Here is a 461,373-nt window from a genome sequence, read left to right on the forward strand (position 1 = left end):
GAAGGTATAACAACCTCTTTTACTGATTTGAATTCTTTGATATAAGGAACCTCTTTTTTATACGGTTTGCTTCGATCGTAGTACAAGCGATTTCCGGTTGTAGCCTCGCTTTTTTTGTAAGCTGCTTCATAACCCAAAAACGAAAAGGTGGTAGCTTTTGTACTGTCCAGTTCCCATTTTAGGGTATAGTTTTTCTTAGCTTGATATTGTTCCAGATTTTTTACCCGGAGTTCCTTGATTTTTTGGTAATTGGCATCGGTATAATCCAAAGTCGATTTGGTGTATTCGTAGGTCATTTTTACACGTTCGGCATATTTTTTTAGCATGTGCGTTTCAACCACAAAACCGATGGTGTTGAATAGTGAAGTATAACCCGTTGTATATCGTGGACTATCGACAAACTGACCAAAACCTTTGTCAGGAGTATCTTTAAAGGAGTCTACATATGGTGTTGTTTCAATTTTCTTTTGTTGTAGATCTTTGACCAGAGCCGGCATCATTTCGCTATTCATAAAATCACCCAACACGGTTCCCAGTTTGTTGTGCTGTGTCATGATATAGGTTAATTTGTATTGATAATCAGAACCGTTACTCACATGATTGTCAATAAAAACGTCAGGATTTATTTTCTGAAAAATCTCTACAAAGCTTTTGGTATTTCGCGTATCAGATTTCATTAAATCACGATTGAGGTCGTAGTTGCGGGCATTTCCTCTGAAACCATAAATTTCAGGACCATCCTGATTGGCTCTTGTGGTCGAATTTCGGTTCAAAGCGCCGCCAATATTGTAAACCGGAATGGTTACCAAAACGGTGTTTTTCGGGGCTTTTATCTTACCTGTTGCCAGATCTCTGTAGAATTGCATAGTGGCATCGATTCCATCAGGTTCTCCGGCATGAATGCCATTATTGATAAAAAGCACTGCTTTGTTCTTTTGAATTTTATCGAAATCAAATTCTTTTTCAGGATTGTAAGTGATCATGTGTAATGGCTCACCGGAATCGGTTAGCCCCATTTCTTTAATTTGGATGGTCGCAAAATCACGCGCTAAAAGTTTATAATACTGAATCGTTTCCTGATACGAAGCGGACTGATTTCCGTTTCCTTTTTCGAAGAAAGTTTCGTATTTTTTATTGTTTTGAGCGAAAAGAGTTAGGGTGAAGAGTGAAAAGAGAAATGTAAAAAGTTTCATGGTTTTGGTTTTGTTAGCAAGAATCAAATATAGGTTTTTTGTTTCGAGTTTCAGGTTTCAAGTTTCATATAGAAATGTGATTAAACTTTGCGTAGACTTTACCGCAAAGATGCAAAGGTTTACGTAAAGTTCGCTAAGTCTATCACAAAGCTTTGGTAACTTAGCGTTTTTTGCGGTTAATCTTTTACCTTCATTCAAAACCTGAAACCTGAAACCTGAAACCTGAAACAAACAAAACTCACAACAACTTAGCAAGTTCGACGATTCCGTCTTCAATTTGTTTTTCGGTTAATGAGGCATAGCCAAGTCTGAATCCTTGTACAGGTTTGTTAAAACTAAATTTCTCAGGTGTTATTATTTTGATCCCTTTTAACAGCAGTTTGTCCGCAATTTCAGAAATATTAACTGGCGAGTTGGGAATTATCCAAAATGCCAGGCCTCCTTCGGGTTTGGTAAAAGTGGTTTTGTCTTTGAGATATTTGTTGCAAATCGTTTCAAAATAGTCGCGTTTTGCTTTGTAAATAAGGGTTGTTCGTTTGAGGTGCCTTTTAATCTCGCCTTCGTTTATGAGCTGTAAAACGGCTTCTTCCATAATGTTATCACCTTGTACATCAATTATTTTTCGGTGTTTACCCACTTTTAAAATGGTTTCACGATCACTCACCAGATATCCGATTCGTAAGGCTGGTGCAACAATTTTACTCAGTGTTCCAATGTAAACCGTGTTTTTGGCACTGCTGTAACTTGAAATAGGAAGAACAGGTCTTTGTCCGAAATGAAATTCATGATCATAATCGTCTTCGATAATGGTAAAACCGTATTGATTGGACAATTCGATGAGTTTTAATCTTCGTTTGAGACTTAGGGTAACTGTAGTTGGAAATTGATGATGCGGTGTTACGTATATTGCTTTTATGTTGCTGAACTTTTTCAGATAAGCTTCGACCTCATCAATCAGCAAGCCATCTTTGTCGACATTTACTGGGAGTAATTTAGTTCCGCTGCTTTGAAATGTTTCCCAAGCGGCCTGATACCCTGGGTTTTCGACCATTACATAATCATCTTTTGATAATAAACAGTTGGAAGTTAGGTACATTGCCATCTGGCTTCCACGTGTGATGCAAATTTGATCCGGAGTGACATTCATTCCTCTTTTAAAATTGAGCATCTGCACAATTGCTTTTCGAAATTCCAGATTTCCGTACTCGGTACTGTATCCCATGATCTGCCAACGCGATTTTCGGTTAAAAATCTGTCGGTAAGCTCTGGCGAGTTCGTTCATTGGTGCAATTCGACTATCGGGGATTCCATCATCAAAAACGATAAGAGGTTGTTTTTCTTCCTCAGTATAATTTGTTTTTTGCTTTTGATCGATGCTTTTGGAAGCCAATGGCAGAATATCGGCTACGAAAGTTCCTTTTCTTTCCAATGTAATGAGCCAGCCTTCAGCGATTAAGACGTCTAAAGCTTCAATAATAGTATTTCGGTTCACTTTTAGCAAGCCTGCAAGCTGCCGGCTGCCGGGCAGTGCATTACCGCTGTTGAGCATTCCTGTTTGAATGGCTTCGATGATTGCATCAGCGATTTGCAGATAAATGGCTTTTGCATCATTTGCGTTGAGTTGAATTTCTAATTGCCAAGGTCGTAACATCTGGACTATTTGTTTATGTTAAAACTGTATCAGTTAAGTAGTCCAAAGTTAAGATAATTTTGTGGAGCAATAATGCAAAACACAATAATTATTAAAGTTATGGAAACTAAAAAACAATTTTCTTCAAAAGATTTTCACGAAACTTTTGCCAGACCCACTTTTGTGATGCCTGAAAAATTAATTCACAAAAATGTAGAACAAGCCGGAGTTCACAATCAATTTTCTACCGAGCGAAAACACCCGGTTTTCTTCGTGAATCTTCCAAGTAAGAACGTAAGTATGACAATTGGCGGTTTATTGCCGGATCAATTAACAAACAGACATCGTCATACGTATGAAACCGTTATTTATGTGATTGAAGGGCATGGGTATACCGAGATTGAGGATGTAAAAGTAGAGTGGAAAGCAGGCGATGCTGTTTACATTCCGAGTTGGGCGTGGCACAGGCATCAAAATTTAAGCAGCGAAGCATCGGCGAAATATATTGCTTGCGAGAATGCACCGCAGCTTCAGAATTTAGGTGTGGCATTAAGAGAAGAAGAAGGCAGGGATCTTTAATTTAAAACAGTTGAAAAATATGAAAAACAATCTATTTAAGGGCATTATTGCTTATCCGATTACTCCATTTGATCAAAATGAAAAAGTAGATATTGCTTTATATAAAAAATTACTGGAGCGTCTAATTGTTTCCGGTTGTCATGCGGTCGCCCCTCTTGGAAGTACCGGAGTTATGCCTTATTTGTCAGATGAGGAAAAAGAAGCTATTACTGTGGCAACAATCGAACAGGTCAAGGGCAGAGTTCCGGTTTTGGTTGGAGTATCAAACCTGACTACTGAGAAAACTATTTATCACGCTAAATTTGCTGAAAAAGCGGGTGCCGCTGCCGTAATGATTATCCCGATGAGTTACTGGAAGCTTACAGATGACGAGATTGTTCAGCATTTTGATGCAGTAGCGAAGCAAATTTCGATTCCGATAATGGCTTACAATAATCCTGCAACAGGGGGAGTAGATATGTCACCGGTTTTATTAAAAAGACTTCTTGAGATTGCTAATGTAACCATGATAAAAGAAAGTACGGGAGATGTTCAGAGAATGCATTATTTAAAGCGGGAATTGGGCGATGATGTTGCTTTTTTTAACGGTTCAAATCCGTTAGCACTGGCTGCATTTTCTGCGGGAGCTACAGGCTGGTGTACGGCTGCGCCCAATTTAATTCCGAAATTGAATCTGGATTTGTATCATGCGATTGAGAACAATGATTTAGAGGCTGCGCAAAAAGTATTTTACAAACAATTGAATCTTTTGAAGTTTATCGTTAACAAAGGTTTGCCACGAGCAATCAAGGCAGGTTTGGAAATTCAGGGAATAGAAGGTGGTTTTTTAAGAAGCCCGTTAAAACCATTAACCGGAGCTGAAATTGAAGAGTTTAAGTTGATTTTGAAAGAATTGGAATAGTTCTCCGGATGGAATTCAGAATTTAGGTTTCAAGTTTCAAGTTTCAGGTTTTGAAATTTGGAATTTGGAATTTGAAACCTCTAAATTTATTTTGATTACTTTTGCAAAATGAATAAAAAACACCATTCCAACAATATACTTTCGAATTTAGGAATTGAGAGTCTAAATGAAATGCAAGAGGTAGCGCAGGATGCTATTTTGAACGATAATAATGTTTTACTCCTTTCTCCAACAGGATCAGGAAAAACACTAGCTTTTTTACTGCCTATTTTAGAGTTGTTACAGCCTGAAATTCTTTCGGTTCAATGTTTAATTTTAGTGCCTTCCCGTGAATTAGGTTTGCAGATTGAGCAGGTTTGGAAGAAAATGGGGACTCCTTATAAAGTTAATATTTGTTACGGAGGTCACTCTATTGATACTGAGATTAAAAATTTAAGCAATCCTCCGGCAGTTTTGATTGGAACTCCGGGTAGAATTGCTGATCATATTGACCGGGATACTTTTCGTACCGATAAAATTCAGACTTTGGTTCTGGACGAATTTGATAAGTCTTTGCAGCTTGGTTTTCATGAGCAAATGTCATATATCATAGGGAAATTAACGAAACTGAATAAACGTGTTTTGGTTTCAGCGACTTCAGATATTGAGATTCCAAGATATACGAGAGTAGTCAATCCGACTGTTTTGGATTTTATTCCGGAAGAGGAAGAAAAGACGAATCTTTCGATGAAAATGGTGGTTTCACCCGCTAAGGATAAATTGGATAGTTTGTTCAATTTGATCTGTTCACTGAAATCACAGTCCGCTATTATTTTCTGTAATCATCGTGATGCAGCAGAAAGAATTAGTGACACTTTAAACGAAAAAGGGATTTATGCGACGTATTATCATGGCGGAATGGATCAGGAGGAACGTGAGCGTGCACTGATTCAGTTTAGAAACGGAAGTATGAGTTATCTGATTACTACCGATTTGGCCGCGCGTGGATTGGATATTCCGGAAATGAAACATGTCATTCATTATCATTTGCCTTTAAAAGAAGATGAATTCACGCACCGAAATGGTCGTACGGCACGTATGCAGGCTTCAGGAACAGCTTATATTATTGTTCACGAAAGTGAAAAACAATTGGATTATATTGATTACGGGATGGAGGTTTTAGAGGTTGCCAGCACTACAGTTTTGCCAAAACCACCTCAATTTCAAACCATTTATATTAGCGGCGGAAAGAAAACCAAATTGAATAAAATAGATATTGTTGGTTTCTTTTCTCAAAAAGGGAAACTTGAAAAAGGAGATTTAGGTCTTATTGAAGTAAAGGATTTTGTATCATTTGCTGCTGTTAAATACAATAAGGTAAAAGATCTGCTTAAAAATATTAAAGACGAAAAAATGAAGGGCAAGAAATTCAAAATTGAAGTTGCCCGCAAAGTGGTCAAGAAAGAGGAGGAGAGGTAATCTTTCCGGCGCTATCTTTTTTGGCAGATGTTTTTTATGGGGATCTTTGTAAGAGTTCAGAATTTAAATGAAGTTTTACGTCTGAAATTACCATAAATCAATAGGAATTTTGCATGTTCTTAATCCTGTTTTTTGAGGTGTTTTTGTTTTTAATTAGTTGTTTTTCAGTGGTTTGTTTGGTGTTTTTACTGTTTCTTAAGGGGGTCTTGTTTAGTGGGATAACTGGGTGATAAAAAATAAGGGCGAAGGCTTTAATTTATCATATTTTCTGCGTTTCTTGTGCCCGTAAATAATAAACCCCAAATTAATTATGAAAAGAATTATTACGATTGCTATTTTGTTGTTTAGTGTTGTGTCTTTTGCACAAATTAAAGTTATTGAAACTGTACCGGTTGAAAAATTAGGAAAAGTAAATAACAACTACATTCAGAAAATTGGAGATGAGTACACGGTATACTATACCAGTATTCAAAACGATGATGAGTCGTCAAGCTTAAGAAAATTTACCTTTAAGAATGTCAACAATGATTACGCAAGTCTTTACAACATTATCATGAATGGTTTCACGGCAAGCCCTTTGTATGATATTAAATTAGAATTGCCTAATAACTATATCTGGTTACATTACACAGGAAGTGTTGTTCCGGAAAAAGCTACGGTACAATTTATGGTTTCTTCAAAAGAGGCTGCTGCTGCAACAAGCAGTGTTTCTGAGCCATTTGTAAAAGATCAGATCAATAAATTATTCCAAAAATAGGTTTAATTGTAAATCATTAAAAAAGGCTATTCAGGGTTTTGAATAGCCTTTTTTTTGTTTCAGGTTGTTTTGTTTCAGGTTGTTTTGTTTCAAGTTGTTTTGTTTCAAGTTTCAGGTTTCAGGTTTTAGCTTTGAGAATGGAAGAAAAACCTTAGTAACTTAGCATCTCAGCCACCCAGTACCTCAAAAGAGCTTTGTCCCTTTGCAACTCTGAACCTTTGTTCCTAAAATAAAATCATATTTGTTTCAGGTTTCAGTTGTGGCTTTGAGAGTAAAAACTAAAAAAAACTTAGCACCTCAGCACCTTAGCAGCTTAGCACCTCTAAAAAAAAACTATATTTTCTTCACGTATTGGGTAATAATCACGATTTGCTGACCGTCAACTTTTCCTTCAATGTATTCGGCGTTTTCATGGTCTAAACGGATGTTACGTACAGCAGTCCCTTGTTTGGCTACCATGCTCGATCCTTTTACTTTAAGATCTTTAATTAAAACTACAGAATCTCCGTGTTCTAAAATAACACCGTTGCTGTCGCGATGAACAATTTTATTTTCGTCGTCTTCGCCTTCTCCGGTCGCTTGTGCCCATGCTAAAGTATCTTCGTCTAAATACATCATATCCAGTAATTCTTGTGGCCAACCTGCGGCGCGCATACGGCTTAACATTCTCCAGGCTACAACTTGTACAGCAACGTTTTCATTCCACATACTGTCATTAAGACATCTCCAGTGGTTTAAATCAACATTATCCGGATTTTCGATTTGGTCGATACAGGTATTGCAGGCAAATATAGCTTCATTAATTCCGCCTTTTTGAGTGGGTAATACCTGATATACTTTTAGGTTTTCTTCAGCTCCACAAAGTTCGCATTTAGATCCGCTGCGTTTGTTTAATTCTCTTTCGATGCTCATTATTTGATATTTTATTTAAAAAGGCGAAACTACTTATAATTAAGATAAGTAACAAGTTTATGCGTTTGGTGTTATTCTATTTATAAAAAAGAATACAATTTTATTTTTGTAGTTCTTGTAAAAGAGAATAATGTGCGGTTTTTAAAGATCTAATTAAATTTCTTTTCTCAGATCCACCGGACATATTCTTATAGAGGCCTACCTTTTTATAAATTTTGTCTCCAATTTTATAATTAATTGTAGATACCATTGTTGCTGATGACAAATTAAAAATCCAGGAAATATCGGTTATTTCAGCATCAACAATAATTTCAGAATCATTGATTGTTTGATTTTTAAAATATTTTACTTTTAAATTGATTTTAGTTTCTTGAGCTAATTGTGATACTGATTCATAGAATGTTTCATCTATGTTTGGTCGTCTTTCAACACCCATTCTGGGACCTGATTTTTTAATGCTTTTTACACTATTTTCATTAATTGAGAATACAATTGTTTTGCCTTTGAAATATTCCTGATTAAGATTGTTTTTTGAAAAATTGCTTTTAGTCGCACAACTAAATAAACTAAATATTAATAAACAGACTACTATTTTTTGGTATTTCATATAATATAATATTTTACTTCTTCACTCTAACCGCATCCGGAACCAGCATTTCATATTCTCCGCCATGACGCAGTACATCACGCACAATGCTTGAAGAAATAAACGAAGTACTTGCTGCTGTTAGTAGAAATACAGTTTCGATTTTAGACAATTTCCTGTTGGTGTGTGCGATGGCCTTTTCGAATTCAAAATCGGCAGGATTGCGTAAGCCTCTCAGGATGAAATTGGCTTTTAGTTTTTTGGCCAGATCAATGGTTAATCCTTCATAAGTGATTACTGAAACTTTTGGTTCATCTTTAAAAGTTTCTTCTATAAAACGTTTTCTTTCTTCGAGTGAAAACATGTATTTTTTTTCGGCGTTGACACCAATGGCAATAACGATTTCATCAAATAAAGGAATTCCTCTTTTGATGATGTCTTCGTGTCCCAGTGTAATGGGGTCAAATGATCCGGGGAATAGGGCTTTTCGCATTTTTTTTGTTTTTGAGGGGCATAGGTTCAAAGGTGCAAAGGATCAGAGGCTTTGTCTTTTAATTAAAGAAACTTCATTAATTGAAGTAGCAAGTAAACCTTTGTACCTTTGTACCTTTGCCCCTTTGTGACTATTTTAAAGCTAACTCAATCGCATTGGTAAATAAATCTTCCAGTGAAATTCCTGCTGCATGGGCTTGCTGTGGAATCAAACTTTCGGTGGTTAGACCCGGAATGGTATTCATTTCGAGCATATAAGGTTCGTTGTCTACAATAATGAATTCGCTTCTGGAGAAACCTTTCATTTTTAAGACTTCGTAAGCACGTTTTGCTGTTTCGCTTACTTTTTGAGTTAATTCGTCAGAAATTCTGGCAGGAGTAATTTCCTGTGATTTTCCTTCGTATTTGGCCTCATAATCGAAGAAGTCATTATCAGATACAATTTCGGTAATAGGTAAAACTTTAATTTCTCCCTGATAATTGATTACTCCCACTGAAACTTCAGTTCCGTCAAGAAAACTTTCGATAATGATTTCGTTGTCTTCTTTATATGCTACTTCGATTGCAATTGGAAGTTCGGCTTCTGTTTTTACTTTTGAAATTCCGAAGCTGGAACCTGCTTTGTTTGGTTTAACGAAACATGGTAAGCCAACCTTTTTAACGATTTCGGCAGTATTGATTACATCGCCTTTATTTAGGTAATATGATATAGCCGTTTTGATTCCGTATGGTTTTAAAACCGATAATAAATCACGTTTGTTGAAGGTTAATGCTGCCTGATAGTAATCGCAGGAAGACTGCGGAATCCCTAATAACTCAAAATAAGCCTGCATTAATCCGTCTTCGCCCGGAGTTCCGTGAATGGCATTGAAAACACAGTCGAAAGTAATTTTTTGATCGTTTACGGTTACTGAAAAATCGTTTTTATCAATGGTAAATTCGGCATTGTTTTCGTCTACATAGACCCATTTTTCTTTGAAAATATGGATGCGGAATCCGTTGTATTTTGTTTTGTCAAGATATTGATGTACCACGTTTCCGCTGATTAACGAAATTTTATATTCGCTTGAATACCCGCCCATAATAATGGCTATGTTTTTCATTTTGTGATGTTTATGTGTTTAACCGTTTATTTGTGTATTAGTTTAATCGTTGTTTTTTGTCGGGCTGAACTTCGACTTCGCTCAGTCTGACAGTTTGTTTTATTCGTTTGTTTGTCGGGCTGAGCGGAGTCGAAGCTTCGACTTTGCTCAGTTTGACAACAGTGGCAGAACCTAAATCCCTAGCCCTGATGGAAGCGGCATCCTTTTGTGTACGCGATAGCGGACGCAAAAGATACAGCGGACAGCAGGAGAGAGCTTCTGAAAATTAAAATTGCAAAGCGCTTTATTTTCTATAAGGATAGCAATCAAACGACTTTCTTGTCTAAAACAAAATTATCATTTTTTTTGAAACGAAATAGCTTTATCTTTGCGACTAATAAAAATAAATTTATGAGTTTACGTAAGTATTTAACGAGCCGGGTATTTTTTGTGCAAGTATTAAGTGCGGCAGCTATAATTGCCGTTTTGGGTTATCTGTTTATGCATTGGTTGACTTTTACCACAGATCATGGTAATGAGGTTACTGTTCCGAATTTAGCTAAACTGACTGAGGAACAAGTAGAGTCAAAACTGGATGAACTGGACCTGGATTATGTACTTTTGGACAGCGTTGATTACCGAAGTGAATTCCCAAAATACAGTGTTGTTGAGCAGGATCCTCTGCCGGGAACAAAAGTAAAAGTGGGAAGAAAAATATATATTAAAATTAATGCATCAGGATTCTCATCCGTTAAAATACCTGATTTAATTGAGAAAACCTATCGTGAGGCGGTTCCAACTCTAAAAGCTTTAGGGCTTGAAGCAGGAACTATTACTTATATTCCAAACTTAGGAAAAGATATGGTTTTGGAGATGCGTTATAAAGGAAGAAACTTAAAAGTAGGAGATCGTGTGTTGAAAGCTTCTAAAATTGACTTGGTTTTAGGAGATGGAAAAGCAACTTATGAAGATGAAGGGCAGGCTGTAGACAGTGTAGCTGCGCCAACTACTGAAAAAACTAATGATGAGCAATAATATTGAAAATTTAGATCTGGAAGACGAATTATTCGAACACTTCAGATTTGAAGTCCCTAAAGGTCAGGCGCTTTTGCGTATTGACAAATATTTAATGAATTTGATTCAGAATGCGACACGAAATAAAATTCAGAATGCCGCGACTGAAGGAAATATTTTTGTGAATGATATTCCGGTTAAATCAAATTATAAAGTAAAACCGTTTGATGTGGTGACGGTGATGTTGTCGCATCCTCCTTTTGAAAACCATGTTTTGCCGGAAGATATTCCGTTGAATATTGTATATGAAGACGATGCTTTGTTGTTAATCAACAAAGAGCCGGGAATGGTGGTACATCCGGGACACGGGAATTATACCGGAACGCTGGTGAATGCGTTGGCGCATCATTTTGATAATTTGCCAATGAACAGCAGTGAGCGTCCGGGCTTGGTGCACCGAATTGATAAGGATACGTCCGGACTTTTGGTAGTAGCAAAAACCGAAGCGGCAATGACACATTTGGCCAAACAATTTGAAGCTAAAACCTCAGAACGCGAGTATATTGCTCTTGTTTGGGGAAATGTAGCCGAAGAATCGGGAACGATAGAAGGAAACCTTGCCAGACATTTAAAAGACCGCATGCAAATGGCTGTTTTTGCAGATCCTGAAATTGGAAAACCTGCCATTACACATTATAAAGTATTGGAACGTTTTGGTTATGTGACTTTGATTTCCTGTAAACTGGAAACCGGAAGAACGCACCAGATTCGTGCTCACATGAAGCATATTGGGCATCCGTTGTTTAATGATGAACGTTATGGTGGTCATTTAATTTTAAAAGGAACCACGTTTACCAAATACAAACAGTTTATTGAAAACTGTTTTAAAGCATTACCACGTCAGGCACTGCATGCTAAAACACTTGGTTTTGTACATCCAAATACAGGCGAAATGATGCGTTTTGATACGGAATTGCCTCAGGATTTTCAGGATTGTATCGAGAAATGGCGTAATTATGTGAAATCGCATAATGTAGATGAAGAAGAAAATTAATTGGATAATTTGTCCATTAGAAAATTAGATAATTTATTATAGAAAAAAAGCTCCTGGTGGAGCTTTTTTTGTTTTCTGTTGTTTTAAAATGATCCCTATTTTTATATGTTTTTAAAGAAATTTCTTGTGTTTTGTCTATAAAATAGTAAAAGTTGAATTAAATTAGTGCGTAGATCTAAAGAAAAAAGAGAAATATTTCAGGTTTTATTTTAAAAATAGAGACCGAAAGAATAAAAATTTTATGACTTAATAAACCCAAATTATTATGGAAACAAAATCTACCAGAGCAAAAACCGATGAGAGTAAAACCTATCTCTCAGTATTAGAAAATCTGATTAAAGAAAATTATAATTCTGCTACATTCCCAAACGTTTCATTTCCTCGTGATGATTGGGCTAAATTATCAGAAAAAGGATTAATGCTTTCTATGATTCAGAAAGAGTTTGGCGGACGATACAATCACGAAGAGCTTTGCGATATTATTGAAACAATAGCAAAGTATAATTTGCCGTTGGCCATGTACACCATGATTGTTACAGCCTTATTTATGAGGAATGTTGCAAAGTATGGTTCTGAAGAGCTTAAACAAGAGGTTCTTACAAAGTTTAGTTCAGAACCTTTGGTGGGAGGTTTTGGTCTAACGGAGCCGTCTTGTGGATCAAATATGGCTAGAATGAAAACCACTTTTGAAGAAAAAGAAGACGGTTATGTATTACGGGGTGAAAAGCATTGGCAAGCCTTTAGTGGTACTGCAGATTGGTGGGTGATTGCGGCAAAGAATAGTAAAAACGCTAAGGATTTTGGTTATTTTGTTGTCAAAAGATGCGAAGGATGGAGTTTAGTGGAAAAGTACGATGCTTTGGGACTAAAAGCTATTGATTACGGAAGGAGTAAAATTGATGCTTTTGTACCTAAATACAGACGGCTAAATGTAACTTATGAAGGCTTGACAGCAGCCGTCGATATGCTTTGTGGTTCTCGTTTGAGTATGTGTGCAATGGCAAGTGGTTTTATATCAAGAGTATATGCTGAAACGAAAGAAAGGACTAAAACAAGGAACATGGGTAACGGTGTTTTGTTTGATGTTGGATACGTAAAATACAAGCTTAAACTTTTAACGGCGAACAAAACGATTACAAAAGCCTTATTCGTTTATTTAAAATACAAAACTGACTTCAGAGCCGTTTTGTTAGATCATTTTTTTGAAGCACAGGCCATCAAAGTTTTGGCAACTGATAAAATGCTGGAAAGTGCCCTGAACTATCAGCAGCTTTGCGGGGGAGAGGGTTACAGACGGGATTCGCCAAGTAACAATGCGGCTTATGCCTTGCTTGATTCTCGTGTTTATACTATTTTCGACGGCACAAATGATTTGTTAAGCCAGCAGCTTGCCGAGTTTTGTGTAAAGGAAAGTAAAGACGGTGATGTGGTGAAGTTTTTATCTGAATTTGAAAAAACTAAAAACGGAATGATACAGATTAATTTTGATTTATCCGTTTTGAATAATAATGATACGCAAGAAGAAAGAGTAATGAACGGACAAATAATTTCAAGAATATTTGGACTTCAATGTCTGGAAGAGGCTCTGGAAGCAACGGAAAAACACTTTGAATACGGAGATTTTCGAAATGCGGTTCTCTTTTTAAATGCTGATATAAAAAAGACAATAGCTGAAACTGAAATTTTAAAGAATAATTGTCTGGCCTGTATGTGATTAGGTAATTAGATAATTAGATAATTAGATAGTTAGATAGTTAGATAGTTAGATAGTTAGATAATGGATTATTAGTCAATTAAAAAAGTTGTAAAAAAAACTCCAATTTTGGAGTTTTTTTTAGATGAAGCCTCAGCACCTCAGCACCTCAGCACCTCAGCACCTCAGCACCTTTGAAACTTTGCGCCTCAGATTTACAAACTTTTAATAGCTAAATCAGTTATATGAGCTTGTCCGTTGGTTAGAAACCCCAGTCTTCCTTGTTGGCTTAGATTACTTTTTTCAAGAGAACATTCTAAGAAAGTTTCGTTATTAACAGCAAAGTACAACTGATTGTTTGAAACTCTGATTTTTACCGCATACCATTTGTTGTTTTCCAGTTGCATTGGTTTTTTAAATAAGGTTGGTCCGCCACGTTTTGAGTATTCATCACTGTTTTTATTGTAAGCGCCTCTTCCAATCACGATATTCTGATCGATTGTGTATAAGTAAGTTCGAATGTAATTTTCCTGATCGATATTAAGCATGACTTCAAACAAAGATTCTTTGACGATGTTTACTTTAAAGTCGATTTCATAATTTTTTGGAAGCTTCTTTTCGGATTCGATCACGCCCCAATGCATTGGTCCTCCGTTTCCGGTTAAGGTATCGTTTTGGAGTCTCCATTCATTGGAATTAAAACTCCAATCGGATTTTAGCGCGGCAGTTTTTGTGATTTGATATTCTTTTTTTGCAGTCGAAATAGTACTGGAACAGGAAATCAGTAGCATTGTGGATGCTAGAAAAGTAAGATATTTAATTTTCATTTTTGTTTTTAATTTAACTCTGAATGGTATTTGATTTTACCGATAGATCCGGTTGGAGTTGGCAAAAGTTCAAATACCGAAGTAGGAGCGAGGCCATTTTCTATACGGTGTGAAACGTACAGAATGCTAACATTTGTTTCTTGTTTGATGGTGTTGATCAATTGAATGACCAAGTCGACATTTTCATCGTCAAGACCTTCTACGGGTTCATCGAGAATCAATAATGGAGGATGTTTTAAAACGGCTCTGACAATTAAAGCGACTCTTTGCTGTCCTATCGAAAGGTCAATGAAGCGTTTTTTTCGCAAGTGGCTCATTTCAATTACTTCGAGCCATTGTGTTACCGTTTGTTTTTGTAAAGTAGTGGGTTCAATATACAATCCGATGGAATCGAAAAAACCGGAAAGAATCATTTCTTCCAGAGTATGTCCTTTTTGAAACAGGTCAGTCATAGAAGTTGCGAAAATTCCAATTTGCTTTTTAATGTCCCAAACACTTTCGCCGCTTCCTTTTTTTCTTCCAAATAAATACAAATCCTGACCGAATCCCTTTGGATTATCGCCCGTGATTAGAGATAAGAGGGTGCTCTTTCCTGAACCGTTCGGACCAACCAGCTGCCAGAATTCCCCTTGTTTAATCGTCCATGAGATGTTATCGACAATTTTTCTTTCCTCGTAACTTACCGAGACTTTATCCATTTTGATTAAAACACTTTCGTGAAAAGAGTGCGGTTCAATCGCTTTGGGAATTGCTGCTGTGTTTAAAGTTTTAAAATGTTTTTCGTTTTTTGAAATCGGATGCAGTGCAAAGGAATTGTCTTTAATCGATGCTTTATTCGGAACAAAATCAAGTACATCTGCTACGCGATTGACCAATTGAATGATTGCAATGTTATCGGTTAATCTTTCCAGAGATTTTGCTAAAGCAGCACGTGAGGCCAGATCTAAATGATCGAAAGGATTGTCAAAAATTATGAAATCAGGTTTTTGATTGATGCAGTATTTCAGAAACTCTTTCTTACGTTCGCCCGAAGAAAAAGTTCTTAGTTGTCTGTGCGATTCAGGAGCTGCTTCAACAGTATCGTATTGGTATTCTTTTTCGATGAATTTCTCGATAGCGATGTCTGAGAACAAAATACCTTTTTGAGTGTTAAAAAGGGCTAATTCTCCTTTGGCTTCCCCTAAAAGTAAAGTGTCTATAAAAGCTTTTTTATTGACCTGATTTGATAAAAGTATATCCCAATGCTGCATTTTTGTATCTTAAAGTAATTATTCAGTTGGTTTAGTAGCCATTTCGCGATCGTTACGCGACCATTCGCTCCAGGAGCCTACATATAGTTTAGGGATGGGTATTCCGGCATAATCCATAGCCAGTAAAGTATGACAGGCAGTAACTCCTGAACCGCAATGGACGATAATATCTGCTGTTTTTTTATCACCGATGATTTGGGAATATTTCTCCTTTAAAATTTCAGGAGAATGGTAAAAACCGTTTGCGTCTAAATTTTCACTAAACGGAACATTAATCGCACCCGGAATGTGTCCTGCAATCAAATCCAGAGGCTCTGTTAAACCGTCAAATCGATTTTTATCTCTTACATCAATTACAATGTTTTTGCTGTTATTTCGGGCTCTTTCGACCTCTTCAATGTCAGCAGTTTTTAACGTCCATTTTGAAATAGGATATTTTTCAGTCGTTTTAAAAGTTTCGATTTCGGCATTTACTGGAAAACCTGCTTTTACAGCTTCGTGTAAACCGCCATTTAAAACCTGAACTTTTTCATGTCCTATCGCCCGAAGCATCCACCAAAAGCGAGCTGCTGCGTTTGATCCGTTTTTATCATCATAAATTACAACGTGACTTTCAGGTGAAATTCCGGTTTTCGAAAGTACCTGAGAAAATTTCTCTATGGACGGTAAGGGATGTCTTCCGCCGTTTGAAGGATCGGTTGCCACGGTTGCCAAGTCCTTGTTCAAATCGATATAACGTGCTCCTTTAAGATGTTCACTTCGATAATTTTCTTCTGCGTTTATTCCTGCTCTGGCATCAATGAGAATGATTTCAGATGAATTAGAGAGTTGTACTAATTCTTTAGGGGTTAGGATCGGTGAAAGTTTAGTTGTCATCTTAAAAAAGTTTATTTTTTTAGAATTCTTGTACAAAAGCGGGATATTTAGTCTGCGAAGGCCTGTGTATAAAAAATTAAAAAAGTATGGTTTGTTTTATCATATCGCAAGCAATCCCAATTACTATAAACAGAACTTGTAGCAAGACAAAGGGTATTTGACAGATTGGTTCTCGAAACGTTTTTTGCAAAGGATCCATGGTCTAATGCAAAATCGTCGTCTTTTGACAGGTCTGTAATTTTAGCCGCAACATAGGTTTCTAAATAATTATCGGGATGTTCTTTAAGAGCGTCTTCATTGTAAAATAAAAATTCATCCGCAAATTGATAGTCGAGTGATCTGGTAAAAACAATATCAGAATTTCCATCTGCAAAACCGTTTTCGACCTTTATGTCTTTGTATAATTCAGCATATTTATAAGTTAGGCCATTATAGAGCAAAATCGAGATTTTTGTCTTCTTCTTGTCATAAACTATAAAAACAAAATCATTACTGTCGTTCTGGAATAGATTTCCTTTGGCCATAGAAAGTAATTCGTAATTAGGATTTTCGCTAAAAAAAGCCTGTTGTTCTTTGCTTAGTTTTTGAATCCATTTATCATGAATAACTGAAAAAAGTTTTTTTTCTGAAAACTGCTTTAACTGCTCTTTATGTAGTTTGATATTGGAGGCAAATTCAGGATTGTCATAGGTTGAGATCTCATAATTTGGGGAACCGGCAGGTTTACTTTGTGAAGGTGTTTTTTGTGCACTTTCTTTTTTAGTATGTTCGGGAGTGTTTGTTTTGTCTTCCGTTTGTTTTGAATTGCAGGCAAATAATAATGTAAGGCAAACGAGGGCGGCTATATTTTTCATTAAATTCGGTTCTTTTGGGTCGTTTTGGTTTTAAGATTAAAAATTAACTTGGAATTTTCTCGATTAAAATTTCATTCTCCCCTTTGTCAAAATAAGTACAGGTCATTTCTATAATATCGACTCTCCACTTGGCTATTCCACATTGCGCGGCGTGACGGCAAAAAGTAAGGTAATCGGTCTGACCATCCTGATGCATCACTAAAAATTCGATAAAACGTTCTTTGCTCGGAACCAATTCTACTTTTATCTCGTCGTATTTTTCGTCAGCCGTTACATGATAATTGTTTACTCCGTAGTATTCCACATGTCCGTCATGCACGAAAGTATCATAGCCTTTTACGCCTAAAATGATTAAGTCCTGAATATAATTAGGGAAGTCAGCACCGGTTTGTACTTTGGCATGTGCTTCTTTGATTTGCTCTATTGTAAACATATATCTTAATTTTAAATGATGTGAATTAGAAAGAATAATTATATTAATTTTTTAGGTGTTTCCTTGAGTCTTGTATTAAGCAATCTCTGTTTTCTTTTTCAGAAACATATAAAAAATGTAGTTAAAAAGGGCTTGGTTATTAATTCAAAAATACAATTTATGATTTTAAAATGGAATTGAAAATGCAATAAATAATAAAATTAACAAGAGGGAGAGTTCTTGTGTATTTTCCGAATATGGTATTTTAACGAGTATTTTTGTCGTTTTAAAGATTTTTTTTCAATGTGTTATTTTTTGTAAGTAATTTAGCTCAAAATTATTTGTATCAAAATTAAACATCATGAAAAGAATATTATTTTTGTTTTTAATTTCTTGCCCCGTATTTGCGCAGGAGATGAATACATTTGATTTTGCTGTGATAAATTCGACTGTGATTTCGCCAAATATTGATCTGGACAAGGGGAGAAGTGTCGTTGCAGGTAATGAAAATCAGTATTCTGCTTATTTTCAGTATGCACTTACGATGCGCCAGGATGATATTATTTTTGGGGCAGGTATTAATAAATCTGAATTGGACCGAACCTACGTTGGTTATATTGGTAAGATGTGTGATAAGTTTCGGGCAACAATCTCTGTGGGTTATGTAGAATCCCAAAGCGGATATGACGGAACCTATACAGGCTTTAGTGTATCCTGGCATTTTAGTGAGAATACTTTCATTGGAGGAAGTCTGGCAAATTTACATTCCTCCAGTATCCATAATGGCACCGATGAGGGGTTTAATTATTACAACAAACTGGCTCCGAAAATTTTTGGGAGCTATGAGATTATTCCCAAGCTTATTGTTTTTGGACAGTTAAACAGCAGGGTTAATGACATTGCACTGAAGTATCAGAATGCTCGTTTCTCGGCAGGAGGATTTTATTCCGGTCATGGAGAAGGGGGGATTTTCGGAACGGTTAACGTGGGGCGTTTTGCGGTTTCCTGCAGTACTACTTTTGATAAAGTTAATTTTGGGCTCAAGTTTCAATAAAGAAGTTCTGAATTGCAGTCTAAAATTATTAAGCGAATAAATTACCTTTTCAGCGTTACTACCTGCTGTGGATAAGGAATATCAATGCCGCCTTCGTCAAAACGTTTTTTAATGCTTTGAAGCAAATCACAATAGAGGATAAAACCATCGGTAGAGTTTTTTGCCCATGCCCATGCTTTTAAGGTTACACTTGAGTCTGCCAGCGCTACTACACGAGCGACAACCAAAGGGGTATTTTGTTTTTTGCTTTCGGCAGTTCGGGTATCGATAAAAAACGGATGTTTGGCAATTTCGTCTTGCATGATTTCTAAGGCCTTCTCAATATCAGACTGGTAACCAATGCCGATTTCTATGATTTTGCAGCATTTGGTATCGTGCATGTTGGTGTTGACAATAATCTGGGCGCTGATTACAGAATTTGGAATGATGATGCGGTTGTTTTCGGCATCTTTCAGAACCACTTGTCTTAGATTGATATCTTCTACGGTACCCACAAAATTGTTGATGGTAATTTTATCGTTGATGCGAAAGGGTTTAAAAATAACAAGAAATATTCCGCTTACAATATTGCTTAAGGCTTGTTGGGAAGCCAGACCGGCAACAATTGAGATTACTCCGGCTCCTGCCAGAACGGAGTGACCTATTATTTTAAATTCGGGAATTTGAATTAACGCAAAGGCAAATCCTAAAATATAAATTACAGTAATGATCAGGTGTTTCAGGAACTTAAAGCCGGTAGCATCATATTCTTTATTGGCCTGTTTGCGATACAAAAAATAACGAAGTACCTTATCAGTAACCGCACCAAGAATTATTGTGACAATGGCTATAATAGCAATGAAAATTCCTATTCTAAAATCTTTTAAGTAGTCGATCATAGGCTTTAAGTTTGAAAAAAATCCAAAAAACGACTTTTGTTAGAATGTGCTTTTTGGATTTTTGTAATTTATATCAGATTGGATTTTGCTTTAAAGTCCAACAAAATCATCACTTTTTGGGAAGATACTTAATGCTTCGATAGCAATTTCCGGCGTTGGAGAAGCTAATTTACGAAGTTTAGTGTCCATCCAGGCTCCGTCAACTGTAATAACAGCACAAAGCGTATCGTCTTCTCTTCTAAATTCATGAATGATTGACCAGCGTGAAGCATCGGCTTTCATTTTTGAGGTTTTGGTATGAATAAATATCTTGTCGGAAAGTTTTAGTTCTTTTCTGAAAATACATTCTTCTCTAAACAAAACAGGTCCAAAACCCTGTGTTTGCATTACTCTTAAAGTTAAACCCAGTTCTTCAAGGATTTCAATACGATGCTGTGCACCAAAATCGTAATAAGCACTGTGACGAACGTGAAAATTGGGGTCAAGATCTGACCAGCGAAAAGAGATTTCTTTAATAAATGAAGCCATTTTGTAATTGTATTTTAATTGAATAGGATTGATTGAGGGAAGTTAATTTCTGCCGAAAATCAATCCTTTTTAGAAAATCGAAATTACAAATAAAAAACCAAATGATTCGTGGTAAAGAAGAACTATTGCTGTTAAAACCTAATGCTTCAGACTTAAATTTGATTCTTCGATTGTTGAGATTGTAATATCCTCCTCTTTTAATGACTGAAGAAAATCTGCTGCGTCAAAAACTTCTCCAATAGTGGTGACTCCTGTTTTTATGGCTTTACCGGATAGTATTCTGTTAACTGTTTCAACCACAAGCGGCGCAGTAACGGCATAAATATCCTGACCCTGAGCGATAATTGTTCTTTTGATGTTTTCTTTTGTTGCTGTAACTTCCAGACAAAAATGCTGTGACGACCTGTTTTTGTGATCGGTGGGTTTAGGTTCGGGTGTGGCAGCATTTCGAAGATCATCGAGTGAATTTTGACTGAGATATGTATTGATGGTATTGACTTTTAAATGACGTGAAATGGTAATAATTTCTGAAAGGGGCAACGCAACCACTTCTTTAATTCCAATAGGATTTTTAAAGTCCCATTTAAAAGGTATGCCGGGTTGAAGGTCTTGCAGGTGATGGTCTTTCAAAGTTAGTCTGGTATAATGATTTCGGTCTCCTGTTAGTCTTGTCCCTTTTGTGGGATGCCAGGAATCCAGACCAATGTAGAGGTTGATTTCGTCGATCTGATCCCAATCCTGAGTGATTGCGGTACTTAATAAATCACCTAGTCCGCCATAAAAAGCAGCGGCAGGAATGACAAGAATTTTGGCCAGTTTTGCCGGTTCAGAAAATTGTTCGAAGATGTCCAATACTGATTTTTGTTCGGCAGTCAGATCAATATAGTGAATGCCTAACCGCAAAGCCGATTGAATGATGGGATCGGCTGTATCTAAGAACGGACCGGCGCAGTTGATGACCATTTTTGCTTGGGCAAATGCAGTGTCTAATGATTCCGGATTATGGATGTCCGCCGCTTTTAGGATCGCTTCCGGGTAATCCTGATTTAAAAGAGTCAGTTTTTCGTGATCTCTTCCGGAAAGAATAAGGGATTGACCCTGTCTGTAAAGTTCTGCAACGATAAATTTTCCGGTATGTCCGTAAGCGCCATAAATGGCAATGGTATTTTTCATAAGTTGGAATTTTAATTATATTCGTTTAAGGAGCTGATAATTAGTTTAAACGAATATAATTAAAATTTTTGATGCAGCTTATTTTTCTTCCCGAACCCCTAATTTTTTGACGATCCACGGAAGTGTAAGTCCTTGTCCGACTATGGTTAAAAGTACCACAGCAACAGAAATGAAAAGTATTGCATTTCGCTGTGGGAAAGGAGTTCCGTCTTCCAGAAATTTCGGTAATCCCAGGGCGATGGCCAGGGAAACGATACCTCGCATTCCGGACCAGCTAATGATAAAACTGTTTTTGGAATCTAATAACGAATGTTCGCTGACTTTTCGTCTTTTTCGGTCATTTTTCTGAAAGGCTTTCTGCAGATTTATTTTTTGAAAAAACACCCTTACCATTCGGGTTAGTAATGCCACGATAGTTATAATTACAGCATAACCGATGTAAGGCAGAATCATATTGTCGTCGATATCTTTTAGGATGTATCGAAAGTTAAGTCCGATCAGGATAAAAATTAATCCGTTTAAGATAAAAATAATGACATCCCAAAGATTTTTAGAATTGTTTCTGAGACTCTCCGGAAAAATTTTCTTGCTGAAACGGGCGATTGCCAATCCCAAAAAGACAACAGCAATTACTCCTGAAACGTGCAGATGCTCCGCAACTAAATAAGTGACAAAGGGCATCAGAAGCATAAAACTTACAGTAACATTTGTGTTTTTACGGACTTTGGTCAGAATGAAAGCTAAAATTTTGCCCATAACAAAGCCTACTAAAAAACCTCCTCCCAGCAAAATCACAAATTGGAGTGTTGCTTTCCATATAATAAATGCCGAACCCATAGCTGTTGCAACAGCAAACCGATAAGCCACCAGTGCAGAGGCGTCATTGATTAAGCTTTCTCCTTCGAGTATGGTAATCGTTTTTTCGGGTATTCCCAGGCCTTTCGTTATGTTTACTGCAGCAACTGCGTCAGTAGCCGAAAGTATTGCCCCCAATACAAAAGACAGTGGCCAGGTCATGCCGGGAATCATATAATGTGAGACTACAGCGATCCAAAAGGTAGTAAGAAAAACTAATGGTATGGCCAATGTGCTGATAGTGCTAAGATTTGTTCTGAAATGCTTTGGAGAGATGTTAAAGGAAGCATCATACAATAAGGGAGGTAAAAAAATCAGAAAGATAATCTCAGGATTAATTTCGATCTCACTCATTGATGGAATAAAACCAATAGCAATCCCGACAATAACCAACAATATAGGATAGGGGAGTTTTGCCTTATCAGCAAATGCCGAAAGCCCTATGACAATGGCAAGAATAAAGATGATGATGCTATAGTTTTCCATTCTGTTTTTTTTATTATTAAACGAGCAATTCGCTTTCTTTTAAGTGTTTGAATATGATCTTGTCAACCTCTGATACGACGTCGAGATCTTTGTAATTTAGCCATTTAATTTCAGCTATTTCATTACTTTCTTTTGGCGTTCCAGTATAGTCAGCCTTATAGCAGGTCATTTTTACAATAATTCCATCTGCATGTCCGTCAGACTGCGCTTTGAAAGTTCCAACATATTCGATAGATTCCGGTAGGATTTCAACACTTAATTCTTCCTGAATTTCTCTAATTAAAGTTTGTTCGTCGGTTTCGTTATCTTCTCTTTTTCCGCCCGGAATATAATATTTGTCTTTCCCTCTTGATTTTGTGCTTAGAATTTGGCCATTTTCGACTTTTATTAATGCGATTTTATCAATTTCAATCATCAGTTTATTTTTTATAATTTGTTAATGTTGCTTATTGTTATTTCTTCTTTTAAGATTTTATCTTTAAAGTTTAAAAATCAATCAAAAAGAGAAAGTTGAATTTTGTTTGATTAAACGGGGACTCTATTATTTTTCAAATGTAGCATGTTTTGCTGTAAATAAGAGACTCGACGGGGCTTTTTGTACGGTTGTTTTATGACTTAATGAATTGTCAACTCCGTTAATAATGACATATAAAATGATGTTATGCCATGTATGTCAGGTTTTAAAAATGTCATGTTGTCAGATGATTATTGTCGTGCCAATAGTAAAACTGACAATTTACTTTGGTTTTTTATATTGGCACAAAGATTGACTTATGCCACCTGAGTTATAAAATGTATATCAAAAATTAAATATATAAAAAATGGGTAAAATAATCGGAATTGACTTAGGTACGACGAACTCTTGTGTTTCTGTAATGGAAGGTAACGAAGCAGTTGTTATCCCTAACGCAGAAGGAAAAAGAACTACACCATCTATCATCGCTTTTGTTGAAGGTGGAGAAATTAAAGTAGGTGATCCTGCAAAAAGACAAGCAGTAACGAATCCTACAAAAACGATTGCTTCTATTAAACGTTTTATGGGACACACTTTTGCTGAAACTCAAGAAGAGGCAAAAAGAGTTCCTTACAGTGTTGTAAAAGGTGACAACAATACTCCACGTGTGGATATTGACGGTCGTTTATACACTGCTCAGGAGTTGTCTGCAATGACACTTCAAAAAATGAAAAAAACTGCTGAAGACTATTTAGGTCAAACTGTAACTGAGGCAGTTATTACTGTTCCTGCTTACTTTAACGATGCGCAGCGTCAGGCTACTAAAGAAGCTGGTGAAATCGCTGGTCTTAAGGTTATGCGTATCATCAACGAGCCAACTGCTGCGGCACTTGCTTACGGATTAGATAAAAAAGGAACAGATCAAAAAATTGCTGTTTACGATTTAGGTGGAGGTACTTTTGATATCTCTGTTCTTGAATTAGGAGACGGTGTATTTGAAGTATTGTCTACAAATGGTGATACTCACTTAGGTGGTGATGATTTTGACCAAGTTATTATTGACTGGTTAGCTGACGAATTCAAATCAGAAGAAGGTATTGATTTACGTTTAGACCCAATGTCATTACAGCGTTTGAAAGAAGCTGCAGAGAAAGCTAAGATTGAATTATCATCTTCTGCTGAAACTGAAATCAACTTGCCATACGTAACGGCTACTGCTTCAGGACCAAAACACTTAGTGAAAAAATTATCAAGAGCTAAATTTGAGCAATTATCTGATACTTTAGTAAAACGTTCTATGGAGCCAGTTGCTAAAGCATTAAAAGATGCAGGTTTATCTACATCTGATATCGACGAAGTAATCCTTGTTGGAGGTTCTACTCGTATGCCAAGAATTGCTGACGAAGTAGAGAAATTCTTCGGTAAAAAAGCTTCTAAAGGTGTTAACCCTGATGAGGTTGTTGCTATTGGAGCAGCTATTCAAGGTGGAGTTTTATCTGGAGATGTAAAAGATGTATTGTTACTTGACGTAACTCCTCTTTCTTTAGGTATCGAAACTATGGGTGGTGTATTGACTAAATTAATCGAGTCTAACACAACTATTCCAACTAAAAAATCTCAAGTATTCTCTACTGCTGCTGATTCTCAACCATCTGTTGAAATCCACGTATTACAAGGAGAAAGAGCTATGGCAGCTGATAACAAAACGATCGGTCGTTTCCACTTAGATGGTATTCCACCAGCACCAAGAGGAGTTCCTCAAATCGAAGTAACTTTCGATATCGATGCTAATGGTATCATCAAAGTTTCTGCAACTGATAAAGGAACTGGAAAATCTCACGATATCCGTATCGAAGCTTCTTCTGGTTTAACAGCTGAAGAAATCGAAAAAATGAAAAAAGATGCTGAAGCTAACGCTGATGCTGACAAAATTGCAAAAGAAAGAGCTGAGAAATTGAACGAAGCTGACAGTACTATTTTCCAAACTGAAAGTCAATTGAAAGAATTGGGAGATAAATTGACAGACGATCAAAAAACAGCTATCGAATATGCTTTAACTGAATTGAGAATGGCACACCAATCTCAAGATCTTGATGCAATCCAAAAAGGATTAGACAATGTAAATGCAGCTTGGAAAACAGCTACAGAAGCAATGTACGCTCAAGGTGGTGAAGGTCAACAAGCAGCTCCACAACAAGAGCAATCTCAAGGAGATAACGTTGAAGACGTTGAATTCGAAGAAGTCAAATAAGTACTGATTAACATCAGTTAATAATAAGTGTTAAACCGCTGTAAACGTAAAGTTTACAGCGGTTTTTCTTTTTTGTTCTTTTTCGTTTATACTGTTTTTTAGTCGTTTTTTATCATAGATTTGTATCATATTTGTACCGGCACTTAAAAGGCGATAATGTGGCACTTATGTATACTTATGGCACTTAAATTGGAGATAAAGGCGATGAAAAGAATAAACAAACAATGTCTTGTATGCGGGGAAGTGTTTCTGCCCAAGACCGTAACTTCTGTCTACTGCTCGTCAAAATGCAGTAAAAAAGCATACAAGCAGAAGATGAAGCAGCTTAAAAATGAAGCAGACATCAAAGCGATGATAGAGAAAATACCGCAGGATAGGGCATTTCTTTCCGTCTCTGAGGCTGGCATGCTTTTTGGAATTGCCAAAAGAACCCTCTACAGGCTTGTGGAGCAGGGAAAAATTCCGTCAGTTAATCTTGGAACCCGCCTTGTAAGGATCGACCGCAGAGTCATGGAAGGGATGTTCAGCCCTGCCCGAAGCCTGCCGCAGGCTGAGAGCGCACCTAAGAAAAAATTATACAGCCTTGAAAGAGAAGACTGCTATTCGATTGGTGAAATTGCTCAGAGATTTCAGATATCTGAGGGTTCTGTCTACAGCCATATCAGGAAATATTCAATACCTACCAGGCAGATCGGAAAGCATGTATATGCTCCAAAAAGCGAAATTGATAACTTGTATAACGGAAATGATTTTATATGAAACAATTAGCAAAAACCAAGGTAACTGTGCGTCTTCGAAAAGCAGAAGACCGAGAGGAATGGTATGTCTACATAGAAAGCTATCCTGTTGAGGTTTCCGGAAAGAAAACGCCACAGAGAATCCGTGAATACTTAAACAGAACCGTAAAAACCGTGGAGTGGGACAAACAGAGAACCGCCCGTACAGATGCGCAGGGCATAAAATCCTATAAGCCCAGACGCAGCGATAACGGAATAATAATAACCAGAAGCGAAACCGACCGTGAAATAATGCTCTATGCTGACGGGGTGCGTAAAATCCGTCAGAAAGAATACGATAATATAGATCTGTACAGTGATGCTGAGAACCTATTGGCTGAACAGAAAGAAAGAGGAAAAGAGGATTTTATCAGATACATTGCTTCTGTAGCAGCTAAAAGACACGCCCGAAGTTCAAAATCCATTCAGATCAATTGGGAGCGGACCAAAGAATTTTTAAAAAGCTACTCTGCAGGCAGTCTGATGTTTTCTCAGATTAACATCAGAATGGCGGAAGATTTTAAACTCTTTCTGCTGGCTGCGCCGCTCGGAGGAGGCAAAAAAGGAATACTTTCCCTCAACACTGCGGCAAGATATTTTTCGATTTTTAAAGCAGCTTTGAAACAGGCCTTTATCGACGGATATCTAACTGTTGATCTGTCTTCAAAAATAAAGGGCATCCCGGAGCAGGAATCAAGACGCGAATATCTTACCATTAAAGAATTGAACGTATTGGCTGAAACGCCCTGTGAGAAAGATGTCCTTAAAAGAGCCGCGCTTTTCTCAGCGCTTACCGGCTTGCGGCATTCCGACATTCAGAAACTCCGATGGAAAGAGATAAGCCTGGAAGACGGCATGGCCAAACTGCATTTCACCCAGAAAAAAACAAGGGGTGTCGAATATATGCCTATTTCTGAGCAGGCTTTGCAGCTCTGCGGAGAACCAAGGCTTCCCGGACAGCTTGTTTTTGAGGATCTGCCGGATCCGTCGTGGATTTCACGCCCTCTGAAAAAATGGGTTGAATCTGCAGGAATTAAAAAAAACATTACCTTCCACTGCTTCCGCCATACATTTGCAACACTGCAGCTGTCCAGCGGGACAGATATCTATACGGTCAGCAAAATGCTTGGGCATACTAACGTAAAAACTACTCAAATCTATGCCAAGGTAATAGATGAAAAGAAAAACAGAGCTTCGCAGGCAATACAATTGGAATCTTTAAAGAAAAGAGCGCAATGAAAATAAAGTACTTCGAATATATTACAGTTTACCTGTCTGTTTTTTTAGTCTGTGTCTTTGTCGGTGTAATCGGAAGACTGGTGCTGCTGGAAAAAGGTGCTGATGAATATACGGCCGGTGTTTTTTTTTGGATCAGCACTGGATTTGGAGTTTTAATGTTTGCAATTCTAAGCCTGTTTCTAAACGAATTGGCTGCAGGAATACTGAATCGTTTTTTGAAGGCTGAAAAAAAGCAATCGCCTGAAAGCCTAATTACAAGTGAGGACCTTGTAAAAATAGAAGAAGGGCTTCAGAATGGTTTAATTAAGCCCGAAATGCCTGAAAAGAAAAATTCAGCCCTTGATATTGAGAAGATAAGGGAGGAGCGTCAAAATGCAGTCAGAAATCAAAAACAGGAAAGGATTGATACAGCCATCCGTTATGCACAGCAAGAGTTCGCGATGTATGCATCGGATGATGATTTGAAACAGTTGAGTAAGAATATAATTATATATGCTGAAGAAATAAATTTCGAAAAGATTAAACCAGTAAAAGTAAAAGATCTGTCCAATCTCGATCTGTATCATTTTGGCTGGAATATTTGGAATTGTTTTAAAGTCAGTAAACAGGACAGAGCTGCACATTTTTTAAAATTAACTTTTGCTGACGCTTTAAAAGATGTTGAAGAGAACAGTATTAAAACGCATCTGAAAGATGATGAACAGAAAGGGCTTATAAAGATAATAGAAGATTTTACAGATTTTTAAATACCAATAGGTATAAAGCACTGTATTTTTCAAGTGTTTTTGCTGTGAAGAAGGACACAGCAAAAACACTTTTTTCATTTGCACCATAACTGTTAAAAACGATGGCTATGGACATAAACGAAATCTCTTTTGAGAACCTGCCCAAAGCAGTAGCACACATAGTGAAAGAAATTGCCGAGATTAAACTTATGATTCAGAATATACAGGTATATGAATCTAAAGAAAAAAATATTCCTATCGGCATTGAAGAAGCAAGCCGGCTGATAGGAAAAGCAAAGCCTACAATTTACGCTCTTGTGAGACAGAGAAAAATTCCGTGCTATAAATATGGTAAAAAGCTGTACTTTTTTGAAGAAGAGCTTTTAGAATGGATCTCTAAAGGGAAAAAGAAAACAATACAGGAAATCGAATCAGAAGTATTGAAATATAATCATAATTGAAATAAATAGATGGATTATAGCCCGCAAGAATATTTATTTCAATCCATTACAGTATCAAAAAGATTTAGTACAAAGCGATAAGTTATCTAAAGAAAAATACAACATCTGTTTCAAGGAGAGCAGGATTCGAACTTTCAGATTGGAAACCGCTGTATATCTCACTTTTATCTATGTCTTGAACCTCTGTGCACCGATTCTGCACCAAATTCAATTTTTTACTTTTTCAATATTTTATTATCACAAAGCTTTGTATACTAGCGAATTAAATTAATAGACAAGTAGTATTATTCTTTTTTGTATCACAAATATATTAAAAATACTGAATATTTCCGATTAAGAAATTAAAGCTCTGTGACAGTCGCAGAAAAGGTATCAACTCCAGATGTGCGTAGGCAAATGTCAGAGACTGCTTTATGGCATCTTTAAGGCAGTTCATTTTTGTTTTTACTGTCCAGTACCAATTGGGCAGTTTTTCTTTATTATGGAAAAAATTCAATGTGGCAAATTCTGGCATTTTAAGCCAGTAAATACCTCTCATATATTCGCGCCAGCCGATAATCTGCCTCACAAAACCTTCTAACTGATTGTAGGCAATAATTTCAGGTTCTTTCTGCCATGCTGCAATTGCTGCCTGGATGACTTCAGCGGGAGAAATCATTTTTGTATTTAATGAAAAAGACAATCTGGAATGGTACAGTGACCACTCGTTTGGAGCCATAGCATCCTGATAAGTGCCGAATAAAGGCAGACATTCGGGAACAAAAAAATCAAGCACTTCAAGAGATTGTTTCCGGTTTATAGGCCAGATAAAGTTATTGCTCTCAATGGTTCCCATAGTTTTAATATCGGTTTTTAAAATCTCCTGCACTATTTCAGAAACATTATTATTAAAAACGAAAGGCGTGGTGGGCTTATGATTTTTAGGCATTTTTTTTCTGTTTTCATCGTCATAATTCCACTGGCCTGCGATCGGATTATCTCCAGAGATCAGCAATTGATGTTTTTTTCACATGGCACGATAAAAGCTTTCCATCAAAAAAGTTTTTTTTCCTTCAAAGAATTTTCCGAGTTCATCACGGTTACTGAAAAAATGCTCGGTATCATAAACTTTAAAAGCAACAGAAAGTTGTGAAGTAATATTTTTCAATATCAAATCTACCCGATATTCATCTGGAAGCTGATATTCGAATCTTGTGTAATGATCTCTTTGTATAATAAAAAACAGATTTTCTTCAAGAGACTGTAAATTGTCCTGATCGTTTATTTTCAAATAAATACATTGATGTTTTTTGGATTCCAGGAAACTGGAAAACTGGCGCATTGCGGCAAAAAAGCCCGCTATTTTTTGAATGTGGTGTGTGACATAATCCGTTTCTGTCCGGATTTCCATCATTATATAGGTAACAGAATCGTCTGTTTTTTCAAACCATGAATGATTGCAGTTCAATTGGTCGCCCAGAATCAGCCTTAAAGTTTTACTGCCCATATTATTTGTGTATTCTGCATTTATCACTGCAATATTTAACTTCATCCCAGACCTTTTCCCATTTCCTTCTCCATGAAAAAGGACGATTGCAGACCGGACAGATTTTACTTGGCAGGTTTTCTTTTTTTACTTTTCGCATAAAAATGGCTAGAGAATATTTTCTTGTTTTTTTCGGATACTACAGATAGCATCACTGGCATATTTTCTGGTTTCTTCAATATCCACAATCGGAAACGGATAATCCTTTCCAATTTCACATTCGTAGAGCTGCTGATCAATCGAACCTAACTTCCAGGGCTCATGAATTAAGAGGGGAGGGATATTAGCGAGTTCGGGAATCCATTTTTTAATAAAAATCCCTTCACTGTCATGCTGATCAGAGTTTTTAATGGGATTATAGATTCTAATAGTTCCCGTTTCGGTCACGCCCGCCTGCATCTGCAGCTGCGGATAATGGATTCCCGGTTCATAATCCAGAAATTGCAGCGCTAAAAAATGAAGCTGGCGCCAGTCCTGCCAGAGATTAAAAACAAAAAAGGACACTACCAAGGCTCGCATTCTAAAATTGATAAATCCCGTTGCAGTTAAGCACCTCATACAGGCATCGACAATGGGAATGCCTGTTTGCCCTTTCTGCCAGGCTTTAATGTAATTTTCAATTTTAGGTTTTATCAGTACATCAAAGCTCGGGTCTATGTTTTCAAATTCAATACGGCAGTCGCTTTCAAATTTCTGCATAAAATGACAGTGCCAATGCAGTCTGGAAACAAAGTTAAGCATGGCTTTCTGGTTGGGTGAACCTTGATAAAACTGATTGGTATAGTGATAGTCCATCCGCATGCTGATATTTCCGTAGGCCAGATAAGGCGAGAGCCTGCGGCAGCTTTTTCGGCTCAGACCGGGTTTGGAAATATGCCTGCTGTAATTAACGTGTCTTTCCTCGGCAAAACTTTTTAAATAACGCCACGCCCAGTATTCACCGCCCTGCTGGAAGTTTTTATTATGAGTTGTAATAGCTTCGGAAAGTGTTTTTCCCTTTAGGTTTTGATAAAAACCTGCATCTAAATCTTCAAATTTAAAAGTATTCAGGTCGATCATTTTTGGGTCAGCCCGCATTACCTTTTCCCAGCGCTCATCCCAGCCCTGTCTTGATTTGAGTTTTCTAATTACGCCATGCAGCTGGGATTGTTTCCACAAAATGCTTTGGATGTCAAAAAAGGACTGCATGGCTATATCGCGGTCAAATGTGATTTTAGTGCCAATTTCCTGATGCGAAAAGACTGTTTGAACTTCGTAAATACGGCAAAACTGCTCAAAAACGGGCTGCACTTCATTATGAAAATAATAGATATGCGCCCCAATTGATTTTAGTTTAGACTGCATTTCTTTTAAGCATTCATACGCAAACCTCCAGTGGCGCACATTTGAATCGTTACGTGTCATTATTGAAGGCTCAAAGAAATAAAGCAAAAGCAGCGGGATATTCTCCTGCTGCGCCATAAAAAGGGGCTCATGATCTGTAGAACGAAGATCACGCTTGAACCACATAATATTAACTTTTTTTTATTCAATTTTAAAGCAATGATGTAATTTCCTTATCGGGTTTTGCATAAGATAGCCGGGCGAGCTGTATGGTTTTATGATAACTGTCCAGACCCGAACAGGTAATGGTATTGGCTTTTTCAAGATCAACAAATCCATCTGGAGATACGCAGTCTTCAGGAATATAGATTTGAACAATTTCGCCGATAATCATAGTGGTATTGTTAATCGAAATATCAATTTTCTCTTTAAGTTCAATTCGCATCTGAATCAGGCTTTCCTGTACAAAAGGAGCCTGAAAGCCGTTTTTAAATTCAGGGGTGAGGCTCACTGCATCAAATTCAGATACAGCGGCATCATAGCGCGCGGAAGTCTGGTGCGCTTTTTTATAAATCGATTCATTGATATGGTTTAGGGTATAAAAACCGGATTCTAGAATATTGCTTAAAGTATCGCGCTGCGGCGGACTAGGCCTGAAAATTACATCGATCAATGCAGGATTGGCTCCGATATGAAATACAGAACTAAAAATAGATACGTTCGTATTTCTTGAATGGCTTTTGGTTCCAATAAGCGAAACACTTTTAAAGCCGCCAATACTATTGATCAGATGAGCTATTTTGCGGCTTTCCAGCATGTCGATATCTTGTGAATGCAGAAACTTTTTTTCATCTTCGTTTTGAAATTTTATTGTTGGAAATCACGCGCTGTCTGCTGCATTTAAAACGGTCGATTTCAGAAGGACGCTTCGCTGCATGCTTGGTTCTGCAGTTCTCCACGCGTTTGCGCCATAATTTATAACTGCTGAATTTCAGTTCTTTTTTCATCAAAGCCTTTACATCGGCCTCAGATAAATGAAACTGAAACTTTATGGCATCAAAGGTGGTTCTGTCTTCCCATGCCATTTCTATAATGCGGTCCAGTTCAAGGGCAGAAAAGCTGCTTTGTTTTGTATTCATATCGATACGCTGTTACGAACTTTTTTTCATTTGTAATAGTGCTAAGGTACTTAATTAGATTTATTTTGTTTAATGTTATTTGGTAAAAGTTAAACAATTACTATCTTTATAATGAAAATCAATTATTTAGTAAGATGATATCTGAAGGAAGTACAATACTTTAAATTTTAGAATAATGGAAAAAATAGTAGTTATTGGGGGCAGCAGGGGAATTGGCAGCGCCGTAGTGCTGCAGCAATTAGAAAACAGGCAGGTTTATAATATCAGCAGGACTGCTCCTGAGATTTTCCATCCCAATTTAATCCATTATGGGGCTGATGTTCTGCATGATGATCTTCCGGAAATTGAAAGTATTGATGCCCTTATCTATTGTCCGGGATCGATAAACCTCAAACCTATTTTAAGTCTGGGTGCTGATGATTTCAGAAATGATTTTGAAATTAATGTTATTGGCGCTGTAAAAGCCATTCAGCATTATCTGCCGGCTTTAAAAAAAGGAACTAATCCGTCGATTGTGCTTTTCAGCACCGTAGCGGTAAAACTCGGAATGCCTTTTCATGCCAGTATTGCAGCTGCAAAAGGCGGGGTAGAGGGGCTTGTAAAATCGTTAGGGGCAGAACTGGCTCCCAAAGTCCGCATCAATGCCATTGCGCCTACGATCACCGAAACTTCGTTGTCAGCTTCGATCCTCAGAAATGAGCGCATGAAAGAAAATATGATAGAGCGCCATCCGCTTAAAAATTATTTAAAACCCCGCGAAGTGGCGCAGATGGCAGATTATCTTATCTCTAAAGCGGCAGGATCAATTTCGGGCCAGATTTTTCAAATGGATTATGGTCTGGTCAGTTTTAAAATGTAATTTATACAAAGATGAAAATTCTACTCACAGGCGCAACAGGATATATTGGTAAGAGGCTGTTGCCTTTACTGCTGGATCAGGGACATGAAGTAATCTGCTGTGTGAGGGATAAGAGCAGGTTTTATTATCCCAAAAGAGATACAAAAAACATCCATCTTCTTGAAGTTGATTTTTTAGATGCAAAAAGCGTGGAAAAAATCCCTGATGATATCGATGCGGCCTATTATCTGATTCATTCCATGTCAGGGGCGGTTAACTATGATGAGCTGGAAAGTATTTCGGCTCGTTATTTCAAGGAGAAAATAGACAGAACAGCCGCAAAACAGATTATTTATTTAAGCGGAATTGTAAACGATAAATCATTATCCAAACATTTATCATCCAGAAAAGCAGTAGAGGAAATTTTAAAGAATGGAAAAACCCCGACCACTACACTAAGGGCTGGGATTATTGTGGGATCCGGGAGTGCTTCTTTTGAAATTATACGTGATCTGGTTAATAAACTCCCCGTGATGATTACTCCAAAATGGCTCAATACCAAATGCCAGCCTATTGCTATTGGGGATGTTTTAGAGTTTTTAATCCGCTCACTGCTAAACCCTAAAACCTATAATGAAAGTTTTGATATCGGCGGTCCCGATATTCTGACCTATAAAGAAATGCTCCTGGGGTTTGCCCGGGCAAAAAAACTAAAAAGATATATTTATACACTGCCGGTCATGACGCCAAAATTGTCATCGTACTGGCTTTATTTTATTACTTCAACTTCTTTTAAACTGGCTTCGGCATTAGTAAGCAGTATGAAAGTAGAAGTCGTTTGCAGTGACAGCAGGATTAATGATTTATTAAGTGTTAAGCCAATGAATTACGAGATGGCGCTGCAGAGGGCACTCACAAAGATTAACGAAGATGCAGTGGCTTCGAGCTGGAAAGATTCACAGATCAGCGGACAGTTTAAAGGAAGTGTGGCTTATTATCTAAAGGTTCCTAAAAAAGACTGCTTTATTGACAGAAGAAAAAGAAAAATCATTGACAGGGATGCTGTGATATCTAAAATATGGTCTATCGGCGGGGAAACCGGATGGTATTACGCAGACTGGCTCTGGAGCCTGCGCGGCTTTATGGATAAGATTGCCGGAGGTGTGGGAGCAAGAAGGGGAAGAACCAGTAGACATGAAATTCATGCAGGAGATGCACTCGATTTCTGGCGTGTGGTATATGCTGACAAGAAAGAAGGAAAATTAATTTTATATGCCGAGATGAAACTGCCCGGAGAAGCGTGGCTTGAATTTAAAATTATTAATAATAAATTGTACCAGGCCGCGACTTTTAGACCTAAGGGAATATTGGGCAGGCTGTACTGGTATTCAGTGCTGCCTTTTCATGGTTTTATTTTCAATGGAATGATTAATGAATTAACACGTTAGATATATTTAATCATGGCATTATATGAAGAGTTTTTTTTATTCATATAGCCTGTGTTTAAATAAAAAAAGCATCTGCTTTAGGCAGATGCTTGATAAACTAATTTTATAGTAAATTATGCTATTACTACGTTCACTGCGTTTGGACCTTTGCGTCCTTCCTGCACGTCATAACGCACCTGATCATTTTCACGGATATTTTCCGACAGCCCTGAAACGTGAACAAAAACTTCGTTTCCGCCATCTGTGGGTGTTATAAAACCAAAACCTTTTTCTTCATTGAAGAATTTTACTGTACCTTCCTACATGTTAAATATTTAATTTACACAAATGTAGCGTATTAAATAACAGGAAACTGAAAAAAGATTTTTAATTGTGTTTTTCTTAACGTAAGTCAATCCGCGGTAATGGGCATAGGCTTAATAAATGCGATTTTCAAGGGGAAAACTTCACTGCTGGAGGCTGTTTTCTAATACCTGTGAAGGGGCAGGGAGCCCTAATTCTTTGGTCGCTGATCGTATGTTCCTGAAAAAGCCAACGCTGTAAGAACATTTTGCATAGCAGATCACATCAAAATTCTGTTCTGTGAGCTCTTCTATTTTTAAATCGGTTATCGCAAGGGATTCTGATGTTTTTTTGTTAATGGCTTTTCCCAGAATCCTGTCCTGATAATATTGTGAAGGCTGCTCTGCTTCTTTTAGGGTATACATATGCCGTTGGTTTTTATCAAAAATACAAAAATAACTGCAGATTTTACGCTGTCTGTCTTTAATGCGGCAAAACGGTGCACTTTAAGCTGCAGGGCTTTGTTTTTTAACATCCCCGATCTTGATACGTACCATTTTAATAATTATATTTGATCTGGAAAGACCATCATTTATAAACATCAGATTTTTTTACAATGCAAAAAGAAGTACGATTCAAGGTGAGAAAAGATCTGGACCCGCAGGAGCAACAGAGGGTCATTAAATTAAAAGGAAGCCTTATTTCCAAAGGCTACACCGAAATTATACATATCAGGGACCAGGGCGAGGAGTTTCATCTCAATACTTTTAGACCCCGGCGGGTAAACGAAATGAAGCGCAGCAGTATATTGCGGCCTTTATCAGCGAGGAGAACCTCTGTCAGACCATATCAAAAGCTTAACTAACTTAATTCAGTTTTTTTTATTCATGCCCGCCTGCTGTACACAGGCGGGCTTTTTTTGCTTTGACACTGCGCGCCGGATGCTCTATTTTTAATTCAGTTGATCAGCAAAAGGGCCGGCCGGGGGCGCTGATATGGATTTTAAGTTCATTGCTGTATTTTGGACCTTCAGTCTACCGGTAAGGTCAATGGGCAGAAAGTCCAGTGTTTTAAGAAAATTCCGGATACCATTTCCCGAAGCTTTATGACTAGATATGAAAAACAGCTCCTGCCTGTTTGTATGGGCTGTGGTTTTAACTGCTGGTTTTAGGCTCACCGGGGTAAAGAGTTTTACGATATGCGCCTCAGGAATTAAACAGACGGTAATCCTGTAGGTCATACCATGGGTGATGCCCGATAAAAGCGAGCCGGGATCAAAGATCAGGCTGCTGGTATGTACGATTATTTTCCCTGACATATCAGGCAGGTTTGGCAGTACAGACTCCAGATCATCCTTTGGAAGGAACAAAAGTATAATGTCTGCCGCCGCGGCCTGCTCAAGGGTGCCAAGGGCCGCAGTTGCGCCCATTGTTTTAACCGATTCCCTTATAAGGCTGTTACCCTGGGGATTGTGCAGGGTTATTTTATATCCTGCCCTGGCAGAGCGGATGGCCAGCTTAAGGGTAAGGCTGCCGATTCCTATGATTCCAATTTTCATAATTGTTTGGGTTTAATTACAGATCTCAGAGTACTGAATCCGGCATCTTGTCTTTATTAAGAATGCCGGCTTGTAATAGAAAATTTTTAAAATCAGACTAAAATTAGTACAAATTCCTGATTTTGCATGTACGTATTTTTACCTGTTTTTGATTTTTGCAGCAGGGTTCTGTCGCATCTGGTAATAACTTTTATCTTTAGAACTTTAAACCGATTAAAAGATGAATACTAAAGGTCATTGTTATCCAAAATACATAATTCTTCAGGCAGTATATTTCAAGCTAAGATTTACACTTAGTTACCGGGATGTTGAAGAACTAATGAAGATTAGAGGAGTCATTGTGGATCATGCCACGATCCAGCGCTGGGTTTATAAGTTTACACCTTTGATTGAGTCAGAGATGAAGAAGATAAAAGGCAGAGTGGGAGCGAGTTGGAGATTGGATGAGACATATATCAAAGTAAAAGGTATATGGTGTTATTTATATCGAGCAGTAGATAAATTAGGTAATACGGTTGACTTTCTTTTGACTAGAAAAAGACAAAGAATGAGTGCTCAGTCATTTCTAATTAAAGCAATTGATAATAATTACCGGCTAAGAGTCATAAAAATTGATAAAAGTAGTTCTAATATCGCAGCGATCAAAGTATATAACAAACGTTCATTCTCAAAGATTAAAATCCGGCAGTGTAAATATCTCAACAATATTGTAGAACAGGATCATCGTTTTATAAAGTGGCGTATACAAAATGGATTAGGTTTCAAAAGTTTTGAATCGGCCAAAAGAACATTGAGCGGAATTGAAGTTGTGAATATGCTTAGAAAAAATCAGATGGTCAAACCAGGGAAATCTATGTTTAAATCATTCTGCAAACTGGCGGGCTAAATTTTAAATTGCTTAAAATTTTATATTTGATTCTTCGAGATGCGACAGAATCGGCAGTTTTCTCTTTAAAATTGCGGCCATAACTTTTCGATTCTCTTTCATGCTCTAAAGTTAAGATTTGGTTCTTAACAGCAACTCCATGCTAAGCAAGCACATCCAATGCTTTATCAATTGCATTAGGTGCAGACAGCGAAATGACATTTTCTTTTCGCTGTATCACCGAAATAATATGGTTTAATGGAGATGCCATTTCAGTTGCAATATTACTAATTGACCGTTCTCAATGCCTTTTTGACAATGTACCTTGTTTGTTTTGTACCGCTTTCTTTTTCCCAACGTTTACAAAGCTCCTTTACAAAATCGGGCTGTGTTTTACTTGCATCATTTAACCAATTTCCAACACTGTCTTGTACATATTTTGCTGAATCGGATTTTAGAGGTTCTAAAATTGGCAAAGCCAATTTGGGATTTTGTTTTAGTTCTTCGATATGTTCGCACCAAACGCCGCGAGGCCGTGTTGTCTCTGTGGTAAAGCGTCTGATATTTTCATCTTGGTTTGTCGTCCATTTGGAAAGTATTTCAATGCTTTTGGTAAGATTTTGAGCGACTTTCGCTCTTACAGCCAGCCAGCAGATTTCCCTTACTCCAAAATGTTTATCGGTTGAAAAAGGCTTAATTTGATTAAGCGTTTCGTTTATGTTTAGATTTTCATTTTTGCCAATGGTATAAGCTGCCCAGCAACGAACTAAATCGGCTTTGTGAAGAGATAATGTCGTTAAGAAATCGCTATCATTATTCTTTATTGCCTGCTCAAGAATCCCTGTTCCGATAGCTTCGTTTATGGTGTTTATAGTCTGCTTTTTCAGTTGGTCGATTTTAGACAGAACGGGTTTTAAATAATTCATTCTTTGATTTTCTGCAAGTAAATTTTCCAATAAAAGCCGCTGGTCAACTGCTAACCATTCCATAAGGTTGGAAGTTTCAATTTCACCACTATTTAGCTGTGCTAAAATATCTGTCGGAATATCCTTTGCACTTCTTGCTCCTTTTCTTTTTATCTCGTTCATAATTGTTTAATCAATTCCTGAATATCTATCCTGTTCATATAATTGGCATCAGCAAATTTGTACCTAACGCTGCCATTTGTATCTACTACAAAAACGGCAGGTATAGGCAATTCGCTGTTGCCGTTTTCGTTGTATTCCGACAGGTCAATGCCTAAACCTCTGTAAGTGGGAACGATATAGTCCTGAAGCCCGAATGAAATGCCAAGCTGTTTAGCCAAAGCATTGTTTTTATCGGTCAATAATTCAAAATCCAAATTGTAATTGCTCTTTAATTCTTGGCTATAATCGAGCTTTTGCGGTGAGATTGCCACAAGGGTTGCTTTTCTGTCGGTAATCTGTTTTAGGCTGTCTTGCAGTGCTTTTAATTCAAGGCTGCAATAAGGGCACCAGCTGCCACGAAAAAAAGCTGCAATCACTTTTCCCTTTTTTAGAATTTCTTTTAACTGCACCGTTTCATCATTTGTATTTGGCAGTTTGAAATCGGGAAACATATCGCCTGTTTGGATGCTGTTTCCTTCCATGTTCCTGGCTCTCAAATCCTGAATGGATTTGCCGAATGCATCTAAGGCTTCTCTGGGAAGCTGATGCCCTAAATTTTCATTCAGTTCTTCAATCTGCTGTGCTAAATTTTTCATATATTGTTTTATATTTTTGCAAAGTTTTGAAAGTAAAACCAGAAATGCAATACCGCATATAATTATCCCTAGGAGACAAAAAAGTCAATTTTATGAAAACAAAGCAACGAGCGATAGTAGAAAAAATTTGCCCATTGGAATTTGCTGTTAATGCTATTAGCGGAAAATGGAAAATCCCGATTGTGTGGCGTATAAACGAAGGCGAAAAACGTCCGAGCGAAATGCTTCGCGGCATTGCAAAAGTGGATAGGCGTGTGTTGAACCAGCATCTGAAAGAATTGGAACAGGACGGAATTTTAAGCAAAAAAATCTTCAATGAATTACCGCCCCGCGTTGAGTATTCGCTTACACCGCTGGGCGAGAAATTGGCAGATGTACTTTGGAAATTGAACGATTGGGGCGAAATCCTTTTGTCTGAAAAGCCTGTATTAGCTAATTCATATAGTGGTGTGTAACAAATATTTTTTGTTTCTGTTTTTTCAAACAAAGCATTGTCGGACTTTTTTTTAGAATAGCCGTTTGCTCGGGAAATTACTCTCTCCTTTCCAACCTGAAAAAGAGGCCTTTGAATCGGGAAGGATAATGCTTAATGGAATCAATGAATTATTAGCCAATAATGAGGTTTTTGCCTTCGAAACCGCTTTAGCCACAAAAGCACTTCTTTTTTACAAAACCGCCTTAGCTTTTTGTGGCAAAAATGAAGGTAACTCTAATTCTGCTATAAAACTTAGACTTGCGAAATATATTTAAAAACTGCCTTAGCATTTTATGGCTAAATGGGAGGCATCTCTATGTTACGTCTAGCTTTTTTGTACAAATTAAGATGAAAATATTTGACCTGGTATTTGTAGAAGATAATTTTAAGATAGGTAAAAAAAATTAAATTGCTGCTTAGAAAGCCAATATCTTTGGAGATAACTAGATTTTCTTAAATCGAAGTTCTGAAGGATTTATTTCTTTATACTTTTGAAATGTTTTGTTCATATGGCTTGCGTCTGTAAAGCCGGTTTTCTCTGCAATTTCAGAAATACTCAGTGTACTTTGTTTTAAAAGCACTGTGGCGCGCTCCAGTCTTGTTTCCATTATAATCTTTTTGAAGCCATTCCCTGTATGGTTTTTAAGATATTCGCCTACATAGTTTGCAGATATATTAAACTCTGCTGCTATTGTTGCAAGTGTTAATTTTTTTTCTGTGTTTATATTCAATCTTATGTAAGCCAAAACGTCATTTACTTTATCTCTTTCCTTTTCGGCAAAAGTTTTTTTTGTAGAGTGCTCGGTGAGATGCCGCAAGACAATAACTATGATAGCACCAAAAAACTCTAATGTTAATTCTCTAGAATGCAGCTTAGGAGATTTATATTCTTCTAAAAGCATTTTTGAGAGAAAAAATATTTTTTTAGTATCCTGTCTGTTTTTTATTAGGCTTCCTGCGGTCATATTTGAACGAAAGAGGAAACGGCTGTTGGTTTCAAACCAGCCTGATTTAATCCAGCTTTGCTTGTCATTGAATATCTGCTCAGTAAATTTAATGTATAGTAAAATTGTAGGATCTTTTATCTCTAGTTGATGAGAATCTTCGGGAGTTAACAGGAAGATGTCCCCTCTATTGTAAGTAAATATTGTATCGTTAATTTTATGCAGTCCATGCCCTTTTCTAACTAATATCAATTCACAAAAGTTGTGGGTGTGCTGACCATACGGCCAATCTGTTAATTCTAATTCAAATACATTTATGGAGTGTTTGCTGAATATTCTTTTCATGAACCATTTTTGTTACAAATGTATCCTTTTTTTTTACAATAATTTTAGAGCTAAAAGATTGAATTTTGTGTAGTTATAATTTTTATAGAAATGAAATATCCTAATTTATTCAGTGGTTACAATTTAAAAGGACTTAACTTAAAAAATAGGTTCTTAATGGCTCCTATGACAAGGAGCCGAAGTGATGAGCAAGGAGATGTGCCAAATGATTTAATGGCTGAGTATTACAGCCAGAGGACTTCAGCTGGGCTTATAATCTCTGAGGCCACACAAATTAGTCTTCAAGGGAAAGGCTATGCTCGTACGCCAGGTATTTATGCTAAAGAGCAAATAGAAGGATGGAAAAAAATTACATCTGCGGTACATGCAAAAGAGAGTAAGATATTTCTTCAGCTGTGGCATGTCGGCCGAGTTTCTTCCGCTAAAGTAAATGGACTACAGCCCGCAGGTCCATCAGATCTTACAGCAAAGGATACATCAGTGTATATCTTTGATGGTGCTCCAAATGGGGATGCAACTTTCGTTCCTGTCGAAGAACCTAGAAAAATGACACATTCTGATATTAAGCAAACAATTGAAGATTTTGCTCAAGGTGCTAAAAATGCAATTGAAGCAGGATTTGATGGTGTAGAAATTCACGGAGCAAATGGATATCTTATAGACCAGTTTTTAAGAAACAATTCAAACGTCCGTACCGATCAATATGGGGGTACTATTGAAAACCGGATACGATTCCTATTAGAAATAACTGAAGCAGTTGTCTCTGAAGTAGGCAAAGACAAAGTTGGTGTAAGAGTATCGCCATTTATCAAATTTAAAGATATGGATGATCCACAGATATTAGATACTATTATGACTGCAGCAGATAGACTCAACGATCTTGGAATAGCCTATCTACATCTTTCAGAAGCTGATTGGGGCGATGCGCCTGAAATTCCAAGGGATTTTAGAATAAAGTTAAGAAAGACTTTTAGTAATACTATTATCGCAACAGGAAACAAAACACCAGAAACAGCGGAACAGCTGCTGGAATCAAATCTTGTAGATATTGTCGGATTCGGACGAAGCTTCCTTGCCAATCCAGATTATCCAAACCGCGTACTAATTGGAGCGTCATTGAATCAAATAACTGATAATCATACACTTTTTGGAGGTGGAGATAAACGTGGTTATACGGATTACCCATTTATGTAAGAGCGGGAGTTTTACACAAAGAAACTAATTAAATAGTAAAGCAATGGACAAAATAGTTTATATATTATTACGACTTGGTGTCGGGATAAGCATGTTTGGGCATGGTTTAGTCAGGCTCCTTAAATTAAATTCTTTCAGTAACTGGCTGGTAATAGAATTTAAGAAATCTGTCCTGCCTGAATTTATAGTAATTCCTTTTAGTTATGCTCTTCCTTTTGCAGAGTTTTTAGTTGGGCTATTGCTTTTGATGGGTCTTTTCACAAGGACAGCTTTGCTCACAGGTGCAATAATTATTTTATTATTACTGTTTGGAACATCGATGATAGAAAATTGGGAAGCTATTCCGTCACAATTAATTCATTTGGCTTTTTTCTGTATACTGTTACAATATTTTGAAGTAAATACACTTACACTGAATAAACTTTTTCAAAAAAGTAAAAAATATGATCAATAGAAGAGATTTTATTAAGAAAAGCAGCATAGTGGGACTTGCAGGACTTGTGGTTCCTTCAGCCGCTTTTGCTTCTCCATTTGTGGAGGATGCTAGAATACCTGCTAAAGAGACAAACAGCAAATGGGCAGATGGGTCGCGTCTGGTTGTTTCGGTTTCCATGCAGTTTGAAGCTGGTGGACAGCCGGGTAATGCTGAAAGTCCTTTTCCGCAGAATATGGAGAAAGGATATCAAGATTTACCGGCGTCAACTTGGTATCAATATGGATACAAAGAAGGTATACCGCGTATGTTGGACAACTGGGACAAATTGGGGATTAAAGTTACCTCACATATGGTTGGAACTGCAGTACTTAAAAATTCGGCATTGGCAAAAGAAATTGTGGATCGAGGCCACGAAGCTGCTGCGCATGGTATGAGCTGGAGCTCTCAGTACAACCTGTCATATGATGATGAAATGAAGTTTATTAAAGATGGGGTTGATGCCATTAAAAAGGCAACTGGATTTAATCCTGTCGGATATAATGCAAACTGGCTGCGCAGAGGAGAAAACACATTAAAAATTTTGCAAGAACTGGGATTTACTTATCATATTGATGACCTTAGCCGAGACGAGCCTTTTATTATAAAGGTGAACAGTAAGGATTTTGTAATAGTACCTTATACTATACGCTGTAATGATATTTTGCTTATTGAAGGCAAAAATTTTTCAACGGATCAGTTTTTCTCCCAAGTGAAAGCAGAGTTTGACCAGCTGTATGCAGAAAGTGAGTTTAAAAAAAGACAGCTGTCTATAAGCTTTCATGATCGTATCGGAGGAACTCCTCAGATGGTGCAGACTACACGAGATCTAATTAAATATGTTCAGGGACACAAAGGAGTTTCATTTAAAAGAAAAGATGAAATTGCACAGATGGCTCTTAACGACAAAACTACCATCAGAGAATAATCAGTTGGATGATTTAATATTTCAATAATAAAGGCACGTGCGCATGGAGCATGTGTCTTTTTTGGCTTTTAAGCTGAGTTTTTAAGTTACCACGACATGTTGTGGTTAATTTCAATACCGATAAATTAATGTGTCACGATTCTTACACATAGAACATTGCTAACTAGATTATTCATAATCATAGAGTAATCTATATTATGGTGACCCGTTTATTTGTTTTGGCCGTTTCTTTACCCCATTGAGCGATACTTTGGAGCAGCGGAATTAAAGTTTTGCCAAATTCTGTCAGCTCATAATCTACTATTAGGGGAGGTTTGGCGGTGTGTACGGTGCGAGAAATTAAGCCGTCTTCTTCCAATGCTTTCAGCTGCAGACTTATAGTTCGTTCTGTTACCATAGACAATTCTTTCCTTAATTCATTATAGCGCTTCTTTTCTATTAAATGAATCAAAATAACTGACTTCCATTTTCCGCCTATATATTTCATTGTAAGGCTGGTGCTGCAGGGATACTCTTTGTCGTTTATACAATACATTTTTTATATTTTTTTGATACTATCTATTTTGACCGTTATTGCAAAGGTAATATACTGTACCTTTAATATTTAGAAGTGAATCGTGTTGTCCCGCAAAACTTGCATTGGCTAGATCTTCTGCGGTAGCACTGCTTCTAACGGCAACAGCGAGTTCTTTGTTTTCACATAAGAAGGAGTACGCATTTGAAATTTCAGTTTGAAGATCCAGGGGGAATTTTGCATCAAGTAACAGCTTTCTTGCTTTTGAGCCAATTTCAGTTAAGTTGGTAAAGTCTTTCTTATCCAAAAGTTGCATTAATTCATTTAGCGCAAAACTTAAATGATTGTATTCTATAAAATCTTTGTAGGCCGTTGTTGTTATGGCAAAACCATTGGGAACTCTAATACCATGAGGACCAAAATTATTGTACATTTCTCCAAGAGAAGCATTTTTGCCTCCTGCTTTATTAATATCGTTAATTCCGATCTCACTAAACTTTAAAATATATTTTTCCATTTTCATTTCTTTTAAATCTCTCTTTTGATGGCTTTTAATTTTATTTTAAAGATAGTTTGACATGTAAAAATTAAAAATGATTGTGATCATCTTTTAATATTTATAGCTTTCTTATAAGGTGATACAAATCATTTTTCTGCTTAAATTATTAAATGATATTTGCTGTATTCGATTATAGCTAAAATGTATTGAAGATAATTTTAATTTAAAATAAGTTTAGAAAATAATCTCAGATTTTAAATAAAAAGCACAATGAAAGCAAATAAATCACAAAGCAAAAGCATATCGATATTTGAGAAACTCAAAAAAACAGATAAGGCTGGTAATGAGTATTGGAGTGCCAAGGATCTTGCAAAATTGCTAGGGTATTCCAGATATAGTTCATTTATTGAAGTGCTAGATAAGGCAAAGGCTTCCTGTATTAATGCAGGTCAGGAGACAGCATCACATTTTAAAGATTTTAGTGCAATAAAATCAGTTGGTAATGATTTGCAAAGGAATTGGGTAAACGTAAAATTATCACGCTATGGCTGTTATCTTATAATTCAAAATGCAGATCCTACTTTAAAACCGGTAGCGCTTGGACAAGCCTATTTTGCAATACAAGCTCGTCTGCAGGAATTAAGTCAGCAGCGGAAAAGTAATAATTTTAAAATGGTAAAAAACCGAAGATATTTTCTTCGCAGAGAATTGGCTAAGAGAAATCTTCAGTTGGCTGGAGCCGCACGAAAAGCTGGTATTGTTACCCCTGCAGATTATGCCTTTTTTCAAAACCATGGATATAGAGGACTTTATGGAGGTTTGGATGTAAAAGCGATACGCAAGATTAGAGGTCTTGATTCTGATGAAAACATTCTCGATCATATGGATAGTACAGAATTAGCAATCAATTTATTTCGTGTCACTCAAACCGCTGAAAAGCTAAATGATGAAAATGTTCAGGATAGTGCCGAGGCTGATACTATTCATTTTGCGGTTGGATTAAAAGCTCGTAAGGCAATTGAAGACATCGGAAATACATTGCCAGAGAATATGCCCGTAATGGAAAGTATTACATTGCAACGAAAGCTTGATAAAAAATTGCCCTCAGAAAATAATCGTAAAAAGAAAACATCAGCTAGTTGAAGATATTGAGTTAAAATAAAATCTTTATAAATAATGCTTTAAAGTAAAGATTCTTAAGAAATTAAATAAGTAATATTATGAAAAGAAAGTTCTATATACCAATTGCCATCATTATGCTTTTATATTGCTGCCAGAAAAAGGATTGGATAGATCCAAATGAAAATGAAATAGAAATAGACTCAGCTGAAATGCCCGGCATCAATGATAATCTACTTAGAAAGTGGTTCGCATTGAATAAAGAATCAGACAGTATAATTAAATCGGCACAGCTAATTATTGATAAGCAGAGAGAGGAAGTCGAATCTCATCCGCAGGACGAGCGCGAATATATGACTGTTTGTATTGACGATGCTCAGCGGGAGCTTGACTTATTGAAGAAAAAAGTAAAATTTACTAAAGTGTTTGCAGGAGATATTAAGCATTATGACCTATCGCTACAGCATACAATTGACTCATTAGAAGAAGACTATGTTCGGGAAAAATATAAACTGGAAGATGTATTAAAAGAGTTGAAATAGTGTAAATAATCAACAATATTTTAAAGTAGAACTTAATAGAGGGTAAATTACTAGTTTTAACAAATCTATTTTCAATAACAAAATGCTACTAATTTAATTTTTGAAAGTATAATTAGTAACATATTAAAATCAAGGCTTGTAGGTTTGCTTTTTAGAAATTAGATATTTACTTTGAAATTCTTCCATTGTTAAATTTCCAAGAGCAAAATGTCTTCGCACGGTATTAAAGAAATTTTCAATATAGTCATGAATTGATTTTCCGGCTTGTTTTCTGTTTTTGTATTTATAGCGGCATGTCAGAGTAAGTACTGATGAGCAGGCAGAGAAGGGGTTTTCAAAGCGTAATTAGGAGAAATGCTAAGAAAATATTGCAGCATAAACCAAATACAGATACGTAACGTAATTTATGAAGATCATTCAGTAAAAAAATTTAAGAAGCTTCAATGGAAAAAAAATCTTGTCAATCAAAAAAAATACAAAAATAAAATTAATCTGGTTCTTTTGTGAAGTGGGACAAGTTCAGTCATACTGTGGATGATGCTTACCAATGATAAAAACATATTTTCACTAACCAGTTTGAACGCCAAAAATATAGCCCACTAGTGCCGACATTACCATTGCAAAAGTACCCCAGATACAGATACGTAATACCGCTTTTAAAGTATGTGATCCGCCAGCTTTTGCTGCCAGTATTCCTGATAGTGCCAAAAAGAGTATCGAAAAACCATACTGATAAAATACCATTTCTTTGATAGGTGCAAAAATAGCCACCAAAAGCGGCAATAAACCACCAATAATAAAGGATATGGCCGATGCAAAAGCTGCTGTAAGCGGGTTGGGTTGTGTGATTTCATTAATTCCGAGTTCATCTCGCGCATGGGCTTCAAGCGCATCATGAGCCGTTAATTCCACAGCAACCTGCCTGGCCAGTTCTTTATTTAATCCTCTTTGAATATACATATCCGTTAATTCTTCCAGTTCTTCTTCCGGCAGGGTTTCAAGAGCAATTTTTTCTCTTTTCAAATCTGCAGTTTCTACATCAGCTTGGGAACTTACCGAAACATATTCACCTGCAGCCATGGAAAGTGCACCTGCTGTTAGACCCGCTATGGCAGCCAGTAAGATAGGCTCTCTTGTGACACTTGCTGCTGCCACACCAATGGCTAAACTGGTAGTAGATAAAATTCCGTCGTTTGCCCCCAGGACAGCTGCCCTGAGTCACCCGCTTCTATTGATATAATGGTTTTCAACGTGCATAATTTTAATTTATAGTAGTTTAATCCAATCCGGATCTTAAGAGGTTGTTGGAACGCCTCCAAAATTAGTTTTTAGAAACTGTCTTATTTGTAATGTTGTTTTGTTTTGTGTAGCGTTTTTCCAGTCATTGATATCATAAATATGAATCTGCTTTGCATTTGCGTTTGTAACAAATGAAATTCGGGATATTGAATCCTTATATTTTTTAATCTCATTTAACATTTCGCGATTTGGCACTACAACAAGAATGTTTTCCCAATCAAGAAAATTCTTAGGGATATCCTCACGGTATTTCAATCCTAAAAATTCAATAAAGGCTTTTATTTTTTGATCATTAAGCTTATGGATATCTAAGTCAACCTTTTTTAGAATAATGTGGAGATTTCTATCATCTCTAATTATACCCATATTTAAAATATTTTTTTCATATTATAAAATTATATCAACCTGTTGTAAAAGAATGATTTAAAATCTGTAGAATGATTCTAAATTTTAGAATACAATTTTAGTTAGTGTTTCAATGAAACTTTTTAAAGCTTTTTTAGATAATAATATACCCAGTGTACCAACTCTAAATTTTCAATACAGCTAGGAAGTTGTTTAATAAAAGATAATGACATACCAAGTGCATCATTATCGCCGGAAATTACTCTTTCACACCGTTTGATCAGATGACCGGTTTGAGAAGGCAATTCACAGATAATCTAGGTGCTTCAAAAGGAGTTTTGGGGATGTAGTTTTGGTCTAAAAAGTCTGCAAGCCCATTAAATAAAGGGCTTGTAAAATTTAACAAAGAAATAAAAAAATATTAACAAGAAAAATACCCGAGCGACTAAAAGTGCTTGATATATAGATTTCATTTTAAAATTTTTATATATCATGAATCAAAAATTTTTGCGCAAATTCAAATCATTTCTACTTTTAATAGTGGAAAAATTTCTGGAAAAATTAGCAGAAAATTTACTGCTAGAATTGTTTAAATTTCTTTTAATGCTCTATTTTCTTGCAAATTAAAAAGAGCTTATAAGCCGTCTGTCCCACCAGACGGTTTTTCTTTTTCTACAGATTCATCTTCATTAACAACTTCTTCTGTGTTGTCCATTTTATTTTCTACAATTGTTTCCTGATTTTCTTTTACAGTAGTAAAACTTTCTGGGATGTGATTCGAAAGTGTTTTCATGATTATATTGTTTTAAAATTATATTTATATATGTATATAATTAAACAATCATCCTAGATGCTTCTAAATGATTTCAGAGATGATATAAGTATATAATTATAAAGAATACAATCTATCAAATTCTTCAATTGTCATATAACCTATAGCTGAATGTCTTCTTTTCTTATTGTACCAATTTTCAATGTATTCGTATAGGATAAAGTTGGATTTTGGAAATACAATAATAAACGGTAATATTTGAGATTAACCACTAGAATGCTCTTGTAGATCTATAAGGTAGATCTGAAGCATCTATTAATGTAATACAGTTTCGAATCTAAAATTTGTTAGATCTGGATTTTACTGTTTTTCTATGAAGATTTTGGAGCGCAGTTGTAAAACTTCAATAGTGTTTTTTTTGATGCAGATATTCTTTTGAGTTTTGCGTTGAGAGGAGATGGTAATTGTTTTTGAAAATCTATTTACGAAATGATGAGGGAAAGTATCAATTTCATTATCCTAAATTTTGTATTTACTTCTGTCGCAGTTTTCTTTTTATAGAATTGGTTTTCTCATTGATGTTTTGCCGTGAGAAGGTTTACCTGTTTTGTGACAAAAATTTTCCGGATAGTTTTCATTTCCAAAAGATGCCCAGCTTCTATATGCTTGATACGAAAATGGCTTTTTCATATTAAACGTTATTTGTTCTCCTGTTCTAATACAAAATCCATTTGTTGGATTTTCAATTTCTTCTCTTTTTGGTCTTGATTTTGATTCTGCCCCTAATTCCAATTCAAAAGGAAAATCATTTAATGTTGTAATATCACGTAATTTATTTCTATTGGGTGAAGAGTAAAATTTATCAGTTGTATCGTGCAGTACATCTGATTTTATATAGTTTTTACCAAGTAGTGAACTTAATAATTTCTTTTCATATACTGGTCGTTTTATGTAGATAGCTTCGCTTTTTTCTGCAAGGTCATAACAGGCTTGATAAGCTTCATCGTCTGCATTTTTTGTGAATTTACTTAAAATGCTAGTTTCAGAATAGACTCCAAATTCGACATTATTTTTGAAAGAGTAGTCATATAAGTTCATAGAAGTTAAGACTCCTTTTTTTTCATTTCCATAATATTTTGCGTGTAGATTTGGAACATAAACTATGCTGATGTTCAAGAATTTTCTAAAATAATCAAAATCATTTTTGCTTAAACTTCTGTTGATTTCTCGTTCGTTTTTTCCAAAAACAATTAATATGTGGAGGTTTGGATTATTAAGATGATTATCAAAGAGTCTTATAAAATAGTCATCTAGTTTTATAAATGGGGAAACAATTAAAAGGTTTTGTTCTGCTTCCCAAATTATTTCATAAATTGCATTTTCAAGATTTTTTCCCGTAATAAATTTTCCCATTTAATTAAATTGTTTTTTGCAGGTTGACATTGAAATTACCCTCTGTTCAGATAGCCTAAAGTGAGCTAGTATGAATGATAAAAATCAGTTTTTACTGATTGTAAAAATAGGATTTTTATTTCATAAATAATTAACGATATTTTTTATTTGATCGATACCTTTTGTGCAGGCAATGGTATGGATTTGTGCAGTCATGTTTTGCTATAAGCCATCTCTTTGGGGTTGTTTTACTAGGTATTTTCGGGCAGTAATTTCGATGCTGGGGGGCAGGGAGTTTATTTAAATGAAATAGACTATTAAATAGTTATTTATTTAGTTAGTTGCTTTTCTTTTTCTAATTTGTGTTTTTTCTTTTCCTGAAATAAACCAATTTCTGGCATCAATTGAAAAACAAATAATATTTGAGACGTAGAATGTTATAATAGTAATACAGTTTCGAACCTAATCTTCTTAGGGCTTTAATTAACTGATTTTTTTAATTGTTCAAAATAGATTGTGCCATGATTTTGCCATAAAACCCAGAGTACGATTATTTACTATCTTTCATTTTAATAATGTTTAGAATATATTTTTTGTAACATTATCAGTAGGGAGTTTTTAATTTTAAAAATAGATTTTGCTAATTTAGATTTTTTTAGTTTGATTTTGACCGGTGAATGAGGAGTTGGTAGGAGTGGTTGTTTTATTTGAATGGGCGTTTTTTTTGTCGTCATTTGATTTCAAATGATTGAATGAAATTTACATGATGACAGGGTCTGAGTTCTGTATTTTCTATCAAAGCAAAAGCTTCAAAGAGATCTCTGAAACTTTTTTCGTTTTCTAGCTTTTCGCGTACGACCTACATCTTTTTGGTATGAATTGATACTTTTTATATTACAATAAGGCTATGGTTATAAGTTTTTTGTCTATGATGCCGTAATGTTTTGTTAATACAAATGAAGGGCTATTTAATAGTTTTGAGCAGATGATTTTCTAAGCCCAGCATTAATTGATGTACCAGTATATTATGGCTGGCTAAATAATTGTCATGATATATGATATTGTTTTTAACAGCATCAAAAATTACGACATAATCCTGTACATCAACTCTTACATCATTGACCCTGTAACGCATTTTGTAATATAATACATATCCTTTTATACTTTTATCCAAAGCTATTCTTTTGAGCTCAGGTTTTATACGGAGATCTACGTAATAGGTAGTGCCTTTATATGTCCCTTCAGACTGCCTTAGACTGCGTTGAGCAATTTCAGACCTTGTTATAGAATCAACCTCTTTCATTGAAATAATTTCCATATCATTGGGATAAGGTGACTCTGTTTTCATAAGTTTCAATACTGAATCAAGAACCTTTAATCGCATAGAAGCTCTGTTTTCTTTGTTGTCTTGAATTTTATTGGATTGAGTCGGCCTAAAATAGGTTGACAAGTTTTACAATATTAATTAAAACTAGTAAAGTTCTCTTTGCTGATTTTCTGTTGTCCCAATAATAGTAACTGATCTTGCTTACTTCAAGTATTTGGCAGGTGTTTGCAATTGGGTAGTGGTCTCTATGCTGTTTTATGAATTTAAATTTAGTAATTGTATCACCGGATAGAATGTGGGCGGCTTTCCTTAGGATATCTCTTTCCATTTGGACTTTTGTAAGCTCTTTTCTCAGAATTTTTAATTGAAGAAGCCTGTTTGGTGCTGCTTGTTTTTTCTTCTTGCCAAGTATTCCATCTTGAAGTTGGACTTTCCATCGTCTGATATTCTCTGGACTTGTATTTACTTCTTTAGCTGCCCGTATGATGCTGTAATACCTGTTGCTGAGTTCTACTACCTTTAGCTTAAATTCTAATGTATACTTTTGCTTTGGTTTTTCCATTTCTTTTGTTTTATAACCAATGGTCTTGAGTTTCTGTGCCCATTTTATGGTATGAACTCCAATATATAGCTATTTTGAATTTACAAACAAATAGCAGAGAAAAAGTTAAGCTAGATTTTTGTAATTAGTTTATTTATTAAACTCTTCAATAGTTTTAAAAATTAAAAATTCCTTTTGATAAATTCGAAAAATTGAGAACGTTGTTTTTTTACGACAAAATAGAGGTAATTCCACATTTATTATTTGTTTGTCCAACTGCTATAAAATCAATTTCATGCTTAGTTTTTTATACTCTATGGCAGAAAAAAAGTTGCCTGTAACATTTTATTACAGATCTACGGGAGTGTGATTTAAATTTGATACATAAACTATTAAAAAATAATATAAAAAAATGTTATTGATGTTAAAAAGCTGATTATTCTAAAATTTAAAAAACAAAACTAAAACTATGTCCTATTTAAACGTCCCGCGTCTTACATTTTCTGGTCAGTTTCAGGCCGATCCTTCGACTGTAAATAATGATCCCACACATTTTAACAATGAAACATTTGAGCCAAAATATCAAAATTACGGTCCGGGCCAGGAAAATGGTTGGTGGAATCCGGATGGTACCGGAAACTGGCGATTTCTAGGCTGTAAAATTACGAGTGTTACCTATCAGGACGGAACGAGTACGGATAATCCACTTTTAGATCCTATTATTGGTATGTCTGTCATGGATACCGATGCACGTACCGCAGGAAAAATTGTAGATTTAGATAGTCAGCAACAAATGGTTTCTCAACTTTGGGGGTTTGTGGTACGAATTGTAAATAATGAGGGTAATACACTGGTGAAAGGTGATTATGAGATGGCACCATTTAGCAATATTTGGTTTTCAAGATCGGTTGATTTACGAGGTAGTTCAGGAGCAGGGGCAACCTATCAGTCTGTTATAAAGAATATTGATTGGAATTTTAAAATATCTAACTCAAGATATCTTAACGAATTAAAAGCGGTAAGTGCTAAGCAATTATCTATACATTTTTCGGTGGATAGATTTAATGGAGATCACACCTCAGACCAATTTACTTTAGGCAGAATAGCTGGCTCAATAGGACCTTCAAATAATAGAGAACCTAAACATTTTGTATTGGGAAGACAATTATTTCCAAATCCACTTCCTCAATATTTACCGCAGGGACAAAGACAAAAATATAATTATGCTACCGCATTAGTCGATGAGAAATTAAAACAAGTTGTACTTGATTTTGGTAATGCGCTACAATTTAATGCAGAAGGGGTCAATACAAGTGAAAATTTACACCTTGTTATCAATACCAATACAGGGATATCAGTCATTGGACAAATAAATTATTCAGGTTTGGATTGGTATATGAATACATCAGGAATTTTTACTTTTCCACTTTCAGACGAACAGCTGGATCTTTGTAACCAATACCCATTGGCAATTGTTACAAATATGACAGACAGTATCAATGATGTTTTTAGTTTAAAAAAATCTAAGACGGGGATATTAATTTATACAGAGTCTATTGATTATGTAGGTGCTGATCAATTTGTATTTCGATTAGATCCTGAAGATAAGTGTAAAATTAATTTTTACGCAACTCATCTTGGAAAAGCACTTCCAAATGCAATCATTCAGGCACAAGATAATACACAAAATTTACTGGGTTCGCCACCACCGCCAGTGGTACCTGCAGTTGGTACTCCTCCAATACCTTATTTCTCAGGAAATAAACCCGCTGAAGTTACAACAGATGCAAATGGTAAAGCTGTACTTAGGTTTACAGCTCCCGATCCCGGAAATCCGAGAGTATACATTGATGGACAAATTTATGCTATCAGCTATAATCTGAGCACACAAAGTTTTGACGATTGTAATCAGTCTAATTTTATTAGTCTTTTGATTTTTTCAGGTGCTCCAACCCCAAAAATAATTCCTGACTGGGACAACTTTATTCAGCCCATCATGCAGCAATATGCCAATTTGTATCCGTTGATGTCAAAAGGAATTTTTAATCTGGCAGATAAAACGGTGGTTGATAAAAATGCGCAAATATTGCATTTAGTTTTTAGTAAAGATCTTGATGATCCTAATTATATGCCTGCAACAAGAGATCTTTCTAAATATAAAAAGACGGTTATTTTGAACTATTTACAAGATGTCATCGATAAAACTGCAACAGCAAATAAAGCATAGTATTCATAAAATAAAAATCTGATTATGATATTCTTAAAAACGATAAAAATTGAGACTCTCTCCGATCTAAAAAATGCGCTGCAAACTGCCATTGAGTTAGAACATTCCACAATTCCGCCCTACTTAACAGCAAATTTTACGCTATTTGAGACCGGTAATGATCAAATATCAAACCTGATAGGTTCTGTAGTTCGTGAAGAAATGCTACATTTATCTATAGCCTGCAATATATTGAATGCTGTAGGAGGAAGTCCGGTTATTAATAAACCTGGTTTTATACCACTATACCCGGGGCCTTTACCAGGCTCTGTAGTTGATGGATTACAGGTGCCGCTCAAAAAGTTTTCTTTAGATCTTGTGAAAGATGTTTTTATGTCAATTGAAGAGCCAGAAGATCCAATTGATATCCATAATCGTTTGATGGTCTCTAATGTAATTACCATAGGAGTGTTTTATACCAGAATAAAAGAAATAATAGTAGAACTTGAAGCTGCTGCAAAAGCGGAAGGAAAAACAATATTTGTTGGAAATCCAAACTATCAAATGACCTTTGAAAAATTTTATGATGCATCTTTATTATTCCCTATTGTCGATGAGGCAACTGCTTTAAGAGGTATAGATATCATTATTGATCAGGGTGAAGGAACAACAACAGATCCATTTGTAAGTTCTGCAGACGATGGAAATGTTCCTGAACTGGCGCACTACTACCGTTTTGAAGAAATTTATAAGGGTAAAACAATACAGGCAGACCCTGAGGGAGGGTATATGTTTGGGGATCCATTAATTCCGTTTAATCCTGAATTAGTACCAAATATGTGGCCAAATCCTAAAATGAATGATTATCCAAAGGATTCTCAGGCTTATATTAATAGTAAGTTCTTTAATTACAACTACACTTCTTTGCTTAATAGTTTGCATGAAACTTTTAATGGAGAACCAGAGAAGATTAGTACCGCAATGGGGGTAATGTATTCTTTGCGATTATATGCTCTTAAGTTGCTGGCGATTCCCGATCCTAATCACCCTGGTTTTGTAGCGGGGCCTAGTTTTGAATATGTTGTTGGGGAATAATGTGTTGATTTAAAAGTAAAAAAGAAATGAAATTTAAGTCAAAAACAGTAGTGATAAAAGTATCAGTCAGTGATATTCTTAAATCTAAAAAATTCTATGAGGAAATCCTTGATTTTAAAACAGATGGTAGATATACGCTCAACTCTGATGGGAATTTTGGCACAGAATCCTTTATACAACTGTATTTAGAGCATAAGAACAAAGATGGTTTTATGCTGGGATTATACAAAGATATTGACACTCCTTTTTACCCACTACCGGAAACAGGAACAGTTCCGAGCTTTATTGTAAAGGATATTCAGGCAACGCTTGATTATTTTAGAGTCAATGGAGTGGTGATCGATGAAATAGACGGTGTTGTAATCAATTCTAATACTTCAGATGACGGGTATGAAGATCGTTTTTTCTTTTTTAGAGATCCGGATAATAATTCACTGGTTGTCAGGGAAAACATTTTAAAGTAACTGAGCCTAAAAAGATTTATAAAATGAAAACGGATAGGACAGCAACAGCAATAAGAATTAATTCAGCAGAAATAATACGAACTCTAATTCGACAGAAACTTTCAGAAGCTGAATCAGATTGGATGGAAAGCCATATCTGGTTTGAGAACAACACACAGTTTTTTCAGACTTTTGGTTTAGTTACCAGGAAAATTTCGCCAATAATTCCAAAATGGACCTTGCAGGAAACTATTTTGCTGGAAGAATTGTATCCCGGCTTTACAACAGCTAATTGGGATCTGCAGCAGCTTTGCCGTAGTTTGTTAATGATGCACCTTCCAGAGCATCAAAATATTGAAACAATAAAGAACCTGGCAGAAATGGCAGACATAAAAGAGTTAGTCAGTTTGTATAAGGGACTTTTTTTCTTAAAAAATGCAAAGGAATTTATTTTGACAATTCAGGAAGGAATCAGAACCAATATGGTTGCAGTGTTTGATGCTATAGCCTTAGGGAATCCTTTTGCAGCAAAATACCTGCCGGTTGATGCATGGAATCAGTTGGTGCTGAAAGCCCTTTTTATGGGGCGTCCATTGTATCAAATTATTGACTTAGAACTACGTAAAAATGAAAAGCTGGCCTTAATTATACACGATTATATTCACGAACGCTGGTCGGCAGGACGATTAGTATCACCGGAAATTTGGAGATTGACAGCCGGTTTTGTAAACCGGGAAATAGCAGACGATCTGACAAAAGCAATAGGAACCGGAGAGTTATTGACCCAAGTGGCTGCGGTAAAAGTGCTGAAAGAGAGTACTTTTTTTAAAGAAAATGAAATTTCTGAAGAGGTATTATCTCAAAGCACGGCAACATGGGATGAAATAGGAACCCAATATTATTCACTATTAAAAATTTAGTACATGTATTACATTGACCCACATATTCACATGGTATCCAGAACAACAGATGATTACCAGGCAATGCGTGCTGCAGGTATTGTAGCTGTTATTGAACCGGCATTTTGGCTTGGCCAGGCACGAACAGAAGCTTCTTCTTTTAAGGATTATTTCAGCACCTTGGTGGGGTGGGAAAGATTCAGAGCTTCACAATTCGGAATTAAGCATTATTGTACTATAGGGCTAAACTCTAAAGAAGCCAACAATGAAGCTCTGGCAGAAAAAGTGATGGATTTATTACCGTTGTTTGCAGCAAAAGAAGGAGTAGTGGCAATTGGAGAAATTGGTTATGACGATCAGACTCCGGCCGAAGATAAATATTTCAGACTACAGATCGATTTGGCTTTGAAATTTAATTTGCCGATAATGGTTCATACCCCGCATCGGGATAAAAAAAATGGAACCATCAGAAGTATGGATGTGCTGGAAGAACATGGAGTGGCTCCTCATATGGTGGTAATCGACCACAATAACGAAGAAACAGCCAAACAGGTTTTAGATCGCGGATATTGGGCTGCTTTTACCATTTATCCCAATACCAAAATGGGGAATGAACGGATGGTAGAGGTTGTAAAGCAGTACGGATCTGAACGTATTATTGTAGACAGTTCTGCCGATTGGGGAGTAAGTGATCCTTTATCTGTTCCTAAAACGGCAGCTTTAATGCTTGAAAGAGGAATTGCTAAAGAGGATGTTCATCTAACCTGCTATAAAAATGCCTTAACGGCTTATTCTCAAAGCGGGCAAATGAATGAAGAAGACTGGAAAAATGAAATCACCATCACTCAGGATTCTTTATTTGAAGGAAGCAGTGTGCTCAGAGGACAGGAATCTAAAGAAATTGTATATCCAAAAATCATTATAGAAAACTAGATGTCAGGTAAGTTATTCTATTTAGTAACCTTAGTGCGTCCCGCAAATATTGTTACGGCAGTGACTGATATTCTTGCGGGGATTGCTGTTTCCGGGCTTTTAGTTTTGAATGGCAACAATGAGAATGGGATACAGAATGTGTTGCTGCTCGTGCTTTCTACAATTGGCTTGTATGGAGGGGGTATTGTATTTAATGATATTTTCGATTTGGAAGCAGATACCATAAATCGGCCGGAAAGAGTACTCCCACGTGGGCTGGTGAGCAAAGATGAAGCTATTTTACTGGGCAGTTTTATGTTACTGGCAGGAATCGGATTTGCTTTTACGGTATCAGTTCTCAGTGGTATGCTGGCAGCGGTAATTGGTGTATTGGCTCTTACTTATGATAAAATAAGTAAACATTATTCCATTGCAGGTCCATTAAACATGGGACTTTGTCGGGGAGGAAATTTGCTTTTAGGGATGAGCATCAATAATGACGCCGTTTTTACTTATTGGTACATTGGCATTATTCCTATTTTATTTATTGCAGCCATCACACTTACGGCTAAAAAAGAAGCTTCGGGAAATAATAAGTCCGCTATACTGACTGCTCTGCTACTCGATGCAATAGTAGTTGTTCTGTTTATTTTTATAGGATACAAGCTTGAATTTAGATTTTGGCAGCTCCTGCCTTTTCTTCTTTTTTGGTACGGAATTAATTTTTTTGCAAAATACAAAGCTTTCCTTTACAATCAGCCGGTTGCGATACAAAAGGCGGTAAAAACAGGGGTATTATCCCTAATTCCTCTTAATGCAAGTTATGTAGCAGGTTCGGCAGGACTGGTATACGCATTGTTTGTACTGGCCTTGTTGCCAATATCGATTTTATTATCTAAAAAGTTTGCCGTAACCTGATTTATACTTTATCAAAATGAAACAACAACAGATACTTCAGCAGAATTTTCAGGTCACATTTAATTATGACATTATTTTTAGCCGTTCTTTATTTGATACCGGCAATACCTCACTTATTGATGTGATCAAAAAAGAACCCGCTTTCCAACAGCCCAAAATTGCTATAGTAATAGATAGAGGAGTTGTTGAAACAACAAGTCAGTTCATCGCAAATGTGATTCACTATTTTAATCATTATCAGTTTGGAATTTCAGAACATAGTATCAATGTCGTTCAGGGAGGAGAAGCCGTTAAGAATAGTTTGGATGTTATTGAATCGGTTCTGCAATTAATCAATGACAATAAAATAGACAGGCATTCTTTTCTTATTGCAATAGGAGGGGGCGCTGTACTCGATGCCGTAGGTTATGCTGCGGCAATTGCACATCGCGGTGTACGCCTGATCCGGATACCAACGACCGTTTTATCTCAAAACGATTCGGGAGTTGGGGTAAAGAACAGTATGAATTATTTTGGTAAAAAGAACTTTCTGGGCACATTTGCCCCACCGTATGCAGTACTAAATGATTCTGATTTTTTAACAACGCTAAAGGAACGGGACTGGCGATCCGGTATTTCCGAAGCTATAAAAGTGGCGCTCATAAAAGATGCTTCTTTTTTTGACTGGATAGAGAATAATGCGCAGGCTCTCAATAACAGAGAAGTTTCGGTTATGGAAACGCTTATTATTCGTTGTGCTGCTTTGCATACCGATCATATTTCTAAAAATGGGGATCCCTTTGAGAAAGGTTCATCTCGTCCATTAGACTTTGGACATTGGGCAGCCCACAAAATGGAACAGCTTACTAATTATGAAATTACCCACGGAGAAGCCGTAGCAATTGGTATAGCCCTCGATGTTACTTACTCTTTTTTGATACATAGAATTGATACACTGAGTCTGGAACGAATTTTAAAATGTTTCCTAACATTGGGTTTTGCAATAACACACCCGGTTCTTGATGCTCATTTAGAGGAGGTAATTAGAGGATTAGAAGAGTTCAGAGAGCATCTTGGCGGCCGGCTTACGATCATGTTGATAAATGAAATAGGTATTGGTGAAGAGGTACATGCACTGGATAAAGAGATAATTATACAATCGGTTCAGTATCTCAATTCATTTTGTCAGCTAAATACAGAAGTATGTTAATTGGTTCCAATAGTCATTTAAGTTACTGTACCAATATTCATGCGGGCGAATCCTGGGAAGTTGTTTTTGAAAGTGTAAAAACGTATTGTATTCCACTTAAAAAGAAAGTCTCTCCACATAAGCCTTTTGGTATAGGTTTACGGCTTTCTTATCAGGCTGCTTCTGAATTGATAGCAGAAAATCATCTTTTGATTTTTAAAGACTGGTTACAGAAAAACGAAATGTATGTATTTACGATGAATGGATTTCCGTATGGAAATTTTCATAACGAGGTCATTAAGGATAAAGTTCATTTACCAGATTGGACAAACCCTGACAGATTAAATTACACAGAGTTGCTTTTTAACATTTTATCGCAACTTTTGCCACCTGATATCGAAGGAGGAATTTCGACTTCACCGCTTTCTTATAAACATTGGTATGCTACTGAAAACAGTTTAACAGAAGCAAAACGAACTGCCACAAGCCAGTTGATCACAGTAGTGGCTCAGTTGGTTAAAATACAGGAATCCAAAGGTAAAATGATGCATTTGGATATAGAACCGGAACCCGATGGCATAATTGAAAGCAGCGACGAATATATCGCTTTTTTCGAGGATTATTTACTTAAGGAAGGAGCTTCATTATTAGTCAAAAATCTTTTATGCAGTTTAACTCAGGCACAAGAATATATTCGTAATCACATACAGCTTTGTTATGATATCTGCCATTTTTCCATTGGATTTGAAGAAAGTGATGAGGTCATCAGAAAAATGCAAAAGCACGGTTTGAATATTGGCAAATTACAAATTAGTGCCGCGCTCAAATGTACAGTTTCAGAAAATACAACAGTTGAACAACTCCAAAAATGCCTGAAAACTTTTGATGAACCAACCTATCTGCACCAGGCAGTTATTAAAACAAAAGAAGGAGCATTACTCAAATTTAAGGATTTGAAAAATGGAATAGAAGCGATAAGCCGTGATGATTTTCGGGAGCTTCGTACTCATTTTCATGTACCCATATTTGTTGAAGATTATCAGCTCTTGCAATCTACTCAAAATGATATTACAACAATTTTGCGAAGTTGGCACAAAAATGAGTTTACCAGACATCTGGAAATCGAAACCTATACCTGGCAGGTATTGCCGATTCATTTACAAACCGATTTAGATCAATCCATCGAGAGAGAGCTGAAATGGGTACTTGATAAATTTTGAAATGATGATTGTAAAATGTGCAATGTGAAAATCATTTTAATCTATATAATTTCTGGTAAAAAAATGCCGGCTATATAAAACTATACTACCAAAATCATGCAGCAAACAGTCGTTATAAATGTAGTAGGACTTACGAGTTCCCTACTTCAAAATCCAGATCTTTTTTTGCATCAATGGCAAAAGAAAAAGGGGAATTTAAGTATTATTGAACCAGTACTTCCGGCGCTCACCTGTTCAGCTCAGGCAACTTACTTAACCGGAAAATGGCCTTCGGAACATGGGATTGTGGGAAATGGATGGTACGACAGGAATGATATGGAGGTAAAAATGTGGAAACAGTCAAATAAACTGGTACAATCACCAAAAATATGGGATTTAGCAAGGGAAATAGATCCGTCATTTACTTGTGCTAATTTGTTTTGGTGGTACAATATGTATTCTGATGCTGATTTTACAGTGACACCGCGTCCGCAATATTGGGCAGATGGACAGAAGAAGCCTGATTGTTATTCAAAACCCTCTGACTTACGGGATCGTCTCCAGGCTCAACTGGGAACATTTCCTCTTTTTGATTTTTGGGGACCAAAAACAACAATCCGTTCCAGCCAATGGATCGCCAATGCTGCAAAACTTGTTTACCAATGGCATAATCCGACACTAACTTTAATCTACTTACCACATTTAGATTACTGCTGTCAAAAGTTTCAACCCGGGTCACCCGAAATCAATGAAGATGTAAAAGCGATTGACAAAGTATGCAAAGACTTAATCGAATATTTTGAAAGTAAGGGGACGGAAGTTGTTGTTTTGTCTGAGTATGGTATTACTGAAGTTAACAATCCCATACATATTAATCGATTTTTACGCACACACGGATATTTGCAAATACGAGAAGAACGAGGATTAGAATTACTGGATACCGGGGAATGTAAGGCTTTTGCATTGGCAGACCATCAAATTGCGCATTTATATGTGAAAGAGAATGAAGATATTGTTGAGCTCAAAGAATTAATTCAGAAGATACCCGGAATTGCAAAAGTATTGGACAGCAAAGGAAAAAAAGAGCACCATCTGGATCACGAACGTTCAGGAGATCTTGTTCTGGTTGCAGATCATAACAGTTGGTTCACCTATTATTACTGGATGGAGGATAACAAGGCCCCCGATTTTGCCCGTACTGTGGAAATTCATAAAAAAATAGGTTATGATCCGGTGGAGTTGTTTTTAGATCCTAAGCAGAGATTTATTTTGCCCCACATCCTTTTTAAATTGATTAAAAAGAAACTGGGGTTTCGCACCCTTATGAATGTTATTCCATTGGACGCCAGTTTGGTTAAAGGATCTCATGGCTGTATTCCGGACAAAAAAGAAGACAAACCGATATTAATCGCAAAAAATAAATTGCCAAATAAAGTTGAGAGTAACTTTATTTGCCAGTATATATTAAATATTGTATTTAAATCTAAGCAGGATATGCTGACAAAAACTACAGACTTAGAAATGGAAGAATTATCTTAGTTTTTAGTTAGACACTACCAAAAAAACTTAAAACTGCTGCTAAAACAGTAATTAGGACAAAGTATTTAATTTCTTATTAGTAATATTATTTGTGGGTTCTGTTTCACCTATTAATAACTATTATTCTCAATGCTTGAAAATATATTAAATGAATGCCAAAGGTCACTGTTATCCCAAAGTTATTATTCTTCAGGCTGTTTATTTCAAATTGAGATTTAAATCGAGATTTAAATTGAGTTGCAGGGATGTTGAAGAAATAATGAAAATGCGCGGAATACAGGTTGATCATGCTACGATTCAGCGTTGGGTATTTAAATTTGCTCCAATCATGGAATTTCAAATGAAAAAGAGAGAGATTAGAGCGGGAATGAGCTAGAGAATGGATGAGACCGATATAAAAGTTAAAGGTATTTGGTATTATTTGTATAGGGCTGTAGATAAATCGGGTAACACAGTAGATTTTCTTCTGATTAAAAGAAGACAGAGAATGAGTGCCCAATCATTTCTAATTATGGCAATAAATAATAAGTACAACCCAATTTTGAGATACTATTGTATTGAATCAATAGTATTTTGTTAAATTTTTCTAAGTGATACATCAGGCGTTTCACACTGAGGAACTATAAAAATTATATTGTTATTTATGTTGTCTCCCGCATCTAAACTTACTTTTTTTTCATTTTTAAAATTATAGCGTCAAAAAAATGAATCGGTTTAAAACTGCTTTGTCCATTTTAGCAGTAAAATCAAAGAAACGTTATTTTTAATTAATTGAAAAACTACACAATTTTGATAAGTTGCTTATGTATGAAAACTACTTTAGTTAAAAATTCCGTTTTTTTCTGTTAGTATTATCGGTTTTCCGTCCGTTACAACAATTGTGTGCTCGTGTTGTGCCATAAAACCACCATTGTTCCCAACCATTGTCCAGCCGTCATTTAATTCTATAGCATATGTTGAATTAGTTGAAATAAAAGTCTCAATTGCTACTACGGCATTCTTCTTAAATCGTCTTTGATCAAAACGATTTCTATAATTCAAAATTTCATCAGGTTGTTCGTGTAAACTTCTTCCAATTCCGTGCCCGCTTAGATTTTTAATGATTTTAAAGCCTCTTCTTTTTGCTTCCGTTTCCATTATGTATCCAATATCCGAAATTTTAACACCGTCCTTTATATTATTAATTGCTTTTTCTAAGATTTCTCTTGAAGCATTAACAATTTTTTGATGTTGGTGAATGTCTTTTCCTAAAACGAATGAAGCTCCATTATCTGCCCAAAATCCGTCAAGTTCTGCTGAAACGTCAATGTTTATTAGATCGCCTTCTTTTAGAATTCTTTTCACAGAAGGAATTCCGTGACAAAATTCATTACCAACACTTATACAGTTCCAACCTGGAAAGCCATAAGTCAAATGTGGTGCAGACTTTGCTCCAAAATCAGATAAAATTTTTGCTCCGTATTGGTCGAGCTCTTTTGTACTCATTCCAGGCTGAGCATAATCTATCATTTCTTTGAGAGTATAGGCAACAGCATCACTTGCTTTTTGCATTCCTAATAACTCCGATTCTTTTGTTATTGACATAGTTCTCTATTTTTGATGCATTATCATTTAGTAATTTCTGTTAATTCACAAATATACAAATTGCATATTTTCGGTTAATTCTTATTACAATGCTTGTTTCCATAAAAAAATATAAGAATAAAAATAAATATCTGATTAGCTGATTTTAAAGGAGTGAAGCTTGAAGATACGGAAGTACTCTCTCTCTTTTAGGATAAGAAACGCGTATTTTTACCTATAAACAATTAAAAGTAAATATTTATTTTTGATTGAGAAATATTGTGTAGTGTTTTAGAAATGAATTAAAATGAGAGCTCTAGGTATCATAATTGTTTTCTATATTAGATAATCATATTAAAGAAAATGCTGATTTATTGGAAATTATAACTTGCTTTTTCATTCTTTTTTCTTACATTTACACAAGCCGGAATCTATCATTAAAAAAATCTGTACCTATGAAAAGAATTATTTACTCTGAATTTTGTTTCACACAACCAAAGTGTGATTTTTTTAGAATTAAAATAGTTGATTCTAATGTTACCTGCTTACTGTATGTAAAAAAATTAAGCGGAGTATAATCGTTTAATTCATTTCTGCAAATTGATTTTTTAAACACGACAATTTATTTGTTGTTTTTATGGCATGATAAATTATTATTTGTCAGCTAAGTTATTGTGTCAAAATTACTTATTGCCACAACCTATTTTTTCCCTTTCTTATTTCCTGAACTGATTCATAAAAAGGTCAGTTTTTTTTCTACATGCTATTTGTTGAGTGAATTTATTTAATGCTAAGTTAATTGATCTATTGCGAACAGTACGGTTTGAATTGCAGTAATATTTCTACAAAATTGTTTTGATATTTTTTTATAAGGCCTATGTTAAAAAAGTTATTCTGTACAATAAAAGCTTTTTATTATGAGAAAAATTTTACTTATTGCATTGTTTGTTTTATTGAGTTTTAGTAAAGTTACTGCCCAAACTCCGGGAATGATTTATAATCCTGCTACAGGAGCGGGAACTACAGTACTTGATCCCAATGGAGATGGTTTTACGTCGGCTACTGCAAACGGTTTTACAACAGATGATCAGCTTCAAAGTGAGATTCCATATAAATCATTGGTTTTTCCTATGATAGAGCCAAACAGTGATCTTAGTGCAGGACCAAATTGTAGTTTTACTGATTTTGTAGATCAGGGAGATCAGGATCCTGTTCAATCTTATTTAGATGGTAATGGTAATTGGCTTTTTAGGATGAGGATGGGAAGTAGTTCTCCTAATTCAAAAAGTTATAGTATTCTGATTGACACCGATGGTAAATTTGGCGGAGTTGGACCTAATGCCGATCCGCAATATTCAAATTCAAATCCGGGTTTTGAGATAGAAATAGTGTTAGCCACAAATTTTGGCGTTTTTGTATATGATGTAAATAATAATAATTGTACACCTGTTATTTCGTATGCTGGAACTACAAATTATCAAAAGTCGATTGCCCTGACCACAAGTTGCAGTAATCCGGATTATTTTTATGATTTTTTCGTAAAGATGAGTGACCTGACAACTACGTTTGCGCCATTATCCACGATCATCAATTCAAGTACAGCCATCCGTATGGCAATGGTTGATAATATGGGAGCTCAAAAATCGACTCTGTGTAATCCTGCATCTGCTTCTGATATTGCTGGTATTGATTCCAGTTGTGGCAGTCTTGAAAATTGCTTTGTACATATTATTGATAATTATACTCCCTGCGCTCCTGGTGTGGTATGTCCGGATCGTTCACTTTGTCCGGGTATTTCAGGTGTTAGTACGGGAGATTCATCGGTATCGGGCACCTCTACTGAAGCTGATGGTACAGTGATAACGGTATATAAGAATGGAGCTTCTATTGGTACAACTTCTGTTAGTTTAGGAGTATGGACTCTTACGGGAATTTCTCCGGTTTTAACCACAGGACAGATTATTACTGCCACATCAACCGCCCCCGGCAAAGGACAGTCTATAGCAAACTGTAATCCTGTAACTGTTGTAAGTTGCGCCTTGTCAACAACAGTACCTGCAGCAGGAGATATTACTAAGATATCAGGAAGTAAGGGGTATTCGCTTACTGTAAATCGACCAGTTGGTACCATTGTTAGATGCTATAATGCCAATGGTACTCTTATAAATCCAGTTGCGTTAATTTTAGAAGCCCCCTATAATTTAAATACGGTAACCACAACTTCGAATCCTCAAACCGTACTTTTCAAGTGTCAGACAGGTAACTGTTTTGGTACAGCTGTTTATCTTTTTACTTATCAAGAACCAGGAAAATGCGAGTCGGGTTATACTTATGATTGTCAATATTCCAGCGCTACTGCCACTGCAAATCCTACTATAGCAACAAGTCCGGTTCTATCCTCGACAACTTCTATTTCCGGATCAGTAAATTCGCCTGATAATGTATCGGGAATTACTGTAAATCTTCTGGCAAACGGAACACAGATAGGAACAGCAACAACTACGGCTGGAGGAGCATGGACTATTAGTGGTTTATCATTGTCAAACCGAGAATGTCAAACGTTGTCTGTGACTGCTATTGCTTCCGGAAAATGTATTTCTACCGGGTCTGTAATGGCAATAGTACAAAGAAAAGCAAACACACCAATTGTTAATGGTCCTATTTGTTCAACAGCTGCTGTTACTAGTGTTTCCGGTTCATTAGCAGAGGCGGCAGGTACAATCGTACAAGTATATGAAAATGGAGTTTTAGAAGGAACTACAACAGTTGCTGCTAACGGAACATGGACTGCTTCAACTGGAATCAGTATTGCTCTTGGCAGTACTATTACGGCCAGGGCACTAGGAACCTGTCTTTCGTTAAGTAATGTATCAAATTCGATTGTTGTCGGTACAAAATCATCAAATGCTTTAGTAATCACTACTTCATCTGTTTACGAATGTGGAAATTCAGTAAGTGGTACGGGAACAAATGGAGATATTATTAGCCTTTTTGTAGATGGATTTCAAGTTGGTGGAACTACCACTGTTTCGGGTGGTACGTGGACTATTGGCAGTTTGTCTTCAGATTGTTCTTTATATATGGGAGGTGTAATTACAGCAAAAGCGACTACAGGTTCAAATTGTGAAGGAAGTGCATCAGCAGGAGTTACAATTGTATGTATGAATCCTTCAAATAGTCTGAACGTCACTTTGGCTTCGACATCTATTTGTTCCGGTTCAACTGCTGCTGTAACCGTTCAGGGTTCAGAAAGTGGAATTATTTATCAGTTATTTAATGGAGCTTCAATGAGTGGTTCTTCAAAATCAGGTACGGGTACTAATCTAACTCTAACCTCTGCAGCATTGAATAGTTCGACTTCTCTTACTGTAAAAGCTATTAAATTAGGGACTTCCTGTTCAATAAATTTAGTGAATACCGCTTCTGTTACAATTGCATCTACACCTGCTCCAACAGGAAGCAGCTCTCAAAGTTTCTGTTCTGCTTCAACGGTTGGCAATTTAAGTGCCACTGGAAGTACGATCAACTGGTATGCGGCATCAAGTGGAGGAAGTCCTTTGGCTACGAGTACCCCTTTGACAGACGGTACGCATTATTTTGCTTCGCAGACAGTATCAGGTTGTGAGTCGGTCACCAGACTCGATGTAACCGCTCATGTTAATATCACTGCGGCTCCAACAGGAAGCAGTTCTCAGAGTTTCTGCTCGGCTTCAACGGTTAGCAATTTAAGCGCCACAGGAAGTACGATCAACTGGTATTCGGCATCAAGCGGAGGTAGTCCTTTGGCTACGAGTACCCCTTTGACAGATGGTACGCATTATTTTGCTTCTCAGACAGTATCAGGCTGTGAGTCGGCCACCAGACTCGATGTAACTGCTCATGTTAATATCACTCCGGCTCCAACAGGCAATGCAACCCAGAGTTTCTGCTCAGCTTCAACGGTTAGCAATTTAAGCGCCACTGGAAGTACGATCAACTGGTATTCGGCATCAAGTGGGGGAAGTCCTTTGGCTACGAGTACCCCTTTGACGGACGGTACGCATTATTTTGCTTCTCAGACAGTATCAGGCTGTGAGTCGGTTAGCAGACTTGATGTAACTGCTCATATCAATATCACCCCAGCTCCAACAGGAAGCGGTTCCCAGAGTTTCTGCTCAGCTTCAACGGTTGGCAATTTAAGCGCCACAGGAAGTACGATCAACTGGTATGCGGCATCAAGTGGGGGAAGTCCTTTGGCTACGAGTACCCCTTTGACAGACGGCGCACATTATTTTGCTTCTCAGACAGTATCAGGCTGTGAGTCAGCTGACAGATTTGAGGTAACCGCTACAATCAATATCACCCCGGCTCCAACAGGAAGCAGTTCCCAGAGTTTCTGCTCGGCTTCAACGGTTGGCAATTTAAGCGCCACAGGAAGTACGATCAATTGGTATTCGGCATCAAGTGGGGGAAGTCCCTTGGCCGCGAATACGCCTTTGATAGACGGTACGCATTATTTTGCTTCGCAGACAGTATCAGGCTGTGAGTCGGCCACCAGACTCGATGTAACTGCTCATATCAATATCACCCCGGCTCCAACAGGAAGCAGTTCCCAGAGTTTCTGCTCGGCTTCAACGGTTGGCAATTTAAGCGCCACAGGAAGTACGATCAACTGGTATGCGGCATCAAGTGGGGGAAGTCCTTTGGCTGCGAATACCCCTTTGACAGACGGCGCGCATTATTTTGCTTCGCAGACAGTGTCAGGCTGTGAGTCGGCCACCAGACTCGATGTAACTGCTCATATCAATATCACCCCGGCTCCAACAGGCAATGCAATCCAAAATTTCTGTGCAGCTTCAACGGTTGGCAATTTAAGCGCCACCGGAACCACGATCAACTGGTATTCGGCATCAAGCGGAGGAAGTCCTTTGGCCACGAGTACCCCTTTGACAGACGGTACGCATTATTTTGCTTCTCAGACAGTATCAGGCTGTGAGTCGGCCACCAGACTCGATGTAACTGCTCATATCAATATCACCCCGGCTCCAACAGGAAGCAGCTCTCAAAGTTTCTGTTCTGCTTCAACGGTTGGCAATTTAAGTGCCACTGGAAGTACGATCAACTGGTATGCGGCATCAAGTGGAGGAAGTCCTTTGGCTACGAGTACCCCTTTGACAGACGGTACGCATTATTTTGCTTCGCAGACAGTATCAGGTTGTGAGTCGGTCACCAGACTCGATGTAACTGCTCATATCAATATCACTGCGGCTCCAACAGGAAGCAGTTCTCAGAGTTTCTGCTCGGCTTCAACGGTTAGCAATTTAAGCGCCACAGGAAGTACGATCAACTGGTATTCGGCATCAAGCGGAGGTAGTCCTTTGGCTACGAGTACCCCTTTGACAGATGGTACGCATTATTTTGCTTCTCAGACAGTATCAGGCTGTGAGTCGGCCACCAGACTCGATGTAACTGCTCATGTTAATATCACTCCGGCTCCAACAGGCAATGCAACCCAGAGTTTCTGCTCAGCTTCAACGGTTAGCAATTTAAGCGCCACTGGAAGTACGATCAACTGGTATTCGGCATCAAGTGGGGGAAGTCCTTTGGCTACGAGTACCCCTTTGACGGACGGTACGCATTATTTTGCTTCTCAGACAGTATCAGGCTGTGAGTCGGTTAGCAGACTTGATGTAACTGCTCATATCAATATCACTCCGGCTCCAACAGGCAATGCAATCCAAAATTTCTGTGCAGCTTCAACGGTTGGCGATCTAAGTGCCACTGGAAGTACGATCAACTGGTATTTGACATCAAGCGGAGGAAGTCCTTTGGCCACGAGTACCCCTTTGACAGACAGTACGCATTATTTTGCTTCTCAGACAGTATCAGGCTGTGAGTCGGCCACCAGACTCGATGTAACTGCTCATATCAATATCACTGCGGCTCCAACAGGAAGCAGTTCTCAGAGTTTCTGCTCGGCTTCAACGGTTAGCAATTTAAGCGCCACAGGAAGTACGATCAATTGGTATGCGGCATCAAGTGGTGGAAGTCCTTTGGCTACGAGTACCCCTTTGACAGACGGCGCACATTATTTTGCTTCTCAGACAGTATCAGGCTGTGAGTCAGCTGACAGATTTGAGGTAACCGCTACAATCAATATCACCCCAGCTCCAACAGGAAGCAGTTCTCAGAGTTTCTGCTCGGCTTCAACGGTTAGCAATTTAAGCGCCACAGGAAGTACGATCAACTGGTATTCGGCATCAAGTGGAGGAAGTCCTTTGTCTACGAGCACCCCTTTGACAGACGGTACGCATTATTTTGCTTCTCAGACAGTATCAGGTTGTGAGTCGGCTGACAGATTTGAGGTAACTGCTACAGTAAATATCACCCCAGCGCCTATAGGCAATGCAACCCAAAATTTCTGTGCAGCTTCAACGGTTGGCGATCTAAGTGCCACTGGAAGTACGATCAACTGGTATTTGACATCAAGCGGAGGTAGTCCTTTGGCTACGAGTACCCCTTTGACAGACGGTACACATTATTTTGCTTCTCAGACAGTATCAGGTTGTGAGTCGGCTGACAGATTTGAGGTAACTGCTACAGTAAATATCACCCCAGCGCCTATAGGCAATGCAACCCAAAATTTCTGTGCAGCTTCAACGGTTGGCGATCTAAGTGCCACTGGAAGTACGATCAACTGGTATTTGACATCAAGTGGAGGAAGTCCTTTGTCTACGAGCACCCCTTTGACAGATGGTACGCATTATTTTGCTTCTCAGACAGTATCAGGTTGTGAGTCGGCTGACAGATTTGAGGTAACTGCTACAGTAAATATCACCCCAGCGCCTATAGGCAATGCAACCCAAAATTTCTGTGCAGCTTCAACGGTTGGCGATCTAAGTGCCACTGGAAGTACGATCAACTGGTATTTGACATCAAGCGGAGGTAGTCCTTTGGCTACGAGTACCCCTTTGACAGACGGTACACATTATTTTGCTTCTCAGACAGTATCAGGTTGTGAGTCGGCTGACAGATTTGAGGTAACTGCTACAGTAAATATCACCCCAGCGCCTATAGGCAATGCAACCCAAAATTTCTGTGCAGCTTCAACGGTTGGCAATTTAAGCGCTACCGGAACCACGATCAACTGGTATTCGGCATCAAGTGGAGGAAGTCCTTTGGCTACGAGCACCCCTTTGACAGACGGTACGCATTATTTTGCTTCGCAGACAGTATCAGGCTGTGAGTCGGCCACCAGACTCGATGTAACTGCTCATATCAATATCACTCCGGCTCCAACAGGCAATGCAATCCAAAATTTCTGTGCAGCTTCAACGGTTGGCAATTTAAGCGCCACCGGAACCACGATCAACTGGTATTCGGCATCAAGCGGAGGAAGTCCTTTGGCCACGAGTACCCCTTTGACAGACGGTACGCATTATTTTGCTTCTCAGACAGTATCAGGCTGTGAGTCGGCCACCAGACTCGATGTAACTGCTCATATCAATATCACTGCGGCTCCAACAGGAAGCAGTTCTCAGAGTTTCTGCTCGGCTTCAACGGTTAGCAATTTAAGCGCCACAGGAAGTACGATCAATTGGTATGCGGCATCAAGTGGTGGAAGTCCTTTGGCTACGAGTACCCCTTTGACAGACGGCGCACATTATTTTGCTTCTGAGACAGTATCAGGCTGTGAGTCAGCTGACAGATTTGAGGTAACCGCTACAATCAATATCACCCCAGCTCCAACAGGAAGCAGTTCTCAGAGTTTCTGCTCGGCTTCAACGGTTAGCAATTTAAGCGCCACAGGAAGTACGATCAACTGGTATTCGGCATCAAGTGGAGGAAGTCCTTTGTCTACGAGCACCCCTTTGACAGACGGTACGCATTATTTTGCTTCTCAGACAGTATCAGGTTGTGAGTCGGCTGACAGATTTGAGGTAACTGCTACAGTAAATATCACCCCAGCGCCTATAGGCAATGCAACCCAAAATTTCTGTGCAGCTTCAACGGTTGGCGATCTAAGTGCCACAGGAAGTACGATCAACTGGTATTCGGCATCAAGTGGAGGAAGTCCTTTGGCTACGAGTACCCCTTTGACAGACGGTACGCATTATTTTGCTTCTCAGACAGTATCAGGCTGTGAGTCGGCTACCAGACTTGAGGTAACTGCTACAGTAAATATTACCCCAGCGCCTATAGGCAATGCAACCCAAAATTTCTGTGCAGCTTCAACGGTTGGCGATCTAAGTGCCACTGGAAGTACGATCAACTGGTATTTGACATCAAGTGGAGGAAGTCCTTTGTCTACGAGCACCCCTTTGACAGACGGTACGCATTATTTTGCTTCTCAGACAGTATCAGGCTGTGAGTCGGCTGACAGATTTGAGGTAACTGCTACAGTAAATATTACCCCAGCGCCTATAGGCAATGCAACCCAAAATTTCTGTGCAACTTCAACGGTTGGCGATCTAAGTGCCACTGGAAGTACGATCAACTGGTATTCGGCATCAAGTGGAGGCGGTCCCTTGGCTACGAGTACCCCTTTGACAGACGGTACACATTATTTTGCTTCTCAGACAGTATCAGGCTGTGAGTCGGCTACCAGACTTGAGGTAACTGCTACAGTAAATATTACCCCAGCGCCTATAGGCAATGCAACCCAAAATTTCTGTGCAGCTTCAACGGTTGGCGATCTAAGTGCCACTGGAAGTACGATCAACTGGTATTTGACATCAAGTGGAGGAAGTCCTTTGTCTACGAGCACCCCTTTGACAGACGGTACGCATTATTTTGCTTCTCAGACAGTATCAGGTTGTGAGTCGGCTGACAGATTTGAGGTAACTGCTACAGTAAATATCACCCCAGCGCCTATAGGCAATGCAACCCAAAATTTCTGTGCAGCTTCAACGGTTGGCGATCTAAGTGCCACTGGAAGTACGATCAACTGGTATTTGACATCAAGCGGAGGTAGTCCTTTGGCTACGAGTACCCCTTTGACAGACGGTACACATTATTTTGCTTCTCAGACAGTATCAGGCTGTGAGTCGGCTACCAGATTTGAGGTAACTGCTACAGTAAATATCACCCCAGCGCCTATAGGCAATGCAACCCAAAATTTCTGTGCAGCTTCAACGGTTGGCGATCTAAGTGCCACTGGAAGTACGATCAACTGGTATTCGGCATCAAGTGGAGGAAGTCCTTTGGTTACGAGTACCCCTTTGACAGATGGAACGCATTATTTTGCTTCTCAGACGGTTTCTGGCTGTGAGTCAGCTGACAGATTTGAGGTAATCGTTATGGTAGATGCGCTTACCATTGCAGGTTCCGTAAACGGAGGAAGTACGATTTGTTTGGGAAGTCCAAGTGCAGAACTGACTTTAAGCGGACATACAGGTACCGTAGTCAAATGGCAATCTGCTGTTAATCCATTTTTAAGCTGGAGCGACATTGCTAACACAACAACTAGTTATACTTCAGGAAATTTGATTCAGACCACACAGTTTAGAGCGATAGTTAAAAACGGCAACTGTACGGAAATAAGCTCTAGTAGTACAACCGTAACGGTAGATTTAATACCAAAGCCAGTATTAAATAATTTGATTCAGCCATCTTGTTCAGATGCTAATGGTAGCTTTAATATTTCAAATTATAATGGTTTATACTCCTATGAAGTAATTCCATCAAGTGGTGTAAGTATAGTTGGAAATAAAGTGACTGCTCCTGTTGGTTTTTATACTGTAATAGCAAAATCGGGATTATGCAGTTCATTATCATCAGAAGCTATTGTGTTAAATAATTATGTATGTCCAATATTCGAAAATAGAACCATTGTAGCAAAAGGAGGAACAGTTTTCGCAAACATCACATCAAATGATATTGTAAATGGAATGCCGGCAACATTAGGAGCGACAGGAAATGCGACTGTTGCAGTATCAGGAGTATGGCCAGCAGGAATCACATTGGATCCGGCAACCGGAAAAGTAACTGTGGCCGCAGGAACAGTACCGGGTACTTACAATGTAGTTTACGAATTGTGTGATAAATTGACTCCGCAGGCTTGCGCAACAGTTTCAAATGAAATCAACGTGCTATCAATTGTAGAGCCAATTTCTGAAAATGGGAGCATTGTAGTAAAAGGAGGAACAGTTTTCGCAAACATTACGTCGAATGATATTGTAAATGGAATGCCGGCAACATTAGGAGCGACAGGAAATGCGACTGTTGCAGTATCAGGAGTATGGCCAGCAGGAATCACATTGGATCCGGTAACCGGAAAAGTAACTGTGGCCGCAGGAATAGCACCAGGGATTTATAATGTTGTTTATGAACTGTGTGATAGATTGATTCCACAGACTTGTGCAACAGTTTCAGATGAAATTGTAGTAACGTGTAATTCAACAGTAAATATTGCAGGGATTGTTAAAAATTTAAAGACTAATACTGTATTGGCAAATGTCCCCGTGACTTTGATTCCACAAAATAAAACGACCGGCCCCATTTTATTGCAAATTACAAAAAGCGATGGATCTTATAGTTTTTCAGGAATAATTCCTGGAGATTATTTGGTACAGGTTCAGGATGCAAATATAAATACTGTATATCAATTGTATCCTGTAAACGGAAGTTTACGTTTTACAACCATACAAAATTGTGAATTCCAAAAATTTGATTTTGAATATGATCTCTCTGCATTACCTGTATTAGGGGACTATGTATGGTATGATCTGAATGGTAATGGAATTCAGGATGAATGGTATGATGCCAATAATGATGGAATTGTTACCAAAAATATTCCTGATGCAAACGGTTCTGTTGATTATAGTCAATGGGAATGGATTGATTTTAATGGAGATGGTAGTAGCAAAGGACCGCTTAATGCCGGAGAGTTAAATAGGGCAGGGTTTGGAAATTCTAAAAGTCCAAATATTTTGATAACAGGTCCAAACGGATATTCAAAAAGTACGATAATAGGAATTCAAGGATACTGGAGAGACAGACCTGGAGCTTCAAACCCATGGGGAGAGTATAGCATTAAATTGCAAATGGATTCAAATCTAGAGGCACAATCGCAGGCAATTGGCAGTACTGGCTTGGTAAAAATTATTCCGGGCAATACTCTAAAGGAAATTTCTTCTAAAACAAATAGAACCCAAAGTTTTATGGTTTGCGGTGTCACAGCCCAAAGTATCAAAACGGTTACGCTGAGTACAACGGAAAGTGTGCATTTAGATTTAGATTTTGGAATCAGTTGTACCTCTTTTGCAAATCTGGTCGCTGTCGATGATTCAGCAGATCCGGTTGATGGAATATCTGGTACAAAAGGTTTCTTAAATGTTCTTGCAAATGATACCTTCAATGGATTACCTATAGATCCGCAAGATGTTATATTAACTGTTGTGCCAAACGTCAACTTCGTATCTAATTCAAATGGAACTTTGGATATTTTACCAAACACTCCTGGGGGGACTTATACTTTAACTTATACGATTTGTGAAAAAGCAAACCCTTCCAATTGTAGCGCGGCTTCTGTAACTGTATTTGTAGCAAGGCCAAGTATTGCATTAGTGAAAACAGCTCATTTTAATGACGAAAACGGAAATGGGTATGCAGAGGCAGGAGAAACTGTTACCTATAATTTTATAGTGACTAATACTGGAAATGTAGCTTTGACAAAGGTATCTGTAAGAGATCCGCTAACAGGAATAATCATGACAGGGGGGGCAATAGATTTGGCAGTTGGTCAAGTAGATTCAGCTTCATTTACAGGTGTTTATTCTATTATGCAATCGGATATTAATCTGGGAAGTATATCAAATCAGGCTGAAGTATCAGGAATAAGTACAAACGGAGTTTTAGTGAAAGACAAATCAGATTATGGAAGTGTGGTTGATGATAAACCTACAGTATTGCCAATTTCGGGTTGTGTTATAAAAGTATTCAATGCTATTTCCATGAACTCGGATAAAATGAATGAGCTATTTTATATCCAAGGAATAGAATGTTATCCTGATAATGTTGTTGAAATTTATAATCGTTGGGGAGTTTTGGTCTACCAGGGAAATCATTATGATAATCTTAATGTCGTATTTAGAGGATTTTCAGATGGTCGCGCAACTGTTAAAGATACTGACGGACTACCAGAGGGCACCTACTATTATATTTTAAAATACAAAAATAGTGAGTCAAAGACGCATCAATTGGCAGGATATTTATTTCTTACTAAGTAATTGGAAAAGGGAATAATAGTTTTTTATTAAACCACTCTTAAAAGTAAAATAAATGAGAAAATTAGTTTTAGTTTTAATGTTTTTTTCTGTCATGGGGTTTGCGCAACAAGATGCTCAATTTACACAATACATGTACAATACTATAACGATCAATCCCGCGTATGCAGGATCCCGGGGAGTTTTGAGCATTTTTGGATTATATCGTACGCAGTGGATTGGACTTGACGGAGCTCCTAAAACAAGTAGTTTCTCTGTAAATTCGCCCATAAATAATAGTAATTTAGGGGTAGGTTTTTCTTTTGTTAATGATAAAATTGGACCCACCAACGAAAGTACTTTTTCTGCTGATCTTTCTTATTCCGTACAAACTTCTTCAGATTTCAAACTTTCATTTGGTCTCAAAGCAACTGGAAGTCTATTCAGTTTGGACGTTAATAAACTCAATACTCTCCATCAGGGAGATCCACAATTCCAGAATTTAGACAATATTTTTAAACCCAATATCGGAGCCGGAATCTATTGGCATTCCAGTAAAGCCTATTTAGGTTTATCGGTTCCGAATTTTATTGAAACCAACCGTTACAATGATAATGATATTGCCATATACAAGAGTAGAATTAATTATTATTTTATGGCGGGCTATGTATTCGATTTCGGCTCGGATGTAAAATTCAAACCAGCTGCATTTTTAAAAATGGTCGATGGAGCTCCATTACAGGCAGATGTTTCGGCAAACTTTATGTTTATCGATAAACTCGTCGTTGGCGCAGCCTACAGATGGAGCGCTGCAATAAGCGCTATGGCAGGATTTCAGGTTAGTGACTCACTGTATATTGGCTATGGTTATGATTGGGAAACGACCAATTTGAACAAGTATAACTCTGGCTCGCATGAAATATTTTTACGTTATGAATTATTTAAATATAAGGGTAAAGCGACAACTCCTTAATTTTTCTAGTGTATTAGTTGGAGAATGTTAAAGTAGTAGAGTTGTTTTTAGGTAGATACAGTACATGGATGTGCTAGTTTAAAATGGAGTAAAACTTAAGGTAGATCTTTCATTCAATTATGTTTTTAAGAATTTGGTTTTGAAATTTTCAAAGTTCTAAATAGATCAAAAATGGTTAATTTATATATAATTATTTAAGTGAAGATTATATTGATACTTAATATATCCGAATCTAAAACTTTTAGAATTTAGTTTTACCGAATTCCTTGTTTAAAAAACGTATATACCGTGCTACGATTTTGCAATGATCGGATGTTACAAAGTAAAGCAGGATTATAAATGAATTTGCTGCCTTAATTTATTGTGGCACAATAGAAGATAACTCGAGTTTACTTTTCAGTATGTTAAATGGGAATACTTTTTTATATAAAATGGCGATGGGATATTACTTTGTGACCTTTTGAAGATAATGTTTTCAACAGTAATTCTATAATGTAAATAATTTTACGCAAAATTATTTTTTTTAATTTTTATTTTGTAAGATTTTTTATATCTTCACATAAGCAAATTACCTAATTTATTGTTGTTATACCAAAAATAGAATAATAAAAAAATTACAATTTAATCAATTTCGCAACTCTTAATCCTAAGTAATATGAAAGTTAAATCGTTAAAATTGGTAGTAATTCTTCTTTTTATTTCGCATAATAACATAGCTGCGCCATCGCCCCCAGTACCACAACCGCAATCCATACCTCCACCAGTTGGAGATCCTGTACCAATAGACAATGAAATTTCGATATTATTTCTAAGCGGAATAATACTTGGAGCTTTTTTTTTAATTAAAAAAAGAAAAACATCCAATATACAGTTTTAGTAAATAAACGCTATTAATCTTAAAGTTAAAGTAATGAAGATCATAATTCTATTTATTTTCCTGTTGATTAATTCAAAATGTATCTCACAAATTTATTTCAGTCCAAATACGAACATGTATGTAAAGAATGAAGTGTTATATGTTCAACAGAGTATCAACTTAGCTTTGAATTCTAATCTCTACCTACGTAATAATTCACAATTGTTGCAGGGAACAACAGGGAATTCAACTAATTCGGGATTGGGTACATTGTCAGTTTATCAAAGGGGAACTTCAGATAATTTCGATTATAATTATTGGTGTTCTCCTGTTGGAAACGCCACGAATTCATCCGGAAATGAAAACTTTGGTATTACATTGCTGAGCAGACCTACCACGGAAATTGCTTCAGTAGCATCAACAATTTTACCCGTAAGTAATTCCGATGGAACTTCCAATCCTCTGGCAATAGCATCAAAATGGGTTTATAAACTCATAAATGCCAATAATTATTCGCAATGGATTTTTGTTGGGGGATCTACTATTTTAGCACCTGGTGAAGGTTTTTCAATGAAAGGAACAAGTGGAACTGATTCAACCGATCCTGAGGGAACCGGTGTTACAAATAATTCCGGCGGGTCACAAAGATATGATTTTAGAGGAAAACCAAATGATGGCAATATTACTATTTCCTTAGGGGCTAATAATGCCACTTTAACCGGAAATCCATATCCATCAGCTTTACATTTAAATGCTTTTCTTTTAGATCCTTCTAATGCAAATACAGGTGGTATTGCTTACTTCTGGGAACAAGATAAGACAGTAAACACACACACCTTAGTAAATTACAAAGGGGGCTATGGTGCATATTCTCCAATCAGTTTAGGTTCCAATGGTATATATGTACCGGCCACTTTCAATACTTATAATCCGGATGGCTCAGTAAACAACACGGGACTGTCTTCCGGACTTGTAATACAAAGAAAATATTCTCCAATTGGCCAGGGGTTTGTAATTAATGCGACCGCTAGCGGGACTGCGACGTTTAAAAATGCCCATAGGGCATTTTACAAACAAGGAAGTGGTTTGTCACAGTTTGAAAAACATATTCCTAAAGAAAAGAGCGTCAAAGGAATTGAAGCCACTGAGGGGATTTCATACCTTAAATTAAATGTTATAATCAATAATGAGTTTACCAGACAATTAGCTCTTGTATTTGTCTCTCGCGCAACAGATGGAGTTGATATTGGTATTGATGCGCTAGGTATGGATGAACTTCCTAATGATGTGAACTTTTTAATAGAAAATAATAATTATATCATTCAGGGTTTAAATTTTGATGCTGAAAAAAAAATCCCCATAATCGTAAAAGCAACTACCAATACTACCTTTAAATTCAAGATTCCCGAGGTAATAAATTGGGAAGCTTCGCAAATGATTTACCTCTATGATGCACTGAATAATTCTTTTCATGACATAAAAAATGGAATGTATGAGGTAAATCTTGAAAAGGGCGTTTATACAGATCGTTTTAAAATTACATTCAAAGACAATAAAACACTTAATACCAGTGAAAAAAACTATAATCCGTTTTTCATTAATCAGGATAATATCAATAATAGTTTAAAAGTATCTAATCCCAAAAATCTTTCTTTAAGAACGTTTAAGCTTTATGAAATAACCGGGAAAGTTATTCTGCATAAAGAAAATCTGGGAACAGAACAAAATTATATTTTTTCAACCAATGGATTAAGCAATGGAGTTTATATTGCCCAATTTTTAACTCTGAATAATGAAAGATTCACGGAGAAAATAATCATTTTAAACTCTAAAAATTAAGAGTAATTACTCAAAATAGACAACAGAAAAAAATAACTAATACCAAAAAATTATGATCAACAAACCTGCTCTTAGAAATCATAAAATGTTCTTAGTGTTTCTCTTTCTTCTTTTTGGATTTATAGCTAATGCGCAAGTCGGAATTGGGACAATAACGCCAAATTCCAGTTCAATACTAGATCTTACCTCTACTACACAAGGATTACTTACACCCAGAATGACAACTGCTCAAAGAACTGCGATCACAACTCCGGCTGATGGTCTTATAGTCTATGATACGGATTTAAAAGTTTTTTACTATTATTCAGCAGACAGCACTTCATGGATGCCGTTAAGTAGCGGAGTACAGGGAAGGATCAATTTTAAACGTATAAAATCTACGGATAATTTAGCCACTATTTTAGCTGATGAACTTGCCGCCGGAGGAGGTTCTAAGTATCTTTTGAATTCCAGTACATTATATGAAATTAACGGTAATGTTACTTTTAATTTTCCTATTGACCTAAATAATGCTTATTTACAGGGAGTGGATTCCAATCAAGATGTTATTATCAGATCATCAGGAAATATTTTTGAAGGTGCCAACGGAGGAACTATAAAAGGTCTAACTCTTCTTGCTCCAACTGGAAATGTGTTTAACCTTAATGGAGCGGCAACTCAAAACTTAATATTTCGAGATTGCATAGTGGCTAATTCCAATTCTGTAGGAAGCATATCTGGCTTTGGATTGGTTTTTTTAAGTATTATACAATTCTCAGGAAATACAAATGGAATAACATACAATAATATCACACAATTATTACTTAGTAATTTAGGATGGTTCAGTAATAATTCAGGCACTTATGAAAAACTAACCGGAACCTTTACTCTTGTGGAAAAGCAAGGAGGCTTCAGTCAGGTCAATGGTACTGCTATTGGATTTGATGTATCTTCAAATCCAACAATATTAGGAGATGGTGTCTTAGAATCGGTTGTTTTTACCGGCACCAACACAAGTGGATATGTAAAATCCTATACTGCCGGTACTTATACCGGATATAACTTTACCAATAGCTGGAGCGTACGGTCGGCCGGAATTCCTACCGAAACGGATGCCAGTGCTGTAGCCGATTTCACTATGGATTATCCTGTTGGCTCCGGTGCTTCTACAAGCTTTAATACATCGAATCCAAGTAATATTGTTAAAGTTAATGGGAATTCAACATCCTATAATTTATTTAGATTTTCCTTAGATGCACCAACAAATAATAATAACAGATTGAGATATATGGGAAAAAAGAAACGAATTTTTCAGGTTACAGGCTCTATTTCCTTTCAAGTATCCGCAGTAGGTACCTATATAATCTATATTGCAAAGAATGGAACAGCTTTAACACAGAATAAAATTTATGGAAGAGGAGTAGCAATAAATGACATTATAGTCCTTCCTTTAAATGCTTCGGTTGAATTATTAACAAATGATTATCTTGAAGTTTATGCTCAACGATTCACAGGAGGAATAACTGACGCTATAATTGTTCCTAATATGACATTAACTATTAAATAATTTTTTTAATTTGAATTAGTGTCATATTTTTATAATAATTTTTCATAGGTGAATATGCTTGCAATGTGCATTTTCGGCATTTAAAGTTCATTATTTGACCATTTTTCTTGTGAGTAGTTACTGTTTTTATGTCCTGTAAAGTAGTTTACCTTACGAAATACAAACCATTTTGTATAAGATTTAGGGAAATTGGTTTGCTTTCAAGTGAATTTGTAAGATAATTTTTTTAGATTTTTTATTTTGGAAATGTTTGCAAGTATTAATTATGAGGATTAAATGTTAAAAAGTGTTAATTCGACGAAGGTGTTCTTTGGATTGTAATGATTTAGGAATATAAATTTTGGCAATAGAATTTGAAAGCAAAAAGCCAAACGGTTGAAAATAAATTCAAACTAATATCATAGAAAAAAGTGCATCAAAATTTATCAATTTTTATGAAGCTCATTTGAAAAATCGGGGATTTAAACAATCACAATATATAAGCCCGATGAGAGATGCTGTTGATGCAGGATTAAAACCTACTAATCATACTGATTTTGTCGTTGTGCCGCTTGATCAGATGATGGTTTTATGGTCCGCGGTAAACAGAATTTCCAGAGGAGGAGAAACAGTTGGAGCTGACCAAAGGGTTACTCCGTATGAAGGCCTGCGGGCAATGACTATTAATGTTGCCTCACAGTATGATGAAACACACAGAAAAGGCAGTTTGACAGCCGGTAAACTTGCCGATTTAGTTATTTTAGATAAAAATCCATTAAAAGTAGATGGTATGAAAATAAAAGATATTAAGGTTTTGCAAACGATTAAGAATGGAAAATCAATATATAGAAGAGAATAAAATTTAGAATACATTTTAATGTTTTAAGTCAGATTATAGACCGAAATAGTGTAATTATTTGCAAATCTGGTTTGATATGAAATTTAATTATTACCAGAAAAAAAATGGATAAAAAGTAACTTTATGGTGGATATTTAATTTCAAAAAAAGGTACGCAAATTTATGGTATGCTAGGGTGTAATGTTGTGAACAATTGAATTTTATTCTAAACATAGGAATCTAAAAATTGAGTATTCGATAACGCTTTGTTATTTTAAACAAGAAGAAAATTTGAACTTAAAAAAAATTATAAGATTAATTTTTCAGCATCATTCAGCCTCAATGCTACATTATCCCAGTTTATAATATTGAATAATGCGTCAACAAAATCAGTGCGTTTGTTTTTATATTTAAGATAGTATGCGTGTTCCCATACATCAATTACCAAAATTGGAACCGCACCCCATTGGGTTAGTTTTTCGTGATTTTCACAATGAAGTACTACAAGACTGTCACTGTAGGGTTGGTAGGCGAGTATTCCCCATCCATTTCCGTCTACATTTTTAGATGTTGCAGCGATAAGCACTTTGAGCTTATCAAAGCTTCCAAAACTTTTTTCAATCCTTTTGAGCAGATTGCCTTTGGGTGCATTAGCTTTATTGGTAAGATTGGTCCAAAAGATAGAATGAAGAATATGAGAAGAAAAGTGATACGATAATTTTTTGGTCCAAAAATCTATTGTTTCTAGATTGTTTTCTTCCAATGCCTTTTTTATCATTTGAAGGTCTTTATTAGCTCCTTTTACAGCACCGCCATGGTGAAAGGCATAATGCAGGTGAAGTGTTTCTGCGTCCATATAAGGTTCAAGAAAGTTTTCACTATATGGTAACGTCTGCTGTATATAATTTCCGTTTGCGTCTACTAGTTTATCAATGGAATTACCTGCCAGATTATTTAAAAAAGCATTAGAGGATGGAATGGAAGTACTAAAGCTGCCGCGCCAAAAAGGGTGCTTGATTTTAAAAAGTCTTTTCTGTTCATATTATTACTAATTTAATGATTATTCCTAGAACAGCCGCTGCGACAATAATATAGGGTTCCTGAATTTTCTTTATATAAAGTAGTGCAAAAATTGTGATAATTGCTACTAGAGCCGTTGGAATGTCTATTATACTTCTTTTAGCTATAACCATTACAGATCCGACAAGAGCACCTATCACAGCCGCTGTAATACCTTCGACAAATGCTTTAACGGGTTTGTTTTGTGCTATTTTTTTAAAAGAAGGCGCCATTGCAATGGTAAAGAGATAGCAGGGAAGGAAAGTGGCTAGCGCAGCTACTAATGCGCCTAAAAAGCCATTGACCAAATATCCAATAAAACCAACCGTTATTACGACCGGACCAGGTGTAATCATAGCAACAGCAACCGAATCCAGAAATTGTTGCTCAGTAAGCCATTGATTTTCGATTACAACTCCTGAGTGTAGAAAAGGTACTATCGCCAGACCGCTTCCAAATACAAAAGTTCCTGCTTTAGCAAAGAAAACAGCAATTTTAGTAAGAGTAGAACTTTCATAGCTCGAAAACCCTGTTAGTAAAAAAACTAAAGAAAAAGAGTTTACAGTTTTGCTATTCCACCATTTAGGAGGCGCTTTAATTACCATGTATAAAAGACCGGCTGCAATAAATAAAAGGACTTGTTCCTGTTCTGTAATATAAGTAATAAAAACGGCAAGAATAAAAAAGAGCCAAAGCAGCCACTTAGATTTCATTGATTCCCAGTTCAGCTGCCCAATGGATTTTAAAGTAAGTTTATAAGAACTTAATGCTATAATTCCGATTACAGCTGCTCCAACTCCGTAAAATACTGCCTGAATCCAGGACAGGCCTCCGTAGAGTTTATAAATGATCCCTAATAAAAGGACCATTAAAAAAGAAGGCAGAACAAAGGCAATTCCAATTAATGTCGCACCAAGAAAGCGGTAATGTACAAAACCAATATAAATTCCAAGCTGAGCCGCCAAAGGCCCCGGAGCAAGCTGAGCCAGAGCGAGTCCTTCGCGGTATTCGTCCTCTGATATCCACTTTCGGTTCTCAACCAGATCTTTGTGCATATAGCCCACCAGAGCAACGGGACCGCCAAAACCTGTAGTACCAAGCTTTAAAAAATAAAGTGTTAATTCCCGTAATGTATATTTGGGATTTTCGTTCATGATCTGTAAATTAAAATGCAATTCCAAACTGAAACCCTACTGTAAAAGAAGCGGGATGATTATTACCAAAGTGGATGGGCAGGGGGATTGCGGCAAAGTAGCTGCAATTGGTGCTTTTTATTATTGTTTTATTCAAAACAGGCGTAATGCCATATCTTCCGGAGGAGTCAAAAGCAGCCCTTCCTGCAAAAGTATATCCGTGTCCCAAGGCTACCAGAATTCCGGGATGAAACAATATGTGAGTTACTTTACTGGTACCCTGATCGTCCTTTATATTGGGAACTACCTCAAAAGAAAATCCGATTTTCTCGTTTTTCCAGATATTGATTCCGGTTGGAAATCCTACAGCGTAGTAGTCTCTGAAATTTACTGCAGTTTCATCTTTATTTAAGGTTACCAGAAGATGCAGTATACCAAAATATCCTGTGATTTTAGGATACGTAGTCTGAGAAAAGCAGGGAAGACTAAATAGTAGTAGAATAGAAAGGTACAGGAATCTTAAAAGCATCGATTTTGTTTTTATAAATTATAGAAACAAAATTACAAGCATTAAACTTCCCTAAATAGAATGCGTTTTACGTTTTGTATATGGATTACTTTTTTTGGATTTTTTTTCTGTACGCCGACGGATTCTTTCCGGTTTGAAGTTTAAAAATTCTTGTAAAATGGCTTTGGTCTGAAAATCCGGTTCTATAGGCAATCTCCGTCAAAGTATAGGTAGTATTCTCAATAAGATTTACCGCTTTTTCAATCCTTTGTTTTCTGACATAGTCCCCGAAATTTAAATCTTCAAAATATTTAGAAAATTCTCTCGACAGGTAGGATGGGTTCAAATCGAGTTCACCCGATATTTTTTTAAGGTCGAAAGTAAACTGAGCATCAATCTGGTCCTGAATAAGATTTTTGAGGTCTTTTACCCAGGATGGTGTTTTTCCGGTTGTTTTTTTGTCTTTAAGAAACTTGTTGTAAACTTCGTGTAGCAGGTTCTCAAAGGGACTGTTCTTCAGATGTTTCTGTTTATATAGATGTGAAGCCCACCTGTAAAGTGCGTCATAGAGCACCATTCCGGTTTCAAGGAGTTTATAATCATCGGTAATATTATGCGAAAGTCCGGCAGACACCGCCCAGAGTCCGGCAGATTCTTTTGCAATTTCATGACGATCGGTATCAGCCCCGCGTACAATTCCTGCCATGATGGAAATAGCGGATCTTCGATTTTATATTTTTTTACAATATAATCGAAGGTGCACTGCTCCTGATAATGTGTGAATTCAACATTTGGAATATCAAAAGGAACGGCATTTAATTCTTTTGCTTTGTCCAGAACCTGATCAAAAGGGACGTAAATAAATTCAGCCTCAGGATCTACAAAATTTCTAATAAGCCATGGGCATGCAATTCGGTCTATTTTTGGCCTTTCTCTGGTGATCCATTTCATAAATCAATTGTTTTTTAGAATACGTACTAAGGTACATTTTTTTATTATTTAAGTATCAGTTAGTGAGAATGTGCAAAGGAATGAAATTAGTTTTTTGATAAAATTTATAAAGAATTAGTTTAAAAAAGCATGTTTAAGTAACTGGAAATTGATTGTGAAATTCCTCTATTATCAAATTGCGAGACCAGAATGTTTTATACGCTTGTTATAAAAGTTTTCTATATAGTCTGAAATAGAGTCTTTCTGCTTTTTCTTTTGTGGCATAGGTGTTATGGTAAACTCATTCGTTTTCCAGTGTTTTGAAAAAACTCTCGGGTACGGTATTGTCAAAGAAGTTTCCCTTTCAGCTCATGCTGCAGGTTATCTGTTCGATACCTTCCAATAAAGAAGCAAATCACAGAAATGGATATTGTGTGCCTCTTCTTTTAGGTTATCGCTTAAAGGCCAGCCGATCATTTTTGGGAAAAAAGGTCTATTACCATGGTGGGATACAGACATCCTTCATCGGTTTCTATATAAGCTATGCCCGAAACTCATACTTCATTGAGGTCTATTGCTTTAAAATCGTACCCAAGTATGTTCTGCGCAGTCAGATATCTATGAGCAGAGTTTGTGATTTTTCTGAATCTCATTTTTGCGATGCTATGCAGATGATTTTCCGTTTTGTTTTTAGCTACAAACGCCCAGAATGCTTTAATGTCGATTACCGATAGTTCTTTGGCAATTCTGGGGCTCACATACCTGCACTGGCTCCAATGATAAATCCTGGTAATTAAGCTCCCGGGTCACATCTATAACTTTTCCACAATGGGTGCTTATCGAAGCGGTCAGCATCTTAAACTCTAACGTGGACTTTTATCTGTTTTTTTTCATAGCTATAAAATTTAGAGAGTATTATTTTTTTAATCTTTAGAATTATAGGTCAAAAAAACAGGTAATTTACCTCTTTTTATGTTTTTTTTCAGAAACCACCTTAGTTTTTTGTGGCAAAATTGGAGGCAACGCCAAAATTATAGGGTAACTTCAATTTAATTTTTATATCTAATCGCTAATTTTTGAACCAGATTTCTTTAATTCTTCAGAATTCGTATTGGAGCAAAAAAATAAAGTCCTGAAATTTTCAGGACTTTATTTTTTACAAAGTTTAAAACGATAATCTTTCAAGTATTTTAAGATTAGCTTTTTGATTTAATTTGTTTTTGTAGTAAACTGAAATTATCTATTTCCGTTTTGTGCTGTAATTTTTCCTAGTTGTAATCTGAAATCCGGTCTTTTAATGTTGAATATGTCCACAAAAGTTTCCTTATTATCACTTTTCGAATAGACATTAGAAAATAAGCTATTACCATACCAATGTTCTAGGTCTTCTTTATTTCTGTTTCCTTCTGTTAAGATGTTTCCGGTACACAGGTTAAAAAACATTTCTTCAAATTTAATTCTTTTCAGATTAGCAGAATTAATTTCCGTTTTACTGTCTAATAAAACTGCTGGATTAAACCCCGAAATTACACTGCGTTTCATTTCGAGAGAAGCACCTTCTGCTACATAAAGTGCTTCTTTAACTAAACCTGACTGTATATCGGTATTGATATTCTCACTGTCATTTAACAATGTTATATTAGTTGCCGAAACAAAAGTTTGTTTTTTGGTAAAATCTGTTTCATTTTTGTTTTCATATAATTTTACTTCCATAGAACGAGAGCCATCTTTGTTACTTGACAAGTAGGAAGATCTTACAGCCAGCGAATTATACAAGCGACATTGAACACCCTGTGTAAATTTATAATCATCATTAATTGATTTGTATGAAACAAACTTGACAGCATTTACATCACCACCATAGAAAGCAAATGAGTTGCCACCGCAATAGCTTACCATTATATTTTCTAAAATGGTCTTGCTGCCAACACCCGCAATTGTGAGTCCGTTGAAAGTAGCAACATTCTTCAGGTTTTTGCCCGCAAATTCGATTCTAACATATCTTAAAATTCCCGAATTTGAAAAAGTATTATCTCCGCCGTAAGTTGTTAAAGAAGGGTCAAGATCTAAATTATAAGAACCAATATTTCCAAATTTATTGGTTGGAGCATCGCCTAGAATTACTATGCCTCCCCAGTCTCCTGCTTTTTTAAGACCGCGGTTCGAAGTAAATACAATTGGGTCAGTTTCTAAACCATCAGCAATAAGTTGTGCACCTTTCGTAATTACAAGCGTTCCTTTCGTCTGGAAATCACCAATAATTAAAGTTCCGGGTTCAATGGTTAAAACAGCATTGTTGGTTATATAAACGTTTCCTTGTAAAACATATATATTCCTTTTGAGTAACTTAGTATTAACAGAAATATTTCCAGTTAAAATTTGGTTAGGTTCTCCATACTCAACTTTATGAGGCTTAAATTCTGACCAATTGGACAACCAGTTTGTATAACCAATTATTCCTTTTTCCTGTTGGGCATTAATACTTGCTACTGTGAAAAGAACGCAGATTATTTCAATAATTTTTTTCATGTCAAGTTGTATTTTATTAGTTTTTATCCTTGTGTTTTTTGAAACTATTAATATTTTATTTGATATGTTTAGTTTTTTCTATTAATACAGAGGCACGCTTTAAGTCTTTAGAAGAGCTTTAAATACTTTTAATAATAGAATGCTAAAACTATAAGATTTGTTTTCTAAAGCGATGTACACTAAGAAACAATATAGCTTGTAAAAAGAACATCAAAAAGAATAGCAGAAATTCTAAATTTAAATTAGTCAGGACAGTCTCTAAAAAAAATGGTAGAGGTGTAGATAAGTATGTCGTTGAATTTGATAAACAGATACAACACCATAGGATAGGCGATTTTTAGAAAACTTAAAACGTATTAACTTGGTTAGATAAGGCGTATTTAAAGTACTGTTTTCTGAAGCTGTAGCACGATACTTAATCTTCTTTTTAATTTTTAAATGAACATCTGCATCTTTTAAGTACTTTAAAGTTAATGTTGAGACAAGCTGAATTTTAGCAGAGATAAAGTTATTCTCGGATTTAAATTTCTCGCCACCGAACACATATTTATTAAATTCTTCTCTACTAACAAAAGAAAGAAGGAATAGTAAAATAACACTTAAAAATTTAAACTGTTTCATGCGGAGTATTTGAGAATAGAAAATTATCTGAACGGATAAAATTTATACCAAAATATTACAAATATAACAATTTTAAAGAATTAATCATTTTAAATAATTGAAAAGATTAAGAAAAATTAGGTGATACAATAGATGTTGGGAGTAATTTCTATCTAAAATTAACAGATAATGATAAGTTTATAGTGATATCATATAAAAAGTAAAGCAACAATCTTTTTTATAGCTTTCTCATTCACGCTAGAAAAAACATCATTCATGACATTAAATTTTTCGTTCATGACATTTTTGTTATTATTTATAGAATCAAACAGTAGTTTTATTTTGGAAACAAAATTTTACGATAGTTTTTAGGTAATTTTTTTAAATATAATTTAAAATAGGTTTGATTGAATGATTAATCAAATTGGATTTAGAAAGATCATAAAGAAGTAGAGTAAAAAATCTTTTTTATTTTTAAAATCTGGTTATACGCAGTAGTTTACATAATGTAAGATACAAATAATTCGTATATAAAAACAAAATTATGAAACATAAACATACAGAAGGATTACAGTGTTCGTGTTGTAGTCCATTATGGAAAATGCTATTACCCAATACAAATGGGATGGCTATTATGACTGATAAAAACAATGAATTAGAAAAACATCCATCTTGTAAAAATCTTATTTTTCGTACTGGAGTAAAAGAAGATAGTACAGGTAGTAAGCAAGTTGGATACATTCAAACCCTAGAAGGAGGAAAAGATGTAATGGTAGAAGCCATTGCCATATCTGAAGGTAAAATTGTTGCAACAGGGTCTTACAAAACTGTTGTCGCACAAATGCCACCAGGAACTTCGGAAAGAATTATTGATGGCGGAAAAATTTTATTACCTGGATTTATTGAACCACATCTTCACATTATATCCTCCGCGGTTTTTAAAAAAGCTACGGATGTTAGTCCTTTTAGCGGGCAAGATTTAAGATCCAGCATAGCTGAAACAGAAGAAGGTAAGTACAGTCGAAGGTGGGTATTAGAAGAGCTAAAAAAGAAAGTAACAAACGACAAGAATGTATGGATTATTGGTAGAAATGTTGATCCTGCTTTATTTGAGGGCTCAGATAAAGAGTTTAATGCAAAAATTTTAGATCTAGTATCAACTATACAACCTGTTTTTATCTTGAATTCTTCTATGCATTTGGCATACATTAATACTGTTGCAGTAACATTATTGAAGAGTCAAATACCTAAAATAAGCACTAATGGTGTTTTAAAAGAAGTTGAAGGAATTGAGCCTGTTTTAGCAGTTGTGGCCAAAAGTTTACATATAGATCCCATTCTTGCTTTAGAAAAATTAGCAGAGGAAGTTAAAGAAATCTTTAAAGAAGCCAGTAGAAGAGGAGTTACTTATATGTTTGATTGTGGAATAGAGCCTTATGATAACAGCCCTAACAGAGAAGTATTAAATCTTAATCAGCCCCTTTTTTTAGATTTTTTAGCCCATCAAAAAAGTTGTCCCGTTCGTATAGGTGGTGCTTTAGTAGCACTGTCATTAGAGAAATTCAATACTGTTATTGAGGGGAAATACAAACCTAATAAAGGTAACAATAAGTTCAACTTGGCATATATTAAACTCATTGGTGATGGTTCTAACCAAGGACTTACAGGTTATCAGTATACGCCTTATGCTTGCGATGCAAATTATAAACCTTATGATATGGTTTGCTGTCACAGCCAAAACAATACTGGAGTGTTTAATTTTGGTTATCCACTAGAGTTTAATGCTTTGGTTAGTAAAGCGAAAGTAAATAACTGGCCAGTGATGATTCATGCCAACGGGGATCATGCTATAGATCGAACAATCAATGCGTTTAAATTTGCAGGAATAAATAAAAGCACTATAAATATTAGAAGAGACCGAATAGAACATGCTTCTTTATTGACAGATAAAAATTTGAAGGACATGCAAGAATTAGGGCTTTCTCCAAGTTTTTTAATAGGACACGTAGGTTATTGGGGGTGGGTTTTTCAACAAACCATTTTTGGAAAAGAAAAAGTAAATCTTCTTGATAGATGCCAAACCGCTTTAGAGAATGGCATGCGAATAACTCTTCATAGCGATAATAGTGTTACTCCATTGGGACCATTGCGTATGATGGAACAGTCAATTGCAAGAGTGATGGAAGGTACTCCTAAAAAAACAGATTATCAGGTACTTAACGAAGTGGAGTGTATTACAAGATTTCAGGCATTAAAAGCTATGACTTACGATGCTGCTTGGCAATGTCATGCAGATCAATGGGTAGGCTCATTAGAAGTAGGGAAATGTGCCGACTTTGTAATCTTATCAGAATCACCTTTAACTTACTTCAATAAAGAAGGGTTGAATTCTGTTGCAGGGATGCGAAATATACTTGTGTTAGAAACATGGAAAGATGGGGAAAAGGTGATGGACATACAAGGAGATTTATAATCTTTTTGACAGTTAACGTTGCTGTACCAAATATGGAAAAATATAAGCTATTTAAAATTATAAGACACTGGGCAAATCCAAATACTATGGAGGAACATTTATCCAATCAAATCAGTCAAGACAGCCAAACAGATCTTAATGTCTTAACTGCTCAACTTAAAATTTACAATAACACAAATCAAGTCTTAACTAAAACAAAAGATTTAGAGAAGAATAAGTATTACTTAGATTTTCCTGAAAAAATTGATGCCCATAGTGAGGTAAAATTATGTCTTAAAAATGAAGTAAAATATAAGAAAATAGATATCTCTGTTTATTATCAAAATGAATACGGTACTGTTGAACTTAAAATATACAAGACCTCTAATCTATTTGAATCTAGAGTTAGTGTTATTGTAAAAAATGATTTGATAGGTGATGTTATACTTCTAAAGAATACAAAATTCGAATTAGATACAAAAGTGCTTATAGCCGAGAGTCTTGTATCAGTTAATATGAGAAATGTGTATCATTTTCTGAATGAACTGAAAGAACATATTAACAGAGATCAAATAGAAATGGGGGGAGGCAATTTGTTTGATATGATTAGTTACGCAAAAGCATGTCAAATTTTTAATACAAGGTTACAGCTTAGGCCTTTTGCCATTATTTATTGTATTTCAACCGAAGAAGTTCAGCGGGTTTACAAGGGAGCGATGAGTAATAATTTAGCAATCCGAGTAAGGTCAGGAGGACATGATCATGAAGGTGAATGCTCGGGAACCGATACTATTTTGATTGATTTATCAAGAATGAATATGGTAGAAGTTGATAAGAAGAGTGGAGTTGCGACTATTGGACCTGGTAATCGATTTGAAAGATTGACCACTTTATTGGCAGAGCAGCAAGTAATGATTCCGCATGGAACTTGTGCAACTGTTGGAATTGCAGGTTTTACATTTGGGGGTGGATGGGGGCCTTGGACACGCTCAAAAGGAATGTGTTGTGAGCGATTGGTAGGCGCAACAATCGTACTTGGCGACGGGAGTATTAAAGAATTGTCAGAAGATGGTGATCTCCAAGCCAGAGAATTATTATGGGCATTAAAAGGTGGAGGTGGTTTTAGTTATGGTATAGTGACTGAGCTAAAATTACAAACTTTTGAACTGCCAAGCGAGCTTATTAGATTCGAGATAGAATGGAATAAATATGAAACTGACTTTGACACAGAACGATTAAAAATAGTGCGCAAAAATAGGGTGCCAACGATACAATTCCTAAAAGAATGGGAAGATGTAATCAATGCAAATAGGAATTTAGAAAGTAATGCAAATTATTTGAATTTGAATAAAAAGTTAATCGGTACTAATTTGAAAATTTCAGCTATACCAGCTATTGAAAATTTTGATGCAAACACAGTGGTCCATAATTGCGTGATGTATGGTTATTGGGAAGGAAGTGCGAGCGATCTCTCCAAGTTTATTGAAAAGAGTTTCAAGAATCCACAAACCTACGATTTTATAATTACTGATATCGCAGGAAAGCAGGCAGGCAAAGCCTATGGAGCGAACATGATGAGTAACTGGGATAGAGAATCTTTTCATACTATAAAACAATTATTAAAAGGGGAAGTTCAAGGTAAATTATCAAAAAGCCGTCCTATATCTCCGGATTTAGAAAACCCCGCACCTCACAAAATCACTTCCTGCCTAGTAGATACTCAAGGTCTAGGGCCGAAGGGGCATGAAGCCTTGTTACGTAGCTTGACTTCTCCATTGATATTAGATGGAAATAGAGAGATGGGACTGTTTACTTACATCACTTTAGGTGCTATTTCGGGCATATTTTATCAAGATGAAACAAAAGAATTGGAAAGCGCATTTCCTTACAAAAACAAGCAATACACGATTCAATATCAAACCTGGTGGAACGAATCTTTGGAAAGAAAAGAAGAAGGGAAAAATAATTTTGTTTATGACAGAATCAATCAAGCATTAGATTGGATGCAAGTTTGTCGAGATTTTAATATTCCAAATACATCTGGTGCTTTCATTAGTTTTAAAGACAGTTCCATTCCTACAGAAGTTTATTTTGATACCAGTTATGAAAGATTAAAAGAGATTAAAAAGAAATATTCTAGAGATAGCCTCAATCATTTTAGAACCAGAAAAACAATTATTTAATAGTGAAAAGAGTCAGTATAGCTGTTTAAGACTTTGAGTAGAGTTAGAAAAGAAATATCTATTTCTTGATATTTGTCAATAATAATTCATAAGAAGAAATTCAAATTTGCATAAAAAATAAAAATGCTAAAAATCAAACTTTACCTAATTTTAATCATCTCCATTATAGTTGCTATTCCTATTATTAATTCTTGTTGTAGCACTTTAACAATCCCTAAAATACCTTTGGAAAGAACATTAAATTCTCAAACCGTTAATAAGAATATACAATTTTCTATTATTGAAACCGGAACTGTCATTACGCAAAAAGCATTTGCGTTTAAAGGAGGAAGTCTTTTTAAAAATCATAAAATAGTACATATGCGGTTTGGGTAAAACATACAAAAGGAAGTTTTCTATTTGACACAGGGCTTGGAGAATCGTAACTTAATTGAACTGCTTTCTCTTTGAAAATGCAGTCGTAATTTTTAAGATTTTCTTTCATGCTTTAAAGTTAAGATTTTGTCCTTAATTAGGACTCCACGCTAAGTTAGCACATCCAGTTGTTAGTTGTATGTTTGTAATGAATTTTAGAGAAGGGAGAGGTGAGTATTAACTGTTGTAGGAATTACTAAAACCCTCTGAATACTATAATAATTTTTGGCTTTTTCTTTTCTTGAAATTTAAAAATTGTTAAAAAATCCCATACTAGGCAGTATAGGACTTTTCGATTAAATTCAAATCTTCCAAATTTAAATTTGTTTAGGGGCAAAACTACAGTAAATATAGTGAAATTAATTTATGGTTTTAAAAAAAGTATTGTAATTGTATCAAGATCGATGAAGTTACTGCTTTATTTAATACATAAGTAACTTAATATTTTATTCAATCAATAAATAATAGTGTGTGCTATGTTTGGGGAAAGATTGATTTTAAAACAGTTGACAGCAACAGTAATTTTCAATTCAGACTTGATCAATCAAAATTATAGTTATTATTAGTTATAATAGGTGTTATTTTTTTAGTAATATTTGAACTTAAGTCTGTTAACTTTTGATCTTCCACAAAAAAAAACATTTTCCTAATTTTTAGACACCTTTTTGAGTTCATTTATACTGCTCACTTTGTCCAGAATATCCGCACTATGAACATAATTACTTGGTTCTTTTGAATCTTTATATGTGGTTGCAAAACAACTTTTGGTGCAATACTGTAAATACTATCTCTATTACCAGTTACAAAATACCATTTATTAGATATTCTGTCACTTTAGTATAAGCTTTAAGTCTTTCGACAGTATCGTGTTCTGAGTCTATAGTGTGTGATAGGAATAGTATGTTTGAATTGTTTTTGTAAATTCTATAAACACTTGTTAGCGGTTCGTTCTTTTTTATGTTTGATTTCATCATCAAATACATTATTGGATTCTAACTCAATCATTAGTATTGAAATTCAGGAAAATGTTTTAATGTTTTTTGGATTTCAAAGTCGTGTGCAGGTATAACTACTAAATTTGTATCTAATTTCATTAAGGTATGTATCTTTATAATGGTTGTATCTAGTTTATTTTTATCGTAGTCAACTAATTTACTTGGTATTCTATTTTTGGATGATGGTCTTTTAAAACCTTCAATAGCCCAAGTGACATCACCTGTAAAAAAGTATCTTTTTTGCCCATTGATAAACATTCCTATTGAACCAAGCGTATGTCCAGGCAGTTTTACAAAAATCACACTTCCGTCGCCAAAAAAATCGCAAGATTCTTCAAAAAATTCGTATTTATTTTTTTCAAAATTAAGAAATTTCCATTTTGTAGATTTGTTGTTATATTGAGATTTTATAAATGCTGGCGAAAAGGCTTTGTTTGATTGTGCAAATTTTAGCTCTTCTTCAGTAGTATAAATATCCGAATTTGGAAAGTCATTAATCCCACTTGCGTGATCCCAATGCAAATGGGATAAAATAATAGTTCTTATTGAATTATTATTTAACCCATTTAATAATAATTGTTCTTTGACACTTTGTCCCTTTTTATACTTAAACATTAGTTTATGAAAGAACGACATTCCCTTATCAAATTGAATATTAATACTATCTCCAAGTCCTGTGTCAAATAAAAAATCGCCATTAGGGTGTTTGACCCAAACAGAAATATGTGCAATTTTAAGGTTTTCAAACAAGCTACCACCTTTAAACGCAAACGCCTTTTGTGTTTTTGCTGTTCCTGTTTCAATGATTGAAAACTGTACTTTATTATTTGTCCTTGTATTAAAAGCCCTATTTGTTTCTATTTTAGAAACCTCTAAAATACTATTACAAGAGTTTATGGATAGAATTGATACAAAGACTGAAGCCATTACGATGAGAGAAAGTGTATTTTTTTTCATTTTGCTTTTTTTTTAGCAAAATTGCAGTACATTTCACTGCTTGGCATTGACAAATGTCAAGAAATAGAAATTTCTTTTCTTACCCTGCTCAATGTTTCCGGAGTAATGCCCAAATAACTTGCGATATGTAGTTGTGGAACTCTTTGGACAATTTTTTTTTCATATTTTTCAATAAAATATAGATACTTCTCTTTTGCTGATTTCGACTGTAAGTAAATCATCCTTTCTAATACACATAAATAGTTTTGTTCTGCTAAAATTTTTCCAAATTTTTCAAATTTAGGATAGCTTTCGTATAGATTGTTTAATTGTTCAAATGTAATTGAATACAATGTACTTGACTCAAGAGCTTCTAAATATTGGATTGATGGTGTTTGTGTGATATAGCTAGAAAAGGAAGTTATAAATTGTCCATTACAAGCAAAATAGGTATTTATTTCTTTCCCATCAGATAAGAAGTAAGTTCTCAATAAACCTGATTTTACAAAATATAGCTTTGAAACTTTTTGATTAATCTTTATAATTATGGTATTTGTTTTAATCTCTTCTACCTCCAATTTAGATTTAATTAAGTCAAACTCTTCATCAGCCAAACTCATAAATTGACTTAAACTTTGTCGAATATCATTCATTAATTTTTATTCTTTATTATTTTTTTACTTCCGTCTAATATATGTGTAACTAAACAAACGTTAATTATAAAATCTTAATTGATAACTCGTTTTCAGTTCTTTAGGTTCAAGATTTATTATTTTATTCTTTTTTGTACCTGAATTATTCATCATTTAAAGATTTAATCCTTTTTTCGTGCAATTTGGCTAGTCAATTTAAGATAGTCTGGTTAAATATTTTTTTATTTCTAAGAACACACATTAGCCTAATGGTAGAGACAAATCTATAAAATCTATATCAAACTGAAAGATATCTGGTGTTATTTATATTGTACTGGTAGATAAATTTGGCCATACAGTAGATTTTCTTTTGACCAGAAAAAGACAGAGAATGAGTACTCAGTTGTTTCTAATTAAAGCAATTAGTCATAACTACAAACCAGAGTAATAAACATTGATAAAAGTGATTGTAATACTGCCGCTATCAAAGTTTATAACAAACGCTCATTCACAAAGATTAAGATTCGACAGTGTAAAATATCTCAATAATATCGTTGAGTAGGACTATCGTTTTATAAAATGGAGGGTACAAAATGGTTTGGGTTTCAAAAATTTTGAATCTGCGAAAAGAACCTTGGGTGGGATCGAGGTTATACATATGTTGAGAAAGAATCAGATGTTTAAGCCTGAAAAAATTATGTTTAAATCATTTTGCAAATTGGCTGCATAATTTTCGGACCTCTGATTTTTCTTAGATTTATATTGCGGATGTGACAGAATCTTATTAAAACATCGGATTTTAACTTTAGGAATGTCAAAATTATTTAAAACTTTTCTTATTTTTATAAAAAAAATAGGATATGTTTTAGTTTTACTTGAAAATAAAAATCTGTCTAATATGTATAAACCTGAAGTTCCTAAAAATGAAGCTTTTAGATTCGAAGCATTAAGCAGTTATAATATACTAGATACCCTCCCAGAAGAAGAGTATGATTCCTTAACCAAAATAGCGGCCCAAATTTGTGACGCCCCTATTGCATTGGTAACATTAATAGATCAGAATCGACAATGGTTCAAATCACATCATGGTTTAGATGTAACCGAAACACCGAGAGATTTTGCTTTTTGTGCACATGCAATAAATACGCCTAATGAACTTTTTATTATTCCAGATGCCTCTAAAGACCAAAGATTTCATGATAATCCATTAAGTATAAATGCTCCGAACGTAATATTTTATGCAGGTGCTCCTTTAAACACCAAGGACGGTTATTCATTAGGTACTCTCTGTGTTATTGATAGCAAACCAAGAGAAGGTCTTACATATAGTCAGCAAGAATCATTAAAGGCATTGGCAAACCAAGTGATTTCTCTATTTGAACTTCATAAAAAAAATAAATTTTTGGAAGATTTGAATGATGAGATTATGAAAAAAAATATACGGTTGAGCCAATTTGCTCATCGTCTTAGTCATGATTTAAAAGTTCCAATTCGAGGTGTAAATTCGTTATTAATTTTTATAAAAGAAGATTATAATACACTCATCAAAAACACAGAGATAGAGGCCTGGATTGATTTGATTTATTCTAGAAATGAATACATGGATTTCTTGATTAATGGCATTTTAGAATATACGAAAGTTAGTAACGATCAAATTCATTTTGAAGATTTTAATGTCGAAAGTATTATTCAATATATAGTTGATAATGGTGCTTTATATGTTCCAACTTATATTCACTATAGGAATTGTAATACCATAATAAGGCATTCAAAAATAGGTTTTGTTCAAATTATTCAAAATCTTTTATCAAATACAGTAAAACATACTGATAAACAGGAATGTAATGTTTGGATATCACTAACAGAAAATGAAACTAGTTGTTTTTTTGTCTATGAAGATGATGGACCAGGCATACCAGAAGAATACTGGGAAAAAGTATTTGAATTATTTGAAACGGTTAGTTCAAAATATGAGAAGAATGCCGGTATTGGCTTGTCAACAATAAAAGCCATAATAGATAGAGTAGGAGGTACTATCTATTTGAAGAATAGAGAAGCCAATAAAAAAGGTGCTTGTTTTTGTTTTACTTTACCCAAAGAGTACAACTGCTAAATTCTATACAGATCATAAAAGATTAGGATGGAATTTTTGTCGCAACGTTTTATGCGTCTATAATAAGCATTTATGTTTTTTTCTTTAATGAAAGTAGAATAGAAAATGTTTTTGTAGTAGAAAAATAGCACTTCACTAGAATTACATCACCTTTACTGATTTTAATTGGCATAAAAACTTAGGGATTTTGGAAAAAAAGGGGTGTCATATTTTTGGTACTTAGGAAGTTTTTTTTGAAAAGGTAGGCGATTTCAAAATTGATTTTTGTAAAGAAAAAGTCAACAAAAAATGGCAACGTAATTCTGGAAGTTGCTGCAATAATGGAACAATATTTTAGACGAGTTCACAAAAAGATCTTGTTTGATATTCTAACTTGTTATAATTAATATCGGTTTTGGTACTTATAAAATTTCAAAAATGATATTCAATCACTATTGAGTGCGAAAAAATATTGAGGTTTAAAATTGTTTTAATTTTATTTTTATAATGGATTACCTGCATAAATACTATTCACCGACACTTTTTTTCCAGTTGTCTACACTTTGTTATGATTTGACGAAAAAGAATCTTTACTCTTACGTTAATGAAATACATTTGAAATTGAATAAGTATGCATTAAAATTTAAATAATAAGAAAAATGGCAAAATCATTAAATATACTATTAATAGAAGATGATGTAATTGAAGTGATGAAATTCAATAGAGTGCTAAAAAGTTTAGAACTCAATCATCGAATCATCGAAGCAGATAATGGTGAGGAAGCGGTTAATGTATTGAAAATGAAAGAAATAATTCCGGATATTATTGTTTTAGACCTCAATATGCCTAAATTAAACGGAATCGAGTTTTTGACTATCTTAAAAGCGGATGATGTGTTAAAATACATACCAGCAATTATCTTAACGACTTCTAACAATCATAGGGATGTTATGGAGTGTTATAAAATAGGTATTGCGGGCTATGTTTTAAAACCACTTAAATATGAGGATTATGTAGATAGAATAAAAAAACTACTTGATTATTGGAGTACAAATGAATTAATTTCGCAGTAAAAAAATATCACGATTTTTTAAATTTAGTCTTATAGAAAAAAAAATAACGTTTTTTGTTAATCTGCTTTTTTTTAATTGAAAACGATTTGAAATTTAAATATTTAATATTTTAATAAAAATAGCACTCCTGAAGTACAATTCTGGTAAAAACGAGTAATTAGAATTTGAGGTCGTTTTAGTAGTTGGCTTAGCTGTTTTCTGGTGTTAAAAACATTCCAAATAGGATAGTGTTGCGAGGATTAGATTATGTACAAATAAAATTTTAAAATTAAAGGAGGTAGAGGTATGGAAAATTCTCAATTTCATTTTGATAGTGAGACATTCAATAGGTTTTTCCCTTTTTATGTTCTGCTCGATCAAAACTTACTTATCCAAGATAGAGGTAGAAGTTTAATCAAAATTCTTCCTGACTTAAAAAGCAATGACTATTTTTTGTATTCATTTGCCATCACCAAACCATTTTTGGAAGAGCTAAACAGTGACAACTTTTATAAGATCACAAATCAATTGGTCATAATCAAATCACTCAGGAATGAAATCTTGCTCCGAGGGCAATTTGAAAAATATGGTAATGGCTATTTGTTTTTAGGCAGTAATTGGCTTACTTCTGATAAAAATTTTGAAGAAAAAAAACTCTCTCTTTATGATTTTGCTCAGCACGATGCATCATTAGATTTATTTGATTTAATGTACAATCGTGATAAGTCTGATGCCGCATTACAAAAGTCTTTGACTATAATACATCACGAGGAAAATGAATTAAAAGTGGACAATAAGGAAATTGATGATAGAGAACTATTTCCTACTCAAAATCAGGATCTATTAATTCGGATTGATTTTGAGGGGCATTTATTAAAAATGAATCCAGCAACTCAGAATTTAAAAAGACTTACATACCATGGAATTAATTATGAAATTAAGGATTTTTTCAAGTTCATCGTCCATAAAATAGATAAAACAAAAAAAAGATGGATGTTTGAAGCGGAGAGTAATGGTAAGTGTTACTCCTTTGTTTGTAAAAGTATGCAGGAACAGTACTATGTGAAGATCTATGGACGTGATATTACAGAACAAAAAAGAAATCATGAGGAGCTAAATAAGCTGTCCATGGTAGCAAAAACAAATAAAAATGGCATTTTATTTACATATCCGGATGGAAAGATATTTTGGTGTAATGATGCTTATCTTAAATTGACAGGATATGAGAAAGATGAAATTATTGGTAAAACACCTTTAGAGGTAGGTTCAGATCCTTTATCGGATAAAGAGGAAATCCGTAGAATGATCAGTGCTTTTTACGATGGAAATGCTTTTGAGGTAGAAATTTTGCATGCTAGAAAAAATGGAAGTACTTTTTGGTCTAAAACGGTCGGACAGCCCATTCTAGATCCCTCCAAAAAAGTGATTCAATATTTTGCAATGATTGAGGATATTTCAGAAGTCAAGCAAAAAGAAGAACAACTTTTATTACTGTCCTCGATAGCTGATAAAAATATAAGTGCAGTCATTATTTGTGACAAGTCAGGTAAAATAGAGTGGATCAATAGTAGTTTTACCAAAATGACTGGTTATTCTAAGGAAGAATTGATTGGTCAGAGTCCAGGTCATTTATTGCAAGGAGAAGCAACTAATCCAGACACCATTACCTATTTAAAAAATCAAATAAAACAAGGACTTCCTTTCACTTGTGAAATCTTAAATTATACAAAATTTAAAGAAAAATATTGGGTTAGAGTGCAGGGACAGGCACTGCATAACAAACACGGAGAAGTGATTAAGTATTTTGCTATTGAAGAAAATATAAGTCAGGAAAAAGAATTCAATCAACAGCTTATAGATTCTGAGAATCGTTTGACTTCGTTAATTACCAATCTTCAATCTGGTATTTTATTAGAAGATGAGGATAGAAAGGTTCTAATTGCCAATAAACGCTTTTGTGATTTATTTGATTTTAAAGGAGAACCAGAAGAGATGATAGGTTTTGATTCAAAAATGGCCACTGAGGAAAATAAATACTTTTTTAAAAGACCAGATGAGTTTATTGAAAGAGTTGAAGAAATTTTAAGAAACAAAAAAAATGTATTTTCTGAAGAAATTGAACTGGCCGATGGACGCGTGTATGAAAGAAGCTTTATTACTATATCTAAAGGGAACAAAAATGACGGTCATTTATGGAGCTTTGAAGACATTACAATTAAAAAAAAGTATAAAGAAAGCCTGGAAGCAGAAAAAGAAAAATATCGAAATATTATTGCCAATATGAATATGGGTTTATTGGAAGTAGATAAGGATGATATAATACAATTGGCTAATCAGTGCTTTTGTGATATGAGCGGTTTTTCTTTGATTGATTTGTTAGGCAACAAAGCATCTGAAATTTTGCTGCATCCTGAAGATAAAAAATTAGTTACTTTTAAAAATAAAGAGCGTATTAATGGGAAGTCAGATTCTTATGAAGTAGCCTCTATTAATAAGAAAGGAGAAACAAGGCATTGGCTAATTAGTGGTGCGCCCAATTACAATGTCAATGGTGAAGTAATTGGTTCAATAGGAATACATCTAGACATAACTAAACAAAAAAACCTGGAATTACAAAAAGAGGAGTTGCTTAAAAAATTAGAAAAACAGAATGAGCAGCTCAATGATTATGCTCAAATTGTATCACATGATTTAAAGTCACCGCTGCAAAGTATACATTCTCTGGTTACATGGATCAAAGAGGACAGTGATAAAGAGTTTAATGCACAAACAGTTAAATATCTCAATATGATAGAAGACAAAGTGGAGAAAATGGATCATTTGATTGAAGGAATTCTAACATATTCTAAAGTAGATGATATAGAAATGATTACTGAAAGCATCAATTTGAATCTTGAAATAAGTAAAATAATTGATATTATTCATATACCAAAAAACATTCAGGTTTTGGTAAAAAATGAACTGCCAACAATTAAGGCAGAACGATTTAGAATGCAACAATTGTTTTTAAATATTATAAGCAACGCGGTAAATTATATTGACAAGCCTCTGGGAATTATTGAAATAAGTTGGGAAGAGGAAAAAAAGTACTATGTTTTTGCAATTAAAGACAATGGACCCGGTATTGCTCTGAAGAATCAGGAAAAAATTTTTAAAATGTTTCAATCTTTTAGTTCTAATAAAAGATCAACAGGTATTGGATTGTCTATTGTAAAAAAAATAGTCAAAAATTACAACGGAAAAATTTGGATTGAAAGTGAACTTACTAAAGGTACAACCTTCTTTATTAAATTACCAAAATAGAAACTATGAAAATAATTCAAGCGTATAAAAAAAAGAATAAAAATTGGGAGTATCTGAAAAAGGAAGGGGAATTAAAAAATCCACTTGTACTTGTTTTCGGAAACAGAATGCAATTAGAACGTCTGGAAGTCATTGAAGCGATTAGAAAGGAGTTTCCTTACGAACATCTGGTATTTGGTTCTACAGCAGGCGAAATTATCGATGCAAATGTATTTGATGATTCTATCGTAGTTACTGCTATAGAGTTTGAAAAAAGCAGCTTTGAAATTAGAACGGATAATATTTTTAATTACAAAAAAAATGCGAATACTTTAGGGGATTCTCTTTATCAACAGATACCGAAAAAAAATTTAAAGCATTTATTTGTACTTTCAGAAGGAAGTTTCGTAAACGGAAGTTCGCTTATTGAGGGGTTTGAAAATTGTATTCAAAATAAAGTTTCTATCTCGGGCGGTATGTGTGGAGATGACGCGAAATTTGAGAAAACGTTGGCTTCTTACAAAGAAAATCCAAAAGAAGGAGAAGTTGTTTTAATTGGATTTTATGGCGAGACTTTAGAAATTTCGTTTTCGAGTTTTGGAGGATGGAGCTCTTTTGGTCCCGAAAGAATTATTACCCGATCAGAAGCCAATGTATTGTATGAGATAGATGGACAACCTGCTTTGGATTTGTATAAAAAATACTTAGGAGACAAAGCCAATCAGTTGCCGCAAGCTTCTTTGTTGTACCCTTTAAACGTTACTCCTGAAGGCAAATTGCAAGCTGTTGTTCGTACCATTTTAAATATTAATAATGATGATCAGTCCATGATTTTAGCTGGAGATGCGCCCGAGAATGCCAAAGTACAGCTCATGATGGCTTCAGTAGATGCTATCGCAGAGGGAGCATCTCAAGCGGCCATTTTAGCAATGAAAAATAGAAAGAATCACCCACAACTTGCTTTACTAGTAAGTTGTGTGGGAAGAAAATTAGTTATGAATCAAAGGGTTGAAGAGGAAATAGAGCACGTTCAGGAAATAATAGGAAATAAAGTAGCGATTACTGGGTTTTACTCTTATGGCGAAATGGCTCCATTTAGCGATAATACTTTTTGCGAGTTGCATAACCAAACAATGACTTTAACTCTAATCAGTGAATAATGAATACGCTACTAAAAAGGCAAATTGTCAAATTTATAAACCCTGAGCATTTAAAAGATTTAAAGTATTTTTTGCAGGCAGTCAATGAATCTTATGATAATCATGAGGATCAGATGAGTATGTTTCAACGTGCGATGAAAATTAGTTCCGATGAGCTTTTTGAAGCCAATAAAAAACTGCGAGAGGAAGCTAATAGTTTAAAAGAAATAAATTCAAATTTGACAGAGATTTTAAATTCTATGAATTTGGATGCCGAAAAATTGGGTAATGAAAAAGATTTTAATCAGTCTGATTTCTTAAAAAAGCAATCCATAGAAATTGTGGCAATGAACAAGCAAAGAGAAGAATTGTTGTTAAGTTTAGAGAACCAAAATAGAGAACTTAACGAGTATGCTCATGTAGTTTCTCACGATTTAAAAGCGCCACTCAGGAATATAGATACTCTTATTAATTGGGTTCTTGAGGATAATAAAGACCTAATGAGGCAAAGTTGTTTAAGTTCGCTTAATCAGGTATTACTTAATGTGGAAAAAATGGATTTGCTCATCAAAGGAATTTTAGATTATTCTACTGTAGACAAAGTAGAATCAGAAGAAAGGTTAATTGACTTTAATCTGGTGATTGACGAAATTAAGAGAGAAATTCATACTCCGAAAAATATTAAAATTTCAATAATTAATGATTTACCAAAAATAAAGGGAAATAGCTGGCGATTCAAGCAATTAATGCAAAATTTAATTGAAAATAGTATTCACTATAACAATAAGGCTCAAGGTCAAATTGAAATTGGCTGTACAGAAAAAGAGCAGGATTTTGAATTTTATATCAAAGACAATGGGGTAGGGATTGCTGAAAAATACCACGGCAAAATTTTTAAAATATTCACGAAATTAGAAAATAACAATCAAAATTCAGGAGTAGGGCTTTCTATAGTTAACAAAATTATAGAGTACTATAAAGGTTCGATCCGGCTTGAAAGTAAAGAAAACATTGGAACAACATTTTATTTTACCTTACCTAAAAACTATGGAGGAGCCTAATTTAAATTATATTGACCAACTTTGTGCAGAAGACGATGAGTTTAAGCAAAAAATTATTACTATTATTAAAAAAGAACTTCCGCTTGAAATAACCGCATACTATAAAAGTATCGAAAGCAAGAATTACAAACTTGCCTCAGAGGTTATTCATAAATTAAAACATAAAATATCTATTTTAGGTCTTGAAAAAAGCTACGATCTTGCACAAGAATATGAAAATCATTTATTAAAAAATGGCACATTTGAATCTGAAGGTGAATTTGCACGTATTTTACAGTTAATGCAAAGTTTTGTAAACGACTTGTAAAAAAACATAGTTTTCTAATGGTATATTTATTATTAGCGGTTAAATAAATAGATGTATTATTATACCTTGCATTCTTATATATATATTATGTAAAAAAACATGATAAAAAATAATCTTTAACTGTTTGTAATTAACACATTTCTCTAATAAAAAAAACTCAAAGCAAGTTTTTTTTGACTTGCTCTATATAGTATTGGTTGTAGTTTTTTTACCTGTAATGGAGTGCAATCTGGCCAATTTGCCCCATAATTTTTACTGAATCTTTAAATGATAATTTAGAACCATCCATATGAATCCATCTATTTAAAGGTTTCTCTAAAATTAATTCCTGAGTTTTTGCAGAACCATATATTTTTTTCATTCTCATGAAAATCTCTACATCAAAAATCCATTTTGTTACAAATTTTTCACTAAAAGTTTTTTCTATAATTTCTTTTGTCATTATTTTGGCTCCACATTGTGTATCATTAATTTTCATTCCAAGAATCTTTATGATAATATAATTTATGGTTTTACTGATCAGTACTCTTGCAGATTGTTTGGTAATGTCAGCTCCCATTCTTGAAATTCTCGAACCAAAAACTAATTTGTATTTAGAGTTATAGATAGTATCTGCCAAATCTTGAAAATCATCAAAATTGGTAGACAAATCGGCATCTAAAAAACCGATATAATCAAATTGATTTTGCTTAGCTAAGTGTAACATTCCGAGGCGAACAGCTTCAGCTTTTCCACCATTTTTTATGCAATCATATACACTAATATATTCTTCTTTCCCTTTTGTTAATTCATTTAAAACTGCTAATGTATTGTCTTTACTTCCGTCGTTCACAAAACACAAATGGTATCCTAAATTTTTATGTACAAAAGACTTAAATTCATCACTAGACAAACGGGTTTCTTCGTTATAGCACGGAATAACAACTCCAATACATTTGTTTTGGATATATCGCTCTTTCGAATTGGTTTTTTCTGTAACACTTTTTTCAATAGTAGAGCCAATTAACCTTTTTACTCTTGCGCCAATTTCGCTTAAACTCAAAGGCTTCTTCATGTAGTCATCAATGCCTAAATCAAAAGCTTTTATAATGACTTCTTCATCAGTATTACCAGATAGTACCATTACAGGTGTGCCGTCTTTTTTGATTTGCTTGATATATTTGACGACCTCCAAACCAGATCCACTTTCGTTCAAAGATTCCGCATTAGAAAGGTTAGACATATTAATGTCAACAATAATTAAATTTGGTTTTTCACTGTCATATCTTGCAATGGCATCCATTATATTGTCTGCACTGATAACTTCATATCCTGAACTGCTTAGTAATTTTTCTAAAGACAACAAAACCAATTGCTGATCATCTACTATTAGTATTTTCATAATATTCAATTTAAGTTTATTGTATTGATTTGAAACATTCTATATACATCATTATAATTTTATCCATTGAATGGGCACTCGCAGCCTGAAAATTCGCAATAGCTAATTCTTTTCTATAGGCATCGTTTGAAATAATTTTTTCGATGGCTACAGCTAAAGATTCTGCACTTTCGGGATTAAAAAATTCTCCTTTATACCCTTCATCTTTAATTAGCAAGGCCAAATCGCCCAAGTCAGGCATGATAACTGCTTTGCCATAGCTGCCCGCTTGGTGCAACACTCCAGAACTACCAGTAGTAGATGTATAAGGGAAAACCACAATTGTACTATCAGTAAAGATTCTTTCTACATCATTTTCATCAACATATCCGGTAAAAATAATTCCTTCAACATTTTTATATTTTTCTTGTAACGCCTCTAAATATCCAGCTGTGTTTGGACTATTTGTTCCAGCAATCACTACCTCTAATTTTTCTGGATTTGTTTTTCGAACAATTTCAACTGCTTCAATTAAAATTTCAACTTTTTTATAAGTTCCAAATTTTCCAAATGCCATAATTTGTTTGGGTCCGGATTTAATTTCAAAATTTGGATTTTTGACCGATTCGAATGTTCCATGTGGTATTAGTATTACATTTTGGCTATGGTATTTAACATTTAAAACATCCACATATTTATGAATAGTTACAGCAACTCTATTGGCTTTCAAAATGCATCTGGTAATGTTAGTTCCAATAAAATTATAAATCTTCTGCATGGATTTATTTTCTGTGAATCCCGCTTTTTTCAGATCAACCTGTTCTAATATATTGTGCAATAAAACCACTGTTTTATATCCAAAAAATCTCAAAATCATAGGTAACAATAATCCCAAGGCAGAAGGTATTTTTTTATCTCCAAATTTTACAAACTGAAGATTAAATAAAATTACATCTGGTTGTTCTTGTCGAACTGCATTAAGAATAGAAAAAATAGTGGTGTAACTGTTAAATCTCCAACATTCTTTAACTTTAACTTTTTCTTTTTGGTCAAAGTCTAATTGTTTCGCTTCAAGTGTTTTATCCGATAATAAAATTAATTCGGCTATTTCTGAGTTGTGAACAAAGTTTTTTACCAAATGATAACCATATTCATTTAGTGTAACTTTACTTGGTGGAAATGCAGTGACTAGAGCTACTTTCATGTTTTAAAAATGTTACTTTTTATTGTTATTAAAAAAGAAAAAAAACAGTTGAAATAATAATAATGCTGTCATCGCGATGATTTGCATAACAACGATCTGTTCGATTGAATTATGATAGAGGACGATCAGAATTATTTGTGTAAGCCCCAGAAAGGCTGATATTATAACAGGTACATACTTATTTATAGAAAGAAAATAGTAAGTAAAAATATTTGCAATGGCAAAAATTGAAGTAGCCAATGCATATTTCCAAAGCAAGAAAGCAATGGGTAGGTATTTCTTGCCAAACATCAATTGCACTACAATTTCGGGAAATAAGAGTGTACCTAAAACAATTATAGTAGACAAGCAAACAATATATAAAACATATTTTAACAGAATTGGAAGTGTATCTTCTCCTTTTTTTTTTAAATGTATTACTTTAGGTAAAAGGAGCATTACAAACATCCAGGCAACAAAATATACAACCCGGCCTATTAATGCTAAAGAAGCATATAAGCCCGCTTTTTCATTATCAAAATAATGTTTAACCAACATAATATCACTATTGTTAATGATAATTTGCGTTAATTCATAGAAGGCTGTTAGAGCAAAAAATGTAATAATGGATTTTTTATCTAAATTATTACTTAGAGTTTTGTTGTTTTTGCAGTAAATTATTTTTTGAAAAGGAATCAAACCAAAGGCAAAAGAAATTAAAATTCCTAGTGAGATAATAATAGAAGATTGGATTTGAGGTAAAAAGTAGAGCAACAAAAGTGTCACAATCAAACGACATAACATCTCAAAGTAGTAAGTTTTTGACAAATTTCTCAGATCATTTTTTCCCTGGTATAAACCTCTATTAATACTCATTATAAAATAGATTGGAAGTCCCAAACCAAACAAAATGAACATTAATGAGGTTTTGGTTTTAAAAATTTCCTGTAATTGAGTACTGAATACGGCTACTATACATCCTAGTATTACACCGAATAACATTGCATACTTAAAAATAAATTTTAAAAAGAAATGCGATTGAGTTACTGAGAGTAAAACGGTATATTTAGTAGCAGTAACCTGAAATGTAATTCCAATAAAAGATAATACTAAGAGCAAAGTTATTAAGATTGCAGCATCAGCAAATCCAGAAGGTCCAAGTATTCTTCCTAATAGCAGATTGTACAAATAATTGCCTGCATTTACAAATAAAATTGTAAGCATGAAAAAATTCTCCGCAGTGATCTTTCTATATGTAGTTTTAATATTCAATTCAAGTGTATTGTAATAAATAATAAAAATAATATTTTAAAGGGCTGATTCTTACAAACAAATATAATAAAAATAAGAAAATTTTAACAAGAGTAACAAAGAAATTTATTAGGATAAATTCCCTCTTTTTAACAATTAACTAAATCAACATATTTATTATGAATTGTAATTTTGAAATTTAACTGTAATTTAAATCAATGCCAAGACATAGATTTAAACAAACAAGGTTATGTAATGCTGTCTTTTTCTAAACCTAAAGCCAATTTGAAAACCTATTAAAAAAAAACTTCAACTTTATTTGATATAATTTATTGAATTATATTTTTATAAAATAATATCACAGTAAATGTTCTCATTCTGTTAATAATTACCTTTAGATCATTATTCTGATATAATATTGGTGCTTTTGTATGTTTTTTTTTGATATTTTAGATGTTTGTAAGTATTTCTTTTGATGAAAGGATATCTGTACAGTTATATTGTTTTCTTCTATAGAGCGATATCGATGTATTTACAAAACAATAATCTAAAATAAAAGCGATTGAGAGAGACTTCTAATAAATATTTGATAGTAGCCTTACTTTTTGGATTAACTTTCCATGGCAGCGCTATTTTTTTTACTTTGGAAAGTACTTACGACGCTTTAATTCATATTTTTTTCGGAAATCATTATGCCCACAGTTGGTTTGAACCTTGGAATTATAGTTGGTATACGGGTTTTAATGTGATGAGTTACCCTCCATTAGTACATCAGGTCATTGGATTACTTTCTTTAATTGGAGGTTTGAAATTTGGTATGTTTACTGTGGCTATTGTTGGAATTATTTTATTCATTACAGGAGCTTTTAGATTTTCACTTTTAATAAGTGGAAATCGAGCTGTTGCAGGTTATTCAGCTATTCTGGCAGTTGTTTCTTCTTCTTTTATTGAAACATTGCATATTTTTGGACAGTTACCCAGTATTATTGGAATTTCCGTTTTGATGCATGCACTTCCAGAGATTTATCTTTTTATTAAAACAGGAAAAAAAAAATATTACTTCACATCTCTGTCTTTGATGGCTGTAACTGTTTGTTCGCATCATGTTACACCTTTATTCGGGATGGTGTTTTTCGTTTTGCCTTTAATCGGAATGATAGTAATGGATACCGCTCGTGGAAATGTCAATTCCTTTAAGCAAATCACTTTCAAAATATTCTGCAAAACATTTCTGTCACTATTAAAACGTATTATTCTTTTCTGTGGTAGTGCCGTTTTTCTGTTGGTATTTTGTATACTGCCTTATTGGATTAATTCTAAAGCCAATCCCATTACTCAGGTTCCTATTCCGCATGGGAGTCGTGATAATTTTATAGAAGTAACCTCATCCGGGTTGATGTTCTTCTTAATACCTTGGGGAATATTACTTTTTATATTGCCTTATATATTTTATAGATATTACAGTAAAAGGTATATTTTTTTCGGGTTATCCTTAACCTTGCTAACTGTTTTAGGAACTGGTGGCACAACTCCAATTCCGTTAGCAATTTTAGGAAAAAATGCTTTTAATATCCTAACCTTAGATCGCTTTACACTTTGGGCTTCTATAATGAGTTTGCCTTTTTTTGGTGAGTTTGTTTACCGATTAGTTGAAGGTGACTTAAGAACGGCTTTGCAAGTAAAATTTGGCAGTGTTTATCGCAGAATTATAGGTGGATTATTTGCCGGTTGCTTTTTGTTTTTTGCTGTTTTTACTATGACTTTAGGGTATTTTAGACCCTTTCAGCCACAAAAAATTAACTTTTTGCCAATTGTCAATTTCTTAAATCAGGATCAGCACGATCACTGGAGGTTTTTGCCATTAGGTTTTGGTGATCAGATGGCCTACTTGTCGACACAAACAAAGGCAATGACGGTTGATGGAAATTACCATTCGGCAAGAAGATTACCAGAATTGACTTCTCGTGCAGTAGAACGGTTGGAAAACTCCAAATTCAGGGGACTTGAAGGTATTGGTTCATTGCAGCAATTTCTAACTGTTCCTGAAAAATACAATTTGAAATATGTTTTTTCTAACGATAAATTCTACGATCCAATACTCTATTTCTGCGGTTGGCATCGATTATCACAATTAGAAAATGGTATTATGGTATGGGAAAAACTAAATGTGCATCCATTGTCTAAAATTCTTCCAAAAGATGATGTACCAATCTATTTGAAATTGATGTGGGGAGTTATTCCAATGTTAACCATTCTTGTGGCTTTTATGCTTAATGTTCAGATGATTTGGCTTCAGGCCTTAAAAATAAAGCCTTTAGAAAAACCTTCTTTCAATAAGTTTGGAATTATTTATGCTAATTTTCCAACACCGATGGTAAAATTTCTACACGTTTGGACAGTAATTTTACTTCTAATTATAAGTTTTGGAGTATATCGAATTTACATTAAGAATGCTACGCAGATTAGTCCAGAAAATGTTGTAAAAGCATATTATGATGCTTTAGATTTTAAGTTTTACGATAAGGCACACTCTTATGTCGTTCCTAATAAAGAATACTCGGTGGCTCAGTTTATGCTGGAAATTTCTGTTTCTGATGGAGTTCTTAATTCTTACGCGAAGTTAGATGCTATCGAAACTAAAATTATCCAGCAAAATAAAGACAAAGCCCGAGTAAGCGCTGTAACCAAATGGGTTACACCATTAGAACTTATTGAAAAAAAGTACATACATGATGTTCAGAAAATAAAAGGGAAATGGTTTATTATTCGGGATAAAAAAGATAGCGATATTCCTCCGGACGAATTTATTTCAGACAATGTTAATTCGTATTACAAGCAAGGGAGACGAGAGATTACTACCCAACAGACCTATCATGAAGATGTGTTGCGCCAACCAGATTTAGAAATTGTATCGGCAAGTTTGGTAAAAATTAATAATCAATATATCGTAATTGGTGAAGTTCAAAATATAGATAATGTTCCTGCAGATGTGGTCTTGAAAGCTACTTTGTATGATAAAGATTATAAATCAATTGCCGTATTTAACGCTAAGTATACTATTAAACATAAGTTAATGCCAAAAGAGGTCACAAGTTTTAAGGTGAATTTTGAAGATATTGCGTGGTTAAAGCCAACTGATGTAAAACCAACTACTTTTAACCCTGATGAATTTACGCCAAAGGAATTGAAAAATATTCCCACAACATTTGATATTCAAAGTGCTGGAAATGTGGCAACCACCGACTTGTATAATTCGGTTGCTATTTCAGATTTACTGATAGATGATAACCAAATCAAAGGAACTTTATTCAATTACGGAATTCAGGAAGTAACCATCCCTGAGCTTTTAATTTCGTATTACAATGACAGAAAAGAATTAGTTTATGTTGATCATCAGTTTATAAAAGAGGGAGTTCGCATTCAGCGTAAGCAATATTTTGCGTATAAATTGCCTAAGGATTTGAAGCCTTGTATCATAAAATCTTCTACAGAAAATTGTTTTGTAAATGGTTTAAAATCAAAAGATCTTGGACGTGTTATAATTCCAGTACGAAATAGCAGACAAGAAAGTGCACAAATGCAAAAAGTTAAAGGACATAGAGGGTATTCGTTTATTAAAATTGAAATCAATAATTACATTGGAAATCCTAGATAATGAAGTATAAAATATCTATATTTAGTTTTTGTTTGTTTACTATATTATTGGTCTCAGTCACTTTAATGCCTAAAAAGCAAACAGGTACTATTGTATTAATTACACAGCAAAAGACCTTTATAGCGGGTGACAAAATAATTTTAGATTTTAAGGGAAATTCGTCAAATAAACCGAAGTTATTTCTAATTCATTCTTTAGGAAAAACACTTTTAGATGGTACGATAAAAAATGATAAATTGACTTTTATCCTTCCTAGAATTTATGCTGAAAAAGCAGGCCATATTGATTGGTTTTTGGCAGTAAACGGAGAAAATAAACTACATGGAAATTTTGAAATTTTGCCCAACAACGGTACCAAAACCAATATCGAAAATTATTTAGGTCCACCAAGTACGTTAGTAGGGGATGATCATTTTGTAATGTACGTTACGATTCCTACTGATGACTTTGATAATCCAAAACCTGAAAATACTCTCGTAATTTTTAGAAGTCAGTTTTTGAATGCAATTACAACTCAAACAGTAAAAACGAAAGACCTTATTGCTTGGAAAATAATTAAGGCCCCTACAAAATCTGGAATCGTTTTGGTTTCTGCTCAATGTAATGCCACAATTACTAAAGAATTTGACGCTGTAATTTTTGCTGGAATTGCTACAAATTTTATGATTTCATTTATTAGAAATCATCAATTTGCAGATGGAAATCAAATTACTACCTTAAAAACCACTATCATTAAAGATAAATTTGGTAATGTTGTAAGCGACGGAACGATGGTGTCATTTATAATTTCTACCACTGGCGGTATGGTTTTAAAATCATTTGGCACAACAATAAACGGAATTGCAACTGCTCAGATTTTGCATCCTGATCACCAGGATGTTTATACCGTAAAAGCTTATGTAGCGGGAATAGCAGAAAGTAATTCTATAGCAATTAACTATATGCCGATCAATCCAAAAATTGAATTTGGATTTTCAAAAGATAATCGTACTATAATAGTCGGTCCATTGCGTAGTTTTATGAATCAGTTAGTTCCAGATGGAATTAAAGTGAGTCTAAAAGTATATCATCATAATCAACTCATAGCGACTTTGCAAGAAGATAGTGAAAAAGGTTATGCCGTTTTTACTATTTCATCTGAATACTATAAAGAAAAAAAATATTCATTTGAAATTTCAACCTTAGGAAGCAGTGAAAAAGTAGAAGAAAAAAAATATGATAGTAATTAACAATAAAAATAATTATCGGTCAATTTTAATAATTTCATTTATTGCAATTAATGTTTTGGTATTATTTGGTATTAGTGAAATTTTAGGTTACTTAAATTCTGGAGCAGATAGAAGCTCTATGCTGCATCTGGAAAAAGAGACCTCAAATACATATTTACCGAAAGTAACTTGGGAAACTTTAAAAAATCAAGGTAGAACAATGGAAGCTCAAACCATTCGGAAAATTGAGGAGCATTATTTGTTTTCTTATGTAATAAAAAATAATGCTCTCAAAAACAATATCAACGATGGAATTGAAGATTATTTTACAGAAAGTACGAGGAGGCAATTAGAGCAGGTTATTTCCTATAATAAGACCAGAAAAATTTCAATCCGCAGTACAACAATAGAACATCATGCATCCTTAGATTTTTATAGCGAAGACGGACAACAAGTCGTTTTTACCGATAAAAATGTAGTTGAATTTCAAAATATCTATCAGGATAATAAGCTTATAGCTTCTGTTCGGGACACTGCAAATTATAAGGTTTTAATGCTGCTGGAAGATGGTTTTTGGCGCATTCGGCATTATGTTCGGATGCAAAAAGAAAAGAGTTTGGTTGCTGTAGAATTAAATAAAAAGATATACACGGTAAAAGGTAATGAAATTTTAAAAAATGGTGTTCCCTATATCATAAAAGGGATTAATTATTATCCTAAAAATTCTGCCTGGGATATGTTTGGAAATAAATTTAACAGAGATACAATAGCTGCTGATTTTGAAATTATTACGAAAGCAAAACTCAATACGATCAGGATTTTTGTTCCTTATGAAGAATTTGGCAAAGCAGAGATTCCACAAGAAAAATTAGACAAGTTAAAAATAGTTTTAGACTTGGCAGAAGAAAAAAAACTAGCTGTAATTGTGACATTATTTGATTTTTATGGAGATTATTCTCCAGAGAGCTGGACTTTAACGCATCGCCATGCAGAGAAAATCGTAACTATTTTTAAGGATTGTAAAAATATTATTGCTTGGGATATTAAAAACGAGCCTGATTTAGATTTTCAATTGCATGGGGAACAAAATGTAAAACCCTGGCTGGAACAAATGATTGTAACAGTCAAAAAATTCGATCCTAATCATTTGGTTACTGTTGGATATTCTAATATTGAATCGGGAGAGATACTAAAAGATAAGGTAGATTTTGTATCGTATCATTATTATGAAGATAGCTCGCTTTTTGAAGACAAGCTTGCTGTTTTAGAAAAAGCAACCAAGAAGCCTTTGGTAGTACAAGAATTTGGGCTTTCATCTAATCGTGGACTTTGGAGTTGGTTTGGTAATTCAAAAAATGTTCAGGCCAATTATCATAAAAAGATGCAATCTATATTCAAAAAGAAAAAACTTGCATTTGTGTCCTGGACTTTATATGATTTTCCAGAAGTTCCGGATAAAGTTGCTGGAAAATGGCCGTGGATCAAAAACAAACAAAAACAGTTTGGATTTATAGATTCAGAAGGAAAAAAGAAACCTTCTTTCCTGTATATAAATAATTGATTTTAGAAAAAGGCAAAAGTCTAACAGAAAAAAGCAATGTACTTATGGAAGTAATTGGAACAGTGCTGACAAAAATCAAAAAAATGATTTTAATCTGCCATCTTGCTACTTTATCTGTTATCCATAATTAATTTATTCTTTTGTTTCTTATTTCTGACGCAAATACACATTGCTTATAAGATTTTTTTTTTTTTTTTTTATTGATATGCAGTTTATTGTGGACGAATAATCAATGTTTATACTTAACTTGCAGTTAATTACAAATTATATGTTATAAAATGAACATTAAAAAGGAAATAGTCTTGTTTTTTTGCTTTCTCCTTGGATTATCAATTCAAGCACAAGATATGCAGGAGGGTTTTACCAATTTAGAGAAAGGGGAATTTGCCCAAGCTGAAATTTTTTTCAGCAAAATCTTAAAGACATATCCAGATAATAAAACGGCAAAGCTATGTTTCGGCAGAGCTGTCGGTTTAAATTCAAGTCCTGAAAAAGCTACAGTGATTTTTTCTGAACTGCTAAAAACGTATCCCGATGATTTTGAAATCCAACTGAATTATGCTGAATGCATGTTATGGAATAAAAAATTTTCTGATGCAAAACCTTATTACCTTGGTCTGATAGCAAAGTATCCCGAAAGTTTTCCGGCTTTGTTAGGATATGCAAATACTTTGTCTAATTTGAAAGAATATAAGGAAGCTTTAGTATATGTAAATAAAGCTTTGGCAGTTTCTGCTAAAAATCCAAATGCCTTGGTTTCTAAGAAATACATACGAATGGGATATGCCAATCAATTTGTACAGCAAGAAGATTATGATAGCGCACTTTATTTATTAGATGAAAATTTTGAGGATTTTCCAAAAGACAAGGAAACATTAATGAATAAAGTTAATATTTATTTAATGACTAAAGATGAAAAAAATGCAACCAAGATATATCAAGAATTAGCAGTAACAAAAAAGGACAGTTTGTTTTCTCTGAATGGATTATCATTGGTTGCACATATCGCTGAAAGAGATAGCGAAGCTTTATCTATAGCTGAACAAGCATTAAAAAAAAGCCAGCATATTGAGGATGCAAAATTACAAAATCAAACAAAAGAGCGATATGTTCAGGCATTAATTTGGAATAAAAAGTACAAAGAAGCAGCCATAAAAATTAAGGAATACCAAACTGGTAATCCCAATGAAAATTGGGTATTTGCCCTTTCTGCAACTTTAGGAATGTATCGTAGTGATTTTAAAGAAAGTATTACAGATTACCAAAATATATTGGCCAACGATGCAAAATCATTCGATGGAAACTTAGGAATATCGAATGCTTACTTTGCAAATGGCGAACCATTAAAAGCTTATAAAGCAGTTGATATAACCTTAAAAATTTTTGAAAACCAAAAAGATGCTGTCGGATTTCTAAAAAAAATAAATGAAAATTTTACACCAAGTGTAGAAGAGAAGTTAAGTTATTCATTTGATAATGGAAAGAACGAAGCCTACGCAACTAATACAGTTTTTAATTTTCCAATATCTACAAAATGGACATTTTTAGGAAAGTACCAATACAGAAAAACCGAAAATACAGTAACTAAAAATTCGGCAACCTCTAATGACTTTGAGTTAGGCGCACAGTGGCAATTTCATCCCAAAATAAATTTTTATGTTTTACTAGGTTTTAGTAATGCACAATCTTTCGTTAGTAGGTATAGTCAATTATTAGCAGATGTGTTTTTCAAAATAAAGCCGTTAAAATTGCAAGATTTAGAAGTGGGTTACAAGCGAGATATACAGAACTTCAATGCTGATCTGGTAAGTAGAGAGATAACAGCTGATAATTTTTATTTCAATTATAATATTGGCACTAACTTCAAATTAGGATGGTTTACACAATATTTTTACAGCACACAAAGTGATAATAACAAGCGAAACTTATTATTTACCTCATTATATTATAATTTTTTATCAAAACCAATTTTGAAAGCTGGATTTAACTATCAATTTATTGCATTTCAAAAACAAGTACCGATAATTTATTTTAGTCCAAGTAAATTTAATGCTTATGAGATCTTTATTGATTTTTTGAAAGATGAAAGGTCGACTGAAAGCAATACTATCTTTTACACACTAAGTGCCGCAACAGGATTTCAATACATTGAAAATGATGCCAAGCAATCGACTTATCGGGTGCAAGCTAAATTTGGTTATAAATTTTCGGATCGTTTTTTGGTTAATTTTTATGGTGTTAAAAGTAATATTGCGTCTGCTACGGCTGCTGGATTTCAATATACAGAAGTAGGTTTGCGTCTTAGATGGATGTTGACATCTAAACCCTTATTCAAAGTCAAAAAAGACAAGGAGTAAAACCTTTTAACTATTAATAAACAAGTAGTACTATTTTTATTTAAAAGCTATAATAAATTCAAACGCTTCATCAAATCTGGTCGATTGGCACGACTTACAGGAATAACATCCTTACCGACTAAGACACTGTTGTCTTCAATGTCAATAATTTTTTTTGTGTTGATGATAAAGGAACGATGTACTTTCAAAAACAAATCTTTAGGTAATTTGTCTTCAATTTTTTTAAGTGTGGAGTGAACCACATAGTTTTTGTTTTCCGTCTTGATATGAATATAATCTCCCTTGGCTTCTACAATATTTACTAAAGCAAATTCAATTTTGATAAAACGACGATCAATATTAATATAAAATTCGTTTATATTATCTTCATTTATTCCTTTATTAATATTTTTTTTTTCAGATGATGGTGTCGTATTCGCTTTTTGAATTGCTTTTTGAAAACGATCTTCTGTAATAGGTTTCACTAAATAATCAATAATACATTCGTATTCAAAAGCTTCGATAGCAAAATTTTTATCAGAAGTTACCAGTATAATTTTGGGAGGATTTTTAATTGTTTGAATAAAATCGAAACCGGTAAAATCAGGCATATGGATATCCAGAAAAATCAAATCGACCTCATTCTGATTAAGATACTTTATGGCATTTATAGCATTTGAGAACTCTTGTAACACGTTTAACTGGGAGGTACTCTCAATCATTTTTCCCATGATGGCCCTTGCCATTTCTTCGTCATCAATAATAATGCAGTTCATAGTTTAAGACGATATTATAATAAACGCCCTTCGGAGGATTAAAAGTTATCACAAACCCAAATTGCAGCGTAGAACTATTTTTTTTTAATTTTCTTATGCATTAGCAAGATAATAACTTTTTTTAAGACCTAACATGGAAATTTTATATTTTAATTTTTTTATTATTCCAAAAGGAATTGTTAATAAAAGATTTTTTTTAGAAAGTTTCCCCAAAATGACAATTAAATGCTCTATTTGATTATAGTTACAGGAAGCTGTACTTTTTTAAATCGAGTAAAATTATTTTTATATTACATCAATATGCAAATTCTGACCGAGGAATCCAATATGCAAATAAAAAAAAATGCTGATGTATTTGACTTCTATAAAAATAGCACAAGAAGTATGGGCCGTAAAAGAGAAGGCTGGGATAATGCGGTTGCTGAAAGTTTTTTCAAATCTTTAAAAACGAATTGTTTTGCGGCAGTAAATTAATTTCTAGAGAACAGATGGGACTTGAAGTTTTTGAATACATCGAAATTTGGTACAATAAAAAAGAAGGCATTCGGCTTTGAACTTTAAAACAATTGAAGAATTTAATAAACTAACTGATTGTAAAAATGTAGTTTAATTTTTTCTCCGTTTTTTGTTTGTATATTCAGTTTTGGTTTACAAATTATTTTAATAGTTATATTTTATTTTTATAGATGTGACAAAACCTTTTTTCAGTTTGAGTGATAAAATTTATATTTAAATTAATAGAAATCAGCTTACAATAATGAAATGTAGTTTTAATTTTATATTTTCGCAACAAAGTTTAAACTAATTTTTATGTGTAAAAAATTACTATCACCCTTTGATGAGATAAGGAGAGCACTATTTATTTTTTTTCTACTCAATTCTTTCTTTTTGTATTCGCAGGCTACTATACTTACAAATCCAACTAATTCTCAAATTAATTCAGCACTTAATGGTCCAGGAATCGTTATCACTGGGGGGACTTTGAGTGGCGCTGCAGCTATTTCGACTGTAAGGTCTAATCAAGTTGCTACATTTACAAATGGAGTTGCGGGAGCAGGACTGGGGTTAACAAGTGGAGCTTATTTTTCTACTGGAAATGCACCATTTGAGTTAACAAATAGAAACACAGCTAATCAAAGTTCTTATAATCCAGCAGGTGCAACTACTCTTTCAGATCCTAATTTATCAACAATAGACGCAACAGCTACGCGAGATTTGATTTCTTACTCGTTTACAATTACATTGGGGCCTACTGTTTCTGGTCTTAAAATTGGATATCAATTTGGTTCTGAGGAATATCCTGATTATGTAGGATCAAGTTTTGACGATGCCTTTGGTTTTTTTATTACTGGCCCTGGCATTGCGGGTACATTAAATATGGCAACATTGCCAAATGGAAATGCAACATCAATTAATAAGGTGAATTCGGGAGTTCCTGGTTTTAGTGGTTTTCCACCTGTAGCGGCTTATGATGGTACGCAATCTGCTTTGTATACTAATAATGGACACACAACTACGATTTCAGGAGGTAGATATATTACAAATCCTCAACCTCAACCAGGTCCTTTTCCAGTTTTTGTAGAACTTAATGGTTTAACAAAATTGATAACTAGGAACGTAACAGGTTTAACTCCTGGAGCAACTTATACTTTTAAAATTGTTATTGCAGATGCTGGTGATTCATCATTAGATTCAGGTGTTTTTGTTGATTTAATTGAAGGTATAACAAATGCAGATTTAGGTGTAACAAAAGCAACAAGCAGCATGTCTCCGCAAGTTGGGTGTGGTGTTACATTTACATTAACAGCTAGTAATGCTGGACCTAGTAACTCAACAAATACAAAAGTTACAGATTTACTACCTTCGGGATATACATTTGTATCTGCTACGCCGTCTGTTGGAACTTATAATTCAATCAATGGTGTTTGGGATGTTGGGTTGTTAAATATTGGAGCTACACCGACTTTGTCGATAGTTGCTACAGTAAAGCCGTCGGGTGTTTATTTAAACACTGCAAGTATAGCATCGGCAGATATTATTGATATAAATGGAACAAATAATTCTTCTTCTGTAACCCCAGTCCCCACAGCTGCTGTTGTAGCAACTAATACAACAAGCACTGCAGCTATTTGCGAGAACAGTACTAAATCCTTATCAGCTACACCAGCAGGTGGTACCTGGTCAGTTGTTTCAGGAGGAGGGACGATTTCAGGAACTACTTATACACCGGCAGATGTTTCTTCTGATACTTCGGTAACAGTTCGTTATACTGTTGCAGCCAATGGATCCTGTCCAGCGACAACATCAGACGTTACATTTACTGTTAATGTATTTTCAGGAACAGCAACAAATACAACAAGTACTGCAGCTATTTGTGAGAACAGTACCAAATCCTTATCAGCTACACCAGCAGGTGGTACCTGGTCAGTTGTTTCAGGAGGGGGAACGATTTCAGGAACTACTTATACACCGGCAGATGTTTCTTCTGATACTTCGGTAACAGTTCGTTATACTGTTGCAGCCAATGGCTCTTGTGCAGCGACAACATCAGACACTACATTTACTGTTAATGTATTTTCAGGAACAGCAACTAATACAACAAGCACTACAGCTATTTGTGAGAACAGTACCAAATCCTTATCAGCTACACCAGCAGGTGGTACCTGGTCAGTTGTTTCAGGGGGGGGAACGATTTCAGGAACTACTTATACACCGGCAGATGTTTCTTCTGATACTTCGGTAACAGTTCGTTATACTGTTGCAGCCAATGGCTCTTGTGCAGCGACAACATCAGACACTACATTTACTGTTAATGTATTTTCAGGAACAGCAACTAATACAACAAGCACTACAGCTATTTGTGAGAACAGTACCAAATCCTTATCAGCTACACCAGCAGGTGGTACCTGGTCAGTTGTTTCAGGAGGGGGAACGATTTCAGGAACTACTTATACACCGGCAGATGTTTCTTCTGATACCTCGGTAACAGTTCGTTATACTGTTGCAGCCAATGGCTCTTGTGCAGCGACAACATCAGACACTACATTTACTGTTAATGTATTTTCAGGAACAGCAACTAATACAACAAGCACTACAGCTATTTGTGAGAACAGTACCAAATCCTTATCAGCTACACCAGCAGGTGGTACCTGGTCAGTTGTTTCAGGAGGGGGAACGATTTCAGGAACTACTTATACACCGGCAGATGTTTCTTCTGATACCTCGGTAACAGTTCGTTATACTGTTGCAGCCAATGGCTCTTGTGCAGCGACAACATCAGACACTACATTTACTGTTAATGTATTTTCAGGAACAGCAACTAATACAACAAGCACTACAGCTATTTGTGAGAACAGTACCAAATCCTTATCAGCTACACCAGCAGGTGGTACCTGGTCAGTTGTTTCAGGAGGAGGGACGATTTCAGGAACTACTTATACACCGGCAGATGTTTCTTCTGATACTTCGGTAACAGTTCGTTATACTGTTGCAGCCAATGGCTCTTGTGCAGCGACAACATCAGACACTACATTTACTGTTAATGTATTTTCAGGAACAGCAACTAATACAACAAGTACTGCAGCTATTTGTGAGAACAGTACCAAATCCTTATCAGCTACACCAGCAGGTGGTACCTGGTCAGTTGTTTCAGGAGGAGGGACGATTTCAGGAACTACTTATACACCGGCAGATGTTTCTTCTGATACTTCGGTAACAGTTCGTTATACTGTTGCAGCCAATGGCTCTTGTGCAGCGACAACATCAGACACTACATTTACTGTTAATGTATTTTCAGGAACAGCAACTAATACAACAAGCACTACAGCTATTTGTGAGAACAGTACCAAATCCTTATCAGCTACACCAGCAGGTGGTACCTGGTCAGTTGTTTCAGGAGGTGGAACGATTTCAGGAACTACTTATACACCGGCAGATGTTTCTTCTGATACTTCGGTAACAGTTCGTTATACTGTTGCAGCCAATGGCTCTTGTGCAGCGACAACATCAGACACTACATTTACTGTTAATGTATTTTCAGGAACAGCAACTAATACAACAAGCACTACAGCTATTTGTGAGAACAGTACCAAATCCTTATCAGCTACACCAGCAGGTGGTACCTGGTCAGTTGTTTCAGGAGGGGGAACGATTTCAGGAACTACTTATACACCGGCAGATGTTTCTTCTGATACCTCGGTAACAGTTCGTTATACTGTTGCAGCCAATGGCTCTTGTGCAGCGACAACATCAGACACTACATTTACTGTTAATGTATTTTCAGGAACAGCAACTAATACAACAAGCACTACAGCTATTTGTGAGAACAGTACTAAATCCTTATCAGCTACACCAGCAGGTGGTACCTGGTCAGTTGTTTCAGGAGGGGGAACGATTTCAGGAACTACTTATACACCGGCAGATGTTTCTTCTGATACCTCGGTAACAGTTCGTTATACTGTTGCAGCCAATGGCTCTTGTGCAGCGACAACATCAGACACTACATTTACTGTTAATGTATTTTCAGGAACAGCAACTAATACAACAAGCACTACAGCTATTTGTGAGAACAGTACTAAATCCTTATCAGCTACACCAGCAGGTGGTACCTGGTCAGTTGTTTCAGGAGGGGGAACGATTTCAGGAACTACTTATACACCGGCAGATGTTTCTTCTGATACCTCGGTAACAGTTCGTTATACTGTTGCAGCCAATGGCTCTTGTGCAGCGACAACATCAGACGCTACATTTACTGTTAATGTCATTCCAACAACACCAACATTAGGTACGATTATGCAACCTACTTGTGTAGTCGTAACAGGTAGTGTAGTTTTGAATGATTTACCTGTAGGAAATTGGACAATAAACCCAGGTAATATTAATGGAAGTACATCTTCTACAACTATTTCAGGATTACTGGCAGGGTCAACTTTTAATTATACAGTAACTGTTAATGGGTGTTCGTCTGGATCAATAGAAGTAATTATTAATAATTATTTATGTGCATTGACAGAGACTACAGCATCAATTAATGGAAATACGGGAGGTAATAGTACTTCTTTGACATCAAATGATACTTTAAATGGTAATCCAGTAGTTATAGGTACAAATCCGGGTCAAGTAAGTTTGACGTCAGTAACTGTTCCTGCAGGATTAACTTTGAATGCAGATGGTACTGTAACTGTAGCTCCAAATACTGCGGCAGGAAACTATACAGTGGAGTATAAAATATGTGAAATAACGAATCCATCTAACTGTAGTACAGTATCTAGTACTGTTGTGGTAAGTGCAGCAGCAATTGTTGCATTGACAGAGACTACAGCATCAATTAATGGAAATACGGGAGGTAATAGTACTTCTTTGACATCAAATGATACTTTAAATGGTAATCCAGTAGTTATAGGTACAAATCCGGGTCAAGTAAGTTTGACGTCAGTAACTGTTCCTGCAGGATTAACTTTGAATGCAGATGGTACTGTAACTGTAGCTCCAAATACTGCGGCAGGAAACTATACAGTGGAGTATAAAATATGTGAAATAACGAATCCATCTAACTGTAGTACAGTATCTAGTACTGTTGTGGTAAGTGCAGCAGCAATTGTTGCATTGACAGAGACTACAGCATCAATTAATGGAAATACGGGAGGTAATAGTACTTCTTTGACATCAAATGATACTTTAAATGGTAATCCAGTAGTTATAGGTACAAATCCGGGTCAAGTAAGTTTGACGTCAGTAACTGTTCCTGCAGGATTAACTTTGAATGCAGATGGTACTGTAACTGTAGCTCCAAATACTGCGGCAGGAAACTATACAGTGGAGTATAAAATATGTGAAATAACGAATCCATCTAACTGTAGTACAGTATCTAGTACTGTTGTGGTAAGTGCAGCAGCAATTGTTGCATTGACAGAGACTACAGCATCAATTAATGGAAATACGGGAGGTAATAGTACTTCTTTGACATCAAATGATACTTTAAATGGTAATCCAGTAGTTATAGGTACAAATCCGGGTCAAGTAAGTTTGACGTCAGTAACTGTTCCTGCAGGATTAACTTTGAATGCAGATGGTACTGTAACTGTAGCTCCAAATACTGCGGCAGGAAACTATACAGTGGAGTATAAAATATGTGAAATAACGAATCCATCTAACTGTAGTACAGTATCTAGTACTGTTGTGGTAAGTGCAGCAGCAATTGTTGCATTGACAGAGACTACAGCATCAATTAATGGAAATACGGGAGGTAATAGTACTTCTTTGACATCAAATGATACTTTAAATGGTAATCCAGTAGTTATAGGTACAAATCCGGGTCAAGTAAGTTTGACGTCAGTAACTGTTCCTGCAGGATTAACTTTGAATGCAGATGGTACTGTAACTGTAGCTCCAAATACTGCGGCAGGAAACTATACAGTGGAATATAAAATATGTGAAATAACGAATCCATCTAACTGTAGTACAGTATCTAGTACTGTTGTGGTAAGTGCAGCAGCAATTGTTGCATTGACAGAGACTACAGCATCAATTAATGGAAATACGGGAGGTAATAGTACTTCTTTGACATCAAATGATACTTTAAATGGTAATCCAGTAGTTATAGGTACAAATCCGGGTCAAGTAAGTTTGACGTCAGTAACTGTTCCTGCAGGATTAACTTTGAATGCAGATGGTACTGTAACTGTAGCTCCAAATACTGCGGCAGGAAACTATACAGTGGAATATAAAATATGTGAAATAACGAATCCATCTAACTGTAGTACAGTATCTAGTACTGTTGTGGTAAGTGCAGCAGCAATTGTTGCATTGACAGAGACTACAGCATCAATTAATGGAAATACGGGAGGTAATAGTACTTCTTTGACATCAAATGATACTTTAAATGGTAATCCAGTAGTTATAGGTACAAATCCGGGTCAAGTAAGTTTGACGTCAGTAACTGTTCCTGCAGGATTAACTTTGAATGCAGATGGTACTGTAACTGTAGCTCCAAATACTGCGGCAGGAAACTATACAGTGGAGTATAAAATATGTGAAATAACGAATCCATCTAACTGTAGTACAGTATCTAGTACTGTTGTGGTAAGTGCAGCAGCAATTGTTGCATTGACAGAGACTACAGCATCAATTAATGGAAATACGGGAGGTAATAGTACTTCTTTGACATCAAATGATACTTTAAATGGTAATCCAGTAGTTATAGGTACAAATCCGGGTCAAGTAAGTTTGACGTCAGTAACTGTTCCTGCAGGATTAACTTTGAATGCAGATGGTACTGTAACTGTAGCTCCAAATACTGCGGCAGGAAACTATACAGTGGAATATAAAATATGTGAAATAACGAATCCATCTAACTGTAGTACAGTATCTAGTACTGTTGTGGTAAGTGCAGCAGCAATTGTTGCATTGACAGAGACTACAGCATCAATTAATGGAAATACGGGAGGTAATAGTACTTCTTTGACATCAAATGATACTTTAAATGGTAATCCAGTAGTTATAGGTACAAATCCGGGTCAAGTAAGTTTGACGTCAGTAACTGTTCCTGCAGGATTAACTTTGAATGCAGATGGTACTGTAACTGTAGCTCCAAATACTGCGGCAGGAAACTATACAGTGGAGTATAAAATATGTGAAATAACGAATCCATCTAACTGTAGTACAGTATCTAGTACTGTTGTGGTAAGTGCAGCAGCAATTGTTGCATTGACAGAGACTACAGCATCAATTAATGGAAATACGGGAGGTAATAGTACTTCTTTGACATCAAATGATACTTTAAATGGTAATCCAGTAGTTATAGGTACAAATCCGGGTCAAGTAAGTTTGACGTCAGTAACTGTTCCTGCAGGATTAACTTTGAATGCAGATGGTACTGTAACTGTAGCTCCAAATACTGCGGCAGGAAACTATACAGTGGAATATAAAATATGTGAAATAACGAATCCATCTAACTGTAGTACAGTATCTAGTACTGTTGTGGTAAGTGCAGCAGCAATTGTTGCATTGACAGAGACTACAGCATCAATTAATGGAAATACGGGAGGTAATAGTACTTCTTTGACATCAAATGATACTTTAAATGGTAATCCAGTAGTTATAGGTACAAATCCGGGTCAAGTAAGTTTGACGTCAGTAACTGTTCCTGCAGGATTAACTTTGAATGCAGATGGTACTGTAACTGTAGCTCCAAATACTGCGGCAGGAAACTATACAGTGGAATATAAAATATGTGAAATAACGAATCCATCTAACTGTAGTACAGTATCTAGTACTGTTGTGGTAAGTGCAGCAGCAATTGTTGCATTGACAGAGACTACAGCATCAATTAATGGAAATACGGGAGGTAATAGTACTTCTTTGACATCAAATGATACTTTAAATGGTAATCCAGTAGTTATAGGTACAAATCCGGGTCAAGTAAGTTTGACGTCAGTAACTGTTCCTGCAGGATTAACTTTGAATGCAGATGGTACTGTAACTGTAGCTCCAAATACTGCGGCAGGAAACTATACAGTGGAGTATAAAATATGTGAAATAACGAATCCATCTAACTGTAGTACAGTATCTAGTACTGTTGTGGTAAGTGCAGCAGCAATTGTTGCATTGACAGAGACTACAGCATCAATTAATGGAAATACGGGAGGTAATAGTACTTCTTTGACATCAAATGATACTTTAAATGGTAATCCAGTAGTTATAGGTACAAATCCGGGTCAAGTAAGTTTGACGTCAGTAACTGTTCCTGCAGGATTAACTTTGAATGCAGATGGTACTGTAACTGTAGCTCCAAATACTGCGGCAGGAAACTATACAGTGGAGTATAAAATATGTGAAATAACGAATCCATCTAACTGTAGTACAGTATCTAGTACTGTTGTGGTAAGTGCAGCAGCAATTGTTGCATTGACAGAGACTACAGCATCAATTAATGGAAATACGGGAGGTAATAGTACTTCTTTGACATCAAATGATACTTTAAATGGTAATCCAGTAGTTATAGGTACAAATCCGGGTCAAGTAAGTTTGACGTCAGTAACTGTTCCTGCAGGATTAACTTTGAATGCAGATGGTACTGTAACTGTAGCTCCAAATACTGCGGCAGGAAACTATACAGTGGAGTATAAAATATGTGAAATAACGAATCCATCTAACTGTAGTACAGTATCTAGTACTGTTGTGGTAAGTGCAGCAGCAATTGTTGCATTGACAGAGACTACAGCATCAATTAATGGAAATACGGGAGGTAATAGTACTTCTTTGACATCAAATGATACTTTAAATGGTAATCCAGTAGTTATAGGTACAAATCCGGGTCAAGTAAGTTTGACGTCAGTAACTGTTCCTGCAGGATTAACTTTGAATGCAGATGGTACTGTAACTGTAGCTCCAAATACTGCGGCAGGAAACTATACAGTGGAGTATAAAATATGTGAAATAACGAATCCATCTAACTGTAGTACAGTATCTAGTACTGTTGTGGTAAGTGCAGCAGCAATTGTTGCATTGACAGAGACTACAGCATCAATTAATGGAAATACGGGAGGTAATAGTACTTCTTTGACATCAAATGATACTTTAAATGGTAATCCAGTAGTTATAGGTACAAATCCGGGTCAAGTAAGTTTGACGTCAGTAACTGTTCCTGCAGGATTAACTTTGAATGCAGATGGTACTGTAACTGTAGCTCCAAATACTGCGGCAGGAAACTATACAGTGGAATATAAAATATGTGAAATAACGAATCCATCTAACTGTAGTACAGTATCTAGTACTGTTGTGGTAAGTGCAGCAGCAATTGTTGCATTGACAGAGACTACAGCATCAATTAATGGAAATACGGGAGGTAATAGTACTTCTTTGACATCAAATGATACTTTAAATGGTAATCCAGTAGTTATAGGTACAAATCCGGGTCAAGTAAGTTTGACGTCAGTAACTGTTCCTGCAGGATTAACTTTGAATGCAGATGGTACTGTAACTGTAGCTCCAAATACTGCGGCAGGAAACTATACAGTGGAATATAAAATATGTGAAATAACGAATCCATCTAACTGTAGTACAGTATCTAGTACTGTTGTGGTAAGTGCAGCAGCAATTGTTGCATTGACAGAGACTACAGCATCAATTAATGGAAATACGGGAGGTAATAGTACTTCTTTGACATCAAATGATACTTTAAATGGTAATCCAGTAGTTATAGGTACAAATCCGGGTCAAGTAAGTTTGACGTCAGTAACTGTTCCTGCAGGATTAACTTTGAATGCAGATGGTACTGTAACTGTAGCTCCAAATACTGCGGCAGGAAACTATACAGTGGAGTATAAAATATGTGAAATAACGAATCCATCTAACTGTAGTACAGTATCTAGTACTGTTGTGGTAAGTGCAGCAGCAATTGTTGCATTGACAGAGACTACAGCATCAATTAATGGAAATACGGGAGGTAATAGTACTTCTTTGACATCAAATGATACTTTAAATGGTAATCCAGTAGTTATAGGTACAAATCCGGGTCAAGTAAGTTTGACGTCAGTAACTGTTCCTGCAGGATTAACTTTGAATGCAGATGGTACTGTAACTGTAGCTCCAAATACTGCGGCAGGAAACTATACAGTGGAATATAAAATATGTGAAATAACGAATCCATCTAACTGTAGTACAGTATCTAGTACTGTTGTGGTAAGTGCAGCAGCAATTGTTGCATTGACAGAGACTACAGCATCAATTAATGGAAATACGGGAGGTAATAGTACTTCTTTGACATCAAATGATACTTTAAATGGTAATCCAGTAGTTATAGGTACAAATCCGGGTCAAGTAAGTTTGACGTCAGTAACTGTTCCTGCAGGATTAACTTTGAATGCAGATGGTACTGTAACTGTAGCTCCAAATACTGCGGCAGGAAACTATACAGTGGAGTATAAAATATGTGAAATAACGAATCCATCTAACTGTAGTACAGTATCTAGTACTGTTGTGGTAAGTGCAGCAGCAATTGTTGCATTGACAGAGACTACAGCATCAATTAATGGAAATACGGGAGGTAATAGTACTTCTTTGACATCAAATGATACTTTAAATGGTAATCCAGTAGTTATAGGTACAAATCCGGGTCAAGTAAGTTTGACGTCAGTAACTGTTCCTGCAGGATTAACTTTGAATGCAGATGGTACTGTAACTGTAGCTCCAAATACTGCGGCAGGAAACTATACAGTGGAATATAAAATATGTGAAATAACGAATCCATCTAACTGTAGTACAGTATCTAGTACTGTTGTGGTAAGTGCAGCAGCAATTGTTGCATTGACAGAGACTACAGCATCAATTAATGGAAATACGGGAGGTAATAGTACTTCTTTGACATCAAATGATACTTTAAATGGTAATCCAGTAGTTATAGGTACAAATCCGGGTCAAGTAAGTTTGACGTCAGTAACTGTTCCTGCAGGATTAACTTTGAATGCAGATGGTACTGTAACTGTAGCTCCAAATACTGCGGCAGGAAACTATACAGTGGAATATAAAATATGTGAAATAACGAATCCATCTAACTGTAGTACAGTATCTAGTACTGTTGTGGTAAGTGCAGCAGCAATTGTTGCATTGACAGAGACTACAGCATCAATTAATGGAAATACGGGAGGTAATAGTACTTCTTTGACATCAAATGATACTTTAAATGGTAATCCAGTAGTTATAGGTACAAATCCGGGTCAAGTAAGTTTGACGTCAGTAACTGTTCCTGCAGGATTAACTTTGAATGCAGATGGTACTGTAACTGTAGCTCCAAATACTGCGGCAGGAAACTATACAGTGGAATATAAAATATGTGAAATAACGAATCCATCTAACTGTAGTACAGTATCTAGTACTGTTGTGGTAAGTGCAGCAGCAATTGTTGCATTGACAGAGACTACAGCATCAATTAATGGAAATACGGGAGGTAATAGTACTTCTTTGACATCAAATGATACTTTAAATGGTAATCCAGTAGTTATAGGTACAAATCCGGGTCAAGTAAGTTTGACGTCAGTAACTGTTCCTGCAGGATTAACTTTGAATGCAGATGGTACTGTAACTGTAGCTCCAAATACTGCGGCAGGAAACTATACAGTGGAATATAAAATATGTGAAATAACGAATCCATCTAACTGTAGTACAGTATCTAGTACTGTTGTGGTAAGTGCAGCAGCAATTGTTGCATTGACAGAGACTACAGCATCAATTAATGGAAATACGGGAGGTAATAGTACTTCTTTGACATCAAATGATACTTTAAATGGTAATCCAGTAGTTATAGGTACAAATCCGGGTCAAGTAAGTTTGACGTCAGTAACTGTTCCTGCAGGATTAACTTTGAATGCAGATGGTACTGTAACTGTAGCTCCAAATACTGCGGCAGGAAACTATACAGTGGAATATAAAATATGTGAAATAACGAATCCATCTAACTGTAGTACAGTATCTAGTACTGTTGTGGTTAGTGTTATGATACCAGTATCTAAACCAAGTATTGCTTTAGTGAAAACGGCACATTTCAATGATGAAAATGGTGACAGTAATGCAAAAGTAGGGGAGACTATTACGTATAATTTCACCGTAACCAATACAGGAAATGTAGCGTTGACTAATGTTTATATAGTAGATCCGTTAACTGGAATTACCATGACCGGAGGCCCAATAAATTTAGGGGTAGGAGAAGAGGATAACACTTCTTTTACAGGAACTTATTCGATCCTACAAGCCGATATTAATGCAGGAAGTATATCGAATCAAGCCGAAGTTTTTGGAACAAGTCCTGATCATATTGTCGTAAAAGACAAATCAGATGATAGTAGTGTAGAGGGAGATAAACCAACAGTATTATCGCTACAAGGTTGTGTAATTAAAGTATTCAACGCGGTTTCTATAAATGGAGACAGCAAGAACGAGAGATTTTATATTCAGGGATTAGAATGTTATCCTGATAATACGGTTCAGATTTTTAACCGTTGGGGAGTTTTGGTTTTTGATCGTGATCATTACAATAATAATGATATTGTTTTTAGAGGTATTTCTGAAGGACGTGTTACAATCAAAGATTCAGATGGATTACCGGAAGGAACTTATTATTATATCATTAAATACAAAGACAACCAATCCAATCCACATCAGGAGGCGGGGTATTTATACCTGACCAAATAATATTCTGTACTAATAAAATGGCTTAGTCAATAGGCTAAGCCATTCTTTAAAAATAAAATAAATGAAAAAATTAGTTTTAGTTTTATTGTTTTGTTCTACCGCAGGTTTTGCCCAGCAAGATGCGCAGTTTACACAATACATGTATAATACCATCAATATAAATCCCGCTTATGCCGGTTCTCGCGGAGCTATGAGTATTTTCGGATTGTATCGCACCCAGTGGGTTGGATTGGATGGAGCACCCGAAACCAGCAGTTTTTCGTTAAACACACCAATAAACAATAATGTAGGATTAGGAGTATCGTTAGTCAATGATAAAATCGGACCAACAAATGAAAACAATATATCAGCTGATTTCTCTTACTCCATACAAACATCAGCAACCGCTAAACTTTCTTTTGGTATTAAAGGTTCTGCCAATATATTTAAGCTGGATCCTACAAAGTTAAACCCGGAACATCAGGGAGATACCCAGTTTCAGGATTTTCAGAATAAATTCGCTCCAAATATCGGAGCCGGAGTTTACTGGCATACGGATAAAGCTTATGTGGGATTATCCGTTCCTAATTTTATTCAAACTACCCGCTTTGACGATAACGATTATTCCATCTATAAAGACCGTATTAACTATTATTTCATAGCGGGTTATGTATTTAATCTAAATCGTTATGAAACGATAAAATTCAAGCCGGCTTTAATGACTAAAATGGTAGAAGGTTCACCATTACAAGTAGACGCATCGGCAAATTTTATGTTCAACGATAAATTTGTGGTCGGAGTAGCTTACAGATGGAGCGCCTCTTTTAGTGCTTTGGCAGGATTTCAGATAACCGATAGCATGTATTTAGGGTATTCCTATGATCGCGAAACAACCCGATTAGTAAACTACAACTCAGGGTCGCATGAGATATTTCTGCGTTTTGAATTCTTAAAAAATTACAGCCGAATAACTTCACCTAGATTCTTCTAATTATGAAAATAAAAAAAATAGCATATACGGTCTTTCTGTCTTCCGTTTTTTTTAGTGGAATGGCACAAAAGTCAGGTTTAGACAAAGCTGATAAAAATTACAATCAGTATGCTTACATAGATGCAATTGCTACTTACGAAAAGGTAGCAGAAAAAGGATATAAAGAGGAAAAAATGCTCCAACGATTGGGTAACGCCTATTATTTTAATGGCGAGTTGGTGAGAGCATTAAAATGGTACAAAGCTCTTTTCGGAATGAATGATCAACAGGAATTTGAGTATTATTACCGATATGCTCAAACCCTAAAAGCAACTGGAAATTATACCAAAGCCGATAAAATATTAGAGCTTTTCAACCAAAAAGCAAGTACTGATAAAAGAGGATTGTTATTTGAAAAGAATAAAAATTATTTAGAGCAGATAAAAAACAATTCAGGGAGATTTGAAATTGCCGATGCCGGAATTAATTCAAGATACTCAGATTATGGAAGTTCTTTTTTAGATAATAAATTGGTATTTGCGTCTGCCAGAGACACGGGCGGAGTTGCCAAAGCAAAATTTAAATGGACCAATAAATCGTTTACAAATCTTTATTCGGCAGAATTAAACGCCGATGGTAGTGTAGGAATTCCGAAACGTTTTGAGAATAAGATTAATTCAAAATTTAATGAATCGACTCCTGTTTTTACAAAAGACGGATTAACGATGTATTTTACCAGAAACAATTTTCTAAACGGTACAAAAGGGACAGACGACAAGAAGGTCACTTTGTTAAAATTGTATAAGGCAAGTTACATAAAAGGTAAATGGACGAATATTGTTGAATTGCCTTTTAACAGTGATCAATACAGTGTGGCACATCCGACATTAAGTGTAGATGAAAAAAAGTTATACTTTGCTTCAGACATGCCGGGTACTTTTGGACAATCAGATTTGTATAGTGTGACGATTAATACGGATGGCAGTTTTGGTAAACCTGAAAACCTGGGAGCCGCAATTAATACTGAGGGAAGAGAAACTTTTCCTTTTATATCAGGAGACAATGAATTGTATTTTGCCAGCGACGGACGTCCGGGATTAGGAGGACTTGATGTCTATGTTTCGACTATTAAAAATGATTTGACTTTTAGCGAAGTTCAGAATGTTGGAGCTCCTATAAATACAAAAGTGGATGATTTTGGTTTTATAATGGACAGTAAAAGCAGAACCGGTTTTTTCTCCTCCAATAGAGATGGAGGACATGGTTATGATGACGTTTATCGTTTTTCGGAAACCAGAAAATTGCCTTGTGAGGAGATTTTATCAGGAACTGTTATAGATGCCGAAACAAATTTGGTATTAGAGAATGCAAAAGTAAATTTACTGGACAATCAGCTTCAGATAATAGGAGAGGTAATAACCAAAGCCGATGGGAAGTATAGTTTTAAAGTAAACTGCAATAAAGAATACTTTGTTCGCGCTGCAAGACAAGATTATGACACTAATGAATTGCCTAAAGCGATCGATAAAACAAGTTTGACACTGCCTTTGAAAAAAACGCCTCAAAAAGTGGTCGAAAAAACGATTGAAAAATTGATTGTGGGTGACGATTTGGCGAAAATTTTACATATAAAAATGATTTATTTCGATTTAGGTAAATCGATTGTTCGAAAAGAGGCCGCCATTGAGTTAGAGAAAATCCGTCAGGTGATGATTCAAAATCCAAGCATGAAAATTGATGTTCGCTCGCACACAGACAGTAGACAAACACATGCGTACAATGAAAAACTCTCCGACAGAAGAGCTAAAGCAACAGTGGCATGGCTGGTTAAAAAAGGAATAGCTGTTGATCGTATAACCGGAAAAGGGTACGGAGAAACACAATTACTGAATAAATGTGCTGATGGCGTAAAATGTACTACAGAAGAACATCAGGCAAATCGAAGAAGTGAGTTCATTATTGTTTCGATGTAATAAAGAGTTAGCTTTTTTAATAAAGTTGAGTCAATTAAATTGTTATGAAAAGCTGCAAGGTAATCTTGCAGCTTTTTTTTGTGCCGTACAGTCCGGAAGAAGATCCAATTGTATTAAGCTTTTATACAGATTAATTTATATTTTATTTATGACAAAACAGATTTTATTTTTTTAAGAGTGTTAAAACAATTGTTATATTTGATGTAGTTATTTGTTTTAAAATAAATAACATAGCAAATTCCCCTTTTATCAAATCTATAATAGGTTTAGTATATTCTATTATTTAGGGGAGTATCTCACTAACTTTTAAACAGTCTTAAGAAAAAAGAAGATTTATTGTCAGATGAATTTTCTTGGAGACAGAGCTTATTATCAGCCCTCAACAGATAAACTCAATATGCCCAACATTAAGGCTTTTTAAAAGAGGCTTCGTATTACTGAACTTATTTACATGAGTTGACCCATTCCACAAGAGCAAAGAAAAGATTAAATAGTGATTTGACGGGAAGTTTTAGAAGTAAGAGTTATGCTTTTGAAGAACTTATTGTGGAATTGGGTGTTGTCCTTATGTGTTCTGAAGCGAGAATATTATTCCAAACCAAAGACAATTCGGCAAAGTACTTGAAAAGTTGTAACAAAATTGTGGTCAATGAATTGAAAAATTGCAATCGTTTTTTCCTCAAAGTTTCGACACAATCCCAAGAGGATGTCAATTACATATAAGGTAGAAATGCGGATACTGATTCAGCAGAAACACCTAAAGAAGAGGCTAAGTGGATATTTTGGACGAAGTGACCACCTAATTCTGGATGAAAGTGAGCAATATAAATGAACTCAAAAAGGTGTCTAAAAAGTAGTTTAAAATATAAAATCATAAAACTCAAGTCTGTTTATCAGGTTTTTCTCTACTCGTCTGGAACTATCAAAATCGATTTCTTCCATAAAAGCTTTATATCTAAACTTGGCAATATTGATTAATCTTTCTACTTTTCGATTTTCTCTGTCATCATATTCGGAGTTAATTAAATAGGTAATAAGTTCATCAATGGTACTTGCTTTTAAAGTAGTATTAAAGGCTCTAGACATCCCGTAGAGCTTTAATTGTTTCATTTTTTTAACGTTTGATCATTTATACAGTTATTTATTAATGGTTATTATTTGTAATATTCCCGACCTCTGATATTATTATTATTATTATTATTATTATTATTATTATTATTATTATTATTATGTTTGGGTATTTCTTTGTCTTCAATAGTAGGATCTTCATCAATTAAATCTAATCCTTTCTCTAGGATAGATTTGATGATTGGGTAATTGATTTTTTCATAATCCATCGCTCTCTTACAAGCATTGTTTAATCTGTCATTGCCTACTTTATTGGCTAAGCTTAGTACACCGGTACAGGATTTATAAGATTGCTCTGGATGCTGTTTTTTATCTAATATTTGTGTAATAAATGATTTACAAAATTCTCCAACAGAAGTTCCTCATTGGATAAACCTCTCGGGGTTCCACTCTGCCACAAACTGATATGATGTAGGCATGTGTTCTTTATTTGTCGTATAAAGATATTTGGAATAATCTCTGCTATGACAGGCTATTATGCGCTGTCCATGATAAATTTCAACAGTGGTTTTACTGTAAATAATCAAGACCTTCTTACCCATATAAATAAAAGGAACACTGTAGTAGTGTTTGTCTTTGTTGAGATAGACATGACTGGATTTATGGACGGTTGCTTTGGAAAAACATTTAAGCTGATAGGCATTAAGAGGTAAGAATGATAGTGTTTCTTTTTCTATTTCATTAAATAAATCTAATCTGGAGTATTTCCTGCCTTTAAAAGACATTGTATTATGCTTTTCTAAAAGCGGCAAAATAGCATCATTCAAAGCTTCTATAGTAAAAAAATCTTCTTTGCGTAAAGGAGCAAAAATTCTGGTATAAATTATTCTTACTGCATTTTCAACCAGAGCCTTATCTTTTGGATGATAAGCTCTGTTAGGTAGTATCGTAGTTCCGTAATGAGAAGCAAAGTCTAGAAAATATTCCGTTACTAAGGGCTCATATTTATCACTCTTTTTAACAGTAGTTCTTAAATTATCAGTTACAATAGCACTAGGAACACCCTAATAATAGTCTAGCATTTTTACCAGACTTCCTATAAAGTCTTCTTTGTTGTGGGTTCTGGTAGCCTCTACAAAAGTAAGTCCGCTTGCCCCTAGAACACTTACAAAAACTTCTACCTCATAAAGCTCTCCTGTAGATTGGTCAATAACGGATAATTTCTTTCCGTTATAGTCTACAAAAACTTTATCTCCTGCCTTATGATGCATATGCATAGATGGCTTGAGTTTGCCTCGCCAATTTTGATAATGATAGCAAAACTGAGAATAACTGTAACCATCAGGGTAATGTTCCCTATATTCTTCCCAGAGCAAATGGCGGGTAACACCAACTTGCTTTAACTCTTTTTCTATCGTGGGAAATAAGGATTCTAAAACTATGTTTTTTTCTGGAGCGGGTTTTATCTGGCCATCAAAGAGTTCTTCCAGATCTTCATTACTAAGACCTGATAACTCTTGATAGGTAAAAGAATTTTGATGAAATGATTCAATATATTTCTTTACAGTATTGCGCGACAAATCTAATTGTCTGCTTATTTGGAGCTTACTTACTCCTTGAGTATATAAACGTAATAATTGCAAAATGTTTCTCATATCTAGTCGTTTATTTGCCATATCTTTTGTTTTAAAAACAAGTAAGATATTCTTTGCAAACATGGCTTTTTGAGGTGGTCACTTTGAACCGGAGTCAATTGATCTCTTTTACCGGAATAGGGTGGTCACTTTTACCAGAATTTACACATTGGTAAAAATGCAGTTATGCAGGGCATCTCCTTGATCCATAAAATCCTTTACGGTTTCAATTACAGATATGCTGAGGTTTTCTTTGGAGAAACACAGTCCGAAAAAAGGTTTCTTTTGCTTGGCATAAATTTGCTGTGCTTCGCGCATCTCTGAGCGTATTTCCAGCAGGTGTTTTTTTCTCTGCACTTTTCTTTTTTTTGTAACGAGCCTGTCATGTGCTTCATTGAGGTTTTCAGGACAGGCTAGCATCTCGGTGCTGAGGTCTTTTTTAAAGAATCGGAGCAGGTCGATATAATACTCCCATATTTTATAGTCTTCAATTTTATAGTGGTATTTCAGAGTGGTTTTTACTACCTGCCAGTTCTGTTTTATGTTTTGTCCTCGTGAGGTCAGATAATAGCTGAGCAATGAAGTTCGGGAAGCTTTGAGAATAGTTTCTGCAATGGAATCTTTCAAAAGCGCAGTGAAGAGGATTTGTGGAGCGATACCATAAAAAGCGGTTTAAAAGCCATTGCGTTTTAAAAGGGGCAGGATTTTCATTATGGGATAAACCTTGTAAGGGTTAATGTGGTATTTTGAGGAGTTCTGAAAATCCTTAGGGCGAATTTCAAGTGGGTAATAATATTTCCAAACGTCGTAGAGATTAAAAAAAACGTTTGTGCTCAGTGAGAGTGTTCACACTTCGCCTTTTGGATTTATCCAATGTTGCATGACTTCTTTGTGAGAGTAAGCGGGGGGAAATTCTTTTTCATGTGTTTGTGTGAGCAGATAATGCGTACCACCTGATAACTTTCACATATCTCTAAAACGGCAGAGTATTCGATTTCTCTGAAATGTACTTGGTTACAGCCCTGTATTTTTAGTTTTCCCCCGCAGGCATTACATTTTATATATTTTGCGCAAGACTCATTCTGCAGTTGAGGTTTCCAAGAGTGGATGCATTCCAGACAGTGGAATTCTCGAGTTCTTCGCGGATATTTTCCAAATCATCAAGATGTTTGATGTAGAATTTTTTGCAGTCTGTATAGTAGATAAATTAGGAAATCATACCGCTGATACATCCTGCATTTTGTAAATCTTCTATAAAGGATTTTAGTTTTTCTTTTTTTGGTTTCGCTGTATGATTCCAAGTTGGAAAGGATTATTTTATTGAAAGCTTGACAAAGGTCAAACTCGGCGTATATTGATTTTTCAAAGGCTTTCGTAACTGATTTTTTTAAGGTTTATGCATTTAATGTTTTATTAAAAGGGCAGGCCGTCCGGTTCTTTTTCGGTATTGGCTTTAGCGCCTGCACTTATCTGCAGTGTTTCCTTTTCACTTTTAGCAAATGCGAGGATTTTAATGTGACTTGTATGAAAGGTCAGAGAGCCGTGCGCCTCGGAATCGTTCCCGATATAGACATTCATACTAATGCGCCCGAAGAGTTCCACTACTGAGGCTTTTTTGAGCCATTGAGCTTTTTTGGCGGAAAGCCAGTAGGAGCAGTTGATGTAGGTGACAATTTTTTTCAGCTCGGTGCTGTCTTTTGGTTTATAGCTGTCGTTGACTGCTATGGAGAAGTTTACGGCCTCACGGTTTTGTTTTACTTTAAAAACGGAGGCGTCTTTTACAATTCGTCCTGTGATTTCCATGATTTTAAATTTTAGTGATTACTATTGTTTAAAATTTCTTTCTCCCTGTACTCCCAAAAATTGTTTTCAAAAGAAATTGTCATGATATAAAAAAAACGCAAGCGCAAACAGCCATGAAAATGGGGTACCGTAACTTTATGGTAAATTTTATATCATGGAAATCACAAATCTCATTTCCTCAGGTTGTTGAGCGAGGCGCAGGCATGGATGTGCATCGTGATACTTTGGTTGTGACTGTAATGGGTACAGGTATCATAACTGAGACAAAAACTTTTACTACTTATACCAATGATCTGCGAGGTTTATCCGGTTGGCTTAAATCCTTTTGCGATCACTCATTTGTCAATAGAGAGTACAGGTGTTTACTGGAAGCCTGTTTTTAATATTCTCAGTGATGAATTTGAAATACTTCTTGTAAATGCAAGGCATCTTAAGAATATTCCGGGGCATAAAACCGATAAAAAGGACAGTCGATGGCTAGCTAAACTCCTTTTTAGCGGTTTGTTGAAAGCAAGCTTTGTTCCACCAAATACAATAAGAGACTTAAGAGACCTGACTCGTTATCGAAAAAAACTCGTACAGAATGCAACAGCAGAACGGAACCGATTTGAAAGAGTTATTCAGGATGCTAATTTTAAACTCAGTAATGTTATTACGGACTTATTTGGTAAAACAGGAATTTTAATCATAACAGCTTTACTGCAGGGCAATAATAATTTTGAAGAACTACTTGCCTTATGTCATGGATCTATCAAAATGAAAAAAGATATTCTCAAAGAAGCTTTAAAAGGTAAGCTTACTGATCACCATAAATTTATGCTTGAGACTATTCGACTTAGTATTGAAAACATAAATTATAGGATCGCTAAGATAGACAGAGAAACAGCTTTACTGTGCAATCAATATTCAACAGAGATTGATCTTTTAAAAACAATTCCAGGAGTTAATTCTATAAGTGCCGCTTCTATGATTGCTGAGATAGGTGTTGATATGGACAAATTCCCAACAGTTCATCATCTGGCATCTTGGGCAGGAGTCTGCCCCGGTAATAATGAGAGTGCTGGAAAAATGAGCTCGAGCAGAATTACAAGCGGCAATCAGCATTTGAAACTAATGTTAATAGAATGTGCATGGTCAGCGACAGGTGTAAAAGATTGTTATCTGCGTAAAAAATACGAAAGCCTTCTTGTTAGACGCGGTAAAAAAAGAGTTCTAGTTGCTGTTGGTCATAAAATGCTGACTGCTGCCTATTTCATGATAAAATATAAAGTTCCTTATTTAGAATTAGGCTATGATTACATTGATTCCAGAAGAAAGCAAAATCAAGTTCAGTCCTATATTGACAAACTAAAAAAATTGGGCATTGAGGTTGAAATAACCCAAGCCCTCTGAGGTCGTCTTTTGCTGCCGACACAAATGTGATCGCGCAAAAGAAATTGCCCCTAAACGCTAAGAACAAACAGTTGTAGCCAAGAGCGCGCAAAAGAAAATATTACCCTCTAGTGTTTTATTTATGTCAAAGAACTTATCAATTAAAAATTATTTTCAGAAGAAAACGGGAAAAAAGAAAGCACAAATCAAGTGTCCGGATAAGGAGCCGGAGTGCTATAAGTCCCGAAGGGCGTCGTGAGCCGTTATGCGCATGCAGGAGACGGCGGGCACTACTTTGGCTGCCCTTTTAGCCTGTTTTCAATGAAAGTGTTCCTGTTTTTTTAGTGTATTTAGCAGCAGTCAGACAGATTGTTATGTAAACAAATTTGTTTATATTTGCAGTATGAAAAGGGACTATGAAAAATATAAGGGGATTCATCCCGGTGCTGTACTGAAGCGTGAGCTGGATAAGAGAAACATATCCCAGCTTTCTTTTGCGCATACCCTCTCTGAGCATGCTCAGACTATCAATGCGATTGTAAAGGGAAAGAGAAATCTGAATACTGCTTTGGCCATTAAAATAGAAGAAGCCCTTGGTGTTCCAGAAGGGGCGCTGCTGGTATTACAAGTTTATTACGATATTAAAAAGGAGAAAGAAAAATCAGCACAGAGGCGGCATCCTGAATTGAGCCGTCTTCGCAGAGGACTTTTCTGGGATACCAATATCGATGCGATTAATTGGGAGAAGCAGTCGAAGGCTGTTATCTCGAGGGTTTTTGAGCGCGGAAACATGAGTGAGAAAAAAGAAATTGTACGTTTTTACGGTATTGAGAAAATAAAGCCTGTTCTTCGCGAAACGGCTGCAAAGCCCCACTTTACCGCAAGTCCGAATTACAGTAAAGCCAAAAGGTCGTGATGTATTGGAAAACGGTAAATCCGCTTTTAAAGGAGAGTCTTCTAAGGCTGATGCAGGCTGAAGAGTTTGAGGTATTTCGGCTTGTTGGCGGTACAGCTCTGAGCCTTCAGATCGGACACCGGCTTTCTGTTGATATTGATCTTTTCACAGATGAGGATTACAACAGCGTAGATTTTGATGTGCTTGAAGGGTATTTGAGGGAAAATTTCCCATATGTAGATAAAGTTTTTGGAGGTATTACTGCCATGGGCAGATCTTTTCTTATAGGGATCGACAGGGAAAACACAGTAAAGCTGGATGTTTATTACAGCAATGACAAGTTTATCCAGGATGCTATTGTAATTGAAGGGGTACGTATGGCCACAGTGGAGGAGATCATTGCCATGAAGGTGGATGTTGTTTCAAGGGGAGGACGTAAGAAGGATTTCTGGGATCTTCACGAACTTCTGCCCAAGTACAATATTGGTAAAATGCTGAGGTTTCATAAGATTAGAAGCGAATATACACACGATCAAGCGCAGATCATGAAAAACTTTACGGATTTTAGTTCAGCTGATGATGATTTTGATCCTGAGTGCCTTAAAGGTAAATACTGGGAGTTTGTCAAAGAAGATATTGAAGCTGCTGTGAAAAAAGTAAAGAAGGCTTAGATAGTGGTATATCACATGTACTGTATGTCTGACAAAAGTTTCATATGCCCGTTTTTTATTTAATAATCACAACAGACTTCTTTTTATTGGGACTGTTACTGGTTTGGAACTTCTTTTCTAAGATCAAAGTTTTCGTAATGTCCATCACTCCAGTGATATTCTATTTTATTATCTGCCATCAAATCAATTATTTCAATGATTAGTTTTATGACAGATGTCAGATTGTAATACAGTTTTGAGCCTCACCTTTTTTGACCTTGAATTTGCTACATTTCTGGTTCCCAAAAACAGCATGTGCCACGATTCTGCCACAAAACTTAAAGTGGTGAAATATCTTTAAAAAACACCTAAACTTTTTGTGGCAAAAAAATATCTACTCGTGAGATAAAGAACTCAAGTTTCTCATAAAAATAGCTTTGCTATCTTTTACTGAGAATTTTAGTAAACTCTTAAACGGTGAAATATATTATGCTCTTCTGATTTTTATTTCTCTTTGGAAGATAATTTATATAACCGTAATCATTTAGGTCTCTGATACATCTATGGTAGGTAACAGGGCCGCTTATTTTAGCAATCTTCATAATTTCATGCCTATAGGCTTTAATAGGATTAATATAACTTGCAGTAGTTCTGAATTGTAGTAATGCCGCAAAAATTCCAATATGCGTAATGCTGATACGCCGGTCTTTTTCTATTGCTTTGAAGAATTGCGTTAAAGGATTTAGCTGGTCCATTACTCTTGTTATTTAGATTTTTATTCACGCTGTCATAAAAATGAATTTTAATGATTGTTATTTAGTTTGCTTTTTTTATGAAACGGCGCCAGTGCGGCTTATTTTGGCCCACTTTGTGCAGGCAGTAAGCTTGCTAGGGAATATAACAATGATATAGTGAATCTCTTATTTGTGCACCAATAGGCTTTGAATGAGTTGTTTTGCTTTTACTGATGCTGTTTTATTATAGCTTAGAATCAGCTGATTTAGTTTTAGACCTAGATGAATCCCGTATCAGGAACTGCCGGGGGAAACTACTTTGGAATGATTATCGTCGTTGATTGTGTATACTATTATTTTTTAGGAGCTTTTTCCCGCTATCCGTTACAATCTTTTGTGCCGAACACCGGCACAAAAGGACTTCCACTGCACACGAGCGGAGCGAATTGGCGAAGCAATCGGGGCTAGATCAGAAATTGCGAGGGAATCTAGACCAGGGTAGATCCATCACTATTTAGTAAATATAAATATGCATTTAAAGCAGGGCTGCAAATTTCAGCTTTATTCCGATTGATTCTCGTTTTTAGTTTCCTTTGAACCTCGTCTTACAAGTGTATAGAACTCTTTTAAATGCCACCAGGCAGGGCACATCTCAAGGTCTCCTTTATAATGGTATATAGTAAGGAAACAGCTTTTAAGGAAAAGCTGGGAATCTGTGATTTTAGCCCATGGCTTTAACTCCACTTCCTGTGGAGGGGGAGTGGCTTCAAAATAGCGTTTTATTTCTTCTGGGGTCATGGGGCAAAATTAGGTAAAAATTGCAGAGAGGGCAAGGGTGGAGGGGGATAGTATAAAGTATTTTTATTGTTTTGGGGTTGTTTTTTTAAACTCATCTGAGACTCAGAGAATTGTAGCTGCGGGATTGGATTTATTTTTTACACGCAGATAATTTTGTGATCCCATAAATCTTTGTTTCCTTTTACTGTTTGAAGAAGTGCTTTCAATGAATTTTAGATATTAATATACCCAGGTTACCACTTTAATTTCCCTACATAACCTAGATTTTTAATAAAGATAATGATATGATTACAAAAGCATTATCTTTTATTATTTTATATATCTATCTCATTATTTCTTAAATTCACGTAATGGAACCTAAACTTTAGGAAATGGAGAAGAATAAAATTTATAACCGTAATTTTAAAATAAATATTGTAAAACTAGCGCTCGAAACAAATTTTTCTAAAGTTGCAAAAGAATTTGGCATCGCTGCTACAAACATCTATAGATGGAAAAACGAGTTCCAAAAATATGAAGAAGAAAGTTTTTGTGGAAGGGGGCGTTTTAGAACCGCTGAACAAAAAAGATTTTCCGAACTTAAAAGAACACTTAAGCAAAAGCTTAAGGATACGGAAATTGAAATTGAAATTTTTAAGAACGCAAGTAAATATATCTCTGAAGGGAAACCAAAGATTTTTCATTTTATTGAAAACAATTTAGATACATATCCACTTTGGAGAATGTGTAAAGTTTTAGGTATAAGAGATTATACATATTATAGATGGAAAAATCATGTAATATCTCCAAGGCAACGCCAAACAATCTTATTAGAAGAAGAAATAACTTCTATATTTCATGAATATAAAGAGATATACGGTAACAAAAAAATTTCAGCAGAATTAGAAAGTCGAGGTTTCAAATTATCGTGTGCTCAAGTTACTCTCTACATGAAAAAACTAGGTCTTACTAGCAAGGTTAGAAGAAAAGATAAAGCTACATCTAGTAAATTTTATAATCCTTATGTTTTTCCCAATGTTCTCAATCGACAATTTAAAGCTGAAGAATCTTCTCAGATTTGGGTTTCGGGTATAAGCAGCATAGAAGCAGTCACTGGATTTTTGTTCTTAACAATTATTATGGATTTATTTGACAGAAAAATTATTGGATGGACTCTGAGTGATGGACTAACAATAAAAGAAACTTCTATCCCTTCGTGGGAAATGGCGGTTCATAATCGAAAAATAAAGAAGGGGTTAATATTTCATTCTGATCGATCACCTCAATATGCCAATAAGTTGTTTACTCATAAATTAAACTCTTATAAAGAAGTCAGACAAAGCATGAGCCGAACAAGGAATCATTTAGATAATGCTATACCTAAACGCTTTTTTACTTCTTTTAGATCTGAACTAATGGCTTTAAATATACTTCTGACTAAAAAACAAATAGAAGAAAAAATATTTGAATATATTGAAAATAGGCATTAAAAAAGGAGTCGTTTTTTTTACAAATAATTAAACTTCAGAATATGAAAAAATATGAACGTACTTTCAAAGAATATGCAGTTAAATTAAGTTATGACAGAGGAAAGGGGCACATTGAAAATGTTGAAAGAGAGCTGGGAATAACTCCAACTTGTTTAAACAGATGGCGGCAAGACTTTGAAAAATTTGGAAAAGGAAGTTTTTGTGGGGGTGGTTATTTAAAATTAACTCCCGAACAAGCCTTAATTACTAATCTTGAAAAAAAACTCAAAGAATCACAGCATACACTGGAAATTTTAAAAACTGGAAGTAAATACGTTTCTCAAGGAAAAGTAATGATTAAACAATTCATTGAAAACAATAAATCTAAATTCTCAATTTTAAAGATATGTACCGTTTTAGAAGTGTCGAGAAGTACATATTACTGGAGAAAAAAACATGAACCTACAAATACGAAAATTCGAGTAAATTTATTAAAAGAAGAAATTACAGCTATATTTTATGAATTTAAACATACGTATGGTTGCATAAAAATTACTAAAGAACTTGAAAAGAGGGGATTTAAAATACACAGCTCGCGAGTATCACTATATATGAAAATGCTGGGACTTCGAAGAAAAGTCAAAAGAAAATATAAGGTCACAACTGATTCAACTCATAATCATTATGTGTCTCCAAATGTATTAAATAGAGAATTTAGAGTTAATGAACCTTCTAAAGCTTGGGTTTCCGATATTACACACATACAAACAACAAACGGCTTTCTATACCTTACCATTGTTATGGATTTATTTGACAGGAAAATCATTGGATGGAGTTTAGGCGATCGATTGAGCACTAAACAAACTACCTTGCCTGCTTGGGAAATGGCGATTAAAAACAGGAAAATTGCTAAAGACTTAATTTTTCATTCTGATAGAGGTGTTCAATATGCCAATAAAATTTTCACCAGTACATTAGACTCCTATAAATGCGTTCGGCGTAGTATGAGTCGGAGACAAAGTCATTATGATAATGCCGTTTCTGAAAGTTTTTTCAATTCTTTTAAAGCTGAGTTAATTAATGGAAATAAACTCTTACCGCGTAATCAAATGAAAGTGAAAGTGTATGAATATATTGAAAACTGGTATAATAAAAAGAGAAGGCATTCATTCTTAGACTACAAGACAATCGAAGAATTTGATAAAATTAATAATTTAATCTAAAAAGGTAGTGTTTCTCTAAGTGTGTAATTGAGAAACTACCTAGACAAACCTCTTCTTTGTTTTTTCTTCTTTTATTTTTGAGATGGGCGTTTCCCTATCAATATATTTAAAATCACATCAGATATTATTTGACCAACTAAAAATTACTATGATAATTTTTAAATTTTCTAGAGTAATTGAATTTATCAACCCATATTAATATTAGTTGATTTTTTAGAATAAAAAAAATATCTTGCTTCCTTTCCTAAAAATTTACAAAAACTAATTAACAGCTGAAAAAATATAGTTTTTAATCAAAAACGGAGATGGTCATTTTATTCAGAATCTACGAGGTCATTTTGAATTGGGATCAGACACTTGCTTTAAATTGGAATGGGGCGATAAATATCAACCGAATTTGTAGTTTAGCCATGGAAAATAGGATTAGTTTGCTGTTAATCTCTGCGAACTGTTGTATTCTTACATATCGGAGTGGTTTCTTCGGTTTTAGTATGTTATTTTTATGAAAAATATTACAAACAAATTTGTTTGTTTCATTTGTAGTTGTATATTCGTACTAATATTGATTACGAATCCCCCTCGCCTTCCTACAAGAAGTAAATCAAAAAAAGTACGTCTAGTGCAAAAAAGAGGCATTCTAAAATCATATGGAATGCCTCTTTTTTTTGTAATACTAGTCAAACAACAAAGAGAGCGTTCTAAAAAACAATTTTTAACAATTTAATTATTTTTTTATGGCATTTAAGGCAATTTTGGAGTTTGAAGGAAACGAGTATCAAGTATTATTTTCAAAAGTTGATATGTTAAGACATACCGATGGTAAAGGAGCTGTTTCATCTGAAATTAAAGGAGGTAGATTAAACCTAAGAGTAAAATCTACAGACAACACTACAGTTATCGAACAAGCGGTAAACAGTCAACATAAACCGGTAAGCGGGAAAGTAAAATTTTTCAAAGCTGACTCTGAGCAGGTAATGAAAGAACTTACTTTTGAAAACGCTTTTATTGTGTTCTTTAGTGAGCAGTTAGATGCTTTGGCCGAAACTCCAATGACTACTGAGATTACATTTTCTGCAGAGAAAATTACTTTAGGTAATGCTACATTAGATAACAACTGGGCTAGAATCTAATTTTTATTCTTCGACAAAGACGGCACTAGTGTCGCTCATATTTTGTTTTCTAACCACTATAATCATTAAAAATGATTATAGTGGTTATTTATTTCAATTTATTAATAGCCTCAAAACCATGTTACAGCAAAAAATTATATTCGGAGTTGATCGAAAAGAAGTTTCGCATTATACTTCTATAGAAGTTATACAAAGCATCAACAACCACCATAAATTCACAATAAAAGTACCTCATTCGGTAATAGAACAACCCAGAGCTTTTACGATGGAAAATGCTCAAAGTTGGTTAGGAAAAGTGGTGCATATCGTTTTGGAGAGGGAAAACAATTTTCTTGGAATAGTAACCAATATTGAGTACGCACAGGAATTAGGACATGTTGGGAGTCAAATTATCCTGACAGGTTACTCAAAAACCATTCTATTAGAATCAGGAGAAAAACTGCATTCCTGGGAAGACAGCACTTTGCAGGAAATCATACAGGAAATCATACAAGATGCAGCAGGGGAACAATTGCAAAACGATATAAAACCTGAATTTACAACCAAAATTGATTATCAGACACAATATCTGGAAACTGATTTTAGATACATTCAGCGTTTGGCTAAACAATACAATGAATGGTTGTATTATGATGGTGAAAAACTTTTTTTTGGAAAACCAGTAGCCACAAACAAAACCATAAAATTAACTTATAATAAAGATTTATACAACCTAAACATATCGGTTAAGGCTACACCAAATCAGTTTGCGGGTTTTACTTATAATGAAAATTCCAATACCCTATATAGAGCCAAAACTCAGGACAAAATTGAAGGCTTGCCAAAACTGGGCAATCAGGCTTTTGATGCATCTGAAAAGTTATACGCTACTCCTTCTTTTGAGTACGGACGAATAGCTACTGGTGATGATATGTTTTTAGAAAGAATCTTAAAAAGAAGACAAGAAAGTGTCATGGCCGATGCTAATTTTATCACAGCAACCAGCAAAAATAATACTTTAAAGATAGGCTCTGTAATCACTATCGATTCCCAGCAGGTAATAGATAAAATTGATGCTTATAATAAAAAGTTAGATAACAGTAAAGTTAATTACCAAACCAGTGAAATAGGAACTTACATTATCACTGAAATTACCCATAAAGCTACCGATATCGGTGAGTACGAAAATAGTTTTAAGGCTCTGCCGGCTTTTATCAAGAAACTACCTGAGCCGCAAATAACTTTTCCATTGGCTCAAACACAACAAGCCATAGTAGTGGAGAATGCCGACCCCAAAAACAACGGAAGAATAAGAGTGAAAATGCTTTGGCAGCAAACAAAAAACTTAAGAACACCATGGCTTAGAGTGATGACGCCCGATGCAGGATCAAGCTCTGAGGTTTCTACCAACAGAGGAATGGTTTTTATTCCTGAAGTAGGTGACCATGTGATGCTTGGTTTTCGCTATAACGATCCTGACCGCCCTTTTGTAATTGGAAGTTTGTTTAATGGGAAAATTGGTGCCGGTGGACAAACCAACAATAATATTAAAAGTATTTACACCAGAACTGGGAGCACTATAACCTTTGACGAAGGTGCAAGCAGCATTTTAGTCAAAGATCCATCAGGCAACACCTGGTTTATGGATGGAAAAGGGAACATTAATGTTAATGCACCAAAAAATATCACCATGCATGCTGGGGAAGATTTTATTGTTCACGCAGGTAAAAATATAAGAATTGATGCGGGCGAAAACATGGATTGTGATGCAGGAAAAAATATATCTCAAACAGCAGGTAATGATCTAACCCAAACAGCAAGCGGAGATATTACCGAGACTTCTGATAATAGAAAAGAATTGGTGGATAAAGACTTTACGCGTCAGGCAGATATTTCTAGTGAATTAGCTTCCGGGGTTACTATTTTTAGCAATAAAGAGAATTTAACCCTGCAAAGCGGTAAGACAGTAGAGGTAAATAGTGTAGAGAAATCTAAAATGTTTTAAAGTATGGCAATCAACAAAATTTCTAAAAACAGGAAAGTGATCGTGAATAATGATTACAGTTTAGTAGTTGGAGGGAGATTAACGAAAATCACCAATAAATTTAATATTGAAGCTACCAGAGAGAATTTGACTTTAATTTCAAATAAAAAAATAACATCCAATGGCAACAAACGTTAGTTTTGGTAATTACACGCCGCCACCCCCACCTAAAGGAACAATTGATATACGAATTGGTGTTTTTTTCGATGGTACACAAAATAACAGAACAAATACAAACGCTAGATCAGCAAAAAAAGGCAGTGATGCAAATAAAGCCTACCATAAGATGTCTGATAAAGAAACGGACAGCTATATGAATGATTTATCAAATGTTGCTCGAAAGGAACTACATTATGCCAAAGATGAATATACTGATAGTATTTATATAGAAGGTATTGGTACTGATGATTTGGGTGCTGATACAGACGATGCATCTACTGTATTTGGAATTGGACACTTGGGGGTTGCTTATGGGTCTGGAAGTCAAGGTGTTGTATCTAAGGTAAAAAAAGGATGCGATAAGCTTGCCGAAAAAGCGTTACTATTAAAAGGCAAAGACAAAATAAATACCTTAACAGTTGACGTATTTGGTTTTAGTCGAGGTGCTGCTGCAGCTCGGAACTTTATTTATGAATTGAGCAAAAAAAACAGTACAGATATTTGGGGTTCACATCTTGCAAAATATAAAATAGCTTACAACCGATTACAGGTTCGCTTTGTGGGACTTTATGACACTGTTTCTTCTTATGACCCAAATGCTTCAAATACCACAACTGATCCAAACTTTGATAATGATGTTAGTGAACTACACTTAAATGATCTTAATTTAGAAATTAACGATTTATACAAAGCTAAAAAAATAATTCATTTTTGCGCTGATGATGAGCATCGTAAAAATTTTATGCTAACGCCTACCGCAAAAAAGGCAGGAGGTCAAGATTTTTATTTACCGGGGGTACACTCTGATGTTGGAGGTTGCTATACAGATAACATGAATGAACTTAATTTTCAGATTATGGACTTAGATAATTATTGGGGTGATGGATACAACGATGATGATTATGATGAAATACTAAATAACGATCTGACCAATTTAATTGCCCATGGATGGTTTACAAAATTAGAAGTTGTAAAACCCGATAGTGATCATCAAACCTTCATTAATCGCAAAGGCATTCGCAACACCTATAGTTTTGTTACCCTTCATCTTATGGCTGAAAAACTCAATACAGAATATAAGGGAACAATTAAAATGACAGAATTAAGTAAATATTTTGGCATTCCAAAACCGAGTAAACCGGAGCTGTTAGATTTGAACAAAGTAAAACAGCGTTTAGAGAATTACATCAACGGCAAACAACCTCAAATGACTTATTATACCTATTACGAAATCGAGCAAATGCGAAAAAAACTCGATTTAAAAAGCGCAAAGGATGTAGCGAGTTTTAATATAAAAGTGAACGACCATAATATGTTGAAGCAATTAAGAAGCAAATACATACATTGGAATTCTAGATTTGGAGATGGGATAGGTTCTTATGAACCCAATTATAAAATTTCGGGTAAAACTATTGTTAGAACCCGCTTAAAAGAACCCAACTCATGAAAAAAAAACTTTTTTTATTACTACTAATTATATTATTTTCTTGCAAACCCGAAATGAAAAAATACGAATGGCTGCCTACAGCTAATGCTCCAGAATTATATCCGACCTACATTCATGACGGTCATTTTTATTTAGAAGATGGTGGTAGCGTTTACATTCCTACAGCAGGGGCAAACAGTAATGGTTGGGGAAATACTGGCTCTACCCACACACAAGGAGAAGACTTAAAAGCGCTGCCTGTAAAAATGGATATCACTTGGGCATCTTATATAGAGAAGAAATTTTATACAGGCAGTTGGGATATGCCCATCGATACTCTAAAAAAACTTTTTGAAAAAGGAACTATTGCTTGGCGAGATGGCAGAATATCGAATTATTCCGAAATAAGAGTAAGTTGTGCACCTGGTGGTATAGTGGTGGTTTGGGTATATGGTGATGACCAGCAAATAGAAGTAGCTCGTTTTCAAGCAACTGAAACCCATGTAGCTATGAAAGAATTAATTCCTGCAAATCCAACTCTCACATATGAAAAATATTTTGATGTGTCAGAATCTGTTCCAGAAGCTTATGAAAATCTAAAAAAGAGTGGTATCCAATACGATATTTGGGATATTTACCGTAAAAAATACAATTGGCGAGCTCGTGTCGAAATTCCAAATCATAAGCTCATGAACATCGGGTTTAAGATGTATAATGGAGAAGAGGAAACTATTTTTAACAAAAAAATTATAGAACCCATTCAGGAAAATCTTTTTGAGTTAAGAGCTATACCTAAACAACTTAATTTTATTTTCGAAGACAACAAAAAGCTTCAAACTGTTTTTGAAGTTAAACCCTTTGACGAAGAAGAAATTATGGGGTTATTCAAACATGCAGACCCAAGTAAGCCAATAGAAATAATATTACGCATGAACGAGGATTTTAGTAACCGAAGTTTAATTTTTAAACAGGGAGAGAAGGAAATTTCTATCAAGAAAATTGATTTCGAGAATATGTGGAAGTATGAAAATTAATAAAATGGAATAAATATCCAAGCTAACTGAAATTCTACGATAGCACGATATTTAAAAACAATAACAATATTTTTTGCAATAAACTTAATTAGCTTAAGGGGAATAATTATTCCTTCAATGATTATTAAAGTTTTCAATAGCAACTATAGTCTCTTAATTGACTTAATAGTCCGATTTGGCCTGTTATTCACTCCATTTATAATAGCTGTAATGATAATAGTCAGAATTTGTGTGATGATATTTGGAAAAGAAAAAACTAACAGAATTGATATATATCGCAGGAGTATACTTTTATTTTTTTTATAGAATATCTATTTTTTTTCAGAATTGTAGCTTAATTTCTAATCTGCAAAACAAAAAAATCCTATCAGGAAAATAGATTTTGGGAATATGTGCAAGCATGAAGATTAAAAAAACAATTAAGAATAGCATAAATACTATAAGTAAAAAATGGATCTAATCTATCTTACAAAATATCCTCTAACAAAAGGAGACACACTAGAAAGTGTTGCCGAAAAATTAAATATTGAAACAGAATACTTAAAAGAGATACACAATGGTAAGGCTAGATTCTGGGATAAGATAAGAAGCAGCTTTCCTAAACATCTCACTGAGATTTATGTTTATTCGGATGTATTGGAAGCACAATCTCTTGAGAAAGAGGTGAAAAGAGAAATAGGACGCAATCTGTTTCCTGTTAAGTTTTATGCTTCAAAAACGTATGGCTATACTTTTGAAAATTTTGAGGGCGATCTCCTGAAGAATAAAATTCATTATGAGATAGAGGCAGTTTATAAAAAAAATGATTTTGATTTAAAAATTATAGAAATAAATCGCAAACAAGTCTATATAAACCATAAAATGCCCGATGTTGCAGTAGAACAACTTTTAGATAAAATTGCCCAAAACCTTTTCCCAATTGCACTAAAAATCGGCGATACAGGAGAAATAAAAGCAATTGTAAACCATAACGTGATAAAAGAACGCTGGCTTGCCAATAAAGAAGAACTAACTGATTATTATAAAAAAGAACAATCGGATACTATTATACAGAAAGCAGACTTGTACTTTAATGACGAAAAAGAATTGATGAAAATGCTGTCAAAAAATTGGTTTTTCAATCTGTTTTTTAAACCTGTATATGGTTATTATCCTGAAAAAAAAGAAATCCAATATGTAGCCAAAGTGCCTTTCTTATCGAAGGGATTACTAGAATATGAAATAGCACAGACTCTACAAAATTTTTATACTAAAAGTGGTAAGTTGATAGTAACTCTTATAGGAAAAACAAAAGACCACAGAACTATTGATGAAGTTTTACAAAATAAAACAGTATTAGAAAAAGATCGACCTAATATTCAAACCATACAATCTCAGGGAAGCGTACAATATAAACTCAATAGTTCAGATAATAGTATATTTTCGGTAATAGGCACTTTTGAAACAAAGATGAGCAACGAAAAAATCAACAAAATTCAGATAGAAATATATCAACAATAAATTTTGTCTGAATCTAAAACATAAAAAATTATGGCAGAAAAACATGTAGTTGTTCATGGGGCTACTTGTGAGTGTAAGTTTAGTGAAGTTCCTCAAACGGATATTCTACAGGTAAAAACGCACTCCAAACATTATGGTAATGACAAAGACGGCTCTAAAAAACTCATTGCTACCACCAAAGAAATTGGGCAGACTCTCAAGTCAAATACTTTTGGTAAATGTAAAAAACAGCCCATGGGTTCTAGTTACAAGCCTTGTCAGGCTGTTATTTCAGAATGGAGTAATTTTTATAAGGAAGTTGTTCTCTCTAATCAAGGCCAGATACTGCTTGAAGACAGCAAAGCCACTTGTCCCATAGGTGGACCGGATTGCATAAGTATAAAAAACCACGGACAGGTTGCGGAACTAAGCAAACAAAATGTCAAAAACACCAGTCCTGAAGTTACAGCTGAGTTATTTCCGGGCTTTGATCTGGAGGATTCAGAAAATGATATTTTAAAAATACCGAATAATTTATAATACAAATTAGATGGAAAAGCAAGTACACATCATACCCAAAAAGGTAGAGGAAGGACAAAAATATGATTCCGGGCTAAACAGTTTAGTATTAAAAAAAGCCGGGCATTTTAATATAGCAATAAAAGAAATAGAGGATTTAAAGAAACAAAAGCCCAAAGCACCAAAGCCCATTACCGAATTATCGACTAAGGAATATAATAACTTAAACAAGACGGGAAAATGGAATTACAATGTTGATGTAAAGCAATATAATATTGATATTAAAAAATACGATGAAAAATTAAAGTTGTATAATGAACGTTTAAAAAAATTTGAAGATTTAAATTGGGGATGGCAATTAATACATACCGGATTGGATCCTAGTATAATTACACACAATATTGGTTTTAAAAAAGGGATTCATGATCGTATCTCATTTCCTGAATTATTAGAAGGAGGAGGTATTGCGTGGCTTGAAGCTTGGCACGAAAATGAAAAGCCAAAAGGAAAATCCCCCTTTGGATTGTATGTGCAGGCAGAAGGTGTTCCTGGCATTATTCGTACAGAATGGACGGACTCAAAATACAATACTATTGCCAGTACAACAGAAGTCGCTTTTGGATCTAAGGTACTATTACATATCTATACCACTGGATTGTATGGTCAAGAAGTCGAGGTGCATTTGGTAGATAGTGATACATTTACTCCTAATGATAAACTAAAAATTTCCGGAGCAGATTTTTTTACCCGTGAGGTAAAGGTTCATAAACTAAAGCCTAACGATATTAATAAAAAAGGCGTATCGGATGTACTCACAATAAATGATGCTCCGGTAAACCACGCCCAAAAAATAGAATTAGAGGTAATACTTGATCGTGCTTGGATAAAAACAGCGGGAGAGCATTTAAAAATATACCCTTTAGTAAAATCTATAAAAACAGGAACTTTTTTTACCGATTTTGGTAGAAGTTATTTACAAGTATGTACAAATAAAAAGAGTGTTTTACTTGAGAAGCAACCAATTCCAGCTACCAATATGCCACTTATCGTAGGAGATGTAGAAACTAATGTAGCGCATTTTCAACATTGTAGGTATGATAGTATTAAGCTAGATGGTGTCTCAATTTTTGATTCAAATAATATCTACCAACGAATAACCAAAACAATCACTGTAGATGTTATTGCAGGAAAGAAAAAAGCTAGTGTTCTTGATTTTGATTTTGATACTGTCGAATGTGAAAATAGACCTGCCAAGCACATTAGCAAAGAACTTACAGTATCTAGCATCCCTAAAGATTATGAGTTAAAAATAGATCCCAGTTCTAAGGCTGAGCATAAGGCTAAAAAAGAAGAAAAAGAATTAATAAAATCAGAATCGAATCGTGAGTCCTCAATGATGGGGATGAAAACAACACAGAAAGAAAATGTAGCAAAAGAAAAAGGTATTGTTACTGTCAGACAAAAACAAATAGAGTTTGATGCCTTTTATAATTATGATATTCCACAAGATGCAAATGCTGCAACTACTTTTTATAAAGCAATGAAGTATTTTTGGCTTCCAAATTTGGGCGCAGATAAGATATATAATATTAAAGCAATTGCTAGTACTTGCGCTTTTAAGCAAAATGTAAATATTGCTATCTATCCTGATATTAAGTGGACATTAAAATTTGGTTTTAATGTAGAGAAAGGCGATATAGAAAAACTCAATAGAAAAGGAGGAACATTTGCACCATTAAAAACTTTTGAAGATAAAGCAGAAGAAAATGACAAAGCTTATTTTGAAAAAAATAAAAGCCAAAAAGAAACATTAGAAAGAGCTGAAAAGTATTTTACAGAAAAGTACAACCTTAAGCCCAAAACTGAAACAGCAGCTCCTGTGACAAAAGGTAAAAGTTTCAAGCAGTTATTAGAAATTTTACAAAGAATAACGATATCATTAGAAGAAGAGCATTATGGAGGTGATATAAAAAATGAATTGACAGAAGAGTTCGTAAAACAACTTTATGAACAAGCAAAAACAGTTATAGATCTTGCAAAAATTGGCATAGAATTACTTGAAGGCAAACATGACCAAAATAATTATACGCCAGAGGATGATAAAAACATAGAAGGATTGATGGCTAAACTAAAAAGAAAAACCGTTGAGTATGAAATGTTATATCCAAAATTATCTTTCGCTGGCTCCTGGTTTTATGAACAAATAGATGCTAAACGATATCCAGAGTTAGCGGGAAGACAAGGTTTAGGTGTAGATTTAATGCTAAACGCTGCACCACTTATTGGCGTTACCATAAAATGGGATATTTTGGAACTTTTATGCAGAAGACACCCCATTGCTTATGCAATTCTAAAAGCTATCGATGCGTTATTATATATCTTAGCAGATGATAGTAGTGCTATTAAATGCGATTTCTCCGTTACAGGAAAAATAGATAGTGTCATTGATTTACAGCATAATATGTTAGCTGGTTTTAAAGATTTTAATATAAAGGGAAAAAGTACAATACAAACTAATATTATATTAGAATTACGGCTTAATAATAGTATAAAATTGGGGAAATTTGAAGTTTTGGTAAAAAGAGGCCTAAGTACAGGGGCTTCTGTTGGTCTAGGAATTGAAGATGTATATGGTGTGGATAATAGCGGTATATATGTTAAAAAAGATCTAGTTTTTGAAGGAATTAAGTTTTCTTTCGAAGCTGAAGGTTCGGCCGAGTTAGGAAAACAAGAAGGCAAAAGAAAAAAAAGTATGCTTAAATTGGGAGGAAAAATAACAGGAGAAATAACAATGCTGGCTCATACATTTTCAACAGATAAAATGTACATAAATAAAAGATCATAGTTATGAGTAAAATAACACTTTTTATACTATTATTAATCACAAACTTAAGTTGTTCACAGAAAAGCAATAATCAAAAGATGGAAGATTTTAACTTAAATACTTTATATAAAAAAATAACAATTTATAATGAAAAACCTGAATATTGGTTGTTTTTACATAGTAGTAATTGCTCCTATGTTGTTACTCTAGATGATATGCCAATATACACAGATTACAATGAAGGCAGTATGAAGTCGTTGTCAATACCTATAAATAATTTTATATTAGAAAGTAAAAAAAATGAATTAAAAGTTTTGATTTTACCCAAAAGAGACGAAAATTATCATTTAGATAGTATTTTAGATAGTAGTTTTTCATTAGATGTCAAAGTAAGCAGAACAGAAAATAAAAAAGAGACTATTGTTTTTAATAAAAAGATTTCAGGTGGTGAGCAGAAGGAATCATTCAGACAAATTTTTATTCCTTTTGAATCGAATGTTCCCTATAAGCTTACGGGTTGGACAAATAGTATTGATCTAACTAAAGAAGATAAAGAAGTTTTAGGAAGGGAAGTAGAAAGTTTTTATAGAGAAATGATGAATGATTACAAAGATGGAAAAATAGAAAATATTGAAAAAAAATATTATAAAAGACAGTTTGAAAATGCACAATCTTTTTATTCATCTAAAAAAGAAGACTCAGATAGAATAGTTTCTGAAATAAATAAAGATATTAACAAAGAACAAGATTTAAAATTGGAGGATTATAAATTAGTATTTTATGGTAATGGAAAGGTTGTTGGTTTAGTCAGAACTGATGGAGAGTTTTTAGGTAAATCTGCTTTTTTAGGGCTAACAGATGAAGATTTTTATATTTATTCTTTACTCCTTCATCGCCCTAAAACAGGTAGTTCTTTAGAAGTAATTAGATAACTATGAATTCACTTAAAAATAAATTGAGCTTTTTTTTTATCACCACCTGCATCTTTAATTTGTGTTTTGCTGTTTTTTATTTGTTTAAATTTTATTCTAAAGATTTTCATGAAAATGAAGGAGCTGCTATCATAAATTTATTATTTTTTCAAGTATCATCTACTATTTTACTAATTTTTTTTTCAGTATTGAACCCATTAAAAATATTTATTAGTGCAAAAAAAGGTGTAAATAATCGAAAAAAAAAAGGAAAAAATTATTTTGATATTATGGAATATAATATCATACGATTAGACAATAAGTTAACGCCATATTTAATTACTATTTTATTTGTTTTTTTCTTCTCTTTAATTCTCATTGGATTTATATTAATTATAAACTATTTGGGAGTGCCAATTTTAGAAGTTTTAAAATTCCCATTTAGATTTATGCAAAATTTAAATCAATCTGAATTATATTATGGAGTTTATAGTTTTTTACTTGTGAACATAGGTTATATTCTTTGCAATTCAGAACAATCTGCAGAATCATATTTATTAAAATTCAAAGTCTATTTAAATTCCCTTGTTATAGCATTTTGTTTTAGTGCTTTTTTTATCCTATTTAATATGTTTTTTTATTTTTCTGCAAATGATACAAATAATGACATATTTACAGATAAAGTAAAAATAGCATATGCAATGTTTTTTAATATAGCCTTTGTTGTAAATAGTTATTTAGTTGAAAAGAAATATTTAAGCATAGAAATATAAGAATTTAGGATTAGTAATTCTAAATTTTTTATATGGAAAAATCATTATCAATAAAAGGATTGCGAATCAAAAAATATGTAAGATAACGGAAGATTTTAGCATTTTACGAAAAGATAACTATTCTTATACTTCAGATTCCGCTTCAGATAGTGACTATTTTAGATTGTATCTCATAAATAAAGATGATCAAAAAAAAGGAATTTATGTAAGCAAGGAAGATTATAAAAAAGTAAAAGAAAATGATACAGTAACAATTACCTATTTTGAGATGGTAAATATCATTATAAAGGCTGTTTGTAATAATCAGGACTTAGAATATTCACGTTTTTTTACAAAAAGAAATCGGAAATTATGGTAATGTTATGTGAGAGGATTGTGAAGTAAATAATTGTGGAAATGGAAAAACCAAATTAGAAATTTTTTAAGATGATAAAAAGGAAAATTACAGAAGAAGAGATATTATTTGTTAGTCGGATATTTACTAAAACTATTAGAAACTCTAGTCTTATCATTTTTATTTTATTGTATTTTTTTTCTGCTTTTCTTTATTGTTTATTTATAAATTTGGTTGAATACCTAATTGTAAAAATTATATTAATTATTATAGTATCATTTTTAGGTTTTTTTATTTTTAATTCAATATACAGTATTATTTGTCTAAATAAAGAGATTAATACCTGTAATATTGACCGTATAGAGGCTGAATTTAAAGTACAAAATAAAGATATCCTCACTTATACATATGATATTGTTTTTGTAAAGAAAGCATTCAATAAAAGTTTATGTAAATCAATAATTATCATGCCTTTTATTCAAACGACATTAATTCTTCTTTACAAGTAATAAAATAAAATATATTAATGAAAAGAGGTCTTCCATTAAAAGAAACATCCCCTGTGAAGATGTTCATTTTTGCTTTTATGTTTATAATTAGTATTTATTTTTTATATACTATGTTAAAGGTATTTCAACCTAGAATTTATGGAGACAGAATAAATGCTTTGGTAATAAATGTTGATAGTATTAAATCTCATAAAAACAACAATACGTACCGATATTTTGGCAAAATAAAATTTAAAAATAAAGAAGGCAATGGAATTATTGAAGATTATGGTTTTAGCAGTAAATTAAAAAAGAATGATTGTTTACAGCTTTATTATGACCAAAAATACGGTTTCTATGATTCCGAAGATCAAAATGTTTACTTTGTACTTATAACAATTCCTGCTATAATTTTAATAATACTTAGTGTTTTCTTTTATAAATATTTTATTGATTGAAACAGAAGATTCGATTGCGGACTATCTGAAATCTATAATCGAAAGAGGAAATTAGTTTTTGATTGGAAAATTTTAAACAAAGTTATACAACCTGTAATAATGCTGCAAAAATTCCAATATGCGTAATGCTGATACGTTGATCTTTTTCTATTGCTTTGAAGAATTGGGTTAAAGGATTTAGCTGATCCATTACTCTTGTTATTTAGATTTTTATTCCACTGTCATAAAAATGAATTTTAATGATTGTTATTTAATTGCGTTTTTTTCTGAAACGGCGCCAATACGGCTTATTTAGGCCTGCTTTGTGCAGGCAGTAAGCTTGTTGGCGAATATAACAATGATATAGTGAATCTCTTATTTGTGCACCAATAGGCTTTGAATCAGTTGTTTTTCTTTTCCTCATGCTGTTTTATTATAGCTTAGAATCAGCTGATTTAGTTTTAGACCTGGATGAATCCCGTATCAGGAACTGCCGGGGGAAACTACTTTGAAGTGGTCATCATGGTCAATTATATAGTATTATTTTTTTTAGGTTTGATATTGTTTTTTTGGAGCTGGTCCCACTGTATCTTACACCGGAGCGTTAGCGAACTGCCTGGGCAATCTTTTGTTGCCGGAATCTAATTCATAGTGATCATCTTTGTGAGTTGTATATAGTGCTGTTTTTTAGGAGCTTTTTCCCGCTATACGTTGCAATCTTTTGTGCCTAACCCCGGCACAAAAGGATTTTCACTGCACACGAGCGAAGCGAATTGGCGAAGCAATCGGGGCTAGTAATATATGGAAAAAAAGGCGTCAATTGTCTTGAATTGGCGACTTTTGGTGAATTCGACGGGACAAATTTCTATACATTTTTATTGAAGATTTTAAGAGAGTGGCCTACTACATGTAGTATTAAAAACAGCTTTACTATACTTTTATTGAGAATTTTAAAAAACTCTTAAACGATGAAATAAATTATGCTCTTCTGATTTCTATTTCTCTTTGGAAGATAATTTTTATAACCGTAATCATTTAGGTCTCTGATACATCTATGGTAGGTAACAGGGCCGCTTATTTTAGCTATCTTCATAATTTCATGCCTGTATGCTTTAATAGGATTCGTATAACCTGCGGCAGTTCTGAATTGTAATAATGCCGCAAAAACTCCAATATGGGTAATCTTGGCGGGCTGTCCTTTATCAGATGTAAAGCGGACAGGGGCGGTTTTTTTTACAGTATAAGGATCTGTGTTTATAGAACAGCGGTCAGGTGATCAGGGGGTATATTATTTTAGGTTTGATATTATTTTTCAGGAGCTTTTTCCCGCTATGCGTTGCAATCTTTTGCGCCGAACCCCGGCACAAAAGGATTTCCACTTCTATCGGGGCTAAGGACTCTGAGGAGCCCTGTTTTGTCTGGGACAACTATCTGTCAGTCCTCTCTTATTTTGTCACGGTGGTTTTTACCCCACTCAATCATTTCGGAGATCATATTGTGCAGTGTATCGCAGTACACAGAAGCTGTGTACAAATACAATGAAGTATGCCAGCCGTTAATCCGTTTCTGCGTTACAGACGGCACTTTTGTCGATATTTGAAAATTACGCAGTGTAAACCTGAATATCTTGGCAATAAATAAGTAATGCCAACAAGTGCATATGCTGGTATATATATTCATATTCTGGATCAGGATGATGAATATCATAGCAATACCTTTGAAACTGTTGCAGATCATATAACTGCATTTATTAATTCGAAAAATCTTTATGATACTGTTTTCATAAAGGAATAGATGTTTGCCAATACTTTTGGATTTGAAAAAGTAATATAAAGGAAACAGTATTTTTTTCTAATTGTTCTTATTCTTTGCTTTTATAAGTATTTTTTTTAATTTGGCGCTATTCTCAGTTTCTCCCTTAAAATCTGAAATGCAGATTAGTATCTCTACCACTGCTGTAAACATTTTTCCTTCCTTTATTTTGAGACGATGAATTATATTTACTGCCCATACAGCAGCTTTTTCGGCAGTTTCAATTTCACGATCCATTAAATGGCAGTAAGCCAGATCGCAGAGATAAATAACTAGAGTAAGGTCATTCCTGCTTTCGTCGGGTAGTTCCTGATGGGCATTTACAGCCATTGAAAATTTTTTCCTTGCCTCTGAAAAATCTCCATAATTCTTGTAAGCAGTTCCCAATAGGTGACACTGGATGGGAAAGGTTACATCATACCATAGATCATATATTTTTCTTAAATCCATCAGCTCCTGAAATGAATCTTTGAAACCTTTTAGATCATCAAGATGAAGATAGAGATAAGCTTTGTTGCATATCATATTGAGAAGATGTGATGCATGCGCACTTCCTTTAGCAGATTTAAAAATAGTTATGGATTTATTGAAGTACTCAGAAGCTTCATCTTTCCTTCCAATACCAGCAAGTGTTAATGCATAGTTATGAAAAATAGTTCCAAGATTGAAATCTTCGGGGTTTAGTTTTGCAGAGGCTCTGACGGCAAGATCTTCCCATTTATTAATTAGATTTTCAGGATTCTGCAGCCAGTTTTGAACATTCAGAACTTCATTTTCTAAAATCAGCATTGGCTGGTAAATTGGCTCTCTAAAATCTTCCTTTATTTTTCTTAGCACTGATTGGCCGTACTGAGCAAAACGAACTGCTTGAGCTGGGTCGCCTTGGGCGCCCTCCTGAATTCGTGCTCTAAGGAAAGGGATGTGGAACATCTGGGAAAGAAAAGCCCCCTTGTCTTTACGCAGCTGGTATAGAACGGACTCCTGAAATACCATGTCCATTTTTATATTATTTCCTGTTCTTGTAATCAGCCCTTTTTTATGAAGTAAATTTATTGCCTTTGTAAATTCAATTTTGTTGTTTTTTTCATAGTCTTTACCGTAGAGAAGCACAATATCCTGCATAGTGATCCCTCCAGCAGGAAGCAATGCGAAGAACTCCATATAATAACGTTCATCCTGGTTCAGTGAACTTATCGAAAAAGTTTTTTCAAGAATAGAAAGTAGATTGACGTTTAAATCTCCAACTTCAATGTCTACTTCTATCTCCTTATCGTCTAGTTTTTGCTCCTGAAGATATTCCAAAAATGTTTTTAAGGTGAGGTCAAAGCTAAGGTGTATAGTTTTAGCCGCCAGTATAATGACTAAGGTATTATATTCTATAAATTCGAAAAAAGCCCTAAATGTATCTTCGTCAGAATTTCTTGTAGGCTCAAAAGTACGGTAAAGCAGGCAGGCATTATCAAACGATAAATGATGCGTCTGCTGTAATTTTCCTATGTCCGTGCGTAGACGTGAAGTAATTATAATATGCCAGTTATAAAGGCTTTTTAAATTACTTATATTCTCCTTATCCTCACAGACTAAATCATTTATGATCAATAATCCATTTCCCTGTATATTATTGAGTTTCTGAATAATCTCGTTCAGTTCGCTTCGAGTTGTGCCCAAAGTGCTTATGGACAGATTGCGCATTAGGTTGTCATTAAGAATGAAGCCGTCGAATATTCCAGTCTCTGCATCTAACCAGATTAAATGGTCATATTCATTACGAAAAACCGATATATATAAACTGGCAAGCGTGGTTTTTCCTATTCCTCCAACACCAGAAAGGTTTATGAGTTTGTTTTTTTTCAAGTTCTCTTTAAGAATGTCAAGCTCATCTTCTCTTCCAATTATATCTGAAGGGATAACATATGGAATTAAAGTTAGGTCTTTGGGAAATGTTACAGGCTGCTTTTTCTCATATTCCTCTATTAATGAATTTAACTGCGAGGAATGTTTTGTTAGCAGGTTATTATGCAATACTGTAGTTTCTTCAATCTTTTCGACTTTTTTTTTCAGACTAAAAAATCGTACATCAAGAAGTTTTAGAAGAGAATTATTGACCATGCTCTTAATTTGATCTTCCTTTTTAGCAATAATTGAGACCATTAAAGAATTATCTACTTTCCTGCTTTCGCTGTCTTCCAGTTGTGAGCAGCGGCAGATTTCAGAAAGCAGGGCTTCTAACATAATCACGGGTGGATGACCTTCAAATTTTTCATGTTTCAAATCTTCTAAAACGCTATTATGAAGTGTAATAATACTTTCAGCAGGTGTTTCTTCTGCAAAAAACCATTGTATGCTCTTCATAAAATTATCCATCAAATCATCATTTTCCAGCGTTGATAGAAGTGTTGTAAAACTTAATTTTATTTCCAGTTTTTCTTTTTCGTCTTTTGTTTTGTCTTCGAGTTTTTTCTTGCGTAAAGCTTTGAGTTCTTTTTTTAAAATCTCCTTTATTTTTTTTCGGCACTGTATGAGCAGCGGACTTTTAATCAAAGGTTGAGCTTTTATCCATGCCGCTAGTAGAGTTTCGTTTTTAGTCAGCGAAGTATTGGTAAAAAAATGGAACTCCAGCTCTGGGTTGCTTTCTTTTTCCTCGAGATACTGTACAAAAAATGTAAAAAGCTCTTTTTTGAGAATAGGGCTTTGAAGACTGAATGGCGCTTTATAACTTTTGACCTGAGTATAAACTAGTTTTTCGCCTACCTCTTTAATGTCGTTTCCAACTTCAGTTGAAACCACCGTGTCATTACCGTTGATATAATGATTTACCCATTTATGAAGTACAGTCAAGTACTGATAGTAAAAACCTCTGCTCACATAATAAGCATCATGGTTGGTTTTAATGAGGTTAATGAGCTTTTGTTCCATAAAAATAGAATGCCTGTAAGAAGTTTGTGAATTTTTAGTTTTTGGGATGATTTATTTAAAACTTCTTTTAATTTGCGAAGTACTGAAAATAGATATTTAGAATATTCTTGTTTGACGAGGTGTTTATTTTTTTTCTTATTTCCAATTTAAGCGCATCCGAGCTTGCCAGTCTCTCCAGCACAATATTGGATCGATTTTCTATGAGCCAGCTCAAATCAAAAGGATTTCCCTGCCTGTAATTTTCAATCTCTAGGAGAAATTTATAATAAGGGTGCACCTTTTTTATCGCGGATAATGTTTTTTTATCAACTGCCTTTTCCCCAACGGCATAAATAATCTCTACAAGGTTGCCTAATCTTGAAGCAATGTAACTGCTTAGTCCTGTTACGGTGCTTGTCTGTTCCAGAAACACTGGGTTTTTACGATTTATTATTGCATTAATTTTATCGCTGCATACCTTAGTAAATTCTAAATAATTATTCAGGCATGCACAGATTATTGCTTCATGATAAAGTTCAAAATTGAATTCAGTAGTAAGGGAACTATTTATTCTCAGCTTTAATTTTTCTAGTTCAGAGGGTCTCAAAATCTTAGAAAATGCCCTTAATGTCTGAAAATGCGGGGCATCAATAATTATTTCAGTAATTTGGTCAATAATTTCCTGGTTATTTTTTTCAATAAAGCATTTTTTATCCCTTAACGCAAAAAGACAGTTTGTTAGCAGGTATCCTTTATGATCATTTTTGGCTAAAATTATCCCAATAAGCTCCAGTAGATCAGCAGAGCTGAAGAAAGATGCCTTTTGAAATATGGGATGCGCCAAAAAGGAATATTCGTCAAGTGATAAATCTAGTTCTTTAACAAATTTTATAATTTTACCAGCAAGATGTTCATGAAAATCGGTTTCTACATGAGATAAAACAATGCATATATTGTTAAAAATTCTAACCGTTTTTCTTCTGAGATCATAGTTTTTAATTTTCCCTTCTACAGCGCTGATTTCATTTTTAAGATAAGCTATATTTTTATCAGAAAAAAAGTTCAAAAGCGCACTAGGAAAATAATTGTTATTTTCACTAATATATGGGACATCATAAACATTGTTTCTTTGAAAATAGGTTATGAGTTTCTGAGGGTCACAATATAGAAGTATTAGTTCTATGATAAAATCGTCAAAACTGTTGAGGTGTCTCCTATAGCTGCATCTCATTGAATAGGAAATTATACAGCTTTCAATATGCTTCTCGAAAAGCTGATCAAATTCTTCAGTAAGTAAAAATCTGTTGCCTCTGTAAAAATTAAGACATTCAATAATCTTAATCCTTTGACTATTGATAAGATCAAATGTAGAGTTATTAACCTGCCTTTGCTGATAATCTTTTATTTTGAGATAATTATTGTCAATCTGATTTAAATAGCTGTTGAGCATTGTATGTTCAGATACAAATTTCAAGATCTCTTTTTTTTCAGCCGGAATATCCAGCTTTAACAATTCGAAATAAAGGTTAGCAGAATTTTGTTCTGGAATATATTGGCTGACTATGTTTAGGTTATATCTGCAGATAAAAGAAAGTACAAATTCTTTATTAGAAACAGCATCTTCGTGTGCTTGGTTAAAAAGAATTCTTGCCTGGCCGTATTTTCCCATACTGAAGAGTGAAAAAGCATTTTGAATCAGATCCCAGCCGTTCTCTGAATCTTTTTTAAATGCAGAGCTGGCAGATTCGCAGAAATTAAGGGATCTGTAATGACAAATAGAGCATCCGCACGGCTTTGTTTGTTTGAGCTTAATGTCTATTTTATTGGTACCTGCCTCTAATACAGTTATATTGCCTTCATTTAATGTCTTTACGATATGATTAATTTTTTCTATAACATTCGATACTCCGTTGAAATAGCTTATATTCTTAATCCCAACAGTTTTTGCTATTTTGATATTTGAAAAGAAATCGATTATCTGCTGGTTATTGGTTCGAAGAGCAAAATTGTGATAATAAGTATGTGTATTAATTTTGTCGTAAAATGAAACTTTTTCACCCAGTCTCCATCCATGTACCCTGCGAAAGTCATTATAAGTATTTAGTACAATATAAAGTTTATCAACAATATGCTTACCTTTTAGTGATTTAAAAAGGTCATTATTGGAATACTGCTGTTCATTTATTGGATTTACCCATTTTTCAGTTATGCGTCGGATAAATTCCTCATTACGAAATTCTTCTGTACGGCTGATTTCATTCCTTATTACCTGATTAATCTTATGGCTTGGAATATTTTTATATTTTAGAAATTTTCTTTTGCTTGAAAGCCTGAAGATATAGTAATCCTTATCAGAATCAGTACGCAATGTAAAATTTTGCTGTATCTCTCTGGCAGTAAAGAAATATACATGTTCATTCCTGTTGATATCGTCAGTATGAATTAGCGCGAAAAAATCGGTTTTAACACCTTCTGTGTCTTCAACGTAATGTCTGGCAATTTTAACCTCATTGCTGTTTTCGAAATATTTAGCCTGAACAATGCCTTTACATGTGATTCTTTTTTTTGACTCCTGAATCTCAATCAAACTAGAAGGCATCTCTTCTACGGTAAAGTCCCTGCCCTCAATATCAACAGATATTGTAGATACTAAAAAATCTTTTGCAAGAATAGCAGCGGTTCTCTGTTCTCCTAGATGACCATTAAATCCCTGTTTGTTTAATATATTATGCATTGGATATGTCTTTGATTTTGTAAAAAAAATCTTTGATTGCTAAGATATTAAATTATAATATAGTTTTAAATTTAAAGGAATGCGTTTCTGAAATTTATACAGATCAATGTTTATATATCTTCTAAAATCATTAAGATAGAAAGACTTTTTATAGATTATTAATGCTTCCTTCCATTTTCTGGCGTGGTAGGTTAATCTCATGTTCCTGAGGATAAGGAGCACGGTGGGTGAGACTGATATCTTCACGAAGTTGTTCATGAACATTATATTTTCTGTAATTGCTATTAGAATATCGAGGATCTTCAATAAAAGGCATCTTTTCCATTTTTATGGTAGTAATAGTCGGGAAGTGGCCATTTGGTTATGACGACCTCGATTAGACCAATCCTTATAACTATCCGTTTTTAGGCATAATTTGATTAAATAAATAGAATATTTATAACTGCGCAAAAACACTGCGTACTAAAGAAGTATTTTTGATCAATATTTAAATACAAACAAATTACAGCAACATAATTTCTTCTATAATGAAAACAAAACATTCTCTTGACGATTTAAAGCGATTCCATAATGAAGCCATAAATTTTTTTGCAGCAGAACTTATGCTTTTGAAGGAAATAGTAACTAAAATTGAAGATGATCGACTAGGTAAATGTTCAGTTTTATTAATAAGCTGCGGACAAACAGGAGCGGCTCTTCTTCAGTTGGCAAATCAAATTGACTCCTTTGCAAGTGAATCTGTAATGCTTTCTCGTGCATTTATGGAAAAACAACAAATTTTTGTTATGCAGGTATTTGTGATGAAGAAGAGTTTCGGGCATTTGTTTTGCATCCTATTTATAAAAAGTATCACAGCCTTGGTGCTACTAAAATGGAAGATGATTTAGATCTCATCACTGAAAATGTTATTAGCAGAAAACAAATACAGCAAAAGTTTAAAGAAAACGCTATTGTACAAGAAGCATTAAATATATTTTCTGAAAAAAATTCCCGGTTAAATTGGACTAAAAAAACACTAAATCAAAGAATTGATGTTATACAAGAATGGGGGAAATTGATGGATGTATTTTTTACGATCAATAAACTTGAATATTATTCTGATGCTTCTGAAGTTCTGCATGGTTCGTTGTATGGTTGCACTTACAACTTAGGTATTTTTGATGATGGTTTTGATAGAAAGATAGAAGGAGAAATGGAAAAAAAATTATATAAAGATAGTACTTGTATGTTGTTGCATTTAGGAATGTTAATACATGAATCATTTACTCTTATATCATATTCAAATAATATTGAAAAAGAATGGAACTACTCGTATAATAATAGAGGACAAGCATTAAATTTATTATTTCATGTGTTAGAAAGAAAGATTAAATAGAAGACTTAAAAAAGTGATATAAGTTTTAAAGAAACATTGAAATAAATAATACAAATAGAAAAATGGTAAATAATATAGAAGCAACACGTGAAACTGCAAAATTAGGTCTTCAAACCTTTTTCATGGATGTTGAGAATAATTTTCACGATAGGATTTCAGATGAAGCAATCAATATTTTTGAAAAGAAAATTCTTGATGCTAACACTAGAGATCGTTCTGATGAGTATAAAAGAGGAGACTATTCTGGTCCAACTATGGAGATTTATTTTATGGAGCAGGAGTTGAAAGCAATTTCAGAAATGAAAATTCTTTATGCTTATAAGCATTTTGAAAATAAATTAAAATTTTTATTAAGTGCTGCTTACGGTGCCTCGAAATCTAAGATGTTTAAATGGGAATTTGTGTGTGAATTTTTGAGAGAGAAAAATATTGATATTAAAAATATAAATTGCTATTCAGAGATAAATGAATTACGAAATTTAAGTAATTGTATTAAACATTCTGATAATATTAAAAATGATTCAAGAATGATGTCAATAACAGAATTTAAAGAAAAGCCAATTGTTCTTTACGCAGACCTTTTAGCTTTTTATAAACGAATTGAAAATGCTCCCTCTTCTTTTATATCTTCTTTATCGGATTTCATATACAAAGACTTATATATGTTTGATGAAAAAAGAATTGATCAGGAAGCAGAAAAAAATGCTCTTAGAATGACTGAAGCCGAAGCTTCAATTCTAATTAAAAAACTTAAAGAGAAATATTAATATTATACTAAAGTAAATTTTATAATTTATTTTAAACTTATACTTATACTATGTTTGATACAATCGATGGATATTACGAATTTTTGGAGACTCAAACCCAATTGATTAAAAATAACTTTATTGTTAGTTATATTTCAAAAATGCAAGATCACACAGTTGATCAAGATCTAAAAACTAAGATGGATTATGAAATTTATTTTGAAAATTTCATTTTGAATCAAAATAATATATCTTTAACAGATAACGCATTTAATTATCTAAATAAACGGGCGCAAAGTGTTCAAAATACTAGGTTAAAGGCAAAGTATAATCATATGCTTTGGAGCCATAATAAGAATTTGACTTTTGCAAAATTTGCAATTGATAACTACCTTCTAACACTTCAGAATAGCAGCTTTAAAGTAGATGATAATTTAAACAATCAAGCTTTTGCAGCTCATTATAAAATTTTGTTACTCTTATCTCAAGATGTAAAGTACAGAAAAGATGAAGTTTTAAAATACTTAATTTCAATTTTCGGCATCGCTAAGATAAATGGTTACCAGGAGAGTGCCTTAATGAAATTAGTGGCGAAAGATGGTAAAAGTATTTCAAGAGAAATTTTGGAAACTCTTTACAATTATGCAAATACAATTATCGATAATGATATTTATCCTGATTTTGTAAAAGAGTATTTGGAATTGCAAATAGTTTTGGCGCAAAAAATTGGTCAGCAGATTCAAGATTATCAAAATAAGTTAGGAGATTACTATATTAATAAGGGTAAAATTAGCGATGGCTTCATAGTTCACGGATATTATCTAAAGGCACTTGAACAATATAAAAAATCTGGGAATACAATCAAATTTGAAGAAGTCTCTGTCTTACTACAACGAGCTAAATCAAATTTAAATTTTACAAAAACTGAAATTGAAGCAAAAGAAGTGAGTGAGCTTTATGAAAAAATGGAGATTGAAATCGATTATCTAATTTCACAACTAAATGCCAGTGAAATTTATAATCATTTAACTCTTTCGACAGATATTTTCCCAAACGCTGAACAATTGGATGAGGAAATTTTACCAGCAACTTTTGAATTGGTTCATGTCATGGTTTTTGACTCTAATGGTAATCTCAATAATAAGGCTAAGGGAGGCATTTGTCCTTATGCGATTTACATTCAAAATTTCTCGCTTACATTTTTACAGTGGATTTTCTATAAAGGAATTAAAAGCAAAAAATTATCGTTTGATTCTCTTTATGATCACTTACTAAAAAACACTTGGTATGGCGAGGACAACTCTTATATAAATAATGAAAGAAATTCCGAAACATTTAAATGGCTTGATTTATTAGCTCCATCTTTGCAGAATTTTTTTTCCCAAATGGAAAGTGATATTGAAATGGGCATTGTAAATAATATTGCCTACCAACTGTCTATTGATTCACTAGCTGTTAAATTTGAAGGCCTATTAAGGGCGTTTTCAGATAGACTAGAGGCGCAAACAATCGATTTAAAGGATTCTGAAACGCAGGAAAGAATTTCCTTCGAAAAATTTTTAGATAATCCTAAATTTCTTAATGCCATTCCTCAGGATGATGTGGCACTTTTTAAATATTTATTCACAAACAAAGGAATGAATTTCAGAAATAATGTTGCACACTGTTTTTATAAACCAAAAAATTACTCAGTAGGAATGATGTGGTTTCTTATCGTGGCAATTTTAAAACTAGGGAACTACGATTTTAAAGCTGTCCAAAATTAATGAACTTGTCTTAAGAAATAAGATAGTTTTCTGCATCAGTTGAGTAACAAATAATATTCGAAAAACGGGAGCTGGATGATGAGATATTTATCCATAATTTTTATTTGCATATGCAAGTAGTTTTTGACATATTTATAAGCATAAAAAACTAAACTATAAAAAGTATGGTAAAAGGCAAAAAGGTTAGTGCAATAAGAAAAGTTGCCACTTCAAAACAAACAGGAGGTGGAGGTTTTGTCTTTGAAGATAAGACATCCGCGTGGTTTATTTCGCATTTTTTGGCCGACAAATGTCCTTTTGGCCATGATATAGGGAAGATTAAGAAGATTGGATACCAAATAAGACCGGAAGGATGGTTATTCGACGATTTATTACTGATTACTCAAGATGCTAATGGAGTGATTCATCGTGTAGCTATCTCTAGTAAAAGTAATATCCAAATAAATACAAAAGGGCCGAATAATGAATTATTGAGGGATATTTGGAATCAATATTTGAATGTTGATTCGGCTGTTTTTAATAAAGATTCGGATTATCTTTGCATTGCAAATTCAAAGTTGCCACCAGCTATTTCAAAGGATTTAAACACTCTAATCAGATTTTCACAAAGCCAAGATGCTGCAACACTGCATCGGAGAATAAACCACGCAGACCAAGCATTTTCCCAATCGCTTAAAAAAATATACAAAGGATTTTATTGTCCAGAAGATCTTAAGAAAGACTTTTCAATCAATGATGAGGAAACTGTAAAGGTCATCAGTAGGCTTTTGTTGCTTGAATTTGATTTTGAGAATGCAGTATCTAATGATGAAAAACAGATCATTTCTATATGCACAGATTGCTTAACTGCTCCTGATGGTAACCGTGAGCAGCAATTATATAAAAATTTATGTTCTTTCCGTGCAGAGCTGGCGCCAACATCAGGATATTTAGACTATCAAATATTAATTGATAAACTTAAAAACCATTTTCAATTAAAAGGCTATACAAACCACATTGCTGATTGGAATAAAATAATTGCCAAAAGTAAATCCAGAATTGACTCGATCCAAGATAAGATCGGAAATAAAGTAATATTATCTAATTCTGTGGAATTGGACGAAGTTGAAAATTTATTGAAAGACAACCAAGCAGTCTTTATTTTAGGTAAATCCGGTTACGGTAAATCTGTTTTGGCAAAAAAATATATTCAGCAGAAACTTTCGATACATGACAAATATGTTTGGATAGATTCCCAGTCGCTGCAGCAGGGAGGCTTGAATAATTTTTATGGACTTCAAAATGATTTGTCAGATTTGTTAACTAAAGTGCAGCAAACCGGATATTTATTTATTGACGGTATAGACAGGTTTTTTAAAGAAACTGAATTGAATTTACTTTATCCTATACTTTCCATTGCGGGCAATCCATCATCGTGCTGGAAAATTATATTCACATGTCAGACTGATGATTTCAACGATGTGCTGGAAAGGCTTTACAGAATAAATATAACCATAAATTCCGTTACCTATAAGGTGGATAAAGATGCATTTACTAATGTATCGGCATTAATTACCCATTTTCCAAAATTAGCGGAACTCTTTAAGCACGTGCATTTACGGCCGATTCTGAACAACTTAAAATACCTTGATCTATTAGCCTATAATTTAACTCAAAATGCTACCATATCAGAATCTGATTTTATTGGCGAATCCACAATTATTGACTGGATATGGAAGGAAGAAATAGAATCGAAAGGTGCAGCAAGCTCAAGATTTGTTAAAGAATTTTCTGAAAAGCAGGCTGAAAATCTTTCTGTCGGAATAGCTTCTTCAGATTTTGCTATAGCAGATTCGGCACCCATTGATATTCTGAAAGAAAGTAAAATTTTTGTTGAGAATGAAGATAAGCTTTATTTGACGCACGATTTATTTGGGGATTGGGCAAGGTATAAACTTATAAGGGCAAATAATAATAATGTAAATGGCTATCTGAAGACAAAGGAACTTTTATCAGCCTTGTGGTGCAAGGCGATTCGATTATATGGTATTTACCTGCTGGATAAACAAAGTGATGCCTCAGAATGGATTAAGTTATTTAAAACATTGGGCAATGTTGATGCAAAAGAAAAGATAATTCAGGATTTACTTCTTGAATCGATTATTTTTTCTGCGTCAACATATACCCATCTATTGGCTCTTTGGAACTTTTTCCAAATTAGTAATGGTGAACTTCTAAAAAGATTTTTGGAACTTTTTTTAATAAAAGCTACAGTGCCAAATCAGAATGTATTAAAAATGGCAAAAGAGATGGGAGGTTATACCACAGCCCAAGCGTCTACCTACAACAGGACACCAAACCACTTTTATTGGGGCGAAGTTTTAAAATTTATATATTACTACAAATCTGAAGTTTTAATACTTGCGGGAAGGCAAGCTGCCGAAATTAGTAAAATCTGGCTTGATTATACACCCAAAAAGTTTCCATACAGACAGGAATGCTCTGAAATAGCTGTCGAAAATGCTAAAAGCATGTTTGACTTTAAATTCAATGGGGGTTATGTGAGAGGTGATGCTGATGAGCTGATGTATAAGGCAATGCTTTTGGCGGTTAATGAATTCCCTGAAGAGGTTATTGACCTATCATTAAAATTATGTAAACGCATTAAAGTTGACAGACAGGAAAAACAGCAGGACTCTGAAAGAAATGATGGACCGCCTTCTATTTTTAGTGGATTTAAAATAAGAGATAAGGTTCAATGGCCTGATGGCCCCTATGAAAGGCCAGATAGCGCTTTTGAAAAAATTTGTATTGAAGAAAATGCGCTGAACCCCATCATAGATTTATATCCTGTAGCGGCCAAACAGATCTTGCTTGCATTGTTTATCGAAGCTCCTGAAGAAATTTCTTTTGGCTATGACCATAGTTATGATTTGGATATCAACGTACCGCATGGATGGTTTCCTCCGTTTTACACTAGAGGCCCTTTTTTATATTTTTTAAGAAGCCAACCAAAATATGGGATAGATTTTATAGTGACCCTTGTTAATTTTGCAACACAGCAATGGACAAACAAATTTACCTATGAACATAAAGAAATTCCAAAAATCATTATAAATCTTAATTCTACAGACCGCGAATACATAGGGGACTCCAGAGTATATTTTTGGTTTAGAGATTCAACAGGTGTCCCGCACAGTATTGTTTCTGCATTAATGGCTTTGGAAAAATTTCTTGTTGATCTGATCGATGCACAAAAGCCAATCAGGAATTACATTGAGCTACTTTTGCAAAATGGTAATTCTCTGGCGTATCTGGGAATTTTAATTTCGATTGGAAAATATCATCCAGACTTATTTCTGGAAGAATTAAAACCTCTATTGAAAGATTATAGTTTTTATGAATTTGAAAAGTCACTTCACTACGGAGGACATGGTGTTGAAGGACATCAAATGACCGGAGCATTTTCTCTGGGAGAGAAGACGTGGAATTTGGCCAAGCAATGGCATGAAATGCCGCATCGAAAAGAATCTATTCTACAGGTTTCACATTCTTTGTTTTTACACAATAAAGATCTGCAAGATTACTATGTTCCAATAGTGGAATCATGGACAGCACTGCTGGAGCAAATTGAGTCAGAGGGATCAACCAATATCTATTTAAACAACCTGATAAAATATTATAATTATAGTAATTATGTTGAATTAGAGCATAAGGGAATCCATTATCTTCAATACAAAGAACCTGAAGAATTAACCATTAAATATAAGGAGGCAAGGGAAGGTATAGCTGAAAATAGCGACTTATTCACATTTCCTTTTCAGTGTTACCAGCAGCTTCAGCAACAAATAAAGCATCTGCCAGAACAATGTGATGAGGTATGGTTAAAAGTCCAGGGTTATTCAAAATTAGATGATGAAGATCCGCATTCTCAAATGCATGGCAAGCACCAAAACGTATTGGCAGGGTGCGCAATTTTAGCTTCAAATAAAAACTGGTTAATCACTCATCCGGAACAATTAAAATGGATTGTGACTTATATTAGCGATGTCATAAACACATTTGCTGCAGACAGGCATGATCGCATCCAGGCTGATTTAGACTTTTCATGGCAGGCATTTGCTGCAAGGATTTTAGCGTTGCTTTGGACAAATGAGCCGACTAGCAAAATTTTCAGAAGACTACTGGGGGTTTTAATACTTAAATCGTCCTATGCTACTTCAGAGCTTTTATTCTCTTTGATATCCAAACACTTAAAATGGAATGATGAGGAATTTATTCAAATTCAAAATTTTGCAATTTTATGGAGCTTTGCATTAGATAAAGACAATAGGAAAAATTATTCTATAGCTACAATGGCAAAAGAACTTAAAGGTTTTAACTTAAATAGATATGCGGAAGAGATTTTAAATGAATTTATTGCTAGCAAAACAAGCAGAACATTAATCGACTGGTCAAAACTAAGGCCCGCTTTGCCAAAAAGGAATAGGAAAAACCAAGGGTATAATACAGATAGCAGAACTGAAAATGAGCCCGGAATTGATCTTGAAATGATTAAGCATGTCTTTGGCTCCATTCCAAGGCTTAGCACAATAGATGATAACAAAGAGCGTATTTATGTGCTGTTTTTTTGGAAACAGATCGTAAATCAAATTATTTTCGAATTGGGAGAAGTCAGTTCGGATTCAAAACTACGCAGGGATTCTCCCACCAGTTTTCATTTTTGGGCTATAGACCGTATAACTGAATTTATGACGGAAATTAAAGTTGAAGACAAATTAAAGTCTGAAATTTATTGGAAGCCTATTTTTGATTTTGGATATTCTGCCTCTGGACATATCGATTATTTCTGCATGCGATTCTTTACTCTTAACCTTCCAAAAAAAGAAAAGCATAACACCTTTTTTGAAGAATGGCTTAAGATGATTGCGCATGCTAATTGCTGCGATACGTGGATTTTAAAAGGAAGACATGACAGAAAGGAAATATGGGAAGCCTTAATGGGGTTGACCGGTACTATTCTTATTTATTGGAAAAATGAAGATTATTTAGATTTCTTTGCTAGAATTGCTCCGGAAAATATTAAATGGGCGCAAAAGCATGTCGGTGATCAGGATGCTATTTCTAAAATAATACGCATTCTAAAAACAAATGCAGGTCTTACAGTTGTAAAAGACGGACTTGAAATAATAAACCGCTACCTGAGTTTAAGAAGCGAAGTTGATAAAATGGAACCTCCTAAAGGTTATGTACGAGTAGATTTTAAATACGAAGATTCATTAGCCACAACAGCAAGTTTTCTCTGGGAGGAACACAAAGAGATGATTAACAGGGATGCTGCTATCTTGAAGAATTTTAAAGAAATAGTAACCTTCCTTGTTGCAAGGCAGAATGCTATTGGACTTGAGCTGCAGGGCAACTTACTGATTTAAACAAATTACTTGTGGACGGCTGTGTAAAACCATTACATAAAATGTTCAGTATTTGAAAATTATTTTGCATCGCTTTATTTTTTATTATGTTTAATAGCATGAATATTTTTATATCATGCTGGGGGATAATTAGTGGTTATCGAAAAAAATTTGTAACAAAAATTTTAATATAAGCTGCGCTGAAAGGGTATAAATACTTATTATAAATTTAATACTTAAGTTTACTTTTGGAGCAGTAAGTAAGCTAAATAAAATATAAAGGCCGATTTCTATTATGTTGGGTTTGCTATTTGTTGGATTATCAAAATATTATTTAGTCAAAAAATTATGTTTGAAATATTCTCAACCAGAGAAACTGCGATAATAATATGGACTTCCATATTTATTATTATTGCTCTTTTAGTCGTAAAATTTAAAGGTGTTTTTGATCTTTTAAGTAAGTTTTTTGATCGTAAGATACAAATTCCTTTATGGGGAATGTTTTGCTATATAGGAGCAATAACCTTTGCTTTCTATATAGCTGGTGTATGGAATATGGGTTTGCTTAAAGATACAATATTATGGTCTTTAACTTCAGCCACCATTTTGTTTTTTAATATGAATAAAGCAAAGGAACGTTCTCATTTCATACCAATAATAATTGATAACTTAAAAGCAATTATACCTCTGGAGTTTATCACTAATTTTTACACTTTCAGTTTTGGGATCGAAATGGTTATAATTCCAGTTATGACTTTTATAGGTGTAATGCAGATTGTAGCAGAAAATTCTTCAAGAACCAATCCTGACCATTTGAAGACGGCCAGCTGTTTAAAAGGTCTGTTTGCCGGACTTGGAATTCTTATTTTTATTTATGTATGTTATAAAACATTAATAGATTATAAAAGCTTGATCACCGCTGAAAATTTAAAAAGTTTATTTCTTCCGGTTGTCTATACATTTCTTTTACTGCCCTTTTTATATCTTTTGGCCCTTTATATGAATTATGAAGTTTTATTTATACGACTGCCTTATCTGATTGACAATAAAAAAGAACTGCTTAAAATGAAATTAAATATCCTTTTACTGGCAAATCTGAATTTAAAAAAACTGCATAAGATAAGTACAAACTTGAATTTTGCGACGTATACCGGCCAAGAAATTAGAAAAAGCCTAAAGGGAATATTAGAGGAGTCTAATTGAAAAGATCAGTAAAATGACTCTTTCAATTTCAATGTCTCGTGCTATTTATTAGGGCTATGTACGGCCTAAAACAGTCCGAAGAATACAACTAAGAGACAGCTTTTATATTTTTGCCATGTGCTTTTTTGATTATTTCTGATAAAGAGATTAAAGACAATTGTATCATATTAAATAACTGATATGTTAGAAAAAACACTTAAAATTGAAGGATATAAATTCCTTCTGAAGTATTTTGACAAAGAACTGCTGGATAAAGCTGAAAAAGGACGGATTTTGGCATTCTGTATCAACTACATGCCCAAGGGCTACGAAACAGAGTCCGAAACCAATCACCTGCTGCAGCGGCTGGAAAATGATTTTGCAAATGAAATTAACAAAATCATCAACTTAAATCCGCAGTGGTACGAACGTTTTGAGGTTAGCCGCAGATTTGACGGAGGCTGGATGGGCGGTTATAATGATGCCGGGCAGCGGGGGACAGTCAGCGTCCACAGGTACTTAATTATGCATCTAAAGGAAAATATGCTCTAAGGGGTAAAGAAAATAACCATCGAAAAATTATGTTCAAAAAAATCTGTATAAAAGATAAGCAAGCCGAGGGGTATAGGCTTGACGTGACTTTCCTTATTGATTCAATGCTTTTTTATGGCAAAGTAGTTTTGCTTGTCCACCGTCAGGAAATGATAATCCTTTTGAAATTTTTTGGTGAGGATCTGTTAAACGAACTGATAGCCATTGGAAGGATTGAAGTGAAATTCAGGGAAAACATTTTAGGGTCGATGATTTTTCCTGGTGGAAAATACAGCGTGGATACTTTTTCATCGCAGGACGAAAACATAGAAACGATCCTGTATCAAGCCCACAGGGAGCTCCATAACAACAGCGCAAAGAACCAGAAGTTCGCTTCGGAATTCAGCAGGAAAATTGCCTCTTATTCTTATCCCGGCACCGTCAGGGAGAATATTATTGCCGATTTTAACAATAAAGATTATCTGCAAAGGGCGCTTCCTGTTTATCTAAATTCGATAGTGCCCGAATTTGTGCTACCTGAAAAAGTCGAAATTGAAATTATTAAAGACGGACAGTTTGCGGGCTATGATGCTTATACCCTTAATTCAAACATAGACATGACCGAGCTCAATAGAGTCCATAAACAGCACAATCCGGATGCAGGTTATCAGATTGACTACAGCGGATTTCTGCTGTCGATCGCCGAATCTAAGGGGGATATCCATATAACCTCAGAGCTTGACAGCGAAATTGTGACCTCTGAGTTGTATTCGAAATTTATAGCAGTAGAACTGGAGAGCATCATCGCGCAAAGAACCAAATCAGAGAATGAACTGAATCTTTTCAGCACTTACGTGCTTCAGGACTGCACCTCGCTTGGCACTGCTTTTGTAAAGGGAATTTTAAGCGGTAGGGATCTTTTGCGGATCCTTGAGAAATCAGACCAATTCAGGGAATGGCTTGAGCATATCCCAGAGGACAATAACTTACTTGGGGAATATCACAATGCAGTAATGAAAAAAGAATTTTCTGCAAAGATGCCTACAAGAATTGTGCGTTTTGTGCTTTTTCAGGCAGCAAGTTTGGGACTTGGCCTGCTCGGAACAGGAGCGTTTGCAGTGGCGGCTGCGGCAGGAGGTACAGCTATTGGAGCAACTGACAATTTTTTGCTGGACAAAATATTGAACAGGGAGTGGAAACCCAGCCAGTTTATTGACAAAACCCTAAAGCCCAAGATAAAAGTTTAAACAGGAAGATTCCAATAGTCGGCTTATTAGATCGTTCATTACATTTAAGATATTATTTTTAATTTTACTGGTTTCTTTAAACTTGCTGGTAACGTCTTAGAGTTATATGTGGTTTGGGATTAAAGATGTGAGATTTTTCGGTTAAACACAAGTTTTTCAAGTACATAAATATCTTTAAATTAATCCAAATACTCAATCTCGTGTAACAGCTGTTATGCGCTGAACTTATTTGTTACTATTTTTGTAATCTTCACTGAGCCAAAATGTTTTTGATTGAATTGTCCCTCTTAATAAACTAATTTCATAGTTAATTTTTTCAAAGTCTGATTTGCAATCAACTTCTTCTATCATTAAGTCAATACAAAATCCTATTCCTTCGCTAATATGAAATATAGAAGCAAGAATATTACTGCAAACTAAGTCTATGTCCATATATTCGAAAAAGATGGATGCTGTTCCGAAATGGTCATATTTTGAATACAAATCATATAGATAAAAGACATCTTCATAATGAATATTTACTAGTTGATTCGATAATTCATCTAGACGCTTTCGCATAGTTGCAGTTTTTATGTCGTCCTGTGCCTTATAAATTAATGATTTTGAAGGTTTATTATAATCAATCGGTATTTCTTGGTCAAATAAATGTGAGAACTTATCTTTGAGAAAATCGACTGCTTTGATATGATCACTATGATTATAAAATCTTGTTTTCTTATCATTTTCCGCAATAGAAATAATTCTTCTGATTTGCTCGGAGACAAGTTTATCTACTATTTCATTATATTCCTTACTGAGTTTAGGATTAGCTTTTTTTTCTGCTTGATACGTGCTTAAATATAATGTAGTTAAATAATCTAAAAGACTTGCACGTAAGACTATCGAAAGGGCTAATTCTCTGTGTCTTTTTTCAGCATCAAAATCTTGCAACAGAATATTGATCGATTCAAATCCATAAATATATCTTTTGAAAAGACTATGATAAATATTAAAAACGTTTTGGTTTTCATTAATTATTCTAAAACCTTCATCTAATATTATTTTAAATTTAAGTTTCGTTTGAAAAATTTTATCGATGTTAACTTGTGAAATCATATCGGTTTTTTTTGGTTTTGTGCATAACTAATTTATAGCAGCCGTAAAATGGAACCAATACTACTTTTTGTAGTTGGCTTTGTGCCATTAGTAAGATTTTTAAGCGAATATAAGAATAATATACTAAATCTTTTTAGCTGTAACGAAACACGCTTTACTACGCAATTTTGACCGCTGGCTTCTGCAATACTCAGCAGATAGAGTGGCGGTCTTTTGGAATTCACCCCATAGCCAGCTGCTTTTTTCCTTGATGTTCTTCATCCAAAAATACCCCAATTGCTTCCCTTTTACTTTTTATCAAAGATCTGGTATGCTTTTGTCTTATTTCAGGAGCAAAGGTAGTCCGTGTCCTGAAGCCAAAGCAAGGCCGTAGCCTTTCAGGTCTTGGCAAAAAATCTCCACCCATGCGGGTTGTATTTTTTGCCAGAGCCTTGCTTTTGCCGGACACTCACCTTTTTATGCTCATGAAACAAAACATAGCATACTGCGGCTCTTTAGACGAATAAAAAAAAATGTCAGAAATGAAAATTGAAATATTGAAAAAAGCAATGATGAAACAAGCAATGATGAAACAAAACAGCGCCTGCTCTCATTGCCGAATAAAATTTCAAAAAAAAGAAAAAAAAGAAAAGTAAAAAAAAGTAAAAAGTAAAAATGCGGGGCGGAAAAAAAGAAAGTAAAAATTTAAAAACTAGAAATCATGAACATTACAGGAAGAGTGACAAAAGATGCGAAAGTAAGCACCTTGTCAGACAGCAGACAGGTAGTAAATTTTTCAGTAGCCATCAACGAGAGCTACAAAAACAAAAAAGGCGACAGGGTAGAGCAGACCACCTTTTTCGAGTGCGCCTACTGGATAAGCCCAAGGGTTGCCGAGTGGCTGACCAAGGGCACGGTGGTGGAGCTCACAGGCATGGTAAGCGCAAGGGCTTGGAAGGGCAATGACGGGGAACCTCGTGCGGGGCTGAATTTCAATACGTCCAATATCAAACTGCACGGGGGCGGTCAGAAATCGAATGATACCCGCGCAGTGCAAACTGGGCAGAATGCAGAGCAGGGAGAAAACAAAAAAGCCACCTTAAAAGAGCCTGAGGACGACATCCCGTTTTGATCAGGCAGTAAAGCATTTTAAACAATTTAATTACAAACTTTTAAAATCAAATATCATGGCACATAATATTAATTACAACAGTCAAACAGGAAATTATTCTTTTTTCAGCGTAAAGGAAAAAGCATGGCACGGGCTCGGGCAGATCGTGGAGCAGTACCCGACAAGCGCAGAAGCCATCAGACATGCGGGGCTTGATTATGAGGTGGCTAAAAGCCCTTTATACACAAAAGCATCGGGCATTATTGAGACTTCAAACGGTATTGAAATGGGCAGTACTGAACTGGCAGTACCTGACTGCTTTGCCACTATCCGCACCGACAGCAATGCCGTTTTGGGCGTGGTTGGGAAAGACTACCAAATTGTGCAGAACCGTGAGGCGTTCAGTTTCTTTGATGCGATTGTCGGGGGCGGTGACGGCATCTTGTATGAAACGTCAGGGGCGCTTGGGCAGGGGGAACGCATTTTTATAACGGCAAAACTGCCCGATTATATCCGTGTAGGGAAAGGCGATGATGTGACCGAAAAATACATTTTCCTGACCACCTCGCACGACGGAAGCGGAAGTATCACAGCGGCTTTTACGCCCATCCGCATCGTATGCCAAAATACCCTTAACGCTTCGCTTAGAAATATGAGTAACGTGGTGCGCATCCGCCATACCTCAGGGGCAAAACAGCGCCTTGACGATGCCCATAAAGTGATGGGACTGGCAGACAGGCTGAGCACTCAGCTTGAAGGTATTTTTAATGAGTGGGCTAAAGTAAAAGTAACAGACCGAGAAGTTAAAAAACTCATTCAACTGGCACTATGTCCCAATGCGGAAACACTCACTTTACTAAAAAAAGGGGCAGACGATGAAATGTCCACCGTGTTTAAAAATACCGTTGAGGATGCTTTTACCTACGCCATGGCAAGTGAATCTCAGCAGATGGACACGACCAAAGGCACGCTTTTCGGGGCATACAATGGCGTGACGGGCTACTATCAGAATGTGCGAAAATACAAAGACAGCGAAGCCAAATTGCAGTCCATTGTGATGGGAGGCACAGCCCAGGGAAAAGCCCAAAAGGCATTTGAACTGTGCACGGCTTTTCAGGCAGATGGAGCGCAAATCCTTAACCTTAATTAAGGGGAAGATAAACCAAAGGCTGTTGCAAACCGTGACAGCCTTTAAAATCAGGTTTTAGTGATGCGATAGCAGGGTTGAACATTCTGCACAATTCAATAACATAAAACGCAGGAATTATGGCAGGGAAGCACAGCAACAATTTTGAGTTTATACTGTATCTCTATAATCAATTTGTCAGCAAACACCGCATTACAGGCAAGGAAGCCCGTATGTATTGGCATATTTTGGACAAGTATATAGAAGTGGGGCTTTCAAAAAAAAGCCAGACAGCCGAAAAAAAGTACGCCCAAAAGCTTACAGCCATCATCAGGGAAGCAGTAGGGGAATGGAACACCCATCTGCTTATCTTAAAAGGGGAAGAGGGAGAAAAGGAATATCAGGAAAATATGAAAAGCTACATCGAACGCCTCTACAGATTAGGGCATAATGAGCAGAGCGTCATAGAGTCAATCATTAAAAAATTAAAATTAAATTATGGAAACGACAACTAATTTTTTCAATCAGATAGCGCAGTTGCAGATCATAGGCGATTTGCACATTACAATTGCCAAAGGGGCAGAGGACAGGCTTATCGTACTGGTTATGCTTCAAAACGAGGGGTGCGGGGACAGCGCCAAACACAGCATACCGCCTTTGAACCTACGGGGAACAGCCGAGGAACTTGACAGCGGTTTTTTTGAGAATATCACAGCGCCCATTGAGTCGGCTTCGGGTCTTATGGTTGACATGGAAGGCTATATGAAACAGCTTGAAGATACCAAAAAGCAGTCGGCAATGGAAAAAGAGAAAGACGACAGCAAGAAAAAAGAGCAGGAAGCCAAGGACAAAAAATTCAGCGAAGCTATGGTAAAGGCGGACGAACTGGAAAAAGAAGGGAAATTCCGTGAGGCATGGATAAAAGTGCCCGAAATCCAAGAGTTTCCCTTTAAGGCGGAGGAAATACGAAGACGCAAATCCGAACTGTCGGCAAAATTTGCGCCCGATCTGTTCGGCAGTACAACAGAACCTGCAAAGACTGATCCATCCCGAGAGGCGCTTTTTCCCGAGTATGCTAATGATAGTAGTGTTGCGCAGGGGCATGAAACGGACGAGGAAGAAATTGACGCAGAGGACATGGAAAACTGGGAAGACGAGAACCAAGAGGAACGATACTAAACTAAAATACAAATCATGTTATTAGCGACACAATTACAGCGGGTTTTTATACTCAAAGACAAGGGGCAGGAAATCAGGCTTTCCGACCCCGAACCAAGATGGAGTACCGAGGCGGTACTGAATTTTTATGCCCCTACCTATCCGATACTTACCACCGCCAAAATATCAACCCCTGCCATCAGGGACGATGCGGTGGAGTACCGATTTGAAACGGTAATGGGAACAAAAGGCTAACCAAAAATTTAAAGCCATGGATTATGCAAAAGACAATTATTTCGGGGACAGTTCAACTGCCCGAGCAAAAAAGACAAAAACAGCTTCACGCACAGCTCGCAGGGTTTATGCATTGGATGCAGAGGCCCAAGGACACAGGCGAGGTGCAGAAAGACAAACCAAGGTCAGTGCCTGCGGGAATGCTACCGATGGTTTTCTAAAGGTTTCTTTTCTGCCCAGACTGCAAGAGAGTAAAACGCTGCAGGCTTGTCAGGATATTTCCAAAATGGAAAGCGATTTTTATAGCTCTCTTGACAGTCTAGCTGAGCATTACCATATTGTGCCGATGCCGACCTCTCATTTTGAATATCCCTATAATATGGCATTGGCTGTATGGGATTTGGAAGAGAAGCTCAAAAAAAGTGTGAGGAACTTTTCCGAACTGCGGTTATTGCAGGACAGCCACAGAACGTATCTGCTCAGCGAGGAAAAATTCAATATAGGCACAACGCTGTATTATATCCCACCCATCCGATTTATCAGATGCTCAAAGACCCCAAATACAAAAATAATGCGCAACTGCTTTTATCGGTCTGCTCGTATCTGTATCATAGTGCCGATGTACCGTATTTCAGAGAGCAGGGCAGTTATCTGTATTGGCTCTATGAGATGCTCAGGGAATGGACAGAGCAGGACGAGGACAGGGATGAAAATGAGTGTTACGTGCGGGAGTTTGACAAGGCAGAAGGTATCGGGGACTGTATGGGACAAAAGATTTTCAACCGCATAAATTTAGAAGTGTTCGAAGGGCTTTTAAAAGGTTTTAAAAGCCTTGATGCCTTTGATAAGCAGTGTTTGGATATAGCGAAAAAAGCTTTTGCATTATTTACCGACTATCCCAACGAGAGCATTTTTCGAAATGCACCAACACATGAAGAGGAGCAAGACGAAGAAACGGAAAATGAAAGCATTGGGATGGAAAAGTACATTTCTTTTATCTCTGATACCAAAGGATGGCTGTATGAAAGCATTGAAGAGAGCATCAACAATGAATTTAACGAGTATGGAGCAATGGACGAGCCAACCATTTTAAAATGCTTTGACGGAAATAAGCTATCAGAAAACAGCCTTGATTTTGAAAGCCGACTGTTTGCCCTTTTGGATGAACTGTGCGATTTATTACATAACTATAAACAACACGAAAATGAATAATACACTTGATATAACCGAAAATTTTGGGATGCTCTATCACCCGAAATCCGCCCTTGTTTTCTATCAAAGCAATGGTTTGGATAAAGAAGTTTATGTAGAGCATTTTGATATGGATAAAAACGGCACGCCCATCCCCTCACAGAGCGTGAGGCAGGGGCGCTCGCAAAAGCCCTTACAACTGAAAAACAGAAGCAGACCGCCTTTTTAAAACCCGTCGGGATTCTGCCGACCACTATCCTGCACATCAATCCGAGCAGGGACAAAGGGGCTGTGATATGGTACACCAAATCCCAAAAAAGACTGCTTTATTTTATAGAGGGGTTAGGGATTCCGAGCGGTCAGGGGTTTGTGCCTCCTATGGTCTGGCAGGCGGACAAAAACAGTCTGCGGGTATTTGCGCTTTCCACAGGCAGGAGACCCACAGAGAAAACACCATTGTACTGTACGCCATTTTTCAATATCTATGAGGATGGCAGGGTATGTATGGGTTCAGTGAGTATCGATATTAAAAACTCTGCATCGATGGAGGAATTTACAAGGGCGTGGGAGGATTATTTTTTTAACAGCTATTTCAGCCACCTGATGGGAGAGAACAGTCCTGTAAAGGGCAACTGCGTTAGCCTGTGGAAAGACTTAATCTCGACAGGCAGAATCTTTCCCAGAGCAGTATTAAAAAAGAATAATAAAACACTTAAAGATCTATTGTCATGAAAACAGGCAAAACCAAAATGCATTTTACAGATCCTTATCTGATAAGCCCGACCAATCCCATAACGGTTAACCTTATAGGGGCAGGGGGTACAGGCTCAAAGGTGCTCATTGCGCTTATGGAAATGAACAACAGCCTTGTATCGCTCGGGCATGCAGGGCTCTCGGTGCGCCTTTGGGATGATGATATTATCACAAATGCCAATCTCGGCAGGCAGCGTTTTGCGCCCTCTGAGCTCGGACTGTACAAGTCCGTGGCACTTATCAACAGAGCGAATCGTTTTACGGGCACGCACTGGAAAGCGGAAAACGTAAAATTTGAAAGGGACAGCTTTGGAAAACTGCCCAGTAATGCCAAGGCAACTATTTATATTACGTGTACAGACAGCGTACGCTCCCGTTTTGACATTGCCGATATTTTAAAAAACAGCAACCAAAGGCATCACAGGGACGACCCGAAATACTGGATGGATTTTGGCAACAGCCAGCATACAGGGCAGGTTATACTCTCCACCGTTGGGGACATTACACAGCCCAAATCCGAAAAATTTGAAACGGTGGCAAGCCTGCCGTTTGTAACCGAGGAATTTGGGGAGCTGCTCAATCAGTCTGAACAGCAGGACGACACCCCGAGCTGTTCGCTTGCCGAGGCGCTCGAAAAACAGGATTTGTATATTAATTCAGCTTTGGCGCAGATGGGATGCTCGCTTTTATGGAACCTGTTTCGTGAGGGCATGACCGCAAACAGGGGATTTTTTCTGAATTTGAAAGATTTCCGATCACAGCCCATTCCAGTATAAGCCCGAAATCGGGCGGCAAAAAGACACTTCTTCCTTTCGGGCGGAGCGTCTTTTTGCGTTTAAAACCGTGGAGCGACTTTGCCAAAATGCAGTGCCCGCTATTTTACCAAAACCGCTGCGGTTTTTTTTAAGGGATGCTTATCATCCCTTTTGCTGTTTTTTGGGGGCTTCTTTTCTTTCCGAGGGCGGCCAAAGAAAAGAAGCAAAAGAAGACCGCCTTTTTTTTATGGCTTTTATTTTAGTTGTACAATAGGCTCTTTTTTCCAGCGGGAAAAGCCTTTGAAAAGATACGCTATGTCTTGAAACTCGATAAAGGCAATGAGTTCTTCTTTGCACTTTACTTTAAATCCCGTGATACACATAAAATCCTTTAACGGCATATCGGCGAGCTCCCCAATAGTTTTGATCTCTAAATTTTCCAGTATGGTTTGTAGCCTTTTGCTGAAAGGGAAAGGGCAGTCAAGGAGTAGTTTCTGCCGGTCTTTTTTCTTTTTTTCTTTTCTGATTTGAGCGGGCTGGGATTTGGATTTAATTCGCGCTTTAATGCCTGAAGTTTTTTCTTGTAATGATCGATTTCACACATCAGTTCGGTTGCTGCTTTTACTTTATTGCAGGTTTTCTCGTAAAGCTCCTCCACATATTCGGATGTAACCCCGTATTGTTCTGCCGCCTGGATCAGGGGCATCTTTTCAATGAGTAGTTTCTGAAGTAAATCATATTCCTTTTCAGAAAGTACCTGCTTGGACATTTCGATATAAAACCTGTTGGTGCGGTCAATAACATTATGCATAACAATACAAGTTAAATCCTTATTGCCAAAATAGGTTTTGGCTCTTGCAGTTCAATGCTAAGATACTAACGTTAATTGAGTTATGCAATGTATTTGCAGGAAAGGCTTAAGCTCAGGAAACAAAACAGCCCAAAGCAATGCTTCGGGCTGTAATACTTTTTAATTTCTAATTTTTTAATAGTTATTAAAATTTAAGGTGCATACTGTTTATCACCTTGGCTTTTACCAGATCTGAATTTTTAATCTTGAGTGTCTGCTGTCTCCCTCCGTTTTTCTCAAAAATATCAATTAGCAGCAGTTTGTCATCCGCTATTGTAAATTGGTCAAAGAGAAACACATTCTGGTCTGTGGCTTTTCCGGGAATCTCATCAAGGGTTTTATAAATGCGCAGCGGCACAATCGGCCTTTGCTGCGAGGCAGTTCGTCTGGCTGTTTTTTTATCTATCACCTTGAAACTCATAAAGTCAATGCTGAAAGGTACATTGGTTTGGTTTTCAAGCTGCGTATGGAAATAGTATAGGCCGTTGTGGATATAGATGCCCTTTAGGCTGAACTGAATACCGAAACTCTCCGATGCAATGTGCTTTACGATTCGCTTGTTGCTTTTGTAAATAGTTTCCAGAATCAGTCCTGCCAGCGAGGGCGGTGTTTTTCCAAGCTCCTCAAAAAGAACATCGCTTGCACTGACTTTGTCGAAGTTCTTCTGCATCGCCATAAGATCATAACTGAGGGTAGGCGGGCTAGAGCTGTACTGCACGTTAAAATTGTAAAAACGGCCGTCATCGGTAATCACCGAAAAGTTGGTTTCCTCTTCAAAAGTCTTTACCGATGCCTTGACGCGAAGGACGTTTTCAGCATCCTCGGCCTTTGATGCAATCAGGTATTCACTTCCAAGATCCACGTATCGGATAGCGGACGGGAAAATAAGATGGGAAGTTTTGTCATAAGTAACCTGCATATGGTACGGCGGTATCGTTCCTAAATCAAGGCTAGTGGTTTCGTTTTCCTGCGCAGATGCGGCTAATGAATATGTTATTAAAAGGGCTATTGCCCAAAATAGTTTAAATTGATTTTTCATAATTAATTTATTTTAGATTGCTGTTATTTTTTGGAAACCAGATACATCTGATGTCCTGCTTTTAGGGTCACCTTAGTAGTCCTCACTTTTTTGGCGAAATAGCCCGAGATGCCCTGAACCACCCCGCGGCTCAGGTCAGCGGCCACCTGCTGTCCTGCAGACTGTGTCATCATAAGGCTCGTGCCGGACTGTTGGCTCATGTTGCCCGCCATTTCAGTTAGGGCACTTCTCTCGGCAGAATAGGGAACAGGTACTCCCTGCTGGCCGTCAAGGTCATAAATAGTAATGTCTACCGGAATAATGGAGCCCTCCAGTTCGATGGAAGTGACTTTCAACTGCAGGCGGCCTGCCTGTATCTTCGCATTTGCCGTGACCGTTGTGCCCGCTGCTATGCTACGTCCTGATATCCTTGCAGGTTCTACAAGACGAAGGGAAACACCTGCCTCGCCAATAATAGTTTGTGTTTGGTGCACGCAGGCCTTGACGCTATTTTTTGGCTGCAGGTTCTCTTGCATTGAACCTGCAGAATTAAACCCTCTGCCCGTGTTCCATTCTGCAAGAAAAGTGCTGTCTGAAGGCTGGCGATACAGAGAGGATACCCTGCTTTTTTTTGAAGGAACCAGTGCCGAAAAAATTTTCTCTTCTGATTCCGTCTTTGCTACTGTAGTGTTTTTGACTGCAGGATCGACAGAAGCGGAGCCTGAGGGAAGGTACTTGGCGGCAATCTGATAGGATTTTTCCATAAGTGCCAGCTGGTCATCAAGTGTGGCAGCTTTGGGAATTTCCTTTTGCGCGAGCTCCTGCTTCAGGTCCTCAAGCTGTCGGCGCAGTTCCTTGGTTTCTCCGTTGTCCTGCTGATAGAATGAGCCCAGCGTGCTTTGGGCAGCTCGGTAGGTGTGCAGGGCCGGATTGTTAGTTTCTTCCGCGTCATCGGGCAGTGATGGTTTCTGCTCAGCGTTATCCTCATTCCAGTAATTGGACAGCGTGGTTAAAGCGTTCTTTTTTTGCTCTTCTTTGTCTTCGAGTATTTCCTGCTCATATGCTTTCTGTTTGTCTGCCTGCAGTACAGATCCGCTTGCCTGTGGCACGCTGTCGTTCAGACCAATGCTTTCGATCTGCTTTTTATCCTTCGACGGCTTAAAGATCAAATACATACAGCCGATACATACAATTCCCATCAGTGTGAAAATCAGCGGTTTTTTAATACGCTCGACAGTTGTCTTTTTTTCATCAGGCACAAACGAGGAACTGTTTTGGAGAGTCTCTCCTGAGAGAAGGCTGACCTTTTTTTTATTTTCTTTCATAATCCTATTTTTTTTTAATTGGCCTCAGGGAGTCCTGTAGGGACGCCGGACTTTCTTCCCCTGACGAGGCAGGGCTTTCGATATGTTCTAGAACTATATTGTTTCTCGCGTATACCGTATCGCGGCATACGTTGAAAATGACAACTGCGCTCAGCAGCACGTACGCTGCAAAAAAGTACAGTATCACCTGATGTTGCCTTTTTATAGGCATTGCTTCCCAGTTCTTGTCAAGCCCTTCCAGCCACTGGTCTATATTTACTCTTAATTTATTCATAACCTTGCTATTTTGTTCTCAAAGCTTAAAACGCTTTGGACATTTATCTGTTTTTTGTTGCTGTTCATCATTGACCAAGGCGACTGCCTGCGACGCGCTGGGCGCAGATATAACAGACAGGTTTGTCAGTTCCGCTTTTTTCAGCAGTTGCCCAAATTGGTCTTTCCTTGCAATTTCCATTGCGTTGAGAGAAAATTTACCGTTCAGGTATTTTACCAGCATAATGCATCGTACACTTGGCTTGTCTTTTTCTGACCATTGCAGGTAACCTGTCAGCAGCAAGTCCTCTTTAGGTAAACTGTCTTTTCCATTTTTGCAGTTTTCAAGATATTCTTTAATGCTGTCTTTTAACTTTCCGGCATGCGCACCCTGCGTATGGAAATAGCCGTTAAATCCTTTTTCAGTCAGAATTCTCGCAAATGTGTCTAAATCTAATAATGCTTCCATAACATTTTTTTTAGCGTTCGATGACTTCTATATCCCTGTTTTCAACCACCGCAAACTTTTCAATAGTAAAGCCCTGCGGATTATTGTCCGAGCGCACCGAGTTTACCAGAAGGCAGGATGTAACCAGACTGCGGCTGGTTATATTACTCGAGCGTATAATAATTTGCCTTGCATAGCTCCGTACCACATACGGGTAAGTCTCGAAATTGCAGACCACGCTGTCCATTTCGATACGCTGCTGTACATTGCCTGATATAATCCGGTTGTAATAACCTTTTTCCAAAAGGTCCTTGTAGTAGTTAAAGGCACTTTTATCGGCAAGGCTAAATGCCCTTTTCATATTGCTTTCAATAGCATTTTTGTCGGGCGCCAGGGTAAAGAACAGCTCGTGAAAACGCCTTACGTGCTCTCGGGCTTCCACAGGACGGTTGATCGAGGCATCCTGAGAGAGTGCGAGCATGAGCGATTTGCCATTGTCCAGCACATAAATTTTCTGGCGCTGCTGCTCGGCGAAACCATACGATCTCCAAAGCGCGTATGCGGTCACTAATGCACAGAGCACGGCAAATACAATGGCATAAAGCCTGATTTGGTGAAAACTGTTTTCTATATTTCTGAGTGTTTTAAATTCCATTTTATTGAATGTTTATTGATTACTTATTGACCAGCCTTCCGGCAATGTTGCCTGCGGCCGAACCAGCGCCTGCGCCAGCTATATTTCCGGATTTCATGGCAGTATGGTGGATGTTGCGTGAAAAATTCCCTGCGCCGCCTGCCTGGATAATCCAGCCTGTCACAGTTGGAATGGTAAAATATCCCACTATGCCAATGATCATAAAAATGATGTATACGGTGTTTGAGGTGTCGGGAACGAAAGTGGGATCGGCAAGCATTTCTATGTCCCTTTCAATGATAAGGAACTGGATCCTGGCCAGCATCGAGCTGAACAGGTCCGCTACGGGAAGCCAGAGATAAACGCTGACATACCGTGTAATCCACTGCGTGAGAGTTGACTGGAGTCCGTCCCAGACTGATATGGCAAATGCGATAGGCCCCAGGATGGACAGCACTATGAGAAAGAAAGTACGTATGGTGTCGATCACCAGCGCTGCAGCCTGAAATAGTATTTCGAGCAGGTTGCGAAACCACTCTTTTATTATTTTCTCTATCTGATAGGTCTGCCTGTCCATATACATTCCGGCCATAGTCCCGATGTCCGAAGGCGACCAGCCCAGCTCGTCCAGTTTCTTGTCGAACTCCGCGTCCGATACCATATAGGCGGTCTCGGGATTGCGGATCATCGCTTCATGCTCCAGCAGGTCCTTTTTTGCCTGAAGATCGTTCAGATCCAATACCTGATCTTCCAGAATGCTATGTGTTCCCTGAACTATCGGGCTTAATACGGCATTGATTGTACCCAGCACGATCGTCGGGAAAAACATGATGCAGAGACCCAGTGCAAAAGGGCGCAGAAATGGGTAGACATCAATAGGTTCAGCTCGGCTGAGTGCCTGCCAGACTTTCAAGGCCACAAAAAACAGCGCCCCGAGTCCTGCCAGTCCTTTGGCCACCGCCGCCATATCAGCGGACAGTGGCAGCATCTCATCATACAGCGAGCGAAGGACTTCATGAAGATTATTGAATTCCATATTACCAGTATTTTTGGTTTGGGGTGCCGTAAAGCTCAAGAACTCTTTTGGTGCTGTTCTGCTTTTTAGCGCGCAGGATACTCACCGATATATTCTTATTGGTGTAGTAGCGCACCAGGCTGTGGTATTCTTTTACCTCTTTGTATACACGGTCGATAATGTCCATTCGCTCCTTATCACTGAGTGACAGGCTCGAGGAGGTGACAATCTGTTTGAGTTCTTTCAAAAGCTCGGTACTCTCTCCCAGCAGCGCCGAATATCCCTTGGCAATGGCGGTGAGTTCCCTTGCCGAAAAGTTTGGATCATTAAGCATCCTTCCGAAATTTTGCACATACATTTCCGATACATCACCCACCAAAAGGACGGTCTGCTGTACCTTGCGGGCGTCTTTTACCAGATTGTTAATCGCCTGTAGCTTATCGTAATATTCTTTGCCCTGCTTGTATACCTTTTCGACTTCCTTGAAATTTTTGACCACATTGCTAACTGTAGAGGAAGTCTGTATGATCTCGTTGGCGCTGTTGAGAATCCCCGAGGCAAGATTGGCCGGATCGGTAACCACAAACTGGGCCTTTGCTGATGGCGCCGAGGCAAGCATAATTGCCGCAGAAACCATAAATAGTATTTTTTTCATTGTTATCGATTTTTAAATTGTTATTAATTACTGATTTTCCTGTTCGCGACGCCTACTGGCGATCTGCTTGATGGCAATCTCTACATTGCCGCCAAGTTCAGCGGCAAGCTGCATCACCTCCATTTTTTCTGTTTCTTCTGTCGTGTACGCGAGATATTCCTCAGCGGACACTTCTGTAGCATAGACAGCCGAGTGCGTCCCTCCAAGCCCGATCCATACTTCTTTGTAAAGACGTGATGCATCGTTGTTCATATTAATGGATAACACCTGCGCTTTTTCCTTGTCTGTCAGTCCGAGCATGGCCTGTATTTCATCAAACTTATTCATGTATTTGCGCTGATCAAGAAGTATCTTGCAGTCCGAATTATTGATGATGCTTTCCTTAACAATAGGAGACTGGATAATATCATCTACCTCTTGGGTCACCACAATGGCCTCGCCAAAGAACTTCCGAACAGTCTTAAATAAATATTTTATATAATTTGCCATACCTTCCTTTGCAATAGCTTTCCAGGCCTCTTCAATCAGGATAAGTTTTCGGATGCCCTTAAGCCTTCTCATCTTGTTGATGAACACTTCCATAACGATGATCGTTACGATTGGAAAAAGGATTTTATGCTCCTTGATCGCATCAATCTCAAAGACTATAAAACGTTTGGAAAGCAGATCCAGCTGCTTGTCGGAATTCAGCAGGTAATCATACTCGCCGCCTTTGTAATAAGGCTCCAGTACATTAAGAAAATTGGCAATGTCAAAGTCTTTTTCCCTTACCTGTTTTTCTAATAGCACCCTTCGGTAATCTCCCTGAACATACTCGTAAAAACCATTGAAAGACGGAAAGACGTCATCGCGCTTAATCTTTTCGATATAGCCGCTTACGGCATTAGACAGTGCCACTTCCTCGGAGCGGGTGGGAGGCTCGTCATCACGTTTCCATAATGTTAGTATGAGCGTCTTAATACTTTCTCTTTTTTCAATATCGAAAACCCCGTCATCGGTATAGAAAGGGTTAAAGGCAATGGGATTGTCCTCGGTATAGGTAAAATACACCCCGTCTTTGCCTTTGGTTTTTCCATTGATCAGCCCGCACAATCCCTGATAGGAGTTACCGGTATCAACCAGCAGGACATGGGCGCCTTGTTCATAATACTGCCTCACCATATGATTGGTGAAAAAAGACTTGCCACTTCCCGAGGGACCCAGTATGAACTTGTTGCGGTTGGTAATGATACCGCGTTTCATCGGCAAGTCGGAAATGTCCAGATGGATAGGTTTTCCCGTCAGCCTGTCTGCCATCTTGATACCGAATGGCGATGGGGAATCATGGTAATTGGTTTCTTGGATGAAGAAACACAATGCCGGTTCAATGAAGGTGTAAAAGCTTTCCTCACTTGGAAAATCTCCTGCATTGCCGGGCATACCCGCCCAGTACAGCGCCGCCGTATCAGTAGTATTGTGCCTTGGCTTGCATTCCATAAGGGCCAGTGCGCTCCCGCAGTCGTTCTTCAGCTGTTTGAGTTCGGACAGGTCGTCCGACCATGCCATTATATTGAAGTGTGCGCGGATTGACGACAGTCCAAAGGAATGCGCCTCATTCAAATAGCGTTCTATCCACTCTTTATTGATCTGGTTGGCGCGGCTGTAGCGTGCCAGTGAGTGCATGTTTCGGGCGGACTTTTCAAACTTCTGCAGGTTCTCCTCACTGTTGTCCAAAAACAGGTACTGGTTGTAAATGTGATTGCAGTTCAGCAGTAGTCCCACAGGAGCTGCAAAAGATAAACGGCAGTCGCTGCGGTCTGTGGACAGTTTTTCATATCGCGTATCAGCAGATACCGATGAGGGCAAGTCGTCAGTATCGGAAAGCGTGTGAAGGCACAGCCTATTATTTCCTACGCGTACCTCTTCGCTGCCCAGCACAATATCCTGCATCGAGGTACCTGATTCCTTTGAAAGGGTTAGGTACTGTTCCAACAGTCCCGGTCTGCCTTGCTCACCGATGATGTCTTCTTCGCTCATACGGCTGATTTTGACAAATCCGCAGTCGTTTATAATGCGCTCAAACTGAGCGACGGCTTCCATAAAACGGTGAACTGTTTCTTTATCCCTGATTTCTTTTGGTATTAGTAAACCTTTGCACAGTGAGGAGAAATTGCTCTGCATCCGCATGCGCTCTTTGGTGGTTTTGGTAAGAAACAGATAACAGTAATGGTTCAGGAACGGGCGCTCATTAAAGTGCCGCTGATAAGATCTGGCCAGAAAACTCTGCACATCCTTGTCCATTTCAGGATCATAGTTCTCCCTGATGTACCAATCCTGTTTATGGACAATCGTAAAATCGGGTAGGGTCTTAATAGCCTTATGCCAGGCAGAATGAATCGCTTCATATTCGGCCGAAGCCACCGTGAAGAGTTCAGGCAGACGGACTTCAAAGCAGGCGGTAATATCCGCATCCTTTGAAAGGATGCAGTTATTTTCCACTGCCAGCAGCGGAAATCTGTTTTCCAGTGTTGTGGTCTTGGCTGCGTTTCTCATACGGTGCTGGATTTAGCGGTTGACCTTAAATAACGTCGTATTGGCTTGCGGCATATGATGTAACGGGGATGCTTTTTTTTTGCCCCAATTTTCATCAGTCCGTGTTCCCCGTACTTTCTGTTCAGCGAGAAGGTCTGCCAGACAATCAGCGAGGCGCCGCCTGCGCCCAGAAAAAGACAGATATAGGAACTGGTCCTGGCCATATATAAAATCATGACCAGGATAAGTATTCCAAGCAGCCCTCCTGCGAAGATGAACAGGTACTGTGCCTTGAGTCCCCTGAACTCGACTGTTCTTCCTATGCCTTTGTTGATATTGTAAGTATTCATAGGCAGGGTTAAAGGAAGAAGGAGCGAAGGATGGTAGCCGCGACAATAAGGAAGATACAGGCGCCGAACCAGCTCGCCGCGGTTTTTGAGGTGTCGGGATCTCCGCTGCTGAATTTATTGTACACCTTAACTCCGCCGATCAGACCGACCACAGCTCCAATGGCGTAGATGAGCTGTGTAGCAGGATCAAAATAGGAGGTAACCATTTGGGTGGCTTCCGTGATTCCGGCTGTACCGTTTCCCTGCGCCGATAACTTTAAGGATGACAGTATTATGATTACTGCCGGCAGGAATTTTTTTCTTTGTTTTTGCATAATGAAACACTTTAGATTGTTACTGTATTCCCGCACTACGCGGGTTCTGGCAACAAAAGTGTCATGAAAATCGAATGCTTGCAGTGAACTGGCTGTCTGTGGAATCAGTTGACTAGCTGTGGCGCTATTCTCAGTGTTTTGGCATAAAAAAAACGTCAAACATTTTAAGTCTGACGTATTTTGTTAAACGAGAAAGGGGAGTATTATGCCCTTTCAGACATACTCCCCAATATCAAATTCATTTAAATTAATGTTCCGCAGATAGGAAGAGCTGGAATCCTTTTCAAAAGAAAGGCTCCCGTCCAATAGTTCGGCTATTTTTCGGGAAGCACTTTCTATGGAATTTTCCAGCAGGCTGAATAATTCGGTTCCCTGTATTTTCTGAACTAAAGCTATCGCTGTTTCCTGTTGAGAGGGCTCCAATTTATCTTTTTGAAGCAGCATCCCCACAGAGCTTAGTTCCTCGAAGGTAACCCCTTGGGCAAAACCGTCATCTGCGCCGGATATTCCGTACCTGTTCCATTCTTCCTCTTCCTGTTCAAAATCAGGCATATTACTGAAAAATTCATCCAGCTCTTCCTGCGGAATTTGAACACTTACGTTTTCATTTTCGTCGTATTCAATGTCAAAATTATTGGGATCCACCGCTGTTTCCTCGATTTGGCTTTCATTGGCATTGTTTGGGACTGAAAGGCTTCTCATAGGCCTGGGCTGACCCATAATATCCGGCAGGTTTGGGTTAACTTTTTCCTTTTTAGTCTGCTGTTGCTTTAACCTATTTTTAATGACAATCTTGTCCTGCATAAGAAGGACTATTATTATTAGCAGGCATATCACAATAACTGTTTCCATAATCAAAGAATTGGTTTTTGTTTTTCAATATGCAGCGTCTCTATGTCCTCTCCAAAATCCTGAAAATGCTGCTTCAGTACATTGTACATGTAATCTGAGATTGTGATTTTTCCATCGCCGAGGATAAAAACAATACGTGAAATCTTCCTGTGAAAATCCTCACTGATATATACCGACTTGCCGTTTCTGGCTATAAATTCTGTTGGTTGTAAAAAATTGTCTTTGTATTGCCCACTTTTTACAGGCAGCTTGGTTTTCCTAAATAAATTTTTCATAATCATAATATTTTAAAAAATGGGTTTAAACTTCTCATTAAAATCTTCAGTAATTGCTTTCTCAAATAATTCAAAATGATGTTCGAGAATATTGTCGAGATAGGCATACAGCGGTATCTGATCTTTCCCTATTACCTGTACAATGCGGGACAAACGCTGGTGATATTCCTGACGGATGTAAATACTCTTATCTCCACGCTTGGTCATTGAGTGGGTTTTCAAAAAGTGGCCCCCATAACTTCCGTCAACACTTTTCTTTGCTCGGCTCTTTTCCCTTTGTACAAGTTTAATCGATAGTGACTCTTCCTGTTTTACATCTATCTTTTGTGTCACTTCGATTGGTTCAGGCGGAAACTGTATCCCTTCTTTTTTGACGCCGTCAACCATCAGGTCCATCATGAGTTCTTCATTAATGTCTGGCGGGGTTTTTCTGTTATTTTCCTTTTCCATAAATCTACAATTGAATAATTTTTAAAAATTCGTCTATGAAGAGGTCTAATTGACACGCTTTCATCAAGCGTTCATCTGGAGGCAATATCGTGGAACGGAAAATGGTTTTGCTGTCTACTTCACTTTCTTTGCGAAATCGTGTGCTGCTCTTGATTTGGCTTTGCATAAGGCTTAAACCTAATTGTTCAATAAGTTGGTTATACACTTCATATAAAGGCGTGCTTTCCCTGCCGTCAACCTGGTTCCAGAACAGGTTAATAGTTTCTATGGAGGTTTCCCCTTTTTTCATAATCACATCCTGCAAAAGCTGTGTGAAGATCAGTGTACTTTCCATTACCACACGATCAGCCGTGATCGGGCTAAAAATATGGTGCATTCCTGCCAATGCTTTCAGGATTCCGGGCGTGTTAACGGTTCCGGGCAGGTCGAAGAATACAACATCAACGGGAGTAGGAGAATCATTTACAAAATCTTGAGCTGCTTCTAGTACGCTGTCTGCTTTGTACGGCATGATGGGGTAGGCTTTTTTGCTGAGGGTAGTAAACTGTCTATACGCCAGCTTTTTCAAAGCTTCGTTTTTCATTACCATTGCCAAATCTCTTGTCTTCATTTTCACAAGGCTGTGCTGTGGAAAATCCGCATCAAATGCGGCTACGTTATAGCCCAACCGATAGTGCAGCACACTTGCTAGAAGGGTTGTAAATGTACTTTTGCCAACACCGCCTTTTTGAGAAGAAAAGGCGATAAACAGAGGTTTCTTTTTTGTGTTCATATTTGATAATTTAAAGTTTATATATCCTAGCAATACAGTTTTGGAGACTACACTGATTTCAAGCTTACTATTGGGCAGGGTAGCTGTCAGGGATGTCGGCCGGCATTTCTGATCGCCTGCTTTTTTTAAGTACAGCATCACTGCATTCATTCCTGTATCTAGTCAGGCGGTAATTCCATCTTACTTATATTCTTTCAACCACTCCTTCAGGAATTCAAGATAGTCTCATGGCAAGCCGTCACGCTTTCCGATATTTCCGCATTATTGCGATCTTGTATTCTAGCAATCATGAAAACCAGATGAAATGAAATCTGGAATGGGCCCAATATACTTGTCCTGAAGTACAGACTGGTTGTCCTCCTGCCAACATTCAAACACAAAGGACTAATCATTTTCGTTGCATTGTATGGGTGTGGCATTGCTTGTCGCTTAGAGGAAGTGTTTGGTACTTCTTCACATTACAATCCTTTTATAAACAGGGATTTACTTTGTAAAATGAATTTTTATTAAAGCATTTATGCAACGACTACTGAAAAAATGGAGAATAATGAAACGGCTTCAAGCCGTTTTCCCTGTTACATTTAATCCGTCCCGAAGGGCGGATTTTTGTGTTCACCAGAACACGGCAAGTTGTGTTTTGAGGCACTCTAAAACGAGTTAGTGCCTCAAAACAACTTGCCTTGCCGGGGGCTGAAAAAACCTTCCGAAGTCAGGTTTTTATATAAAATTTAATAATGGATAAATAATGAGGGAGAACAATAACAATAAAAAACACAAGGGTGGACGCACGCCCAAAAGCGACCCGAGCATCCACCGCCATGTATTTCGTCTGACGGATACGGAAAATGCCAAACTTTTATCGCTTTTTGAAACATCGGGAATTCCCAACAAAGCAAAATTTATTACCTCGCTGTTGTTCAGCAAGGAGATGAAAACGATTAAAATTGACAAAGGAACAGTTGATTTTTATATGCGGTTGACTTCGTTTCACAGTCAGTTCCGCTCCGTAGGCGTCAATTATAATCAGATTGTAAAGCTATTGTACCATCATTTTTCCGAGAAAAAGGCGGCGGCTTTTCTCTATAAATTGGAAAAACAAACTGCTGAAATGGCGGCACTATGCCAAAAAATCATACAGATAACTGAAGAATTTGACGCAAAATATCTGAAAAAATAGCCTTAGAAATGATAGCAAAAATCGGAAGAAGCGCAAATTTATACGGAGCTTTAGCCTACAACCAGCTCAAACTTGAGAATGAAAAAGGAGAGATATTGTATGGCAATAAGATAATTGAAACCGCTAGCGGTAATTATTCCGTTGCACAATTAGCCCAATCTTTTACCCCTTATCTCATTGCCAACCGCAATACAGAGAAACATACGTTGCATATCTCGCTTAATCCCGATCCGAAAGACAAAGTAAGTGACGACAGGTTCATGGAAATGGCAGATGCGTATATGCAGGAAATGGGTTATGGACAGCAGCCTTATGTGGTGTTCAAACATACTGATATTGATCGTAGCCATATCCATATTGTATCGGTGTGCGTTGATGAACAGGGGAAAAAGATTTCGGATAGTTATGAGAAAATGCGCTCTATGAACGTCTGCCGTGAACTTGAAAAGAAATATGGATTGATACCTGCAACAGATAAAGAGCATAAACAGATAGACAAGGTTTTCCGTCCTGTAGATTATAAGGCAGGTGATGTTAAAAGTCAGATAGCTTCCGTAGTTCGTCACCTGGCTAACTATTATCATTTCCAAACTTTAGGAGAATTCAATGCCTTGCTTTCTCTTTTTAATATTACCACCGAAAAAGTGCAGGGCGAGTTGGAAGGAAAAATGCAGGAGGGTTTGTTATATATACCTTTGAATGAAAAAGGCGAAAGAGCCGGACATCCTTTCAAGGCTTCTTTATTGGGAAAGAACGCTGGACTGCCGGCTCTGGAATTGAATTATGCAAAATACAAAGAAACTTTAAAAGACCACCCGGCAAAGCCGACCATTAGAGCTGCCGTTACCATTGCCCTGCAATTAACAAGTGGTGAGGAGGCTTTTAAAAAACAGTTAGTGGAGCAAGGAATTAATGTGGTGGCACGTAGAAATGACACAGGACGTATTTACGGAATTACCTTTATAGACCATAATTCTAAAACAGTGTGGAACGGCTCCAGATTGGGAAAAGAACTATCTGCTAACACATTTAATGATTTTTGGAACAAAAATATCACACCTGAAATTAAAGATTCGGTTAAATTGCAATCGAAAATATCCCCAGCAAATAATGCAGATCTTCCGCCAAATGAACCTTATCATTTGTTCGACTTCCTATATACTGCGCAAAAGCACGAAGGCGATTTAATTGATGCATTGGGTACCTTATTGCCAGAAGCCAATGGAGAAGATTATCAGGAACAAGATTTTGCTAATAGAATGAAGAAGAGAAGAAAAAAGAGGGAAGGCAGATAAGGATAGAATCAAAGCTATCCGAAAAGCCGACGGTTTTATCGGATAGCTTAGTTAAAAAGGCTAGAGTAAATTCCAGTTTTGAGCCACAAAATTATTTAGCTGGTCTCTCATTACAATGCTGCTGGCTTGAGATAGTCTTATTATTCTCTCGACCTTTTGAAAGCTTGCTTTGGTTTTCGGAACCTGATAGTTCTTTACAAAAGCATCGCAAAAATAGACGACTTCATAGCGTTCTTTTTTATTTACACGTTCTCTGTCACGAATAGCCGTGTAATTGGGATTGTCACCATTGGTGGTCGTGTTTACATAATCACGATTGACTAAGTCATTTTCATCAAATTCTACCATAATTTATTAATTTAAAATTTCCTAAAATTAAGAGCTTTTAAAAAGCAGTTATTACGGTTTTCCGTAACCTTAAAATTTAAATTTTAACAAATCAGTCAAACACTGCCGCTTGCCGCCATTTTCAACCACTTTAATACAAGCAGTTCTTATCGTATTTAAATTCATGAAACAACATTAAATGTTTTGAGATGCAGGGAGAAGATGATTTAAGAGGATTAGCCAAAATTATGGCTTTTATGCGGGCAGTAAGTATCCTATTGATATTGATGCACCTTTATTGGTTTTGCTACTGTTACTTTATAGATCGGGGCTGGACACTAGAGGTAATCAACAAAATATTAGGCAATTTTCAGCGTACCGTGGGATTGTTCTCGCATACTCTTTATACCAAAGTATTTGCCTTAGTGTTATTAGGATTAAGCTGCCTGGGTTCAAAGGGAGTTAAAAACCAGAAGATAACATGGGCTAAGATTTATATGACTTTAGCAATTGGCTTTGTTCTGTTTTTTCTGAACACACCTTTATTAAGGCTATCAATAACTATCTCTATAATTCTTTATATCCTTAGCACTAGTTTAGGTTATATCGCTTTAATGGTATCAGGAATATGGATGAGCCGTCTGCTTCGTAATAATCTAATGGAAGATGTTTTTAACTATGAGAACGAAAGCTTTCAGCAGGAAACAATACTGATGGAAAACGAATACTCTGTTAATCTACCTACGAAGTTTTATTACAAAGGAAAATGGAACAATGGCTGGATTAACATAGTCAATCCTTTTCGGGCAACGATTGTCTTAGGTACGCCGGGTTCGGGTAAATCATATGCAATCGTGAACAATTACATCAAACAGCAGATTGAGAAAGGTTTCTCAATGTACATCTACGATTTCAAATTTGATGACCTTTCTACCATTGCATATAATCATTTATTGAAGCACAGCGATAAATACAAAGTACAACCAAAATTCTATGTCATCAACTTTGATGACCCCCGAAAGAGCCACCGTTGCAATCCTCTTAATCCCGATTTCATGACGGATATCTCGGATGCTTACGAAGCAGCATATACAATAATGCTGAACCTCAATCGTAGCTGGATACAGAAGCAGGGCGATTTTTTCGTCGAAAGCCCAATTATCCTTTTGGCTGCAATCATTTGGTACCTGAAAATTTATGACGACGGTAAATATTGCACATTCCCACACGCGATAGAACTCTTGAATAAAAAATACTCAGACGTGTTTACGATTTTAACCTCATATCCCGATTTGGAAAACTATCTGTCGCCTTTTATGGACGCGTGGCAGGGAGGGGCACAGGATCAGTTGCAGGGACAGATAGCCTCTGCAAAAATCCCTTTGTCAAGAATGATTTCGCCTCAACTGTACTGGGTTATGACAGGAGATGATTTTTCATTGGACATCAACAATCCCAAAGAGCCTAAGATATTATGCGTAGGCAATAATCCTGACCGCCAAAATATCTATTCTGCCGCGCTGGGATTATACAATTCACGTATCGTTAAACTCATTAACAAAAAAGGCCAATTGAAGAGTTCTGTTATCATAGACGAGCTGCCCACTATATACTTTAGGGGGCTTGATAACCTTATTGCAACCGCCAGAAGTAATAAGGTGGCTGTTTGCTTGGGCTTTCAGGATTATTCACAGCTGACAAGGGATTATGGCGACAAAGAGAGCAAGGTAATTCAGAATACTGTAGGTAATATTTTTAGCGGCCAAGTGGTCGGCGAAACTGCAAAAAGCCTGTCGGAAAGATTCGGGAAAGTATTGCAGAAAAGGCAGGGCATGAGCATCAACCGCAACGATACATCAACTTCAATATCAACTCAATTGGACAGTCTTATACCTGCTTCCAAAATATCCACCCTGACACAAGGTTTTTTTGTTGGTTCTGTATCAGACAATTTTGATGAACGCATCGAGCAGAAAATTTTCCATGCTGAAATTGTCGTGGATAATCAAAAGGTTGCTTCAGAAACTAAAGGATATCAACAGATACCGGAAATCTTATCTTTTATTGACGAAAACGGGAATGATAAAATGAAGCAGGCAATTGAGAGTAATTACAGGCAGATAAAAACGGATATTGTACTAGTTATAGAAACCGAATTGGAACGTATAAAGAATGATCCCGAGTTAAAGCATTTGGTACAAAAGGAAAGTTGTAAAAAAAGCGAGTAAATGAGATTCTAAGTTAAAGTTTTGACCAGGGCCAGGCTTTTCTGTAAGTCCAAAATAAAACAAAACCCTCGAATTATTCAGAGGGTTAATTTATTTAATTGTTCAATATCTGCAGCATTTTACCCACCTCAATATCCATTCTTGAAAAGGCAAACCATTTTTTACCCAAATCCTTGAGCGAGGCTCCGATGTGATAGAGTTCCGTATCGTCAATTATCAAAAAACGGTCGTGAGCATCAAAGAAAATTTCAATTTCAATCCTGGGATATTGGCTGTTGTATCGTTGCACATCCAGCCGCAGCTGATTGCTAATGTTCTTGGTATAGATAGTCGCACTAACATCATTGTTCCGCTTACCTAACAAAGTTAGTACAGTGTCATCTACATAATTATCCAGCAGGATGATTGAACTTTTGGCAGTTCGAATAATATCGGAAACAAAGGCATAGGCATCAAAAACCTGCCCGTTATAGAAAATACCTTTTTCGCTATGGAGCTTATCGCTTTCCAAAGCCTTAAAAATTTCTTCAAATTTTTGGTTCGCTTCTAATTGTTTGAATTCAATTTTATCCAATCGATGAAAAAGAGAGGCGTTGCTCATAAGTATTCTACGCATTTCTACAAAGGCTTCCATAATTTCTACACTGACCTTAACGGCAATGTGGGAACGCAGTATAGCAGAAGCCATGGCAACACCCTGTTCGGTAAAAACATAAGGTAAATAGCGTCTTCCACCATAATTCAAACTTGAGGTTCCAATTTGGAACCTCAAGATTTCAGCTTCCTCTTCATTCAATTGAAAACAAAAGGATTCAGGAAACCTTTCTATATTCCTTTTTACGGCTTTGTTGAGGTTCTTTGTTTCAACTTGGTATAAGGAAGCAAGGTTGCTATCGAGCATAACCTGCTTTCCGCGTATGGAATAAATCAGATTTCTGATTTCCATAGTGCTAAGGGTAGGTTTATTTTCCATTACTTGGGAAGCCTTTATTTTTGGCAAATTCAAAGGTAGTTTCTGCATTATCGTTCAGTACGATGTACGCATCGAATTTCTTTCCTGACCTGCTTTTCATTCCTTTAATGAGTGAAGTTGTACCCTTGCTGACAAGACTTTTAATATTGTCTATACTGATTTGCGCACCGCAGACATTGCGGAACTGTATCCAGTTGCAAGTCTCTTCAGGACACTTTACTATTTTGTCACGTATGATAAGTTGTTGGCTTTTACATTTGGGGCAGATGAGGTCTGGCAAGTTGTTTTTGGCAATTGGGGTCTGCAACAATTCATTGGCAATGGATGCAGCGTATTTTTCCGTTTGCTTTTGAAATGTTCCGGCATCTGATTCGTTGTTTTCGATTTTTTCCATTGCAAGTTCCCATTGGGCAGTCATCGCCACATCTGCTATTTTTTGGTCTTTGACGAGTTCATATACCAATAATCCCTTTTCGGTTGGTACCAAAGATTTGTTTTCCCTATTTATGTAATTACGGGTAAGCAATGTTTCGATAATTGCTGCCCTTGTAGCTGCAGTGCCGATACCTAAATTTTGCAAAACCTTTCGCTCACCTTGATTTTCGATATCATTTCCGGCACTTTCCATAGCTGACAAAAGGCCTGCTTCAGAGTAAAGCACAGGCGGTTTAGTTTTCTTTTCCAGAACGGAAGCTTCTTTTATTTTAAGTTTATCGTCCTTTTTCAGCTCAGGCAAATCCATTACATGATCTGTCTCATCATCGAGGAAACTGCCTCTAATGGAACGCCACCCGGATTCCATAATCTTACAGCCTTTTGATGTAAAATCATAATGCAGTACCTGTAAGTCGACAACAGTTATCTCTTTGATACAGGGTTGTGAAATGGCTTCGAGTAATCGAAAGGCAATCATATTATAAATTGCATTTTCCTTTGGATTCAGGGCTGATGTCATTTTATCAGTAGTTAATAGTCCATGATGGTCAGTGACACGCAAATCGTTCACGATATGTTTATTAAAACGGCGCCATTTCATTTGAGATAGGTTTTGTTTAATATTTTCCCTCTTTTGTAAAGCTCTTACAAGATTAGGAATCTCTGCCCACATATCTTCAGGAATGTATTTGCTTGCGGTACGTGGGTATGTGATAAATTTCTGTTCGTAAAGGCTCTGGGAAATGTTGAGGGTTTCTTCGGCCGAAAGGTTTAATTTTTTATTGGCCTCCTTTTGCAGACCGGTAAGGTCGAACAATAAAGGCGGTTGCTCTGTAACGCTTTTGGTCACTTGGGATGTAATTATTGCCGTTTGCTTTCGCGCAATGGCTTTCAGCACATCACCGGCTAGTTTTTTGTCTTCCCATTTGATTTTTGAGATACTTTTAAAATCCATCATCTCTTTGTTATGGGACAACTGTATCTGCCAGTAATTTTTTACTTTGAAACTCCTGTTTTCCAGATAGCGTTTGCATATTAAAGCCAATGTAGGTGTCTGCACTCTTCCGAGTGAATAAACCCCGTTGGCTAATGCAATGGAGAGCGCTTGTGTGGCATTGATACCCACTAGCCAGTCGGCACGGCTCCTGGCTTGTGCTGCCTGATATAATCCGTCAAATTCTTTTCCGTCTTTGAGATTATCAAAGCCTTGTTTAATGGCTTTTTCAGTAAGGGAGCTTATCCAAAGTCGCTTAAAGGGTTTATTGCACTTCAAGTATTCGTATATGTACCTAAAAATGAGTTCGCCCTCGCGTCCTGAATCGGTAGCGACAATAATATTATCGCTGTTGTCAAAGAGTTCTCTAATGATTCTTAGTTGTTTTAGCGCTCCTGTATCTACAGAATCCCCTTGATTTTTACTGACCTTTCTGACAACCAGTAAAAAAGGGTTTGGAAGTATCGGTAGTGATGCTTTGTCAAATCCTGTGATGCCGTAATCTTCGGGCATTCCTAATCCTACAAGATGGCCCAGTGCCCATGTAACAAAATAGCCGTTACCTGTCAGGTAGCCATCTTTTTTTTCGGTGGCTCTGATTATAACGGCTATTTCCCTTGCCACACTGGGCTTTTCTGTAATAATTGTTATCATATTTTATTACATTTTACGCCCTTTTGATTTGGCAGTTGAGTTAGATTCTTCTTGTTGCTGCTGTTGTTTCTTGTCATCAGGATTTGTCTGACCTGATTTTAATGGCTCCTTTATGTTCTTAGTAGCTTCATTAGTTTTGCCTTCGGAATTGACAGCGGTCTGCGTTTTATGGGCTTCAGAAGGTTTTATCTGTTCTTTGATTTTATCAGGATTTTGAAATGAAAAATCTGTTTTATTAGTTTCCTTGTTGTAGGTGATATATCCATTGTATTCTTTTCCTTTTTTATCCACTAAGCCGTTGATATAAACCGTCTGACCATCTTTAAGTTTTTGATACTCCTCATTATTGAGTTCCTTATCTCTAAAGTTTTTAGGTGCTCCCTGAGTTTGGTTCTGCTGATTGCCTTGTGTCTGTTTATTAGAATCATTTCGGTCAAAGAGAAATTCAACAAAACGTTTATCTGCGTTTAATTGCACAGATGCATCAAAGGCAGTTCCTTTCTTGGAAACCATACCTTCTAATGCAAGAGGTTTGCCTTCAAATAAAGTTTGCTTTTGCTCTTCACTCAGCTTAACTCCTTTAATTTCATCGGGAATTTTAATGAAATCCGTGCGCAATGCGATCACCTCATTGGTCAGCCTGTCTATACTGATAATGGAAGGCATGATCTCATTGTTTTTCGGATTGGTGAGATCCACTACGCGTCCCATATTGCCTGTTTGCAGCAGATTGTCTTTATCTTCCTTGGTGAACTCGTGACCGAAAAAAGGATAATTCAGATTAGGTTCTTTTCGGATGCCATGAATGGCCAGCACGACCTGTCCTTCGTCGTTTTGTTTGAGGGATAAGCGGGCATCCATTCTGGTGACGGCAGTACCAAGGTTAAGGCTGACCGGTACAAGCTCATTTGTTTTGTATCCCTTTAGGAGCGGATCAAGAAGGCTCATTTTTTCAAGTTTTTCTTTGCTTAAACCCAAATGGTTTAATGTTTCCCAATCGATTTGTTCCGGTTTGTATTTGTATTCACTTGTTTCCGGATTTGTCTGTGTTGTTTCCATATTAATTTCATTTTTTTGTTTATAATCTTTTACTTCGTGCTGTTTCATTAATTGCTCACCTTCAGGTGTAGGATGATCTAAATGTTTCTGCATCTCTTTTGAAGTATCAACAGCCAGCAGAGCAGGGATTTTGAAGAACGAAAAATTAGTTGGGTTCTTCAGTTGGCTGAAAAAATTAGAAAAGAAATTAGAAAACACATCCCCGTGCTTGTCTACCCGCATAAATTGATTCTGATTTTTGTGGGTTGGGTCAACAGTTTCCAGATTACCATTTTGGTCAATGCCTTTTACCGCCATGATTTTCTTTTTCTCTTTATCGAATACCAGCAGTATATCTGATAACTCTTCAGGAGTATTTAGTACATCTTTAACTTGTTCGCTCATAATTTTAAATTTTAAATCCATTTGCGAAATTAAATGATGAGAAGGTGCTGACTAAAAGCTGGACTTTATTGGCGTTATTTTTCACTCCCTGGCGTATGTTTTTGGTATTTGGACATTGATACTTTCTCTGATGAACTGGTGTACATCTGATAGCTTATAATATATTTTTCCACTAATTGTATAATAGGGCAGCCTGCCGATTGATCGGTAACGCTGAAGTGACCTCCCGCTTATCTTAAGCATCTGCAATATATCTTGATTATCCAATAGCTCTTCGCCGTCAACACTTCCGCGTTTTTTTTCAAGTTCACTGATATGCGCGTTCAAAAGATCGAAACGTTCAATGATTCGTTCCATCCAGGAAATGAATTCCATTCTGTCTATATTCATGACTGTGTGTTTTACATTAGTGATGCAAAATTGCTAATGGCAAAAGTTTTTCATTGCCAATGCCTGCCAATGTAAAATACTGTTTTGTGAAAAATTTAACTGTTAATGGAAGTGTATAAAATGTTGATTTATTAGGTCATGCAAACAGATGGAACTTGTTAAAAGCCATAGTTCGGCTAGTTGGCAATTGGCTCTCATTGGCAACAGAATTGAAGTTTAAAACTCACTATATCTCTTTTTCCATGTGCTGTTTAAGCGATGATTTGAGCTGATCCAGAAAAATACTTTTGCTTTCAGTCCTGTCTTTCATCCTGTGGAACGCGTGATGGACATCACCGAGCTGTATCCTGAAAAGCAGCTGGAAAACCATACTTATTTTGCGAATGCCAGCTTTTCCATGAGAAATGCTTCCCGACGCATGAAGTGCATAAATTAATTCGATTAAGGCATTCTTTGAATCTGTCCAGAAAAAGTCTCTGTTTGCTGTATTTCCGTCTGAAAAAATGGCGGTCTGCTGGGTGTCAGGTTCAATTTTAGAAACGAGGTAACTGTGAAGAAGTTCGTTGGCAATTATACGAGCTACCTTATAATCATAATAGGTGGAAAATTGTGTGTCAATTTCAAAAACAAAACTATTGACTCCCTCATGAAGGTCTATTTTTCCCCGACAAAAAAAATGGTGATCCCATTCGGTTCTTCCCGTGCGGTAGTAGCGATAAAAATCAGTGTTATAAAAGTGCTCTTTATATTCCTGCTTAAGGAGATTAAGCTCATTGGAAAAATATTTATGATGCATTTTTCCAGTTACAACCGGGCATGATGCTTCAATTCGAAAAACTTTATTATAGAAAATCAGTTTTCCCAGTATCTGGGGTTTGATACTTTTAAAAAAATTAATCTCTTCATTTTCATCGGAGAATCCTTTTTCTAAAACATTTTTTTTAACCGTACTAAGCAAGTTTCGAAGCACGGTAGTCATGTGGTAGGATTTTTCAATTATATGTTCAGGGTCTAAGCTGAATTCCTGTTCTGCTTTTCGAATAACCTGAAGTGCGTTCTCACATGTCGATCTTATCATGGCAACAGAATTTAGATTTATTTGAACAAGTAAAAGCATGGGCATTGCTGCCCAGATACATTATGACGTTACTTTTCGTTGAAAATTAAAATGTATTATATCAGCGCGCAGTATTGGTTTCATTCTGCAGTGTCTGCATTAATTCCATAGCGTAGTTATCCCAGGCTTGTACGTAAGCGACCTTGGGTATTATAGAAGCGCCAAGTTTTTTCTTCTCAAAACTTGCCGATATGCCGAAATCGATTCGTCCAATTTCAAGCTCTCGTGCTCTTTTGATTGTTTGGTACAAAAGCTGTCTGTACAAGTTGAAGCCATCGCCAGAAATGTAGTCCATGCCGATAAGTTCAGGTACATATACATTTCCTGAATTTTTATAGCAGAACATTATCCCAACGAAATTCTTTTCAGGGGCATCTTTGAAGGTAAGAATTATAAACTCCCAGTTTGGACAGCTGTTCATATTTTCAAATACTTCCCTTTTGTATGTAAAGGTATTTATAGCAAGGTTGCGTTCCTTTACGTTGCAGTATAGCTGGTACGCCCTGTTTAGTTCTTCTTTGTTGAGGCAATCTTTTATTTCAACAGCATAGAATTTTTCGTATGGCAGTATTTCCCGATTGAAATGCTGGCGTGAACGCGTAGAAAGCAGGGAACCATAATTCTCAATTGCCGGGAAGTTTTTATTTTCAATAACACATGATTCTGGCATATCGATTCTAAAATACCCTTGGTTTCTAATCATTTCATCTAAGTGGAATCCGGTTTCAAAATCACGCAGAACGAGCATGTCGGCATCCAGCGAATTGTATGATTCCTCAAGCTTATTTAATAGCATTCTCATTGAATGCTCTGCCAGAGGATGATCCTTATCAATATAGCAGTGCAGTCCCTCAGTAAATAATGAGCCGATACTTAATACTTTGGAAGTCATATGCATGGGATCTGTTTTTCTAATCTCTTCAAGATGCCTTGATACAGATTCTGTAGCCAGCATATCATCTTTCCAGATCCCTAACGTAAAGTAGGTCATTAAAACCACTTGCATGTTCTGGTCACGAATTATATAATAGAAAAAATCCCATTTATTGCATGGATCTTTAGCGTTTGCGAAAGTCTGCTCGAGATACTGCATTCCTTCCCAATCCAAAATATTATAAGCACCCAGATACTTGTTCCATTCCCGCTTGTCGATGTTTTCGATTGTTACTTTTTCTTCAATCTGCAGCAATTCTGTTTGCTGTTTTATAACAGGGAGCCAAGTTTTGATGTCCATTCTGAAAGCCTGTCGTATTTTCTGGTCACTACTTCCTGTTTCTCCTACAGCTTTGTGAAAGTGGTGATCCATTGCACGGGCAAGATCTGTAATATCTTCAATTTTATTATGTGCAGATATCGTGATACGGATTCCGGTATTTTTTATAGGAACTGCCGGATAGATACCAAGGTTGAGATAAAAACCTTCAGAATAGAGACGTTTGGTAAAATTATAAGCAGTAGCAGGTGTTCCCATTCCAAGAAAAAAGACGGGAGAGTCGTTATCAGAGACTAGGGGCAGACTGCTTTTTGAAAGCAGCGTGCTGAAATGGGCTGTTTTTTTGGCAAGTTTAGCTTGGTGGTTATAGATTTCCGTAGAGAGATGGATGTCGCACGATGCGATTGCGGCGGCAACTGATGCAGGTTCAAGCTGAGCTGAGAAGGTAAGAGGACCGCCAAAAGTTTTAATCTTTTCGCGTAATTTACGATCGGTGCAGAAAAACGTTGCACCACTGGCACCAAATGTCTTGCTCAGCGTGCTGACAACCACAATATTTTCTTCTAACGTTCCAATAGTGTCAAAGATAAAACCTGTCCCATTTTTTCCTTTCCAGCTCATTCCATGGACATCATCAAAATAGAGGTGGAGCTGCGGATACTTTCGGGCAAGGTTCAACAGCTCCTGTACCGGCGCATAATCACCGTACATAGAATAAACACCATCTGCCATGTACCAGATTTTACCCGATTTGCCGCCTAACATCCGAATCTTATCTTCAAGCATTTCGAGGTTATTATGGCGTATCATCTCCACTGGTATTCCCCTAAGCTTAAGAACCTGACAAGCATTCTGCACACTCCAATGCGCCTGATGGTCTAGAATTACTGCATCTTCATCTCTTATCAGGGTTGGGATAATTGCCATATGTCCCAAGGTACTGTTCTTAGTTATGATTGGGGGTATATTGTACATCTGCTCAATCTTGCTTTCCAGTTCAGCATATAAGGGATGGGAAAGATAAGTTTTAGAAAGCGGGAACTGCGTTCCATAATTAGTAATGGCGCTTATTGCGGCCTCTTTTAGCCTTTTGTCCTGTTCCAGTCCAAGATATCCTGTAGTTCCGAAATGGAGCATTTCGCTTCCGTTAATTTTTATGCTTCGCCCATTAAGATATTCACCTTCAGCGTAAAGGTGTAATATGCCTTTTTCTTTTGCATTTGAAAAAACGGTGTCAACTGTATCAATAAAATTGTTGTGCTTTATTTTAGCCATTTTTTATAAGGTTTTTAAGTTTTAGAATTATTATTTTTTAAATATCTGAAAAACAGACATCTAAAATTCCTTATAAAATTTGAAAGTACTTTTATTGACAGATATTTTACTCCCAATATGGCAAGGGTAATTCCCGATTTAACAACAAATTAGTGTGTTCTGCAAGAAATAATCCACAATTGACAATTAGAATGTTTCTTAATCTTTATATTTTTGTTAAATTACAACCCTTTATTAAAAACTGATAGGACATGATTGCGGCACATGAATCTTATGAGAATCGAAATGCGAGGTTTTGGATTGAAAAGGGAATTCTTTTTTTCGAATATAAACCCAATACTGCAATTGATTTAGAAGTCGCTATGCGTGTTGTAGCTGACAGGATTGCATTTCAAAATGAGAGACTTCTTCCTGTGTTCTGTGATACCAGGGGCATAGCCTCAATTGACAAAGCAGCCAGAGACTATCTGGCTAAATCTGGATCTCTGCTTGCAAAAGCAGTCGCATTGATTGGCAGTGAAAACGTTTCAATGACGATGAGCACTTTTTATCTGGAAATCAGTAAGCCCTCTGTGCCTACCCAAATTTTTACTATTGAGCAGGAAGCACTGGATTATCTTAAAGGCTTTCTATAGAAACAGATCTAACTAAGCAGACTTATATATATAAAATCAGGACCGATGAAGAGACCCCACAATCGCCAGCGGCTAGTATCCATGCACAAGATGTTATTTGAAATAGCACGGGGCAACTTCAATGGTCATATTCCCCTTAGTAGTTATGACGACGAAATTGAAACCCTGGTGGTTCTGGTAAATATGGTCGCCGAAGAACTTAAAGAGTCTGCCTTTCATTCCGGTTTTGTGAATCCCTATATTACCCACAGGATGGTAACACCTGCAACTTTTATTTTAGATGAATACCATTCCATAAAAAATGTAAATCAGGGCGCATTGGAAATTTTAGGTTATAATGCAGCAGAAATGCTAAGACGCCCGATACAGGATTTCTTAAGCGATGACTTCAGCAGTATGTCTGATATTGAGAGAAAAGAATTGGAAGAAATGCTTTTATCAGGGGAAATCATTACACTGAATTTTATAACACTAAAAAAACTGATTGTAACCGCGGAGTGTTCCGTATCGAGATTATCGGATGGTAAGTTTACCGTACTTAGTTTTGTGGCTCCCTTTCTTCAGGTTAATGAAGCTGCTTCGGAATCATTTGAAATTAAATTAAACAGGCATTCTAATTTCAAACAAACTGATGCACGCCTAATACAGCGGGTTTACGATTATGTATTAGCTAATTTGAGTGAACCATTACCATCCGTTAAGGAACTGGCAAGACAGTTCGGTACAAATGATTTTAAACTCAAAGACGGATTCAGGCATTTTTTCCATACAAGCGTCTACAAGTTTTATACAGAGCAGCGCCTAAAAAGGGCTTACCTTATGATAGAGCAGACCGATATTCCCCTGAAGAATATTTCTTTTATGAACGGTTTTAACAGCTATCCTAATTTTTCTAAATCATTCAAAAAGCAGTTTGGATTTTCTCCTAAAGAACTCGGCAGAGGTAAAACAGGTGGTCTTTTATCACTTGATGAGTTTAATCCTTCATAGTTAATTTTTGCTCCCGATAGTATAAGTGTTATAAGTTTGGAATTCAGAATTTTACATTGTGAAATTCAAAACCAACAGTTATGAGACTTAATATCAGTAGGGAATTTAAAAAATACGTAGTAGAGGTTATCTGTCTTCTTTATATGCTGCTTTTTACCTATGCCGCTGTAAGCAAGGTTTTGGACTATCATGATTTCAGTATAAAGCTTGGTCAGTCCCCTTTGTTTAGTGCTTTTGCAGGCTGGGTAGCCATCAGTGTTCCTATGCTTGAATTGCTAATTGTTTTAATTCTTTGCTTTCCACGCTGGCGTTTAATAGGCCTCTTCGCATCGTTTTTCCTTATGGTTGCCTTTACAGCCTATATCGTTATCATACTCAATTTCAGTTCGTATATACCGTGCTCGTGTGGTGGAATCCTTGAGAATATGAGCTGGAATGAGCACCTAATTTTTAATATAGTATTTGTAGTTCTGGCAGTTATTGCAATGTTATTACATGACCCGAAGGAGAATCTGTGGCTGGCAAGAATCAAACCATTATATTTTTATTTTATCATGATCCTGGCGGCAGTACTTAGCATCATGGCTGTTGCTATTTTATATTTAATATCGGAAGATATAATACATAACCGCAACACTTTTGTAAGGAGATTTAATTCGCACGCTCAGCCAGAATATAATACTTATGATCTTGGTTTGAACTCTTTTTATTTTGCCGGAATTAACCGCGATACGATATATCTTGGAAATGTAACCACACCGCTTTTTATTACCAAAATTGACACGGGATTTACAAAACAAAACCGTGTTAAAACAGAACTGGATCAACCCAATCTGCCTTTTGGAGATCTTCATATCAAAGTGAGTCCTCCGTATTTTTTTGTCACTGATGGAACAGTTCCTGCAATTTTTTCAGGAAAGACAAAGGATTGGAAAGCGCGAAAAAAGCAAGGTCAGGTACCTTTTTTTACGTTGGCAGATCCTATTGATTCCCTGCATATTGCCATGCGACTTACAAGCCTAACTAAAAAACAAAATACCCTGGCCGTGTATGGTTTGAATCAAGGAAAACTCTTGTCAGAGAACACCAGAATACTTGAAAGGCAGCAGGATGGTATTTTTGATACAGATGGGATGTTGTGGTTTAACGACAAGCTTAACGCTGTGAACTATATTTATTTTTACAGAAATGAATTTCTGAGTGCTGATCGTAAAATGCAGCTCCTAACTAAAGGAAAAACCATAGACACAGTGCGTAGAGCTGAAATAAAAGTGGCAGAGCTATCCGCTGGTGACAGGCAAATGGCAAAACCTCCTTTAGTCATCAATAAGGCTTCGACCGTCTATGGGAACCTGCTTTTTATCAAATCAAAACGTATTGGAAGGTATGAAGATAAAAATATGCTAAAAGACGCCTCTATTTTGGATGTATATAACCTCAATGATGGCAGCTATATTTCAAGTATATACATTTATCATGTCAATGGTGAAGAAATGACAAATTTCAGAGTTGCAGCCAACAAAATTTATACGATATCAGGAAGATACTTAAGTGTAGTTAAACTGAGCCCAAAGATCACCAATGCTTATACTATTAAATAAAAACGACCACTACAATATACCCGGCCGGTATCAGGGGAAGGCTGAAAACCTGAAAGAGAGTAAGCCTCAATTATTAATTTTTTATTATTATGAAAAGAGCAATTTTACCTGCGCTTGTGATTGTTTTGGCAGTAACAAGTGCATTTACCACAACTGCTGCTTCAAAAAGTACAGCAGCGATAGTAGAAGGATATTTACCTCATAATGTTGAAGGAACTAATTGTGAGTTAAAAGATGACTGTCAAACAATAAACACTGGTGCATTTTGCCGTGTCGGCCAGTCTCCTTCAGGGCAACGTTTGTATATTATGAACGAGAATGATGAGTGTCTTAGAGTAGGTTACAAACCTTAATTTAATTTGAAAACCTAATCTAAAAAAGCAATGCAGGCCCACTGGGACTGCATTGTTTATTTAGTACTGAAGATACTTTCGATTCTTTTGGATAACATTCTGGACATGTCAAGAATTTGTCTTAGGTCTATAATATTTTCTTTTCCAAGTCGCCCAAAAACCTATCGATTCAAACTTTTGCGGTATATGATATACCCGGCCGGTATCAGGGGAAGGCTGAAAACCTGAAAAAAGAGTAAGCCGCAACCATAAATCTTATAATTATGAAAAGAGTAATTTTACCAGTGCTTGTGATTGTTTTGGCAGTGACAAGTGCATTTACCACAGCAGATGCTTTAAAAATTAAACAAGCATTGGTGGAAGGATATATAGCCCATAATGCAGAAGGAACCGATTGTGAGCTAATAGAGGAATGCAGTACAATTAATACAGGAGCATTTTGCCGTGTCGGACAGGTTCCTTCGGGACAGCGTTTGTATATTATGAATGATGATGACCACTGTCTTAGAATCGGTTATAAACCTTAATTTAATCTAAAACTAACTTAAAAAGCAATGCAGTCCGAATTGGACTGCATTGTTTTATTTTAGCCATGAAGGCATTTCGGAATCTTTTAAATAATAATCAAACCACTGCTCAATGCGACAGGTTAAGTCTATAGCATTTTCTTTTCCTGTTATATCATGGCCCTCACCAGGATAGGCAAGCATAACATGTGTTTTTCCAAGTCGTCGAAGGGCCATATAGAATTCAAAGCTTTGTGTGGGCACCACCTGCTGATCTTCAAGACCAGTCCAGGAAAGCAAAGGAGTTGTGACATTTGAAGCATAAATAACTGGTGAATTCTTAAGATAAATATCCATATCTACATAAGGGGAAACTTTCATTCGGGCTTGTCCATATTCTATCTTGGCAAAATTAGGGGTATTGCTACTTTCCGATACGGCAAGATAGGAACTAAGGAAATTGGACGTGGCCGCTCCTGCTACAGCACATGCAAAGAGTTTGCTGTGGGTTATAATGAAATTGACCTGAAACCCTCCGAAGGAGTGTCCGATAAGTCCAATTTTTGTCTGATCAATATCATGCTCTTTTAAAACAGATTTAACGGCTGCTTCCACGCAATCTACTGCAGACAATCCGACATTTCCAATCTCGTAGGTTATATCGGGCAGAAACACGAAATAGTCTTTTGCTGTAAGATTGGCAATATTGAAACCATCCCCGTTGTATAGGGTGGGAAGATAATAATAATGGGCCTGGTAGGATTGCTTTTCATAGATGTGCACCACCATGGGATATGATTTCCCTTTTTGATAAGTAGCCGGGTAATATAAGATGCCCTTAAGAAATTCTCCTTTTTGATTTTGATAGGTGATCATTTCTCTCTTTGTCCAGTTAAAGCTCTCCTGCTGGTGATTACTTTGCATGACTAGAGTCTCTTTACCCCGGGGCTCTTTAGCTTTAATTTGCCATGGTAGGTCGGTATCTTCCTGCACCCAGGAAAGGATGTTGTTTTTACTTCTTAGAATGGTACTTATTCTTTTATCTGTATAACATATCTCTGAGAGGCCTTTTTTAAAATCCCAGAGGAAGATCCCGTTATAAAAATTGTCAGCACTGCGCGAAGTGAGCAGTAATCCTTGTTTTAGATTAAAAATGCCGTTGGTATAAATTCGGCTGTCGAGCTGTTTTTGCTCACTGCGGGTTTGAGCCACAATCCGGTAAATCATACCTTTTTCCCGCCCCTTTGTGAGTCGTATAGCAGAACTACCATCTGGTGAAACTCTCCAGATGTCATATTGATCGTAAATAAGCAAAGAGTCATCGCCTGAGGTCCATCCCGGATTTCCGTAGCTCTCGTCCTGATTCATCTCACCGGGAACGCTGAGAGGGTATGGAATCTTACTGTTGACCTGCGCGTGGCTGTCTTTAGGAATATCATATACATACCAATTGCCCTTTTTAAAATAAGATATATATTTTCCACCGGGAGAGGCTATTAAATTAGTGTTACTGCCAGAGTGTTTTTTGAGTAAAAGTTTTCGCTCCCCAGTGTTAAGGTTGGTTATATAGATATCTCTGTCACCTATATCTTTGCTTTGGGGTTCATAATCATGCGGATTGAAAGTCAGAGCATAACTGAGATCTCCTGCCGCTGCCCCATGAGGGAGTTTGCTATCCGTAAATTGCAGAAAACGGTCCGATTTTGGTTCCCAAAGAGCCTGTTTGTCTATGATATTCCAGTCCTGAATCTGTTTTGCCATAGGATAAATGGATTTATCGGCAGCATTCCAGACCTGAACTTCATTTTTGTTATAAGTACGATCAAGTTCCCTTCGCTGCCTGATTCGAAAAAAAACTTTTTTATTATCATTTGAAATTTTAAGTACCCTGCTTGAGGCAATATTCATATCCTTGGGAAAGACAGAGGAAGCTGTAGAAAAAGTGGAGAGGTTTTTTTTTGCCACCTGATAATAATACAATGTGGATTCAGCCTCCCCATAATGCAAAAAGGCGAGGGCATCTGCATCATTCGACCAGATGAGTCCTTGAAAAGAGGACCCTTGGTAATGAGCTATTGTAAGGGGCTTGTCAAAGGCTCCTGTCCTTACCAGACTAAGAGTACTCTTGTCATTCTCTTTTATCGAAAGTGCTATCTTTTTTTTATCGGGACAAAGCGCATATCCCATTACGTTATGCTGGGTATGTAATAATCGGCCTTCTAAAGTATAAATTGTTAGTGAAGAGTTTTCTTTTTGATCGGACATGGTAAGGAGGTAAGATCCGAAAACATCAAAACTTTTAATGTTTTTCAATACTTGACCGGTGCCTTTTTTCAAGGAGAACAAATGCAGTTTATTCCCTGTTGTCTTGCATACAAAGTGATCAGCAGTAAATTGCCCTTGAGACGCACCGGGGAAGAAATAAATCCTGCCGGTTTTTCTCTGGTGCAGGAAAAGCGAATCGGCAGTTGGGTATGATTTTGTGTAACTAATCCATTTACCGTCATCTGAGATTTCTTCTGCGTCGAGATAGTGCCATAAAGGATAATCTGCCTCTGTGAGATTTTTTTTTTCTTTATTTTGTCCCTTTACAGGGAAGCAAACCAGTATAAAAATAACCATCAGTAAAGTAAGTAATCCATTAGTACCTGAGAGGTACCTATTGTTATTGAGATCTGCATTTTTCATTAGTAGCCAGTATTTTGAGGTTCCAGGTTCGGGTTAAGATTTAGTTCTCTTTGAGGTATTGGCAAGAGCCGGTCAGTACTCTGCCAGGAAGCCTTCTTTTCTGTGAGCTCTTTATCGAGGGCCCCAAAGCGTTTAAGGTCCATAAAACGGTGTGCAAACTCAGTGAAAAACTCTACACGTCTCTCGCGAAGAATGGCCTGAAGGATCTCTTCCTGGCTAATAGCGGTAGTGTTTTCCAGTCCTGCCGTATTTCTTATTTTGTTAAGGTCTTCCCTGGCGGTGTTTAATTCCCCTTGTCTTGCTCTTGCCTCAGCCCTTATGAGGTACATTTCCGCCAGACGCAACACGATCGTGAATTCTGTCTGTGGTGTATTGGTGCCCATTTTTTTATACTTATAGGCATGATACCAGGTGCTGGTTCCTTTTACTATGGATCGGATCCATTTGAGTTTTCTCTTATCGCCACTTTCAAATGCATTTATAAGATCGTTTGTCAGGGCAACAGCCAGAGGTGGGCCTGAATTAAAAATGAAAGTTGTTCCATCGTCGGTATTCCTTGTTGCTGATCGAGGGGCATATTGCCAGATCGTGGTGGTGCTTTCTTTGAGAAATACCTCATTGAGGTCTTCCTCCCAGGGATAAATGGCTGTATTGCTTATGAGCTGGGTGGTATTGGCCTCTGCATTTGCCCAGTCGCCCAAATTGAGATACACCCTGGCAAGTAAAGCCTTGGCTGCATAAGAATTAGGAAGCGTGCGGGCAGGATCACTATACACCTCGGGTAACAAGCTGGAGGCTTCCTGAAGATCTTCTATGATCTTTGAATATAACTCAGGCAAGGGGAGCCGGCTAAGGGTGCTGTTGAATTTGTAATCCGTTCGGGTAACATAGGGCACATCCCCCCAGAGCTGGCACAAGTAAAAATGGATAAAGGCCCGTGCAAATTTTGCCTGTCCGATAAGCCTGTCTTTGTCCTCTTGGTGGAGCTTTTTTGACCCCGCAACACCCTCTATCACGGCATTGGCCGCGTAAATCTGACTGTAGGCGTTGTTCCACCAGGTAAGAAGTGTAGGGTGTGTTGGGATAAGGGTATTGGTGTAAAAATTAGCCGACGACTGGGTACTGTTTCCATACCAGTTCAGCTCGTCACTATACAAACCGATCTCTCTGCTCATGCCGGTTTGTTTGCCACTAAGCATTCCATTGTCGCGTATTTTGGCAAAAACACTACTCATGGCAGAGTTTGCCGTATTTATTTCTTCAAATACAGCAGCGGTGTTGAGTTCGGCCGCGGGCATATCGGTCTGGGTAAAACTATCACAGCTGCCCAGCATAATTACAATAGCGCTATAGATCAAAAGAAATATGGAGTTCAATGAATGCTCTTTATAAGGGACGATAAAAAAAGTCTTGTTGTTCATTTCTAAGTGTTTTAGAGATTAAAAATTCAACTGTAATCCTAGGGTGACTATTCGAAGCGGGGGCAGGAAACCAGCTCCTATAAACTCGGGGTCGGAACCTTTGAAGGAAGTGATGGTCAAAAGATTCTGTCCTTCAAGGGTAATCTTGCCGTTGATATTTTTAAGCCATTTTTGTGGTAATTCATAACTCAGGGCAACATTTTTTAGTCTGATAAAAGAGGTGTCTGTAATTCCTGCATCACTGGCCAAAAAACGATAAAACGCATTCTCAACATCGCCGTTTGCCCCCGATGTATAGATTTGTGTGGTAGCGTTATTCCCCACAGATTGCCAGTGATCAAGTACCTGTGTGGATTGGTTGTTCATAGTGCCTGCCGGAGTAAGGGTTCGTGGAATATCGTAATTCTGCTGTTTTACAAATTGGAAAAGGAAATCCAACTGCCATCTCTGGTAACGCAGGTTATTTTGCAGACCACCAAAATATTGAGGGTTTAAATCTTTGATCGTTTTTTTATCTTCGGTCTCGGTAAGCAGGCCGTCACCGTTTACATCCTCAAAGGTGTAAATACCGCTTTGAGGGTCAATTCCGGTGTAATGATACATTTTTAGAATATTGAGAGGCTTACCAATTACATAGTTGTTTTGATAGGTCGAGCTCTCAAGATTGGGAAAAGATAAGAGCTTGTTTTTTGCAGCAGAAAAATTCAAAGTGGTACTCCAGCTAAAATCTGTTGTATTAATATTCTTTGTTTGAAGACTAATTTCAATTCCGCTGTTTTGAACAACTGCATCAAGATTGGATTGTATATCAGCAAAACCGGTGGTGCCCGGAAGGGGAATGCCAACCAATTGGTTGGATGACTTGTTAAGATACCAGGCATAGGTAAGGAAAATGCGGTCTTTTAAAAAACCGGTCTCCAGGGCTATTTCAAGTTTTTTATTGGTCTCCCAGCCAAATTCAGAATTGAATAGTCTGGCTGGTTCCAATCCCGGAATACCGTAGGGAATACTGTTGGGGATATAGGTATTTAAAAACTGGTAGTTGCCAATCTGGTCGTTACCTGTTGTGCCATAACTTGCCCTGAGCTTGCCAAAACTCAAAAAAGTATTGTCCACAAACGTAATTTCTTTAGAGAAAATCCAGGCTGCACCAACCGCGCCAAACCATGCAAAACGGTTTCCGGGACCAAAACGGCTTGATCCATCACGCCTTGTGGTGAGGTTGAGTAAGTAGCGGTCTTTCCAGTTAAAATTGGCCCGTCCAAAGATGGATTGGTACTTATAGACTGAATCATCAAATCCACGGATAAAAAGATCAATGGCTGCCGCGGGATTATAGAGCATACTGTTACTGGTATAGCCGCTTCCATAGGTAGATAATGATTTATTATTTTGCCTTTGAAAGGTGCTTCCGATAAGTACATCGGTTTTTAAGGAACCAATTTGGGCCTTCCAGTTTAACTGCGGCTCTACAATCCACGATTGTCTTGCTGTGTCGGTGTAATCAACATTTGAATTCTCGCTGGTAAGCCCTTCCGAGGGGTTGTAGATGGTTGATGGGAAGGTACTGCTTTCATTATGTTTGAGATCCGTATAACCAAAACTGCTTTTGATCTCAAGTCCCTCAAATAGCCTGTAAGTTAATACCGTATTTGCCATCAGATCATAGGTCCTTGATTTTGAATGTCCGTTTAAATGCCGCAGAGGGTTCAAAAAAATATTGTTCTCCCAATTGAGTTCTCCCTGATCATTATACAGCGCAGGAGCATTTGGAGCTAAATTCCAGGCCTCTGTGGTAAGGTCTGTGGAAGCCTGCGAATTGTCCTGAATAGCATATCCGCTTGTAAAGCTAATTTTGAAACGCTCGTTTTCAGAGGTATGATTAATGTTGGTATGCAAATTGACCCTATTATAACTAAAGTCCCCCGGCATTACGGTCGTTTCCCGGCTGTAGGCGCCTGAGACCAGAAACTGCGTCTGGGCGGATCCTCCTGAGAGCGAAGCATTAATATTGGTAATTTTAGAGGTTCCTCCCAGTAATTTTTTCTGCCAGTTGGTATAGCGGTTTTGGTCCCACATTCCGTTGACATCATAGGCATTTTCGGGATATTCAGCAATACCGTCATTGGCAATTGCTTCGCGGCGCATCGAGAGGTACTCACTTGTGTTCATCATCTTCATAAAATGGGCAACGCTGCCTGAACCTTCAGAGAGTGATGCGCTGAACAGGGTCTTGCCCTTCTTGCCTTTTTTAGTGGTAATCAGTATTACGCCATTTGCTCCGCGAGAACCGTATATTGCCGTAGCATCAGCATCTTTGAGCACTTCAAGGCTTTCAATATCTGATGGATTGATATTATTAAGAGGACTTGTATTGCCGGGCATAACTACCATGGATAATCCGTTGCCGATTGCCTCGCTGGAATAGGGTACCCCATCGATGATATATAGGGGCGCGTTTCCATCGCGTCGTACAGTGTTTTGTCCGCGTATCTGTATATTGAAACCACCTCCTGCTGTGCCGGTCTGTTGGGTAATATTTACCCCTGCCATCCGCCCTTGCATGGTGGCCAGAAAGTTGGTCACAGGCTGGGTTTCAATATCCTTGGCCGTAATCCTTGCAATACTCCCCGTTCGTTCTTTATCTGTTACGGTATAATATCCTGCGTTGACACGAACCTCTTGCAGTGTGGTGGTGTCAAAAATTAACTGTACATCTACTTTTGTACGCCCATTTACAGGGACAAGAGCTGTTTTAAAACCAATAAAAGAGACGACCAAAGTATCTTTTGGGGAGGCAGAAATAGTGTACTGCCCACTAAAATCTGATATAGTCGAGGAGTTTAGTTTGTTTTTAATGGCAATAGTTACTCCAGGCAATGGATCAGTACCATCGGAGATGGTTCCTTGAATTTGATGTTGTTGAATAGAGAAAGATCTATACCGTTTATAAGTACTGGCTTGAAGAGATGAAAAAGACAAAGAGATTGCCAAAAAAAATAGGCAATAAAGAGCTTTCCCATCCTTGTAAAATGAAAAATTATTCATAATATTGGATTGGTTAGTTTAACGTTAGTTGGATTAGCTACGGTCCTCTATGCTAGTTTGGTGACGAAGTAGAGGGCCATTTTTTATGTATTAAGTAAACGGCTTAATAGGCATAATTTGATTTTTTTTTTGTCTATAGGTTCTGTTTTAAAGGTTAATGAAGGGAAGCCACACTGCCGTTTTCGTCTTGCAGCCAGATTTAGGCAGTACGTTTCCTAACAAACTAATTCAAAGATTGTTGTTACAACTTGCGAGACTTTAGAAGATTTAGCAGTGCTGTGAATTAAGAAGAGTTGTACCTGATTACTGGACATAAAAAAGGGCATGGAACTCAGCTTATCGTTTCAAAGGTACTTGGCATACCCACCCACAAATAAGTGAGCCCACGCCCGTAAGCGTGAGCAGTCTACTTATCATCCTGTGGGTTTAAACTGCCAAGTTTTTTGAAACAGGATTCAAAGCGAAATGCTTCAAATATTTTTATATGAAGAATCGCAAATTTACACTTCTTATTAGAAGTAATTGAACAAATATATTAAAAAATTACAACAGTACCCTATAGGGTATCAATAATTTTATTTTTTCCAATGAAATTTAACATATGAATGAAATTGACTTTATCCAGGAAAGAATAAAATTTGGAAAGCATGTTTTGAACTTAAGACGTAAAATTAAAAGCGTTGAATACCAGAACCGTCCAATGTCTCAACAAGAACTTGCTGATCGTAGTGATTACATAAACAAAAAGACTATTGGACAGATTGAAAGGGGTGAAGTAAATGTTCAATTTGAAACTTTATTAGCTTTAGCTCAAGTCCTAAACATATCATTAAAAGAACTTCTAGATTATTAGATATTTATAATAAATAGATAATTCTAAGATTTTAAATAATAAAAAAGATGCTTCGGCATCTTTTTTCTGTTCTAATGGAATTATAAAACAGGTAATTATACGTGGCTTGTTTATTTATTAAAAAGGTATTTTGCAAAATAATTTTAAAATTATGGAAAACCGTATAAGAAAATGATAGTGGTTCTGTAAGTTTGGCCTTATAACCTTATAAATGGCATAAAGTAGCCTGTATATATATACTGCAATAAGCCATTTTACTGCACGAGTAACCGAGTTAGGCTTAATATCTAAATAAGAGTCAAAAATATAACCATATCATAATTAAAAATGTATTTAGCCACCATAAAAGTTGAGAATTATAAAGGAATAGAATTGATTGAAACAGATTTCGATCCAAAATTGAATATTATTATTGGAGAGAACGGATGTGGAAAATCAGCAATTATTGACGCGATAAGATTATTATATAATATTGGTGAACCAATTAGAGAATTATCCGTATCATCGGATGATTTTTATCAAAAAGTAATAGATAACGGTGGAAATAAAATTATACAAAAATCAATTCTCATTACCATTACATATATTTTCAAAGGTTTATCAACTGTACAAAAAGGGGCCTTTTATGAATATATGGTGATCGACTCTAATAAGATTGAAGAAGATTATGCTAAAATCTCGATTTCTTATGAAGATAAAGATGGGAAATATCCAAATTTTTCTTACAACACAGGTAATATTGATGGTCAAAAAGCGGATTATAAAACTTTTGAGCTATTTCAACATTATTATTTAGGTGCATTAAGAGACAGTACAAAAGATTTATTGAGTACTAGAAATAACATTTTAGGAAAAGTAATAAGACGTTTTGTTAAAAGAGAAAAATCTGAAGCAGATATTGAACAAATAATAAAAGATGCCAATTCTCAATTATTAGCTCGTGATGAAGTTAAAAACACAAGAGATGGTGTCAATACTAATCTTCAAAATATTTTCAAAAAAGTTATTGATAATAAAATTGGTCTTAGAATTGAAGAAGCAAAAACAGAATATATTGTTAATGCAATAAAACCATATCTTCCTCACAACAGATCAACTTTAATTGACGATGGATTTCATTTATGGCAAAATAGTTTAGGATTAAACAATCTGATTTATATAGCTGTCGTGCTAGGAGATATAAAAGAACAGATTATAGATAACGGTCTTCCTCATTTTGCATTATTAATTGAAGAACCTGAGTCGCATCTTCACCCTCAATTACAATTAAGTTTATATAATTTCCTTAATAATGCTAATGCAACTGAAAATAGCCAATTATTTATAACTACTCACTCTCCCACTTTAACATCAAAAGTTCCTTTAAAAAATCTCATTTTATTGGACTGTGGTAAAGCGACAAAACTTGATAAACAATTCCAAAATCGCGAGTCAGAAAAAATAATTGAAGATACAACTAATAATAAAGAGTTATTAGATGCTGATTTTGAAAATAGGATGAAGAAACTTCAAAGATATATTGACGTAACAAAATCTCAACTTTTATTTGCAAAATCAATTCTTTTTATTGAAGGAATTTCAGAAGAGTTATTGGTTTCTGCATTTACTCATTTAGAAGATTATAAATTGGAGGATTATAGGACTGAAATTGTAAATGTTGGTGGCACATCATTCTATCCATTTTTATATCTTTTTAATAATTTAAATTCATTAGAACGAATAAATAAACCAATCTCAATAATAACGGATGATGATAGATTTACTGATTCTAAAAAATCTGATTATAGTTTTAATAAATTAATAAATGATAATTCTATACTTGATTCATTAGACGACTTAATACAAAAAGGAATTCCTGTTACAAGAATTAAAAATTTAAATTCTGTTAAAAATAATGCTGACAATATTAAGATTTTTGAATCATTCAAAACATTAGAATATGAAGTCGCATTATATAATGTAAATAACGACAGAAAAAAATTTAAAGAAAACTTTCTAGTAAAATATATTGAAGCAATAGAAAATGATAAAATATACAAAATCATTGCTTATATGTCAACATTTGCTAATGATATTATGACAGATGAAGAAGTTAGAAAAGTTGCAATTCTTTTATGGAAAAGTTTCCCTTCCAAAGCAGAATTTGCTCAAGACTTCTCAATTTATCTGTTGGATAATTTAGTCGAGGCAAAAGTTTCCTTTAAAGTGCCAGCTTATATACTTGATGCACTTAATCATTTGAAAAACGGTTTATAATGTATTTTGAAAATAAAGAAAGGTTAGCTTATTTACAAGCTAGAGGTAAAGTCATTCTAAATGCTTGTCCTGGTAGTGGAAAAACCACAACTATTGCAAAAAAAATTTTAGACCTAGAAAATTTAAAAGAAATAGGAGGACATTCAGGTGTTGCTTGTTTATCATTTACAAATTCAGCTAAAGATGAAATAAATGAGGCGTATAGGAAAATGAGTGGTAAATCGCTTCAATTTCCAAATCACGTATCTACAATAGACAGCTTCATAAATAAGTTTATTACCCTCCCTTTTTACAATTTACTTAATCGTGATTTTAATCGTCCTAAAATACTTGACCATACAAGTATTTTGGATGATATGTGGAAAACTACTTATATTGACAAAAAGGGAGATATACAAGAAGGTTTAATAAGACCTTTAAACAATACAGAATATAAGGCAAAAAATAATAGAAGTATATTTCATCTTTATCCCCCAAGCGAAATAAGAATTGAACCTAATGGTACGTTTTCTATAAATGGAAACCAACCATCTGTGGATAAAGTTGAAAGAGGAAACTTTGATAAATATTGTCAACTTATTAAAAGCAAGCAATTTACAAAAGGTTTAATATCGACTGGCGACTCTGCATATATTGCACTTTATTTGCTAAAAAAGAATCCTAAGATAAGTGAATGGCTAAGCTTAAGATTCCCTATTATCATAATCGATGAAGCACAAGATAATTCATTAATGCAGCATGCCATATTCGAGGAATTGATAAAACAAGGTTTAAAAAATATTGAATTAATCGGAGACCCTTATCAAAGTTTATATGAATGGAGAGACGCAAAACCAACCGAATTTCTAAGAAAGTACGATGAAGATGTAACTTGGCAGTCGTTTGATTTAACAGATAATAGACGTTCGCCACAAAATATTGTTGATATTTTCTCAAAAGTGAGGCGAGCAGCTGATTCTAAAATCAATAGTGTAGATTGTCACGAATTAGAAGATTCTATTTTTATATATAAATATTCAGCTACTAATCATCAATTAATAATTAAACATTACGACGACTTCTGTGCTAAACACAAGTACATAAATAGTTGTATAGTTGTTAGAGGAAATTCATTAAAAGATTTATTATTAGGTAAGAAATCAGAACAAAGACCTTGGGGAGTTGATTTACCTAAAAGTATTATATATGCTAAAAATCTGTATTTAAGTGGTGATCTAAAAAATGCGATTAAAGAAATAAGAACAATTTGTATTCCATTAATCCATTCCGATATTACAGACTACCATAAGTTGAAAGAGATTGAAAAAGAAAATAGTTTAGATCCTAATTTTAATTCTTTAATGATAACTCTTTTAGATGAATTACCAGAGTTTAACAAAACTATACAAGATTGGACAACTGAAACTCAACTTTTTATCAAGGATAAATTAAATTTAGGATTTGAAGTCAATTTTAATATAAGAAACAGAAAATCAAAGTATTTAGAAAGGTCAACATTAACGGAAAGCGTAGACGAACACTTTAAAAAATCATATTCAGCATTTAATATTCCTATAACTACGATTCATCAGGTTAAAGGTCAGACATTAGATTCAATTCTAGTTTTCTTCAATGAAAAAAAACACAAAGACAATATTACTTTTGAAAATATTTCGAACGTGGAAAATTCCTTTCCTGATGAGACAAAAAGGTTAATATATGTCGCTTTATCAAGACCTAAACATTTATTAGCAATGGTATTTCCTGAATCGATAACTGACAAAGCACTTAAGGAAAAATTTGGCGAAAGAATTAAAATTATAACAGAAGCTGAATTATAGCTAGTACTTGTACAACCACTTTCCACAAAGAATTTAGGCTAGGAAGTATGTTTTGTATTTCGAAAGATTTGGCAAATCCAAATTATGGGCTTACTTTAGTACGAAACCCGATATATTATCAGAGTTTTAGACAGCGTATTAGAATTGACGACCGCATTTAAAAGATGACTAAAAATTGAATGAAATGAATTTTACTCCGACATCAAATATTGCCAATAAAGTCAGAAATACTAGGCTTCCAAGAACTAAGCCTTTGTTACCTCTTTTTGAGCTGATTAGTAACTCAATTCATTCAATTGAAGAGGCAAGAAATAAAAGTATTATTAAAGTTAATGAAGGACAAATCGTAATCGATTGTATCAGAAATGGTTTGCCAGATACGTTAGAAAAACTTGTCGATATAGACATTTATCCTATTCATTCTTTTATTGTTACAGACAACGGAATTGGTCTTGACGAAGAAAACCTTAGAGCGTTTATTGAAGCTGACACAGACCATAAAATTGAGATTGGAGGAAAAGGGGTAGGTAGGTTTGTCTGTTTAAAAGCTTTCAAAGAACTAAGCGTAAAAAGTTTCTACATTGAAGATAATATAACTAAATCAATACAATTTGAATTCAAACCAACAAAGGAGGGTTTTCATAATTTCTCAAATCCTAAAATTAATGGTATTACTAATGGTTCAATTATAAAACTTAACAATATAAAAGATGAGTACCAAAAATCCTTGCCAAAGGAGTTGTCTGAAATAGCAAGGGAAGTTGTGGCTCATTTTCAATTATTTTTTATTAGAGACACAATTCCTAAGATATGTATTAGGAACCAAAATAGTTTACAATTTGATCTAGGAACGTTATTTAAAACTGAATTTAAATCGGATGTAAAATCTGGTAAATTCAATATAGGTGAAACAAGTTTTGAATTATTTCTCACTAAATCAACAGAATTTCAAAGCCACAAAATACATTTTTGCGCTCACAATAGAAGCGTAATAACAGAAGGTCTTTACTCTAAACTTGTTGACCTTGGCAAAAAACCAATTGAGGAAGAAGATTTTAAGTTCTTTTATCAAGCTCATGTAGTTAGTGATCTTCTTGACGAAAATGTTGATACAGAAAGAATTGGTTTTAATTTTCCTGATGGTGAAGAAGAAGATGAAGAATCGGTTGATGTAAATTTAGCTAAAGTTAGAAGAGCATCTATAAAATGTATTGAAGAACTTCTAGCTGACTATTTGGGAAACGTTCGTGAACTAAAAATAGAATCTTATAAACCTATAATTAATGAAGAATTACCTCAATATAAAAGCACAATGCACTTTAAAGCTGAGGAAGTCAAAAAGTTGCCTCCCAATTTATCAAAGGAACAATTAGATATTGAGTTATATAAAATTGACGCAGGTTGGAGACTAGAGGTAAAAGAAGAAAAAATAAAACTTCTTTCGGATGATAAAGATGTAACCACAAGAGAAGATTATAGAATTAAATACGAAAAATTTTTAAGCGATTTTAATGAAATAGGTAAATCTGATTTGGCTAGGTATGTGATTCATAGAAAAACTATCATAGAGCTTCTTGAACAATTAATTGAAACAAATGGTGAAGGCAAATTTGAAAATGAAGATCTAATTCATTCAGTATTTTTTCCTATTAGAACTTCTTCTGAAGAAGTTCCCTATGACAAACAAAATCTGTGGTTAGTTGATGAAAGGCTTTCATATCATTCATTTTTGGCTTCAGACAAGACGTTCAACAGCATTCCTCAAATATCTTCTACGGAAAATGATAGAAGTGATTTATTAATTTATAATGAAGCAATTGCATTTTCTGATTCAAAAAATGCTCCCCATAATTCCTTTACAATAGTGGAATTAAAAAAACCACAAAGAGATGATTATAAAGATTATGATGATAGTAAAAATCCTATTGAACAATCTGAAAAATACATTGAGCTATTATTAGATGGAAAGGTAAAAGGGAGAAATGGCCGTATAGTTGAAGTAGATAGAAGAACACCTTTTTATGTTTACATTATCTGCGATATCAGACCCTCTCTTGAGAAAATATTAGAAAGAAGAGAGTTTGATAGGACGCCGGATGGTTTAGGGTGGTTTAAAGTGAAAAGTAAATTTTATTCTGCATATTTCGAAGTAATGCCGTTTGAGAAAGTACTAGATGACGCAAAAAAAAGGAACAGAATATTATTTGAAAAACTAAAAATATAAAAATATGTGTGGAATCTGTTTAACAATTGACACTAGTCGATTAGAGGTGATAAACGAATTTTGGAAAAATAATCTTCAAAATTTGGAACGTTTAGATATTATAACAGAATCTTCTTTAGGAAAGAATTTAATTACTACAGATGGTTATGAAATAATGAAACGAGCAATCATAGATAAAGATCCGACATTAATTCAAATGATGAACTCGCAGAATAGTCAAAATTTATTTGAATTGGCTCTAATAAAAAAAAATATGTGGGAAAAAAAAGAAGAGTTAAAAGTGTACATAAAACCTCATTATTTTGACGAAAATATAAATCCACTTATTGAGGAATATGCAAATGAATGGACACCATATTCCGGTATTAAATTTAGGTTTGTTAATGTACTTCCTGTAGAAATAATAATTGAGATAAATTCTGATTCTATACACTCGTCACAGATTGGTAAAGATGCCTTGCGCATTTCTAATGAAGAAGGAACTACAATGTATTTAGGAATAGGTGCAGCAATGAATATAGAAGAAATTAGAAGGCCGGTTTTACACGAGTTTGGCCATGCTTTAGGTTGTATTCACGAACATCAGTCTCCAGTTTCAGCGATTCAATGGAATGAACCTGCTACAATAAAAGCATTCGCTAAAGGTGGTTGGGATGAAGCAACAGTAAGACATAACATTTTTGGAAAATATAGCTATTCTGAGATTACAAACTCAGAATTTGATAAAGATTCCATTATGCTTTATCCAATATCTGCAGATCTTACACTTGACGGTACGAGTTTCGCTTGGAATACTGTACTTTCAGAAAAGGACAAAGCATTTATGAAAAAAGCATATTCAATTACCTAATTTTGGTTTAGCCAACATAAAAATAAATTGTTTTTAGGTTTAAATGCGTATAATTATTAATAGAAAAGCCTTTCGGATTCTGAAAGGCTAATTAAGTACAAGTAAGTAAGAATTTATTTTTTAGATTCTTCAATAGAAATTTTTCTAAACTCTTTTAAAAGTTTCTCAATTTCTAAAGTTGATTTACGAGCTCTTGCTCCAGCGGCTTTAACACCTTTTTCAATTAGTGAATCTGATTCTGTTTTAAAATTTTCAATTTCTGCATTAATCTTTGCTACTAAATCTTTCATTTGATATGTTATTAAATTTAGTAGGTAAAAATAAAGGTTTAACTGTTATATACACAAATAATTTTATTAGTTTTTAGCGGAGATTCTTGATTAAATCAATTATCTCTCCCAATTATTATACAATTATTTTGTTTCAGATCCTTTTAAAGTCAAATAATTCCCATATCGTGCTAGATATATATAATTTGGAATCCTTATTGGCTATACTTAAATGATCAATCCTTAGTTATTGCATGACTATGTTTTACGCTGATAGAGTATAATGAATATAATAGTAAGATTTTAGAAAAGATAAAAAGGGGAGATATAGTTTCCTTTTTAATGATCAAGGAGGATTTTTTAATTAAAAAACTTAGTTTATTCACAAACTAAGCCTGTCTAATAAAGTTTAAAAAGATTGATTTTTAGAAAGGAAATATGTTATTTTGTAAAATAAAATAATTACTTTGTTCCATATTTGTACCATTAAAATGTAATACATTGATAATCAGATGTTGTTATTTTTGAAGAAGTAAAATAATTCTTCTTTAAACAATAATGAAAACCGGGTCAGAAATGATCCGGTTTTTTTATGGATTATATTTAGTAAAATTAGATTTAATCATCTTCTGTTTTTGTCACAACCACATCTCCGGTAAGAAAATAATCTCTCATTTTTGGTTTAATTTTAAAATCATTTTGAAGCTTAAATTCGGTGGTTAAGAAATTTTCATGTTGGAATATTAAAACGTCCCCTTTTTTTGCTTTTATTGTAAATTCTCCGTCAAAATTAGTTTTGGTCTCAACTTTAGTTCGCTTTATTTTAACATTAACCTCAGGTAATGGATTATCTTGCGAATCATATAAAGTTCCTGTATAGACTATAAAATCTTTTTTAGATTTTGACTTTATACTGTCTTTAAGTCGCTTATGGTCTGTTTGTTCTGTTTGTTCTGTTTTTGATTTTTCTTGTGCTTTGATTGTTTGATTTCCTAATCCTAAAAATGCAATTATTGATGCTGCTGTGATCATCCACACAGATTTTTTTTCTTTGGGAACAATCATATTCCTGTCCAATTGCGATACGATGAATCTACCGCATAAATTTTCATTTTTATTATAAGCAAGAAGAATTTCTCTGTCAGAAGATTTTGTAAAATCAATTACATTTTTTTGACAGTTGCCGCAGAACTTACCTTTTTCAGTTGGAGACATTTCATGCCAATTTTCATGACAAGGTTCTGGTATTGAAATGGTTATTTTTCGGGTCATTTTGGCTTTATATTTTATAGGCAGATTGCTGTTTATAAAAGTAATTATTATTTTGAATATCGTAACATTGTCTTCTGATCAAAATGACAATTGTCATTTCCCATTCGGAAACTTTTTTGTAATATTACTTTGTAAATCATTTTTGAATGAGAAAGATAAAATACAAGAAAGGCAGAAAGTTGCAGCATACAAGTCTGGAGTACACGGGCACGCATAAAAGTCATGAAACAGAAATGCAGCTTTTTGTTTATAATGATACTGATATTATTGAATATGAAAAATTTACGGTTTTGGCCATAAATTCATGTTTTGATTATACTAAAAATAATTGGCTGAATATTCACGGATTAAATGATATCGGCCTTATCAAAACAATCGGAGATCATTTTAAAGTAGATGATTTTTTACTGGCTGATATTTTAAATACGACCAAAAGAACCAAGTTGGAGGAGCAAAAGGATATTTTGTTTTTCAATATAAAATCGTTGTTGCCTTCAGAGTATTCAGACGGTCTTAAGGTCGAACAACTCAGTTTTATTTTAAAAGACGGATTACTAATTTCTTTTCAGGAAAAAAGAAGTGATTTCTTTACACATGTACGTGAACGTCTGCGCACCCATGCCGGAATCGTAAGAACTAAAAAGGTCGATTATCTGCTTTATCTTTTGCTTGATGCCGTGATGGAAAACTTTTATATTACGATCGAAGATGAAGAAGATAATATCGAAGAACTTATAGATTTAACCAAAAAAGGTGCAGATCCGATTATTTTGGAAAAAATTGAAAATCATCGTGATAATTTTAATTTTTTAAAACGTTCCATCACCCCGCTCCGTGATTCACTTTATTATTTGAAGACCATTAAAGATGATGACGAAAACAATGGCCTCATTCAGAAAGAGACTTTTAATTTTTTCATTAGACTGCATCAGAAAAGTTTAGAACTTCTGGAGCAGATTGAGTCTGACATGAGTTCTTTAGAAAGTGCTTCCAATTTCTATTTTTCGGAGCAAAGCCGAAAAATGAATGAGATTATGAAAACACTGACCATCATTTCAGCGATATTTATTCCGCTCACTTTTATTGTTGGAGTATACGGGATGAATTTTGAATATATGCCGGAATTAAAGGAAAGAAACGGCTATTTCATTGTGATGACGAGCATGTTTTTATTGGTTATAGCCTTAATTATTTATTTTAAAAAAAGACGTTGGTTTTAACGTTTATTTATCTTTAAAAAATAGATTATATACGACATTTGTTGAGTTAATACATAAATTATGAGTAAAGCAATATATATAGCTACGAGCGATCAAAACAGCGGAAAATCAATTGTGACACTTGGTTTGATGAGTATTTTAATTGGAAAAACAGCTAAAGTAGGTTATTTCAGGCCTATAGTGGAAGATTTTGTGGATGGCGAGTTAGACAATCATATTGAAACAGTACTGTCACATTTTAATCTGGATATTAAATTTGAAGATGCCTTTGCGATCACCAAAAGCAAACTAATCAAGAAAAAGAATAAAGGGAAAATAGGAGAAGTTCTCGATTTGATTATTGAGAAATACAAGAAGCTTGAAGAACGTTTTGATTTTGTCCTGGTAGAAGGAACAAGCTTTACCGGAGAAGGAACTTCAATCGAACTCGATTTGAATGTTTTGATCGCCAAAAACCTTGGGATTCCTACTATTATTATCGGATCCGGAGTTGGTAAAACTTTAGAAGAATTAGTAGACAGTTTGTATTTGGTTTATGATTCCTTTAAAGTGAAAGAAGTTGAGGTTTTATCGGTCATTGCCAATAAAGTACAGCCCGAAAATATAGAATTGGTGACACAAGGATTGCAGAAAAGTTTGCCGGCGAACGTGCTTATCAATACCATTCCGCTGATTTCAAGTTTGAACAATCCAACGATGCAGGAAATAGTCAATCAGTTAGATGCCAAAGTACTGTTTGGAGGTGCTTATCTGAACAATGAAATTGGACATTTTAGTGTTGGAGCAATGCAATTACACAACTATCTGGTTCATTTGCATGATAATGCACTGGTGATTACTCCCGGAGATCGTTCGGATATTATCCTGGGAGCTTTACAAGCCAACGAATCGGCCAATTATCCAACAATATCCGGAATTATTCTAACCGGAAATATCGTTCCTGAAGAAAGTATTTTAAAACTTATTGAAGGTCTTTCTTCTATCGTACCTATTATAGCCGTTGATGGCGGAACTTATGGTATCACGAACAAAATTGGATCCATCAGATCAGAAATTTACGCCAACAATACCCATAAAATAGAAACTTCGATCAGTACCTTCGAAAAGTATGTTGCTATGGATGATTTATCTGAAAGGCTAATCACTTTTGAAGCAGAAGGAATGACACCAAAAATGTTTCAGTACAACATGGTTAAGAGAGCCAGACAGCACCGAAAACATATTGTTTTACCCGAAGGGAACGATGAGAGAATTATCATCGCCGCTTCGAGATTGTTAGCGATGGATGTGGTCGACATTACAATCATTGGAGATAAAAAACAAATTGAAGCTAAGGTAAATGAGCTTGGAATTACATTGGATTTTTCTAAAATCAAGATCATCAATCCGATAGAATCAGAACTTTATGAAGATTATGCCAACACTTATTATGAACTTCGTAAAGCCAAGAATATCAGCATTACTACCGCAAGAGATTTAATGGAAGACGTTTCTTATTTTGGAACGATGATGGTGTATAAGGGACATGCTGACGGAATGGTTTCAGGTGCTGCTCATACCACGCAGCATACTATTTTACCCGCTTTACAATTCATTAAAACCAAGCCCAATTCATCAGTAGTTTCGTCTGTGTTTTTTATGTGTTTAGAAGACAGAGTTTCTGTTTTTGGAGACTGTGCCATTAATCCAAACCCAACAGCAGAACAATTGGCAGAAATCGCTATTTCATCGGCAGAATCAAGCTCAGCTTTTGGAATAGAGCCTAAAATAGCCATGCTTTCTTATTCTTCCGGTTCTTCTGGAAAAGGAGATGAAGTAGATAAAGTAAGAACCGCAACCGAAATCGTAAAACAAAAACGTCCTGATTTAAAAATTGAAGGACCTATTCAATACGATGCCGCCGTAGATCGTGCTGTCGGAAAAAGTAAAATGCCGGATTCTGAAGTGGCAGGGCAGGCGAGTGTGCTTATTTTCCCGGATTTAAATACAGGAAACAATACCTATAAAGCAGTTCAGCGTGAAACCGGTGCTTTGGCTATCGGCCCAATGTTACAAGGGTTAAACAAACCGGTAAACGATTTGAGCCGTGGCTGTACCGTAGATGATATTATTAACACCGTAGTAATCACGGCTATTCAGGCGCAAGGACTTTAATCAATTAAAAAACGTAAGTCAGGCTGAGCGGAGTCGAAGTCTTCTTTGTTTGCCCAGCCTTCGACTTCGCTCAGGGTGGCATTAAAGCTAAAAACAGTAAAAAACTTAGAGACTCAGTCTCTTAGAATCTTAAAAAAAATGAAAATACTTATCATAAACTCAGGAAGTTCCTCAATCAAATATCAATTAATGGTTATGCCTACAAATGAGGTAATTTGTACCGGTATGATTGACAGAATTGGATTGGAAACTTCGAATGTGATCTTTAAAACGGCATCCGGAACAATCGAAGAAACGTTTCCAATTGCAAATCATAAAGTTGGTTTACAAAAAGTAGCCAATTTGCTTTTAGATGCCGAAAAGGGAGTGATTAAATCAACTTCAGAAATTGCGGCGGTGGGTCATCGCGTGGTACACGGAGGAAGTGCCTTCAGCGATACAGTGAAAATTGATGAAGCGGTAAAATTAAAAATCAAAGAACTGTTTGAACTGGCTCCACTGCACAATCCAGCTAATTTGGAGGGTATTAATGTTGCGGAAGAAATCTTTAGTGATGCGGAGCAAATTGCAGTTTTTGATACTGCATTCCATCAAACGATGCCTGAAGTAGCTTATAAGTACGCTATTCCAAATTACCTTTTAACAGAGCATAAAGTGCGTGTTTATGGTTTTCACGGAACCAGTCACAAATACGTTTCTGCAAAAGCAATTGATTATTTAGAAAAGAATTCTAAAATAATCACCATTCACTTAGGAAATGGCTGTAGTATGACCGCTGTTAAAGACGGGAAAAGTATCGATCATACCATGGGATTTTCTCCTTCAAACGGTCTTATCATGGGAACTCGTTCAGGAGATATTGATCAGTCGGTTATTTTTTATATGGTTAAGAATCTTGGATATTCGGCTGATGAAGTAAACTCGATTTTATTGAAACAAAGCGGGATGCTTGGGCTTACAGGCTACAGCGATTTGCGCGATATTGAAGCAGAAGCTGAAAAAGGAAATAAAGACTGTCAATTGGCACTGTTAATGAACGCCTACAGAATTCAAAAAACAATTGGTTCGTACGCCGCAGCTCTAAACGGTTTGGATGCAATTATTTTCACTGCGGGAATTGGAGAGAACTCCTCTTATATGCGCAAGCTGGTTTGTACCAATATGGATTATTTTGGAATTGAACTGGACGATGAAAAGAATCAGATTCGCTCAAAAGAAATCAGAGAGATTAACGTACCAAATTCAAAAGCAAAAATTTTGGTGGTGCCGACAGATGAAGAATACGAAATTGCTCATCAGGTTTATCAGCTGCTTCAAAGCTAGAATAGACTTACTATTATATGGAAAGCTTCTCTGTTGAGGAGCTTTTTTTATGCCATCAGATTCAATATTTGTCAGTATCTTTGAAGATAAAACCGAATATTTTGAAATCGATACTTCCTAAATTTATATTCTTCTTTTTCATTGCTTTTCAAATCCAGGCACAAGAATTACTTCCATTTGTAGAAAATTATAATAAATCTGATTACCAAGGTGACAATCAAATTTGGAATGTGGTTCAGGGCAATGATGATGCCATGTATTTTGCCAATAATCACTATTTATTGCGTTATGATGGGGTCATCTGGGAAAAGTATACATTACCTAATAAAACGATCATTCGTTCGATCATGATCGAAGGCGATAAGATCTATTCAGGCTCGTATAAAGAGTTTGGTTACTGGTACCGAAAAGACGGAAAGATGCATTACGTTTCCATCACTAAAAAACTGCGTTTGTTTGACGAAAAGGACAATGAAGAGATTTGGAAAATTTTCAGGTTTAAAGGTTCCGTTTATTTCCAGTCTTTTAATGATGTTTTTATTTATGATGGAAAACACATTAAGAAAATCAAATTCCCTTTTCTAATATCCTATTGCTTTGTAGTGGATAATGATGTCTATGTTGCTTCAGTTGCAAAAGGTCTTTTCCGAATGGACGGTTCAAAAATAGCCAATCCAAAAGGTTGGAATGTTTTAAAAAAGACCGTAGTTCACGCTATTGAAAAGTACAAGAAAGAGACGTTTATTTTTACACAGAAGAAAGGAATTTTTATTGTGGAAAAAGGAGGTTTAAGACCCTGGAATAATCCGTTGAATGACGTTTTAAAATCAGCAACGATAAATGTTGCTAAGTTTATTAAAGGTAATAAACTGGTAGTAGGAACCGGGAACAGAGGTGTATTTATCTACGACTTCCAAACGGATACCTATAAAAACATCAATCGGAATAATGTTTTAATGAATAATTCGGTATTAAGCATCGGTTTCGATAAAGAGAACGATTTATGGCTTGGTCTGGATAATGGTATTACGCATGTCGAAATTAACTCTCCGATCTCTTTCTTTTATGATAATTCAGGACTTCTCGGTTCTGTTTATTCTGTCGCAGCTATCGATAAGGGATATCTGATTGCTTCAAATCACGGAGTTTTCGAGTTTGTGTCCGGTAAGTTTAATATGTTGCCCAACACACAGGGGCAGGCCTGGAATATTAGTAAAATTGGTACCAAGTATATTATAGGTCATAATGATGGAACTTTTTGTTACGAAAATGGTTCACTGGTTAAAATCAATAACAGAAGCGGAGGATGGAACTTGACAAAAAGCAGTATCAATAATACTTATTTTCAATCGACTTACAGCGGTGTTGTGGCTTATAATGATATTGCGGTACCTACTGAGAACAAAGTTATTAATGATCTTTCAAAACCTATAAAGTATGTTGCTCAGAATCAGAAAAATGAAATCTGGGCTGCAGATAATTACCGTGGATTGTATCGTGTATTGTACGATGATAACTATAAGACTAAAAAAGTTGAAAATATAACACAGCAGAGTAAAATTAAGAATGATTTTGGTGTAAAGATTTTTGAATTTAGAAATGAAATTCTTTTCCTCATCAATAATGTTTGGTACACCTATAATTCGATTAGCGGCAGTCTTGAAGAAAATGAGCTGTTTAATTCTAATTTTAAGAATATAAGTGATGTCGTTTCAATTGATGAAGATCATTTTGTGGTGCTTCAGAATGGAATTTTGTATCATATATATGCGAAGGGTAATAAATTCATTTGGAACATTATTCAGGAGAAATATTATAAAGGTACCCTGATCAATGATAATTTGAGGATTTTTAAAACTCAGAACCACTATTTACTCAATCTTGATGATGGATTTATATCGCTTCAGCTCACTTATGAAAACAAGCAAAATGCGCATGTTAAGATAGAAGCTTTTAATGATGGAAATCTTATATCAAATGAGGATAAGATCAAATACAACACTGAGATAAGAATAAATGTTATTTCGGGAATTTACGGGGCAAGTAAGCCTAATTTGTTTTATAAAGTCAATAAAAACAGTGATTTTCTGCCAATTTCAGACGGATTGATCGTATTGAACAATTTAAGCAGTGGGTCACATTCTATAGTGGTTTACAAACATGATGGTGCGAGTTACGAAGAGGTAGCAGACTTTGATTTTAAAGTGGCAGAACCCTGGTATTTTTCATTTTGGATGATTTTACTGTATCTGCTTGTGGTAGGAGCGGTTTTGTTTTTATATTACAAATGGAACAAACTACGCTATATGCAAAAATTGAAGCTACAAGCTGAAGAGTTAAAACATCAGCGTGAAATTCTGGAAATGGAACTGAAAGCAGAGAATGAATTGAATGTTCAGGAATATGAAAAACACATTCTTGAACTGGAACTGCAAACAAAATCCTCAGAAGTTGCCGGAAAATCATTGTCTATTGCCAAGCAAAGTGAAATGATCGATAACATTCAGAACATTTTGAATTCTGAAAAGGACTTCAATAAATTGAAAAGTGAAATCAAAAAAGCAATTAAAATCAATGAGGTGAACAAACACGAATGGGAGATTTTTGAAACCAATCTGAACCAGATTCACAATGAATTTATCATTAACCTTTCTAAAAAGTTCCCAAACTTAACTCCTAAGGATATAAAATTGTGTGTTTACCTCAAAATGAATCTTTCTTCCAAGGAAATTGCCCCTATGATGAACATTTCTTTTAGAGGTGTAGAATTGCACAGATATCGTTTGAGAAAGAAATTAGGGCTTACTCAGGATGAAAACCTCTCAAAGTTTTTATTAAGTCTGTAAGATTGAGATTATTTTTTTAAATATCTTATATTTTTCTACTTCTTTTATTGTATAATTCTAATACATCATTACTACATCATAACGTTATGTTAATAAAATAAAATTAACATTTAATATGCTGAAATTTAAACTTTTATATTCTATTTTTAACATAATGATGTAGCTATGTAGTAGTGGTATTTGATGTACTACAACGTTGTAATTGTTTAATTTGGCTCTACTAACTTAAACGATTACGAACTGTATGAAAAATTTTATTTTTAGCTTTTTAGCGCTTTTGCTATTGCCGGCTTATATGTCTGGACAAGCAATTAAAGGAAAAGTAGTAGACAGTAATGGAATGGGAGTTCCCGGAGCAATTATTGCTGCTTCAAACTCACGAGTTTCTGCTGATGCTGATTTCGACGGAAATTTTGCCATAAATGCCAAGGTGGGGGAGATACTAAAAATCTCGATGTTGGGCTTTGAGCCTGTTTCTGTGGCAGCAACTTCCGCACCAATGACTATTACTTTAAAAGAAGCAGGTGATACTGTATTAAAAGATGTAGTTGTAATTGGATACGGAACAAGAAAGAAAATTGATAATACTTCAGCGATAAGCTCTATTAAATCTGAAGAGATTACAAAAATGAAGGTGCTAAATGCTTCTCAGGCCATACAAGGTAAGGCAGCAGGGGTTCAGGTATCTGCTTCAGATGCACCCGGAAGTACGCCTTCGGTAATCATTAGAGGTGCCGGTAGTGCTATTGGAGGAAAAAATCCTTTGTATGTAGTAGATGGTATGCCAACGGAGAATATCAATAACATTAATGCAAATGATATTACCTCATACGAGATTTTAAAAGATGCTTCTTCCTTAGCTATTTATGGTACAAGAGGTGCAAATGGTGTAATTATGATCACCACAAAATCCGGAAAAGGAAAGCTTACAGTAGATGTAGAAAGCTTTGCCGGAATCAGAACTCCTTTGAAAAAGGTTAGAATGGCAAATAGCGACGAATATGTTCGCTATAGTAATGCCGCTTACATTAAAGATTTTCCACAAGGAAGATTTTCAGCTAACCAGCCTTACAATACCGATTGGCTTGATGAAATCACAAGAACGGGATCCTATACGCAAAACAATATTGCCATTTCAGGATCTTCAGATAATGTAAAATACTTTTTTAGTGTTGGAAATTACGAAGAAAAAGGAATTTTGAACCGATCTGATTATGGTAGAACTACAATTCGAAACAATAATGAATTTAAAGTTTCAGATAAAGTTAGAATAAGTCAGAATATGAGTGTGAGTACCATAAAAAATACTCCAATGCCTTTAAGCGCTTTTACCAATGCTTACAGACAATCTCCTCTTGTTCCTGTTCGTTATCCTAGTGGAAAATATGGAGTACCGTTTGTTTCAAATGGAGTGGTTGCTGAAACCGGTGCATCTTTCAATAATGTTGGAAATCCTGTATCTCAATTGGATTATACAAACGAAAAACAAGAAACGGTTATTCTGCAAGGAGGATTGAAACTGGATTATGACATTTTCAAGTCCTTAAAATTTACTTCTCAGTTTAATGGAGAGTTTTTTACTTACAAACAATATAATTATGTAGATAACGTGGCTCTTTGGCTGGCTGCGGATCCTAGTAGAGTAGTATCAGCTTACGATACTAAAAGTTTAAATACAAATACTTTAACAAGAGGCAGAGATCAGTATTTCAACTGGAATTTATCTAATTATTTGACTTTTAACAAGGTTTTTGCTCAAATTCATGATGTTGAAGTTACAGCCGGTATTGAGGCCAACGTACAGGGAACGAGAGAAAAATTAACGATTGACAGAAAAAACGTAAATCCAAATTCAAACTACTGGTCTTTAAAAGATATTAATGTTGCAAGTTCCGTAACAGGTTATAAAGACGAAGCGTTGAATCAGAGAAGATTAGCGTCTTATTTTGCCCGTTTTCAGTATAAATTAATGGACCGATATTTAATTACAGGTACGGTTAGACGTGACGGATCGTCTCAATTTGCTGAAGACAAACGTTGGGGAACATTCCCATCAGTTGGTTTAGGTTGGATTGTATCAAAAGAAAGTTTTTTAAGTAACATTGAATCCCTTAATTTATTAAAACTAAGAGGATCATGGGGGAGATTAGGAAATCAGAATGTTCCATTAAATAAACAGGTTTTTACTTCAGGAGTTGATGTTCCCGGACTTGGCTCAGGAACAACGATTAATTCGCAGGTAGATCCTAATTTAACATGGGAAATAGTGGAAGAACTTTCAGGAGGATTTGATTTTGAATTGTTCAGTAACAGATTAAAAGGATCTTTTGATTTGTATGACAAGAAAACGACCAATACCATTTTGAATGTTATACCTTATGCAACTTCAGGATATAATGTTTCAACCTATTCCCATATCGGAGAAGTATCAAACAAAGGATATGAAATTTCTTTGCGTTGGGATGATAAAATAACCGATGATTTAAGTTATTGGGTAGGAGGAAATTATTCACATAATAAAAATGAACTTTCTAGTCTTAAAAATGCCCAAATAGCTGCAATCGTAGGAGGAAGTTTGGGGAATGGTCAAAATACCAAATTATTAGACAGAACTTCATTAGGACAGCCTTTAGGAAGTTTTTACATGTATGAATATGCCGGACTTGACCCTACAACTGGTAAAATGTTATACTATACAGCTGCTGGTGATAAAGTGGTTCAGTCGGCATTAAACGAAAGAACCGATAAAAAATATGTTGGAACGGTTTTACCAACTTCAATGTATGGAATTACTTTGGGAGTAAATTATAAAAACTTTGATTTTTCGGTTGATGGTTACGGAACTGGAGGTGCAAAAGTGTACAATGGAAAAAAAGCACAGCGTTTTGGAGGTGAAAATATTGAAGCATCCGTGGCTCGTGATTTCTGGACACCAACTAATACAACGGCTTCAAATCCGGTACCTTCTAATGAAACTCCCTATGCTTCCACTTTCTTCCTGGAATCAGCAGATTACTTCAGAATCAATAACATGAGCTTAGGATACAAGCTATCTTTAAAAGAAGATATGTTCTTTAACTATTGCAGAATTTATATAAATGCAATTAATCCGTTTATTACCCAAAAGTACTCGGGGTTTTCTCCTGATATCGTTAGTGATGGTAAATTGGTTGAAGGTACTCAGGGAGTTGAGTTAGACGCTTATCCGTCATTAAGATCATTTGTTATCGGTGCTAATTTAAAATTTTAATATCATGAAAAGAATATATATATCAATGTTTGTGTTATCCGGATTATTTCTTTCAGGATGCGCAGATGATTTTTTAGACGTAAGCCCTACAGAATCAATTCCGGCAACAGATGTAGAGTTGGTCAATAACGACGCAGGAGCTTCAGGTTTTGTAACCGCAATTTACAATCAGTTTTTAGGATGGGATATGTCTTCTTTTGGATGGAATGCCGTTACGAGTATCATTTCTGATGATGCAGATAAAGGTTCTGATCCTGGAGATACCGGAGCAGATAAGGACATTATCGATGCGTTAACCTATAATGCTTCAACGCCTTCATTTCAGTCTACCTGGAATGCTCATTATGCCGGAATAAACAGATGTAATCAGGCCTTGGCTATTTTTCCAAAATTGGATAAGGTGACGCCTGCTTTAAAAGTAAGATTAGAAGGAGAAGCTAAGTTTTTCAGAGCTTTTATGTATTTCACTTTAGTAAAAGGTTACGGTGGTGTTCCAATTATTGATCATTTGCCAATTCCGGGTTCAGAGGGTGACAGAATTATGCAATTAACCCGTAAAACACCGGCTGAAGTCTATGCATTCATTGAAAAAGATTTAAATGATGCCATTACAAATTTACCGGATAAATCAGCTTATGCAGCAGAAGATAAAAGCCGTGTTTCTAAAGGCTCTGCTTATGCTCTATTAGCAAAGGTAAATCTGTATCAAAAAAATTGGCAAAAAGTAATTGACAATTGTGATAAAGTAACAGGATATTCTTTAGTAGCTGATTATGCGCTACAATATAAAAAAGCAGGAGAATTTGGTCCTGAATCTATTTTTGAAATTAATGGAATTGGTTCAACTTCAAGCCCTGGTTTTGGAATTGGAAACTATTCTGTTTCTCAGGCACCACGTGGTGCAGGAGGATGGGGTTGGGGTTTCAATACACCTACTCAGGGACTGGCAGATGCCTATGAGGCAGGCGACGTAAGAAGAGCAGCAACTATTATTTTCAGAGGTTCAGTTTTATACGATGGAAGACCGGTACCGGCTACTGTAGCCAATCCAATGTACAATTACAAAGCTTACTCTTCAGATTTCTACAATCAGGAATTTACAGATACTAATCTTAGATATTTAAGATATGCTGAGGTATTATTAATGAAGGCGGAAGCTTTGAATGAATTGGGACAAACATCAGCAGCAATTCCTTTAGTGAATATGATTCGTAAAAGAGCAGGTTTAGGAGATACTCCTTTTACTTCTCAAACCGATGTTAGAAAAGCAATCTGGAAAGAAAGAAGATTAGAAATGGCTTTCGAACATGACAGATGGTTTGACCTTGTAAGAACAGGACAAGCGCAGGCTGCTATGGCTGCCGACGGAAAAACGTTCGTTGTTGGTAAACATGAATTATTTCCAATTCCTACTACATTCTTAAGAGAAGCGGGTGGACTTTCACAACAAAATCCGGGAGGTTACTAAATAATTTTTTAAAACCACTTCCTTCTCCTTTTTTGAAGGAAGTGTTTTTTATTCACTGATATTAAAAAAATATAATGGTTAAAATTTCAGTTTTACTATTAGCTTTTACTTTTTTGGGCTGTAATGCACAAGAAAAAAAAGAAACAGAAAAGGCTTCATCATCTGCAGTAAAATTAACAGACGATCAGCTTTTAGCTACGGTTCAAAAAGAGACGTTTAAATATTTTTGGGATTATGCTGAGCCAAATTCAGGATTAGCCAGAGAGCGTTACCATCCGGATAGAATTTACCCTGAAAACGATGCCCATATTGTAACCACAGGAGGTTCCGGTTTTGGATTGATGGCTATTGTTTCCGGAATGTCACAAGGATATATAACGAAAGAAAAAGGAGTTGAAAGACTGAACAAAATTGCTGATTTTTTAGGCAAAGCTGATCGTTTTCATGGAGCATGGTCGCATTGGATAGATGGAAATACAGGAAAAGTAAAACCTTTTGGAACCAAAGATAATGGTGGAGATTTAGTCGAAACTTCATTTTTGGTTGCAGGAATGATTACCGTTCGCGAATATCTAAAAGACGGTTCGGAGAAAGAAAAAGCGGTAGCTCAAAAATACGACGCACTTTGGAAAGGAGTAGACTGGCAGTGGTACACTAATAATAAAAATGTTTTGTACTGGCACTGGTCACCAACTTACAACTGGCAAATGAATTTTGCTCTTGAAGGCTACAACGAATGTCTGATTACCTATGTCATGGCAGCCTCTTCACCAACACATGCGATCGATGCAAAAGCATATCACGAAGGCTGGGCGAGAAGCGGCGGAATCGTTTCTTCTAAAACAAAATACAATATTCCTCTAATTCTAAAACACAATGGAGCCGAGGAATTTGGCGGACCATTGTTCTGGACACATTATTCGTATGTAGGACTTGATCCGAACCAACTGACAGATAAGTATGCCAACTATTGGGATCTGAATGTCAATCAGGTAAAAATTGATTATCAGTATTGCCTTGAAAACCCGGAGAAATTTAAAGGATACGGAGCCGATTATTGGGGCTTAACCGCATCTTATTCCAGAAATCCTGATGGATCTATTGGGTACGATGCTCATATGCCAAGCAACGATAAAGGAGTTATCTCTCCAACGGCTGCTATTAGTTCAATTGTTTATACACCAAAAGAATCAATCGCTGTAATTAGAAATTTATACGAAAATCATAAAAAGGAAACTTTTGGAGAGGCAGGGTTTTATGACGCGCTAAGTCTGCAGAATAATTGGGTTGCAAAACGTTACCTGGCTATCGATCAGGGACCTGAAGTAGTAATGATTGAAAATTATCGTACCGGTTTGCTTTGGAAATTATTCATGAATGCTCCCGAAGTAAAACAAGGTTTGGTTAAGCTTGGTTTTAAATCCGGAAAGTACGGATTCTAATAACAGGAGCTTATGATAGTCCAGCATTTTATGGCCGGACATTTAAACCAATAAAAACGAACACAAACAAATAAATATAGTAGAATGAAGAACAAATTAGTCTTACTGTTTTTAGGATGTGCTGTTCTGGGGTATGCTCAGAAAAAGAACACTAAGAATACAGTAAAAATAAAACCAAAATCGGAGTTTGTAGCAGAGTTATTGTCAAAGATGACACTGGATGAAAAATTAGGGCAGCTTAATTTACCAACCTCCGGAGATATTACTACAGGACAGGCAAACAGTTCTGATGTGGCGAAAAAAATTGCTGAAGGTAAAGTTGGAGGTTTGTTCAATATTAAATCTGTTCAAAAAATTAGAGAAGTACAAAGAATTGCCGTGGAAAAAAGTCGTCTGAAAATTCCATTAATTTTCGGAATGGATGTGATTCACGGTTACGAAACTACTTTCCCGATTCCGTTAGGATTATCTTGTACCTGGGACATGAATCTTATTGAAAGAAGTGCCAGAATTGCAGCGCAGGAAGCGAGTGCAGATGGGATTAACTGGACATTCTCTCCAATGGTCGATGTTTCTCGTGATCCGCGTTGGGGAAGAGTTTCTGAAGGTTCAGGAGAAGATCCGTATTTGGGAAGCCAGATTGCAAAAGCAATGGTAAACGGTTACCAGCAAAACGATCTTTCTAAAAACAATTCGATTATGGCCTGTGTAAAACACTTTGCTTTATACGGAGCACCGGAAGCAGGTCGTGATTACAACACGGTTGATATGAGTCATATCCGAATGTTCAACGATTATTTTCCTCCATACAAAGCTGCTGTTGACGCAGGTGTAGGTTCTGTAATGGCTTCTTTCAACGAGATTGACGGAATTCCTGCAACAGGAAACAAATGGCTGATGACAGATGTTTTAAGAAAACAATGGGGCTTTAAAGGTTTCGTGGTTACCGATTTTACCGGGATCCCTGAAATGATCGAGCACGGAATGGGAGATTTACAAGCTGTTTCGGCGCTTTCGTTAAATGCAGGTGTTGAAATGGACATGGTTGGTGAAGGTTTTTTAGGAACTTTGAAAAAATCATTAGATGAGAAAAAAGTAACGATAGAGACCATCGATAATGCTGTTAAACTTATTCTGGAAGCAAAATACGATTTAGGCTTATTTAGTGATCCTTATAAGTATTGTGATGCTAATAGAGCAAAAACAGAAATTTTTACTGCAAACAGCAGAAAAGAAGCTCGTTCGACAGCAGCACAATCATTGGTGTTGTTAAAAAACCAAAATCAATTGTTACCACTTAAAAAATCAGGAACAATTGCTTTAATCGGACCCTTGGCAGATGCCAAAGAAAACATGCCGGGAACCTGGAGTGTAGCTACAAGAATGGAAAATGCAATCTCACTTTTGGCAGGAATCAAAGAAGTGGCAGGAGCATCAACAAAAGTTTTATATGCCAAAGGAAGCAACTTAGATTACGATGAAGAGTTTGAAACTAAAGCTACCATGTTTGGTAAAACTTTACACCGTGACGGACGTTCGAAAGAAGAGTTACTGGCCGAAGCTTTAAAAGTAGCCAATCAGTCAGACGTAATTGTTGCGGCACTTGGAGAATCTGCAGAGATGAGCGGTGAATCAAGCAGCCGTACAAATTTGGAAATTCCTCAGGCCCAAAAAGATTTATTAAACGCCTTACTAAAAACAGGAAAACCAGTCGTTTTAGTATTGTTTGACGGTCGTCCGTTAGTAATTAAAGAAGAGAGCGAAACCGTTCCGGCTATTTTAAATGTTTGGTTCGCAGGTACAGAAGCGGGTTATGCTATTGCTGATGTTTTGTTTGGAGATGTAAATCCTTCAGGAAAACTAACATCAACCTTCCCAAGAAGTGTTGGTCAGCTGCCAATTTACTATGCACACAAAAATACAGGAAGACCGTTGGTTAATACAGAAGGGAAGTTCGAAAAGTTCAGATCCAATTATATTGACGAAAGAAACGAGCCATTGTTTCCATTTGGTTTTGGGTTAAGTTATACCGCTTTTGAGTATTCAAACCTGAAAATTTCATCTGATAAAATGAACTCAGGCGAAAAGCTAAAAGTAACGGTAGATGTGGCTAATACAGGAAATTATGATGGAAAAGAAACGGTTCAATTGTACATCAGAGATGTAGTAGGATCAGTTACAAGACCTGTAAGAGAACTTAAAAATTTCCAAAAAATAACTCTTAAAAAAGGAGAAAAACAAACCGTGACATTCGAGATCACTGTTGAAGATTTAAAATTTTATAACTCTGCTTTACAATTTGTGGCAGAACCTGGACAGTTTGATGTTTTCGTTGGTGGAAATTCAAATGCCGAGAAGAAAGTTAGTTTTGTATTAACTAATTAAGTTGGTTTATTGATTAGTAATTAGCCCTTCGTAATTGGTTAGCGAAGGGCTTTTTTTAAAGCTATTTATCACTATTTCCAATTTATATGGTCAATGGCATAATGAGACTGATTTTTTGAATTATTTCCTTCGATCATACAGCTATTTTCAACATATTTCTAAAATTAAGATATAAAATTCACATTATTAGAATTATAAACTTGATCATTGTACACAGGGTATTTTGGATTATCATCCTGATTCCATAGTCCGCTATCGGAATTGTATCTATAGGTAATGTGAATTGTATGGCCTTCGCTATTTTGAAGTTGCATGACAAACTGTAGGTATCTTTTAGCACCATCAAAAATAAAGTTATAGTCTTTCCCATCATAGGTCAGAGGGTCAAATGTTGATTGGGTAGTATTTACTAATTTGGAAAAAACGGCATTTATAGCTGCACCATTGTTGTCATCAGTTTTAACAGGATAGGTTCCTGAATTTTCTTGTTCTTTCATGTTTTTTAAAATTTTAGATTGATAATACTACAATAGTAAGTAAAAATCACTATTAAAACAAGTTATTTCTTACAAATAATGAAATATTGTATTGGTTTGCACGAATCAAAACTTAAAATATCAGATGTACAAAGGAAGTTACGACCTTACCAAGCAGATGAATCAATAGTCCTTTTGGATATCAGGACAGTCAATGAAGTTTACGATATAGGTTTTAAACCATAAAATAAAAATAATGAATACTACTAAAGCACTTCGGATATCATTACTTTTAACAATAACAATTGCTTTTCAGTCCTGCTGTGTGAAAGAAAATGCAATTGTGGCACATCGCGGAGCATGGAAAAAGAACAATCTCCCTGAAAATTCTATAGCAGCTCTAAGACATGCCATCGACTTAAAACTTCCCGGTTCAGAGTTTGACGTATGGAGAACAGCCGATGATTCACTTGTAATCAATCATGATGCACATTACAACAAATTGCTGATTGAGGAAACAAATTATGCCGATCTTATAAAGTTTAAACTTTCAAACGGAGAAAAGCTTCCAACCTTGTACGAGTATATTGCTGAAGGTAAGCGAAATAATAAACGTACACTTTTGGTCTGCGAAATAAAACCTTCAGAAATAAGTAAAGAAAGAGGAAGAAAAACGGCATTGAGGACCGTAGAAACAATTCAAAAGCTTAAAGCAGATAAAAATACCTGCTACATTAGTTTTGATTACGAAATTCTGAAACAAATCAGAGAAGTCGATTCCCGGGCAAGTTTACAGTATCTCGAAGGAAACAAATCTCCAAAAGAAGTTAAAGCAGATCATATAAACGGCGTTGATTATCATTATTCAGTATTTAAGAAGCATCCAGAATGGATCAAAGAAGCCAAAGAGTATAAAGTTGTTTTAAATGCCTGGACGGTAAACGAAACGGCCGATATGGACTGGATAATTGATCATAAATTCAATTATATCACGACCAATGAACCGGAGTTGTTAGAACAAAGGATAAAACAGAAAAAATAGATCTATTGAAACTGTGTTTTCTCTTTTGGAGAAAATCTTTTATATAAAAATCATCAAATGAAAAAAATATATGTAGTAGCTGTTATGCTGATGCTGGTTAGTTTAAGCAATACAATACTCGCGCAAAACACTAAAATTCCCGGTAAAACAGAATGGTTTGACCCCAATAAAAAAGCAACGACCTACTGTAATCCAATCAACATTGGATACAATTATACCACCGAAAATCACAATGGTATTCCGGAATCCCGACGTTCCAGTGCCGATCCGGTAATTATTACATTCAAAGGCGAATACTATTTGTTCGCGACCAATCAGGCGGGATATTTCTGGAGTAAAGACATGTCAGACTGGAAATTTGTATATGGAAGTTTTCAACGTAAGCCAGCCGACGACGATCAATGTGCACCTGCTGCTTGGGTAGTCAATGATACCTTATTTTATGTGGGTTCGACCTGGAAAAGAGATCATCCAATCTGGAAAACTGCTGACCCAAAATCAGGACAATGGCTGCGACATGTTGATAAAGCAATGCTGCCAACCTGGGATCCCGCCATTTTTCAGGATGATGATAAAAAAGTATACATGTATTACGGTTCAAGCGGAAAATTACCACTTGTAGGTGTAGAAGTAGATTATAACACCTGGCTTCCGAAAGGCAATCAGGCAGCTTATGAAAAACTGTACAAAGCCACCGAAGTAGAAGATATTCAGCGTGCTTATGGCGAGATAAAAGAGGTAGTAGGTTTAGATCCTGCCAATCATGGTTGGGAACGTTTTGGTCCCAATAATGATATGGAGCCAGCGCCTTGGGGTAATTTTATAGAAGGAGCCTGGATGACCAAACACAATGGCAAATATTACATGCAATACGGAGCTCCCGCTACCGAATTTAAAGGTTATGCCAATGGCGTTCATGTTGGTAACAACCCGTTAGGCCCATTCACCTATCAAAAACACAATCCTATGTCATACAAACCGGGAGGATTTGTAATCGGAGCGGGGCACGGAAACACTTTCGCAGATAATTATGGGAATTACTGGAATACCGGAACCTGTAAAATTTCTATCAAAGACCGTTTCGAACGTCGCATTGACCTATTTCCTGCTGGATTTGATAAAGACGATGTGATGTATTCGATTACTTCTTATGGGGATTTTCCAATTGTTCTTCCCACCAAAAAACGCAATCAGGAAAAAGGAGCTTCTTCCGGCTGGATGCTGCTTTCGTATAAAAAGCCTGTCACCGTTTCCTCTTCAGAAGATTGTATGGAAGTAGAAACTCACAGAATGGATAATGGAGGCAAAAAAGTATACGAGAGGTTTTGTTACGGAGCTGTGAATTTAACCGATGAAAATATTCAAACCTACTGGTCTGCAAAAACAGCTGATTCGGGTGAATGGTTACAGCTTGATTTAGGCCGACAAATGCAGATCAATGCCTTGCAGATCAACTATGCCGATCATAAAGCAACACAGTTCAATAAGGCAATGGATATTTATTATCAGTATAAAATCTTCATGTCAGATGACGCTGTAAACTGGAAATTGGTAGTTGATAAATCTAAAAATGCAAAAGACGTTCCGCATGATTATGTCGAGCTGACGAAAGCAATAAAAGCACGTTACATTAAAATGGTCAACGTTCATAATGCCTCCGGATTGTTTGCAATTTCAGATTTCAGAGTATTTGGAAACGGATTGGCAGAAAAACCACAGTCGGTTCCTGATTTTAAAGTAGACAGAAATGCAACTGATGCAAGAAACGCTATGATTTCCTGGAAAAAACAGGCGAACGCTACCGGTTACAATATTTATTACGGAATTGCACCGGACAAATTGTATAACAGCATTATGGTTTACGACGAAAGTTCGTATGATTTTAGAGGCCTGGATAAAGGAACCACATATTATTTTACAATTGAAGCCTTTAATGAAAACGGAATTGGTGTAAAAAATGAAGTAGTAGTAGTAAAATAATTCTCATTTTGATTTATTGGTTGTAATTTATTGTAACACATAGAGTGACATAGGTCCCGTATCTGTAAAAAAGACGTTCCACTTCACTGAAATATACCTATTTCTTTTGTAGTTTTTTTTATATCGGGAGCCTATGTTTCTGTGTGTTATTTTTTTTCGAAATCGTTACATAAAAATACTGGCAGTTCTAAAGAATTTTGTTCCTTTGTTTAACAACCAAAAAAATGCTATACAACCTATGAAAAAAACGATTCTGTTAACTGCATTAGTTTTAAACGGATTAACATCTTTTGCACAGTCAAATGATGAGAAAAACATTAAATTATTTTATAAAAAGGCCCTGACCGAGTCTAAATGTTATACCTGGTTAGAATATTTGTCTAACGACATCGGAAGCCGTTTATCAGGTTCTGCAAGTGCCGAAAAAGCAGTGCAGTACACGAAAAGACAATTAGAAACCCTTGGTCTTGACAAAGTTTATCTACAGGAAGTAATGGTTCCGCATTGGGTGCGCGGCGAAAAAGAAACCGCTTATATTTTAGATAATAAAACGAAAACGGTAGTGCCAATTTGTGCTTTAGGAGGATCAGTTGCTACCCCTAAAACAGGACTTACGGCTGAAGTAATCGAAGTAAAGGGAATTAAAGAACTGGCAGAATTAGGCGATAAAGTAAAAGGTAAAATTGTATTCTATAACAGACCAATGGATCCGGAAAATATAGAAACCTTTAAATCTTACGGAGCCTGTGTAGATCAAAGATATGCCGGTGCAAAAGAAGCGGCAAAATTAGGTGCAGTTGGAACAATTGTGCGTTCGATGAACCTGCGTTTAGACGATTTCCCGCATACAGGAGCTCAAAGTTATGGCGACTTACCAAAAGAGCAATACATTCCAACTGCGGCAATCAGTACAAACGGAGCGGAATTGTTAAGTAAATCTTTGAAAGTAAATCCGTCTTTGAAATTTTATTTCAAACAATCCTGTGAGACCTTGCCGGATGTTTTATCTTATAATGTGATTGGAGAAATGACCGGAACAGAAAACCCTGGTAACATTATGGTTGTCGGAGGGCATTTGGATTCCTGGGATTTAGCAGATGGTTCACACGACGATGGAGCAGGAGTGGTTCAAAGTATGGAAGTAGTTCGAATTTTGAAAAACTTAAACTATAAGCCTAAAAATACGATTCGTGTCGTTCTGTTTATGAATGAAGAGAATGGTGGAAAAGGTGGTGCTAAGTATGAAGAAGTTTCGAAACAAAAGAAAGAGAATCATATTTTTGCGTTAGAGAGCGATTCTGGAGGATTTTCTCCAAGAGGATTTTCAATTGAAGCAGATGATGCTAATTTTAAGAAAATAGCTGGATTTAAAGACCTTTTTGAGCCTTATTTGGTACATAGTTTCACTATTGGACATGCAGGATCAGATATCAATCATTTAACCTCTAAAGCGATAGTAAAAGCAGGTCTAAAACCGGATTCACAACGTTATTTTGATTATCACCACGCGGCAAACGATAAGTTTGATGCTATTAATAAAAGAGAATTGGAGCTTGGAGCTGCAACCATGACAACTTTGATGTATTTAATGGATCAGGGAGGGATTGTTCTTCCGGCTGCAAACTAAATTGCAGAAATCAAATTCAAATTCCAAATTCCAATAAGGTCAGCCCTATTGGAATTTGGAATTTTTTTATTTAGAAATGTATGTGATTAACTTTTAAACGTGATCGTAAATTTTGCCCCTTTGTTAGGGTTACTTTCCACGTCAATATGACCGCCAAGATTCGTTACATGATTATAAACCAGATAGAGTCCGATTCCGTTACTGTCTTTATTTGTGTTAAATGTCTGATGTAATCCAAAAATTTTGTCTTTTACTTTTTCCATATCAAAACCAATTCCATTATCCGAAATAATCAACTGTGTGGTTCCGTTAATATTAAGGGAATTAAAACTGATAAATGGCAAAAAACCCGGTTTTGAGTACTTAATCGAATTGGTAATCAGATTCAGGAATATACTCTTTAAGGAGGTTTTGTTGAAAAGAATTGTCTTTGCCTCCGAAAAATCAATTGAAATTTTGACTTTCGAATTGTGGAGTAAGGAATTAATAGAGTCTAAAACTTCTTTCAATACAACTTCAAAATGCAGGACTTCCAACTGATCGTCTTCTTCATTTTTTTTATCCAGAAGTGCCACATGATCAATTAATGTTTTCTTTAAACTTTGTGTAGAAGTTTCAATAATGGAGATTAATTCGAGCGTTTCGGGATCTGTAATAGAAGATTTGTCAAGGAGATCAAAAACGGCCAGTATGTTGTTTACAGGCGATCTTAAATCGTGAGCCGTAGTATAAGTAAGCTGTCTGAGTTCTTTGTTGAGTTTGGTAAGTTCTGCCAAATGAAGATTTCTTTCCTGTTCCAGCTCTTTTCTGAAAGTGATGTTTTTGGCAACGGCATAAACCAGTCTGTCTTTGGCAACCGGAAAAGAACTCCATAAAAGCCAAACGATAGCACCACTTTTGGTCACATATCGATTTTCAAAATTATACAAACCAATATCCTGAGTAAGTTCTTTACGGGCATTTGTAGTAGTCAGTTTATCGGCTTCAAGAATAAAATCGTTTATGGGTCTTGAGAGTATTTCTTCTTCAGTATAACCCAGTAATTTAGTCATGGCCGGGTTTATTCTTTTAAAATAGCCGTCAAAACTGGCAATACACAATACATCGGGTGAAGAGTCAAAAAAATCTTCAAACTGCGAGAAAAAATGCAGATTATTTTGGGAATATTTAGGTGCTCTATCGATCATAGTTTAAACCTAACTTAAAATTTACTCTGCTAAAATAGTATTAAAATTTTATATTTATGTTTTGATTTTAACTATTTTGTTGAATATTCGTTTAAAAACATTTTAATACGTTGAAGAGTTATCATGGGGGTAAAAATGTAAGTTTTTAGAAACGAAGTTTTTTTGTTTTATTCGTCGATACTGACAAAAAAAGGCTTTTAATAGGTGTCAATAACCGTTTTTAGGAGATCAGAATCAGCCAAATCAACAGGAGCGACCACTTTTTCGTCGAGCGGAATGTTATTTCCGTATCTTTCCTTGATTATTTTTTGTACCCTTTGATCAGTTAAATTAAAATCCTTCAACTGTTTTAGTTTCGACAATTCGATGTTTGCGGCATTTTTGTAAATTTTCCAGATCAGTTCAGAGCAATAAATTCTGGTATCGCTCCATTCAAAATATGCGTCATATTCTCTTCCGTCAAATTGCTGACTGTACGCTTTCATTTTTTGTAGTACTACAGGAGTTAAAACTTTATCTGAGTTTTTTAATCGTTTCACAAGATATTTGGCCTCTTTCCCGTGCTGAATCCATTCGTTAAAAGGAGTAAGTTTTACAGGCTGAACCGCTTCAAAAACAAACCACTTTCCGTTGATATCGTAAATGATACCACAATGAGAAAATTTAGAGTTTGTGGCAATTCGTACGGCTTCACATTGCGGAGATTGAGAGGTTTGAAAAATAAGATCTCCATCCTGAATTTTAGTTTGTAAAGTGTTTTTCTCCTTGATTTTGGTATCGGAAAACGGATTGTTGGGAAAAACTTTCAGGGCAACAAACAAAGCGCAGCCAAAACTGAGTAAAAAGGTAATAACCGGAAAGAGATATTTTGATTTTTTCATTTTGTAAAGGTGAAATGTGAGATGTAAAATGTGAAACTTGAAACCTGAAACCTAAAACTTGAAACTTGAAACTTGAAACCTGAAACCAATACCTTAAACCCTCATCTACAAATTAGCGAGACAAATAAAGGTCAAAAAAAAATAGTTACCAAAATGATAACTATTTTTAAGTATAATTTTAAGAAATATTAGATTCTGAAAATTCCTCCAACAGCAATAATTCGCTGTAAAAAGAAAAAGTCCTGTGACGCCCTGTCTTCATTACTTTGACTAGTTCTAATATCCTGCATGTTGATGTAACCACCTTTTAACTCACCCTGTATGTAAAAATACTTGAAGAATGTCAAGTTGATTCCCGCTTTTGCTGAAAGGCCATAACCAGAAATATGAAAATCATCGTGACGTTCTTTTCCCAAAAGAGTTGTATTGGTTTTAGGATATAAAAGTCCAGCACCTAAACCCTCAGTCAGGTTAATCTGAATCTTATCCGTATTTGTTATACCAAACAATTTAGAAATATCATCATGTCTGGAAACCTCAGTATTAATATAGTTCAAACCGTCTGTATGTTCGTACATTAAAAATGCAGGGCCATTTTGCTGGGCCTCACCTTTTCCGAAACCACCTTCCTGAGCACCGCCCTGAGACATGTCTACAGGTCTATTGTTGTAAACACCATTGTAGATAGATCCGGCCTGATCAGCAGGTAAATTAATATAACCATTTACATTTGCTACCTGATTTTGAGCCATCACATATTTCATATGATCCCACCCAACAGAAACACTGTAATGATCGCTAAAGAAGTACCCCATTCTAAAGTTAGTTTGCGGAATCGTCATGTTCACCGGGTTCACATAATCAATATGCCACCCTTTTGGTTTATCATGAGCTTTCATATTATCAACTGTAAAGTTGTAGTCTTTTCCTCTGAAATTTACATCAGATTTAGTGTAACTTTCTCTGTTTCCTCCCCAGGAAACAAAAAACTTTCCTTTATTATGGGCAGTATATCTTTGTACTGTGATTTCTTCCTGTGCAAAAGTGTTTACTGAAAAACACAACAAAAAGAAAACGAAAATATTTGTTTTCAATGAAGTTTGTGGTATTATAAGTTTGTGGTATTATGAGTTTGTGTTATTCTAAATTAGAATGAGTTAACCGTTTTTCTGATCGCTACTAATTTGGTCATTAAACCTTCGAAATAGTCTAAATGAAGCATATTAGCACCATCACTTTTTGCATTAGCAGGGTCGAAATGAGTTTCGATGAAGATACCGTCAACACCAACAGCAATACCTGCTTTGGCAACAGTTTCGATCATGTCCGGTCTTCCGCCCGTAACACCGGCAGTCTGGTTAGGCTGTTGTAACGAGTGTGTTACATCCAGAACTGTAGTAGCGTATTGCTGCATAGTAGGGATTCCTCTATAATCAACAATCATATCCTGGTAACCAAACATAGTACCGCGATCTGTAACCATAACATTTTCGTTGTTACAGTCCAGTACTTTTTGCACAGCATGTTTCATACTTTCCGGACTCATGAATTGTCCTTTTTTCAGATTAACAGTCTTTCCTGTGTTTGCTGCAGCAACAACAAGGTCAGTTTGACGAACCAGAAAGGCTGGAATTTGCAAAACATCAACGTATTGTGCGGCCATATCAGCATCCTCATTGGTATGAATATCGGTTACGGTTGGAACGTTAAAAGTCTCTGAAACTTTTCGTAATATTTTTAATGCTTTTTCGTCACCAATTCCTGAGAAACTATCGATTCTTGAACGGTTGGCTTTTTTGAAAGACCCTTTAAATACAAAAGGAATCTGAAGATTGTCGGTAATACCAACTAATTTTTCTGCAATTCTAAGAGCCATTTCTTCTCCTTCAATAGCGCAAGGTCCTGCTAATAAAAAGAAGTTGCCGCTTTCAGTATGCTTAATTTGTGGAATATGTTGTATGTTCATAGTATGTTTTTTTGACAGTGCAAAGGTAGTTATGATTTATGAATAGCAGATGAAGATTTATGTTTTTTTTAAGAAGCTAATCTGGTTATCCGCTGTCTAATTTTGTTGAAATCAGGATTATTTCCTCACGACTATAACAAGACTTCGTTCAAAATCTTAAAAGTTTAAGGTGAAAGGCAATATTAATGCATTATAAAAAGATAATAAATGACATTTATCATGTTGTTTGCCAATTAGCAGCATCATGAAAAAATTACTTTTCGTAAGATCGTTTGATGAAGTACTGAATGATGATAACCACTATCAGGCTAAACGTAAAAATAAGCGTGAACATAAAAAGTCCGATAAACTCCATTCCGCATCTAAGTGAATTTGGATTTTGCTCGATGTATTTATTAGCATTATAGGTGGCAATGTAAAAGGAAATAACAGGTACTATTATTTGTGCGAAGAGACTAATTATACAAACAGTTCCGAATTTTAAAGATATAGTTTCACCAATTGCTTTTCTTCCGGCTATAATCTGAAATAGTAATGGAAGAATAAGTAAAATTAGAGGTATGCTTTCTAACATATTATAATTCTGAGTGTAATTTTATTCCTTAGTTACTCTTCAAACGCAACCCCATTGGAACCATTAAAATCCCTTTTTCATAAATGTTCAGGTAGAGTTTTACCGGCTTTTTTTGCCCGTCCCATTTCAATTCATATACATTCAGGAATCCTGCACCCATGTCGCTTCTTTTGGTTGGAAAAGGACAGCAGGTTTCCAGGCGGGTATAGGTTATTTTTTCACCATTTGGACCTGCTAAAGCGTTTAAGAAACGAGTTTCGTTCAGCGCTTCATTTCGGGTATTCTGAAAAAACAGGTTTACAGGATAATCAGGGTCGTAACCGTATTTTTTATCGTTGCTGAAAAGCGTAATCGAAAATGTATTGTCTTTCTTTAAAACAAGATCAGGAGCGTTGTCATCTACATTTTTTAAAGTCGATTTTGTGCTTATACAAGAAGTTATGCTGATAATGAGAACAATAAAAAGGGCTATTTTTTTCATGATTTATTAATGTTGGTCCTACAAATGTAAAGTGTTTTTACTACAGATGATAAGGATTTGAAGATTTACGGGAAAAACGATTGTAAACCTGCTGCATCACTATACTCTGCGGTTAATCTGCTTTTTTAGTATTTAGTTTTAAAATACCAATTACAATCAGATATTGTGCCACAAGATAGGTAAGCATTATAAAAAAAGAACTTTTTTCGATGGGAGCATTAAATTTATTGAAAGCCAGAATACTATCAGAAATAACAAATGAAACTGCACCTGCTAAAACGTAAAGACTGCCTGTTTTTTTCCAAGTCAGACTACCATTAAAAGCAAACAGCAGCATTGTCGAAATTACGGCTGCATAAATGATTACTGGGATTTTTAATTCACCCAGATTTGGCATTAAAAATAAGACCATTCCGACCAGATAAAAAGCTATAAGCAAGCTGCCAATTGCGAAAAGAACTTTATTGATAGTAGTATTTCTTTTTGTTTGTTTGTTGAACAGAACACAATACATTAGGTGAGCAATTAAGAAAAAAAGAAGTCCTAAAATAAAATAGATCTCACCAATATCAGCAAAAAGTAGAATTACATCCCCCAGCCAGGAAAACAATAATGCTCCCAAAAGGATTTTTTTTGAAGGAAACTTTCCGTGAAAATAAACTCCGAATCCTAATAGCGGTACCAAAACAGGTTTTAGAAACAAGTCCAGATTTTGGTATTCTAAAAACAAAATAATTAGATATAGAATGCTGACAGCGATAAAGGATTTAAAAAAAAAGTGATTTCTCATAATCGATTTATGAATTAACAGGTTGGTTTCGGTAGTTTTTAAAATCAATATTTACAAAGTAAATTGTAATTAAAAAGGATAAGGTCAAATAGGTTAAAATAACAGGATTACTAAAGGAGATAACTTGATTTAAGCCAAACCAGTCTCCATAGTACATGATAATACCAATAGCGATACTAAAGCGTAAACCTTCCCAAAAAATGGCATATTTGCTTTTGTCCATCAATTCGCTGTAGCTGTAAATTGTTATCAAAATAAAAAATCCGTAGAGGAAGATATTGGGCAATCCGATTTTGGCAACATTATCAAATAAATAGGTCACAAACAATAGCGTGATTAGCATTTGAGTTACGGACCAGTAAATTAACTTTTGTGAATTTTGAGTACCATATTTATTAAAGGCAAAAACATTTTCGATTTTGGTTACAGGATATTTTTCTTCAAAATTTTCAGGTCTCCAACCAGTGGGTTTAAACCAGATTGTAAGTTTGTCTTTCCAGTTTTCGGCACGCCAGGCGTCTTGAATCAGTAAAGTTAAATGCTGAAAATTAATTCGGATAGGATTCCAGGTTTGTGCTGGTCTTGTAATACCAAAAACAGGAGGAACATCATCTAATTCGGCCTGAAAAGTACCAAAAAGTTTGTCCCAGAAAATAAAAATCTGAGAATGGTTTTTATCTAAATATTCAGGGTTTATAGCATGATGTACGCGATGATGTGAGGGGGTAACCAGGATGTATTCCAGGAAACCCATTTTTTTGATGTGTTTCGTATGGTACCAAAACTGCAGAAACAAATGGAGAGGCAGGGTAATGGCTATTACAGAAGCCGGAACTCCTAACAATGCGGCCGGAATTAATAAAAATGTAAACAAATTAACCAGACTCGCGATAGGCTGGCGTAATGCGCAGGCAAGGTTAAATTCTTCGCTGCTGTGGTGAATGGCATGTTTGTTCCAGAAAAGATTAATCTGATGCGCCCATCGATGACTCCAATAACCATAAAAATCAATTACAAAAAAAGCAATACAATAAGAAATCACGTTGGCTTCCAGATGATAAAGCGCAATTTTAGAAACCAGCCATTCATACGAAATGAAGGTCAGACTCAATCCCAGGACGTCTTTGACTGAATTGGTAATTCCGGAGCTGATACTCGATACGCTGTCTATTAAAGGAGCGGTGTCGTTCTTCTTATAAATGCCGTATAATTTTTCGATTATAATTAATACTAAAAAAATCGGCGTTGCAATAATCAATATCTTTCCGTATTCTTCCATAAAAAAAACGATTCTATTTTATTCAAATATAGAATAAAATAGAATCGTTTTTAAATTATTTGCAATTAAACAATTTCGGCGCTTAATCCGGCTTCCAAAAGTTGGGTACATTGCGGTTTTAATTTTTCAATTGGCCCTGTTTTTACAGTGCATTTTCCGTTGTAATGTACAATTAGGGAACATTGTTCTGCTTGTTCTGGCGTATGACTGCAAACACGCATCAAAGTGTCAATTACGTGGTCAAAAGTGTTTACATCGTCGTTGTAAACAATGATTTCGTTATTGAAACCTGTCGCTTCCTTTTCGCGAACTCTTTCTCTTACTTTTTCTTTAGTACTCATTTTTTTAGGTTTTTGTACTGTTGTAATTACTAATTTTTTGGTCACAGCGTGCACAGATTGAATCGGAATTTAAAAGATCGATATCTGCGAACTATTTAATAAACAGATAATTAACTATCTAATTTACGTATTTTAATGAAACCCAGTTATTTCTTTGAAACTTTTTAACATATGTTAAACCTTTTTCGGTGCAGGAAGCATCGATAAAAGGAATGTCTTCTTCATAAAAACCGCTCAAAAGCAATATCCCTTTCGGATTTAAACAATCAACATAACTTTGCATATCGTTTAATAAGATATTTCGGTTGATGTTGGCAATGATTAAATCGTATTTTTTTCCGGCTAGCAAGGCAGCATCGCCCTCATAAACGGAGATGTGCTGGCAATTATTGCGTTCGGCATTTTCGATTGAGTTCAGGTAGCACCAGTTGTCAATATCAATAGCATCGATTGGCTGAGCACCTTTCATTTCGGCTAAAATGGCTAAAATGGCTGTTCCGCAACCCATATCCAGTGTTTTCAAACCTTTAACATCGATCTCTAATAGATGCTGAATCATCATGTGCGTAGTTTCATGATGACCTGTTCCGAAACTCATTTTTGGTTCGATTACAATATCAAATTCGGCGTTTGTTTTCTCATGAAAAGGAGCGCGAACATGGCATTTTCCGTCTACATCAATAGCCTCAAAATTCTTTTCCCATTCCTCATTCCAGTTTACCTGATCGATTTCCTCGATGGTATATTCGATTTTGAATTCTTCGGATTGTAAAATATAAATGTCGTCCAGAATATTTTCGTCCCATAAATCTTTTTTCACAAAAGCCGAAATTCCGTTCTCCGTTTCTGTAAAAGTCTCAAACGCTTTTTCGCCTAGTTCAGCAATTAAAATTTCAGAACCCGGTTCTTTTGGTTCAATTGTAAAATGGTACCCTAAATATATATTCGACATAAAAAAAATTTTTGCAAAGGTAAGAATCCAAAGCAAAAGTTGTTCATAAATAATCAATATCCTTACCTTAATTAATGTTAATTTTGATTGGAATTTGTAAGGAATTTTAAAAGTATGAAGAATATCATTTTTATTTTGCTCTTTGTGGTACTTAACGGAGCAACTTGTGAGAAGGAACATGAAGTGGTTCGATCGTTTTGTTATTGGAAAACCGATTTGAATTTCGAAAACACAGAGGATTCGTTGATAAAAGACTTGAAGGTAAAACATTTGTACATTCGTTTTTTTGATGTAGACTGGAACCCGTATGCTAAAGAACCTTTGCCGGTTGCAACCCTTAACGATATCAGATTAAATGAAAGCAATCCTGAAATTACCCCCAGTATTTTCATTACCAATGAGGTGGTTTTGAAATCCGGAAAAAAGCAACTGGACAGTTTGGCTGTGAGAATTGCCAAACGTATTGAACAGATAGGATTGAAAATGAATGATTCGAAAGCCGAGAAAATAGCCAGTTCGATTGTGTATCCAAAAGATTATTACAAGCAGGAGAATCGTAAACAGTTGAATTATGATTCGGTAAAATCGAGTGAAATGGCAAAATTGAAAGTTGATTTTAAAGAAATCCTGATCGATTGTGACTGGTCGGAAAAATCAAAAGACAATTATTTTTACTTGTTAAAGCAAATCAAGAAAAACTATCCTGCGACTGCGGTTTCGGCTACCATAAGACTCTGGCAGTACAAATATGCTTCAAAAGCAGGAATTCCACCCGTAGATAAAGGCTTGCTGATGTGTTACAATTTGAGTAAACCGGAAGATTTTAATACCAAAAATTCCATAGGAACCAGCGAAGAATTGACACAATATATTACGCACGACAAATACGGTTTAAAGCTTGATATTGCTCTGCCATTGTACAGTTGGGCAGTTGTTTTCAGAGGCAATCAGTTTAAGGGGATTTTATCCGATTATGACAGAGTTCAAAATGATACCGTTAAATTAAAAAAAGTATCAGACGCTAAATATATACTGCAAGACGACATTTTAGTGGGACAGACTTATTTGAGAAACGGGGACGAAATCAGGATTGAGAAAATTTCTGAAGACGAACTTGACAAAATGATTTCGATCGTAAAAAGTAAAATTCCAATCGACAATCAGACGAAAGTGACGTTTTTCTCTTTTGATAAAAAATACATCAACGATTATGGAACCCAAAATATATCCGGTTATTATGCGCGTTTTTAGCCCTTTACTTTTTATTTTTAGTGTTCAGGTCTCTTTGGCTTGTGGATGGAGTGTTTCGCCTGAGACCAGCAGACTGGCTTTGTTTAAAGCGCAAAGAGAAGGATTTTTTAAGCTGACACCTTTTTATTATTCCGCCGATAATTACTACGATACAAACACTGTTTCGGGAGCAGATCAGGAATTGAATTGTGCGGAGTGGAAGAAAAAACTGGGCAGTCAGGTCGATCCAAAAGACGTGCACGTTATTTTGTACGAAACGGATGCTGAGAAATTCGAAACCGCTTATGAAACGAAATCGCTGAAAAAAGTTTTTGATAAGAATACTTTCATTGAAGCCTTACTACTTTCAAAAAACAAAGCGCTTCTCAATTACATTTTGTTTGCGAAAAAATTAGAATACAACAGTAATCCTGATGTAAAATGGGAGTCGTGGGGAAATATTGGTTATGACAGTAAAGATCATAAAATAGCCGATGTTAGCGATTTTGAAAAGAAAATCAGAACGGCAAAAGATTCTTTTTTAAAACAGCGTTATGCTTTTTTACTGTTGAGGTACAGTTTTTATGCCTCTGATAAGAATGAAGTGATTCGTTTGTACGATACTTATTTTGCAGAAGACAAAAACACGATCTTAGGTCCCTGGGCTTTGTATTATAAAGCTTTATGTGTTGAGGATTTAGCTTTACAGAATTATTTGCTGAGTAAAGTATTTGTTTCCTGCGAAGAGAAATCATTTGCAGTTTTGCAGCATTACAACTGGAAATTAACAGCAGAGACTTTGGCATTGGCTCAAAACGATGAAGAGCGCAGTGTGATTCTGGCCATTGAAGGTTTACGCAATCCGGCACCGGGTTTGAAAACCATTCAGGAGGTTTACGAGTTGAGTCCGAATAGCTTGTATTTGAGTTTTTTGATCGGGAGGGAAGTGAACAAACTTGAAGACTGGATTTTTACACCCCAATACACCAATGACAGAACTCCTTCGGTTGTTTTTGACGGTACAGTCTGGTATGAAAATTATGCCAAAGCAAAGGAGGAGAATTTCAGGAAAGATATTTTGTATTTAAGGGAGTTAGAATATTATTTGATTTCAATCAGAGAGCAGACTTCGGACGAGCAAAAGGATTATGTCACAGCAGCGATTGCACAGCTTTGTTTTATAGGGGACGAAATTGATTTGGGAAAGAAATACACGGATATGATTTCAGAAAAAGCAAATTCTTCGATACAAATGCAAAAGAATATTCAGTTAGCATTGGTTTCTTTAAAGCAGGACGATTTGAAAAATAACGAAGTTCAAAATCAGCTTTTTAAATATTTTGATTCGGTTGAAAATCTGGTGGAAGCCGATTTAGGTTTGTTTAAGAATTTATACAGTTTGTATCGAATCGCAAGCAAAGATTTTGCAGAAAAAGGCGATCGCGTGACAGCAGGTTTACTGGCGATGAAATCAGATATTAAAAATGAAGGAGAATATTCCGCTTACAATACGCCTTATTTTTACAGTTATATTGGTTTTTTTGATCGGAATAATGCAACTGAGGGAGATATCGATCGTTTGATAGCACTTCAGGAGAAAAAAGACAAAACGCCTTTTGAAAGGTATATCTGTTCAGGAACAATAGCACCAAATGTCAATTATTATAAAGATTTAAAAGGAACGATTGCATTCCGAAATAATAATTTGGAGCTGGCTTACCAAACTTTTGCCAGTATGCCGAAGGATTTTTGGGAGAAAAATTATGCGTATAAAGATTTTTTAAACGAGAATCCGTTTACGCCCAAAATTCTGCAAAGAGATACAGAGCGAAAGTTCGACTATCGTTTCAATAAAGCCGATTTTATTGCGCAATTGATTCAGCTGAAAAAACAAAACACAGCCACAAGCAATCTGAAACTGGCACATGCTTATTTTAATGTGTCGTATTTGGGTAATTCCTGGATGATGACTGCGTACGATTGGACATCGGGTGAATCGTATGTGGATTATGTATATGGAGATAATTCAGAAAATGAAAAGAAATATCAAAAAGGCAATTATTATAGTTTAAGCATGGCCAAAATGTACTATGAGAAAGCCTTGAAAATGTCTAAAAATACAAATGAAAAAGCCCTGGCAAGTTTAATGATTTTTGAGTGCAATTATTACAATCACTACGCCAATATTGTTTCTGCGGAGGAAGAAGAAAAGAACCCGTTTAAAGCAGGGCAGGAGCTGATTAATTTCTATTCGGTTTATAGAAAAACGACTGCTTTTCAAAAATACAATTGCCCTTTGTTAGAATCGTATCTTAAGTAATAGGGAGCAGACAGGTCATAAAAAAAGCGTTCGGATTTACGAACGCTTTTTTTTATGAGGTACTAAGATTCTAAGATTCTGAGGTACTGAGTTTCTAAGATTCTAATAATCTATTATTCTCAATGATTTAATTATTCGGTATGTCTAATAATCTAAAGATCTAACAATCTAACAATCTAAAGATCTAGACAGCAGTAACAATTGCTAAAAAGTCATCTGCTTTTAAAGCTGCGCCACCAATTAAACCACCGTCTACGTCTGGTTTAGAGAAGATTTCTTTAGCATTTTCAGGTTTAACAGAACCACCGTAAAGAATAGAAACTTCATCAGCGATAGCAGCTCCAAATGCTTTACGAACCACCTCTCTGATAAATTCGTGCATTTCTTGTGCTTGTTCTGGTGAAGCCGTTTCTCCTGTTCCGATTGCCCAAACCGGTTCGTAAGCCAAAACGATCTTAGACCATGATTCTTTTGCGATTTGGAATAATCCGTCGCGCAATTGGTTTTCAACAATATTAAAATGATTGTCAGACTGACGGTCTTTTAATTCCTCTCCAAAACAGAAAATTACTGTCATGTCATGTTTTAGAGCAGTGTCTACTTTATTTGCAATTAAGGCATCTGTTTCGTGAAAAATAGCTCTACGCTCAGAGTGACCTAAAATTACAGTATTTACACCCACACTGGTTAACATGTCAGCAGAAATTTCTCCTGTAAAAGCACCGCCTTCAGCCTGATGAACGTTTTGCGCTGCAACACCGATAGTGGTGTTTTTTAATTTAGCAGCTGCTGCCTGTAAGTTTACAAAAGTTGGTGCTACAATTACTTGTGCAGTAGTTTGTGCAGGTATTTTAGCGATTAATTCGTTTAATAATTCTTCAGTTTGTGCGGCGTTTTTATGCATTTTCCAGTTTCCTGCAACAATCTTTTTTCTCATTGTGGTAGTTTTTTATTTTTTGCTTTTATTTTATTCACTTTTACCATTGCAATTGCAATGAATATTGCGGTTTTATTTTAAACCTTTTAGGGTTTCATTGATTTTATCAAAATCTTTTTCAATGGCACGATAGAGTACAATTTTTCCGGTTTTGTCTACAATGATGTATCTCGGAATCCAGTCTAAGTCAATTGCTTTGCCAAAAACACCTTTCATGCCGTCGTTCATCATGAAATGATCGCCTTTTAATTCGTGTTTTTCAATTCCGGCTTTCCATTTGTCTGCAGTTTTGTCAGCAGAAAGGAATAAGTAGGAAACAGTAGGGTTATTTGCTTGTAATTCTTTAAGCTGAGGCATTGCTTTTACACAGTCGCCACACCAGGAAGCCCAAACTTCGATTAACAAAGTTTTACCTTTGTATTTTTTTAAAATGTTTTTGAAAGCAACCTGACTATCATCAGCTGCTAATAATTTTTCAGACAAAGCTTCTTTAGAAAAACTGGTTTTCTGAGCTTGTGAGCATGAAAAAGTGATAAATGCAATAAAGATTAGCGTTATTTGTTTCATAGTGGTAAATGATTTTGAACAAAGTTAAACAAACAAATGGAAAGCCAATCGGACATTAACAAAAATTGAAGACTCGTTTATTTTATCACAAATCAGCCAATTTCGGTTAAAAAAAGAGGAGTGAAATCGTAATAGTTGAGAGAATAAACTTCAAATTAGAATGAATTTTTAAAAGTAAATCTGCGAAAAAGCAAAAAAGGGAAATATTTTTTTGGGAGTGATAAGTTTTTAGCGGGAAAAAAACGTCAGATTGACTTAAAAAAGGGCTTCTTGAAATACGTATTTAAGAGGTATTAAAGTGAAATCTTATACCATTTTAACGAAGGGGCTAAAAGGAGTAAAAAAACAAAGTCCGCAATGTTTTATAACTTTGCGGACTTTGCTAAAATCTTGTAACCTTTTAGGTTGAATGCTATTTTATAATTTTAAATCGCTGATGTCGTTGTAATGTACTTTTTGAACCACAGTTCCTTTTTGCAGTACTACAATACTTGGATTAGCTCTTTCGATTGTTTTTAGAGTAGTGGCATCACAGAAATAGAAGTCAACATCTAAGCCGTATTGTTTTTTTGCTTTTGTAATTTCATCAGGACCTGAAGCGGTCATTGCAATTACTTTATAACTTTTGGTTTTCGCCTCTTTGTTCAGTGTTTCTAATTTTTTCATTCCCTCAGGATTGGAAAGTGTTAAATCATAGGTTACAAATACCAATAATTTAGGCTCTTTCAATAATTCGTCTTTGTAATCAGAATCATCTTTAGTCATCGTAAAATCGTGAATTGGCGGTACATAACCTTCTGTAATTACTTTGTCTTTACGGTCAACAAACGTAGCACCTTCCGGAATGTTCATCAGGTCTTTTTCTGTAAACTCTTTATCAACACCATTTACTTTGTAGATGAAAATCATTTCAACAACTGATTTTGGAGCGCCTTCCGGAATTTCCATTCCCTTCTCGATATTACTTCCTACTTTATACGGACGGAAATCTTTGATCGGATTGTGGTTGAGTACCCAAACAGCCATAATAACACATAAAATAATGCTTATCAATGTTAGAATATTGGTCACAAATTTTGAAAATAATGGTTTTACCAATTTTTTATTGATGAACAGTATCAGAATAAAGAAAAGTAAAACAATATCTTTGGTGAAAGATTGCCAAGGTGTTAAGTGAAGCGCGTCTCCAAAACATCCACAGTCTTTAACCACATCAAAATAAGCAGAGTAGAAGGTAAGGAAAGTGAAGAAAACGATTAGCAGCAGTAAAGCCCAAATCGTAAGTTTTGATTTGTATCCTACCAATAACATCACACCCAGAACTACTTCCAGAATTACTAAAAAGATGGCTAATCCTAAAGCCAATGGCTCCAGAAACGGTATGTTAAAAACCGGCTCACTGAAATACTCGGCTAATTTATAGGAGAAACCAACCGGATCGTTTAGTTTAATCAGTCCGGAAATAATAAAAAGTACTCCGACAAATAATCTGGAAAATTGGGTAATGATGTTTTTCATGGGGAAATATTTAAGTTAAAACTCCAATTTTAAGTGCCAAGTTTCAAAATATTGCCGGAAACCTGGGATTTGGAATTTAATTTTTGAAATTTCTATTTGTTGATGGGATTCAGGATGAGAGCAAAAACAGAATAATTAATCATATCCTGATAATTGGCATCGATGCCTTCAGAAACGAGTGTTTTACCTTTATTGTCTTCGATTTGTTTTACGCGAAGTATTTTTTGCAGAATCAAATCCGTCAGAGAGCTTACACGCATGTCACGCCAGGCCTCGCCGTAATCATGATTTTTGGCTTCCATTAGCTCTTTGGTTAGTTTTACCTGAGCATCGTACAGTTCAGTTGCTTTTTCAACATCTAAATCAGGCTGATCGACAACTCCGAGTTCTAACTGAATCAGTGCCATGATCGAGTAATTGATGATTCCAATGAATTCGCCTTTTTCATCTTCGTCTATTTTACGAACTTCGTTTTCCTGCAGACTTCTGATTCTCTGTGCTTTTATAAAAATCTGATCGGTTAAGGATGGCAATCTTAATATGCGCCATGCACTGCCGTAATCTTTCATTTTATTAATAAACAAAGTACGGCAAACCGTAATTACATTATCAAATTCAAGGGAAGTATTCTTCATTTATTGCTGTATATTTGCTAAAAATTTCTTCAAAAATAGGGATAATATTAAAGAGATTCAAGTTTCAGGTTTTCTTTGTTTTAAGTTTTTTCTAAACAAAGTGTTAATACCAACAATCTGAAACTTGAAACCTGAAACAAAGAAAACCTGAAACAAAAATAACAAAACAAACCATGACAATTAATTGCAAAGGACAGCTTATAGATTTATCGATTCCAAAAGTAATGGGGATTTTAAATGTGACACCCAATTCTTTTTTTGACGGTGGAAAATATAAAAATGAAGAGGAAATAGTCACACAGGTTGGAAAAATGCTTTCTGAAGGCGCTGCATTTATTGATATTGGGGCCTATTCGAGTAAACCAAGTGCTGAGTTTGTAACAGAACAAGAAGAAATTGACCGAATTGTTCCGGCGATCGAATTGATTTTAAAACATTTCCCGAAGGCTTTATTGTCGATTGACACGTTTAGAGCCAAAGTTGCCAAAGCAAGTATCGAAAGCGGTGCAGCCATTATAAACGATATTGCGGCAGGTGAACTTGATGATAAAATGTTTGAAGTGATTGCGCATTACAATGTGCCATATATCATGATGCACATGCGAGGCAATCCGCAAACGATGCAAAGTCTCACACAATATGACGATATCGTAAAGGAGATGTTGTTTTATTTTTCTGAGAAAGTGAAACGTGCAAGAGCTTTAGGGATTAATGATTTGATATTGGATCCGGGTTTTGGCTTTGCTAAAACGACCGATCAGAATTATGAAGTAATGCAAAAAATGGAGCTTTTTAATGTGTTAGAATTACCAGTTTTAGCCGGGATTTCTAGAAAATCAATGATTTATAAAACGCTTGATATAACGCCACAGGAAGCTTTAAACGGAACAACGTTTTTAAATACTATTGCATTAACCAAAGGCGCAAAAATTCTTCGTGTTCACGATGTAAAAGAAGCAGTGGAATGTGTTACTTTGTTTAATAAACTGAATATTTAAACGATAGATTTGTTATTCCGAGGAATGACGACTTTGTGTGAATTCTATATATTAAAAAAATAAATTATGAAATACTTCTCTCTATTTATAATCTGTCTTTTATTCTCTTGCGGAAAAAAAGAGGACGTTTTACTTCCAAAATCGAATGTTACAATCGTAAAAGATGTGGAAGATCTTTCACCAATTTATATCTTCTTTAAAACCGAAGGAAAAGATACCATTGCCGATGTGAACCGAAAAAGCAGCATTATTTCAACCAATTGGATTTTCAATATCGACAAGCGTCTGCCTTTAAAATTGGTCATTCCGGAAGTAATGAAATTACAAGAGAAAAAGCGAGCTGACAGTGCCCATAAAAACGAAAATGCTGAAAATTATTATTCCTACGCTGATTCGATCGGAAAGAATTTAGCTTTCCTGCCTTTCACCAAGGTGTATTATAAAATGGAAATCGCCAATAACAGAAGTCAGTTGTATTTTAAAAAGAATGGAATGATACAATACAGCGGAAGAAAAACATATGATTTCCCTAAAAATGATTTGCCAAAGTTTTTAGACAGTTTAATCATAAATCCAAAAGCGCAGATTACTTTTTCATTTGATAAAAATATATCTTACGGAGAATATATTCAGTACAAAACGTTCCTTGAAAAATTAGAATTAAAGCAAAAATCTCTTGTTTTTATAAATAAGGAAGAAGAGTTTGTGTTTTAGCTTTAAGCTTTAGGCTTTAGGCTGTAAGCTATAAGCAGTACAGAAATTAACAATTAACAATTGATAATTAACCATTATTGATGGTGATAAGGTTCGTTCCTTAAAATAGTAAATCCTCTATACAGTTGTTCAATAAAAAACAAACGTACCATCTGGTGGGAAAACGTCATTAGTGAAAGCGAGATTTTGCCCTGTGCCTTACTGTATACCGTATCTGAAAATCCATAAGGACCACCTATTACGAAGACCAAAGTTTTGATTCCTGAATTCATTTTCTTTTGTAATTCTTCAGAAAAACCAACGCTGGAAAAGTTTTTGCCGTTTTCGTCCAATAGAATCAGCTGATCCGTTGGTGAGAGTTTCGACAGTATCAATTCACCTTCCTTTTCTTTTTGCTGACTTTCGGATAAATTCTTTACATTTTTGATATCCGGAATAATCTCCAAATCAAATTTGATATAAAACGACAAACGTTTGGTGTAATCGTCAATCAAAGTTTGAAGAGATTTATTGTCTGTCTTGCCAATGGCGATAAGTTTGATATTCATTGCTTATTTTTTGTTTTCAAAAACCGTTTCAAAATGTTCTACAATCGGAAAAGGTTCGTAGTAGTGGTGTAAGATCTTTTTCCATTGCAGATAAGCCTCAGAGGTTCTAAAGCCCACCGTATGGTCTTCAAGAGTATTCCAATCTACCAATAAAAGATATTTGTTTTCGACTTCAAGACATTTTTCTAAACGATGTCCTAAGTATCCGTTTATGGATGAAATATATTGACTTGCTTTTGTAAAATCAGCTTCAAATTGCGAGGCTAATTCCGGTTTTACAAAAAGATATGCAGCTTCCAGAATCATATTCATTTTTATGATTTTATCTGCTTAATCTGCGAGGGTAAATTCTTTTTCCCACAGATTAAGCAGATTTTTAGTGGTACTAGTTTTTAGAGAACTTCGCTTCGAAAGCTTTAAAACGGTTGTCCAGATCCTTAATCAATTGTTTTTTAACCGCTTCATCCTGAATAAAACTGTAGTTAATGCTGTTGTATACATATTTTTTTATCGTTGCATACGAAACATCAGGGTATCTTTTGGCTAGTAAAACATATTGCTCTGTCATATTCGTCCTCAAAATTCCGGCATCGTCTGTACTAATTACAATTGGTACATTGAATTCTTTGTAAAGTGTAAACGGATGTCTGTTTTCCTTTACTTTTAAAATGAACTCGTTACTTGCTAAGTTAATCTCGATTGGAATATTTTTTTGAGCCATGTGACGCAATAAATCATAAGAGTTTGCCTCGTAAGCTATATCAACGCCATGTCCAATTCTGTTGGCTCCGGCGATGTGAATAGCGTCGTTGATGTGCCAGGTTAATTCTTCCGGCTGAACCAGTCCTAAAGTCAGTTCGCCCGCATGTAGCGTGTATTTTACGTCAGGAAATTTAGCATGACAATATTTAAACATGACCATGTGCAGCCAATAATCTTTCATGGAGTTTTCGCCATGTTCAGGTGAAACAATGTTTACACCTGCAACCAATTTGCTTTCGTTGGCAGAAATAAAGGCAATCGTCAGGTTTTTAAATAAATCTACAGGATCCATAAAGCGAAGCACAAAATTTTGATAACGCATGGTAAAACGTTCGTCGTCAATTTTCAGGTCCTTGTGCAGTTTGGCAATAAAATTAGTATTGAAGTCTGCAGCATATTTTTTGACTTCTTTCTTTTGAAGTGATTGGTACAATTCCTCTAAAAGCTTTAGAGCAGCTTTTTCATCTTTTTGAGTCGCCGCCTGACGAAGTTTTGCATTGAAATCAGCAAGGTCAGAAACATTCATATCACACGGAATTGTTGATAATTGAGTTTCAATATAACTTACATTTTCAGAAAGCGCACGTTTTTTTAATTCCAGCATTCCTTCGGCAAAATGGCCTTTAATAGTAGGTTCGAATTTTTGAAAAGAATCAAAAAACAAATCATCAGAAGGTACAGAACCATTATAATCTTTTGCAGACCAAGTTTGCATAACCTGTTGTTGGTAATGATCTAGTTTGCCATCCTTTTTTAGAGAAGAGAAGGTTTGCCAGTTTCCTTTTTCTGGTTTTGTTTTAGAAACTTCCATCGTTTCTAAATTCAAATAAAAATCTTCTGCAATAGCTCTTTCTAAAAGAGGTTCTGCATAAATCGATCCGGAAAAATGATGGTGTAAATCGCCGCCTTTTGGCATTTGTTGGAAGAAAGCTGTCGAGAGCGCTTCGTTATTTCTTATTTTTTCTAAATAACTGTCAGCCGTTTGAGAAAAGCCGATCTGTGCTATAAAAATACAGAAAAGTGTAATTATCCTTGTCATACTCTAAGTTTAAATTACATGCAAATATACGAGTTTCTGCCGAGATTTAAAAATTGATTTCGTTGTGTTGTTTTTTTACCGCATAGAGCGCAAGGTTTTGTGATATGCTAAACTTAGTATAAACTCAAAGTTCGCAAAGCTTTACCTAAAAATACTTTGCGAACTTTGCGTAATTCTTTGCGAGTTTTACGGTTAAAAAAAACTTAGAACCTCAGTCCCTCAGCCTCTCAGCCCCTTTAAGAAAAAAGTACGTCGTGAATTTCGGCAACCTTATCAAAAACACTTTTTGCAAAAGGACAAAGCGGGATAATTTTAAGGTTATTAGTTCGGGCATATTCCACAGCGGCCATGACCAGTTTTTTACCGACACCTCTTCCGTTAAATTCCTCATTTACTTCGGTGTGGTCAATGATGAATTTTGAATCACCTGCCCAGGTATAAGTCATTTTTCCGGCTTGTTTTCCGTCTTCTACAGCTTCAAAATAGCCTCTTCTTGTATCGTTTATTTGTTGAATTTCCATGATGTGTTATATTAGTGTGGTTTTTATTTCGATTGAATTTGTTAATGTTTTATGTATCGGACAGCTGTTAGCAATGGTTTCAAGACGTTGTCTCTGCTTGTCGTCGACCTCGCCGATAATTTCTATTTTTCTTGTAAACAAAGAGATTTTTTGGTCCAGATCTCTTTCAAAGTCAACTTTGATATTGATTTCAGTAACCTCCCATTGTTTGCGATTGATATACATGCGAAGTGTGATCAAAGTACAGGAGGCCAGAGAAGAGGCTAGCAATTCTGACGGACTAAATCCTAAGTTTTTGCCTCCCATTTCCTGAGGTTCGTCGGCAATTACAATATTTCCGCTGGCGGATGTGATCTCCGTGCGATACAAACGGGTGTCGATTTGTGCTGATAGTGTATCCATAGTTATCGCATTTTAGGATCAGGTAAAGGAACAAATTCAGTTTCACCCGGAACCTTTGGGAAAGTCTGTTCCGTCCAGTCTTTTTTAGCTTGTTCTATTCGGTTTTTATCAGAGGAAACAAAATTCCAAAAGATAAAATGTTCCTCCGGAAAGGGCTGTCCTCCAAAAATATAAACTGTTGTGTTTTCGGCTATTTCGAACTCGCATAAAGTACTGTCGTTGGTAATCAGAATTTGTTTTGGATCGTAAACATGTTCTCCGCTTTTAATATTTCCTTCCAGAATGTATAAACCGCTTTCACCAAAAAGATCCTTTCCAATGTTGATTTTTCGGGCTTCGGTGCTTTTGATTTCGATAAAATAAAGCGGACTATACACCGGAACGGGTGATTTTTTACCAAATGCTTCTCCCGCGATTAATTTATATGAAACGCCATCTTCTTCCCAGCTCGGAATATCACTGGCTTCTACATGTGTAAAGTTAGGATCCATTTCTTCCAGTTCTTTAGGCAATGCTACCCAAATTTGAAGACCGTGAAGCATCTTGTCAGAATGTCTTAAATATTCAGGAGTTCGCTCTGAATGTACGATCCCTTTTCCTGCTGTCATCCAGTTTACGGCACCGGGTTTTATTTCCAGTTCGGTCCCCAGACTGTCGCGGTGCATAATGCTGCCTTCAAATAAAAAAGTTAAAGTAGAAAGTCCGATGTGCGGATGTGGAGGAACATCCATATTTTGATACTGATTTAAATGTGCCGGCCCCATATGGTCGATAAATACAAACGGACCAACGGCTCTTTTTTCACGGAAAGGCAATAGACGACCTACCATAAAGTTGCCAATATTGGCAGCGCGTTCTTCGATGATTAAACTGATATTTGACATGTTCTTTGTTTTAGTTGAAAGCAAAATTACAGCTGTAGTCACAATCTGTAACTTAATTTAGATTAAGAAAGTTTGTTTTTAGTATTCTTTATAAAAGTAAGGAATAGAATTAAAAGAGATTTGATTTGAATTGAAAAAGAACACCAATTTTCACGAACTAATTTTGTGTAATGATTGAACAGATAGAAACATAGAACCCTAAATTGGATGCGGAGGAAGGTTCAATAAAATCAAGTTTTTTTCACAAAACGATGGGTCTTATTTAAAATGAAATGACTTTATATGTACAATCAAAAACTATGTTTCTATGTGTTTAAAAAATTACTCAATCAATTTGTGTAATTCGTGTTTTAACTATTCAATCAATTCAAAATCCAGGGTTTCGCTTTCTGTCCCGTTAATAATGATAGACAATTGATGTTTTCCGGTATGAAAAACACGTGTTGTAATGATTTTGAACGATTGGTTTCGCTCTACTTTAATGATTTCATTTGGGGGATAAACCTTCTCACTGATTTTAAAGACTTTTTTTGCCAGATGTCCTTTCGCTTTTTTATAATGAACGGCATATTCTAAACGAATCGTTTTCGGCTCATTATTTTTATTGTTCAGATGAAAGTGAAACTGCAGATAGTCTCCAATTTTTACAATTGGTGTCTTGATTTCAAAAGATGAAAGTTCAATATTAGCATTGTTTAAACCATAATGGCTCAGGATTTCGGGATGTCCCTGTTTTAATAAAGTACGACAGCCATGTTTAATGATTCCATCCGTTTCTTTGCTATGACCTTTCCATTTACGGGCAATTTCCAAGACGATTTGCGGATTGTCTTTTACAATATCGTTCAGGTTATTGGCGACACTTCGACGCACATATTCTGAAGGATCGTTTTTTAAATTCTCTAAAATTGGCAGAATAGAGTCAGGGTCTTTTTTTAAGTACGGAATCGCCATTGCCCATGGTAATCTTGGTCGGCTACCTTCACTGGCCAATCTACGAACATGATGATTTTCATGCAGAGACCATTTAGTCATTTCATCAATCATCTGTTCTTTGTATTTTAGAATAAAAGGACGAACAGCAAATTCGCAGCTTATGAATTGAGTGATCGAAACAAAGGCTTTCGATGAAGTTTTAAAATCATCCAGGCCGTACATTTCGATATAATCAGCAAAAAAAATAAATGCCAGATTGCTATCGGTAAAACTGTTTTTTTTCAGGTTTTCAATTATTTTATCCAATAAAGAAACAGCTTCCGGGAAATTTTTAGGCATAAACTGATGAAAAACAACCGTGGTGTGTTTCATGCGGTCTTTCCATTCTTTTTGGCTAAAATCGCCTTCGTAAATCGTCTCCATAAATTTCTGTTTGTCAAATGTCGGATGTACTTCCGCGACAGCGTGACCAAATTGTTCGTAGAAAGAAACGGAGTAAATGTCTTTAATTAATCCCATGATTTTGTTTGAATGAACCTCAAAGATATTTAATGTTTGTTAATTATTTGAGCTGGTAAAAGATTAAGTTTAATTAAGAGTTTAATCTTTATTTTTCTCAATCTTCGGCTAATTTCTCAATTTTAAAATCAAAGCGAAGCTTTTAAATCCACAAAATATGTCCTACTTTAGCATCATATAAAAATTTTAGGAAAATGATTAGCGAAGAACAGTTTCAAAGCGAATTACAATTATTAATCAGCAATGCAATTCGGGAAGATGTAGGTACGGGAGATTACAGCTCGCTGGCTTGTATTCCGGACACAGCACACGGGCAGGCTAAATTACTGGTAAAAGACCAGGGAATTATTGCTGGTGTTGCATTGGCGAAAATGATTTTTGAATACGTAGATCCGAAATTAAAAATGAAAGTTTTTATAGAAGACGGAACTCATGTAGAATATGGTGATGTAGTTTTTGAAGTTTCAGGAAGTTCTCAATCTATTTTAAAAGCAGAGAGAGTAGTTTTGAACAGTATGCAGCGTATGTCGGCTATTGCGACCAAAACAGATCAGTATGTGCAGTTATTGGACGGAACCGGAGCGAAAATATTAGATACCCGTAAAACGACTCCAAATTTCAGAGTTGCCGAAAAATGGGCTGTCAAAATTGGAGGAGGAGAAAACCATCGTTTTGCCTTGTACGATATGGTCATGCTGAAAGACAATCATATTGATTTTGCAGGAGGAATTACACTTGCAATCAAGAAAACCAAAGAGTATTTAAAAGAGAATAATTTAGATTTGAAAATTATTGTCGAGGCCAGAAATTTAGATGAGATTCGCGAAATTTTATTAAGTGAAGGTGTTCACAGAATTCTAATCGACAATTTTAATTACGAAGATACTAAAACAGCAGTGCAATTAATAGGTAATAAATGCCAGACGGAATCTTCAGGTAATATTAATGAAAAAACAATTCGTGAATACGGACTCTGCGGTGTCGATTACATTTCATCAGGAGCACTAACACATTCCGTTTATAACATGGATTTAAGTTTGAAGGCTTTTTAAGTGAAATTTGAGTTGTAAAATGTGAAATGTAAAATGTAAGATGTGAATTATGAGTAAAGATTATAAGGAGAACTTAGCTCGTATAGATTTTATATTTTACAATTCTGAAATCTAATATCTAAGAATCCAAAAAACTAACAATCTAATAATCTAGGAATAAACATGTCAAAAGAGATAGAAGAACGGATCGAGAAAGTTCCTGTGGTACGATCTGTAGTTCGTTTTTTCAAGAGAATAAAATTACCCTGGCTTGAAGGTTTTTCGTTATATGATTTGCTTGAAATGTATACCATCGGTATTATTGAAGGAGCATTTTCGTATCATGCGAGTGCTGTTTCGTTCAGTTTCTTTATGGCCTTATTTCCTTTTGCATTATTTATTTTAAACTTAATTCCCTTTATCCCTATTGAAGGATTTCAGCAGGACTTTCTGCAGTTTGTGCAACAGGGAGTTCCTCCGAATACCTACGAGGCGATCAGTAAGATTATAAGCGATATTTTAAACAACAGTCACTCCGGTTTATTGTCGTCTGGATTTTTGCTTTCGATATTTTTAATGGCAAATGGTATTAACGGTATTCTGAGCGGTTTTGAATCCTCGAAACATGTCTTTGATAAGCGCGGTTTTCTGAATCAGTATTTGGTGGCGCTGGCAATTTCACTCATCATGACTATTATATTATTTGTAACAGTAGCGACAATTGTTGTTTTTGAGGTATTCATTCAAAAAACAATCATTCAGGATGTGTTAAGCGATCGTATTCCGTTGATTATTTTAGGGCGATATTTATTCGTTGTTTTAATGATTCTGATAACCTCTTCACTATTATTGCGTTATGGTACTAGGCAATATAACAAAGTGCCTTTTATAAGTATTGGGTCTGTTTTTACAACTATTTTAATTGTGATATCTTCATTCTTTTTTGGAATTTGGGTTATAAAATTCTCAAAATATAACGAACTTTATGGTTCGATAGGTACATTATTAATTCTAATGTTTTATATTTGGATAAACTGTATGATTCTGCTTTTGGGATTTGAACTGAATGCCACTATCAGAAAATTAAAACAAAAAAAAAATAAATAAGATGAAAAATTGGATGTTAACGATTGGTGTTTTTTTTCTAACATTAGGCTCGATTCAGGGTCAGGGTGTAATTGGAAAATGGAAAACAGTTGATGATGAAACCGGTGAAGCTAAATCGATTGTAGAGATTTATGAAAAATCCGGAAAAGTGTACGGCAAAATTGTAGAAATACTTCGCGAAAACCACAAAAAGGACTTATGTACTAAATGCGACGGAGCGGATAAAAACAAACCAATTTTGGGTATGGTTATCATCAACGGACTTAAAAAAGACGGTTCTGAATACAGTGGAGGAACCATTTTAGATCCAACAAACGGAAAAAAATACAAATGTTATATTGCATTAGAATCAGCAGATAAACTAAAACTTCGTGGTTATGTTGGTATTTCTATTATGGGAAGAACACAATACTGGAGCAGAGTGAAAAATTAATTTTATAAAAAATAATAAAATGCGAAAATTAGCATTGATAGCTTTATTTCTGGTACAGCTATCCCATAGTTTTGCACAATCTAAGAATTCGCCATTACAAATAAGTCATCTTACGGGTGACTTTTATGTTTATAAGACGTTTCACGATTATAAAGGTACGCTGATTTCAGCCAATGCCATGTATTTGGTTACAGATAAAGGAGTTGTCCTGTTTGACGCTCCCTGGGACAAAACACAATTTCAGCCTTTGCTGGACAGTATTAAAGCAAAACATCATAAAGAAGTTGTGATGCACTTTGCCACGCACTCACATGAAGACAGGGCAGGAGGTCTGGATTTCTACCGTAAAAGAGGAATTAAAACCTATACGATAAAAGCAACAGATCAGATTCTGGAGAAAAATAAGGAAGCAAGAGCTGAGTTTGTTATTCCGGATGACACCTTGTTTACAGTGGGGAAATATACTTTTGAAGTGTATTACCCGGGAAAAGGACACGCGTCAGATAATATTGTGGTTTGGTTCAATAAGCAAAAAGTACTTTATGGAGGTTGTTTTGTTAAAAGTGTCGAAGCAAAAGATTTGGGCTATCTTGGAGATGCAGATGTTAAAGAATGGCAGAAATCTATTCTGAAAGTACAGTCGAAGTTTAAAAACCCAAAATACATTGTTACGGGTCATGATGATTTGAAGGATTTGACCTCTTTGAAGCATACACTAAAACTGGTTAAGGAATACAATGCGGCAAAGTCTTCTGGTAAGTAATACTTTTTTAGAATAGATTGCAAATTGTTGTAGTTGTAAAAAGCTTAACTTTGTCTATTATATAAAATAATTAAACTTGAAATAAGATGACTGTTACGGATAAAAATTTACTTGAGACCTACTCAAATTTATTTGAAGGACTGAGCTTTTCTAATAAAATAGAGTTAATTGAGAGATTGACGAAGTCTATAAAAGGAACTAAATCTAAAGAAAGTAATTTTTATAAATCTTTTGGAGCATTTAAATCTGAAAAATCTGCTGAGGAAATTGTTTCTGATATTAAATCCAATAGAAGCTTTACAAATAAAGAAATTAAGTTTTAATGAGATATTTACTTGATACAAGTACATGTGTTTTCTTTCTTAGAGGAAAGCTTAATCTTGATGTAATGGTAAAAAAAGTAGGTTTGGAAAATTGTTATATTTCTGAAATAACAGTTGCAGAACTTCGTTTTGGGGCAGAAAACAGCGATGACCCGATGAAATCTAATAAAGCCGTCGATAATTTTTTAAATGGATTAACAATAATTCCAATTTTTGGTTCTATTAAAAGATATGCTATGGAGAAAGTCAGACTCCGAAAAATTGGGAAACCAATTAATGATGAATTTGATCTTTTAATTGGGGTGACAGCAATTGAAAATCAATTAACACTTGTAACTGATAATATTAAGGATTTTAAGATGTTGGATGGAATTCAAATTGAAAATTGGTTTGAAAGAAGTTAAATGTTTCTCTTTTTGTCACTGTTTAGTTTTGTTTTAAAGTTTCTATAAAATATCCACATGTTTTTTATTGAAGTCGTTTTACCGCTTTCATTAGCTAAAACTTTTACCTATCGTGTTTCTGAGGCTGAATTCCATTTTATTAAAAAAGGAATGCGGGTGGCGGTACCATTTGGTAAAAATAAAATTTATACGGCATTGGTTATTGAGTTGCATCAGAATGAACCGGGTTTGTATGAAGCCAAGGAAATTCATCAGATATTAGATGAAAAACCAATCGCAACCGAAGTTCAGATCAAGCACTGGCTTTGGGTGGCGAATTATTATATGTGTGCTATCGGTGATGTTTATCGAGGTGCTTTCCCGAGTGGTCTGTTATTAGAGAGCGAAACGGTTGTTTCGTATAAAACTGATGCGGAGGTAAATCAGGATGAGCTTTCTGATGATGAATTTTTAGTCTATGAAGCCCTGCAACAGCAAAGTTCTTTAAGAATTCAGGAAATTATTTCGATGCTGAATAAGAAAAATATTCTTCCTGTTCTTCAAAAAATGATTGCCCGAAATATTATTGTTTTAGAAGAAGAAATTAAAGAAGGATACAAACCTAAACTGGTTCGATATGTGAAGCTGCATGCTAAATATGAATCCGATAATGGTTTAGGGGAATTGCTGGAAGTTCTAAAAAATGCCAACAAGCAAAAGGAATTGGTGTTGGCGTATTTTCAAATTATGGCCTCTGAAAAGAAACCAATCACTGTAAAAAAGTTGGTTGAGGTTTCAAATTCTACTTCGGCTGCCGTAAAAGCTTTAATTGATAAAGAGATTTTTGAGGAGTATCTTTTGCAGCAGGACAGAGTTTTGTTTACAGGACGAACAACAGACGATCAATTGTTGTTAAGTGAAGCGCAGACGAGAGCTTTTACAGCTATTAAAGAGAGTCTCTCAGAGAAAGAAGTATGTTTACTGCATGGAGTTACCTCAAGTGGTAAAACAGAGATTTATATCAAACTGATTGAAGAATATCTGGAAACGGGAAGACAGGTTCTTTATTTGCTGCCCGAAATCGCTTTAACGACACAATTAGTTTCAAGATTAAGACTTTATTTTGGTGATAAAGTAGCTGTTTTTCATTCGAAATACAGTAATAATGAAAGAGTTGAGGTTTGGAAGCAGACTCTTGAAAATTCAGAGAAAGCGCAAATTGTAATAGGAGCAAGGTCGGCTCTGTTTTTGCCTTTTGACAATTTAGGTTTATTGATTGTAGACGAAGAGCACGAACAGACTTTTAAGCAAACAGATCCTGCGCCACGTTATCATGCCAGAGATGCGGCAATTGTTTTGGCTAATTTTCATAAAGCAAAAGTACTGTTGGGTTCAGCTACGCCAAGTATTGAAACCTATTTTAATGCACAGGCCGATAAGTATGGTTTGGTATCGCTTACGGAACGTTATAATAATGTCCGAATGCCTGAAATTCTTTTAGTGGATTTAAAAGACAAACATTTCAGGAAAAGAATGACCGGACATTTTAGTGATCTTTTAATTGAAGAAATAGGAGAGGCCTTGTCTTTGGGAGAGCAAATTATTTTGTTCCAGAACCGACGAGGATATTCACCTATAATAGAATGTATGACCTGTGGTCATGTACCGCATTGCCAGCAGTGTGATGTGAGTCTGACTTTTCATAAGCATAAAAATCAGCTGCGTTGTCATTATTGTGGTTATTCGATTGCAAAACCAACACATTGTCATAGCTGTTCGAGTATCGATTTGACGACTAAAGGATTCGGTACAGAACAAATCGAGCAGGAGCTGGTTACACTTTTCCCGAAAGCCAAAACCGGTCGAATGGATCAGGATACGACTCGTGGTAAATTTGGTTTCGAAAAAATAATAGATTCCTTTAAAAATCGTGAAATTGATATTTTGGTCGGTACGCAAATGCTGGCGAAGGGACTGGATTTTGATAATGTAAGTTTGGTTGGAATTATGAATGCGGATAATATGTTGCATCATCCCGATTTTAGGGCCTTTGAACGCAGTTATCAAATGATGACACAGGTTGCTGGGAGAGCTGGTAGATCTGAAAAACAAGGGAAAGTGGTGATTCAAACTTACAATCCGAATCACAATACGATTCAGCAGGTGACCAACCATAATTATATAGGTATGTATAAGGAGCAATTGTACGATCGTCAGATTTACAGATACCCGCCTTATTTCAGAATTATAAAACTGACTTTAAAGCATCGTGATTTCGATAAATTGAAGGAAGGTTCGATGTGGTTGTATCAGGTTTTGAGTCAAAATTTGAATATGCCGGTACTGGGGCCGGAAGAACCAGCAATCAGCAGGATTAGAAATGAGTATATCCGAACGATTTTAATTAAGATTCCGCAGAACCAGCATTTGGTTAATACGAAAAAAACTATTCAGAAAATGCTGAATAGTTTTGAGGCTGTTGCTCAGTACAGAGCTATAAAAGTTATTGCGAATGTCGACTTCTATTAAATTAAGAAGAAGTTGAGAGTGCTTTTACCAGATCTTCTTTTTTATTTCGGCTAAGAGGAATTTTGGTAATGCCAATCTCAGCAAATTTACTGTTAAAGCGTTCTACTTTATCAATGTTAATGATATAGGACTTGTGCACACGAATGAATTTATCTTTTGACAGATCGTTTTCAAAAGATTTCATGGTCGAAAGTACCAGATTACTGTCGTCTTCGGTAACCACTCTTACATAGTCACCAAAAGCTTCAATCCATTTGATTTTTGCAGTGAATATTTTGAGTTTTTTCAGATTACTTTTGATAAATATATGTTCGCCTTCTTCTTCTTTGATGTCCTTTTTTAGTAAATGCATATCAATGGCTCTTTTTACAGAGGCATTAAAACGATCTACCGCAATAGGCTTTTGAAGGTAATCAGTAGCGTCATAGTCGAAAGCTTTTAAAGCATATTCTGCTTTAGAAGTAATAAATATAATTTGTGGCTTAGATTTTAGTCCGTCAAGAAAATCAAACCCATTAATAACAGGCATTTCTATATCAAGAAAAATTAAGTCAATATTATTTAGAGAGATACAGCTTTTTGCCTCTATTGCATTTGAAAAATCCCCGATTAAATGCAAACCTGGGTGATTATTAACTAATTTTGCAATAATAGTTCTTTGTATAGAACTATCATCAACAACAACACAGTTTAGCTTCATAACATAAAAATTTAGAATAAATTCAGGATAGCAATAGTAAATGTATTCTTTTTTTAAGAAAAAAACTAAAATTGACGTGTATTTTTTGCTGTACAACGAATAAAAGTAAAAAAGTGTTGTATATTTAAATTTTATGGTTACTTTTGCACCCAATTTTAACAAATAAATATATTGTTTATGAATCATTATGAAACTGTTTTCATTTTAAATCCCGTTTTATCTGAAGTTCAGGTGAAGGAAACAGTAACGAAATTTGAAGAATTTCTTACTAGTAGAGGAGCTGAAATGGTATCGAAAGAGGATTGGGGTCTTAAAAAAATGGCTTACGAAATCCAAAACAAAAAAAGTGGTTTTTATCACTTATTCGAATTCAAAGTATCTGGAGAAGTTCTAATTGCTTTTGAAACTGAATTCAGACGTGACGAAAGAGTTATGCGTTTCTTAACTGTAAGTTTAGACAAACATGCTATTTCATGGGCGGAAAGAAGAAGAGCTAAATTAAAATCTACTAAAGCGTAATTATTATGTCTACAATCGAGCAATCTGCAAAAGGAAAAAAAGACGGAGATATCAGATATTTAACGCCTTTAAACATTGAAACTAACAAAACTAAAAAGTACTGTCGTTTCAAAAAATCAGGAATCAAATACATCGATTATAAAGATGCTGATTTCTTATTGAAATTCGTTAATGAGCAAGGAAAAATTCTTCCTCGTCGTTTAACAGGAACTTCATTAAAATACCAAAGAAAAGTGTCTGTAGCTGTAAAAAGAGCTCGTCACTTAGCTTTAATGCCATACGTGGCCGATTTATTAAAATAGTATAAAAAAAATCTAGTCGCTGGTTTCTGTTTGATCAGAACCTAACTTCTAAAAATAAGGACAACAACATGGAAATTATTTTAAAACAAGACGTACAAAACTTAGGATTTAAAGATGATGTAGTATCTGTAAAACCTGGTTACGGTCGTAACTTTTTAATTCCTCAAGGTTTTGCTACTTTAGCAACTCCTTCTGCTAAAAAAGTTTTAGCTGAAAACCTAAAACAAAGAGCACATAAAGAAGCTAAAGTGGTTGCTGATGCTAAAGCATTAGCTGAAACTTTAAAAGCTCTTGAAATTAAACTTACTGCAAAAGCTGGTGGAGAGAAACTTTTTGGTTCTATCACAAACATCGACATTGCTGAAGCTTTAGAGAAATCAGGTAACGCTATTGATAGAAAATTCATTACTAGTGGTATCGTAAAACGTACTGGAAAATATACAGCTAGCATCCGTTTACACAGAGATGTTATTGTAGAATTAGCATACGAGATTATCGCTGAAAAATAACATTTTGTTAACTTCTTGTTAATAAAATATAAAAACCACTCTTTTGAGTGGTTTTTTTTTGCCTAATTTTGAGAGGAATAACACTCTCAAAACCAGGAAAATGAAAAAAATCTTTGCATTATTACTAGGTGTGTTTGCCATAACCACTGCTATCGGGCAAACCACGACGTCGAGTATTAAGGGGATTATCAAGAGCTCTGCCAACGAACTCTTGCCCGGTGCTACTATCTTAGCGATCCATACTCCCACAGGAAGTAAATATTCAGCTGTTTCCAACGAAGACGGAAGGTTTAATATTTTGAATATGAGAATTGGAGGTCCCTACAAAATTGTTGTCACTTTTGTAGGTTTTCGAAATCATGAATATGCCGATGTGAATCTCGATTTAGGAAAACCTTTTAATCTTGATGTGGTTCTGGAAGACGAAAGTCAGACGCTCCAAGAGGTAAAAATCGTGTCTAAGGATAAAGTTTTTAAAAGTGGCAAAACGGGTGCCGAAACTACCATCGGAAAACGAGAGTTAACGGCTTTGCCTACAATTTCAAGGTCGGCGGAAGATTTTACGCGTTTAGAACCAACGGCAAGCGGAGGTTCTTTTGGTGGAAGAAACGATCAATACAATAATTACTCCTTAAATGGTGCGGTATTTAATAATCCGTTTGGACTAGATGCTGCAACACCGGGAGGTCAGACAGGATCACAGCCTATTTCACTTGATGCTATTGAGCAGATTCAGGTAGCGACGGCTCCTTATGATGTTACTTTGTCTGGTTTTACAGGAGCTTCTGTTAATGCGGTAACCAAATCAGGGACCAACGAGTTTCATGGTACGGCTTATGGTTTTTACAGAAATCAGGATTTGACGGGAAATAAGATCAAAGGTGAAAAAATATTTGTACCTACTTTAGAACAAACTCAGGCTGGTTTTAGTTTGGGAGCTCCTATTATTAAAGATAAATTGTTCATTTTTGGAAATTTTGAAATTGACAAACGAAGTGATTTAGGATCTAATTTTGTGGCCAATAATAATGATGGTGTAACCGGAATTAATGAATCGAGAGTTTTAGAATCGGATTTAATTGCGGTTTCAAAGGCCTTGGCTAATTTAGGTTATGAGACGGGACCTTATCAGGGATTTAAGCATGAATCGAATTCAAATAAAGGAATTATTAAGATCGACTGGAATATCAATGACAATCATAAACTGGCGGTTATTTATAATTTTCTGGATGCTTCAAAAGACAAACCGGCGCATCCTACAGCACTAGGCTTTAGAGGGCCGAATGCTTCTATTTTGCAGTTCAGAAATGCCGGATATCAGATTAATAATAACCTGAGTTCTTTTCTGGTGGAGTTGAATTCTAAATTTAGTGAATCGGTTTCTAATAAGTTGCAGGCGGGTTATTCGCATTTTAATGATTACAGGGTGCCATTTTCAGTTCCGGCTCCTGTGATTAATATTCAGGACGGAGCAGGTGCTAATTATATTATTGCAGGGCATGAGCCTTTTTCTATCAATAATACTTTAGATCAGAAAGTTATTCAGATCACGAATAATCTGAATTATAATGTGGGCAAACACGCGTTTACTTTTGGTGCTTCTTTTGAGAAATTTAAGTTTGAAAACTCTTTTAATCTGGCGGGATATGATAATTTTGGAAATCCAAACGGATATGCCGGAACCTTCTTTACACCCTATTTCACAACACAGGATTTTTTAAATGATGCGGCTAAGCCTTTTGCTACGAGTATTATTGCGCAGAATTTGAAATACGCTCAGGATGTTTTTGCTGCCAAAAATAATTTTAAAGAGGGAACTGATGGGGGATGGAAACTGGCGGAATTGAATGTAGGACAGCTCGCATTTTATGCACAGGATGATATTAGTATTGATGATAATTTTAAACTGTCTTTGGGATTAAGAATTGATAAGCCTTTGTATTTTAATACTGCCGATCTGATTCAAAAATACATAGATACTAATTATGGCGGAGCCAAAAGAAATAACGATACCGATTATTTTGACCCTCAAACAGGACAGGCGGTTAAATTGATTTCGACCAATTTGCCAAGTGATCGAATTTTATGGTCGCCAAGGATAGGTTTTAATTGGGATGTTAAAGGTAATGCTACTTCACAGCTTCGTGGAGGATCCGGAATTTTTACCGGAAGAATTCCTTTTGTGTGGCTGGGAAATCAGGTAAGTGGTGCTGATGATGGCTTTTTGCAGATTATGGATCCGGATTATAAATGGCCACAAGTCTGGAGAACAAGTTTAGGGTTTGATCATCGATTTGAAAATAATTATATAGTAACAGCGGATTTGTCTTATAATAAGGATATTAATGCAGTACACGTTCAGAATTGGGGATTGAAATCTCCAACCGGAACATTAGCAGGTGTGGATAACCGACCTATTTATGTTGCAGCGGATAAAGGTGCAAACAATGCTTATGTAATGACGAACTCGAATAAGGGAAGTGCGTTTAATGCTACTTTAAAAGTGCAGAAAAACTTTGAAAACGGATTGTATGCGAGTGTGGCTTATAATTATTTAAAATCTAAAGATGTTAACTCTATTGAGGCTGAAATTACAGGAGATGCTTTTGCTTTTAATCCTGCTTTAGGAAATGTAAATAACGATGTTCTTTCGAATTCTAAATATGGAGACAATCATCGTTTTATAGCAGTAGCTTCGAAGAAATGGAAATATGGAAAAGATAAATGGGCGACAACAGTGTCGACTGTTCTCGAATATGCACAAGGAGGGCGTTTTAATTACACGTATGGCGGAGATATTAACGGAGACGGCTCTAGTGTTAACGATTTGATTTATATCCCTACAACGGCTGAAATAGCTTTGATGAATTTTAGCGCGCCAGGAGAAGGTGCTGCTTTTGATCAATTTATTTCTCAGGATAAATACATGAAGGACAGAAGAGGGCAATATGCCGAGCGTTATGGAGCAATATCTCCGTGGAGAGGCAGATGTGATTTGAAAATTCTTCAGGATTATAATTTTAAGATTTCTTCCACCTCAGATAAAAAAAATACCATTCAGTTTAGTATCGATGTTTTGAATTTCGGGAATTTATTGAATTCAGATTGGGGAGTTGTTCAGGTGCCTACAAGTGTTCAGCCTATCGGGGTTACGGTTGCCGGAAATACACCAACGTATACTTTTAATGGTACTCAGACCAAAACGTTTAATTATGACGCTAGTTTATTGTCCAGATGGCAGGCGCAATTTGGTATACGATACATCTTTTAGTAAAGCAAAAAAAGTTATAAATTTGCCCTCGCATTTGCGGGGGCTTTTTTTTTATAAGTAGTAGAGAAGCTCCGAAATTTTACACAAGCTCTTTTTAGAGTGTTTAACACAAGAAAAAAAATGAAATACGCAAGATTAACAAAAGAGCAATTTGATGAGTTGCATGCAGAATTTGCAAGCTTTCTGGCAACGCAGGCTATTGATAAAGCAGAGTGGGATGCTCTTAAAATAAACAAACCGGAAGTTGCGGAGCAGGAACTGGATGTTTTTTCAGATTTAATCTGGGAAGGTGTTTTGTCGAGAGCAGAATTCCTGGAGCACTTTTCTAAAAATCATATTTTCTTATTTCAGTGTTTTGAAACTCATGTTCAGTCAATCGTATTGAAATCATTGGTTGCTGAAACTGATTTTTTGAGTAAAGAAGGATTGCAATGGCTGTCTGATAATATGTTTACCGAAAACATAGAAATGAAAGTTGGAAAAAAAGTGTTCACAGAGGAAAGAAACGCTTCTATTTTTGAATTAATTCAGCAAGGAGCATTTTTAAGTGACGGTCAATTGTTTACACAAATCAACACAATTATTGAATCATAGCTTTTTTAAGATTAAAAATTAGTAAGTGTTTAACGTTTAGTTGTTTGCTAATTTTTAATTTTTTAACTTTTGTTGAAGTTTTAATGTTTTTTTTTACCCGTATTTCTACGCATTTTTTCGGAATAATTTAAAGAATACGAACTTATTGTAGTAAATATCGAATTCTTACTGTTTTTATGTCTTTTTTGTTCAATTTCAATCGATTACCTTTTAAAAATGTAGTCTTTTACTTTCTTTTTTAATGATTTTGAAAAAAGATAAAATATTTTCATTCTTTTAATTCATCCCATTTTGGCGTTATTAGGGCAGGTTTTCCCGATGATTTACCTGTTTTTTCTATTTTCGGTTTTTCTGTAAATTGAAAAAACTGGAAAATTATACTTGTTTAGTGTTTTCCTTTTTTCTAATTTTAGTATAAGAAAAAGTTAAACAAAACTTTTTTGTTTTTTTTCAAAAACGACTATTTAAGTTATTATGTAATGCATCAAATAGTGTTTTTTGTATGATTATCTAGAGTTGAGGTTTTTTATAATAACTTAATTAGTTTGCGTATGGAATTGATCACTACTTTCTTTATCAAGTTTGCATTAGGTTTTCGTATTATTTTAGCTTTATCTTTTAAGAGTTTGAAAAAAAATGAATTTATCATCAAATTTAATTTTTGTTCCACTTCAAACTTGTTTCATAAATTTTCCAGTTTTAGTATTATTTTATTTTCAAATCCTAATAAGGGGTTTGTTGATGAAACGTATTGTTGTGTTTAAAATTTTTTAAATCCGCACTGCGTTTTTTAAAATGAATTGATTCAATTTTTAGAGTTCTGTTCTAAAAGAAATAAAGTTTATAAAAAGAGTAATCAACTTTTTATGAATATTGAATCAGACTATATAGGAGGTAGAATTTCCCAGTTCTCCAAAACGTATATTTTCTTTCATGAAAATTGGTTAATACAAGTCATCCTTTTTGGAAGTCTGATTTCGATCGGCATTTCCGCACTTTTTTTGGTATGTCTTTTATTCGAAAGAATAGGAGCGGTTCTTTAATGTACTTCTGTTTAGAGTGTACAGCATGATTTTTTTTACTGAAATGTTGTTTACATTCTTAGGTATTCTGGGAATCTAAATTTTATTTCAACAAGTTGATTATTAGTGTTTTTTGAAATTGCCTAAGCATACGTGCTTATCGCAAGAGGTATTTTATTGTCCATTTTCTAATCTTCCAAATTATGAAAAAAAAATTTACTTTTTATGATCTTCTTATGAAGAGGAGATTATTGGGATTAATTTTTTTACTGCTCTTCTGCAATGAAAATTTTGCCCAGACTTTTTGTAGACCCATCTCTCAAACGAACAGTAGAGCAGGAGTATGTTTGGGGACTACAGAAGTACTAAACCCAACCTTTGCTTATGATGCAAATACAAGTACGTATGCATCATTAACCAATGCACTGGGTGTACTTTGTTCCGTGCAGGAAACAGTTAAATTTAGTCAGATGGCGAAAGCCGGCGACCAGATTGTAATTGTTTACGGATCAAATGCCGATTTGCTGGATGTTGGATTATTGTCTAATGCGACAATCCAGCCAAGCAATTCAGTCAATAGTACAAGCAGTACGGCATTGGCTTTAAACAGTCCGTTACTGAATGTGAACGCTATTAGTGGAGCAACTACAGGTACGATAAAGTATACCTTAACGGCGGATTCCGATCAGGTTAAGGTAGAAATAGGCGGATTGCTTAGTGTCTTGACCAATATACGCATATACGATGTGCGATTGGAGTTTGCAAAACCAACCATTACAGGTGGGGCAACTCAATCTGTCTGTGTAGGACAGTCTATTGCACTAACTGCAACGCCTGCTGCCGGAACTACATTGGCCTGGTACAGTTCGCCAACCTCTACCACAGCTCTTTCAAGCGTGAATACTTTTACAACGCCGGCACTAACCACAAGTACTACTTATTATATAGGTATAACAAGAAGTGCAGGTTGCGAAAGTGATGAAAGATTTCCGGTAACTATTAATGTTCTGGACCCGGTATTGCCAACGATAAGTACGGTGGGAACTTCAATTTGTTCTTCGGGAGCAACACAGGCAACTACCTTGTCGGTTATTAATCCGGTATTGGGAACAACTTACTCCTGGTACAGTGCGCCTACAGGCGGTGTGGCATTGAGTACGGGCAGTACTTATACACCAACCGTTCCGACAGGCGTGACCAATTTTTATGTCGAAGCATCGATTGGTTCCTGTGTGACACCAACACGAACTCTGGTTACTGTTACTTCAACTCCGGTTCCCGGGGTCGCTACTATTTTAACCCAAAGCGTATCTATATTATCCGGTCAGAATGCTACTTTAAGCGCTTCAACAGCTGAATCGGGAGTAACTTTGGATTGGTATGATGTGCCTACTGGTGGAACAAAATTATTAGGAGATTCAAATACATTTACCACTCCAATATTAGTAGCAACCAAAACATATTATGTGGAGTCTCGTACTATCGCAGGAGGCTGTGTGAGTGCTACCAGAGCTCCTGTTACGGTAACGGTTTTAGCGAATCCTTTAGGAGGATGTCTGGAAGCGAACAGTCAGCAAACTACTCAAAACGGTCTTTGCTTACTTTGCTCTTCAAGTGCCCAGAACAATTCTGTTGATGGGAATAGTGCTACTGCATCTTCTATAACACTTCCAGTAGGTTTGGTTAATGGGTGGATTCAGCAAACCTTACAATTTAATAATCCCGGAAAAACTGGTGATTTTATAGATGTTGATTTGGAGTTACCGGGAGGAATTGCTGATCTGAGCTTGTTAGGAGCTGTGAGTCTGGCTACTTATAATGGTGCGACTTATAATAATGATCGCACTTTTATCAATAACGCTCTGGTTACTTTACAGTTGTTGTCGGGGGATAAGTTTAGAGCGACTATTACTGCGGGAGCTAATTTTGATCGTGTAGAAGTTAGATTGGGCGGACTGGTATCTGCCTTAACTACTTTAAAAATTTATCAGGCTACTCATCGCTATAAGTTGCCATCATTTACAGGAAATACCACAATTTGTGGAGGACAAACGACTACTTTAACGGCAAATATTGTTGCTGGCGAAACTATTAAATGGTACGACGCGCTAACAGGAGGAACTTTATTAGCCAGCACAGCGGCTTATACTACTCCGGCTTTAACCGCAAATACGATCTATTATGTAGAAATTACTCGCGATGGTTGTGTGAATAGTGAAAGAAATCCTGTTTCTGTTACGGTAAATAATCCGATAGCTCCGGGAACGATTGTAGCCAGTCCTTTGAATTTGTGCAGTGGATCTTCAACAACAATTACCATTCAGTCACCGGTTGTCGGGACTGTTTACAAATGGTATGATGCAAGTTCCGGTGGGAATTTGGTGTTTACAGGTACTGTTTTCAATACACCAAATCTGACCGCGACGACTACTTATTATGTCGAAGCTTCAATCGCAAGTTGTATAAGTGCAACCCGTACACCGGTTACAGTCACTGTTAATCCAATACCTGCGGCTCCTGTTCCGGTAGTGTCACATATCATTATTCAGTCCGGTCAGGACGTAACACTTCAGGTTCAAAGCGTACCTGGAATTGCTGTCGGCTGGCACGATGCGCCAACCGGTGGCACACTTTTGGCTTATAATGTAAACAGTTTTACACCCAGTCCGGCTTTAACAGCCAGTAAAACTTTTTATGTTGAGGCAACCGACTTAACTACAGATTGTATTAATACTACAAGAGTTCCAATCGTTGTTACCGTAATTAGTGGTGTAAATAATTGTTTATTAGCTAATTCACAAGTAACTACTAAAGGAGGAACCACAAACTGTTTAACCTGTAGTTCCAGTGCAGATGGAAATTCTGTAGACGGTAATAATGCTACAGCTGCTACTCTTTCAATACCTATTGGTTTAGTAACGGATCATATTCAGCAAGATTTAACTTTTCCAACAACGGGGCAGGCAGGCGATATTATAGATGTGGAGCTGGGAATTCCTGTTGGACTTCTTGATATTAGTGCACTTTCTAATGTTAGCCTGCAAAGTTTTAACTCAGGGGTACCTAATGGAGATTTTAGTACGATTAATAATCTTCTGAATGTTCAGATCTTATCCGGAAATCGTTTCAAAGCAAGTTTTGTTGCAGCGGGTACTTTTACCAGTGTGCGTGTTCGATTAAATGGATTGGCTACTGTTTTGTCAAGTCTGGAGATTTATGAAGCTTCTTATAGATTTGCCAATGCAGTAATAACAGGGAACGCAACACCAATTTGTGCAGGGCAAACAGCTTCACTTACAGCAAGTGCTGCAGGTGGAGATACATTCGTGTGGTACGATGCTCCAACCGGAGGAAACATAGTAGCTGTGAATCCAACGGCTGCATTAAGTGCTACTACTACATTTTATTTAGAAGCTACACGTGGCGGAACTTGTATTAATACAGTTCGTCAGGCAGTTACGGTAACAGTTTTACCTCTGCCAACTGCTAGTGATATCAATATAACAAGTCCTGTAACAGCTTCTTGTGCCGGAGGTATTGTTTTGACTCCTTCTTCTCCTTTAGCAGGAGCAACATTCAAGTATTATTTAGATGCAAATAAAACACAGGAAGCAACCGGAACGATAGCCGGGGTTACTTATTCTAAAGATTTAGGAACAGGCGCCCTTACCATCAGCGGACTTACAGAGATAAATGCTCCTTATACCTATTATGTGTCTGTACTAAATGGAGGTATCTGTGAGAATGCATCAGGATTTCTTAAGGAAGTTGTTGTTAATTTCCCGACAGGTACTGTTTTAACGGTAACACCAACTTTGTCAGGTTGTGCTAAAGTAAGTCTGAAAGATGCGATTACAAATTTTGATACATCAGGAAACACTACTTATACGTTCTTTGATGCGGGAAATAATCCAATCACAGATCAGGCTGCGTCAAATATTACGGCAAATGGGAATTACTTTATTCAGGCTCAACTTACTGGAGGCAATTGTCCGTCAGTTAAGCTGCCTGTGGCAGTAACGGTTAATCCGTTACCAACTTTAACAGTACTAACAAATTCAATAGCGGTTACTAAAGGTTCTTCTGTTGCTTTATCAGCCACTTCAAACGGAACTATAACCTGGTACGATCAGCAGGGTAATGTATTGCCTTCAAATAATACAGGTGTTCTTAATACTGTTGGTGTTTTTGCTTATACCGTAGTAGCCAGCAATGGTACCTGTACAGTTAGCCAGACCATCACGATTAGTGTGATTGATCCTGCTGCCTGTGATACCTTGCAGGAAAGAGTGTACGCTAATACTCAGTCTTCAGGAACAATCATTACCGGAGGGGTAACTAATGGACCTCTTGCTGCCGATAATGATCCGAGCACCTATTCAACTATTACAACCGGTTTAGGGCTTTTGGGTATTGGAACGACCTGGCAAAACTTGCAATGGCCAACTACAATTGCCAAAGGAACACCGGTAACGGTAAAATTAGGTTTAGAAAACAGTTTGCTTGCTGTAGCACAAAGTATCTCAGTTGTAGGTACTAAACGTGACGGATCTAACAACCCTATCGATATTGGAACATTACAATCGGTTACGGGATCTTTATTGAATCTGTTACCGGGACAAAATTCATTCGAATATACTTTTGTTCCTTCTAATACTTCCGGACTTCAGGATTACGACGGTATCCGTGTGCAGCTGGGATCTGTTTTAAGTGTAGCACAAAATATCAATGTTTATGATACTTATTACAAAAGAGAAGTAGCTCAGATCACCTGTGGTCAGGGCGATATCGAAGATGTTTTCTCCGGTGTAAAAGATTTGGGAGTAGGTGCTTTAACGGCTACGGTTGGAGTTTCAAATCCATGGAATATAGCCGATAAAGATATTGCAACTTACGCAACAATGTTTAATGCTGTAGGAGTATTGGCAGCTTCAGAGCTGACAGCAACTTTTAGAACACCTTCTATGGTGGGTGACAGTTTAAGAATTGTAATTTCTAAACCGGGAACAGTTTTAAATCTTAATTTACTTACCGGATTTACCATTCAGCTTTACTCCGGAAATATTCCGGTTGGCGGACCAATTGCCAATACAAGCAGTCTTTTGACTTTAAAACTGCTTTCAGGAGATACAATGGCTATGACTATTGTTGCACCTCAAACGCAGCCTTACGATAAAGTAGTGATAACTTATGGAGGTGTTGCTACTGTTTTAGATCAGCTTAGAGTTCATTCAGTAGATCGTACAACCAATACAGAAGTGATAGGAGCCGATCCTGATAATAAAATAACGGTCTGTCCGGGAGCCAACCTCACGCTCGTCGTCCCTCCGAAGCCTTGTGCTGATTATGCCTGGTACGATTCGCCTACGGGAGGAAATCTGCTGGCCAGCGGTCAGACTTATACACTTCCTGCTACGTTAGCTGCCGGAACGTACAAATATTATATTCAGCCAATTCGTTACGGATGTCCGGCTCTCGAAAGAGGTGAAGTTACAGTAACTGTAAGAGCAACTGTTCCTGCAGCAACTATTACAAACGTAACTATAAATGGAGGTAGTGCGACTATTATTTGTTCTGAAAGCGGTACAGTAACGTTAGATGCTGTTTTAAGTGCTACACCAGTACTTACCAATCCGGTATACCACTGGTACAGTTTTGATGGCACAACAAGTCAGCTAATTCCTGGTCAGGTAACCTCTAAGTTAATAGTTACCGGTTTACTTCCGGGGACTTATACCTATTATGTTGGAGTAAGTTCTGACGAATATTGTGAAACTGCTCCGGCAGACAGAAAACAAGTGACTTTTACTATTTTGCCAAGCTCACTGGTAACCGATATTTCAATAAACAATGCTTCTATTTGTCATGATACACCTGCGGTACTAACACCGTCAAGCACTTTGACAAATCCTGTTTTCTCCTGGTATTTAGACGCGAACAAAACGCAGCCTATTTTTAGCGGAACAATTGGCGGAGTAACCTATGCAATTAGTGGTAGCGGAGTTTTAACCGCTACAGGTTTAACACCGGCAATGAGTCCGATGATTTATTATGTTGCCGTTTCAAGTGACTTTACATGCCAAAATAAAAATGGAGAATTAAGATTGGTGACCGTACTTATTAATGATCCGGGTACACCAACATCTACTACTTACAATCAGAATTTCTGTTTGATAAGTAATCCTACAGTTGCTAATCTTCAGGCCGATCAGACTAATGTGGTTTGGTACAGTGCAGCCACAGGAGGAGTAGCATTAAATCCTGCAACTGCTTTGGTAAGCGGAACCTATTATGGGGCGATCAGAGACCTAAATGGTTGTGAAAGCTCAGTTCGATCAGTTGTAACCGTAATCGTAAACGATCCGGGAACACCTGTGATTACTAAAACTACTCAGGACTTTTGTTTGGTTAATGCACCAACTTTTGCATCGATCGACGTAAGCCCGGCCGTTGCTGCCAATATTGTTTGGTACACGGCGTTGACCGGAGGAACCTTAATTCCATCTACTACAGCTTTAACTACCGGAGTTTATTATGCTGCTATCAAAGATCCTACGACTCTTTGTGAAAGCAATGTAAGATTAGCAATTACGATAAACGTAACTGATCCGGGAACTCCTGTGATTACAGAAACTACTCAGGATTTCTGTTTAGTCAATGCACCGACTTTTGCATCAATCAATGTAAGTCCGGCTGTTGCTGCTAATATTGTTTGGTACACAGCGTTGACCGGAGGAACTTTAATTCCATCGACTACAGCTTTGACTACCGGAGTTTATTACGCTGCGATTAAAGATCCAACAACTCTTTGCGAAAGCAATGTTAGATTAGCAATTACCATTAACGTAACCGATCCTGGAACACCAGTAATCACTAAAACTACACAGGATTTCTGTCTGGTAAATGCACCAACTTTTGCTTCTATTGATGTAAGTCCTGCTGTTGCCGCCAATATTGTTTGGTACACGGCGCTTACCGGAGGAACTTTGATTCCATCGACTACAGCTTTGACTACCGGAGTTTATTATGCCGCCATCAAAGATCCAACAACTCTTTGTGAAAGTAATGTGAGATTGGCAATTACAATTAATGTAACCGATCCGGGTACCCCAACTTTAGTTACTGCCGGAACACAAAACTTCTGTTTGGTAAATGCTCCAACTTTTGCAAGCGTTCAGTTTAATGAAGCGAATATTGTTTGGTACACGGCGCTTACTGGAGGAACCGTTATTCCTTCTACTACAGCTTTAACTAGTGGTACTTATTTTGCAGTAATTAAAGATCCAACAACTCTTTGTGAAAGTGCTGTTAGATTGTCCGTAACAATTAGTGTTACTGATCCTGGTACGCCAACTTTAGTCACAGCAGGAACACAAAACTTCTGTTTGGTCAATGCACCGACTTTCGCGAGTGTTCAGTTTAATGAAGCCAACATCGTTTGGTATACAGCGTTGACCGGAGGAACAGTTATTCCTTCTACAACAGCTCTAACCAGCGGTACTTATTATGCTGTAATCAAAGATCCGGTAACCAATTGTGAGAGTGCCGTAAGATTAGCGGTAGTGATCAGTGTTACCGATCCGGGAACACCAACATTAGTTACAGCAGGAACACAAAACTTCTGTTTGGTAAATGCGCCGACTTTTGCGAGTGTTCAGTTTAATGAAGCCAATATAGTTTGGTATACGGCGCTGACCGGAGGAACCGTGATTCCTTCTACTACAGCTTTAACCAGCGGTACATATTATGCCGTAATCAAAGACCCAATCACAAATTGTGAGAGTGCTGTGAGATTAGCGGTAACGATTAGTGTGACTGATCCGGGAACACCTGTGATTACAGAAACTACACAGAATTTCTGTTTGATCAATGCACCAACTTTTGCATCAATCAATGTAAGTCCAGCAGTTGCTGCCAATATTGTTTGGTACACAGCACTTACCGGAGGAACTTTAATTCCATCGACTACAGCTTTGACTACCGGAGTTTATTATGCTGCAATTAAAGATCCTGTAACTCTTTGTGAAAGTGCCGTAAGATTAGCGATTACGATAAACGTAACTGATCCGGGAACTCCTGTGATTACAGAAACTACGCAGAATTTCTGTTTGGTCAATGCACCAACTTTTGCATCGATTAATGTAAGCCCTGCTGTTGCCGCCAATATTGTTTGGTACACGGCGCTTACCGGAGGAACTTTGATTCCATCGACTACAGCTTTGACTACCGGAGTTTATTATGCTGCCATCAAAGATCCAACAACTCTTTGTGAGAGTAATGTGAGATTGGCAATTACAATAAACGTAACTGATCCGGGTACCCCGACTTTAGTTACAGCAGGAACACAAAACTTCTGTTTGGTAAATGCTCCAACTTTTGCAAGCGTTCAATTTAATGAAGCGAATATTGTTTGGTACACGGCGCTTACCGGAGGAACCGTTATTCCTTCTACTACAGCTTTAACCAGTGGTACTTATTTTGCAGTAATTAAAGATCCAACAACTCTTTGTGAAAGTGCTGTTAGATTGTCCGTAACAATTAGTGTTACCGATCCTGGTACGCCAACTTTAGTTACAGCAGGAACACAAAACTTCTGTTTGGTCAATGCACCGACTTTCGCGAGTGTTCAGTTTAATGAAGCCAATATCGTTTGGTACACAGCGTTGACAGGAGGAACCGTTATTCCTTCCACTACAGCTTTAACTAGCGGTACTTATTATGCTGTTATCAAAGATCCAATCACAAGTTGTGAAAGTGCCGTAAGATTAGCGGTAACAATCAGTGTTACTGATCCGGGTACTCCAACTTTAGTTACAGCAGGTACACAAAACTTCTGTTTGGTAAATGCTCCAACTTTTGCAAGCGTTCAATTTAATGAAGCCAATATAGTTTGGTATACAGCGTTGACTGGAGGAACAGTTATTCCTTCTACTACAGCCTTGACCAGCGGTACTTATTATGCCGTAATCAAAGATCCGGTAACTAACTGTGAGAGTGCCGTGAGATTAGCGGTAACGATTAGTGTTACTGATCCTGGAACACCGGTAATCACTAAAACTACTCAGGATTTCTGTTTGGTGAATGCACCAACTTTTGCATCGATTGATGTAAGTCCTGCTGTTGCTGCCAATATTGTTTGGTACACGACGCTTACTGGAGGAGCCTTAATTCCATCCACCACAGCTTTGACCACTGGAGTTTACTACGCTGCAATCAAAGATCCAATCACAAGTTGTGAAAGTGCTGTTAGATTAGCGATTACCATCAATGTAACCGATCCGGGAACACCTGTAATAACAAAAACGACTCAAAATTTCTGTTTGTCCAATGCACCAACTTTTGCAACAATCGACGTAAGTCCTGCTGTTGCTGCTAATATAGTTTGGTACACTGCCTTAACCGGAGGAATTTTAATTCCATCGACTACAGCATTGACAAGTGGTACCTATTATGCCGCAATCAAAGATCCGGTAACTCTTTGTGAGAGCAATGTGAGATTGGCGATTACCATTATTGTAACCGATCCTGAAGCACCAATTATTACCAAAACTACTCAGGATTTCTGTTTGGTAAATGCGCCAACTTTTGCAACAATCGACGTAAGTCCAGCCATTGCTGCCGATATTGTTTGGTACACAGCTTTAACCGGAGGAACAGTTATTCCTTCTACAACGGCTTTAACTACCGGAATTTATTATGCTGCGGTTAAAGATCCGGTATCAGGATGTGAAAGTACAGAAAGAGTACCAATTACAATCAATGTTACTGATCCTGGTACACCAACATTAGTAACAGCGGGAACGCAAAACTTCTGTTTGGCAAATGCACCAACGTTTGCAAGTGTTCAGTTTAATCAAGCTAATATTGTTTGGTATACTGCAATAACCGGAGGAACGGTGATTCCGTCGACCACAGCTTTAACCAGTGGTACTTATTATGCAGTAATAAAAGACCCGATTACAAACTGTGAAAGTGCCGTAAGATTAGCGGTAACCATTAATGTTGCTGATCCTGGAACACCAACACTCGTAACAGCTGGAACACAAAACTTCTGTTTGGCAAATACGCCAACCTTTGCAAGTGTTCAGTTTAATCAGGCAAACATAGTTTGGTATACTGCGCTGACTGGCGGAACGGTGATTCCTTCCACTACAGCTTTAACCAGTGGTACTTATTATGCAGTGATAAAAGATCCTGTATCAGGATGTGAAAGTGCCGTAAGATTAGCGGTAACCATTAATGTTGCTGATCCTGGAACACCAACATTAGTTACTGCGGGAACACAAAACTTCTGTTTGGTAAATGCGCCAACTTTTGCAAGTGTTCAATTTAATCAGGCAAATATTGTTTGGTATACAGCAGTAACTGGAGGAACGGTGATTCCTTCTACAACAGCTTTAATCAGCGGTACTTATTATGCGGTAATAAAAGATCCTGTTTCAGGATGTGAAAGTGCTGAGAGATTAGCCGTAACGATCAGCGTTACTGATCCTGGAACACCAACTCTGGTAACAGCAGGAACACAAAATTTCTGTACGGTAAATGCACCAACCTTTGCGAGTGTTCAGTTTAATCAGGCAAATATAGTTTGGTATACTGCAATAACAGGAGGAACAGTGATTGCATCGACCACAGCTTTAACCAGCGGTACCTATTATGCAGTAATCAAAGATCCGGTAACCAATTGTGAGAGTGCAGTAAGATTAGCCGTAGTGATCAATGTTACTGATCCTGGTACACCAACACTGGTAACAGCAGGAACACAAACCTTCTGTACCGTAAATGCACCAACGTTTGCAAGTGTTCAGTTTAATCAGGCAAATATTGTTTGGTATACAGCACTGACTGGAGGAACAGTGATTCCTTCTACTACAGCTTTAACCAGCGGTACTTATTATGCAGTAATTAAAGATCCTGTATCAGGATGTGAAAGCGCCGTAAGATTGGCGGTAACAATTAATGTAACCGATCCGGGCACGCCAACAACAACAGCTGCAACTCAGGTATTCTGTTCAGGAAATAATCCAACGGTTGCTAATATTCAAGTAAACGGAAGCAACATCGTGTGGTATACAACTGCAACTGGCGGAACTGTCGTTGCGGGAACTACACCATTGGTAAATGGTGATTATTATGCAGCGATAAAAGATCCGGTATCCGGTTGTGAAAGCAGTGTCAGACTGAAAGTTACTGTAACTGTCGGAATTTCTAAAGATCCAACCACAACTGCTACGGCTCAGAATTTCTGTTCTACAAGTGCTCCAACTTTTGCAAGTATTCAGGTTAACGAAAGTAATGTAGCCTGGTTTAGCAGTGCAACAGGTGGAACAGCAATTCCATTGACAACCGCTTTAACTTCCGGTACCTATTATGGAGAAATCACAGATCCGGTAACTGGATGTAAAAGTGCTAATCGTTTGCAGGTTGTTATTACCATTGTAACTCCAATGGCAACACCTACAACTAGTGCAGCAACTCAAAACTTCTGTTCAGTAGATGCACCAAAAGTGTCTAACATTCAGGTAAATGAATCCGGCGTAATCTGGTACAGTACTCCAACAGGCGGAACTGCTATTCCGGCAGCTACAGCTTTAGCTACTGGTACTTATTATGGAGTAATCGCAAGCAGTTCTGGTTGTGAAAATCCAATTAGACTGGCTGTTGCAGTAACGGTAAACACACCGTTTAGTGTTACTACTCCAAGAACGACGCAAGTATTTTGTTTATCAGCAGGGCCAACAGTTCAGGATATTGTAGTAAATGAGCCAAATATTGTTTGGTATGCAACTACATCTGGAGGAACTCCTTTGGCAGCCAATACACCTCTTGCTGCAGGAACTTATTATGCTGCGGCACAAGGTAATATTACCAATGGCTGTGGAGCAGTTCCTAGATTAGGAGTGACTGTTGCATTTGACAATGATGCATTGGTTCCTATTACTACGACGGATGATACGCCATGTGTATTCCAGGGAATTACTTATTCAATTGCCAATGGAAAATCAAATTATGTATGGTCAGTTTCTAACGGAACAATTACTTCAGGCGGAGGACTTAACGACGGTTCTGTAACCATTTCCTGGTCAGATATTGGACCGGGTAAAGTTGAGGTTGAGTATATTAATACTTGTAACGAGAGAACTACAAAATCATTAAATGTAACTGTAGCAACTTGTTCTGATCTAACGATAACCAATACAGTTAGCAATCCGAAACCTAATTTTGGTGATCAGATAACATTTACCGTAACAGTAAATAATATTGGTCAGGGTAATTTTATCAATACGATCGTTAGCGATTTATTACCTAGCGGATATAATTTGATAAGCGCATCTACAACTGCAGGAACATACAATTTGTTATCCCAAATTTGGACGATTCCAACGTTGAATGCAGGACAAAGTGTTGTGCTCACAATTGTAGCAGAAGTATTGCCAGGTGGTAAATATTTAAACGTTGCAACTGTCGAGACTTCCACTCCGTTAGATGTAGATCCATCAAATAATTCGGCTTCAGTTTCTGTTGAACCAATTTGTTTGACCGTTTACAATGAATTTACTCCAAACAATGACGGGGCAAATGATTTGTTCAGAATTGATTGTATCGAAACTTATCCAAATAATGAGTTGAAAGTGTATAACAGATACGGTTCATTAGTATATAGTAAACAACATTATGAAAATGATTGGGACGGAACCGCTAATGTATCCGGAGTTATCAACAGAGGAGATATGCTGCCAACAGGTACTTATTTCTATGTGATAGCAATAGGAGACGGGACGGTTAAAAAAGGATGGTTATCTATAATGAGATAAGCAGCCGTATTAATCATCTAATTAATTAAACTTAATAAGTATCGTTATGAAACTATATATAAAATCATTAGAATCGTATTTTATTTTAATATGTTCTTTTATCACATTTTGTGCCAGCGCACAGCAGGATCCGGAGTACACGCAATACATGTACAATACGATGTCGGTGAATCCAGCTTATGCAGGATCTACAGGAACCATAGAGGCGACGCTTTTACACCGTTCGCAATGGGTTGGAATTGATGGAGCACCAGAAACACAATCGTTTTCTGTTCATTCACCGCTTCGAAACGAGATGATTGGTTTAGGGTTAAGCGTCGTTAACGACAAAATTGGCCCGTCGAACGAATTGTATATCGACGGAAACTTCGCTTACTCAGTTCCTCTGGGATATGAAAAAAGACTCGCATTCGGGTTGAAAGCAGGTATGCGAATGTTAAATATAGACTGGTCAAAAGGGCGATTCTATAATGATAATGATGTATTACTGAATCAGAATATTAATAATCAATTGAAACTGGCTGTAGGAGCAGGGGTGTACTATTACACTAACAAGTGGTATGTAGGGCTTTCGGTTCCAAGCTTTATCAGAAGTGATTATTACAATGATATTCAGGAATCAATATCTTACGATCGATTACATTACTACCTGATGGGAGGTTATGTTTTTGATCTGAATCCGAACTTAAAATTTAAACCGGCATTTTTGGTAAAAGCAGTGAGTGGAGCACCACTTACTGCTGATATCTCGGCAAATTTTATGATAGCAGAAAAGTTTGTAATAGGAGGATCTTACCGAACAGACGACTCGCTAAGTATTCTGGCAGGTTTTCAGATATCCAGAAGTTTTTATGCGGGCTATGCTTTTGATTATACCGTTAGTGATTTGAATAAATACAATGATGGATCACATGAGATCATCTTGCGTTATCAGTTTACTAAAAAGCAAAGTAAAATCAAATCACCTCGATTCTTCTAAAACATAAATTCTATGAAAAAACTATATATCCTCAGTTTAGTCTTGAGCATTACCTTTGGTTTTGCTCAAAAGACTAATTTAAAAAAGGCCGACGCATTGTTTAGAAATTTCTCTTATACCGATGCAGCTAAAGCTTATGAAGAGTGTTTGCAGAATATAGAGAATCCAACAGCACAAACCATAAAAAATGCTGCAGATTCCTATTATTTTATTTCCGACGGAAGAAATGCGCTTCGATGGTATAAAAGACTGTATCAGATACAAGGGAATAATTTAACCGACATTTATTACCTGCGTTATATTCAGTCTATGAAAGCCGTGATGGATTATGACGAAGCCGATAAAATCACCAAAGAGTATCTCAATAAAAAGGGAGATCAAAAAGAGATTAATCGGTATGTCGCCCAGAAAAAACAATTGGACAGTCTGGCCAAAACAAAGTCTTTGTACAACATTAGAAACTTAGACATTAATACCAGTAAATCTGATTTTGGGGCTACTTTTTTTCAGGACCGAATTGTATTTTCATCGGCCAGAGATACTACAAAGTTTGCCGATAAACTCTACAACTGGAACAATCAGCCCTTTCTGAATTTGTATATTGCAGAAAGAAATCTTGCCGATGGTGGCTTGTTCAACGAAAAATTGTTTATCCCTAATGTGATGACTAAATATCATGAAGCCACAGCCTCGTTTGATGCCAGCGGAAAAACAATTTATTACACCTCTAATATTGTCAAGAAAAACAAATTAGTAGTCGACCAGGACAGAATCAATAACTTCCAAATTCTAAAAGGATCTTTGGTTGACGGAAAAGTAGAAAATCCTCAAAAAATATTCTTTGACAGTGACGATTATTCGGTTGGGCATCCTAGTTTAAGCGACGATGGTAAATTACTCTTCTTCGCTTCCGATATGCCGGGCGGTTATGGAGAAACCGATTTGTACGTAGTGAAAATTGCAAACGACGGAACCATCAGTTCGCCTCAAAATTTAGGACCAAAAATCAATACATTAGGGAATGACTTGTTTCCATTCTTTCGAAACGGAATACTTTATTTTTCTTCAGACGGACATTATGGCTTGGGAGATTTAGATGTGTACGAAAGTAAAATGTTATCCGATGGGAGTTTTTCGACACCACAAAATTTAGGAGCTCCGGTAAACAGTAATAAAGACGATTTTACTTTTGTGATTGATAAAACCGGAAGTTATGGATATGTATCTTCAAACAGAGCAGGAGGAAAAGGCGATGATGATATTTATTCCTTTACTAAAGGACAACCCGTTTGCAATCAGAATATTTCAGGAAAAGCAATCGATCATAAATCAAAAGCACTTTTAGCCGATGTTACAGTAATTGCTTATGATTCGTACAATGAGGTTTTGGCAGAAACTAAAACCAATTTTGATGGCAAATATGCAGTCACTGTTCCTTGTAACAAAACAGTTCGTCTGGTAGCTTCAAAATTTAATTACAGTGACGATGAAAAAACAGTTGCCACGACCAAAATCAATGAAGCTGAAATTACCGATATTGATTTTGAGCTTAGTAATTATGATGATCTGGTAGTGAAAAAACAAGGTGTCGAAAAAGTAGACGTTAATCCGATTTATTTTGATTACGACAAATACAATATTACACCTTTGGCTGCCACTGAACTGGATAAAGTAGTATTTGTGATGCGAAAATTTCCTAAAATCCGCATCAAAATTGAGTCCCATACCGATTCCAGAGGTAAAGATGCTTATAACCTGAAACTTTCAGATAATAGAGCTAAATCAACACGTGATTATATCCTTTCACAAGGTATTGACACTGCAAGAATCGAAAGTGCTATTGGTTATGGTGAAAGCCGTCCGATCAATAAATGCAAAAATGGTGTAAAATGTACCGAGGCGGAACATTTGTTAAACAGACGCTCAGACTTTATTATAATTCAAAAATAGAGTTACATTTTTAGGCTAATGATTTGATTGTTAGTTTGAATTTGTAAAATGAAGAAACCATTTGGAAGTTGGTTTTTATTAATTCTTTTTTAAGAAGAATGGGCAGGAAGAAAATCAAGTTGCATCTTTTTGCAACTTGATTTTTGAGTTTATAAAACTTTCGGATTTTACTGTTTTTGAACAAAAATAATCCTAATTTTGGTATTCAATTATTCAAAATCAAAACCTCCGGTATTTTAAAATCTTATGAGTATTCAAGAAACAATTCAGGCTTTACGAAACGAACTTAATCAGCATAATTACGATTATTATGTGTTAGACAACGCTACAATTTCTGATTATGATTTTGATATTAAGTTAAAGGAGCTTCAGGATTTAGAAAATAAACATCCTGAGTTTTTTGATGAAAATTCCCCAACTCAGAGAGTAGGAGGTACTGTGACCAAGAATTTTAAAACAATTGCACACCAATACAGGATGTATTCTTTGGATAATTCCTATTCTAAAGAAGATTTACTGGATTGGGAAACCAGAATTCAGAAAGTTTTAGGAAATGTAGATCTGCAGTATACCTGCGAATTAAAATATGATGGAGCTTCGATCAGTATTACTTATGAAAACGGAAAACTGGTTCAGGCTTTAACAAGAGGAGACGGTTTTCAGGGAGATGAGGTAACCAACAACATCAAGACTATAAAATCGATTCCTTTACAATTAAAAGGGAACTACCCGGATAAATTTGATATTAGAGGAGAAATAATTCTGCCTTTTGCCGGTTTCGAAAAAATGAATCAGGATCTAATTGAAATAGGAGAAACACCCTATTCAAATCCCAGAAATACAGCTTCAGGAAGTTTGAAATTACAGGATAGTGCTGAGGTTGCCAAACGTCCGTTAGAATGTTTGTTGTATTTTGTTACAGGAAACAATTTACCATTTACTTCCCAGTTTGAAGGATTGGAATCTGCCAGAAATTGGGGGTTCAAAGTACCTAACGAAGCAAAACTGGTGCAAAATATGCAGGAAGTTTTCGACTTCATTGATTATTGGGATGTACACCGTCATAACTTACCTTACGAAACCGATGGGGTAGTCGTAAAAGTAAACAGTATTCAGCATCAGGAAGAATTAGGATACACCGCAAAATCTCCACGTTGGGCCATAGCTTATAAATTCAAATCAGAGCAGGTTTCTACCACACTTCAGTCTATTTCGTATCAGGTAGGCCGTACGGGAGCAATAACACCCGTGGCCAATTTAGAACCGGTACAATTGGCCGGAACCATTGTAAAAAGAGCCTCTTTACACAATGCGGATCAGATTGAAAAATTGGATATCAGAATCAATGACACCGTTTTTGTAGAAAAAGGAGGAGAGATCATTCCGAAAATAATTGCCGTCGACCTGTCAAAACGCCCAGAAGATTCAGAAGTTACTGCATACATCACACATTGTCCGGAATGCCAAACCGAATTGATTCGAAATGAAGGAGAAGCCAATCATTATTGCCCTAACTTTTATGGATGTCCACCACAGATTATTGGAAGGATTCAACATTACATTTCAAGAAAAGCAATGGATATTGAAGGACTTGGCGGCGAAACAGTTACTTTGCTTTTCAATAATGGATTGGTGCATAATTATGCCGATTTGTATGAATTAAAAGTAGAAGATATTTTACCTTTAGAGAGAATGGCGCAAAAATCTGCCGAGAATCTGGTAAAAGGAGTAGAGAAATCAAAAGAAATCCCATTTGAGAGCGTTCTTTTTGCCTTAGGAATTCGTTTTGTAGGTGAAACGGTAGCCAAAAAACTGGCGAAACATTATAAAAATATTGATGCATTACGTCAGGCTACACTGATGGATTTGATTTTGGTAGATGAAATTGGAGAAAGAATTGCCAAAAGTGTAATTGAATTTTTTGAGAATAAAGAGAATCAGGAAATTATAGACCGCCTCAAAAGTTACGGTATTCAGTTTGAAATTGTAGAGAAGATAAACCCGAATGCTACCGAAAAATTTATCGGAAAAACATTTGTGGTTTCAGGAGTTTTTACTCAATTCTCCAGAGATGAATTGAAGAAAACTATTGAAGACAATGGTGGTAAGGTAGGAAGCTCTATTTCGGCAAAAACAGATTTTGTTGTCGCAGGAGATAATATGGGGCCGGCAAAATTAGAAAAAGCCAGTAAATTAAATATCCCTATTCTGTCTGAAGAAGATTTTATAAACAAACTAAATGAAAGCGAATAAACCGTCGTTGATTTTATTTTTTTTAGCATTATTGTGCACGGCCATTTTTGACTGGACCGAGCTGTTTTTATTTGCGACTTATGCCAAAGCCATTGTAATTCCTTCGATTTTTATTTACTTTTTGATTAGCACCGAATTCAATATCGGGAAAATCGAAGGGGTTATCTTTTTTTTCAGCTTTATTGGTCAGGTGTTTAATCTAATGGATATTGAAAGTTCTGAACTGGGAGGAGTTTTGTGTTTTTTAGTCGTTTATCTTTTAATTATCCGACTTTATCTGGGAGGGCATGAAAAAATAAAACTGGAAAAAAAAGATTTTCTTCCAGTTTCTATAGTAGTTATTTTTATCGTATATCTCTTAGTATCAGCATTGGGAATGCAATTTGATAATATGAAACGATTTAGTTTGATCTATATGATCTACGGAATTGTCTTAAGTGTGTTAAGCTGTTTGTCCTTCATTAGTTATATTACAAAAGGAACCTACTTAGCTTTACTCATGTCATTAATGGCAATTTCCTATATCTTTTCAGATATATTCTATATTTTCAATGAATACTTTTCCTATTCCGTAGTCCTGGTACTGATCCGGGATGTCACTCAAATTTTAGCATACTTTTTTATGGTCGAGTATTTCCTGGAAAAAACGAAAACCAAAAAAAAGAAAAGCGCTAAACAATAATTGATTTCCCTTCGTTTGTGTGAGCTTTGTTCTTATCGAAGTAAAAGTCTATTCTTCCTAAATTGATTCCATAGCAGCCTACCTGATTCACCAAAACATCCTGATTGGCTTTGTTTTTTACAACAGTTGGTTTGTCTAAGAAAGTATGTGTATGACCTCCAATAATCAAATCAATATCCTGAGTTTGAGCAGCCAGTTTTAAATCACAAATTTTAGATTCATCATCTTTGTACTTGTATCCAAGGTGTGACAGACAAACAACCAAATCGCATTTTTCTTCTTTCTTTAACAATTGCGTCATGTCCTGTGCAATTTCTACAGGATTGTTGTAAATTGTTTCTTTATACATTTGTTTGTCAACCAAGCCTGCAAGCTCAATTCCTAAACCAAAGACCCCTACTTTAATTCCGTTTTTATTGAAAATTTTATACGGTTTTACAAGGCCGTTCATCACCGTATTTTTAAAATCATAGTTCGAGCAGATAAAATCAAAACTAGCGTGAGGCATTTGTGCATGTAATCCGTCAAGACCATTGTCGAAATCGTGGTTTCCAATAGTCGATGCGTCGTATTTCATCATACTCATCAGTTTAAATTCCAGTTCCCCTCCATAATAATTAAAGTAAGGAGTTCCCTGAAAAATATCGCCGGCATCCAGTAAAAGTACATTTGGATTTTCTTTACGAATCGTTTCTATAAGTGCGGCTCTGCGTGAGACACCACCTTTGTTTGGATTACGAGGATCATCAGCCGGAAATGGATCAATATGGCTGTGAACATCGTTAGTATGTAGAATGGTTAAGTGTTTGATATCGTTACTTTCAAAACTGCTCAACGACAAACCTAGACTTAATAAGGCAGTACTTGCAGCTGTTTTTTCGATAAATTCTCTTCTTTTCATTTTGTATGTTTTTGCGAAATGGGATTTTTATTCTTCTGTAATTCGGATGTCTTTTGCTACCGGAATCGTATCAACTTCTTTAAAGTAATCAATTAATACATCTCTCAGTTTGTAGTTCAGATCATATTTTTGAACACTTTTTGCGAAAAAAGACATACTGTCTCCGCCATTTGCCAAATAATCATTTGTTGCTACATAGTAAATTTTATTAAGATCAAGAGGTTTTCCCTGAATCATAATGTTTTTTGCAGTCTTGTCTTTTGCAATAGTAAAAGTCATACCTGATAAAGGCTGTGCTTTTTGCGCTTTAATAATATAGGAAGTCATTTCTAAAATTTGATCCCCCTTTAAAGCCATAACCACCATACTGTTTTCAAAAGGCATAATTTCAAATGCTGTTCTGTTGGTTACATTTCCTTTAGGTAATATAGCTCGGATACCACCATGATTTAGTAAGCACAAATCAATTCTTTTCTTCTCGCGTGCCTCAAAAACCAGGTTTCCTCTTTTAACACAAACGTCAGCCATAAGGTTACCAATGCTGGTTTGCCATTTCCCTGTACTTTTATCAAGAGTTTCAGGGCAATAAGCCAGAACATTATCTAAATCCTTATTAATGTGATCACGATAAGGTTTAATAAAGTTCTCAATAGCAGGCGTTTCAGTCCCTTTTTCAGTTATCGGAAGTTGCTTTCCTTCAATTTTTGTTAGATTATAATTTTTCTGGCTACAGGAAAATATAAAAAAAAGTGTTAAGAATATAACAAAAAGTTTCAAAACTCCGTTATACTTTTTTAGTTTTACCATCTTAAATGCGACTTAAATAATTAATTTTGTAATCTGGTAAAAGTACTATGTTTTTAAATTATATAAAGGAATTTTTTGTAAAAAAATCATTAAAAAATAACTTGAATAATGTCAAAAACGAAGTGTTTACAAGTAATGTGCAAACAATTGGTTTACTGATCGATGAAAGTAGATTTGATCATTCAGAAGACCTGATAAAGGAGTTAGTCTCGAAAGGAATTACTCCTGAGAACATCAAAATTGCAGTGTACAAAAGTAAATTTAGCGAGAAACAAACGTATGCAAGACCAACTTTTGGACAAAAAAGTGTCAGTTGGAAGGGGGAGATTACGGAAGGTTTCTTAAATGAATTTATAAAAACAGAATTTGATCTTTTGATTAGTTATTATGACATTGAAATGGCCATTTTGATGCTGATAACTGCCAGGTCAAAAGCGAAGTTTAAAGTAGGATTCGCATCAGTAGATGAAAAATTAAATCGATGGATGATTGATACTGCTATAAAGAATTACAAACTTTTCGTGCACGAATTGTTTAGATATTTAAAGAGTATAAAATAAAATTATAAAGTAGAATATGCAATCATTAATAGGAACTGGTGTTGCGCTTGTAACCCCATTTAAAAAAGACTTTTCAGTAGATATCGAAGCTTTACAGCGCATCGTTAATTTTTCGATAGACGGTGGTGTTGAGTATCTTGTAGTTATGGGGACAACGGCAGAAAATGCTACTCTGACACAAGCCGAAAAAGAACTGGTGATTAAAACGGTTATAGATACTAATAAAGGAAGACTACCGTTAGTACTTGGAGTTGGTGGAAATAATACCATGGAAATTGTAGCCGAATTGAAAACAAGAGATTTTTCTGCTTTTGAAGCTATACTCTCTGTTTCTCCGTATTATAACAGACCAACACAAGAAGGAATCTATCAGCACTTTAAAGCTATTGCAGAAGCTTCTCCAATTCCTGTGATTTTATATAACGTTCCGGGAAGAACATCCAGTAACATGCTGCCGTCAACAGTAATTCGCTTGGCGAATGATTTTAGTAATGTGGTAGCGATTAAAGAAGCTGCCGGAGATATGGCTCAGGCTTTACAGTTGATTAAAAATGCACCGGAAGGTTTTCTGATTATTTCGGGAGATGATATGATTGCTTTGCCAATTGTTTTGGCAGGCGGAGCAGGGGTAATTTCGGTTATCGGACAAGGTTTTCCAAAAGAATTTACAGAAATGATTCGTTTGGGACTCAATAAAAAGGTAACTGAAGCGTTTAAAACACAGTATCTTTTATCTGATTGTATTGATATGATTTTTGAGCAGGGAAATCCTGCCGGAATCAAACAAGTTTTTCAAGCCCTTGGTATTGCTGAGAACACAGTTCGCCTACCATTGGTATCTGTTGATGATTCATTAGCAGGCAGATTGAATGAATTTGTAAAAAACAGCATAAAATAAGCATGAGATTGTCGGTATTTTATTAGAGTCTGTTTAGAATTTATTTTTGAGGTTTATTATCAAAGGATTTTCGAGCGAAACAAGACAAGTTTTTATAGAATAGTAGCGCTATTATATAAAAGAATAACGAAGTTGCAGTTGAAAATTATGATAAGAAATCCAATAAATAAAATTTAAACAGGCTCTGTACCAAAAAATATTTTGTAGTAGCTAAATTAATAACTAAATTTGCCACCGAAACTTCGGTGTGATTTTGCTTTGGCATAATTGTCTAAGGAATCATAATAAAAGTAAGAAAATGAAAAAAATAGTATCTCTGTTAATTATTGTTGTCCTTTTTTGTTCTTGTAGCGAATACCAAAAGGCATTAAAGAACGATGATGTTGCTGCAAAATTCGAAGTTGCAACGAAAATGTACGATGCAGGTAAATATTCAAAAGCCATACGTCTTTTTGAACAATTGGCATCTTCTTACAGAGGGAAACCTCAGGCAGAGAAATTATTTTACATGTTCTCACAATCTTATTACAAAACAAAGCAATATTACTTAGCAGGTTACCAGTTTGAGAGTTTCGTTTCCGGTTATCCCAGAAGTGAAAAAGTTCAGGAAGCTGCTTTTTTAGGAGCATACAGTTATTCTAAATTAGCGCCTGTTTACAGCCTGGATCAGACAGACACTGTAAAAGCCTTAGAGAAATTACAAACTTTTATTGAAAGTTATCCAAATTCTGAGTATATCGCTCAGGCAAACGAAGCTGTAAAAGTTTTAAATGGTAAACTGGAGAAAAAAGCATACGAAAACGCTAAAGGATACAATACAATTTCTGATTACAAATCAGCATTAATCGCTTTTGATAATTTTATTGCTGATTTTCCGGGAACACCGTTAAAAGAAGATGCATTGTTTTATAAATACGATTCAGCATATAAATTAGCAATAAACAGTATTCCTTCAAAAATGGAAGAGCGTTTAAATGTGGCTAAAGTAGCTTATGGAAACTTGATTAAGTTTAATGGTGCTACGAAGTATAAAAAAGAGGCAGATGAAATGAATGCCAGAGTGGAAACAGATTTACAAAAATTTACTAAATAAAATAAAGTCATGGATTTAAAAAAGACGAATGCTCCTGTAAATACAATAACTTACAATAAAACAGTTATTGAAGAGCCAACAGGAAATGTGTATGAAGCAATTACCATTATGGCTAAAAGAGCAAATCAAATTAACTCTGAAATTAAAAAAGAATTGACAGAGAAATTGGAAGAGTTTGCTACTTATAATGACAGTCTTGAAGAAGTTTTTGAAAATAAAGAACAAATCGAAGTTTCTAAATTTTACGAAAAATTACCAAAACCTCACGCTTTAGCAGTTCAGGAGTGGTTAGACGGTAAAACATACCACAGAGGTTCAAACAAATAATATAGTATAATGTCAGTTTTAAACGGGAAGAAAATTTTACTAGGGGTTTCTGGTGGAATTGCAGCCTATAAAACAGCCTCATTAGTACGACTCTTTATAAAAGCAGGTGCACATGTCCAAGTGATAATGACACCTGCTTCTAAGGATTTTGTGACTCCACTTACCTTATCTACACTATCAAAAAATCCGGTACATTCCAGTTTCTTTAATCAGGATGATGAAGATGCTGTCTGGAACAATCACGTTGATTTGGCTCTTTGGGCCGATTTGATGCTGATTGCACCTGCAACATCCAATACCTTGTCTAAAATGACAACAGGGAATAGCGATAATCTTTTAGTAGCTACCTATTTATCAGCCAAATGTCCGGTTTATTTTGCACCGGCAATGGATTTGGATATGTACAAACACCCTTCGGTCTTGTCTAGTTTTACGGCCTTAAAAAGTTTCGGAAACATTATGATTCCGGCTGAAAGCGGTGAGTTGGCCAGTGGTTTATCCGGAGAAGGGAGAATGGCTGAACCCGAAAATATTATTGCCTTTCTGGAAGCCGATTTAGAAAGTAAATTGCCTTTAAAAGGGAAAAAAATACTAATTACTGCCGGTCCAACATACGAAGCAATCGATCCTGTGCGTTTTATAGGAAATCATTCTTCGGGAAAAATGGGTTTTGATCTGGCAAATGAAGCAGCAAACTTAGGCGCTCAGGTTATTTTGGTTGCGGGACCAACACATTATAAAGCTAAAAATGGTTTAGTGGAAGTGATCAATGTAGTTTCGGCGCAAGATATGTATGATGTCTGTCATGAGTATTTTAACAATGTTGATGTAGCAATCGCTGCGGCTGCAGTAGCTGATTACAGACCAAAAGTAGTCGCTTCACAAAAGATTAAGAAAGCGGCAGATGAATTTTCGATTGAACTTGAAAAAACAAAAGATATTCTGGCTTCATTAGGAGCGATAAAGAAAAATCAGTTTTTAATTGGATTTGCATTGGAAACTGAGAATGAAATTGAAAATGCGAAGCTGAAAATTCAGAAAAAAAACTTAGATTTGATTGTTCTAAATTCCTTACAGGATGAAGGAGCAGGTTTTAAAAAAGAAACCAATAAAGTTACCTTTATTGATCAGGATTTTAAAATCGAACCGATGGAATTAAAATCAAAAGAATCTGTTGCTGTTGATATTTTAAATAAAGTGGTTTTGCATTTTGCGAAATCATAAGGATTTAGAGTAAACAAAGCAATAACAAGGATAGTAAGTCTGTTATATGCTGTAATCAAAATAATATCTTTCGTATGAATAAACTAGTTACTTTTTTAGCATTTTTAATCTTTGGCTTCACACAAGCACAGCAGCTAAATTGCACTGTAACTATTAATACAGAAAGATTACCCAATCCCAATCAGCAAGTATTTAAAACACTTCAGACTTCGTTGTCGGAGTTTGTAAATAAAACAGATTGGACGGGAACAGTCTTAAAACAAAACGAGCGAATCAATTGCTCGATGTACATTACGCTGTCGTCAAACAGTTCCGATCAGTTTTCAGGTACCATTCAGGTGCAATCCTCAAGATTGATTTATAATTCTACTTATTCTTCACCAATATTAAATTACAACGATAAAGATTTTAACTTCAGGTATATTGAATATGAGCCTTTGTTGTTTAATCCGACCACGTTTGAGTCTAATTTAGTATCTGTAGTTTCTTTTTACAGTTATTTAATTTTAGCGATGGACGCAGATAGCTTTCAAATGGGAGCAGGAAGTCAATATCTTGAAACCGCTCAGAATATTGCAAGTGTAGCGCAGCAAGGAGGATCAAAAGGCTGGAGCCAGTCAGACGGAGTTCAAAACCGTTATTATTTGATTACCGATATGATTTCGCCAATGTACAGCGATTTACGTCAAACCATGTTCATGTATCATAATGGTTTAGATGGTATGAGTCAGGATTTGAAAGCCTCAAAAGAAAAAATCAAATCAGCCTTGATGCTTACCGGAAAATTGAATTCGGTAAAACCTAATGCCTTTTTGACCAGAGTTTTTTTTGATGCCAAATCAGACGAAATTGTCTCTATATTTTCTGGAGGACCAAGTATTCCGATTACAGATCTGACCGATGTCTTAAATAAAGTATCTCCGTTGAATACCGCCAAATGGTCGCAGATAAAATTCTAGTCCATTTTAATTACTCTCTTTATTAATTTTTATATTTCCCAAATTCCCTATGATAACGTCCTTGTCGATTAAAAACTATGCACTGATTGAAAAATTAACTATAGATTTTTCAAAAGGTTTTTCTATTATTACTGGTGAAACAGGTGCAGGTAAATCTATTATATTAGGAGCGATAGGATTGGTTTTAGGAAAAAGAGCCGATTTAACTTCACTAAAAAATAAAGAAGAAAAATGTGTAATTGAAGCACAGTTTGAAATTTCTAAATACAACCTGAAAGATTTTTTTACAGCAAATGATCTCGATTATGAAGATGAGACTATTATTAGAAGAGAAATTTTGCCTTCAGGAAAATCGCGCGCTTTTATTAATGATAGTCCGGTAAATTTGCAGGAATTGCAGGATCTGAGCTTGTTTTTGATAGATATTCATTCGCAACAGCAGACTCAGGAGCTGTCAGACGAGGGAGTTCAGTTTAAAATTATTGATGCTATTGCTAATAATGGAGAAGTGATTCAATCGTATCAGGATGTTTTGAAAGGATATAAATCAGATAAGTCCAAATTAAATGCTTTGTTGAAAAAACAAAGTGATTCAGGAAAAGAGCAGGAATACAATACCTATTTGTTAAATGAGTTGGTTACTGCAAAATTAAAATCAGGAGAGCAGGAAGAATTGGAAGCCGATTTTGAAAAACTGAATAATGTTGAAATTATTAAAGAGGCAATGGACAAATCTCTGGCAATTGCCAATGAAGAGCAATTTGGAGTTTTTCATAGTCTGAATGAAATAAAAACAGCACTACAGAAAATAGCACTTTTTTCACCGGAATACCAAAATGTTTTTGAGAGGATTACCAGTTTAGCCATTGAGTTTGATGATGTTTCAAAAGAATTGCAAAATGCCTCTGAAAAACTTTTGAACGATCCTGCACAATTAGAATTAGTGAGTCAAAAACTACAGCTAATTTATAATTTGCAAAAAAAGCATCAGGTAACTTCTGTTGATGAATTGCTTGGAATACAAACGACGTTAGAAAATTCCCTGGTGGAATTGGATAATATTGGAGAAGAAATTACTGCTTTATCAGAATCCATAGCTCAAAAAGTTACAGAATTAGACACTTTTGCGACAGCTATTCATCAGAATAGAATCAATGCAATTCCGGTTTTGTCACAAAAGTTAGTTACAATATTAGAGACCTTGGGAATGCCAAATGTACGTTTCAATATGGAGCTTTTGTCCTCTGAGACCTATTTCCAAAACGGAAAAGATGAATTACAGTTTTTATTCTCGGCAAATAAAGGAACTGATTTTGGCTTGCTGAAAAAAGTAGCTTCAGGAGGAGAAATGTCACGTATTATGCTGGCAGTTAAAGCGATTCTGGCACAATATTCAAAACTTCCAACCTTAATTTTTGACGAGATTGATACCGGGGTTTCAGGAGAAATTGCTATTAGAATGGGAGAAATTATGAAAGAAATGAGTGGTACAATGCAGATTTTTGCCATCACCCATTTACCTCAAATTGCAGCCAAAGGAGATTCACATTTTAAAGTCTCTAAATCAACGGTTGATGAGGATACACAATCAGAACTTAAGCTATTGTCTCAGGAAGAAAGAGTTATAGAAATTGCTCAAATGTTATCCGGAGCAGTTGTTTCTGATTCGGCTTTAAATCATGCTAAGGCCTTGTTGAACTAAAGAAATAATTTATATTTGTCATCTTAAAAGCGAATTAAACAAACGTAAATAAAATGCAATCTTTATGTTTTTAAAGATTGTTTAAAATACGAAAAAAACAAAAATATGATTATAGAGCCTAGAATGAGAGGATTTATTTGCTTGACAGCCCACCCAAAAGGCAGCGAGCAAAATGTTAAAAATCAAATAGAATATATCAAATCAAAAGGACCAATTGCTGGTGCAAAAAAAGTATTAGTTATTGGTGCTTCAACAGGTTTCGGATTAGCTTCAAGAATTACAAGTGCTTTTGGATCTGATGCTTCAACAATTGGAGTGTTTTTTGAAAAACCACCGGTTGAAGGAAAAACAGCTTCACCAGGATGGTATAATTCTGCTGCATTTGAAACAGAAGCTCACAAAGCAGGTTTATATGCAAAAAGTATCAACGGAGATGCTTTTTCAAACGAAATAAAAAGACAGACTTTAGATTTAATCAAAGCCGATTTAGGTCAGGTTGATTTGGTAATCTACAGTTTAGCTTCTCCGGTGCGTCAGCACCCGGTTACAGGAGTTTTGCACCGTTCAGTTTTAAAACCAATCGGACAAACTTTTACCAATAAAACAGTTGATTTTCACACTGGAAACGTTTCAGAAGTTTCTATTGCTCCGGCAAATGAAGAAGATATTGCCAATACAGTTGCTGTAATGGGAGGTGAAGACTGGACGATGTGGATGGATGCTTTAAAAGCAGAGAATTTATTGGCAGATGGCGCTACTACAGTAGCTTATTCTTATATCGGGCCGGCTTTGACAGAGGCAGTTTACCGTAAAGGTACAATTGGTCGTGCAAAAGATGATTTAGAAGCTACAGCATTTTCAATTACAGATAGTTTAAAATCTATTGGAGGAAAAGCATATGTTTCTGTAAATAAAGCTTTGGTAACACAGGCAAGTTCTGCAATTCCGGTTATTCCTTTGTATATTTCTCTTTTGTATAAAATTATGAAAGAAGAAGGAATACACGAAGGTTGTATCGAGCAAATCCAGCGCTTGTTTCAGGACAGATTGTACAATGGAGGAGAAGTTCCTGTAGATGAAAAGGGAAGAATCAGAATCGACGATTGGGAAATGCGTGAGGATGTGCAGGCTAAAGTGGCTAAACTTTGGTTAGAGGCTACAACTGAAACGTTACCTGCAATTGGAGATTTAGCCGGATATAGAAATGACTTCCTAAATCTATTTGGATTTGAATTTGCTGGTGTAGACTATGCTGCCGAAGCAAATGAAGTTGTTGAAATTGAAAGTATCAAATAAAAAAGAAAAAAATACTACTAGATATGAAAACCATTCGTTGCGACGAATGGTTTTTTTATGAATATAACATATCTTTGTTAAAATTTTGAAATTTAAAATATTGCCACTTTAATACCGCGTGATCGCTATGATTTTTTCTTTAATTATACCCGTGTATAATCGTCCGGATGAAGTAGATGAACTTTTAGAAAGCTTATCTAAATCCGATTATAATGAAGCCTTTGAAATTGTTCTTGTCGAAGACGGATCATCAATACCTTGTAAAGATGTCGTGATGAACTATCAAGGCAAATTGAATATATCGTACTATTTTAAAGAAAATTCAGGCCCAGGAGATTCAAGAAACTTTGGAATGCAGAAGGCCAGGGGAGATTATTTTATCATTTTTGATTCTGATTGTATTATTCCGGCAAACTACCTGACGGAAGTTAGAAAAGCGCTTAATGAGGATTATGTGGATTGTTTTGGAGGACCGGATAAAGCACTAGATAGTTTTTCGGATATTCAGAAAGCCATTAATTTTGCGATGACTTCATTTTTAACGACGGGAGGAATTCGTGGAGGATCTGAGAAAATCAATAAATTTCAGCCTAGAAGTTTTAACATGGGGATTTCAAAGAAAGCTTTTATAGCTTCAAAAGGGTTTGGAAACATTCACCCGGGAGAAGATCCTGATCTTTCTATTCGTTTGTGGAATTTAGGATTTGAAACCAGATTATTTACAGAAGCGTATGTGTATCATAAGCGAAGAATTGACTGGGAAAAGTTTTCAATTCAGGTGAATAAATTTGGAATCGCCAGACCAATATTAAACAGCTGGTATCCGGAACATAATAAACTAACATTCTTTTTTCCTACCATTTTTATCATAGGATTATTATTAGCTTTTTTACTATTAATTTTTAATATTGATATCCTATTACAATTATATTTTGTATATTTCGTGGTAATTTTTCTGACAGCTGCTATTCAGAATAAAAGCATTAAAATTGGATATTTATCTGTAATTGCTGTATGGAAGCAGTTTTATGGCTATGGAACAGGATTTCTAAAATCGTTTCTGAAAGTTATTGTTTTAAAGAAAAAACCCCAAGAGGCTTTTCCTAAGATGTTTTTTAAAATATAGGTATGGCTAAAATTATTGGCCTGACAGGCGGAATAGGAAGTGGAAAAACCACTATTGCAAACTACTTTGCAGAAATGGGAGTGCCCTTGTATATCGCCGATGATGAAGCCAAAAAAGTAATGCAGTCTGAAAAGATTGTGCAACAAATTAAACTTGCTTTTGGAGACTCGCTCTTTGAAAATGATGTTTTAAACAGAGCTAAATTAGCCGAGATTGTTTTTAATGACGCCGATAAACTGGCAGCATTAAATGCAATTGTACATCCGGCAGTTAAAGAAGACTTCGAGCTTTGGTTGTTAAAGAACAAAAAATACCACTATGTAATTTACGAAGCTGCAATTTTGTTTGAAAGTGGCCGTTATAAAGATTGTGATGTTATCGTAACCGTTACGGCTCCTGAAGAGATAAGAATTGAAAGAGTTGTTAAGCGTGATAAAACCACACGAGAGCAAGTTATAAGTCGAATGAAAATGCAGTGGGATGATGAAAAACGAATTTCTTTAAGCAATTTTGTTATTAATAACAGTAATCTTAAAATTGCTAGAGAAGAAGTTGTTAAAATTCTTAAAATTTTAAATATAAAACAAAATCAGTCTTAAATGTTAATATTTGGTTAATGTATTATTTAGTATATTGTTAAAATATTAATTTTGTTTCGATGAATAAATTATTTTTTAGATTACTTGTTTTATTGATGAGCTTGTCCTTAATAGGGATAATTTTGGTGCAGGTATACTGGTTTAATTCTTCGTTCAAAAATAACGATGAGCAGTTTAAATATCATGTTACTCAGGTAATTGGGAACGTTGCTGATAAATTGGAGCAGCAAGAAGAATACAGTTTTTACGATAAATACAACCGCATTAAAGACAGTACCGGTAAGACACCTAAAAAAGAAGACTTACTTCAGGTTTTTTACATTCAAAGAAACGCAAAAACAAACAAAACAATAGTTTATTCTAATACGCTTACATCTGAAGATTATGATATTAGCGGTTCGATTTTTAATAAAAAATTTAGCAGCGAAAGATTTAAAAACTTTAGTTCAAAGAGAGTTACAGAAGTATACAATAATAACAATAATATTGACAATAGTGCTTTAGGTCAAAGTATTATACCTGATTTAAAAATCGAAAAATCAGGAAGTCTGGATATTTTAAATAAAGTTCAACAGCAGATTCAGTATAAAGACGTTGCTTCGTTGACGCCTATAGAGGGTAGAATTACAAAGGATAAACTTCAAAAACTCTTAAAGAAAGAACTGGAAGAATATGGTGTGAAAACCAAATTTGAATACGGAGTTCTCAACAATGGTCTTGCGACGAAAGTAAGATCGGATGGATTTCATTACGATAAAGATGCAAGTTATCACGTGCCAATTTATACAGATAATGAAGGAAATAGTAAATATGAATTGTTTATTACATTTCCGCATAAAAAGAAATTCTTATTGTCAGAATTATTAAGTATTACCGTACTATCGATAATTTTTACATTAATTATTATAGTTGCTTATACCAGTGCACTAAATCAATTGTTACGTCAAAAACATATTTCTGAAATCAAAACCGATTTTATAAATAACATGACGCATGAGTTTAAAACACCGATAGCGACAATTAATCTGGCATTAGATGCTATTAAAAACCCTAAGATAATTGAAGATAAAGAAAAAGTGTATCGCTATCTTCAAATGATCCGGGATGAAAATAAAAGAATGCATGCTCAGGTAGAAAATGTGCTTCGTATTTCTAAACTGGAAAAGAAAGAACTGGATATTACAAAAGAACCAACTGCTATTCATGATATCATTGATGATGCAATTGAACATGTAAATCTAATTTTAGAAGACAGAGGAGGAAGTGTAGCTAAACATTTTCAAGCAGCGAGAACAACCTGTCTGATCAACGAAGTGCATTTTACAAATGTGTTGGTTAATATTTTGGAGAATGCCATAAAATATTCTCCAGGTACGCCTGAAATAGAAATTTTTACAGAAAATGTGAAAGACATGATTCTGATAAAAGTAAAAGATAACGGTCTTGGTATGAGTAAGGTAGCTCAAAAACGAGTTTTTGAGAAATTTTACAGAGAACATACAGGTGATTTACATAATGTAAAAGGACACGGACTAGGTCTGGCTTATGTGAAAAGAATAGTAGAGGACCACAATGGTCAAGTATATGTTGAAAGCGAGAAAGGAAAAGGTAGCACCTTTATAATAAAAATACCATTAATAAATTAAAATATGGAAAATAATAACAAAAGAATACTTTTAGTAGAAGATGACCTTAATTTTGGGGCAGTTCTTAAAGATTATCTAATGTTAAATGACTTTGAAGTTACTTTAGCTAAAAACGGTATGGAAGGTTTCGAAAAATTCAAGAAGGATGTATATGATTTATGTATTCTTGATGTGATGATGCCTTATAAAGATGGTTATACTTTAGCCAAGGAGATTAGAGAAAAGAACAGCGAAGTGCCGATTATCTTCTTAACAGCTAAGTCTATGAAAGAAGATGTATTGAAAGGATACAAAGCTGGTGCTGATGATTATTTGAATAAGCCTTTTGATTCTGAGGTTTTATTGATGAAAATTAAAGCAATTATTCAAAGAAAATCTGCTGATACAAAAGCAGAGCAAGTGCAGTTTGAGTTTAATATTGGTAAATTCCATTTAAATTCTAAATTGAGATTCCTGACATTTGAAAATGAGGAACCGATAAAATTGTCTCCAAAAGAGAATGAATTGCTTAAAATGTTGATTCTTCATGAAAATGACTTAATGCCAAGAGAATTAGCTTTGACTAAAATCTGGAGAGACGATAACTATTTTACATCCAGAAGTATGGACGTTTACATTGCTAAACTTAGAAAATACTTAAAAGCTGACGAAGACGTTGAAATCCTAAACATTCACGGTGAAGGTTTCAGACTTGTTGTTAAAAGCAAAGTTACAGAATAACAAAAAACATAACCAAACAAAAAAATATTAGAGTCCTGAGAAATCAGGACTTTTTTTATGCAGAATTTTAACCGCGAGGCACGCAACGATTTTCGCAAAGTTCGCAAAGAGTTCGCCTCATAGCTTCGCGAACTTTGCGTTTTTTCCTTTGCATTCTTTGCGGTTAAGTAAAAAAATATTAAGAAAAATATCCTTAAAATGCGATTTCTATCTTTTTGATTTTGAGTTCTGTAGTCTTTTTTTTGGCTTTAAGAATAATATGAATAAATTTTTTGTACTGATTTTTCTTAAAATAAATTTGGAAAATCGAAAAAGTATTCTGAATATTTGCAGACGAAAAAAATAATAACCCTTTAAAAACGAAGAAAAAATGTTTGTATTTACATCTACATCTCAGAGCTTCACATCAAACAATTTTGATGAAGTACTTCTTCGTGGCTTATTTCAATCTTAGAAATATACTTTTAGATATATAAAAGCCCGAAGACATTTAGTTTCGGGCTTTTTTTTATTCTAGACACTTCAAATTTTCCCGAAAATCGATTTTATTTATCCTTCACGGATAAAATGCTAAGCCTATTGGGCTGTTAATTTAATGCACTATAATTTTTTTATGGAAAATTATACGGTAGATGAGTATGCTTTATGTGCTCGTTTTAAAAGTAAAAGAAAGAAAAGACGATTAATTAAAGAAGATTTTGAAAAACAATTAATTGAGTTAAGAAAACTTGAAGTTGACCTTTGGAAAAAGCGTAGAAATTTACCATTGGTTGCTTTAGAAGTTCCTTATCAAAAAGGATGGCAGCGTAATTTTCAATTAAGAGATGATGTGGCCAGATCAAGTGAAGCTTCGTTTTACAGAGAATTATTGGAAAAAATAAATACATGGCAATTTTCTTCTGAAAAATCTTTTAAGAGAAAGAAAAAGAGAAAAAGAAAGCATGTATATGTTGAAAACATCCAAATTGTAAAAGAATTTTCAGAATGGGAGTGGAAAAGTTCAAAACTCGAATTGACCGAAAAAGAAAAAGTACATTTTTATAAAAGAGAACGCTGGTGCAGCAATTGTAAACGATACAAAATTCACTATGTATTCAATGAGCCCTGGCGATATGTACTGCGTGTTAGTCCTTATACGATAACACATACCAAAATGGTTGATTCTGATTTGGAAAGTCAAATTCAGTTTATAGACAATTATATTGTAAACAATCATCTGAGATATAAAATAAACAGATTAATAAATGGCTCTTCTCATAAATGGAGTTACTACGAAAAAGAGAATCCAAAAGAGATAAGTCCAATTAAAAATAAAAGTCTACAGGCATTGTATCAGCAGTATGTAGACGAAATGATCTAAATCATGGGAAATAAATTATCCGGAAAAGACCTGATTAAATTGGGGTTTCCAAAAAACAATTCAATAAATATTGCCTTAGGGCAGATAAACAGATATAGAAAAAGAGAGAAAAAGGAATCTATTTTAACCGAAGCAAAAGATGTACTGCTGAATCCCGAAAAGTACGAAGGTAATGGTACTTGGGGCAAGGTAGCTGAAGGTTTAATAAAGCCGGTGCAGGTAAGAATGCATCAGTTAAAAACAACAAGAGCTCCCTTCAAAATTTTTGGCGAAAATGAGATTGATGAACAGGCGAAGTATCAATTGTATGATTCATTAAAACTGCCAATTTCAGTTGCAGGTGCTTTAATGCCAGACGCACATTCGGGCTATGGATTGCCCATTGGAGGAGTTTTGGCAACAGATAATGCTGTAATTCCGTATGGAGTTGGGGTGGATATTGGATGCCGAATGAGTCTTTCGATTTTTGACTTACCCGCTTCTCATTTTAAAGGTAAAGAACATCAATTAGAAACTATTTTGAAGGACAATACCAAATTTGGAATGTATGAAACTCATGTGTCAAGAGTGGATCATGATGTTTTTTACAAAAGTGAATTTCAGGATATTCCATTGTTAAAGAACCTTTTACCGAAGGCTTATAAACAGTTGGGAAGTTCTGGAGGAGGAAATCATTTTGTCGAATTTGGGATTGCTAAAATTGAAAATCCTGAAAACGAGTGGAAGCTTGAAAAAGGGGAGTACTTCGCAGTTTTATCGCATAGCGGATCTCGAGGGTTAGGAGCAAATATTGCGAAACATTATACCTATTTGGCGACAAAACAATGTCCGTTACCAAAAAATGTGCAGCATTTAGCCTGGTTGGATTTGAATACGCATGACGGACAGGAATATTGGCTTGCTATGAACTTAGCCGGAGAATATGCAAAAGCCTGTCACGATGATATTCACAGACGAATTGCCAAAGCTATTGGAAAAAGGGTAGTGGTCACGATTGAAAACCACCACAATTTTGCCTGGAAAGAAATGGTGAACGGTCAGGAATGTATTGTACACAGGAAAGGTGCAACGCCCGCAGGAGAAGGGCAATTAGGAATTATTCCCGGATCGATGACGGCTCCCGGTTACATCGTGAAGGGTAAAGGTAATGCTGAGAGTTTAAACTCTGCGTCTCACGGTGCCGGACGTTTATTTTCGAGAGCGAAGTGTAAAAGTACTTTTACGCAAAGTGAAATTAAAAAGGTATTAAAAGCGAATGAGGTTACCTTGATTGGAGGGAATATTGATGAAGCACCTATGGCGTACAAGGACATTACTAAAGTGATGTCAAATCAAATTGATTTGGTTGAAGTTCTGGGAACTTTCACACCAAAGATTGTTAGAATGGACCGATAAAAAACAAAGATTATGAAAAGATTTCAGGATGAGAATAAGTTTTTAGAAAGTTTTATAAACGAGATTTTAGTGAGGTGTCCGAAATGTGATTCTAAAGCTAAGGTAAAGAGTAAGCTTTCAGAAGAATGTGAGTGCGGGCATTGTTATACTAAAGTTTTTGAATGTAAAGATTGCTTTCTTAAACTTGACAGCCCCGTTTATCAATACATTGCTTATGGTAAAGCACATTGTAATCAATGTTATGAGAGGTATGAATTTAAATCACAACCCTTAAAAGACAAACCGAAAGTATATAAAACAAGATGCCCGCATTGTAATTTTCAGGAAGAGTGGAAACCAAAAGTGGAAAAGGTTTTGAAGAATTCAAAAAGGGATGACGGCTTAGTTAAAGAGTATTATTACAATTTACCGCTTTGGTTTCAAAAAGAAGTGGGGGCAGCTATTTTTTGGGCTTATAACCAGCAGCACATTGATTATTTAGGGAGATACATTGAAGCAGAATTAAGAGAAAGAAATAATAAAGGAAGCGGTAACAGTACTATGGTTTCAAGACTTCCAAAATTTGTGAAGGAAGCTAAAAACAGAGAAAAGCTTCTTAAGATAATAGCAAAATGGAAAAAATAATTCAGATAACAGCGGGTCGGGGACCGGCAGAATGTACCTGGGTAGTGGCTCAGGTACTTAAAAAAGTTTTGGAGGAAGCACGGGAGGAGCAATTAGAAACGACTTTGCTTCAGCGAGAGGCAGGCCAGGAGAATGGAACAATTGAAACGGCAACAATTGCGGTAAAAGGTAAAAATGCCACTCAATTTGCAGCTTCCTGGACGGGAACTATTCAATGGATTGGTCAAAGTCAGTTTAGGAAAATGCACAAACGTAAAAATTGGTTTATTGGTATTTTTGAGATTGAACCACAACAGAATGCATCATTTTTAGAAAGTGACATTCAGTATCAGGCCATGCGAAGTTCCGGGGCTGGCGGACAGCATGTAAACAAGGTGAGTTCGGCAATCAGAGCAACTCATGTTCCAACCGGAATTGCAGTTGTTGCGATGGACAGTCGTTCACAGCATCAGAATAAAAAACTGGCAACAGAACGATTATTAAAAAAACTAGAAGACGAAACTTTACAGCAACTTAAAAACCATGTTGGAAAACAATGGGAAAATCAGCTGAACATTCAGCGGGGGAATCCTGTCAGAGTTTTTACCGGAACTGATTTTAAAAAGAATAAAACAGAGAAGAGTTATAAAGGAACGCGTCAGAAGTTAAAAACAGATTTACGAAATGAGCGTAATTAAAAAGTTGGTTGCAAAAAACAATGATGATATGCGAATTATATGTGACCCAAAAAAAAACAATAAATATCGACACATAAAATGAAAACAATAGATAAATATCTCTTTCAGGCTCTGGACAGCTATCCTTATTCATTAGAAGAGACGATTGAATCTTTAGATTATGCATTTTCATATGATGCTAAGAATACGATGGTTTTCTGTTTGTATGGACGGATTCAGGCAGAACAATTATGGAATTATGAAGAGGCCAAATGGTATTTTCAGGAAGCTTTAGCAATAAATATTCATGCACTTGAGATATATCCGCATTATGTACAAACTTTAATTTTGAATGAAGATTTTGAAGAGGCAGAAAAATTAATTGATTTTGCTTTAACAGTGAAAGGAATAAACAAATCTGAAATTTTTGTCAAAAAAGCAATTCTTTACGAAGCACAGCAACAGTTTGGATTAGCATTAAAAGAAATTAAAAAAGCCAAACTTTGTACGTTGCAATTTGCTTTTGAATGCAACATTAGGGAAGTAGAGAAAAGAATTGAAGGTAAGATGGATTTATTAAAGAAGAAGAAAAAATCAAAGTAACTTGATTGAATAAAAAACGATGCAACACGGCATCGTTTTTTATTTTCATGATACGGAATCAAATTTTAAATACACCAAATAATGGTCGGGCAATAAAAAAATTGGTTTTTTTTATCTTCTTTTATTTCCAGTGTAATTTTAAAGCAAAAGATGTTTTCTCGCCTTTGGTAATGCTGAATGTTGAAATAGTTTGATTATCGTTTTCGCCCTCATGAATGATTACATTGTCCTGAAGCGAAAGTTCTTTCATGAAGTTCATTTCAAAACTTTTTACTTCCTGTTTCAGGATTTTTTTCGGGTCAACGTGATCGAGACACCATTCCAGATACTTGACATTATTGACATGATTTACGATATCCAGATCAGAGAGGTAAACTGTTTTTTCAAAAATAGCTTCTTTTTCGTGAGTGATATTTATTTTCGAAAACCCTTCTGTAGTAGCGCGTTTCTCCGGATACAATTCAAAATGTTCGTAAGGCAGAGCTAAAGCTTCCGGACGTCGTAATTGTGTATTAAAAACAGCCCAGTACGTTTCGCATCCTACTATTTTTTTTCCGTTTGCGTGTATCTCTAAAGCACGAACTGAACGGGAATTTTCTAAACTGTTGATCCATGTGGTTACTGTAACAATATCTCGCCATTTTGGCAAAGCAATAATTTCCACTCGCATACGGCTTAAGACCCAGGCCTGATCAAATTCCTGCATATCCGTAAAGCTGATGCCTCCAATTTCAGAATGCGCAGCAGCTGTCAATTGCAGAATGTTGCATAAGTCAGTGTATTTTAGAAAACCATTTGGTGTACATTGCGTAAAATTGATTTCCCAGTCTTTACTTAGAATGGAAGTGAAATTAGGAGATATTGGCATTGCTGAATTTTAGATTTTAGATTGTTGATTTTAGATTGATTTAGAAAATAGAGTAAAGAATACAGAGAATGATTTTTACTTGAAAGAATTCTCTATATAATCTATAATTTCTTTTCTGTCTGTCGCGTAATCAAACCATTTAGTAGCTTCGTTTCGTTTGAACCAGGTAAGTTGTCTTTTTGAGAAACGTCTGGTATTTTTCTTGATTTCTTCGATGGCAAATGGCAACGGGAATTCTCCGTCAAAATAACTAAATAATTCGCGATACCCGACTGTTTGAAGCGCATTTAACGTTTTGTTGGGATACAAAGCTTTGGCTTCTTCCAGTAAACCGCCATTCATCATCAGATCTACGCGTTGATTGATACGGTTGTAAATTACAGCTCTGTCGGCTTCTAAACCTATTGAAATCGGAATAAAGTTTCGATTGTTTTTCTTCTGATTTAAGAAAGAAGAGTAGGGTTTCTGAGTCCCAATACAAACCTCTGTAAAACGCATCATTCTTTGCGGATTTTGGAGTGTTTGCGGGTTTTCTACAGTGAGTTTTTGATAATAAGCAGGATCCAGTTTTTGTAATTGCTCCTGTAGATAAATGATTCCTAGTTTTTCGTAGTTTGCGTTTATGTCAGAACGTATCTCAGGATCGATTTCCGGAAATTCATCGAATCCTTTTAAAATGGCATCAACATACAATCCTGAACCGCCAATTAATATAGCGAAATCATTTTTTGAGAATAATTCTTCTAACTTTAAAAGCGCCTCTTTTTCGTAGTCACCAACAGTATAATTTTCGAAAATAGATTTATTCTGTATAAAATGATGTGTCGCTGATTGTAATTCTTCCTGATTTGGAACTGCGGTACCAATTGTCATTTCTTTAAAAAACTGACGACTGTCGCAGGAGATTATCTCACAATTAAAATGTTGTGCCAGAGCAATGCTTAAAGCTGTTTTGCCTATTGCTGTTGGTCCGACGATGGTAATTAGATATTTCATATTTTTTTAGTCTTAACGGTAGTAAAACCTTAGACTTGTTTGGTTTAACTTTTAATAAAATGGGGTGGAGAAATTTTCGTTGAATTAATTGTTCGGTAATTTCGTCCCACATTCAAAGCAATATTGCGCATGATCAAAATGTACCTGTGCCTTGCAATTTTTGCATGTTTTTTTGCTGCTTACGACACTGTTTTTTAGACTGCTTTTTGCAAATTCTGCGGTTACAATTCCAGTAGGAACAGCTATAATTCCGTAACCTAAAATCATAACAAAAGCAGCAATGAATTGTCCGAGAGGAGTTTGTGGAGAAATATCGCCGTAACCTACAGTGGTTAAAGTAACAATCGTCCAGTAAATACTCATTGGAATACTTGTAAAGCCGGATTCTTTACCTTCGACCAGATACATAATCGAACCGATTATAATGGTGCTGATCAATACGAAGTAAATAAAAACAAGAATTTTCTCTTTGCTGGCTTCGATGGCTTCCCGAAGTTGAATAGACTGATGTGAAATTTGCGGAATATGCAGGATTTTAAACAATCGAAAGAAACGTAAGGCTCTTATTATGGAAAGGACACTTGCTCCGGGGAAAAATATCGATAAATACATTGGCAGAACTGCCATTAAATCAATAATTCCGTAGAAACTAAAAACATATCGGATTGGTTTTTGAATCGAAATTATTCGAAGTACATATTCAATGGTGAAAAATACGGTGATAATCCATTCGCAGATAATAAGCTGAGTATGATATTTCTGATTGATTCCCTGAACGGTTTCCATCATAATCAAAATAACACTTAGTAAGATCAATCCAAGCAGAACCAAATCAAACATTTTCCCCAAAAACGTATCTGTCCCGTAGAGGATGATTTTGACTTTTTCCCGGAAGATTTCGTATTTTGATTTTATTTTTTTCATCCTCACGAAGATAAGGAAAGTTTTACAGTGTTAAAAATGAAGAACCTTTATTGATTTACTCTTTCGGAGGTAACTTTGAATAATGTTTTTCACATCGCGATTATGCTGCATCGGAATTAAAATATTCTTTAGAATCTCGATGTTTGTAATCTGATAATTTAGATCGTAAAAGGCATATCCTTTATAAAGACCATTTTCAATTAAAATGGCACTTCTTTCGTTAACATTTCGGCCTCTGTCCAGCAAAATCATGCTTTTATTTTCGAAACTGTTTTCCGCGATAAATTGTTGTACACGGGCATTGTAAACTTCAGGTGTTACTTCTTCAATACAAGCACCATCACATTCTTTGATTTTATATTGAAAACACTCTTTTTTGGTTTGATAAAGTCCTGTTAACTTTTGGCATAAATGGTATTTTGAGGTGAATCTAAATAGCGCATTTTTGCCTTCCTGCAAAGTAGCAAATGAGGTAATTTCTTTTTTACGACCGTCTGCTTTTTCAAGCTTTAAATTGATATAACTATTAGTGTCTTTCTCTGCATATAATGCATAGTGAAAGTTAGTTTTTCGTTGAGAACGATTGTATTTAGGACGATTTATTTTTATTTCTTCACTTTCTTTTAAGAGCGCAATTAATTCGCTCCCCGTTTCATCATACGTAATGGTAAAAACTTCTGCCTGAATTTTTTTGCTTTTGGTGGTAATTCCCGTAAAATGTTGATTGACTCTTTTTTTTATGTTTTGGCTCTTTCCAATGTAGATTAGGGTTCCACCTTCATTATAAATGTAATAAACACCGGTTTTCGCAGGCATTTGTGCCAGAATATCCAGAAATTTTGGAGCAATTCCTTTTTCTACTTCCAGTTTGATAAAATCTTTTACAATGGTTTTTTCCAGGTCTTTTTCCAGAAGCATTTTAAACAGCTTGGTTGTTGCCATTGCATCTCCGCTGGCACGATGTCTGTCTGCCATTGGAATTCCAAGTGCTCGTACCAGTTTTCCTAAACTATAGGAAGGTTGATCCGGAATTAATTTTTTGGCAAGTTCAACTGTACAGAGGGTTCTGGCTTCAAAATTGTAGCCCAAACGTCTGAATTCTGTGCGTAAAATTCGGTAATCAAAAGAAGCGTTGTGTGCTACAATTATACAATCTGTAGTGATTTCTATAATTCGTTTAGCAACTTCAAAAAACTTAGGAGCAGAGCGCAACATAGCATTATTGATTCCGGTTAATTTCACCACGAAGGGCTGAATCGGAATTTCAGGATTGACAAGGCTAATAAATTGGTCAATTACCTCGTGGCCATCAAATTTGTAAATGGCTATTTCGGTAATTCCTTCTTCATTAAACTGGCCTCCAGTGGTTTCTATGTCTAGTATTGCGTACATTTTCAATGTCAATATCAATTTCAAAAATCAATGTCAATGCTAAAAATCAATATTAAAAATTGAAATTTGCAATTGCTATTGTAATTGTCATTGAAAAATTATCTTTTATTTATTATCATTTTTGATGAAATTGCTATAAGTTGTTCAACTTCAATTAGAAGTTTGTCTCTTTTGTCATTATCACCTTCTTTTATATAATCTAAAATTTTTAGCGAATTTCTGGATTCCTTCAATTCTTTTACAACTAAAGAAAGTTTAAAAATAAAATCTTTGTTTGTTATTGTACCTTGTGCTTCTCCAAAATTTAAAGAAGCACTTCCGGATGATCTAATCAATTGATTTTTGTAATATTCATTTTCGAATAACTTCTCTAATTGTCTTGTAAAGAAAATACATTCTCCGGCAAAACGAACTAATCGATCCTCAAAATTGAATATTTTTTCCATTTATATAAATTGATTTTTGAAATTGCCATTGATATTGAGAATTTATCTTCCTCCAAAAATACTGCTTCCAATGCGGACCATTGTGCTACCACATTCAATTGCGAGTTGATAATCTCCGGACATTCCCATAGAGACAGTAGTCAGATTGCAGTTTTCAGTTTTCAGTTCTTTTATGGAATCAAAAATAGATTTTAAATGTGTAAATTCCTTTTTAATTTGGTTTTGATCTTCTGTAAAAGTTGCCATTCCCATTAATCCTAAGACTTTTATGTTTTTCAACTCTATAAAATCAGAGGAAGAGATAAGCGCTTTTAATTCGTTTTCGTCTAACCCAAATTTAGTTTCTTCTTCGGCAATATGTATTTGGAGCAGGCAATCAATAATTCGATTGTTTTTCAATGCTTGTTTATTGATTTCCTGCAACAATTTTAAGCTGTCAACACCATGAATCAAACTCACAAAAGGCGCCATAAATTTGACTTTATTGGTTTGTACATGACCAATCATGTGCCATTGAATGTCTTTTGGCATTTGTTCCCATTTTTCAGTCATTTCCTGGATTTTATTTTCTCCAAAAATACGCTGACCGGCATCATAAGCCTGCATTAAATCGGAAACCGGTTTTGTTTTAGAAACGGCAACTAAAGTCACATTTTCAGGTAAACCTACCTTGATTGTATTTAAATTCGATGCTATCGACATGGTATTTCTTTTTTAGGAAAGGATAAATTGCTTAGAGATTTTCTCTGCTTTTTTACTTTCGCTATAATCATAAAAACCTTCACCGGATTTTACTCCTAATTTTCCGGCTCTCACCATATTCACCAATAGCGGGCAAGGGGCGTATTTTGGATTTTTGAAACCGTCGTACATTACATTTAAAATAGCAAGACAAACATCAAGACCAATAAAATCAGCTAATTGAAGAGGCCCCATTGGGTGTCCCATTCCTAGTTTCATTACCGTATCAATTTCGTAAACTCCCGCAACTTTGTTGTATAAGGTTTCGATGGCTTCGTTTAACATCGGCATTAAAATTCGATTGGCCACAAAACCTGGGTAGTCGTTTACTTCAACAGGAACTTTGCCTAATTTTACCGATAAGTCCATGATGGTTTTGGTAACTTCATCGCTCGTGTTGTATCCGCGGATGATTTCGACCAATTTCATAATTGGCACCGGATTCATAAAGTGCATTCCGATAACTCTTTCTGGATGTGCTACGATAGCTCCAATTTGAGTAATAGATATCGAAGAAGTATTGGTTGCCAGAATGGTGTTGTGTGAACAAGCTTCGTTTAATTGTTTGAAAATATTGAGTTTTAATTCTACATTTTCAGTAGCAGCTTCAACTACTAAATCTACACCAACAACGCCGTCTTTAATATCGGTATAGGTAATAATATTGGTGATGGTCTTAGTAACTTCTTCCTGAGTGATAGTTCCTTTAGAAAGCATTCGGTCTAAATTGGCAGCAATAGTTGCCATTCCTTTGTCTAATGATTTTTCAGAAACATCAATTAGTTTTACCACAAAACCACTTTGTGCAAATGTATGAGCAATTCCGTTACCCATTGTTCCTGCACCAATTACAGCTATAGTTTTCATTTAATTTTGATATTATATTTATGATTTTAGCCACGAGTTCACAAATTAATTCATGAACTCGTGGCTAATTTATTTTTTAAAACTTCCAATTTATTTATCGAAACAATCAATTATCTGATAAGCCACTCTCAATGCATCTGTTGCCTGCTCCAGAGTTACAACGGGTGTTGTATCTGTTTTTATAGCATTGGCAAATGATTCCAGCTCATCTAAAATTGCATTATTTTGTTCTACATCAGGATTTGTAAAATAAATTTGTTTTTTTACACCTTCTGCATTTTGTAGAATCATATCAAAATCGCCGGGAATTTCCGGAGCGTCTTTCATTCGAACCACTTCACATTTTTTCTCCAAAAAATCTACAGAAATGTAGGCATCTTTTTGAAAAAATCGTGTTTTACGCATGTTTTTCATCGAAATTCTGCTTGCGGTTAGATTAGCCACACATCCATTTTCAAATTCGATTCGGGCATTGGCAATGTCCGGTGTTTCACTAATTACTGAAACACCGCTTGCATTGATGTTTTTTACTCTTGAGTTTACAACACTCAAAATAGCATCAATATCGTGAATCATTAAATCCAAAACAACAGGAACATCTGTACCACGAGGATTGAACTCGGCCAGACGATGGGTTTCTATAAACATTGGATTTTCAATCATGTTTTTTGTAGCAATAAACGCAGGGTTAAAGCGTTCAACATGACCTACCTGACCTTTTACATTGTGTTCTGCTGCCAAAGCAATGATTTCTTCTGCTTCTTCAACAGTATTAGCAATTGGCTTTTCTATAAAGATATGTTTTCCTGATTTGATGGCTACCTTAGCACATTTGTAATGTGAAAGAGTTGGAGTCACAATGTCGATAACATCCACAGCGTGAATTAATTTTGCAATTGTGTTGAAGTTTTTATAGCCAAACTCTTTTGAGATTCTTTCGGCATTTTCCTGATTTTCGTCGTAAAATCCAACTAATTCGTATTGGTCAGATTGTTGTAATAAGCGTAAATGTATTTTACCAAGATGACCAGCACCTAAAACTCCTACTTTTAACATGAGAATGTATTTTAAACAAAAATATAATTTATTTGTTGAAAGTAAAAGTTTAGTTATGACAAAGTCGAAATTATTTGAACAATTTTAAATGTATTTACATACTTAACTTCTCTTTAAAGTTATTGGTTTGTCTTCGAGATATTTCTACTTTTACTTCTTTTGGAAGCTGTACAAGCAGATTGCCACTAAACCAAGGGTCTATTTTGAGTATATATTGTATATTGATAATTTGGTTTCGGTTGGCCCGGAAGAAATAATCATCAGGAAGTTTCTCTTCAATATGGTTTAATGATTTATTAAGTATAGCTTTTTCATTCTGAAAGAATATTTTGGTATAATTGCCATCTACTTCAAACAGAAAGATATCGGCAATTTTTACAAGCCAGCATTTTTCGCCATCGCGAATAAAAATCTGATTGTTTAGCGTCAGTTTCTTATTGTTTTTTTCTTCTTTTTCAATTAGATTTTGACTTACTTTTTCGATTGAATGAGCAAATCTTTTCGGATTTATTGGTTTTAGTAAGTAGTCTAAAGCATTGTATTCGAAAGATTTAATTGCGTACTCGTCAAACGCTGTTGTAAAAATCGTAATAGGAACTTTGTCGAGCATTTCCAACAATTCAAAACCATCTTTTTCGGGCATATTGATATCGAGAAAAAGTAAATCCGGCTGCGTTTCTTCTATTAGTTTAAAGCCTGAATCTACATTTTCGGCTTCTCCGATAATTTCAATTTCCGGATGATTCTTAATTAATTCTTTAAGCTCATTTCTGGCCAGACGGGAATCTTCAACAATTACAGTTTTTATTTTTTTCATACTCAAAGTATTGGAATAATTATTTTTGCAATTACTGTATTTTTTATTTCCTCCAATTTAAAACTGGCTTTTTCGCCATAGATTAAATGTAACCTTTTCTCGATATTTTTGATACCTAATTGTGTAGAATCTTTGTCAATGGTAAGTATTCCTGTATTTACAACCAGAATAGTCAAATTGTTATGTTTTAGTGTGGTTTGTAATGAGATTTGACCTCCGCCTTTTAATTTTGCAATTCCATGTTTAACCGCATTTTCGATCAGCATTTGAATGATCATTGGAGGGATTTGCAGTTTTAAAGTGTTTTTATCTATTTGAGAAGTAAAATTCAAACGTTCTTCCATTTGAATTTTTGAAATTTCAATGAAGTTTTCTACCATCTCAATTTCTTCTTCCAATACAATTGTTGTAATCTCATTTTTGGCGAGCGAATATCGAAGCATTTCGGACAATCGAGTGATCATTTCTCTCGATTTTTCAGGATTCTCTAAAATTAATCCGCGAATATTATTTAAGCAGTTAAACATAAAATGCGGATTGATTTGCCCTTTTAAAGCATTCAGTTGAGAATCTTTTAAAGTATTTTCAATTTCCATTCGATCCATTTTGTTATTCTTGATTTGTGTGGTTGTTTTGTAAATGGTGTATGCAACTATCCAAAGAAAGAAAAGAAATCCCATCGCAAAAACATTTAAAATATGTTTTCTTACAGATTGAATGGGGTAATCAAAAAGTTGAGGTTTTTCATAGACATAATAAAGCATCAAATAATCATATGCCATTAGTGTCACATAATAAAAAAGACCAAATATGAAAATTAAAAAAAACATTTTAATAATTTCCCGGAATTTAAAATCGTCCAGTTTTATGTGTCGGTCATAAAGATATTTTAAAACTGTACTAAGGAAAGTGAGCAGACAAATATCAAAAAAAGTGTCTAATAGAATTTCCCAGTTTTTATAACCCAATACGTGCAATTTTGGAATGAAAGTACGAGGAATAAAAATTATTACTGAACACATAGTCCATACAATGATCTGAACTAAAATGAAAATGCGATTCTTTTCTTGAAACATTTTTATAGCTTATTTTACCTTCGGTGGTGTATGATGTCCATAAATCAATCCTGCGATAAAAGTACCTTAAATGAGCAGGTATAAGACAATGACTAAAGTTACGAGAATTTTTGCTGTTAGTTTGATTAAGATAAAACTTTAAATAAAAAAAAGTTTATCTCTATAGTCAAAGCTATAATTATTTTGACCATAATTTTAAGTTTTAAAAACTTTGGCAATGCCAGCATTGCCAAAGTTCCATTTTAAATAATTAATTTTTAGGTTGAAAGTCCGGGTGGCCCACTTGCCATAGTGCAAAGCTTAAAACATCTGCAATTTCTTCGTAAGATTTTGCTTTTGTAGCTCCACCGAAATGGCCTGCTTCGTAATCTACTTTTAATAAAGTTGGTTTTTGAGATACATTTACCTCAAGCAATCGAGCGGCAAATTTGGCAGGAGACCAAACAATGATTCTGGGGTCATTGAACCCTGCTGTTGTTAAGGTTGCGGGATATTTAACACCTTCTTTTAGTTGTAAATAAGAGTCCATTTCTATAAGAGCTTTGGCTTCACCTTCTATTTTCATGGTTCCAAATTCAGCAATATTTGCAGGTCCGTTTGGTGTATTTTCGCTTCTAACGGTATTCATGCTTCCTACTCCCGGAATAGCTACTGCATATAAGTCTGGTCTTTCAGTGATGGCTCTTCCTACAAAAATTCCTCCGGCGCTTCTACTATAGATCGCAGTTTTTGTCGGATTTGTATATCCTTCTTTAATCATATATTCAGTGCAGGCAATTACGTCTTTCCAGGTATTTGGTTTTGTGCTTTTTTGACCTTCCAAATGCCATTTTTCGCCTAATTCTCCACCACCTCTTACGTGAGCAACAGCAAGTATTCCGCCTCTTTCTACCCATAAAAGTAGATTTGGACTAAAACTAGGAGACATAGACATTCCGTAAGCGCCATAACCATAGAATAATACAGGGTTGTTTGAATCTTTTTTAAGTCCTTTTTTGTAAATAATGGACAAAGGAACTTCGACACCATCATAGGATTTTACCATTACTTCTTCGATTTCAAAATTTTCAAACTCCGGGTATTCAATAATAGTTGAGAGTTCTTCTCGGGTAAAATTATTTGTTTTTACATCGTATTTATAACGTTCTCCTTTGGTTGTCCAGCCTGTTGTTCGAACCCATAAGTCTGAAAATTTACTTCCTCTCGAACTTAAAACAATGGTAGCAGATTTTTTAGGTGTTTTAATTTCCTTGTGGTTTTTTCCTTCAAAATCAGTGAAGAACAATTTACTTTCGATTCCGTTTTTTATTTTGGTATAAAAAATCCCGTCTTTGGTAATAGTAATAGGTTCCAAACTGGCTTCTTTGTCTTCAGGAATCACCAGTGTTGCGGTTGCTAAATCTGGATTAGCAATACTGGTTTTTATTACTTTAAATTTTGGGGCATTCAGACTTGTGTAGAAATAAATGTCTTTATCGCTAAATGAAAAGCTTTTAACTTCATCTTTTCTGTCTGTTAATAACTTCCACTTAATTTTAGCAGTATTCAAATCAGAACCTTTTGCCATAAAAACTTTTTGGTTCGGATCTACAGAAGAAGGTATTAGAAAAAGCATCTTACTATCGGTATCATAAGCCATAAGAGGAATTTCTTCTTCTGCAATTTTTAATTCAGGATACATGGCCTTCGAAAAAATCACTTTATCCTGCGCAACATTATGTCCTACAACGTGCAATTTTGTTACAATATTCAATTGCGCTTTTGCATCATGAATATCTGCCGTAGGTGATTGTGAGTACAAAAACGATTTGTCATCGTCTAACCAGTTGGCACCTCCAAATCTTAACTTGTCGATTTTGTCAGATAAAATTTTATTGTCAGCTACATTTATTAAAAGCATTTCACTCATTTCGCCGCCATTTTTCGAAATATTTACAGCAATCAGTTTTCCGTTCTTATTTGGAGAAAAGGAACTAATCTTAAAGATATCTTTTGCTTCACCTTTTAAAGTTTGTGGGTCAAAAATTAAGGTTTCTTTTCCTTTTAAACCGGCTCTTTTATAGAGTTTTGCAACCTGATCTTGTGGAGTTGTTTTTTGATAATAATAAGTGCCGTCTTCTGTAATTTCCAGTCCAGTGATCGATTCAGTAATTCTGTTATTTATAGAAGTTAATTCATCAATAAGAGTTTGTTTCCCAGGAATTGAGTTTAAGATATTGCTTGTATAATCTGCCTGAGCTTTTAACCAGCTTAATGTTTGTTCGTTTTTTAAATCTTCGAGATTTCTGTATTTGTCTTCTACTTTAATTCCAAAATAAGTATCTGTAACAGGAACAGATGGTGCTTTTTCGGGTTTGTTTTGCGCAAATAAACTTCCTGTAGAAATAATTCCAAGAGAAAGAAAAGCGACCTTTTTAAATGTATTAGCTTTCATGATTAATGTTTTTTTTGATTGAATATTAAATTAATTGAATATGATTATTGTGTATGATTGCAAATCTTAGGATTAATGATTTAGCAATTTTGCAAACATTTACTTCTTTTTGAGTTTCCATAATTTTGTTTTCCAAATTATTATTTCCTGATTAACGTTTCAAAGGTAGTAGCACATCAGCTGAAAATTTTGAAAAAAATGACGAACGGTTGATACAAGCATTTGAGTGGTAAATGGTTCTGATTACATTAAATTGAAAGAAGTTTCTGAGTTGAAAACATTCTGCGTGAAAGCATTTAAAATTGATTTACTTTCCTATTTTTGCAAAAATAAAACCAATCCATTTTGAAAGATACTGCCAAACATCAAGGACTTCGCAATCAATTAGTAAGCACTTTAGAACAAAAAGGAATTACTGATAAAGCAGTTTTAGATGCGATAAAAAAAATCCCGAGACACCTTTTTTTAAATTCAAGTTTTGAAGATTATGCATATCAGGATAAGGCATTTCCTATAGGAGCAGGGCAAACTATTTCGCAACCTTATACAGTTGCTTTTCAATCGCAATTGTTAGAGGTTAAAAAAGACCATAAAATTTTAGAAATTGGTACAGGATCAGGGTATCAAACAGCGGTTTTGTTTATGTTGGGAGCAAAAGTGTACAGTGTGGAAAGACAGAGTGAGTTGTTTAGAACAACTTCTAATTTGTTTCCAAAATTAAACATTCGTCCAAAACATTTGTCTTTTGGTGATGGTTATAAAGGATTACCGAGCTATGCGCCTTTTGATAGTATTATTGTTACTGCTGGAGCTCCGTTTATTCCACAGCCTTTAATGGCACAGCTTAAAATAGGAGGAAGGCTTGTTATTCCGCTGGGAGAAGATGTTCAGATTATGACTTTACTGATTCGTAAGAATGAAACACAATTTGAAAAACATGAGTTTGGAGAATTTCGATTTGTTCCTTTATTAGAAGATAAGAATTAAAGCAAGAGCCCACTATGTATAGCGGGCTCTCGTTTTTTATTGACCTATAATGCTAATATAACGCTCCAGGCTCTCTTTTTCAATTCTGGCGATAAAGAATAAAAAATCTTCTTTGTCTTTTTTTGTTTGAGCGGTTTCCAGAGATTGATAGTATTGCATTCTGTTTTCGTAATCTCCTTTTATATTAGCAATCAGGTAGCCTTTTTGCATTAAAATTAAATTCATGACTAGTCTGGACGTTCTGCCGTTTCCATCGATAAAAGGATGAATTGTAACTAATCTTTCGTGCATTTCGGCTGCAAGAATAACCGGATGTAATTTATTTTTGTTGATTTCATACCAAATAAAATACTCTTCCATTTCCTTGGCAACTAAAAATGGCTGTGGAGGCATGTGACTGCTTCCCTGAATCATGACCTGTACTTTTCGATAACGGCCTGCATCTTCGGGAATTATACCTCTAAGAATTAAATTATGAATAGATAAAAGATCACGTTCATTTAAGCTGTTGTTTTTTTGCATTAAATCTTTGATAAAGCCTATGGCTTCCTGATGATTTATGGTTTCAAGATGTTCTCTCATACTTTTTCCTGAAATGGTCAAGCCTTCGTTGATAACCATATCGGTTTCGCGAAGCGTCATGGTATTTCCTTCAATTCGGTTGCTTTCAAATGTATATTCGAGCTCAAGTGCCTGACTTATTTTATAGCTATCAAATTGTCTGTAAGTATCAAGTTTTTCTTTTAATATATCTATCTCACTAAGAATTTTCTCTAAAGTAGTTGACAGTTTTAATTTGGAGACTGTTTTATTGTATTTGATTTCTTTCTCTGCAACTTCAAGCGCTTTTAAAGCAAATTCATCATCACCAATTTCATATAGAATTTTTTCTTTTAGCCATGCGATCATTAAAGTCTCGTAGTCTATCTCTAGAAGTTGAGATAGTTTAACAATTTGATCTTTGGTTGGTTTTCGTGAGCCGCTTTCAAATTTGCTTATCAAAGCCTGATCTATACCAAGTAGTTGTGCTACTTCGCGGGTTTTTAGACCTTTTTGTTCTCTTGCATTTTTAAGGAGCGATTTCATTTTTACTTTATTTAAATTGTCTTGACAAATTTAGTCATATTTTTTTGAAAAAAAAAAGCAATATCAAAATATTGCTTTTCAAAATATTATTTAGGAGAAAGAGAGCAGTCTTTTTTCATTTTTCCAGCTACTGACAATAGATGTGTTGCTATCATAACTTGACAAAACGGCAATAGTTATGAATAGAATTAAGTACTTTTTTATATTTTAAGGTTAAATGGTTTTTAATAAAAATAACGATAAAATAGTAATAAATACTTGTTTAGTAGTGATTTGGAAAGATGTTCTCTTTAGTTGTATGCTTTTTTAATTCGGTCCAGATCACGCTTCGTATCCTGCTCTTTTAAAGATTCACGCTTGTCGTAATTTTTCTTTCCTTTACAAAGACCTATTTGCAGTTTGGCAAGTCCTTTTTCGTTGGTAAATAATTTTAAAGGAACAATAGTAAGCCCTTTTGCCTGAACATTTTTGTGCAGAGTTTTGAGCTCTTTTTTATTTAGAAGTAATTTTCTTTCGCTTCTGGATTTATGATTGAATTGATTTCCAAAAGAATACTCTTCAATATAAGTATTGATTGCAAAGAGCTCCATATTGTTAAATTCACAAAAGCTCTCAGTAATATTAGCTTTACCTAGACGTATGGATTTAATTTCGGTTCCCGACAAAACAATTCCAGCAGTATAAGTATCGATTATTTCGTAATCAAATCGGGCTCTTTTATTAAGTATATTGACTGTTTTTAACATAGTGCACAAATGTAAAACAAAAATGAAAAACTTTTATAAAATCTAAAAGAATTAAATTTTTAGTTTTGTAAAAAAAAAAGACCACATTTTATACAGTGCGGTCTTAGAATAATAATTATTTTTAAAATATAAAATGCAAAATCAATCGAAAGATCCTTTACATGGTATAACGCTTCAGAAAATTGTAGAAACATTAGTGGAATACTATGGTTTTGATACTCTCGCGGAATTAATTCCGATTAAGTGTTTTATGACAAACCCAAGTGTGAAATCAAGTTTAACTTTTTTAAGAAAGACAGAGTGGGCTCGTAAAAAAGTTGAATCTCTTTATGTAAAAACGTTACCTAAACTGGTAAAGTAGATTACAATTTATAAGAAATCATAACACCTCCTCGGTATGGAAGCCATTCGCCACTCTTGTTCCAGTTTTGCGCTTTTTCATATCTTCCGGGAGTTCCATCATTGTAATAACCATGATAAAAACCTTGGTGCCAGCCACCTCCTGCAAAAATATCCAGTAAAAATTTATCACTTAGCTTTATGTTATACCCAACAGTAACTCCTAAGCGGTAACCAAAACCATCTTCGTATTTATTGGTACCCCAGTAATTCCATTTTTGAATTTCGTAAATGTCCGGGCCTGCATGACCACCTACATAAAAACCATTGTAATTTTCTTTAAAATGGTAACGAAGTTCGGGTGTTAATGTGTATAATTTCATTGGACTATGTCCGTTGAAAGATTCCCAAAATGATGCCATTACATCAACACTAAAGGTTAGATTTTTTCCTATACTGGTTTCAACTCCAACATTTGGTATTGCCAATAAAGCGGTTGCAGCATTAAACTTAATAAAAGTTTGACTTTGAGACTGAACTGAAAAGAAAAGAACTAGGGCAATAAAAATTTTTTTCATAAAAATAGACTTTCGATATGTTGAAATAAGTTCTTATTTCTTATTTCGACTGCAAATATAACGCAAAGCAGGTCTTTCTATTATCCGGAATAATTAATTTAACAGGAATGTTTTTTTGCTAACTAAATTTACGATTTCTTATTATCTACTAATGAGTAGATTACACTGTCGAGATACTTGCCGTCATAAAGTTCACATTCTTTAAAATGTCCTTCTTTAATAAAACCACACTTCTGTAATACTTTTTCAGAGGCATAGTTTTCAGGATCTATCACAGCCTCGATTGAATGTAACTTTAGTTCTTCAAATCCATAAGTGATTAGTCGGTTTACAGATTCTGGGATGATACCTTTTCCGTGAAATTCCGGAAGCAAAATATATCCAATTTCAGCACGATGATGCTCTGGCTGCATTCTGTAGTAACCAATGATTCCCAGTAATTTAGGATTGTCTTTTAGAGTGATTCCCCAATTGATTCCTTCATTTGCGACAATTTTGTCTTCAATCATTTTAATATGTGCTAAAGCATCTTCAGAATCTTTGACTAAGGGACGAGGGATGAATTTCATAGTTTCAGGATTCGAACGCAATTCGAAAACTTCATTAACATCATCATTTGTGATTCTTCGTAAAAGCAAACGTTCTGTTTCGATTACGGGGAATGGAGTAAAATTAAATTCCAGCATTTTTTTGTAGATTATAATATTGATATACTAAATTTTGAATTATAGGTTTGATCAGCTTCCAGAACTAAAATTCCTTCTTTTTCGAATAAATTTCCCGAATTTTCAGCGGTGTCAGAGTATCCAAGCCAAGGTTCGATACAAATAAAAGGAGCTTGTGGTTTTGTCCAGATTCCTAAACTTAGAAAATCTTCAAAATCAACTTTGACATAGGGTTCGGAGTTTTGAAGAAGTGTTAACGATTTTGATTTTAGAGTTTTAAAAATTAATGCATCGTTTTCGAATAATTGGTAGTCAAACGGAATTAAACCATTTTGGCCCTTCAGGATTTCTGTTTGATTAGAAATTAAGTCATTTTCTAAAAGATAATATTCCAAAACTTCTTGTTTTTCAAATTGGAATGCATAATTTTCAAAAGCTTCAGGTAATGCGATCGCAGGGTGAGCCCCGATTGAGAATGGCATTTTATTTTTACCTGTGTTGATTACTTTATACTCGATATTCAACGTTGTGTTTTCAATGCTGTAAATGAGTTGTAGTTCAAATTCAAAAGGATATTTTTCTAATGTTTCGGTATTTGATTTTAAAGAGAAAATCGCTGTGTTGTCAGTTTTTTCGATTAATTGAAAGTTCATATCACGTGCAAAACCATGTCTTGGTAATTGATACTCTTTTTCGTCTATTGTATAAGTATTGTTTTTAAGGGTACCTACAATAGGAAAAAGTACCGGAGAATGTTTGCCCCAAAAGTTTGGATTACCTTCCCAAATGTATTCTTTGTTTTGATTGTCTTTTAATGAAAATAATTCTGCTCCGAAATGTTTTATTGAGACGCTTATCGCTGAATTGTAGATAGTTGTATTCAAAGTGTTTGAAATTGAAAAAGATTAGTGATAGACTGATGTAAATATATTTTATAAATTTTAGTTTTTTAGGAAAATAGCTTAAAATATTTTTTGCATAAAATTTTGCTAAAATTGGATTTACGTTTTATAATTTCTCTGTAAATAGCTTTTTTTTTCATTAATTTGCTACATAAACAGCTAAAAAATATGAAAAAACAATCCTCAAAAGCCTTATTGACTATGGCTTTGTTTGTTGGAGTTTCTTCTGTCTGGGCACAGCAAACACCTCCTGCAACAGTAGTAAATCCTGTTAACAATTACGATTATCACGATGCGTTTGGACCAAATTTTTATACTAAAAATGGAACACCAACGCGTTCTGCAAATGGTCAGCCGGGAGTTGAATATTGGCAAAACAGAGCCGATTATCAGATAACGGCAAAATTAAACGGAACTACGAATGAAATTATTGGTACAGATGAGATCACTTACACTAATAATAGTCCCGATAAAATGTCATTTGTGTGGCTGAATTTAGATCAAAATCTATTTAAAAATGATTCACGAGGAAATGCGGTAGTGCCGCTTACAGGAAGTCGTAATGGGGCCCAAGGACAGGTTTTTGACGGAGGTAATAAAATTAAATCTGTAAAAGTAATTTCAGGAGGAAAGAAAAAGACTGAAATTGAAGCAAAATATGTAATTACAGATACCAGAATGCAGATATTTCTTCCGGAAACATTAGCATCAAAAGGAGGAGCTGTAAAAATTAAAATTGAGTTTTCGTTCATTGCGCCTTTTGAAGGATCAGACAGAATGGGAGTTTTAGAAACTAAAAATGGTAAAATTTTTACGATTGCACAGTGGTATCCACGTATGTGTGTGTACGATGATATAAAAGGATGGAATACTGCACCATATTTAGGTGCGTCAGAGTTTTACTTAGAATATGGAAATTTTGATGTAAAATTAACGGTACCTGCAAACCATTATGTTGTAGGATCAGGAGAGTTGATAAATGGTGCAGAAGTATTGCCTGCAGAACAGTTTAAACGCTATAAAGAAGCAGGTCAAAGTGATAAAACCGTTACAATTCGTTCTGCGGAAGAAGTTGCTGCAACAGCAAATTCAAAAGCAGCAGGAGAGAAAACGTGGCATTATCAAATAAAAAATGCTCGAGATTTTTCTTGGGCTTCCTCAGCAGCTTTTGTTTTAGATGGTGCGAAAATTAACCTGCCTAGTGGTAAAAAAGCATTGGCTTTATCAGCTTATCCGGTAGAAAGTGGCGGAAAAGAAGCTTACGGACGTTCAACTGAATATGTAAAAGCATCAATTGAGCATTATTCTAAACAATGGTTTGAATATCCTTATCCGGTAGCCACAAACGTTGCAGGTAATGAGGGTGGAATGGAATATCCGGGAATTGTTTTTTGCAGTTGGGATTCAAAAGGGCAAGAATTATGGGGGGTAACCGATCATGAATTTGGACATATTTGGTTTCCTATGATTGTGGGCTCAAACGAAAGATTATTTGGCTGGATGGATGAAGGATTTAATACTTTTATTAACTCACTTAGTACGGCAGACTTTAATAAGGGAGAGTATAATGAAGCACCATCAGATTTGAATAAATTAGCAGAGTCTTTTACGAGACCAAATTTAGAGACCATAATGAGTTCGCCTGATAATATGAAGGAGGCCAATATTGGTACGTTGTGTTATTTTAAACCAAGTTCGGGTTTAATAATTTTAAGAGAACAAGTTTTAGGAAAAGAGCGTTTTGATCTTGCTTTTCGTACTTACATAGAGCGTTGGGCTTATAAGCATCCTCAGCCGGATGATTTCTTCAGATCGATGGAAAATGTGGCGGGTGAAGATTTGAGTTGGTTCTGGAGAAGCTGGTTTGTAAACAACTGGCGTTTTGATCAGGGGATTAATTCGATTAAATACATAAAAAATGACCCGTCAAAAGGAGTTGCGATTACAGTTGAAAATTTCGATAAAATGCCTATGCCGGTTATTTTAGATGTGAAAACAAAAAGCGGGAAAGTTACAAGAGTGAAATTGCCTGTAGAAGTTTGGCAACGTAATAAGGTATGGACTTTCAAACATAATTCTACTGAAGAGATAGAAAGTATAACACTTGATCCTGATCATGTTTTCCCTGATAATAATGTAGCCAATAATGTTTGGACAGGGGGAAACGGTAAAATAGAGAAAGACGTGGTTTTAGATGGCTATGTAGGAACGTATTCAACCTCAAGAGCACCTTTGAAAATCGACTTTTCAGAAAAAAATAGTGCATTGACTGTTCAAATAACAAACTATCCTAAGTTTACGGTTAAGGCGGTAGAAAATGAAAAAGATGTCTTTCAATCAGCTGAAGCTGGATTAAAATTTAAATTTAATGAAGCCAAAAGTGGTTTTGATATGATTATTTTAAGTAGCGGTGATTCGATACCGTTTACTAAAAATTAAAATATAAAAAGTTAATTTATTAAAAGCCCGATAGTTATTTGTAGCTATCGGGTTTTTTATGGACTAGTATTAACATTTTGTAAAAAAAATGTTAGAATTTTATTTTTTTGTTTTGTAAATAAAAAAATAGTGTACTTTTGCAGTCGATGAATAAAATAAGTTTACATATAACTTCTTTGTCACGGACAAACTCAGCTGTAACTTCTCCCGAAGTACGGACGCTATCTCTATAGTGTTCACCGAGTTTTTCGCCGCGTATTTATTTCTATTCATTTTTCATCTTGAAATCACATCATTTGTCCATTGGACAAACATATCCTAAAAGTATATATTATTTTTTGAATTTTCTTAATCAAGTTTTTGATTTTGAGAATGTTACTTCTATTTTGCTTATTTTTATTGGATTGAATTCAGGATTTCAAACTAAACAATACGTTTTAATTTTTAACTCTAACTTCAACTATTGAAATGAAAATCTCTATTGTTGTTACTCAGGAAGAACACTTCAAATTCGCACAGGAAATTTGCGATACAATAGAATCATCAGCCTTATTAAGAGGCACCGGGATTGCTAAAAGAACTCCTGAATATATTCAGAAAAAAATGTCAAATGGTGATGCGATGATTGCTCTGGCAGATGGAAAATTTGCAGGTTTTTGTTACATCGAAAGCTGGCAGCACGGAAAATTTGTAGCTCATTCGGGCTTAATCGTACATCCAGATTACAGAAGTTTAGGCTTGGCCAAAAAAATCAAGTCAAAAGTTTTCGATTATTCTTTAGAAAGATATCCTGAGGCTAAGATATTTGGTATTACAACAGGTTTGGCCGTAATGAAAATAAACTCTGATTTGGGATACAAACCAGTACCTTTTTCTGAGCTGACTACCGATCCAAGTTTTTGGGCAGGCTGTAAAACCTGTACCAATTACGAAATTTTAAAAAGCAAAGAAAATAAAATGTGTCTTTGTACGGGGATGTTGTATGATCCAAAAGACAAACAAAAAGATCCGCCAAAACACCCATTTAACGTAGCTGTTTTAAGCAGATTGAAAAAAATCAAGCAAGCTTTGTTCCTGAATAAAACGTTGTTTTTCGGGTTCTTATCTTAAAAATTAAACAAAAAATAGAATCTCAAACGTGCTAAATACGAAAGTATTAGCTTAAATTATAAAAAATGAAAAAAGTTGTATTAGCTTATAGTGGAGGATTAGATACCTCGTATTGTTTGAAATATTTAAAAAATGAAAAAGGATATGAAGTTCATACGGTTCTGGTAGATACTGGAGGATTTGATGAAGAAGAATTATCAGCTATCGAAAAGAGAGCATATGAGTTAGGAAGCGCACAACACGCAAACCTGACAATTGTAGACAAATATTATGACAAAGCTATAAAATATTTGATCTTCGGAAATGTATTAAAAAACAATACGTATCCGTTATCAGTGAGCGCTGAACGTGTTTTTCAGGCAATTGAAGCGATCAAATATGCTAAAAAAGTTGGAGCAAGTGCCATTGCACACGGAAGTACAGGTGCAGGAAATGATCAAATCCGTTTCGATTTAATTTTTCAGACTATTGCTCCTGAAATTGAAATCATTACTCCAATTAGAGATTTAAAACTTTCAAGACAAGAAGAAGTAGATTATTTGTCTAAGAATGGAGTGCATTATTCTTGGGAGAAAGCACAGTATTCAATCAATAAAGGGCTTTGGGGAACTAGTGTGGGAGGTAAAGAAACCTTAACGTCAAGTGAACCTCTGCCAAGTGAAGCTTATCCTTCGCAATTACAAAAAGAAGGAGAAGAAAAAGTGACTTTGCATTTTGAGCAGGGAGAATTAGTAGCGTTAAACGGTAAAAAAGATGTTCCTGAAAAAAATATTGTCAAACTTGAAAAGCTGGCAAATGCTTATGCTATCGGGAGAGATATTCACGTAGGTGATACCATTATCGGGATTAAAGGAAGAGTTGGTTTTGAAGCTGCCGCGCCGTTAATTATCATCAAAGCTCACCATTTACTGGAGAAACATACACTTGGTAAATGGCAGCAATACTGGAAAGAACAATTAGGAAACTGGTACGGAATGTTATTTCACGAAGGGCAGTTTTTAGATCCGGTAATGCGTAATATCGAAACCTTTTTGCAGGACACACAAAAAACTGTGAACGGAACCGTAACAGTTTCATTAAAACCATATCATTTTTCACTTGACGGAATTGAATCTAAAAATGATTTAATGAATACAGGTTTTGGTCAGTATGGAGAAATGAATAATGCATGGACATCCGACGATGCAAAAGGATTTATTAAGATTTTAGGTAATGCTCAAAACATATTTTCATCTGTAAACCATTTAGATCATGATTAATGTCGGAATAATTGGTGGCTCAGGCTATACAGCCGGAGAGCTCATCAGAATCTTAATGTATCATCCCAAAGTAAACATTGATTTTGTTTACAGTACAACCAATTCGGGAAAACCGCTTTCTGTGGCACATCAGGATTTGATGGGAGATATTGAAATGAATTTTACTGATGTGGTTAATCCGAATGTAAATGTGGTATTTCTATGTCTTGGTCACGGAAAATCTATTTCATTTTTGAAAGAGAATCAGTTTGCAAGCCACACGAAAATCATCGATCTGGGTAATGATTTCAGATTGAATAAAGATGCCCATTTTGAAGGAAAAGATTTTGTTTATGGTCTTCCGGAATTGAATAAACCAGCGATCAAAAAGGCAAATTATATTGCAAACCCGGGTTGTTTTGCTACAGCGATCCAATTGGCTTTGCTGCCTTTAGCAAACAGTGATCTGTTGCTTAATGATGTACATATTAATGCAACAACCGGAAGTACCGGAGCCGGAGTGGGACTTTCAGAAACGTCTCATTTTAGCTGGAGAAACAACAATATGTCACATTACAAAGCTTTCGAACACCAGCATTTGGGAGAAATTGGAGAAAGTTTGGTTCAGTTACAAGATGATTTTGAAAGTGAATTACTCTTTATTCCAAATAGAGGAGATTTTCCAAGAGGAATTTTTGCTACACTTTATACAATTTCCGATGAAAGTCTGGAACAGACGGTATCCAGATACGAAGAATTCTATAAAAATGAGCCTTTTGTAACCGTGACAACAACAAACATCAATATGAAACAAGTTGTTCAAACTAACAAATGTATCATTAGTTTAACAAAAAAAGGAAACCGGATATTGATCACTTCAATTATTGACAATTTAACCAAAGGTGCTTCAGGACAAGCGATTCAAAACATGAATTTAATGTTTGGATTAGAAGAAACCACCGGTTTAAAATTGAAACCAAGCGGATTTTAGGAAAAATTTGTTTCAAGTTTCAGGTTTTACGTTCTGTACGTAACTTGAGATTTGAAACTCAAATCAGGTTCAAGTTGAAGTTCCAAGTTTAACGTTTAACGAGCAACTTGTAACTTGAAACATGAAACAAAATAAACAAAAACATATGAACTTATTCAACGTTTACCCATTATACGATATCACTCCGGTTAAAGCTATAGATTGTACAATTGTAGATGACAAAGGAGTAGAATACTTAGATTTATACAGCGGACATGGTGTAATTTCGATTGGCCATACACAACCGGATTACGTAACCAAATTAAAGAACCAGTTGGATCATTTAGGATTTTATTCCAACGCGATTCAGAATCCATTACAGGTAGAGCTGGCTCAGAAATTAGGAAAGCTGTCAGGATTGGAAGAGTATGAGTTGTTTTTGTGTAGTTCAGGTGCTGAAGCCAACGAAAATGCTTTAAAATTAGCCTCTTTTCATAACGGAAAATCAAGAGTTGTAGCTTTTGATAATTCTTTTCACGGAAGAACCTCTGCAGCAGTTGCTGTTACCGATAATAAAAAAATTGTTGCCCCAATAAATGCGCAACAGAAAGTTACTTTTTTACCCTTAAATCAAATCGAATTAGTTGAAGCAGAACTTGCAAAAGGTGATGTTACAGCAGTAATTATTGAAGGAATTCAAGGAGTAGGAGGTTTAGACGAGGGAACAACCGAATTTTTTCAGGCTCTGGAAAAAGCCTGTAAAAAGCACGATGTGGTTTTGATTTTAGACGAAGTACAGTCAGGATACGGAAGAAGCGGAAAATTCTTTGCCTTCCAACATCACGGAATCAATGCTGATATTATTTCGGTTGCTAAAGGAATGGGGAATGGTTTTCCGGTTGGAGCTATTTTAATCTCTCCAAAATTTGAAGCAAGTTTCGGATTGTTGGGAACCACTTTTGGAGGTAGTCATTTATCATGTGCTGCCGGAATTGCAGTGCTGGATGTAATTGAAAAATTGGATTTACAGAAGAATGTAAACGAAGTTTCGGCTTATTTCTTAGAAAAAATTAAAGAAGTTGAAGGAATTAAAAAAGTAAAAGGGAAAGGTTTGATGCTTGGAGTGGAGTTTGATTTTGATGTAGCAGCTTTAAGGAAAAAACTAATCATCGAAAAACATATTTTCACGGGAAGTGCCAACAATAAAAATCTGTTGAGAATTCTTCCTCCATTAACAGTGAAGAAATCAGATATTGATACTTTCATTGCAGCTTTAAAAGAAAGTCTGGAAGAACTTAAAAATTAAAGTTTACCCATATACTGTTAATTCGTTTAATCGTTTATTTGGTTAATCGATTAAACGAATTAACAACTAACCAATTAAACCAAAAAAATGAACCCATTATCAATTGAAAAACGTAATCTGGTTTTGCGTGCTATGGCGCAGCTGGTCGAGCAGGAGCGGAACCAGATTATCTTAACCAATCAGGAAGATCTTGCTGATTATGACGGCTCAGACTTAGCAATGGAAGAGCGTTTAAAGGTAGATGATAAAAAAGTGGATGAAATGATTTTATCACTCAATCAACTGGCTTCACAAGAAGATCCGGTTGGAGTAGAACGTTTTCATTTTGTTCATGATAATGGCATAAAAGTGATTAACAAAACGGCCGCTTTCGGGACGATTTTAATCATTTACGAATCCCGCCCCGATGTTACAATTGAAGCTGGGGGAATAGCTTTTAAATCCGGAAATAAGATTTTATTGAAAGGTGGAAAAGAAGCTTTAAAATCGAATTTGAAAATTGTGAGTTTATGGCATCAGGCTTTAGAGAAAAACGGAGTTTCAAAGGACTGGGTGGAATATTTGAATTATAATCGCACAGAAACTCAGGCCTTTTTAGAAAAACCAACTCAAAAAGTAGATTTAATTGTTCCAAGAGGAGGAGAAAAGTTAATTGAGTTTGTCAAAGCACACGCCAGCTGCCCGGTTATTGTAAGCGGACGAGGAAATAATTTTGTCTACGTTCATGAAAAAGCAGATACGGATTTGGCTTTAAAAATAATTATAAATGCCAAAACTTCTAAAATTTCAGCTTGTAATGCAGTTGATAAGGTTTTAATAGATTCGAAGCTGCCTAATTTTGAAGGATTTACAGCTATTTTAATTGAAGAGCTAAAACAATATAAAGTAGAAGTAATTGTTGATGAGTCACTAAAAAGTTTTGAAGATACTGAAACACTTCAAAATGAAGATATTTGGTACGAAGAGTTTCTGGATTATAAAATCGTAATTGGAGCTATTGATTCTGAAGAAAATGCAATCGAAAAAATAAATAAATATTGTGGAGGACACTCGGCAGTAATTATTACTAGGGACGATAAGGCAGCACAGGAATTTATGGATGCTGTGGATACCGCAGCGGTTTATCAAAATGCTTCAACACGTTTTACAGATGGAGGACAGTTTGGTCTGGGAGGTGAATTAGCGATAAGTACCGATAAATTGCATCAGCGGGGTCCTATCGGACTTCAGCATCTCGTAACCAATAAATGGTACGTGTACGGAGAGGGGCAAATTAGGTAATTGAGGCAAATTAGGTAATTGAGGCAATTAGATAATTAGACAATTAGATCGTTGGACTTTCTTAGGATTTTAGATTGTAAATTATTAGAATTTGGAATTTTAAAAATTGGAATTTATCAAAACAAAGCTTTGCGAACCTAGTGTTTATCCAGACAAAGAAATTAAAAAACCTTGCGCCCTTTGCGGTTAAATAGAGAATATGGCAAATAAGATAATTAAGGGAATTAGATAATTAGACAATTCTGAAAAAACTTAGAATCTCAGCATCTTAGAACCTTAGCACCTTTAAAAAATGAGTAAGAAGAGGATTTTATTAAAAATAGGAAGTAATACTTTAACCAAAGAAACCAATCATATTTCACGGGGAAAGATCGAAGACCTCGGAATGCAGATTGCAGCTTTAAATAAAGAGTACGAGTTTGTAATTGTGAGTTCCGGAGCAATCGCAGCGGCAAAGCAATTTGTAAAGCTCGAAAGTAAAGGAAAAGAAATTGTTGTGAAACAAGCCCTAGCATCAATCGGGCAGCCACATTTGATGCGGATTTTCCACGAGAATTTCAGCGATTTGGGATTATTGACATCACAATGTTTATTGTCTTATTCTGATTTCGAGAAAGAGCAGTCTAAAGTCAATATTGTCAATACTATAAACGTTTTGGTAGAGAACAATTACATTCCGATTATTAATGAAAATGATACGGTTGCTACAGATGAGATCCGGTTTGGAGACAACGATAAACTGGCAGCACTGACAGCCGTTCTTTTAAATGTTGATATTTTGATTATTGCCACCAATACAAATGGGATTTATACCAAAGATTCGATTCACGATGAAATTCCTGAAACGATCAAACTGGTAAAGGATTTAAGAATATTGGAAAATGAAATTGGAGAATCAAAATCATCACATGGAACAGGAGGGATGCAGTCGAAGATAGAAGCTGCCGCAATTGCAAAAGCTGCCAATATTGAAACCTGGATCGTTAACGGTTTAAATGATAATTTTATTTTGAAGGCTTTAAAGGATGAGATTCCCTTTACTAAAATAATCTAATGGGGCAATTAGAAAATTAGTTAATTAGATAATGCACAATTATCCAATTTTCTAATTATCACATTATCTAAATTAAAAAAGAAAAAACAATGAATTATATTTCAATACAAGATATCGACTCCTTATCAAAATGGGTGAAAGGTGCGTTAAAAATTAAAAAGAACCCACTTAAAAATCAGGCTTTAGGGAAGAATAAAACCTTAGGAATGTTATTTTTTAATCCAAGTTTAAGAACGCGTCTGAGTACTCAGAAAGCGGCTGTGAACTTAGGGATGAATGTTATGGTAATGAATTTTACCAACGAAGGCTGGACGTTAGAATTCGAAGATGGAGCCATTATGGATTCAGGTGCGTCAGAGCACATTAAAGAAGCTGCAGAAGTAGTGTCACAGTATTGCGATATTATTGCAATTCGTGCTTTCGCAGGTTTGGCAGACAAAGAAAAAGATTATGCTGAAACGGTAATTTCAGGATTTTTGAAACACGCAACCGTACCCATTGTAAATATGGAAAGTGCCGTACGTCATCCGATGCAATCTTTAGCGGATGCTATTACCATGGAAGAATACAAAACCAAGCATAAACCCAAAGTAGTACTTTCCTGGGCGCCTCATCCAAAAGCTTTGCCACAGGCCGTTGCCAATTCATTCGTAGAAATGATGCAAATGCAAAAAGATATGGATTTTGTAATCACACATCCGGAAGGTTACGAATTAAGCCCTGAAATCACAAAAGACTGTAAAATAGAATACGATCAGAACAAAGCGTTTGAAAATGCCGATTTTGTGTACGTAAAAAACTGGAGCAATTTTAACGACTACGGAAAAGTAACCAATACAGACCCAAACTGGACTGTTACAGCCGAGAAAATGGCTTTAACCAACAATGGGAAATTCATGCATTGTCTTCCTGTTCGTCGTAACGTTATTGTAAGCGATGAAGTACTCGACGGTAAGAATTCAATTGTAATTCAGCAGGCCAATAACAGAACATATTCAGCGCAGTTAGTTTTACAGAAGATTTTGAAAAAACTTTAATTTGAGGTACAAAGGCACAAAGCTGCAAAGGTACAAAGGTTAAAAAACCTTAAAAGAAACCTTTGAACCTTTGTCACTCTGAACCTCTGAACCTAAAAAAAATGAAAGTTACAGTAATAAAAATAGGTGGAAACATCATCGACAATCCGGCGGAACTAGAGCAATTCTTAACTGATTTTTCTAAAATAAAAGGTCATAAAGTACTAGTTCATGGTGGAGGAAAATCGGCTACAAAAATGGCTCAGAGTATTGGATTGGTGCCGCAAATGGTTGATGGACGCCGAATTACAGATGCTGCAATGCTTGATGTTGTGGTCATGATTTACGCAGGCCAAATCAACAAACATATTGTAGCGCAATTACAGTCAAAAGACAACAATGCGATAGGATTCTCTGGAGCTGATGGAAATTTAATCCAGTCTGTAAAACGAAACCACCCTACAATCGATTATGGCTTTGTGGGAGATGTAAAACAAGTTAACACCAAGTTATTGGCTACGTTATTAGAAAACGGAATTGTTCCTGTTTTCTGTGCCATCACACACGACAAAAACGGACAATTATTAAACACCAATGCCGATACCATTGCAAGTGAGTTATCCATTGCTTTGTCTGAAGTTTTTGAGGTTACATTGACCTATTGTTTTGAAAAGCAAGGCGTTTTGCAGGATTCAGAAGACGATACATCAGTGATAACCGAAATCAACGAAGCTTTATACAACAAACTTAAAGAAGAAAAAGTGATCCATTCCGGAATGATTCCAAAATTAGATAATTGCTTCAATAGTTTGTCAAGAGGAGTGCAGCAAATTAAAATCGGACACCACAAAATGCTTCAAAATTCGGAGATTCTGCATACAAGCATTACGTTATAAAAGAAAAAGTTGCTAAGTTCCTTAGAAACTAAGACTTTTGCAGTCTTAGAACCTTAGAATCTTAGTGCCTCAGTACCTAATAAAAATGAAAAATATAGAAACGCTTACTAAAGAAGCAATTAGTTTATTAAAAAGTCTTATCGAGACCCCTTCCTTTTCAAGTGAAGAAGACCAAACAGCCCTTTTAATCGAAAATTGGTTCAATCAAAACGAAATTCCTTTTCAAAGAGAAAACAATAATGTGTGGGCTTTCAACAAATATTTCGATGAAAATAAACCAACACTTTTATTAAACTCACACCACGATACGGTAAAACCCAATCAGGCTTATACTAACGATCCGTTTAAAGCCATCGAAAAGGATGGGAAACTATTTGGATTAGGAAGTAATGATGCCGGAGGCTGTCTGGTTTCGTTGCTGGCAACATTTGTGCATTTCTACGAAAACCAAAACTTATCACATAATATCGTTATTGTAGCTTCTGCCGAAGAAGAAAGCAGCGGAAAGAATGGTTTAAACAGCGTTTTAAAGCACTTACCAGAATTAGATTGCGCTATTGTGGGCGAACCTACTTTAATGCAATTGGCGGTTGCCGAAAAAGGATTGTTGGTTTTAGACGTAAAAGTCAAAGGAACCGCAAGTCATGCCGCACATCAAAACGACGATAATGCTATCTATAAATCAATTCCCGTAATGGAATGGTTTAAAAATTATAAATTCGATAAAATTTCGGAGGTTCTGGGTCCTGTAAAAATGACCGTAACGCAAATCAGTGCAGGAAAACAGCACAATGTAGTACCCTCAGAATGCGATTTAGTAGTCGATATTCGTGTGACTGACTGTTATTCGAACACAGAGATTCTTGAAGTAGTAAAAGCCAATATAAACGCCGAAGTAACGCCAAGATCAATGCATCTGAATGCCTCATCAATTCCGGTTGCACATGGTTTGGTACAAGCAGGAATCGCTTTAGGAAGAACTACTTATGGCTCACCTACACTTTCAGATCAGTCCGTTTTAAGCTGTCAGTCTTTAAAATTAGGACCTGGAGAAACCTTACGTTCACATTCAGCAGACGAATTTATTTTTGTAAATGAAATTGAAGAAGGAATCGATTTGTATATCAAAATACTAAACGGGTTCTTTAAATTATAATTGAAACGAAATTAAACCCGACAGGCTTCAAAAACCTGTCGGGTTTGTAATATAAACAGGCATATTGGTGTGATTAGAAAATAAAGACAAAGAAAGGAGTCTAACAATCTAACGATCTAAGAAGTCTAAAAATCTAAGTTATGAAACTTTGGGAAAAAGGAATACCAACAGCTAAACAAATCGAGCAATTTACCGTTGGAAACGACCGGGAACTTGATTTAGTTCTTGCAAAATACGATGCACTGGGATCCATTGCACATGCCAAAATGCTCGGACAAATTGGTTTATTAACTCAGGAAGAAACCACTTCTTTAGTAGATGTATTAAATGAGATTATTGCTGATGTTGCCGTTGGAAATTTCGAAATAGAAAACAGTTTTGAAGACGTACACTCCAAAATAGAGTATTTACTCACCGTAAAACTAGGAGACGCCGGAAAAAAAATCCACACAGCGCGTTCCCGTAACGATCAGGTTTTGGTAGACGTTCATTTGTATTTAAAAGACGAGTTAAAAGCAATAAAAGAGCAGGTAAAAACACTTTTTGATTTGTTGATGGAATCTGCAGAGAAACATCAGAATGTCTTGTTACCCGGATATACACATTTGCAGATCGCGATGCCATCGTCTTTTGGAATGTGGTTTTCAGCCTATGCCGAAAGCTTAATTGATGACATTACCATGTTAAATGCAGCCTCGAAAGTAGTCGACCAGAATCCGCTGGGATCTGCTGCAGGGTACGGAAGCTCATTCCCAATCAACAGAACTTTTACTACTCAGGAATTAGGATTTGAAACCCTAAAATTCAATGCCGTTGCAGCTCAAATGAGCCGTGGAAAAGCCGAGAAAACTGTAGCATTTGCTATGAGTAGTGTCGCTGCAACCTTGTCAAAATTTGCCATGGACGTTTGTTTGTATATGAGCCAGAACTTTGATTTTATAAGTTTGCCATCGCATCTTACAACAGGTTCCAGTATTATGCCTCACAAGAAAAACCCGGATGTTTTTGAATTGATCAGAGGAAAATGCAATAAGATTCAGTCACTTCCTTACGAAATAACTTTAATCACCAATAATTTACCAAGTGGTTATCACAGAGACTTTCAGCTCTTAAAAGAAGGTTTGTTTCCTGCGATTCAAAACTTAAAAGCCTGTCTGGATATTGCTATTTTTTCTGTAAAAGATATTACCGTAAAAGACAACATACTGAAAGATAAAAAATACGATTATTTGTTTACAGTAGATACTTTAAACGAAATGGTAGTGGCTGGTATACCTTTCAGAGACGCGTACAAAGAAGTTGCGGAACAATTGGAAGCCGGAACGTACCAATCGCCTAAAGAAACAAAACACACCCATGAAGGCAGTATCAATAATTTATGCCTGAATGCTATTAAAGATAAAATGAAAGCAGCTTTATAAAGGAAGCAAACCCATCAAAAAACCGATTTGTATCTGATGCGAATCGGTTTTTTTTTTATTGCAGTTTAAAAATATTCAGGTTTTGCATTTGAATGATTGAGTTTCGTAGGTTTTTTTTTACTTAAGATAATTGTTCTTAGTAAAAAAAAGTTTATTTTTGATATTTAGTTTTGAAAATTAAAGTATGAATAAGTTTGATGATCAGGCCACCAAAGGCCTTTGGGAAAGGGGATTATTGAGTAAAAATAAGTATGAGGAAATTACATCCTATCGCGGATTGAATATTTTTTCACTAAATGCAGAACTTAAATTAGCCCTGTACTTGTCTGTATTGTTGTTTACTTCAGGAATCGGAATTTTAATTTACAAAAATATTGATTCCATAGGTCACATAGCAATTCTTTCGCTGTTGTTGATTGTTATTGGAGTTTGTTTTTACTTCTGTTTTAAAAATGCCAAAGGATTTCAAAAAATAGAAACCACCTTTGAGCACCCGGTTTTAGAATACCTGGTTCTGGCCGCTACTATACTTACTTGTATTTTTATTGGGTATTTACAGTTTCAGTACCAAACCTTCGGAACGCATTACGGACTGGCGACTTTAATTCCAACTCTGGTAAGTTTCTTTTGTGCGTATTATTTCGATAATAAAAGCGTTTTGACAATCGCAATTACCGGTTTGGCAGCTTATGTCGGACTTTCTGTTACACCACAGGATTTGGTGAATAATAGTAATTTCTACCAGGATCCAAGTTTAAGTTATTCGGCAATTTTATTGGCTGTTTTACTTATTTTATGGACGGTTTACAGCTCCAGAATTCAATTAAAACCCCATTTCAATATCATTTATCACACTTTTGCTTTGCACATTGCCAGTATTGCATTAATTCATAATCTGACGGATTCTTATACGGATGGTATTTGGCTGCTTTTTGCAATTGTTTTGGCTGTGTCAACGTATTATTTTTATAAAGTAAGTTACAAGCTTAAAGCTATTTCATTGTATGTTTTTATGATTATTTATGCTTATATAGGTCTCAATATATTCGTATTTAGAGTTTTTGAGAGCATTAATTTTTCTGATATCTGGGAATTATTTATTTTAATCCTTCCTTTATATTTTATAGGCTCAATCATACTATTCATCAAATTAATTAAGAAATTCAATAAAGAAATTGCAGCATGACAGCATACGATAAAGAGGAATTAGATGATTTGACTTTAATAGAAGAAGCTGCTTCTCTGTATTCAGCTGGTTTTATAGATAAAAATCAGAAAGATAGAATTAAAAGAGAGTTGACTGCTTTTAAAATGCAAAACAATATTCTGGTTCGACTGGGATTTTTTCTGCTGGGATCATTTTTGTATTTGTCCATTTGCGGAGCCATTTCATTATTAGGACTTAGCGGAGAGCAATTCTTTTTCAGTATCTGCTGTTATATTTTTGCTTTGGTTGGTTTTGTCGGAGCGGAACTTTTGGCTAATCTGAAATATTACCGACATGGTCTGGACGATGCTTTTGTTTTAGGATCAATTTTAAACCTGGGAATTGCTGTTGCAATCACTACTGAGGGATACGAACTAATAATCGCCATTTTTGTGGCATTCAAGTCGTTTCTGCTCTACAGAAGGTATTTGAATTTACCGGCATTATTGGTGTTTTGCGTGGCTTCGGCCGCTGTTTTATTCTTTGGGCTATTAGAATTGGGAGAAATTGGAAAAATGATTTTACCTTTTGTGACGCTACTATTTTCGGCAGGATTTTACTTTTTTACTAAGAAAAATATTCAAAAACTAACCGAAACGTATCACTATAATGGACTTCTGTTTGCCAATAGTTTTTGTTTGATACTGTTTTATCTTTCTTGCAATTATTTAGTGGTTAGGGAATTTTCGGTGACTCTTATGGACAACCCAATAGCTGAAGGGAAGGACATACCATTTGCTTTTTTCTTTTATGCCTTTACGTTGATCGTGCCTCTTGTGTATTTGGTCCAGGCTTTGAAAACTAAGGATAGAATCTTGCTATGGATTAGTTTTTTAGCGATAGGCTTTTCAATTTATACGATTCGGTTTTATCATTCGGTTTTACCAATAGAAATTGCGCTGACACTTGGCGGGATAGTTTTGTTTGCAATAGCTTATTTTTCAATAAAGAAGCTAAAGGACAAAGAAAGCGACTTGACATTTAAACCGGATCGATTGAATTCGTCAAATCCATTTTTAAATATGGAAACTTTAATTGTTGCTTCAGCATTTGGAGTAAAACCCGAAGCGAAGCCTGAAGACTCTCCAATGGATTTTGGAGGTGGCGGTTTTAGCGGAGGAGGTTCGGAAGGAACTTTTTAAGTTAAATGTAAGATGTTATGTGTAAAATGTGAGATGTGAAAAATTACAAGGATAGTTTCACATCTCACATTTTACATCTCACAAGAAAAAATCTATATTTTACTTTTCAATGCTTCTGCATCAATATCGCTGTGAGAAACATCATAAACAGCCTTCCCGTTTCTGATCAGGATTAATTGTGGAGATTCATGGTAAACATTGAATCGCGATGCAATTTCGTTTGAGACATCACGATGTGCTATTAAATCCAAAAAATAAGCACCTACAGTATCTTCTAAAGTATATTCACGTTCAAATTGCTTCAAAGCCATACGACTAATACTGCATCTTGTACTATGTTTAAAAATGACTACCGGTTTTTCGTTGGATATTCCTTCGATTTCCATTAATTGGGCAACATCGGTTAATTGGGTCCAATTTACATTGCTTTTTGGGGTATCTGTTGACTCCGAATTCCCGAAGATTGAATTTAAAAAACTCATATTTGACTTGTTTTATGACTTTTTGACATTTTAAATGGATTAAAAACCAATTAAAAGTGTCATTTTGTCTGTATTTTTAGTATGGAATATAATTTGAACGTTCTGATAGCAAAGTTAGAATATTTAAAGTTAAAAATTTAATCCAATAAATTGTAATTTTAATGATCTCGAACTATATCACTAATAATCAATCCTAAATCGTATACATATGAATATAAATAAATTTACAATAAAGTCTCAGGAAGCCATACAGCTGTCACAGCAACTGGCGCAACGCAATGGACAACAACAGATTGAAAATGAACACATTTTTAAAGCTATTTTTGAAGTAGATGAAAATGTTGCTCCGTTTATTTTGAAAAAACTAAATGTAAACGTACCGCTGTTTTTACAAATATTAGACAGCACTATTGCAAGTTTTCCAAAAGTTTCGGGAGGAGATATATTACTTTCCAGAGACGCAAATAAAGCATTGAATGAAGCAGAAATTATTGCCCAAAAAATGAACGATGAATACGTTTCTATCGAACATTTAATTTTGGCTATTTTTGATTCTAAAAGCAAAGTTTCACAGATTTTAAAAGATCAGGGCGTTACTGGTAAAGGACTTAAAGCTGCCATTGAAGAACTTCGAAAAGGAGAACGAGTAACATCGGCTTCAGCTGAAGAAACGTATAATTCATTAAATAAATACGCTAAAAATCTAAACGAACTGGCTCGTACCGGAAAACTAGATCCTGTTATAGGCCGTGACGAAGAAATCCGTCGTGTATTGCAGATTTTGACGCGAAGAACCAAAAACAATCCAATGTTAATCGGAGAACCGGGAGTTGGTAAAACGGCTATTGCCGAAGGACTGGCGCACCGAATTGTAGATGGTGACGTGCCGGAAAACTTAAAAGATAAAATCGTTTTCTCATTGGATATGGGAGCATTGATTGCAGGTGCAAAGTTCAAAGGTGAATTTGAAGAACGTTTAAAAGCAGTAGTAAAAGAAGTTACTTCTGCCGAAGGAGATATTGTTTTATTCATTGATGAAATTCACACGCTTGTGGGTGCAGGTGGAGGAGAAGGTGCGATGGATGCGGCTAATATTCTGAAACCGGCTTTGGCCCGTGGTGAGTTAAGAGCCATTGGAGCAACAACTTTGGACGAGTATCAAAAGTATTTTGAAAAAGATAAAGCGCTGGAACGTCGTTTCCAAAAAGTTTTAATCGATGAGCCGGATACGGAAAGCGCGATTTCAATTTTACGTGGAATCAAAGAAAAATATGAAACGCATCATAAAGTTCAGATTAAAGATGAGGCCATTATTGCTGCGGTAGAATTGTCACAACGCTACATTACCAATCGTTTTTTACCGGACAAAGCTATCGATTTGATGGATGAAGCCGCTTCTAAATTACGTATGGAAATCAATTCAAAACCCGAAGAACTGGATGTTTTAGATCGTAAAATCATGCAGCTGGAGATTGAAATTGAAGCTATTAAGCGTGAAAAAGAAGAAAGCAAACTGAAAATACTGGGTATGGATCTCGCGAACTTAAAAGAAGAGCGTAACGAGATCTATGCAAGATGGAAATCTGAAAAAGATATTGTAGACGGAATTCAGGCGGTAAAACTCGAAATAGAGGGCTTTAAATACGAAGCGGAGCGTGCGGAACGTGACGGAGATTATGGAAAAGTAGCCGAAATTCGTTACGGTAAAATAAAAGAAGCGCAGGAACGTCAGGAGGTGTTGCAAAAACAATTGCTGGAGTTTCAATCCGGTAATTCTTTGATTAAAGAAGAAGTAACCCGTGAAGATATTGCTGAAGTGGTTGCAAAATGGACCGGAATTCCGGTGATGAAAATGCTTCAGACGGAAAGAGAAAAATTATTGCATTTGGAAGACGAATTGCACAAACGTGTGGTAGGTCAGGAAGAGGCAATTGAAGCAGTAAGTGATGCCGTACGCAGAAGCCGTGCCGGTTTGCAGGATATGAAAAAACCCGTTGGAACGTTCTTGTTTTTAGGAACTACCGGAGTGGGTAAAACGGAGCTGGCTAAAGCTTTGGCAGAATATCTTTTTGATGACGAAAATGCCATGACCCGTATCGATATGAGTGAGTATCAGGAACGTCATAGTGTGAGCCGATTAGTTGGTGCGCCTCCTGGGTATGTGGGTTATGATGAAGGTGGCCAGCTAACTGAAGCGGTTCGTAGAAAACCCTATTCTGTTATTCTGCTAGACGAGATCGAAAAAGCGCATCCGGACACGTTTAACATCCTGCTTCAGGTTTTAGACGAAGGTCGTTTGACGGATAATAAAGGACGTCTGGCTGATTTTAAAAACACGATTATCATTATGACTTCTAATATGGGAAGTCAGATCATACAGGATAAGTTTGAAAACTTAAAAGGAAGTATTGAATCGGCTACTGAATCTGCAAAGGTTGAAGTTTTAGGATTACTGAAACAAACTGTCCGTCCGGAATTTATCAACCGTATCGACGAGATTGTGATGTTTACACCTTTAACCGTAGATAATATTTCTAAAATTGTAGGTTTACAGCTGAAGAGCGTTACAAAAATGCTGGCTCTGCAAGGTATTACAATGGACGCAACACCGGAGGCAATCGCTTATTTATCAGACAAGGGCTATGATCCTCAGTTTGGTGCGAGACCCGTAAAACGAATAGTTCAGAGAGAAGTGTTGAATCAGCTGTCGAAAGAAATTCTGGCAGGAAAGATTACGACAGACAGTATCATTTTATTAGATGCTTTTGACGGGCAATTGGTTTTTAGAAATCAAACGCATAAAGAAGAATAATTTTTAAGATAGAGGTGTAGTACATCTTTACTGTTTCAAAAAGACACCAGCAGAAATGCTGGTGTTTTTTTTACACAATCTTTTCTTGGTAATAATATTCTGTATAATAATTATTATATATTTGAATTACTAATCAGTAAATCAATTATATGAAAGAAAATCTACGCACTTTTTTAATTTTATTTATTACAGGTATTTCATTTACAACCAATGGCTATTCACAAGAGAGTGTAGTAGTTTCGGGTGGAAATGCTACCGGGAATGGAGGTAGCTCGAGTTACTCAGTAGGACAGATTGCCTACACAAGTTTGCCCGGAGGAGCTAATGGCTTTGCTTTGCAAGGTGTTCAACAGGCTTATGAAATAATCAGCCTCGGGAATGACGAATTTAAAAGTATTACTCTTGCAATGACCGCTTATCCCAACCCCGCTGTTGATGTACTTAGTTTGGCTGTTGCTACAAACGAATGGAATGATTTATCCTGCCAATTGTTTGACAGCACCGGAAAAATGGTATCCAAGAACTTAAAAGTTACCAACCCTGAAACGAGCATACCCATGCAAGGGGTAAATAGCGGCATTTATTTTCTGACTGTAAGCAATAGCGGTAAAACGATAAAAACGTTTAAAATCATAAAAAAATAACTTTCTAAAATCAAGAAAAATATATGAAGAAAATTACTCTCGCATTACTATTATTAAGTTCTTTTACCTTTTTATTTGCGCAGGCTCCGCAAAAAATGAGTTACCAATCCGTCATTCGTAAAGCTGACGGTACATTAGTCGCAGGTACTTTAGTGAGTATCAAAACGAGTATTTTGGCAGGCTCAGCAAGTGGTACAGCTTCTTATGTTGAGACACAAGCTACAACGACAAACAGTAATGGATTAGCCACTATAGAAATCGGTGGAGGAACACCCGTTACCGGAACTTTTTCCGGAATAAATTGGGGAGCCGGATCACACTTTATCAAAACCGAAATCGATCCAAAAGGAGGAAGTAACTACACCATTAGTGGTACCAGTCAGCTTTTAAGTGTGCCCTACGCCTTGTATGCGGGAAGTAGTGAAAATAAAGGAAAAACAACTATTTTTATAACGGGAGATGTCACAGATGCAGAGGCGGCAGCACAAATAGCGGCTGAGTTTGGACCTCATACGGAGAAGGTTTATGTGACTCGTACCACAAACCTGACAACTTTAGATTTGAGCGTATTAAAAAAAATATTTTATTTTGATATAAGTTTTAATGCTAAACTAGTTGCTGTAAAATTTGACAATCTTAGTGTAGTTCAGGATGAATTTAATATAAGATATAACGAAAAATTGAGTTCAATTGTATTTCCGGCATTAAACGTAATATTAGGAGATGATCAGGCTACGATATACGATAATAAGTCTTTAGCGTCAGTCTCTTTTCCATTGCTAACCCAAATTAATAGTTTGTATATTACTTCTAATTCGAGCTTGAATACGATTAATATACCTACGTTATCTCTTAGTACAGGTAGAGGAATCAGCTTTAGTAATAATTCATTACCAAGTTCTCAGGTTAATTCGTTATTAAGTAAACTAAAAGATGTTTTACCTGCTTTAGGAAAATCGATTCAATTACAAGGACAAAATCCACTAGCTCCTCCTACAGGGCAAGGGCTTATTGATAAAGCTGCTTTAATAAATGCAGGTAATTCAGTTACTACGGACTAGTTTATTGGAATTCTTTTTATTTAGGTTTCTAATAAATTTAGGTTCTTGGAAGAATATCCAATAAATACAGTAAGATCATAAAAGATTAACATTCTAAAATCAAAAAAAAATATATGAAGAAAATTACTCTCGCATTACTATTATTAAGTTCTTTTACCTTTTTATTTGCCCAGGCTCCGCAAAAAATGAGCTACCAATCGGTTATTCGTAAAACCGATGGGACATTGGTTGCAGGTACTTTAGTGAGTATCAAAACCAGTATATTGTTGGGATCCACAAGTGGTACGGCTTCTTATGTAGAAACCCAAACCACCACAACAAACAGCAATGGATTAGCCACTATAGAAATAGGAGGCGGAACACCAACTACTGGAACTTTTTCAGGAATAAACTGGGGAGCAGGATCACACTTTATCAAGACCGAAATCGATCCGACAGGAGGAACAAACTATACTATCAGTGGCACAAGCCAGTTGTTAAGTGTGCCTTATGCTTTATATGCAGGAAGCAGTCAGAACAAAGGAAAACCAAGTATAATAATTACTGGCGACATTACAGATGCACAGGCTGTGGCGCAAATAGATGCTGAGTTCGGGCCTTATACCGAGAATATTTATGTGACAAGCACAACAAATTTGACAAGTATAGATTTGAGTGCAGTGAAAAAACTGGTAACCTTAAAGATTCAAAATAATTCAAAGTTGACGAATGTAAATTTGAGCAATCTTATGGAGGTTTACAATGATTTAGATGTAGATAATAACAATAAATTAGGATCGATTATATTTCCTGCATTGAAAATAATACAGGGATATGATACTGGTATTCTGAATAATCCATCTTTAACGTTTATTGCGTTTCCTGTATTAACGACAAGTAAAGGCTTATATTTTCACAATAACATACTTCTTACTTCTATTGAATTGCCTTCTTTGTCTACAATCGCAGATAAGGATACAACTCTTGATTTTACAAGTAATGCACTTCCAAGTTCTCAGGTTAATCTGATCTTAAGCAGGCTTTTAAATCTCTCTTCTTTTAAGGGAGTTAGATTAGAAAATCAAAAACCATCGGCTCCTCCTACGGGACAAGGTATTGTAGATAAAGCTACTTTAATTGGCAGAGGTTCAAGTGTTACAACAGATTAAGTTTACTTTTAATCATAGTATTTATAAAAATGCTGGCCGAAAGGCTGGCATTTTGTTTTGTTTAAGAATTCCGATTCATAAATAATGTAATCTTTTCTTAAAGTAATATAAAATAATTACGAATAAAGTATAGAACTTTACACTAGTGGTTTGAAAATCAAATCAAAAGAGGAATAATCTTATCGAAATACAATGAACAATATTTTTAGAGGATTAATAGCGGGTTACGGTGCGAAAAAATTAGGTGGAGGTTGTTTTGGAACTATTTTCGTGTTTATTATTATTTGGGTACTTTTAGGACAATGTAGTTAATTTTTGGCTAGAAAAATCAACAAAAAAGTCTTAGATTCGCAGCAATAAACAACCAGGATCACGTATTAATTTGGTGTATTTAAAACCAGTTAATTAAGTGATTTTTCTAAAACAAAAGAAGTATAATGGCATCAGGTTTTTTCGTACTATTAGACGATATCGCAGCAATCATGGATGATGTTGCAGTAATGAGTAAAGTTGCAGCAAAAAAAACAGCAGGTATTTTGGGTGATGATTTGGCCGTAAATGCTGAGAAAGCTTCAGGATTTGCATCCTCAAGAGAGCTTCCGGTATTATGGGCAATCAGCAAGGGTTCCTTATTGAATAAAGTGATTATTTTACCGATTGCTTTTGTATTAAGTGCTTTTTTGCCGGTAGCGATCATTATAATTCTGGTACTTGGAGGTTTATTTTTGGCTTACGAAGGAGCAGAAAAAATCTACGAATTTATATTTCCGCACCAACACGAAGAATCTGAGGGAATCACAGATGAAACGTTTACAGAAGAAGAAATTTTAGAAGCTGAAAAAGGAAAAATAAAATCGGCGATCGTAACCGATTTTATCTTATCTGTCGAAATCGTAATTATTGCTTTAGGTACCGTAATTGGTCAGCCTCTTAGCCAGCAAATCATCGTAACGTCAATAATTGCCTTAGTTGCAACTGTTGGTGTTTATGGTATCGTGGCACTTATTGTCAGAATGGATGAAGCAGGGTATAAGCTTATTAAATTCAGTAAAAAAGAGAAAAGTATATCGAAATTTATTGGAAATATACTGGTAAAAGCATTGCCTTTGGTCATTAAAAGTTTAACTGTAATTGGTACAATAGCTTTGATTTTAGTAGCAGGCGGAATTTTTGTTCACTATATTCCGTTTTTACATCATTTAATGGAAGAAATTAATGTCCCTTCTATCATAAAAGAATTTGTTACAGGTTTAGTATTAGGTTTTGTAGTATTGGCTGTAATAAGTCTGTTTAAAAAGATATTCGGTAAAAAAGCGGCTGCTTAAAAGAAAAAGTACCATAAATACAACAAACACCAGTCGAAAGGCTGGTGTTTTTTTTTGAAGCACTGTAACTTATTTCTAAAAGAACTTTTGTCCCGCTATTCACTCTATCTTTTCCCTGCTAAAGAAACAGGAAAAAGGATGCCGTTTCTATCGGGGCTAGGCGATAAATTTTGATTTTCATAAGAAACGGGTATTTTATTTAAAGTGTTTTTATGAAGTAAATACTTGATTTTTAGTGGTTTATTGGTTTTATCAAAAGAATTAACAAATTTGAAAAGCAACCATTGCTATCCAACGGCATCTTCATAGTAATTAACAATTAATTATTATTTTATATGAAAAGGTTTAAATTAAAATCAGTTTTTGTAGTATTATTTTTAACTATTGGATTAGCTTCATGCAGCAACGATAATGACGCACCAAGTATTCCTGAATCAATTACTAAAGCTGCCTTAGTAACCGAAGTGAAAGGTCCTGCAACCGGGAAGGTTAATGAAGAACTAAGCTACGATGTTACTTTTATTGTCGATAACGCTTGTGGAGAATTCAATAAAATTAGCGAAGTGACCATTGGAGGAGTAAAAGGGCTGCAGGTGGAAGCTAAGTACCCAACAGGAGTTTGTACCACTCAGGTACCGGATACTAAAAAGACAGTTTACAAATTTAAGTCCGCAACAAAAGGAACTTTCGAAATCAAATTCAAAAAATCAGAAACGGAGTTTATCACGACAAAAGTGGTTATTGAATAATTAAGTTCTTAGACGATAAATTTTAGGTAACAAAACCATTTTGCAATTATTTGATTCTTTAATAGAGTGAGATATTTGTAAGATGGTTTTCTTTTTTATAAGAGCTGGAAGATAGGTGTTCTTTGTCATTCTTTCAAAAAATACTATTTTTGCACTCTAAATTTTATGTCATGCCGAAAAGAAAGTATAAAATAGCCGTTATTCAGTTAAATCTGAATGATGTTGCCGAGAATAATCTTAAAAAATGTATCAGCTGGGTAAGAGACGCAGCTACTAAGGGAGCCGAAGTAATCTTGCTGCCTGAATTGTACAGCAGTCATTATTTTTGCCAAAGCGAAGATGTAGATAATTTTGCATTAGCCGAACCGCTTTACAGCACTTCATTTATTGCTTTTAGTGCCCTGGCAAAAGAATTAGGGGTGGTAATTATTGTTCCTTTCTTTGAGAAAAGAATGGCAGGGATTTACCACAACAGTGCTTACATCATTGATACGGATGGAACAGAAGCAGGGTTATACCGTAAAATGCATATTCCGGACGATCCGCATTTCTATGAAAAATTCTATTTCACACCGGGTGACTTAGGTTTTCAGGCTATTGAGACTAAAAAAGGAAAAATCGGAACCCTTATTTGTTGGGATCAATGGTATCCGGAAGCAGCACGTATTACTGCTTTAAAAGGAGCTGAGGTTTTATTTTACCCAACAGCAATTGGATGGCATCCAAAAGAAAAAGAAGAGTATGGAGTAAATCAATATGGTGCATGGATGAACGTAATGAAAGGCCATGCTGTTGCGAATGGTGTTTTTGTTGCCGCTGCAAACCGTATTGGATTAGAAAAATATATTGAGGGAACAGAAGGAATTCAGTTCTGGGGAGCTTCGTTTATCGCGGGACCTCAGGGTGAGATTTTAGCTCAGGCTTCTCATGATCAGGAAGAAATTCTAATTGCTGAAGTTGATTTGGATCTACAGGAAAACGTACGTCAGAACTGGCCGTTTTTCAGAGACAGAAGAATTGATGCTTTTGGCGATATTACTAAAAGAGCGATTGATCAATAAGTGAAAAATACCTTTATATAAAGGCAAAAAAGTAGAGGCTGTTTAATTTTAAACAGCCTCTTTTTTTTTAGCAGAGACAATATTGTTTTAAATTTTAGCTTTAATTCCACGCGGATGCAACGGATTTACTTCGTAAAAACACGGATAGACACAGATTTTTTCTCTTTATAATGAGTTTACAATTTTTAAGATCTGTTTTTATCCGCGTTTTCGCGATAGCGAATCCGTTTTATCAGCGTTGAAGTAAAATGTAGAATGTTAAAGCCGTTTTTTGGACTTTAATTCCAATCTTAAGTATTTATATGCAAAAGAGGCTGTTTAAATTTTTAAACAGCCTCTTTTTATACTAGCTTAGAATTGTTTACTTCACCTGGAAAGTAACTCTTCTTACGATTTGACGTGCTTCTTTTGAATTTTTGTTCACAGAAGTGTCTTCACCATTAGCAATTATATTCAGTCTTGAAGCATCAATTCCTGCATTTGTTGCAATCTTTTTAACTGCTTCAGCTCTTTTTCTTGATAATTCAGTATTGTAGCTTGAGTTTCCAATTTCGTCCGCATAACCAATGATATCAGCAGATTTACCAGGATTGTTTTTCAGATATTTCACTAAGAAATCAACACCAGATAGAGAAGTATTGGTTGGTTTAGAAGAATTGAAATCAAAGTATACATTTACATACCCTCCGTTAATTAATTCTTCAACCGTTTTGTTTGTTGGAGCTGCTTCATTTCCTTTTTTAGCATAAGTTTTATCTAAATAGCTTTCTAATTCGTCCGGAACACCATTTTGATTGGTGTCAATAGATTGTCCTTTAGTATTAACAGCCACTCCTGAAATTGTATTTGGCTCTAAATCATACAAATCAGCAACACCATCTTTATCAGTATCAATAAGATTGGTCTCAATAGTATTCACTCGGTCTTCTAGTTTATTCAGTCTTTCATTGTCTTCAGAATACCAGTCAGCATGTTTTGTGTTTTTACCTAGGTAGAATGTCAAACCAACAGATGCATTTAACAGCACACCATCTAATGAACCGGTAGCAGGAATTCCTTTTCCGTCGAAGTTGTGGTTTTGTCTTCCGTTAACAATTCCTGTAAGATCTCCGGTTAAAGCAACTCTGTTGCTTAGTCTCACTTGTCCGGTTAATCCCATAATTCCGTGAGCCATATAATCTTTCCCGTCAAAACCTTTATCGCTGCTTAATTGAGAAACACCAAAACCTCCATGTGCCAATAAACCAAAAGTATTTGTCCAGGTTTCAAAGTTTAAAGCTCTTCCAAGGTTAACCACCCCTTGTAAACTTGCTCTGTAATATTTGCTGTCAAACTCCGGAGTGTCTTTGCGTTCCTGAAATTGATCGTATCCAACATCCAGTTTCAATCCAAATTTAGGATTAAACATATATCTTGCACCTAAATTGGCATGAAATGCATTAAGTGATTCCGTTGAATAGCCAGGTGTTATGGCTCTCATAGGTTTGTTTAAACCTCCGTTTAATTCTATAGACCATTTATTGTAAGCAGGTTTGTCAATTGAAGACTGGGCCGATGTCGTTGTCGTGTTTTGCGCACTGGCAGCGATTGATAGTAGTAAAAGTGATACTGAAGCTAATTTCTTTTTCATGATATCCAAATTTTTATTTAATATTATTTTTGAGCCTTAACTTTTAAACTCAGGACAAATTTATAGTACGAAATTTAGATAGTGTTCTATTTGGTCTTACATAATTCCCATCTTTTGGGTTTTAATTATGCAAATATGTTAATGAAATCAAAATATTTGGTCAAAAAAAGGGGCTAAATTTAATTTTTAGCCCCTTTTTGAAATTGTAAATGTGAAGGTTATTTTAAATCTGGCTGGTATATTTTTACAGTTCCATCTCCTTCACTGCTAACCACTAACAAACTTCTTTTGGTTGGACTTTTAGAAGCCGGAATGAAGAGTATTCCTTCCGGAGCATCACCGGTTTTTACCGTTTGTAAATATTGTGGTGAAGCAGGATTTGTTACATCATAAGTCATAAAAGCATCAGATCTTTCTAAACCTACAAATAAAATATTCTGAGTCCCCATTTTAACGGCAACGACCGCTTCCGGTTCAGAACCTTTGTCATCACTGCGTTTGTCATCGTAAGTTCCGAGCTCATTCGTTTTTTTGTCAACATCATTTTTACTGTCATAAACAATTTTTCCGGTATTCCCATTCCAGATAGAGAAGGAGCGGGCTCCAAAAGCTACCAACTCATCCAGGTCACCGTCGCCGTCAGTATCTCCCATATCGGCAATAAGATTAAGTCTTCCTAAATTAGTTTCCAATTTTAAAGCCGCAGCATCAGGGAAAGCAGTAGCATCCAGCTTCATGTCTTTCATTCTTTTAATATCTGCATAGGCAGCATATTCTCTCGCATCACCTTCGTTGGCTGTAACAAAATAAGGAGTATTGTTAGCTGAAAAATGACTAATGGCATCCGGCATGTACATTCCCTTTACTTTCCAGGGATTAAAAGCAATTTTATCGTCTTTATCACTTACATCAATTGCATTTTCGGCAGTATTGAAATTTTTAAAGCCCAAAGGATAAAGCGCTGTGATGGTTTTAGAAGTTAAATCTATTTTGGCAACACCATTGTTTTCCTGTAAAGTAACCCAGGCTGTTTTTGAATCATCAGATATGGTGATGTATTCAGGTTCTATGTCCTGAGCAAAACTCTTGGCAAATTTTGAAATTCTAAAACCTTCTTTTTTCAAAGCTTCGGCCTGACCACTAAAAGAACTGAAATCCAAAGTTGTAACAGCATAAGTAGCTGTATCAATAATAGAAATGGTTCCGTTTGGATCCTGTGTATAATCGGTGTTAGGTTCTCCTTCGTTAGCCGTCATGATGAATTTTCCATCCGGTGAAAACGTAATCATATCCGGTAATGCGCCAACGGTAACTTGTTTGATTAAGCTGTAATCGCTGGTATTAAAAATAACCACCTTTCCATTTCCTTGTTTGTTAAGAGTTGATTCTAAAGCAACCGCCAGTTTTCCATCGTAAACCGCAACACTATTAGAAGCGCCTTCGTACGGAGTTAGATCGATTTTACCAATTTTAACGGGTTTTGTAGGATCGGAAATATCAATGACATCAATTTGATTCGTTCCGCTATTATTTACTGTAAAAAGTCTTTTTGTTTTTTCATCATAAGTCGAAATCTCAGCGGCTGCTTCTCCGCCAATGGTAATAGAACCGATTTCTTTGAAAGAACCCGTATTTTCGTTGACCACAACTTCGGATTCCTGATTTTTTGAGGTTTCATCATTATTACAGCTTGTCATAACAAATAAAGCAGCTAATAATGAAAGGCTTACATTTTTCATTTTTGTGTTTTTTAGTTTTGCCAAATGTAATTAGCAGATTGTGGTCTTATATTAAGGCTTTATTATTTAATCTTTAACTTAATCTGTCAATTAGATAATTGGTTAATTTGTTAGTTATTAAAATGTTATATCGTTCAATTGTCTAATTGTCCAATTATCTAATTATCACATTATCTAATTATCACATTATCTCATTATCTTTGTACACTTTCAAATTTAGAATCATTTTATGTCAACAAATAATAGAAGATTTCCGGCGGAATGGGAGAAACAACAAGGAATTGTATTGTGTTTTCCGCATAATGGAAACGACTGGCCGGGAAAATACGAAGCTGTTCAATGGGCTTTTGTAGAATTTATTAAAAAAGTAGCCACTTTTGAAACTGTTTTTTTGGTTGTAGCCGATGAAAAACTAAAAGAAAAAGTAAGTGGAATGCTGGAAATGGGACGTGTGAATCTGGCGAATGTTTCTTTTATCGTTCATAAAACCAATAGAAGCTGGATGCGTGATTCGGGCCCCATTATTGTACAAAATGGTTCAAAAAGAGAAGCTTTGAATTTTAATTTCAACGGTTGGGCGAAGTACAAAAACTACCAGCTGGATAAATTTGTTCCTGCTAAAATAGCCGATTTTATTGATGTTCCGCTTACACAGGTAATGTATAAGGGGAAACCTGTAATTGTAGAAGGCGGTGCAATTGATGTAAACGGAAAAGGAACCTTATTGACTTCTGAAGAATGTTTAATGCATCCGACCATTCAGGTTAGAAACGCAGGTTTCACCAAAGAAGATTACGAAGCTGTTTTTAAGGAATACTTAGGAGTTACCAATGTAATATGGCTGGGTGACGGAATAGAAGGAGATGATACACACGGACATATCGACGATTTATGCCGATTTGTAAACGAAGATACCATTGTAACGATTGTAGAAACGGATAAAAACGATTCTAATTATAAACCATTACAGGACAACTTGAAACGTTTGCAAAATGCAAAACTGGAAGACGGAAAATCACCAACTATCGTAGCATTGCCAATGCCAAAACGTGTTGATTTTGATACGTTAAGATTACCGGCCAGCTATGCGAATTTCCTGATTCTGAATAATTGTGTTCTGGTTCCTACTTTTAACGACAGCAATGATCGTGTGGCTTTGAATATACTTGCCGAATGTTTTCCTGACAGAGAAGTAATCGGTATCAGCTGTATTGATTTTATCTGGGGCTTTGGAACATTACACTGCTTGAGTCAGCAGATTCCGGCTTAATTTTTTATATTAAAGAAAAGAATAAAAAAACCTTGTTAGTCAGCTAACAAGGTTTTTTTGTTTATATATCTTTCGATACGGCAGGATCTCTTCATTGTCTCACAAAAGGAGGTAACAATTGGCTTGAAACTTCTCCAAAACCAATACGTACTTCATTGCTTTCGCAGAAACCTCTGATGATTACTGTATCGCCATCTTCTATAAATTTACGTTCACCTCCGCCATTTAAGGCTATTGGGTTTTTTCCTCCCCAGGTTAACTCTAACATCGAACCAAAGCTGTCTTCAGTTGGACCGGAAATAGTTCCTGAACCCATCATATCACCAGAGTTTACACGGCATCCGTTAGAGGTATGATGTGTTAACTGCTGTGCCATAGACCAGTACATGTATTTGAAGTTTGATTTTGAAACTACGGTTTCTTCCTGATTTTCAGGTTTTAAAGCAACTTCTAAATGAATATCGTAAGCCTTTTTCCCTTTTGTTTGTAAATAAGGAAGTGGGGTAGGATCTTGTTTAGGGCCTTTAGTTCTAAAAGGTTCTAAGGCATCCATTGTAATAATCCATGGAGAGATTGAAGAAGCAAAGTTTTTAGCTAAAAAAGGTCCAAGTGGTACATATTCCCATTTTTGAATGTCACGTGCGCTCCAGTCGTTTAATAAAACCATTCCGAAAATATAGTCCTCAGCTTCGTAAGTTGAAATGTTTTCGCCCATTACATTTACATCTGTAGTGATGAAAGCAGTTTCTAATTCAAAGTCTACTAAACGGGATGCTCCAAATACAGGGGTATCATGCCCTGCAGGTAAAGTTTGTCCCATCGGGCGGTGTACCGGAATTCCTGACGGAACGATGGTAGAACTTCTTCCGTGGTATCCTACCGGAATGTGTAACCAGTTTGGTAATAAAGCGTTTTCAGGATCACGGAACATTTTTCCAACGTTCGTTGCGTGTTCCTTACTGGAATAGAAATCAGTATAATCACCAATTAAAACAGGTAATTGCATTTCGACATCATCAATATTGAAAATAACAATATCGCGGTCTTTTTTTGAATCTCTTAATTGCGGATTGGTCTCGTCGAAAATATCAGCGATTCGGTTTCGGACTAATCTCCAGGTTATTTTTCCATAAGAAATGAAATCATTAAGAGTGTCCTGCATGAACATATCATCAGTCAGATCTATTCCTGCAAAATAGTTTAATTGTTGTAGAGCCCCTAAGTCTATAGCACAATCGCCAATTCTTGTTCCTACAGTAACAACATTTTCTTTGGTAAGAAAGATACCGAATGGAATATTTTGAATAGGGAAATCACTATTTTCTGGTACTTCTAACCATGATTTTCTCTTAGTATCGTTAGCGGTTATTGGCATGTGAATGTTAATTATTTGTTGAAAAATTCTATGTCAAATATATCATAATCTAACAGTTTGACAAACGTTTTTTTGTATTTTTGCAGGAAATTAACGAAAAACGAAAAAATGCAACGCGACGAACAAATTTTTGACCTTATACTAGAAGAAAAGGACAGACAAATTCACGGATTAGAACTTATCGCTTCAGAAAATTTTGTAAGTGATGAGGTAATGAAAGCAGCTGGTTCTGTTTTAACTAACAAATATGCAGAGGGTTACCCTGGCAAAAGATACTACGGAGGATGCGAAGTAGTAGACGTAATTGAGCAGATTGCTATTGACAGAGCCAAAGAATTATTTGGAGCTGAATATGCAAACGTTCAGCCACACTCTGGATCTCAGGCTAATACATCAGTTTACCATGCATGTTTAAATCCTGGAGATACTATTTTAGGTTTCGACTTATCTCACGGAGGCCACTTAACTCACGGTTCTCCTGTAAATTTCTCAGGTCGTTTGTACCGTCCTGTTTTTTATGGTGTAGATGCTGAAACTGGTCGTTTAGACTATGATAAAATTCAGGAAATTGCCACTAAAGAACAGCCAAAATTAATCATTGCAGGAGCTTCGGCTTATTCTCGTGATATGGATTTTGCACGTTTCAGACAAATTGCAGACAGCGTAGGAGCTATCTTGTTTGCTGATATTTCTCATCCTGCAGGTCTTATTGCTAAAGGATTGATGAATGACCCAATTCCACATTGTCATATTGTTTCTACAACCACTCATAAAACATTACGCGGACCACGTGGAGGTTTGATCTTGATGGGGAAAGATTTCGAAAACCCACAAGGTTTAAAAACTCCAAAAGGAGAAATCAGAATGATGTCTTCTTTATTAGATCTTGCTGTTTTCCCTGGAAATCAAGGTGGACCTTTAATGCACATCATTGCTGCTAAAGCAGTAGCTTTTGGTGAAGCACTTAAAGATGATTTCTTTACTTATGCTATGCAATTGCAGAAAAATGCAAACGCTATGGCTGATGCTTTCGTAAAAAGAGGATACAACATTATTTCTGGCGGAACAGATAACCACATGATGCTTATCGACTTAAGAAACAAAGGTATTTCTGGTAAAGAAGCTGAAAATGCATTAGTAAAAGCCGAAATTACAGTAAATAAAAACATGGTTCCATTTGATGATAAATCACCATTTGTAACTTCAGGAATTCGTATAGGAACAGCTGCAATCACAACTCGTGGTTTAGTGGAAGATGATATGGAAAAGATTGTTGCTTTAATCGACAAAGTACTTACAGATCATACAAACGAAGCGGTTATCGAAGAAGTAGCAGATGAAGTAAATGACATGATGAGCGAAAGACCAATTTTCGTATACTAATAAAGTTTCAAGCTTAAAAGTTTCAAGTTTAAAGTTTTGTACTATAAAAAGTATAGAACTTTAAACTTTTTTTAGTTCTGGGGAGTAAGTTGAAATGGGAAAAAAGTTTCAAGTTTCAAGTTTCAGGTTTTGTAACGTAAAAGACATAGAAAGATAAACTTTTTGGTCTTGCAAAGCAACCTGAAACCTGCAACAAAAGGAACTTGAAACTTGAAACAAAGAAAACCTGAAACAAAAGAAACTTGAAACAAATAAAATAAAAAAATGGGCGTACTAAGATTACAACTGCCAACAGACCCAAGATGGGTCAATATCGTAGAGAAAAATATTGAAGAAATCCTGACGGATCACGCTTGGTGTGAGCAAAAAGCAGCAACAAATGCGATTACGATTATCACTAATAATTCGGAGCATCAGGATTTAGTGCAGGATTTATTGGCTTTAGCCAAAGAAGAAATCGATCATTTTGAACAGGTTCACAACATCATCATTAAAAGAGGATTGAAGCTTGGACGTGAGCGTAAAGACGATTACGTAAACGAACTGTATCAGTACATGAAGAAAAGCGGTGACGGAAGCCGTGTTTCCGGACTGGTTGAAAGATTGCTTTTTTCTGCGATGATCGAGGCCAGAAGCTGTGAGCGTTTCAAGGTACTTTCTGAAAATATTCAGGACGAAGAACTGGCTGTTTTTTACAGAGAGTTAATGGAAAGCGAAGCCGGACATTACACCACTTTTATCACCTATGCCCGAAAGTACGGCGTTGGAATTGACGTAGAAAAACGCTGGAGAGAGTGGCTGGCTTTCGAAGAATCAATTATTACCAATTACGGAAAAGGAGAAACTATTCACGGGTAACGTTTACAGTTTACAGTTTACAGTTTACAGTTTTCGGTGGGCATTATTTAGTATTCAGTTAACATCCAATATTTCACATTTAACAGTTCACAACTAGTATTTTATATCTAACATTTCATAATTCACAATCTGCAATTCACTATATTTGAGAGCCACAAAAACGGAAACCTATGAGAATAGAAACTGATTTGAAACTGGGATTTAAAGATGTAATGATTCGTCCAAAGAGATCGACGCTAAAAAGCAGATCGGAAGTCTCTTTAAAGCAAAATTTTAAGTTCTTGCACAGTACTTCAACCTGGTCCGGAGTTCCGATTATGGCCGCCAATATGGATACGGTGGGAACTTTTGAAATGGCCAAAGTTTTAGCGAAAGAAAAACTCTTTACGGCCATTCATAAACACTATTCTCCACAAGAATGGAAGGTGTTTTTAAAAGATAAGACAACTGATTTTTATGATCATATTGCGATCAGTACGGGAACAGGGACAGAAGATTTTGAAAAAATAAGCCGGATTATTACAGAGAATCCATTGCTTAAGTTTATTTGTATCGATGTTGCAAATGGCTACTCAGAACATTTTGTGCAGTTTTTGAAGCAAACCCGCAAACAATATCCAGACAAAGTTATAATTGCCGGAAATGTAGTTACGGGAGAAATGGTCGAGGAACTGCTGTTAGCCGGTGCTGATATAGTAAAAGTGGGAATTGGTGGTGGTTCTGTTTGTACTACCCGTGTAAAAACAGGGGTGGGATATCCACAGCTTTCGGCTATTATTGAGTGTGCTGACGCTGCTCACGGTTTAGGCGGACATATTATTAGTGATGGTGGCTGTAAGACACCGGGAGATGTGGCAAAAGCATTTGGTGCCGGATCAGATTTTGTAATGTTAGGCGGAATGTTGGCAGGACATACAGAAAGTGGTGGTGAAGTGATTGAAAAAGAAGGACAGAAATTCAAGCAGTTTTACGGAATGAGTTCTAAAACAGCTATGGAGAAACATGTTGGAGGAGTGGCTGAGTACCGAGCAAGTGAAGGTAAAACAGTGCAGGTGCCTTTTAAGGGGGAGGTTATAAATACAATATTGGATATTTTAGGCGGTTTGCGAAGTACTTGTACCTATGTAGGAGCTTCACGTCTAAAGGAACTTACCAAACGAACTACCTTTATTAGGGTAAGTGAACAGGAGAATCAAGTTTTTACAAAGTAATAAAAGCATTTTAAAATAGAATATGATTGCAATTTCAGAAGCTACAGTTAACGATATTAAACAAATTCAGCACATAGTACATATCACATGGCCTATTACATATGGTGAAATTTTAAGTAAAGAACAATTGGACTATATGTTAGCGCTTTTTTACTCAGAAGAAGCTTTAAACGAGCAGTTTGCCAAAGGAGAACAATTGTTTTACAGAGTTGATGAAGGTACATCTACGGTAGGGTTTATCGGGATTGAACATAAATATAAAGGACAAGCGATAACTAAAATTCATAAAATCTATCTTTTACCCGAAACTCAGGGGAAAGGAATTGGCAAAAAGGTTATGGAAGAAATTGAAAGATTAGGTGCGGAGAATAATTCTAAGGCGCTGTCTTTAAATGTGAACCGATTCAATTCGGCTTTAGGTTTTTATAAAAAGATAGGTTTTGAAGTTGTTGGAGAAGCTGATCTCGATATCGGAAACGGTTACTTGATGGAGGATTATGTAATGGAGAAGAAGTTCTAAAATAAAACCATAGATGCATTTTCGGAAGTGAGATGTTAGATGTGAGATTTGAAAAGTGGGTATTAGAGAAAGATATTCCTTTTTTATATCGTTCTGTGTTTTATTAAAAGTGAAACGCCTACTTTCAGCTAAAAAATCTATGTAGCTATGTGTTGAAATACAGAAAAATAATGAGCCGGTTTTTATACTGGCTTTTTTTTATGACTTTAACTCACAATCACATCATGCTTAAACAACAATCCTTTTAGTTCAGGTAAAGCAAAGATCGCTTTTTTGAGTTTAGTTTTTGAGGGATCAATGGTGTAATTGTAACTGGTTTTAAAATCGGCTTTATTGGCGATGGCCTTGTCAAACTCAGAGCGGTACAAATCGCAATTGTCAAACAGGACGCTGGTGAGGTCGGTAGCCATAAAATCTACAGCAATTAAGCTGCAATTGGTAAAAGTAGTTCCCTTAATCTTCAAGGTGTAAAATTTTGAAAAATCCAAAATGCAATCGTAAAAATGAATTTCAAAGATCAGTTTGTCGCACATGGCAAAATTAACGTCTTTGATTTCGCAGCGATTAAAAGTAGCGGTTCGAAAGGCTACATAATTAATTTTGGCTTCGCTGAAAATACAATCGTTAAAAACACAATCGATAAAAGTAACGGCTAAAAAAGTACAGGCGGAAAAATTACAATTGTTAAAAACACAACACTCAAAATCTTTAAAATTGACATCATCTTTACCATAAATAATGGTATCGTATTCTTTATCAAGGAAATATTGAGATTCTTTTTTCAAGGCGATTTTTAAGGATGATTTTCAAACTGAAAAGATACTAATTATACCAGTATTATCGGTTGAGAAATAAAGATAATTTTCGATCCCGGAGATGACTTTCTGATTGAATTAAAAAGAAGGTTAAGACCTTTTGTCTGATACAGTTAAGGAGTTCTGTTTAGAGGTGTTTTTTATGAATTTGATATTTTTTGATCCTTAAAATGTTAAGTACTTAATTTTAGAGGTAAAATTTAAGAAAATCTTAGCAGTATTTGATTTGAAATATTTTCCTATGAGGGTAATTTGATGTAGATTTACACTGTTTTTTAAAGTTAAAACGTAACAATTTAAATTATATGGGATCAACAAGAAAAGAGCATGATTTTTTAGGGGAATTAGATATTCCAAATCATCTATATTATGGTATCCAAACCTTCAGAGCGGTAGAGAATTTTAATATCACAGGAATTCCTATTTCAAAAGAACCTTTATTCATCAAAGCATTAGGTTATGTAAAAAAAGCAGCAGCTTTGGCCAACAAAGACTGTGGCGCTTTAGACGCTAAAATAGCCGAAGCAATTTGTTATGGAAGTGATCAGGTAATTGCCGGAAAATTTGATCAGGAATTTGTAAGCGATTTGATTCAGGGTGGAGCCGGAACTTCGGTGAACATGAACGCTAACGAAGTAATCGCTAATATTGGTTTAGAATATTTAGGACATAAAAAAGGAGATTATAACTTCTTACACCCAAACAATCACGTAAACTGTTCTCAGTCTACTAATGACGCTTATCCATCAGCTTTTAGAATTGCACTTTATCTGAAAATAGAAAGTTTTATTAAAACTTTAGAAGGTCTTGAAGTGGCATTTGCTGCAAAAGGAGAAGAGTTCAAAAGTGTTCTGAAAATGGGAAGAACACAATTGCAGGATGCTGTTCCTATGACTTTAGGACAGGAGTTTAACTCTTATGCTACTACTATTGGAGAAGATGTTAGAAGATTAAGAGACGCTCAAAGTTTGGTTTTAGAGATCAATATGGGAGCAACAGCTATCGGAACAAGAGTAAACGCACCGGAAGGATACCCTGAAATTTGTGTCAACTACTTAGCAAAAGAAGTTGGAATTCCGTTAACCCTTTCTCCTGATTTAATTGAAGCTACTGTAGATACCGGAGCTTATGTTCAAATCATGGGAACATTGAAAAGAACAGCCGTTAAGATTTCTAAAATCTGTAACGATTTAAGATTGTTGAGCTCAGGGCCAAGAACAGGTTTCAACGAAATCAATCTGCCTGCACGTCAGCCGGGATCTTCTATCATGCCAGGGAAAGTAAACCCGGTAATTCCGGAAGTGGTAAATCAGACTTGTTTTTATGTAATCGGACAAGATTTAACTGTAACTATGGCAGCCGAAGCGGGACAATTGCAATTGAACGTGATGGAGCCGGTAATTGCTTTTGCCATGTTTACTTCATTGGATTATCTTTCAAACGCAATTCAGACTTTAATTGATAAATGTATCATTGGAATCACTGCAAATGAAGATCACTGTTACAATATGGTCATGAATAGTATTGGAATTGTGACTCAGTTAAATCCAATTTTAGGGTATGAAGAAAGCGCCAGTATTGCAGGTGAAGCTTTAAAATTGAATAAAAGTGTACATCAGATTGCGGTGATCGAAAGAAAATTAATCACACAGGAAAAATGGGACGAAATTTATTCACTGGATAATTTAATCAACCCAAAATTCATTACAAAATAAAAGGATTTTTTAATGGCGAAATTGTCAGTTATGATTTATCTGAAAGATCTGTTTTTGATCAAATTGTAGTTCGTCCAATTTTTTTAGTACAGTTATTAAAGGTGCCTTTTTAAGTCCGTCAAAACGGTAAAAATTATGTTATGCGCAACGATCTTTGATCGTTGCGTTTTTTTTTTGGATTAAAAAATTTCAATAAAGAAATTTTCATTCTCCTAGGGTTTCAGCTTTATCAAATACAGTTCTTGTTTTTTTAGACTTACAAATACGTAATGTTATGACCCTGTTATTTCATAAACACTACCAGTTATTTAATTTTCTGTTATGGATTCGTTTCATCGGCATAAATTTATTAGAGTTTAAAAGAATGTGGAAAAACGTAAAAAACTCACAAAATGGTGTATTAGACTCGGCGAAAGAATTTGACTAACCAAAAGACTAAACCAGAATAGATTATGAAAAAGCAACTAGTGGTATTGTTTCTGTTATTGTCTGTCAGTGTGGATTTAACTGCCCAGACTTTAAGCAATGACAACTTTGTATACACACTTGCTCCAAAAAAACCGGTTAAGGCAGCAAATCTGAATACGTTGACCAAAGATGAAGTGAGTCAGAATGTGACGTATTTTGACGGATTAGGCCGCCCGATACAAACCATCGCTATTGGTCAGGGAACAGGAGGCAAAGACATTGTAACACCTATGGAGTATGATGGTTTTGGACGACAAGCTAAAGAATACCTGCCGTATGCAGTGGCTAACGGAAGCAACAATTACCCCAAGATCGACCCTACAGCAGCTATAAATGCGGCAACTGTCTTTTATAGTACTGAAAAATATGACGATTCTCCCAATCCTTTTTCTCAAAAAGCATTTGAAGCATCACCCCTAAACCGTGTTCTCAAACAAGCCGCTCCGGGAGTTCCCTGGGCAATGGGTAATGGACATGAAATTAAAATCGATCATCAGAGCAATACAGCTGCCGATGCCGTCAAACTTTATAAAGCCAATACCAGTTGGCAGGCAGGCTTAGGATTGTACGATATTAGTCTTATAGATGCAGGAACGTATGCCGAAGGAAAACTCTATAAAACGGTGACCTACGACGAGAATACAACAGCAAACCCAAGTGAGTCATCAGGCTCTACAGTAGAATTTAAAAACACGGAAGGACAAATCATTCTTAAAAGAACCTACAATTCAGGCAATCGACACGATACGTACTACGTTTACGATATTTATGGCAATCTGACTTATGTACTGCCGCCAAAAGTAACGGGTGTGGTTAATGATGATGTTTTAAACGGTTTGTGTTACCAGTACAAATACGATTATCGCAATCGTTTGGTCGAGAAAAAACAACCCGGTAAGCAATGGGAGTTTATAGTCTATGACAAACTCGATCGTCCTGTAGCCACGGGACCGGCTTTCTCGCCCTTTAAAGATGAAACAACCGAAGGCTGGATCATTACCAAATACGATGCTTTTAGCAGACCCATTTATACTGGCTGGAAAGGTCAGTCTTCGAATGCTGCCACCAGAAAAGCATTACAGGATGCTCAAAATACAGCCAATGTTATATTTGAAACGAAACAGACCTCAGAAACCATTGAGGACATCCCCGTGTATTATAGTAATAACATTGCTCCAACTAACTTTAAACTTTTAACGGTTACCTATTATGACGACTATGCTTTTCCTAATGCTGCGACCAAACCCGTAACCATCGAAGAGCAGCCTGTCTTAGACAATGTCAAAGGTCTGGTTACCGGAAGCTGGACAAGAGTCCTAACGATGGCATCAGAAACATTGGGAGAAACCACTACTACTTTTTATGACAGAAAAGCCAGAGCAATAAGTACACGAACTCAAAATTATCTAAGCGGTTATACCAATATCGACAGCAAACTTGATTTTATTGGAAAGTCACTCTATACCATCACCAAACATAAACGTACCTCAGGAGATACCGAGCTCACCATAAGAGAGGAATATACCTACTCACGACAAGATCGTTTGCTGACGCACACCCATCAAATCAATGGAGGAACGGTAGAACTTTTAGCAGAGAACACTTATGATGACTTAGGACAATTGATCGTTAAAAATGTTGGAAACAACACAGCAAGTCCTTTACAGAAAGTACATTATAGCTACAACATCAGAGGTTGGCTCACCGGAATCAACAATGTTGAAAACCTACAGCAAGACACAGATCCGTTGGATTTGTTTGCTTTTAAGATTAATTACGACAAACAACCAGGCAACTCACAGGTTCAGGCCTTGTACAATGGAAATATTTCAGAAACCTATTGGAAGACCAACACCGATCTTACCAAGCGTTCCTATGGCTATCAGTACGACAATCTGAATCGTTTAACTAATGCCATTTACAGCAAGCCAAACGATGCCATTCCGATTTCAGGGGCCTATAACGAAAGTTTAAGTTACGATAAAAACGGAAACATTAAATTCCTGCAGCGATATGGAGCTAGTGACGCTCCGTCTATTGTTTTTCAGACCGATGATTTAACTTATGGATATCTGAATGAAAACTCGAATCAATTAACCAAAGTAACCGACGGTCCTGCCGGAAATGATAGCGAAGGCTTTAAAGATGGTAATAAAGCAGATGATGATTTTACTTATGACGCTAATGGAAATATGATTACCGATAAAAACAAAAACATCACTTCTGTCACTTACAACCATTTGAATTTACCCGTAAAAATTACTTTTGCGACCACTGGAAATATTGAGTACATTTACAATGCAAATGGCGTAAAACTGAGTAAAACGGTCAATAAAGGTACTTGTATCACTACCATTACAGACTACCTGGGAGGATTTCAATACGAAAGTATGGCCAACAAATGTAAAAGACCAGGTAGTGGATATAATGGAGTACTGAAGTTTTTCCCAACAGTCGAAGGTTATGTAGAGCCTTCCGCAGGTTCTTATAAATATGTGTACCAATACAAAGATCATTTGGGTAACATACGATTGAGTTATGCTAAAAATCCGGCAACGCAAGTTCTTACCATTATTGACGAGAATAATTATTATCCTTTTGGATTGAAACACAAGGGGTATAATGATTATGTAGCTACGAGTAATAAGTATAAGTATAATGGAAAGGAATTGCAAGACGAGCTGGGGCTTAACTTCTACGATTATGGTTCGAGATTATATGATCCTGCAAGAGTTGGTTGGACTACGATAGATCCTTTAGCTGAAAAAATGAGAAGATGGTCTCCGTATAATTATTGTTTTGATAATCCATTAAGATTTATTGATCCTGATGGAATGGCTCCTTATGATTGGAAAAAAGACGCAAATGGAAATATGGTTTTTGACCCTAATCTTAATAGTGGGAATTTGCTAACTCAATTAAAAAGTGGAGAAAAATATATTGGAGCAACTCACACTGAAAAAGTTTCTAATGATGCAGGTAACTATGATCTTAATTATAATGCGGATGGGAGTATATCATCATCAGATAATTATGATGCATCAAGCGATGGTTTAAGAATTTTTGGAGTTGGTGGAGATGCCGTGGCAGGAAGTGGAGATTTGGGAAGCGATCGAGGATCTGGTTCAATACAAGCCGATACAGGTGATCAAGGTACTTTATTAGATTTAGGTCAAATGCTTGGAAGTCTTTTAATGGATGGTTTAATGGCAAATCCTTTAACGATGAGTATAGGTATTAGTCTTAAGTATAGTGATTCTAAAAAGGAATCGACAACTGAAATGACGACTTCATCTGCACCTGAAACAGTAACAGCTCAAAGATATGATTATACTGCAACTGATATTTTTGGAGGTAATAGCTCTCAAGTTCATAAATCTTATGGAAGAGATACTATTATAAAAAAAGGTGAAGAGCCAAAGTTAAATTCTTTAAACAAATCTGATTCTATTAGAGCAGCAAAAATTGTTGAAAAAAGAAATAAAGCACATAAACTTAACTAAATTTATTATGAATAAAACAGTTGCTATATTAATTACTACACTTTTATTGTCTTTCATTTCTTGTAAAAAAGACACTAAAATCATAGATAAATTCGAAAAACAAGATTTGCAGAAATCCCTCGAGTATAATATTGACTTTCCGGATACGCTTTATGTAAACCAATCATATGAAGGTATTCTTGATTATAAAAGTGCTTTGGATACCATAATTACAACCTTTGGAAATAAAACAAAGAATAGACATACTCTTTTTATATTAACTACAACAAATGATGTAAATTATGATCATGAAAGCTTAAAAAAAAGTGTAAAAGATACCTTCGGAGCTTTAAATAATAGAGAAATTCCTTTCTATGATATTAAATTTACCAGCCCAGGAGTTTTTTATATTGATGGTATAATTAAGGACATTATAAGCATTGATATAAACAAACGAGATGAAAATGGGAATGAACTTGTAAGGCTTATAGAAAATGAAGAGCGGGTAACACATAAAGTTATAGTAATTAATAGACCTGTGCCAAAGTCAAACCTTTAAACTGCTGAATGTCTCGGACTTTGCTCTTGATCCTGTTGTAGATTCACCAGCGGAGACTAGGCTTTTTTAGTGTTTTCACAGCCCAGTCAGCAAATCAGGCTGTTCCATCGCGACCAACATTAGAGTTTTTCCCGACAGCAGAAGGATATTATGATAACATAGATAAAAAGTATGTTTATCAGTACAAAGATCATTTGGGTAACATACGATTGAGTTATGCTAAAAATACAATAACCCAAGTTCTTACCATTATTGACGAGAATAATTATTATCCTTTTGGATTGAAACACAAGGGATATAATGATTATGTAGCTACGAGTAATAAGTATAAGTATAATGGAAAGGAATTGCAAGACGAGCTGGGGCTTAACTTCTACGATTATGGTTCGAGATTATATGATCCTGCAAGAGTTGGTTGGACTACGATAGATCCTTTAGCTGAAAAAATGAGAAGATGGTCTCCGTATAATTATTGTTTTGATAATCCATTAAGATTTATTGATCCTGATGGAATGGCTCCTTATGATTGGAAAAAAGGCGCAAATGGAAATATGGTTTTTGACCCTAATCTTAATAGTGGGAATTTGCTAACTCAATTAAAAAGTGGAGAAAAATATATTGGAGCAACTCACACTGAAAAAGTTTCTAATGATGCAGGTAACTATGATCTTAATTATAATGCAGATGGGAGTATATCATCATCAGATAATTATGATGCATCAAGCGATGGTTTAAGAATTTTTGGAGTTGGCGGAGATGCCGTGGCAGGAAGTGGGGATTTGGGAACTGATCGAGGATCTGGTTCAATACAAGCCGATACAGGTGATCAAGGTACTTTATTAGATTTAGGTCAAATGCTTGGAAGCCTTTTAATGGATGGTTTAATGGCAAATCCTTTAACTATGAGTATAGGTATTAGTCTTAAATATGGTGATTCTAAAAAGGAATCAACAACTGAAACAACGACTCCATCCGCACCTGAAACAGTGACGGTTCAAAGATATGATTATACGTCAACTGATCCTATCCGAGGTAATCAATCTGCGCCACATGCCGGAAAGCCTAGAGATACAGTTGTTAGAAAAGGCAATGATTCAACAGTGAAAAATTTAAATACAAGAGATTCTGTAAGAGCAGTTCAGGCTTCGCACAAAAAAAATATGGAATATAATAAAAACAATGGATATTAAAACCATGATAAAGAGAAGAGATTTAGTAATACTTATTGTTGTGATATTGCAATCAATAATTTTTTCTTGTAAAAGAGAAGAAAATAATGAGACCGAAGAAAAAACTAAAAAGGAATCGTACAAAGGGAGACAAATTGATTACAAGGTAGAATTTCCTGATACATTGTATGTCAATCAACTTTATGATGGTGTTATAAAGTATAAAAGTGTGTTAGATACTATTACGACAAGTTTTGATGATAAAAAGAAAAAAAGGTATGTCCTATTTTATTTAACAACTGTAAATAAACCAGACGCTAACTACAAACACCTAAAAAAGAGTGCAAAAATATTTGGAGCAGATAATAATAGGAAAATTTATTTTTACAATATTAAATTTACAGAACCCGGGGTTTTTTATATTGACGGAATAATAAATGATTATGTTGTTATTGATATTAATAAGAAGGATAAAGGGGGATTCGATCTTGTGAGAGAAATAGAAAATGAAGAGCGGGTAATACATAAAGTTATAGTAATTAATAGACCGGCCCCGCTGGCGCGAGCGTCCCGCTCGTGAACGCAAAGAAAATCGATAAAGAATATAAAAGAGCTCCGAACTGTGGAAGATTATGTAGAGCCTTCCGCAGGTTCTTATAAATATGTTTACCAATACAAAGATCACTTAGGAAACATACGATTGAGTTATGCTAAAAATACAATAACCCAAGTTCTTACCATTATTGACGAGAATAATTATTATCCTTTTGGATTGAAACACAAGGGATATAATGATTATGTAGCTACTAGTAATAAGTATAAGTACAATGGTAAAGAGCTTCAAGACGAGCTTGGGCTTAACATGTACGACTATGGAGCACGTAATTATGACCCTGCTCTCGGACGTTGGATGAACATTGACCCGTTAGCAGAAGAAGGACGAAGATGGTCACCATATAATTATGCTTTAGATAATCCAGTATATTTTACTGACCCTGATGGAATGCTTTCAGAATCATTCATGAAAAAATTAATGAATTCTACTAGTGGTACTACTTGGACTAATAATGATAATGGTACATTTACTAGCAGTACTACTGGAGAAACTACAAGCGATGGAGAAGGTGACCCTCCAAGTAAGAAAAAGCCTGAAGACATGACTCAAGCTGAAAAAAATGAGTATTGGAGAAAATATAATGAGAGTCAAATTCCTTTTGCAAGAAATTTAATTGATTTTGCGTTAATAGCTGACGGAATTGGTGGTTTGTCTGAGTTCTTTACATTTAAAAGTTCTATGAATTGGAGTTCTATAACATCAATGTTTTCAAGGTCGGGTGTTAAAATTGATGAGGCGGTATTAAAGAAATTCATTAATCATGCATTTGCCAAAGGACGACATAATGATTTGGAAATGTCAGTTGAGAAAATAGTTCAGAAAACATCAGAAACGGTAACTAAAAATTTCTCAAAATTAAAAAATGGAGACAACACATTACATGTTATTATCAATAACGTTCCTAAAACAATAATGGTAAATGTTAACAATGGAGCAGTTAGGTCAATAAATATGTATTCTGGTGTTTCAAATAGAGTAACGCAAGGCGTAGTAGTAAATTTAGGTAAAGTAAAATGGTAATCCTATGAAGATTGAAAATAAGATTTTAAATGAGCTTGACAGCTCTGAATTTAATAATGTAGAATTACTTCACATATTAAATTCACAAATTAAAAATTTAAATTTTGATTTTTTTGAATCAAAATTTGAAATTATTATTGAAAATTGCATTATAGATAATTTGTCAATTCATTCTTGTTGGTTTGAAGAAGGGTTAACTTTCAAGAGTAATCATGTAATGAACTATGTAAATTACCAGATGGGGGGGCATAATAAAAAAAATATTAATATCACAGGAAATATTTTTCATGATTTTGTAAATTTTTTTGATTGTCATTTTGAAAACCAACTGTTAATAGAAAAAAATATTTTTCTTTTGGGAAGTAATTTATTAGGAAATAAGAATGAAGGATTTGCAAATACATTTGAATCAGAAATAATTATTAAAGAGAATATTGGAAATCTTGATTTAGATGGTTTGGGAAATGAATAACATGACTAGAGCACAATTATAGTATGTGAGGACAAATAGAATCAACCAAAAGCCATTCCATAACGGAGTGGCTTTTGCTTTTATAGTACTTTAAGATGTACCAAACGGTTAAAATAGAATTCATGTTAGCCTGTATCTGCTACGGAATCTCAATTGATTTGAAAAATATCACTCAGAGCATCTTCCCTCCCTGTATAGGCTGTTTTGAAACCAAATGCTGAGATTTTAATGTCAAGTTACCTCCCCGTACTGTAAAATTGTGTACCTGTTCCAATCGATACCATCGATGTCTTAAACGAAAATTCTACATTTTTTGAAACTTCACTGACCAGTGTCTCATTTTGGAACACTTATTTACCAAACAAAAAAAATATTTTTGAAAAAAAAGTGCCAAAAAGCTACACTTTTCGAGATTCGTTAGTATTTATTGTAAAGATGCTTGACTAACCTCCTTGTATGGACTTCCTGTATCTAACCAATAACGAGATAGTAACGAACTTAAGAAATGAAATATGAAAATTTAAAGAAATTTATTTTAAGCACTAAAGCAAGCAAAAGCACCATCTACAGATTCTATAAAAAGAATGAAGACCTATTTGCTGAGACCGACTTTAAAAACGGAAAGAGAATGTTCCCTGCTGACCATGCCAGATACTTTGACAGCGAAATGGAGCCAGTGACGCTCGATCTATTGTTTTTCAGACAGATGATTTAACTTATGGATATCTGAATGAAAACTCGAATCAATTAACCAAAGTAACCGACGGTCCTGCCGGAAATGATAGTGAAGGCTTTAAAAAACAAAAACATTACCCAAATACAATACAGCCAGCTTAATTTACCTAAGAAAGTAGAAGATTATGATATGGATTAGTAGCAACATTAAGCTGTAACTTTAAGAACTGATAACAACAGTTTTAAAAAATCATTTATAGAGAAAAACAATTCTTTGGAGTTGCCTTTTTTGAAGAAAATAGAATCTATTGTTCATAATTAAATCATAATTTATAACTATTGTGATTTATATTTTTAAAGTCAATCCCTATTTTTGCTATTCATACCTGAACTAAGATGAAATTACTTATAGTCGAAGACGAACCAAATCTATTGTCCATTTTGCGGAAAGGATTTGCCGAAAACAATAATGAAGTTAGTGTGGCTCTGGATGGCAGAACTGCTCTGGAGATGATTCACAATTATAATTTTGATGTTGTTGTTTTAGACGTAATGCTTCCGGATATTAACGGAATTGAGATTTGCAGAAGACTTCGCGCCAGTAAGAATTTCGTTCCGGTATTACTGTTAACCGCTCTTGGAACGTCAGAAAATATAGTGACCGGACTTAATGCAGGAGCCGACGATTATCTGGTGAAACCTTTTAAGTTTGGAGAACTTGATGCCAGAGTTAATGCACTGCACCGTAGAGCTCATCAGGATACCGAAAAAGTAGATACCATAACCATTGGCGACTTGGAAATAAACGGTCGTGCAAAGACTGTGAAAAGAGATGGAGAATCAATCATTCTTACCGCAAAAGAATTTAAACTCTTGTACTATCTCGCTAAAAATAGCGGACGTATTGTTTCCCGCGATCAGATTTTAGATAATGTCTGGGACATTAATTTTGATATGAACACCAATGTTGTAGATGTATATATTACTTATTTAAGAAAAAAAATCGATAAACCTTTTGAAACCAAACTCATCCATACCATGAAAGGTCTGGGTTATGTGATACAGCCATAAAATGGATATAAGAAAAAAAATAACATACACTTATGTAGCCTTGTCGTCTTTTAGTACATTACTTCTATGTATTGTTGTTTTTGTTCTATTCAGAGAAAATAATCGTTACCATTTCTTAAAAAGGCTCGAAGACAGGGCCAAAATTGTAGCGTCTATTCATTTTCAGCATGATCCTGAGAAAATAAAATACTACAGTAATCTTAAAAAAAACGGACTGGAAGAACTTATCGAAGAAGAAGAGTTTGTTCTTAAAATAAACAGTGCCAACAGCTTTGATTATAACACAAATTTGAATTTACCGAATGAGTTTTACACCAATATTTTAAAAACCGGAAAAGACTATTTTGAGGTAGAAAACAAGTATTATTTAGGACAGGTTTTTACAGAGAATAATCAAAAATACATCGTAATTGTAGGAGCTCGTGACCGAAAAGGGCCGACCACCACAATTTATATTTTAAAAATCATGTTGTTCGGAGGGATAGGTTTCATCTTTTTGGCCTTCTTTCTGGGACGTTTTTTAGCCAAAAGAGTTATTAATCCTGTGGCAAGAATTACTAAAGAAGTAAACAGAATTAGTGCTTCCAATCTTCACAATCGTTTGCCGGCAGTCAAAAACTCAGATGAAATCTCAGATCTTACGGAGACTTTCAACGATATGCTGGATCGTTTGGAAACCTCATTCGAAATACAGGCCAACTTTATCAATAATGCTTCACACGAGTTAAAAACACCTATAACGACAATCATTGCAGAGTCTGAAATCATGCTTTTGAAAGAAAGAGAAGTTTCGGAATACATTCAGTCCCTTGAAAATATTTACAGTCAGGCTTCCCGATTAGGAAACTTAACAGAGAGCTTGCTGAAGCTTACACAAACAGGTTACGACGGTAAAAAACAGGTGTTGGATATTGCCAGAATTGACGAAGTATTAATGGATGTAAAGTCGGATTTAGATAAAATTTATCCGGATAATCGTGTAAGTATCAAACTTAACTTTGCCCCTAAAGACTCGAATTTGCTTTTAATTCCGTGTAACAAACCGCTTTTGGAGCTTGCTATCAATAATATTATTACCAATGGCGTAAAATATTCCGATAACAATGAGGTTTTTGTAACCCTCTCTGCCAATCAGGACTGGATAAAAGTGGCGATCAACGATATCGGAATCGGGATTCCACCGGAAGATATTCCGCATTTGTATGAACCTTTCTTTAGAGGTAAAATTGCAACTAAATATATAGGATACGGTTTGGGGCTTCCATTGGCTTCCAAAATCATTCGCATGCACGACGGAGAGATTCAGGTGCAGTCAGAGCAAAACAAAGGCACCATTGTAACTATTGTCTTCAATAAAACAAGTTCGAAGAAAAGCAACATTAAGACTTCTAATGTTGAATCTTAGGAAATTCTAATTTCACATTAAGCCCCTTCTAATTTGGCAGGCGTTATTTTGTAAGTATAAACTAAAAGAGTATACTTATGAAAAATTTCCTTATACCTACTACTTTAAAAGACGATACAATTTGTGCTGTAAAATCAGCTGTTGGTCAGGCAAAAGATTCAGATTGCGAAATTATTCTTATGATGGTATCAGAAACTCCTGATGCTTTTTCATCCTCTAATTTTTTACGTGAAATGCGCACCGGGCTTACTGCAAGTCAGGAAGAAGTGCTGGACACTTGCCGATACATTATTGAACACACACCCAATTGTAAAATAAAAGTACACAATCAATACGGACTTTCTTCTCCGATTTTTAAACGTATTATTGATGTTTTTGCTATAAAACTGGTAGTTCTTACCAATTCGTATAAGCAGGAAACAAAACGAATTCACCAATACCTGGTACAATTAGCCGGAAATCAAAAGTGTCCAATTTTGCATTTAGGTTCAGAGCAATACAAAGAAGACTTCAATAAAGCACTTTATATCGAAAACGGCCGTGCCAACATGCATGTAAAAGACGTTCAGCAATTTTTGAACAACAATTTTTCATTTGAAATTGTAAGTCAGACTTCCAGTTTTGAAGACAACTACGAGAATTTTGCTCCTTACTTATCAGAAGCGATTTCAAAATACGATATCGATTTGTTAGTGGAAACCCGCAAAGGAGAGAAAATACAATTCAAGAAAAATAAAAAAGAGAGCATAAACGATAAAACGGGTCTCCCGGTGCTTTCGCTCTACGAAGAATTGGCCTAAAGCCTAATTTCTTCAAAAAAATACAAGTTTAATTTAAACGGAAAGATATGTTATTAAAGAAAAGAATTCCAATGAGGTACGTTCTCGGGAAAATTAAGGTGGAATTGGCACTTGTAATGACTTACACCATTTTATTTGAAATTTTTCATCATTATTTTATAAATGTTGCGATCGAAATACCAATCGCGATTCCTACCATGGTAGGTACAATTATATCCTTATTATTGGCTTTTAAATCCAATCAGGCTTATGACAGATGGTGGGAAGCACGCATTATTTGGGGATCAATTGTAAATGAGTCCAGAACTTTGGTGCGACAAATGCTTACTTTTTATAAAGATCCTGGGTTTTCTGTAGAAGCGAATGAATTCAAAGAAAACTTTACCAAAAGACAAATTGCATGGTGTTACAGCTTAGGACAGGCGCTGCGTAATAAAGATGCGATAAAGCCAATTAAAGACTTGATCAGTGAAGAAGAACTGAATTTTGTCAAAAACCATCAGAATATTCCAAATGCGATATTGTTGCTTCATGGTAGAGATCTTAGAATTGCCAAAAAGGATAAACGATTAAATGTTTATCAGCAGGTTGAAATAGACAATACTTTGTCAAGATTATGTGATGCAATGGGAAAATGCGAGCGTATTAAAAATACTATTTTTCCAACCACTTACAGCATGTACATCAGAATGACGCTGTGTTTGTTTATTTTGTTATTGCCTTTTGGGCTTATCAGTTTATTGAGCTGGTTTGCTGTTCCGTTAATTACAATTATCGGAGGAACATTCTTCTTAATTGAAAAAATGGCAATCCATTTACAGGATCCATTCGAAAACAGACCTACAGATACACCTGTAACGGCAATTTCGAATACCATCGAAAAGAATCTGATGCAAATGTTAAACGAGTATCAAAGCGAGTTTGACATCATCAAAGAATTCGATCTTCAACCTGATTTAAAGAAAGCGGAAAACAACGCTTATTTTGTTTTATAATTATGTGAATTGATTTTGGTTTCTCAATTTGTTAACTGGACAGCGCTTTGTTAATGCGGCTGTCCAGTTTTTTTATGTATTTTGACCCATTGGATGTAAGAAAAAAAATCTGCATAATCTGCGGGATTTTCGAGAAAAAAAATGGGGGTGAAATGTGAGATGTGAAATGCGACTGCAAACTGCGACTTGGTTTTATTGATCAATCAATTTTCCCAGAGTTTGAATAGAGGATCTTAATTCATTGGTCCAGGGTAGTCCAAAACTCAATCGCATACAATTTGAAAACTGATTTTGAAAAGTAAAGATTCTTCCCGGAGCAAAACTAATTTTATGCTGCATCGCCAATTGATAAAAAGCAGCCGTATCTATATTTTTATCAAGTTCAATCCAAAGAAAAAAACCTCCCTGTGGCTGACTTACCTTGGTTCCTTTCGGAAATGACTCTAAAACCGTATTGATATAGTTCGTACAGTTGTGATTCAATATCTGACGTATTTTTCGAAGGTGATTTTCATAGCGGCCATTTTTCAGAAAGTCGCCAACTACCTGATGTGTGATGGTAGGAGTGGAGAGGGTATGATAGATTTTGTTGCGTAAAATCTCCTTTTTGAATTTCCCCGGAGAAACCCAGCCCACACGATATCCCGGCGCCAAAGTTTTTGAAACTGAACTGCAGCAAAGTACAATTCCACTTTCGTCATAGGTTTTACAATTGGTTGGACGACTCGAGCCAAAGTACAAATCACCGTGAATATCGTCTTCGATTAATGGAACGTTGTAAAATTCCATTAATCGCACCACTTCCTTTTTATGTTCAACAGGCATCATACTTCCCGATGGATTGCTGAAGTTACTCATCAGCAAACAGAGTTTTACTTTTTTAGTAGAAAGTGCTTTTTTCAGAGCATCCAGTTCTATCCCCGTAGTCATATTGGTAGGCAGTTCCATGATATACAAACCCAGAGATTTGGCCAGCTGCAGGATGCCAAAATAAGCAGGACTTTCGGTAATAATGGTATCTCCCGGTTTCGTTAGTGTCATCAAACAATGTGATATGGCACTCGTACAGCCTGGCATGGTGATAATGTCTCTTTCTGTTAGAGAACCTCCCCAGGTAAAGGACCATCTTGCAATTTCTTTTCTTAGATTAAGATTACCCTGTACCTGCTCATAACTTGTACCGCTATTAGGAAGCTGCCGCATGGCCTGAATCATTCCCTTATTTAATTTAGCAATAGGTAGCAATTCGTTCGAGGGAAACCCCAAAGAAAGCATCGTAATACTCGGATCAGTCATGTTTTTGTAAACCTGATCAATTAAATCTTCCCGGTCAATGTTCACGCATTTTAAAACAGGGCTACTGGGCGAAGGCTCAGGAATGGTTCTGGCTGAAATGTTAGTCACATAATAACCGGATTGTGGTCTTGATTCTATAAGAGACCTGCTTTCAATTTCATAATAGGCTTTGCTTACGGTACTCATGCTGTAACCCGTTTCGGCACAGACTTCCCGTATCGAGGGCAGCTTATCGCCCACATTTAAAACACCCGATTTTATTTGCTTTTCAATTCGGTCTGCAAATTGCAGATACAAGTAGTTGGAATTTTTCATAAAAAAGAAACTGTTATGGTGCAATTTACAAAAACTGTATCTGTATTGCTGTTTTATTTTTTAGAAATTTGCTTTATTCAATAACGAACCTAAAAAGAATAACTTGTGAAAACAACAAAATATTATGTAGCGGCCATTACCTGTTTCGTCATCTGGGGATTTTTTAGCCTGGCATTAAAGCCCATTCACGAATATCCTTCTTTAGATATTTTATTCTATCGTGTTTTCAGCTGCAGCATTCTCATGTTATTGATTACCTTTGCTTTTAAAAGAAAAAGAATCAAAGAAACCAGCGCTACCTTTAAAGCATTACCAACCCTGGAGAGACGCAGATCACTTTTGTTGAATGTTGGAGGAAGTGCTTTTTTAATGGCCAACTGGTTTACTTTTATTTATGTAATGAATCATGTTAGTGTAAAAGCAACTTCTTTGGCCTACTTAGTGTGTCCAATTTTGACCACGTTACTGGCGTATTTTATTCTGAATGAGAAATTAAGCAAAACACAATGGATGGCAGTAGGATTAAGTGTTTCCGGTTGTTTGCTTTTATCCTATGCCAATATTATGGATATGGTTTTTAGTATTGTTATTGGTTCTACTTATGCTTCGTATTTAGTTAGTCAAAGGATCAACAAAGGATTCGATAAATTTATTGTGCTTACCTTTCATATTACATTGGCGGCCTTATTTTTATTACCCTTTTACCCGGCTTACAGCGGGCCCGTTCCAACAGAATTTAAATTTTATTTCTGTATTGAAACTATCGCAATTTTGTTTACCATATTCCCGTTGTTTCTAAATTTATATGCACTTTCCGGAATCAACTCATCAACAGTAGGTATGCTTTTAAATATCAACCCAATGATTGCATTTCTATTGGCTCTCTTTTGGTATCATGAACCAATAGGATCCATACAAATTGTGGCTTATAGCATTGTTTTTCTGGCTGTATTGGTTTTTAATTCACATCATATTTTCGCCATTAGGCAAAAAATAATGCAATATCCAAAGGTTCTCAAGTAATTTGAAATACTTTATGTTTTTTATTGGTTTAAAATCTAAAGTATCAGAATCTTATCGGATGTGTAAACAGGAATGAATATTTTTCATTCCTGTTTTTTTTAGAATGTACACTTTTCTTTGTCTGCTTTTACTCTTTCAGGGCAATACTTTCTTTCAATTTAGCTTATAGTGCGTTGCACTATGCTTGTGCTATTGGGCTTTCAGCCCTTTTACTATTTATTTTAGACACTTATATTTTTTCTTAATTTAGATCATAGTGCATTGGACTATGTCAGTATTATTGGACCTTGGAGTCTTCTTAACTATTTCGGATACTTATACTTTTTGTTTAGTTTAGATCCTAGTGGGTTCGATTATGCCTGTGTTAGTAGGGTTTCAGCTCTTATATTCAAAGGTTAATAACCTTTAGAGAGTGAGTATTCGAAAATACTTGCTCTGAAAGAGCTTTAGCTGCAGCATAGTGTGAAGCACTATGAATAATTAGGAATGAGCGTTTGCGCCCTGAAAGGGCAAAAGCCTAATTGCAAAGAAAAACAATTCTCTTATTTTGTATTGTGATTTTCCGAAACGAAGCTAAAATTACCACAATCTTAACAAGGTATGTAAACAGGAATGAGTATTTTCATTTTTACTTTTTTATATCACATAAAGTGTAAACACATAAAAGAGATCTAAGCGGTATAATTCGCTAAAAAAATCGATGTTTCGACACCTAAAAACCAATATTTCTATGAAAAATACCAAACTCCAGGCCTTTACTCCTTTGTTTTATTTAGTGTGGTCCGATGATTTACTAACTCAGAAAGAGTTTGTTACCATTCACGAATTTATCAATGATCTTACTTGGCTTTCGCCTGAAGAAAAACAGCAATTGCTTTCCAGAGTTGATATTTCAAATCCGCCTGGCCGAAATGAACTGACACAATGGAAATTGGATATAGAGAAAAGCATTGAAAATAAAGAAAATATCAGATCGATTTTTGATATTGCGGTGGCACTTTCAGAAAAGGATCTGGACATTTCGACCTTAAAATCAAATTTTATCCAACTGGAAAATGATCTTGGAATTTTAGGGGAAGAAGCGCTTCAGAATTTTAAAACAAAAGCGAGTTCCTTTACATCAAACTCTCAGACCAATAGTGAGTTTGATGTTCAAAAAATTACAGCCCTTTTAAATGGTAAAGAAGCCGAGATAATCAATAGAGTAAAAGTAATTATTTCAAGACCTGAATTTGCATACGAAACTTCGACAGATATTAATGTGTATCGTCAGACGGTTTACAATTGGTGTAAGCTGCTCGCAGAAGAAAATCTTGGCAATATGGCCTATCCAAAACAATATGGAGGAGGAGAAAACATAGCCGATTATTTTGCGATTATGGAAACCTTGAGTTATCATGACCTGAGTTTGGTAATCAAATTTGGTGTTCAGTTCGGACTTTGGGGCATGAGTGTTCAATCGTTAGGGACAGAAAAACATTATGCTAAATATTTAAAAGACATTGGAACATTAAAAATTCCGGGCTGTTTTGCCATGACCGAAACACATCATGGTTCTAATGTAAAAGGACTTGAAACGACAGCAACTTATAATCATGCGGACCAGACTTTTATCATTCATACGCCAAATAAAAATGCTCAAAAAGAATATATTGGAAATGCGGCCGTTCACGGTCAGATGGCAACCGTTTTTGCAAAATTAATCATTGACGATCACGATTATGGTGTAAATGCATTTGTTGTCCTATTAAGAGATACTAATGGAGTGGTTGTAAAAGGAGTTACGATAGGGGATTGCGGACATAAGATGGGTTTGAATGGAGTAGATAACGGAACCATTAGTTTCGATCAGGTAGTGATTCCGAAAGAAAATATGCTGGATCGTTTCGCCTCTGTAAATGACAAAGGGGAATTTGAAAGTCCGATTCCGAGTGATAACAGACGTTTTTTTACCATGTTAGGGACTTTGGTAGGCGGTCGCATTGGGATTCCCCGTTCAGCGTTGGCGGCAGCCAAATCCGGACTGACAATTGCCATTCGATACAGCGATCAGCGCAGACAGTTTGGACCTGAAGGCGGATCAGAAGTTCCGATTTTGAATTATAGAATGCACCAACGTCGATTGATTCCGCCATTGGCAAAAACATATGCTGTGCATTTTGCGTTGCAGTACCTTACCCATCGCTTTTTAAACAGAACTGAAGATGAAATGCAGGAAATTGAAGCACTGGCCGCAGGAATGAAGTCCTATTCGACCTGGAGTACAAGAGATATCCTTCAGGAATGCCGTGAAGCCTGCGGTGGAAAGGGATATTTATCAGAGAACCGAATCGATGCTTTAAAAAACGATACCGAAATTTATACCACTTTTGAAGGTGATAATACTGTTTTGATGCAGTTGGTAGCGAAAAACAGGCTCTCAGAATTCAGAAAATCTTTTGGAGAAATGGGCTCGTTAGGGATTATCAATTATGTATATGAAAATGCAAAAACGGCACTTACCGAGAAAAACCCAATAGCAACCAGAAAAACGGATGACGAACATTTGCTGGATGGGGATTTTCATTTGCAGGCATTTGTTCACAGAGAGAAAACAATTTTAGCTTCGGCAGCACGACGCATCAAAAAACTAGTTGATGGAGGTTTAGAACCTTACGACGCTTTTAATGTCGTGCAGCACCAAATGATCGACGTGGCTCAGGCTTATCTGGACAGAGTGGTGCTGGAGCAATTTCAACTGGCGATTCAATCAGTAGAAGATAGTAAGACAAAAGAAATTCTGACGAAACTCAATCAGTTGTATGCGCTTTCACAATTAGAAAAAAATAAAGCCTGGTATCTCGAGGACGGTTATATGGAAGCCATCAAAACCAAAGCAATTCGTAAAATAGTGAATCAGCTTTGTTGGGATATCCGACCGGATGCGGTGACCCTGGTGAATGCTTTTGATATTCCGGAGAGCTGTCTGTCTGCACCAATTGCGGTTTAGTAGAGTAAAGAGTAAAGAGTAAAGAGTAAAGAGTGAAGAGTATGTAATAAATAGCCACGAATTCACGAATTTTTTCTAATCTGTATGGTTTAAAGAAATTCGTGAATTCGTGGCTAACTTTTTTAGAGTTGTAGCTTTTTTTAAGTGTTAAGTGTTTGGTTTTTAGTTGTTTGATATTGTGTTTTAACACAACAAGGAATTTTTGTTATTACTTCTGTTATATCACTATGTAGCTAAAAGTGTTTTTAAACCATAGCTTTATTGACGTAACTGGCTTTTTCAAAATCCATAATATTGATCGAAATAATAGGAACTTCAGGAAGTATCTCGTTCAGTTTAGTGACAATTGCTTTTGATAATCCTGCTTTCTGATCGGTATTTCGGCCTTCCAGAATGTAGGCAAAGACGTGAATAAAATCGTCTGAAGAATTTCCATTATTATAATAGCTGAAAGGATGGATACGAACCTTAATATCAGTTGGAACGAAAAGATTAGTGGCTAAAGCGGTATGGTAAATTTCCTGCATGATATCGTCGGCAGATTTTAAACGGATTACATTTTCAGAGCAATCAATAACAAAGTGTGGCATGAGTATAGTGTTTAAATTAGAAAAAATGAAGTACTAACAAATTTACAAAAATCCGATAGAGAATGAGTGCGGTTATTTTTTTTCGGGAGCTTTTATTTATTACAAAAGTCACAATTTTCAATCTGCTAAATAATTCCTTTTTCTGGTAGCACTTTCTTATATTTGCAAGTCTCATTATAGCTCCAATTGGTTTGAAAAATTATCTGCTGTTTCTTCTCTTTATCATTTTAGGAAGTCCTGCTTATTCAGCGGACAGCACAGATAGTATTATCGATAAGTTAAATGAAGCTTTAAAGAACAAAGCTCATTATGTTCATTTGAGAGAAGAACGTATTTTAAATTTCAAAAAAATAAAATCCGATGATTTAACGAAAGAGCAGGAGTACGATTACAACCAAAGTTTGTACAGTCAATATCTGAAATTCAATTCTGATTCGGCTATTTTATATGTCAAGAAAAATCTGAAAATCGCCAGCGAGCTTCAAAATGCCGATTTACTGAATCTGGCCAATCTGCAATTGGTAACATTGTACTCTTCATCAGGAAAATATCGCGAATCTGAGGCCATTTTAAAAAGTATTCCTAAAAAGGAATTGTCTAAAAAACTACTTCCTAACTATTATAGTGCCTATCGCGAGTTTTTGGAACATTATGCTGCCAATAGTGACGATGTAAAGTACATTGAGCAAATTAACAAGTACCGTGATTCGCTGCTCACTGTTTTAGATCCTACCACATTAAACTTTCGAATTACCAGAATTGAGCAGGAGATGTCGGAGAAAAAGTTTGCTGCAGCTGAAAAAAAGTTGTTGGATTTATTGAAAAAAGCAAAAGACGATCATCCGCAATATGCCATGATTACTTATCTTTTGGCAAGTATCTATAAAGAAACAAAGCAGCTGGAATTTCAAAAAAAATATTATGCACTTTCAGCCACTGCCGATCTAAAAACCGCAAACAAGGACAATGCTTCTCTTCAGGAACTGGCTTTGTTTTTTTATGAAGCCAATGATGTTGACATGGCTTATAAGCTAACACAATCGGCTATTGAAGATGCCTTGTATTGCAATGTTCAGTTTCGTACCCTTTTAATGTCAGAGGTATATTCGATCATCAACACCGTTTACTTAGAAAAAGAAGCTAAGAGAAAAACGGAACTTCAACTGTATCTTTTGTGCATCAGTTTGTTATCGGTATTTTTAGTTGTTGCGGTGATTTACGTTTACAAACAAATGAAAAAAGTATCGCGAATCAGGACAGAATTGTATCATACGAGTCAAAAATTAGCCGAATTAAACAAAGACATTACAGAAACCAACAATCAGCTACAAGAAAGAAATGCACAATTGTCGGAATCCAACCATGTTAAAGAAGAATACATTGCACATTTTTTCAGCCTTTGTTCAGCCTATATCAACAAATTAGAAAATTATCGTGTCACTTTAAATAAAAAAGCGACCGCCAAACAATTTGATGAAATCTACAAAGTATTGAAATCAACCACTCTCGTAGATAACGAACTGGAAGAATTATACAAAAATTTTGACATCATCTTTTTGAATTTATATCCCACTTTTGTAAAAGATTTCAACGCGCTTTTAATTCCGGAAGAGCAGATTGTTTTAAAACAAGGAGAACTGATGAATACAGAACTTCGAATCTTTGCTTTGATTCGTTTAGGAATTACGGACAGTGTAAAAATTGCAGCGTTTTTGCGTTACTCTTTGAGCACCATTTACAATTACCGAACCAGAGCACGAAATAAAGCCGCAGTTTCCCGAAATGATTTTGAAGAAATGGTCGCAAAAATTGGCTTAATATCCGTAAAACTTTAGAAAATCATTCTAAAAGCACTACTTTTTTCGGCTTTTTGTTTTTTATAAACAATTGTTATTCATTAAGTTGGATTTTTAATTCACTACTTTTTTTCATCTAGAAATCCAGAACAAACTATAACGTTTTAGCTTTACAGTATTCTTAAAAAGAGAGGTACTGCTTATACTTTCTTCCCATTGTAAATTAAATGCTTTAATAAATTAATAGTTATGTTTAAAAACGTTAAAACAATTGTTGTTTTACTATTGTTGAGCTCTGTCGGTGCAAGTGCACAGCATAAAATTCCGGTTTATTTAGACGATAAAAAATCGATTAATGAACGCGTAGAAGATGCCCTTGCAAGAATGACAACCGATGAGAAAATTGCCATGATACATGCGCAGTCAAAATTCAGCTCACCGGGCGTACCGCGGTTGGGTATTCCGGAAAACTGGATGACCGACGGACCACACGGAATTCGTACCGAAGTTTTATGGGATGAATGGGATCAGGCAGGATGGACTAATGATTCCTGTATTGCTTTTCCGGCTTTAACCGCACTTTCTGCTACGTGGAACAAAGAATTATCGTCTCTATACGGTAAATCTATAGGAGAAGAAGCGCGTTACCGTAATAAAAATGTATTATTAGGTCCCGGTGTTAACATTTACAGATCACCTCTAAACGGTCGTAATTTTGAATACATGGGAGAAGATCCTTTCCTGACTTCAAAAATGGTTGTTCCTTATATCAAAGGGGTACAGGCAAACGGAGTTGCTGCCTGCGTTAAACATTTCGCTTTAAACAATCAGGAAATAGGGCGTAATACCGTTAATGTAATCGTTGATGACCGTGCTTTATACGAAATTTATTTACCGGCTTTTAAAGCTGCCGTTCAGGAAGGAGATACCTGGGCAATTATGGGAGCATATAATAAATACAAAGGGCAACACTGCTGTCATAATGAGTTTTTACTGAATGATATTCTGCGCGGAGAATGGGGCTTCAAAGGAGTTGTAGTGTCAGACTGGGGAGGAGTTCATGATACCAAACAGGCTATTCACAATGGATTGGACATGGAGTTTGGTTCCTGGACAAACGGACTTTCATGGGGAACCAGTAATGCTTATGACAATTACTTTTTAGCAAAACCATATTCTGTAATGATTGCAAAAGGCGAGGTTGGAACAAAAGAACTGGACGAGAAAGTACGTCGTATTTTACGTCTGTCATTCTTAACGACGATGAATAAAAACAGACCTTTCGGTTCTTTTGGAACAGAAGAACACGCCAAAGCAGGTTTGAAAATCGCCGAGGAAGGAATTGTGCTGCTTCAAAACAACAATAACATTTTGCCAATTAACCTTTCAAAAACAAAGAAAATTGCGGTGATTGGAGAAAATGCTATCAAAATGATGACCGTTGGAGGAGGAAGTTCTTCATTGAAAGCCAGATACGAAATTACGCCGCTTGAGGGATTAAAGAAAAGAATCGGAAATCAGGCCGAAATTACTTACGCTCGCGGGTATGTGGGAGATCCTACAAGTAATTATAACGGAGTAATAGCCAAAGTAAGTCTGGAAGACAAACGTTCTGCTGCCGAGTTAACTGCTGAGGCTGTAAAAGTAGCTGCAGCTGCAGATATCGTTTTGTTTATAGGAGGTACAAATAAAAGTGATAAACAAGATGCTGAAGGTTTTGATCGTTTGGATTTAGGGCTTTCGTATGGTCAGGATCAGTTGATAGCAGAATTGGTGAAAGTAAATAAAAACATCGTTTTTGTGAATATTTCAGGAAATGCAGTGGCAATGCCATGGGTAAAAGATGTTCCGGGAATTGTACAAGGCTGGTTTTTGGGTACAGAAGCAGGAAATGCTTTAGCAGCTGTTTTAGTAGGAGATGTAAACCCTTCGGGGAAACTGTCGTTTACTTTTCCTGTGAAATTATCAGATAACGGAGCTCATGCATTGGGTGAATTTCCTGGCGGAGATGACGTTACATACAAGGAAAGTATTTTCGTAGGTTACCGTTGGGCCGACAAGCAAAAAGCAAAGCCATTGTTCTCTTTTGGGCATGGGTTGAGTTATACGACTTTTCAATATGGAAAAGCAACAGCTGATAAAAAACAAATGGGAGCGGACGATCAGATCACTTTTTCGGTAAAAGTAAAGAATACCGGAACAAGAGAAGGTTCAGAAGTAGTTCAGCTTTATATCAGTGACTTGAAATCTTCATTACCTCGTCCGGTTAAGGAATTGAAAGGATTTGAGAAAATTTCCCTTCAGCCGGGAGAAGAAAAAACAGTGACTTTTACCATCGATAAAACAGCACTTAGCTTTTTCGACGATAAAAAACACGACTGGGTAGCTGAACCGGGAGCTTTTGAAGCCATCATCGGAGCCTCTTCTACTGCTATAAAATCTAAAGTGAGTTTTTCACTTCAATAATTTCATGTTTGTAAAATTGGTTGGTTGTAAAGCTGCAAGTGTAAAAATTTGTGGCTTTACTTTTATAAATTCTAACAATCATTCTTAAAACTCAAAGTTCAAAAAACAAAATCAATGATTAATTAAAAAAAATCTGCTAAATCCGTGTGCCGAACATTTACCAAACAGAAGCACATTTTTATCTAAAAAAAACAAGAATAAACAACCAAAGTACATTTATCGATTATTTCCCGTGTTTACTGTGATTATTATAACAAATAATCCCGCTTTTTTTACGATTACAAGCGCTGTACAGCCAGTGTATTAAGGGAATATCACTATTTTAGCTTTCACCAAAAAATTATCTAACCTTTTAACAACCAAAACTATTTTATGAATTCAAATTCAATGGAAATTAAACCCAAGAAGCATTATGAAATTTTAGACGGCTTACGTGGAGTAGCCGCAATTTTAGTAGTTATTTTTCACATTTTGGAAGCCTTTAATGAAGGAAGCCGATTTAAGCAGATCATGAATCATGGTTATTTAGCAGTCGATTTCTTTTTTCTTTTATCAGGATTCGTGGTAGCGTACGCCTATGACGATCGCTGGGAGAAAATGTCACAATGGGAATTTTACAAACGACGTTTAATCCGATTACAGCCTATGGTTATAATGGGAATGGTTATTGGAGCGCTGTTTTATTATTTTCAGGCTTCAGAAGTCGCTTTCCCTCAAATTGCCACAATGCCCGTATGGAAACTGATTTTAGTAATGCTGGCTGGGTTTGTACTGATACCGCTTCCGCCTTCAATGGAAATTAGAGGCTGGGGAGAAACGTTTCCGCTTAACGGACCGGCATGGTCGCTTTTCTTTGAGTATATCGCTAATATTCTGTATGCGTTGTTCTTTCGTAAATTCTCGAATAAAGTCTTAGGATTTCTGGTATTGATTTTCGCGGGAATGCTTGTTCAATATACTGTTTTTGGTCCAAAAGGAGATGTTATTGGCGGTTGGTCCCTAACGATGCAGGAATTGTATGTTGGATTTACCCGTTTGTTATATCCTTTCTTTGCCGGGATTTTGCTTTCCCGTTTAGGAAAACTCATTCACATCAAAGGCGCTTTTTGGGTTTGCAGCATTCTTATAATCGTTATTTTCAGCATACCAAGATTGGGTGATGAAAACAGTTTGTGGATAAACGGTTTGTATGAATCCATCGCCATTATACTGCTGTTTCCTTTAATTGTAGCTATTGGAGCAGGAGGAGAGATAAAAAATCCGCTTTCACTAAAAATATGCAAGGCTTTGGGAGATATTTCGTATCCAATTTATATTATCCATTATCCGTTGATTTATTGTTATATGGCTTGGGTATTTGATCATAAAATTCCTTTAAAAGACGGTTATGTCGTGGGAATAGGAGTTTTAGTTTCTAGTGTAGTGATAGCCTACCTGTGTTTGAAGTTTTATGACGAACCTGTTCGCAACTGGCTTCAGAATAAATTTCAAAAAAGAAAAGTTTCTTAAAAAGAGGTTTAGAGTTGCAAAGGTTCAAAGGGACAGAGGTTCTCTCTCTTTGAATCTTTTTCTAAAACTCCTAACAAATCAAAAAGGGATGAAAACAGTGCTGTTTTCATCCCTTTTTGATTTAGGTTTAAAGCGATAAAAGTTTTGCCTTTGTCCCTTTGAACCTCTGAGCCTTTGAGCCTAAGTTTACTCTAAAACCAATTGTCCTAATGCTTCTTTGCTGAAGCCTTTTAATTGATCCGTATGACCTGCTTTGATTTTGGCCACCCAGTTAGGATCAGATAAAAGAGGTCTTCCCACGGCAACCAAATCAAAATCGCCTCTGTCGAAACGTCTGTTTAATTCCTCTAAAGAAGTTGGCTCAGAACTTTCTCCTGCAAAAGCGCCAAAGAAATCGCTTGAAAGTCCAACAGAACCTACTGTAATAGTTGGTGCTCCGGTAACTTTTTTGGCCCAGCCTGCAAAATTCAAATCAGATTCTTCAAATTCAGGCTCCCAGAAACGACGTTGTGAACAATGTAGAATATCTACTCCGGAATCTACAATAGGGCTTAACCAGGCTTCTAATTCCTGTGGGTTTTTAGCCAGTTTATAGTTGTAATCAGAAGGTTTAAACTGAGAAAATCTCATAATCACAGCAAAATCGTTACCGACTTGTCTTCTGATTTCTTTTACGACTTCAATAGCAAAGCGGCTGCGTTCCGGTAATGTTTTTCCACCATAAATATCTGTACGCAAATTAGTTTCTGCTCTAAAGAACTGGTCAATTAGATAACCGTGCGCACCGTGAATTTCGATCGTATCAAATCCCAGTCTTTTAGCATCGGCGGCTGCTTTTCCAAAAGCGATAATAGTCTCTTCAACGTCTTTCTCTGACATGGTGTTTCCATTACTAAAACCAGGTCGGTTTAAGCCCGACGGTCCTTCAAAAGGCACTGGAGGAACCCATCCTGAATGATGATTGTCCATAATTCCCATATGCCAGATTTGCGGGCCCATTTGACCTCCGGCGGTATGAACCTCTTCAATTACTTTTTTCCATCCATTTAAGGCTTCTTCGCCATAAAAATGAGGAACATTAGCATCGTTTGACGACGAAGGTCTGTCGATAACAGTTCCTTCTGATAATATTAAACCAACTTCGCCTTCAGCTCTTTTTTGATAGTAAGAAGCTACTTCGTCAGTTGGAATTCCGTTTGGAGAAAAGGAGCGCGTCATAGGCGCCATTACGATTCGGTTTTTAAGATTTAACGTTTTTAAGTTAAATGGCGAAAACAGGTTGTTTGTACTCATAGTAATTTACAAATTAGATTGAATTAATTTACTGAGTGCTTCAAAGGCACCTTCGTTACGTTTATAATAAGTCCATTGTCCAACACGTTTAGATTCGATAAATCCGGCGCGTTGTAAAATAGACAGGTATTCTGAGACTGTCGATTGGGTAAGACCCGCTTTGGCTTGTATCTGACCCACGCAAACCCCATGCTCAAATCCCGAGTGCTGAAGCTGATCCGGGAAGTTGATTTCGGGTTCTTTTAACCATTCCAGCATTTGTAATCTGGATTTGTTGGCTAATGCTTTAAAGATTTCTATAGATTCCATAGGACAAATATATCGACTTTTCCCGATATATCAATTTAAAGAAACTTATTTAGTATAATTTTAAGAGTAGGGATGCAATTTGCGTGAGAAGTATTTATATTTGTTTCCACTTGAAAACAGCATTCTTTTGACGATAGAATTGCAGAATTTGTATATGGCAATACCTTGTGATTACTAGTTTTTTGAAAGAGCTGTCAAGAAAATAACCCCAAATTTATTCATGAAGATTATGAAAAAAACACTACTTATTTTAGGTTTCCTATGCTGTGCCGTCACGAGTTCGAAAGCTCAGGTGGTAGGAACCGATATTGGCGACATTGCTCCCGAAATTGATTTACCGGATACAAAAGGAAATAATATTGTGCTTTCTTCTTTACGAGGAGAGCTTGTTTTAGTTGACTTTTGGGCTTCGTGGTGCGGTCCCTGCATAAAAGAGCAGCCTGAATTGATAAAACTGTACAACACTTATTCCGGTAAGTTTTCTATTTACAGTGTTTCAATGGACACGAAAAAAGCTCTTTGGACCGGAGCCATTGCAAAACAAAAACTGCCATGGACTCAGGTAAGTGATTTAAAATACTGGAATTCTCCGGTTATTGGCGATTATATGCTTCAATCAGTGCCTTTGAATTTTTTGATTGATAAAAATGGAATCATACTGGCAAAAAATATTCATGGAAACGCATTGAATGAAATGTTGAAAAGCTTACTTACGGCTCAGTAAAAATAGAAACTTTGAGAATAGTATTGTTTTGAGAAAGAATGTAGGTAAGAAGAATATAAAACGGATGGAATGGAATCAAAATTAAGTATAGCTGAGTTTAGAGCAAGATTAAAAAACAATACTGAAATTGGTTCTTTGAAAATAAAATTCAGCCACTTGAGAATATTTCCGAGATTTGGTGCATTAAAGCCTTTTTACGGTCTTTTTGATGATAAAAGTTTTCGTTTGACCATAAATTCGGCAACATCTCCCACCTGTTTTATTGTAAAAGGAAGCTACAAAAATGTTGATAACAGACTTAAGGTAAATTATACGATTGAGCCCAATAGTAAAATTCAATTGTTTTGGGTGAAATATTCACCTGTAGTGGCTATAATTGCAATTAACCTGTTTTTTGTTCTATTTGCGAGAGGACTCAGGAGAGCTTCTACTATTGTGAATTTGTTTTTACTTATTACCATTTTCTATTCCAGATGGAAAGAAGAAAGAAAGCGTAAGAAATTAGAGAAAAAGTTTCTCAGGATTTTTGAAATTAAAAGAGACTGATGATAGAATTAATCAAGAACAAAAGTTAGGAAGAAAGGGCCGAAAGCCCAAAAGAAACAGCATCGTGCGCAGCACTATGAATTGGATTAAGGCGCAGAATTGCCCTGAAATGGCAAGAGCAAACTATATATTATAATTTTCAATAAAGAACAAACCGCTCTTTTATAAAATATAATTCAAAATGATATAAGACCAACTTTTTGCGCGTAAGCTTATGCCCTTTCAGGGCGTAACCGATATTCGTTATCGTTATTGATGGTGCTGCACACCATCCTGTTGCTAGAGCTCTTTCAGAGCAATATTTCCAAAACAGATGGAACTTTAAAAATAAAACCTTTGTCAATTCTGTATTTTGACAAAGGTTTTATTATTTAGATGATGGCCTGAAGCTGAAATGAACTTAATTCAATCTGTCTGCATGATTTCGAACACCGCCAAAGTTGTTTTTTAGAAACTCTCTAATTTGAAATTGTGTTTTATTCTGAGTGACTTTTTTCCATTCATTGAAATCAAAAGCATGAATTTCAATCGCATTCGGATTGGTGACAAAAGCGAGTCTTGCAATAGAATATTTGTAATACTTTAGTTCATGAGAAATATGTCGGTCTGGCACAACGATAAGAATGGTTTCCCATTCCAGATAATTTTTAGGAACATCTGCTCTTTCATTTAATCCAAGGGCTTCAAAAAAGGCAATGATCTTTTGATCATTAAGCTTGTCGATTTTTTGATCAACTCGTTTAATGGTGCTAATAAGTTTATTTTCATCTTTAATAACACTCATAACTAATAGCTGTTTTTTGTTTTTAGGTTAATTTCAATATAAAATTACATCAAAACGAAGTGAATTGTTAAAAGAGAGGCAATAGAATGATTCTAAATTTTATGGAGAGAGTTTACAGGCTTGTTTATCAGAAAGAAAGCATTCCTTAGTGATCGGAGAGCATAAGATCGGTTTTTCTTTTTTTGGATTTATTCATTACAAACAAAAGCAAGGGTAAGGTTACCACAAAGAATAATCCAACAAAGAAAAAAGCGTCTCTATAACTTAATAAAGAAGATTGTCTTAAAACAACATTTTCCATAAGCCTGAGTGCTTTAAACTTAGCTTCGTTATAAGCAAAACCTTTGCTTTGAAAATACCTGATGTAGGCATTTATCCGGTCCATTGCGATAGTGTTGTCTGGGGTAACGGTCGAAATTAGTTCATTTCGGTGTGCTGCAAATCGATGAGCTACATAAGTATTGATAATCGAAACGCCAAAAGAACCGCCCAATTGCCGCATCATATTATTCAAAGCGGCACCCTGACCAACATCTTTGTCTTCTAAAGAGGAGACGGCCAGCATGGTAAGCGGAACAGTAAGCAGAGCCATTCCTAATGCACGAAAAATCAAAGAAGTTGCTACTTCCGCAGCGCTGGTGTTTAATGTCATTCCGGACATTCTCCAGTTAAAATAAATAAACAAAAGAAATCCGGCTGCGATAATAAGTACCGGTGAAACGCCTTTTTGCAGTAAGGTTCCGCACATTTTTAAAGCCAGTAATGCAAACAGCGCCCCGGGTAACAAAAGTAATCCGGTTTGATAAGGTGAAAAGCTTAATAAACGCTGTGCAACAACCGGGCTAATGTAGATGGAAATAAACATACCAAATCCGGTTACAAAAGTTAGGACTGCAGCAATACTTAAAGATTTACTTTTGAGTACCCGAAGATTTACTACAGGCTTTTCGATCGTAAGTTCCCAATAGATAAACAGGAGCAGGGTTGTCACGGCAATAAAGGTAAGCACAACAATATAGCGGGTTTCAAACCAGTCTTCGACTTCGCCTCTTTCGAGAACCGTTTGCAAAGTACCAACTCCTATGGCCAGTAAAGCAATACCAGTCCAGTCGACCTTAGTGATTTCAGGTTTTACAGGAGGTTCCTGCAGTAGAAAGTAACAGGAAATCATGACGAGAATTCCAATCGGAACATTGATGAGGAATATCCAGGGCCAATCGTAATTTTCGGTAATATAGCCTCCCAGAGTAGGGCCAATAGTGGGGCCAATGAAGATTCCGGCTCCAAATATAGCTCCAGCTGTAGATTGTTTGTCTTTTGGGAAAAGCTCGAAAACTACAACTTGTGAGATGGATAGCAAGGCACCGCCTCCAATTCCCTGAAAGAACCTGAAAAAAACGAGCATCCAAATGTTAGACGAATGCCCGCACATAAAAGAACAGAACGTAAACAAAACAACAGAGCCAATATAATAATTGCGCCGCCCGAGATTGGCGCTTAGAAAGCTCGTAATAGGTATTATAATCACATTGGCAATGGCATAAGCCGTAATCACCCACGAGGTATCTTCAAGCGTAGCGCCCAGATTTCCGCTCATATGGGAAAGTGCAACATTTACAATCGATATGTCTATCAGTTCCATAATGGCGGCTAATATGACAGTCAGAATAAGTAGTTTTCGGTTTAAAGATGGCATAGAAAAATATTTTATACCGATTGGTATATTTTTGGTTAAAAAAAAGGACTGTTGTTTTATTGCTTTTACTCTAAGTCATCAATTATTTTTTTTAGTGAAAGCATAATAGTGGATAAATTAGACAGGTCGCCCGTTATTTTGGAAATCATGACAGCACCCTCGATAATAGCAATGATGGTTAGGGCAGTTTTTTCCGGATTTATGGATTCCCCTTTAAATTCTCCCGCAGCGATACCTTGCTCAATAAAATAAACCAGTTTTTCTTTCCAGGCCAGAATGATGCTTTCTACCTTTTTTCTGAGTACTGGATGAGTATCGTCTGCTTCGGTGGCAGTATTGATAATAGGGCATCCACCCTGAGTGATTCTTAGCTCATAATAATTAGAGTAGAGCCTTGGATAAACCAATAATTTGTCTTTAAACGTAGTTTGTTTGTCGATTTCTCGCGTAAAAGCATCCTGAAGTTTTTTTACATTGAACTTAAAAGCCGCCAAGGCTACTTCGTCTTTGTTTTCAAAGTTACCGTAAATACTTCCTTTTGTAAGGCCAGTCGCTTCGGTGATATCACTCATAGAAGTTCCGCTGTACCCTTTCATATTGAAAATAGGAGCGGTTTTCTCTATAATAAATTGCTTGGTTTTTTCGGCTTTACTCATGGTATTAGAAAATTTAAAATACAAATATATACCGATCGGTATAAAATAGCAAGTTTTTTGAAAAAAAAACACAAAGACTGTGGGATGTATCTTAGAACAGTTCCTCTCTGAAATGTAAAACCTGAAACCTGAAACCTGAAACTTGAAACCTGAAACTTGAAACCTGAAACTTGAAACCTGAAACTTGAAACAAACTAAAAAAAAACAACTTAGAAAACTATTGTTTGATTTTCATAACTTTGCAAAATGAAAGAGCAATTAGAAGAACAGGGTTTAGAACTTGGAATTAGTGATTTAAAGCTGAAAGGCTTTAAGGTCTATGAAGTAAACGGTGACGTGAGTAAGATTCCAACGTATAACCGTAGGGATTTTTATAAAATTTGCATCAATACCAGTAAGAGCTTTATTCATTATGCAGACAGAGGAATCGAAACGGACGGAACAATATTATTTTTCGGAAATCCGCATATTCCGTATTCCTGGGAAATTATTTCACCTTCGTATGAAGGCTATGCCTGTGTTTTTACGGAAGACTTTCTAAAAGTAAAAGATCGTTCCGAAAGCCTTCATGAATAGCCTTTGTTTAAAATTGGCGGTACACCAATATTCTCTTTGTCAGCTGATCAAAAGGTGTTTATTGATTCCTTATTTCAGAAAATGATACAGGAGCAGGAAACTGATTATGTTTTTAAAGATGACTTGATTCGTAATTATATCAATTTGATTTTGCACGAATCTATGAAAATGCAGCCTTCGGAGAATTTCTTTAAACCCAGAAATGCCTCCTCCCGAATTACCTCTTTGTTTTTGGAATTGTTGGAAAGACAGTTTCCCATAGAAACCAAAAATGAGCCATTAGCGTTAAAAACGCCACAGGATTATGCTCAAAGTCTTGCTGTTCATGTGAATCATTTAAATCGTTCCGTTAAAGAAGTCACCGGAAAACCAACAACGGCGCATATTTCAGAAAGAATTGTTGGTGAAGCCAAAGCTTTGCTGCAGCATACGGATTGGAGTATTTCGGATATCGGTTATTCTTTAGGATTTGAATATCCAAGCTATTTTAATAATTACTTTAAAAGAATTACAGGGACAATTCCAAAATCACTCAGAGTGTAAATTGTTTCATATTCTTAATTTTTTGTTTGATTATTGTTATCTCGCTGCATCTTTACCTGTGTAAATTTGCATTGAAATAATTAGTATTAATCAGCAGTCAGTTTTCGATAAGCTAAATACGACTTCACAAAGCATATTCCCGCTTTTATGATTTAGTTTGAACTGATGGTAAAAACAAATCATTATGAGTACTACAGAAAATCAAATTGCTAAAACCATTTTTCCCAAAGGAGACTTAGCTTCTTCGGATTATTTTACAGGAAAAGCATGGGTAAAGATGCTGGTTTCCAATGATCCGGTTTTAAATACCGCTGTGGGTAATGTCGTTTTTGAAGCCGGAGCACGCAACAATTGGCATACACATCCCGGCGGACAAATTTTGATTGTCACTCAGGGAAAGGGTTTTTATCAGGAAGAAGGAAAGCCTATTCAATTGCTTCAGGAAGGGGATGTTGTGAATATTCAGCCAGAAGTAAAACATTGGCATGGAGCTTCTCCTGACGGTGAATTTGCTCATATTGCCATTAGTACCCGTACCGAAAAAGGCATTGTAGACTGGCTTGAGCCGGTTACCGATGAACAATACAACAGCTTTAAAGGACTTAAAGTCTAGGTGTTGTGCTGTCCGGTAATTGGAAGCAGCTTTTATGGTCGGGCTATTTTAAAAAAGAAATCAATCTCAAAAAATCAATTTTATGTCAACACCTTACACTTCCGTTATTGAAGAGGGAAAAATCCCGAATACCTATATGACTGGTGATGTTTCGTATAAAAAGCAAACCAGTGCCATTCATCCGGATAATACGGTTATAAAAGAAGTTTCTTTTGAACCAGGTTCAAGATGTAATTGGCATGTTAATCCAACACTGCAATTGTTTATTGCTACAAACGGGATCGGTTATTTTCAGGAAAAAGGAAAAGCCATCCGACTCCTTCACAAAGACGAAGTAGTTACGATTCTGCCGGGAATCGAACATTGGTATGGAGCGACACCGTTCAGTTCGTTTTCACACATTGCCATTATCACTGAAATTGATAAAGGAACCGGAATTTGGCTCGATAGCGTAACCGATGAAGAATATTACAGTTACGGGAAATAGTTTCATTAGAGAATGAGAAAATTAGATAATTCTAAATGGAGAGGTTTGTGTTTTTGATAGTGTGAAATGTGAAACGTAAAATATGCGACCTGAAACCTGAAACCTGAAACCTGAAACCTGAAACTTGAAACTTGAAACAAATAAAACCTGAAACAAATATAACTAAAAAACAATAAAAACATGGAAGTAAAAAACATAAAAGCCTTTGGGACAGAGGCTGCGGATGCACCGTTGCAGACATTAGACATTCAGCGCAGAGCGGTATTGGCTCATGATGTAGAAATAGAAATTTTATATTGTGGAATTTGTCATTCCGATTTGCATTCCGCGAGAAACGAATGGCACGGGACGATTTACCCAATAGTTCCGGGTCATGAGATTGTGGGGAGGGTAACAAAAGTGGGTGATCACGTAAAGAATTTCAAAGTAGGCGATTTGGCCGGAGTAGGCTGTATGGTTGATTCTTGTAGGGAATGTGAGCATTGTCAAGGCGATTTAGAGCAATTTTGTGATGCCGGCAGTACTTTAACTTTTAATTCTCCGGATACGCATTTAGGCGGTCAAACGTTTGGGGGGTATTCACAAAGTATTGTAGTCGATGAGAATTATGTGTTGCATATTTCTGATAAATTAGATCTTGCGGGTGTTGCGCCATTGCTTTGTGCAGGTATTACAACCTATTCGCCATTAAGACACTGGAATGTAGGTCCCGGTCAAAAAGTGGGGATTGTTGGTATTGGCGGTCTAGGGCATATGGGGATCAAATTGGCGAAAGCGATGGGAGCTCATGTGGTTGTTTTTACAACTTCATTGTCTAAAACCGAAGATGCAAAACGTTTAGGGGCAGATGAGGTGGTACTGTCTACGGATCCTGAACAAATGGCAAAATACACTAAAAGCCTGAATTTTATTCTGGACTGCGTGTCGGCAGAACACAATATTGATGCCTATTTAAACCTGTTAAAAGTGGATGGAACGCTGACTTTGGTTGGCGCTCCGATGGAACCTCCTCCGGTAACTTCGTTCAGTCTTATATTAGGAAGAAGAAGTTTTGCGGGTTCTGCCATTGGCGGAATCAAAGAAACTCAGGAAATGCTTGATTTTTGTGCTGAACATAACATTACTGCCGATATTGAATTGATTGGCGTAAACGAAGTAAATGACGCTTATGAAAGGTTGTTAAAAGGAGATATTAAGTATCGTTTTGTAATTGATATGGCTTCTTTATAGTTTTTTTTAAGGTTCTGAGGTACTAAGTTGCTGAGATGCTAAGTTTATTGAAACGGTGTAGCCTAATGTGAAAAATAAACCCCTTAAGGAATTTATTTCTTAAGGGGTTTGTTGTTTTTTGGAGAGAATGGGTGATGAGTTCAAGGGGTATTTATGCTTTAATTTTGAGGGTGGAATGGAATAAATTAACCTGAATATTGATGTTCAAAGAAGAGGTATTTGTTTGGTATAAAATAGCGTTGAAGGAATGAGGTTATTGAGAATAAAAAGGACTGTTTTTTGATACTGACAGTTTGTCTTGTTGTGTTTTGTTTTTGTTTTGAATTGTTTCTTTTCCAGTGTTTTATATTTGTTTTGTTGAATTACAACTTTATGATTGTTTTTTGACCAAAATGATTTAGATGTGAAACAAAAAAGCCGGAAGAATTTTAGTTTTAACTCTGATTTCTTTGGAGAAAAAGTACTCTTTTGAGGAAAAAAATGCTTGAGGTTTTAAAATTTAAATTTTGTCAAAGGGAACAATATGACTTCAAAATAAATCAGTTTGAATTTGGTTTTAATTGCTTGTTGATGAGATTTTTAAGCAATGCTAATTTTAGAAGCTTTGAGAGGGAGGGTTATTGCTTTATGTAGTATTGTTTTTTTATTTTGTGGTTGTAGTAGCTGTTTTTAATATAAAGTAAAAATTTTAATTATTGATTATAACTTGTTTAATATCATTAATCTATAAAATGAAAGTTTTATAATAAATTAGTAGAATATGGGGTTTTGGTTCGAAGGAATAAATTTTAGAATAAAATGTTAATTGTTGTTAAAGTTGACTAAATTTTTGAATCAGCGGCATCGTTTTTTTAAGAAAGTAATTTTGAAATACAGGGGATTTTGTTAATTTTTTTGATTCGTCCGTCTTTTTTTAGAAACATCAAATTCAATAATTCCGTTTTTCAATTGAAATAAATACTATTTTTGTGTCGTGAAATGGATAACAATCATATTATCGATTTATTTAATGGCGCTTTCCAATATGCCTTGTGCAGATATGGAAATCAATAGTGCTGCTCACAAAACAGCTCAGTTTTCTTCTGAAGCCAATCACACACACGATAAAGACAATGATTTATGCTCGCCTTTCTGTGCGTGCAATTGTTGTGGAGCGCAGGTTTTAAGTTATCAGACTTTCTTAAGCTTTGATTTCCCTGTTGCGCATTCCATTATCTCAGTTCCATTACCCAATTACAATTCTGTTTTTGCTTCCAGTTTCTATGGAAGTGTCTGGCAGCCCCCACAAATAGCATAATGATGCCCACCCGATAAGTCGGAATGTGGGTTAGAGCGTTGCGGATCTTCCGCAGTATTTAAATAGGCAACACTTTGCCTCATTTCTCACATCATTATATCATTAAAATGTTAGATAAAATCATACAGTTTAGTATAAAGAATAAGTTCGTTATACTATTATTAACCCTTGTATTAATAGCCTGGGGAAGCTATTCGATCAAACAATTACCCTTAGACGCTTTGCCTGACGTAACCAACAATCAGGTGCAGATTATTACCACAGCACCTACTTTAGCCAGTCAGGAAGTCGAACAATTAATTACATATCCTTTAGAGCAGGCCGTAAAAACAGTTCCGGATATCATAGAACTTCGCAGTATTTCACGTTTCGGATTATCAGTAGTTACGGTCGTTTTTGAGGACGATGTGAACATCTATTGGGCCAGGGAACAGATATTTCAACGTCTTAAACAAGCCGAAGAGAATATCCCTGCTTATGCCGGTTCGCCTGAATTGGCTCCAATCAGTACCGGTTTAGGAGAAATCTATCAGTACGATGTCTATGCCAAAAAAGGCTATGAAGACAAATACGATGCTATAAAACTGCGTACCATTCAGGACTGGATCATTATCCCTCAATTGCAGGGTATTAAAGGCGTAGCGGATGTTAGTACCTGGGGAGGGAAACTAAAACAATATGAAATCGCTGTAAATCCAAATACACTTAATAGTCTGGGAGTTACCATTACAGAGATTTTTGATGCACTCGAAAAAAACAATCAAAATACAGGAGGTGCCTATATCGAAAAAGACCAGTTTGCCTACTTCATTCGGGGTGTTGGTATGGCGAAAGGGACCAAAGATTTAGGAAATGTGGTAGTGAAAAACCGAAATGGTTCGCCTGTTTTGGTTCGTGATGTAGCCGAAGTTCGCGAAGGTGTTGCCTTGCGTTATGGAGCTTCAACGAAAGACGGAAAAGGAGAAATTGTTTCCGGAATGGTTTTAATGTTAAAAGGAGAAAATTCCAGTGCGGTGGTCAACAGAATTCATGAAAGAATGATTCAGATCAATAAAAGTCTGCCTGAAGGAGTTGTTGCCGAAGCTTTTATTGACAGAGGAAAGTTGGTAGACAGCGCAATTGGAACCGTTTCAAAGAACTTATTAGAAGGGGCTTTGATCGTTATTTTTGTACTAATCTTATTTCTGGGGAATCTTCGTGCAGGTTTAATTGTAGCTTCAGTTATTCCACTGGCCATGCTTTTTGCCGTTATTTTAATGAATGCTTTCGGCGTAAGCGGAAATCTGATGAGTCTTGGGGCAATCGACTTTGGAATCATCGTTGACGGAGCTGTAATTATTGTGGAAGCCACCATGCACCACTTGCAGCAGCTCAAACGCAAGAAAGCGTTAACGCAAAACGAAATGGATGCCGAAGTGTACAATTCAGCTTCGAAAATCAGAAACAGTGCTGCTTTTGGGGAAATCATTATCCTGATCGTGTATCTGCCAATTCTTGCTTTGGTTGGAACCGAGGGGAAGATGTTTAAACCTATGGCGATGACAGTAGGTTTTGCGGTGGCAGGGGCTTTTATTCTTTCTTTGACTTATGTACCCATGATGAGTGCGATGTTCTTATCTAAAAGTACTGAACACAAAGAAAATTTCAGCGACAGAATGATGGCGTGGCTGGAAGCTGTTTATACACCGTTTTTGAAAAAAGCACTACAGTTTAAAAAGATAGTTTTAGGAATATCACTGGGTTTGTTTGCCCTCGGTTTAGTCGTTTTCAATTCAATGGGAGGAGAGTTTATACCAACCATCGAAGAAGGCGATTTGGCAATCAATGCAACCATCATGACCGGAAGTTCGCTTACGCAGATGGTAGAGACCACTACAAAATATGAACAGATCTTAAAAGCTAAATTTCCCGAGATCAAAACTATCGTAACCAAAATTGGAAGCGGGGAAATTCCAACCGATCCAATGCCTATTGAAAGCGGTGATTTGATTATTGTTTTGAAAGACAAAAAAGAATGGAAAGGCAAATACGATAACTGGGAAGACTTGGCCAATGCCATGAAAAAAGAAATGGAAGTCATTCCCGGAGCCAATATCGAGATCTCTCAGCCTATTCAGATGCGATTTAACGAATTAATGACCGGAAGCCGAAGTGATATAGCCATTAAGATTTTTGGAGACGATCTGGAGATTCTGGACGCTAAAGCAACAGAGTTAATTTCGAAAATTAAAAGTATTGAAGGAATAGGCGATTTAAAAGCCGATAAAGTTACCGGTTTACCGCAAATTACGGTGAAATACGACTACAATAAAATCGCTTTATACGGATTGAATATTTCAGATATCAATCAAATTATACGTTCATCTTTTGCGGGAGAAAGTGCCGGAAAAATCTATGATGAAAGTAAAAGGTTTGATGTCGTAGTGCGAATGAATGAAAACAATCGTGCCGATATTACAGACGTGAGTAATTTGTTTATCCCGTTGCCTAACGGACAGCAGGTACCGCTTTCGCAAGTGGCCACAGTCGAGTACGAGCAAGGTCCTGTACAAGTTATTCGGGAGAACGGAAAACGCAGAATCACGGTTGGACTAAACGTTCGTGGCCGTGATATCAAAAGTGTGGTAGAGGAAATTCAGCAAAGACTAGATAAAGACTACAAACTTCCAGCAGGGTATTATGTAACCTACGGAGGTCAGTTCGAGAATTTAATCGAAGCTACCAAACGACTTTCGGTAGCGCTTCCAATCGCTTTAGGATTGATATTGGTGTTACTGTATTTTACTTTTAAAAGCTTCAAGCAGGCCGGATTGATTTTTACAGCCATTCCATTGTCAGCAATCGGGGGAGTTTTTGCACTCTGGATGCGCGGAATGCCGTTTAGTATTTCGGCAGGTATTGGTTTCATTGCTTTGTTTGGAATTGCGGTATTAAACGGAATTGTATTGATTTCGTATTTCAATCAGCTCAAAAAAGAGGGAGTTCTTGATCCGCTGCAAAGAGTTTTAATTGGGACTAAAACCAGATTGCGTCCGGTTTTAATGACCGCAGCCGTAGCTTCGTTAGGATTCTTGCCTATGGCATTGTCAACAAGCGGAGGAGCAGAGGTACAAAAACCTTTAGCAACCGTTGTAATTGGAGGGCTAGTCTCAGCGACATTATTGACATTAATTGTTTTACCAATTCTGTATTTATTGTTAGAGAAGAAGTTTAATGATAATGATAAAAAAGATAATTAGAAATTAGATAATTAGATGGTTTGATAATGAGGTAATTAGATATAGGGTGATTACTGATTAGTGTAAAATGATTTCTCTTGCAGATTTAATTTTAATAATCTGCGTACATCTGCTTAGATTTTTTTAAATCTGCGTGAAACAAAAATTTAAGCCAAAGAAATTAAAAAATATAAAAATGAAAAACATACTAAAGCATATAAACACAAGCTTCTTTGCGCACCTTGCGAAAGATGCATTGCGTGCTTTGCGGTTAAACAAGCTTGTGCTAGCACTCTTGTTTGCAACGACATTAACAACAGCACAGCAAAAAATCAGTTTGGAAAAAGCAATCGAACTGGCAAAATCAAATAACATCGATTTGAAGATTGCCGATAAGGAAATTGAAAAACAGACCGTCTTGAAAAAGACAGCATTTCAGGCAGATCCGCTTCAGGTGCAATACCAGGGCGGGCAGTTCAATAGTGCCGATTACGACCATAATGTTTCCGTACAGCAGTTTTTTCCATTGGGGAATATCACAAAAGCCAATCGACAATTGCAGGAAGAATTAGCAAAACTGGCCGAAAAACGAAAAGCGTTATCGACTTATGAAGTAGAAAAAGCCGTTACTCTTGCCTATTATCAATACCTGTATGGCGTTTCCATTCAGAAGCTAAACTCGGAACTGAATGAAATCTACACTAAATTCCTGAAGAATGCTGAGCTTCGTTTTAAAACCGGAGAAAGCGGAAATATTGAAGTCATAAGTGCGAAAGCTAAAGTAAAGGAGATTGAAACTCAAAAAGCACAATTAGAATTTGATTTGGCGATTTACCAAAAGCAGCTGCAGTTTTTTGTACAAACGGATGAGAATGTCATTCCCGATGATCAAACGGCCTTGCAATATTCCATGGTAAAAGAAGAAGGAAGTTCAAAAGCAGAGATTTTAATGACCGATTTTTATCAGCAGCAAATTTCGGTGTATCAGAAAGAAGCCAATACACACAAAGCCATGCGAACACCAAAAGTTGGATTGGGATATTTTGCACAAACGATCAACACGCAGTCCTTGTTTCAGGGTTTTACGGCGGGATTGCAGATTCCGTTGTTTGGAGGGGTAAACACAGCGAAAGCTAAGGCTTCGGCAATCAGTATTTCGCAGTCGCAACTGGCTTTGGATAAAAATAAGCTGACGTTGAATCTGCAAAAACAGGAATTGCAAAACAATTTCGAGAAGCAGCAAAAAGCAATGGACTATTTTCAAAAAGAAGGATTGCAGTATGCCGATCAGATTATTAGTACGGCCCAGAAAAGTTATGCTAATGGCGATTTGAGTTATTGGTCGTACATCAGTTTCTTAAATCAGGCAATTGATATTAAGAAGCAATATACAGAGGCCACGCACAACTTTAATCAAAGCGCAATCGAATTGCAATTTCCAACCATCAAAAACAATTAAAATGAAAAAAATCAATAATAATACAACAGTAAAAAGGACAAAGGTTTTATCGCAAAGAAAGCTTGCTTATTTGGGATTAATGGTAGCTTCGATAGTGGTTTTAGCATCCTGTGGTCAAAAGAAAACAGAAGAGGCTCCGGAGGAAGAAAAATCGCAAACAGAAGTTGCTTTAAACGAAGCGCAATATAAAACGGTTGGGATTGAAACAGGTTTGGTAGAAAACAGAAACCTTAACAAGGTTATTAAAGCCAACGGTTACACAACCGTTCCGCCACAAAATTCCGCCGAAGTTTCGACTTTAATAGGAGGAACAGTCAAAGATATTTTTGTACTGGAAGGAACTTATGTTAACAAAGGAAAAGTACTGGCGACTATTCAAAATCTGGAAGTAATCGAAATGCAGGAAGAATACCATTCGGCTGTAGCCAATATTGAATACCTGCAATTGGAATACAACCGTCAGAAAACGCTGAGCGATGAAAATGTAAATCCAAGGAAAACATTTCAGGAAGTAAAATCAAAATTGGCAGCAGAAAGAGCCCGTGCACAGGCTGCGAAGAACAAATTGGAAGCTTTGCATGTAAGTACCAAAGGAAGCACTTCGTTAGTCCCGATTGTAGCGCCAATCAATGGTTATGTAGGGAAGATAAGCATTGCAAAAGGAGCTTATGCTCAAACGGGAGTCGTTTTATTTGAAGTGGTCGATAACAGTCAGATGCATTTGGATTTGAACGTGTATGAAAAAGATCTTGGGTCAATTTCAATTGGTCAGGTTATCGATTTTGTTTTAACCAATCAGTCCAATAAATCCATTAAAGGAAAGATTTTCGGAATTAACAAGTCTTTTTCAAACGAAAGTAAAACTGTTGCGGTACATGCTAAAATCGAATCTGCTGATGCCAAAGGACTGATTCCGGGGATGTACGTTTCGGCTAACATCAATATTACAAATGCCACTGTTCCTGCGTTACCAAAAGATGCTGTAGTCCGAAATGCCGATAAGTATTTTGTTTATGTGGAAGAAGAAGCACATGAAGAGAAGAAAACGCCGGAAAAAGGAAATCATGAGAAAGAAGTTCATTTTAGAGCAGTGGAAGTCATTCCGGGCACTACAGATTTGGGCTTTACAGAAATAAAATTTGTAGAAAATGTTGATCCAAATGCAAAAATCGTAACGAAAGGAGCTTTCTATTTGCTTTCGGCTATGAAAGGCGGGGGAGAACATGATCATTAAATCCTAATAGGGGCAAAGGTTCAGAGGTACAAAGGCACAAAGGTTTTTTTTGTAGAAATGCATGGCAGTGTATCTCGTCGGGAACCTGTAAGTTCATGGATAGTTTTTTGTTTTGCACTGCCTTTGCCAGATTAATTGTTATTGCCTAAAAACTATTAATACAAAATCCGTAAATTTAGAACATTATTGAAACAAAGTTTAAACTTGAAACTTTGAAACCTAAAACTTTAAATTTCTCATGGAACATCTACATAAAGAAGAAAAGATTAAAAAGAATAAAATAAATCAACCCGGTTCCTGCTGCTCACATGACGAGCCTGTACATTCAGACGATGACGGACACGATCACGGTCATAGTGCGGATAGTGGATGGTTTAGAATGTTTTTACCGGCCATTATTTCCTTTGTTTTATTGCTGATTGGAATTGGATTCGATCAGTATTTCGAACAAAATTGGTTTTCTGGCCCTGTTAGAATCGCCTGGTATGTTATCGCTTATCTGCCGGTGGGATTCCCTGTTTTAAAGGAAGCTTACGAAAGCATCAGAAAGGGCGACGTATTTTCGGAGTTTTTCCTGATGAGTATTGCCACTATCGGAGCATTTGCTATTGGAGAATTTCCGGAAGGTGTTGCTGTGATGTTGTTTTATACCATTGGAGAGAACTTTCAGGGATTGGCAGTCAGTCGTGCCAAATCAAACATAAAAAGCTTGTTGGACCAGCGTCCTGATGAGGTAAGTGTTTTGGAAAATAATGTTGCGACTAAAGTTAAAGCTGCCGATGTTGCCATTGGAGCGATAGTGCAGTTAAAAGCAGGGGAAAAACTAGGACTGGACGGAGAATTACTTTCCGATTCGGCTTCCTTTAATACTGCAGCACTTACGGGAGAAAGCAAACCGGACACCAAAGTAAAAGGAGAAGCTGTTTTGGCCGGAATGATTAACGGAAGTACCATTGCATTGGTAAAAGTAACGGCAGCTTACAACGACAGTAAATTGTCTAAGATTTTGGAAATGGTTCAGAATGCCGTTACTAAAAAAGCTCCCGCAGAATTGTTTATTCGAAAATTTGCTAAAATTTATACGCCGATTGTAGTTTATCTGGCGATTGCCATTTGCTTGTTGCCCATGCTTTTTGTTTCCGATTATGTGTTTAGTGACTGGTTGTACAGAGCATTGGTTTTTCTGGTAATTTCGTGCCCTTGTGCTTTGGTGATCAGCATTCCGCTAGGCTATTTTGGCGGAATCGGAGCAGCGAGCAAGAACGGTATCCTGTTTAAAGGAAGTAATTTCTTAGACAGTATCTCGACCATTCAGAATGTTGTGATGGACAAAACAGGTACAATGACCGAAGGTGTTTTTAAAGTTCAGGAAGTGATTATTCAGGACGGTTTTGACAAAGACGAAATTTTAAAACTGGTCAATGTACTTGAAAGTCAGAGTACACATCCCGTTGCGACTGCAATTCACAATTATGTAGGGCAAATTGATTCCTCAATACTACTGAAAAACGTAGAGGAGATTTCCGGACACGGATTAAAAGCTGAAATAGACGGAAAAGAACTGCACGTAGGGAATTTTAAACTGATGGATAAATTCAGTATTGCATACCATGTTGATCCAAATGCGGTGGTTTATACGACCATTGCCATTGCTTACGACAATAAGTTTGCAGGTTATTTAACAATTGCCGATGAAATTAAAGCAGATGCGCAAGAGGCAGTAACCAAATTGAAAGCTCTCGGAGTTAAAGTAACCATGCTGAGCGGTGATAAAATCAATGTGGTGCAGTTTGTTGCCAAAACTTTAGATATTACAAACGCTTTTGGAGATTTACTGCCTGAAGATAAGGTGAATCAACTGAACGAAATTAAAGCCAAAAATGAAACGGTTGCTTTTGTTGGGGATGGTGTAAACGATGCTCCGGTAATTGCTTTAAGTACGGTTGGAATCGCGATGGGAGGGTTGGGCAGTGATGCCACGATCGAAACTGCCGATGTGGTCATTCAGGACGATAAACCAAGCAAGATTCCGATGGCGATAAACATTGGAAAACAAACCAAAAAAATCGTCTGGCAAAATATTACGCTGGCCTTCGTTGTAAAAGCTGTCGTGCTTATCTTAGGAGCCGGCGGACTGGCAACCATGTGGGAAGCTGTTTTTGCGGATGTCGGAGTAGCCTTATTAGCCATCCTGAATGCCGTGAGGATTCAGAAGATGAAATTTTAAGATAAAGAAACCGTTTCAGAGTTTAAACTGAAACGGTTTTGTTTTTGATGCTTTATCTCATGTGGAATAACCAGAGCGGTATAAAGACTATTAAAGAAATTTATTTTTTTAAATGTGTTGGCTCCTGAATTTCTCCATTACCAAAGGACCAGTTTTCCAAGCCGTTATTTTCTAATAAAACAATAATCACGTTATTAATGAGAATCGCTGTTGTTGCGGCAATTCTTGTAGCAATTTGGTGGTATAATTTCTTTTTTTGTTCTATTGTTCGACCTTGTCCTGCGGTGATCTGAACATATACAATTTCTTCAGAATGCGAAATACCAAGATAACTTTCGGGATATTTTATCTGATGTTGTTCTAATTCTTCAATTACATGAAAATAATCAGCACTTGGAATATGAAATTCTGCTATTAAAGATTGATGAATCGCTTCTGAAATATTGTTTTTGGTTTCTAAGGAAAGCTTCTTAGGTAAACTGATTCGGACAAATGGCATTTTTTAGATTTTGAGTTTTGTATAAAAATAAAAAAAATAGAGGAGGAGTCCACAAATCTTTAGGAAAACTTCAATTCAATCTGAGTTCCCTTATTTTCTATACGAACTTCGGTTGTATTGCTTTCAGAAGGTATTTGAGTAGGATACCAGTTTCGATGTGGTCGCACTATAATCAGCAGGCCTTCATCATCTCCAAGAGCAGCAAAGAGCTCACTATTGTCGTTTTTACTAAAGAATTCTAAGTTGTGTTGCGTTATGAGTTGGTTAGCCAGAACTAGAGGATTCTCATTGACAATTCCGATTTCACTAATGTTGAGTATCGATTGAGAACTAAAAGGTTCCGTTTGAGCATTGTTGAGGTCATATCGGACGATGAATTCCAGTATATTACCATTGTTGTCATAAAAGTATACAGCGTTGGCATTCCAGTTTTCAAAATTGGCAACAACAGTTGCATCTTCAATAACAATTAAATCCAGTTTGTTATTAGTCCATTTAATGGCCTCTTCCAGTTTGTTTTGAGGGATATTAAAGGCAAAATGATAGACAGAGTCGAATTGCTGATTTTCAATAAATTCCAAAACCGATGTACCTGCCTGAATAGTAACCGAATTGGAATCTTTTTCGAGAATTGAAAGATTAAGTACGTCTTGGTAGAATGCTGCTGTTTTTTGAATATTGTGGGTTTGAATCTGAAGGTGTTGTAATTTCATGATGAGGTGGATTTACAAAGAGGCAGAAGCATCTTTTCGTTTCGAACAAATTTAAAAAAGGATCGCTGCGTTCTGATTGTCATATCATTTTATACTTCAATAAAGGAATAACAAATTATGATGAGAAGTAGAGTAGTGGTAATTTTTTTTAACACATAGAAACATAGATTGTATGGCTAAAATGAGAATACAAAAGGGAAATACATTTCTTTCGTCCCGATGCATCGGGACGTTTTATTTGAAATGGAATACCTGTTTCAGCATTTAGAACTATGTTTCTATGGGTTAGAATAGAGGTTAGGATGTTGAAATACTAAAATTATTAAACACATAGAAACATAGATTTTATTTAGTAGTCTGTGCTGGTGGTTTCTGCAAACACACTGCAATATTCTTTGATCATTTGTCTCACGGTGCGAAACTCCTGCATAATCTCTTCTTCGGTTCCTGTTGCTTTGGCAGGGTCCGGAAAATTATGATGTAATTTTAATGCGTTTGAAGGAAAGAAAGGACATTGCTCTTTAGCATGATCACAGACCGTAAGTACAACATCAAAAACAATGTTTTGATACTCGTCTATGTGATTTGAAGTATGTTTTGAAATATCAATTCCATCTTCTTTCATAATCGCAATAGCTCTTGGATTAACACCATGAGTTTCAATACCGGCGCTGTAAACTTGAGTCTTGTCGCTTAAAAAGTGGCGTAAATAACCTTCGGCGATCTGGCTTCGACAGCTATTTCCTGTACAAAGCACTACTATATTTTTTGTCATAGTTTTTAAACGAGTAACCAAATGATATTGATGATGCAAAATTTAGGCTCGAAGCCATAAATCAGCTACAGTACAATAACAGCTGTAGTGATTATAATTGGTTTTTTATATTTAAGAAAGAAAGTGCCCATCACTTAACAACAGCCTGAATTAGGTGAACAGGAGTTTGTTTTGTCCTTGTTTAATTCGATAAAGCCGGATGGTGATGGAATTCCACAAGCATCTTGTGCCAAACAGGCTGTGACTTTATTTTTCAATACAAAATGATTTCCATTAAACGCTAAATCATATCTCCCGATAGTTTCATTTTGATATTCAACTTCGATATTCAGATCTTCAATATTTAGTTTTTCTTCTGAAAGGTTAATGATGTGTAAAAGTTTGCCGGGTTTTAGTCGATGTTCAAAATCGTCCGCATTCCAAAGCTGAAAGTTGACACTTTTTTCCTGACGAATTACACCGCCGCAATCGATAAAATTCTTAGTGATCATTCCTATTTCGGTAACGTGAAAATGCTCCGGAACAAAAGTTCCGTTTTCCAATTGAAATGCTACGTTTTCAAGAGTAGGTAGTATTTTTTTAATGTCTGATAGTTTCATTTTTCTTTTTTTATAGTTATAATGCAATATTGCGATATAGTAAGATAAAAAAAGCCTTTAACAGCATTTTTGATTTTTTGTAACGGTAATAATACCAGAAAAGTAGGTGTTTAGAACATCAAATGTTTCTTCATTGATACAGTAACAGATGGCGTTTCCTTCAATGTTTCCCTTGATAAGTCCTGCATTTTTTAGTTCTTTCAGGTGTTGGGAAACTGTGGGCTGTGCCAGTGGCAATTCGTTTACAATATCCCCGCAAATACATTCGTTTACTTTTAGCAAATATTCAATAATAGCAATTCTGGCCGGATGTCCCAGTGCTTTGGCTATAGTGGCGATCTGATTTTGTTTGTCGGTAAAATGTTCTGTTTTAGAAGCTCCCATGTGATTTAAAATATAATATTGCAATATTACGATATTAATTTCAAAATCAAAGTATCTATTTTAGAATTTTTAAATAAGGTGAATTGAATTATTGATTCCGATGTTGGAACGCTAAAATGATGAAACACATAGAAACATAGCTTTGTATTCTTAAAAGAGGGTACAAAAGAGAAATTCATTTCTTTCGTCCCGATGCATCGGGACATTTTATTTGAAGTGAAACGTCTTGCTGTGCCTTTTAAACTATGTTTCTATGTGTTAAAATAATATTTTTAAGTTGAGAAAATCCCCTTTAAAAAGCTTCTTTTCTGTTATTCTTGAAATTCATCCAGCCCAAACCAATCAGTAACAGATTGAAAAACAATAATGGTAAAAAGGCTCTTATATAATTTGTTTGTGAGGAATCGGTAAAAGTTTCTACCTTAAACTTCGACCAGTTTTCCTTAACCACTGGAGCATTTTCAAATATTTTAGGATAAAAATACAACCTCATTTTCTCATGAAAATGCTTCGTTTCCTTTAAAAACAAAAGCTGGTTTCCTAAATCAGATTTGGCAATTTCATTCAGTTGAAGCTGGGCATGCAGAGTAGGAACGAATAAAGCAATAAACTGACTGGCTTTGTTGCGCTGTTCCAGTTTAGTTTGCAGTTCCTGAGATTGTTTTGCCGAATCGTCGTCGCCCGCCTGCTGCATGGCGTAATACCAAAGCCAGTTAAACTCGGTATCAGGCAAAGGATATCGCTTGAATTGGGGATAATGTCGGTAAAATTTATCCATTGTGATTTTCTTATCCATATCCCATTTTTCATGATAGGCATTACGTTGTTTTACAGTCAGCTCCAAAGCTTCCGGAATAGTATATTTATTCACAATATACGTATTGATTACGGCTGGCAGAACGATAATTAGAAATAACCAGATCGTTAGCAAAATAACCGCATTGAAATTGGAGTTTTTTTGAAGGGAAACGATAAAAAAGCTGGCTGCAAACCAAAACAAAATATACAAAACACCAAGTCCGTAAAAGGCGAGCAGTGAGGAGTCAAAAGGAATTCCCAGAATCAAAATGGCTAAAAGAAGTAAAAAGGAGAACAATGCAATCAGACTTATAATTCGGACATAAAACAGTTTCAGAATGTATAAAAAGGTATTTTCGCTTTGCACAGACACAATTTTCCAGGTGCCGCTTTCTTTTTCTTCCGAAACCAGATTGTACGAGAATGCTATAATCAAAAGAGGAAACAGATAAATTAATACAAAACTAAAATCGATATTTCCGGATAAAAGATTGTTCGGATTGTTGAGTTCCGAGTCGTATTTCTGACCTTCCAAACCCCGAATCGTGACGCTTTGAATCGACGGATTTACATCACGCTGACCAATTGCCAGAGGATTGAGAGGTAATGTTTTATTGATGAGAGAAAATTTGATGTAATAGAGCAGGAGCCCCATTTCGTCTTTGTGAAAAGCGGCATTTCGTGCAATATGCTCTTTTTGGTACAATGCAGCTTCCACAATATTGTTTTGCTGCTTTTGTTGAAACTGCTGCCCAATTAAAATACCGATGAATCCGATAAGCAGCAGGAATATTAATCCAATTTTGGTACCTTTTGACCGAATGAAATTTTTAAAAAGTAATGCTAACATATTAGAGGGCTTTAAGGTTTTTGGCTGCAATTCGCAGGAGAGCAAAAAGCAGGATTATCCAGAGAAAAATAGAGACTACAGAGAGGATTTCGGATTTTAAAATGGCCGGGATTTCTTTTGGCTCATAATGAAATTCTTCCAGATCAGCCCAGTGTTCTTTGCTGATGGATAAAGGCTTGTCATTTGGTCCCGGCTTTTTATTACTGATGTATTTGACCTGCAAAGCATTCATTTTTTGCGCCATAGTATAGCGGTAAATCTCAGCTTCTTTTTGAAAATCAATATACGAACCATAATCGGTGTTGGATAATCCCATCGACAGGTTTCGTATGGCGATATAGGGATTCAGGAACGAAACGGCCTTAGAAAAACTGTTCTGCTGATCGTAAACTTTTAGCAGCTCTTCTAAGTGTTCGTTATAAATTCGCGAACTGATTTTCTCTCCTTCCGTCATGATAAATCCCGAATAATTAAAAGGCAGTTTTTGTATCGAATCTACTTTGTAGGCACGTAGTAGGGAATCTTTTATGGCCTTGTAATGTATGTCGTTCGGGTTGTGGCTGTCACCTTGTTTCAGAATGTCCTTTTCGATAGCACTGTTGAACTGTATTTTGGAAGGAGCTTCATAAAGATAAGCGCCAATTGCCTGAGTAGTTCTGGGTAAAATAATAGTAAGAACCAGCCAGATTCCGATTAAGGAAATCAATGCTTTTTTGGAAGTTTTACTCGCAGCAGAAACCAAAACTGCAATAACACAAAAGAACATCAGGTAAATAAAATGAAACAGAATGAATAATACCATTTTGATGGTTTCATCGCTTGAAATCGTAAAATCCTGCAACAGCAGCCAAAGCAATACAAGAACCATAATCGTAGGAACAAAAATGAGCAGAATGGCACTTGCAACCCCTAATATCTTACCTGTTAAGAGTTGTTTCCAACTGATTCCCTGACTTAAAATTAATTTTAACGTCCCGTTTTCTCTTTCGGCTGCGACAGCATTAAATCCTAAGAAAAAAATCAACAGGGGCAATAACAGCTGTAAAACCATAGCAATACTAATCTCTCCGAAACGAAGCATACTGTTAGAAAAGCCTGCTTCTGAGAAATTGGCGCTGTTTTGTTTGTGCGCTTCAAGAAAGATCGCATTTCCGAAAAATGGTTCCATCCCGAATTCAAAAACGCTCAGGGGTGTACTTTTTCTAAACGCAAAATTCCCGTAATGCGCCATTCTATGTGGGTTCTTATCCGGATTATTGAGCCAGTCTTCGCGTGATTCATGCTGGTATTTTTCGCTCGTCTGATTCTGGTTGCTGTAATTTTCCCAACCTGAAAAAGCAGCGTAAAGCAACAGGATACCGATAAAAATAGTGATGATATAGACAGCCGTATTTTTAAAAACAGCCTTTTTTAAATGCCTGGCAATTAAAATTTCTTTATGTAATGACATGATACAGTTTAAAATTTATAAGTTACGGTAAGACTGAAGTTACGTGGTGCACCGGGAAACAGGCGCAGGTAATTCTGAGCACCCAGCCAGTACGTTTTATTGAATAAATTGCCCGCATTAAGAGCAATTTGCATATTGCTTTTGTTGGGTTTATAGTACAATGCAGCATCAAAAACCGTAAAATCAGGTAGTGTAAAAGCTCTTGTAAACCAGGGTACTTTGCTGCTTTGGTATTGCATTCCAAAACCAATGCCCAAATCTTTTAGAGCCGAATCAGAATTGAAATTGTATCGTGTCCATAAATTAGCACTGTTTTTGGGTGTATTTTGCTTTTGTGCGCCAATTAACGATGGGTCGCGATCGTTGGTGATTTTAGCATCAATGTAACTGTAAGAAGCATTTATTTGCCAGTCTGCCGTAATAAAACCGGCTATATCACACTCAAAACCACGGCTTCTTTCGGCACCTCTTGTCACCAGCAGATCGGGATTTATAGGGTCGTTGGCGTTCATTAAAATATTGCGCTGATTGATTTCGTAAACAGCGGCGTTGAAACTTACTGAATTATTGAAAAAAGTAGCTTTTAATCCAAGTTCTTTCAGGTTGCTTTCCAGCGGATCAAATAAAATTCCCGCGGGCAGGCTGCTCGTTTGAGGCATTAAGGACACGGTGTTCGATTGTGGCTGGTAGCCTTCCAAATAAGTCGTATAAACATTAATTTGATTGTTCACAGCATAAGTCACTCCAATACGCGGCAGTAAAGCCGATTTTTTCACGGTTAGTTCATTGTTGGATTTGTAGTTTGTAATGTCTTTAAACCATTCTTGGCGCAACCCCAATAAGATGGTAAATCTTTCCCATTGCACCTGATCCTGAATGTAGATTGCATTAGTAGTGGTTAGTGCAGGGGGTAATGCGGTACGGACATTGAGCGTATAATCGTCAGGGTTTGTTAGGGTATTAGCGGGATTATTGAGATTAAAATAATTGACATTTGGTTTAGGTAAAACTACTCCGTCAACGGTTATGGTTTGATAATTGGCAGCATTAGCAGCAACAAATGAAGGGGCTACAGTTCCGTCTTTTAATACATAACCTCTGGCCGCATTTTGTCCGCCACCTTTGGTTTTGTTCCAGCTGCTTAAATCGTAACCTGCTAACAATTTATGTTTGATTTTTCCTGTATTTAAATCAAAGTTGAAATAAGAAGTGAGATTATCAACGTCCCAATATTGCTGACGCTGTACAAACTGCATCATGGCCAGACTGCTAACCGGTTTATTGTTCATGTCGACTGCAAAAGCATTTGTAGTTCTGTGCTCCTGAAGGTCTTCTGTCCAGGTTTGTTTCATGTATGAAGCATTAAACCCTATTTTAGAGCTGAATTTATGAGCGAAATTCGTCATCAAAATCATTTCTTTTGATTTGTAGAAATCATTGGGAGCACCTAAATTTAAGCTAATTGGAGTTTTGTTTAAACTGGTAACACCCGCAACTGCACCAAAAATAGGCTGTCCACGATCCAGAACTCCAGTCATGTTGCTTAAAATCAGTTCTGTATTGATCGCTGTTTTTTCATTCGGAATGTAACTGAACGAAGGAGAAATCAAAAACGATTTGTTACGCACCAGATCCCGGAACGATTTGGCTTCCTGATACGCTCCGTTTACACGATACAAAAGCGTTTTAGATTCGTTCAAAGGGCCTGTAAAATCTAAGGTTCCGCGCAAGGTGCTAAAGCTTCCTGCACTCAGACTTATTTCTTTTCGGTCGACAGCCAGCGGTTTTTTAGTCACCATATTAATGCTTCCCCCCGGATCTACAGAAGAAAATGTAGCGCTCGAAGGTCCTTTGATCACTTCAACTCTTTCAATATTGGTCGTTAAAGGCTGTAAAAAATAATGCTGATGTGTTCGCATTCCATTTATGATCTGACCTTCTTCATTTTGACTGATTCCGCGAATGGTATATTGATTGTAATAACTTGCCGGGATCACCCCACTGGCCATTTTTACAGCATCGGCCAGATAGATAGCCCCTTTGTCTGCAATTAATTCTTTGGTGATCGTGGATATGGATTGTGGGATGTCTTTGTTGAGAGCGGCTGTTTTGGTGGCAGCAAAAGAATAATCGCTATTGTATTTTTTGGTCGAACGGCCAATGATTTCGACAGTTTGCAATTGTGTGTGTTCGGTTTTTACCCTGACAGAATCTTTAGGAATACTATCAGATATCTTTTTATTAATGGTTTGCGATTGGGCAAACGAAGTAATACTTAATAAAAACAGTGAGAGAATATAGTGTTTCATTTTTTTTGGATAGGATTGAGAAAGTAATTTCCCTTTATACAGTTTGTAAATACAAATCTTCCAGTTCATTTGCCGAGATTTTATCGGCTTCGATAACGGTAACAAGGTTTCCCTGTCTCATAATGCCAATATGAGAAGCAACTTCCCGCGCTCTGAAAATATCATGTGTTGCCATTAAAATGGCTGTTCCATCAGCAGAAAGTTCTTTAAGTATTTGGGAAAACTCGTTGGAAGCTTTAGGGTCTAAACCACTCGTAGGTTCATCCAGTAAGAGCACTTTGGCTTTTTTAGCGATTGCAATGGCAATTCCAACTTTCTGGCGCATTCCCTTAGAATAACCACCTAAATTTTGATGGTGAGCCTTAATCTGAAGCCCCGCTTTAGAAAGAAAATAAGTCAGTTCCCCCTGCGAATATTTGAATCCTGCCAGCGACGAGAAGAATTTTAAGTTTTCCAGACCGGTAAGATTAGGATACAGCATGACGGTTTCGGGGATATAAGCAACATATTTTTTCGTTTCCTGTGCGTTGTCGATGACGGATATGTCGTTAATTTTTAGTTCTCCGTCTGTTGGAGCGATAAAACCAAGAAAAAGGTTGATTGTGGTGGTTTTTCCGGCACCATTTTGCCCCAATAAAGCAAAAATTTCCCCTTCTTTAATGGTTAAGTTGAGTTTGTTTAGAGCAATATGGTCGCCATATTTTTTTGTTAGATTTTCAGCTATAAGCATAGTTTTGATGTATTTGGATGGTTTTTAGTACGGGTTTTTCTTTTCATGCACAGTTATAGTAATAGCCTTTAGGGCTGAAACATTTTAACCGGTGACGAAATAGGAAGAGTAGAATTTACTGGGAACAACCGAAGAGTAGGTAAATTAGATAAACCAAAATGGTCTTTCGTATCTTAATTGGAGCTGCTTTATTGAAAACAGACCAAATAAGACTACAAATGCGTTTTACCTGATCTTTGAAAAAGACAAGCAAAAGCTATTTTTTAATTTTTCGGGTGAAAATGCAGTAAACTAGCGAATAAATGGCGGTGCCCTAAGTGCAAAAAGACTGCCTTTGAAAACAACAGAAATTGTTTTTTCGTAAAAGAATACGCTGAAAGTTTCAACGGTTGCTTTAAGAAAAGAGTATGTTTGAAAAGTGTTTGGTATAAAGGTGCTAAACGTAAAATGACAAATCTGACAATTGTTGTCTACAGTATGACTGTGTGTGATTTGCTTTTGCCCCTCAATATAAGTATGCTCACAATGTTTACTCGTTAGCTGCTTGTAAACATGCTCGTAAGAATGCAGCGTCTGAAACAGCATTGCAAACAATACAGTTACAGACATAAAAAGAGGAATTAATACATTTTTCTTTTTCATTCTTAATGGAAAAAGCCCATTTTTAAAGGACTTGGTAGCTTATAAACTAACGCAACGTTGTTGCAAATATAGATATCTTATTTAAAAATGTGCCAGAATCGATTATTATTTTATTGGGAAAACAAATTCTCAATTTTTTGTAAAGCCTAATTATGCATAAAAATACAGCTAAAGTAATATTCTTCGGGCAGTCATTCCAAAAACGTCTTTAGAGCTTCTTATAAAATATTTTTACAGTAGTATTCCTGTTAACGTGTTCGATTATTGTTACTTATGAAAGTTATTGCTAGTGATCTCGGCATATAATCTCTATTTTTACTAGAAGAGGATAATTATCAGCTTAGTTAATAATTGAATTTTTGATTTGACATGAAGTTTCAAAAGTGTCAATTTTATAAACGGGCAGTCTGCTCATAAAAAAGTGAATTATGAAAATAGGTTTAATAGGATTCGGAAAGACTGGAAAATCAGTAGCTACTGTACTACTGGAAAACAATAAATTTTGCCTGGAATGGGTTTTAAGACAAAGTACGGTTTTAGAACACAGATCTGTTTCAGAATTTCTTGGTATTCCGTCAAAAGAACCAGGGTTAATTTACTCTGGTTCTAAAGTGAAAATGGAAGATTTGCTGGACAAACATCCGGTCGATGTTATTATTGATTTTTCTTCCAATGAAGGTATTTATAGTTATGGAGAAGTTGCTGCAAAGCGAAAGGTCAAAATTATTTCGGCAATTTCTCATTACAAAGACAAAGAGTTACAGTTATTAAAGAAACTGGCACATAAAACTACGGTCTTTTGGTCACCCAATATTACGCTTGGGGTCAATTATTTGCTGTTTGCAGCTAAATTTTTAAAGAAAATTGCTCCCTGGGTGGATATTGAAGTGAATGAAGAACATTTTAAAAAGAAAGAAGGAACTTCAGGAACAGCGGTTAAAATTGCGGAAGCTTTGGAACTTGATAAAGACAATATCAACTCCGTAAGAGCAGGAGGAATAGTAGGTAAGCATGAGGTTATATTTGGATTTCCTTATCAGACGGTTCGTTTAATTCATGAATCGATCTCGAGGGAAGCATTTGGAAACGGAGTTGTTTTTGTTGCCGAAAATCTGAAAAACAAACCCAAAGGACTGTATAATTTTGAAGATATTTTAACGCCTTATTTTACCGTCTGATCTAATAAAGTAAACCCGACAGGTTTTTGAAACGTATCGGGTTTGTTTTTTTAAGACGATTTTATTTTAATAAACACATAGAAGCATAGAAATAATGGGGCAAAAAGGTTTCAAAATGAAATACATTTCTTCCGCATGGTTTGTTGCTTGTATTTTCAACTTATGAAATGATATTTCTGAGTTTGATAAGTCTATGTTTCTATGTGTATTTTATTAAATGATTGATGTATTATTTTTTAAAAATTAAAGCTTTGGTATATTCGGCATTCATTTTGGCGATCGAAAGTATCGAAATGCCTTGAGGGCATTCAATTTCACAGGCCCTGGTGTCTGAGCAGTTCCCAAAACCTTCGGCATCCATTTGGCTTACCATGCTCAGCACTCTTTTTGAAGCTTCGATTTGCCCCTGTGGCAACAAAGCCAAATGGGTGATTTTTGCCCCCGTAAATAGGGCGGCACTGGCATTTTTACAAGTGGCTACGCAGGCACCACACCCAATACAGGCTGCCGCATCAAAAGATGCTTCGGCGGTTTCATAGGATATGGGAATACTATTGGCTTCCGGTGCCTGACCTGTTGAAGCTCCGATAAAACCACCGGATGCAATGATGGTATCAAAAGCCGAACGGTCGATTTTTAAATCTCGGAGTACAGGAAAAGCTTTTGCCCGAAAAGGTTCAATATAAATAGTATCTCCATCTTTAAAACTTCGCATATGAAGCTGGCAGGTTGTGGTATTTTTTAGAGGACCATGAGCTCTTCCGTTGATCATCACACCACATTGTCCGCATATTCCTTCCCGACAATCGTGATCAAATTCAATAACCCGTTCTTTTTTCTGAATTAAGGATTCATTCAAAAGATCGAGCATTTCCAGAAAAGACATATGTTCTGAAACGGCATCTATTTCATAATCGGTCATTTTTCCTTTAGAGGAACTATCAGATTGCCGCCATATTTTAAGAGATAGTTTCATATTTCTTTAACTTTTGATTATTTGTAACTTCTTACTGCAAGTTCAACCGATTCGAATAGGAGAGGTTCTTTGTGCAATTCAGGCGGTTTGGCTTCCCCTTTCCATTCCCATGCTGAAACATAGCAGAAATCATTATCATTTCGAACTGCTTCACCATCGGTAGTTTGGTATTCTTCGCGAAAGTGAGCTCCACAAGATTCTTCTCTTTGTAAAGCATCGTAACACATTAATTCGGCCAGCTCTATGTAATCGGCAATTCTTCCGGCTTTTTCGAGTTCACTGTTTAAGGTATCATCTCCGGTAATCAGTAAATCTTTTTCAAAAGAAGCTTTCAGGGCTTTTATATCTTCAATGGCTTCTTCCAGTTTTACTTTGCTTCTCGAAAGACCGCATTTTTCATAAAGTAATCGTCCAATTTTTTTATGAAAGTGATCGGTTGAAAGGGTGCCTTTGCTATTTAAAAAACGATCGAGCTGTGCCCGAACGACTTTTTCGGCTTCGTCAAAAGCGGGGTGGTTGATGGTTGCTTTTGGAGCGTTTAATTCTCCTGCCAAATAATTCGGAATTGTATATGGAGCTATAAAATAACCGTCTACGCAAGCCTGAAGCAAAGAATTCGCCCCGAGTCTGTTAGCGCCATGATCGGCAAAATTGGCTTCCCCCAAAGCAAATAACCCGGGAATAGAGGTCATTAATTCATAATCGACCCAGAGTCCACCCATAGTAAAATGGGCAGCGGGAGAAATTAGCATAGGTTCTTTGTAAGCGTTGATACCGGTAATTTTTTCATACATGGCAAACAGATTACTGTATTTGGCTTCAATAGTATTTTTCCCCTGTGCTTTTATAGCATCTGAAAAGTCGAGATAAATAGCGTTTTTCATTGGCCCGACACCATGTCCGGCATCAATCCGTTCCTTAGCCGCCCGCGATGAAATATCACGTGGTGCCAGATTTCCAAAAGAGGGATAACGACGTTCGAGATAATAATCACGTTCTTCTTCGGGAATGGTATTGGGATTTCGTGCGTCCTTGGCTTTTTTCGGAACCCAGATTCGACCATCGTTCCGCAAAGATTCTGACATTAAAGTGAGTTTAGATTGGTTGGCTCCGTGTTGCGGAAGCGAGGTAGGGTGGAACTGAATCCAGCTTACTCCGGCCATATAAGCACCTTTTTTATGTGCTCGCCAGATGGCAGAACTGTTGCAGCCCATAGCCAGTGTAGAAAGATAATATACTTTTCCGTAGCCTCCCGAAGCCAGTACAACTGCATCGGCAACATGACGTTCTAAAGCTCCTGTTTCGAGATTTCGGGCTATAATGCCTTTTGCTTTTCCGTCAATAATTACTAATTCCAGCATTTCGTGACGGGTGTGCATCGTTACTTTTCCTAAGGATACCTGACGCAACAATCCCTGATAAGCACCTAATAAAAGCTGCTGACCAGTTTGTCCGCGTGCGTAGAATGTTCTCGAAACCTGAACACCTCCAAAAGATCTGTTGTTTAAATATCCGGCATATTCTCTGGCAAAAGGAACGCCTTGCGCCACAGCATGGTCGATCAAATGTGCGGAACATTCAGCCAAACGATATACATTGGCTTCCCGGGATCTGAAATCACCACCTTTGATGGTATCATAAAACATTCTGAAAGTACTGTCGCCGTCGTTTTTGTAGTTTTTTGCAGCGTTAACTCCTCCTTGTGCCGCCACAGAGTGGGCGCGTCGGGCAGAATCCTGAAAACAAAAGGATTGAATATTATAACCCTGTTCAGCCAGAGAGGCTGCGCAGGATGCACCTGCAAGTCCGGTTCCAACAACAATAACGTTCAGTTTTTTTCTGTTGGCTGGATTTACAAGCTTCGCTTTTGCTTTGTAATTATTCCATTTATCGGCTAGTGGACCTTCGGGTATTTTGGAGTCAATCATTTTTATTTTAGTTTAAAATGAATTTATACACAAATTTTATAAGTGACTTGATTTAAAAGGAGGTCTAATTTACTATAAAAAAATGGTTTTTTGTAAAGAAAAAACTATTATTTGAACTGTTTATTACAATTCAAAATAATTGGGTTAGGAGTTTAGCATTCAGATTGCTTCGCCTGTTCGCTATCGCTCGGGTTAAAGGGTTTTCTATTTTTCGGTTTCTTTCTGTGGTTTTATTTTAACACATAGAGACATAGGTTTTCGAACGGAATAGAAGACGTTTCACTTCAAATAAAACGTATAACTATGCAAAAGAAATGTTTTTGTCTTTTGTATCCACTTCTTAGAATTCAAGTCTATGTTTCTATGTGTTAAATGTTTTTCATATCTTATGTAAGTACTATTTGATGAATTTCTCTACATTCGGGATTTTCTCAAGTGCCTTTGTGTTTTCAGCCAGGAGTTTAGATGCGGCTTCATTTATTTTGCTTGCCGGAATTGCTTTCCATTTGTTGATGTCCTTTTCGAAATCGTTTCCAAATAAAACTCTTGATAAATCTCTTATCACACAATAAGCGGCAATTGAATGGCCATTATCGCTATCATAGTTTCCGGTATTGATAAAAAACTGCAATCGTTTCATCAGACCTTCCTGAGAATAAAGAGAAACTTCAGTTAATTTACCTCTGTATTCCAGATCGGCAGAACCAACCCCTTTTAATTTTGGGAATAGTTTATAGTCGGCAAAGTGCCTTCCTTCATGACCAATGTAGCTTACTCTAAAGTTTTCGGATTTTAAGTCATAGGCTTTTTTTACGCAAAACAAAGCTTCTTTTGTAGCCCAGCCTGCAGGATAATAGCGTCCCAGAGTAGCATATTCGCTCCAGCCCAGGGTGACAAAATCATCCATAAAATAGATTTTAATTGGAGTTTCTTTTCCATCATAAGTAACTTTGTAGATGGTGTCTTTTTCTGTTTTCCAAACGAGTAAGTCATATAAACCTCCTGTTTTTCCAAATCCGGTCGTATGATAACCTAAACTCGCGATGTATTTTTTTTGATAGACATTGATGCTGTCTTCGTTAAGCGTTAGGTTTTTGGCAGACGGGAAATTCGTTTTAAGAAAATTCGAAACGTTTTTCAGGATCAGAGTATCGGTTTTCTTTTCTTTGTTTAGGAAAGAGAAACGCCAGTAATCTCTGTAAATCTTTAATAACTGATCTATTTTTGATTTTCGGGTTTCCAGAAAATCACTTTTGTCTTCTGCAAACTTAAATCGGTTTTCAAAGTTGGTTTTGAATTTTAAGTCTTTATCAGCTATTTTTTTATTGGGATCGATTTCCAATAGCGGCAAAGCTGATTTTGGATTCCCATCTAAAGCCAGCGAGTAGATCTTAGTGTAATCCAGTTTTATACTGTCGTTAGGAGTGGTCTGAGCATTTATTTTCGAAAATGAAAAGAAAGTGAAAATGAGTAAAGTGGTAAGTTTTAAAGTTCTCATGTAGTAATGTTTGGATTAATTGATTAGCGTTTTTTATACTATAGAGACTTTTCTTTTGATTTTGTTACAGTTTGGTTTTAAAAATAATAAACCGGACAGGTTTCTAAAGCCTGTCCGGTTTGTTGTTCGTAGCGATAGGAATTAATTATTTTTCGATTATCATGGTCACGCCTTGTCCTCCGGCAGCGCAGATTGAAATTAGGCCGCGTCCGGATCCTTTTTCGTTTAACAGTTTAGCCATAACACCAATGATACGACCTCCTGTGGCAGCAAAGGGGTGTGCTGCTGCGAGACTGCTTCCTTTTACATTCAGTTTTTCGCGATCGATTGGTCCAAGGGTTTTAGGCAGTCCAATTTGAGCACTTAGCTCAGGACTTTCCCAGATTTTCAGAGTGGCTAAAACCTGAGCGGCAAAAGCTTCGTGAATTTCATAATAATCAAAATCCTGCAAGGTCAAACCTGCTTTATCAAGCATGCGACTGACAGCAAACAAAGGAGCCAATAGAAGATTCTGCTGATTTTTGACATATTCGATGGCAGCAATTTCAGCAAAGGTGATGTAAGCTAAAATGGGCAGATCATGTTCTTTTGCCCATTCCTCACTGGCTAAAAGAATGCAGGAAGCGCCATCAGTTAACGGAGTTGAATTTCCTGCAGTTAAGGTTCCATTGATTTTGTCAAAGGCGGGTCTTAGCCTGGCCAGTTTTTCCAGCGTGCTGTCTTTTCTTAAATTATTGTCCCTGTCAAGTCCGTTGAAGGGAGTGATCATATCGTCAAAAAAGCCGTCATCATAGGCTTTCGCCATATTCAGATGACTTTTTAGCGCAAAGTTGTCCTGATCTTCGCGAGAGATTTTGTAATGTTTGGCAGTGATTTCGGTGTGACCTCCCATTGAAAGTCCGGTTTGAACTTCTTCATTTTTGGGAACCAGCGGAGCCAAATCTCGAGGACGAATTTTTAAAAAGAACTTTATTTTTTCAGTAATTGATTTTGCATTTCTGACATGGAGTAGAATTTTTCGAAGTTTGTCGCTCACCGCCATCGGAATATCACTTATAGAATCAACACCTCCGGCGATTCCGCATTCAATTTGTCCCAATGCAATTTTATTAGCGATATAAATGGCACTTTCGATTCCGGTATCACAAGCCTGTTGCAAATCGCAGGCTGGAGTAGCGGGATCGAGTGTTGTTTTCAGGACACATTCCCTCATTAGATTATTGTCGTAAGTATGTTTGATTACGGCCCCTCCGGCAACTTCACCGATTAATTTTCCTTTCAGATTGTATTTGGTTACAAGACCATCAAGAGCAGCGGTCATCATTTGTTGGTTTCCAACTTCGGCGTAGGCAGTATTAGCTCTCGCAAACGGAATACGGTTGTATCCCACAATAGCTACTTTTTTGAGTGTGTTTGTGTGATTCATAATTGAGATGGTGTTTTTGTCCTTAAAGATAAGCAGAGTTATTTACTATTGACGGATTTATAATCCAAAATAATAAGTTTTGGCATTGTATTCAACGATTTGATTTTAAATTATATTTATTTAGAATAATTAAAAATAATTTGCAAAACGATGTTTTAGCCATTACTTTTACCAGCGAAATAAAAACCAATACAAATAATTATGAATACCATGAGAATAAAAAAAGTTTTATTTTTTCTGATTTTTCTAAACTCATTAGTGATGATGGGGCAGGAAAACGGAAAAGTAACCGGAAGGGTTTCTTTAACCGGAAATGTGCCGGCAGAAGGTGTTTCTGTCGCTCTTAAAGGAACAAGATACAGCGCTATTACGAACGAACACGGACAGTACGAAATTAAAAATGTTAAGCCTGCCAGTTATACCATCAACATTAGTGCAGTTGGAATTCGTCCCGTTGAGGACAGAATTACAGTGACAGCAAAGCAAACGACAACAAAAAATTTCAAGCTTTCGGAGAGTCAGGAAGATTTGGACGAAGTGGTGATTACTAAAAACAAATACAAACAAGACAAACCTTCTTTGTCCTTACGTCTTCAAACACCTGTATTGGAAATCCCGCAGAATATTCAGATTGTGAGCGGTCAGACATTAAAAGATCAGCAGATTGTGAGTATGAGTGATGGAGTAATCCGAAATGTGAGTGGTGCTGTGCGCTCTGAGCATTGGGGAGATTTGTATACCAATATAAAAATGCGCGGTTCACAAGTTCAGGCGTTTCGTAATGGTTTTAATGTGGTTTCTTCTTCTTGGGGACCGCTTACCGAAGATATGAGTTTTGTAGACCATATTGAATTTGTAAAAGGCCCGGCAGGATTTATGCTTTCCAGTGGTGATCCAAGCGGATTGTATAACGTAGTAACTAAGAAACCAACCGGAATAACAAAGGGTGAAGCCAGTGTAGTTGCGGGAAGTTATGATTTTTACAGAGCGAGTATTGATCTTGACGGGAAATTGGATAAAAAAGGAAAGTTATTGTACCGTTTTAATGCTGCAGCCCAAAACAGAGGTTCGCACCGTTCCTTTGAACACAATAACCGTTATGTAATTGCTCCGGTACTTACGTATCAGATTGATGATAAAACAAAAATTACGGCTGAATACAATTTTCAGTATGCCAACATGACTGAGGTAGGTTCTTATTATGTATTTGGACCTAAATCTGATGGATATACCACTTTACCGGTTGGATTTACCCTGACACAGCCTGGTATTCCGGATACTAATATTCAGGACCATAGCGGGTATTTTATGTTTGAGCATAAGTTTGATGATAACTGGAAACTGACAGCACAAACTTCTTATTTCAAGTACATTCAGCAAGGATATAGTTCATGGCCCAGCAAAATTGGTTCAAGTGAAGATGCTCTCGGAAAAGGCAACATTATTAGAAATGTAGGCATTTGGGATGCAGAAAGTAATATGTATTTAGGTCAGATATTCGTAAATGGGAAGTTCAATACAGGGTCTGTTACGCATAAAATACTAAGTGGTGTAGATTTGGGTAATAAAGATTATATGGCAGACTGGGGACAGTCTCACGATCTTGATACCGCTGCAAATCCATTTAATGTTTACAGCCCAAATTACGGTACACCTTCAAATGGCTTTCCGGCTTTCGATCGTACAACACCACTTTCAATTAGGGCTGGTGGTAAATTGACACAAGAATATGCAGCAGGTTATATTCAGGATGAGCTGGGTTTCTTCGAAAACAAATTAAGATTGACTCTTGCAGCACGATATACCTGGATTAGTCAAAACAGCTGGGGAACAGAAGAGTCAGACAGCCATATCACACCACGTGTAGGATTTAGTTATTCAGTGACCGATAATTTGGCCCTTTACGGATTATACGATCAGGCTTTTATTCCACAATCCGGAATTATTAAAAATGGAGATCGCGTAAAACCACTTACAGGAAATAATTTAGAATTTGGGGTTAAGAAAGATTGGTTTGACGGATCATGGAGTACTACATTATCGGCTTATCGTATCGTAAAGCAAAATGAGCTTACTTCTGATCCTAAAAATGGTCCAAATGATGTTTATAAAATTGTTTTGGGAGAGAAAAGAGCACAAGGTATTGAATTTGACGTAAGAGGAAAATTATTTGATGGACTTAATCTTATTGCTAATTATGCTTTTACAGAATCGATTGTAACGAACTCTGCTATTACAACTATAGGTGTTGGTTCTGTGGTACCGGGCTTTGCCAAACATACTGCAAATGCATGGTTGAACTACAGCATTCAAAGCGGAAAGCTAAAAGGATTAGGAGCTTCGATAGGAGGGACTTATCTGGCAGACCGTCAAACAGACAGCTGGAGTGTTGGAGGGGTAAGATTGCCAAATTATTTTAAATTGGATGGAGGTCTATCTTATGAAACTGGTAAATTTAAAATTACTGCCAATGTGTTTAACATTCTGGATAAATACCTATACAGCGGATCTTATTATGAGTGGCTTACGGCTTACTATTGGCAAACAGAAGCCCCAAGAAACTTTAGAGTGGGGGTAACGTATAAGTTCTGATTTTTTAGGTACTAAGGCGCTAAGGTTCAAAGGTACTGAGGTGCTAAGGTACTGAGTGCCGTTTAAAAAATAACCCGACAGATTTTAAAATCTGTCGGGTTTGTTTGTTTTACCAAATAAGAAATCCTTTTAATCTGTGGCAAAAAACTAGCCTTTTTGAATGAGTGGAATTACTTTTGTACCTATAAGTTCTATAGCAGTCATGAGTTGTGTGTGCGTGAGACCGGCATTGTCCATTTGAAAGGTGAATCTCGAAATACCGCCAAGTGATTCACTGTGACGCAAAATTTTATCAGCAATGCGTTCAGGATCTCCCACAATCAGTACACCCTGATCGTCAATTAATCCGTCAAATTTGGCTTTGGTCACGGGCGGCCAACCGCGTTCCAGACCTAATTTTGTCCAAAGTTCAGCATAGCCAGGATAATACTCTTCAATAGCCTTTTCGGTGGTATTTGCAGCAAATCCGGGTGAATGTAGTCCCACTTTAAGTTCTTCGGGTTGGTAACCTGCAGCTTTTCCGGCTTCACGATACAAATCAACTAAAGGACGAAAACGATGGGTCTGTCCTCCAATAACCGCGACCATTAAGGGAAGTCCTAGAGATCCTGCCCGGATAAATGATTCAGGAGTTCCGCCAACACCCAGCCATACAGGAAGTTTTTCCTGCAAAGCTCTGGGATAAACTGGAAGATTATTTATGGAAGGGCGAAATTTTCCTGACCAGGTCACAAATTCATTGTCTCTGATTTGAAGTAAGAGATCTAATTTTTCTTTAAAAAGTTCGTCGTAATCATTCAGATTAAATCCAAAAAGGGGGTAAGCTTCGATGGAAGATCCACGTCCTACTACAATTTCGGCTCTACCTTTTGAAATTAAATCAAGAGTTGCAAAACTTTGATAGACTCTTACCGGATCGGCAGCACTTAGAACCGAAACAGCACTTGACAATCGAATGCGTTTGGTCCGTGCCGCAGCCGCACTTAAAATCACAGCGGTTGCCGAATCTAAAAACTCTTTTTTATGGTGTTCACCAATGCCAAAAACATCAAGTCCGGCCTGATCTGCAAGCTCGATTCTTTGCAACAGCTGTTCCATTGCATCAACACTGCTTAGCGTATTGTGGTCTCCATACATCGCCGAAGCGAAACTGTCAATTCCTATTTCCATTTTTTTAGGCTTTAGGCTTTAAGCTTTAAGCTTTAAGCAATATGCTTTTTTTAGAAAGCCTACAGCCCAATACTTATCGCGGTTAGTATTTTTTTTTAGCCTTAAGCTTTAGGCCTTAAGCTTTAGGCTTTAAGCAGTAAGCTTTTTAAGAAAGCCTAAAGCTTAAAGCTTACGGCTTATAGCCATTAATTAATGAGAAAAACCAAAGGAAACACTGATGAGGATAATGATTATAACTATTAGAGTAATACCTACATACAGATAATCCTTTTCCAGTAAAAACGAAAATAGTGATAGTAGAACACGTAAAACCGGGGTTAGAAAAAGCAGGATGATCCCAAAAAAGATCAACGATTCGCCATTTCCCTGAATTACGCCCTGATATATTGCCGAAATTACTTCAAAGATATTACGGTCATTTTCATGAAAGACCGAATAATCTTCAATGTCTGCGTGATGATGCATTAAGTAAACAATCCCACCAATAAAAGCTACGGATAAAGAAATCCAGACACCATAGCGCAATAAATTTCCGATAATGGTTTGAAAATCTTTTTCTCCAAATTTTTCGTGTTGCATAGTCTTAGATTTTTCCATTAATTCCGTTATAGATCATATTTACTGCCAATACAAAGATGAGACAGGCAAAGAATATTCTTAGTTTCTTAGGATTTGTTTTCACGAGAACTTTCGCTCCTGCCATCGCTCCAAAAAGCACACCGACTACTACAGGCATACAGATTCCGGGTTCGATGTATCCTTTCTGAATGTAAATGACAGAACTTGCCATTGCGGTAACTCCCATCATAAAGTTACTGGTGGTAGTAGAAACTTTAAACGGAACTCTCATAATATTGTCCATGGCAATTACTTTAAAAGCTCCGGAACCAATTCCTAATAAACCGGACATCATTCCGGCAATTCCCATCATACTGAAACCGCCTATAACATTTTTAGTTCCGTAGTGAACAACTTCACCATTGTGCGTGGGATAAGTACCTTCTAATTTTAGTTTTTTAGCCAAAGGGCTAGATTCTAAAACAATATGTTCTTCTTTTTTACGAAGCGAATTGATAGCCGAGAAAATTAAAGTGAGCCCAAATAAAACGGCAATAAACGAAGTAGGAGCGATGGTTGAAAGCAGGGCTCCGCAAACAGCACCTATTGTGGTGGCAATTTCCAGAAAAATACCCAATCGCATGTTGGTGATGCCTTCTCTGACATAAGCTGCGGCTGAACCTGAAGAAGTTGCAATTACAGAAACCAGAGCCGCACCAATTGCATAATGAATGTCAACGCCAAGAATGACTGTTAAAAGTGGAATTATGATAATCCCGCCACCTAAACCTGATAATGAGCCAATAAAACCTGCTAAAAAAGCACCAAGAATCATAATCAGGGTAAACGTAAGTACTGTCATTCGTATCGATTTTGTTACCGCTAATTTACGAATTGAAATTGGGAGAGGAACTGTTTTATTTCTTAATTAAAAACTAAAAGGACATTATCCTAAAGTATAAAGGATGAAAAATAATGCCAAAATAATTCTAACTGATTGATTTTTAAAGAACAATCAGGGAGGTTGATGATGCGCTAAGATTGAAGAACTTACTGGTTGTCTTCTATTATTTTTTGCACACTATGGATAAAAGTCTCCGTATCCTTAACATCCTGCTTGATGTATAAATCATATTTGGTTAATTTATACTGATCAATCATGTCTTTTTTTAAATACTTTATGAGAGATTCGAGTGTTCGGGTATCTTCCTCATTTTGCCTTTTTAATTCCCTTTGTTTGCTTTGCAAGTAATCCAGACTGTTTTTTAATCTCTCGACATTTAACTTTTCCACTCTTTTCCTTCGTTTAAAATTATTTAATAAACGATATCCCGGGAGGTTATTAAGCTCAATATGCCCCAAAAACCATTACCATTTGAGTTTAATTCCTCCGGAGTATCGTATTTTCATACATACGTTTAAATTGAGAATTTAGATTTGGGAATTGTTATATAATTTGTATTGCGATTTATAAAATTTGTATTTGAGGTAAGCAGGTGGTTGAAAGCCAAATATTTTGGCCTTTTTGCAGGTAGTTATTTTTTGAGGTTTTTTTGTTTTGAATGAGTTTTATAAATTTTTATTTGGATCGATTGTCTAAAGCGAGATACGTTTTCTCCAAAGAAGAAAGCAATAAGGCTGCTGCAGCACTTGTTAGAACCGAGTAATCAAAAGGAGCTTTTATAGAGACTGAAACAGCCATGGAGACAGCAAAAAGAAGCATTAAACCTGCAGTTCCCAAAGCAATGTAACGGGTTTTAAATCCTATGATGAGAAACAAACCAAACAAAATCTCGAAAAAAGTAGCCAAAGCACCTAAGATTTCGGCTAATGATCTGCTTGCATAAGCATTTAAGGTTTGAGTATAAGTAATAAAATTATCCCAGTTACCCCATGCCACTCCAGGAGCACCAGGGGCACCCCAAAAGCCAAAACGATCTGCAACAGCGGAGAGCATAGTAACTCCTAAAACAATTCTTAAAATAAAACCTGCCTGTAGTGTAGAAGTTTTTTCCATTTGGATCTTTTTAGGTAAAGATAACAAGATGTTCTGCTACTTTGATGATTATTTTTGAGACCAAACTATTTTAAGAATTTTTAAATCCATCTTCCTTATCCTTGAAGGCCCATGCCGCCATAGCTTCGATAACAGGCATTAAGCCTTTTCCCGAAGGACTTAAGCTATAGGTCACAAAAGGAGGTACAACCGGTTTAGCTTCTCTAATGACAAGATGATCGGCTTCGAGCTGTTTTAAATGTTGTATCAGCATCTTTTCGGTAACTGCAGGGATAGCCCTTTTTAATTCGCTGTAACGTTTGCTCCCGCCTGAAAGATGGTAAATGATAATGGGTTTCCAATAGCCTCCAATTTTTTCCATAACATAAGTTACAGGACATTGGTCTAAAGCATATTGCTTGTTTTCCTGAATAGTCGATGATTCTTTGATTGCGGTCATATTGCATACTTTAGGGTAAGTACTTGTATAAAAGTAAGTACAAATATACCTTTGTTACAGAACATAAAAAAATAAACAGAGATGAAAATTACAATTTCAGGTTCATTAGGAAACATAGGTAAGCCATTGACCCAAAAACTTATTGCCTCGGGACATGAGGTAACAGTAATCAGTAGTAGTTCAGACCGGGTAAAAATGATTGAAGCAGCAGGAGCCAAAGCTGCGATAGGTTCTGTAAGTGATGCCGCTTTTTTGCAAAGCGCATTTGAAGGAGCTGATGCTGTGTTTGCAATGACTCCGCCTAATATGGGAGGAGTTAATATCATTATCAATACTACGGAGGCCGGTAAAGCACTTGCAAAAGGCATAGCAGCTGCCGGAGTAAAACGTGTTGTAATGCTGAGCAGTATTGGTGCAGATTTACCGGGAGGAAATGGTCCAATTGCCGGACTTCATAATATCGAAAAATTGTATGAGTCATTAGAGAACGTATCGGTTACATATCTTCGTGCGGGTTTTTTCTACACGAATTTGTACCATGATGTTCCAATGATTAAGGGAGCGGGAATTATTGGAGCAAATTATCCCTCTAACACTACAATTCCTTTTGTACATCCTGAAGATATTGCCACAGCAGTGTCTGAAGAATTACTTAAAACGATAGCGGGAAAGAACATTCGTTATATTGTAAGTGATGTGCGAACTCCGGATGAAGTAGGCAAAACTTTAGGCTTAGCCATTGGAAAACCGGATTTACCATGGATAGAATTTACCGATGTACAATCTCTTGACGGAATGAAACAAGCGGGACTACCCGAAGAAATTGCTGAATTGTATACCGAAATGGGATCAGGTTTTAGAAACGGTAAAATTGCAGCGCATTTTTTAGGCGATTATAGTTCTGTTGAAGGACGAATTAAACTGGAAGATTTTGCAAAAGAATTTGCCGCTAAATTTTAAATAGTGAAAGTAAGAAGCTGGTTTTAGGATCAGCTTTTTTTAGTATTTGAGAATTCTAAAGTGCTATTGACTTTTGATAAGAATATACTGGTTTAGTATAAAAATATACCGTTTGTAAGATTCGGACTGTATTTATCTTTGTAATAATAGAATTTAAAAATTATAAAGATGAAAGCCATAGGATTTAAAACATCGTTGCCAATTGCTGAAGAAGAGAGTTTTATAGCATTTGAAACTCCAAATCCAGTTCCCGGAGAACGTGATGTATTAGTAAAAATTAGTGCAGTATCTGTTAATCCCGTCGATTTTAAAATTCGTCAGAATAGTACAAAAGATACCGTTTTAGAAACTCCGAAGATTATAGGCTGGGATGCTGTAGGTATTGTTGAAGCGGTAGGAGAGAAAGTAAGCCTGTTTAAGGTGGGAGATGAAGTTTTTTATGCCGGAGATATTACGAAACCGGGCAGCAATGCCGAATACCAAAATATTGACGAACGAATTGTAGGCAGAAAACCAAAGTCCTTAAGCCTTGAAGAATCGGCAGTCATACCTTTAACCGGTTTAACCGCCTGGGAAATTCTTTTTGACCGCATTAGAATCAATCCTGAAAAAGATAAGGGTAAGTCGATCTTAATTATTGGAGGGGCAGGAGGAGTAGGTTCGATCGCTATTCAATTGGCCAAGAAAATTGCAGGTTTAACCGTTATTGCAACCGCATCCCGCCCAGAAACTATAGCCTGGTGCAAAGAGCAGGGAGCCGATTATGTAGTCGATCACCGAAATTTAATTGCTTCAGTTCAGGAAGCCGGGTTTCAACAGGTCGATTTTATTTTAGATTTTGTAGATACGAATTCCTATTGGGATATTATGGTCGAATTGATTAAACCGCAAGGACATATTGCTTCTATTACCGGAAGCAGTGATCCCGTGGCGCTGAATAAACTGAAAAATAAAAGTGCCTCTTTCTCGTGGGAGCTTATGTACACCCGATCGATGTATGAAACTGATGATATGCAGGAACAGCATGTTATTCTGAATACACTGGCAGATCTTTTAGATCAGGGCATTCTAAAATCAACGCTAAATGTAACCCTAACAGGTTTAACAGTAGCGAATATTAAAAAGGCACATGAACTTTTAGAGTCAGGGAAGACTATAGGGAAAATTGCTGTTAAGTTCTAAAGACAAGCAGGGACGCGGTTATGAACCTTTTAATATTTTAAAAACATATTCTTTGTAGCTTGCCCCGATGGGAATTTCTATGGAGCCAATTTCAACATCATAAGCGGTAAAGGCAGTAATGTTTTTTAAATTGATGATAAAAGAACGGTGTACGCGAAGAAAATCTTTTCCCTGAAGTTCTGCTTCAATATCGCCGATTTTGTATTTAGAGGTTAGTTTTATGCCTTCCTTCTGATGAACCACAATGTAGTCTTTCACACTTTCAATAAACAAAACATTGTCCGTATTGATTTTATGAAATTTAGTACCGCTTCTGATGTAAATAAAACTCTCGAGAGGTGGCGTTATAATTTTTGTATTGCTTGGGCCACTGATACGTAAATAACGATCGGTGGCTTTAAAGAAGCGATCAAAAGTAATAGGTTTGAGTAAATAATCTACAATGTCATGTTCGTAGCTTTCCAAAGCATATTCACGATAAGCCGTTGTGAAAATAATAGCCGGAGGGTTTTTCAATGTTTTTAAAAAATCAATTCCCGTGATCTGAGGCATTTTAATATCCAGAAACATCAGATCAACAGCCGTAGTTCTTAATACTTCGGCAGCTTTTAAGGCATTCGGACAGGTTCCTACAATTTCAAAATAATCCAGCTTACTGATGTGATTTTGCAGCAGGTTTATGGCCAAAGGCTCATCATCGACTAATAAACATCTTATTTTCATTTTTCTAAGCTTGGTTGGAATCGTTTTGCAGCTTGATTTCTAAATGGGCTGTAAAATGAGTATCGTTTTTGGTAACCTCAAAAGTATAATTTTCCGGATAAATTTTGTCCAGTTGCTGTATGATATTGTTCAGTCCAATTTTACCGTTTTCAGATTCAGTTTCACTCTTCCCAATAGTGTTTTTAACCGTAAAAGTAAAATGATTGTTCTTTAGTTTTAAATCAATAACTATAACGGGGGAATCCGTATCTTCTCCGGCACCATGTTTAAAAGCATTTTCTACTAATGAAAGTAAAATTAAAGGCGCAATAACATCATTATGGTCGATATCGGTATTAAAAATGACACTGAGCCTTTCGTCATATCGCAATTTTTCAAGTGCAATATAATTGTTAAGCAATGCAATTTCTTGCGAAACAGGAACATAAGTACTGCTGCAGCGATACAAAATACAATCTAATATTTCAGACAAAACCGCAATTGATGGTGAAGTAATGGGCGAGTTAACAAGGGAAAGCGAATAAATATTGTTGAGTGTATTGAACAAAAAATGAGGGTTCAATTGAGCTTTTAGCACTTTTAGTTCCGTTTCTGCTTTTTGCTTTTCCAGTAACAATGCTTTTTTCTGAACTAAATACTGGTTTTTAACCTGTTTTACAAAAACAAAGAATAAAGAAAGAAAAAAGGATTGAATAAAATACGATCGAAACAACTTTGAAATATCTGTAAAGATTTCAAAAATGGACTCCTGTATGAAAGGAGGGGTGCGTACAATAGGTTCCAGCACATAAATGATTATAGTTCGGTTAATAGCCGAGATAAGATAACAGCCCACTATAAATTCAAGCCAGACCATACTATGATTTTTGGGCGTCATTAAGCGCGGAAGAATGCGATAGGAAAGGAAATAGGCAAACAGCATAGAGAAAAACAGATCGAATGCAATTCCCAGCATTTCATTTGGAATGTTTAATGCAGGATCATCAAAATTGTTTTTACCAAGGAACATAATATACAGGCAGAACCAAAACACAATATGTGTTGGAACTCTGTGTGCTGAGGAATAGTTGATGAGTTTTTCGAATACTGACATAGCAGACCAAAGTTAGTATTTATTTAGAAAGAGAAAGAATGTGTCGACAAACAGGTTCAAAAAAGACATTAACGCCTAAAAAGCGTAGATAAACATCGTTAATACTCGTTATTTAATGGTTTATCGATCTGAAAGAACTGTATAGCATGCGCTTAATTTTTGCATACAAGTAAAGAAGAGTTTTGGTGAAAATTATAAACGAAACCAAAAATGAAAAAGCTCATCTTACTCATCATCCTTTCTTTAGGCTTTGAGGCTGTGGCACAGACCAATGAATTTACGCTTAAAGGAAAAGTTATGGATTCAAAAACAAAACAATCCCTGTCCTATGTTACCGTCACGCTGGAATCGTCTGATCAGAAAAAAAGTACGGTTTCTTCTGATGAAAACGGGATGTATGTTTTCAAGAGTCCTCCCGGAAATTATCAGTTGAAAATCGAATTTATATCCTACAAACCATTCACCGTAAACGCGATTTCACTTCAGAAAGATTTGATTTTAAAAGACGTTTTACTGGAAGAAGAAATCAATGAACTAAATGAAGTCAATGTGGTAGCTGAAAAATCGGCTGTCGAACTAAAAATGGATAAAAAAGTATTCAACGTTGGAAAAGACATTCTCTCAAAAGGTGGAACAGCTAACGATATTTTGAATAATGTTCCTTCTGTAAATGTAGATATTGCCGGGGCTGTAAGTCTTAGAGGCAATAGCGGTGTTACGGTTTTAATTAACGGAAAACCATCCATGTTAACGGTCAATAACGGTTTGTCTCAAATTTCGGCGGGGAATATTGAAAAGGTAGAAGTTATTACAAATCCCTCAGCGGCTTACGAAGCGCAGGGGAGTGCAGGAATTATAAATATCATACTAAAGAAAAACAGTATGCAGGGATTCAACGGTTCGCTGCAGGCAGGAATAGGAAATCCGGCAAATCATAATCTGAATGCCAATGTGAGTTATAAAACCGAAAAAGTCAATTTGTTTTCCAATATAGGATACCGTTACATTGACGTTTTTGCTTCCAACAGACAGTTTCAGCGCAATACCAGCAACAACGTAGTAACCACGCTGAATCAATACGATGATATCCGAAGAAATAATAGTATCTACAATATTTACATAGGAGGAGATTATTACATTAATGCCAAAAATACCTTAACGGGAAGCTACTATCGAGACAGAAACAATAACAATTACAAAACGGCTATTGGGTACGAGTATGCCAATGCCAATAATGCAATTGACAGTATCATCAATCGCTACGAAAATTATAAGGAACCAAAGTTTTACAATGCCTTAGAATTAAATTATGTAAAAACATTTGATAAAAAGGATAAAAAATGGACGACCAGCCTGCAATATGATTTTTGGCACGACGATGAAAATCAATACATCGATCAGCAAAAAACGATGCCTTATGAACCGGAAGTTTCTAATCTGTACAGCCGCGATATAGAAAGCAGTAACGATATCTTTCTAAAGTCTGATTTTGTAAATCCGATAAACGAAAATTCTAAAATTGAGATGGGAATCAGAAGCGATTTGCGCGCCATTAGAAGTGATTATTATACGGTTTTGGATGAGGTTTTGCAGGATCAGTTTACCAATAAATTAAAATACGACGAGAACCTCTATAGTGGTTACATTCAGTTTGGAAGTAAAATTAAAAAGTTCAGTTATCTGGCAGGTTTGCGGGCGGAATTGTCCGATATAAAAATTGCCGATTCTAAGAACTTGTTCAGCAACACTAAAAATTACATCAACCTGTTTCCAACCGTTCATTTAGTATACAATCTAACCGAGAAAACAGATTTACAGCTTAGCTACAGTAAACGTATTAACCGTCCGAGGTTTTGGCAGTTGAATCCTTTTTCCGGGCTTTCAGATTTGCGCAACCTTACCGTGGGAAACCCTGATTTGAATCCGATGTTTACGAATTCTTTTGAATTGACTTTACTGGCCAAACCCGGAAAATTCAGTATTAATCCGTCTGTATATTATCAGCACACTACCGATTTTTTCGAGTATATTCTACAGCGCACAGATGAAAATTATTTTGTGAGAACACCGGTAAATCTGGACACCGAAGATCGTTACGGAGCAGAAGTTTCTTCAACTTACAGTCCAACAAAATGGCTGAGACTGTCATTGGATTTTAATTACTACAAATTTAAGCAGCAAGGCACTTACAAAGAAGTGGTCTATGATGTGGAAGACGAAACCTGGTTGTCGGGCTTTCGTTCGGTTGTGAAGTTTCCAAAAATAATTTCAGGTGATTTTAGTTTTAAATACCGAGGTAAAAATCAGGGAGTTCAATCGGTTACCGAGGCACAGTACTCGGCCAATATTGGTTTAAACAAGGACTTTTTTAACGATAAAATGTCGGTTACTTTAAATGTGAACAACCTTTTCAATTCGCAACTAACCAAACAAACGGTCAGCACACCGCTCTATTATTTAGAATCAGAGTTTCGTTCGCAGGGAAGGTATATCCGATTGACTGTGATTTACCGTTTCAACCGAAAAAAGAATGAAGCCGACAGACTTCCGGATTCTGAATAGTCTGGAAGTTTAGATTCTTTACTCCAACTGAATTTTAGGAATCGAGCCAGTTTTTAAAATTATTGATTTCCTTTTTGCTTAGAATAATAGGTTCTGTATCCGGAACGGTAACATTCAGTAAAATTTCGATTTTCTGGCTCGAATGTTTCACAATTTCCTGAACAGAATGACGGTTGATAATATATTTTCTGTTGATTTTAAAGAAAAGAGCCGGATCGAGTTTATTGATGAGGTCTTTCAAATTATTATTGTACAGATAACTACTGCCGGAGTTGGTGTAGATAAACAAATGTTTTCCGGTGGCAAAGAAAAAAGGAATCGAAGTGTCATTAACAGAGATCAGTTTATCTCTGTGGCTCACTAAAAAATGATGCTGAATGTTACTTTGATTCTCAATTTCAACTAAAGATTCGACAACTGAATTGCTGTTAAAGGTTTCTTTTATGTTTTTGTATTTGTACAAAGCTTCGAGTAATTCTTCCTCTTCGTAAGGTTTAAGAAGATAATCGATAGTGAAATGCTTGAAAACTTTTACTGCATAAGAGTCATAAGCAGTGATAAAAATAACGGGGCATGAAACCAAAGCCTGCTCGAAAATATCGAGGCTTTTACCATCTCCCAAATGAATATCCATAAATGCCAGATCAACGGCATTCGCTGCGAAAAAGGCAACGGCATCCTTTACAGATTTCAGTACTGTAATTTCTCTGATCAGAAGGATAGTCTGCTCTTCCAGAATGTTTTTGAGATAGGTGGAGGCGAGATGTTCATCTTCAATGATGACTATTTTCATTTCGTTTATTTTTTGTAAAGTTAAAAAAAAACGGAGTGTTGTGAAACCTTAGTGTTTTGCAATGTACAATTTATGTTGAACTCGTTAAGAGAATAGAAAAAACGTAAGCAAGAAATGGTAAAAAGTTGACCTGTCCTGATTTGGCAGGTCAGTTTATTTTATAGCAATACAATTGATTTGCTGTCAAAAATGTGCGGTATACGATCTTCTGCCAGAGTAATTAAGCGTTAACTGTATTTGTGTTAGATATAAACTATTTTACAATATTTTGGTTTTAACTATCTTATTATCAAGTGTGTTTTGCTATAGTGACTGAGTTTTTTACCCGCTTTTTAGATATATTGCAATAGATAAAATCCTACTTTATCATTTTTTTATTAAATTAGCTAAAGCTTTAATGGTATTGTTCGTCAGCTTTTTGTGGCAGATTGATGCACTATGAGATGACTACTCCACTCAGGTACATTTTTTTTCGCTTTTGAGATATAATAATTGAGCTCAAGTATAGTTCAGTAAAATCTCTTATCTGAAAGCTAGTATTTATTTGCTGAAGCGAAGAATTAATGAACATAACACTAAGCATAAACTGCTTTTCTTGTCCTTTTTTAATCCAATTGCCTTTACTTTAAAAGAGTATCGCAATACAGTACCAAGTTGAAAAAAGTATGAAAGAGAAAATCGAAAATCTGGAACAATCTAAGAACATTCAGGAATTTCTTTTGGCAATAAAGAGAAAATCGGATAATTTAATTAATTACTTTCTGGTCGCTTTTTTTATTATAGGTTTATTATTAGCGTTTTGTTATGATACTTGGGAGATTGCAATTGGAGTGGGAGGAATATTGCTTATTGCCTATTATTCGTCAAAATTAGCGTTGCCTGAATCTGACTTTTATCAGTATGTTCTCAGTACCGTATTGGGGATTTTCATGTGCCAGTTTATTTATCAGATGCATGGTATGTTCGAGATGCATTTTACGGCATTTGTTGCAAGTGCTATGCTTATCACTTATCAAAACTGGAAACTGCAAATACCGCTAACATTAGTAGTAATAATTCATCATGCACTATTTGGTTATTTGCAATATAGTGGTGTCAGTGGTATTTATTTTACTCAGTTGGATTATATGACACTGCGCACTTTTGTTATTCATATACTATTAGCGACAACCATTTTTGGGCTTTGTGGATTGTGGGCTTATCAATTTAAAAAATACAGTGAAGCTCATATTAATCAGACTTTTAGGAAAAGAGAAATTGAAAATCAAGAGTTAAAAACTGCAAATTACGAATTGGATCGTTTTGTGTATAGTACCTCTCATGATTTACGTGCTCCATTAAATTCTATGCTTGGACTTATTGAAATAGCCAAAGACGATACAGCTGAAGAGTTAATGATTGGACATCTTGAAATGTTAAAGGAGAATGCCGAAAAGTTAGATAACTTCATTTGTGATATCCTTGATTATTCGCGAAACTCACGGATGGAAATCGATAAGCAAAAGATCAATTTTAAAGAACTTCTTAAAGAGGTAACCCAAAATTTAAAATTCATGGGGGATACTAACAGAAGAGTTGATTTTAAAGTTGATATTATTGGTAATGCTTCGGTCTACTCCGATAAAAATCGGCTTACGACTATTCTGAACAATCTGATTTCAAATTCAATCCGCTATCAAAATTTTAAAGTTTCAAATCCATTTGTCAATATTAAAATTGATATTTCCAACATCGAAACCAATATTGTTGTTGAGGACAATGGAATTGGAATTCAGCAAGATTTACATCCAAAAATATTTGACATGTTTTATCGTGTTTCCCGAGAGTCGGTTGGTTCAGGATTGGGACTTTATATTGTAAAGGAAGCAATCTATAAACTCAATGGAGATATAAAAGTTCAATCTGAAATTGGTCATGGAACCACTTTTACGATTAAAATTCCAAACAAGTAAATATCTTAACCCATGGAACAGAATGCAACACAACCCCACTTTAGAAAAATCCTTGTAATAGACGATAGTGCTACAGATCGTTATATTGCAAAGCGAATGGCCGAAAAGTATTATTTTGCTGAGGAAATTGTTTTAGAAGAGTTAGCCACAACAGCACTTGAATATTTACGTTCGTTAGAAGATACACCTGATTTGCTTCCGCAGTTTATTTTTCTCGATATCAATATGCCTGAAATGAATGGTTTTGAATTTCTGGAGGAGTATGCAAAACTTTCCGAATCAATCAAACTAAATTGTATTATAATGATGATTACTTCTTCAACACATCCGGAAGATCTTAAACGGGCAGAAAGTAACCCCTTGGTAATAGGCTTTCTGAACAAACCTCTCTGTAAAGAGAAGTTTGAAAACATAAAACAGGAGTTCCTATTAAAAAATCATTAAACATAGAAGATGGCTGAAAGTTAAATTTTATTAATTAGTATTGCTCCGACCGCGATAACTGTATTAGTCTAAAAAAGCAATGAGCCCGATGTAATATCGGGCTCATTAGTATTAAATTGTAAGTATATAATTCTCTAAAATTTTTGGGGCAATTTTACTTTGAAGTTATTTTATGGACTTACAATTCAGGATTGTTTAAACGTGCATCCAGAGGAAATGGAAGCGTATATCGCGGATCATTTTCTATTAGCGTATAATTTTCTCCATTGAAAGTATGGATGATTTGTTTTTGAGTTGTTCTACGCAAATCAAACCATCGGTGACCTTCTACAGCAAACTCACGTTGTCTTTCCTGAGCGATAAAATCAAGAAGCTGAGTTTGCGTCATGGCAGCAATCGATAGGCTTAACTGATCAAAAGCCGTAATTTTATATCTGTTTTTGATAAAAGTGATTACCGTTGTTCTTGCTGTTGTCAGATCGTTTAATTGTGCCGATGCTTCTGCTTTAGTCAAATACAATTCAGATGTTCTAAAGGTACATTTTTGAGCAATATCACCACCTTTTCTAAATCTGTATCTGCTTCCGCTTGCCTGATAATACAACGCAAAACGTAAATCGTTTGTTTTATCATAAACGCCTGTTAAAGTTGGCGCAGCATATGATGTTCCTTTCAAAAGATTAATAAAAGGATCTTCAAGTGCTAATATAGATTCCGGTCCGTTGTAAAGATTAGGTAAGGCAGCAGTAGTGTTTAAGTTGATTAAAGCACTTTTGTATGTCATTGCTTTATCTGCAGCAGCAATAGCTTTTGCCCATTCTTTTCTGTAAAGGAAAATACGGGATTCCATTGCATATAAAGCAGCTTTAGAAAAACGGTAGTTGATACCCGCTGTTTGAGTGTCTAAATTCAATAATCTTTTTGCCTCTTCATTATCAGATAAAATCTGATCGTAAATAACAGCAACACTTTGAGGAACATAAGCTTGCTCTAAATCTATTTTTAAAGCCAACGGAACACCTCTGTCAGTTGCAGCTGTTGCAGCATTGTAAGGTTTACTGAAGATATTCAATAAATCAAAGTAAGCAAATGCTCTTAGAGCGTAAGCTTCTCCTATTAGTTGATCTTTCTCTGCAGAAGGCGCTAATTTTACGGTTGCTTCATTGATGATCACATTGGTATAGAAAATTCTGTTGTACAAAGTAGCATAAGGAAAACTGTTTGTAGTTTTATCAGGATTGGCATCGTTCCAGATATAATGATCTCTGTAGAAAGTAGCATTATCATTAGATTCATCTAAAATCAATTCGTCTGCTCTAATAGTAGATAATGCTTTATGAATAGCAGTTGTAGAGTAGCCGCTTGTCATTACTGCTCTATAGTCAGTTAAAGTTTCCGGAATTACTTTACCCACTGGCTTAACATCAAGATAATGATCACAGCTTACAGTCGTAATAGCTACGCCGACAAAGAATACGTATTTTAATATATTTTTCATTTTAAATCAGATTAAAAAGTTAGGTTACATCCTAAAGATATTGATCTTGGGATTGGTTGTGCATAGATATTTCCGAACGTTTCCGGGTCAAAGTAACCTTTATAATCAGAGCTGATTACAAATAAGTTTCTTCCTTCGATACTAAATCTTACACTATCCATAAACAACGTTTTTGTCGCTGTTTTAGGCAA

376 protein-coding genes and 5 pseudogenes (2 of these 381 only partly in view) are annotated in these 461,373 nt (G+C 35.9%); 214 read left to right on the top strand and 167 right to left on the bottom strand.

Going from position 1 to position 461,373, the window contains the following annotated elements:
• Positions 1-1,193, bottom strand: partial view of a M14 family metallopeptidase gene (locus OLM58_RS15805; protein WP_264529691.1) — the 5' portion only. Its footprint begins 535 nt before the window's first position; the window shows 1,193 of its 1,728 coding nt (coding positions 1-1,193); it begins with the start codon at positions 1,191-1,193; the stop codon falls past the left edge of the window.
• A gap of 238 nt (positions 1,194-1,431) precedes the next feature.
• Positions 1,432-2,844, bottom strand: a complete 1,413-nt coding sequence (locus tag OLM58_RS15810; protein ID WP_264529692.1) for a PLP-dependent aminotransferase family protein — start codon at positions 2,842-2,844, stop codon at positions 1,432-1,434.
• Between the two features lie 99 nt (positions 2,845-2,943).
• Here OLM58_RS15810 and OLM58_RS15815 point away from each other — a divergent pair, with 99 nt between their 5' ends.
• The 4 genes from OLM58_RS15815 (at position 2,944) to OLM58_RS15830 (ending at position 6,518) form a co-directional block, all read left to right on the top strand.
• Entirely contained in the window at positions 2,944-3,402 is a 459-nt protein-coding gene (locus OLM58_RS15815) for a cupin domain-containing protein (RefSeq protein ID WP_264529693.1), read from the top strand.
• A gap of 19 nt (positions 3,403-3,421) precedes the next feature.
• A complete protein-coding gene (locus OLM58_RS15820; RefSeq protein WP_264529694.1) occupies positions 3,422-4,303 on the top strand; it encodes a dihydrodipicolinate synthase family protein in 882 nt (293 codons plus the stop codon).
• Between the two features lie 108 nt (positions 4,304-4,411).
• The gene (locus tag OLM58_RS15825) at positions 4,412-5,761 is read left to right on the top strand and encodes a DEAD/DEAH box helicase (protein ID WP_070906657.1); all 1,350 of its coding nucleotides are present in this window, start codon (positions 4,412-4,414) and stop codon (positions 5,759-5,761) included.
• Positions 5,762-6,071: 310 nt separating this feature from the next.
• Positions 6,072-6,518 carry a hypothetical protein gene (locus tag OLM58_RS15830; protein ID WP_017496539.1) on the top strand — a complete coding sequence of 149 codons (447 nt, stop codon included), beginning with the start codon at positions 6,072-6,074 and terminating at the stop codon, positions 6,516-6,518.
• Positions 6,519-6,851: 333 nt separating this feature from the next.
• Here OLM58_RS15830 and OLM58_RS15835 read toward each other — a convergent pair whose 3' ends face one another.
• The 4 genes from OLM58_RS15835 to OLM58_RS15850 form a co-directional block, all read right to left on the bottom strand.
• Complete coding sequence (locus tag OLM58_RS15835; RefSeq protein ID WP_264529695.1) at positions 6,852-7,430, bottom strand: PhnA domain-containing protein; 579 nt, start codon at positions 7,428-7,430, stop codon at positions 6,852-6,854.
• 100 nt (positions 7,431-7,530) lie between these two features.
• Positions 7,531-8,037, bottom strand: coding sequence for a hypothetical protein (locus OLM58_RS15840; RefSeq protein WP_264529696.1), 507 nt, complete (start codon positions 8,035-8,037; stop codon positions 7,531-7,533).
• 13 nt (positions 8,038-8,050) lie between these two features.
• Entirely contained in the window at positions 8,051-8,509 is a 459-nt protein-coding gene (gene coaD, locus OLM58_RS15845; RefSeq protein ID WP_017496542.1) for a pantetheine-phosphate adenylyltransferase, read from the bottom strand.
• A 130-nt stretch (positions 8,510-8,639) separates the two neighbouring features.
• Positions 8,640-9,611, bottom strand: a complete 972-nt coding sequence (locus OLM58_RS15850; RefSeq protein WP_264529697.1) for a D-alanine--D-alanine ligase — start codon at positions 9,609-9,611, stop codon at positions 8,640-8,642.
• Between the two features lie 390 nt (positions 9,612-10,001).
• On the opposite strand from OLM58_RS15850, the gene OLM58_RS15855 reads away from it, so the two are divergent.
• From OLM58_RS15855 to OLM58_RS15865, 3 genes are all read left to right on the top strand, one after another.
• Complete coding sequence (locus OLM58_RS15855) at positions 10,002-10,625, top strand: PASTA domain-containing protein (RefSeq protein ID WP_017496544.1); 624 nt, start codon at positions 10,002-10,004, stop codon at positions 10,623-10,625.
• Entirely contained in the window at positions 10,615-11,658 is a 1,044-nt protein-coding gene (locus OLM58_RS15860) for an RluA family pseudouridine synthase (protein ID WP_264532446.1), read from the top strand. Before OLM58_RS15855 ends, OLM58_RS15860 begins: the two co-directional genes overlap by 11 nt.
• A gap of 265 nt (positions 11,659-11,923) precedes the next feature.
• Positions 11,924-13,372, top strand: a complete 1,449-nt coding sequence (locus OLM58_RS15865; protein WP_264529698.1) for an acyl-CoA dehydrogenase family protein — start codon at positions 11,924-11,926, stop codon at positions 13,370-13,372.
• Positions 13,373-13,566: 194 nt separating this feature from the next.
• Here the strand turns inward: OLM58_RS15865 and OLM58_RS15870 are convergent, their stop codons facing one another.
• From OLM58_RS15870 to OLM58_RS15890, 5 genes are read right to left on the bottom strand one after another with little or no spacing between them, the layout of a single operon-like run.
• A complete protein-coding gene (locus tag OLM58_RS15870) occupies positions 13,567-14,178 on the bottom strand; it encodes a hypothetical protein (RefSeq protein ID WP_264529699.1) in 612 nt (203 codons plus the stop codon).
• Between the two features lie 8 nt (positions 14,179-14,186).
• Positions 14,187-15,428: an ATP-binding cassette domain-containing protein gene (locus OLM58_RS15875; protein WP_264529700.1), complete on the bottom strand. Its 1,242-nt coding sequence runs from the start codon at positions 15,426-15,428 to the stop codon at positions 14,187-14,189.
• 18 nt (positions 15,429-15,446) lie between these two features.
• Entirely contained in the window at positions 15,447-16,304 is an 858-nt protein-coding gene (locus OLM58_RS15880) for a sulfurtransferase (RefSeq protein ID WP_264529701.1), read from the bottom strand.
• 47 nt (positions 16,305-16,351) lie between these two features.
• A complete protein-coding gene (locus OLM58_RS15885) occupies positions 16,352-17,158 on the bottom strand; it encodes a hypothetical protein (RefSeq protein ID WP_264529702.1) in 807 nt (268 codons plus the stop codon).
• A 43-nt stretch (positions 17,159-17,201) separates the two neighbouring features.
• Entirely contained in the window at positions 17,202-17,591 is a 390-nt protein-coding gene (locus OLM58_RS15890; RefSeq protein ID WP_264529703.1) for a DUF1398 domain-containing protein, read from the bottom strand.
• 340 nt (positions 17,592-17,931) lie between these two features.
• Between OLM58_RS15890 and OLM58_RS15895 the strand changes: the two genes are divergently transcribed.
• Positions 17,932-18,624, top strand: a complete 693-nt coding sequence (locus tag OLM58_RS15895) for a hypothetical protein (RefSeq protein ID WP_264529704.1) — start codon at positions 17,932-17,934, stop codon at positions 18,622-18,624.
• Positions 18,625-18,665: 41 nt separating this feature from the next.
• On the opposite strand, the gene OLM58_RS15900 is transcribed toward OLM58_RS15895, so the two are convergent.
• The 5 genes from OLM58_RS15900 to OLM58_RS15920 form a co-directional block, all read right to left on the bottom strand.
• Positions 18,666-19,502 (bottom strand): mechanosensitive ion channel family protein, encoded by an 837-nt coding sequence (locus tag OLM58_RS15900; RefSeq protein ID WP_264529705.1) that lies wholly within the window; start codon positions 19,500-19,502, stop codon positions 18,666-18,668.
• Positions 19,503-19,592: 90 nt separating this feature from the next.
• Positions 19,593-20,030: an acyl-CoA thioesterase gene (locus tag OLM58_RS15905; RefSeq protein ID WP_017496553.1), complete on the bottom strand. Its 438-nt coding sequence runs from the start codon at positions 20,028-20,030 to the stop codon at positions 19,593-19,595.
• A 138-nt stretch (positions 20,031-20,168) separates the two neighbouring features.
• A complete protein-coding gene (locus OLM58_RS15910; protein ID WP_264529706.1) occupies positions 20,169-21,203 on the bottom strand; it encodes a saccharopine dehydrogenase family protein in 1,035 nt (344 codons plus the stop codon).
• A gap of 78 nt (positions 21,204-21,281) precedes the next feature.
• On the bottom strand, positions 21,282-22,544 hold the full coding sequence (locus tag OLM58_RS15915) for a Na+/H+ antiporter (RefSeq protein WP_264529707.1): 1,263 nt from the start codon (positions 22,542-22,544) through the stop codon (positions 21,282-21,284).
• Positions 22,545-22,560: 16 nt separating this feature from the next.
• Positions 22,561-22,959, bottom strand: coding sequence for an NUDIX hydrolase (locus OLM58_RS15920; protein ID WP_264529708.1), 399 nt, complete (start codon positions 22,957-22,959; stop codon positions 22,561-22,563).
• A gap of 406 nt (positions 22,960-23,365) precedes the next feature.
• On the opposite strand from OLM58_RS15920, the gene dnaK reads away from it, so the two are divergent.
• The 5 genes from dnaK to OLM58_RS15945 all read left to right on the top strand — a co-directional run bounded on the left by dnaK (position 23,366) and on the right by OLM58_RS15945 (position 28,450).
• Positions 23,366-25,249, top strand: coding sequence for a molecular chaperone DnaK (gene dnaK / locus OLM58_RS15925; protein ID WP_017496558.1), 1,884 nt, complete (start codon positions 23,366-23,368; stop codon positions 25,247-25,249).
• A 177-nt stretch (positions 25,250-25,426) separates the two neighbouring features.
• Complete coding sequence (locus OLM58_RS15930; RefSeq protein ID WP_264529709.1) at positions 25,427-26,008, top strand: helix-turn-helix domain-containing protein; 582 nt, start codon at positions 25,427-25,429, stop codon at positions 26,006-26,008.
• On the top strand, positions 26,005-27,264 hold the full coding sequence (locus OLM58_RS15935; protein WP_070906641.1) for a site-specific integrase: 1,260 nt from the start codon (positions 26,005-26,007) through the stop codon (positions 27,262-27,264). Before OLM58_RS15930 ends, OLM58_RS15935 begins: the two co-directional genes overlap by 4 nt.
• Positions 27,261-28,010 carry a hypothetical protein gene (locus OLM58_RS15940; RefSeq protein WP_070906640.1) on the top strand — a complete coding sequence of 250 codons (750 nt, stop codon included), beginning with the start codon at positions 27,261-27,263 and terminating at the stop codon, positions 28,008-28,010. The genes OLM58_RS15935 and OLM58_RS15940 overlap by 4 nt, the downstream gene beginning before the upstream one ends.
• A gap of 107 nt (positions 28,011-28,117) precedes the next feature.
• On the top strand, positions 28,118-28,450 hold the full coding sequence (locus OLM58_RS15945; RefSeq protein WP_070906639.1) for a helix-turn-helix domain-containing protein: 333 nt from the start codon (positions 28,118-28,120) through the stop codon (positions 28,448-28,450).
• 310 nt (positions 28,451-28,760) lie between these two features.
• Here the strand turns inward: OLM58_RS15945 and OLM58_RS15950 are convergent.
• The 5 genes and pseudogenes from OLM58_RS15950 to OLM58_RS15970 form a co-directional block, all read right to left on the bottom strand.
• Positions 28,761-29,981 (bottom strand): annotated as a pseudogene (locus OLM58_RS15950) (cryptochrome/photolyase family protein).
• Complete coding sequence (locus tag OLM58_RS15955; RefSeq protein WP_083342491.1) at positions 29,938-30,075, bottom strand: DUF2256 domain-containing protein; 138 nt, start codon at positions 30,073-30,075, stop codon at positions 29,938-29,940. Before OLM58_RS15955 ends, OLM58_RS15950 begins: the two are co-directional and overlap by 44 nt.
• 8 nt (positions 30,076-30,083) lie before the next feature.
• Positions 30,084-31,484 (bottom strand): cryptochrome/deoxyribodipyrimidine photo-lyase family protein, encoded by a 1,401-nt coding sequence (locus OLM58_RS15960; RefSeq protein WP_070906636.1) that lies wholly within the window; start codon positions 31,482-31,484, stop codon positions 30,084-30,086.
• A 25-nt stretch (positions 31,485-31,509) separates the two neighbouring features.
• On the bottom strand, positions 31,510-32,115 hold the full coding sequence (locus tag OLM58_RS15965; protein WP_070906635.1) for a flavin reductase family protein: 606 nt from the start codon (positions 32,113-32,115) through the stop codon (positions 31,510-31,512).
• A gap of 31 nt (positions 32,116-32,146) precedes the next feature.
• Positions 32,147-32,437 (bottom strand): TIGR03643 family protein, encoded by a 291-nt coding sequence (locus OLM58_RS15970; protein WP_070906634.1) that lies wholly within the window; start codon positions 32,435-32,437, stop codon positions 32,147-32,149.
• 175 nt (positions 32,438-32,612) lie between these two features.
• Here OLM58_RS15970 and OLM58_RS15975 point away from each other — a divergent pair, with 175 nt between their 5' ends.
• Positions 32,613-33,296 carry an SDR family NAD(P)-dependent oxidoreductase gene (locus OLM58_RS15975; protein WP_070906633.1) on the top strand — a complete coding sequence of 228 codons (684 nt, stop codon included), beginning with the start codon at positions 32,613-32,615 and terminating at the stop codon, positions 33,294-33,296.
• Between the two features lie 11 nt (positions 33,297-33,307).
• The gene (locus tag OLM58_RS15980; RefSeq protein ID WP_070906632.1) at positions 33,308-34,723 is read left to right on the top strand and encodes an SDR family oxidoreductase; all 1,416 of its coding nucleotides are present in this window, start codon (positions 33,308-33,310) and stop codon (positions 34,721-34,723) included.
• Between the two features lie 113 nt (positions 34,724-34,836).
• On the opposite strand, the pseudogene OLM58_RS15985 reads toward OLM58_RS15980, so the two are convergent.
• From OLM58_RS15985 to OLM58_RS16000, 3 genes and pseudogenes are all read right to left on the bottom strand, one after another.
• A pseudogene (locus OLM58_RS15985) lies at positions 34,837-35,022 on the bottom strand (cold-shock protein); the annotation flags it as partial.
• Positions 35,023-35,169: 147 nt separating this feature from the next.
• Entirely contained in the window at positions 35,170-35,430 is a 261-nt protein-coding gene (locus OLM58_RS15990) for a hypothetical protein (RefSeq protein ID WP_070906631.1), read from the bottom strand.
• A gap of 527 nt (positions 35,431-35,957) precedes the next feature.
• Entirely contained in the window at positions 35,958-36,563 is a 606-nt protein-coding gene (locus OLM58_RS16000; protein WP_070906630.1) for an NAD(P)-binding domain-containing protein, read from the bottom strand.
• A 220-nt stretch (positions 36,564-36,783) separates the two neighbouring features.
• Here OLM58_RS16000 and OLM58_RS16005 point away from each other — a divergent pair, with 220 nt between their 5' ends.
• Positions 36,784-37,449, top strand: coding sequence for an IS6 family transposase (locus OLM58_RS16005; protein ID WP_070906629.1), 666 nt, complete (start codon positions 36,784-36,786; stop codon positions 37,447-37,449).
• 266 nt (positions 37,450-37,715) lie between these two features.
• Here the strand turns inward: OLM58_RS16005 and OLM58_RS16010 are convergent, their stop codons facing one another.
• Both OLM58_RS16010 and OLM58_RS16015 read right to left on the bottom strand, forming a co-directional pair.
• The gene (locus OLM58_RS16010; RefSeq protein ID WP_264529710.1) at positions 37,716-38,516 is read right to left on the bottom strand and encodes a DNA alkylation repair protein; all 801 of its coding nucleotides are present in this window, start codon (positions 38,514-38,516) and stop codon (positions 37,716-37,718) included.
• Positions 38,513-39,151, bottom strand: a complete 639-nt coding sequence (locus tag OLM58_RS16015; protein ID WP_070906627.1) for a peroxiredoxin-like family protein — start codon at positions 39,149-39,151, stop codon at positions 38,513-38,515. The genes OLM58_RS16010 and OLM58_RS16015 overlap by 4 nt, the downstream gene beginning before the upstream one ends.
• Positions 39,152-39,243: 92 nt before the next feature.
• Between OLM58_RS16015 and OLM58_RS16020 the strand changes: the two genes are divergently transcribed.
• Together OLM58_RS16020 and OLM58_RS16025 are read left to right on the top strand one after the other, a co-directional pair.
• Complete coding sequence (locus OLM58_RS16020) at positions 39,244-39,606, top strand: winged helix-turn-helix transcriptional regulator (RefSeq protein WP_070906626.1); 363 nt, start codon at positions 39,244-39,246, stop codon at positions 39,604-39,606.
• Between the two features lie 127 nt (positions 39,607-39,733).
• Entirely contained in the window at positions 39,734-39,901 is a 168-nt protein-coding gene (locus OLM58_RS16025; protein ID WP_264529711.1) for a hypothetical protein, read from the top strand.
• A 168-nt stretch (positions 39,902-40,069) separates the two neighbouring features.
• On the opposite strand, the gene OLM58_RS16030 is transcribed toward OLM58_RS16025, so the two are convergent.
• Entirely contained in the window at positions 40,070-40,915 is an 846-nt protein-coding gene (locus OLM58_RS16030) for a helix-turn-helix domain-containing protein (RefSeq protein ID WP_070906625.1), read from the bottom strand.
• A gap of 90 nt (positions 40,916-41,005) precedes the next feature.
• On the opposite strand from OLM58_RS16030, the gene OLM58_RS16035 reads away from it, so the two are divergent.
• The 3 genes from OLM58_RS16035 to OLM58_RS16045 are packed head-to-tail and all read left to right on the top strand — an operon-like array spanning position 41,006 to position 43,509.
• Positions 41,006-42,109: an alkene reductase gene (locus tag OLM58_RS16035; protein ID WP_070906624.1), complete on the top strand. Its 1,104-nt coding sequence runs from the start codon at positions 41,006-41,008 to the stop codon at positions 42,107-42,109.
• A 43-nt stretch (positions 42,110-42,152) separates the two neighbouring features.
• Positions 42,153-42,563: a DoxX family membrane protein gene (locus OLM58_RS16040; protein ID WP_070906623.1), complete on the top strand. Its 411-nt coding sequence runs from the start codon at positions 42,153-42,155 to the stop codon at positions 42,561-42,563.
• Entirely contained in the window at positions 42,553-43,509 is a 957-nt protein-coding gene (locus OLM58_RS16045) for a polysaccharide deacetylase family protein (RefSeq protein WP_070906622.1), read from the top strand. Before OLM58_RS16040 ends, OLM58_RS16045 begins: the two co-directional genes overlap by 11 nt.
• A 190-nt stretch (positions 43,510-43,699) precedes the next feature.
• On the opposite strand, the gene OLM58_RS16050 is transcribed toward OLM58_RS16045, so the two are convergent.
• Entirely contained in the window at positions 43,700-44,044 is a 345-nt protein-coding gene (locus tag OLM58_RS16050) for a winged helix-turn-helix transcriptional regulator (protein ID WP_070906621.1), read from the bottom strand.
• A 19-nt stretch (positions 44,045-44,063) separates the two neighbouring features.
• Positions 44,064-44,540 carry a PEP/pyruvate-binding domain-containing protein gene (locus OLM58_RS16055; RefSeq protein WP_165607916.1) on the bottom strand — a complete coding sequence of 159 codons (477 nt, stop codon included), beginning with the start codon at positions 44,538-44,540 and terminating at the stop codon, positions 44,064-44,066.
• A 252-nt stretch (positions 44,541-44,792) separates the two neighbouring features.
• Here OLM58_RS16055 and dinD point away from each other — a divergent pair, with 252 nt between their 5' ends.
• A complete protein-coding gene (dinD, locus tag OLM58_RS16060) occupies positions 44,793-45,665 on the top strand; it encodes a DNA damage-inducible protein D (protein ID WP_070906619.1) in 873 nt (290 codons plus the stop codon).
• 77 nt (positions 45,666-45,742) lie between these two features.
• Positions 45,743-46,183, top strand: coding sequence for a hypothetical protein (locus OLM58_RS16065; protein WP_070906618.1), 441 nt, complete (start codon positions 45,743-45,745; stop codon positions 46,181-46,183).
• A 129-nt stretch (positions 46,184-46,312) separates the two neighbouring features.
• On the opposite strand, the gene OLM58_RS22140 is transcribed toward OLM58_RS16065, so the two are convergent.
• The 7 genes from OLM58_RS22140 to OLM58_RS16095 form a co-directional block, all read right to left on the bottom strand.
• Entirely contained in the window at positions 46,313-46,483 is a 171-nt protein-coding gene (locus OLM58_RS22140) for an IS3 family transposase (protein ID WP_083342489.1), read from the bottom strand.
• A gap of 267 nt (positions 46,484-46,750) precedes the next feature.
• Positions 46,751-47,386 carry a VIT family protein gene (locus OLM58_RS16070; RefSeq protein WP_233431372.1) on the bottom strand — a complete coding sequence of 212 codons (636 nt, stop codon included), beginning with the start codon at positions 47,384-47,386 and terminating at the stop codon, positions 46,751-46,753.
• Positions 47,387-47,476: 90 nt separating this feature from the next.
• Positions 47,477-47,848, bottom strand: coding sequence for a hypothetical protein (locus OLM58_RS16075; protein ID WP_070906617.1), 372 nt, complete (start codon positions 47,846-47,848; stop codon positions 47,477-47,479).
• Between the two features lie 613 nt (positions 47,849-48,461).
• The gene (locus OLM58_RS16080; RefSeq protein ID WP_165607915.1) at positions 48,462-48,620 is read right to left on the bottom strand and encodes a hypothetical protein; all 159 of its coding nucleotides are present in this window, start codon (positions 48,618-48,620) and stop codon (positions 48,462-48,464) included.
• Between the two features lie 534 nt (positions 48,621-49,154).
• Complete coding sequence (locus tag OLM58_RS16085) at positions 49,155-50,012, bottom strand: phospholipase D family protein (RefSeq protein WP_070906616.1); 858 nt, start codon at positions 50,010-50,012, stop codon at positions 49,155-49,157.
• A 943-nt stretch (positions 50,013-50,955) separates the two neighbouring features.
• Positions 50,956-51,339 (bottom strand): hypothetical protein, encoded by a 384-nt coding sequence (locus OLM58_RS16090; RefSeq protein WP_123923507.1) that lies wholly within the window; start codon positions 51,337-51,339, stop codon positions 50,956-50,958.
• Between the two features lie 85 nt (positions 51,340-51,424).
• A complete protein-coding gene (locus OLM58_RS16095; RefSeq protein ID WP_070906614.1) occupies positions 51,425-51,880 on the bottom strand; it encodes a transposase in 456 nt (151 codons plus the stop codon).
• 448 nt (positions 51,881-52,328) lie between these two features.
• On the opposite strand from OLM58_RS16095, the gene OLM58_RS16100 reads away from it, so the two are divergent.
• The 11 genes from OLM58_RS16100 to OLM58_RS22145 all read left to right on the top strand — a co-directional run bounded on the left by OLM58_RS16100 (position 52,329) and on the right by OLM58_RS22145 (position 62,818).
• Positions 52,329-54,086 (top strand): hypothetical protein, encoded by a 1,758-nt coding sequence (locus OLM58_RS16100; RefSeq protein WP_070906613.1) that lies wholly within the window; start codon positions 52,329-52,331, stop codon positions 54,084-54,086.
• 24 nt (positions 54,087-54,110) lie between these two features.
• Entirely contained in the window at positions 54,111-55,160 is a 1,050-nt protein-coding gene (locus tag OLM58_RS16105) for a ferritin-like domain-containing protein (RefSeq protein ID WP_070906612.1), read from the top strand.
• A 26-nt stretch (positions 55,161-55,186) separates the two neighbouring features.
• Positions 55,187-55,624: a VOC family protein gene (locus OLM58_RS16110; RefSeq protein ID WP_070906611.1), complete on the top strand. Its 438-nt coding sequence runs from the start codon at positions 55,187-55,189 to the stop codon at positions 55,622-55,624.
• 23 nt (positions 55,625-55,647) lie between these two features.
• Positions 55,648-56,523 (top strand): EboA domain-containing protein, encoded by an 876-nt coding sequence (locus OLM58_RS16115; RefSeq protein ID WP_070906610.1) that lies wholly within the window; start codon positions 55,648-55,650, stop codon positions 56,521-56,523.
• Between the two features lie 3 nt (positions 56,524-56,526).
• A complete protein-coding gene (locus OLM58_RS16120) occupies positions 56,527-57,435 on the top strand; it encodes a TatD family hydrolase (RefSeq protein ID WP_070906609.1) in 909 nt (302 codons plus the stop codon).
• Complete coding sequence (gene eboC / locus OLM58_RS16125; RefSeq protein ID WP_070906608.1) at positions 57,436-58,332, top strand: UbiA-like protein EboC; 897 nt, start codon at positions 57,436-57,438, stop codon at positions 58,330-58,332.
• 16 nt (positions 58,333-58,348) lie between these two features.
• Positions 58,349-59,521, top strand: a complete 1,173-nt coding sequence (locus OLM58_RS16130) for a 3-dehydroquinate synthase (protein ID WP_070906607.1) — start codon at positions 58,349-58,351, stop codon at positions 59,519-59,521.
• Entirely contained in the window at positions 59,515-60,720 is a 1,206-nt protein-coding gene (eboE, locus tag OLM58_RS16135) for a metabolite traffic protein EboE (protein WP_070906606.1), read from the top strand. The genes OLM58_RS16130 and eboE overlap by 7 nt, the downstream gene beginning before the upstream one ends.
• A gap of 96 nt (positions 60,721-60,816) precedes the next feature.
• Entirely contained in the window at positions 60,817-62,238 is a 1,422-nt protein-coding gene (locus OLM58_RS16140) for an alkaline phosphatase family protein (protein ID WP_070906605.1), read from the top strand.
• A gap of 148 nt (positions 62,239-62,386) precedes the next feature.
• Positions 62,387-62,614, top strand: coding sequence for an IS6 family transposase (locus tag OLM58_RS16145; protein WP_070906604.1), 228 nt, complete (start codon positions 62,387-62,389; stop codon positions 62,612-62,614).
• A 3-nt stretch (positions 62,615-62,617) separates the two neighbouring features.
• Positions 62,618-62,818 (top strand): DDE-type integrase/transposase/recombinase, encoded by a 201-nt coding sequence (locus OLM58_RS22145; protein ID WP_166924776.1) that lies wholly within the window; start codon positions 62,618-62,620, stop codon positions 62,816-62,818.
• A gap of 239 nt (positions 62,819-63,057) precedes the next feature.
• Here OLM58_RS22145 and map read toward each other — a convergent pair whose 3' ends face one another.
• Positions 63,058-63,822 (bottom strand): type I methionyl aminopeptidase, encoded by a 765-nt coding sequence (gene map, locus OLM58_RS16150; RefSeq protein WP_070906602.1) that lies wholly within the window; start codon positions 63,820-63,822, stop codon positions 63,058-63,060.
• 896 nt (positions 63,823-64,718) lie between these two features.
• Here map and OLM58_RS16155 point away from each other — a divergent pair.
• Both OLM58_RS16155 and OLM58_RS16160 read left to right on the top strand, forming a co-directional pair.
• Entirely contained in the window at positions 64,719-76,010 is an 11,292-nt protein-coding gene (locus OLM58_RS16155) for a gliding motility-associated C-terminal domain-containing protein (RefSeq protein ID WP_264529712.1), read from the top strand.
• 52 nt (positions 76,011-76,062) lie between these two features.
• Positions 76,063-76,959 carry a type IX secretion system membrane protein PorP/SprF gene (locus OLM58_RS16160; protein WP_070905705.1) on the top strand — a complete coding sequence of 299 codons (897 nt, stop codon included), beginning with the start codon at positions 76,063-76,065 and terminating at the stop codon, positions 76,957-76,959.
• Between the two features lie 621 nt (positions 76,960-77,580).
• On the opposite strand, the gene OLM58_RS16165 is transcribed toward OLM58_RS16160, so the two are convergent.
• Positions 77,581-77,823 carry a hypothetical protein gene (locus OLM58_RS16165; RefSeq protein ID WP_123923537.1) on the bottom strand — a complete coding sequence of 81 codons (243 nt, stop codon included), beginning with the start codon at positions 77,821-77,823 and terminating at the stop codon, positions 77,581-77,583.
• 46 nt (positions 77,824-77,869) lie between these two features.
• Here OLM58_RS16165 and OLM58_RS16170 point away from each other — a divergent pair, with 46 nt between their 5' ends.
• The 3 genes from OLM58_RS16170 to OLM58_RS16180 all read left to right on the top strand — a co-directional run bounded on the left by OLM58_RS16170 (position 77,870) and on the right by OLM58_RS16180 (position 82,038).
• On the top strand, positions 77,870-79,654 hold the full coding sequence (locus tag OLM58_RS16170; protein WP_233431346.1) for a T9SS type A sorting domain-containing protein: 1,785 nt from the start codon (positions 77,870-77,872) through the stop codon (positions 79,652-79,654).
• A 52-nt stretch (positions 79,655-79,706) separates the two neighbouring features.
• Positions 79,707-81,200 (top strand): hypothetical protein, encoded by a 1,494-nt coding sequence (locus OLM58_RS16175; RefSeq protein WP_070905708.1) that lies wholly within the window; start codon positions 79,707-79,709, stop codon positions 81,198-81,200.
• A 487-nt stretch (positions 81,201-81,687) separates the two neighbouring features.
• Entirely contained in the window at positions 81,688-82,038 is a 351-nt protein-coding gene (locus OLM58_RS16180; protein ID WP_070905709.1) for an amidohydrolase family protein, read from the top strand.
• 286 nt (positions 82,039-82,324) lie between these two features.
• Here OLM58_RS16180 and OLM58_RS16185 read toward each other — a convergent pair whose 3' ends face one another.
• The 7 genes and pseudogenes from OLM58_RS16185 to OLM58_RS16215 form a co-directional block, all read right to left on the bottom strand.
• A complete protein-coding gene (locus tag OLM58_RS16185; RefSeq protein WP_230001321.1) occupies positions 82,325-82,873 on the bottom strand; it encodes a superoxide dismutase in 549 nt (182 codons plus the stop codon).
• Positions 82,874-83,054: 181 nt separating this feature from the next.
• A complete protein-coding gene (locus OLM58_RS16190; protein ID WP_070905732.1) occupies positions 83,055-84,230 on the bottom strand; it encodes a chromate transporter in 1,176 nt (391 codons plus the stop codon).
• A 10-nt stretch (positions 84,231-84,240) separates the two neighbouring features.
• Entirely contained in the window at positions 84,241-84,738 is a 498-nt protein-coding gene (locus OLM58_RS16195) for a hypothetical protein (RefSeq protein ID WP_070905711.1), read from the bottom strand.
• A gap of 85 nt (positions 84,739-84,823) precedes the next feature.
• Positions 84,824-85,294, bottom strand: a complete 471-nt coding sequence (locus OLM58_RS16200; protein WP_413614499.1) for a helix-turn-helix domain-containing protein — start codon at positions 85,292-85,294, stop codon at positions 84,824-84,826.
• A 30-nt stretch (positions 85,295-85,324) separates the two neighbouring features.
• A pseudogene (locus tag OLM58_RS22150) lies at positions 85,325-85,668 on the bottom strand (chromate resistance protein ChrB domain-containing protein); the annotation flags it as partial.
• 1,215 nt (positions 85,669-86,883) lie between these two features.
• Positions 86,884-88,176: a hypothetical protein gene (locus tag OLM58_RS16210; RefSeq protein WP_070905713.1), complete on the bottom strand. Its 1,293-nt coding sequence runs from the start codon at positions 88,174-88,176 to the stop codon at positions 86,884-86,886.
• Between the two features lie 258 nt (positions 88,177-88,434).
• Positions 88,435-88,797, bottom strand: coding sequence for a hypothetical protein (locus OLM58_RS16215; RefSeq protein ID WP_070905714.1), 363 nt, complete (start codon positions 88,795-88,797; stop codon positions 88,435-88,437).
• 523 nt (positions 88,798-89,320) lie between these two features.
• On the opposite strand from OLM58_RS16215, the gene OLM58_RS16220 reads away from it, so the two are divergent.
• The 3 genes from OLM58_RS16220 (at position 89,321) to OLM58_RS16230 (ending at position 93,786) form a co-directional block, all read left to right on the top strand.
• Entirely contained in the window at positions 89,321-91,249 is a 1,929-nt protein-coding gene (locus OLM58_RS16220; RefSeq protein ID WP_070905715.1) for an amidohydrolase, read from the top strand.
• Positions 91,204-93,411 (top strand): FAD-dependent oxidoreductase, encoded by a 2,208-nt coding sequence (locus OLM58_RS16225; RefSeq protein WP_264529714.1) that lies wholly within the window; start codon positions 91,204-91,206, stop codon positions 93,409-93,411. The genes OLM58_RS16220 and OLM58_RS16225 overlap by 46 nt, the downstream gene beginning before the upstream one ends.
• Before the next feature lie 123 nt (positions 93,412-93,534).
• On the top strand, positions 93,535-93,786 hold the full coding sequence (locus OLM58_RS16230) for a hypothetical protein (RefSeq protein WP_070905716.1): 252 nt from the start codon (positions 93,535-93,537) through the stop codon (positions 93,784-93,786).
• A gap of 1,043 nt (positions 93,787-94,829) precedes the next feature.
• On the opposite strand, the gene OLM58_RS16235 is transcribed toward OLM58_RS16230, so the two are convergent.
• Both OLM58_RS16235 and OLM58_RS16240 read right to left on the bottom strand, forming a co-directional pair.
• The gene (locus tag OLM58_RS16235) at positions 94,830-95,777 is read right to left on the bottom strand and encodes an MBL fold metallo-hydrolase (protein ID WP_070905717.1); all 948 of its coding nucleotides are present in this window, start codon (positions 95,775-95,777) and stop codon (positions 94,830-94,832) included.
• Between the two features lie 56 nt (positions 95,778-95,833).
• On the bottom strand, positions 95,834-96,409 hold the full coding sequence (locus OLM58_RS16240; protein WP_070905718.1) for a Crp/Fnr family transcriptional regulator: 576 nt from the start codon (positions 96,407-96,409) through the stop codon (positions 95,834-95,836).
• Between the two features lie 790 nt (positions 96,410-97,199).
• On the opposite strand from OLM58_RS16240, the gene OLM58_RS16245 reads away from it, so the two are divergent.
• The 6 genes from OLM58_RS16245 (at position 97,200) to OLM58_RS16270 (ending at position 105,321) form a co-directional block, all read left to right on the top strand.
• Positions 97,200-98,501: a sensor histidine kinase gene (locus OLM58_RS16245; RefSeq protein WP_230001316.1), complete on the top strand. Its 1,302-nt coding sequence runs from the start codon at positions 97,200-97,202 to the stop codon at positions 98,499-98,501.
• Positions 98,502-99,139: 638 nt separating this feature from the next.
• Positions 99,140-99,553 (top strand): response regulator, encoded by a 414-nt coding sequence (locus OLM58_RS16250; protein ID WP_070905719.1) that lies wholly within the window; start codon positions 99,140-99,142, stop codon positions 99,551-99,553.
• 285 nt (positions 99,554-99,838) lie between these two features.
• Positions 99,839-102,835 (top strand): PAS domain S-box protein, encoded by a 2,997-nt coding sequence (locus tag OLM58_RS16255; protein WP_070905720.1) that lies wholly within the window; start codon positions 99,839-99,841, stop codon positions 102,833-102,835.
• 5 nt (positions 102,836-102,840) lie between these two features.
• Positions 102,841-103,974, top strand: a complete 1,134-nt coding sequence (locus tag OLM58_RS16260) for an FIST signal transduction protein (RefSeq protein WP_070905721.1) — start codon at positions 102,841-102,843, stop codon at positions 103,972-103,974.
• The gene (locus tag OLM58_RS16265) at positions 103,974-105,014 is read left to right on the top strand and encodes a sensor histidine kinase (protein ID WP_070905722.1); all 1,041 of its coding nucleotides are present in this window, start codon (positions 103,974-103,976) and stop codon (positions 105,012-105,014) included. The genes OLM58_RS16260 and OLM58_RS16265 overlap by 1 nt, the downstream gene beginning before the upstream one ends.
• Positions 105,001-105,321: a histidine kinase gene (locus OLM58_RS16270; RefSeq protein WP_070905723.1), complete on the top strand. Its 321-nt coding sequence runs from the start codon at positions 105,001-105,003 to the stop codon at positions 105,319-105,321. The genes OLM58_RS16265 and OLM58_RS16270 overlap by 14 nt, the downstream gene beginning before the upstream one ends.
• A gap of 208 nt (positions 105,322-105,529) precedes the next feature.
• Here OLM58_RS16270 and OLM58_RS16275 read toward each other — a convergent pair whose 3' ends face one another.
• The 3 genes from OLM58_RS16275 to OLM58_RS16285 are packed head-to-tail and all read right to left on the bottom strand — an operon-like array spanning position 105,530 to position 109,136.
• Entirely contained in the window at positions 105,530-106,702 is a 1,173-nt protein-coding gene (locus OLM58_RS16275; protein WP_264529715.1) for a response regulator, read from the bottom strand.
• Between the two features lie 16 nt (positions 106,703-106,718).
• The gene (locus OLM58_RS16280; protein WP_070905725.1) at positions 106,719-107,885 is read right to left on the bottom strand and encodes a glycosyltransferase; all 1,167 of its coding nucleotides are present in this window, start codon (positions 107,883-107,885) and stop codon (positions 106,719-106,721) included.
• Positions 107,886-107,897: 12 nt separating this feature from the next.
• Positions 107,898-109,136 carry a sugar isomerase gene (locus OLM58_RS16285; protein WP_306783668.1) on the bottom strand — a complete coding sequence of 413 codons (1,239 nt, stop codon included), beginning with the start codon at positions 109,134-109,136 and terminating at the stop codon, positions 107,898-107,900.
• Between the two features lie 541 nt (positions 109,137-109,677).
• On the opposite strand from OLM58_RS16285, the gene OLM58_RS16290 reads away from it, so the two are divergent.
• The 4 genes from OLM58_RS16290 to OLM58_RS16305 all read left to right on the top strand — a co-directional run bounded on the left by OLM58_RS16290 (position 109,678) and on the right by OLM58_RS16305 (position 117,896).
• A complete protein-coding gene (locus tag OLM58_RS16290; RefSeq protein WP_070905727.1) occupies positions 109,678-112,770 on the top strand; it encodes a hypothetical protein in 3,093 nt (1,030 codons plus the stop codon).
• Positions 112,770-113,999: an Ig-like domain-containing protein gene (locus tag OLM58_RS16295; RefSeq protein ID WP_070905728.1), complete on the top strand. Its 1,230-nt coding sequence runs from the start codon at positions 112,770-112,772 to the stop codon at positions 113,997-113,999. Before OLM58_RS16290 ends, OLM58_RS16295 begins: the two co-directional genes overlap by 1 nt.
• On the top strand, positions 113,986-115,539 hold the full coding sequence (locus OLM58_RS16300; protein WP_089059971.1) for a cellulase family glycosylhydrolase: 1,554 nt from the start codon (positions 113,986-113,988) through the stop codon (positions 115,537-115,539). The genes OLM58_RS16295 and OLM58_RS16300 overlap by 14 nt, the downstream gene beginning before the upstream one ends.
• Before the next feature lie 278 nt (positions 115,540-115,817).
• Positions 115,818-117,896, top strand: a complete 2,079-nt coding sequence (locus OLM58_RS16305) for a tetratricopeptide repeat protein (protein ID WP_070905729.1) — start codon at positions 115,818-115,820, stop codon at positions 117,894-117,896.
• A gap of 47 nt (positions 117,897-117,943) precedes the next feature.
• Here OLM58_RS16305 and OLM58_RS16310 read toward each other — a convergent pair whose 3' ends face one another.
• On the bottom strand, positions 117,944-118,651 hold the full coding sequence (locus tag OLM58_RS16310) for a LytR/AlgR family response regulator transcription factor (protein ID WP_070905730.1): 708 nt from the start codon (positions 118,649-118,651) through the stop codon (positions 117,944-117,946).
• A gap of 225 nt (positions 118,652-118,876) precedes the next feature.
• Here OLM58_RS16310 and OLM58_RS16315 point away from each other — a divergent pair, with 225 nt between their 5' ends.
• The 6 genes from OLM58_RS16315 (at position 118,877) to OLM58_RS22160 (ending at position 135,481) form a co-directional block, all read left to right on the top strand.
• Complete coding sequence (locus OLM58_RS16315; protein ID WP_070905731.1) at positions 118,877-119,125, top strand: hypothetical protein; 249 nt, start codon at positions 118,877-118,879, stop codon at positions 119,123-119,125.
• Entirely contained in the window at positions 119,104-119,205 is a 102-nt protein-coding gene (locus OLM58_RS22155; RefSeq protein ID WP_165607898.1) for a hypothetical protein, read from the top strand. The genes OLM58_RS16315 and OLM58_RS22155 overlap by 22 nt, the downstream gene beginning before the upstream one ends.
• Positions 119,206-119,461: 256 nt before the next feature.
• Positions 119,462-131,836, top strand: a complete 12,375-nt coding sequence (locus OLM58_RS16320; RefSeq protein WP_264529716.1) for a choice-of-anchor L domain-containing protein — start codon at positions 119,462-119,464, stop codon at positions 131,834-131,836.
• 61 nt (positions 131,837-131,897) lie between these two features.
• Positions 131,898-132,806, top strand: coding sequence for a type IX secretion system membrane protein PorP/SprF (locus OLM58_RS16325; protein ID WP_264529717.1), 909 nt, complete (start codon positions 131,898-131,900; stop codon positions 132,804-132,806).
• Between the two features lie 2 nt (positions 132,807-132,808).
• Entirely contained in the window at positions 132,809-134,758 is a 1,950-nt protein-coding gene (locus tag OLM58_RS16330; RefSeq protein ID WP_264529718.1) for an OmpA family protein, read from the top strand.
• 498 nt (positions 134,759-135,256) lie between these two features.
• On the top strand, positions 135,257-135,481 hold the full coding sequence (locus tag OLM58_RS22160; RefSeq protein ID WP_413614500.1) for a zincin-like metallopeptidase domain-containing protein: 225 nt from the start codon (positions 135,257-135,259) through the stop codon (positions 135,479-135,481).
• A gap of 135 nt (positions 135,482-135,616) precedes the next feature.
• Here OLM58_RS22160 and OLM58_RS16335 read toward each other — a convergent pair whose 3' ends face one another.
• The 5 genes from OLM58_RS16335 to OLM58_RS16355 all read right to left on the bottom strand — a co-directional run bounded on the left by OLM58_RS16335 (position 135,617) and on the right by OLM58_RS16355 (position 139,263).
• A complete protein-coding gene (locus OLM58_RS16335; protein ID WP_070908644.1) occupies positions 135,617-135,868 on the bottom strand; it encodes an ATP-binding protein in 252 nt (83 codons plus the stop codon).
• 380 nt (positions 135,869-136,248) lie between these two features.
• Positions 136,249-136,653: a Mu transposase domain-containing protein gene (locus tag OLM58_RS16340; RefSeq protein ID WP_264529719.1), complete on the bottom strand. Its 405-nt coding sequence runs from the start codon at positions 136,651-136,653 to the stop codon at positions 136,249-136,251.
• A 237-nt stretch (positions 136,654-136,890) separates the two neighbouring features.
• Entirely contained in the window at positions 136,891-137,544 is a 654-nt protein-coding gene (locus OLM58_RS16345) for a helix-turn-helix domain-containing protein (protein WP_230001308.1), read from the bottom strand.
• Between the two features lie 78 nt (positions 137,545-137,622).
• Positions 137,623-138,087: a PcfJ domain-containing protein gene (locus OLM58_RS16350; protein ID WP_070908643.1), complete on the bottom strand. Its 465-nt coding sequence runs from the start codon at positions 138,085-138,087 to the stop codon at positions 137,623-137,625.
• A gap of 786 nt (positions 138,088-138,873) precedes the next feature.
• Positions 138,874-139,263: a single-stranded DNA-binding protein gene (locus OLM58_RS16355; RefSeq protein WP_070908642.1), complete on the bottom strand. Its 390-nt coding sequence runs from the start codon at positions 139,261-139,263 to the stop codon at positions 138,874-138,876.
• 288 nt (positions 139,264-139,551) lie between these two features.
• Between OLM58_RS16355 and OLM58_RS16360 the strand changes: the two genes are divergently transcribed.
• From OLM58_RS16360 to OLM58_RS16370, 3 genes are all read left to right on the top strand, one after another.
• On the top strand, positions 139,552-140,655 hold the full coding sequence (locus OLM58_RS16360) for an IS110 family transposase (protein ID WP_264529720.1): 1,104 nt from the start codon (positions 139,552-139,554) through the stop codon (positions 140,653-140,655).
• Between the two features lie 382 nt (positions 140,656-141,037).
• Complete coding sequence (locus OLM58_RS16365) at positions 141,038-141,550, top strand: helix-turn-helix transcriptional regulator (RefSeq protein WP_070908641.1); 513 nt, start codon at positions 141,038-141,040, stop codon at positions 141,548-141,550.
• Positions 141,550-142,200 (top strand): nucleotidyl transferase AbiEii/AbiGii toxin family protein, encoded by a 651-nt coding sequence (locus OLM58_RS16370; RefSeq protein WP_070908640.1) that lies wholly within the window; start codon positions 141,550-141,552, stop codon positions 142,198-142,200. The genes OLM58_RS16365 and OLM58_RS16370 overlap by 1 nt, the downstream gene beginning before the upstream one ends.
• 449 nt (positions 142,201-142,649) lie before the next feature.
• On the opposite strand, the gene OLM58_RS16375 is transcribed toward OLM58_RS16370, so the two are convergent.
• Positions 142,650-142,934, bottom strand: a complete 285-nt coding sequence (locus OLM58_RS16375) for a hypothetical protein (protein ID WP_264529721.1) — start codon at positions 142,932-142,934, stop codon at positions 142,650-142,652.
• Positions 142,935-143,474: 540 nt separating this feature from the next.
• Positions 143,475-143,711: a DUF6965 family protein gene (locus OLM58_RS16380; protein ID WP_264529722.1), complete on the bottom strand. Its 237-nt coding sequence runs from the start codon at positions 143,709-143,711 to the stop codon at positions 143,475-143,477.
• Between the two features lie 371 nt (positions 143,712-144,082).
• Between OLM58_RS16380 and OLM58_RS16385 the strand changes: the two genes are divergently transcribed.
• The 13 genes from OLM58_RS16385 to OLM58_RS16445 all read left to right on the top strand — a co-directional run bounded on the left by OLM58_RS16385 (position 144,083) and on the right by OLM58_RS16445 (position 159,940).
• Positions 144,083-145,180 carry an IS3 family transposase gene (locus OLM58_RS16385; RefSeq protein WP_264529723.1) on the top strand — a complete coding sequence of 366 codons (1,098 nt, stop codon included), beginning with the start codon at positions 144,083-144,085 and terminating at the stop codon, positions 145,178-145,180.
• A gap of 41 nt (positions 145,181-145,221) precedes the next feature.
• Positions 145,222-146,382 (top strand): IS3 family transposase, encoded by a 1,161-nt coding sequence (locus tag OLM58_RS16390; RefSeq protein WP_374172420.1) that lies wholly within the window; start codon positions 145,222-145,224, stop codon positions 146,380-146,382.
• Positions 146,383-147,116: 734 nt separating this feature from the next.
• Positions 147,117-147,512: a type VI secretion system tube protein TssD gene (tssD, locus tag OLM58_RS16395; protein WP_264529724.1), complete on the top strand. Its 396-nt coding sequence runs from the start codon at positions 147,117-147,119 to the stop codon at positions 147,510-147,512.
• A 118-nt stretch (positions 147,513-147,630) separates the two neighbouring features.
• On the top strand, positions 147,631-149,496 hold the full coding sequence (locus tag OLM58_RS16400; protein WP_264529725.1) for a type VI secretion system Vgr family protein: 1,866 nt from the start codon (positions 147,631-147,633) through the stop codon (positions 149,494-149,496).
• Positions 149,497-149,499: 3 nt separating this feature from the next.
• On the top strand, positions 149,500-149,673 hold the full coding sequence (locus tag OLM58_RS16405; RefSeq protein WP_264529726.1) for a hypothetical protein: 174 nt from the start codon (positions 149,500-149,502) through the stop codon (positions 149,671-149,673).
• Positions 149,657-151,141, top strand: a complete 1,485-nt coding sequence (locus tag OLM58_RS16410) for a DUF2235 domain-containing protein (protein ID WP_264529727.1) — start codon at positions 149,657-149,659, stop codon at positions 151,139-151,141. The genes OLM58_RS16405 and OLM58_RS16410 overlap by 17 nt, the downstream gene beginning before the upstream one ends.
• Positions 151,138-152,154 carry a DUF2931 family protein gene (locus OLM58_RS16415; RefSeq protein WP_264529728.1) on the top strand — a complete coding sequence of 339 codons (1,017 nt, stop codon included), beginning with the start codon at positions 151,138-151,140 and terminating at the stop codon, positions 152,152-152,154. The genes OLM58_RS16410 and OLM58_RS16415 overlap by 4 nt, the downstream gene beginning before the upstream one ends.
• Before the next feature lie 450 nt (positions 152,155-152,604).
• Positions 152,605-153,654 carry a hypothetical protein gene (locus OLM58_RS16420; RefSeq protein ID WP_264529729.1) on the top strand — a complete coding sequence of 350 codons (1,050 nt, stop codon included), beginning with the start codon at positions 152,605-152,607 and terminating at the stop codon, positions 153,652-153,654.
• 30 nt (positions 153,655-153,684) lie between these two features.
• Positions 153,685-154,173: a DUF4280 domain-containing protein gene (locus tag OLM58_RS16425; protein ID WP_264529730.1), complete on the top strand. Its 489-nt coding sequence runs from the start codon at positions 153,685-153,687 to the stop codon at positions 154,171-154,173.
• 10 nt (positions 154,174-154,183) lie between these two features.
• Positions 154,184-156,997 carry a hypothetical protein gene (locus OLM58_RS16430; protein WP_264529731.1) on the top strand — a complete coding sequence of 938 codons (2,814 nt, stop codon included), beginning with the start codon at positions 154,184-154,186 and terminating at the stop codon, positions 156,995-156,997.
• A 2-nt stretch (positions 156,998-156,999) separates the two neighbouring features.
• Positions 157,000-157,908, top strand: a complete 909-nt coding sequence (locus OLM58_RS16435; RefSeq protein WP_264529732.1) for a hypothetical protein — start codon at positions 157,000-157,002, stop codon at positions 157,906-157,908.
• 2 nt (positions 157,909-157,910) lie between these two features.
• Positions 157,911-158,660 carry a hypothetical protein gene (locus OLM58_RS16440; protein ID WP_264529733.1) on the top strand — a complete coding sequence of 250 codons (750 nt, stop codon included), beginning with the start codon at positions 157,911-157,913 and terminating at the stop codon, positions 158,658-158,660.
• Between the two features lie 860 nt (positions 158,661-159,520).
• Positions 159,521-159,940 carry a hypothetical protein gene (locus tag OLM58_RS16445; RefSeq protein WP_264529734.1) on the top strand — a complete coding sequence of 140 codons (420 nt, stop codon included), beginning with the start codon at positions 159,521-159,523 and terminating at the stop codon, positions 159,938-159,940.
• Between the two features lie 1,830 nt (positions 159,941-161,770).
• On the opposite strand, the gene OLM58_RS16450 is transcribed toward OLM58_RS16445, so the two are convergent.
• The 3 genes from OLM58_RS16450 to OLM58_RS16460 all read right to left on the bottom strand — a co-directional run bounded on the left by OLM58_RS16450 (position 161,771) and on the right by OLM58_RS16460 (position 167,685).
• The gene (locus tag OLM58_RS16450; protein WP_264529735.1) at positions 161,771-164,647 is read right to left on the bottom strand and encodes a tetratricopeptide repeat protein; all 2,877 of its coding nucleotides are present in this window, start codon (positions 164,645-164,647) and stop codon (positions 161,771-161,773) included.
• Between the two features lie 67 nt (positions 164,648-164,714).
• On the bottom strand, positions 164,715-167,360 hold the full coding sequence (locus OLM58_RS16455) for a hypothetical protein (protein WP_264529736.1): 2,646 nt from the start codon (positions 167,358-167,360) through the stop codon (positions 164,715-164,717).
• A gap of 148 nt (positions 167,361-167,508) precedes the next feature.
• A complete protein-coding gene (locus tag OLM58_RS16460) occupies positions 167,509-167,685 on the bottom strand; it encodes a hypothetical protein (RefSeq protein WP_264529737.1) in 177 nt (58 codons plus the stop codon).
• A 202-nt stretch (positions 167,686-167,887) separates the two neighbouring features.
• On the opposite strand from OLM58_RS16460, the gene OLM58_RS16465 reads away from it, so the two are divergent.
• The 8 genes from OLM58_RS16465 to OLM58_RS16500 all read left to right on the top strand — a co-directional run bounded on the left by OLM58_RS16465 (position 167,888) and on the right by OLM58_RS16500 (position 179,597).
• On the top strand, positions 167,888-168,247 hold the full coding sequence (locus OLM58_RS16465) for a hypothetical protein (RefSeq protein WP_264529738.1): 360 nt from the start codon (positions 167,888-167,890) through the stop codon (positions 168,245-168,247).
• Complete coding sequence (locus OLM58_RS16470) at positions 168,232-168,735, top strand: hypothetical protein (protein WP_264529739.1); 504 nt, start codon at positions 168,232-168,234, stop codon at positions 168,733-168,735. Before OLM58_RS16465 ends, OLM58_RS16470 begins: the two co-directional genes overlap by 16 nt.
• A gap of 62 nt (positions 168,736-168,797) precedes the next feature.
• On the top strand, positions 168,798-169,502 hold the full coding sequence (locus OLM58_RS16475; protein WP_264529740.1) for a hypothetical protein: 705 nt from the start codon (positions 168,798-168,800) through the stop codon (positions 169,500-169,502).
• Positions 169,503-169,552: 50 nt separating this feature from the next.
• Entirely contained in the window at positions 169,553-171,247 is a 1,695-nt protein-coding gene (locus OLM58_RS16480) for a DUF4209 domain-containing protein (RefSeq protein WP_264529741.1), read from the top strand.
• A 164-nt stretch (positions 171,248-171,411) separates the two neighbouring features.
• A complete protein-coding gene (locus OLM58_RS16485) occupies positions 171,412-176,658 on the top strand; it encodes a hypothetical protein (RefSeq protein WP_264529742.1) in 5,247 nt (1,748 codons plus the stop codon).
• 327 nt (positions 176,659-176,985) lie between these two features.
• Positions 176,986-177,840, top strand: a complete 855-nt coding sequence (locus tag OLM58_RS16490) for a hypothetical protein (protein WP_264529743.1) — start codon at positions 176,986-176,988, stop codon at positions 177,838-177,840.
• Positions 177,841-178,020: 180 nt separating this feature from the next.
• The gene (locus tag OLM58_RS16495; protein ID WP_264529744.1) at positions 178,021-178,371 is read left to right on the top strand and encodes a hypothetical protein; all 351 of its coding nucleotides are present in this window, start codon (positions 178,021-178,023) and stop codon (positions 178,369-178,371) included.
• 29 nt (positions 178,372-178,400) lie between these two features.
• Entirely contained in the window at positions 178,401-179,597 is a 1,197-nt protein-coding gene (locus OLM58_RS16500) for a hypothetical protein (protein WP_264529745.1), read from the top strand.
• A gap of 225 nt (positions 179,598-179,822) precedes the next feature.
• Here OLM58_RS16500 and OLM58_RS16505 read toward each other — a convergent pair whose 3' ends face one another.
• Positions 179,823-180,692 (bottom strand): hypothetical protein, encoded by an 870-nt coding sequence (locus OLM58_RS16505; protein ID WP_264529746.1) that lies wholly within the window; start codon positions 180,690-180,692, stop codon positions 179,823-179,825.
• Between the two features lie 700 nt (positions 180,693-181,392).
• Between OLM58_RS16505 and OLM58_RS16510 the strand changes: the two genes are divergently transcribed.
• The 8 genes and pseudogenes from OLM58_RS16510 (at position 181,393) to OLM58_RS16545 (ending at position 187,020) form a co-directional block, all read left to right on the top strand.
• Positions 181,393-181,803 (top strand): single-stranded DNA-binding protein, encoded by a 411-nt coding sequence (locus tag OLM58_RS16510; protein ID WP_264529747.1) that lies wholly within the window; start codon positions 181,393-181,395, stop codon positions 181,801-181,803.
• A gap of 55 nt (positions 181,804-181,858) precedes the next feature.
• Positions 181,859-182,932, top strand: a complete 1,074-nt coding sequence (locus OLM58_RS16515) for a DUF932 domain-containing protein (protein WP_264529748.1) — start codon at positions 181,859-181,861, stop codon at positions 182,930-182,932.
• Positions 182,933-183,048: 116 nt separating this feature from the next.
• Positions 183,049-183,423: a hypothetical protein gene (locus OLM58_RS16520; RefSeq protein WP_264529749.1), complete on the top strand. Its 375-nt coding sequence runs from the start codon at positions 183,049-183,051 to the stop codon at positions 183,421-183,423.
• Positions 183,407-184,087: a PRTRC system protein E gene (locus tag OLM58_RS16525; protein ID WP_264529750.1), complete on the top strand. Its 681-nt coding sequence runs from the start codon at positions 183,407-183,409 to the stop codon at positions 184,085-184,087. Before OLM58_RS16520 ends, OLM58_RS16525 begins: the two co-directional genes overlap by 17 nt.
• 15 nt (positions 184,088-184,102) lie before the next feature.
• Positions 184,103-184,321, top strand: coding sequence for a PRTRC system protein C (locus OLM58_RS16530; RefSeq protein WP_264529751.1), 219 nt, complete (start codon positions 184,103-184,105; stop codon positions 184,319-184,321).
• Positions 184,322-184,693: 372 nt separating this feature from the next.
• Entirely contained in the window at positions 184,694-185,512 is an 819-nt protein-coding gene (locus OLM58_RS16535; RefSeq protein WP_319802350.1) for a hypothetical protein, read from the top strand.
• Positions 185,505-186,223 (top strand): annotated as a pseudogene (locus OLM58_RS16540) (PRTRC system protein B). Before OLM58_RS16535 ends, OLM58_RS16540 begins: the two are co-directional and overlap by 8 nt.
• A complete protein-coding gene (locus tag OLM58_RS16545; RefSeq protein WP_264529752.1) occupies positions 186,220-187,020 on the top strand; it encodes a PRTRC system ThiF family protein in 801 nt (266 codons plus the stop codon). The pseudogene OLM58_RS16540 and the gene OLM58_RS16545 overlap by 4 nt, the downstream one beginning before the upstream one ends.
• 409 nt (positions 187,021-187,429) lie before the next feature.
• Here the strand turns inward: OLM58_RS16545 and OLM58_RS16550 are convergent, their stop codons facing one another.
• From OLM58_RS16550 to OLM58_RS16620, 15 genes are all read right to left on the bottom strand, one after another.
• Positions 187,430-187,810 carry a hypothetical protein gene (locus OLM58_RS16550; RefSeq protein ID WP_264529753.1) on the bottom strand — a complete coding sequence of 127 codons (381 nt, stop codon included), beginning with the start codon at positions 187,808-187,810 and terminating at the stop codon, positions 187,430-187,432.
• Between the two features lie 184 nt (positions 187,811-187,994).
• The gene (gene traN / locus OLM58_RS16555; protein WP_264529754.1) at positions 187,995-188,888 is read right to left on the bottom strand and encodes a conjugative transposon protein TraN; all 894 of its coding nucleotides are present in this window, start codon (positions 188,886-188,888) and stop codon (positions 187,995-187,997) included.
• 23 nt (positions 188,889-188,911) lie between these two features.
• Positions 188,912-190,192, bottom strand: a complete 1,281-nt coding sequence (traM, locus tag OLM58_RS16560) for a conjugative transposon protein TraM (RefSeq protein ID WP_264529755.1) — start codon at positions 190,190-190,192, stop codon at positions 188,912-188,914.
• A 4-nt stretch (positions 190,193-190,196) separates the two neighbouring features.
• Positions 190,197-190,466: a nitrogen regulatory IIA protein gene (locus OLM58_RS16565; RefSeq protein WP_264529756.1), complete on the bottom strand. Its 270-nt coding sequence runs from the start codon at positions 190,464-190,466 to the stop codon at positions 190,197-190,199.
• Between the two features lie 18 nt (positions 190,467-190,484).
• A complete protein-coding gene (locus tag OLM58_RS16570) occupies positions 190,485-190,913 on the bottom strand; it encodes a hypothetical protein (RefSeq protein WP_264529757.1) in 429 nt (142 codons plus the stop codon).
• A gap of 10 nt (positions 190,914-190,923) precedes the next feature.
• Positions 190,924-191,547, bottom strand: a complete 624-nt coding sequence (traK, locus tag OLM58_RS16575) for a conjugative transposon protein TraK (protein ID WP_264529758.1) — start codon at positions 191,545-191,547, stop codon at positions 190,924-190,926.
• A 19-nt stretch (positions 191,548-191,566) separates the two neighbouring features.
• Entirely contained in the window at positions 191,567-192,562 is a 996-nt protein-coding gene (gene traJ, locus OLM58_RS16580) for a conjugative transposon protein TraJ (RefSeq protein ID WP_264529759.1), read from the bottom strand.
• 1 nt (position 192,563) lies between these two features.
• The gene (locus OLM58_RS16585; RefSeq protein WP_035680836.1) at positions 192,564-193,196 is read right to left on the bottom strand and encodes a DUF4141 domain-containing protein; all 633 of its coding nucleotides are present in this window, start codon (positions 193,194-193,196) and stop codon (positions 192,564-192,566) included.
• A 27-nt stretch (positions 193,197-193,223) separates the two neighbouring features.
• On the bottom strand, positions 193,224-195,728 hold the full coding sequence (locus OLM58_RS16590) for a TraG family conjugative transposon ATPase (RefSeq protein ID WP_264529760.1): 2,505 nt from the start codon (positions 195,726-195,728) through the stop codon (positions 193,224-193,226).
• On the bottom strand, positions 195,725-196,057 hold the full coding sequence (locus OLM58_RS16595) for a DUF4133 domain-containing protein (RefSeq protein ID WP_264529761.1): 333 nt from the start codon (positions 196,055-196,057) through the stop codon (positions 195,725-195,727). The genes OLM58_RS16590 and OLM58_RS16595 overlap by 4 nt, the downstream gene beginning before the upstream one ends.
• Before the next feature lie 8 nt (positions 196,058-196,065).
• Positions 196,066-196,371: a DUF4134 domain-containing protein gene (locus OLM58_RS16600; protein WP_264529762.1), complete on the bottom strand. Its 306-nt coding sequence runs from the start codon at positions 196,369-196,371 to the stop codon at positions 196,066-196,068.
• A gap of 213 nt (positions 196,372-196,584) precedes the next feature.
• On the bottom strand, positions 196,585-197,223 hold the full coding sequence (locus OLM58_RS16605; protein ID WP_264529763.1) for a conjugal transfer protein TraD: 639 nt from the start codon (positions 197,221-197,223) through the stop codon (positions 196,585-196,587).
• Between the two features lie 2 nt (positions 197,224-197,225).
• A complete protein-coding gene (locus OLM58_RS16610; protein ID WP_264529764.1) occupies positions 197,226-197,498 on the bottom strand; it encodes a DUF3408 domain-containing protein in 273 nt (90 codons plus the stop codon).
• 12 nt (positions 197,499-197,510) lie between these two features.
• Positions 197,511-197,948 carry a DUF3408 domain-containing protein gene (locus tag OLM58_RS16615; RefSeq protein WP_264529765.1) on the bottom strand — a complete coding sequence of 146 codons (438 nt, stop codon included), beginning with the start codon at positions 197,946-197,948 and terminating at the stop codon, positions 197,511-197,513.
• A 4-nt stretch (positions 197,949-197,952) separates the two neighbouring features.
• Positions 197,953-198,720 carry a ParA family protein gene (locus tag OLM58_RS16620; protein WP_264532448.1) on the bottom strand — a complete coding sequence of 256 codons (768 nt, stop codon included), beginning with the start codon at positions 198,718-198,720 and terminating at the stop codon, positions 197,953-197,955.
• 745 nt (positions 198,721-199,465) lie between these two features.
• Here OLM58_RS16620 and mobA point away from each other — a divergent pair.
• Positions 199,466-199,897, top strand: coding sequence for a conjugal transfer protein MobA (mobA, locus tag OLM58_RS16625; RefSeq protein WP_264529766.1), 432 nt, complete (start codon positions 199,466-199,468; stop codon positions 199,895-199,897).
• An 8-nt stretch (positions 199,898-199,905) separates the two neighbouring features.
• A complete protein-coding gene (locus OLM58_RS16630) occupies positions 199,906-201,192 on the top strand; it encodes a relaxase/mobilization nuclease domain-containing protein (protein ID WP_264529767.1) in 1,287 nt (428 codons plus the stop codon).
• Positions 201,193-201,252: 60 nt separating this feature from the next.
• Here OLM58_RS16630 and OLM58_RS16635 read toward each other — a convergent pair whose 3' ends face one another.
• A complete protein-coding gene (locus OLM58_RS16635) occupies positions 201,253-201,540 on the bottom strand; it encodes a hypothetical protein (protein ID WP_264529768.1) in 288 nt (95 codons plus the stop codon).
• A 188-nt stretch (positions 201,541-201,728) separates the two neighbouring features.
• Between OLM58_RS16635 and mobC the strand changes: the two genes are divergently transcribed.
• The gene (mobC, locus tag OLM58_RS16640; protein ID WP_264529769.1) at positions 201,729-203,747 is read left to right on the top strand and encodes a conjugal transfer protein MobC; all 2,019 of its coding nucleotides are present in this window, start codon (positions 201,729-201,731) and stop codon (positions 203,745-203,747) included.
• 94 nt (positions 203,748-203,841) lie between these two features.
• Here the strand turns inward: mobC and OLM58_RS16645 are convergent, their stop codons facing one another.
• The 6 genes from OLM58_RS16645 to OLM58_RS16670 form a co-directional block, all read right to left on the bottom strand.
• Positions 203,842-204,720: an ORF6N domain-containing protein gene (locus OLM58_RS16645; protein WP_264529770.1), complete on the bottom strand. Its 879-nt coding sequence runs from the start codon at positions 204,718-204,720 to the stop codon at positions 203,842-203,844.
• Positions 204,710-206,803: a type IA DNA topoisomerase gene (locus OLM58_RS16650; RefSeq protein ID WP_264529771.1), complete on the bottom strand. Its 2,094-nt coding sequence runs from the start codon at positions 206,801-206,803 to the stop codon at positions 204,710-204,712. The genes OLM58_RS16645 and OLM58_RS16650 overlap by 11 nt, the downstream gene beginning before the upstream one ends.
• A 6-nt stretch (positions 206,804-206,809) precedes the next feature.
• Positions 206,810-208,246 (bottom strand): DUF3945 domain-containing protein, encoded by a 1,437-nt coding sequence (locus OLM58_RS16655; RefSeq protein WP_264529772.1) that lies wholly within the window; start codon positions 208,244-208,246, stop codon positions 206,810-206,812.
• Positions 208,247-208,327: 81 nt separating this feature from the next.
• Positions 208,328-208,636, bottom strand: coding sequence for a helix-turn-helix domain-containing protein (locus tag OLM58_RS16660; RefSeq protein ID WP_264529773.1), 309 nt, complete (start codon positions 208,634-208,636; stop codon positions 208,328-208,330).
• 226 nt (positions 208,637-208,862) lie between these two features.
• Positions 208,863-209,711, bottom strand: coding sequence for an RteC domain-containing protein (locus OLM58_RS16665; protein ID WP_373321445.1), 849 nt, complete (start codon positions 209,709-209,711; stop codon positions 208,863-208,865).
• A 103-nt stretch (positions 209,712-209,814) separates the two neighbouring features.
• Positions 209,815-212,241, bottom strand: coding sequence for a bifunctional aminotransferase class I/II-fold pyridoxal phosphate-dependent enzyme/GNAT family N-acetyltransferase (locus OLM58_RS16670; RefSeq protein ID WP_264529775.1), 2,427 nt, complete (start codon positions 212,239-212,241; stop codon positions 209,815-209,817).
• 251 nt (positions 212,242-212,492) lie between these two features.
• Here OLM58_RS16670 and OLM58_RS16675 point away from each other — a divergent pair, with 251 nt between their 5' ends.
• The 5 genes from OLM58_RS16675 to OLM58_RS16695 all read left to right on the top strand — a co-directional run bounded on the left by OLM58_RS16675 (position 212,493) and on the right by OLM58_RS16695 (position 216,347).
• Positions 212,493-212,876 carry a hypothetical protein gene (locus OLM58_RS16675; RefSeq protein ID WP_264529776.1) on the top strand — a complete coding sequence of 128 codons (384 nt, stop codon included), beginning with the start codon at positions 212,493-212,495 and terminating at the stop codon, positions 212,874-212,876.
• Positions 212,877-212,921: 45 nt separating this feature from the next.
• The gene (locus tag OLM58_RS16680) at positions 212,922-213,866 is read left to right on the top strand and encodes a helix-turn-helix domain-containing protein (RefSeq protein ID WP_264529777.1); all 945 of its coding nucleotides are present in this window, start codon (positions 212,922-212,924) and stop codon (positions 213,864-213,866) included.
• Between the two features lie 80 nt (positions 213,867-213,946).
• Positions 213,947-215,467 carry a DUF3821 domain-containing protein gene (locus tag OLM58_RS16685; protein ID WP_264529778.1) on the top strand — a complete coding sequence of 507 codons (1,521 nt, stop codon included), beginning with the start codon at positions 213,947-213,949 and terminating at the stop codon, positions 215,465-215,467.
• A gap of 89 nt (positions 215,468-215,556) precedes the next feature.
• A complete protein-coding gene (locus OLM58_RS16690) occupies positions 215,557-215,820 on the top strand; it encodes a DUF6520 family protein (protein WP_264529779.1) in 264 nt (87 codons plus the stop codon).
• Positions 215,821-216,083: 263 nt separating this feature from the next.
• On the top strand, positions 216,084-216,347 hold the full coding sequence (locus OLM58_RS16695; RefSeq protein ID WP_264529780.1) for a DUF6520 family protein: 264 nt from the start codon (positions 216,084-216,086) through the stop codon (positions 216,345-216,347).
• 54 nt (positions 216,348-216,401) lie between these two features.
• On the opposite strand, the gene OLM58_RS16700 is transcribed toward OLM58_RS16695, so the two are convergent.
• From OLM58_RS16700 to OLM58_RS16710, 3 genes are read right to left on the bottom strand one after another with little or no spacing between them, the layout of a single operon-like run.
• A complete protein-coding gene (locus OLM58_RS16700) occupies positions 216,402-219,014 on the bottom strand; it encodes a S9 family peptidase (protein ID WP_264529781.1) in 2,613 nt (870 codons plus the stop codon).
• Positions 219,014-220,435, bottom strand: a complete 1,422-nt coding sequence (locus OLM58_RS16705; protein WP_264529782.1) for a RagB/SusD family nutrient uptake outer membrane protein — start codon at positions 220,433-220,435, stop codon at positions 219,014-219,016. The genes OLM58_RS16700 and OLM58_RS16705 overlap by 1 nt, the downstream gene beginning before the upstream one ends.
• A gap of 18 nt (positions 220,436-220,453) precedes the next feature.
• Positions 220,454-223,315 (bottom strand): SusC/RagA family TonB-linked outer membrane protein, encoded by a 2,862-nt coding sequence (locus OLM58_RS16710; protein WP_264529783.1) that lies wholly within the window; start codon positions 223,313-223,315, stop codon positions 220,454-220,456.
• Positions 223,316-224,084: 769 nt separating this feature from the next.
• On the opposite strand from OLM58_RS16710, the gene OLM58_RS16715 reads away from it, so the two are divergent.
• From OLM58_RS16715 to OLM58_RS16735, 5 genes are all read left to right on the top strand, one after another.
• The gene (locus OLM58_RS16715; protein WP_264529784.1) at positions 224,085-224,336 is read left to right on the top strand and encodes a helix-turn-helix domain-containing protein; all 252 of its coding nucleotides are present in this window, start codon (positions 224,085-224,087) and stop codon (positions 224,334-224,336) included.
• A 327-nt stretch (positions 224,337-224,663) separates the two neighbouring features.
• A complete protein-coding gene (locus OLM58_RS16720; protein ID WP_264529785.1) occupies positions 224,664-226,592 on the top strand; it encodes an ATP-dependent nuclease in 1,929 nt (642 codons plus the stop codon).
• A complete protein-coding gene (locus OLM58_RS16725; protein WP_264529786.1) occupies positions 226,592-228,412 on the top strand; it encodes an ATP-dependent helicase in 1,821 nt (606 codons plus the stop codon). Before OLM58_RS16720 ends, OLM58_RS16725 begins: the two co-directional genes overlap by 1 nt.
• A gap of 184 nt (positions 228,413-228,596) precedes the next feature.
• Positions 228,597-230,636 (top strand): hypothetical protein, encoded by a 2,040-nt coding sequence (locus OLM58_RS16730; RefSeq protein WP_264529787.1) that lies wholly within the window; start codon positions 228,597-228,599, stop codon positions 230,634-230,636.
• Positions 230,637-230,640: 4 nt separating this feature from the next.
• Complete coding sequence (locus OLM58_RS16735; RefSeq protein ID WP_264529788.1) at positions 230,641-231,486, top strand: hypothetical protein; 846 nt, start codon at positions 230,641-230,643, stop codon at positions 231,484-231,486.
• A gap of 113 nt (positions 231,487-231,599) precedes the next feature.
• Here OLM58_RS16735 and OLM58_RS16740 read toward each other — a convergent pair whose 3' ends face one another.
• Together OLM58_RS16740 and OLM58_RS16745 are read right to left on the bottom strand one after the other, a co-directional pair.
• Complete coding sequence (locus OLM58_RS16740; RefSeq protein ID WP_264529789.1) at positions 231,600-231,776, bottom strand: histone H1; 177 nt, start codon at positions 231,774-231,776, stop codon at positions 231,600-231,602.
• A gap of 597 nt (positions 231,777-232,373) precedes the next feature.
• A complete protein-coding gene (locus tag OLM58_RS16745; RefSeq protein ID WP_264529790.1) occupies positions 232,374-233,027 on the bottom strand; it encodes a carboxypeptidase-like regulatory domain-containing protein in 654 nt (217 codons plus the stop codon).
• 146 nt (positions 233,028-233,173) lie between these two features.
• Between OLM58_RS16745 and corA the strand changes: the two genes are divergently transcribed.
• The 8 genes from corA to bglX all read left to right on the top strand — a co-directional run bounded on the left by corA (position 233,174) and on the right by bglX (position 249,115).
• Positions 233,174-234,247: a magnesium/cobalt transporter CorA gene (corA, locus tag OLM58_RS16750; RefSeq protein WP_264529791.1), complete on the top strand. Its 1,074-nt coding sequence runs from the start codon at positions 233,174-233,176 to the stop codon at positions 234,245-234,247.
• 60 nt (positions 234,248-234,307) lie between these two features.
• The gene (pta, locus tag OLM58_RS16755) at positions 234,308-236,401 is read left to right on the top strand and encodes a phosphate acetyltransferase (protein WP_264529792.1); all 2,094 of its coding nucleotides are present in this window, start codon (positions 234,308-234,310) and stop codon (positions 236,399-236,401) included.
• Between the two features lie 138 nt (positions 236,402-236,539).
• Complete coding sequence (locus tag OLM58_RS16760) at positions 236,540-237,724, top strand: acetate/propionate family kinase (protein ID WP_264529793.1); 1,185 nt, start codon at positions 236,540-236,542, stop codon at positions 237,722-237,724.
• Between the two features lie 101 nt (positions 237,725-237,825).
• Positions 237,826-240,570, top strand: coding sequence for a LuxR C-terminal-related transcriptional regulator (locus OLM58_RS16765; RefSeq protein WP_264529794.1), 2,745 nt, complete (start codon positions 237,826-237,828; stop codon positions 240,568-240,570).
• 244 nt (positions 240,571-240,814) lie between these two features.
• On the top strand, positions 240,815-243,820 hold the full coding sequence (locus tag OLM58_RS16770) for a SusC/RagA family TonB-linked outer membrane protein (protein ID WP_264529795.1): 3,006 nt from the start codon (positions 240,815-240,817) through the stop codon (positions 243,818-243,820).
• A 4-nt stretch (positions 243,821-243,824) separates the two neighbouring features.
• A complete protein-coding gene (locus OLM58_RS16775) occupies positions 243,825-245,288 on the top strand; it encodes a RagB/SusD family nutrient uptake outer membrane protein (protein WP_264529796.1) in 1,464 nt (487 codons plus the stop codon).
• Positions 245,289-245,362: 74 nt separating this feature from the next.
• Positions 245,363-246,730 (top strand): glucoamylase family protein, encoded by a 1,368-nt coding sequence (locus OLM58_RS16780; protein WP_264529797.1) that lies wholly within the window; start codon positions 245,363-245,365, stop codon positions 246,728-246,730.
• 84 nt (positions 246,731-246,814) lie between these two features.
• Positions 246,815-249,115 carry a beta-glucosidase BglX gene (gene bglX / locus OLM58_RS16785; RefSeq protein ID WP_264529798.1) on the top strand — a complete coding sequence of 767 codons (2,301 nt, stop codon included), beginning with the start codon at positions 246,815-246,817 and terminating at the stop codon, positions 249,113-249,115.
• A 164-nt stretch (positions 249,116-249,279) separates the two neighbouring features.
• On the opposite strand, the gene OLM58_RS16790 is transcribed toward bglX, so the two are convergent.
• On the bottom strand, positions 249,280-249,612 hold the full coding sequence (locus OLM58_RS16790) for a hypothetical protein (RefSeq protein ID WP_264529799.1): 333 nt from the start codon (positions 249,610-249,612) through the stop codon (positions 249,280-249,282).
• Between the two features lie 235 nt (positions 249,613-249,847).
• Between OLM58_RS16790 and OLM58_RS16795 the strand changes: the two genes are divergently transcribed.
• The 3 genes from OLM58_RS16795 to OLM58_RS16805 all read left to right on the top strand — a co-directional run bounded on the left by OLM58_RS16795 (position 249,848) and on the right by OLM58_RS16805 (position 254,240).
• Positions 249,848-250,633 carry a glycerophosphodiester phosphodiesterase family protein gene (locus OLM58_RS16795; RefSeq protein ID WP_264529800.1) on the top strand — a complete coding sequence of 262 codons (786 nt, stop codon included), beginning with the start codon at positions 249,848-249,850 and terminating at the stop codon, positions 250,631-250,633.
• Between the two features lie 57 nt (positions 250,634-250,690).
• Positions 250,691-252,613 (top strand): family 43 glycosylhydrolase, encoded by a 1,923-nt coding sequence (locus OLM58_RS16800; RefSeq protein ID WP_264529801.1) that lies wholly within the window; start codon positions 250,691-250,693, stop codon positions 252,611-252,613.
• A gap of 238 nt (positions 252,614-252,851) precedes the next feature.
• Positions 252,852-254,240 (top strand): M20/M25/M40 family metallo-hydrolase, encoded by a 1,389-nt coding sequence (locus tag OLM58_RS16805; protein WP_264529802.1) that lies wholly within the window; start codon positions 252,852-252,854, stop codon positions 254,238-254,240.
• Between the two features lie 86 nt (positions 254,241-254,326).
• Here OLM58_RS16805 and OLM58_RS16810 read toward each other — a convergent pair whose 3' ends face one another.
• The 10 genes from OLM58_RS16810 to prmA form a co-directional block, all read right to left on the bottom strand.
• Positions 254,327-255,427: a PAS domain-containing sensor histidine kinase gene (locus OLM58_RS16810; RefSeq protein ID WP_264529803.1), complete on the bottom strand. Its 1,101-nt coding sequence runs from the start codon at positions 255,425-255,427 to the stop codon at positions 254,327-254,329.
• A 197-nt stretch (positions 255,428-255,624) separates the two neighbouring features.
• Positions 255,625-256,308 (bottom strand): YiiX family permuted papain-like enzyme, encoded by a 684-nt coding sequence (locus OLM58_RS16815; RefSeq protein WP_264529804.1) that lies wholly within the window; start codon positions 256,306-256,308, stop codon positions 255,625-255,627.
• 188 nt (positions 256,309-256,496) lie between these two features.
• A complete protein-coding gene (locus OLM58_RS16820; RefSeq protein ID WP_264529805.1) occupies positions 256,497-257,402 on the bottom strand; it encodes a hypothetical protein in 906 nt (301 codons plus the stop codon).
• A gap of 53 nt (positions 257,403-257,455) precedes the next feature.
• A complete protein-coding gene (gene kdsA, locus OLM58_RS16825) occupies positions 257,456-258,274 on the bottom strand; it encodes a 3-deoxy-8-phosphooctulonate synthase (RefSeq protein ID WP_264529806.1) in 819 nt (272 codons plus the stop codon).
• 253 nt (positions 258,275-258,527) lie between these two features.
• Entirely contained in the window at positions 258,528-258,848 is a 321-nt protein-coding gene (locus tag OLM58_RS16830; protein WP_264529807.1) for a hypothetical protein, read from the bottom strand.
• Positions 258,849-258,876: 28 nt separating this feature from the next.
• A complete protein-coding gene (locus OLM58_RS16835; protein ID WP_264529808.1) occupies positions 258,877-259,329 on the bottom strand; it encodes a 2-dehydro-3-deoxyphosphooctonate aldolase in 453 nt (150 codons plus the stop codon).
• A 112-nt stretch (positions 259,330-259,441) separates the two neighbouring features.
• Entirely contained in the window at positions 259,442-260,119 is a 678-nt protein-coding gene (locus OLM58_RS16840) for a lysoplasmalogenase (protein ID WP_264529809.1), read from the bottom strand.
• 7 nt (positions 260,120-260,126) lie between these two features.
• On the bottom strand, positions 260,127-261,398 hold the full coding sequence (locus OLM58_RS16845) for a sterol desaturase family protein (RefSeq protein ID WP_264529810.1): 1,272 nt from the start codon (positions 261,396-261,398) through the stop codon (positions 260,127-260,129).
• A gap of 65 nt (positions 261,399-261,463) precedes the next feature.
• Positions 261,464-261,739, bottom strand: coding sequence for an ATP-dependent Clp protease adaptor ClpS (locus tag OLM58_RS16850; protein WP_026109999.1), 276 nt, complete (start codon positions 261,737-261,739; stop codon positions 261,464-261,466).
• A 118-nt stretch (positions 261,740-261,857) separates the two neighbouring features.
• Positions 261,858-262,691 (bottom strand): 50S ribosomal protein L11 methyltransferase, encoded by an 834-nt coding sequence (gene prmA, locus OLM58_RS16855; RefSeq protein ID WP_264529811.1) that lies wholly within the window; start codon positions 262,689-262,691, stop codon positions 261,858-261,860.
• A 114-nt stretch (positions 262,692-262,805) separates the two neighbouring features.
• Between prmA and OLM58_RS16860 the strand changes: the two genes are divergently transcribed.
• Both OLM58_RS16860 and OLM58_RS16865 read left to right on the top strand, forming a co-directional pair.
• Complete coding sequence (locus OLM58_RS16860) at positions 262,806-263,942, top strand: hypothetical protein (RefSeq protein WP_264529812.1); 1,137 nt, start codon at positions 262,806-262,808, stop codon at positions 263,940-263,942.
• Complete coding sequence (locus OLM58_RS16865) at positions 263,902-266,241, top strand: hypothetical protein (RefSeq protein ID WP_264529813.1); 2,340 nt, start codon at positions 263,902-263,904, stop codon at positions 266,239-266,241. Before OLM58_RS16860 ends, OLM58_RS16865 begins: the two co-directional genes overlap by 41 nt.
• Positions 266,242-266,425: 184 nt before the next feature.
• Here the strand turns inward: OLM58_RS16865 and tpiA are convergent, their stop codons facing one another.
• The 4 genes from tpiA to OLM58_RS16885 form a co-directional block, all read right to left on the bottom strand.
• Positions 266,426-267,178 (bottom strand): triose-phosphate isomerase, encoded by a 753-nt coding sequence (gene tpiA / locus OLM58_RS16870; protein WP_264529814.1) that lies wholly within the window; start codon positions 267,176-267,178, stop codon positions 266,426-266,428.
• 72 nt (positions 267,179-267,250) lie between these two features.
• On the bottom strand, positions 267,251-267,745 hold the full coding sequence (locus OLM58_RS16875) for a TlpA family protein disulfide reductase (RefSeq protein ID WP_070908566.1): 495 nt from the start codon (positions 267,743-267,745) through the stop codon (positions 267,251-267,253).
• A gap of 417 nt (positions 267,746-268,162) precedes the next feature.
• Positions 268,163-269,263, bottom strand: a complete 1,101-nt coding sequence (locus OLM58_RS16880; RefSeq protein WP_264529815.1) for a BT_3928 family protein — start codon at positions 269,261-269,263, stop codon at positions 268,163-268,165.
• Positions 269,264-269,355: 92 nt separating this feature from the next.
• Positions 269,356-269,898, bottom strand: a complete 543-nt coding sequence (locus tag OLM58_RS16885; RefSeq protein ID WP_264529816.1) for a DUF1599 domain-containing protein — start codon at positions 269,896-269,898, stop codon at positions 269,356-269,358.
• Between the two features lie 173 nt (positions 269,899-270,071).
• On the opposite strand from OLM58_RS16885, the gene folP reads away from it, so the two are divergent.
• A complete protein-coding gene (gene folP / locus OLM58_RS16890; protein ID WP_264529817.1) occupies positions 270,072-270,896 on the top strand; it encodes a dihydropteroate synthase in 825 nt (274 codons plus the stop codon).
• A gap of 66 nt (positions 270,897-270,962) precedes the next feature.
• A complete protein-coding gene (locus OLM58_RS16895; protein WP_264529818.1) occupies positions 270,963-271,610 on the top strand; it encodes a hypothetical protein in 648 nt (215 codons plus the stop codon).
• Positions 271,611-271,684: 74 nt separating this feature from the next.
• On the opposite strand, the gene rlmH is transcribed toward OLM58_RS16895, so the two are convergent.
• The 7 genes from rlmH to OLM58_RS16930 all read right to left on the bottom strand — a co-directional run bounded on the left by rlmH (position 271,685) and on the right by OLM58_RS16930 (position 277,221).
• A complete protein-coding gene (gene rlmH, locus OLM58_RS16900; protein ID WP_026982293.1) occupies positions 271,685-272,158 on the bottom strand; it encodes a 23S rRNA (pseudouridine(1915)-N(3))-methyltransferase RlmH in 474 nt (157 codons plus the stop codon).
• 3 nt (positions 272,159-272,161) lie between these two features.
• Positions 272,162-272,470 carry an antibiotic biosynthesis monooxygenase family protein gene (locus tag OLM58_RS16905; RefSeq protein WP_264529819.1) on the bottom strand — a complete coding sequence of 103 codons (309 nt, stop codon included), beginning with the start codon at positions 272,468-272,470 and terminating at the stop codon, positions 272,162-272,164.
• Between the two features lie 73 nt (positions 272,471-272,543).
• Positions 272,544-273,959 (bottom strand): adenosine deaminase, encoded by a 1,416-nt coding sequence (locus OLM58_RS16910; RefSeq protein WP_264529820.1) that lies wholly within the window; start codon positions 273,957-273,959, stop codon positions 272,544-272,546.
• Between the two features lie 236 nt (positions 273,960-274,195).
• Positions 274,196-274,480 (bottom strand): GNAT family N-acetyltransferase, encoded by a 285-nt coding sequence (locus OLM58_RS16915; protein ID WP_264529821.1) that lies wholly within the window; start codon positions 274,478-274,480, stop codon positions 274,196-274,198.
• Positions 274,481-274,486: 6 nt separating this feature from the next.
• Positions 274,487-274,882, bottom strand: coding sequence for an OsmC family protein (locus tag OLM58_RS16920; protein WP_017496596.1), 396 nt, complete (start codon positions 274,880-274,882; stop codon positions 274,487-274,489).
• 2 nt (positions 274,883-274,884) lie between these two features.
• Positions 274,885-275,766, bottom strand: a complete 882-nt coding sequence (locus OLM58_RS16925) for a pirin family protein (protein WP_264529822.1) — start codon at positions 275,764-275,766, stop codon at positions 274,885-274,887.
• A gap of 354 nt (positions 275,767-276,120) precedes the next feature.
• On the bottom strand, positions 276,121-277,221 hold the full coding sequence (locus OLM58_RS16930) for a DNA alkylation repair protein (RefSeq protein ID WP_264529823.1): 1,101 nt from the start codon (positions 277,219-277,221) through the stop codon (positions 276,121-276,123).
• Between the two features lie 194 nt (positions 277,222-277,415).
• Between OLM58_RS16930 and nadC the strand changes: the two genes are divergently transcribed.
• The 7 genes from nadC to priA all read left to right on the top strand — a co-directional run bounded on the left by nadC (position 277,416) and on the right by priA (position 283,790).
• Entirely contained in the window at positions 277,416-278,273 is an 858-nt protein-coding gene (gene nadC, locus OLM58_RS16935; protein WP_202703765.1) for a carboxylating nicotinate-nucleotide diphosphorylase, read from the top strand.
• Positions 278,274-278,435: 162 nt separating this feature from the next.
• Complete coding sequence (locus tag OLM58_RS16940) at positions 278,436-279,359, top strand: YihY/virulence factor BrkB family protein (protein ID WP_070908557.1); 924 nt, start codon at positions 278,436-278,438, stop codon at positions 279,357-279,359.
• Between the two features lies 1 nt (position 279,360).
• On the top strand, positions 279,361-279,792 hold the full coding sequence (locus tag OLM58_RS16945) for a DUF2147 domain-containing protein (protein WP_264529824.1): 432 nt from the start codon (positions 279,361-279,363) through the stop codon (positions 279,790-279,792).
• A gap of 19 nt (positions 279,793-279,811) precedes the next feature.
• Positions 279,812-280,555, top strand: a complete 744-nt coding sequence (gene bla-B1-FLAV, locus OLM58_RS16950; protein WP_264529825.1) for a subclass B1 metallo-beta-lactamase — start codon at positions 279,812-279,814, stop codon at positions 280,553-280,555.
• 86 nt (positions 280,556-280,641) lie between these two features.
• Positions 280,642-280,878 (top strand): hypothetical protein, encoded by a 237-nt coding sequence (locus OLM58_RS16955; protein ID WP_089077353.1) that lies wholly within the window; start codon positions 280,642-280,644, stop codon positions 280,876-280,878.
• Positions 280,878-281,282, top strand: a complete 405-nt coding sequence (locus OLM58_RS16960) for a type II toxin-antitoxin system VapC family toxin (RefSeq protein ID WP_264529826.1) — start codon at positions 280,878-280,880, stop codon at positions 281,280-281,282. Before OLM58_RS16955 ends, OLM58_RS16960 begins: the two co-directional genes overlap by 1 nt.
• 57 nt (positions 281,283-281,339) lie before the next feature.
• Positions 281,340-283,790 carry a primosomal protein N' gene (gene priA, locus OLM58_RS16965; protein ID WP_264529827.1) on the top strand — a complete coding sequence of 817 codons (2,451 nt, stop codon included), beginning with the start codon at positions 281,340-281,342 and terminating at the stop codon, positions 283,788-283,790.
• A gap of 1 nt (position 283,791) precedes the next feature.
• On the opposite strand, the gene OLM58_RS16970 is transcribed toward priA, so the two are convergent.
• A complete protein-coding gene (locus OLM58_RS16970) occupies positions 283,792-284,490 on the bottom strand; it encodes a LytR/AlgR family response regulator transcription factor (protein WP_026110001.1) in 699 nt (232 codons plus the stop codon).
• Positions 284,491-284,667: 177 nt separating this feature from the next.
• Here OLM58_RS16970 and rpsF point away from each other — a divergent pair, with 177 nt between their 5' ends.
• The 10 genes from rpsF (at position 284,668) to OLM58_RS17020 (ending at position 309,386) form a co-directional block, all read left to right on the top strand.
• Positions 284,668-285,009, top strand: coding sequence for a 30S ribosomal protein S6 (gene rpsF, locus OLM58_RS16975; protein ID WP_041518692.1), 342 nt, complete (start codon positions 284,668-284,670; stop codon positions 285,007-285,009).
• Between the two features lie 5 nt (positions 285,010-285,014).
• Complete coding sequence (gene rpsR / locus OLM58_RS16980; protein ID WP_002987043.1) at positions 285,015-285,311, top strand: 30S ribosomal protein S18; 297 nt, start codon at positions 285,015-285,017, stop codon at positions 285,309-285,311.
• 68 nt (positions 285,312-285,379) lie between these two features.
• Entirely contained in the window at positions 285,380-285,820 is a 441-nt protein-coding gene (gene rplI, locus OLM58_RS16985; protein ID WP_070908551.1) for a 50S ribosomal protein L9, read from the top strand.
• A 100-nt stretch (positions 285,821-285,920) separates the two neighbouring features.
• Positions 285,921-289,091, top strand: a complete 3,171-nt coding sequence (locus tag OLM58_RS16990) for a TonB-dependent receptor (RefSeq protein ID WP_264529828.1) — start codon at positions 285,921-285,923, stop codon at positions 289,089-289,091.
• 120 nt (positions 289,092-289,211) lie between these two features.
• A complete protein-coding gene (locus OLM58_RS16995; protein ID WP_089077349.1) occupies positions 289,212-289,685 on the top strand; it encodes a DUF6495 family protein in 474 nt (157 codons plus the stop codon).
• Between the two features lie 1,225 nt (positions 289,686-290,910).
• Positions 290,911-303,522 carry a gliding motility-associated C-terminal domain-containing protein gene (locus tag OLM58_RS17000; RefSeq protein WP_264529829.1) on the top strand — a complete coding sequence of 4,204 codons (12,612 nt, stop codon included), beginning with the start codon at positions 290,911-290,913 and terminating at the stop codon, positions 303,520-303,522.
• Positions 303,523-303,568: 46 nt separating this feature from the next.
• On the top strand, positions 303,569-304,501 hold the full coding sequence (locus OLM58_RS17005; RefSeq protein WP_264529830.1) for a type IX secretion system membrane protein PorP/SprF: 933 nt from the start codon (positions 303,569-303,571) through the stop codon (positions 304,499-304,501).
• A 12-nt stretch (positions 304,502-304,513) separates the two neighbouring features.
• Positions 304,514-306,451: an OmpA family protein gene (locus OLM58_RS17010; RefSeq protein ID WP_264529831.1), complete on the top strand. Its 1,938-nt coding sequence runs from the start codon at positions 304,514-304,516 to the stop codon at positions 306,449-306,451.
• Positions 306,452-306,697: 246 nt separating this feature from the next.
• Positions 306,698-308,704 carry an NAD-dependent DNA ligase LigA gene (gene ligA, locus OLM58_RS17015; protein WP_264529832.1) on the top strand — a complete coding sequence of 669 codons (2,007 nt, stop codon included), beginning with the start codon at positions 306,698-306,700 and terminating at the stop codon, positions 308,702-308,704.
• Positions 308,691-309,386, top strand: coding sequence for a lysoplasmalogenase (locus OLM58_RS17020; RefSeq protein ID WP_264529833.1), 696 nt, complete (start codon positions 308,691-308,693; stop codon positions 309,384-309,386). The genes ligA and OLM58_RS17020 overlap by 14 nt, the downstream gene beginning before the upstream one ends.
• Here the strand turns inward: OLM58_RS17020 and OLM58_RS17025 are convergent.
• Both OLM58_RS17025 and OLM58_RS17030 read right to left on the bottom strand, forming a co-directional pair.
• Positions 309,376-310,287, bottom strand: coding sequence for a bifunctional metallophosphatase/5'-nucleotidase (locus tag OLM58_RS17025; protein WP_264529834.1), 912 nt, complete (start codon positions 310,285-310,287; stop codon positions 309,376-309,378). The two genes, OLM58_RS17020 and OLM58_RS17025, sit on opposite strands and share 11 nt — an antisense overlap.
• 27 nt (positions 310,288-310,314) lie before the next feature.
• Positions 310,315-311,094, bottom strand: coding sequence for a 5'-nucleotidase C-terminal domain-containing protein (locus tag OLM58_RS17030; RefSeq protein ID WP_264529835.1), 780 nt, complete (start codon positions 311,092-311,094; stop codon positions 310,315-310,317).
• Positions 311,095-311,141: 47 nt separating this feature from the next.
• Between OLM58_RS17030 and OLM58_RS17035 the strand changes: the two genes are divergently transcribed.
• The 17 genes from OLM58_RS17035 to OLM58_RS17115 all read left to right on the top strand — a co-directional run bounded on the left by OLM58_RS17035 (position 311,142) and on the right by OLM58_RS17115 (position 327,882).
• On the top strand, positions 311,142-311,654 hold the full coding sequence (locus OLM58_RS17035; protein ID WP_264529836.1) for a DUF6913 domain-containing protein: 513 nt from the start codon (positions 311,142-311,144) through the stop codon (positions 311,652-311,654).
• A 16-nt stretch (positions 311,655-311,670) separates the two neighbouring features.
• Positions 311,671-312,552, top strand: a complete 882-nt coding sequence (dapA, locus tag OLM58_RS17040) for a 4-hydroxy-tetrahydrodipicolinate synthase (RefSeq protein ID WP_264529837.1) — start codon at positions 311,671-311,673, stop codon at positions 312,550-312,552.
• 298 nt (positions 312,553-312,850) lie between these two features.
• Entirely contained in the window at positions 312,851-313,645 is a 795-nt protein-coding gene (locus OLM58_RS17045) for an outer membrane protein assembly factor BamD (RefSeq protein WP_017497141.1), read from the top strand.
• Positions 313,646-313,654: 9 nt separating this feature from the next.
• Positions 313,655-313,972 carry a DNA-directed RNA polymerase subunit omega gene (locus OLM58_RS17050; protein ID WP_007807938.1) on the top strand — a complete coding sequence of 106 codons (318 nt, stop codon included), beginning with the start codon at positions 313,655-313,657 and terminating at the stop codon, positions 313,970-313,972.
• A gap of 9 nt (positions 313,973-313,981) precedes the next feature.
• The gene (gene coaBC, locus OLM58_RS17055; RefSeq protein ID WP_264529838.1) at positions 313,982-315,196 is read left to right on the top strand and encodes a bifunctional phosphopantothenoylcysteine decarboxylase/phosphopantothenate--cysteine ligase CoaBC; all 1,215 of its coding nucleotides are present in this window, start codon (positions 313,982-313,984) and stop codon (positions 315,194-315,196) included.
• 74 nt (positions 315,197-315,270) lie between these two features.
• Positions 315,271-316,155: a DUF4835 family protein gene (locus tag OLM58_RS17060; RefSeq protein ID WP_264529839.1), complete on the top strand. Its 885-nt coding sequence runs from the start codon at positions 315,271-315,273 to the stop codon at positions 316,153-316,155.
• 49 nt (positions 316,156-316,204) lie between these two features.
• Complete coding sequence (gene recN, locus OLM58_RS17065) at positions 316,205-317,857, top strand: DNA repair protein RecN (RefSeq protein ID WP_264529840.1); 1,653 nt, start codon at positions 316,205-316,207, stop codon at positions 317,855-317,857.
• Positions 317,858-317,962: 105 nt separating this feature from the next.
• Positions 317,963-319,153 carry an enoyl-ACP reductase FabV gene (gene fabV / locus OLM58_RS17070; RefSeq protein ID WP_264529841.1) on the top strand — a complete coding sequence of 397 codons (1,191 nt, stop codon included), beginning with the start codon at positions 317,963-317,965 and terminating at the stop codon, positions 319,151-319,153.
• Between the two features lie 127 nt (positions 319,154-319,280).
• Positions 319,281-320,279 carry a glycosyltransferase gene (locus tag OLM58_RS17075; RefSeq protein WP_264529842.1) on the top strand — a complete coding sequence of 333 codons (999 nt, stop codon included), beginning with the start codon at positions 319,281-319,283 and terminating at the stop codon, positions 320,277-320,279.
• 2 nt (positions 320,280-320,281) lie between these two features.
• Positions 320,282-320,878: a dephospho-CoA kinase gene (coaE, locus tag OLM58_RS17080; RefSeq protein WP_264529843.1), complete on the top strand. Its 597-nt coding sequence runs from the start codon at positions 320,282-320,284 to the stop codon at positions 320,876-320,878.
• 59 nt (positions 320,879-320,937) lie between these two features.
• Entirely contained in the window at positions 320,938-322,524 is a 1,587-nt protein-coding gene (locus OLM58_RS17085; RefSeq protein WP_264529844.1) for a sensor histidine kinase, read from the top strand.
• Positions 322,525-322,527: 3 nt separating this feature from the next.
• The gene (locus OLM58_RS17090; RefSeq protein ID WP_099711827.1) at positions 322,528-323,244 is read left to right on the top strand and encodes a response regulator transcription factor; all 717 of its coding nucleotides are present in this window, start codon (positions 322,528-322,530) and stop codon (positions 323,242-323,244) included.
• A 613-nt stretch (positions 323,245-323,857) separates the two neighbouring features.
• Positions 323,858-324,604 (top strand): hypothetical protein, encoded by a 747-nt coding sequence (locus tag OLM58_RS17095; protein ID WP_264529845.1) that lies wholly within the window; start codon positions 323,858-323,860, stop codon positions 324,602-324,604.
• Positions 324,605-324,607: 3 nt separating this feature from the next.
• The gene (locus OLM58_RS17100; protein WP_264529846.1) at positions 324,608-325,999 is read left to right on the top strand and encodes an RtcB family protein; all 1,392 of its coding nucleotides are present in this window, start codon (positions 324,608-324,610) and stop codon (positions 325,997-325,999) included.
• Between the two features lie 12 nt (positions 326,000-326,011).
• Positions 326,012-326,623: a hypothetical protein gene (locus OLM58_RS17105; protein ID WP_264529847.1), complete on the top strand. Its 612-nt coding sequence runs from the start codon at positions 326,012-326,014 to the stop codon at positions 326,621-326,623.
• Positions 326,611-327,300: a peptide chain release factor H gene (prfH, locus tag OLM58_RS17110; RefSeq protein ID WP_264529848.1), complete on the top strand. Its 690-nt coding sequence runs from the start codon at positions 326,611-326,613 to the stop codon at positions 327,298-327,300. Before OLM58_RS17105 ends, prfH begins: the two co-directional genes overlap by 13 nt.
• 78 nt (positions 327,301-327,378) lie before the next feature.
• Entirely contained in the window at positions 327,379-327,882 is a 504-nt protein-coding gene (locus tag OLM58_RS17115; RefSeq protein ID WP_017497127.1) for a tetratricopeptide repeat protein, read from the top strand.
• Between the two features lie 121 nt (positions 327,883-328,003).
• On the opposite strand, the gene OLM58_RS17120 is transcribed toward OLM58_RS17115, so the two are convergent.
• From OLM58_RS17120 to OLM58_RS17170, 11 genes are all read right to left on the bottom strand, one after another.
• Positions 328,004-328,750: an acyl-[acyl-carrier-protein] thioesterase gene (locus OLM58_RS17120; RefSeq protein ID WP_264529849.1), complete on the bottom strand. Its 747-nt coding sequence runs from the start codon at positions 328,748-328,750 to the stop codon at positions 328,004-328,006.
• Positions 328,751-328,825: 75 nt separating this feature from the next.
• The gene (gene miaA, locus OLM58_RS17125; protein WP_264529850.1) at positions 328,826-329,746 is read right to left on the bottom strand and encodes a tRNA (adenosine(37)-N6)-dimethylallyltransferase MiaA; all 921 of its coding nucleotides are present in this window, start codon (positions 329,744-329,746) and stop codon (positions 328,826-328,828) included.
• Positions 329,747-329,830: 84 nt separating this feature from the next.
• Entirely contained in the window at positions 329,831-330,670 is an 840-nt protein-coding gene (locus OLM58_RS17130; protein WP_264529851.1) for an ion transporter, read from the bottom strand.
• A gap of 30 nt (positions 330,671-330,700) precedes the next feature.
• Complete coding sequence (locus OLM58_RS17135) at positions 330,701-332,062, bottom strand: exonuclease domain-containing protein (protein WP_264529852.1); 1,362 nt, start codon at positions 332,060-332,062, stop codon at positions 330,701-330,703.
• Between the two features lie 98 nt (positions 332,063-332,160).
• Complete coding sequence (locus tag OLM58_RS17140) at positions 332,161-332,508, bottom strand: four helix bundle protein (RefSeq protein WP_173967644.1); 348 nt, start codon at positions 332,506-332,508, stop codon at positions 332,161-332,163.
• A gap of 42 nt (positions 332,509-332,550) precedes the next feature.
• Complete coding sequence (locus tag OLM58_RS17145; protein ID WP_264529853.1) at positions 332,551-333,210, bottom strand: YggS family pyridoxal phosphate-dependent enzyme; 660 nt, start codon at positions 333,208-333,210, stop codon at positions 332,551-332,553.
• Between the two features lie 12 nt (positions 333,211-333,222).
• Positions 333,223-334,116, bottom strand: coding sequence for a 3-hydroxyacyl-CoA dehydrogenase family protein (locus tag OLM58_RS17150; protein ID WP_264529854.1), 894 nt, complete (start codon positions 334,114-334,116; stop codon positions 333,223-333,225).
• A gap of 90 nt (positions 334,117-334,206) precedes the next feature.
• The gene (locus tag OLM58_RS17155) at positions 334,207-335,172 is read right to left on the bottom strand and encodes a Gfo/Idh/MocA family protein (RefSeq protein WP_264529855.1); all 966 of its coding nucleotides are present in this window, start codon (positions 335,170-335,172) and stop codon (positions 334,207-334,209) included.
• A gap of 94 nt (positions 335,173-335,266) precedes the next feature.
• Positions 335,267-335,989 carry a LytR/AlgR family response regulator transcription factor gene (locus tag OLM58_RS17160; protein WP_264529856.1) on the bottom strand — a complete coding sequence of 241 codons (723 nt, stop codon included), beginning with the start codon at positions 335,987-335,989 and terminating at the stop codon, positions 335,267-335,269.
• Positions 335,990-335,991: 2 nt separating this feature from the next.
• Complete coding sequence (locus tag OLM58_RS17165) at positions 335,992-336,771, bottom strand: sensor histidine kinase (RefSeq protein WP_264529857.1); 780 nt, start codon at positions 336,769-336,771, stop codon at positions 335,992-335,994.
• Positions 336,772-337,315: 544 nt separating this feature from the next.
• Positions 337,316-339,499, bottom strand: a complete 2,184-nt coding sequence (locus tag OLM58_RS17170; protein WP_264529858.1) for a prolyl oligopeptidase family serine peptidase — start codon at positions 339,497-339,499, stop codon at positions 337,316-337,318.
• A gap of 345 nt (positions 339,500-339,844) precedes the next feature.
• Between OLM58_RS17170 and OLM58_RS17175 the strand changes: the two genes are divergently transcribed.
• Entirely contained in the window at positions 339,845-340,486 is a 642-nt protein-coding gene (locus OLM58_RS17175) for a protein-L-isoaspartate(D-aspartate) O-methyltransferase (RefSeq protein WP_017497113.1), read from the top strand.
• Positions 340,487-340,522: 36 nt separating this feature from the next.
• Here OLM58_RS17175 and OLM58_RS17180 read toward each other — a convergent pair whose 3' ends face one another.
• Together OLM58_RS17180 and smpB are read right to left on the bottom strand one after the other, a co-directional pair.
• The gene (locus OLM58_RS17180) at positions 340,523-341,572 is read right to left on the bottom strand and encodes a Fic family protein (RefSeq protein ID WP_264529859.1); all 1,050 of its coding nucleotides are present in this window, start codon (positions 341,570-341,572) and stop codon (positions 340,523-340,525) included.
• A gap of 290 nt (positions 341,573-341,862) precedes the next feature.
• On the bottom strand, positions 341,863-342,318 hold the full coding sequence (gene smpB / locus OLM58_RS17185) for an SsrA-binding protein SmpB (RefSeq protein ID WP_017497111.1): 456 nt from the start codon (positions 342,316-342,318) through the stop codon (positions 341,863-341,865).
• Positions 342,319-342,451: 133 nt separating this feature from the next.
• On the opposite strand from smpB, the gene OLM58_RS17190 reads away from it, so the two are divergent.
• Positions 342,452-342,679 carry a VF530 family protein gene (locus OLM58_RS17190; RefSeq protein ID WP_264529860.1) on the top strand — a complete coding sequence of 76 codons (228 nt, stop codon included), beginning with the start codon at positions 342,452-342,454 and terminating at the stop codon, positions 342,677-342,679.
• Between the two features lies 1 nt (position 342,680).
• Here OLM58_RS17190 and OLM58_RS17195 read toward each other — a convergent pair whose 3' ends face one another.
• The 3 genes from OLM58_RS17195 to OLM58_RS17205 form a co-directional block, all read right to left on the bottom strand.
• Positions 342,681-343,235 (bottom strand): DUF3575 domain-containing protein, encoded by a 555-nt coding sequence (locus OLM58_RS17195; protein ID WP_264529861.1) that lies wholly within the window; start codon positions 343,233-343,235, stop codon positions 342,681-342,683.
• A gap of 128 nt (positions 343,236-343,363) precedes the next feature.
• Complete coding sequence (locus OLM58_RS17200) at positions 343,364-343,921, bottom strand: GNAT family N-acetyltransferase (RefSeq protein ID WP_264529862.1); 558 nt, start codon at positions 343,919-343,921, stop codon at positions 343,364-343,366.
• Positions 343,922-343,932: 11 nt separating this feature from the next.
• Positions 343,933-344,784: an aldose 1-epimerase family protein gene (locus OLM58_RS17205; RefSeq protein ID WP_264529863.1), complete on the bottom strand. Its 852-nt coding sequence runs from the start codon at positions 344,782-344,784 to the stop codon at positions 343,933-343,935.
• 186 nt (positions 344,785-344,970) lie between these two features.
• Here OLM58_RS17205 and OLM58_RS17210 point away from each other — a divergent pair, with 186 nt between their 5' ends.
• The 13 genes from OLM58_RS17210 (at position 344,971) to OLM58_RS17270 (ending at position 361,038) form a co-directional block, all read left to right on the top strand.
• Positions 344,971-347,241, top strand: a complete 2,271-nt coding sequence (locus tag OLM58_RS17210; RefSeq protein ID WP_264529864.1) for a M1 family metallopeptidase — start codon at positions 344,971-344,973, stop codon at positions 347,239-347,241.
• A gap of 468 nt (positions 347,242-347,709) precedes the next feature.
• Positions 347,710-348,351 (top strand): GNAT family N-acetyltransferase, encoded by a 642-nt coding sequence (locus tag OLM58_RS17215; protein ID WP_264529865.1) that lies wholly within the window; start codon positions 347,710-347,712, stop codon positions 348,349-348,351.
• Positions 348,352-348,416: 65 nt separating this feature from the next.
• Positions 348,417-349,610: an argininosuccinate synthase gene (locus OLM58_RS17220; protein ID WP_017497102.1), complete on the top strand. Its 1,194-nt coding sequence runs from the start codon at positions 348,417-348,419 to the stop codon at positions 349,608-349,610.
• A complete protein-coding gene (gene argC, locus OLM58_RS17225; RefSeq protein ID WP_264529866.1) occupies positions 349,603-350,580 on the top strand; it encodes an N-acetyl-gamma-glutamyl-phosphate reductase in 978 nt (325 codons plus the stop codon). Before OLM58_RS17220 ends, argC begins: the two co-directional genes overlap by 8 nt.
• Positions 350,581-350,725: 145 nt before the next feature.
• Positions 350,726-351,865: an aspartate aminotransferase family protein gene (locus OLM58_RS17230; protein WP_264529867.1), complete on the top strand. Its 1,140-nt coding sequence runs from the start codon at positions 350,726-350,728 to the stop codon at positions 351,863-351,865.
• 87 nt (positions 351,866-351,952) lie between these two features.
• Entirely contained in the window at positions 351,953-353,146 is a 1,194-nt protein-coding gene (locus tag OLM58_RS17235; RefSeq protein ID WP_264529868.1) for a glutamate-5-semialdehyde dehydrogenase, read from the top strand.
• A gap of 292 nt (positions 353,147-353,438) precedes the next feature.
• Positions 353,439-354,200, top strand: a complete 762-nt coding sequence (gene proB, locus OLM58_RS17240) for a glutamate 5-kinase (RefSeq protein ID WP_264529869.1) — start codon at positions 353,439-353,441, stop codon at positions 354,198-354,200.
• 89 nt (positions 354,201-354,289) lie between these two features.
• Positions 354,290-355,237, top strand: coding sequence for an N-acetylornithine carbamoyltransferase (locus tag OLM58_RS17245; protein ID WP_264529870.1), 948 nt, complete (start codon positions 354,290-354,292; stop codon positions 355,235-355,237).
• A 101-nt stretch (positions 355,238-355,338) separates the two neighbouring features.
• Entirely contained in the window at positions 355,339-356,112 is a 774-nt protein-coding gene (gene argB, locus OLM58_RS17250) for an acetylglutamate kinase (protein ID WP_264529871.1), read from the top strand.
• Positions 356,113-356,197: 85 nt separating this feature from the next.
• On the top strand, positions 356,198-357,268 hold the full coding sequence (locus OLM58_RS17255) for a M20 family metallo-hydrolase (protein ID WP_264529872.1): 1,071 nt from the start codon (positions 356,198-356,200) through the stop codon (positions 357,266-357,268).
• 140 nt (positions 357,269-357,408) lie between these two features.
• Positions 357,409-358,689 (top strand): argininosuccinate lyase, encoded by a 1,281-nt coding sequence (argH, locus tag OLM58_RS17260; protein WP_264529873.1) that lies wholly within the window; start codon positions 357,409-357,411, stop codon positions 358,687-358,689.
• A gap of 184 nt (positions 358,690-358,873) precedes the next feature.
• Positions 358,874-359,875: a DUF2157 domain-containing protein gene (locus tag OLM58_RS17265; protein ID WP_264529874.1), complete on the top strand. Its 1,002-nt coding sequence runs from the start codon at positions 358,874-358,876 to the stop codon at positions 359,873-359,875.
• Positions 359,872-361,038, top strand: coding sequence for a hypothetical protein (locus OLM58_RS17270; RefSeq protein ID WP_264529875.1), 1,167 nt, complete (start codon positions 359,872-359,874; stop codon positions 361,036-361,038). The genes OLM58_RS17265 and OLM58_RS17270 overlap by 4 nt, the downstream gene beginning before the upstream one ends.
• Before the next feature lie 92 nt (positions 361,039-361,130).
• Here OLM58_RS17270 and ytxJ read toward each other — a convergent pair whose 3' ends face one another.
• On the bottom strand, positions 361,131-361,520 hold the full coding sequence (gene ytxJ, locus OLM58_RS17275; protein ID WP_264529876.1) for a bacillithiol system redox-active protein YtxJ: 390 nt from the start codon (positions 361,518-361,520) through the stop codon (positions 361,131-361,133).
• A gap of 208 nt (positions 361,521-361,728) precedes the next feature.
• Here ytxJ and clpB point away from each other — a divergent pair, with 208 nt between their 5' ends.
• From clpB to OLM58_RS17310, 7 genes are all read left to right on the top strand, one after another.
• Positions 361,729-364,332 carry an ATP-dependent chaperone ClpB gene (gene clpB / locus OLM58_RS17280; RefSeq protein ID WP_264529877.1) on the top strand — a complete coding sequence of 868 codons (2,604 nt, stop codon included), beginning with the start codon at positions 361,729-361,731 and terminating at the stop codon, positions 364,330-364,332.
• Positions 364,333-364,481: 149 nt separating this feature from the next.
• Positions 364,482-364,976 (top strand): T9SS type A sorting domain-containing protein, encoded by a 495-nt coding sequence (locus OLM58_RS17285; protein WP_264529878.1) that lies wholly within the window; start codon positions 364,482-364,484, stop codon positions 364,974-364,976.
• A gap of 23 nt (positions 364,977-364,999) precedes the next feature.
• Positions 365,000-366,037, top strand: coding sequence for a hypothetical protein (locus tag OLM58_RS17290; protein ID WP_264529879.1), 1,038 nt, complete (start codon positions 365,000-365,002; stop codon positions 366,035-366,037).
• A gap of 113 nt (positions 366,038-366,150) precedes the next feature.
• Positions 366,151-367,185 carry a hypothetical protein gene (locus OLM58_RS17295; RefSeq protein WP_264529880.1) on the top strand — a complete coding sequence of 345 codons (1,035 nt, stop codon included), beginning with the start codon at positions 366,151-366,153 and terminating at the stop codon, positions 367,183-367,185.
• Positions 367,186-367,622: 437 nt separating this feature from the next.
• Entirely contained in the window at positions 367,623-368,510 is an 888-nt protein-coding gene (locus OLM58_RS17300) for a DUF808 domain-containing protein (protein WP_264529881.1), read from the top strand.
• Between the two features lie 335 nt (positions 368,511-368,845).
• Positions 368,846-369,259 (top strand): hypothetical protein, encoded by a 414-nt coding sequence (locus OLM58_RS17305; RefSeq protein ID WP_264529882.1) that lies wholly within the window; start codon positions 368,846-368,848, stop codon positions 369,257-369,259.
• 170 nt (positions 369,260-369,429) lie between these two features.
• Entirely contained in the window at positions 369,430-370,320 is an 891-nt protein-coding gene (locus tag OLM58_RS17310; protein WP_249965061.1) for a carbon-nitrogen hydrolase, read from the top strand.
• Positions 370,321-370,681: 361 nt separating this feature from the next.
• Here OLM58_RS17310 and OLM58_RS17315 read toward each other — a convergent pair whose 3' ends face one another.
• Both OLM58_RS17315 and OLM58_RS17320 read right to left on the bottom strand, forming a co-directional pair.
• Positions 370,682-371,950: an OmpA family protein gene (locus tag OLM58_RS17315; protein WP_264529883.1), complete on the bottom strand. Its 1,269-nt coding sequence runs from the start codon at positions 371,948-371,950 to the stop codon at positions 370,682-370,684.
• A gap of 218 nt (positions 371,951-372,168) precedes the next feature.
• Positions 372,169-373,689: a choice-of-anchor I family protein gene (locus tag OLM58_RS17320; protein ID WP_264529884.1), complete on the bottom strand. Its 1,521-nt coding sequence runs from the start codon at positions 373,687-373,689 to the stop codon at positions 372,169-372,171.
• Between the two features lie 229 nt (positions 373,690-373,918).
• Between OLM58_RS17320 and OLM58_RS17325 the strand changes: the two genes are divergently transcribed.
• On the top strand, positions 373,919-374,959 hold the full coding sequence (locus tag OLM58_RS17325; protein ID WP_017497078.1) for an agmatine/peptidylarginine deiminase: 1,041 nt from the start codon (positions 373,919-373,921) through the stop codon (positions 374,957-374,959).
• Between the two features lie 91 nt (positions 374,960-375,050).
• Here the strand turns inward: OLM58_RS17325 and fahA are convergent, their stop codons facing one another.
• A complete protein-coding gene (gene fahA / locus OLM58_RS17330) occupies positions 375,051-376,334 on the bottom strand; it encodes a fumarylacetoacetase (protein WP_264529885.1) in 1,284 nt (427 codons plus the stop codon).
• A 108-nt stretch (positions 376,335-376,442) separates the two neighbouring features.
• On the opposite strand from fahA, the gene glyA reads away from it, so the two are divergent.
• From glyA to OLM58_RS17350, 4 genes are all read left to right on the top strand, one after another.
• Positions 376,443-377,717, top strand: coding sequence for a serine hydroxymethyltransferase (glyA, locus tag OLM58_RS17335; protein WP_264529886.1), 1,275 nt, complete (start codon positions 376,443-376,445; stop codon positions 377,715-377,717).
• 264 nt (positions 377,718-377,981) lie between these two features.
• Positions 377,982-378,575: a tRNA-(ms[2]io[6]A)-hydroxylase gene (locus OLM58_RS17340; protein WP_017497075.1), complete on the top strand. Its 594-nt coding sequence runs from the start codon at positions 377,982-377,984 to the stop codon at positions 378,573-378,575.
• Positions 378,576-378,745: 170 nt separating this feature from the next.
• On the top strand, positions 378,746-379,786 hold the full coding sequence (locus OLM58_RS17345) for a GMP reductase (RefSeq protein WP_264529887.1): 1,041 nt from the start codon (positions 378,746-378,748) through the stop codon (positions 379,784-379,786).
• Between the two features lie 22 nt (positions 379,787-379,808).
• Positions 379,809-380,306 (top strand): GNAT family N-acetyltransferase, encoded by a 498-nt coding sequence (locus tag OLM58_RS17350; protein ID WP_264529888.1) that lies wholly within the window; start codon positions 379,809-379,811, stop codon positions 380,304-380,306.
• A 206-nt stretch (positions 380,307-380,512) separates the two neighbouring features.
• Here OLM58_RS17350 and OLM58_RS17355 read toward each other — a convergent pair whose 3' ends face one another.
• Complete coding sequence (locus OLM58_RS17355) at positions 380,513-381,091, bottom strand: pentapeptide repeat-containing protein (RefSeq protein ID WP_264529889.1); 579 nt, start codon at positions 381,089-381,091, stop codon at positions 380,513-380,515.
• Positions 381,092-381,426: 335 nt separating this feature from the next.
• On the opposite strand from OLM58_RS17355, the gene aspA reads away from it, so the two are divergent.
• The 12 genes from aspA (at position 381,427) to OLM58_RS17415 (ending at position 395,568) form a co-directional block, all read left to right on the top strand.
• Entirely contained in the window at positions 381,427-382,836 is a 1,410-nt protein-coding gene (aspA, locus tag OLM58_RS17360) for an aspartate ammonia-lyase (RefSeq protein WP_017497071.1), read from the top strand.
• A 452-nt stretch (positions 382,837-383,288) separates the two neighbouring features.
• A complete protein-coding gene (locus OLM58_RS17365) occupies positions 383,289-386,807 on the top strand; it encodes an RHS repeat-associated core domain-containing protein (RefSeq protein WP_264529890.1) in 3,519 nt (1,172 codons plus the stop codon).
• 7 nt (positions 386,808-386,814) lie between these two features.
• Positions 386,815-387,345 carry a hypothetical protein gene (locus tag OLM58_RS17370; RefSeq protein ID WP_264529891.1) on the top strand — a complete coding sequence of 177 codons (531 nt, stop codon included), beginning with the start codon at positions 386,815-386,817 and terminating at the stop codon, positions 387,343-387,345.
• Positions 387,346-387,554: 209 nt separating this feature from the next.
• A complete protein-coding gene (locus OLM58_RS22090; protein ID WP_319802352.1) occupies positions 387,555-388,535 on the top strand; it encodes an RHS repeat-associated core domain-containing protein in 981 nt (326 codons plus the stop codon).
• Positions 388,525-389,094: a hypothetical protein gene (locus OLM58_RS17380; protein ID WP_264529892.1), complete on the top strand. Its 570-nt coding sequence runs from the start codon at positions 388,525-388,527 to the stop codon at positions 389,092-389,094. Before OLM58_RS22090 ends, OLM58_RS17380 begins: the two co-directional genes overlap by 11 nt.
• A 42-nt stretch (positions 389,095-389,136) precedes the next feature.
• Positions 389,137-390,150, top strand: a complete 1,014-nt coding sequence (locus OLM58_RS22095; RefSeq protein ID WP_319802353.1) for an RHS repeat-associated core domain-containing protein — start codon at positions 389,137-389,139, stop codon at positions 390,148-390,150.
• Positions 390,151-390,154: 4 nt separating this feature from the next.
• On the top strand, positions 390,155-390,622 hold the full coding sequence (locus tag OLM58_RS17390) for a hypothetical protein (protein ID WP_264529893.1): 468 nt from the start codon (positions 390,155-390,157) through the stop codon (positions 390,620-390,622).
• Positions 390,623-391,127: 505 nt separating this feature from the next.
• Entirely contained in the window at positions 391,128-391,337 is a 210-nt protein-coding gene (locus OLM58_RS17395) for a hypothetical protein (protein WP_264529894.1), read from the top strand.
• 356 nt (positions 391,338-391,693) lie between these two features.
• On the top strand, positions 391,694-392,368 hold the full coding sequence (locus OLM58_RS17400) for a response regulator transcription factor (protein WP_264529895.1): 675 nt from the start codon (positions 391,694-391,696) through the stop codon (positions 392,366-392,368).
• Position 392,369: 1 nt separating this feature from the next.
• Positions 392,370-393,773, top strand: a complete 1,404-nt coding sequence (locus tag OLM58_RS17405) for a sensor histidine kinase (RefSeq protein ID WP_264529896.1) — start codon at positions 392,370-392,372, stop codon at positions 393,771-393,773.
• Positions 393,774-393,850: 77 nt separating this feature from the next.
• Positions 393,851-394,573: a hypothetical protein gene (locus OLM58_RS17410; RefSeq protein WP_264529897.1), complete on the top strand. Its 723-nt coding sequence runs from the start codon at positions 393,851-393,853 to the stop codon at positions 394,571-394,573.
• 47 nt (positions 394,574-394,620) lie between these two features.
• Entirely contained in the window at positions 394,621-395,568 is a 948-nt protein-coding gene (locus OLM58_RS17415; protein WP_264529898.1) for a bestrophin family protein, read from the top strand.
• 192 nt (positions 395,569-395,760) lie between these two features.
• On the opposite strand, the gene OLM58_RS17420 is transcribed toward OLM58_RS17415, so the two are convergent.
• A complete protein-coding gene (locus tag OLM58_RS17420; protein WP_017497066.1) occupies positions 395,761-397,179 on the bottom strand; it encodes a PLP-dependent aminotransferase family protein in 1,419 nt (472 codons plus the stop codon).
• 105 nt (positions 397,180-397,284) lie between these two features.
• Here OLM58_RS17420 and OLM58_RS17425 point away from each other — a divergent pair, with 105 nt between their 5' ends.
• Positions 397,285-398,202: an EamA family transporter gene (locus OLM58_RS17425; protein WP_264529899.1), complete on the top strand. Its 918-nt coding sequence runs from the start codon at positions 397,285-397,287 to the stop codon at positions 398,200-398,202.
• Between the two features lie 730 nt (positions 398,203-398,932).
• Positions 398,933-401,191 carry an acyl-CoA dehydrogenase gene (locus OLM58_RS17430; protein ID WP_264529900.1) on the top strand — a complete coding sequence of 753 codons (2,259 nt, stop codon included), beginning with the start codon at positions 398,933-398,935 and terminating at the stop codon, positions 401,189-401,191.
• A gap of 245 nt (positions 401,192-401,436) precedes the next feature.
• Here OLM58_RS17430 and OLM58_RS17435 read toward each other — a convergent pair whose 3' ends face one another.
• On the bottom strand, positions 401,437-401,781 hold the full coding sequence (locus OLM58_RS17435; protein ID WP_249965072.1) for a 5-carboxymethyl-2-hydroxymuconate Delta-isomerase: 345 nt from the start codon (positions 401,779-401,781) through the stop codon (positions 401,437-401,439).
• Between the two features lie 191 nt (positions 401,782-401,972).
• Here OLM58_RS17435 and OLM58_RS17440 point away from each other — a divergent pair, with 191 nt between their 5' ends.
• The 3 genes from OLM58_RS17440 to OLM58_RS17450 all read left to right on the top strand — a co-directional run bounded on the left by OLM58_RS17440 (position 401,973) and on the right by OLM58_RS17450 (position 407,552).
• Complete coding sequence (locus OLM58_RS17440; protein ID WP_264529901.1) at positions 401,973-403,616, top strand: DUF6377 domain-containing protein; 1,644 nt, start codon at positions 401,973-401,975, stop codon at positions 403,614-403,616.
• A gap of 210 nt (positions 403,617-403,826) precedes the next feature.
• Positions 403,827-406,043 carry a glycoside hydrolase family 3 C-terminal domain-containing protein gene (locus OLM58_RS17445; protein WP_264529902.1) on the top strand — a complete coding sequence of 739 codons (2,217 nt, stop codon included), beginning with the start codon at positions 403,827-403,829 and terminating at the stop codon, positions 406,041-406,043.
• Between the two features lie 372 nt (positions 406,044-406,415).
• Positions 406,416-407,552 (top strand): acyltransferase family protein, encoded by a 1,137-nt coding sequence (locus OLM58_RS17450; RefSeq protein WP_264529903.1) that lies wholly within the window; start codon positions 406,416-406,418, stop codon positions 407,550-407,552.
• A gap of 186 nt (positions 407,553-407,738) precedes the next feature.
• On the opposite strand, the gene OLM58_RS17455 is transcribed toward OLM58_RS17450, so the two are convergent.
• Both OLM58_RS17455 and OLM58_RS17460 read right to left on the bottom strand, forming a co-directional pair.
• Positions 407,739-408,845: an NADH:flavin oxidoreductase gene (locus OLM58_RS17455; RefSeq protein ID WP_264529904.1), complete on the bottom strand. Its 1,107-nt coding sequence runs from the start codon at positions 408,843-408,845 to the stop codon at positions 407,739-407,741.
• A gap of 6 nt (positions 408,846-408,851) precedes the next feature.
• Positions 408,852-409,154 carry an ArsR/SmtB family transcription factor gene (locus OLM58_RS17460; RefSeq protein ID WP_017497055.1) on the bottom strand — a complete coding sequence of 101 codons (303 nt, stop codon included), beginning with the start codon at positions 409,152-409,154 and terminating at the stop codon, positions 408,852-408,854.
• A gap of 229 nt (positions 409,155-409,383) precedes the next feature.
• Between OLM58_RS17460 and OLM58_RS17465 the strand changes: the two genes are divergently transcribed.
• Positions 409,384-409,878, top strand: a complete 495-nt coding sequence (locus OLM58_RS17465) for a TlpA family protein disulfide reductase (protein WP_070908652.1) — start codon at positions 409,384-409,386, stop codon at positions 409,876-409,878.
• A 69-nt stretch (positions 409,879-409,947) separates the two neighbouring features.
• Positions 409,948-410,424, top strand: a complete 477-nt coding sequence (locus OLM58_RS17470) for a hypothetical protein (RefSeq protein WP_264529905.1) — start codon at positions 409,948-409,950, stop codon at positions 410,422-410,424.
• Positions 410,425-410,824: 400 nt separating this feature from the next.
• On the opposite strand, the gene OLM58_RS17475 is transcribed toward OLM58_RS17470, so the two are convergent.
• From OLM58_RS17475 to OLM58_RS17485, 3 genes are all read right to left on the bottom strand, one after another.
• Positions 410,825-411,208, bottom strand: coding sequence for a hypothetical protein (locus tag OLM58_RS17475; protein ID WP_070908477.1), 384 nt, complete (start codon positions 411,206-411,208; stop codon positions 410,825-410,827).
• A gap of 145 nt (positions 411,209-411,353) precedes the next feature.
• Entirely contained in the window at positions 411,354-412,904 is a 1,551-nt protein-coding gene (locus tag OLM58_RS17480) for a DHA2 family efflux MFS transporter permease subunit (RefSeq protein WP_264529906.1), read from the bottom strand.
• A 65-nt stretch (positions 412,905-412,969) separates the two neighbouring features.
• On the bottom strand, positions 412,970-413,560 hold the full coding sequence (locus OLM58_RS17485; RefSeq protein ID WP_249965079.1) for a TetR/AcrR family transcriptional regulator: 591 nt from the start codon (positions 413,558-413,560) through the stop codon (positions 412,970-412,972).
• A gap of 246 nt (positions 413,561-413,806) precedes the next feature.
• Here OLM58_RS17485 and OLM58_RS17490 point away from each other — a divergent pair.
• The 9 genes and pseudogenes from OLM58_RS17490 to OLM58_RS17530 all read left to right on the top strand — a co-directional run bounded on the left by OLM58_RS17490 (position 413,807) and on the right by OLM58_RS17530 (position 426,444).
• Positions 413,807-414,679 (top strand): annotated as a pseudogene (locus tag OLM58_RS17490) (helix-turn-helix domain-containing protein).
• 184 nt (positions 414,680-414,863) lie between these two features.
• On the top strand, positions 414,864-415,292 hold the full coding sequence (locus OLM58_RS17495; protein WP_264529907.1) for a cupin domain-containing protein: 429 nt from the start codon (positions 414,864-414,866) through the stop codon (positions 415,290-415,292).
• A gap of 82 nt (positions 415,293-415,374) precedes the next feature.
• A complete protein-coding gene (locus OLM58_RS17500) occupies positions 415,375-415,779 on the top strand; it encodes a cupin domain-containing protein (RefSeq protein WP_264529908.1) in 405 nt (134 codons plus the stop codon).
• A gap of 180 nt (positions 415,780-415,959) precedes the next feature.
• On the top strand, positions 415,960-417,009 hold the full coding sequence (locus tag OLM58_RS17505) for an NAD(P)-dependent alcohol dehydrogenase (protein ID WP_264529909.1): 1,050 nt from the start codon (positions 415,960-415,962) through the stop codon (positions 417,007-417,009).
• A 973-nt stretch (positions 417,010-417,982) separates the two neighbouring features.
• Positions 417,983-418,306 carry a DUF6660 family protein gene (locus OLM58_RS17510; protein ID WP_264529910.1) on the top strand — a complete coding sequence of 108 codons (324 nt, stop codon included), beginning with the start codon at positions 417,983-417,985 and terminating at the stop codon, positions 418,304-418,306.
• Between the two features lie 107 nt (positions 418,307-418,413).
• On the top strand, positions 418,414-421,545 hold the full coding sequence (locus tag OLM58_RS17515; protein ID WP_264529911.1) for an efflux RND transporter permease subunit: 3,132 nt from the start codon (positions 418,414-418,416) through the stop codon (positions 421,543-421,545).
• 175 nt (positions 421,546-421,720) lie between these two features.
• Positions 421,721-422,983, top strand: coding sequence for a TolC family protein (locus OLM58_RS17520; protein WP_264529912.1), 1,263 nt, complete (start codon positions 421,721-421,723; stop codon positions 422,981-422,983).
• Position 422,984: 1 nt separating this feature from the next.
• Positions 422,985-424,217 (top strand): efflux RND transporter periplasmic adaptor subunit, encoded by a 1,233-nt coding sequence (locus tag OLM58_RS17525; RefSeq protein WP_264529913.1) that lies wholly within the window; start codon positions 422,985-422,987, stop codon positions 424,215-424,217.
• Positions 424,218-424,455: 238 nt separating this feature from the next.
• Positions 424,456-426,444, top strand: a complete 1,989-nt coding sequence (locus OLM58_RS17530) for a heavy metal translocating P-type ATPase (protein WP_264529914.1) — start codon at positions 424,456-424,458, stop codon at positions 426,442-426,444.
• Between the two features lie 100 nt (positions 426,445-426,544).
• Here the strand turns inward: OLM58_RS17530 and OLM58_RS17535 are convergent, their stop codons facing one another.
• The 10 genes from OLM58_RS17535 to OLM58_RS17580 form a co-directional block, all read right to left on the bottom strand.
• Positions 426,545-426,943 carry a tautomerase family protein gene (locus OLM58_RS17535; protein WP_264529915.1) on the bottom strand — a complete coding sequence of 133 codons (399 nt, stop codon included), beginning with the start codon at positions 426,941-426,943 and terminating at the stop codon, positions 426,545-426,547.
• A gap of 59 nt (positions 426,944-427,002) precedes the next feature.
• Entirely contained in the window at positions 427,003-427,656 is a 654-nt protein-coding gene (locus OLM58_RS17540) for a VOC family protein (protein ID WP_264529916.1), read from the bottom strand.
• Between the two features lie 349 nt (positions 427,657-428,005).
• Complete coding sequence (locus OLM58_RS17545) at positions 428,006-428,431, bottom strand: arsenate reductase ArsC (protein ID WP_264529917.1); 426 nt, start codon at positions 428,429-428,431, stop codon at positions 428,006-428,008.
• Between the two features lie 134 nt (positions 428,432-428,565).
• Positions 428,566-429,030 (bottom strand): DUF6428 family protein, encoded by a 465-nt coding sequence (locus OLM58_RS17550; RefSeq protein WP_264529918.1) that lies wholly within the window; start codon positions 429,028-429,030, stop codon positions 428,566-428,568.
• A 57-nt stretch (positions 429,031-429,087) separates the two neighbouring features.
• Positions 429,088-429,414 carry an ArsR/SmtB family transcription factor gene (locus OLM58_RS17555; RefSeq protein ID WP_070908465.1) on the bottom strand — a complete coding sequence of 109 codons (327 nt, stop codon included), beginning with the start codon at positions 429,412-429,414 and terminating at the stop codon, positions 429,088-429,090.
• 292 nt (positions 429,415-429,706) lie between these two features.
• Positions 429,707-431,062, bottom strand: coding sequence for a DUF3526 domain-containing protein (locus tag OLM58_RS17560; RefSeq protein ID WP_264529919.1), 1,356 nt, complete (start codon positions 431,060-431,062; stop codon positions 429,707-429,709).
• A 1-nt stretch (position 431,063) separates the two neighbouring features.
• Positions 431,064-432,512: an ABC transporter permease gene (locus OLM58_RS17565; RefSeq protein WP_264529920.1), complete on the bottom strand. Its 1,449-nt coding sequence runs from the start codon at positions 432,510-432,512 to the stop codon at positions 431,064-431,066.
• Between the two features lie 8 nt (positions 432,513-432,520).
• Complete coding sequence (locus OLM58_RS17570) at positions 432,521-434,821, bottom strand: TonB-dependent siderophore receptor (protein WP_264529921.1); 2,301 nt, start codon at positions 434,819-434,821, stop codon at positions 432,521-432,523.
• A 34-nt stretch (positions 434,822-434,855) separates the two neighbouring features.
• Positions 434,856-435,551 (bottom strand): ABC transporter ATP-binding protein, encoded by a 696-nt coding sequence (locus tag OLM58_RS17575; RefSeq protein WP_264529922.1) that lies wholly within the window; start codon positions 435,549-435,551, stop codon positions 434,856-434,858.
• A 291-nt stretch (positions 435,552-435,842) separates the two neighbouring features.
• Positions 435,843-436,193 carry a hypothetical protein gene (locus OLM58_RS17580; RefSeq protein ID WP_070908460.1) on the bottom strand — a complete coding sequence of 117 codons (351 nt, stop codon included), beginning with the start codon at positions 436,191-436,193 and terminating at the stop codon, positions 435,843-435,845.
• Between the two features lie 428 nt (positions 436,194-436,621).
• On the opposite strand from OLM58_RS17580, the gene OLM58_RS17585 reads away from it, so the two are divergent.
• Positions 436,622-437,371 (top strand): 4-hydroxy-tetrahydrodipicolinate reductase, encoded by a 750-nt coding sequence (locus OLM58_RS17585; protein ID WP_264529923.1) that lies wholly within the window; start codon positions 436,622-436,624, stop codon positions 437,369-437,371.
• Between the two features lie 229 nt (positions 437,372-437,600).
• On the opposite strand, the gene OLM58_RS17590 is transcribed toward OLM58_RS17585, so the two are convergent.
• The 4 genes from OLM58_RS17590 to OLM58_RS17605 all read right to left on the bottom strand — a co-directional run bounded on the left by OLM58_RS17590 (position 437,601) and on the right by OLM58_RS17605 (position 443,199).
• Positions 437,601-438,347, bottom strand: coding sequence for a succinate dehydrogenase/fumarate reductase iron-sulfur subunit (locus OLM58_RS17590; protein WP_264529924.1), 747 nt, complete (start codon positions 438,345-438,347; stop codon positions 437,601-437,603).
• 17 nt (positions 438,348-438,364) lie between these two features.
• Positions 438,365-440,275: a fumarate reductase/succinate dehydrogenase flavoprotein subunit gene (locus OLM58_RS17595; RefSeq protein WP_264529925.1), complete on the bottom strand. Its 1,911-nt coding sequence runs from the start codon at positions 440,273-440,275 to the stop codon at positions 438,365-438,367.
• Positions 440,276-440,672: 397 nt separating this feature from the next.
• Positions 440,673-441,773, bottom strand: a complete 1,101-nt coding sequence (locus OLM58_RS17600; protein ID WP_264529926.1) for a hypothetical protein — start codon at positions 441,771-441,773, stop codon at positions 440,673-440,675.
• 145 nt (positions 441,774-441,918) lie between these two features.
• On the bottom strand, positions 441,919-443,199 hold the full coding sequence (locus OLM58_RS17605; protein WP_264529927.1) for an acetyl-CoA C-acetyltransferase: 1,281 nt from the start codon (positions 443,197-443,199) through the stop codon (positions 441,919-441,921).
• Positions 443,200-443,409: 210 nt separating this feature from the next.
• Here OLM58_RS17605 and OLM58_RS17610 point away from each other — a divergent pair, with 210 nt between their 5' ends.
• Positions 443,410-445,791: a TonB-dependent receptor gene (locus tag OLM58_RS17610; RefSeq protein WP_264529928.1), complete on the top strand. Its 2,382-nt coding sequence runs from the start codon at positions 443,410-443,412 to the stop codon at positions 445,789-445,791.
• Positions 445,792-445,938: 147 nt separating this feature from the next.
• Here the strand turns inward: OLM58_RS17610 and OLM58_RS17615 are convergent, their stop codons facing one another.
• The 6 genes from OLM58_RS17615 to OLM58_RS17640 form a co-directional block, all read right to left on the bottom strand.
• Positions 445,939-446,961, bottom strand: coding sequence for an LLM class flavin-dependent oxidoreductase (locus tag OLM58_RS17615; protein WP_264529929.1), 1,023 nt, complete (start codon positions 446,959-446,961; stop codon positions 445,939-445,941).
• Positions 446,962-447,150: 189 nt separating this feature from the next.
• Positions 447,151-447,540 (bottom strand): DUF1634 domain-containing protein, encoded by a 390-nt coding sequence (locus OLM58_RS17620; protein ID WP_264529930.1) that lies wholly within the window; start codon positions 447,538-447,540, stop codon positions 447,151-447,153.
• A gap of 4 nt (positions 447,541-447,544) precedes the next feature.
• The gene (locus OLM58_RS17625) at positions 447,545-448,381 is read right to left on the bottom strand and encodes a sulfite exporter TauE/SafE family protein (RefSeq protein ID WP_264529931.1); all 837 of its coding nucleotides are present in this window, start codon (positions 448,379-448,381) and stop codon (positions 447,545-447,547) included.
• Between the two features lie 188 nt (positions 448,382-448,569).
• Complete coding sequence (locus tag OLM58_RS17630) at positions 448,570-448,812, bottom strand: hypothetical protein (RefSeq protein ID WP_237732288.1); 243 nt, start codon at positions 448,810-448,812, stop codon at positions 448,570-448,572.
• Between the two features lie 286 nt (positions 448,813-449,098).
• A complete protein-coding gene (locus OLM58_RS17635; RefSeq protein ID WP_264529932.1) occupies positions 449,099-449,536 on the bottom strand; it encodes a DoxX family protein in 438 nt (145 codons plus the stop codon).
• Positions 449,537-449,606: 70 nt separating this feature from the next.
• A complete protein-coding gene (locus OLM58_RS17640) occupies positions 449,607-449,975 on the bottom strand; it encodes a winged helix-turn-helix transcriptional regulator (protein ID WP_264529933.1) in 369 nt (122 codons plus the stop codon).
• Between the two features lie 81 nt (positions 449,976-450,056).
• Between OLM58_RS17640 and OLM58_RS17645 the strand changes: the two genes are divergently transcribed.
• Together OLM58_RS17645 and OLM58_RS17650 are read left to right on the top strand one after the other, a co-directional pair.
• Positions 450,057-450,935: an NAD(P)H-binding protein gene (locus OLM58_RS17645; protein ID WP_264529934.1), complete on the top strand. Its 879-nt coding sequence runs from the start codon at positions 450,057-450,059 to the stop codon at positions 450,933-450,935.
• A gap of 168 nt (positions 450,936-451,103) precedes the next feature.
• Positions 451,104-452,117, top strand: coding sequence for a zinc-binding alcohol dehydrogenase family protein (locus OLM58_RS17650; protein ID WP_264529935.1), 1,014 nt, complete (start codon positions 451,104-451,106; stop codon positions 452,115-452,117).
• An 18-nt stretch (positions 452,118-452,135) separates the two neighbouring features.
• On the opposite strand, the gene OLM58_RS17655 is transcribed toward OLM58_RS17650, so the two are convergent.
• Both OLM58_RS17655 and OLM58_RS17660 read right to left on the bottom strand, forming a co-directional pair.
• The gene (locus OLM58_RS17655) at positions 452,136-452,840 is read right to left on the bottom strand and encodes a LytR/AlgR family response regulator transcription factor (RefSeq protein ID WP_264529936.1); all 705 of its coding nucleotides are present in this window, start codon (positions 452,838-452,840) and stop codon (positions 452,136-452,138) included.
• 4 nt (positions 452,841-452,844) lie between these two features.
• On the bottom strand, positions 452,845-453,933 hold the full coding sequence (locus tag OLM58_RS17660) for a sensor histidine kinase (protein WP_264529937.1): 1,089 nt from the start codon (positions 453,931-453,933) through the stop codon (positions 452,845-452,847).
• Positions 453,934-454,143: 210 nt separating this feature from the next.
• Between OLM58_RS17660 and OLM58_RS17665 the strand changes: the two genes are divergently transcribed.
• The gene (locus tag OLM58_RS17665) at positions 454,144-456,495 is read left to right on the top strand and encodes a TonB-dependent receptor (protein WP_264529938.1); all 2,352 of its coding nucleotides are present in this window, start codon (positions 454,144-454,146) and stop codon (positions 456,493-456,495) included.
• 34 nt (positions 456,496-456,529) lie between these two features.
• Here the strand turns inward: OLM58_RS17665 and OLM58_RS17670 are convergent, their stop codons facing one another.
• A complete protein-coding gene (locus OLM58_RS17670) occupies positions 456,530-457,288 on the bottom strand; it encodes a LytR/AlgR family response regulator transcription factor (protein WP_264529939.1) in 759 nt (252 codons plus the stop codon).
• 665 nt (positions 457,289-457,953) lie between these two features.
• Here OLM58_RS17670 and OLM58_RS17675 point away from each other — a divergent pair.
• The gene (locus OLM58_RS17675; protein WP_264529940.1) at positions 457,954-459,240 is read left to right on the top strand and encodes a sensor histidine kinase; all 1,287 of its coding nucleotides are present in this window, start codon (positions 457,954-457,956) and stop codon (positions 459,238-459,240) included.
• A gap of 12 nt (positions 459,241-459,252) precedes the next feature.
• Positions 459,253-459,684, top strand: coding sequence for a response regulator (locus tag OLM58_RS17680; protein ID WP_264529941.1), 432 nt, complete (start codon positions 459,253-459,255; stop codon positions 459,682-459,684).
• 178 nt (positions 459,685-459,862) lie between these two features.
• Here the strand turns inward: OLM58_RS17680 and OLM58_RS17685 are convergent, their stop codons facing one another.
• Positions 459,863-461,182: a RagB/SusD family nutrient uptake outer membrane protein gene (locus OLM58_RS17685; protein WP_264529942.1), complete on the bottom strand. Its 1,320-nt coding sequence runs from the start codon at positions 461,180-461,182 to the stop codon at positions 459,863-459,865.
• An 11-nt stretch (positions 461,183-461,193) separates the two neighbouring features.
• Positions 461,194-461,373: the 3' portion of a SusC/RagA family TonB-linked outer membrane protein gene (locus OLM58_RS17690; RefSeq protein WP_264529943.1), read on the bottom strand. It continues 3,165 nt past the right edge of the window; the window shows 180 of its 3,345 coding nt (coding positions 3,166-3,345); its start codon lies beyond the right edge, outside the window; it ends in the stop codon at positions 461,194-461,196.

The organism is Flavobacterium sp. N502540, assembly GCF_025947365.1.
Classification (GTDB): Bacteria; Bacteroidota; Bacteroidia; order Flavobacteriales; family Flavobacteriaceae; genus Flavobacterium.

Coding starts and splice junctions, on each gene's coding strand:
- OLM58_RS15810 (WP_264529692.1), bottom strand. CDS start 2,844: ATGTTACGACCTTGGCAATTAGAAATTCAACTCAACGCAAATGATGCA.
- OLM58_RS15815 (WP_264529693.1), top strand. CDS start 2,944: ATGGAAACTAAAAAACAATTTTCTTCAAAAGATTTTCACGAAACTTTT.
- OLM58_RS15820 (WP_264529694.1), top strand. CDS start 3,422: ATGAAAAACAATCTATTTAAGGGCATTATTGCTTATCCGATTACTCCA.
- OLM58_RS15825 (WP_070906657.1), top strand. CDS start 4,412: ATGAATAAAAAACACCATTCCAACAATATACTTTCGAATTTAGGAATT.
- OLM58_RS15830 (WP_017496539.1), top strand. CDS start 6,072: ATGAAAAGAATTATTACGATTGCTATTTTGTTGTTTAGTGTTGTGTCT.
- OLM58_RS15835 (WP_264529695.1), bottom strand. CDS start 7,430: ATGAGCATCGAAAGAGAATTAAACAAACGCAGCGGATCTAAATGCGAA.
- OLM58_RS15840 (WP_264529696.1), bottom strand. CDS start 8,037: ATGAAATACCAAAAAATAGTAGTCTGTTTATTAATATTTAGTTTATTT.
- coaD (WP_017496542.1), bottom strand. CDS start 8,509: ATGCGAAAAGCCCTATTCCCCGGATCATTTGACCCCATTACACTGGGA.
- OLM58_RS15850 (WP_264529697.1), bottom strand. CDS start 9,611: ATGAAAAACATAGCCATTATTATGGGCGGGTATTCAAGCGAATATAAA.
- OLM58_RS15855 (WP_017496544.1), top strand. CDS start 10,002: ATGAGTTTACGTAAGTATTTAACGAGCCGGGTATTTTTTGTGCAAGTA.
- OLM58_RS15860 (WP_264532446.1), top strand. CDS start 10,615: ATGAGCAATAATATTGAAAATTTAGATCTGGAAGACGAATTATTCGAA.
- OLM58_RS15865 (WP_264529698.1), top strand. CDS start 11,924: ATGGAAACAAAATCTACCAGAGCAAAAACCGATGAGAGTAAAACCTAT.
- OLM58_RS15870 (WP_264529699.1), bottom strand. CDS start 14,178: ATGAAAATTAAATATCTTACTTTTCTAGCATCCACAATGCTACTGATT.
- OLM58_RS15875 (WP_264529700.1), bottom strand. CDS start 15,428: ATGCAGCATTGGGATATACTTTTATCAAATCAGGTCAATAAAAAAGCT.
- OLM58_RS15880 (WP_264529701.1), bottom strand. CDS start 16,304: ATGACAACTAAACTTTCACCGATCCTAACCCCTAAAGAATTAGTACAA.
- OLM58_RS15885 (WP_264529702.1), bottom strand. CDS start 17,158: ATGAAAAATATAGCCGCCCTCGTTTGCCTTACATTATTATTTGCCTGC.
- OLM58_RS15890 (WP_264529703.1), bottom strand. CDS start 17,591: ATGTTTACAATAGAGCAAATCAAAGAAGCACATGCCAAAGTACAAACC.
- OLM58_RS15895 (WP_264529704.1), top strand. CDS start 17,932: ATGAAAAGAATATTATTTTTGTTTTTAATTTCTTGCCCCGTATTTGCG.
- OLM58_RS15900 (WP_264529705.1), bottom strand. CDS start 19,502: ATGATCGACTACTTAAAAGATTTTAGAATAGGAATTTTCATTGCTATT.
- OLM58_RS15905 (WP_017496553.1), bottom strand. CDS start 20,030: ATGGCTTCATTTATTAAAGAAATCTCTTTTCGCTGGTCAGATCTTGAC.
- OLM58_RS15910 (WP_264529706.1), bottom strand. CDS start 21,203: ATGAAAAATACCATTGCCATTTATGGCGCTTACGGACATACCGGAAAA.
- OLM58_RS15915 (WP_264529707.1), bottom strand. CDS start 22,544: ATGGAAAACTATAGCATCATCATCTTTATTCTTGCCATTGTCATAGGG.
- OLM58_RS15920 (WP_264529708.1), bottom strand. CDS start 22,959: ATGATTGAAATTGATAAAATCGCATTAATAAAAGTCGAAAATGGCCAA.
- dnaK (WP_017496558.1), top strand. CDS start 23,366: ATGGGTAAAATAATCGGAATTGACTTAGGTACGACGAACTCTTGTGTT.
- OLM58_RS15930 (WP_264529709.1), top strand. CDS start 25,427: ATGGCACTTAAATTGGAGATAAAGGCGATGAAAAGAATAAACAAACAA.
- OLM58_RS15935 (WP_070906641.1), top strand. CDS start 26,005: ATGAAACAATTAGCAAAAACCAAGGTAACTGTGCGTCTTCGAAAAGCA.
- OLM58_RS15940 (WP_070906640.1), top strand. CDS start 27,261: ATGAAAATAAAGTACTTCGAATATATTACAGTTTACCTGTCTGTTTTT.
- OLM58_RS15945 (WP_070906639.1), top strand. CDS start 28,118: ATGGACATAAACGAAATCTCTTTTGAGAACCTGCCCAAAGCAGTAGCA.
- OLM58_RS15955 (WP_083342491.1), bottom strand. CDS start 30,075: ATGCGAAAAGTAAAAAAAGAAAACCTGCCAAGTAAAATCTGTCCGGTC.
- OLM58_RS15960 (WP_070906636.1), bottom strand. CDS start 31,484: ATGTGGTTCAAGCGTGATCTTCGTTCTACAGATCATGAGCCCCTTTTT.
- OLM58_RS15965 (WP_070906635.1), bottom strand. CDS start 32,115: ATGCTGGAAAGCCGCAAAATAGCTCATCTGATCAATAGTATTGGCGGC.
- OLM58_RS15970 (WP_070906634.1), bottom strand. CDS start 32,437: ATGAATACAAAACAAAGCAGCTTTTCTGCCCTTGAACTGGACCGCATT.
- OLM58_RS15975 (WP_070906633.1), top strand. CDS start 32,613: ATGGAAAAAATAGTAGTTATTGGGGGCAGCAGGGGAATTGGCAGCGCC.
- OLM58_RS15980 (WP_070906632.1), top strand. CDS start 33,308: ATGAAAATTCTACTCACAGGCGCAACAGGATATATTGGTAAGAGGCTG.
- OLM58_RS15990 (WP_070906631.1), bottom strand. CDS start 35,430: ATGTATACCCTAAAAGAAGCAGAGCAGCCTTCACAATATTATCAGGAC.
- OLM58_RS16000 (WP_070906630.1), bottom strand. CDS start 36,563: ATGAAAATTGGAATCATAGGAATCGGCAGCCTTACCCTTAAGCTGGCC.
- OLM58_RS16005 (WP_070906629.1), top strand. CDS start 36,784: ATGAATACTAAAGGTCATTGTTATCCAAAATACATAATTCTTCAGGCA.
- OLM58_RS16010 (WP_264529710.1), bottom strand. CDS start 38,516: ATGAACGAGATAAAAAGAAAAGGAGCAAGAAGTGCAAAGGATATTCCG.
- OLM58_RS16015 (WP_070906627.1), bottom strand. CDS start 39,151: ATGAAAAATTTAGCACAGCAGATTGAAGAACTGAATGAAAATTTAGGG.
- OLM58_RS16020 (WP_070906626.1), top strand. CDS start 39,244: ATGAAAACAAAGCAACGAGCGATAGTAGAAAAAATTTGCCCATTGGAA.
- OLM58_RS16025 (WP_264529711.1), top strand. CDS start 39,734: ATGCTTAATGGAATCAATGAATTATTAGCCAATAATGAGGTTTTTGCC.
- OLM58_RS16030 (WP_070906625.1), bottom strand. CDS start 40,915: ATGAAAAGAATATTCAGCAAACACTCCATAAATGTATTTGAATTAGAA.
- OLM58_RS16035 (WP_070906624.1), top strand. CDS start 41,006: ATGAAATATCCTAATTTATTCAGTGGTTACAATTTAAAAGGACTTAAC.
- OLM58_RS16040 (WP_070906623.1), top strand. CDS start 42,153: ATGGACAAAATAGTTTATATATTATTACGACTTGGTGTCGGGATAAGC.
- OLM58_RS16045 (WP_070906622.1), top strand. CDS start 42,553: ATGATCAATAGAAGAGATTTTATTAAGAAAAGCAGCATAGTGGGACTT.
- OLM58_RS16050 (WP_070906621.1), bottom strand. CDS start 44,044: ATGTATTGTATAAACGACAAAGAGTATCCCTGCAGCACCAGCCTTACA.
- OLM58_RS16055 (WP_165607916.1), bottom strand. CDS start 44,540: ATGGAAAAATATATTTTAAAGTTTAGTGAGATCGGAATTAACGATATT.
- dinD (WP_070906619.1), top strand. CDS start 44,793: ATGAAAGCAAATAAATCACAAAGCAAAAGCATATCGATATTTGAGAAA.
- OLM58_RS16065 (WP_070906618.1), top strand. CDS start 45,743: ATGAAAAGAAAGTTCTATATACCAATTGCCATCATTATGCTTTTATAT.
- OLM58_RS16075 (WP_070906617.1), bottom strand. CDS start 47,848: ATGGGTATAATTAGAGATGATAGAAATCTCCACATTATTCTAAAAAAG.
- OLM58_RS16080 (WP_165607915.1), bottom strand. CDS start 48,620: ATGAAAACACTTTCGAATCACATCCCAGAAAGTTTTACTACTGTAAAA.
- OLM58_RS16085 (WP_070906616.1), bottom strand. CDS start 50,012: ATGGGAAAATTTATTACGGGAAAAAATCTTGAAAATGCAATTTATGAA.
- OLM58_RS16090 (WP_123923507.1), bottom strand. CDS start 51,339: ATGAAAACAGAGTCACCTTATCCCAATGATATGGAAATTATTTCAATG.
- OLM58_RS16095 (WP_070906614.1), bottom strand. CDS start 51,880: ATGGAAAAACCAAAGCAAAAGTATACATTAGAATTTAAGCTAAAGGTA.
- OLM58_RS16100 (WP_070906613.1), top strand. CDS start 52,329: ATGTCCTATTTAAACGTCCCGCGTCTTACATTTTCTGGTCAGTTTCAG.
- OLM58_RS16105 (WP_070906612.1), top strand. CDS start 54,111: ATGATATTCTTAAAAACGATAAAAATTGAGACTCTCTCCGATCTAAAA.
- OLM58_RS16110 (WP_070906611.1), top strand. CDS start 55,187: ATGAAATTTAAGTCAAAAACAGTAGTGATAAAAGTATCAGTCAGTGAT.
- OLM58_RS16115 (WP_070906610.1), top strand. CDS start 55,648: ATGAAAACGGATAGGACAGCAACAGCAATAAGAATTAATTCAGCAGAA.
- OLM58_RS16120 (WP_070906609.1), top strand. CDS start 56,527: ATGTATTACATTGACCCACATATTCACATGGTATCCAGAACAACAGAT.
- eboC (WP_070906608.1), top strand. CDS start 57,436: ATGTCAGGTAAGTTATTCTATTTAGTAACCTTAGTGCGTCCCGCAAAT.
- OLM58_RS16130 (WP_070906607.1), top strand. CDS start 58,349: ATGAAACAACAACAGATACTTCAGCAGAATTTTCAGGTCACATTTAAT.
- eboE (WP_070906606.1), top strand. CDS start 59,515: ATGTTAATTGGTTCCAATAGTCATTTAAGTTACTGTACCAATATTCAT.
- OLM58_RS16140 (WP_070906605.1), top strand. CDS start 60,817: ATGCAGCAAACAGTCGTTATAAATGTAGTAGGACTTACGAGTTCCCTA.
- OLM58_RS16145 (WP_070906604.1), top strand. CDS start 62,387: ATGAATGCCAAAGGTCACTGTTATCCCAAAGTTATTATTCTTCAGGCT.
- OLM58_RS22145 (WP_166924776.1), top strand. CDS start 62,618: ATGGATGAGACCGATATAAAAGTTAAAGGTATTTGGTATTATTTGTAT.
- map (WP_070906602.1), bottom strand. CDS start 63,822: ATGTCAATAACAAAAGAATCGGAGTTATTAGGAATGCAAAAAGCAAGT.
- OLM58_RS16155 (WP_264529712.1), top strand. CDS start 64,719: ATGAGAAAAATTTTACTTATTGCATTGTTTGTTTTATTGAGTTTTAGT.
- OLM58_RS16160 (WP_070905705.1), top strand. CDS start 76,063: ATGAGAAAATTAGTTTTAGTTTTAATGTTTTTTTCTGTCATGGGGTTT.
- OLM58_RS16170 (WP_233431346.1), top strand. CDS start 77,870: ATGAAGATCATAATTCTATTTATTTTCCTGTTGATTAATTCAAAATGT.
- OLM58_RS16175 (WP_070905708.1), top strand. CDS start 79,707: ATGATCAACAAACCTGCTCTTAGAAATCATAAAATGTTCTTAGTGTTT.
- OLM58_RS16180 (WP_070905709.1), top strand. CDS start 81,688: ATGAGAGATGCTGTTGATGCAGGATTAAAACCTACTAATCATACTGAT.
- OLM58_RS16185 (WP_230001321.1), bottom strand. CDS start 82,873: ATGGACGCAGAAACACTTCACCTGCATTATGCCTTTCACCATGGCGGT.
- OLM58_RS16190 (WP_070905732.1), bottom strand. CDS start 84,230: ATGAACGAAAATCCCAAATATACATTACGGGAATTAACACTTTATTTT.
- OLM58_RS16195 (WP_070905711.1), bottom strand. CDS start 84,738: ATGCTTTTAAGATTCCTGTACCTTTCTATTCTACTACTATTTAGTCTT.
- OLM58_RS16200 (WP_413614499.1), bottom strand. CDS start 85,294: ATGGTGCTCTATGACGCACTTTACAGGTGGGCTTCACATCTATATAAA.
- OLM58_RS16210 (WP_070905713.1), bottom strand. CDS start 88,176: ATGAAAAAAATTATTGAAATAATCTGCGTTCTTTTCACAGTAGCAAGT.
- OLM58_RS16215 (WP_070905714.1), bottom strand. CDS start 88,797: ATGAAACAGTTTAAATTTTTAAGTGTTATTTTACTATTCCTTCTTTCT.
- OLM58_RS16220 (WP_070905715.1), top strand. CDS start 89,321: ATGAAACATAAACATACAGAAGGATTACAGTGTTCGTGTTGTAGTCCA.
- OLM58_RS16225 (WP_264529714.1), top strand. CDS start 91,204: ATGGAAAGATGGGGAAAAGGTGATGGACATACAAGGAGATTTATAATC.
- OLM58_RS16230 (WP_070905716.1), top strand. CDS start 93,535: ATGCTAAAAATCAAACTTTACCTAATTTTAATCATCTCCATTATAGTT.
- OLM58_RS16235 (WP_070905717.1), bottom strand. CDS start 95,777: ATGAAAAAAAATACACTTTCTCTCATCGTAATGGCTTCAGTCTTTGTA.
- OLM58_RS16240 (WP_070905718.1), bottom strand. CDS start 96,409: ATGAATGATATTCGACAAAGTTTAAGTCAATTTATGAGTTTGGCTGAT.
- OLM58_RS16245 (WP_230001316.1), top strand. CDS start 97,200: ATGTCAAAATTATTTAAAACTTTTCTTATTTTTATAAAAAAAATAGGA.
- OLM58_RS16250 (WP_070905719.1), top strand. CDS start 99,140: ATGGCAAAATCATTAAATATACTATTAATAGAAGATGATGTAATTGAA.
- OLM58_RS16255 (WP_070905720.1), top strand. CDS start 99,839: ATGGAAAATTCTCAATTTCATTTTGATAGTGAGACATTCAATAGGTTT.
- OLM58_RS16260 (WP_070905721.1), top strand. CDS start 102,841: ATGAAAATAATTCAAGCGTATAAAAAAAAGAATAAAAATTGGGAGTAT.
- OLM58_RS16265 (WP_070905722.1), top strand. CDS start 103,974: ATGAATACGCTACTAAAAAGGCAAATTGTCAAATTTATAAACCCTGAG.
- OLM58_RS16270 (WP_070905723.1), top strand. CDS start 105,001: ATGGAGGAGCCTAATTTAAATTATATTGACCAACTTTGTGCAGAAGAC.
- OLM58_RS16275 (WP_264529715.1), bottom strand. CDS start 106,702: ATGAAAATACTAATAGTAGATGATCAGCAATTGGTTTTGTTGTCTTTA.
- OLM58_RS16280 (WP_070905725.1), bottom strand. CDS start 107,885: ATGAAAGTAGCTCTAGTCACTGCATTTCCACCAAGTAAAGTTACACTA.
- OLM58_RS16295 (WP_070905728.1), top strand. CDS start 112,770: ATGAAGTATAAAATATCTATATTTAGTTTTTGTTTGTTTACTATATTA.
- OLM58_RS16300 (WP_089059971.1), top strand. CDS start 113,986: ATGATAGTAATTAACAATAAAAATAATTATCGGTCAATTTTAATAATT.
- OLM58_RS16305 (WP_070905729.1), top strand. CDS start 115,818: ATGAACATTAAAAAGGAAATAGTCTTGTTTTTTTGCTTTCTCCTTGGA.
- OLM58_RS16310 (WP_070905730.1), bottom strand. CDS start 118,651: ATGAACTGCATTATTATTGATGACGAAGAAATGGCAAGGGCCATCATG.
- OLM58_RS16315 (WP_070905731.1), top strand. CDS start 118,877: ATGCTCTATTTGATTATAGTTACAGGAAGCTGTACTTTTTTAAATCGA.
- OLM58_RS16320 (WP_264529716.1), top strand. CDS start 119,462: ATGTGTAAAAAATTACTATCACCCTTTGATGAGATAAGGAGAGCACTA.
- OLM58_RS16325 (WP_264529717.1), top strand. CDS start 131,898: ATGAAAAAATTAGTTTTAGTTTTATTGTTTTGTTCTACCGCAGGTTTT.
- OLM58_RS16330 (WP_264529718.1), top strand. CDS start 132,809: ATGAAAATAAAAAAAATAGCATATACGGTCTTTCTGTCTTCCGTTTTT.
- OLM58_RS16335 (WP_070908644.1), bottom strand. CDS start 135,868: ATGAAACAATTAAAGCTCTACGGGATGTCTAGAGCCTTTAATACTACT.
- OLM58_RS16345 (WP_230001308.1), bottom strand. CDS start 137,544: ATGTTTGCAAAGAATATCTTACTTGTTTTTAAAACAAAAGATATGGCA.
- OLM58_RS16355 (WP_070908642.1), bottom strand. CDS start 139,263: ATGGAAATCACAGGACGAATTGTAAAAGACGCCTCCGTTTTTAAAGTA.
- OLM58_RS16360 (WP_264529720.1), top strand. CDS start 139,552: ATGATCTGCGAGGTTTATCCGGTTGGCTTAAATCCTTTTGCGATCACT.
- OLM58_RS16365 (WP_070908641.1), top strand. CDS start 141,038: ATGAAAAGGGACTATGAAAAATATAAGGGGATTCATCCCGGTGCTGTA.
- OLM58_RS16370 (WP_070908640.1), top strand. CDS start 141,550: ATGTATTGGAAAACGGTAAATCCGCTTTTAAAGGAGAGTCTTCTAAGG.
- OLM58_RS16375 (WP_264529721.1), bottom strand. CDS start 142,934: ATGGACCAGCTAAATCCTTTAACGCAATTCTTCAAAGCAATAGAAAAA.
- OLM58_RS16380 (WP_264529722.1), bottom strand. CDS start 143,711: ATGACCCCAGAAGAAATAAAACGCTATTTTGAAGCCACTCCCCCTCCA.
- OLM58_RS16385 (WP_264529723.1), top strand. CDS start 144,083: ATGGAGAAGAATAAAATTTATAACCGTAATTTTAAAATAAATATTGTA.
- OLM58_RS16390 (WP_374172420.1), top strand. CDS start 145,222: ATGAAAAAATATGAACGTACTTTCAAAGAATATGCAGTTAAATTAAGT.
- tssD (WP_264529724.1), top strand. CDS start 147,117: ATGGCATTTAAGGCAATTTTGGAGTTTGAAGGAAACGAGTATCAAGTA.
- OLM58_RS16400 (WP_264529725.1), top strand. CDS start 147,631: ATGTTACAGCAAAAAATTATATTCGGAGTTGATCGAAAAGAAGTTTCG.
- OLM58_RS16405 (WP_264529726.1), top strand. CDS start 149,500: ATGGCAATCAACAAAATTTCTAAAAACAGGAAAGTGATCGTGAATAAT.
- OLM58_RS16410 (WP_264529727.1), top strand. CDS start 149,657: ATGGCAACAAACGTTAGTTTTGGTAATTACACGCCGCCACCCCCACCT.
- OLM58_RS16415 (WP_264529728.1), top strand. CDS start 151,138: ATGAAAAAAAAACTTTTTTTATTACTACTAATTATATTATTTTCTTGC.
- OLM58_RS16420 (WP_264529729.1), top strand. CDS start 152,605: ATGGATCTAATCTATCTTACAAAATATCCTCTAACAAAAGGAGACACA.
- OLM58_RS16425 (WP_264529730.1), top strand. CDS start 153,685: ATGGCAGAAAAACATGTAGTTGTTCATGGGGCTACTTGTGAGTGTAAG.
- OLM58_RS16430 (WP_264529731.1), top strand. CDS start 154,184: ATGGAAAAGCAAGTACACATCATACCCAAAAAGGTAGAGGAAGGACAA.
- OLM58_RS16435 (WP_264529732.1), top strand. CDS start 157,000: ATGAGTAAAATAACACTTTTTATACTATTATTAATCACAAACTTAAGT.
- OLM58_RS16440 (WP_264529733.1), top strand. CDS start 157,911: ATGAATTCACTTAAAAATAAATTGAGCTTTTTTTTTATCACCACCTGC.
- OLM58_RS16445 (WP_264529734.1), top strand. CDS start 159,521: ATGAAAAGAGGTCTTCCATTAAAAGAAACATCCCCTGTGAAGATGTTC.
- OLM58_RS16450 (WP_264529735.1), bottom strand. CDS start 164,647: ATGGAACAAAAGCTCATTAACCTCATTAAAACCAACCATGATGCTTAT.
- OLM58_RS16455 (WP_264529736.1), bottom strand. CDS start 167,360: ATGCATAATATATTAAACAAACAGGGATTTAATGGTCATCTAGGAGAA.
- OLM58_RS16460 (WP_264529737.1), bottom strand. CDS start 167,685: ATGGAAAAGATGCCTTTTATTGAAGATCCTCGATATTCTAATAGCAAT.
- OLM58_RS16465 (WP_264529738.1), top strand. CDS start 167,888: ATGAAAACAAAACATTCTCTTGACGATTTAAAGCGATTCCATAATGAA.
- OLM58_RS16470 (WP_264529739.1), top strand. CDS start 168,232: ATGGAAGATGATTTAGATCTCATCACTGAAAATGTTATTAGCAGAAAA.
- OLM58_RS16475 (WP_264529740.1), top strand. CDS start 168,798: ATGGTAAATAATATAGAAGCAACACGTGAAACTGCAAAATTAGGTCTT.
- OLM58_RS16480 (WP_264529741.1), top strand. CDS start 169,553: ATGTTTGATACAATCGATGGATATTACGAATTTTTGGAGACTCAAACC.
- OLM58_RS16485 (WP_264529742.1), top strand. CDS start 171,412: ATGGTAAAAGGCAAAAAGGTTAGTGCAATAAGAAAAGTTGCCACTTCA.
- OLM58_RS16490 (WP_264529743.1), top strand. CDS start 176,986: ATGTTTGAAATATTCTCAACCAGAGAAACTGCGATAATAATATGGACT.
- OLM58_RS16495 (WP_264529744.1), top strand. CDS start 178,021: ATGTTAGAAAAAACACTTAAAATTGAAGGATATAAATTCCTTCTGAAG.
- OLM58_RS16500 (WP_264529745.1), top strand. CDS start 178,401: ATGTTCAAAAAAATCTGTATAAAAGATAAGCAAGCCGAGGGGTATAGG.
- OLM58_RS16505 (WP_264529746.1), bottom strand. CDS start 180,692: ATGATTTCACAAGTTAACATCGATAAAATTTTTCAAACGAAACTTAAA.
- OLM58_RS16510 (WP_264529747.1), top strand. CDS start 181,393: ATGAACATTACAGGAAGAGTGACAAAAGATGCGAAAGTAAGCACCTTG.
- OLM58_RS16515 (WP_264529748.1), top strand. CDS start 181,859: ATGGCACATAATATTAATTACAACAGTCAAACAGGAAATTATTCTTTT.
- OLM58_RS16520 (WP_264529749.1), top strand. CDS start 183,049: ATGGCAGGGAAGCACAGCAACAATTTTGAGTTTATACTGTATCTCTAT.
- OLM58_RS16525 (WP_264529750.1), top strand. CDS start 183,407: ATGGAAACGACAACTAATTTTTTCAATCAGATAGCGCAGTTGCAGATC.
- OLM58_RS16530 (WP_264529751.1), top strand. CDS start 184,103: ATGTTATTAGCGACACAATTACAGCGGGTTTTTATACTCAAAGACAAG.
- OLM58_RS16535 (WP_319802350.1), top strand. CDS start 184,694: ATGGGATTTGGAAGAGAAGCTCAAAAAAAGTGTGAGGAACTTTTCCGA.
- OLM58_RS16545 (WP_264529752.1), top strand. CDS start 186,220: ATGAAAACAGGCAAAACCAAAATGCATTTTACAGATCCTTATCTGATA.
- OLM58_RS16550 (WP_264529753.1), bottom strand. CDS start 187,810: ATGCATAATGTTATTGACCGCACCAACAGGTTTTATATCGAAATGTCC.
- traN (WP_264529754.1), bottom strand. CDS start 188,888: ATGAAAAATCAATTTAAACTATTTTGGGCAATAGCCCTTTTAATAACA.
- traM (WP_264529755.1), bottom strand. CDS start 190,192: ATGAAAGAAAATAAAAAAAAGGTCAGCCTTCTCTCAGGAGAGACTCTC.
- OLM58_RS16565 (WP_264529756.1), bottom strand. CDS start 190,466: ATGAATAAATTAAGAGTAAATATAGACCAGTGGCTGGAAGGGCTTGAC.
- OLM58_RS16570 (WP_264529757.1), bottom strand. CDS start 190,913: ATGGAAGCATTATTAGATTTAGACACATTTGCGAGAATTCTGACTGAA.
- traK (WP_264529758.1), bottom strand. CDS start 191,547: ATGGAATTTAAAACACTCAGAAATATAGAAAACAGTTTTCACCAAATC.
- traJ (WP_264529759.1), bottom strand. CDS start 192,562: ATGGAATTCAATAATCTTCATGAAGTCCTTCGCTCGCTGTATGATGAG.
- OLM58_RS16585 (WP_035680836.1), bottom strand. CDS start 193,196: ATGAAAAAAATACTATTTATGGTTTCTGCGGCAATTATGCTTGCCTCG.
- OLM58_RS16590 (WP_264529760.1), bottom strand. CDS start 195,728: ATGAGAAACGCAGCCAAGACCACAACACTGGAAAACAGATTTCCGCTG.
- OLM58_RS16595 (WP_264529761.1), bottom strand. CDS start 196,057: ATGAATACTTACAATATCAACAAAGGCATAGGAAGAACAGTCGAGTTC.
- OLM58_RS16600 (WP_264529762.1), bottom strand. CDS start 196,371: ATGCAAAAACAAAGAAAAAAATTCCTGCCGGCAGTAATCATAATACTG.
- OLM58_RS16605 (WP_264529763.1), bottom strand. CDS start 197,223: ATGGAAACAGTTATTGTGATATGCCTGCTAATAATAATAGTCCTTCTT.
- OLM58_RS16610 (WP_264529764.1), bottom strand. CDS start 197,498: ATGAAAAATTTATTTAGGAAAACCAAGCTGCCTGTAAAAAGTGGGCAA.
- OLM58_RS16615 (WP_264529765.1), bottom strand. CDS start 197,948: ATGGAAAAGGAAAATAACAGAAAAACCCCGCCAGACATTAATGAAGAA.
- OLM58_RS16620 (WP_264532448.1), bottom strand. CDS start 198,720: ATGAACACAAAAAAGAAACCTCTGTTTATCGCCTTTTCTTCTCAAAAA.
- mobA (WP_264529766.1), top strand. CDS start 199,466: ATGAGGGAGAACAATAACAATAAAAAACACAAGGGTGGACGCACGCCC.
- OLM58_RS16630 (WP_264529767.1), top strand. CDS start 199,906: ATGATAGCAAAAATCGGAAGAAGCGCAAATTTATACGGAGCTTTAGCC.
- OLM58_RS16635 (WP_264529768.1), bottom strand. CDS start 201,540: ATGGTAGAATTTGATGAAAATGACTTAGTCAATCGTGATTATGTAAAC.
- mobC (WP_264529769.1), top strand. CDS start 201,729: ATGCAGGGAGAAGATGATTTAAGAGGATTAGCCAAAATTATGGCTTTT.
- OLM58_RS16645 (WP_264529770.1), bottom strand. CDS start 204,720: ATGGAAAATAAACCTACCCTTAGCACTATGGAAATCAGAAATCTGATT.
- OLM58_RS16650 (WP_264529771.1), bottom strand. CDS start 206,803: ATGATAACAATTATTACAGAAAAGCCCAGTGTGGCAAGGGAAATAGCC.
- OLM58_RS16655 (WP_264529772.1), bottom strand. CDS start 208,246: ATGAGCGAACAAGTTAAAGATGTACTAAATACTCCTGAAGAGTTATCA.
- OLM58_RS16660 (WP_264529773.1), bottom strand. CDS start 208,636: ATGAATATAGACAGAATGGAATTCATTTCCTGGATGGAACGAATCATT.
- OLM58_RS16670 (WP_264529775.1), bottom strand. CDS start 212,241: ATGGCTAAAATAAAGCACAACAATTTTATTGATACAGTTGACACCGTT.
- OLM58_RS16675 (WP_264529776.1), top strand. CDS start 212,493: ATGATTGCGGCACATGAATCTTATGAGAATCGAAATGCGAGGTTTTGG.
- OLM58_RS16680 (WP_264529777.1), top strand. CDS start 212,922: ATGAAGAGACCCCACAATCGCCAGCGGCTAGTATCCATGCACAAGATG.
- OLM58_RS16685 (WP_264529778.1), top strand. CDS start 213,947: ATGAGACTTAATATCAGTAGGGAATTTAAAAAATACGTAGTAGAGGTT.
- OLM58_RS16690 (WP_264529779.1), top strand. CDS start 215,557: ATGAAAAGAGCAATTTTACCTGCGCTTGTGATTGTTTTGGCAGTAACA.
- OLM58_RS16695 (WP_264529780.1), top strand. CDS start 216,084: ATGAAAAGAGTAATTTTACCAGTGCTTGTGATTGTTTTGGCAGTGACA.
- OLM58_RS16700 (WP_264529781.1), bottom strand. CDS start 219,014: ATGAAAAATGCAGATCTCAATAACAATAGGTACCTCTCAGGTACTAAT.
- OLM58_RS16705 (WP_264529782.1), bottom strand. CDS start 220,435: ATGAACAACAAGACTTTTTTTATCGTCCCTTATAAAGAGCATTCATTG.
- OLM58_RS16715 (WP_264529784.1), top strand. CDS start 224,085: ATGAATGAAATTGACTTTATCCAGGAAAGAATAAAATTTGGAAAGCAT.
- OLM58_RS16720 (WP_264529785.1), top strand. CDS start 224,664: ATGTATTTAGCCACCATAAAAGTTGAGAATTATAAAGGAATAGAATTG.
- OLM58_RS16725 (WP_264529786.1), top strand. CDS start 226,592: ATGTATTTTGAAAATAAAGAAAGGTTAGCTTATTTACAAGCTAGAGGT.
- OLM58_RS16730 (WP_264529787.1), top strand. CDS start 228,597: ATGAATTTTACTCCGACATCAAATATTGCCAATAAAGTCAGAAATACT.
- OLM58_RS16735 (WP_264529788.1), top strand. CDS start 230,641: ATGTGTGGAATCTGTTTAACAATTGACACTAGTCGATTAGAGGTGATA.
- OLM58_RS16740 (WP_264529789.1), bottom strand. CDS start 231,776: ATGAAAGATTTAGTAGCAAAGATTAATGCAGAAATTGAAAATTTTAAA.
- OLM58_RS16745 (WP_264529790.1), bottom strand. CDS start 233,027: ATGACCCGAAAAATAACCATTTCAATACCAGAACCTTGTCATGAAAAT.
- corA (WP_264529791.1), top strand. CDS start 233,174: ATGAGAAAGATAAAATACAAGAAAGGCAGAAAGTTGCAGCATACAAGT.
- pta (WP_264529792.1), top strand. CDS start 234,308: ATGAGTAAAGCAATATATATAGCTACGAGCGATCAAAACAGCGGAAAA.
- OLM58_RS16760 (WP_264529793.1), top strand. CDS start 236,540: ATGAAAATACTTATCATAAACTCAGGAAGTTCCTCAATCAAATATCAA.
- OLM58_RS16770 (WP_264529795.1), top strand. CDS start 240,815: ATGAAAAATTTTATTTTTAGCTTTTTAGCGCTTTTGCTATTGCCGGCT.
- OLM58_RS16775 (WP_264529796.1), top strand. CDS start 243,825: ATGAAAAGAATATATATATCAATGTTTGTGTTATCCGGATTATTTCTT.
- OLM58_RS16780 (WP_264529797.1), top strand. CDS start 245,363: ATGGTTAAAATTTCAGTTTTACTATTAGCTTTTACTTTTTTGGGCTGT.
- bglX (WP_264529798.1), top strand. CDS start 246,815: ATGAAGAACAAATTAGTCTTACTGTTTTTAGGATGTGCTGTTCTGGGG.
- OLM58_RS16790 (WP_264529799.1), bottom strand. CDS start 249,612: ATGAAAGAACAAGAAAATTCAGGAACCTATCCTGTTAAAACTGATGAC.
- OLM58_RS16795 (WP_264529800.1), top strand. CDS start 249,848: ATGAATACTACTAAAGCACTTCGGATATCATTACTTTTAACAATAACA.
- OLM58_RS16800 (WP_264529801.1), top strand. CDS start 250,691: ATGAAAAAAATATATGTAGTAGCTGTTATGCTGATGCTGGTTAGTTTA.
- OLM58_RS16805 (WP_264529802.1), top strand. CDS start 252,852: ATGAAAAAAACGATTCTGTTAACTGCATTAGTTTTAAACGGATTAACA.
- OLM58_RS16810 (WP_264529803.1), bottom strand. CDS start 255,427: ATGATCGATAGAGCACCTAAATATTCCCAAAATAATCTGCATTTTTTC.
- OLM58_RS16815 (WP_264529804.1), bottom strand. CDS start 256,308: ATGAAAAAATCAAAATATCTCTTTCCGGTTATTACCTTTTTACTCAGT.
- kdsA (WP_264529806.1), bottom strand. CDS start 258,274: ATGAACATACAACATATTCCACAAATTAAGCATACTGAAAGCGGCAAC.
- OLM58_RS16830 (WP_264529807.1), bottom strand. CDS start 258,848: ATGTTAGAAAGCATACCTCTAATTTTACTTATTCTTCCATTACTATTT.
- OLM58_RS16835 (WP_264529808.1), bottom strand. CDS start 259,329: ATGAAAAAAATAGCCCTTTTTATTGTTCTCATTATCAGCATAACTTCT.
- OLM58_RS16840 (WP_264529809.1), bottom strand. CDS start 260,119: ATGAGAAATCACTTTTTTTTTAAATCCTTTATCGCTGTCAGCATTCTA.
- OLM58_RS16845 (WP_264529810.1), bottom strand. CDS start 261,398: ATGGAAGAATACGGAAAGATATTGATTATTGCAACGCCGATTTTTTTA.
- OLM58_RS16850 (WP_026109999.1), bottom strand. CDS start 261,739: ATGAGTACTAAAGAAAAAGTAAGAGAAAGAGTTCGCGAAAAGGAAGCG.
- prmA (WP_264529811.1), bottom strand. CDS start 262,691: ATGTCGAATATATATTTAGGGTACCATTTTACAATTGAACCAAAAGAA.
- OLM58_RS16860 (WP_264529812.1), top strand. CDS start 262,806: ATGAAGAATATCATTTTTATTTTGCTCTTTGTGGTACTTAACGGAGCA.
- OLM58_RS16865 (WP_264529813.1), top strand. CDS start 263,902: ATGGAACCCAAAATATATCCGGTTATTATGCGCGTTTTTAGCCCTTTA.
- tpiA (WP_264529814.1), bottom strand. CDS start 267,178: ATGAGAAAAAAGATTGTTGCAGGAAACTGGAAAATGCATAAAAACGCC.
- OLM58_RS16875 (WP_070908566.1), bottom strand. CDS start 267,745: ATGAAACAAATAACGCTAATCTTTATTGCATTTATCACTTTTTCATGC.
- OLM58_RS16880 (WP_264529815.1), bottom strand. CDS start 269,263: ATGAAAAACATCATTACCCAATTTTCCAGATTATTTGTCGGAGTACTT.
- OLM58_RS16885 (WP_264529816.1), bottom strand. CDS start 269,898: ATGAAGAATACTTCCCTTGAATTTGATAATGTAATTACGGTTTGCCGT.
- folP (WP_264529817.1), top strand. CDS start 270,072: ATGACAATTAATTGCAAAGGACAGCTTATAGATTTATCGATTCCAAAA.
- OLM58_RS16895 (WP_264529818.1), top strand. CDS start 270,963: ATGAAATACTTCTCTCTATTTATAATCTGTCTTTTATTCTCTTGCGGA.
- rlmH (WP_026982293.1), bottom strand. CDS start 272,158: ATGAATATCAAACTTATCGCCATTGGCAAGACAGACAATAAATCTCTT.
- OLM58_RS16905 (WP_264529819.1), bottom strand. CDS start 272,470: ATGAATATGATTCTGGAAGCTGCATATCTTTTTGTAAAACCGGAATTA.
- OLM58_RS16910 (WP_264529820.1), bottom strand. CDS start 273,959: ATGACAAGGATAATTACACTTTTCTGTATTTTTATAGCACAGATCGGC.
- OLM58_RS16915 (WP_264529821.1), bottom strand. CDS start 274,480: ATGGAAATTCAACAAATAAACGATACAAGAAGAGGCTATTTTGAAGCT.
- OLM58_RS16920 (WP_017496596.1), bottom strand. CDS start 274,882: ATGGATACACTATCAGCACAAATCGACACCCGTTTGTATCGCACGGAG.
- OLM58_RS16925 (WP_264529822.1), bottom strand. CDS start 275,766: ATGTCAAATATCAGTTTAATCATCGAAGAACGCGCTGCCAATATTGGC.
- OLM58_RS16930 (WP_264529823.1), bottom strand. CDS start 277,221: ATGGGATTAATTAAAGACATTTACTCCGTTTCTTTCTACGAACAATTT.
- nadC (WP_202703765.1), top strand. CDS start 277,416: ATGATTAGCGAAGAACAGTTTCAAAGCGAATTACAATTATTAATCAGC.
- OLM58_RS16940 (WP_070908557.1), top strand. CDS start 278,436: ATGTCAAAAGAGATAGAAGAACGGATCGAGAAAGTTCCTGTGGTACGA.
- OLM58_RS16945 (WP_264529824.1), top strand. CDS start 279,361: ATGAAAAATTGGATGTTAACGATTGGTGTTTTTTTTCTAACATTAGGC.
- bla-B1-FLAV (WP_264529825.1), top strand. CDS start 279,812: ATGCGAAAATTAGCATTGATAGCTTTATTTCTGGTACAGCTATCCCAT.
- OLM58_RS16955 (WP_089077353.1), top strand. CDS start 280,642: ATGACTGTTACGGATAAAAATTTACTTGAGACCTACTCAAATTTATTT.
- OLM58_RS16960 (WP_264529826.1), top strand. CDS start 280,878: ATGAGATATTTACTTGATACAAGTACATGTGTTTTCTTTCTTAGAGGA.
- priA (WP_264529827.1), top strand. CDS start 281,340: ATGTTTTTTATTGAAGTCGTTTTACCGCTTTCATTAGCTAAAACTTTT.
- OLM58_RS16970 (WP_026110001.1), bottom strand. CDS start 284,490: ATGAAGCTAAACTGTGTTGTTGTTGATGATAGTTCTATACAAAGAACT.
- rpsF (WP_041518692.1), top strand. CDS start 284,668: ATGAATCATTATGAAACTGTTTTCATTTTAAATCCCGTTTTATCTGAA.
- rpsR (WP_002987043.1), top strand. CDS start 285,015: ATGTCTACAATCGAGCAATCTGCAAAAGGAAAAAAAGACGGAGATATC.
- rplI (WP_070908551.1), top strand. CDS start 285,380: ATGGAAATTATTTTAAAACAAGACGTACAAAACTTAGGATTTAAAGAT.
- OLM58_RS16990 (WP_264529828.1), top strand. CDS start 285,921: ATGAAAAAAATCTTTGCATTATTACTAGGTGTGTTTGCCATAACCACT.
- OLM58_RS16995 (WP_089077349.1), top strand. CDS start 289,212: ATGAAATACGCAAGATTAACAAAAGAGCAATTTGATGAGTTGCATGCA.
- OLM58_RS17000 (WP_264529829.1), top strand. CDS start 290,911: ATGAAAAAAAAATTTACTTTTTATGATCTTCTTATGAAGAGGAGATTA.
- OLM58_RS17005 (WP_264529830.1), top strand. CDS start 303,569: ATGAAACTATATATAAAATCATTAGAATCGTATTTTATTTTAATATGT.
- OLM58_RS17010 (WP_264529831.1), top strand. CDS start 304,514: ATGAAAAAACTATATATCCTCAGTTTAGTCTTGAGCATTACCTTTGGT.
- ligA (WP_264529832.1), top strand. CDS start 306,698: ATGAGTATTCAAGAAACAATTCAGGCTTTACGAAACGAACTTAATCAG.
- OLM58_RS17020 (WP_264529833.1), top strand. CDS start 308,691: ATGAAAGCGAATAAACCGTCGTTGATTTTATTTTTTTTAGCATTATTG.
- OLM58_RS17025 (WP_264529834.1), bottom strand. CDS start 310,287: ATGAAAAGAAGAGAATTTATCGAAAAAACAGCTGCAAGTACTGCCTTA.
- OLM58_RS17030 (WP_264529835.1), bottom strand. CDS start 311,094: ATGGTAAAACTAAAAAAGTATAACGGAGTTTTGAAACTTTTTGTTATA.
- OLM58_RS17035 (WP_264529836.1), top strand. CDS start 311,142: ATGTTTTTAAATTATATAAAGGAATTTTTTGTAAAAAAATCATTAAAA.
- dapA (WP_264529837.1), top strand. CDS start 311,671: ATGCAATCATTAATAGGAACTGGTGTTGCGCTTGTAACCCCATTTAAA.
- OLM58_RS17045 (WP_017497141.1), top strand. CDS start 312,851: ATGAAAAAAATAGTATCTCTGTTAATTATTGTTGTCCTTTTTTGTTCT.
- OLM58_RS17050 (WP_007807938.1), top strand. CDS start 313,655: ATGGATTTAAAAAAGACGAATGCTCCTGTAAATACAATAACTTACAAT.
- coaBC (WP_264529838.1), top strand. CDS start 313,982: ATGTCAGTTTTAAACGGGAAGAAAATTTTACTAGGGGTTTCTGGTGGA.
- OLM58_RS17060 (WP_264529839.1), top strand. CDS start 315,271: ATGAATAAACTAGTTACTTTTTTAGCATTTTTAATCTTTGGCTTCACA.
- recN (WP_264529840.1), top strand. CDS start 316,205: ATGATAACGTCCTTGTCGATTAAAAACTATGCACTGATTGAAAAATTA.
- fabV (WP_264529841.1), top strand. CDS start 317,963: ATGATTATAGAGCCTAGAATGAGAGGATTTATTTGCTTGACAGCCCAC.
- OLM58_RS17075 (WP_264529842.1), top strand. CDS start 319,281: ATGATTTTTTCTTTAATTATACCCGTGTATAATCGTCCGGATGAAGTA.
- coaE (WP_264529843.1), top strand. CDS start 320,282: ATGGCTAAAATTATTGGCCTGACAGGCGGAATAGGAAGTGGAAAAACC.
- OLM58_RS17085 (WP_264529844.1), top strand. CDS start 320,938: ATGAATAAATTATTTTTTAGATTACTTGTTTTATTGATGAGCTTGTCC.
- OLM58_RS17090 (WP_099711827.1), top strand. CDS start 322,528: ATGGAAAATAATAACAAAAGAATACTTTTAGTAGAAGATGACCTTAAT.
- OLM58_RS17095 (WP_264529845.1), top strand. CDS start 323,858: ATGGAAAATTATACGGTAGATGAGTATGCTTTATGTGCTCGTTTTAAA.
- OLM58_RS17100 (WP_264529846.1), top strand. CDS start 324,608: ATGGGAAATAAATTATCCGGAAAAGACCTGATTAAATTGGGGTTTCCA.
- OLM58_RS17105 (WP_264529847.1), top strand. CDS start 326,012: ATGAAAAGATTTCAGGATGAGAATAAGTTTTTAGAAAGTTTTATAAAC.
- prfH (WP_264529848.1), top strand. CDS start 326,611: ATGGAAAAAATAATTCAGATAACAGCGGGTCGGGGACCGGCAGAATGT.
- OLM58_RS17115 (WP_017497127.1), top strand. CDS start 327,379: ATGAAAACAATAGATAAATATCTCTTTCAGGCTCTGGACAGCTATCCT.
- OLM58_RS17120 (WP_264529849.1), bottom strand. CDS start 328,750: ATGCCAATATCTCCTAATTTCACTTCCATTCTAAGTAAAGACTGGGAA.
- miaA (WP_264529850.1), bottom strand. CDS start 329,746: ATGAAATATCTAATTACCATCGTCGGACCAACAGCAATAGGCAAAACA.
- OLM58_RS17130 (WP_264529851.1), bottom strand. CDS start 330,670: ATGAAAAAAATAAAATCAAAATACGAAATCTTCCGGGAAAAAGTCAAA.
- OLM58_RS17135 (WP_264529852.1), bottom strand. CDS start 332,062: ATGTACGCAATACTAGACATAGAAACCACTGGAGGCCAGTTTAATGAA.
- OLM58_RS17140 (WP_173967644.1), bottom strand. CDS start 332,508: ATGGAAAAAATATTCAATTTTGAGGATCGATTAGTTCGTTTTGCCGGA.
- OLM58_RS17145 (WP_264529853.1), bottom strand. CDS start 333,210: ATGTCGATAGCATCGAATTTAAATACAATCAAGGTAGGTTTACCTGAA.
- OLM58_RS17150 (WP_264529854.1), bottom strand. CDS start 334,116: ATGAAAACTATAGCTGTAATTGGTGCAGGAACAATGGGTAACGGAATT.
- OLM58_RS17155 (WP_264529855.1), bottom strand. CDS start 335,172: ATGTTAAAAGTAGGAGTTTTAGGTGCTGGTCATCTTGGTAAAATACAT.
- OLM58_RS17160 (WP_264529856.1), bottom strand. CDS start 335,989: ATGAAAAAAATAAAAACTGTAATTGTTGAAGATTCCCGTCTGGCCAGA.
- OLM58_RS17165 (WP_264529857.1), bottom strand. CDS start 336,771: ATGGCATATGATTATTTGATGCTTTATTATGTCTATGAAAAACCTCAA.
- OLM58_RS17170 (WP_264529858.1), bottom strand. CDS start 339,499: ATGAAAGCTAATACATTTAAAAAGGTCGCTTTTCTTTCTCTTGGAATT.
- OLM58_RS17180 (WP_264529859.1), bottom strand. CDS start 341,572: ATGAAATCGCTCCTTAAAAATGCAAGAGAACAAAAAGGTCTAAAAACC.
- smpB (WP_017497111.1), bottom strand. CDS start 342,318: ATGTTAAAAACAGTCAATATACTTAATAAAAGAGCCCGATTTGATTAC.
- OLM58_RS17190 (WP_264529860.1), top strand. CDS start 342,452: ATGCAAAATCAATCGAAAGATCCTTTACATGGTATAACGCTTCAGAAA.
- OLM58_RS17195 (WP_264529861.1), bottom strand. CDS start 343,235: ATGAAAAAAATTTTTATTGCCCTAGTTCTTTTCTTTTCAGTTCAGTCT.
- OLM58_RS17200 (WP_264529862.1), bottom strand. CDS start 343,921: ATGCTGGAATTTAATTTTACTCCATTCCCCGTAATCGAAACAGAACGT.
- OLM58_RS17210 (WP_264529864.1), top strand. CDS start 344,971: ATGAAAAAACAATCCTCAAAAGCCTTATTGACTATGGCTTTGTTTGTT.
- OLM58_RS17215 (WP_264529865.1), top strand. CDS start 347,710: ATGAAAATCTCTATTGTTGTTACTCAGGAAGAACACTTCAAATTCGCA.
- OLM58_RS17220 (WP_017497102.1), top strand. CDS start 348,417: ATGAAAAAAGTTGTATTAGCTTATAGTGGAGGATTAGATACCTCGTAT.
- argC (WP_264529866.1), top strand. CDS start 349,603: ATGATTAATGTCGGAATAATTGGTGGCTCAGGCTATACAGCCGGAGAG.
- OLM58_RS17230 (WP_264529867.1), top strand. CDS start 350,726: ATGAACTTATTCAACGTTTACCCATTATACGATATCACTCCGGTTAAA.
- OLM58_RS17235 (WP_264529868.1), top strand. CDS start 351,953: ATGAACCCATTATCAATTGAAAAACGTAATCTGGTTTTGCGTGCTATG.
- proB (WP_264529869.1), top strand. CDS start 353,439: ATGAGTAAGAAGAGGATTTTATTAAAAATAGGAAGTAATACTTTAACC.
- OLM58_RS17245 (WP_264529870.1), top strand. CDS start 354,290: ATGAATTATATTTCAATACAAGATATCGACTCCTTATCAAAATGGGTG.
- argB (WP_264529871.1), top strand. CDS start 355,339: ATGAAAGTTACAGTAATAAAAATAGGTGGAAACATCATCGACAATCCG.
- OLM58_RS17255 (WP_264529872.1), top strand. CDS start 356,198: ATGAAAAATATAGAAACGCTTACTAAAGAAGCAATTAGTTTATTAAAA.
- argH (WP_264529873.1), top strand. CDS start 357,409: ATGAAACTTTGGGAAAAAGGAATACCAACAGCTAAACAAATCGAGCAA.
- OLM58_RS17265 (WP_264529874.1), top strand. CDS start 358,874: ATGAATAAGTTTGATGATCAGGCCACCAAAGGCCTTTGGGAAAGGGGA.
- OLM58_RS17270 (WP_264529875.1), top strand. CDS start 359,872: ATGACAGCATACGATAAAGAGGAATTAGATGATTTGACTTTAATAGAA.
- ytxJ (WP_264529876.1), bottom strand. CDS start 361,520: ATGAGTTTTTTAAATTCAATCTTCGGGAATTCGGAGTCAACAGATACC.
- clpB (WP_264529877.1), top strand. CDS start 361,729: ATGAATATAAATAAATTTACAATAAAGTCTCAGGAAGCCATACAGCTG.
- OLM58_RS17285 (WP_264529878.1), top strand. CDS start 364,482: ATGAAAGAAAATCTACGCACTTTTTTAATTTTATTTATTACAGGTATT.
- OLM58_RS17290 (WP_264529879.1), top strand. CDS start 365,000: ATGAAGAAAATTACTCTCGCATTACTATTATTAAGTTCTTTTACCTTT.
- OLM58_RS17295 (WP_264529880.1), top strand. CDS start 366,151: ATGAAGAAAATTACTCTCGCATTACTATTATTAAGTTCTTTTACCTTT.
- OLM58_RS17300 (WP_264529881.1), top strand. CDS start 367,623: ATGGCATCAGGTTTTTTCGTACTATTAGACGATATCGCAGCAATCATG.
- OLM58_RS17305 (WP_264529882.1), top strand. CDS start 368,846: ATGAAAAGGTTTAAATTAAAATCAGTTTTTGTAGTATTATTTTTAACT.
- OLM58_RS17310 (WP_249965061.1), top strand. CDS start 369,430: ATGCCGAAAAGAAAGTATAAAATAGCCGTTATTCAGTTAAATCTGAAT.
- OLM58_RS17315 (WP_264529883.1), bottom strand. CDS start 371,950: ATGAAAAAGAAATTAGCTTCAGTATCACTTTTACTACTATCAATCGCT.
- OLM58_RS17320 (WP_264529884.1), bottom strand. CDS start 373,689: ATGAAAAATGTAAGCCTTTCATTATTAGCTGCTTTATTTGTTATGACA.
- OLM58_RS17325 (WP_017497078.1), top strand. CDS start 373,919: ATGTCAACAAATAATAGAAGATTTCCGGCGGAATGGGAGAAACAACAA.
- fahA (WP_264529885.1), bottom strand. CDS start 376,334: ATGCCAATAACCGCTAACGATACTAAGAGAAAATCATGGTTAGAAGTA.
- glyA (WP_264529886.1), top strand. CDS start 376,443: ATGCAACGCGACGAACAAATTTTTGACCTTATACTAGAAGAAAAGGAC.
- OLM58_RS17340 (WP_017497075.1), top strand. CDS start 377,982: ATGGGCGTACTAAGATTACAACTGCCAACAGACCCAAGATGGGTCAAT.
- OLM58_RS17345 (WP_264529887.1), top strand. CDS start 378,746: ATGAGAATAGAAACTGATTTGAAACTGGGATTTAAAGATGTAATGATT.
- OLM58_RS17350 (WP_264529888.1), top strand. CDS start 379,809: ATGATTGCAATTTCAGAAGCTACAGTTAACGATATTAAACAAATTCAG.
- aspA (WP_017497071.1), top strand. CDS start 381,427: ATGGGATCAACAAGAAAAGAGCATGATTTTTTAGGGGAATTAGATATT.
- OLM58_RS17365 (WP_264529890.1), top strand. CDS start 383,289: ATGAAAAAGCAACTAGTGGTATTGTTTCTGTTATTGTCTGTCAGTGTG.
- OLM58_RS17370 (WP_264529891.1), top strand. CDS start 386,815: ATGAATAAAACAGTTGCTATATTAATTACTACACTTTTATTGTCTTTC.
- OLM58_RS17380 (WP_264529892.1), top strand. CDS start 388,525: ATGGATATTAAAACCATGATAAAGAGAAGAGATTTAGTAATACTTATT.
- OLM58_RS17390 (WP_264529893.1), top strand. CDS start 390,155: ATGAAGATTGAAAATAAGATTTTAAATGAGCTTGACAGCTCTGAATTT.
- OLM58_RS17395 (WP_264529894.1), top strand. CDS start 391,128: ATGAAATATGAAAATTTAAAGAAATTTATTTTAAGCACTAAAGCAAGC.
- OLM58_RS17400 (WP_264529895.1), top strand. CDS start 391,694: ATGAAATTACTTATAGTCGAAGACGAACCAAATCTATTGTCCATTTTG.
- OLM58_RS17405 (WP_264529896.1), top strand. CDS start 392,370: ATGGATATAAGAAAAAAAATAACATACACTTATGTAGCCTTGTCGTCT.
- OLM58_RS17410 (WP_264529897.1), top strand. CDS start 393,851: ATGAAAAATTTCCTTATACCTACTACTTTAAAAGACGATACAATTTGT.
- OLM58_RS17415 (WP_264529898.1), top strand. CDS start 394,621: ATGTTATTAAAGAAAAGAATTCCAATGAGGTACGTTCTCGGGAAAATT.
- OLM58_RS17420 (WP_017497066.1), bottom strand. CDS start 397,179: ATGAAAAATTCCAACTACTTGTATCTGCAATTTGCAGACCGAATTGAA.
- OLM58_RS17430 (WP_264529900.1), top strand. CDS start 398,933: ATGAAAAATACCAAACTCCAGGCCTTTACTCCTTTGTTTTATTTAGTG.
- OLM58_RS17435 (WP_249965072.1), bottom strand. CDS start 401,781: ATGCCACACTTTGTTATTGATTGCTCTGAAAATGTAATCCGTTTAAAA.
- OLM58_RS17445 (WP_264529902.1), top strand. CDS start 403,827: ATGTTTAAAAACGTTAAAACAATTGTTGTTTTACTATTGTTGAGCTCT.
- OLM58_RS17450 (WP_264529903.1), top strand. CDS start 406,416: ATGAATTCAAATTCAATGGAAATTAAACCCAAGAAGCATTATGAAATT.
- OLM58_RS17455 (WP_264529904.1), bottom strand. CDS start 408,845: ATGAGTACAAACAACCTGTTTTCGCCATTTAACTTAAAAACGTTAAAT.
- OLM58_RS17460 (WP_017497055.1), bottom strand. CDS start 409,154: ATGGAATCTATAGAAATCTTTAAAGCATTAGCCAACAAATCCAGATTA.
- OLM58_RS17465 (WP_070908652.1), top strand. CDS start 409,384: ATGAAAAAAACACTACTTATTTTAGGTTTCCTATGCTGTGCCGTCACG.
- OLM58_RS17470 (WP_264529905.1), top strand. CDS start 409,948: ATGGAATCAAAATTAAGTATAGCTGAGTTTAGAGCAAGATTAAAAAAC.
- OLM58_RS17475 (WP_070908477.1), bottom strand. CDS start 411,208: ATGAGTGTTATTAAAGATGAAAATAAACTTATTAGCACCATTAAACGA.
- OLM58_RS17480 (WP_264529906.1), bottom strand. CDS start 412,904: ATGCCATCTTTAAACCGAAAACTACTTATTCTGACTGTCATATTAGCC.
- OLM58_RS17485 (WP_249965079.1), bottom strand. CDS start 413,560: ATGAGTAAAGCCGAAAAAACCAAGCAATTTATTATAGAGAAAACCGCT.
- OLM58_RS17495 (WP_264529907.1), top strand. CDS start 414,864: ATGAGTACTACAGAAAATCAAATTGCTAAAACCATTTTTCCCAAAGGA.
- OLM58_RS17500 (WP_264529908.1), top strand. CDS start 415,375: ATGTCAACACCTTACACTTCCGTTATTGAAGAGGGAAAAATCCCGAAT.
- OLM58_RS17505 (WP_264529909.1), top strand. CDS start 415,960: ATGGAAGTAAAAAACATAAAAGCCTTTGGGACAGAGGCTGCGGATGCA.
- OLM58_RS17515 (WP_264529911.1), top strand. CDS start 418,414: ATGTTAGATAAAATCATACAGTTTAGTATAAAGAATAAGTTCGTTATA.
- OLM58_RS17520 (WP_264529912.1), top strand. CDS start 421,721: ATGAAAAACATACTAAAGCATATAAACACAAGCTTCTTTGCGCACCTT.
- OLM58_RS17525 (WP_264529913.1), top strand. CDS start 422,985: ATGAAAAAAATCAATAATAATACAACAGTAAAAAGGACAAAGGTTTTA.
- OLM58_RS17530 (WP_264529914.1), top strand. CDS start 424,456: ATGGAACATCTACATAAAGAAGAAAAGATTAAAAAGAATAAAATAAAT.
- OLM58_RS17535 (WP_264529915.1), bottom strand. CDS start 426,943: ATGCCATTTGTCCGAATCAGTTTACCTAAGAAGCTTTCCTTAGAAACC.
- OLM58_RS17540 (WP_264529916.1), bottom strand. CDS start 427,656: ATGAAATTACAACACCTTCAGATTCAAACCCACAATATTCAAAAAACA.
- OLM58_RS17545 (WP_264529917.1), bottom strand. CDS start 428,431: ATGACAAAAAATATAGTAGTGCTTTGTACAGGAAATAGCTGTCGAAGC.
- OLM58_RS17550 (WP_264529918.1), bottom strand. CDS start 429,030: ATGAAACTATCAGACATTAAAAAAATACTACCTACTCTTGAAAACGTA.
- OLM58_RS17555 (WP_070908465.1), bottom strand. CDS start 429,414: ATGGGAGCTTCTAAAACAGAACATTTTACCGACAAACAAAATCAGATC.
- OLM58_RS17560 (WP_264529919.1), bottom strand. CDS start 431,062: ATGTTAGCATTACTTTTTAAAAATTTCATTCGGTCAAAAGGTACCAAA.
- OLM58_RS17565 (WP_264529920.1), bottom strand. CDS start 432,512: ATGTCATTACATAAAGAAATTTTAATTGCCAGGCATTTAAAAAAGGCT.
- OLM58_RS17570 (WP_264529921.1), bottom strand. CDS start 434,821: ATGAAACACTATATTCTCTCACTGTTTTTATTAAGTATTACTTCGTTT.
- OLM58_RS17575 (WP_264529922.1), bottom strand. CDS start 435,551: ATGCTTATAGCTGAAAATCTAACAAAAAAATATGGCGACCATATTGCT.
- OLM58_RS17580 (WP_070908460.1), bottom strand. CDS start 436,193: ATGAAAAAGAAAAATGTATTAATTCCTCTTTTTATGTCTGTAACTGTA.
- OLM58_RS17585 (WP_264529923.1), top strand. CDS start 436,622: ATGAAAATAGGTTTAATAGGATTCGGAAAGACTGGAAAATCAGTAGCT.
- OLM58_RS17590 (WP_264529924.1), bottom strand. CDS start 438,347: ATGAAACTATCTCTTAAAATATGGCGGCAATCTGATAGTTCCTCTAAA.
- OLM58_RS17595 (WP_264529925.1), bottom strand. CDS start 440,275: ATGATTGACTCCAAAATACCCGAAGGTCCACTAGCCGATAAATGGAAT.
- OLM58_RS17600 (WP_264529926.1), bottom strand. CDS start 441,773: ATGAGAACTTTAAAACTTACCACTTTACTCATTTTCACTTTCTTTTCA.
- OLM58_RS17605 (WP_264529927.1), bottom strand. CDS start 443,199: ATGAATCACACAAACACACTCAAAAAAGTAGCTATTGTGGGATACAAC.
- OLM58_RS17610 (WP_264529928.1), top strand. CDS start 443,410: ATGAGAATAAAAAAAGTTTTATTTTTTCTGATTTTTCTAAACTCATTA.
- OLM58_RS17615 (WP_264529929.1), bottom strand. CDS start 446,961: ATGGAAATAGGAATTGACAGTTTCGCTTCGGCGATGTATGGAGACCAC.
- OLM58_RS17620 (WP_264529930.1), bottom strand. CDS start 447,540: ATGCAACACGAAAAATTTGGAGAAAAAGATTTTCAAACCATTATCGGA.
- OLM58_RS17625 (WP_264529931.1), bottom strand. CDS start 448,381: ATGACAGTACTTACGTTTACCCTGATTATGATTCTTGGTGCTTTTTTA.
- OLM58_RS17635 (WP_264529932.1), bottom strand. CDS start 449,536: ATGGAAAAAACTTCTACACTACAGGCAGGTTTTATTTTAAGAATTGTT.
- OLM58_RS17640 (WP_264529933.1), bottom strand. CDS start 449,975: ATGACCGCAATCAAAGAATCATCGACTATTCAGGAAAACAAGCAATAT.
- OLM58_RS17645 (WP_264529934.1), top strand. CDS start 450,057: ATGAAAATTACAATTTCAGGTTCATTAGGAAACATAGGTAAGCCATTG.
- OLM58_RS17650 (WP_264529935.1), top strand. CDS start 451,104: ATGAAAGCCATAGGATTTAAAACATCGTTGCCAATTGCTGAAGAAGAG.
- OLM58_RS17655 (WP_264529936.1), bottom strand. CDS start 452,840: ATGAAAATAAGATGTTTATTAGTCGATGATGAGCCTTTGGCCATAAAC.
- OLM58_RS17660 (WP_264529937.1), bottom strand. CDS start 453,933: ATGTCAGTATTCGAAAAACTCATCAACTATTCCTCAGCACACAGAGTT.
- OLM58_RS17665 (WP_264529938.1), top strand. CDS start 454,144: ATGAAAAAGCTCATCTTACTCATCATCCTTTCTTTAGGCTTTGAGGCT.
- OLM58_RS17670 (WP_264529939.1), bottom strand. CDS start 457,288: ATGAAAATAGTCATCATTGAAGATGAACATCTCGCCTCCACCTATCTC.
- OLM58_RS17675 (WP_264529940.1), top strand. CDS start 457,954: ATGAAAGAGAAAATCGAAAATCTGGAACAATCTAAGAACATTCAGGAA.
- OLM58_RS17680 (WP_264529941.1), top strand. CDS start 459,253: ATGGAACAGAATGCAACACAACCCCACTTTAGAAAAATCCTTGTAATA.
- OLM58_RS17685 (WP_264529942.1), bottom strand. CDS start 461,182: ATGAAAAATATATTAAAATACGTATTCTTTGTCGGCGTAGCTATTACG.